General features: G+C 61.2%; 405 protein-coding genes, 4 tRNA genes, 1 other RNA gene, 6 pseudogenes and 2 riboswitches (2 of these 418 cut by a window edge). Of the genes and pseudogenes, 221 read left to right on the top strand and 195 right to left on the bottom strand.

Annotated elements, in window-relative coordinates:
- The 7 genes in view from SMD27_RS04145 to SMD27_RS04115 are tightly spaced (at most 26 nt apart) and all read left to right on the top strand, a layout consistent with a single transcriptional unit that may run on beyond the window.
- Positions 1–790 carry the 3' portion of a glycosyltransferase family protein gene (locus tag SMD27_RS04145; RefSeq protein ID WP_320507059.1) on the top strand. 356 nt of this gene lie to the left of the window's left edge, so only the last 790 of its 1,146 coding nucleotides appear in the window; its start codon lies beyond the left edge, outside the window; it ends in the stop codon at positions 788–790.
- Positions 787–1,551 (top strand): polysaccharide deacetylase family protein, encoded by a 765-nt coding sequence (locus SMD27_RS04140; RefSeq protein ID WP_320507058.1) that lies wholly within the window; start codon positions 787–789, stop codon positions 1,549–1,551. The genes SMD27_RS04145 and SMD27_RS04140 overlap by 4 nt, the downstream gene beginning before the upstream one ends.
- Before the next feature lie 26 nt (positions 1,552–1,577).
- Positions 1,578–2,207, top strand: coding sequence for a hypothetical protein (locus tag SMD27_RS04135; RefSeq protein ID WP_320507057.1), 630 nt, complete (start codon positions 1,578–1,580; stop codon positions 2,205–2,207).
- 5 nt (positions 2,208–2,212) lie between these two features.
- Complete coding sequence (locus tag SMD27_RS04130; protein ID WP_320507056.1) at positions 2,213–4,105, top strand: ABC transporter ATP-binding protein; 1,893 nt, start codon at positions 2,213–2,215, stop codon at positions 4,103–4,105.
- Positions 4,102–6,144: an ABC transporter substrate-binding protein gene (locus SMD27_RS04125; protein WP_320507055.1), complete on the top strand. Its 2,043-nt coding sequence runs from the start codon at positions 4,102–4,104 to the stop codon at positions 6,142–6,144. Before SMD27_RS04130 ends, SMD27_RS04125 begins: the two co-directional genes overlap by 4 nt.
- An 18-nt stretch (positions 6,145–6,162) precedes the next feature.
- Complete coding sequence (locus SMD27_RS04120; protein ID WP_320507054.1) at positions 6,163–7,161, top strand: ABC transporter permease; 999 nt, start codon at positions 6,163–6,165, stop codon at positions 7,159–7,161.
- The gene (locus SMD27_RS04115; protein WP_320507053.1) at positions 7,158–8,387 is read left to right on the top strand and encodes an ABC transporter permease; all 1,230 of its coding nucleotides are present in this window, start codon (positions 7,158–7,160) and stop codon (positions 8,385–8,387) included. Before SMD27_RS04120 ends, SMD27_RS04115 begins: the two co-directional genes overlap by 4 nt.
- 18 nt (positions 8,388–8,405) lie before the next feature.
- Here the strand turns inward: SMD27_RS04115 and SMD27_RS04110 are convergent, their stop codons facing one another.
- The 7 genes from SMD27_RS04110 to hisB form a co-directional block, all read right to left on the bottom strand.
- Positions 8,406–9,008: a glutathione S-transferase family protein gene (locus SMD27_RS04110; RefSeq protein WP_320507052.1), complete on the bottom strand. Its 603-nt coding sequence runs from the start codon at positions 9,006–9,008 to the stop codon at positions 8,406–8,408.
- A gap of 121 nt (positions 9,009–9,129) precedes the next feature.
- On the bottom strand, positions 9,130–9,495 hold the full coding sequence (locus SMD27_RS04105) for a histidine triad nucleotide-binding protein (protein WP_320507051.1): 366 nt from the start codon (positions 9,493–9,495) through the stop codon (positions 9,130–9,132).
- Positions 9,496–9,517: 22 nt separating this feature from the next.
- Positions 9,518–9,871 (bottom strand): phosphoribosyl-ATP diphosphatase, encoded by a 354-nt coding sequence (locus SMD27_RS04100; RefSeq protein ID WP_320507050.1) that lies wholly within the window; start codon positions 9,869–9,871, stop codon positions 9,518–9,520.
- An 85-nt stretch (positions 9,872–9,956) separates the two neighbouring features.
- Positions 9,957–10,715: an imidazole glycerol phosphate synthase subunit HisF gene (gene hisF, locus SMD27_RS04095; protein WP_320507049.1), complete on the bottom strand. Its 759-nt coding sequence runs from the start codon at positions 10,713–10,715 to the stop codon at positions 9,957–9,959.
- Between the two features lie 178 nt (positions 10,716–10,893).
- Positions 10,894–11,658, bottom strand: a complete 765-nt coding sequence (gene hisA, locus SMD27_RS04090) for a 1-(5-phosphoribosyl)-5-[(5-phosphoribosylamino)methylideneamino]imidazole-4-carboxamide isomerase (RefSeq protein ID WP_320507555.1) — start codon at positions 11,656–11,658, stop codon at positions 10,894–10,896.
- A gap of 42 nt (positions 11,659–11,700) precedes the next feature.
- On the bottom strand, positions 11,701–12,339 hold the full coding sequence (gene hisH, locus SMD27_RS04085) for an imidazole glycerol phosphate synthase subunit HisH (protein WP_320507048.1): 639 nt from the start codon (positions 12,337–12,339) through the stop codon (positions 11,701–11,703).
- A 31-nt stretch (positions 12,340–12,370) separates the two neighbouring features.
- Entirely contained in the window at positions 12,371–12,985 is a 615-nt protein-coding gene (hisB, locus tag SMD27_RS04080) for an imidazoleglycerol-phosphate dehydratase HisB (RefSeq protein ID WP_320507554.1), read from the bottom strand.
- Positions 12,986–13,282: 297 nt separating this feature from the next.
- On the opposite strand from hisB, the gene hslV reads away from it, so the two are divergent.
- Both hslV and hslU read left to right on the top strand, forming a co-directional pair.
- A complete protein-coding gene (gene hslV / locus SMD27_RS04075) occupies positions 13,283–13,864 on the top strand; it encodes an ATP-dependent protease subunit HslV (RefSeq protein WP_320507553.1) in 582 nt (193 codons plus the stop codon).
- 41 nt (positions 13,865–13,905) lie between these two features.
- On the top strand, positions 13,906–15,300 hold the full coding sequence (gene hslU, locus SMD27_RS04070; RefSeq protein WP_320507047.1) for an ATP-dependent protease ATPase subunit HslU: 1,395 nt from the start codon (positions 13,906–13,908) through the stop codon (positions 15,298–15,300).
- Positions 15,301–15,362: 62 nt separating this feature from the next.
- Here hslU and SMD27_RS04065 read toward each other — a convergent pair whose 3' ends face one another.
- The 3 genes from SMD27_RS04065 to SMD27_RS04055 are packed head-to-tail and all read right to left on the bottom strand — an operon-like array spanning position 15,363 to position 18,969.
- Positions 15,363–16,322, bottom strand: coding sequence for an aldo/keto reductase (locus tag SMD27_RS04065; RefSeq protein ID WP_320507046.1), 960 nt, complete (start codon positions 16,320–16,322; stop codon positions 15,363–15,365).
- A 35-nt stretch (positions 16,323–16,357) separates the two neighbouring features.
- Positions 16,358–17,845, bottom strand: coding sequence for a DHA2 family efflux MFS transporter permease subunit (locus SMD27_RS04060; RefSeq protein WP_320507045.1), 1,488 nt, complete (start codon positions 17,843–17,845; stop codon positions 16,358–16,360).
- Entirely contained in the window at positions 17,842–18,969 is a 1,128-nt protein-coding gene (locus tag SMD27_RS04055; RefSeq protein WP_320507044.1) for an HlyD family secretion protein, read from the bottom strand. The genes SMD27_RS04060 and SMD27_RS04055 overlap by 4 nt, the downstream gene beginning before the upstream one ends.
- Positions 18,970–19,174: 205 nt before the next feature.
- On the opposite strand from SMD27_RS04055, the gene SMD27_RS04050 reads away from it, so the two are divergent.
- The 3 genes from SMD27_RS04050 (at position 19,175) to SMD27_RS04040 (ending at position 21,911) form a co-directional block, all read left to right on the top strand.
- A complete protein-coding gene (locus SMD27_RS04050; protein WP_320507043.1) occupies positions 19,175–19,810 on the top strand; it encodes a TetR/AcrR family transcriptional regulator in 636 nt (211 codons plus the stop codon).
- On the top strand, positions 19,807–20,322 hold the full coding sequence (mug, locus tag SMD27_RS04045; RefSeq protein WP_320507042.1) for a G/U mismatch-specific DNA glycosylase: 516 nt from the start codon (positions 19,807–19,809) through the stop codon (positions 20,320–20,322). The genes SMD27_RS04050 and mug overlap by 4 nt, the downstream gene beginning before the upstream one ends.
- Positions 20,323–20,483: 161 nt before the next feature.
- The gene (locus tag SMD27_RS04040) at positions 20,484–21,911 is read left to right on the top strand and encodes a C69 family dipeptidase (protein ID WP_320507041.1); all 1,428 of its coding nucleotides are present in this window, start codon (positions 20,484–20,486) and stop codon (positions 21,909–21,911) included.
- A 1-nt stretch (position 21,912) separates the two neighbouring features.
- Here SMD27_RS04040 and SMD27_RS04035 read toward each other — a convergent pair whose 3' ends face one another.
- The 10 genes from SMD27_RS04035 to SMD27_RS03990 all read right to left on the bottom strand — a co-directional run bounded on the left by SMD27_RS04035 (position 21,913) and on the right by SMD27_RS03990 (position 30,562).
- On the bottom strand, positions 21,913–22,728 hold the full coding sequence (locus SMD27_RS04035; RefSeq protein WP_320507040.1) for a hypothetical protein: 816 nt from the start codon (positions 22,726–22,728) through the stop codon (positions 21,913–21,915).
- Between the two features lie 204 nt (positions 22,729–22,932).
- The gene (locus SMD27_RS04030) at positions 22,933–23,439 is read right to left on the bottom strand and encodes a DUF1993 domain-containing protein (protein WP_320507039.1); all 507 of its coding nucleotides are present in this window, start codon (positions 23,437–23,439) and stop codon (positions 22,933–22,935) included.
- 40 nt (positions 23,440–23,479) lie between these two features.
- Complete coding sequence (locus SMD27_RS04025; protein ID WP_320507038.1) at positions 23,480–24,283, bottom strand: undecaprenyl-diphosphate phosphatase; 804 nt, start codon at positions 24,281–24,283, stop codon at positions 23,480–23,482.
- 111 nt (positions 24,284–24,394) lie between these two features.
- Positions 24,395–24,748, bottom strand: a complete 354-nt coding sequence (locus tag SMD27_RS04020; RefSeq protein WP_320507037.1) for a helix-turn-helix domain-containing protein — start codon at positions 24,746–24,748, stop codon at positions 24,395–24,397.
- Positions 24,748–25,356: a Smr/MutS family protein gene (locus SMD27_RS04015; protein ID WP_320507036.1), complete on the bottom strand. Its 609-nt coding sequence runs from the start codon at positions 25,354–25,356 to the stop codon at positions 24,748–24,750. Before SMD27_RS04015 ends, SMD27_RS04020 begins: the two co-directional genes overlap by 1 nt.
- A 12-nt stretch (positions 25,357–25,368) precedes the next feature.
- Positions 25,369–26,022 carry a LutC/YkgG family protein gene (locus SMD27_RS04010; RefSeq protein WP_320507035.1) on the bottom strand — a complete coding sequence of 218 codons (654 nt, stop codon included), beginning with the start codon at positions 26,020–26,022 and terminating at the stop codon, positions 25,369–25,371.
- Positions 26,019–27,452, bottom strand: coding sequence for a lactate utilization protein B (locus tag SMD27_RS04005; protein WP_320507034.1), 1,434 nt, complete (start codon positions 27,450–27,452; stop codon positions 26,019–26,021). The genes SMD27_RS04010 and SMD27_RS04005 overlap by 4 nt, the downstream gene beginning before the upstream one ends.
- 1 nt (position 27,453) lies before the next feature.
- Positions 27,454–28,275 (bottom strand): (Fe-S)-binding protein, encoded by an 822-nt coding sequence (locus tag SMD27_RS04000; protein ID WP_320507033.1) that lies wholly within the window; start codon positions 28,273–28,275, stop codon positions 27,454–27,456.
- A 50-nt stretch (positions 28,276–28,325) separates the two neighbouring features.
- The gene (mltA, locus tag SMD27_RS03995) at positions 28,326–29,561 is read right to left on the bottom strand and encodes a murein transglycosylase A (protein ID WP_320507032.1); all 1,236 of its coding nucleotides are present in this window, start codon (positions 29,559–29,561) and stop codon (positions 28,326–28,328) included.
- A gap of 233 nt (positions 29,562–29,794) precedes the next feature.
- A complete protein-coding gene (locus SMD27_RS03990) occupies positions 29,795–30,562 on the bottom strand; it encodes a Tim44/TimA family putative adaptor protein (RefSeq protein WP_320507031.1) in 768 nt (255 codons plus the stop codon).
- Positions 30,563–30,758: 196 nt separating this feature from the next.
- On the opposite strand from SMD27_RS03990, the gene SMD27_RS03985 reads away from it, so the two are divergent.
- The 4 genes from SMD27_RS03985 (at position 30,759) to SMD27_RS03970 (ending at position 32,884) form a co-directional block, all read left to right on the top strand.
- Entirely contained in the window at positions 30,759–31,388 is a 630-nt protein-coding gene (locus SMD27_RS03985) for an FxsA family protein (RefSeq protein WP_320507030.1), read from the top strand.
- A complete protein-coding gene (locus tag SMD27_RS03980; RefSeq protein WP_320507029.1) occupies positions 31,385–31,975 on the top strand; it encodes a histidine phosphatase family protein in 591 nt (196 codons plus the stop codon). Before SMD27_RS03985 ends, SMD27_RS03980 begins: the two co-directional genes overlap by 4 nt.
- 71 nt (positions 31,976–32,046) lie before the next feature.
- Positions 32,047–32,559, top strand: coding sequence for a protein-export chaperone SecB (gene secB / locus SMD27_RS03975; RefSeq protein WP_320507028.1), 513 nt, complete (start codon positions 32,047–32,049; stop codon positions 32,557–32,559).
- A gap of 97 nt (positions 32,560–32,656) precedes the next feature.
- Positions 32,657–32,884, top strand: a complete 228-nt coding sequence (locus SMD27_RS03970) for a hypothetical protein (protein ID WP_320507027.1) — start codon at positions 32,657–32,659, stop codon at positions 32,882–32,884.
- Positions 32,885–32,906: 22 nt separating this feature from the next.
- Here SMD27_RS03970 and dnaQ read toward each other — a convergent pair whose 3' ends face one another.
- Genes dnaQ through SMD27_RS03940 form a run of 6 tightly spaced genes read right to left on the bottom strand, consistent with a single transcriptional unit; the run spans position 32,907 to position 37,605 of the window.
- A complete protein-coding gene (gene dnaQ, locus SMD27_RS03965) occupies positions 32,907–33,635 on the bottom strand; it encodes a DNA polymerase III subunit epsilon (RefSeq protein WP_320507026.1) in 729 nt (242 codons plus the stop codon).
- A gap of 21 nt (positions 33,636–33,656) precedes the next feature.
- Positions 33,657–34,547, bottom strand: coding sequence for a glutamate racemase (locus SMD27_RS03960; RefSeq protein ID WP_320507025.1), 891 nt, complete (start codon positions 34,545–34,547; stop codon positions 33,657–33,659).
- Positions 34,547–35,170: a dephospho-CoA kinase gene (gene coaE, locus SMD27_RS03955; RefSeq protein WP_320507024.1), complete on the bottom strand. Its 624-nt coding sequence runs from the start codon at positions 35,168–35,170 to the stop codon at positions 34,547–34,549. The genes SMD27_RS03960 and coaE overlap by 1 nt, the downstream gene beginning before the upstream one ends.
- A 7-nt stretch (positions 35,171–35,177) precedes the next feature.
- Positions 35,178–36,074 (bottom strand): shikimate dehydrogenase, encoded by an 897-nt coding sequence (locus SMD27_RS03950; RefSeq protein WP_320507023.1) that lies wholly within the window; start codon positions 36,072–36,074, stop codon positions 35,178–35,180.
- Positions 36,075–36,084: 10 nt separating this feature from the next.
- Complete coding sequence (locus tag SMD27_RS03945; protein WP_320507022.1) at positions 36,085–36,678, bottom strand: Maf family protein; 594 nt, start codon at positions 36,676–36,678, stop codon at positions 36,085–36,087.
- Complete coding sequence (locus SMD27_RS03940; protein ID WP_320507021.1) at positions 36,679–37,605, bottom strand: pyruvate, water dikinase regulatory protein; 927 nt, start codon at positions 37,603–37,605, stop codon at positions 36,679–36,681.
- A 541-nt stretch (positions 37,606–38,146) separates the two neighbouring features.
- Between SMD27_RS03940 and hemE the strand changes: the two genes are divergently transcribed.
- From hemE to rho, 4 genes are all read left to right on the top strand, one after another.
- Entirely contained in the window at positions 38,147–39,187 is a 1,041-nt protein-coding gene (gene hemE / locus SMD27_RS03935) for a uroporphyrinogen decarboxylase (RefSeq protein ID WP_320507020.1), read from the top strand.
- A gap of 45 nt (positions 39,188–39,232) precedes the next feature.
- On the top strand, positions 39,233–40,282 hold the full coding sequence (gene hemH, locus SMD27_RS03930) for a ferrochelatase (RefSeq protein ID WP_320507019.1): 1,050 nt from the start codon (positions 39,233–39,235) through the stop codon (positions 40,280–40,282).
- 50 nt (positions 40,283–40,332) lie between these two features.
- Positions 40,333–40,761 (top strand): protoporphyrinogen oxidase HemJ, encoded by a 429-nt coding sequence (gene hemJ / locus SMD27_RS03925; RefSeq protein ID WP_320507018.1) that lies wholly within the window; start codon positions 40,333–40,335, stop codon positions 40,759–40,761.
- Positions 40,762–41,146: 385 nt separating this feature from the next.
- Complete coding sequence (gene rho / locus SMD27_RS03920; RefSeq protein WP_320507017.1) at positions 41,147–42,403, top strand: transcription termination factor Rho; 1,257 nt, start codon at positions 41,147–41,149, stop codon at positions 42,401–42,403.
- A gap of 74 nt (positions 42,404–42,477) precedes the next feature.
- Here rho and SMD27_RS03915 read toward each other — a convergent pair whose 3' ends face one another.
- Entirely contained in the window at positions 42,478–42,936 is a 459-nt protein-coding gene (locus SMD27_RS03915) for a cupin domain-containing protein (RefSeq protein WP_320507016.1), read from the bottom strand.
- 51 nt (positions 42,937–42,987) lie between these two features.
- On the opposite strand from SMD27_RS03915, the gene SMD27_RS03910 reads away from it, so the two are divergent.
- Complete coding sequence (locus tag SMD27_RS03910; RefSeq protein ID WP_320507015.1) at positions 42,988–43,707, top strand: LysE family translocator; 720 nt, start codon at positions 42,988–42,990, stop codon at positions 43,705–43,707.
- 210 nt (positions 43,708–43,917) lie between these two features.
- Entirely contained in the window at positions 43,918–45,870 is a 1,953-nt protein-coding gene (locus SMD27_RS03905) for a PhoX family protein (RefSeq protein ID WP_320507014.1), read from the top strand.
- A 55-nt stretch (positions 45,871–45,925) separates the two neighbouring features.
- Here the strand turns inward: SMD27_RS03905 and SMD27_RS03900 are convergent, their stop codons facing one another.
- The 3 genes from SMD27_RS03900 to SMD27_RS03890 form a co-directional block, all read right to left on the bottom strand.
- Positions 45,926–46,132, bottom strand: coding sequence for a KTSC domain-containing protein (locus SMD27_RS03900; RefSeq protein WP_320507013.1), 207 nt, complete (start codon positions 46,130–46,132; stop codon positions 45,926–45,928).
- A 91-nt stretch (positions 46,133–46,223) separates the two neighbouring features.
- Positions 46,224–46,862: a Vgb family protein gene (locus SMD27_RS03895; RefSeq protein WP_320507012.1), complete on the bottom strand. Its 639-nt coding sequence runs from the start codon at positions 46,860–46,862 to the stop codon at positions 46,224–46,226.
- 76 nt (positions 46,863–46,938) lie between these two features.
- Complete coding sequence (locus SMD27_RS03890; protein ID WP_320507011.1) at positions 46,939–48,174, bottom strand: helix-turn-helix domain-containing protein; 1,236 nt, start codon at positions 48,172–48,174, stop codon at positions 46,939–46,941.
- A gap of 120 nt (positions 48,175–48,294) precedes the next feature.
- Between SMD27_RS03890 and SMD27_RS03885 the strand changes: the two genes are divergently transcribed.
- Positions 48,295–49,074 carry a DUF899 domain-containing protein gene (locus SMD27_RS03885; protein ID WP_320507010.1) on the top strand — a complete coding sequence of 260 codons (780 nt, stop codon included), beginning with the start codon at positions 48,295–48,297 and terminating at the stop codon, positions 49,072–49,074.
- A gap of 18 nt (positions 49,075–49,092) precedes the next feature.
- Here the strand turns inward: SMD27_RS03885 and cyoD are convergent, their stop codons facing one another.
- From cyoD to SMD27_RS03860, 5 genes are all read right to left on the bottom strand, one after another.
- On the bottom strand, positions 49,093–49,524 hold the full coding sequence (gene cyoD, locus SMD27_RS03880; protein WP_320507009.1) for a cytochrome o ubiquinol oxidase subunit IV: 432 nt from the start codon (positions 49,522–49,524) through the stop codon (positions 49,093–49,095).
- A complete protein-coding gene (locus SMD27_RS03875; RefSeq protein WP_320507008.1) occupies positions 49,521–50,216 on the bottom strand; it encodes a cytochrome c oxidase subunit 3 in 696 nt (231 codons plus the stop codon). Before SMD27_RS03875 ends, cyoD begins: the two co-directional genes overlap by 4 nt.
- The gene (locus tag SMD27_RS03870) at positions 50,213–52,225 is read right to left on the bottom strand and encodes a cbb3-type cytochrome c oxidase subunit I (protein WP_320507007.1); all 2,013 of its coding nucleotides are present in this window, start codon (positions 52,223–52,225) and stop codon (positions 50,213–50,215) included. Before SMD27_RS03870 ends, SMD27_RS03875 begins: the two co-directional genes overlap by 4 nt.
- A 2-nt stretch (positions 52,226–52,227) precedes the next feature.
- The gene (cyoA, locus tag SMD27_RS03865) at positions 52,228–53,169 is read right to left on the bottom strand and encodes a ubiquinol oxidase subunit II (protein ID WP_320507006.1); all 942 of its coding nucleotides are present in this window, start codon (positions 53,167–53,169) and stop codon (positions 52,228–52,230) included.
- Positions 53,170–53,423: 254 nt separating this feature from the next.
- Entirely contained in the window at positions 53,424–53,606 is a 183-nt protein-coding gene (locus SMD27_RS03860) for a DUF2231 domain-containing protein (RefSeq protein ID WP_320507005.1), read from the bottom strand.
- Between the two features lie 157 nt (positions 53,607–53,763).
- On the opposite strand from SMD27_RS03860, the gene SMD27_RS03855 reads away from it, so the two are divergent.
- Positions 53,764–54,831: an aldo/keto reductase gene (locus SMD27_RS03855; RefSeq protein ID WP_320507004.1), complete on the top strand. Its 1,068-nt coding sequence runs from the start codon at positions 53,764–53,766 to the stop codon at positions 54,829–54,831.
- Between the two features lie 11 nt (positions 54,832–54,842).
- Here SMD27_RS03855 and SMD27_RS03850 read toward each other — a convergent pair whose 3' ends face one another.
- The 3 genes from SMD27_RS03850 to ribB form a co-directional block, all read right to left on the bottom strand.
- On the bottom strand, positions 54,843–55,406 hold the full coding sequence (locus SMD27_RS03850; RefSeq protein ID WP_320507003.1) for a putative glycolipid-binding domain-containing protein: 564 nt from the start codon (positions 55,404–55,406) through the stop codon (positions 54,843–54,845).
- A 13-nt stretch (positions 55,407–55,419) separates the two neighbouring features.
- A complete protein-coding gene (locus SMD27_RS03845) occupies positions 55,420–56,397 on the bottom strand; it encodes a quinone oxidoreductase family protein (protein WP_320507002.1) in 978 nt (325 codons plus the stop codon).
- Between the two features lie 140 nt (positions 56,398–56,537).
- Positions 56,538–57,194 (bottom strand): 3,4-dihydroxy-2-butanone-4-phosphate synthase, encoded by a 657-nt coding sequence (gene ribB, locus SMD27_RS03840; RefSeq protein ID WP_320507001.1) that lies wholly within the window; start codon positions 57,192–57,194, stop codon positions 56,538–56,540.
- Positions 57,195–57,291: 97 nt separating this feature from the next.
- Positions 57,292–57,504, bottom strand: a riboswitch (FMN riboswitch).
- Between the two features lie 360 nt (positions 57,505–57,864).
- Here ribB and SMD27_RS03835 point away from each other — a divergent pair.
- Entirely contained in the window at positions 57,865–61,575 is a 3,711-nt protein-coding gene (locus tag SMD27_RS03835) for a PAS domain-containing protein (protein WP_320507000.1), read from the top strand.
- Between the two features lie 22 nt (positions 61,576–61,597).
- Here the strand turns inward: SMD27_RS03835 and SMD27_RS03830 are convergent, their stop codons facing one another.
- Positions 61,598–62,122, bottom strand: coding sequence for a methylated-DNA--[protein]-cysteine S-methyltransferase (locus SMD27_RS03830; RefSeq protein ID WP_320506999.1), 525 nt, complete (start codon positions 62,120–62,122; stop codon positions 61,598–61,600).
- 17 nt (positions 62,123–62,139) lie between these two features.
- Complete coding sequence (locus SMD27_RS03825; RefSeq protein WP_320506998.1) at positions 62,140–64,248, bottom strand: thioredoxin domain-containing protein; 2,109 nt, start codon at positions 64,246–64,248, stop codon at positions 62,140–62,142.
- Between the two features lie 296 nt (positions 64,249–64,544).
- Here SMD27_RS03825 and SMD27_RS03820 point away from each other — a divergent pair, with 296 nt between their 5' ends.
- The 9 genes from SMD27_RS03820 to SMD27_RS03780 all read left to right on the top strand — a co-directional run bounded on the left by SMD27_RS03820 (position 64,545) and on the right by SMD27_RS03780 (position 73,545).
- Positions 64,545–64,790, top strand: coding sequence for a DUF6489 family protein (locus SMD27_RS03820; RefSeq protein ID WP_320506997.1), 246 nt, complete (start codon positions 64,545–64,547; stop codon positions 64,788–64,790).
- A 55-nt stretch (positions 64,791–64,845) separates the two neighbouring features.
- The gene (locus SMD27_RS03815; protein WP_320506996.1) at positions 64,846–65,262 is read left to right on the top strand and encodes a (2Fe-2S) ferredoxin domain-containing protein; all 417 of its coding nucleotides are present in this window, start codon (positions 64,846–64,848) and stop codon (positions 65,260–65,262) included.
- A gap of 20 nt (positions 65,263–65,282) precedes the next feature.
- A complete protein-coding gene (gene mnmE / locus SMD27_RS03810) occupies positions 65,283–66,647 on the top strand; it encodes a tRNA uridine-5-carboxymethylaminomethyl(34) synthesis GTPase MnmE (protein ID WP_320506995.1) in 1,365 nt (454 codons plus the stop codon).
- 68 nt (positions 66,648–66,715) lie between these two features.
- Positions 66,716–68,662, top strand: coding sequence for a tRNA uridine-5-carboxymethylaminomethyl(34) synthesis enzyme MnmG (gene mnmG, locus SMD27_RS03805; RefSeq protein WP_320507552.1), 1,947 nt, complete (start codon positions 66,716–66,718; stop codon positions 68,660–68,662).
- Between the two features lie 14 nt (positions 68,663–68,676).
- Positions 68,677–69,345: a 16S rRNA (guanine(527)-N(7))-methyltransferase RsmG gene (rsmG, locus tag SMD27_RS03800; RefSeq protein ID WP_320507551.1), complete on the top strand. Its 669-nt coding sequence runs from the start codon at positions 68,677–68,679 to the stop codon at positions 69,343–69,345.
- 50 nt (positions 69,346–69,395) lie between these two features.
- Entirely contained in the window at positions 69,396–70,187 is a 792-nt protein-coding gene (locus SMD27_RS03795) for a ParA family protein (protein ID WP_452094345.1), read from the top strand.
- A 37-nt stretch (positions 70,188–70,224) separates the two neighbouring features.
- Positions 70,225–71,193 carry a ParB/RepB/Spo0J family partition protein gene (locus SMD27_RS03790; RefSeq protein WP_320506993.1) on the top strand — a complete coding sequence of 323 codons (969 nt, stop codon included), beginning with the start codon at positions 70,225–70,227 and terminating at the stop codon, positions 71,191–71,193.
- 141 nt (positions 71,194–71,334) lie between these two features.
- The gene (locus SMD27_RS03785; RefSeq protein ID WP_320506992.1) at positions 71,335–73,044 is read left to right on the top strand and encodes a methyl-accepting chemotaxis protein; all 1,710 of its coding nucleotides are present in this window, start codon (positions 71,335–71,337) and stop codon (positions 73,042–73,044) included.
- A gap of 6 nt (positions 73,045–73,050) precedes the next feature.
- On the top strand, positions 73,051–73,545 hold the full coding sequence (locus SMD27_RS03780) for a PAS domain-containing protein (protein ID WP_320506991.1): 495 nt from the start codon (positions 73,051–73,053) through the stop codon (positions 73,543–73,545).
- A gap of 4 nt (positions 73,546–73,549) precedes the next feature.
- Here the strand turns inward: SMD27_RS03780 and holA are convergent, their stop codons facing one another.
- The 4 genes from holA to SMD27_RS03760 form a co-directional block, all read right to left on the bottom strand.
- Positions 73,550–74,593 (bottom strand): DNA polymerase III subunit delta, encoded by a 1,044-nt coding sequence (gene holA / locus SMD27_RS03775; RefSeq protein WP_320506990.1) that lies wholly within the window; start codon positions 74,591–74,593, stop codon positions 73,550–73,552.
- A 32-nt stretch (positions 74,594–74,625) separates the two neighbouring features.
- Positions 74,626–75,195 (bottom strand): LPS assembly lipoprotein LptE, encoded by a 570-nt coding sequence (lptE, locus tag SMD27_RS03770; protein WP_320506989.1) that lies wholly within the window; start codon positions 75,193–75,195, stop codon positions 74,626–74,628.
- Between the two features lie 23 nt (positions 75,196–75,218).
- Positions 75,219–77,855, bottom strand: a complete 2,637-nt coding sequence (leuS, locus tag SMD27_RS03765; RefSeq protein ID WP_379991207.1) for a leucine--tRNA ligase — start codon at positions 77,853–77,855, stop codon at positions 75,219–75,221.
- A gap of 92 nt (positions 77,856–77,947) precedes the next feature.
- Positions 77,948–78,505: a DUF3576 domain-containing protein gene (locus tag SMD27_RS03760; RefSeq protein WP_320506987.1), complete on the bottom strand. Its 558-nt coding sequence runs from the start codon at positions 78,503–78,505 to the stop codon at positions 77,948–77,950.
- A 294-nt stretch (positions 78,506–78,799) separates the two neighbouring features.
- Between SMD27_RS03760 and SMD27_RS03755 the strand changes: the two genes are divergently transcribed.
- The 4 genes from SMD27_RS03755 (at position 78,800) to SMD27_RS03740 (ending at position 83,720) form a co-directional block, all read left to right on the top strand.
- On the top strand, positions 78,800–79,633 hold the full coding sequence (locus SMD27_RS03755) for a sulfotransferase domain-containing protein (RefSeq protein WP_320506986.1): 834 nt from the start codon (positions 78,800–78,802) through the stop codon (positions 79,631–79,633).
- 418 nt (positions 79,634–80,051) lie between these two features.
- The gene (locus SMD27_RS03750) at positions 80,052–81,188 is read left to right on the top strand and encodes a porin (RefSeq protein WP_320506985.1); all 1,137 of its coding nucleotides are present in this window, start codon (positions 80,052–80,054) and stop codon (positions 81,186–81,188) included.
- A gap of 318 nt (positions 81,189–81,506) precedes the next feature.
- On the top strand, positions 81,507–82,781 hold the full coding sequence (locus tag SMD27_RS03745; protein ID WP_320506984.1) for a porin: 1,275 nt from the start codon (positions 81,507–81,509) through the stop codon (positions 82,779–82,781).
- 234 nt (positions 82,782–83,015) lie between these two features.
- Positions 83,016–83,720, top strand: a complete 705-nt coding sequence (locus SMD27_RS03740; protein ID WP_452094344.1) for a YggS family pyridoxal phosphate-dependent enzyme — start codon at positions 83,016–83,018, stop codon at positions 83,718–83,720.
- Between the two features lie 7 nt (positions 83,721–83,727).
- On the opposite strand, the gene SMD27_RS03735 is transcribed toward SMD27_RS03740, so the two are convergent.
- The 3 genes from SMD27_RS03735 to ribA form a co-directional block, all read right to left on the bottom strand.
- Positions 83,728–84,276, bottom strand: a complete 549-nt coding sequence (locus tag SMD27_RS03735; protein ID WP_320506983.1) for a L,D-transpeptidase family protein — start codon at positions 84,274–84,276, stop codon at positions 83,728–83,730.
- A 79-nt stretch (positions 84,277–84,355) separates the two neighbouring features.
- Positions 84,356–85,720, bottom strand: a complete 1,365-nt coding sequence (locus SMD27_RS03730) for a hypothetical protein (RefSeq protein ID WP_320506982.1) — start codon at positions 85,718–85,720, stop codon at positions 84,356–84,358.
- 74 nt (positions 85,721–85,794) lie between these two features.
- Positions 85,795–86,973 carry a GTP cyclohydrolase II gene (gene ribA, locus SMD27_RS03725; RefSeq protein WP_320506981.1) on the bottom strand — a complete coding sequence of 393 codons (1,179 nt, stop codon included), beginning with the start codon at positions 86,971–86,973 and terminating at the stop codon, positions 85,795–85,797.
- Between the two features lie 254 nt (positions 86,974–87,227).
- On the opposite strand from ribA, the gene SMD27_RS03720 reads away from it, so the two are divergent.
- Positions 87,228–87,977: a response regulator transcription factor gene (locus SMD27_RS03720; RefSeq protein ID WP_320506980.1), complete on the top strand. Its 750-nt coding sequence runs from the start codon at positions 87,228–87,230 to the stop codon at positions 87,975–87,977.
- An 11-nt stretch (positions 87,978–87,988) separates the two neighbouring features.
- Here SMD27_RS03720 and SMD27_RS03715 read toward each other — a convergent pair whose 3' ends face one another.
- The gene (locus tag SMD27_RS03715; RefSeq protein ID WP_320506979.1) at positions 87,989–89,248 is read right to left on the bottom strand and encodes an MFS transporter; all 1,260 of its coding nucleotides are present in this window, start codon (positions 89,246–89,248) and stop codon (positions 87,989–87,991) included.
- A 202-nt stretch (positions 89,249–89,450) separates the two neighbouring features.
- Between SMD27_RS03715 and SMD27_RS03710 the strand changes: the two genes are divergently transcribed.
- Positions 89,451–90,296, top strand: a complete 846-nt coding sequence (locus SMD27_RS03710) for an MBL fold metallo-hydrolase (RefSeq protein ID WP_320506978.1) — start codon at positions 89,451–89,453, stop codon at positions 90,294–90,296.
- 120 nt (positions 90,297–90,416) lie between these two features.
- Here SMD27_RS03710 and SMD27_RS03705 read toward each other — a convergent pair whose 3' ends face one another.
- The 4 genes from SMD27_RS03705 to SMD27_RS03690 form a co-directional block, all read right to left on the bottom strand.
- Positions 90,417–92,789: a sensor histidine kinase gene (locus tag SMD27_RS03705; protein ID WP_320506977.1), complete on the bottom strand. Its 2,373-nt coding sequence runs from the start codon at positions 92,787–92,789 to the stop codon at positions 90,417–90,419.
- A 212-nt stretch (positions 92,790–93,001) separates the two neighbouring features.
- Positions 93,002–94,339, bottom strand: coding sequence for a DUF2252 family protein (locus tag SMD27_RS03700; RefSeq protein ID WP_320506976.1), 1,338 nt, complete (start codon positions 94,337–94,339; stop codon positions 93,002–93,004).
- 171 nt (positions 94,340–94,510) lie between these two features.
- A complete protein-coding gene (ade, locus tag SMD27_RS03695) occupies positions 94,511–96,253 on the bottom strand; it encodes an adenine deaminase (protein WP_320506975.1) in 1,743 nt (580 codons plus the stop codon).
- Positions 96,254–96,351: 98 nt separating this feature from the next.
- Positions 96,352–96,765: a lysozyme inhibitor LprI family protein gene (locus SMD27_RS03690; RefSeq protein ID WP_320506974.1), complete on the bottom strand. Its 414-nt coding sequence runs from the start codon at positions 96,763–96,765 to the stop codon at positions 96,352–96,354.
- Positions 96,766–96,868: 103 nt separating this feature from the next.
- On the opposite strand from SMD27_RS03690, the gene SMD27_RS03685 reads away from it, so the two are divergent.
- Complete coding sequence (locus SMD27_RS03685; RefSeq protein WP_320506973.1) at positions 96,869–97,909, top strand: zinc-dependent alcohol dehydrogenase family protein; 1,041 nt, start codon at positions 96,869–96,871, stop codon at positions 97,907–97,909.
- Positions 97,910–97,935: 26 nt separating this feature from the next.
- Here SMD27_RS03685 and SMD27_RS03680 read toward each other — a convergent pair whose 3' ends face one another.
- The 4 genes from SMD27_RS03680 to SMD27_RS03665 form a co-directional block, all read right to left on the bottom strand.
- Complete coding sequence (locus SMD27_RS03680) at positions 97,936–99,462, bottom strand: YifB family Mg chelatase-like AAA ATPase (protein ID WP_320506972.1); 1,527 nt, start codon at positions 99,460–99,462, stop codon at positions 97,936–97,938.
- Between the two features lie 230 nt (positions 99,463–99,692).
- Positions 99,693–100,634 carry a type I pantothenate kinase gene (gene coaA / locus SMD27_RS03675; protein ID WP_320506971.1) on the bottom strand — a complete coding sequence of 314 codons (942 nt, stop codon included), beginning with the start codon at positions 100,632–100,634 and terminating at the stop codon, positions 99,693–99,695.
- Positions 100,635–100,678: 44 nt separating this feature from the next.
- Positions 100,679–102,607 (bottom strand): AsmA family protein, encoded by a 1,929-nt coding sequence (locus SMD27_RS03670; RefSeq protein WP_320506970.1) that lies wholly within the window; start codon positions 102,605–102,607, stop codon positions 100,679–100,681.
- A 211-nt stretch (positions 102,608–102,818) separates the two neighbouring features.
- The gene (locus SMD27_RS03665) at positions 102,819–103,238 is read right to left on the bottom strand and encodes an organic hydroperoxide resistance protein (protein WP_320506969.1); all 420 of its coding nucleotides are present in this window, start codon (positions 103,236–103,238) and stop codon (positions 102,819–102,821) included.
- 281 nt (positions 103,239–103,519) lie between these two features.
- Here SMD27_RS03665 and SMD27_RS03660 point away from each other — a divergent pair, with 281 nt between their 5' ends.
- Together SMD27_RS03660 and SMD27_RS03655 are read left to right on the top strand one after the other, a co-directional pair.
- Positions 103,520–103,975 (top strand): MarR family winged helix-turn-helix transcriptional regulator, encoded by a 456-nt coding sequence (locus SMD27_RS03660; protein ID WP_320506968.1) that lies wholly within the window; start codon positions 103,520–103,522, stop codon positions 103,973–103,975.
- Positions 103,976–104,057: 82 nt separating this feature from the next.
- Positions 104,058–106,322, top strand: coding sequence for a tetratricopeptide repeat protein (locus tag SMD27_RS03655; protein ID WP_320506967.1), 2,265 nt, complete (start codon positions 104,058–104,060; stop codon positions 106,320–106,322).
- 3 nt (positions 106,323–106,325) lie between these two features.
- Here the strand turns inward: SMD27_RS03655 and SMD27_RS03650 are convergent, their stop codons facing one another.
- The 7 genes from SMD27_RS03650 to SMD27_RS03620 all read right to left on the bottom strand — a co-directional run bounded on the left by SMD27_RS03650 (position 106,326) and on the right by SMD27_RS03620 (position 114,138).
- Positions 106,326–107,378, bottom strand: a complete 1,053-nt coding sequence (locus SMD27_RS03650; RefSeq protein ID WP_320506966.1) for a histone deacetylase family protein — start codon at positions 107,376–107,378, stop codon at positions 106,326–106,328.
- Positions 107,379–107,389: 11 nt separating this feature from the next.
- A complete protein-coding gene (locus SMD27_RS03645; protein ID WP_320506965.1) occupies positions 107,390–108,826 on the bottom strand; it encodes an amidase in 1,437 nt (478 codons plus the stop codon).
- A 79-nt stretch (positions 108,827–108,905) separates the two neighbouring features.
- On the bottom strand, positions 108,906–109,934 hold the full coding sequence (locus SMD27_RS03640) for an extracellular solute-binding protein (RefSeq protein ID WP_320506964.1): 1,029 nt from the start codon (positions 109,932–109,934) through the stop codon (positions 108,906–108,908).
- Positions 109,935–110,130: 196 nt separating this feature from the next.
- The gene (locus SMD27_RS03635; protein ID WP_320506963.1) at positions 110,131–111,159 is read right to left on the bottom strand and encodes an extracellular solute-binding protein; all 1,029 of its coding nucleotides are present in this window, start codon (positions 111,157–111,159) and stop codon (positions 110,131–110,133) included.
- A 58-nt stretch (positions 111,160–111,217) separates the two neighbouring features.
- Complete coding sequence (locus SMD27_RS03630) at positions 111,218–112,081, bottom strand: ABC transporter permease (protein ID WP_320506962.1); 864 nt, start codon at positions 112,079–112,081, stop codon at positions 111,218–111,220.
- Complete coding sequence (locus tag SMD27_RS03625; protein ID WP_320506961.1) at positions 112,078–113,037, bottom strand: ABC transporter permease; 960 nt, start codon at positions 113,035–113,037, stop codon at positions 112,078–112,080. The genes SMD27_RS03630 and SMD27_RS03625 overlap by 4 nt, the downstream gene beginning before the upstream one ends.
- Positions 113,038–113,043: 6 nt before the next feature.
- Positions 113,044–114,138 carry an ABC transporter ATP-binding protein gene (locus SMD27_RS03620; protein ID WP_320506960.1) on the bottom strand — a complete coding sequence of 365 codons (1,095 nt, stop codon included), beginning with the start codon at positions 114,136–114,138 and terminating at the stop codon, positions 113,044–113,046.
- A gap of 585 nt (positions 114,139–114,723) precedes the next feature.
- Between SMD27_RS03620 and SMD27_RS03615 the strand changes: the two genes are divergently transcribed.
- Positions 114,724–115,734 carry a DMT family transporter gene (locus SMD27_RS03615; RefSeq protein ID WP_320506959.1) on the top strand — a complete coding sequence of 337 codons (1,011 nt, stop codon included), beginning with the start codon at positions 114,724–114,726 and terminating at the stop codon, positions 115,732–115,734.
- A 25-nt stretch (positions 115,735–115,759) separates the two neighbouring features.
- On the opposite strand, the gene gshB is transcribed toward SMD27_RS03615, so the two are convergent.
- The 4 genes from gshB to rsmI form a co-directional block, all read right to left on the bottom strand.
- A complete protein-coding gene (gene gshB, locus SMD27_RS03610; RefSeq protein WP_320506958.1) occupies positions 115,760–116,701 on the bottom strand; it encodes a glutathione synthase in 942 nt (313 codons plus the stop codon).
- A gap of 136 nt (positions 116,702–116,837) precedes the next feature.
- Positions 116,838–117,710 carry a SirB1 family protein gene (locus tag SMD27_RS03605; RefSeq protein ID WP_320506957.1) on the bottom strand — a complete coding sequence of 291 codons (873 nt, stop codon included), beginning with the start codon at positions 117,708–117,710 and terminating at the stop codon, positions 116,838–116,840.
- Between the two features lie 40 nt (positions 117,711–117,750).
- Positions 117,751–118,179 (bottom strand): YraN family protein, encoded by a 429-nt coding sequence (locus SMD27_RS03600; protein ID WP_320506956.1) that lies wholly within the window; start codon positions 118,177–118,179, stop codon positions 117,751–117,753.
- Positions 118,169–119,248: a 16S rRNA (cytidine(1402)-2'-O)-methyltransferase gene (rsmI, locus tag SMD27_RS03595; RefSeq protein ID WP_320506955.1), complete on the bottom strand. Its 1,080-nt coding sequence runs from the start codon at positions 119,246–119,248 to the stop codon at positions 118,169–118,171. The genes SMD27_RS03600 and rsmI overlap by 11 nt, the downstream gene beginning before the upstream one ends.
- A 98-nt stretch (positions 119,249–119,346) precedes the next feature.
- Between rsmI and SMD27_RS03590 the strand changes: the two genes are divergently transcribed.
- Positions 119,347–120,636, top strand: a complete 1,290-nt coding sequence (locus SMD27_RS03590; protein WP_320506954.1) for a penicillin-binding protein activator — start codon at positions 119,347–119,349, stop codon at positions 120,634–120,636.
- Between the two features lie 90 nt (positions 120,637–120,726).
- On the opposite strand, the gene hemW is transcribed toward SMD27_RS03590, so the two are convergent.
- The 4 genes from hemW to SMD27_RS03570 form a co-directional block, all read right to left on the bottom strand.
- A complete protein-coding gene (hemW, locus tag SMD27_RS03585; protein WP_320506953.1) occupies positions 120,727–121,923 on the bottom strand; it encodes a radical SAM family heme chaperone HemW in 1,197 nt (398 codons plus the stop codon).
- A 2-nt stretch (positions 121,924–121,925) separates the two neighbouring features.
- Positions 121,926–122,528, bottom strand: coding sequence for an RdgB/HAM1 family non-canonical purine NTP pyrophosphatase (gene rdgB / locus SMD27_RS03580; RefSeq protein ID WP_320506952.1), 603 nt, complete (start codon positions 122,526–122,528; stop codon positions 121,926–121,928).
- A gap of 1 nt (position 122,529) precedes the next feature.
- Positions 122,530–123,255: a ribonuclease PH gene (rph, locus tag SMD27_RS03575; RefSeq protein ID WP_320506951.1), complete on the bottom strand. Its 726-nt coding sequence runs from the start codon at positions 123,253–123,255 to the stop codon at positions 122,530–122,532.
- Between the two features lie 97 nt (positions 123,256–123,352).
- Entirely contained in the window at positions 123,353–123,700 is a 348-nt protein-coding gene (locus SMD27_RS03570) for an HNH endonuclease (RefSeq protein ID WP_320506950.1), read from the bottom strand.
- A 185-nt stretch (positions 123,701–123,885) separates the two neighbouring features.
- Here SMD27_RS03570 and hrcA point away from each other — a divergent pair, with 185 nt between their 5' ends.
- The 3 genes from hrcA (at position 123,886) to SMD27_RS03555 (ending at position 126,659) form a co-directional block, all read left to right on the top strand.
- Positions 123,886–124,962, top strand: a complete 1,077-nt coding sequence (hrcA, locus tag SMD27_RS03565; protein ID WP_320506949.1) for a heat-inducible transcriptional repressor HrcA — start codon at positions 123,886–123,888, stop codon at positions 124,960–124,962.
- Between the two features lie 7 nt (positions 124,963–124,969).
- Positions 124,970–125,623, top strand: coding sequence for a nucleotide exchange factor GrpE (grpE, locus tag SMD27_RS03560; protein WP_320506948.1), 654 nt, complete (start codon positions 124,970–124,972; stop codon positions 125,621–125,623).
- A gap of 127 nt (positions 125,624–125,750) precedes the next feature.
- On the top strand, positions 125,751–126,659 hold the full coding sequence (locus SMD27_RS03555) for a LysR substrate-binding domain-containing protein (protein ID WP_320506947.1): 909 nt from the start codon (positions 125,751–125,753) through the stop codon (positions 126,657–126,659).
- 34 nt (positions 126,660–126,693) lie between these two features.
- Here SMD27_RS03555 and SMD27_RS03550 read toward each other — a convergent pair whose 3' ends face one another.
- Complete coding sequence (locus SMD27_RS03550; protein WP_320506946.1) at positions 126,694–127,296, bottom strand: 2-hydroxychromene-2-carboxylate isomerase; 603 nt, start codon at positions 127,294–127,296, stop codon at positions 126,694–126,696.
- A 173-nt stretch (positions 127,297–127,469) separates the two neighbouring features.
- On the opposite strand from SMD27_RS03550, the gene SMD27_RS03545 reads away from it, so the two are divergent.
- On the top strand, positions 127,470–128,363 hold the full coding sequence (locus SMD27_RS03545) for an alpha/beta fold hydrolase (RefSeq protein WP_320506945.1): 894 nt from the start codon (positions 127,470–127,472) through the stop codon (positions 128,361–128,363).
- A 148-nt stretch (positions 128,364–128,511) separates the two neighbouring features.
- Here the strand turns inward: SMD27_RS03545 and SMD27_RS03540 are convergent, their stop codons facing one another.
- Positions 128,512–130,038, bottom strand: coding sequence for an aromatic amino acid lyase (locus SMD27_RS03540; protein ID WP_320506944.1), 1,527 nt, complete (start codon positions 130,036–130,038; stop codon positions 128,512–128,514).
- Between the two features lie 133 nt (positions 130,039–130,171).
- On the opposite strand from SMD27_RS03540, the gene SMD27_RS03535 reads away from it, so the two are divergent.
- The 5 genes from SMD27_RS03535 (at position 130,172) to SMD27_RS03515 (ending at position 137,742) form a co-directional block, all read left to right on the top strand.
- Positions 130,172–131,176 (top strand): ornithine cyclodeaminase family protein, encoded by a 1,005-nt coding sequence (locus SMD27_RS03535; protein WP_320506943.1) that lies wholly within the window; start codon positions 130,172–130,174, stop codon positions 131,174–131,176.
- Between the two features lie 27 nt (positions 131,177–131,203).
- Complete coding sequence (locus tag SMD27_RS03530; RefSeq protein WP_320506942.1) at positions 131,204–132,394, top strand: ELM1/GtrOC1 family putative glycosyltransferase; 1,191 nt, start codon at positions 131,204–131,206, stop codon at positions 132,392–132,394.
- Between the two features lie 226 nt (positions 132,395–132,620).
- The gene (dnaK, locus tag SMD27_RS03525; protein ID WP_320506941.1) at positions 132,621–134,561 is read left to right on the top strand and encodes a molecular chaperone DnaK; all 1,941 of its coding nucleotides are present in this window, start codon (positions 132,621–132,623) and stop codon (positions 134,559–134,561) included.
- 193 nt (positions 134,562–134,754) lie between these two features.
- Positions 134,755–135,915, top strand: coding sequence for a molecular chaperone DnaJ (dnaJ, locus tag SMD27_RS03520; RefSeq protein ID WP_320506940.1), 1,161 nt, complete (start codon positions 134,755–134,757; stop codon positions 135,913–135,915).
- 636 nt (positions 135,916–136,551) lie between these two features.
- Positions 136,552–137,742 (top strand): carbohydrate porin, encoded by a 1,191-nt coding sequence (locus SMD27_RS03515; RefSeq protein WP_320506939.1) that lies wholly within the window; start codon positions 136,552–136,554, stop codon positions 137,740–137,742.
- Between the two features lie 52 nt (positions 137,743–137,794).
- On the opposite strand, the gene SMD27_RS03510 is transcribed toward SMD27_RS03515, so the two are convergent.
- A complete protein-coding gene (locus SMD27_RS03510) occupies positions 137,795–138,550 on the bottom strand; it encodes a hypothetical protein (RefSeq protein ID WP_320506938.1) in 756 nt (251 codons plus the stop codon).
- 598 nt (positions 138,551–139,148) lie between these two features.
- On the opposite strand from SMD27_RS03510, the pseudogene dapB reads away from it, so the two are divergent.
- Positions 139,149–139,940: pseudogene (dapB, locus tag SMD27_RS03505) on the top strand (4-hydroxy-tetrahydrodipicolinate reductase); the annotation flags it as partial.
- A gap of 110 nt (positions 139,941–140,050) precedes the next feature.
- Here dapB and SMD27_RS03500 read toward each other — a convergent pair.
- Together SMD27_RS03500 and SMD27_RS03495 are read right to left on the bottom strand one after the other, a co-directional pair.
- Positions 140,051–140,998: a DMT family transporter gene (locus SMD27_RS03500; RefSeq protein ID WP_320506937.1), complete on the bottom strand. Its 948-nt coding sequence runs from the start codon at positions 140,996–140,998 to the stop codon at positions 140,051–140,053.
- 103 nt (positions 140,999–141,101) lie between these two features.
- On the bottom strand, positions 141,102–141,605 hold the full coding sequence (locus tag SMD27_RS03495; protein WP_320506936.1) for a DUF2244 domain-containing protein: 504 nt from the start codon (positions 141,603–141,605) through the stop codon (positions 141,102–141,104).
- A gap of 207 nt (positions 141,606–141,812) precedes the next feature.
- On the opposite strand from SMD27_RS03495, the gene nth reads away from it, so the two are divergent.
- The gene (nth, locus tag SMD27_RS03490) at positions 141,813–142,457 is read left to right on the top strand and encodes an endonuclease III (RefSeq protein WP_320506935.1); all 645 of its coding nucleotides are present in this window, start codon (positions 141,813–141,815) and stop codon (positions 142,455–142,457) included.
- A 28-nt stretch (positions 142,458–142,485) separates the two neighbouring features.
- Here the strand turns inward: nth and SMD27_RS03485 are convergent, their stop codons facing one another.
- The 3 genes from SMD27_RS03485 to SMD27_RS03475 form a co-directional block, all read right to left on the bottom strand.
- The gene (locus SMD27_RS03485; protein ID WP_320506934.1) at positions 142,486–142,998 is read right to left on the bottom strand and encodes a hypothetical protein; all 513 of its coding nucleotides are present in this window, start codon (positions 142,996–142,998) and stop codon (positions 142,486–142,488) included.
- Between the two features lie 233 nt (positions 142,999–143,231).
- Entirely contained in the window at positions 143,232–143,816 is a 585-nt protein-coding gene (locus SMD27_RS03480) for a bactofilin family protein (RefSeq protein WP_320506933.1), read from the bottom strand.
- 214 nt (positions 143,817–144,030) lie between these two features.
- Positions 144,031–144,699 (bottom strand): EI24 domain-containing protein, encoded by a 669-nt coding sequence (locus tag SMD27_RS03475; RefSeq protein ID WP_320506932.1) that lies wholly within the window; start codon positions 144,697–144,699, stop codon positions 144,031–144,033.
- A gap of 248 nt (positions 144,700–144,947) precedes the next feature.
- Between SMD27_RS03475 and SMD27_RS03470 the strand changes: the two genes are divergently transcribed.
- Complete coding sequence (locus SMD27_RS03470) at positions 144,948–145,940, top strand: adenosine kinase (protein ID WP_320506931.1); 993 nt, start codon at positions 144,948–144,950, stop codon at positions 145,938–145,940.
- Between the two features lie 210 nt (positions 145,941–146,150).
- Complete coding sequence (gene typA / locus SMD27_RS03465; protein ID WP_320506930.1) at positions 146,151–147,974, top strand: translational GTPase TypA; 1,824 nt, start codon at positions 146,151–146,153, stop codon at positions 147,972–147,974.
- A 75-nt stretch (positions 147,975–148,049) separates the two neighbouring features.
- Here the strand turns inward: typA and SMD27_RS03460 are convergent, their stop codons facing one another.
- Entirely contained in the window at positions 148,050–148,436 is a 387-nt protein-coding gene (locus tag SMD27_RS03460) for a DoxX family protein (protein WP_320506929.1), read from the bottom strand.
- Between the two features lie 391 nt (positions 148,437–148,827).
- Between SMD27_RS03460 and SMD27_RS03455 the strand changes: the two genes are divergently transcribed.
- Together SMD27_RS03455 and SMD27_RS03450 are read left to right on the top strand one after the other, a co-directional pair.
- On the top strand, positions 148,828–150,138 hold the full coding sequence (locus SMD27_RS03455) for an AmpG family muropeptide MFS transporter (RefSeq protein WP_320506928.1): 1,311 nt from the start codon (positions 148,828–148,830) through the stop codon (positions 150,136–150,138).
- Positions 150,135–150,440, top strand: coding sequence for a SelT/SelW/SelH family protein (locus SMD27_RS03450; protein WP_320506927.1), 306 nt, complete (start codon positions 150,135–150,137; stop codon positions 150,438–150,440). The genes SMD27_RS03455 and SMD27_RS03450 overlap by 4 nt, the downstream gene beginning before the upstream one ends.
- A 440-nt stretch (positions 150,441–150,880) precedes the next feature.
- Here SMD27_RS03450 and SMD27_RS03445 read toward each other — a convergent pair whose 3' ends face one another.
- Both SMD27_RS03445 and acnA read right to left on the bottom strand, forming a co-directional pair.
- Positions 150,881–151,564: a hypothetical protein gene (locus SMD27_RS03445; protein ID WP_320506926.1), complete on the bottom strand. Its 684-nt coding sequence runs from the start codon at positions 151,562–151,564 to the stop codon at positions 150,881–150,883.
- A 92-nt stretch (positions 151,565–151,656) separates the two neighbouring features.
- Entirely contained in the window at positions 151,657–154,374 is a 2,718-nt protein-coding gene (gene acnA / locus SMD27_RS03440; protein ID WP_320506925.1) for an aconitate hydratase AcnA, read from the bottom strand.
- A gap of 827 nt (positions 154,375–155,201) precedes the next feature.
- Here acnA and ccmA point away from each other — a divergent pair.
- The 15 genes from ccmA (at position 155,202) to SMD27_RS03365 (ending at position 167,370) form a co-directional block, all read left to right on the top strand.
- Positions 155,202–155,837, top strand: coding sequence for a heme ABC exporter ATP-binding protein CcmA (gene ccmA / locus SMD27_RS03435; protein ID WP_320506924.1), 636 nt, complete (start codon positions 155,202–155,204; stop codon positions 155,835–155,837).
- Entirely contained in the window at positions 155,834–156,502 is a 669-nt protein-coding gene (gene ccmB, locus SMD27_RS03430; protein WP_320506923.1) for a heme exporter protein CcmB, read from the top strand. The genes ccmA and ccmB overlap by 4 nt, the downstream gene beginning before the upstream one ends.
- Before the next feature lie 291 nt (positions 156,503–156,793).
- The gene (locus SMD27_RS03425) at positions 156,794–157,525 is read left to right on the top strand and encodes an OmpA family protein (protein ID WP_320506922.1); all 732 of its coding nucleotides are present in this window, start codon (positions 156,794–156,796) and stop codon (positions 157,523–157,525) included.
- Between the two features lie 227 nt (positions 157,526–157,752).
- Complete coding sequence (locus SMD27_RS03420) at positions 157,753–158,493, top strand: heme ABC transporter permease (protein WP_320506921.1); 741 nt, start codon at positions 157,753–157,755, stop codon at positions 158,491–158,493.
- A 21-nt stretch (positions 158,494–158,514) separates the two neighbouring features.
- Positions 158,515–158,763 (top strand): heme exporter protein CcmD, encoded by a 249-nt coding sequence (gene ccmD, locus SMD27_RS03415; protein ID WP_320506920.1) that lies wholly within the window; start codon positions 158,515–158,517, stop codon positions 158,761–158,763.
- Complete coding sequence (ccmE, locus tag SMD27_RS03410) at positions 158,760–159,251, top strand: cytochrome c maturation protein CcmE (RefSeq protein WP_320506919.1); 492 nt, start codon at positions 158,760–158,762, stop codon at positions 159,249–159,251. The genes ccmD and ccmE overlap by 4 nt, the downstream gene beginning before the upstream one ends.
- The gene (locus SMD27_RS03405; protein WP_320506918.1) at positions 159,248–161,227 is read left to right on the top strand and encodes a heme lyase CcmF/NrfE family subunit; all 1,980 of its coding nucleotides are present in this window, start codon (positions 159,248–159,250) and stop codon (positions 161,225–161,227) included. The genes ccmE and SMD27_RS03405 overlap by 4 nt, the downstream gene beginning before the upstream one ends.
- A 20-nt stretch (positions 161,228–161,247) precedes the next feature.
- On the top strand, positions 161,248–161,799 hold the full coding sequence (locus SMD27_RS03400; RefSeq protein ID WP_320506917.1) for a DsbE family thiol:disulfide interchange protein: 552 nt from the start codon (positions 161,248–161,250) through the stop codon (positions 161,797–161,799).
- The gene (locus SMD27_RS03395; protein ID WP_320506916.1) at positions 161,796–162,311 is read left to right on the top strand and encodes a cytochrome c-type biogenesis protein; all 516 of its coding nucleotides are present in this window, start codon (positions 161,796–161,798) and stop codon (positions 162,309–162,311) included. The genes SMD27_RS03400 and SMD27_RS03395 overlap by 4 nt, the downstream gene beginning before the upstream one ends.
- Positions 162,308–163,696: a c-type cytochrome biogenesis protein CcmI gene (gene ccmI, locus SMD27_RS03390; protein ID WP_320506915.1), complete on the top strand. Its 1,389-nt coding sequence runs from the start codon at positions 162,308–162,310 to the stop codon at positions 163,694–163,696. The genes SMD27_RS03395 and ccmI overlap by 4 nt, the downstream gene beginning before the upstream one ends.
- 81 nt (positions 163,697–163,777) lie before the next feature.
- Positions 163,778–164,863, top strand: a complete 1,086-nt coding sequence (locus tag SMD27_RS03385; RefSeq protein ID WP_320506914.1) for an aromatic ring-hydroxylating oxygenase subunit alpha — start codon at positions 163,778–163,780, stop codon at positions 164,861–164,863.
- A 106-nt stretch (positions 164,864–164,969) separates the two neighbouring features.
- Positions 164,970–165,491 carry a hypothetical protein gene (locus tag SMD27_RS03380; protein ID WP_320506913.1) on the top strand — a complete coding sequence of 174 codons (522 nt, stop codon included), beginning with the start codon at positions 164,970–164,972 and terminating at the stop codon, positions 165,489–165,491.
- A gap of 85 nt (positions 165,492–165,576) precedes the next feature.
- Positions 165,577–166,287 (top strand): RNA polymerase sigma factor, encoded by a 711-nt coding sequence (locus SMD27_RS03375; RefSeq protein WP_320506912.1) that lies wholly within the window; start codon positions 165,577–165,579, stop codon positions 166,285–166,287.
- 98 nt (positions 166,288–166,385) lie between these two features.
- Entirely contained in the window at positions 166,386–166,967 is a 582-nt protein-coding gene (locus SMD27_RS03370) for a ferritin-like domain-containing protein (RefSeq protein WP_320506911.1), read from the top strand.
- Between the two features lie 25 nt (positions 166,968–166,992).
- Entirely contained in the window at positions 166,993–167,370 is a 378-nt protein-coding gene (locus tag SMD27_RS03365; RefSeq protein ID WP_320506910.1) for a c-type cytochrome, read from the top strand.
- A 29-nt stretch (positions 167,371–167,399) separates the two neighbouring features.
- On the opposite strand, the gene mutS is transcribed toward SMD27_RS03365, so the two are convergent.
- The gene (gene mutS, locus SMD27_RS03360) at positions 167,400–170,138 is read right to left on the bottom strand and encodes a DNA mismatch repair protein MutS (protein WP_379991034.1); all 2,739 of its coding nucleotides are present in this window, start codon (positions 170,136–170,138) and stop codon (positions 167,400–167,402) included.
- Between the two features lie 148 nt (positions 170,139–170,286).
- On the opposite strand from mutS, the gene SMD27_RS03355 reads away from it, so the two are divergent.
- The 10 genes and pseudogenes from SMD27_RS03355 to SMD27_RS03310 all read left to right on the top strand — a co-directional run bounded on the left by SMD27_RS03355 (position 170,287) and on the right by SMD27_RS03310 (position 182,519).
- Positions 170,287–172,563: an NADP-dependent malic enzyme gene (locus tag SMD27_RS03355; RefSeq protein WP_320506909.1), complete on the top strand. Its 2,277-nt coding sequence runs from the start codon at positions 170,287–170,289 to the stop codon at positions 172,561–172,563.
- A gap of 262 nt (positions 172,564–172,825) precedes the next feature.
- On the top strand, positions 172,826–174,211 hold the full coding sequence (locus tag SMD27_RS03350) for an ATP-binding protein (RefSeq protein WP_320506908.1): 1,386 nt from the start codon (positions 172,826–172,828) through the stop codon (positions 174,209–174,211).
- A 284-nt stretch (positions 174,212–174,495) separates the two neighbouring features.
- Positions 174,496–175,527 (top strand): PstS family phosphate ABC transporter substrate-binding protein, encoded by a 1,032-nt coding sequence (locus tag SMD27_RS03345; protein WP_320506907.1) that lies wholly within the window; start codon positions 174,496–174,498, stop codon positions 175,525–175,527.
- 223 nt (positions 175,528–175,750) lie between these two features.
- A pseudogene (locus tag SMD27_RS03340) lies at positions 175,751–176,668 on the top strand (substrate-binding domain-containing protein); the annotation flags it as partial.
- 168 nt (positions 176,669–176,836) lie between these two features.
- A complete protein-coding gene (gene pstC / locus SMD27_RS03335) occupies positions 176,837–178,078 on the top strand; it encodes a phosphate ABC transporter permease subunit PstC (protein ID WP_320507548.1) in 1,242 nt (413 codons plus the stop codon).
- On the top strand, positions 178,071–179,393 hold the full coding sequence (pstA, locus tag SMD27_RS03330; RefSeq protein WP_320506906.1) for a phosphate ABC transporter permease PstA: 1,323 nt from the start codon (positions 178,071–178,073) through the stop codon (positions 179,391–179,393). Before pstC ends, pstA begins: the two co-directional genes overlap by 8 nt.
- A gap of 16 nt (positions 179,394–179,409) precedes the next feature.
- Positions 179,410–180,267, top strand: coding sequence for a phosphate ABC transporter ATP-binding protein PstB (gene pstB / locus SMD27_RS03325; RefSeq protein WP_379991032.1), 858 nt, complete (start codon positions 179,410–179,412; stop codon positions 180,265–180,267).
- Positions 180,268–180,287: 20 nt separating this feature from the next.
- The gene (gene phoU, locus SMD27_RS03320; protein WP_320506905.1) at positions 180,288–181,001 is read left to right on the top strand and encodes a phosphate signaling complex protein PhoU; all 714 of its coding nucleotides are present in this window, start codon (positions 180,288–180,290) and stop codon (positions 180,999–181,001) included.
- A 49-nt stretch (positions 181,002–181,050) separates the two neighbouring features.
- Positions 181,051–181,743: a phosphate regulon transcriptional regulator PhoB gene (gene phoB / locus SMD27_RS03315; RefSeq protein WP_320507546.1), complete on the top strand. Its 693-nt coding sequence runs from the start codon at positions 181,051–181,053 to the stop codon at positions 181,741–181,743.
- Between the two features lie 344 nt (positions 181,744–182,087).
- Positions 182,088–182,519, top strand: coding sequence for a universal stress protein (locus SMD27_RS03310; RefSeq protein WP_320506904.1), 432 nt, complete (start codon positions 182,088–182,090; stop codon positions 182,517–182,519).
- Between the two features lie 74 nt (positions 182,520–182,593).
- Here SMD27_RS03310 and purH read toward each other — a convergent pair whose 3' ends face one another.
- The 3 genes from purH to rpe all read right to left on the bottom strand — a co-directional run bounded on the left by purH (position 182,594) and on the right by rpe (position 186,733).
- Positions 182,594–184,219 carry a bifunctional phosphoribosylaminoimidazolecarboxamide formyltransferase/IMP cyclohydrolase gene (purH, locus tag SMD27_RS03305; RefSeq protein WP_320506903.1) on the bottom strand — a complete coding sequence of 542 codons (1,626 nt, stop codon included), beginning with the start codon at positions 184,217–184,219 and terminating at the stop codon, positions 182,594–182,596.
- An 82-nt stretch (positions 184,220–184,301) separates the two neighbouring features.
- The gene (locus SMD27_RS03300) at positions 184,302–186,044 is read right to left on the bottom strand and encodes a heparinase II/III family protein (protein WP_320506902.1); all 1,743 of its coding nucleotides are present in this window, start codon (positions 186,042–186,044) and stop codon (positions 184,302–184,304) included.
- A 14-nt stretch (positions 186,045–186,058) separates the two neighbouring features.
- Positions 186,059–186,733, bottom strand: a complete 675-nt coding sequence (gene rpe, locus SMD27_RS03295) for a ribulose-phosphate 3-epimerase (RefSeq protein WP_320506901.1) — start codon at positions 186,731–186,733, stop codon at positions 186,059–186,061.
- A 39-nt stretch (positions 186,734–186,772) separates the two neighbouring features.
- Between rpe and SMD27_RS03290 the strand changes: the two genes are divergently transcribed.
- Both SMD27_RS03290 and tdh read left to right on the top strand, forming a co-directional pair.
- A complete protein-coding gene (locus SMD27_RS03290; RefSeq protein WP_320506900.1) occupies positions 186,773–188,161 on the top strand; it encodes a glycine C-acetyltransferase in 1,389 nt (462 codons plus the stop codon).
- Between the two features lie 31 nt (positions 188,162–188,192).
- Positions 188,193–189,221 (top strand): L-threonine 3-dehydrogenase, encoded by a 1,029-nt coding sequence (gene tdh, locus SMD27_RS03285; protein ID WP_320506899.1) that lies wholly within the window; start codon positions 188,193–188,195, stop codon positions 189,219–189,221.
- Between the two features lie 30 nt (positions 189,222–189,251).
- Here tdh and SMD27_RS03280 read toward each other — a convergent pair whose 3' ends face one another.
- Entirely contained in the window at positions 189,252–190,652 is a 1,401-nt protein-coding gene (locus tag SMD27_RS03280; protein ID WP_320506898.1) for an RsmB/NOP family class I SAM-dependent RNA methyltransferase, read from the bottom strand.
- Positions 190,653–190,759: 107 nt separating this feature from the next.
- Positions 190,760–191,773 (bottom strand): zinc metalloprotease HtpX, encoded by a 1,014-nt coding sequence (htpX, locus tag SMD27_RS03275; RefSeq protein ID WP_320506897.1) that lies wholly within the window; start codon positions 191,771–191,773, stop codon positions 190,760–190,762.
- A gap of 174 nt (positions 191,774–191,947) precedes the next feature.
- Between htpX and SMD27_RS03270 the strand changes: the two genes are divergently transcribed.
- The 5 genes from SMD27_RS03270 (at position 191,948) to SMD27_RS03250 (ending at position 195,422) form a co-directional block, all read left to right on the top strand.
- The gene (locus SMD27_RS03270) at positions 191,948–192,166 is read left to right on the top strand and encodes a DUF1674 domain-containing protein (RefSeq protein ID WP_320506896.1); all 219 of its coding nucleotides are present in this window, start codon (positions 191,948–191,950) and stop codon (positions 192,164–192,166) included.
- A gap of 166 nt (positions 192,167–192,332) precedes the next feature.
- A complete protein-coding gene (locus SMD27_RS03265; protein ID WP_320506895.1) occupies positions 192,333–193,226 on the top strand; it encodes a DUF1223 domain-containing protein in 894 nt (297 codons plus the stop codon).
- A gap of 74 nt (positions 193,227–193,300) precedes the next feature.
- The gene (gene lhpI, locus SMD27_RS03260; RefSeq protein ID WP_320506894.1) at positions 193,301–194,254 is read left to right on the top strand and encodes a bifunctional Delta(1)-pyrroline-2-carboxylate/Delta(1)-piperideine-2-carboxylate reductase; all 954 of its coding nucleotides are present in this window, start codon (positions 193,301–193,303) and stop codon (positions 194,252–194,254) included.
- Positions 194,255–194,330: 76 nt separating this feature from the next.
- A complete protein-coding gene (locus tag SMD27_RS03255) occupies positions 194,331–194,675 on the top strand; it encodes a hypothetical protein (RefSeq protein ID WP_320506893.1) in 345 nt (114 codons plus the stop codon).
- Positions 194,676–194,765: 90 nt separating this feature from the next.
- Entirely contained in the window at positions 194,766–195,422 is a 657-nt protein-coding gene (locus SMD27_RS03250) for an ureidoglycolate lyase (RefSeq protein ID WP_320506892.1), read from the top strand.
- A 7-nt stretch (positions 195,423–195,429) separates the two neighbouring features.
- Here SMD27_RS03250 and htpG read toward each other — a convergent pair whose 3' ends face one another.
- Positions 195,430–197,310 carry a molecular chaperone HtpG gene (gene htpG / locus SMD27_RS03245; protein WP_320506891.1) on the bottom strand — a complete coding sequence of 627 codons (1,881 nt, stop codon included), beginning with the start codon at positions 197,308–197,310 and terminating at the stop codon, positions 195,430–195,432.
- Between the two features lie 208 nt (positions 197,311–197,518).
- Here htpG and SMD27_RS03240 point away from each other — a divergent pair, with 208 nt between their 5' ends.
- Positions 197,519–198,319 carry a class II aldolase/adducin family protein gene (locus SMD27_RS03240; RefSeq protein ID WP_320506890.1) on the top strand — a complete coding sequence of 267 codons (801 nt, stop codon included), beginning with the start codon at positions 197,519–197,521 and terminating at the stop codon, positions 198,317–198,319.
- A gap of 30 nt (positions 198,320–198,349) precedes the next feature.
- Here the strand turns inward: SMD27_RS03240 and SMD27_RS03235 are convergent, their stop codons facing one another.
- On the bottom strand, positions 198,350–199,309 hold the full coding sequence (locus SMD27_RS03235) for a 2-hydroxyacid dehydrogenase (RefSeq protein ID WP_320506889.1): 960 nt from the start codon (positions 199,307–199,309) through the stop codon (positions 198,350–198,352).
- Between the two features lie 424 nt (positions 199,310–199,733).
- Here SMD27_RS03235 and rimP point away from each other — a divergent pair, with 424 nt between their 5' ends.
- From rimP to SMD27_RS03160, 15 genes are all read left to right on the top strand, one after another.
- Entirely contained in the window at positions 199,734–200,231 is a 498-nt protein-coding gene (gene rimP, locus SMD27_RS03230) for a ribosome maturation factor RimP (protein WP_320506888.1), read from the top strand.
- A gap of 10 nt (positions 200,232–200,241) precedes the next feature.
- On the top strand, positions 200,242–201,777 hold the full coding sequence (nusA, locus tag SMD27_RS03225) for a transcription termination factor NusA (protein ID WP_320506887.1): 1,536 nt from the start codon (positions 200,242–200,244) through the stop codon (positions 201,775–201,777).
- A gap of 40 nt (positions 201,778–201,817) precedes the next feature.
- Positions 201,818–202,495 carry an RNA-binding protein gene (locus tag SMD27_RS03220; RefSeq protein ID WP_320506886.1) on the top strand — a complete coding sequence of 226 codons (678 nt, stop codon included), beginning with the start codon at positions 201,818–201,820 and terminating at the stop codon, positions 202,493–202,495.
- Positions 202,496–202,528: 33 nt separating this feature from the next.
- Entirely contained in the window at positions 202,529–205,156 is a 2,628-nt protein-coding gene (infB, locus tag SMD27_RS03215; RefSeq protein ID WP_320506885.1) for a translation initiation factor IF-2, read from the top strand.
- A gap of 81 nt (positions 205,157–205,237) precedes the next feature.
- Entirely contained in the window at positions 205,238–205,741 is a 504-nt protein-coding gene (gene rbfA / locus SMD27_RS03210) for a 30S ribosome-binding factor RbfA (RefSeq protein WP_320506884.1), read from the top strand.
- On the top strand, positions 205,728–206,654 hold the full coding sequence (gene truB, locus SMD27_RS03205) for a tRNA pseudouridine(55) synthase TruB (protein WP_320506883.1): 927 nt from the start codon (positions 205,728–205,730) through the stop codon (positions 206,652–206,654). The genes rbfA and truB overlap by 14 nt, the downstream gene beginning before the upstream one ends.
- 17 nt (positions 206,655–206,671) lie before the next feature.
- Positions 206,672–206,941 (top strand): 30S ribosomal protein S15, encoded by a 270-nt coding sequence (rpsO, locus tag SMD27_RS03200; protein ID WP_320506882.1) that lies wholly within the window; start codon positions 206,672–206,674, stop codon positions 206,939–206,941.
- A gap of 233 nt (positions 206,942–207,174) precedes the next feature.
- Positions 207,175–209,310, top strand: a complete 2,136-nt coding sequence (gene pnp, locus SMD27_RS03195) for a polyribonucleotide nucleotidyltransferase (protein ID WP_320506881.1) — start codon at positions 207,175–207,177, stop codon at positions 209,308–209,310.
- Between the two features lie 26 nt (positions 209,311–209,336).
- Positions 209,337–210,107, top strand: coding sequence for a glycerophosphoryl diester phosphodiesterase (locus SMD27_RS03190; protein ID WP_320506880.1), 771 nt, complete (start codon positions 209,337–209,339; stop codon positions 210,105–210,107).
- Between the two features lie 91 nt (positions 210,108–210,198).
- On the top strand, positions 210,199–211,599 hold the full coding sequence (locus SMD27_RS03185; protein ID WP_320506879.1) for an NAD(P)H-dependent flavin oxidoreductase: 1,401 nt from the start codon (positions 210,199–210,201) through the stop codon (positions 211,597–211,599).
- A gap of 28 nt (positions 211,600–211,627) precedes the next feature.
- Positions 211,628–212,422 (top strand): SDR family NAD(P)-dependent oxidoreductase, encoded by a 795-nt coding sequence (locus tag SMD27_RS03180; RefSeq protein WP_320506878.1) that lies wholly within the window; start codon positions 211,628–211,630, stop codon positions 212,420–212,422.
- A gap of 133 nt (positions 212,423–212,555) precedes the next feature.
- The gene (gene irrA / locus SMD27_RS03175; protein ID WP_320507545.1) at positions 212,556–212,972 is read left to right on the top strand and encodes an iron response transcriptional regulator IrrA; all 417 of its coding nucleotides are present in this window, start codon (positions 212,556–212,558) and stop codon (positions 212,970–212,972) included.
- A gap of 261 nt (positions 212,973–213,233) precedes the next feature.
- Positions 213,234–213,653, top strand: coding sequence for a rubrerythrin family protein (locus tag SMD27_RS03170; RefSeq protein ID WP_320506877.1), 420 nt, complete (start codon positions 213,234–213,236; stop codon positions 213,651–213,653).
- 129 nt (positions 213,654–213,782) lie between these two features.
- Entirely contained in the window at positions 213,783–215,120 is a 1,338-nt protein-coding gene (locus tag SMD27_RS03165; protein ID WP_320506876.1) for a (Fe-S)-binding protein, read from the top strand.
- Between the two features lie 68 nt (positions 215,121–215,188).
- Positions 215,189–215,773, top strand: coding sequence for a DUF3501 family protein (locus SMD27_RS03160; RefSeq protein WP_320506875.1), 585 nt, complete (start codon positions 215,189–215,191; stop codon positions 215,771–215,773).
- 15 nt (positions 215,774–215,788) lie between these two features.
- On the opposite strand, the gene SMD27_RS03155 is transcribed toward SMD27_RS03160, so the two are convergent.
- Together SMD27_RS03155 and SMD27_RS03150 are read right to left on the bottom strand one after the other, a co-directional pair.
- Positions 215,789–216,382, bottom strand: coding sequence for a histidine phosphatase family protein (locus SMD27_RS03155; RefSeq protein ID WP_320506874.1), 594 nt, complete (start codon positions 216,380–216,382; stop codon positions 215,789–215,791).
- A gap of 66 nt (positions 216,383–216,448) precedes the next feature.
- Positions 216,449–216,964, bottom strand: a complete 516-nt coding sequence (locus SMD27_RS03150) for an SH3 domain-containing protein (RefSeq protein ID WP_320506873.1) — start codon at positions 216,962–216,964, stop codon at positions 216,449–216,451.
- Positions 216,965–217,375: 411 nt separating this feature from the next.
- Between SMD27_RS03150 and SMD27_RS03145 the strand changes: the two genes are divergently transcribed.
- On the top strand, positions 217,376–218,359 hold the full coding sequence (locus SMD27_RS03145) for a 2-hydroxyacid dehydrogenase (protein ID WP_320506872.1): 984 nt from the start codon (positions 217,376–217,378) through the stop codon (positions 218,357–218,359).
- A 58-nt stretch (positions 218,360–218,417) separates the two neighbouring features.
- Here the strand turns inward: SMD27_RS03145 and SMD27_RS03140 are convergent, their stop codons facing one another.
- The 11 genes from SMD27_RS03140 to SMD27_RS03090 all read right to left on the bottom strand — a co-directional run bounded on the left by SMD27_RS03140 (position 218,418) and on the right by SMD27_RS03090 (position 228,971).
- Entirely contained in the window at positions 218,418–219,230 is an 813-nt protein-coding gene (locus SMD27_RS03140; RefSeq protein ID WP_320506871.1) for a HesA/MoeB/ThiF family protein, read from the bottom strand.
- 23 nt (positions 219,231–219,253) lie between these two features.
- Positions 219,254–220,210, bottom strand: a complete 957-nt coding sequence (gene cysK / locus SMD27_RS03135) for a cysteine synthase A (RefSeq protein WP_320507544.1) — start codon at positions 220,208–220,210, stop codon at positions 219,254–219,256.
- A gap of 68 nt (positions 220,211–220,278) precedes the next feature.
- Entirely contained in the window at positions 220,279–220,734 is a 456-nt protein-coding gene (locus tag SMD27_RS03130) for an RrF2 family transcriptional regulator (protein WP_320506870.1), read from the bottom strand.
- A gap of 45 nt (positions 220,735–220,779) precedes the next feature.
- Positions 220,780–221,241 carry a dUTP diphosphatase gene (dut, locus tag SMD27_RS03125; protein WP_320506869.1) on the bottom strand — a complete coding sequence of 154 codons (462 nt, stop codon included), beginning with the start codon at positions 221,239–221,241 and terminating at the stop codon, positions 220,780–220,782.
- Positions 221,238–222,491: a bifunctional phosphopantothenoylcysteine decarboxylase/phosphopantothenate--cysteine ligase CoaBC gene (coaBC, locus tag SMD27_RS03120; RefSeq protein ID WP_320506868.1), complete on the bottom strand. Its 1,254-nt coding sequence runs from the start codon at positions 222,489–222,491 to the stop codon at positions 221,238–221,240. Before coaBC ends, dut begins: the two co-directional genes overlap by 4 nt.
- Positions 222,492–222,599: 108 nt before the next feature.
- Positions 222,600–223,850, bottom strand: coding sequence for an MFS transporter (locus SMD27_RS03115; RefSeq protein ID WP_320506867.1), 1,251 nt, complete (start codon positions 223,848–223,850; stop codon positions 222,600–222,602).
- Between the two features lie 22 nt (positions 223,851–223,872).
- Entirely contained in the window at positions 223,873–225,555 is a 1,683-nt protein-coding gene (locus tag SMD27_RS03110; protein WP_320506866.1) for an ATP-binding protein, read from the bottom strand.
- A 94-nt stretch (positions 225,556–225,649) separates the two neighbouring features.
- Complete coding sequence (gene ubiB, locus SMD27_RS03105) at positions 225,650–227,221, bottom strand: 2-polyprenylphenol 6-hydroxylase (protein WP_320506865.1); 1,572 nt, start codon at positions 227,219–227,221, stop codon at positions 225,650–225,652.
- Positions 227,222–227,225: 4 nt separating this feature from the next.
- On the bottom strand, positions 227,226–228,011 hold the full coding sequence (locus SMD27_RS03100) for a class I SAM-dependent methyltransferase (RefSeq protein ID WP_379991200.1): 786 nt from the start codon (positions 228,009–228,011) through the stop codon (positions 227,226–227,228).
- Positions 228,012–228,147: 136 nt separating this feature from the next.
- The gene (locus SMD27_RS03095) at positions 228,148–228,642 is read right to left on the bottom strand and encodes a MarR family winged helix-turn-helix transcriptional regulator (protein WP_320506863.1); all 495 of its coding nucleotides are present in this window, start codon (positions 228,640–228,642) and stop codon (positions 228,148–228,150) included.
- A gap of 173 nt (positions 228,643–228,815) precedes the next feature.
- Positions 228,816–228,971, bottom strand: coding sequence for a hypothetical protein (locus tag SMD27_RS03090; protein ID WP_320506862.1), 156 nt, complete (start codon positions 228,969–228,971; stop codon positions 228,816–228,818).
- Here SMD27_RS03090 and SMD27_RS03085 point away from each other — a divergent pair.
- The 6 genes from SMD27_RS03085 to SMD27_RS03060 all read left to right on the top strand — a co-directional run bounded on the left by SMD27_RS03085 (position 228,970) and on the right by SMD27_RS03060 (position 235,148).
- On the top strand, positions 228,970–230,847 hold the full coding sequence (locus SMD27_RS03085; RefSeq protein ID WP_320506861.1) for a chloride channel protein: 1,878 nt from the start codon (positions 228,970–228,972) through the stop codon (positions 230,845–230,847). The two genes, SMD27_RS03090 and SMD27_RS03085, sit on opposite strands and share 2 nt — an antisense overlap.
- 91 nt (positions 230,848–230,938) lie before the next feature.
- A complete protein-coding gene (gene mutM / locus SMD27_RS03080; protein ID WP_320506860.1) occupies positions 230,939–231,781 on the top strand; it encodes a bifunctional DNA-formamidopyrimidine glycosylase/DNA-(apurinic or apyrimidinic site) lyase in 843 nt (280 codons plus the stop codon).
- A 97-nt stretch (positions 231,782–231,878) separates the two neighbouring features.
- Positions 231,879–232,928, top strand: a complete 1,050-nt coding sequence (locus tag SMD27_RS03075) for a YeiH family protein (RefSeq protein ID WP_320506859.1) — start codon at positions 231,879–231,881, stop codon at positions 232,926–232,928.
- 31 nt (positions 232,929–232,959) lie between these two features.
- Positions 232,960–233,883: a LysR substrate-binding domain-containing protein gene (locus SMD27_RS03070; RefSeq protein WP_320506858.1), complete on the top strand. Its 924-nt coding sequence runs from the start codon at positions 232,960–232,962 to the stop codon at positions 233,881–233,883.
- 101 nt (positions 233,884–233,984) lie between these two features.
- Positions 233,985–234,365, top strand: coding sequence for a hypothetical protein (locus SMD27_RS03065; RefSeq protein WP_320506857.1), 381 nt, complete (start codon positions 233,985–233,987; stop codon positions 234,363–234,365).
- A gap of 6 nt (positions 234,366–234,371) precedes the next feature.
- Positions 234,372–235,148, top strand: a complete 777-nt coding sequence (locus SMD27_RS03060; protein WP_320506856.1) for an enoyl-CoA hydratase — start codon at positions 234,372–234,374, stop codon at positions 235,146–235,148.
- A gap of 547 nt (positions 235,149–235,695) precedes the next feature.
- Here the strand turns inward: SMD27_RS03060 and SMD27_RS03055 are convergent.
- On the bottom strand, positions 235,696–237,180 hold the full coding sequence (locus tag SMD27_RS03055) for a DegQ family serine endoprotease (protein ID WP_320506855.1): 1,485 nt from the start codon (positions 237,178–237,180) through the stop codon (positions 235,696–235,698).
- Between the two features lie 436 nt (positions 237,181–237,616).
- Here SMD27_RS03055 and SMD27_RS03050 point away from each other — a divergent pair, with 436 nt between their 5' ends.
- Both SMD27_RS03050 and SMD27_RS03045 read left to right on the top strand, forming a co-directional pair.
- Positions 237,617–238,348: a response regulator gene (locus SMD27_RS03050; protein WP_320506854.1), complete on the top strand. Its 732-nt coding sequence runs from the start codon at positions 237,617–237,619 to the stop codon at positions 238,346–238,348.
- A gap of 9 nt (positions 238,349–238,357) precedes the next feature.
- The gene (locus SMD27_RS03045) at positions 238,358–239,755 is read left to right on the top strand and encodes an ATP-binding protein (protein ID WP_320506853.1); all 1,398 of its coding nucleotides are present in this window, start codon (positions 238,358–238,360) and stop codon (positions 239,753–239,755) included.
- Between the two features lie 11 nt (positions 239,756–239,766).
- On the opposite strand, the gene SMD27_RS03040 is transcribed toward SMD27_RS03045, so the two are convergent.
- Together SMD27_RS03040 and SMD27_RS03035 are read right to left on the bottom strand one after the other, a co-directional pair.
- Positions 239,767–241,026 (bottom strand): cyclopropane-fatty-acyl-phospholipid synthase family protein, encoded by a 1,260-nt coding sequence (locus SMD27_RS03040; protein WP_320506852.1) that lies wholly within the window; start codon positions 241,024–241,026, stop codon positions 239,767–239,769.
- 255 nt (positions 241,027–241,281) lie between these two features.
- Positions 241,282–241,815: a hypothetical protein gene (locus tag SMD27_RS03035; protein WP_320506851.1), complete on the bottom strand. Its 534-nt coding sequence runs from the start codon at positions 241,813–241,815 to the stop codon at positions 241,282–241,284.
- 368 nt (positions 241,816–242,183) lie between these two features.
- Between SMD27_RS03035 and SMD27_RS03030 the strand changes: the two genes are divergently transcribed.
- The 3 genes from SMD27_RS03030 to SMD27_RS03020 all read left to right on the top strand — a co-directional run bounded on the left by SMD27_RS03030 (position 242,184) and on the right by SMD27_RS03020 (position 246,455).
- Positions 242,184–242,510, top strand: a complete 327-nt coding sequence (locus SMD27_RS03030; RefSeq protein WP_320506850.1) for a hypothetical protein — start codon at positions 242,184–242,186, stop codon at positions 242,508–242,510.
- A 199-nt stretch (positions 242,511–242,709) separates the two neighbouring features.
- Positions 242,710–244,590, top strand: coding sequence for a potassium transporter Kup (locus SMD27_RS03025; RefSeq protein ID WP_320506849.1), 1,881 nt, complete (start codon positions 242,710–242,712; stop codon positions 244,588–244,590).
- Positions 244,591–245,012: 422 nt separating this feature from the next.
- Positions 245,013–246,455 (top strand): hypothetical protein, encoded by a 1,443-nt coding sequence (locus SMD27_RS03020; protein ID WP_320506848.1) that lies wholly within the window; start codon positions 245,013–245,015, stop codon positions 246,453–246,455.
- Between the two features lie 18 nt (positions 246,456–246,473).
- On the opposite strand, the gene SMD27_RS03015 is transcribed toward SMD27_RS03020, so the two are convergent.
- Positions 246,474–247,775, bottom strand: coding sequence for a chloride channel protein (locus SMD27_RS03015; RefSeq protein ID WP_320506847.1), 1,302 nt, complete (start codon positions 247,773–247,775; stop codon positions 246,474–246,476).
- 183 nt (positions 247,776–247,958) lie between these two features.
- Positions 247,959–248,049, bottom strand: a tRNA-Ser gene (locus tag SMD27_RS03010).
- A gap of 94 nt (positions 248,050–248,143) precedes the next feature.
- Here SMD27_RS03010 and SMD27_RS03005 point away from each other — a divergent pair.
- Positions 248,144–248,425: a hypothetical protein gene (locus SMD27_RS03005; RefSeq protein ID WP_320506846.1), complete on the top strand. Its 282-nt coding sequence runs from the start codon at positions 248,144–248,146 to the stop codon at positions 248,423–248,425.
- A 307-nt stretch (positions 248,426–248,732) separates the two neighbouring features.
- Entirely contained in the window at positions 248,733–250,751 is a 2,019-nt protein-coding gene (locus tag SMD27_RS03000) for a tetratricopeptide repeat-containing sensor histidine kinase (protein WP_320506845.1), read from the top strand.
- A 54-nt stretch (positions 250,752–250,805) separates the two neighbouring features.
- Here the strand turns inward: SMD27_RS03000 and lepA are convergent, their stop codons facing one another.
- A complete protein-coding gene (gene lepA / locus SMD27_RS02995) occupies positions 250,806–252,608 on the bottom strand; it encodes a translation elongation factor 4 (protein WP_320506844.1) in 1,803 nt (600 codons plus the stop codon).
- A gap of 127 nt (positions 252,609–252,735) precedes the next feature.
- Here lepA and SMD27_RS02990 point away from each other — a divergent pair, with 127 nt between their 5' ends.
- Entirely contained in the window at positions 252,736–253,488 is a 753-nt protein-coding gene (locus SMD27_RS02990) for an SDR family NAD(P)-dependent oxidoreductase (RefSeq protein ID WP_320506843.1), read from the top strand.
- Between the two features lie 66 nt (positions 253,489–253,554).
- On the opposite strand, the gene pheT is transcribed toward SMD27_RS02990, so the two are convergent.
- The 6 genes from pheT to SMD27_RS02960 all read right to left on the bottom strand — a co-directional run bounded on the left by pheT (position 253,555) and on the right by SMD27_RS02960 (position 259,565).
- Positions 253,555–255,948 carry a phenylalanine--tRNA ligase subunit beta gene (pheT, locus tag SMD27_RS02985; RefSeq protein ID WP_320506842.1) on the bottom strand — a complete coding sequence of 798 codons (2,394 nt, stop codon included), beginning with the start codon at positions 255,946–255,948 and terminating at the stop codon, positions 253,555–253,557.
- Positions 255,945–257,021 (bottom strand): phenylalanine--tRNA ligase subunit alpha, encoded by a 1,077-nt coding sequence (pheS, locus tag SMD27_RS02980; RefSeq protein ID WP_320506841.1) that lies wholly within the window; start codon positions 257,019–257,021, stop codon positions 255,945–255,947. The genes pheT and pheS overlap by 4 nt, the downstream gene beginning before the upstream one ends.
- 115 nt (positions 257,022–257,136) lie before the next feature.
- Complete coding sequence (locus SMD27_RS02975) at positions 257,137–257,532, bottom strand: hypothetical protein (protein ID WP_320506840.1); 396 nt, start codon at positions 257,530–257,532, stop codon at positions 257,137–257,139.
- 28 nt (positions 257,533–257,560) lie between these two features.
- The gene (gene rplT / locus SMD27_RS02970) at positions 257,561–257,923 is read right to left on the bottom strand and encodes a 50S ribosomal protein L20 (protein WP_320506839.1); all 363 of its coding nucleotides are present in this window, start codon (positions 257,921–257,923) and stop codon (positions 257,561–257,563) included.
- A 19-nt stretch (positions 257,924–257,942) separates the two neighbouring features.
- Entirely contained in the window at positions 257,943–258,146 is a 204-nt protein-coding gene (gene rpmI / locus SMD27_RS02965; protein WP_320506838.1) for a 50S ribosomal protein L35, read from the bottom strand.
- Positions 258,147–258,317: 171 nt separating this feature from the next.
- Positions 258,318–259,565: a glycosyltransferase gene (locus SMD27_RS02960; protein ID WP_320506837.1), complete on the bottom strand. Its 1,248-nt coding sequence runs from the start codon at positions 259,563–259,565 to the stop codon at positions 258,318–258,320.
- A 209-nt stretch (positions 259,566–259,774) separates the two neighbouring features.
- On the opposite strand from SMD27_RS02960, the gene SMD27_RS02955 reads away from it, so the two are divergent.
- Entirely contained in the window at positions 259,775–260,506 is a 732-nt protein-coding gene (locus SMD27_RS02955) for an alpha/beta hydrolase (protein ID WP_320506836.1), read from the top strand.
- On the opposite strand, the gene SMD27_RS02950 is transcribed toward SMD27_RS02955, so the two are convergent.
- Positions 260,503–261,426, bottom strand: coding sequence for an SDR family oxidoreductase (locus tag SMD27_RS02950; protein ID WP_320506835.1), 924 nt, complete (start codon positions 261,424–261,426; stop codon positions 260,503–260,505). The two genes, SMD27_RS02955 and SMD27_RS02950, sit on opposite strands and share 4 nt — an antisense overlap.
- 188 nt (positions 261,427–261,614) lie before the next feature.
- On the opposite strand from SMD27_RS02950, the gene SMD27_RS02945 reads away from it, so the two are divergent.
- On the top strand, positions 261,615–262,358 hold the full coding sequence (locus SMD27_RS02945; protein ID WP_320506834.1) for a tetratricopeptide repeat protein: 744 nt from the start codon (positions 261,615–261,617) through the stop codon (positions 262,356–262,358).
- 40 nt (positions 262,359–262,398) lie between these two features.
- Here the strand turns inward: SMD27_RS02945 and fzlA are convergent, their stop codons facing one another.
- From fzlA to SMD27_RS02930, 3 genes are all read right to left on the bottom strand, one after another.
- Positions 262,399–263,067 carry an FtsZ-binding protein FzlA gene (gene fzlA, locus SMD27_RS02940; protein WP_320506833.1) on the bottom strand — a complete coding sequence of 223 codons (669 nt, stop codon included), beginning with the start codon at positions 263,065–263,067 and terminating at the stop codon, positions 262,399–262,401.
- A gap of 145 nt (positions 263,068–263,212) precedes the next feature.
- Positions 263,213–267,733 (bottom strand): glutamate synthase large subunit, encoded by a 4,521-nt coding sequence (gene gltB, locus SMD27_RS02935; protein WP_320506832.1) that lies wholly within the window; start codon positions 267,731–267,733, stop codon positions 263,213–263,215.
- Positions 267,734–267,788: 55 nt separating this feature from the next.
- Positions 267,789–269,231: an NAD(P)-dependent oxidoreductase gene (locus SMD27_RS02930; protein ID WP_320506831.1), complete on the bottom strand. Its 1,443-nt coding sequence runs from the start codon at positions 269,229–269,231 to the stop codon at positions 267,789–267,791.
- Positions 269,232–269,556: 325 nt separating this feature from the next.
- On the opposite strand from SMD27_RS02930, the gene SMD27_RS02925 reads away from it, so the two are divergent.
- Positions 269,557–270,372, top strand: a complete 816-nt coding sequence (locus SMD27_RS02925) for an undecaprenyl-diphosphate phosphatase (RefSeq protein WP_320506830.1) — start codon at positions 269,557–269,559, stop codon at positions 270,370–270,372.
- 34 nt (positions 270,373–270,406) lie between these two features.
- Here the strand turns inward: SMD27_RS02925 and SMD27_RS02920 are convergent, their stop codons facing one another.
- Both SMD27_RS02920 and SMD27_RS02915 read right to left on the bottom strand, forming a co-directional pair.
- On the bottom strand, positions 270,407–271,129 hold the full coding sequence (locus tag SMD27_RS02920; protein WP_320506829.1) for a type 1 glutamine amidotransferase: 723 nt from the start codon (positions 271,127–271,129) through the stop codon (positions 270,407–270,409).
- Positions 271,130–271,143: 14 nt separating this feature from the next.
- Positions 271,144–272,085: a complex I NDUFA9 subunit family protein gene (locus tag SMD27_RS02915; RefSeq protein WP_320506828.1), complete on the bottom strand. Its 942-nt coding sequence runs from the start codon at positions 272,083–272,085 to the stop codon at positions 271,144–271,146.
- Positions 272,086–272,256: 171 nt separating this feature from the next.
- Between SMD27_RS02915 and SMD27_RS02910 the strand changes: the two genes are divergently transcribed.
- The 9 genes from SMD27_RS02910 (at position 272,257) to ptsN (ending at position 279,733) form a co-directional block, all read left to right on the top strand.
- A tRNA-Leu gene (locus SMD27_RS02910) sits at positions 272,257–272,341 on the top strand.
- Positions 272,342–272,404: 63 nt separating this feature from the next.
- A complete protein-coding gene (locus SMD27_RS02905) occupies positions 272,405–273,028 on the top strand; it encodes a ribonuclease D (protein WP_320506827.1) in 624 nt (207 codons plus the stop codon).
- A gap of 160 nt (positions 273,029–273,188) precedes the next feature.
- Positions 273,189–274,193: a KpsF/GutQ family sugar-phosphate isomerase gene (locus SMD27_RS02900; protein ID WP_320506826.1), complete on the top strand. Its 1,005-nt coding sequence runs from the start codon at positions 273,189–273,191 to the stop codon at positions 274,191–274,193.
- Between the two features lie 11 nt (positions 274,194–274,204).
- A complete protein-coding gene (lptC, locus tag SMD27_RS02895) occupies positions 274,205–274,882 on the top strand; it encodes an LPS export ABC transporter periplasmic protein LptC (protein WP_320506825.1) in 678 nt (225 codons plus the stop codon).
- On the top strand, positions 274,879–275,820 hold the full coding sequence (locus SMD27_RS02890; protein WP_320506824.1) for an LptA/OstA family protein: 942 nt from the start codon (positions 274,879–274,881) through the stop codon (positions 275,818–275,820). Before lptC ends, SMD27_RS02890 begins: the two co-directional genes overlap by 4 nt.
- Before the next feature lie 98 nt (positions 275,821–275,918).
- On the top strand, positions 275,919–276,674 hold the full coding sequence (gene lptB, locus SMD27_RS02885) for an LPS export ABC transporter ATP-binding protein (RefSeq protein WP_320507543.1): 756 nt from the start codon (positions 275,919–275,921) through the stop codon (positions 276,672–276,674).
- A gap of 102 nt (positions 276,675–276,776) precedes the next feature.
- Positions 276,777–278,342 (top strand): RNA polymerase factor sigma-54, encoded by a 1,566-nt coding sequence (rpoN, locus tag SMD27_RS02880; RefSeq protein WP_320506823.1) that lies wholly within the window; start codon positions 276,777–276,779, stop codon positions 278,340–278,342.
- 209 nt (positions 278,343–278,551) lie between these two features.
- On the top strand, positions 278,552–279,148 hold the full coding sequence (gene hpf / locus SMD27_RS02875) for a ribosome hibernation-promoting factor, HPF/YfiA family (RefSeq protein WP_320506822.1): 597 nt from the start codon (positions 278,552–278,554) through the stop codon (positions 279,146–279,148).
- Between the two features lie 120 nt (positions 279,149–279,268).
- Positions 279,269–279,733, top strand: a complete 465-nt coding sequence (gene ptsN, locus SMD27_RS02870) for a PTS IIA-like nitrogen regulatory protein PtsN (protein ID WP_320506821.1) — start codon at positions 279,269–279,271, stop codon at positions 279,731–279,733.
- An 81-nt stretch (positions 279,734–279,814) separates the two neighbouring features.
- Here ptsN and SMD27_RS02865 read toward each other — a convergent pair whose 3' ends face one another.
- The 13 genes from SMD27_RS02865 to SMD27_RS02805 form a co-directional block, all read right to left on the bottom strand.
- The gene (locus SMD27_RS02865; RefSeq protein WP_320506820.1) at positions 279,815–280,678 is read right to left on the bottom strand and encodes an amidohydrolase family protein; all 864 of its coding nucleotides are present in this window, start codon (positions 280,676–280,678) and stop codon (positions 279,815–279,817) included.
- On the bottom strand, positions 280,675–281,667 hold the full coding sequence (locus SMD27_RS02860; RefSeq protein WP_320506819.1) for an NAD(P)-dependent oxidoreductase: 993 nt from the start codon (positions 281,665–281,667) through the stop codon (positions 280,675–280,677). The genes SMD27_RS02865 and SMD27_RS02860 overlap by 4 nt, the downstream gene beginning before the upstream one ends.
- The gene (locus tag SMD27_RS02855; protein ID WP_320506818.1) at positions 281,664–282,830 is read right to left on the bottom strand and encodes an aromatic ring-hydroxylating oxygenase subunit alpha; all 1,167 of its coding nucleotides are present in this window, start codon (positions 282,828–282,830) and stop codon (positions 281,664–281,666) included. The genes SMD27_RS02860 and SMD27_RS02855 overlap by 4 nt, the downstream gene beginning before the upstream one ends.
- Positions 282,831–282,858: 28 nt before the next feature.
- On the bottom strand, positions 282,859–283,815 hold the full coding sequence (locus tag SMD27_RS02850; RefSeq protein WP_320506817.1) for an arginase family protein: 957 nt from the start codon (positions 283,813–283,815) through the stop codon (positions 282,859–282,861).
- Positions 283,812–284,549: an ABC transporter ATP-binding protein gene (locus SMD27_RS02845; protein ID WP_320506816.1), complete on the bottom strand. Its 738-nt coding sequence runs from the start codon at positions 284,547–284,549 to the stop codon at positions 283,812–283,814. Before SMD27_RS02845 ends, SMD27_RS02850 begins: the two co-directional genes overlap by 4 nt.
- Entirely contained in the window at positions 284,546–285,319 is a 774-nt protein-coding gene (locus tag SMD27_RS02840; RefSeq protein WP_320506815.1) for an ABC transporter ATP-binding protein, read from the bottom strand. The genes SMD27_RS02845 and SMD27_RS02840 overlap by 4 nt, the downstream gene beginning before the upstream one ends.
- The gene (locus SMD27_RS02835) at positions 285,316–286,605 is read right to left on the bottom strand and encodes a branched-chain amino acid ABC transporter permease (protein ID WP_320507542.1); all 1,290 of its coding nucleotides are present in this window, start codon (positions 286,603–286,605) and stop codon (positions 285,316–285,318) included. Before SMD27_RS02835 ends, SMD27_RS02840 begins: the two co-directional genes overlap by 4 nt.
- Positions 286,499–287,338 carry a branched-chain amino acid ABC transporter permease gene (locus SMD27_RS02830; RefSeq protein ID WP_320506814.1) on the bottom strand — a complete coding sequence of 280 codons (840 nt, stop codon included), beginning with the start codon at positions 287,336–287,338 and terminating at the stop codon, positions 286,499–286,501. The genes SMD27_RS02835 and SMD27_RS02830 overlap by 107 nt, the downstream gene beginning before the upstream one ends.
- A 77-nt stretch (positions 287,339–287,415) precedes the next feature.
- Complete coding sequence (locus tag SMD27_RS02825; RefSeq protein WP_320506813.1) at positions 287,416–288,540, bottom strand: ABC transporter substrate-binding protein; 1,125 nt, start codon at positions 288,538–288,540, stop codon at positions 287,416–287,418.
- Between the two features lie 125 nt (positions 288,541–288,665).
- A complete protein-coding gene (locus tag SMD27_RS02820) occupies positions 288,666–289,151 on the bottom strand; it encodes a RidA family protein (protein ID WP_320506812.1) in 486 nt (161 codons plus the stop codon).
- A gap of 148 nt (positions 289,152–289,299) precedes the next feature.
- Entirely contained in the window at positions 289,300–290,253 is a 954-nt protein-coding gene (locus tag SMD27_RS02815) for a LysR family transcriptional regulator (RefSeq protein WP_320506811.1), read from the bottom strand.
- A 332-nt stretch (positions 290,254–290,585) separates the two neighbouring features.
- Positions 290,586–290,801, bottom strand: coding sequence for a DUF1150 family protein (locus SMD27_RS02810; RefSeq protein ID WP_320506810.1), 216 nt, complete (start codon positions 290,799–290,801; stop codon positions 290,586–290,588).
- A 54-nt stretch (positions 290,802–290,855) separates the two neighbouring features.
- The gene (locus SMD27_RS02805) at positions 290,856–291,296 is read right to left on the bottom strand and encodes an Hsp20 family protein (protein WP_320506809.1); all 441 of its coding nucleotides are present in this window, start codon (positions 291,294–291,296) and stop codon (positions 290,856–290,858) included.
- Positions 291,297–291,564: 268 nt separating this feature from the next.
- Between SMD27_RS02805 and SMD27_RS02800 the strand changes: the two genes are divergently transcribed.
- From SMD27_RS02800 to SMD27_RS02785, 4 genes are all read left to right on the top strand, one after another.
- Entirely contained in the window at positions 291,565–294,162 is a 2,598-nt protein-coding gene (locus SMD27_RS02800) for a PAS domain S-box protein (RefSeq protein ID WP_320506808.1), read from the top strand.
- Between the two features lie 41 nt (positions 294,163–294,203).
- Positions 294,204–294,265, top strand: a riboswitch (Fluoride riboswitch).
- A gap of 165 nt (positions 294,266–294,430) precedes the next feature.
- Positions 294,431–294,820 (top strand): fluoride efflux transporter CrcB, encoded by a 390-nt coding sequence (gene crcB / locus SMD27_RS02795; protein WP_320507541.1) that lies wholly within the window; start codon positions 294,431–294,433, stop codon positions 294,818–294,820.
- A 19-nt stretch (positions 294,821–294,839) separates the two neighbouring features.
- Positions 294,840–295,202 carry a DUF190 domain-containing protein gene (locus SMD27_RS02790; protein WP_320506807.1) on the top strand — a complete coding sequence of 121 codons (363 nt, stop codon included), beginning with the start codon at positions 294,840–294,842 and terminating at the stop codon, positions 295,200–295,202.
- An 81-nt stretch (positions 295,203–295,283) separates the two neighbouring features.
- Positions 295,284–296,588, top strand: a complete 1,305-nt coding sequence (locus tag SMD27_RS02785) for an MFS transporter (RefSeq protein ID WP_320506806.1) — start codon at positions 295,284–295,286, stop codon at positions 296,586–296,588.
- Between the two features lie 69 nt (positions 296,589–296,657).
- Here SMD27_RS02785 and SMD27_RS02780 read toward each other — a convergent pair.
- A tRNA-Ala gene (locus SMD27_RS02780) sits at positions 296,658–296,733 on the bottom strand.
- 127 nt (positions 296,734–296,860) lie between these two features.
- The gene (locus SMD27_RS02775) at positions 296,861–297,181 is read right to left on the bottom strand and encodes a TIGR02300 family protein (RefSeq protein ID WP_320506805.1); all 321 of its coding nucleotides are present in this window, start codon (positions 297,179–297,181) and stop codon (positions 296,861–296,863) included.
- A 282-nt stretch (positions 297,182–297,463) separates the two neighbouring features.
- On the opposite strand from SMD27_RS02775, the gene aroA reads away from it, so the two are divergent.
- The 20 genes and pseudogenes from aroA (at position 297,464) to SMD27_RS02675 (ending at position 316,139) form a co-directional block, all read left to right on the top strand.
- Positions 297,464–298,810 carry a 3-phosphoshikimate 1-carboxyvinyltransferase gene (gene aroA, locus SMD27_RS02770; RefSeq protein ID WP_320506804.1) on the top strand — a complete coding sequence of 449 codons (1,347 nt, stop codon included), beginning with the start codon at positions 297,464–297,466 and terminating at the stop codon, positions 298,808–298,810.
- A gap of 20 nt (positions 298,811–298,830) precedes the next feature.
- Positions 298,831–299,490: a (d)CMP kinase gene (gene cmk, locus SMD27_RS02765; RefSeq protein ID WP_320506803.1), complete on the top strand. Its 660-nt coding sequence runs from the start codon at positions 298,831–298,833 to the stop codon at positions 299,488–299,490.
- A 173-nt stretch (positions 299,491–299,663) separates the two neighbouring features.
- Positions 299,664–301,385, top strand: a pseudogene (gene rpsA, locus SMD27_RS02760) (30S ribosomal protein S1); the annotation flags it as partial.
- Between the two features lie 350 nt (positions 301,386–301,735).
- Positions 301,736–302,011, top strand: a pseudogene (ihfB, locus tag SMD27_RS02755) (integration host factor subunit beta); the annotation flags it as partial.
- Positions 302,012–302,314: 303 nt separating this feature from the next.
- Positions 302,315–302,677: a LapA family protein gene (locus SMD27_RS02750; protein WP_320506802.1), complete on the top strand. Its 363-nt coding sequence runs from the start codon at positions 302,315–302,317 to the stop codon at positions 302,675–302,677.
- A gap of 293 nt (positions 302,678–302,970) precedes the next feature.
- Positions 302,971–304,419, top strand: coding sequence for a signal recognition particle protein (gene ffh / locus SMD27_RS02745; protein WP_320506801.1), 1,449 nt, complete (start codon positions 302,971–302,973; stop codon positions 304,417–304,419).
- The gene (locus SMD27_RS02740) at positions 304,416–304,823 is read left to right on the top strand and encodes a VOC family protein (RefSeq protein WP_320506800.1); all 408 of its coding nucleotides are present in this window, start codon (positions 304,416–304,418) and stop codon (positions 304,821–304,823) included. Before ffh ends, SMD27_RS02740 begins: the two co-directional genes overlap by 4 nt.
- 51 nt (positions 304,824–304,874) lie before the next feature.
- Positions 304,875–305,231 (top strand): 30S ribosomal protein S16, encoded by a 357-nt coding sequence (rpsP, locus tag SMD27_RS02735; protein ID WP_320506799.1) that lies wholly within the window; start codon positions 304,875–304,877, stop codon positions 305,229–305,231.
- A 41-nt stretch (positions 305,232–305,272) separates the two neighbouring features.
- Positions 305,273–305,917, top strand: a complete 645-nt coding sequence (rimM, locus tag SMD27_RS02730) for a ribosome maturation factor RimM (protein ID WP_320506798.1) — start codon at positions 305,273–305,275, stop codon at positions 305,915–305,917.
- A complete protein-coding gene (gene trmD, locus SMD27_RS02725) occupies positions 305,914–306,675 on the top strand; it encodes a tRNA (guanosine(37)-N1)-methyltransferase TrmD (protein WP_320506797.1) in 762 nt (253 codons plus the stop codon). The genes rimM and trmD overlap by 4 nt, the downstream gene beginning before the upstream one ends.
- Positions 306,676–306,741: 66 nt before the next feature.
- Complete coding sequence (gene rplS / locus SMD27_RS02720) at positions 306,742–307,137, top strand: 50S ribosomal protein L19 (protein WP_320506796.1); 396 nt, start codon at positions 306,742–306,744, stop codon at positions 307,135–307,137.
- A gap of 248 nt (positions 307,138–307,385) precedes the next feature.
- The gene (leuC, locus tag SMD27_RS02715; RefSeq protein WP_320506795.1) at positions 307,386–308,792 is read left to right on the top strand and encodes a 3-isopropylmalate dehydratase large subunit; all 1,407 of its coding nucleotides are present in this window, start codon (positions 307,386–307,388) and stop codon (positions 308,790–308,792) included.
- A gap of 290 nt (positions 308,793–309,082) precedes the next feature.
- Positions 309,083–309,757, top strand: coding sequence for a response regulator transcription factor (locus tag SMD27_RS02710; protein WP_320506794.1), 675 nt, complete (start codon positions 309,083–309,085; stop codon positions 309,755–309,757).
- 96 nt (positions 309,758–309,853) lie between these two features.
- Positions 309,854–311,242, top strand: a complete 1,389-nt coding sequence (locus SMD27_RS02705; RefSeq protein WP_320506793.1) for a sensor histidine kinase — start codon at positions 309,854–309,856, stop codon at positions 311,240–311,242.
- A 176-nt stretch (positions 311,243–311,418) separates the two neighbouring features.
- A complete protein-coding gene (gene leuD, locus SMD27_RS02700; RefSeq protein WP_320506792.1) occupies positions 311,419–312,027 on the top strand; it encodes a 3-isopropylmalate dehydratase small subunit in 609 nt (202 codons plus the stop codon).
- Positions 312,028–312,106: 79 nt separating this feature from the next.
- Complete coding sequence (leuB, locus tag SMD27_RS02695) at positions 312,107–313,216, top strand: 3-isopropylmalate dehydrogenase (RefSeq protein WP_320506791.1); 1,110 nt, start codon at positions 312,107–312,109, stop codon at positions 313,214–313,216.
- A 190-nt stretch (positions 313,217–313,406) separates the two neighbouring features.
- Complete coding sequence (locus tag SMD27_RS02690; RefSeq protein ID WP_320506790.1) at positions 313,407–314,297, top strand: universal stress protein; 891 nt, start codon at positions 313,407–313,409, stop codon at positions 314,295–314,297.
- A gap of 32 nt (positions 314,298–314,329) precedes the next feature.
- Positions 314,330–314,740 (top strand): hypothetical protein, encoded by a 411-nt coding sequence (locus tag SMD27_RS02685; protein ID WP_320506789.1) that lies wholly within the window; start codon positions 314,330–314,332, stop codon positions 314,738–314,740.
- A gap of 110 nt (positions 314,741–314,850) precedes the next feature.
- Positions 314,851–315,027: a hypothetical protein gene (locus SMD27_RS02680; protein ID WP_320506788.1), complete on the top strand. Its 177-nt coding sequence runs from the start codon at positions 314,851–314,853 to the stop codon at positions 315,025–315,027.
- An 83-nt stretch (positions 315,028–315,110) separates the two neighbouring features.
- Positions 315,111–316,139, top strand: coding sequence for an aspartate-semialdehyde dehydrogenase (locus tag SMD27_RS02675; protein WP_320507540.1), 1,029 nt, complete (start codon positions 315,111–315,113; stop codon positions 316,137–316,139).
- 94 nt (positions 316,140–316,233) lie between these two features.
- Here SMD27_RS02675 and pdxY read toward each other — a convergent pair whose 3' ends face one another.
- Complete coding sequence (pdxY, locus tag SMD27_RS02670) at positions 316,234–317,079, bottom strand: pyridoxal kinase (RefSeq protein WP_320506787.1); 846 nt, start codon at positions 317,077–317,079, stop codon at positions 316,234–316,236.
- Between the two features lie 209 nt (positions 317,080–317,288).
- Between pdxY and SMD27_RS02665 the strand changes: the two genes are divergently transcribed.
- From SMD27_RS02665 to lpdA, 16 genes and pseudogenes are all read left to right on the top strand, one after another.
- The gene (locus SMD27_RS02665) at positions 317,289–318,347 is read left to right on the top strand and encodes a MaoC family dehydratase (RefSeq protein WP_320506786.1); all 1,059 of its coding nucleotides are present in this window, start codon (positions 317,289–317,291) and stop codon (positions 318,345–318,347) included.
- Positions 318,348–318,500: 153 nt separating this feature from the next.
- Positions 318,501–318,896: a succinate dehydrogenase, cytochrome b556 subunit gene (gene sdhC / locus SMD27_RS02660; protein ID WP_320506785.1), complete on the top strand. Its 396-nt coding sequence runs from the start codon at positions 318,501–318,503 to the stop codon at positions 318,894–318,896.
- Positions 318,896–319,288: a succinate dehydrogenase, hydrophobic membrane anchor protein gene (sdhD, locus tag SMD27_RS02655; RefSeq protein ID WP_320506784.1), complete on the top strand. Its 393-nt coding sequence runs from the start codon at positions 318,896–318,898 to the stop codon at positions 319,286–319,288. Before sdhC ends, sdhD begins: the two co-directional genes overlap by 1 nt.
- Before the next feature lie 28 nt (positions 319,289–319,316).
- Positions 319,317–321,158 carry a succinate dehydrogenase flavoprotein subunit gene (sdhA, locus tag SMD27_RS02650; protein WP_320506783.1) on the top strand — a complete coding sequence of 614 codons (1,842 nt, stop codon included), beginning with the start codon at positions 319,317–319,319 and terminating at the stop codon, positions 321,156–321,158.
- A 20-nt stretch (positions 321,159–321,178) separates the two neighbouring features.
- Positions 321,179–321,955: a succinate dehydrogenase iron-sulfur subunit gene (locus SMD27_RS02645; protein ID WP_320506782.1), complete on the top strand. Its 777-nt coding sequence runs from the start codon at positions 321,179–321,181 to the stop codon at positions 321,953–321,955.
- A 175-nt stretch (positions 321,956–322,130) separates the two neighbouring features.
- On the top strand, positions 322,131–323,744 hold the full coding sequence (locus SMD27_RS02640) for a hypothetical protein (protein ID WP_320506781.1): 1,614 nt from the start codon (positions 322,131–322,133) through the stop codon (positions 323,742–323,744).
- 295 nt (positions 323,745–324,039) lie between these two features.
- Complete coding sequence (zapE, locus tag SMD27_RS02635) at positions 324,040–325,215, top strand: cell division protein ZapE (protein WP_320506780.1); 1,176 nt, start codon at positions 324,040–324,042, stop codon at positions 325,213–325,215.
- Between the two features lie 163 nt (positions 325,216–325,378).
- Positions 325,379–325,768 (top strand): hypothetical protein, encoded by a 390-nt coding sequence (locus SMD27_RS02630; RefSeq protein WP_320506779.1) that lies wholly within the window; start codon positions 325,379–325,381, stop codon positions 325,766–325,768.
- Positions 325,769–325,952: 184 nt separating this feature from the next.
- Positions 325,953–326,156, top strand: coding sequence for a hypothetical protein (locus SMD27_RS02625; RefSeq protein ID WP_320506778.1), 204 nt, complete (start codon positions 325,953–325,955; stop codon positions 326,154–326,156).
- Positions 326,157–326,502: 346 nt separating this feature from the next.
- Positions 326,503–327,669 carry an ADP-forming succinate--CoA ligase subunit beta gene (gene sucC / locus SMD27_RS02620; protein WP_320506777.1) on the top strand — a complete coding sequence of 389 codons (1,167 nt, stop codon included), beginning with the start codon at positions 326,503–326,505 and terminating at the stop codon, positions 327,667–327,669.
- Positions 327,670–327,673: 4 nt separating this feature from the next.
- The gene (gene sucD, locus SMD27_RS02615; protein WP_320506776.1) at positions 327,674–328,549 is read left to right on the top strand and encodes a succinate--CoA ligase subunit alpha; all 876 of its coding nucleotides are present in this window, start codon (positions 327,674–327,676) and stop codon (positions 328,547–328,549) included.
- Positions 328,550–328,788: 239 nt separating this feature from the next.
- A complete protein-coding gene (locus SMD27_RS02610) occupies positions 328,789–331,647 on the top strand; it encodes a 2-oxoglutarate dehydrogenase E1 component (RefSeq protein WP_320506775.1) in 2,859 nt (952 codons plus the stop codon).
- Between the two features lie 83 nt (positions 331,648–331,730).
- Positions 331,731–331,949 (top strand): annotated as a pseudogene (locus tag SMD27_RS02605) (biotin/lipoyl-containing protein); the annotation flags it as partial.
- 153 nt (positions 331,950–332,102) lie between these two features.
- Positions 332,103–333,353, top strand: a complete 1,251-nt coding sequence (odhB, locus tag SMD27_RS02600; RefSeq protein WP_320507539.1) for a 2-oxoglutarate dehydrogenase complex dihydrolipoyllysine-residue succinyltransferase — start codon at positions 332,103–332,105, stop codon at positions 333,351–333,353.
- A gap of 12 nt (positions 333,354–333,365) precedes the next feature.
- Positions 333,366–334,094 carry a peptidase C39 family protein gene (locus SMD27_RS02595; protein ID WP_320506774.1) on the top strand — a complete coding sequence of 243 codons (729 nt, stop codon included), beginning with the start codon at positions 333,366–333,368 and terminating at the stop codon, positions 334,092–334,094.
- A gap of 44 nt (positions 334,095–334,138) precedes the next feature.
- Positions 334,139–335,554, top strand: a complete 1,416-nt coding sequence (lpdA, locus tag SMD27_RS02590; RefSeq protein WP_320507538.1) for a dihydrolipoyl dehydrogenase — start codon at positions 334,139–334,141, stop codon at positions 335,552–335,554.
- 54 nt (positions 335,555–335,608) lie between these two features.
- Here lpdA and betC read toward each other — a convergent pair whose 3' ends face one another.
- A complete protein-coding gene (gene betC / locus SMD27_RS02585; RefSeq protein ID WP_320506773.1) occupies positions 335,609–337,147 on the bottom strand; it encodes a choline-sulfatase in 1,539 nt (512 codons plus the stop codon).
- Positions 337,148–337,277: 130 nt separating this feature from the next.
- Between betC and SMD27_RS02580 the strand changes: the two genes are divergently transcribed.
- Positions 337,278–338,234, top strand: coding sequence for a LysR substrate-binding domain-containing protein (locus tag SMD27_RS02580; protein ID WP_320506772.1), 957 nt, complete (start codon positions 337,278–337,280; stop codon positions 338,232–338,234).
- Here SMD27_RS02580 and SMD27_RS02575 read toward each other — a convergent pair.
- A complete protein-coding gene (locus SMD27_RS02575; RefSeq protein WP_320506771.1) occupies positions 338,221–338,721 on the bottom strand; it encodes a GNAT family N-acetyltransferase in 501 nt (166 codons plus the stop codon). The two genes, SMD27_RS02580 and SMD27_RS02575, sit on opposite strands and share 14 nt — an antisense overlap.
- Positions 338,722–338,820: 99 nt before the next feature.
- Between SMD27_RS02575 and SMD27_RS02570 the strand changes: the two genes are divergently transcribed.
- On the top strand, positions 338,821–339,798 hold the full coding sequence (locus SMD27_RS02570) for a lysylphosphatidylglycerol synthase domain-containing protein (RefSeq protein WP_320506770.1): 978 nt from the start codon (positions 338,821–338,823) through the stop codon (positions 339,796–339,798).
- Here SMD27_RS02570 and SMD27_RS02565 read toward each other — a convergent pair.
- From SMD27_RS02565 to SMD27_RS02555, 3 genes are read right to left on the bottom strand one after another with little or no spacing between them, the layout of a single operon-like run.
- Positions 339,795–340,817, bottom strand: coding sequence for a tyrosine recombinase XerC (locus SMD27_RS02565; RefSeq protein ID WP_320506769.1), 1,023 nt, complete (start codon positions 340,815–340,817; stop codon positions 339,795–339,797). The genes SMD27_RS02570 and SMD27_RS02565 overlap by 4 nt on opposite strands.
- On the bottom strand, positions 340,793–341,533 hold the full coding sequence (locus SMD27_RS02560) for a DUF484 family protein (protein ID WP_320506768.1): 741 nt from the start codon (positions 341,531–341,533) through the stop codon (positions 340,793–340,795). The genes SMD27_RS02565 and SMD27_RS02560 overlap by 25 nt, the downstream gene beginning before the upstream one ends.
- 24 nt (positions 341,534–341,557) lie before the next feature.
- Positions 341,558–341,851 (bottom strand): transaldolase family protein, encoded by a 294-nt coding sequence (locus SMD27_RS02555; protein ID WP_452094343.1) that lies wholly within the window; start codon positions 341,849–341,851, stop codon positions 341,558–341,560.
- 274 nt (positions 341,852–342,125) lie between these two features.
- Between SMD27_RS02555 and SMD27_RS02550 the strand changes: the two genes are divergently transcribed.
- From SMD27_RS02550 to SMD27_RS02510, 9 genes are all read left to right on the top strand, one after another.
- Positions 342,126–344,357: a primosomal protein N' gene (locus tag SMD27_RS02550; protein ID WP_320506767.1), complete on the top strand. Its 2,232-nt coding sequence runs from the start codon at positions 342,126–342,128 to the stop codon at positions 344,355–344,357.
- A gap of 5 nt (positions 344,358–344,362) precedes the next feature.
- Positions 344,363–345,217: a glycosyltransferase family 2 protein gene (locus SMD27_RS02545; protein WP_320506766.1), complete on the top strand. Its 855-nt coding sequence runs from the start codon at positions 344,363–344,365 to the stop codon at positions 345,215–345,217.
- A gap of 64 nt (positions 345,218–345,281) precedes the next feature.
- Positions 345,282–345,956: a glutathione S-transferase family protein gene (locus SMD27_RS02540; RefSeq protein WP_320506765.1), complete on the top strand. Its 675-nt coding sequence runs from the start codon at positions 345,282–345,284 to the stop codon at positions 345,954–345,956.
- 323 nt (positions 345,957–346,279) lie between these two features.
- Positions 346,280–346,840 carry a F0F1 ATP synthase subunit delta gene (locus tag SMD27_RS02535; RefSeq protein WP_320506764.1) on the top strand — a complete coding sequence of 187 codons (561 nt, stop codon included), beginning with the start codon at positions 346,280–346,282 and terminating at the stop codon, positions 346,838–346,840.
- Complete coding sequence (gene atpA / locus SMD27_RS02530; protein ID WP_320506763.1) at positions 346,840–348,369, top strand: F0F1 ATP synthase subunit alpha; 1,530 nt, start codon at positions 346,840–346,842, stop codon at positions 348,367–348,369. The genes SMD27_RS02535 and atpA overlap by 1 nt, the downstream gene beginning before the upstream one ends.
- Positions 348,370–348,427: 58 nt before the next feature.
- Positions 348,428–349,312, top strand: coding sequence for a F0F1 ATP synthase subunit gamma (locus SMD27_RS02525; protein ID WP_320506762.1), 885 nt, complete (start codon positions 348,428–348,430; stop codon positions 349,310–349,312).
- Positions 349,313–349,357: 45 nt separating this feature from the next.
- On the top strand, positions 349,358–350,779 hold the full coding sequence (gene atpD, locus SMD27_RS02520) for a F0F1 ATP synthase subunit beta (RefSeq protein WP_320506761.1): 1,422 nt from the start codon (positions 349,358–349,360) through the stop codon (positions 350,777–350,779).
- A gap of 110 nt (positions 350,780–350,889) precedes the next feature.
- On the top strand, positions 350,890–351,306 hold the full coding sequence (locus SMD27_RS02515) for a F0F1 ATP synthase subunit epsilon (protein ID WP_320506760.1): 417 nt from the start codon (positions 350,890–350,892) through the stop codon (positions 351,304–351,306).
- A gap of 281 nt (positions 351,307–351,587) precedes the next feature.
- Complete coding sequence (locus SMD27_RS02510) at positions 351,588–352,403, top strand: ferritin-like domain-containing protein (protein ID WP_320506759.1); 816 nt, start codon at positions 351,588–351,590, stop codon at positions 352,401–352,403.
- Between the two features lie 11 nt (positions 352,404–352,414).
- On the opposite strand, the gene SMD27_RS02505 is transcribed toward SMD27_RS02510, so the two are convergent.
- From SMD27_RS02505 to SMD27_RS02485, 5 genes are all read right to left on the bottom strand, one after another.
- Positions 352,415–353,062, bottom strand: coding sequence for a glutathione S-transferase family protein (locus SMD27_RS02505; RefSeq protein WP_320506758.1), 648 nt, complete (start codon positions 353,060–353,062; stop codon positions 352,415–352,417).
- A gap of 8 nt (positions 353,063–353,070) precedes the next feature.
- Positions 353,071–353,778 carry a DUF599 domain-containing protein gene (locus SMD27_RS02500; protein WP_320506757.1) on the bottom strand — a complete coding sequence of 236 codons (708 nt, stop codon included), beginning with the start codon at positions 353,776–353,778 and terminating at the stop codon, positions 353,071–353,073.
- 43 nt (positions 353,779–353,821) lie between these two features.
- Positions 353,822–354,181 (bottom strand): PilZ domain-containing protein, encoded by a 360-nt coding sequence (locus SMD27_RS02495; RefSeq protein WP_320506756.1) that lies wholly within the window; start codon positions 354,179–354,181, stop codon positions 353,822–353,824.
- A 70-nt stretch (positions 354,182–354,251) separates the two neighbouring features.
- Positions 354,252–355,976 carry an ArnT family glycosyltransferase gene (locus tag SMD27_RS02490; protein ID WP_320506755.1) on the bottom strand — a complete coding sequence of 575 codons (1,725 nt, stop codon included), beginning with the start codon at positions 355,974–355,976 and terminating at the stop codon, positions 354,252–354,254.
- A gap of 14 nt (positions 355,977–355,990) precedes the next feature.
- Positions 355,991–356,662 (bottom strand): glutathione S-transferase family protein, encoded by a 672-nt coding sequence (locus tag SMD27_RS02485; RefSeq protein ID WP_320506754.1) that lies wholly within the window; start codon positions 356,660–356,662, stop codon positions 355,991–355,993.
- Positions 356,663–356,876: 214 nt separating this feature from the next.
- Between SMD27_RS02485 and SMD27_RS02480 the strand changes: the two genes are divergently transcribed.
- Positions 356,877–358,379, top strand: coding sequence for a leucyl aminopeptidase family protein (locus SMD27_RS02480; RefSeq protein ID WP_320506753.1), 1,503 nt, complete (start codon positions 356,877–356,879; stop codon positions 358,377–358,379).
- Positions 358,380–358,462: 83 nt separating this feature from the next.
- Here SMD27_RS02480 and SMD27_RS02475 read toward each other — a convergent pair whose 3' ends face one another.
- The 7 genes from SMD27_RS02475 to SMD27_RS02445 form a co-directional block, all read right to left on the bottom strand.
- Positions 358,463–359,413 (bottom strand): 2-hydroxyacid dehydrogenase, encoded by a 951-nt coding sequence (locus SMD27_RS02475; RefSeq protein WP_320506752.1) that lies wholly within the window; start codon positions 359,411–359,413, stop codon positions 358,463–358,465.
- Complete coding sequence (locus tag SMD27_RS02470) at positions 359,410–361,062, bottom strand: ABC transporter ATP-binding protein (RefSeq protein ID WP_320506751.1); 1,653 nt, start codon at positions 361,060–361,062, stop codon at positions 359,410–359,412. Before SMD27_RS02470 ends, SMD27_RS02475 begins: the two co-directional genes overlap by 4 nt.
- Positions 361,059–362,129: an ABC transporter permease gene (locus SMD27_RS02465; RefSeq protein ID WP_320506750.1), complete on the bottom strand. Its 1,071-nt coding sequence runs from the start codon at positions 362,127–362,129 to the stop codon at positions 361,059–361,061. Before SMD27_RS02465 ends, SMD27_RS02470 begins: the two co-directional genes overlap by 4 nt.
- On the bottom strand, positions 362,126–363,211 hold the full coding sequence (locus SMD27_RS02460) for a microcin C ABC transporter permease YejB (protein ID WP_320506749.1): 1,086 nt from the start codon (positions 363,209–363,211) through the stop codon (positions 362,126–362,128). The genes SMD27_RS02465 and SMD27_RS02460 overlap by 4 nt, the downstream gene beginning before the upstream one ends.
- 55 nt (positions 363,212–363,266) lie before the next feature.
- On the bottom strand, positions 363,267–365,327 hold the full coding sequence (locus tag SMD27_RS02455; RefSeq protein WP_320506748.1) for an extracellular solute-binding protein: 2,061 nt from the start codon (positions 365,325–365,327) through the stop codon (positions 363,267–363,269).
- Between the two features lie 93 nt (positions 365,328–365,420).
- On the bottom strand, positions 365,421–366,233 hold the full coding sequence (gene hisN / locus SMD27_RS02450) for a histidinol-phosphatase (RefSeq protein ID WP_320506747.1): 813 nt from the start codon (positions 366,231–366,233) through the stop codon (positions 365,421–365,423).
- A gap of 10 nt (positions 366,234–366,243) precedes the next feature.
- Positions 366,244–367,266: a c-type cytochrome gene (locus SMD27_RS02445; protein ID WP_320506746.1), complete on the bottom strand. Its 1,023-nt coding sequence runs from the start codon at positions 367,264–367,266 to the stop codon at positions 366,244–366,246.
- Positions 367,267–367,710: 444 nt separating this feature from the next.
- Between SMD27_RS02445 and SMD27_RS02440 the strand changes: the two genes are divergently transcribed.
- Positions 367,711–368,460: a 3-deoxy-manno-octulosonate cytidylyltransferase gene (locus SMD27_RS02440; protein WP_320506745.1), complete on the top strand. Its 750-nt coding sequence runs from the start codon at positions 367,711–367,713 to the stop codon at positions 368,458–368,460.
- Between the two features lie 90 nt (positions 368,461–368,550).
- Positions 368,551–369,405: a prephenate dehydratase gene (locus SMD27_RS02435; RefSeq protein WP_320506744.1), complete on the top strand. Its 855-nt coding sequence runs from the start codon at positions 368,551–368,553 to the stop codon at positions 369,403–369,405.
- Positions 369,406–369,737: 332 nt separating this feature from the next.
- Here SMD27_RS02435 and nudC read toward each other — a convergent pair whose 3' ends face one another.
- Positions 369,738–370,682, bottom strand: coding sequence for an NAD(+) diphosphatase (nudC, locus tag SMD27_RS02430; protein ID WP_320506743.1), 945 nt, complete (start codon positions 370,680–370,682; stop codon positions 369,738–369,740).
- Between the two features lie 88 nt (positions 370,683–370,770).
- On the opposite strand from nudC, the gene SMD27_RS02425 reads away from it, so the two are divergent.
- On the top strand, positions 370,771–371,472 hold the full coding sequence (locus SMD27_RS02425; RefSeq protein WP_320506742.1) for a DUF6134 family protein: 702 nt from the start codon (positions 370,771–370,773) through the stop codon (positions 371,470–371,472).
- On the opposite strand, the gene SMD27_RS02420 is transcribed toward SMD27_RS02425, so the two are convergent.
- Positions 371,448–373,595, bottom strand: a complete 2,148-nt coding sequence (locus SMD27_RS02420) for a putative bifunctional diguanylate cyclase/phosphodiesterase (protein ID WP_320506741.1) — start codon at positions 373,593–373,595, stop codon at positions 371,448–371,450. The two genes, SMD27_RS02425 and SMD27_RS02420, sit on opposite strands and share 25 nt — an antisense overlap.
- Positions 373,596–373,695: 100 nt before the next feature.
- Here SMD27_RS02420 and ffs point away from each other — a divergent pair.
- The 5 genes from ffs to SMD27_RS02395 all read left to right on the top strand — a co-directional run bounded on the left by ffs (position 373,696) and on the right by SMD27_RS02395 (position 378,336).
- Positions 373,696–373,795: signal recognition particle sRNA small type (gene ffs, locus SMD27_RS02415), an RNA gene on the top strand.
- A gap of 84 nt (positions 373,796–373,879) precedes the next feature.
- Positions 373,880–375,814 (top strand): DNA polymerase III subunit gamma/tau, encoded by a 1,935-nt coding sequence (locus SMD27_RS02410; RefSeq protein ID WP_320506740.1) that lies wholly within the window; start codon positions 373,880–373,882, stop codon positions 375,812–375,814.
- Positions 375,811–376,134, top strand: a complete 324-nt coding sequence (locus SMD27_RS02405; RefSeq protein WP_320506739.1) for a YbaB/EbfC family nucleoid-associated protein — start codon at positions 375,811–375,813, stop codon at positions 376,132–376,134. The genes SMD27_RS02410 and SMD27_RS02405 overlap by 4 nt, the downstream gene beginning before the upstream one ends.
- 33 nt (positions 376,135–376,167) lie before the next feature.
- Positions 376,168–376,761: a recombination mediator RecR gene (gene recR, locus SMD27_RS02400; protein WP_320506738.1), complete on the top strand. Its 594-nt coding sequence runs from the start codon at positions 376,168–376,170 to the stop codon at positions 376,759–376,761.
- A gap of 135 nt (positions 376,762–376,896) precedes the next feature.
- Positions 376,897–378,336, top strand: coding sequence for a DUF4139 domain-containing protein (locus tag SMD27_RS02395; protein WP_320506737.1), 1,440 nt, complete (start codon positions 376,897–376,899; stop codon positions 378,334–378,336).
- Positions 378,337–378,403: 67 nt separating this feature from the next.
- Here the strand turns inward: SMD27_RS02395 and SMD27_RS02390 are convergent, their stop codons facing one another.
- Positions 378,404–379,837: an aminotransferase gene (locus SMD27_RS02390; protein WP_320506736.1), complete on the bottom strand. Its 1,434-nt coding sequence runs from the start codon at positions 379,835–379,837 to the stop codon at positions 378,404–378,406.
- 260 nt (positions 379,838–380,097) lie between these two features.
- Between SMD27_RS02390 and SMD27_RS02385 the strand changes: the two genes are divergently transcribed.
- Entirely contained in the window at positions 380,098–380,775 is a 678-nt protein-coding gene (locus SMD27_RS02385; protein WP_320506735.1) for a TetR/AcrR family transcriptional regulator, read from the top strand.
- A gap of 33 nt (positions 380,776–380,808) precedes the next feature.
- Here SMD27_RS02385 and SMD27_RS02380 read toward each other — a convergent pair whose 3' ends face one another.
- The 4 genes from SMD27_RS02380 to SMD27_RS02365 form a co-directional block, all read right to left on the bottom strand.
- Positions 380,809–381,267, bottom strand: coding sequence for an NfeD family protein (locus tag SMD27_RS02380; RefSeq protein WP_320506734.1), 459 nt, complete (start codon positions 381,265–381,267; stop codon positions 380,809–380,811).
- 20 nt (positions 381,268–381,287) lie between these two features.
- Positions 381,288–382,256 (bottom strand): SPFH domain-containing protein, encoded by a 969-nt coding sequence (locus SMD27_RS02375; protein WP_320506733.1) that lies wholly within the window; start codon positions 382,254–382,256, stop codon positions 381,288–381,290.
- A gap of 152 nt (positions 382,257–382,408) precedes the next feature.
- Entirely contained in the window at positions 382,409–383,284 is an 876-nt protein-coding gene (locus tag SMD27_RS02370; protein ID WP_320506732.1) for an MBL fold metallo-hydrolase, read from the bottom strand.
- 128 nt (positions 383,285–383,412) lie between these two features.
- A complete protein-coding gene (locus SMD27_RS02365; RefSeq protein ID WP_320506731.1) occupies positions 383,413–384,636 on the bottom strand; it encodes a DNA recombination protein RmuC in 1,224 nt (407 codons plus the stop codon).
- A gap of 105 nt (positions 384,637–384,741) precedes the next feature.
- Between SMD27_RS02365 and def the strand changes: the two genes are divergently transcribed.
- From def to truA, 3 genes are read left to right on the top strand one after another with little or no spacing between them, the layout of a single operon-like run.
- Entirely contained in the window at positions 384,742–385,293 is a 552-nt protein-coding gene (gene def, locus SMD27_RS02360; protein WP_320506730.1) for a peptide deformylase, read from the top strand.
- 39 nt (positions 385,294–385,332) lie between these two features.
- Positions 385,333–386,304, top strand: coding sequence for a methionyl-tRNA formyltransferase (fmt, locus tag SMD27_RS02355; RefSeq protein ID WP_320507537.1), 972 nt, complete (start codon positions 385,333–385,335; stop codon positions 386,302–386,304).
- Positions 386,305–386,308: 4 nt separating this feature from the next.
- Positions 386,309–387,058: a tRNA pseudouridine(38-40) synthase TruA gene (truA, locus tag SMD27_RS02350; protein ID WP_320506729.1), complete on the top strand. Its 750-nt coding sequence runs from the start codon at positions 386,309–386,311 to the stop codon at positions 387,056–387,058.
- Between the two features lie 28 nt (positions 387,059–387,086).
- Here truA and SMD27_RS02345 read toward each other — a convergent pair whose 3' ends face one another.
- Positions 387,087–388,118 carry a helix-turn-helix domain-containing protein gene (locus tag SMD27_RS02345; RefSeq protein WP_320506728.1) on the bottom strand — a complete coding sequence of 344 codons (1,032 nt, stop codon included), beginning with the start codon at positions 388,116–388,118 and terminating at the stop codon, positions 387,087–387,089.
- Between the two features lie 423 nt (positions 388,119–388,541).
- Here SMD27_RS02345 and SMD27_RS02340 point away from each other — a divergent pair, with 423 nt between their 5' ends.
- The 4 genes from SMD27_RS02340 (at position 388,542) to SMD27_RS02325 (ending at position 392,908) form a co-directional block, all read left to right on the top strand.
- The gene (locus SMD27_RS02340) at positions 388,542–388,997 is read left to right on the top strand and encodes a (2Fe-2S)-binding protein (protein WP_320506727.1); all 456 of its coding nucleotides are present in this window, start codon (positions 388,542–388,544) and stop codon (positions 388,995–388,997) included.
- Positions 388,998–389,010: 13 nt separating this feature from the next.
- Positions 389,011–391,233, top strand: coding sequence for a xanthine dehydrogenase family protein molybdopterin-binding subunit (locus tag SMD27_RS02335; protein ID WP_320506726.1), 2,223 nt, complete (start codon positions 389,011–389,013; stop codon positions 391,231–391,233).
- Positions 391,234–391,792: 559 nt separating this feature from the next.
- Positions 391,793–392,077: a hypothetical protein gene (locus SMD27_RS02330; RefSeq protein WP_320506725.1), complete on the top strand. Its 285-nt coding sequence runs from the start codon at positions 391,793–391,795 to the stop codon at positions 392,075–392,077.
- Between the two features lie 144 nt (positions 392,078–392,221).
- On the top strand, positions 392,222–392,908 hold the full coding sequence (locus SMD27_RS02325) for a methyl-accepting chemotaxis protein (RefSeq protein ID WP_320506724.1): 687 nt from the start codon (positions 392,222–392,224) through the stop codon (positions 392,906–392,908).
- 122 nt (positions 392,909–393,030) lie between these two features.
- Here SMD27_RS02325 and SMD27_RS02320 read toward each other — a convergent pair whose 3' ends face one another.
- Complete coding sequence (locus SMD27_RS02320) at positions 393,031–393,690, bottom strand: TetR/AcrR family transcriptional regulator (RefSeq protein WP_320506723.1); 660 nt, start codon at positions 393,688–393,690, stop codon at positions 393,031–393,033.
- Positions 393,691–394,192: 502 nt separating this feature from the next.
- On the opposite strand from SMD27_RS02320, the gene SMD27_RS02315 reads away from it, so the two are divergent.
- From SMD27_RS02315 to SMD27_RS02305, 3 genes are all read left to right on the top strand, one after another.
- Complete coding sequence (locus tag SMD27_RS02315) at positions 394,193–395,392, top strand: multidrug effflux MFS transporter (protein ID WP_320506722.1); 1,200 nt, start codon at positions 394,193–394,195, stop codon at positions 395,390–395,392.
- A gap of 123 nt (positions 395,393–395,515) precedes the next feature.
- Positions 395,516–396,652 (top strand): trimethyllysine dioxygenase, encoded by a 1,137-nt coding sequence (locus tag SMD27_RS02310; protein WP_320506721.1) that lies wholly within the window; start codon positions 395,516–395,518, stop codon positions 396,650–396,652.
- Positions 396,653–396,670: 18 nt separating this feature from the next.
- Positions 396,671–397,936, top strand: a complete 1,266-nt coding sequence (locus tag SMD27_RS02305) for a Zn-dependent hydrolase (RefSeq protein ID WP_320506720.1) — start codon at positions 396,671–396,673, stop codon at positions 397,934–397,936.
- A 40-nt stretch (positions 397,937–397,976) separates the two neighbouring features.
- On the opposite strand, the gene SMD27_RS02300 is transcribed toward SMD27_RS02305, so the two are convergent.
- From SMD27_RS02300 to rpmH, 12 genes are all read right to left on the bottom strand, one after another.
- Positions 397,977–398,552, bottom strand: coding sequence for a hypothetical protein (locus tag SMD27_RS02300; protein WP_320506719.1), 576 nt, complete (start codon positions 398,550–398,552; stop codon positions 397,977–397,979).
- Complete coding sequence (dapE, locus tag SMD27_RS02295; protein ID WP_320506718.1) at positions 398,536–399,723, bottom strand: succinyl-diaminopimelate desuccinylase; 1,188 nt, start codon at positions 399,721–399,723, stop codon at positions 398,536–398,538. The genes SMD27_RS02300 and dapE overlap by 17 nt, the downstream gene beginning before the upstream one ends.
- Positions 399,724–399,731: 8 nt before the next feature.
- Positions 399,732–400,616, bottom strand: a complete 885-nt coding sequence (gene dapD / locus SMD27_RS02290; protein ID WP_320506717.1) for a 2,3,4,5-tetrahydropyridine-2,6-dicarboxylate N-succinyltransferase — start codon at positions 400,614–400,616, stop codon at positions 399,732–399,734.
- Positions 400,617–400,625: 9 nt separating this feature from the next.
- The gene (locus tag SMD27_RS02285) at positions 400,626–401,309 is read right to left on the bottom strand and encodes a pyrimidine 5'-nucleotidase (protein WP_320506716.1); all 684 of its coding nucleotides are present in this window, start codon (positions 401,307–401,309) and stop codon (positions 400,626–400,628) included.
- A gap of 177 nt (positions 401,310–401,486) precedes the next feature.
- Positions 401,487–401,759 carry a hypothetical protein gene (locus SMD27_RS02280; RefSeq protein ID WP_320506715.1) on the bottom strand — a complete coding sequence of 91 codons (273 nt, stop codon included), beginning with the start codon at positions 401,757–401,759 and terminating at the stop codon, positions 401,487–401,489.
- Positions 401,760–402,075: 316 nt separating this feature from the next.
- On the bottom strand, positions 402,076–403,887 hold the full coding sequence (locus tag SMD27_RS02275) for a potassium/proton antiporter (protein ID WP_320506714.1): 1,812 nt from the start codon (positions 403,885–403,887) through the stop codon (positions 402,076–402,078).
- A 162-nt stretch (positions 403,888–404,049) separates the two neighbouring features.
- Positions 404,050–404,940 (bottom strand): acetylglutamate kinase, encoded by an 891-nt coding sequence (gene argB, locus SMD27_RS02270; RefSeq protein ID WP_320506713.1) that lies wholly within the window; start codon positions 404,938–404,940, stop codon positions 404,050–404,052.
- Between the two features lie 122 nt (positions 404,941–405,062).
- The gene (gene yihA / locus SMD27_RS02265; protein ID WP_320506712.1) at positions 405,063–405,698 is read right to left on the bottom strand and encodes a ribosome biogenesis GTP-binding protein YihA/YsxC; all 636 of its coding nucleotides are present in this window, start codon (positions 405,696–405,698) and stop codon (positions 405,063–405,065) included.
- Positions 405,699–405,734: 36 nt separating this feature from the next.
- Positions 405,735–407,525, bottom strand: coding sequence for a membrane protein insertase YidC (gene yidC / locus SMD27_RS02260; RefSeq protein ID WP_320506711.1), 1,791 nt, complete (start codon positions 407,523–407,525; stop codon positions 405,735–405,737).
- Positions 407,526–407,556: 31 nt separating this feature from the next.
- Positions 407,557–407,874: a membrane protein insertion efficiency factor YidD gene (gene yidD, locus SMD27_RS02255; protein WP_320506710.1), complete on the bottom strand. Its 318-nt coding sequence runs from the start codon at positions 407,872–407,874 to the stop codon at positions 407,557–407,559.
- Positions 407,871–408,368, bottom strand: coding sequence for a ribonuclease P protein component (locus tag SMD27_RS02250; RefSeq protein ID WP_320506709.1), 498 nt, complete (start codon positions 408,366–408,368; stop codon positions 407,871–407,873). The genes yidD and SMD27_RS02250 overlap by 4 nt, the downstream gene beginning before the upstream one ends.
- 11 nt (positions 408,369–408,379) lie before the next feature.
- The gene (gene rpmH, locus SMD27_RS02245) at positions 408,380–408,514 is read right to left on the bottom strand and encodes a 50S ribosomal protein L34 (RefSeq protein ID WP_320506708.1); all 135 of its coding nucleotides are present in this window, start codon (positions 408,512–408,514) and stop codon (positions 408,380–408,382) included.
- Between the two features lie 383 nt (positions 408,515–408,897).
- On the opposite strand from rpmH, the gene SMD27_RS02240 reads away from it, so the two are divergent.
- Together SMD27_RS02240 and SMD27_RS02235 are read left to right on the top strand one after the other, a co-directional pair.
- Positions 408,898–410,298 carry a sensor histidine kinase gene (locus SMD27_RS02240; protein ID WP_320506707.1) on the top strand — a complete coding sequence of 467 codons (1,401 nt, stop codon included), beginning with the start codon at positions 408,898–408,900 and terminating at the stop codon, positions 410,296–410,298.
- A gap of 96 nt (positions 410,299–410,394) precedes the next feature.
- Complete coding sequence (locus SMD27_RS02235) at positions 410,395–410,577, top strand: hypothetical protein (protein WP_320506706.1); 183 nt, start codon at positions 410,395–410,397, stop codon at positions 410,575–410,577.
- A 73-nt stretch (positions 410,578–410,650) separates the two neighbouring features.
- On the opposite strand, the gene SMD27_RS02230 is transcribed toward SMD27_RS02235, so the two are convergent.
- The gene (locus tag SMD27_RS02230) at positions 410,651–411,835 is read right to left on the bottom strand and encodes a class I SAM-dependent rRNA methyltransferase (protein ID WP_320506705.1); all 1,185 of its coding nucleotides are present in this window, start codon (positions 411,833–411,835) and stop codon (positions 410,651–410,653) included.
- Positions 411,836–411,878: 43 nt separating this feature from the next.
- A complete protein-coding gene (ggt, locus tag SMD27_RS02225; RefSeq protein WP_320506704.1) occupies positions 411,879–413,690 on the bottom strand; it encodes a gamma-glutamyltransferase in 1,812 nt (603 codons plus the stop codon).
- A 428-nt stretch (positions 413,691–414,118) separates the two neighbouring features.
- Here ggt and panB point away from each other — a divergent pair, with 428 nt between their 5' ends.
- Genes panB through SMD27_RS02210 form a run of 3 tightly spaced genes read left to right on the top strand, consistent with a single transcriptional unit; the run spans position 414,119 to position 416,132 of the window.
- A complete protein-coding gene (panB, locus tag SMD27_RS02220) occupies positions 414,119–414,928 on the top strand; it encodes a 3-methyl-2-oxobutanoate hydroxymethyltransferase (RefSeq protein WP_320506703.1) in 810 nt (269 codons plus the stop codon).
- 43 nt (positions 414,929–414,971) lie between these two features.
- The gene (gene panC / locus SMD27_RS02215; RefSeq protein WP_320506702.1) at positions 414,972–415,823 is read left to right on the top strand and encodes a pantoate--beta-alanine ligase; all 852 of its coding nucleotides are present in this window, start codon (positions 414,972–414,974) and stop codon (positions 415,821–415,823) included.
- A 15-nt stretch (positions 415,824–415,838) separates the two neighbouring features.
- The gene (locus SMD27_RS02210) at positions 415,839–416,132 is read left to right on the top strand and encodes a hypothetical protein (protein ID WP_320506701.1); all 294 of its coding nucleotides are present in this window, start codon (positions 415,839–415,841) and stop codon (positions 416,130–416,132) included.
- Positions 416,133–416,142: 10 nt separating this feature from the next.
- Here SMD27_RS02210 and gpt read toward each other — a convergent pair whose 3' ends face one another.
- Both gpt and SMD27_RS02200 read right to left on the bottom strand, forming a co-directional pair.
- On the bottom strand, positions 416,143–416,625 hold the full coding sequence (gpt, locus tag SMD27_RS02205; RefSeq protein WP_320506700.1) for a xanthine phosphoribosyltransferase: 483 nt from the start codon (positions 416,623–416,625) through the stop codon (positions 416,143–416,145).
- A 208-nt stretch (positions 416,626–416,833) separates the two neighbouring features.
- Positions 416,834–417,778: a hypothetical protein gene (locus tag SMD27_RS02200; RefSeq protein ID WP_320506699.1), complete on the bottom strand. Its 945-nt coding sequence runs from the start codon at positions 417,776–417,778 to the stop codon at positions 416,834–416,836.
- Between the two features lie 500 nt (positions 417,779–418,278).
- Here SMD27_RS02200 and SMD27_RS02195 point away from each other — a divergent pair.
- Both SMD27_RS02195 and SMD27_RS02190 read left to right on the top strand, forming a co-directional pair.
- Positions 418,279–418,355: transfer RNA gene (locus tag SMD27_RS02195), tRNA-Arg, on the top strand.
- A gap of 184 nt (positions 418,356–418,539) precedes the next feature.
- Positions 418,540–420,024, top strand: a pseudogene (locus SMD27_RS02190) (DHA2 family efflux MFS transporter permease subunit); the annotation flags it as partial.
- Here SMD27_RS02190 and SMD27_RS02185 read toward each other — a convergent pair.
- Positions 420,021–420,314 carry a hypothetical protein gene (locus SMD27_RS02185; RefSeq protein ID WP_320506698.1) on the bottom strand — a complete coding sequence of 98 codons (294 nt, stop codon included), beginning with the start codon at positions 420,312–420,314 and terminating at the stop codon, positions 420,021–420,023. The pseudogene SMD27_RS02190 and the gene SMD27_RS02185 sit on opposite strands and share 4 nt — an antisense overlap.
- Before the next feature lie 26 nt (positions 420,315–420,340).
- On the opposite strand from SMD27_RS02185, the gene SMD27_RS02180 reads away from it, so the two are divergent.
- Positions 420,341–420,511: a hypothetical protein gene (locus SMD27_RS02180; protein WP_320506697.1), complete on the top strand. Its 171-nt coding sequence runs from the start codon at positions 420,341–420,343 to the stop codon at positions 420,509–420,511.
- A gap of 22 nt (positions 420,512–420,533) precedes the next feature.
- On the opposite strand, the gene SMD27_RS02175 is transcribed toward SMD27_RS02180, so the two are convergent.
- A complete protein-coding gene (locus tag SMD27_RS02175) occupies positions 420,534–421,712 on the bottom strand; it encodes a RidA family protein (protein WP_320506696.1) in 1,179 nt (392 codons plus the stop codon).
- A gap of 98 nt (positions 421,713–421,810) precedes the next feature.
- The gene (locus SMD27_RS02170) at positions 421,811–422,974 is read right to left on the bottom strand and encodes an amidohydrolase family protein (RefSeq protein ID WP_320506695.1); all 1,164 of its coding nucleotides are present in this window, start codon (positions 422,972–422,974) and stop codon (positions 421,811–421,813) included.
- Positions 422,975–423,123: 149 nt separating this feature from the next.
- Between SMD27_RS02170 and SMD27_RS02165 the strand changes: the two genes are divergently transcribed.
- Positions 423,124–424,197 carry a phosphotransferase gene (locus SMD27_RS02165; protein ID WP_320506694.1) on the top strand — a complete coding sequence of 358 codons (1,074 nt, stop codon included), beginning with the start codon at positions 423,124–423,126 and terminating at the stop codon, positions 424,195–424,197.
- A gap of 28 nt (positions 424,198–424,225) precedes the next feature.
- Positions 424,226–425,539 carry an aspartate aminotransferase family protein gene (locus SMD27_RS02160; RefSeq protein ID WP_379990971.1) on the top strand — a complete coding sequence of 438 codons (1,314 nt, stop codon included), beginning with the start codon at positions 424,226–424,228 and terminating at the stop codon, positions 425,537–425,539.
- Positions 425,540–425,541: 2 nt separating this feature from the next.
- On the opposite strand, the gene SMD27_RS02155 is transcribed toward SMD27_RS02160, so the two are convergent.
- The 5 genes from SMD27_RS02155 to SMD27_RS02135 all read right to left on the bottom strand — a co-directional run bounded on the left by SMD27_RS02155 (position 425,542) and on the right by SMD27_RS02135 (position 432,128).
- Positions 425,542–427,773, bottom strand: a complete 2,232-nt coding sequence (locus SMD27_RS02155; RefSeq protein WP_320506693.1) for a xanthine dehydrogenase family protein molybdopterin-binding subunit — start codon at positions 427,771–427,773, stop codon at positions 425,542–425,544.
- Entirely contained in the window at positions 427,774–428,784 is a 1,011-nt protein-coding gene (locus SMD27_RS02150) for an FAD binding domain-containing protein (protein WP_320506692.1), read from the bottom strand. It lies immediately after the preceding gene.
- A gap of 12 nt (positions 428,785–428,796) precedes the next feature.
- Positions 428,797–429,432, bottom strand: a complete 636-nt coding sequence (locus SMD27_RS02145; RefSeq protein WP_452094342.1) for a (2Fe-2S)-binding protein — start codon at positions 429,430–429,432, stop codon at positions 428,797–428,799.
- Positions 429,433–429,459: 27 nt separating this feature from the next.
- A complete protein-coding gene (locus SMD27_RS02140) occupies positions 429,460–431,613 on the bottom strand; it encodes a catalase (protein WP_320506691.1) in 2,154 nt (717 codons plus the stop codon).
- Between the two features lie 236 nt (positions 431,614–431,849).
- Entirely contained in the window at positions 431,850–432,128 is a 279-nt protein-coding gene (locus SMD27_RS02135; protein ID WP_320506690.1) for a DUF2934 domain-containing protein, read from the bottom strand.
- A gap of 445 nt (positions 432,129–432,573) precedes the next feature.
- On the opposite strand from SMD27_RS02135, the gene SMD27_RS02130 reads away from it, so the two are divergent.
- Positions 432,574–435,027: a glycogen/starch/alpha-glucan phosphorylase gene (locus SMD27_RS02130; protein ID WP_320507534.1), complete on the top strand. Its 2,454-nt coding sequence runs from the start codon at positions 432,574–432,576 to the stop codon at positions 435,025–435,027.
- A gap of 11 nt (positions 435,028–435,038) precedes the next feature.
- On the opposite strand, the gene treY is transcribed toward SMD27_RS02130, so the two are convergent.
- From treY to SMD27_RS02100, 6 genes are all read right to left on the bottom strand, one after another.
- Positions 435,039–440,027, bottom strand: a complete 4,989-nt coding sequence (gene treY / locus SMD27_RS02125) for a malto-oligosyltrehalose synthase (protein ID WP_320506689.1) — start codon at positions 440,025–440,027, stop codon at positions 435,039–435,041.
- The gene (gene treZ / locus SMD27_RS02120) at positions 440,024–441,793 is read right to left on the bottom strand and encodes a malto-oligosyltrehalose trehalohydrolase (protein WP_320507533.1); all 1,770 of its coding nucleotides are present in this window, start codon (positions 441,791–441,793) and stop codon (positions 440,024–440,026) included. Before treZ ends, treY begins: the two co-directional genes overlap by 4 nt.
- A gap of 38 nt (positions 441,794–441,831) precedes the next feature.
- Positions 441,832–444,012, bottom strand: coding sequence for a glycogen debranching protein GlgX (glgX, locus tag SMD27_RS02115; protein ID WP_320506688.1), 2,181 nt, complete (start codon positions 444,010–444,012; stop codon positions 441,832–441,834).
- The gene (gene glgB, locus SMD27_RS02110) at positions 444,012–446,228 is read right to left on the bottom strand and encodes a 1,4-alpha-glucan branching protein GlgB (RefSeq protein ID WP_320506687.1); all 2,217 of its coding nucleotides are present in this window, start codon (positions 446,226–446,228) and stop codon (positions 444,012–444,014) included. The genes glgX and glgB overlap by 1 nt, the downstream gene beginning before the upstream one ends.
- Before the next feature lie 74 nt (positions 446,229–446,302).
- Positions 446,303–449,632, bottom strand: coding sequence for a maltose alpha-D-glucosyltransferase (gene treS / locus SMD27_RS02105; RefSeq protein WP_320506686.1), 3,330 nt, complete (start codon positions 449,630–449,632; stop codon positions 446,303–446,305).
- Positions 449,629–453,051 (bottom strand): maltotransferase domain-containing protein, encoded by a 3,423-nt coding sequence (locus tag SMD27_RS02100; protein WP_320506685.1) that lies wholly within the window; start codon positions 453,049–453,051, stop codon positions 449,629–449,631. The genes treS and SMD27_RS02100 overlap by 4 nt, the downstream gene beginning before the upstream one ends.
- 443 nt (positions 453,052–453,494) lie before the next feature.
- Between SMD27_RS02100 and SMD27_RS02095 the strand changes: the two genes are divergently transcribed.
- Together SMD27_RS02095 and SMD27_RS02090 are read left to right on the top strand one after the other, a co-directional pair.
- Positions 453,495–455,456 (top strand): hybrid sensor histidine kinase/response regulator, encoded by a 1,962-nt coding sequence (locus tag SMD27_RS02095; RefSeq protein WP_320506684.1) that lies wholly within the window; start codon positions 453,495–453,497, stop codon positions 455,454–455,456.
- Between the two features lie 155 nt (positions 455,457–455,611).
- On the top strand, positions 455,612–457,933 hold the full coding sequence (locus tag SMD27_RS02090; protein ID WP_320506683.1) for an AAA family ATPase: 2,322 nt from the start codon (positions 455,612–455,614) through the stop codon (positions 457,931–457,933).
- A 12-nt stretch (positions 457,934–457,945) separates the two neighbouring features.
- Here the strand turns inward: SMD27_RS02090 and SMD27_RS02085 are convergent, their stop codons facing one another.
- The gene (locus SMD27_RS02085) at positions 457,946–458,533 is read right to left on the bottom strand and encodes a sigma-70 family RNA polymerase sigma factor (protein ID WP_320506682.1); all 588 of its coding nucleotides are present in this window, start codon (positions 458,531–458,533) and stop codon (positions 457,946–457,948) included.
- 65 nt (positions 458,534–458,598) lie between these two features.
- Entirely contained in the window at positions 458,599–458,817 is a 219-nt protein-coding gene (locus tag SMD27_RS02080) for a NepR family anti-sigma factor (protein WP_320506681.1), read from the bottom strand.
- Between the two features lie 220 nt (positions 458,818–459,037).
- Between SMD27_RS02080 and SMD27_RS02075 the strand changes: the two genes are divergently transcribed.
- Together SMD27_RS02075 and SMD27_RS02070 are read left to right on the top strand one after the other, a co-directional pair.
- Positions 459,038–459,874, top strand: coding sequence for a response regulator (locus SMD27_RS02075; RefSeq protein WP_320506680.1), 837 nt, complete (start codon positions 459,038–459,040; stop codon positions 459,872–459,874).
- Positions 459,875–459,946: 72 nt separating this feature from the next.
- Positions 459,947–461,373 carry the 5' portion of a cache domain-containing protein gene (locus SMD27_RS02070; RefSeq protein ID WP_320506679.1) on the top strand. It continues 313 nt past the right edge of the window, so the window shows 1,427 of its 1,740 coding nt (coding positions 1–1,427); it begins with the start codon at positions 459,947–459,949; its stop codon lies off the right edge, out of view.

Genomic DNA, 461,373 nt, shown 5'->3' with positions numbered 1-461,373 from the left:
GCCTCTGCTAGAAGCAGCTGCCGAGCGCCGGAACCGCCCGCTGATTGCCTGTTCCCTGCGCGATATCCTCGTGGATAAGGGCCGTCCCGACCGGCTGGCGGAGGCGGTCGATCTCGTCAAACAGCGGATCGATCTCGTCCTGGTTCACGGCGATCCCCGCCTCGTCACCTTCGACCGCACCTTCGCCGGCGCCCCGGCAATCGCCGATCGCCTGCACTATACCGGCTATGTGGTGGAGCGTCCGGTTGCGGCCGCTTCCGCCGATCGGGAGCGGGGGGAGATTCTCGTCTCGGCCGGCGGCGGCGCCGTCGGCGCGCCCCTGCTGTCAACGGCCTTAGCCGCGCGGCCGCTCAGCCGGCATCGCAAACGGCCCTGGCATTTCATCACGGGCCGCAACCTGCCCGCCCGGGATGCGGAAATTTTGCGCCATGCGGCAGCACCGGATATCATCGTCGAAACCTTTCGGCCGGATTTCACCCGTTTGCTGCAATCCTGCCTGTTATCGGTCTCCCAGGGCGGCTACAACACGGTGATGGAACTGATCGCCGCCCGTTGTCCCGCTGTCATCGTCCCCTTTGCCGAGGGTGCCGAAAGCGAGCAGAGCCTGCGGGCCGCTTTGCTGGCGGAACGTGGCGTGTTCAGCGTCCTCCCACCGGCCGAGCTGACGGCACAAAACTTGGCTGCCGCCATCGACCGGCATCATAGCCCTGCTGCGGCTTTTGCCCTCGACCTCGACGGGGCCCGGCGGAGCGCCGATATCCTGCTGCGTCGAGGGGAGGGGCTCAGGTGACCGGTTGGGATGCGCTCGCCGAAGAATTGGCGCAATGGTCGGAAGCCGGCCGGGTTGCCACGTTATGGTGGCGCGATGACGATGCCGTGGCGGCGACGCCGGCACTGGCGCGGCTGCTGGAGGCGGCCCGCGTTCCCCTGGCTTTAGCGGTCATTCCCGGCTTGCTGGAGCAGAGCCTCGCTGCCGCCTTGCGGCACCGTCCCGATATCGCGGTCTTGCAGCACGGCTTTAAGCACCGCAATCATGAGCCCGCCGGGATGAAAAATGCAGAACTCGGCGGCAGCCGCAGTCCGGCCGAACTTGCCGCGGACCTCGCCAGCGGTTGGCGCAGCTTACGGGATGCTTTCGGCAACCGGGCCCTGCCGGTGCTGACGCCGCCTTGGAACCGGATCGCACCGGCCCATCTAGCGGCCTTGCCCGATTGGGGCTATTGCGGGATTTCGACCTATCTGGCGCGCCGCACCGCATATCCGGTTGCGGAATTGTTACAGGTCAACACGCATATCGACGTCATCGACTGGCATGGCGGCAAGGTTTTTGTCGGGGAAGTTGCGGCGCTCCGCCTCCTTACCGGCCATTTGCGCGCGCGGCGTGTCGGAGAGGCTGATCCCGACGAACCGACCGGCCTCTTAACCCATCATCTGGTACACGACGCCGCGACCTGGGCTTTTCTTGATCAATTGCAGGACTGGCTTTCCCGGCAAGCCATGATACGTTGGTTATCGACAGGTGAGGTTTTCGGCGGCTGCGACCGGGGCTGAGCGGCCGCCTCGGAATGGACATAAGAATGCAACAACTGCGCTATCCGTTTTCGGCGCTGGTGGGAGATTATGTGCGGGGCCTGGCGGGCCTGGCCATCTCTCTTGTGATCGTAATCACATATGACCGCGCTAATCCGATGATCTGGCTGTTCCTTGGGTTGACGCTGCTTTTCCTCGTCTACACCCTGCGCACGGTGATGCGACAAACCACCACGGTCGCCTGGGACGATCGTGGCATGACAGTGACGCAATGGCGCGGCTGGCGAGGGGAACAGCGGCTCCACTGGGATCGGCTGCAATACCTGTCGTTGCGATATTACGCGCCCCGCAAGACCAAGAAAAAAGGAATGGGTTCGTTGCTGGGGCGTCTGGGCGGAATGCGGTCCCAAGCTGACGACCGGGGAGAGAATGCGGAAAGCGAGACGGAGGGTGCGGCCGGCCTCGGCGATGGCTGGCTGGAGCTGAGCCTGCGCAGCGAAGCGAGCAGGTTCACGCTTGATTCCGCTTTGCCGCAGTTCAATGCGATCGCCCAGCGAGCCGCCGTGGCGGCGCGCCGCAATGGCGTCGATCTCGACCCTGTCAGCGAGGACAATCTCGCCGCGCTCCACAGTCTTGCTACCGCCGCGCAGGCGCAGCCTCAATCGAGCCTGGGCTGACTGCGATGAACGGCAATCTCCTCGAGATCCGCGACCTGCATATCAGTTTCCAGTTGGAAAGCGGCCTGCTTGACGTCGTGCGCGGCGTCTCCTTCCGGGTACCACATGGCAAGACCGTCGCGCTGGTCGGTGAATCCGGCTCCGGCAAGTCGGTCCTCGCTCAATCCATCATGGGTATCCTGCCGAAGAGCGCACGGATCACCCGCGGCGATATTCTTTTCGACGACAACAGCAAAGGCGGACGCCTCGTCAACATCGCCGAGATGCCGCGCGACGGCCGGGCAATCCGCCAGATCCGCGGTAGCTCGATTTCGATCATCTTCCAGGAGCCGATGACCTCGCTGTCACCGGTTCACACGGTCGGCGATCAGGTCGGTGAAATGCTGCAGCTCCATCGCAAGCTAACCCCCGCCCAAGCGGAGACCGAGGTTGCGGATATGCTGCGGCTTGCCGGCTTTCCCGATCCGCAGCGGGCCATGCAGGCCTATCCCTTCGAGCTTTCCGGCGGCCTGCGGCAGCGGGCGATGATCGCCATGGCGCTGATCTGCCGGCCGTCACTGCTGATCGCCGACGAACCCACCACCGCGCTCGATGTCACTATCCAGGCGCAGATCCTGAAATTGATGACCGATCTGCAGCGCGAATTCGGCATGGCCATGCTGATGATCACCCATGATCTCGGCGTCGTCGCCAATATCGCCGACGAAGTCGTCGTACTCTATCACGGCGAGGTGATGGAATCCGGCGGCATCCGCGATATCTTTGAACGGCCGAAGCATCCCTATCTGATGGCGCTGCTGCGGGCGGTGCCGCGTTTTGGCATGGGACCTGATGAACGGCTGGTGCCGATCCGCGAGATCAAAAGCGAGATCGGCGGCGTCTTCGCCCCGCGTGGGGATCAACGGCCCTCGGCGCTTGGCCAATGGGCGACCCAGCCGCTGCTGGACGTCCACAATATCAGCAAGACCTTCTATATCCGGCAGGGCGGCTGGTTCGGCGGTGGCCGCAGCGCCTTGCGCGCGGTCGATGATGTCAGCTTCAAGTTGCGGCGCGGCGAATGCCTGGGCCTGGTTGGCGAATCGGGCTGCGGTAAGACGACACTCAGCAAGATCGTCATGCGCGCGCTGGCGCCTGATGACGGCACCATCACCTTTCATGACGGCGAGGGGCCGGTCGATGTCTTGAAGCTTAGCGGCCAGGCCCTGACTGAATTCCGGCGCCGCATCCAGTTCGTGTTCCAGGATCCTTTCAGTTCTCTTAATCCACGCATGACGGTCTTCGATATCGTCACCGAGCCGCTGGTGATCCACGAGATCGGCACCCCGGCCGAGCAGGCGGAGATCGCCCGCGAATTGATGCGGCTGGTCGGCCTCGGCACGCAGCATCTCAATCGCTATCCGCATAGTTTCTCCGGCGGTCAGCGCCAGCGCATTGGCATCGCCCGCGCTCTCGCGCTGCGGCCCGATATCCTGATCTGCGATGAGCCGGTTTCGGCACTCGATGTCTCGATCCAGGCCCAGGTGCTTAATCTGCTGAAGGATCTGCAGGCGAAGCTCGGCCTGACCTATATCTTCATCTCGCATAACCTGGCGGTGGTCGATTACATCGCCGACCGCATTATGGTGATGTGCGCCGGACGCATGGTGGAGATGGCCCCGGCCGAACGGCTGTTCCGCTATCCGACCCATCCCTATACCAAGGCGCTGCTGGCGGCGGTGCCCGATCCATCGCTGGAGCACCGCCTGGATTTCGACAAGCTGATGGAAGGCAAAGCCTCAATTCCAGCGGCCTGGCCCAAGCCCTTCACCATCGATGAGACCCATCGGCCGGGCCTGGTGGAAATCGCCAGCGGTCATTGGGTACGTGCCGGCATCGACGTTCGCGAGATCGCGGCATGAAGGCACGGCGTGTAAACACAGGACTTATGAAGACAGGACGCAGCAATATCACCGTCGCCATCTTTGGCATCGCCACGATGATCGGCGCGGCGCTCCTGCCCATGGCGCCGGCCCGCGCGCAGCACGCCGTCGAAATGCCAACCTCCTTCATTGATCCGCCGTTCTTTGCCGAGGCGGAACAGGCCGGCAAGCTGCCGCCGGTCGAACAGCGCCTGCCGGCGGCTCCGGCCATCGCCGAAACCGCAAGCCTCGGTCGCCAGGGCGGCGAGATCCGGATGCTGATGGCCAATTCCAAGGATACCCGTATCCTGGTGGCCTATAGCTATGCCCGCCTGGTCGGTTATGACCGCACCTACAGATTGCAGGCCGACATCCTGGAAAGTTATGATGTGCTGGATGATCGGGTTTTTACCTTTCATCTGCGCAAGGGCCATAAGTGGTCCGACGGTGCGCCCTTTACCACCGAGGATTTTCGCTATTACTGGGAAGATGTCGCGAATAACCGCGAGCTGTCGCCGGGCGGCCTGCCGCGCGAAATGCTGGTCGACGGCAAGCCGCCGAAGGTTGACGTGATCGACGAAACGACAATCCGCTATAGCTGGGACAAGCCGAACGCCGAATTCCTGCCGTCGCTTGCCCGCGCCGCGCCGCTCTTTATCTACCGGCCGTCGCATTATCTGAAGAAGTATCACATCAAGTATCAGAAGAAGGACAAGCTCGATGCGATGGTGGCCAAGTCCGGCCAGCGCAATTGGGCGGCGTTGCACAACAAGAAAGACAACATCTACAAGAACGACAATCCCGACCTGCCGACGCTCGATCCCTGGGTGCTGCGCGTCAAGCCGCCGGCGCGGCGTTTCGTTTTCACCCGCAACCCGTACTATTACCGGGTCGACAGCGCCGGCCACCAATTGCCCTATGCGGATCAGGTGGTTTTCGACATCGCCGATTCAAAACTCATCCCGGCAAAGACCGCCTCGGGGGAATCCGACCTTCAGGCCCGCTATCTCACTTTCGCTGATTACACGATTCTGAAGGATGGCGAAGAGACTGGCAAATACCGTGTGCGCCTCTGGGATGACGGCCGCGGTTCCAACCTGGCGCTCTATCCGAACCTGACGACGGCCGATCCGGTTTGGCGCCAGATGATGCGCGACATCCGCTTCCGCCGCGCCCTGTCGCTGGCGATCAACCGCCACGAAATCAACCAGGCGATCTATTTCGGCCTCGGGCAGGAAGGGGGCAATACTGTTCTCGCGCATTGCCCGCTCTTTTCGCCAGAGGTCCAGAAGATGTGGTCGATCTACGATCCCGAGCAGGCCAATGAGCTGCTCGATCAGATGGGGCTGACCCAGCGCAATGAGGAGGGCTTGCGCCTGCTGCCGGATGGACGGCCGATGCAGATCATCATCGATATGTCCGGCGACAATCTGGAAGAATCCGACGTGCTGGAGCTCATTGCCGATTCCTGGAAACAGATCGGCATCTCCCTGCTGATGAAGCCGTCGCAATTGGAGGTCTTTCGCAACCGAATCTTTTCCGGCCAGTCGGTCATGTCGATTTCGAGCGGCATCGATAACGGTTTTCCCACGCCGGATATGTCGCCGCAGGAATTCGCGCCCTCGACACAGGGCCAGTATATGTGGCCGCGTTGGGGACAATATATCGAGACCGCCGGCCAGGCCGGTGAGAAGATCGATCTGCCCGCCGCCCGTATGCTGGCGGAATGGCTGCAGGAATGGCGCATGACCGCCGAGCCGACCAAAAGGCTCAATCTCTGGTTCAGCATGCTGCGGCTCTGGGCGGATGAGGTCTTCACCATTGGCATCGTCGCCAACGTGCCGCAGCCGGTGGTCGTGGCGAACCGGCTCCATAACGTGCCCGAGAGGGCGATTTTCTCCTGGGATCCCGGCGCCCATTTTGGCATCTTCAAGCCCGATACCTTCTGGCTGGAAGACGATGGCCGGCCCCTCAGCGCGGTTCCCGGCAACATTAGCCAGGACCTGGCCGGCGATGCCGGCAAAACGGGCAGCAATTAGGATCGGATCGACGGACCCATGCTGCGCTACCTAACCCGCCGCCTTTTCGTGATGATCCCGACGCTGATCGCCATCAGCTTCCTTATCTTCGTCATCATCCAGGCGCCGCCCGGCAGCTTTCTCGATACCTATATGGCCGAGCTGCAGTCCCAGGGTGAAAATGTCGATCAAGGTCGCATTGAGTTCCTGCGGCATGAATACGGCCTCGATCAGCCTTTTTATATGCAGTATCTCAAATGGGCTTTCGGCCTGCTGCACGGCGATCTTGGCTATTCCTTCGAGCATAACATGCCGGTGCGCGAGGTGGTCGGCGACAGCCTGTGGCTGACCGTGGTGGTGACACTGGCAACGACGCTTTTCGTCTGGCTGATCTCCTTTCCGATCGCGATCTATTCCGCCGTGCGCCAATACAGTATCGGCGATTATGTTTTCACCTTCCTCGGCTATATCGGGCTTGCCACGCCCAGTTTCCTGATCGCCCTGATCCTCCTTTATTTCGGCCATCTCTGGCTGGGGATTTCGATCGGCGGGCTGATGGATCCCCGATATATCGGCCAACCCTGGAGCTGGGCCAAGGCGAGCTCGATCCTCTCGCATATCTGGATTCCGGTCTTGGTGATCGGGCTGCCCGGCACCGCCGGCATGATCCGGCGGCTGCGCGCCAATCTGCTGGATGAATTGCATAAGCAATATGTGACGACGGCGCGGGCCAAGGGGCTCAGCGGGCCGCGCCTGCTGCTCAAATATCCCCTGCGCGTCTCGCTCAATCCCTTCATCGCCGATATCGGTAGCTTGCTGCCGGAATTGATTTCCGGCTCGGTCATCGTCTCCGTCGTCATGTCGCTGCCGCTGACTGGGCCGATCCTGCTTCAGGCTTTGCGCAGCCAGGATATGTATCTCGCCGGTTCCTTCCTGATGTTCATGGCTTTCCTGACGGTTGTCGGCGTCTTCATCTCGGACATCCTGCTCGCCATTGTCGATCCCCGTATCCGGCTGGGAGGAGGGACGACGAAATGAATCAGCGCGTCGAGTCGGCTTCGTCCGAAGCCAGTCGGTCTCAATCCGTCCGGCCCGAATCCCCACCGCCGGCGCATTACGTCTCCACCGCGCCTTTTGATCCGCTATCAGTGGAGGTGGTGAGCGCGGCCCAGGAAAAATTCTACATGGCATCGCAATGGCGGATGATCTGGCTGCGTTTGCGCCGTCATCGCCTGGCGGTGATCTCCGGCTTTGTCCTGGTCCTGATGTATGCCGCCATCCTGGTTGTCGAGTTTCTGGCGCCCTATGGCCTTAACAGCCGCCATGTCGATCACATCTACGTGCCGCCGCAGCGTGTTCATCTGTTCCACCAGGGAAGGTTCATCGGGCCCTTCGTCTATGACCTCGATTACCATCTCGACATGCGCAAGATGCGGCGGGTTTATACCGCGAAGACGGAAGCATCGCCGCGGCCGATCCGCTTCTTCTGTCGCGGCGATCCTTATCGCTTCTGGGGGGTCCTTCCAGGCGACATCCATCTCGTCTGTCCGCCGAAAGACGCTACCGGCGAAGCGCCGATGTTCCTGCTCGGCTCCGACCGCCTCGGCCGCGACATGCTCTCGCGGATTCTTTATGGCATGCGCATATCCCTGACCATTGGCCTGATCGGCATCTCGGTCAGTTTCGTCCTCGGCATGCTATTCGGCGGCCTTGCCGGCTATTACGGTGGCTGGGTGGATGATCTGGTGCAGCGGATGATCGAAATGCTGCGCTCGATCCCGCATCTGCCGCTCTGGCTTGCTTTGGCAGCGATCCTGCCCGTCACCTGGTCACCTTTGCTGGTTTATTTCGGCATCACCATTATCCTTGGTCTGATCGACTGGACCGGCCTCGCCCGCGCCGTGCGGTCGCGGCTCCTGAGCTTGCGCGAGGAGGATTTCGCCATCGCCGCCAAGCTCATGGGTGCTTCGCCCCAGCGCATCATCTTCCGCCATCTGATGCCGAGCTTCATGAGCCATCTCATCGCCTCGGCGACGCTTGCCATTCCCGGCATGATCCTTGGCGAGACCGCGCTCAGCTTCCTTGGCCTTGGCATCCGCGCGCCGATCACCAGCTGGGGCGTGCTGCTGAACGAGGCGCAGAGCGTCAATGTGGTCGTGCTTTATCCCTGGCTGATGCTGCCCATGGTGCCGGTCATCATCGTGGTCCTGGCCTTCAATTTCCTTGGCGACGGGTTGCGCGATGCCGCCGATCCGTATCGCTGACCGATCCGCGGCACCGGCTCAATCGGTGATGGCGATATGGCGGGGCTGTACGGCGACGCGGTCGAGCCAGCCGCGCACCGCCGGATAGGCGGTCAGATCGAAGCCGCCTTCATCTGCCACATGGCTATAGGCATAAAGCGCGATATCGGCGATCGTGAAGCTTTCGCCGACGAAGAAATCGCGGCCGGTGAGATGGTTTTCCATGACATCCAGCGCGCGATAGCCAGCGGCGATCTTGGCTGGCAGCAACGGCTCGCTGTCGACCGTCTTGCCAAGATGGGCCACCCAATGGCGTACCACGGCGATGGTCGGTTCATGATTATATTGCTCGAAGAACATCCATTGCAGCGCCCGGGCGCGCTCCAGCCGGTCCGATGGCCAAAGGTCGGTGCCCTCGGCAAGATAGACCAGGATCGCATTTGACTGAGCGAGATAAGTCCCGTCCGGCAATTGCAGCACCGGCACCTGGCCGACCGGATTGCGGGCGAGGAATTCCGCCTGCCGGGTCGAGCCGTCATCGACATTCATCTCGATCCGCTCGCAAGGCAGGCCGAGCTTGTGCAGCATCAGCCGCACCTTATAGGCATTGCCGGAAATGGCGCTGTCATAGAGGCGGTACATGCGATTCCTCCCGTCTCGCTCGAAGGGAGAGAAGTACAGCGGCTCGCTTGCCCTGACAAATCAGGATTACTGACAGCTCGTCTTAGTTTTTCTAACCGAATTCCTCAATCGGCCGGCAGCCTCACTCCGGCAGATGCACCATCTTGCCCATCGGCTGGCCACCGAGAATATGCACGTGGTAATGCGGCACTTCCTGGTGGCTGTTCGGACCGCTATTGGAGATGACGCGATAGCCGCTTTCGGCAATGCCGAGCTGCTTTGCCACCTTGGCGACGGCGCGCGTGAAGGCCCCGATTTCCGCATCGCTCGCCTTTTCCGCGAAATCCTGGGAGCAGACATAGGGGCCTTTGGGGATCACCAAAGCGTGCGCCTTGGCTTGCGGACGAATATCGTTGAAGGCGAGGACATGTTCATCCTCGTAAATCTTGTCGCAGGGAATCTCGCCGCGCAGGATCTTGGCGAAGATGTTGTTGCTGTCATAGGCCATCGCACAATCCTTCCGTATCGCCTCAATTCCTCTCGCGCGCCGCTTTTTCGGCGATGCCTGATATGCCTTCGCGCTCCAGCAGCCGCTGCCAGACCTCGGCCGGCTTGACGTCTTGATCGGCCCACAGCACCAGCAGGTGATAAAGCAGATCGGCGCTTTCGCCGATCAGCAAATCCTTCTCGCCGCGCATCGCCTCGATCACCGTTTCAACCGCTTCCTCGCCTACCTTTTGCGCGATCTTTGCAGTACCCTTGCGGAACAGTTTCGCCGTATGCGAGCTGCCAGGATCGGCGCCCCGCCGGCTTTCGATGACCTCATAGAGCCGATCGAGACAGGCGCCGGTCGTCGCCGTCGGCGTCTTTTTTTCTGCGCCCATAGCCACTCCCCAAACCAATATTATCGTGCCGGCCTTTGTCGACCGGATCGTCGGTTGGATTTATCGACCAAACCAGCGGTGATGTCTATCGCCGGACCGGCAGTCCCGCTTCTGCCAGAGCCGCTTTCGCCTCGGCGATACTATGCTGCCCGAAATGGAAAATGGAAGCAGCCAGCACCGCCGTCGCATGCCCGTCCCTGATGCCCTCGACCAAGTGCTCAAGATTACCGACGCCGCCCGAGGCGATCACCGGCACGTTGACGGCATCGGCAATGGCCCGGGTGAGGGCGATGTTATAACCCTGACGGGTGCCGTCGCGATCCATCGACGTGACCAGCAATTCGCCGGCGCCGTTCTCCGCCATGCGCCTTGCGAAGGCAACAGCATCGATCCCCGTCGGGTTCCGGCCGCCATGGGTGAAGATTTCGAATCTGCCCGGCGCGGTTTCCTTGGCATCGATCGAGACGACGATGCATTGATCACCGAATTTCTCTGCCGCCTCGCGTACGAAGTCCGGATTGTTCACCGCGGCCGTATTGATCGAGACCTTATCGGCCCCGGCCAAGAGCAGCTTGCGGATATCCTCCGTCTTGCGCACGCCGCCGCCCACGGTCAGTGGCATGAAACAGGCTTCAGCGGTCTTAGCCACCACGTCATAAAGCGTGTCGCGGTTGTCGCTCGACGCCGTGATATCGAGAAAGGTCAATTCATCGGCGCCGGCCGCGTCATAAATCTTCGCCTGCGCGACCGGATCGCCGGCATCGACCAGATTGACGAAATTGACCCCCTTCACCACCCGCCCGTCCTTGACGTCCAGGCAGGGAATGACCCGCATCTTCAGCATGATGCATCACCGTTAACAAGCTGCGCGGCCGCGACCATGGACCCTCGAATCAAGTCCGAGGGTGACAACCCGGTTTGCCGCTCTCGCACCGTGCCAAACTCATCCCAGGCCGTCATCCTCGGGTTTGACCCGAGGATCCATCGGAGCGACGGAGCCGCCTTCAGAGACGCCGACTCCATCACGCCGCCTGCCTCAGCAGTGCCAGCGCTTCGCGCAGATCCAGCCGGCCGTCATAGAGCGCCCGGCCCGAAATGACGCCGCTGATGCCGCCGCCTTTGCCGCGCGTTGCCGGCGCGGCCCGCAGCAAAGCTTCCAGATCCTGAAGATTGGAGACACCGCCAGAAGCGATGACCGGGATCGACAGAGCCGAGGCCAGCTCCGCTGTTGCCGTGACATTCACGCCCTGCAGCAACCCGTCTCGATCGATATCCGTGTAGATGAGGGCGGCAACGCCGGCATCTTCGAATTTCAAGGCGAGATCGAGCGCGGTGATATCGGCGGTCTCGGCCCAGCCTTCCACCGCGACACGGCCGCCTCTGGCATCGATGCCGACGGCGATCTTGCCAGGAAAGGCCTTGCAGGCCTCGCGCACGAGATCCGGATTCTTCAAGGCGACGGTGCCGAGGATGATGCGGGCGACACCTTTTTCCAGCCACATCGCGATCCGCGCCATGTCGCGGATGCCGCCACCCAACTGGCACGGGATACTGCGCCCGGGCAGTTTCGCGCTGGCGAGGATCGCCTCCACCGCCGCGGCATTGACCGGTTGGCCGGCGAAAGCGCCGTCGAGATCGACCAGATGCAGCCAGTCGGCACCCGCCTCGACGAATTGCCGCGCTTGATCGGCGGGATCGCTGTTGAACACGGTCGCCTGTTCCATGTCGCCCTGTTTCAGACGCACGCACTGGCCGCCTTTGAGATCGATGGCGGGATAGAAGATCAGCTTGGTCATTTCGATACTCGATGGATCAGGATCGAAAGCCGCTCACGGCTTCCAGGCAAGGAAATTGGCCAGCAGTTTCAGGCCGACCTTCTGGCTCTTCTCGGGATGGAACTGCACGCCGATGAGATTGTCCCGTCCGATCACCGCCGTAATCTCGCCGCCGTAATCGACCGCCGCCAGTACATCCTCCGGCCGGTCGGTGATGAAGTGATAGGAGTGGACGAAATAGCCGTGATCGCCGCTCTCGAGCCCGGCGAAGACCGGATGCGCGCTGCGCAGCTTGAGATCGTTCCAGCCCATTTGCGGAATCTTGAGCCCGGGATCATCCGGCGTCAGCTTCACCACCTTGCCCTTGATCCAGTCGAGGCCGGGATGGGTGCCGTATTCGACGCCTTCGGTCGCCATCAATTGCATGCCGACACAGATGCCGAGAAACGGCCGGCCGGCCTCCAACACCGACTGGGCCAGCGCGTCGATCACGCCCGGCCGGCTTTCCAGGCCTTTCTTGCAATCGGCAAAAGCACCGACACCGGGCAGGACGATGCGGTTGGCGCGCCGGATGACCGTCGGGTCATCACTGACGATCACCTCACCGGCCCGGCTTTCGGCGGCCACGGTGCCGAGTGCCTTGGCGACGGAGCGGAGATTGCCGGCGCCGTAATCGATAACGACGGTGGTCACGCCTGGCTTCCTGTCACATTCGCCTCGCCGCTCAGCTCAGGGAGCCGCCGAGCACACCCTTGGTCGAGGGCACGGCATCGGATTTGCGCGGATCGATTTCGATCGCCTGGCGCAGCGCACGGGCCAGAGCCTTGTAGCAACTCTCGACAATGTGGTGATTGTTCTCGCCGTAGAGATTTTCTACGTGCAGTGTCAAACCGGCGCTCTGAGCGAAAGCCTGGAACCATTCCTTGAACAGCTCGGTATCCATCTCGCCCAGTTTGGGGCGGGAGAAACTCACCTTCCAGATCAGATAGGGCCGATTGGAGGCATCCAGCGCAACCCGGGTCAGGGTCTCATCCATCGGGATGGTCGCCTCGCCATAGCGGTTGATGCCGACCCGGCCGCCCAGCGCCTTGGACACCGCCTCGCCGATGGCGATGCCGGTATCCTCGGTGGTGTGGTGGAAATCGATATGCAAATCGCCCTTCGCCTTGACGGTGAGATCGATCAGGCTGTGGCGGGACAATTGCTCCAGCATATGGTCGAGGAACCCGATGCCGGTGGAAATCTCGGACTTGCCTGAGCCGTCCAGGTCCAGGCTGACGCTGATCTCGGTTTCCTTGGTTTTACGCGCCACGCTGGCCTTGCGGGCCGTCGCGGGCATCGGCTGGCTGATACTGCTCATCTCGGTCTTTCTCACGTCGGTCTTTCAACAGCAGGCCTTCGATATTCCCTGGTTTCTAACAACCTTGTCCGGCTGAGGCCAGCGGTTTGGCCGGCGATCGAGGAAGAGCCGCCATTAGTCCTATGTCGGATCAGCGGTTTAACGCCGCAGTCAAGTCCAGTTTCACCAGGAAATTCGCCCGAGCACCAAGATGTGTAACCAGGTCGCCGCCAGCCATCCGCAGGTGTCATTAACCATTATCTTGAACCGGCGGCTCGGATCGCCTATTTGACCGTCATGTCTTACGATCCTGCGCTTTCTCCAAACAACAATCCCCACGGTCTTGCTCCCTGGCACGGCACCACCATTCTGCTGGTGCGCAAGGCGGGCCAGGTCGTCATCGCCGGTGACGGTCAGGTGACAGTGGGCAATACGGTGATGAAATCCAATGCCCGCAAATTGCGGCGTCTGGGCAAGGACAATGCCGTCATCGCCGGTTTTGCCGGCGCCACGGCCGATGCCTTGACCTTGTTCGAGCGGCTGGAAGCCAAACTGGAACAGCATCCCGGCCAATTGGCCCGGGCTTGCGTCGAACTGGCCAAGGATTGGCGGACCGACCGCTATCTGCGCCGCCTGGAAGCCATGATGGCGGTGGCCGATTATAATGTCAGCCTGGTCCTGACCGGCAATGGCGATGTGCTGGAACCGGAGGACGGTCTGATCGGCATCGGCTCCGGCGGTTCCTTCGCCCTGGCCGCCGCACGAGCGCTGGTCGATGTCGATGGCCTGGATGCCGAAACCATCTGCCGCAAGGCGATGAAGATCGCCGGCGATATCTGCATCTACACCAATCACAACGTCATTTTCGAAAAACTCTGAATTTGCTTGGCCGTGCCACCGGCACGGCACGGAGATCCGTCATGACCGATGCCGCTTCCCCTCACGGCTCCTTCGCTCATGGCTCCGCCAAACAGGCGGAAGCCGAGAGCCTCAATCACACCACCGCGGGCAGCCTGACGCCCCGGGAAATCGTCTCGGAGCTCGACCGCTTCATCATCGGCCAGAACGATGCCAAGCGCGCCGTCGCCATCGCCCTGCGCAACCGCTGGCGGCGCCAGCAGCTCACGCCGGAAATGCGCGAAGAGGTGATGCCGAAGAACATTTTGATGATCGGGCCAACCGGCGTCGGCAAGACGGAGATCGCGCGGCGGCTCGCCAAATTGGCCGATGCGCCTTTCCTCAAGGTCGAAGCCACCAAATTCACCGAAGTCGGCTATGTCGGCCGCGATGTCGAACAGATCATCCGCGACCTGGTGGAGATCGCCATATCCATGACCAAGGAACGCATGCGCCGCCAGGTCCAGGCCAAGGCCGAGATCCTGGCCGAGGAACGCGTCCTTGATGCGTTGGTCGGCCAGAACGCCACTGCCGACACCCGCGCCAAGTTCCGCAAAATGCTGCGCCAGGGCGAGCTTGACGACCGCGAAATCGAATTGCAGGTCAAGGATAGCGGCAACATGAACCTGCCGACCTTCGACGTGCCCGGCATGCCCGGCGCCAGCATGGGCATGATCAATCTGAACGAGGTTCTTGGGCAGGCCTTCGGCGGCCGGCAGAAGACCCGGCGCATGACCGTCTCGGAAAGCTATGTCGTGCTGATGGCAGAGGAGAGCGACAAGCTGCTTGACCAGGAAAAGGTGGTGCAAGCCGCCATCCAATCCGTCGAGCAGAACGGCATCGTCTTCCTCGACGAGATCGACAAGATCTGCGCCCGTTCCGAACGGGCCGGCGCCGATGTCAGCCGCGAGGGCGTCCAGCGCGATTTGCTGCCGCTGATCGAAGGCACGCAAGTCGCAACCAAGCACGGCCCGGTCAAGACCGACCATGTGCTCTTCATCGCCTCCGGCGCCTTCCATCTCGCCAAACCCAGCGACCTCCTGCCGGAATTGCAGGGCCGCCTGCCGATCCGCGTCGAGCTGAAAGCGCTCACCCGCGAGGATCTGAAGCGCATCCTGACTGAACCGGAAGCCAGCCTGCTGAAGCAATACACCGCCCTGCTGGCGACCGAAGATCTGAAAATCGTCTTCACCGATGAAGCGATCGATGCCTTGGCAGATCTTGCGACCGATATCAATTCGACGGTGGAGAATATCGGCGCCCGGCGCCTGCAGACGGTCATGGAACGTCTGCTCGAGGAGATCAGCTTCACCGCCAGCGAAATGTCGGGCCGCGATGTCACCATCGATGCCGATTACGTTCAGGAGAAGGTGGCGGCGCTCGCCAAGAACACCGATCTCAGCAAGTTCATCCTGTAGCGCCAGCGGAAGAACGAGCGGAACAATTTAGAAGGGCTCTGGCCGCGCGGTTCCGCCGACGGTTACTGCTGCGCGCGGGGGATAAATCCCGGCACGCCGGTCTCCACGACGGCATTGAACCGTATCCGCGTCTGGATGTTCTCGCGAATCTCTTGAAGCGCCTCGTCGGGCAAAGCCGAGATCTCGAAATTCTCTTGGATACGCTGCGGCTTGACCGAAGTGGTCAGAAAGCCGGTACCGCGCTGTACGGCCCAGGCGAGCGCAACCTGGGCCGGCGTTTTGCGGAGGCGTGAAGCGATCGCGGTGATCACTGGATCGCTCAAGAGGTTGGGCTCCATCGCATGGCCCAAAGGGGCGAAGGCTTGCACCACGATCCCCTGGCTACGGCAGAAGTCCAGCAATTCCCATTCGGGGAGATAGGGGTGGGATTCGACCTGCACGACGCTTGGCTTGATGCGTGCCGCCGCGACAATCTCCTGCAGCTTGCCAAGGCCAATATCCGACAATCCAATTGCCTTGCATTTTCCCGCATCGACGAGCTGTTCGAGGGCGCCCCATGTCTCGATCAGCGTCACGCCGGTATCATAAGCCACCCGGCCCTGTCCGTCGGTTGGATGGAAGTCGTCGCCGGGCCGGAAGGCGAAGGGGGTATGGATCACATAGCAATCGGCATGGTCCAATTGCAGCCGGCGGAGACTTGCCTCGTAAGCAGGCCTTACCCGTTCGGGGCGATGATTGGTGTTCCACAGCTTGGCGGTGACGAACACATCCTCCCGCTTGATGCGCCCTTGATCGAATACCTCACCCATCGCCGCGCCGACCGCCTCTTCATTGCCGTAGCGTTCCGCGGAATCGAGATGCCGGAACCCCACCTCCAATGCTGTCCTGGTGGCTTGCCTGGTTGCGATCGGATCGGGGATGAGCGTGCCAAATCCGGCCGCCGGCATCGAACCGGAACCATGGGTGAGAGGTAGCCTAGTATAGCGCAGTTGATCCTGGTTCGGCAGGTTCCGGTTTGTCATTTTCTCCTCCTTTTCGGTTGATCGATCAATGCCACTCACGCAGGCGACTTGCGCAGGAACAGCACGAGCGGGCTCACCACCAGCATCGCGATCATGAGAATCTTGAACTGGTCGATGACAGCGACGAGCGCCGCTTGTCCCGTGACCATTTCGTTCAGCGCTGCCAGCGATTGCTTCGAGAGAGAGCCATCGGAAAAACCCGCCATGCGATACGGGGTGAGATGGGCGGCCAGGGCGAGATGCATCGCCTGTGTATTATTGTGGAAGAAAATCTGAACGACGGCGATGCCGATCGTGCTGCCATACAGGCGCGAAAGGTTGAATAGCGCCGCACCTTCCGGGCGCAATTTGACATCGAGCGTCCCGAAAGCGGTCTTGGCCAGCGCCGGCATCAGGATGCCGAGGCCGGCGCCCTGCAATAGCCCCGCCGCCGCGACCGCACGCCAATCCATCTGCGGCGAATAGCCAAGCATCTGCCAATTGGCATAGACGACGAGAGCGATCCCCGCCATGACGAATAGCCGGCTGTCGATACGCGCCGGGGCGAAGCTCATGAGAATAACGGCGCCGACCAGCGTGACGCCGCGGGGAATCGTCATATAGCCGGTCGTATCAACCGGATATGCAAGCAATTCCTCCAGCATCGGCGATGTCAAAGCCAGGGTGGGCAGGAGTACGAAGCCGAAGGCAAAGAACATGACCGCGGACAGAACGAAGTTCCGGTCCCTGAATAAAGCCTTATCCAGGAAATGCGATTTCGCGGTCAGGATATGCACGATGAAAAGATAGAATCCCAAAGCTGCGGCAATCGCCTCCGCCCAGATCTCTTTGGACGAGAACCAATCCAGCCGTTCACCGCGGTCGAGCATCATCTGCAGGCCGGTCATGCCGAGCGAGATCGTCGCCAGTCCGAAGAAATCGAACGATGGCGTCTGTTCCGCCTTCTTCTCAGGCAGCGACAATCCGACGACCAGGAAGATGAATCCCGTCAGCGGCAGGCTGATATAAAAGATCGACGGCCATCCAATATAGTCGCTGAGCCAGCCGCCGATTCCGGGACCCGTACAGATTCCGAGCAGCGCCATGACACCCCAGGCCAGATTGGTCCTTGCATGCCGCGCGCTCGGCAATAGATCGAGCAGGATGGCCAGCGATAGCGGCGCCAGCGGGCCGCTTGCAAGGCCCTGAAAGATCCGCGCGAAAATGAACTGCAGGGTGGTCGTTGAGCAAGCGACGAGCACAAGGCCAAGGGCGAATAAAGCGAGCGAGGCCTGGTAGAGAATCTTCCGCCCGTACCGCCCGGCCAGCCACCGCGTCATCGGCAGGACGATCACGCTGGCGGCGATATAGGCCGAAAATATCCAGCCGACTTCGTCATCGGCCATCGACAGCGAACCTTGAATATGCGGTAGCGCCGCATTCGGTATCGAAATATTGACCGCCTGCAGATAAGCCGTCATCAGGGCGGCGATCGTGATGGCGCGATGGCGGCTTTCACGGCGCGGCGCAGCTATGGCGTTCATTTTGTCGCCTCCATCGCCAAGACCGCCTGCAACGGATGACGCAATGTCCGGCGATAGCCGGTGTCGATGCGCGCCGTGACGCTGATGCCGGAGAAAAGCGGGCGATCCGGATCTGTTTCGTCGAGCTCCAGGCGAACCGTCAAACGCTGGACGACTTTGACCCAATTACCAGTCGCATTCTCGGGCGGCAAGATGGCGAAGTCCGATCCCGTGCCGGGGCTCAGACTGATAACATGTGCCTTGAACACACGGCCGGGATAGGTGTCGACATCGATCGTCGCTTTTTGCCCGGGCCGCAAATGGGTCAGACTGGTTTCGCGGAAATTGGCTTCGATCCAGACATGCCGGCTGGACAGCAGTGAAAAGACGGCTGCCCCCGGATTGACGTAGTCACCGACCTGCAGATCATCGACCTTGGTGACGATCCCATCATCAGGCGCACGCACCTCGGCATAGGAGAGGTCCAGCTTCGCGCGATCCAGCCGGGCTTTGGCGGCGCGCACCGTCGGGTGGCGATCGAGATCGATATTCGGGTCGCCATACAACGCGACCACGGTATTGGCGACCTGCTGCTCGATGGAGGCGATGTTCTGGCGGGCAACTTTAAGATCGGTCTCCGTCCGCTCGAGCACTGCTCTCGAGGTGAATCCCGATGTGATCAGCGCATGTTTGCGGTCATATTCATGTGCATTGAAAGCCGCCGAATCCTTGGCCGATTGTAATTCGGCAAGTTGTTGCCGGTATTTCGTCTTGAGCGTCTCGATCTCCAGGCGCGACCTTTCGAGATCCGCCTGGGCCTGGTCGATGGCGATCTGATAAGGCTCTGGATCGATCCGGAACAGCAGCTGTCCTTTCCGGACAGGCTGGTTGTCGCCGACCGCGATTTCCACCACCTGCCCGGAAGCGCGGGCGTTTATCGAATATTTGGCGGCGCGAACAAAAGCATTGTCGGTTGAGACGTAAGGTTCCTGCACCAGATAGACGATGGCGCCGACCAGCGCTAACAGGGCGGGGAAGGCGAGCATGAGCGGCCGCCGCAGGCGTTCCCGCAGGGTCTTTCGTGGCCTCGCGAGCGGCAGCTCGAAGGTGGAATCGCTGACGATGTCCTCAAATTGCTTGTCCATCACATCACCTGCCATTGAAGCCGGCGCTTTTCCGGAATTTGGAATGTCGGGCGGTGCTTGAATGGCTGGGATCGGCGTTTAGCGGTCGGCGCGCGCCGGACCCAGCGACTGTTGCCTGCTCTTGATAGTTCGACGCCCTATTGATTTTTGTACCGCATCGAACAAATATAGTCAGGGAGATCCAAGGTCAAGGGATTTTTACTAGATGGTACAAAAAACAACGAAGACAGAGCCCGGTCGCTCAGCTCGGGGGCGCGGCCGGCCCCGGTCCTATGATCCGGAAACAGCGCTCCGGAGCGCCACGGAGACGTTCTGGCGGGGCGGGTTTTCCGGTACGTCGCTCGACGATATCGCCGCTGCGACCGGCATGAACAAGCCAAGCCTCTATGCGGCGTTCGGCGATAAGCATGCGCTTTATCTTGAGGTGCTCTCACGTTATTGGCAGCTTGCCTTCGCGTCAATGCGCGAGGCGCTCGCCGAAGACCTCCCACTGGATGAGGCCTTGATGCGGGTCTATGACGGGGCGATGGCGATTTATTTTTCGGGCGCCGGGCCGGCCCAGGGCTGTTTCGTGGTCGGCACCGCGGTAACCGAGGCGCTCGAAGATCGTGAAATCCGCGACAGTCTCGCGGCAGGGATACGGACCTTCGATGCCGGTTTCGAAACCCGTTTCCGGCGTGCGCGTGAGCAAGGCGAGCTGAAGAAAGAGGCGGATCCCGCCGCGCTCGCCGTCCTTGCCACGGCCATGATGCATACTATCGCCATCCGCGCCCGGGCTGGCATCCCGCGTGCCGAACTGCGGGAGCTGGCGTCCAAGGCGGTCGAGGTAATCTGCGGATGACCGGCACGCTTCCGGATATCATCGCCGAGAGGCTTTCCGTGCTCTTCTGCGGCATCAATCCCGCCCTGTCGGCAGCGGTTGCGGGACATCACTTTGTCAGCAGGAGCAACCGCTTCTGGCGCGTGATCCATCTGGCCGGGTTCACGCCGAACGAGATACCTCCCGAAGACGACCGCACGATCCTGCATTACCGATGCGGCCTGACGGCCGTCGTTGGTCGCCCGACGGCACGGGCGGATCAAGTCCTGGCCGAGGAATTCGCCGGCGCCAAGGCGGATTTTGAACAAAAGATCATCCGCTTTAAGCCGCGCTATGTGGCTTTCCTCGGCAAGGCAGCCTATTGCGCCTTGTCCGGTCAGCGTGACATCGGCTGGGGAAGCCAGTCGATGAGCATGGGCGACGCAATGGTGTGGGTCTTGCCCAATCCCAGCGGTCGGAACCGCGCTTTCAGCCTTGAGCAGTTGGTCACGGCTTATCGCCAGCTTCGCCAGGCAACGGAGCCGCGAAAATAGCGGGCTCGCCCCACTTGTCGCCAAGAACGGGCAAATGACGGCTACCGGGCCCGCATTCATTGCCCAATAGGATGGTTCGTGCGAAAACCCGCCATCGATCCGGCCGGCGCTCATTGCGCGCCGCCTTCCATCACGACACGCAGCATTTCCAGGGGACCAAGATGAGCTACGGCCTTTATATCGGCAGCAATCTGACCGCCGACGGCATCGCCTATCTCGCCGGTTACGGCGATGAGCCGAGCAGCCACTGGCTGGAAATATGCCCGCGCGCCGCCCACGCAGCCGGCACGAAAGTCACCGTCGGCGTAACGCCGGAAGCCGATATGCCGGGCCGCCTGATCGAGATACCGCAAGCGAGTGAGACCGCGCGCAACATCCGTGTCAGCTACAGCTACTTCCGCGGCGTGCCGGCGCCGCTGACCAATGGCGGCTTGAACGAATATGGCGTCGCGGTCCGCGATATCTGGTCGACCTCCCGCGCCGAGCTGATCGCGATGACACCTAAGGAGCAGACCGGTCCGAATTATTCGGATCTTGCGCGTTTCGTTCTTGAGCAGGCTCGCACGGCACGCGAAGGCGTCGAGCTGATCGGCCGGCTGATCGAGGAATATGGCTATTCGACCTATGGCGGCAATTCGCACATCATTGCGGATTCCCGCGAAGCCTGGGTCGTGATCGAATTTGCCGGCGGCAAAAAATTGTGGGTTGCCGAGCGATTGGGGAGCGACAGCATCCGCGCCTCCCGCCCGGGCTATATCGGTGTCGTGCCGGAGAAGCCGACCGAGACTTTCCTGTTCCCGGCGCATTTCTTCGATACCGCGATCGAGCAGGGATGGTACGAACCGGGCGGCGGTTCCTTTGACGTCAATCGCATCTACGGCGACGGCAAGGGTCCCTGGGCGGGTGCGTCCTGGATCGAAGCGGAGATGCGCCGGCGCGCAGCACGGCCGGAAAAGATCTCGCTTGAAGATATCTTCTGGGCGATCAGCACCGAGCGCCTGACCGGCGACACCGCCGGCTATGGCCAGGTTGTCCCCTTGACCGATCCGCGCCATACCGAGCTGCGCATGATGTGGCATGCGCCGATCGGTCCGGTCACCGCGCCGCTTCTGCCGGTCTTCATGGGACAGGATGACGTCCCGCTTTCCTATGGCCCGCATCGATATCTGACATTCGGGGAAAGCCATCGCTTCCTCGATCGCCGCAAAGAGCTGGGTGACAAGGATTCTGTATCCATCATTCCCCAGGGTGCCGAATCCGCGCGCTCGGCGGTCCAATCCTTCAAGCGCTTGATGCATCTCGTCTTCCAAAAACCCGAGCCCTTATTCGCCGAGATATCGGGACATTGGCGCCTGGTCGAGCAGAGGACGAACGCGGCGCTGACGAAAACCGTCGCCGCGGCCGGCTTGTTGCTCGATGGCGGGCAAGGCGATCTGGCCCGGCACATCCTGACCGCGTTCAGCTGCAACCGGCTGGAGGAAGCGCTGCATGATTGCGAGGCGCTGGCTGAGGCGGCTTATGTACGCTTGCGGGCGCAGGACGCACTCAACATGACCACGAAGCCGCTGGCGATGCAGCAGATCTGGTAGGCTAGACTTCCATTGGCCGGCGACGGGCCCCCGCCTGGGCGCGCTGGACAAGAAGTCCGGCGGACCAGCAAACGGACACCATCAGGGCAAGGCTCAGGCCGGCCGCCGCACCCAGCGGCTGGATGGTGAGATGCAATACGAGAAGCGCGGCACCAAAACCCAGCATCGAGCGCAGGGCGGTACTGGCCAGGAGCGCCGTGGCAGAGCCGCCGAGGCGTGCTCGCAGGATGGCGAGCAGGCAGGTGAAGCTGAGGGGAAAGACGGTGGCAATGCCTGTCGCCTTGGATCCCAGCGCCGAACTCGCAAGGACGACAGTGACGACGAAAGCGGCTACTGCGATCGCCCGGAGCGGCAGTTCGAACCACCGGCCTTTCCGTAACTGACTCTTCCTCGCCGTGGCGGTTCGGTCACTGGGCAGCAGCACAAAGCCGGCGCCATAGACGGCGATATTCATCGCGCTTGCCGTGAGCGGCGTCCAATCGACCGCCTGGATCGCCAAGCTGGCGGTGAACCAGATGCCGATCGCCAGGCCGAGACTGTTCCAGACAGGTGCCTTCGCTGCCCGCAAACCATAGGTGATCAGGAACAGGCCGGTCGCCCCATTCGCCGCGCAACTGCTCAGGGCGCTGGCCGCGACGAAACCGTTATCATGTTTGAGCGCTAGGAACACATAGGCCGGTCCCACCGATATCGGCAGGCTCGTGATCAGGGCCCCCCAGATCGGCCCGAGCCTTTCCGAGAGAACCGAAGCAGCGACAACGAGTGACGCCGTTGCTAGGGCTTTGACGAGGAGGGGAAGCCAGAACTCGGTGAACATTTGGATGCGATCTTCCGCCTGCCGGACGGATCATCCGGACCGCCCTTCGACAGGACTCGGCGGCGGATGCAGGTCGGACCGCAGATGGGCGGCGTTTGATGGCTGCTAGATGCAGGAAAGCGGCCGGGCTGTCAAGAAAGGCGCTTGCAAGCTTCCTTCACAGACCAGGCCGCTCATCTTCCAGGCAGAGGTGGCGCGTCGCCGTCAGATCCCGCCGAGATAATCCATCTTGCCGATCTCGACGCCGTTATGCCGCAGGATGGCGTAGACCGTGGTGTAGTGGAAATAGAGATTGGGCAGGACGAAATTCAGCAGATAGGGCTGGCCACGGAAGCTGACGTCGCCGTTGCGCATTTTCAACGTGACCGTCCGCTCTTCGCTGCCATCGATCTGGTCCGGCTTGATGCCCTTCAGGAAATCCACCGTCTTGGCAATACGGGCCTGCAGTTCGGCGAAGGTGGTTTCGGTATCGGGATGGCTCGGCACCTCGATCCCGGCCAGGCGGGCGGCGCAGCCTTTGGCGCCGTCGGATGCGATCTGCACCTGGCGTGCCAGGGCATACATATCCGGCGCCAGCCGGGCATTGATGAAGACCGAGGGGTCGATCTTCTTTGCCTCGGCATGTTCTTCGGCCTTCTTGAGGATCGCGGCGAGATTGGTGAGCTGCCGGATAAAAACCGGGACCGAGGCTTGATACATCGAGATCGTCATGGAACCGTTCCCTGTAAGGATTGAAGTCAGCAGATTGACGTCAGCCGCGTGCGGCGAGCAGAGCACCCCAAACGAGGCCGATGAGAATGCGATAATAGGCGAAGGGCTTGAAACCATGCCGGCCGACGAAGGCGATCAGGCCGCGCACGATAATAAGGGCGACGATGAAAGCCGTGACGAAGCCGATGCCGATAATGGTCGCGGCATGGGCATCCAGCGGCACGTTGCTTTTCAGGAGATCCAGCAGGCTCGCCCCCAGCATGATGGGAATGGCGAGATAGAAGGAGAACTCGGTGGCGATGCGGCGATCAACCCCGAGTGCGACGCCGCCAAGGATCGTGGCGCCGGCCCGCGAGACGCCCGGGATCAGCGACAGGCACTGGCAAAGGCCGATGCCGAGCGCCGTGGTCCAGGGCATGCGCTCGATGGTCTCATAACGGGGCTGCGGCGCGAAACGTTCGACGCCGAGGATGGCGAAGCCGCCGACGACCAGGCTGACCACGACCACCCAGGGCGAGAACAGCACGTCCTTGATGAAATCATGCAGCAGGAAGCCGAGGATGCCGGCCGGGATGATGGCGAGGATGACCGCCAGCGCAAAACGCCGGGCGCCAGGATCGCTGCCGAGCCCGAAGAGCACGCCGAGCAGGCGGCGCAGGGAGACGACCAGTACCGCCAGAATGGCGCCCAGCTGGATCACCACCTCGAAAAGCTTACCGAGTTCATCTTGGAAGCCGAGCAGATCGCCGACCAGGATGAGATGACCGGTGGAAGAGACCGGTATGAACTCGGTCAAGCCTTCCACAGCGCCCAGGAGCAGGGCAGAGAGCAGCGTGTTATCCATGCCCAAGCGGCTTACCGGCGAGCGGCCCGCCGCGCAAGCGTGACCTTGCGTCTGGCCGAAAATATTTTCGTGACATTGTCAGGAGACGGTTAGCCAGCACGGCATTGCATCTCATCTGCGCCGCAGGATGTCGAGAAAATGCGCCACCGTGACATCGTCCAGCGCCGCCATATCGCGCGCCAGCCGGTTCGCCAATTCAGTCGCCGCCGGCGTTAAACCGCCGGTATCCAGCGTGACCTTGGGATCGGAGAGTTCGGCGAGATGCTTCAGCTCATCGACCTGGTCCCAGGCGAGATTGAAATAAGCGGCGACCTGCTGCACCAGACCGGGGCTGGGCTTGCCGCGATGGCCATGTTCCAGCGCCGAGAGATAAGCTGGGCTCACCTTGAGCGCCTTGGCCATGTCCTTCAGCTGCCGCTTCTTGGCGCCGCGCAATTCCCGCAATCTTTCGCCGAAAGGCGTCATCAGCGATCCCGCTTCAATAGGACATAGAGGGCGCCTTCACCGCCATGCTGCGGCCGGGCATGATCGAAGGCCAGGATATAGCGCCGCAATCCCGGTTCATTCAGCCAGCGCGGCACGGCCTGGCGCAGGATGCCGCGGGTCCGCTCCTCACTGCTCCCCACACCGGCCAGTTTCACGCCGCCCTTGCCGGTGATCACCAGCAAACAGCGTTTGCCGGCGCGATGGGCCCGATGGATGAAGGCATGGAGCGCGTCATGCGCTTCTGCCTGGGTGCGGCCATGCAGATCGATCTTGCCGTCGATCTCCAGCCGGCCCTGGCGAAAGCGGTCGGCCTGGCGGCGATCGATGCCGATGGTCACGCCATGGCTGAGATCGTGGATCTTCGCCAGGGGCACGGGAGGTGGGGCAGGCGGCAGTAGAGAGGCCGCCTTTGACTTGGCGGCCTTTGCCGATTTCTTTGCCGTTTCAGCCGGAGTTGCCGCAGCGGCGGCTTCCGCCTGGGCTTCCACCGCCCGCCGCCTGCGGCGGCGCGATGGCAGCGGTTGGGCCGTCTTGGCGATCAGCTGCCATAATTCCAGTTCCGCCTGGGTTGGCCGCCGCTTGCTCATCCCCGGTGCGTCTCAAGCATCGAGATCAAGCAGCAGGATATGCAGCTTGATCGGCCCATGGGCGCCCAAGAGCAATTGCTGCTCGATATCGGCGCTGCGCGAGGGGCCGGTGATCAGATTGACGGTGCGCGGCCAATAGGCGCCATTGTCGGTCGCCGCCCGCAGGCGCAACCAGAGCTCCTCATAGGTGCCGCAAAGATCGTCGGTCGTGACCAAAACCAAAGCATGTTCGGGCAGGAAATTGAGCGTAGTCGGCGTCTCGGCGCCCGAAAGCAAGGCCAGCGTCCCGGTTTCGGCGATGCCGGCGAAAGCGACGGTCAGCGCGGCGTGATCCTGCACCGTCGCCGCGCCAATCCGATGGGCGATCATCGGATAATCGTGCCAAGGCAGATTGGCGATCGCCGGATCGGAAGCGAGCACCAGTCGCGCGGGGAGATTCTGTGCGACGAGGTAATTGGCCACGGCTTCCGGCACCTCTTCCGGCGAGGTCAGCACCTCGACACTGGCCGAAGCCGCTTGTGCCATCCGGATGAAAAGATCGCGCCGCTTTGCCCCTTCGACCTGGCCGCGTGCCGGTACCGGTAGCGGCTCGGCTTTCGGCCTATCCGCGGGGAGGGCTTTCTTATTGGCGCGGATCGCCGCCAGGACGGTATCGCGATCGCTCATCCCCGATACTCTTTCCGATACAATGCATGAAAGCCGCGTTTGCTGGGCGCCGGTAGATCGCGGTTGACGGTCCAGCCTTCAGCAAGAGGCACCTTGTCAAGACGTCCGGCGCGCCCGGCGCGTCCCGCCAATATCCGTCGCCCAATTCCGGTCGCGAAGCGGTAAAGACGAGGATGGCGCGCGAGAAAAGCCCAGAGCCGCAAGCCGCGCCGGATCGACTGTGACGCACGACCAGGCTTTGCGGCGCCGTTCTTGAATTCCTCTTCACGCCAGTAGCGCAAAATATCGGGTAGGGGAATCTGCATCGGGCAGACCGCCTCGCAGCGGCCGCACAAGGTCGACGCATTGGGCAAATCGGCGGCATGATCGAGGCCGATCAAGGCGGGCGTCAGGGCAGCGCCGATCGGCCCGGCATAGACCCAGCCATAGGCATGGCCGCCGACCGCTTGATAGACCGGGCAATGATTGAGGCAGGCGGCACAGCGAATGCAACGGAGCAGATCCTGTTTCGGCGTGCCGAGCATTTTGCTGCGGCCATTATCAAGCAGGATGACATGATAGGCGCCGGGCCCGTCATGATCCTCTTCCCGCCGCGGCCCGGTCGACAACGTCGTGTAAACCGACATTTCCTGGCCGGTCGCCGAACGCGCCAGCAGCCGCAGGAGCACCGTCAGATCGTCCAGCGTCGGCACCACCTTGTCGATCGAGGCCAGCGCGATATGCACCCGGGGCAAGGTCTGGGTGAGATCGCCATTGCCTTCATTGGTGACGATGACGCTGGAGCCGGTTTCCGCCACCAGGAAATTGGCGCCGGTGATGCCGACATCGGCGGTGACGAATTTCTGCCGCAGCTTGGTGCGGGCCTCGCTCAGGAGAGATCGCGGCTCGCTGAGATCCCGCTTGGCATCGAGATCGCGGTGCACCTGGCGAAAGGTTTCTTCTACCTGCTTCTGGGTGACATGCACTGCCGGAGCGACCAGATGGCTGGGCGCTTCATGCCGCAGCTGGATGATATATTCGCCAAGATCGGTTTCCACCGGCTCGATGTCATGGGCGGCGAGGAACTCGTTGATGCCGATCTCCTCGCCGATCATGGTCTTGCCCTTGGTGACGCGGCGCGCCCCGGCTTCTCGGCAGATCTCTAGGATCTTGTTGCGCGCGGCTTCCGCATCGACGCACCAATGCACTTGGCCGCCTTGTTCCAGCACCTTGGCTTCGAAGGCCAATAGATGTTTGTCGAGATCGGCCAGCACCCGGTCGCGCATGTTCCGCCCCGCCTGACGCAGCGCCTCGAATTCCGGCAGGGCCTCGACCGCCAGGCGGCGCTTCTCGATGAAGTTCACCCGCACATGCCCCATGGCCTGCTGCAGCGTTTCATCGGCCAAAGCGCGATGGGCATTGTCGACGAAACGGTCGGCGGTCGATTCCATCCTAGCGCTCCTCGCGGCTTGCCGCTTCGCCGATCGCCGGCTCCTCCAGCAAGCCCGCCAATACCTCGGCGATATGGCGGGATTCGACCTTGCTGCCCTCACGCTTCAGTTTGCCGGCCATGTTGAGGAGGCAGCCGAGATCGCCGGCAAGCAGCAGATCGGCGCCGCTCTTTTCGATATTGGCCAGCTTTTCCGTCACCATGCGGTCGGAAATCTCGGGATACTTGACGCAGAAGGTACCGCCGAATCCGCAACAGGATTCCCCATCCGGCAATTCGCGGAAGTTGAGGTCGGCCACTTGGCCGAGCAGCGTGCGCGGCTGCGCCTTCACCCGCATCTCTCGCAGCGAGGAGCAGGAATCGTGAAACGTGACTTTGCGGTCGAGACTGACATCCAATGTCGTCAGGCCGCAAATATCGACCAGGAACTGCGTGAGTTCGAAGGTCTTGGCGGCCAGTTTGCGCGCCCGCTCCGCATAGCGCTTATCCTCGCCCAAGAGCTTCGGGTAATGATGCGAGATCATGCCCGCACAGGATCCCGAGGGCACGACAACATAATCGTATTTCTCGAAAACTTCGATCACGCGCCGCGCGATGGCGGCGGCGCTGGCAGCATCGCCGCTGTTATAGCCCGGCTGACCACAGCAGGTTTGTGCGGCGGGCACGCTGACCCGGCAGCCCGCGCGTTCCAGCAACTTGATCGCCGCGAAGCCGACATTGGGACGGAAGAAATCGACCAGGCAGGTGACGAACAGGGCCACATCGCGCGGCGTCTCGCTCGCTAAAGGGCCGCTCGCTGTGTTCTTGATGGCTGTCTCGGACATCGGCTCATGTCACCGGCTGGAATCGTTCGGATGAAAATATAACGCCGCGCTTACGGCGTCACCTCGCTCAGCACCGGCTGGCGCCGTGCCGCAACATCGGCCGGCAGCAGGATATAGTAGTTGCCGGTACTCTTCATGTTGCCGGCAAAGCGCAGGGCTTCGTCGCCACTGCCCCAGAAGATGTCGCCGCGCACCGGTCCCTTGATCGCCGCGCCGATATCCTGTGCAACCATCAGGCGGCGGAAAGGATCGCCCTTTTTGCTGCCACCATGATCGACCGGCCAGGTGGTGTCGAGCCAGAGCGGCAGACCGAGGGCGAGATAGCCGGTATCGACGGCAAGGCTGCGGCCGGGCGTCAGCGGCTGGCTCTGCGCGCCGATCGGCCCGTCGCCCTTGATCTCGCGGAAGAAGATGTAGCGGGGATTTTTCTGCATCCAGCCGATGGCTTCCTGAGGATGGGCCTTCAGCCAGTCCCGCATCGCCTGCATCGAGGCGTTCTTGCGATCGACCAAGCCGGCATCTATCATCATGCGGCCAATGGGACCGAATTTCTGACCGTTATCCCCAGCATAGCCCACCCGCTGAATGGTGCCGTCAGGAAGACGGATCCGGCCTGAACCCTGGACCTGCAGGAAGAAGGCATCGACCGGATCGGCAACCCAGAGAAGCTCCAGATGGCGCCCGGCCAGCGCGCCAGTATCAATCTCGGCCCGGCTATAGGTGACCGGCGCCGGTGGCGCGCGGTAGAGCGGCACATTGAAGACGGCCGTCTTTTTACGCGACCCCAGCAGCTCCGGCTCGAAATAGGAAGTGAACAGCCCCGGCCTGCCATTGCTGTCGAGTGCGAGGTAGGGCCGGAAAATGTTCTGGAAGTAATTGGCGATCGCTCTGTCATCGCCCGGCGGCAGATTGCGGGCAATCAGGCAGGGCATCTGCCAGTCGGCCGGCGTGCCGGCAAGACCATCCGGACCGAGCGGCCGATCGGATGGCAATTTGCCGATGGCATTGCAACTGCGCAGCAGCGCCGGCAGAGCTTCGCCCAGCCGATCCGTTCCCCAGCCAGGCATAGCATCGAAGCTGGCGGGCTGTAGAACCAGCTTACCCGGCGGCGGCAAAGCGGTCACCGGCGGTGAGGACGTGGACGGTCCGGTCGTCTCGCAACCGGCGAGACTGAGCAGCAGACAAATCACGGTCCCGGCGCGCAACTGGCCGAGACGGTGACGCCAGGTGCCGAGGCGTTTCTGGCGGCCGGATCGATTGCCTGCCGATCTGTGCGTTTTCCGCATCGATGGTTGTTTTGCTGATTTTTGCCGAACTGGCTTCTGGGACGGTGTCGAAGGCGTCATCGGCACGAACGGCTCGCTGCTTTCCTGCGGCTGCTCATGGCGCGGCCGCATTTGTGCCGGCGCCCTGCTCTGCGCTGGCGTCCCATTGCCTGCCTTTTTCCGCTGACCCGCGCTACGACGGCTTTGGCCGCGGCGTCCCGCTCCCCCGCTCTTCGTCATCGACCCTGCAACGATCAGTGCTGCGGACTATCGGTGGCGATAAGCTGCCAGTTGGGATCGCGCGCCTTCACCTGGCGGGCGAAAGTCCAGACATCGACAATGGTGGCGACGTCGCTGGCGCTGCCATCGACCACCTCGCCGGCGCTGTCGGTGGTGACATTGATCTGCTGCGAGGTGAATTTGATGGCGATGCGGGCTTCCTGGCGACTGCCTTCGCCGATCAGTTCGGCAGAGACGATGTCGTGGCTGATGATGCCGACCAGTGTGGTCGACAATTTGTGGTTCAGCTTCTGACGCTCCAGGATGGCGTTGTTGAAATTGCGGTAGACTTCGTCATTCAGCAGCGGCCGCAGGGCCAGGCTGTCGCCCTTGGCGAAAGCGGTGAGGATCATGTCGAAGGCAATCTTGGCACCGGTCACGAATTCCACCGGATTGAAATTCGCATCGGCCTTGCCGATCGCCTCGAGGCCACGCCGCACCTCTTCCGGCAAAGCCGCAATGGCGGCCTCGATCCGGCGTTGGTCGCGCGGCAATTGGACCACATTGCCGGCCGGCTTCTGGCCGTCTTCCGGCAGCCGGTCCTGGCCACGCCCGGAATCGGCCCGGCCGGTATCATTGGCCGTCTCGTTGCCGCGGCCGCCATTAGCGCCGGCATTGTCGCGATTGGACTTGGCAAAAGGATCGAAAGAGCGTTCATTGCCCGTTCGCCGGCCGAGGACGGTATATAGTCGCCAGCCAAGGAAAACGGCCACAATGGCGAAAAAAATCAGATCCAGGGGCATCGGCGGGTACTCCTCGCTCACGTCTTCGGCGCTCTACATCATCGGCCTTGCCGGTCCTGCCCAGGTTTTCACGCTGCTGGCATCACCTTCGGGTCTGCCATCCTCTTCGGACCGGCTCGCTGGACCTGCCTGATGGTTTAGGCTAAGTGCTTTTCCTAACGGATTAAATAGGTAATCGACCGGGAAAGAGCAAGCGATGGCGCGGCGATCCGGCCCAGATCGGCACAAGCGAGGTCGGCAGAACGGCCGCGGCATTCCGGCGCGCGCTTTGCCGGGCTTGATTTCGCTGGGATTTATCCTGCTGGTGGTATTGGAAATCGTCGGCTTCGTCTGGGTCGCCGATATTATCGGCATCGCGTTAACCCTGCTTGCGGTGCTTGGCTCTGCCTTTCTGGGCCTTTGGCTGATCCGGCGCAGCGGGCTTGATATGATCGGCCGGCTGCGTCTGGCTTTGGCGCAAGGACAGGAACCTGGTCATAGCCTAGTCGATGGTGCCTGCTTCGTTGCCGCTGGCTTGCTGCTGATCCTGCCCGGCTTCTTCAGCGACTTGATGGCCCTGCTGGTGATCTTGCCGGCAACCCGTAACTGGCTGATCCGCCGGTTGGCCCGCTATTTCGATCTTCGCACCGCAGCCGGGAGGACGGCGGGCGGCACCACCGTCATTTACGACGCCGAATATCGTGAGGTAGCGACGGAAGCGGAGGAAACGCCAGAACCGCCCGGCCAGGCTGCCGAAGTGCTGGAGCCGCGGCACCAGCCGGGCGAGCGCAAAAAGAGAAATGGAGAGCCGCGCCGGCCGATCATCGATATTGAGGACGACAAATGATTTTGATCCGCCACGGCCAGTCAGAGTTCAATGCCGCTTTCAACCGAACCGGCATCGACCCCGGCATCATCGACGCGCCGCTGACCGAACAGGGCCGCGCCCAGGTGCGCCGGGCGGCTGACGAATTGCGTCAGATCGAGGCGGGCAGGGTGATCCGCCGGCTGCTGGTCAGCCCTTACACGCGCACCCTGCAGACGGCAGCCATCATCGCCGAGGCGCTGGATCTACCGGTGGAGATCGATCCGCTGGTACGCGAGCATGCCCTCTATCAATGCGATGTCGGCACACCCGCCAGCCGCCTGTCGCTGACTTGGCCATCCCTATCCTTCGGCCATCTGGCAGAAACCTGGTGGTCCTCGCTCGACGAGACCCGGGCGCAGTTGCTGGAACGCTGCCGCGCCTTTCACCGCCAGGCCGGTTCCTGGGCCGACTGGCGCGAGGTCGTCGTCATCAGTCATTGGGGCTTCATCCGCGGCCTGACCGGCTACGAAGCCCGCAATGCCGAACTGGTCTCCTTTGATGTCAGCCGGCATTCCGCCGCCGCCTTGGAACATCCGTCTTTACAACCGCCGCCAATACCTGTGTGACCGCCTGCCGGCTTGATCCCTCCGGGTATCCGTGATAGCCCGGGCGCCAATCCAATGACCAGGTGAACGAAATGGCGGAAAATCAGGATCAGGCCAACAGCGGACAGGAAGCTAACCAGCAGCAAGAGGGCGGTTTCCCCTTGCAGGTGGTGACCCAGTATTTGAAGGACATGTCCTTCGAAAATCCCGGCGGCGTTGATTCCCTGACCAACCTCACCGAAGCACCGACCGGCACCATCCGGGTCGACGTGCGGGTCGATCCGAAGTCGCCGCCCGATATTGAAGTGACCTTGTTCCTCTCTGTCGAGGCCAAGGCCGGCGACAAGGCCGTTTACATGGTCGAATGCGAATATGCCGGCCTGTTCCGTCTTGGCCGCGTGCCGCAGGACGTGGTGCTGCCTTTGATCATGATCGAGGCGCCGCGCCTGCTGTTTCCCTTCGCCCGCAATCTGATCGCCCTGGCGATCCAAGCCGGCGGTTTCCCGCCGCTTTTCGTCAACCCGATCGATTTCGCCGCGCTCTATCGCGAGAAGCGGGGCGAAATGATGGCGCAGCAGAGCGACGGCAACCAGACGGTCAACTGACCGTCGCCCTCATTGTAACAAACGCTAGGCGATCATCGGTCCTGAGAGGATCAGGGCCGGCGATCGCCTGTTGACGAACGAAGAAAGGACGCAACCGATGCACTCGATCAATGCCGGAACGCGCCGGCCGATCTTTCGTGGTCGCGATCTCACCGCCGGGCCGGTGATCGGCTATGGCTCGCGGCCGATCAGCCGCCGCCGCTCCCGCGCCCGCAAGAAGCGCTATGTCACGGTTTTCGCGGTGCTGCTGGTCGGCGCCTTATCAGTCGGCCTCGGCTACAGCGTTCTATCCGCAACGAAACCGGTTATTGAAAGGCAACAATAAAGGACGGGTTGAGGAGCCGCGGCTATTGCAGCCAGACGGCATTCTTCAATTTTGCGATAAAGGCGGCATGGAGTTCCAACTCCTCCGGTAATGCCGCATGGGGCCGGGGCGGGCGGATCGCCTTGCCGCTGGCCGCCGGGCTGGTCGCGATGATGAGATCGGCGCTGATTTCGACCTCGGTTTCCAGCACCAGCCCCGCCTGACGGCCACCCAGCAATTCCAGATAGACCTCGGCCAACAATTGGGCGTCGAGCAGCGCGCCGTGCAGCGTACGGGCCGAATTGTCGATGTTGAAGCGTTTACACAAAGCATCCAGGCTGGCCGGGGAGCCGGGGAATTTCTGCCGCGCCAGCTTCACCGTATCCACCGCCCGCTGTATCGGCATGGCTTGCTTGCCGATCCGCTCCAATTCGGCATTGAGGAATTTCATGTCGAATTCGGCATTGTGAATGACCAAGGGCGCATCGCCGATGAACTCCACGAACTTGTCAGCCACCTCGGCGAATTTCGGCTTATCGGCCAGAAATTCATCGGAGAGGCCATGCACCTTGAAGGCTGCTTCCGGCATCGGCCGTTCGGGATTGAGATAGACGTGGAAGGTGCGGGCCGTCGGTACGTGATTGATCAGTTCCAGGCAGCCGATCTCCACCAGCCGATCGCCATTCAGCGGATCGAAACCGGTGGTTTCGGTATCGAGCACGATTTCGCGCGGGACACTCTGCTGAGGCATATTCTGATGAGTTGCATTCATTGCGGAGCCGCCTTTGATCCGTCAAATCGATGGCAATGACTGGAACCGAAGATGCCCGCCGAAGAAGCGGCTGGCAAGCATGGAGACGCGGTTAGGGTCGCCGCTGGTGAAACAAAGCGGCGCCGGTGGCTCCATTTCGAATTGCCGGTAATCGGGATGCCGCCACAGATAAGCCGTCAGGCTTTCCGCCACCCGGCGCGGCTGCGACAGGATTTCGGTTTGCGCCGGCAAAGCTGCGCGGAAGAGATGCTGGATGAGCGGGTAATGGGTGCAGCCGAGCACCGCTTTCTCCGGCACGCTGCCAGCGGTGCCCAGCAAGGCTGCGACATGGCTCTCGACGATGGGCGCGATCGCCGCATCGCCGGCATCCTGTTCGATCAGCCCGGCCAGTTCGGGACAGGCTCGCTGGATGACGCGCGTGCGGGCTGCACGTTTTTTCACTTCGGTCACATATGAACCGGCGGCGACGGTCGCCGTCGTCGCAAAGACCGCCACGGTTTCGCCGGCCGAGCCGTCTTCGATCACCGATCGGTCGGGCACATCGCTATACCAGCTGGTGCGGGCAATGGCTTCGACCATCGGCACCAACACGCCGAGAAGACGATGGTTGGGATAGGCTTGCGGCAGCCAATCTCGTTGCAGTTCGCGCAAGGCCACGGCGGCTGCCGTATTGCAGGCGAGGATGACGAGGCGGCAACCAAGATCGAACAATCGTGTTGCATTCATCCGCGTCAAATCGACGATCTCTTTTGCCGGCCGAGACCCATAGGGCGCATGGGCATGGTCGCCAAGATAGATGAAACGCTGGCGCGGCAGCCGGTCGACCAGACCCCGCAGGATGGTCAGTCCGCCATGGCCGGAATCGAAAACACCGATCGCCGAGCCCCGCTCAGGCTGCGACCAGAAGGGCATCAGGAGGCGCGGCGCTTCTGTTGCGCCTTTTTTTGCCGTCCCGGCAGCTCGCTTAAGGCCCGGCGCAGGGCGCGAAAGGCGGTGCGGCGGCCAAGGCCGGTATTGATGAGGATATCGGCGCGGCGGCGCTTTTCCGCATCGGGCATTTGCAGTTTCTCGATCTGCGTCAGCCGTTCGGGCGTCATATTCGGGCGCGCCAGAACACGGGCCCGTTGCAGGAAACGCGGCGCAGTGACGACGATGACGGCATCGCATCGTTTCTCACCGCCGGTTTCATAGAGCAGCGGAATATCGAGCACCACCATCCTGCGCCGCTGCGCCCGCGCGTGCTGCACGAAGCGCCGCGCCACGGCCTGCACCATCGGATGCAGGATCTTTTCTAATCGCTGCAATTCCTGCGGATGACCAAAGACCTTTGCACCCAGCGCTTTGCGATCAACCGCACCGTCACGCACCACGCCGGGGAAGGCCGCCTCAATTGCCGGTACTGCTGCACCGCCCTTTGCCATCAGCCGATGGACTGCCGCATCGGCGTCATGCACCGGGATACCGATCCGTCGCAGCATTGCGGCGGCGGTCGATTTTCCCATGCCGATCGAACCGGTGAGGCCAAGAACGATCATGCGCGGCTCATTTGGCGCCGGGTATATCGGCCAGCACGAAATCGCGCAAAGCCGGCGTCACATCCGGTTCCACCTTGAACCAGGCGGCAAATCCCGGCCGTGCCTGATGCAGCAGCATGCCGAGGCCGTCGACGACGGCATTGCCGCGCTTCCTCGCGGCTGCCAGCAAAGACGTTTCCATCGGCACATAGACGATATCGTCGACCACCGCCGAAACAGGTAGCTGCGCAAGATCGATTTCCAGCGCCGGCTGTCCGGCAAGACCAAGTTGCGTTGTATTCACCAGCAGGGCCCCCCCATCGAGGATCGCGGCGCGGTGATCCCAATCATGCACGGTAATGCGTCGGTCCGCTGCGGTATTAAGCGCTTCGGCAATTTCCTCCGCCCGGCGCGTGGTGCGATTGACGAGCCGGATTTCCGGCACGCCAGCATCAAGTAGCGCGACCACGATCGCACGCGATGCACCGCCGGCTCCCAACACCACCGCTGGGCCGTCGCCGGCCCGCCAGTTTGCAGCGCTTGCCTGCAGATGTTCGAGAAAGCCGAAGCCATCGGTGTTGTCACCCAGCAATGTGCCATCTTCCTGCACCATGACGGTATTTACGGCACCTATACGACGCGCCCGTTCGGTTGCCTGGTCGATGCAAGCAAGGGCCTTTTCCTTATGCGGCAGCGTTACGTTGGCACCGCGAAATCCCAGCGCGGGCAAAGCACGCAAGGCAGTTTCGAATTGCGCGGGATGGGTCGAGAAGGGGATATAGGCGCCGTCGATCCCGTAATGCTTGAGCCAATAACCATGCAAACGCGGCGAGCGCGAATGGGTGACAGGCCAGCCGAAGACACCGGCGATCAACGACTTGCCGGTCAGGGTTTCACGCGGCGGCTGTGGCAAGGTTAGCGACATGGACGTTCCGTTAAGTTGCAATAAGGCTGTGCTGCCGAAGCTGGGCCAGGACCGGCAGCAAAGGCAAGCCGAGAATGGTGAAGAAATCCCCATCAATGCGATCGAAAAGCTGTGCGCCTAGCCCCTCAAGCTGATAGGCGCCGACGGATGTCAGGATCTGCGGGCTGTTTTCCCTGAGATAGGCCTCGAGAAAGGCATCGCTGAAATTGCGCATCCGGAGATGGGCATCCGCGGAATGATGCCAGATCCGTGTCTCGTCCTTGATCAGTACCACGCTGGAGATCAGGCGATGCGAGCGGCCGCGCAGCTGCTGCAAATGCCGGCGCGCCTCGACAATATCAGCAGGCTTGTCGAGCCAGCTGCCCTCGATCTCCAGCATCTGGTCGGCACCCAGTACGAAACGGCCGGGAAAGCGGGACGCCACACGCCTGGCCTTGGTTTCCGCCAGCGCCTCCGCGACGCGTTCGACAGCGATACCTTCGGCCCGCAAACTGTCCTTGATGGTGCTCTCATCGATCGCGGCGACACTCACCTCGATCGCCACACCAGCCTGTTCCAGCATCCTTGCCCGGACTGCGCTGCCTGACGCAAGAACCAGGGACACCTAGCGCGCCTGCAATTTGGTGCTGCCATTGCTATAGGGTGCCAGATGCAGCCGGTCGCGATGCTGCTGCAGCAAGGTCATGATCGTCGCAGCGGTTTCCTCGATCGAGCGGCGCGTCACATCGATGACGGGCCAGCCATTCTCGGTACAAAGCCGACGCGCAAGCGCGACCTCTTCACGCACAGCATCGATGTCGACGTAATTCGTGTCGTCATCCTGCGCCAGCATCTGCAGCCGATTGCGCCGGATCTGTACCAGCTGCGTTGCATCCTTGGTGAGCCCGACAACCAGCGGACTGCGCGCGCTGAAGAGTTCGGGGGGCATGGGGCAGCCCGGCACGATCGGCACATTGGCAACTTTAATGCCGCGATTGGCGAGATAGATCGCGGTCGGAGTCTTCGACGAACGGGACACGCCGACCAAAATCACATCAGCCTCGAAATAGGACCGGCTCGATTGTCCGTCATCGTGGGAGAGCGCGAAATCCATCGCTTCGATCCGGGCGAAATAGCCGGCATCCAGTTCATGCTGGCGGCCCGACTGGCCCCGCGCTTGCTGGCCGAAATGCACCGCCAAAGCAGCAATTACCGGATCCAGGATCGGCACATAGGGAACGTTAAGCTGCCGGCAGCCATCGGTCAGCAAGGTCCGCAGCCGGTCATTGACCACGGTGTAGAGAACCAGCCCGGGATTCTGGGCAATTCCCGCCAGGACCTTCTCCATCTGCCCCGGTGTACGAATCAGTGTCCAGCTATGTTCGATCGGCTGGATATTCTCGAATTGCACCAAGCAGGCGCGTGTCACGCTATTGATGGTCTCGCCCGTGGCATCCGACACCAGATGCAGGTGAAAGGCGCTTCGCTCCGCTTCGCCCCGGCCGGCCTTGTCGCCGGATTTTTCACTTGGCGCCTCGCTATACTGGCCCATCCGCCGCACCCTTCGCTTCAACGCATACCCTTAACTGGAACATACCGGTCCAGCCCCGATCGATCCACAAGGAAACTGTGGAAAACTGCTGAAGAAGACGGGGATAAAATGTGCGTGATCGCCACTGGGGGAACTTGCACCCACTCATCCGATCGGCTTGGAGAGTCTTATCCCGATAGAAGGGGCCCGGCAGGAACAAGATGAATCCGGTGGATAAGAATCAGTGGCCAGCTATGCACTGGATTCCGCCTATTCAGGCGCTCGGTTTTTCCGCGGTTATACAGGCTTCATCCACAGGGGCCTGTGCATAATTATCGGCCGAGCCGGCAAGAAGTTATCCCCCGAGTTACTCGACGATCGATCGGATAACGGGGATTCACAGGATTCACGCCGCAACAAAAACCACTATAAGATTCAGATTCTTATAGTAATGAGGTAGTGGTGAGGGGGTTCCCTGGGATAGACCGGAAATCCCGCTTGGCTTAGCCCCACATCTTTCCGCAAAGCCTCCCATTCACGTGCCGGATTTGAGATCATAGAGATGATGACGAGCGACAAACTGATCCTGCGCAGCCTGAAGGGCGAAACCCTGGCAAGGCCTCCTTTCTGGCTGATGCGACAGGCCGGCCGTTACCTGCCCGAATACCGTGCGGCACGGGCCAAGGCGGGGTCTTTTCTCGATCTCTGCTATCATCCCGATCTGGCGGCCGAAGTGACGCTGCAGCCGATCCGGCGTTTCGGCATGGATGCGGCGATCCTCTTTTGCGACATTCTCGTGGTGGCTGACGGTCTCGGCCAGAAAGTGCGTTTTGAGGAAGGCCGCGGCCCTGTTCTGGATGCACTTAATCCGGAAGACGATCTGCGGGACTTGCAGGTCGATCGGGTGGTGCCGCATTTGGGGCCGGTTTATCAGACTGTCGCCGATCTCCGGGCGAAGCTGCCGGCGGAAACCGCATTGATCGGCTTTGCCGGCGCGCCCTGGACAGTCGCCAGCTACATGATTGAAGGCTGTGGCAGCCGCGATTACGCCAAGGCGAAGAGCTGGATCTACCAACGCCCGGCTCTGTTCAAGCGCCTGATCGATCTTTTGATCGAGGCCACCACCAGGCATCTGGCAGCGCAGATCGAGGCCGGCGCCGAGGTGGTGCAGCTTTTCGATTCCTGGGCCGGCGCCCTAGATCATGCGGCGATGATCGACTGGTCGCTGCAGCCCTGCCGTGACATCGTGAGCCGCTTGCGGGCTAAATATCCGGCCGTCCCGGTCATTGTTTTTCCGCGCGGCGTCGGGGCAGGTTATCTCGATTTCGCTCAGGCCGGTTTCATGCAGGGTCTTGGCCTCGATACCGGTGTGCCGCCGGATTGGGCGCGCAATGCCATGCCCGGTCAATTCGCTTTGCAAGGCAATCTCGATCCGCAGATCCTGGTGGCAGGGGGGGAGGCGATGCAGCGCAGCGTGACGAGCCTGCTGGCGGGATTGAACAGCCGCCCCTATATCTTCAACCTGGGTCATGGCATCGTGCCGGAAACGCCGCCGGAACATGTCGCTGCCTTGGCGGAACTGATCCGCAACTGGAAGGCTTAGCGGATCTGGGCTGCGGATTGCTGCGGTTCCAGTGCGGGGAGAAGAATGGCTGAACGCCGTATTGCCGTTGTTTTGTTCAATCTGGGCGGACCGGATAGCCAGTCCGCCGTTCGGCCCTTTCTCTTCAATCTCTTTTTCGATCCCAGCATCATCCGCTTGCCGACACCTTTGCGCTGGATCGTCGCGCAGGTCATAGCCCGGCGTCGCGCGCCGATCGCCCATGAGATCTACGAAAAGATGGGGGGCCGGTCCCCGATCCTGCCCAATACGCAAGAACAGGCAGCTGCACTGACCCGTGCTCTTAACGATCTTGGCCACGTGAAGACCTTCATCTGCATGCGCTATTGGCAGCCGATGACGGATGAAGTGGTGAAGGCGGTGCGCGATTATGCGCCAGACGAAGTGGTACTCCTGCCGCTTTATCCGCAATTTTCCACCACCACGACGGCCTCCTCCTACCGGGTCTGGCAGGAAGCGGCGAAGCGGCACCGCTTGACCGCACCGCAGAAGCTGATCTGCTGCTATCCCACGGAACCGGGCTTCATTACCGCTCTGGCACGTGCCACCCAGGCCGGGTTGGAAGAGGCGGCGCGGATCGCTCCCCAAGCGAAGCCCCTGGTAGTCTTTTCCGCCCATGGGCTGCCGAAAAAGGTGGTTGATGACGGCGATCCCTATGTAGCCCAGGTGACCGCCAGCGTGCGGGCGGTAGCGTCTTGGCTCGATCTTCGGGAAAGCGACTGGAAAACCGCCTTTCAGAGCCGGGTTGGACCGCTCGAATGGGTTGGTCCCTCGACCGATGACGTGATCGTTGAGGCGGCGGAAAACGACCGCGCGATCGTCGTGGTGCCGGTCGCCTTCGTGTCGGAACATTCGGAGACCCTGGTCGAGCTCGATATCGAGTATCGCCATCTTGCCGATGCGCGCCAGGCGCCAGCCTATATCCGGGTGCCGACGGTGGGGGCACAGCCGGATTTCATCGTCGGGCTCTCGCGACTGGTGCGCCAGGCCCTGGGCAAGCCGGAAAGCGTGCAAGACGGGATGGGACAGCATTTCTGCGCCGACTGGTCGCGTTGCGTCTGCAAGGCGCTGGGATAAGGTAACGCCACGGCGGCCCGCCGTTATGCGTATCGGGAATCGGGAAAACCATGGATTTATACAGCTGGGTCAAGGCGGCACATATCATCTCGGTCATCGCCTGGATGGCCGGCATGCTCTATCTGCCGCGGCTTTACGTCTATCACGCCGATGCCAAGCCGGGCTCGGAACTGTCCGAAACCTTCAAAGTGATGGAACGCCGGCTGCTGCGAGGGATCATCAATCCCGCCATGCTGGCAACCTGGGTTTTCGGCCTGTGGCTCGCTTATCTTGGGGATGACTGGCGCGAAGGCTGGCTGCACGGCAAGCTGACCCTGGTGATCCTGATGCAGATTACCCACGCCGCCTATGCTCGCTGGCGCAAGAAATTCGCCGAGGATGCCAATACAAACAGCGCCAAGTTCTATCGGGTAATGAATGAAGTGCCGACCGTCCTGATGATCGGAATCGTTATTCTGGTCGTCCTCAAACCATTCTAAACCGTTCAGTTCAGTTGTTGAGATGGTCTGGAGGCCCCTGAAATAACCTCCTTGAAACTGTCTCTTCTGGATATATCTATTACCTAATAGTTTCATTTTAAGCATTGCTGGGCCGAACAGCGCTCTTACAACAGGGAAATGCGATTCTCTATTTGACAGGTCGCGCCATTCACGGTACACGCGATTGAAGGCCCGGGGATGGGGCCACCTGCCAATTCAGCCTCCCGACGAAGAAGATCAAAATCATGGTGCCGGCAACGGCGCCGGTAAGGGGCAAAGAAGGGCTGGACTTGTCAAAATCGGTCTCCCTGAAAAGGCCGGCGAAACGCCATCCCAAGCTGCTTCAGTCAAGCCCAGCCTGACTCAAACCCCCCAAGAAAAACCCATGAATCTTCAAGATCTAAAGCGTAAGACACCAGCCGAACTCCTGGAATTTGCCGAAAACCTGCAGATTGAGAATGCCAGTAATCTGCGGCGCCAGGACATGATGTTCGGCATCCTCAAGCAACTGGCGGAAAACGACACCGCCATCTTCGGCGATGGCGTTTTGGAAATCCTCCAGGACGGCTTCGGCTTCTTGCGCAGTCCGGAGGCGAATTACCTGCCGGGTCCCGACGACATCTATGTCAGTCCCAGCCAAGTGCGACGTTTCGGGCTGCGGACCGGCGATACGGTGGAAGGTCAAATCCGCGCGCCCAAGGATGGCGAGCGGTATTTCGCGCTGCTGAAGGTTAACAAGATCAATTTTGACGAGCCGGACAAGCTGCGTCATCGGATCAATTTCGACAATCTGACGCCGCTCTATCCCGATGAGCGGCTGAAGATGGAGAATGAGGATCCGACCAAGAAGGACATCACCAGCCGGGTCATCGATCTCATCTCGCCGATCGGCAAGGGCCAGCGCGCGTTGATCGTCGCGCCGCCGCGCACCGGTAAGACGGTGATGCTGCAGAATATCGCCCATTCGATCGCGATGAATCATCCCGAATGCTATTTGATCGTTCTGCTGATCGACGAGCGGCCGGAAGAAGTCACAGACATGGCCCGCTCGGTTAAGGGCGAGGTTGTCAGCTCGACCTTCGACGAACCGGCGGCGCGCCACGTCCAGGTCGCGGAAATGGTGATCGAAAAGGCGAAGCGCCTGGTCGAGCATAAGCGCGATGTCATCATCCTGCTGGATTCCATCACCCGTCTCGCCCGTGCCTATAACACCGTTGTCCCTTCATCGGGCAAGGTGCTGACCGGCGGTGTCGACGCCAATGCCTTGCAGCGACCGAAGCGTTTCTTCGGTGCCGCGCGTAACATCGAAGAAGGCGGTTCACTCACCATCATCGCCACCGCGCTGATCGATACCGGCAGCCGCATGGACGAAGTCATCTTCGAAGAATTCAAGGGCACCGGTAACTCCGAAATCATCCTCGACCGTAAGCTCAGCGACAAGCGCACCTTCCCGGCGATCGACATCACCAAGTCGGGTACCCGCAAGGAAGAGCTGCTGGTCGACAAGGGCACGCTCAGCAAGATGTGGGTGCTGCGCCGGATCCTGATGCCGATGGGCGTCACCGATGCGATGGAATTCCTGCTCGACAAGCTGAAGCATTCCAAGACCAACAACGATTTCTTCCAGTCGATGAATCAGTAATCGGCCGGAACAATCGGACAAGAAAAGGGCGGCACCGTCACGGGCCGCCTTTTTTTCCTTTCGGAACGTGGAAGCTACAACGGAGCCGGCTTCGCTGCTGCCAGCTGCAATCCGTAACGCGCCATCACCTCGAGCAACTTTGCACGATCCGCTCCACCGGCATCACCGACGGCAGCGGCGACATCGCGAAAATATTGTGCACCGATATCCGGGGTCAGGGTGATCAGCGCGCGGGCAGTCTGGGCATGCGGATTGCTGAAGGCATGGACGGCGCCACGCGGCGTGTACATGTGGTCGCCGGCGATGAGATCACGTGTTTCATCCCCAACCGAATAGCGCAGCTTGCCGTCGAGCACAAAGACGAGTTCTTCATTATCCCGGTGGGCATGGGGCGGCGGGACTGGTGCGGCGGGCGGCACGATCAGCTCGAACATGCCGAAGCCGGCGCCGCTGACCGTGCCATCCATCAAGTAGCGGATTTCCAGCCGGCCGATCCTGACAATGGAATCCGAAGATGCGGTGCTTTGCGACATGCCCTTCTCCTCGGCGTCTCCTCCACGAAGCGATGATGGCAGAGACGGGCGGTGACGGCAACGCGCCGGCTGCTCAGTTGCATTTGCCAGGCCCGGGTGGCTTACTTTCAAGCGTCCCAGGAAAATAAACGGAGAGCTGAAAGCAGGATCGATCTGGCGACCTTGACGACCTATGGCGCGATCGTGCTCGGCTTTGTCTTTATCCCCGGACCCGCCACGCTTCTCACCATCGCCCGGTCAACCGGATCGGGCACCAAGGCGGGTATCGCAACCGGCCTCGGCATCGCGGCCGGGGATCTGGTTCACACGGCTTTGGCGATCATCGGCCTCTCGGCGCTCATCGCGACCTCTGCCCTGCTATTCAGCATCATCAAATATCTCGGCGCGGCTTATCTTTTCTATCTGGGCTTGCGCGCCATTTTCGAAAAGAGCCCGGCAAATGTCCTTGCAAGGACCCTACAGATCACTCCGGGCAAAGCCTTTCGCCAAGCCGTCCTGGCCGAGCTGTTGAACCCGAAAACGGCGTTGTTCTTCCTCGCTTTCCTGCCGCAATTCGTGCGAGCCGGAAACGGTCCGGTCGCGCTGCAGCTGACAATCCTCGGTCTTGTTTTTGTCGTGCTCGGCTTTCTCAGCACCGTGATCTTTGCCCTTTGCGCTGGCCGCCTCGGTCATTTGCTGCGCCGCAATTCCACGGTTCTCAAATTGCAGGGCAAGATCGTCGGCGGCATCTATTGCGCGCTCGGCCTCCGTCTGACGCTCCAGCATCGCTGACAAGCTGGCCCCCCACTGCACTGACACGCTTCGGTCATATCCTGATAACGCAACGGTCATGGGCTGCGACTAGGGTCTTATGGCTGGTTTCCTGATATGATGGTGGCCTCAATCGGCAGGCGCTTTTTCTGGGCGCGGTCTCTCCATCGACACCTGTCTGTCAGATTCCGGCGGTTGACTTCTAGCCATCCACTGATCGGGATTTTCAGCATGACGCAAGCCATCGATACATCGCGCCGCCAGACGCTCAAACTGCTCGCCGGGGCACCCTTGCTGCCGCTCGCCGGCTCCTTCGCCGCCGGCGCGGTTTTCCTGCCGGAAACGGCGCAGGCCACGGCGGCGGTGAAAGCCGCCAAGTTCGTCTCGATGGCAGCGCCCGGCCTCGAGGATGCGGCGGCGATGGCGACGACGACGGTCGGCTCCAGCATGGCGGTGACCTATGCCGATGGCACCAGGCAGGATTTCAAACTGGGCTATAAGCCTTTCTTCGTCACCGGCGCCGAGGTGCCGGACGGCAAGGGCGGCACCGTGATCGCCGGCGGCTATTACGACATTGGCGGCAAGCCGATCCTCGACCCATCCTCAAGCGAAGCGCAGAAGCCGCAATTCTTTTCCGACTGCCCGGATGGTACCAGCCTTCTGAAGATCAAGGGCGCCAAGGTGGATGGCGTCGCCGGCAACGCGGTCTTTGCAGTGGTGCAGTTCGAATATACGACGGCGGATTCGGCCGGGGGCGACATGTATGGCAAGTTGCCTTCGCCGATTGCCGTGCTGACGCTTGATCAGGGCAAGAAGACCGGTGCGCTGAAGCTGGTGAAGTACTTCAATGTGGATACCGCGCCGGCCCACGGCCTGTGGATCACCTGCGGCGCCAGCCTCTCGCCCTGGAACACCCATCTTTCCAGCGAGGAATACGAGCCGGATGCGACGAAGATCGCCTCGGATGAGGAATTCCGCGGTTTCAGCCGGAACCTGTTCGGCGATCCGGAAAAAGCCAATCCCTATCTCTATGGCCATCTGCCGGAAGTGACGGTTCATGCCGACGGCACCGGCACCATCAAGAAGCACTTCTGCCTTGGCCGCATCTCCCACGAACTGGTGCAGGTAATGCCCGATGAGCGCACCGTGCTGATGGGCGACGATGCTACCAATGGCGGCCTCTTCATGTTCGTTGCCGACAAAAAGCGCGATCTCAGCGCCGGCACGCTCTATGTCGCGAAGTGGCATCAGAAGACGGCGGAGAAGGGCGGCAGCGCTGCTTTGAGCTGGATCAAGCTCGGCCACGCCACCAGTGACGAGATCGAAGCCATTGCCAGCCAGGTGAAGTCTTCCGCCGATATCATCGACGTGAAGTGGGAAGACCCCAAGGATCCCGGCTATACGAAGATCCCCTATAGCGGCAAGCCGAACTGGGTCAAGATTGTGCCCGGTCAGGAAAAGGCCGTCGCGTTCCTGGAAACCCACCGCTATGCAGCCTTGAAGGGCGGCAGCCTCGGCTTCACCAAGATGGAAGGCACGACGGTCAATGTGAAGGACAAGACTGCCTATTCCGCGATGAGCTATATCAAAAAGGAAATGACCAATGGGTCCGGTGGCATTTCCGTGAAGGGTCCGTCTGCCGGCGCGATCTATGCGCTGAAGATGACCGGCCACCAGAAGGATGATGCAGGTGCGGCGATCCACAGCGAATGGGTTCCCGTCACCATGGCGGCGGAATTGATCGGCGAGGATCTGAAGAGCGCCGATGCGCTCGGCAATCTCGCCAATCCGGACAAGATCGCCAATCCGGACAATCTGAAATTCTCCGAGAAGCTGCGCACCCTCTTCATCGGCGAAGATAGCGGTCTCCACGTCAACAACTACCTCTGGGCCTACAATGTCGACACCAAGCAATTGTCGCGCTTGCTGTCGACCCCGGCGGGCGCGGAATCGACCGGCCTGCATGCCGTCGATGAGATCAACGGCTTCACCTATGTGATGACCAATTTCCAGCATGCCGGCGATTGGGAATTGGAGAAGGACGCCAATGGCACTGTCACCGGCGGCCTGCATGCGAAGGTCTATGAAAAGCTCTCGCCGATGATCAAGGCGAACTATGCCGACAGCCATGGCAAGCTGGGCGGCGCGGTCGGTTATCTCACCGGAATGCCTGCCACTGTCTGACCTTCTTGAACGACCTAAGCAAACGGCTGCATCAGCGGCCGTTTGTCTTTCTAATTCAGCGCACGCGCCGATAACGGTAGTGCGGCTTTACGTGCCAATTCACGAAGCGGCCTTTTGACGGCGCGCTCAGTAAATCGTTGTATACGGTGATGGGCACGTTCCGGTAATCGTAGGTGTGACCACCCGCAAAACGAAGCCGTAACGTACGAGTGCGGGCTTCGTAGCCGCCGGCCTCGATGCTCTCCGAATCGAAGCTTTGCATCTGTATCCATCCCATGCAGTAAAGATGGTACCCGTTGCACCGACGTCCAGCCGCCTGGCTGTTCACATGCCCGCGATGGATCGTCGAAAGTTCAGGTGCCTCGTTTCGGCCGTTGAACCGCACGCACCTTGCCGCTTTTCCCGCCCCCGCAGAAGAACCGGTCGCCACCGGCTTCCAGTCCCGAAATGCCCATATCGGCCGGCATCTCCAGGCTTTCCAGCACATCGCCGCTTTTGGGATCGATGTGCCGCAACTCGCTCTGGTCGTTTTCCCAGGTGGCGTGCCACAGCTCGCCATCGGTCCAGGTGACGCCGGTGACGAAGCGGTTGGATTCGATGGTGCGCAAAACTTTACCGGTTTCTGGATCGACCTGATGGATCTTGCGCTCGCGATACTGTCCGACCCAAAGGCTCCCCTCGGCCCAGGCGAGGCCGGAATCCCCGCCATTGCCTGGCGCAGGAATGGTTGAGAGCACTTGCCCGGTTTGCGGGTCGATCTTCTGGATGCGGCTTTCGGCGATCTGGAACAGATGCCGCCCGTCAAAGGCCGTGCCCGCATGGGCCGGGACATTGAGTTCCCGTCGCACCTTGCCGCTTTCCGGGTCAAAGGCGTTCAATTTGTCGCCGGAGGCGAACCAGACTTGCTGGCCGTCATAGGTGAGGCCATGCACAGCCTCGATGCCGGGGAAGGGGCCGTATTCGCGAAGGACATTGGCTGCTGATCGTTTCATCGTTTCCTCGATTGGCTAAGACGGGTTGCGATCGAGCGGCGATCAGGATCATGGCCGCCTCGATCATGGTCGCAGCCTATTCGCCCGGCAGGGTGGTGGTGAGTAACAAGCTTGTCGCGAATCCCGGCAGCGGGGGCATGGCCCAGCGCCGCGCCCGTCCCTGGCCGAAGCTTTGCACCTTGCCTGCGGCCGCCAGGGTCTCGAGTGCCCGCTGGATGCTGCGCTGGCTAGCACCCAGCGCCAGGGCAAGAGCCGAGCTCGACCAGGCCTCGCCATCCGCCAGAAAGGCGAGCACCGGCGCATATTTCTCCTCGACCGGCCGCGCCAGCACCGCGACGTCGATTGCCTTACCTACGCCGATTGGACGTGGCGTCAGCCTGAAGCCTGCCGCCGTCGCGCGCAGCTCGGCCAAAGGCTTCAGGAGGACACGCAGCCGCCCGATCTCGACCCGCAATCTTGCACGATGCGAGTCATCGGCTTCTTTCGCACCGAAGCCCTGCTGTACCAGCTCGTCACGCGAGACATCGCCGGGCCAAGCTTCAGCAAGCATGCGGAGAAGGGCGAAGAGCACCGGCCGGCTGACCAGCGACACCATCGTCTCGCCTCGGCGCACGACATAGCGGCAGGCATCGATGATGAGCATTGGCGAAGCTTGCAACTGCTCGATATCGGCGAGCAGCAGTGGGTGTTTCGTGCCATGCGCGATCAGCCGCGCCGCCGGCGTTTCGAGCAGGCGGGTCGCCGCCTCGACTTCGCCCAACAGCCCCGGAATGGCGGCACGCCGTGCGGCGTGAGCGGCCCGGGACAGGGCTGCGCGGGCATCTGCCGTCCGCAGGCGGCGCATGGCGATTCCCGCGATCATCAGATCATGCGCAGCCGCCAAAGCCGGCGGCAGCGATGATGCAGTGCGAGAGCCGAGCATCGCCTCGGCGGCATCGAGCCGGCCGAGCAGCAGCAGACGCCGGGCCTCGATATAGCGCGCATGGGCGGCATTGAACCGGTCGTGATGTTTTTCCAGCGTGAGGCAAGCTGATTCCAATGCCTGGGCCGGCCAGTTCAGCTCGCGGGCGGCCAGCGCGATCTCAGCCTCGGCGATGACGCATCTTGCCCTGGCCAAGGCCTCTTTCGGCCCAAAAGCCCGCTTGGCCCGCCGGAGCAGAGTTTTTGCCCTGCTAAAATCGCCGAGCTGCGCCATGGCGATGCCGCGCAGCGCGAGGGCCGGCGCATCTTCGCGCAAGGCGACCCGGTTCAGAGCGCCCAGCGGATCACCGGCTGCGAGCCGTTGCGCCGCTGCCGTGATCAGCGAATCCATCGATCTTCCGCCAGATCAAATCCCGCCAGATTTGTCACTCCCACCCCTCGATAACCCGATCCTAATCTATCTTCCGGCTGTCAACCAACGGCCTGTATCGGCAGGAGCGAGGAGGAAAAGATGACCAAGCATCCCACCGGGACACGCGAGGCATGGATGAGGGCGCGGCTCGATTTGCTCACGGCGGAAAAAGAGCTGACGCAACGCAACGACGAACTGGCCCGGCAGCGCCAGGCCCTGCCCTGGGTGCGGATCGACAAGGACTATCACTTCGAGACCGATCAGGGCAGTGCTTCGCTGAAGGATCTCTTCGACGGCCGCTCGCAGCTCCTGGTCTATCACTTCATGTTCGGCCCGGATTACAAGGCGGGTTGCCCGTCCTGCTCGGCCATTGCCGATGGCTTCAACGGCATCTTCCTGCATCTGGAAAACCATGATGTCCGGTTGGTCGCGGTATCGCGCGCGCCGCTTGCGAAACTACAGGCCTACCGGCAGCGCATGGGCTGGCACTTTCCCTGGGTCTCGTCGGCCGGCAGCGATTTCAACGCGGATTTCAATGTCTGGTTCTCGGAAGAACAGCAGCGTGAAGGCGATATCTATTACAACTACCGCCGCGAATCGGCTTTCGAATGGCGGGCCGGCAAGCAAGGCGGCGGGCAGCGTGCCGAAGACAAATTCGCCGACATGAGCGGCACTGATACTGCCACCTATCAGCGCGACCGCCCGGGCCTTAGCGCCTTCGCCTTGCAGGAGGGCGCGGTCTATCACACCTATTCGGCCTATGCCCGCGGCCTCGACGCACTCTGGGGCATGTATCCCTGGCTCGACCGCGCCCCGAAGGGCCGCAACGAAAGCGGCGGCGTCTGGTGGAAACGGCACGATGAATATGCGAAGAGTTGAGCGGTCGCCGTCACAAGCCTATGGCTGCATCTGCATCATCTGATCCATCGGCATCATGTTATGGCTCAGATGGCCCATGATCCAGATCGATCCGACGACAATCAGAAAGACCACCAGGACGCCGAAGGCGAGCGCGAGCACGTTATTGGTGTTATCCGGGCCTGTGGTGACGTGCAGGAAGAACACCAGATGCACGCCCATCTGTGCGATCGCGAGCACGACCAGCGCCACCGGAATGGCCGGCGCGTAAATGATATCCGTGCCGACCAGGAAGAAGGCCGCGACGGTGAGCACGACCGAGAAGCCGAGACCGAGATTGGCGTTGCGCACCCAATGGCCGATATCCTCCGGCGGCTCGTCGCCAGGCGCGTGATCCGCACGATGGTTGAAGTCCTGCGGAGGGTTCAGGGCACGGCTGTGAAGCTGCGGGTCATAGTCGGTGTTGCTCATGCGACGACCCCCATCAGATAGACGATTGTGAAGATGCCGATCCAGACGATGTCCAAAGCGTGCCAGAAGAGATTGAAGCAGATCAGCCGGTGAACGATCTCGCGGCGAAACCCCTTGACGAAGACCTGCGCCATCATCGTGGCGAGCCACATCCCGCCAAGCGTGACGTGCAGGCCATGCAAGCCGACCAGCCCGAAGAAGGAAGTGAGCATTCCGCTGCGTTGCGGGGTGATCCCGCGGGCAGCCAGGTCGATGAATTCCTGCAGTTCGAGCAGGACGAAGACCAGGCCCAAAAGGCCGGTTATGAAAAGGAAGATTTCGGTCCACAGGCGGTTTCGGGCATTCACCGCGGCGAATGACAGCATGCAGGTGTAGCTGGACAGGAGCAGTGCCGCGGTCTCGAAAGCGACCCGCGGGATATCGACGATTTCGCCGATCGTCGGGCCGCCGGCAGTGGCGTCGCGCTGTACGGCGAAGGCGGCGAAGAAGCAGGAGAACATGACGATGTCGCTGAGCAGGAAGATCCAGAAGCCGTAGCCCACAAGGATCCGCTTGCTGGCCGGGCCGGTCGCCCCGTGGCCGGCACCTTCGACGGGTTCTTCAGGACCATGGGCGCGATGGCCGAGCCGATGGGGATCTTCACGAATGCGGCGGATGGCCTCGAGACTGGCGGGCAGTTCGATATTGGTCATGACGCCCCCCGCGTGCCGGAAAGCCGCTCGAGCAAAGCGGCGCGCGCCGCGCGGCGCGCGCGGTCTACCCGTGCGACCTCCTCAACCGGCACTTCGAATTCGTGGACGTCACGCCAGGCAAACACCACGAAGCCCGCAAAGGCCGCGACCAGCGCGACGATCGCGAGCCACCAGATGTACCAGATCATGGCAAAGCCAAAGATCGAGGTAAAAAACGCCGTATAGATGCCGACCGGGCTGTTGATCGGCATTTCGATCGGCTCGTATTTCGGTTCCGGAGACAATTGCTGCGTTTCCACCGCGCGCAGCTTGATTCCCCAATACGCTTCCTCTCCTGTGACATTCGGCATCACGGCGAAATTGAAGAAAGGCGGGGGTGACGGCGTGGCCCATTCGAGCGAACGGCCGTCCCACGGATCGCCCGTCACGTCACGCAGCTTATCGCGGTTGCGGATGCTGACCACGAGCTGCACGACCTGCGAGATGACGCCAAGGATCAGGATGCCGACACCCGCCATGGAGACGTATAGCCAGGGCGCCCACACCTCGAAATTGATATGTTGCAGGCGCCGCGTCATGCCGAGCAGGCCCAGGATATAAAGGGGCGCGAAGGTCACCCAGAAACCGATGAAGGCCAGCCAAAAGGCGGTTTTGCCCCAGCCTTCATGGAGACGGAATCCGAAGACCTTCGGAAACCAGAATTCCAGGCCGGCGAAAATCCCGAATACCACGCCGCCGATGATGACATTGTGAAAATGCGCCACCAGGAACATCGAGTTATGCGTGATGAAGTCGGCCGGCGGCACGGCGAGCAGCACGCCGGTCAAGCCGCCGATGATGAACGTAAAGATGAAGCCCATGGACCAAAGCATGGGAACTTCGAAACGCACGCGGCCGCCATACATGGTGAAGATCCAGTTATAGATCTTCACCCCGGTTCCGACCGCGATGATGCTGGATGAAATGCCGAAGAACGTGTTGACCGCAGCACCGGCACCCATGGTGAAGAAGTGGTGGAGCCACACCAACAGAGAGACGATGCAGATGAAGAGGGTGGCCGCGACCATGGAGCGGTAGCCGAAGAGTGGCTTGCCGGAGAAGGTTGGGAATATCTCCGAGAAGATGCCGAAGGCCGGCAGAATCAGGATATAGACTTCCGGATGTCCCCAGGCCCAGACCAGATTCACGAACATCATCGGATTGCCGCCCGCCGTGTTCGTGAAATAGTGGAAGCCCAGATATCGGTCGAGGCTCAACATGGCAAGCGTCGCGGTCAGGACGGGGAAGGTGGCGACGATCAGCAGGGACGAGGCCAGCGCCGTCCAGCAGAAGACCGGCATGCGGAGATAATCCATGCCGCGACATCGCATCTTCAGCACCGTGGTGACGATATTGATTCCCGTGATCAAGGTGCCGATCCCGGATATCTGCACGGCCCAGAGATAGTAGTCGACGCCGACGCCCGGCGTGTAGGCCGTTTCGCTGAGCGGCGGATAGGGCAGCCACCCGGTCCTGGCAAACTCGCCGATGAAGAGCGACAGGTTGACGAGCAGCGCGCCGCTGGCGGTAAGCCAGAAGCCGACCGAATTGAAGGTGGGGAAGGCGACGTCGCGGACGCCAAGCTGCAGCGGCACGAGGAAGTTCATGAATCCCAGCACCAGGGGCATGGCGCCGAACAGGATCATGATCGTGCCATGGGCGGTGAATATCTGGTTGTAGTGTTCCGGTGGCAGATAGCCCGGCGCGTTGATCGCCACCGCCTGCTGCGTGCGCATCATGATCGCGTCGGCAAAGCCGCGGATCAGCATCAGGACGCCGAGCAGGCAGTACATCACGCCGATCCGCTTGTGATCGACGCTGGTGATCCATTCACGCCAGAGATACGGCCACCATCCCTTCACGGTGATCAGCACCAGCACGCCAAGGGCGATGAGGATCACGATGGCGGAGGTTATCAGTGGGATCGGCTGGGACAGGGGGATTGCCGAAAGGTCGAGCTTCCCGAACATCGTCAGTCCTTTCCGCCGGTCGAGACTTCGCGGCCGGCATGCGGAGAAACTTCGGGGTGTGGTCCCGGTCCCGGCGGGATTTTCTGGGTGGCCACGGCTTGGAAGAGCCCAGGATCGACCGCCCGATAGGTCGAGGGCGGCACGCGCTGGGTCTGGTGAAGCAGGCTCTCATAGGCGTTTTTATCAAGGACGGGACCGCTAGCCCTGAGGCCGTCCGCCCAGGCTTCGAAATCGGCCGCTGACAGGCTCTTCACCTGGAATTGCATGTCGGAGAAGCCGTCGCCGGAGAATTGCGCCGAGGTGCCCCAAAGCTCGCCCGGATTGTCGGCCTGCAGGTGCAACTGCGAGATCATGGCCGGCATGGCATAGATCATCGAGCCCAGGCGCGGCACGAAAAAGACGTTGAAGACGCTGGCCGAGGTGATCGAGAAACGCACTGGCCTCCCGGCCGGCATCACCAGCTGATTGACCGTTGCGATCCCCTGTTCGGGATAGATGAACAGCCATTTCCAGTCGAGCGAGACGACCTGCACCTCGAGGGGCGGGGTTTTGGAGGGCAAAGGCCTGAACGGGTCGAGCTTGTAGGAACCGATCCAGATCACGCCGCCGATGAACATGATTGTCAGGATCGGGATTGACCAGACGACCGCTTCGATCCGGCCTGAATAGGACCAATAGGGCAAGTACTCCGCCTTGGGATTAGACGCCCGGTAGCGCCAAGCCATCCAGAACGCCAAGAGGATCGTCGGGATGACGATGGCCAGCATGATTGCTGTGGCGTTGATCAGGATGATGGCATCGCCTTCGCCGACAGGGCCGGCTGGGTCCAGCACGCCACCCGAGCAGGAAGAGAGGGCAAGGCCGAGGAGGCCAAGGAAGGAGCCGCGCGTCAAGCTGCGGCACAGGCAGGCCAACGCGCCTGGCGAGACTTGCAATCCACCCATGGAGAGAGTCCCTCTTTGTCGCGAGCAAACGTCTCAAACCGAAGGTAGTTCTCCCCGCGATCGGTGACCCGATCGCGGTGATTCATTTTACGGATGTTGTTTTACACATAATGCTTTCGGCCCGCTGGCCGACAAACTCGAGCGAGGCCATTTTACCGCCGCGTCAATTTAGCACGATAAGTAACTAACCCGGTGGCGGCAACAATTAAGCTGCCCGGCACAGCCGGGCCCACTCCCCTCTGCTCGCTGCTTATCTATCGCGACTTGACGTCTACATGGCCTTCAGCGGGCGCCTCGGGATGCATGCCGATCCTGTGGTGATAGACGAGCGAACCGCCCTTACAGCCGGTAAAGAGCAGAATGACCACCACAATCGCGGAAAGGACCAAGCCCCAGGGCAGGATGCCTTCGGCCATCCCGGTTTGCCAGCGGATCACTGCGCCTGCATGAGAGCAATTGTCTTAGCTCCACCGAGGAACCCGGGTGGTGTTTGAATGTTCCGCGTCTTTGGCCGGGCGTACCGGGCCTGGCTTCATGAACGAAAGCGGGTTCGGCTTGTTCACTGACCGAGATTGAAGGAAATGGAGAAGCGAAATGGATTACATCCCGCTCGGTAAATCCGGCATGAAGGTCTCGCGCTATATCCTTGGCACCTTGACCTTCGCCGGCACCAATGGTTTTGAGGCCCTGGGCAATGTCGACGTCGCGCAGGGCAAGCGGCTGGTCGACATGGCTGTCGATGCCGGCGTCAATGCCTTCGATACCGCCAATCTTTATTCCAAGGGGGATGCCGAGACGGTGTTGGGCCAGGCGCTTGCCGGCCGCCGCGACAAGGTGCTGATCTTCAGCAAGGGGCGGTCGGAAATGGAGCCCGGCCCCAATGGCGGCGGCGCCTCCCGGCTGCATCTTACAGCCCAGCTTGACGGTTCATTGACGCGGCTGAAGACCGATTGGCTCGATCTCTATTTCGTCCATCAATGGGATGGCGTGACGCCGATCGAAGAGACGGTGGAGACGATGTCGGGCTTCGTGAAATCCGGCAAGATCCGCTATTGGGGCATTTCGAATTACAGCGGCTGGCAGCTCGCCAAGACGGCGCTGATCGCTCAGGCGCCGGGCTATGTGGCGCCGATCGCGCATCAGATCTATTACACGCCCGAGGCGCGCGAGGCGGAATACGAGCTCATCCCCGCCGGGGCGGAATTCGGCATCGGCGCGATGATCTGGAGCCCGCTCGGCCAGGGGCTGTTCGGCGGCAAGGCGAAAGGCGATGGTTCGGCGCCGAAGGGCACGCGGCAGGGAGACCCCAATTGGCCGGAGCCCTTCCTGCCGGAGCCGGAACGCTTCGGCCGGGTGCTGAAGGCGGTTGAAAGCGTCGCCAAGGAGGTTGGCCGCTCGGTCGCGCAAGTAACCCTGGCCTGGACCCGCTCACGGCCCGGTATTGGCACTATTGTGCTCGGCGCCCGCAACGAGGATCAGCTCGCCGACAATCTCGCGTCCTACGATTTGACGCTGACGCCGGAGCAGATGGCGAAGATCGAAGCGGCCGGGCGTCCCCGCCCGCTTTATCCTTTCTGGCATCGGGCCATGTGGGGCTATGACCGACCGACGCCGTCGGAGCGCATCTATCTCGAGGGCCATCGGCAGACGGTCGGGGTCTAGCCATTATCTCTTTAGGCTAGGCGCCGGAACAGTCCGTGATAGTCGAGCACGATGCCGTCTTCATCGACCGGCAGCTCGGCGCGGAAATCGCTGTCGATGCTTTCGAAGAGATAGCGTCGCTCGTCGAGGCGGGTATAGGCTTGTGTCGCTGGCTGCACCGTCAGCGCCGGGGCGATCACATAGGCCATGGTGAAGGCGCGCCGTTCGCCGATCGCCAGATCTGCACGGCGGATCGGAAAGGTGTTGGTGAAAGGTGTCGGCCAGATGTCGATGTCGAAGCAGCCGTCGAGCTTCGGCAGGACCTGATCATTGCCATCGCGCCAATGACCCCTGCCGTCGCTGCGAAGCGTCAGTTGCCGCGCGCCGGTCTCGTCGACAACAGTGAGTTCGGCATCGTGCAGGCCCCATTCGTTATCCCAGCGCAGCTTGTAGCTGAGCCGGAATGGCCATCCATCCTCGTCATAGGCCAGGAGCACGCTGTCGGCAGCACCCTCGCGCAGCACCAGATGCTCCATGCCTTGCGCCTGCCGATCCTCGTGCCAGATCGGCGCCCAGCAGATGGCGCGTGCCGTCACGGCTCCTACCCCATCAGGGAATGAGGACCAGCGAGCCGGTGGTCTTGCGCCCTTCGAGGTCGCGATGCGCCTGGGCCGCGTCCTTCAGCGCGTAGGTGTGGTTGACATTGATCTTCACTGCGCCACGGCTGATCACATCGATCACCGCATTGGCCGAGAGTTCGAGATCGGCGCGGCTCGAGGTATAGGCCATCAAGGTCGGGCGGGTAAGGAAGAGGGAGCCCTTCTGCGACAGGATCAAAGGCTCGATCGGCGCGACCGGGCCGGAGGCATTGCCATAGGTCACCATATAGCCGCGCGGGCGCAGGCAGTCGAGCGAGGGCATGAAGGTGTCCTTGCCGACGCCGTCATAGACCACATGGACGCCCTGGCCGCCGCTTGCCGCCTTGACCTGGGCGACCCAGTCAGGATCGCGGTAATTGATTACATGCTGGCAGCCGAGATCGCTGGCGATCTTCAGCTTTTCCGCCGAGCCCGCCGTGCCGATGATGATGGCGCCGAGATGATGCAGCCACTGCGTCGCGATCTGGCCGACGCCGCCAGCCGCCGCATGCAGCAGCACGATGTCGCCCTTCTGCACCGGGTAGGTGCGGCGGATCAGATATTCCGCCGTCATGCCTTGCAGCATCATCGCCGCGGCGGTCTTGTCGTCGATCGCATCGGGGATCTTGATCAGCCGTGCCGCCGGATAGTTGCGCGCCTCGGCATAGGCGCCGACCGGGGCCGAGGAATAGGCGACGCGGTCGCCGGCCTTGAGATCGGTGACGCCGGGACCGACCGCCTCGACAACGGCGCTTGCTTCCAGGCCGAGGCCGCTTGGCAGGGAAACCGGATAGAGGCCGGTGCGGTGATAGGTGTCGATGAAATTGACGCCGCAGGCCTTGTTGCGCAGGGTCACTTCGCCTTCGCCCGGTGCGCCGAGCTCGACCTCTTCCAGATGCATCTGGTCGGGGCCGCCGTTCTGATGGATGCGGATGGCTTTGACGCGCATGATCGACTTCCTTCGCTGATGACAGCCTTCGCTGCGTGATGAGCGATCAAAGCAAGTCGCGGCGATCCTGTCCAGCAAGTCGGCTGACGGCCGGACAGGATCGCGATGTTGTGTGCGTGCCGGTGTGCGTTGCCGGTCTGTCAGGCGACGTCGCGAAGTTCGCCGCCGCGCCGATACTCGATCAGCTCGGCGATGGTGAGGCAGGGAAAGCCGTTGCGCCGGCCGTAATCCCGCGCCGCCTTGCCGCGCATCATGCTGCCGTCGCGCCGCATCAGCTCGCACAGCACCCCGGCCGGTTTCAGACCGGCGAGGCGGGCGAGATCGACCGTGCCTTCCGTATGGCCGGGACGGGTGAGAACGCCGCCCGGCTGGGCGCGCAACGGAAAGATATGGCCGGGACGCGCAAGATCGGCCGGCCCGGCTTTGTCGGCGATGGCGGCACGTACCGTGGTCAGGCGGTCGGCTGCGGAGACGCCGGTGGTGACGCCGCGTGCCGCCTCGATCGATACCGTGAAGGCGGTGCCGAAGCGGCTGTTGTTGCGTTCGACCATGGGCGGCAGGGCCAGGCGCTGGATATAGCTGTCGTCGAGGCAGAGGCAGACGATGCCGCTGCAATCGCGGATCATGCGGGCCATGACGTCATGGGTCAGGGTTTCCGCCGCGGCGACGAGATCGGCCTCGTTCTCGCGGTCATGATCATCGAACAACACGGCGGGAATGCCGCTGCGCATGGCTTCCAGCGCGGCTTCCACCCGCTGGCTCAGACGGCTGACAATGATGGGAGATTGAGTATTCATCGAAACGCTCCTCGCAGACTGGTTGCGACAAACGTTTCAGGGCGACTGCCAAAAATAGCCCCGGCGCCCCCGAAAGGGATAGCCGGTTAATCCTGGCCAGCGTCTTCTTCCATCCGGACTATGACCGTCGGCCCAGGATTTAAGACCAAGCTTTGCGACTGGCCTTGCACCTGATCTGCTGACCCGGCTTCCCGTGGGATACCTTTCCCGAGGAGGCCGGCGCTCGCGGGCTCGACAGCATGTTGACCGCTTCCGGTCGCCACCCTGTCCTACCGCCGGTAGGGAGTTTCACCCTGCCCTGAAGACGTATTGACGATACTAAACTGACAGATTGCGGGGCCTCGCGTCAATCGGCCGATCGACCTAGACGCTGTGCGCAAGGCTCGGCGCGGCTTGCCAGCATGGGAGGGAATCCTGCAAGGCCTTGAAAGGACCAAATTCTTTCCCGTGAGGGAAATTTTTTCGAAACAAATATCTTGATATACATGCCGTCATCTTTCGGCAGCATGTGTCATCGGAAATACTCGCATCTTATTCATTTTTGCCACTTAAGCTGGTATCTCTCACATCTGCGCAGCGGGCTGGCCCGAGACGGGTGGCGCAGCAATCGACGATTTGCATTCACGGCCGGCGGCGGCCGGGTGAGACTCTTTAAGGGAAGTTCGCGGCTTTGACGGCTGATCGCTCAAGCAATTCCCCGACCGATATATCGCAAGTCATCGATCCTCGGGCTTTGTTGTGCGCCGTCGCCGCCGCTCAAACGGAATTTCTTGCCGGCACCGAGCCGGCGCGGATCTTCGCCAACCTGCTCCAGACCATGCTGCACCTCACGGCCAGCGATCAGGGCGTGATTGCCGAGCTCCGGCCTGCTGCCACCGGCGACCACCTCTATCCGGTCGCCGTGCAGCCGGCCGTGCCGGCCAGCGAGGAATGCAACGGCATGTGGCGCCGCTGTTTCGATGCCGTCCTTGTCAACGGCGCCCCGGACTTGGGCAGCGCTGCCGAGGGCCTTCTCGCTTTGCCGATTGTCGGTGGTCCCGTCGAGCGGCCGAGATTGATCGGCATCGCAGGTCTCGCCGGACGCCCCGGCGGCTACGATCGGGGCATGTCGGGCCTCCTGCAGCCGCTGCTGCTCACCGCTGCGACCCTGCTCACCGCCGGGCAGGCGCGACGCGAGGAGGAGCGCAGACAACCTGGCGATGCGGCGTCGTCGAGCGACAACGACATCCGGCGGGTCAGCGATATCATCGGCAATCTTGGCGAGATCGTGTGGTCGGCGCGGCTGCCCGGTTTCCTGCCAGTTTATGTCTCGCCGGCGATCGAGGCCTTGACCGGCTATCCGGCCGATCGCCTGATCGCCGATGCCGATCTCTTCGATGCCATCACACCGCCCGAGGATCTGGCGCTGCGCAACGCCGCGCTGGAACAGGCTTTCGTCAGCGGACGCTGCGATGTCGTCTATCGCTTGCGCCGTGCCGATGACAGCCTGCGCTGGGTGCGCTGCAAGGGTGCCGTGCTTTATGATGCGAAAGGCCGGCCGTACCGCATCGACGGCACGCTCAGCGATGTAACGGCCGAGCGCGAGGCCTTGGAGCAGGCTCGCAAGACTGATGCGCTTTACCGGGCGGTGGTGGAGGATCAGCAGGAAGCAATCGTCCGCTTCCGGCCGGATTTCACCGTCACCTTCGTCAATCGCCAATATGCGGATTACTACAACCTTGCCCCCGCGGATCTGCTCGGCATCCGTATCAGTGATCTGCTGACGCCGGTCGAATGGCGGTTGCTGGAAGCCGAGGTTGCTACCCTGTCGCGGGCAAAGCCGATCCTTATCCAGGAATATGAAAAGACCTTGCCCGATGGCAGCACGCGCTGGCTGCGCTGGGTCAACCGCGCCTTGTTCGATGCCGCCGGCGCGCTCAGCGAGGTGCAATGCGTCGGCCATGACATCACCGACCAGAAGCGCCTGGAACGCGAATTGGCGGCGGGACGCGAGCTTTTCGGCCTGGTGGTGGCGAGCAGTGGCGATGGCATCTTCGACTGGAATGTCGATACCGGCGAGGTCTGGTATTCGCCGCGGTGGAAGGAGATCTTCGGCTATCGTGACGATGAGCTGGAGAACACCTACGAGACCTGGGAAAAGCTGATTCATCCCGAGGATCGCCAGATGGTGCTGGATCGCGCGGCCGCTTATTTCCGCGAACCGGTCGGTGTGCTGCGCAGCCTGGCCCGCTACCGGCATCGCAACGGCAGCATCGTCTATATCGAAAGCCGGGTGATCCGCCGGCAGAATTCGGCCGACGGCTGCCTGCGGGTCGTCGGTGCCTATTCCGACGTGACCGAAAAAGTGCTGGCCGAGCAGCGTATGCGCGATGCGATCGAGAGCCTGCCCGAGGCTTTCGCCTGGTTCGATGCCGATGATCGCCTCATCATGCATAACGAACGCTATCTGGAATTCTTCCCCTTCATGCGTGCCATGGGAGATCTGCGCGGCAGGGCTTTCACCGAGATGGTGCGCTCATCTTATGCTCGACTAGGGCGTAGCGCGGACATCGAGACCTATGTGGCCGACCGCATGGAACGCCACCGCAAGGGCGGCAGTTTCGAAATGCGGCTGGAAGATGACAGCTGGGTCCGGGTTAGCGAAAGGCGTACCGCCGGGAACGGCACCGTCAGCGTCTGGACTGATATCAGCGATCTGAAACAGGCGCAGCAGCGTTTGCTCGATGCGGTGGAATCGATGCAGGAGGGTTTCCTGCTGATCGGGCCGGATCGCCGCGTCATCCTGAGCAATCGCCAATGCCGCGAGATGTATCCGATTGCCGGTCATCTCCTGGCGTCCGGGTGTTCATATGAGGATTTCCTGCGCTTCGGGGCGGTCAACGGCCAGTTCCTCGAAGCGCTCGACCGCAACGAGGATTACGTCGCCGAATCACTGGCGCTGCTGGAGACCCGCGCGGAAATGCGGGTCGAACGGGAATTGGCCGGCGGTCGCTGGGTGCTGATCAGCCAGCGTTGCATGGATGACGGCAGCGTAGTCAGCATCCGTACCGATTTGACGCCGCAAAAGATGCGCGAGGCGGAGCTCGAAGCGGCGCATAACCAATTGGCGAAGCAGGCGGCGGCGCTGGTCGATTTGGCCGAGAAGCTGGAGGAAGCCCGCCTGTCGGCGGTCGAGGCCAGCAAAGCCAAGACGCGTTTCCTGGCGCATATGAGCCACGAATTGCGCACCCCGTTGAATGCCATTCTGGGTTTCGCGAAGCTCATCGGCGATGAGATGTTCGGTCCGATCGGCGTCGCGAAATATGCGGAATATGCCGGCCTCATCCACGAAAGCGGCAGCCATCTTCTTTCGCTGATCAATGACGTGCTCGATCTGTCGAAGATCGAAGCCGGCCGCATGGTGCTTGATTGTCATCCGGTCTCGGTCGATGCCCTGGCGGCTGGCTCGACACGGTTGATGGAAGGCCTCGCCAAGGACCGCAATGTCCGCCTGCATGTCGAGGTGATGCCCGATTGCCGCCAGGTTTTCGGCGATGAGCGGGCGATCAAGCAGATGATCATCAACCTCCTGTCCAATGCGCTGAAGTTCACGCCCGCCGGCGGCAGCGTCACCCTGAGATTCGTCGTCGATGGTGTCACGCTCGACGGCATATCGAGCGTGGCGATCGCGGTTACCGATACCGGTATCGGCATGACCCAGGCCGATATCGAAAAGGCCTTGGATCCCTTCGGCCAGGTGGATGGCGAAATCGCCCGTCAGCATCAGGGCACGGGGCTAGGCCTGCCATTGGTCAAGGTCATGGCAGAGGCCCATGGCGGCCGTTTGGAAATCGACAGCGCACCCGGACATGGCACCACGATGCGGATCCGCTTACCCGGCGAGGCGCGGGACAGCGACAGTCCCGGTGATCCTTATGAGACCGGCGCGACGTTGCCTCGCGATCTTTCGGCTGGCGGCGCGCGGGATGATTTCGCAGCCCCGATGAACAGGGCGCAGTCGAACCGGCGCATCCTGCTGGCGGAGGATAATCCGATGAACCAGCGCTTGTTCATCGATGTGCTGCGGACGCTCGGCGCGGAAGTCGATTGCGTGGATGATGGCGAAGCCGCGGTCGAGCGGGCGATCGTCGGTGCTTACGATCTGATCCTGATGGATATCCAAATGCCGAAAATGGGTGGCGTCGATGCCACCCAGCGCATCCGCGCCGAGACTGCTTTGTCCGAGGTGCCGATCATCGCCCTGACCGCTCATGCCATGGAGGGGGACCGCGATCGCTATCTGGCGGCCGGCATGACCGACTATCTCACCAAGCCGGTCGACCTCACGGCCTTGCTGAACGTGGTCTCAGGCTATCTCGGCCTCTCGCCGGTCGCGGCGTGAAAGCGCAGGGGCGCCCATCTTCCTAAAACAGTCGGCCTTGCCCGCGCTCAAGATCGAGCAGGAAGGTTTTCGCCCGCAGGCCAAGTTCGCTGCTATAGCCGCCGATTGAGTTGGCGCCGAGGATACGGTGGCAAGGAATGATGACGGCAATCGGATTCTGCCCGCAGGCCTGGCCGACCAGCTGCGCCGGTGCCTGCAGCGTATTGGCGACATCGCCATAGGTGCGGCTGCGGCCATAGGGGATCGCCAGCATCTGCTGCCACACCGATTTGGCAAAATCGCTGCCCACCGCATCCAGCGGCAGATCGAAATCATGCAGCTTGCCGTCGATATAAGCGCGCAATTGCCGACAGGCTTCATCGAGCAGCGGCGAAGTATCGCGCTGCTTCGGTTGCCGGTGATGCCAGTGCAGTTGCACGATCGCGCTCTCGGTGGCGCCCACATCGATCCAGCCGATCGGCGTTTCGATCGACGCATGGCCGATCGCTTCTCCGGAGAACGTATCGGCCGGCAGGTCCGGGCTCGTTTCTGTCGTCAGGTGATTCATGCGTCTCCAACCTCCTGTCAGATCGCCTGCTCGTTGAGGGCAAGGGCGAGGGCCGCCGGCTCGGTGATCGGCAGGCTGCAGGTCTGACCGCGGCAGAGATAGATTGTCGGACGTCCACCGACCATCTCTTTTCCCTGTGCCGGATGGTGCGGCGGCAGAGCTTCGACCGGCGTCACGCGCTGCAGCAGGGCATTGGGCAGTGAGTAGTCCCGCAGCACGCTGAGGAATGCATCGGTGCCGGCATCGTCGCGGGCGCCGACCAGCACGATCTGCACACAGTTTAGATGATAGTCGATCGCATTCAGATAGGTGGCAAGCGGGAAGAAGTTGCGGTTGATCTCACCGGAAAAGGCGGTGATCAACTGCATGGCACGGCGCGCGTAATCGGCGTTGCCGGTCAGGTGGTAAAGCCGGGTCAGCACTTCCAGCATGACGCCATTGCCGTTCGGCGTTGCCTGATCGGCCGCACTTTTCTGCCGGATGATGACATCGGCCACATCATCCGCGGTGGTGAAGTAGCCGCCGCCGGATTCATCCCAGAAATGCCGGTCGAGCAGGGCCACAAGGTGTTCCGCCTGATCGCGATAGGCCTTGTCGCCCGTCGCTTCCTGCAGCAGCAAGGCGGCGCGCGCGAGATGAGCGTGATCATCCAGCATGGCGACCGAGCCCAGTTTACCGTTGCGCCAGGCATGGTAGAGGCGGCCATCCTTCATCATCTGGCGCTCGATGAAGCGGAAGGCGCTTCGCGCATATTCCAGCCAGGGCGGCCGGTTGAAGGCGGTGGCGGCGCGGGCCAGAGCGGCGATCATCAGGCCGTTCCAATCGACCAGCACCTTGTCATCCCAACCGGGACGGACCCGTTCGTTGCGCGCAGCGAGCAGCTTGCCGCGCAACACCGCCAGAATCTGTTCATCGCCTTCATTGCTGTCGATGCGGGCGGCACGGCGATTGAGGACGTTGGTTTCTTCCCAGTTGCCGCCGCTGCTGACATCGTAGTGACGTTTGAACAATGCCGCTTCATCTCCCAGCAGGGCGTCCACTTCCGTTTCCTGCCAGACATAGAATTTGCCCTCGACCCCTTCGCTATCGGCGTCCAGCGATGCCGCGAAAGCGCGGTCGCCGGCATCATCCGCTTGCGCCAGCATTTCGCGTTCCAGCCAGCCCACCGTCTCGGCGACGCGGGCGGCATAGAGCGGGCTGCGGGTTTCCTGCCAGACGAGGGTGAGGAGGCCGATCAATTCGGCATTGTCGTAGAGCATCTTCTCGAAATGCGGCACCAGCCATTTGCCGTCGGTCGAATAACGGGCGAAGCCGCCGCCAAGATGATCATAGATGCCGCCCTGGCACATAGCGTCGAGCGTTACGGTGACAGCGTCTTTCAGCGCGCTATCGGCATTGCGCTGCCAAGCCTGCCAGAAGCCGCGGAAGATCGGCACCTGGGGAAATTTCGGCGCCCCTTTGATGCCGCCATCCACCATGTCGACTTCCTGCACCAGGCGCTGGGTGATGCGATCGAGGATATCCGGCGTCACCGCATCGCCGGTTTGCGGCCGCGCCAGTTTCTGCATCGCTTCGTCGAGGGCTTCGACATTCTTGCCGACGGAATCCTGTTCGCTGGCATAGGTTTCGGCGATGAAGCGCAGGATGTCGGCGAAGCCCGGGCGGCCCCAGCGGCTGGTCGGGGGGAAATAGGTGCCACCCCAGAAGGGCCGCCCGTCGGGCAGCAGGAACATCGTGAGCGGCCAGCCGCCTTGCTGGCCAAGCAGCGCCAGGGCCTGCTGATAAATGGCATCGAGATCCGGCCGCTCCTCGCGATCAACCTTGATGTTGATGAAGAGCTCGTTCATCAGCTGGGCGATGCCGGGATCTTCGAAGCTCTCATGCGCCATCACATGGCACCAATGGCAGGCAGCGTAGCCAACTGAAAGCAGGATGGGTTTGTCCTGCCGCCGCGCTTCGGCTAGAGCGGCCTCGCCCCATGGCCACCAATCGACGGGATTGTGTTGATGCTGCAGCAGATAAGGACTGACCTCCAAAGCGAGCCGATTGGTGGCTCGCTGGTTGCCTGGCTGGTCGGTGTCGCTCTTTTGACCGCCCGGCTGGTTGCTCGTTTGATGACCTGTCATCGTTTCGGCCTCTTCTGCAGCGGATGCCGCAACTTCGATTCATTGACGGGTCGGCTATTGAAGGCTTTATGGCCGCCCTTCGCAATGCGCTCGTAGAGTAAACAAGGGGCGAGGTGGATCGATGCATGCGCCGCGCTGGAATTACCCCAGTCATCATGCCGGGATTGGCGGACATCGGCTATCCGGTCCTTGCCGCGGCCGGAACCACGCCTGTAAGGTGGTAAATCATTAGGGCCTAGCACATCTGACAGGGTCCTATGCTGAAAGCCCGCTTGGCACAGACTGTGAGGTGAGGGATGAAGGTCAAAATCGATATCGACTGCTCGCCGGAAGAGGCGAGGGCCTTTTTCGGCTTGCCGGATGTCGGCCCAATGCAGCGGGCTGTGATGCAGGAAATTCAGGATCGGATGCTTGGGGCGATGCGAGGCACCGATGCCGAGACCCTTTTGAAGACCTGGATGCCGGCAGGCGTGGCTGGATTGGAGCAGATGCAGAAAATGTTCTGGCAGCAATTCAGCGGCAGGCAGGGCGATAAGAAGTGAACAGAATGCCGCGGACGGAGCTGGCCGGCGGGCAGCAAATGGTTGGATGAACAAGATGCGTGATCAGAACCGCAATCGCCACCGCGATCTCCCGGGCGATCCGGCGCCCTATTACGAAGCTCATGTCTTCTGCTGCGTCAATGAACGCCCGGCGGGACATAAGCGCGGCTGTTGCAAGAGCAAGGGTGCGGAGAAGCTGCGGAATTACATGAAGGCCCGGGCCAAGGAGCTTGGCCTTGACGGTATCCGGATCAACCAGTCGGGTTGTTTGGATCGCTGCGAGCTGGGTCCCACCATGGTGATCTACCCGGAAGGCATCTGGTACAGCGTGGCGACGGTCGAGGATGTCGAGGCCGTCCTCCAGCATCATCTGGTTGCTGGCGGAAGGGTCGAACATCTGATGCTGCAGCCCGGCGATAAAATGCCCGAAGATCGCCAGCCGGCGCAGCGGGCGGCGGCCACGGCCGAATGATCTCGCCTTGCGAGGCGAAAATGGCTGTCTCTACGATCTTTGCTCAAGCGACGGCGCCCGGCCGGGCTGGTATCGCCGTTTTCCGCATTTCCGGCCCACAATCTTCGCGTGTGTTGGCAAAGTTGACGAAGTCGCCTCTGCCGGCACCGCGACGCGCCGTTCGGCGAACCTTATGGAGCGCTGACGGTCTCGGCGCCGAACCCATTGACGATGCCCTCGTCATATGGTTTCCCGGGCCCGCGAGTTTCACCGGCGAGGATCTGGTCGAGCTGCATATTCATGGCAGTATAGCAGTCCTCTCCGCGCTCGCCCGTGAGTTGAAAAACACCTACGGTCTGGCCTTGGCCGGGCCCGGTGAATTCACCCGCCGCGCCTTTGATAACGGCAAGCTGGACCTGACCGAAGTGGAGGGCCTCGCCGATCTGATTGCCGCCGAGACGGAGGCGCAGCGCCGCCAGGCGATGCGTCAAGCGGGCGGAGCTTTGTCCCGGCTCTATGAGGGCTGGCGCGAAAAGCTGGTAAATGCCCTGGCGCGGCTGGAAGCTGCGATTGATTTCCCTGACGAAGATTTGCCGCCCGATCTCATTCCTGCCGTCGATCACGCCATGGCGGCCGCCGAAGAGGCGATTGGCCTGCATCTCGATGACGGCCGGCGCGGCGAGCGTCTGCGCGATGGTCTTTCGATTGCGATCCTCGGCGCACCCAATGCCGGCAAGTCCAGCCTGCTCAATCGCCTAGCCCGCCGCGAGGCGGCCATCGTCTCAGCCCAGGCGGGAACGACGCGCGATGTCATCGAGCTTCATCTCGATCTTGGCGGCTATCCGGTTACTTTGGCCGATACGGCGGGCTTGCGGGAAACCGTCGATGCCATTGAAGCGGAAGGCGTGAAGCGTGCTTTCGACCGGGCTGCGGCGGCGGATCTCAAATTGCTGGTATTGGACGGCACGGCCTTGGGCACCGAACGGCCGTTGGTCGACGCTGAGACCGCCAAGCTGATTGACGATGATGCCCTTCTGGTGTTGAACAAGGCCGATTTGGCGAAAGGTTCCTCCGGCCCCGCTATGCCGCACGAAATTGCCGGCCATCCTGTGCTTGCCGTATCTGCCTTGACCGGCGCCGGGATCGAGCAATTGGTCGAGGCCTTGGGTACGGTCGCTGGTGCGCGCTTGGCTTTGGGCACCGCGCCCGCCCTGACCCGCGAACGGCATCGGGCGGCGCTCGAACGGTGCCAGGCCGCTTTGCTGCGCGGCATGGATGCCGAATTGCCGGAATTGAAGGGCGAAGATTTGCGGCTGGCGGTCCAGGCCTTGGGCGAGATCACGGGCCGGGTCGATGTGGAAGAGATCCTGGATCGGATCTTTAGAGAGTTTTGTATAGGTAAATAGGCCTAGACCGTCCGCATTGGGAATCCCGCGCGGATGTTTCACGTGAAACAATGACGATGACGATGGAAATAAACGACCGGTTCGATGTGGTGGTGGTCGGCGGCGGCCATGCCGGTGCCGAGGCAGCCGCGGCTGCGGCGCGCTGTGGGGCCCGGACCCTCTTGATCACCCATGATCCGGCCAAGATCGGTGAGATGTCCTGCAATCCCGCGATCGGCGGCTTGGCCAAGGGCCACCTGGTCCGGGAAATCGATGCGCTGGACGGGATCATGGCGCGGGCCATTGATCGCGGCGGCATCCAGTTCCGCATGCTCAATCAATCGAAGGGCCCGGCCGTGCGGGGACCCCGTGCCCAGGCCGACCGCAAACTCTATCGTCAGGCCATCCAAGATCTCTTGGCTGAGCAGCCGAACCTGTCGATCAAAGGCGCGGCGGTCGACGACATTCTGCTGGATGAATCCGGGCGTATCGCCGGTATTGTTACCGAGGGCGGCGAGCGGATCGGCTGCGGCGCGGTGGTTCTGACCACAGGGACATTCCTGCGCGGCCTCATTCATTGCGGTGAAGAACGCATTCCCGCGGGCCGCGTGGGAGAGGCGCCGTCGGTCCATCTATCGGAAACCCTGGCTCGCCTGGGCTTTCCGCTGGGCCGGCTGAAGACTGGCACGCCGCCGCGTCTCGATGGCCGGACCATCGATTGGGACGGTCTGGATATGCAGCCGGGGGACAATCCGCCGGTGCCGATGTCCTATTTGACCGAGACGATCACCACACCGCAGATCGCCTGCGGCATCACCTATACCGGGAGGCCGGCTCACGATCTGATCCGGGCCAATTTGCACCGCGCGCCGATGTATTCCGGCCAGATCGAGAGTACCGGCCCGCGTTACTGCCCCTCGATTGAGGACAAGGTGGTGCGTTTCGCTGACAAGGACCGACACCAGATCTTTCTTGAGCCGGAGGGCCTGGATGATCACACGGTCTATCCCAACGGCATTTCCACCTCGCTGCCGGCCGATGTTCAGGCGGGTATCCTGAAAATCATCCCGGGCCTCGAAAAGGCCGTCATGCTGCGGCCCGGCTATGCCATCGAATATGATTTCGTGGATCCGCGCGAATTGACGCCGGCCTTGGAAACCCGGCGAGTGCCCGGCCTGTTTTTCGCCGGACAGATCAACGGCACGACCGGATATGAGGAAGCGGCGGCGCAGGGGCTGATGGCGGGACTCAATGCCGCCGAGCGGGCGGGCCGTCTGGGGGCAGGGGGCGCCGTTCTGGATTCAGCCGGGCTTCTGGAAACGCCGTTCAGCCTGGACCGGGCCGATGCCTATATTGGCGTGATGATCGACGATCTTGTTTCACGTGGAACATCGGAACCCTACCGCATGTTCACCAGCCGCGCCGAATACCGGCTCAGGCTCCGCCAGGACAACGCGGATCAGCGCCTGACCGAAAAAGGCATTGCTCTTGGCTGTGTTGGGGCCGAACGGGCCGCGGTTTTCCGGGAAAAGATGGAAAAGATCGCCGCTGCCCGAGCATTGATGCAGGGCTTGACCGCGACGCCGACAGAACTGGCGCGGCGGGGGCTCAATATCAATCAAGACGGCGTGCGCCGCTCCGCCTTGGATCTTCTGGTCTATCCCGATATCGATTTACCGCGTCTCGCTGGGATCTGGCCGGAATTGCAGGGTCTCAGCCCGGCGATTGCCGAACAGATGGAAATCGATGGCCGCTATGCCGGCTATCTGAAGCGGCAGGAGGCGGATATCCATGCCTTTCGCCGCGACGAGGCGCTGCTGCTGCCGGCCGATCTCGATTACGAAGCTGTTCCCTCGCTGTCGGCAGAAGTGCGGGAAAAGCTGAAGGCAGCCCGGCCCGCCACCTTAGGCGCCGCGGGCCGTATTTCCGGCGTCACGCCGGCGGCCTTGACCATCCTCTTACGCTATGTTCGCCGCCGCCCGCAGCAACAGCAGGCGGAGCCCCAGCAAACGGAAGGCGACAAGATCAGCGCATGACCACCCACCCGCGCATGACCAATTTCGGGCCGGATCAATTCATCTCGGAAATCCAAGGTCTCCTTCCCGATGTTTCACGTGAAACATCGGGTTTGTGGCGAGAGCGCCTGGAAACCTATGCCGCCTTGCTGGTGAAATGGCAGAAAGCCATCAATCTGGTGGGTCCGGCAACCCTGCCGGATCTCTGGCGGCGCCATATGCTGGATTCGGCTCAACTCCTGCCGCTCTTGCCCAATAAGGATGGCGTCCTAACGGACTTCGGCAGTGGCGCCGGTTTCCCCGGTCTGGTGCTTGCGGCAATGACCGGCCGCAAGGTGCATCTCATCGATTCCGATCTCCGCAAATGCGCCTTCCTGCGGGAGGCTGCCCAGGCCATCGGGGTCGGTGACCGAGTCGCGGTCCACGCCAAGCGATTCGATGCCCTGGCCGCCTGGCCTTCCGCCATCATCACCGCTAGAGCTTGTGCCGGTTTGGACGATCTTTTGGCTCATTGTGTGCCTTTCGCCACGCCGGAGACTGTTTTTCTGCTGCTGAAGGGGGCCAAGGTCGATGAAGAATTGACCGCTGCCGCCAAGCACTGGACAATGGTGGTGGAGCGCTATCCCAGTATGGCTAATGCTGGCGGCGAGCCACCCGGGACCATCCTCAAACTCTGCAATCTAAATCGACGGACAGTATCGTGACCGAGCCCGCGCGCGAGACATCGACTTCACGGCAACCGCGAATCATAGCGGTGGCAAATCAGAAAGGCGGGGTGGGAAAGACCACCACGGCGGTCAATCTCGCCACTGCCTTGGCTGCCTGTGGCAAGCAGGTGCTGATCATCGACATGGACCCCCAGGGCAACGCCTCGACCGGCCTTGGCATCGAGCGCGCCGACCGTGCAACCGGGTCGTATGAGATCCTGATCGATGGCGCCAGCATCGCCGATGCTACCAAGAAGACCCTCGTCCCGAATATGTCGATCGTGCCGACCTCGCCGGATCTGGCTGGGGCGGAGATCGAGCTGATCGATCTCGACCGCCGGGAATTCCGCCTGCGCGATGCCCTAGCTCAGGCGAAGCTTGATTATGATTTTATTCTTATCGACTGTCCGCCCTCGCTGACGCTCCTGACCTTGAATGCCATGGTGGCGGCTGATTGCGTGCTGGTGCCGCTGCAATGCGAGTTTTATGCGCTCGAAGGATTGAGCCAGCTCATCAAGACCGTGGAGCGCGTGAAGAAGGTGCTCAATCCGGTGCTGGAAATTCAGGGCGTCGTTCTCACCATGTATGACCGCCGCTCCGGCCTCAATGAACAGGTGGCCGCCGATGTGCGCGCCTTCTTCGGTTTGAAGGTCTATGAAACCGCCATTCCCCGCAACATCCGCATCGCCGAAGCGCCGAGCCATGGCAAGCCCGCTTTGCTCTATGACATTCGCTGCGCCGGCAGCCAGGCCTATGTCCATCTCGCCAGTGAAGTGCTGAAACGCGAGCAGGGCCTGGTCGGCCGCTCGCTGGCAGGCGCGGCCGACGCTGTCGCTTGATGTCGTCGGATCATTATCGTTGAAGGAGTAGGGCGGGATGGCCGCGAAAAAGCATATCGGTTTGGGTCGGGGTTTGTCGGCGCTCCTGGGTGGCGACGAGGTGCCGGTGAAGACCGGTAATGCGCCTGCCGCTGCTGAAGCATCGTCATCCGCCGGCGCAGCGACGGCGGGAACGCCGTCGGGTGCCGGCAATGTGCAGCGCCATGCGCCGATCGAATTTTTGCATCCGGGCAAGTTCCAGCCCCGCCATGTCTTCGATGAGGAATTGCTGGAAAACCTCGCGCAGTCGATCCGGGAAAACGGCGTCCTGCAGCCCATCCTCGTGCGCGACCATCCGCAGCATAAGGGCCAGTTCGAGATCGTCGCCGGCGAACGGCGCTGGCGTGCCGCCCAGCTGGCACAACTTCATCAGGTGCCGATCGTCTTCCGCGCGCTCGGCGATCGTGAAGTGCTGGAAATCGCCATCATCGAAAACGTCCAGCGCCAGGACCTCTCGCCGCTGGAAGAAGCCCAGGGCTATGACCGCCTGATGGCGGAATTCAAATACACCCAGGAGCAGCTTGCCGAACGCATCGGCAAGAGCCGGCCGCATATCGCCAATATGCTTCGCCTGCTGGATCTGCCGGAACCGGTGCGCAAGTTGCTGGCGGATGGCAAGCTGACCGTCGGCCATGCCCGCGCCTTGATCAAGGCCGATGATCCGGTCGCGCTGGCGCAGCAGGTCGTGGACGAGGGGCTGAACGTCCGCCAGACCGAGGCGCTCGCCCAGGCGCATAAGCCGGGCACGGTCGACAAGCCGAATGGGAAAGGCGCGCCGCGCGGCCTGCAATCCGCCAAGCCGGCGGCCGAGAAGGATGCCGATACCAAGGCCTTGGAGCGGGACCTATCCCATCGTCTCGGCCTCAAGGTGGAGATCGATTTCGATGGCGCCGCCGGCGGGCAGGTCGTGGTGCATTACCGCAGCCTGGAACAGCTCGACGACATCATTGGCAAATTGAACAGCTAAAAATGCAGGTATTGTCGGTGAGTGTACTTTGGAACTCACTGTTAAATGCTCTCGCCTGAATTCGTCGGAAAGCCAATGAAACAGCCTTAATCGGGCTTTAAGTTTTCAAAACTACAGTGCCGCCTTGGGTAATTCTCCCGGATGATTTTGCAAAGAACGGGCATGTCCTGGCTCACCAATCTCAAGATCGGCACGAAGGTTCTCCTGGTCACCTGCATCCTGATCGCCACGGCCGGCGTGATTGGGCTGGTCTCCCTGGAGACCTTGTTTCGCTCCCAGGCCCTGGTCGAGGAGATGGAAGCGACCGCCAATCGCTCTATCTACGGGGAGCGGGTCAATGCCCTCATCTATGCCGTGGTGATGGAATCGCGCGGCATCTACATGTCCAAGGATATCGAGGCAGCGAAAAAATTTGCGCCCAATCTGCTGGAGGATCTCGCCGAACTCGGGAAGACCATGGCGGCCTGGCGGGTGCTGGTGGCGGATGACAATATGCCGGTCTTCGAAAAGGCGCAGGCCGATGCCGATCAGTTCATCAAGTTCCGCACCGAGCTTGCGCGGCTCGGCGTCGAGGAAGATCCGGCCAAGGCGCGGCTGTTTGGCGACAATGATGCCAACCGCGCCAATCGCAAGGCCTTCGGCAGCGAGATCGAAGAGCTGGCGAAAATCAACCAGGACCAGATCAGCAGCATTCGCGCGGATCTGGAAGCGTTCTATTCGTTGCGCATCGTGCTGATGAGTTCAGTGATCGGCGCCGGCATCGTCCTCGGCCTGATGATGGCGCTCGCGGTCTCGCGGCGGTTCATTGCCGGTCCGATCCGGAATTTGACCAGTATCATGACCAAGCTTGCCAATGGCGATTTCAGCCAGCTGATCACCGACGATAAGCGCCGTGACGAGATCGGCGAGATGGCGCGTGCCGTTCTCGTCTTCAAAGAAAACGGCATTGCGAACGAAGGCCTGCAGGCTGAACGCGCCCAGAGCCAGGCCGAGGGCGAGGCGCGCCAGGTCCGCGTCGAAGCGCTTATCCGCGATTTCGACAACAAGGTCTCGGCCGTGCTCGAACAGCTCGCCGGCGCCGCAACCGAGATGCAGGCGACTGCGCAATCGATGACGGCCATCGCCGAAAAGACGGCGCAACAGGCCAATGCCGTCTCCGCCGCCACGGAGGAGGCCTCCGCCAATGTGCAGACCGTCGCTGCCGCTGGCGACGAATTGTCCACTTCGATCCACGAGATCAGCCGCCAGGTCGCGCAATCGAATCAGATCACCGGCAATGCCGTCACCACCGCTTCCCACACCGACACGCAGGTGCAAGGCTTGGTCAAAGCCGTGGAACGCATCGGCGATGTCGTCCGTCTGATTAACGACATCGCCGGCCAGACCAATCTTCTCGCCTTGAACGCGACGATCGAAGCCGCCCGTGCCGGCGAAGCAGGAAAGGGTTTCGCCGTCGTTGCGTCGGAGGTGAAGAATCTCGCCACGCAAACCGCCCGCGCCACCGAAGAGATCACCAGCCAGATCCAGGAGATCCAAACCGCGACGCGGGATTCGGTCAGCTCGATCCGGCAGATCACCGCCACCATTCATCAGATCAGCGAGATCGCCACCACTGTCGCTGCCGCTGTGGAAGAGCAGGGGGCGGCGACGCAGGAAATTGCCCGCAATGTGCAGCAGGCAGCCGACGGGACACAGCAAGTCGCCAACAATGTCGGCGGCGTCACCGAGGCGGCGGGAGAAACCGGCGCCGCCGCCGCCGATGTGCTGCATGCCGCCGGGGCTCTTTCCCGCCAAGCCCATGCATTGCGTCATGATGTGAACGACTTCTTGCAACAGATCCGAATGGCCTGAGCCGATTTGAATATTCCGCCCAGCAAAGCGATCACGGATATCCGCGCAGCGCCGATCCAGCAGATGCATCTCTATTGGCTCGGCAAAAGCGGCGAACAGCAAATGCCGTCCCGCGCGCAAATCGCACCGGAAGACATCACCAAGCTGCTGCCTTATCTCATCCTGGTGGATTTGGAGGCTGAACCGTTCCGCATCTATTACCGCCTGGTGGGTACGGCGGTTCAGCAGCGCAATAATCGCAATGCGACGGGCCATTATCTCGACGAACTGAGCTATCCGACCGCTGCTGAGATCACCGCCACCTATCGCTGGGTGCATGATCAACATCAGCCTTATTTTGGCCGGGCAAATCTCGCGAGCCGGATCGGCCATCCGATCATTTTCGAATATGGCATTTGGCCGCTATCGGATGATGGCCGGCAGGTGAACAAATGCGTGGCGATGGAAGTCTATCACGGCATCAGTTCACGCGCCGTGCTGCGCGACGTTCTCAAATCTTGAGCGGTCAGCGCGCTCTTTCCCGCAGCCGCCTTGCCGTCGCGGCGATTTCGATCAAGCCGCGCCGGGTAATCGCGGCACCCAAAGCATGCTGACGCATGGTCAGCGCTTCGGTTTCCATCAATTGCTGTAAAGCAAGGCCGAGCGCCGCCGGCGACCAGATCCGGCAATGACGTTCGACGCGCTGGCGAACAGGCCAGGGCAAAGGCGGGCGCTGGCTGGCATAGACCTGTTCGGCCTTTTCGCCGGCTCGCAGTCGTTCGAGGATCGGATGCAGGCGCAAGAAATGCCGCGCCAGAGAACGCAGCATGACGATCGGTGGTGTCTCGACGATGTTGCGATCGAACTGCCGGTCGAGCGCTTTCAGATCGCCAAGACAAACCGCATCGATCAGATCATCAAGCGCGAAAGCTGCCCGATCACCGATACAGGCGATTGCATCCGCCAGCGTGACTTCGCTCTTATCGTCGCCCTTATAGAGGATGAGTTTCTCGATTTCCGAACGCGTCACACCGCGATCGCCGCCGAGACTTTGGCTGAGATAATCGAGCGCGTCCCGGGCGATGGTGAAGCCGGCTTCCTGTAGCTGGCCACGCACCAATCCGGCGAGGCTCTCCGCCTCATCGTGATAACAGGCGATCACCGCCGCATGCGGGCTTGCCTCGAACAACTTGCGCAGGCTCGATTTGCTGGCAAGCTCGTGGCCTTCCACAACGACCAGGCTGTGCTCGGAATTGCGGTGCTGCTCGAGCAAACTCTCGACGGCGTCGCTGATGGCGTCGCTGGCGCCGCTGATCCGCACCACGCGGCGGCCGCCCAGCATGCCGATCGCCTGCGCTTCATCGATCAGGCGAACGGGATCGGATTTCACCTGATCGTTGGTCATCTCAACGACGCGAAACGGATCGTCGAGGCTTTCGGCGACAGCGCGGGTGAGAAGGCTGCCGCGCTCGCGCACCATGCCGCTATCCGGGCCGTAAATCAGCACCGCCGCGACGCGCTGGTCGGGCTGCTTCAGGAAACGATCGATCTGGCCGCGATCGAGCTTCATTGCCGATTATCGGTCTTCAACCGGCGGCCGGTTCAAATTTCAGGATGGCTGGTGAAGTAGACGGCAATGCGGGTCGTGATCATGTCCGCCAATTGCTCGACGGCGCGACGCTCGGCATCTTCCTTGGTGGCGATGTCGTTATAGGGATCATCCAGCGTGTCGAAGCTGACCGAAATCCGCGAGCTGGTATTATTGAGCAAAGGCTGCTTGTCGTCCTTGGTGGGAATCAGCGAATAGACCGCCGTGACCTTCAGAATCTTGTGTCGGACGTTTTCATCGGTATCGCCGGCGATTTCCTGCTCGGTCTGGCTGAGGGTGACGCTGAGAGAGTAAGCGGCGACATCCGGCTGGCCGGAGGGGTTCATGCGATCGCGCAGACGATTGTGCAATTCCTGGCCGATGCGATCGGCAATCGGATCGATTCTGATCTGGGCCAGCTTGGTCCCGGCGATGCCGCCCGTCGTATTGGCGCCGGCGGCCTCGCCATACATCGGCCGGAAACCGCATCCGGCGAGGGCGATGCTGCCAAAAACCAAAGCTGCCGCGACCGTCACGCAACGCCGGCGCAGGGCATTAACTGGCTGCTCGATTTTCGGCTTCATCAGGTTCTCACCCGGTGCTGTTGTTAAATGACGACATTGATGACACGATTGGGAACGACAACCACCTTCTTCGGCGTTTTGCCATCCAAGGCGCGCTGAACATTGGCATCGCCTAAAGCCCGGCCTTCCGCCTCCGCCTTATCCAGATCGCGGGGCAGCTCCAATGTGGCGCGCAGCTTGCCATTGACCTGGACGGCGACCGTGACGCTCTCATCCCTGATCAAGGCCGGATCGATATCCGGCCAAGCCGTGTCGGCAACCAATCCGGTGTGGCCCAAGCGCTCCCACAGCTCCTCGGCCAGATGTGGCATGGCAGGGGCGATAAGAAGAACCAGAACACGCAAGGCTTCTGCGCGCACGGCCAAACCGCCGTGATCGGCGAGGGCCGTGTCTTTGACATCGCCCAGGGCATTGGCCAATTCATAAATCCGCGCGACCGCGCGATTGAACCGGAACTTCTCAATATCCTCGGTGACGCCGGCGACAGTTTTGTGCACCGTCCGGCGCAAAGCCAGGGCATCGGCCGGCAGGTGAGCCGGCACATTGGCGCCGGACCGGCCTGCGATACCGACAAGCTCCGGATGCGCCGTCACCCAGCCATCGACCAGGCGCCAGATGCGCTGGGTAAAGCGCCAGGCACCCTCGACCCCGGCCTCGGTCCATTCCATGTCCCGCTCGGGCGGGCTGTCGGAAATGATGAACCAGCGCGCGGTATCGGCGCCGTAGGTTTCGATGATGTAGCTCGGATCGACGACGTTTTTCTTCGACTTCGACATCTTTTCCGAGCGGCCCACTGTGACCGGACTGCCGTCCTTGACCGAGACCAGCTGGCTGCCGTCCTTCTTCACGTCCTGCGGCAACAGCCAATTGCCGGCGGCATCCTTGTAGGTCTCGTGGCAGACCATGCCCTGGGTGAAGAGACCGGCGAAGGGTTCGTCACAATCAACATAACCGACGGCCTTCATGGCGCGGTTGAAGAAGCGTGAATAGAGCAGGTGCAGCACCGCATGCTCGATACCGCCAATATACTGGTCGACCGGGAGCCAGTAATCGACCTCGCTGCGATCCACCGGTGCGTCGCTGCGCGGGCTGCAGAAACGGCTGAAATACCAGCTGCTTTCGACGAAGGTGTCGAAGGTATCGGTTTCGCGTCGGGCGGGCTTGCCGCATACCGGACAATCGACATGCTTCCATGTCGGATGGTGTTCCAGTGGATTGCCGGGCTTATCGAAGGTGACATCCTCCGGCAGCTTGACCGGCAGATCAGACTTCGGGACCGGCACGATGCCGCAGGCATTGCAATGGATGACCGGGATCGGACAGCCCCAGTAGCGCTGGCGGCTGACCCCCCAGTCGCGCAGCCGGTAAACCGTGGTCCCCTGGCCGGCACCCAGTTCCTCCAGCCGCTTGACAGCCGCAGCCTTGGCGCCGGGCACGTCGAGACCGTTCAGAAAATCCGAATTGATAATGATCCCGTCATCGGTGAAGGCGGTATCGGTGATCTTGAAGACCGCCGCCTCCTGGTCGCGCGGGCAAACCACCGGCTTCACCGGCAGCTTGTATTTGTTGGCAAAGTCGAGGTCGCGCTGGTCATGGGCGGGGCAGCCGAAGATGGCGCCGGTGCCATATTCCATCAGCACGAAGTTGGCGACATAGACCGGGAGCTCCCAACCGTCGACGAAAGGATGCCGCGCCTTGAGGCCGGTGTCGTAGCCCTTCTTCTCGGCCGCTTCCAGCGTCGCCTCGCTGGTGCCCATGCGGTTGCATTCGGCGATGAACTCGGCCAGCGCCGGATCCTTGGCAGCCAGTTCGGCGGCCAGCGGATGGTTTGGCGAGATGCCGCAGAAGGCCGCGCCGAATAAAGTATCCGGGCGGGTGGTGAAGACTTCCAGCTTGTCGCTGCGGCCGGTCAGGCTGAAGAATAGCCGGGCACCTTGGGACTTGCCGATCCAATTCTCCTGCATGATGCGCACCTTGGCCGGCCAGCGATCCAGGCTGTCCAGGGCGGAAAGCAATTCATCGGAGTAATCGGTGATCTTGAAGAACCACTGGGAGAGCTTGCGCTTCTCGACCAGCGCGCCGGAACGCCAGCCGCGCCCGTCGATCACCTGTTCATTGGCGAGAACGGTCTGATCGACCGGGTCCCAGTTGACCCAGCTTTCCTTCCGATAGACCAGGCCGCGTTCGAGGAATTCCAGGAACATCCGCTGTTCATGGCGGTAGTATTCGGGATGGCAGGTGGCAATTTCACGCGACCAGTCGAGCGACAGGCCCATCCCCTTGAGCTGGCCCCGCATCGTCGCGATGTTTTCATAGGTCCACTTGGCCGGATGCACGCCCTGGCTGATCGCCGCGTTTTCCGCCGGCAGACCGAAAGCATCCCAGCCCATCGGATGCAGGACATTGAAGCCGCGTGCCCGTTTATAGCGCGCGACGACATCGCCCATCGTATAGTTGCGCACATGGCCCATATGGATGCGCCCCGAGGGATAGGGAAACATCTCCAGCACATAATATTTCGGCTTGGTTTTGTCGGTGCCGGCGGCAAAGCAATCTTTCGCCGTCCAGGCCGCTTGCCACTTCTTTTCGGTTTCCTGAAAATTGTAACGGGACATCGTCGCTCGATCGCGCTTCAAATCTATAACGGCCGCGGCTGCCATCGCGCCGCGACCTGTCTGTTCCAGAAAAGACGGCCGGGTCGAACCGGCCGACATCGGGCAAGATCGGATTAGCTGATCCGATCTTCGCGTGATTATTGCTTGCTGGCCTGGCGCAGCTCGCGCGCTTTGGTCAGGATAGCGTTTTCAAGATCGGTCGAGGTATTGAGCGCGACCGGCGCATCGACCCATTGGCCACCCTGGTTTTGCTGGCGGAAAACCGAAGCCCTGATGCCATCGGCGCGCAACGCCCGCCCCAGGATATACACGTTGACCTTGAAACGCTCGTCCGGCGTCTGCGGCGGCGTATACCAATCGGTGATGATGACACCGCCGAACGGGTCCGCCGAGACCAGCGGCATGAAAGACACCGTATCCAGCGAGGCGCGCCAAAGCAGGTTATTCACGCCGATGCCGCCGGTCGCTCCGTCCTCCTTGGACGGGCCGGTGGCGCCGAAAAGCCCGCCTTCGCCAAAAACGCTGCCGCGTTCGGCATCACTGTATACCGGGCCCTGATCGCCGGGCTGACGCGGCACCGGATATTTTTCCTCGCCGCCCAGATCGACATTGCAGCCCGCGATGGCCAGGCCAAAGAGGGCCAATATCGCCAGCGGTCGTAAGCGCTTGGCGCTAAATCCGGAGTGAAAATTCATATTGACGGCTTTCCCAAGCTTACCCATAAGACGCCGAACAGGCACGGTTTTCCCCCCGGTTCTTTGCCGCGCGACGCGCCTTGGCAAAATATGGCCAAAGAGGTACGCGAAATCACGCGCTTAGGTCAAGCGCGCGGTTGGCGTTAGGGGAGCCATGTCTCTCATCTTCCGGCTGCGCTCAAACCGGGGATATCCACGCGAATGCCTCGCTTGAGCCGATCATGTGCGGGTCGCAGCTCAGAGGAAGATCGAGTGGCTTGACGGACCAAGATATCGGATTGGATTGGACGGAAAATGGGTAAAATCATCTGGCTCGCCAGCTATCCGAAATCCGGCAATACCTGGATGCGGGCTTTCCTTCACAATCTTTTGCGCGATCCCCCGGAAGGCTACGACATCAATAAGATCACGGATTTCTCGTTCAGTGATTCCACCGTGCATATCTATAAGCCGTTTCTGACCAAGCCCTGGACGGAATGGACGATCGGAGACATCGCCAATACGCGCTGGCAGGCGCAGCGTTACATCTGCAGCCTCCGGTTGGACGATACCTTCGTCAAGACCCACAATGCGCTCATTGAATATATGGGAAAGCCGATGATCTATCCGGAATTTACCGCCGGATCGATCTATATCATCCGCAACCCTTTGGATGTCGTGATTTCGCTGGCGCATCACTACTCCGTCGATCTTGACGAGGCGGTGGAGATCATCAACCGGACGGATAACGGCACCCGCAATACGGACCAAATGGTTTACGAGGTCCATCGAAGCTGGGACCTGCATGTCGCAAGCTGGACCACGCATGTGGTCCCCGGGATGCTGACGGTGCGGTATGAAGATATGCTGGAAAAGCCGCGCCAGACCTTTGGCAAAGTCACCAAATTTCTCGGCCTGAAGCCCACCCCCGATCGACTGATGCGCGCCATCAAAAACTCCTCTTTCGAAAAGCTCCGGGCGCAGGAGGATAAATCAGGTTTCCAGGAACGGCCGGCGAAAGCGGAAAAGTTTTTCCGTGCCGGTAAGTCCGGACAATGGAGAAACCTCCTCAGCCAGGACCAGGTTGATCGGGTTGTCGCAGCCAACAAAGAACAAATGAAGCGCTTTGGCTACCTGCCGCTGAAATAGCTGGGACAGATCTTTTCCTAAATTGCCGCTTCCCAAGCAGAGCGGGCCGCCCCTTTTTAAGGGGCGGCCCGCTCTGCTTGGTTGCGCCTCGCATAGATCGGCGCTACCGCAAGCTTCGTAATATGACCCAAACTGTGCCTCCATCGCGGCGATTTGCAAACTAGCGGTATTGCGACATAAATATGTAACAATCACCGCTTCGTAAGCTTGGAATACCGTTTATTTCCAATATATTACAAAAAGTTGCAAAAAAGCCACAGCCCCGGCGTCTTGTCGTATTTAGGCGATCAACTGCTTTGACACTGGCTTCAATTTTTAACAAGTTCCGGCCCACCGAAGCGGGCGCTGCTAGGCGATAACAGGGGATAGCTGCCGGAATCCGTGGTTCGGTTGCGACCGACAACTGGGGAATCTCACGATGAAGAAAGTCCTTTTGGGCAGCACCACGCTGCTCACGGCGGGTTTGCTTGCAAGCCCCGCCTTTGCTGCCGACGGCATTAAACTGAGCCTCGGCGGCTTCATGCGCACGGCTGTCCTGGCAAATTTCGATGACGCCGGCAACGGCGAGCTGGGTGATGGCCGATACAACACCGGCGTGTTTTCCGATGGTGAAATCTATTTCACGGGCAAGACGAAGCTGGATAACGGCATCACCGTCGGCGCCCGTGTCGAACTGGAAGCGGAGCAGGCGAACGACCAGATTGACGCCGCTTATGCCTTCTTCCAGGGCGGTTTCGGTGAATTCCGCATCGGCACGCTGTCGGGTGCGCTCGGCGGCTTCTGCGTCACGCCGGTTGGCGGCACCACCAATTTCGGCGCCTTCACGCAGAACCAGGTCATCAACAACGCCAATCAGGGTGTGCCGAACAATCGTGCCGCTATCTGCCGCAGCGTTGACGGCATGATCGGCTCGGATAAGAGCGAAAAGCTCGTCTATATGACGCCGAATTTCGGTGGCTTCCAATTGGCCGTTTCCTGGGCGCCGAATGGTGGCCATGAATCGTCCGAGGTCACCGACTTCCACAGCGGCATGCCGGTCGCCATGGATGGCGAGCAGCGGAATATTGTCGATGCCTATGCCATGTTTACCCGCGACTTCGACGGCTGGGGCGTTCAGTGGGGCGGCGGCGGCTCCTGGGCTACCTCGATGGGTGGCGATCCAGCCCACAATCAAAAGAAGGGCGCGTTCTATCAGAGCGGCCTCAATCTGACCTTCGGCAACTTCTCGATCGGCGGTGGTTTCGAATACATGCAGAACGTCATCCAGAAGGCCGATTATCATGACGACTTCTGGGTCGCCGGCGGCGGCGTGGCCTATAAGATCGACGCTTACACAGTCGGTCTGCAGTACAGCCATAATGAAGGCAATTACACCGACGACAATGTCGAACGTAAGACCAACACGATGGCCCTGACCGGCAAATACGCCATGGGCCCGGGCATCAGCCTGGACGGCACCCTGCAATATACCTGGGCCGACGGCGATAAAGGCGACGCGGCCCATGGTGGCTACGACTCCTTTGGCCTCGGCCTCGGTACGGCCTTCAATTTCTAAGGACCGGGTTGACCGGGCGAAAACTCGCCCGGTCGCTTCCCTAACGGCCCGCGAATCGAGTCGCGGCGGAGCCGTTCCCAGGCCTCAGACATCCCCTTCCGACAACGATGCGAACGTCTGGGGAATCCGGCAAAATCATCCTTATCCAGCCCAGGTATCACTTGAGCATTTCTAGCCAAGTTGATGATTCAGCGCAGACTCTTTCCCTGTGGCGAAACTGCCACAGTCGGGGAAAAATGCCACAGCATTTGCTTTAATTGGTTTGACACTCTTCGGGCTTTCCGCAAAGTTATCGCAGTTCGCTGGCCTAAAGGCCGTTTGGTCGATTTCACCGTCACCGGTGCTAGTTGCTCGGTGAAACCCGCTGAACAGACCGGCTTGCGAACGAGGGGCATCCGGCGCGCCAAAGCGCCGGTGGCAATCGCAAACTTAGGGAATCTCGAGATGAAGAAAGTTCTCCTGGGAACATCGGCCCTGCTGGGTGCCGGCCTCGTGGCCAGCCCGGCTTTCGCCGCCGATGGTATCAAGTTGTCGTTGGGCGGTTTCTTCCGTACCGCCGTCCTGGCCAATTTCGACGACGAAGGCAACGGCGATCTGGGTGACAACCGCTACAACACCGGTGTGTTCTCCGACGGCGAAATCTATTTCCTCGGCAAGACCACGCTGGACAACGGCATCACCGTCGGCGCCCGCGTTGAGTTGGAAGCTGAGCAGAAGGGCGACCAGATCGACGCCGCCTACGCTTATTTCTCCGGCGGGTTCGGTGAACTCCGCATCGGCTCGCAGAACGGCGCTCTGATGGCGCTGTGCGTTACCCCGGTCGGCGGCACCACCAATTTCGGCGCCTTCTCGCAGGACCAGATCATCAACAACGCCTTCGCAGACGCTGGTTATTCGGCCGGTATCTGCAACAGCGTCGACGGCTTCGGCCTTGGCATCCCCGCGGACGCCACCCGCTCGCAGAAGATCGTTTACATCACCCCGAATTTCGGTGGCTTCCAGCTCGGCGTTTCCTGGTCGCCGAATGGTGGTCATGAATTCACGCAGGTCAGCGACTTCCACAGCGGCATGCCGCAATCGGTCGATGGCGAACAGCGCAACGTCGTTGACGGCTATGCCAACTTCACCCGTGACTTCGAGGGTTGGGGCATCAATGCCGGCTTGGGCGGCAGCTGGACCTTGTCGACTGGTGGCAAGGGCAGCGACGTCAAGAAGAACGACTACTATCAGGCTGGTTTGAACCTGACCTTCGGTAGCTTCTCGATCGGTGCCGCCGGTGAATACTACAACGACTTTGCCCACTTCGATGACGGCTCAACTGGCGACGGTTGGGTTGTCGGCGGTGGCATGGCCTACAACATCGACGCGTGGACCGTCGGCCTGCAGTACAGCTATGCTGACTGGGAGTTCATCAATTCCAGCGACGATCGCCGGGTCAACACCGTTGCTCTGAGCGGCAATTACGACATGGGCCCTGGCATCTCGCTCGATGCCACGCTGCAGTATGTCTGGGCGAATGCGGATGGCGGCCACACCAACGGCGACAATTACAACTCGGTTGGTATCGGCCTCGGTACGGCGTTCAACTTCTAAGCTGTGTCGTCAGACACCAGTCTTTGAAGAGATTGATTGGAAAGGGAGCGGCTTGCCGCTCCCTTTCTCTTTGCGGCAACGCTGTCTATCCATCTGTGAGACAGGCCTCTTTTTCATCACCTCCGACCGTGATATGCGATTGAGCCAATGTAGCCGGCCGATCGCTTGTCGCTGCGCCTTCCCGGTGGCATGACCTGCACGACGGCCCGCTCACCCTTCTCAGATAGGGCTATCGTGAGCATTGCCGAAAATCTTGCGGAAATCCGCGCCCAGATTCATCAGACGGCTATCGAATGGCACCGCGATCCGGCGGATATCAAGTTGATCGCCGTCTCGAAGACCAATCCGGCCGAGGCGGTTGCCGAAGCGATCGCCGCCGGCCAAGTTACCTTCGGTGAAAACCGCGTGCAGGAGGCAGCCGGCAAATTTCCACCGCTGCGCGCATCGCTGCCGGCGGAGCGAAGCCTGCATCTTCACCTCATCGGTCCATTGCAGACCAATAAGGTGAAGGAGGCCGTCGCGCTTTTTGACGTCATTCAAAGCGTGGACCGTGAAAAACTCGCTGTGGCTTTGGCTGATGAGATGGCCCGCCGGGGCAAGCGCCTGGATCTTCTCATTCAGGTCAATACCGGGGAAGAGCCGCAAAAGGCCGGTATCGGGCCGCGCGATGCCGATGCTTTTATCCGCCATTGCCGCGACGAGCTGAACCTGCCAATTCGGGGCCTGATGTGCATTCCGCCGGCCGACCAGCATCCGGCACCGCATTTTGCCCTGCTGCGCGAAATTGCCCGTCGTCATCAATTGCCGGAGCTCAGCATGGGCATGAGCGGCGATTACACGCTCGCCATCCAATTCGGCGCGACCTATATCCGTGTCGGCACGGCGATTTTCGGCGCCAGGCCACCATTGCAAGAACCAGCCTCCGGCAAAGTGGGCTGACGAGCGGTCAGATCAGATCGATACGGACCTGGTCGCCAGGGGCGAGCTTCGCCAGGATCGCTTCGAGATCGGCGCGGGCAAAAGCAATGCAGCCTTCGGTCGGCCGATAATCCGGCTGCGCGAGATGAATGAAGACGGCGCTGCCGTGCTCGGGCACGACGGGATCGTCATTGTGGCCAATCACCACGACCAGATCGTAGAGGTGATCGTCGCGCCACATGACTTCATGTCGGCCGGCATAAGGTAACGTGACCGGCCGATTATAAGCGGGATCGGTTGGGTCGTCGCACCAACCGTCCTGCTTTTGCAATTCCTGCTGCGGCAAGGCAGTTCCCAGCGGCAGCTCACCCGTCAAGGGAGCGTCCAGGTCAGCGGGCAACCGATCGGCACGGAACAGCACTCGCCGTAACGCGAACTGGCCAAGCGGCGTTCCGCCATCACCTTCGCGTTTGTCAGTGACGATACCGCCGCGGCCCAATGCACAGCGGTAACGCTGTCCGTCCAGCTCCGCCCAACCGCGCGTTTCACCGGCTCTTGCCGTTACAATCAGCTCCATGCGCGCAGCTTAGCGCCTCGCCAAGTGATGGAAAAGCCGCTTACTGCGGCGTCGGAAGGCGGGCTGCACGTTATGTGGCTCATGCATCAGCTTCATTATCGCGACCCCGACCGTTGCTCCAATTCGTCCGAAGAGCAGCGGTCTGTTCCGTTGCTCCGCGGCCGGCAATTGATACCGCTGAAGCGGTTCCGCCATCGACAGGCTTGGTTTTACCGCGTGCGGCCAAATCGGTGGCTGGGCTTTTGTCGTCGCCGATGATCATTGCGAGAACATTACCGCCGATATCCCGGCCGGTGGTGGACTTGACGGCGATATTGGCAATCGCGCCGAGCGTGCTTAATGGTCCGAAAGGCATGGCGCCCAGTAATTCCGCCGCCCCGTGAATCTGGTCACCGGTCAGTTCGCGATAGATTGCGTTGATGCCGGGGATATGCTGCAGCGGATTGATGAGATCGACAAAATCGTCCCAACCGAATTTGCCGTCCTCGCCGAAGAACAATTTGTCGGCTTCAGGATCGTCCACCAGCTTCCATTTGATGCCCTTGGCGGCATATTCCTGTCGGGTTTCGCGGTCGGGGATGCGGTTCAATTTGAGTACGCCGTCATCATCCTTATCCGCATCGGCTGGTTCTGCCGGCCCGTCGGGCGGGATCGCGTCATCGCTCATCGTCAGGGCGTCCGGCGGGATACCGTCCGCCGATGCGTTTTCCGCCGGCAGGACGGCAGGCGGTATAGCGATGGGCGGACCTGCAGCGGAGCCCGGCTGGAAATCAGCGTTTACCTGATCGCCTGCCGGTCCTTCGATCGGCGCGCCCGTCAAGGCGGCAAATTGTGCCGCGGTCAGGGTCTGAATCCCATCTGGAGCACCGCCCATGGCGCCGGTTGCGCCCCCCGCCATGCCTGCACTCACGGCGGGCGCTGTGCCGGCTGCAGAAGCGGTGCCGGCTTGCTCTTGGGCGGCAAGAATGCCGGCTGGGGCCAGTGGCGAGTGCCCGGTGATCGCCGGCAAGGGCGATGTGAGCTGTCTTCCACCTATCACCGGCGAACCATTTGCCGAGCGGATATTCGGCGACGGATTCACCCCCAGGGACGCACTCGCAAGCATCGCCTTGAATTGGCTCTGGTCAATCGAGCCCGGCCGCAGATTCGTACCAGCTATTGTGGATGGCCGAACTAAATTCGTCGATCTATTGAGGGCAGCCTCGCTAGCGGCGCCGAGCCCAGGACCTTGCGAAACAGCCCCGCGAGCCAGGGCCGAAGCCGGCGCCGCATTGGCCTTTGCCGGCGCTGTCGGTGCCGTTGCAGCGGGTTGGGCCGCGCCTGCTTTGGCGCGGAAGGATTTCCAATCATAGACCCGCTTCGACTGCGTGCCTCCGACACTCATGCCCTGATTGGGCAGGAGCGCTCCTGAGGCGACGTTATAGTTGAAAGCGGAACCGCTCACGCTGGCTTCTCCATTGGATCTGCCGTTTACCACGCAAGCGCCATGCCAGAGCGAATCGCCGGGGCGAGCCCGACTTAGAACATATGTCCGAAGCGGGTCGCCTTCGTTGAAAGATAGCGGGCATTGTGATCGTTCGAGGGGAAGGCATGGGCGACGCGCTCCGTCACGCGGATACCGCAATGTTCCAGGCCCTTGACCTTGTCCGGATTGTTGGTGAGCAGCCGTACCGCGACGATGCCCAATTGCCGCAGCATTTCCGCCGCCGGCTGATAGACGCGTTCATCAGCGCCGAAACCGAGCTGCAGATTGGCGTCAAGCGTGTCGGCGCCGGCATCCTGAAGCCGATAGGCGCGAAGCTTGTTGATCAGGCCGATACCGCGCCCCTCTTGCGCCAGATACAGCAGGATACCGCTGCCGCTCTTGGCGATCTGCTCGATGGCGCCACGCAGCTGGTCGCCGCAATCGCAGCGCAGGGAGCCCAGCAAATCACCGGTGAAACATTCGGAATGCAGCCGGATCAGGACCGGCTGGTCCGGATCCGGCCGGCCGATCACGATCGCCAGATGTTCCTTGCCGCCATCCGAGGGGCGGAAGGCGATGATCTCGGTCTGCTCGGCGCCTTCAAGCGGCACACGAGCCGAGCCGACCCGGCGCAATTGGCTGGCCAGCATGCGCCGGTGGGTAGCCAGATCGGCGTGGTCCATCGTGAAGGGAGAGGCGACCCAATAGGCAACCGCGGCGGCCGGCACGCGAGCCACCACCATGGCCGGGAGCAATCGGGCGGTCTTCGCCAGATCAATCGCACCGTGCCGCAGATTGGACGATAGGCTGCGATCAGGGTCTTCATCCAAGGCGAGATCGAGGACCGCCGTATCGAGGGCACCGGCCGGCTGCGATGTGCTTGTCGGGTCGGCAACATGATGGATCAGGGCGCCTTTGACCGCTTCGGCAGCGAGATCGGCCGTGAGATGGCAGATGCAGACGGCCTCGCCACCGGCGGTGTCCGCCGGGTTCGTTTTCAAGCCCAACCGACCGGCGCGCTCGGCGGTGAGCAGCAGGCGGACGCCATCGGTGCCGGCGGCTGAATTGAGCCAGGCGAAAACTGATTCCTCTAGATTTTCCGCCGCTACGGCCAGGATCGCGTCGTCGCCATCCATCAACGCAATCGCCCCGCCACGCCGTAATTCGGCTAGGCAGCGTTCAACCGTGGCCTGTGACGTGGCGGTTCTGGCGGTGAGATCGGCATTCGTCATCGGCAATCGTAAACCCAATTATCCGCTTTCGGCGGAACTTCCGGGGCATCCCAAGCGCTGTATACCCAGGCGGTGTATGTCCAGTCGCGGTTGCCATTCCCTGAAAGGTTCAGGGAGCGGCATTTGGCAGGGCCGACAGGCGCAGGTCAAGCCCGGACAAGCCGCCTTGGACCGGTCGGCGGCGGTCTTGCCAGTGGGCAATCTTGCCAGTCGCCGGCTCGGATGTTATCTGACGAAGAAAGCTGGAGAACAACATGTCCTTGCCATCCTCTGGGCCAAATTCCACCGGGTCTGTCCCTGCGGCACCAAAGCCGACCGGGGCTGGCCTCAAGCGCGTGCTGCTGGTCGATGATGACGAGGTTTTACGCCGCACCCTGGCGGAACAGCTGACCCTGGAAGGGGATTTCGCCACCGTGGAGGCGGGCGATGGCGCCGCCGGCCTGGAACTGGCGAGGAACGAAAAGCTCGATGCGATCCTGCTCGATGTCGGCTTGCCCGATATCGATGGCCGCCGACTTTGCGCCGATATGCGCCAAGCCGGCGTCACCGTGCCGATCATCATGCTGACGGCGGTCGATGGCGAGGCAGACACAATCCAAGGGCTGGAATCCGGCGCCAATGATTATGTCACCAAGCCGTTCCGGCTCGGTGTCCTGCTGGCCCGGCTGCGCGCTCATCTGCGCCAGCATGAGCATAGCGAGGACGCGGTGCTCAATATCGGGCCCTATATCTTCCGCCCCAATGTCAAAATGCTGATAGACGAGGCCGCGAATAAGAAAATTCGCCTAACCGAGAAGGAAACGGCGATTTTGAAATATCTGTATCGCGCCGGCGAGGCGGTCGGCCGGGAGACCTTGCTCGGCGAGGTCTGGGGATATAATGCGGGTGTTACCACCCACACTTTGGAAACCCATGTCTATCGCCTGCGTCAAAAGATCGAGCGCGATCCCTCCAAGGCGGAAATTTTGATCACCGATCAAGGCGGTTATCGCCTCGTGGTCTAACGTCAGGCCGCCTAATGCTGCTGGGGCCGGCGCAGATGCCGGCCCAGCAAGAGGACGATGGCGCCCGCCAGCAGCGTCGCCACGGCGATGAAATCGGCGGCCAGGTCCCAATCACCGAAATAAGCCAGCATTTGCGGTAGCACCAGGGGCCCGACAAAAACCCCGATATTGCGCCCGGCCATCAGCGTCCCGAAAGCTTCCGGGCCAGCACGTGTGGCCGCGCCCTCACTTGCCGCGATCAGATGCGGCAAGTGAAAAAGGCAGGTCGGCGTCACGCCGGCGCAAATGCCGTAGACGATCAAAGCGATCAAACCCGGCAAGCCGTCCAGCACCGAGATCGAGGCCCAGACGCCGGCCTGCAGCAGCAGGCAGATCAGGAGAGCCGGCGCAACCCGGAGGCCACGGCCCAGCGCCCAGCCGGTGATGACATTGAAGGCGAGCAGGACGACCACCGGGATCAGGTAGATGACGACGGCTCGATGCGGGTCCAAATGGTGCCGTTCAATCAGGAACTGGGTCAGCCAGGTCATGAAGGCGAAATATTGGCCGGACCAGAGAAGAAAGATCGCAGCCGCGGACAGATTGGCCGCCTTTGCCCCCGGCTGCGGCTTTGTTGCGCCATCGGCCGACCGGTTTACGGGGCGATGGTTGCGGTACCGCCAGCTCGGGACCGTCAAAGCCAGCGTGAGGGCAAGCGCCAGGAGCCAGATCGTCCGCCAGTCCGGCCAAGCGAGAGCGAGCAGACCTGCGGCAATCTGACCGATCGGGATCCAGCCCGCCAGCAGGCCGGTTACCAATGGCAAGTCGCGGATTTTGGCGGCCTCGGTGGCGATCACCGGGCCGGCAATGGCAAAAATCGCATAGGTCAGCCCTTCCAGCCCCCGGGCCAAAAGCATCGCACCGGCGAAATGCGCGAAACCGAGCGCGAGCAGCAAGCCGAGAGCCGCTGCCGCCAGCCCGATCATCAAGCCGGGACGGTAGCCGTGCCGGCGCAACCATCGGCCCATCGGCATCGAGGCGACCAAGCCGACCAGCGCATAAATTGACATGAAGCTGCCGGCCATGGTCGGGCTATAGTTGAATTCGGCCAGTAGGCGCGGCAGGAGGGGCGGCAATTTGAATTGCTGGAATGCAACAAAGCAACTGAGCGAGAGGCCAAAAACGACCTGTCCCCAATCTGTCCGTCTGCGATCCTCGCCGAGCTGATGCGCAGGAACCAGACTGGCCGTTGCGGTCGGCCTTGGCGTAGAATATCTAGAATGTAAAGGCATAAATTATCTTGGCGGAATATGGTGATAATGATTTGCAAGGCCGTTAAACAATGCCATCATCCAGCCGAACCGCCTAGCGGAAACGGTGTTCAGGGATGAGGGCCAAGGGGAGAGTTGGCCGACCGGAACGCGAGCGGCTTGGCTTACGGCTGTGGGTGACGGCCACCGATCAACCGGGGACGCTGTACGGGGGTAGAGTGCAGTGACGACAGCAAATAGTTTCTCGCTACGCTTTTGGGGCGTGCGCGGTTCGCTGTCCTGTCCAGGGCCGGATTACACGCGGTATGGCGGGAACACTTCTTGCCTCGAAGTGCGTTGCGGTCCCCATCTGCTGATTTTTGACGGTGGCAGCGGCTTGCGCCCGCTGGGCCAGCATCTCATGGCGCAATGCTCCCAACAGGGGCCGGTCACCGCCGACCTGTTCTTCACCCATACGCATCTCGACCATATGGTCGGCGTGCCGTTCTTCGCGCCGCTCTTTCAGAAGGACAGCGTCATCCGCCTCTGGGCCGGCCATCTCGCGCCGCCGCTCAATCTACACGATGCTCTGTGCGGCATGATGGTGGAACCGCTCTTCCCCGTGCCGCCTGATATTTTCGTTTCCAATCCCAGCTACCACGATTTTCGTGCCGGCGAGACCTTGCAGCTCCATCCGGGTTTGCAAATCCGCACGACACCGCTCAACCACCCCAACGGGGCTACCGGCTATCGCATCGAATGGCAGGGCAAGTCGATTTGCTACATCACGGATTGCGAACATCGCATCGGCCACCACGACCAGAGAGTCATCGACTTCATCCGCGGTACCGAGATCTTCATCTACGACAGCACCTACACAGATGACGAATTTCCCGCTCATGCCGGCTGGGGTCATTCCACCTGGCAGGAAGGCGCGCGTCTGGCGGAGCTGGCGGGTGTTCGCAACTTCGTTCTTTTCCACCACGATCCCAGCCATGATGACGCGACGATGGACAGTATCGCACGTGAGGCCGAAGCACAGCGGCCCGGGACCTTGGTGGCCCAGGAAGGCATGATCCTGACACCCTGATCATTGCCGCCGGCCTCCGGCGGCGTGCGGCAAGGGTTACAGGCTTCCGATATAGACGATCATTTTCTGCCGCAGGGTGCGTTCGTCAGCGCGGCCCGGCCCTGAAATCGCCGGCACCGTTTAAAGAAGCGTTTCCTGCACCGCTTCCTTGACCGGTTCCGACATCACGGCTGCCGGCAAGGTGACCCGAACGATGGTTCCCCGGCCGGGTTCGCTGTCGATGGTCAGCGTGCCGCCGTGATGCTCGGTCAGGGCCTTCACGATGGGCAAGCCCAGACCGGTCCCGTCATGCTTGCGGGTCAGGGAATTGTCGACCTGGCCGAAGGCGGCCAAGACCTTCGGGATATCCACTTTGGCAATGCCGATGCCGGTGTCGCGCACGGTGATGGCGACGAAAGCTACCTCGATATTGTTCTTGCCGGCCTTGCCGCTGTCGAGCGGCTCCACCTTCAGATGGATGCTGCCGCCCGCGGGGGTGAACTTCACCGCATTGCTCAGCAGATTGGTGATGATCTGCAGCGCGGCGCGACGGTCGACAAAAAGATCGGGCGTGCCGGGCGCCACCTCGGCGGATAGCCGCAAGCCGCCAATCGTCGCGCGGTCGCGTACCAGGCGCTGGCAGGTATCCAGCAAATTGCCGGCGGGACAGCGTTCCGGCGATAGCGTATATCGCCCTGCCTCGATCTTGGAGAGATCGAGCAGGTCGTTGATCAGCGACAACAGATGCTGGCCGCTGTCGTGGATGTCGCGGACATAGCCTTCATATTGCTCGGCGCCCAATTTGCCGAATAGCCTTAAGCGCATCACCTCGGAAAATCCGATGATGGCGTTTAAGGGCGTGCGCAATTCATGGCTGATATTGGCGAGGAACTCGGTCTTGGAACGATTGGCGAGCTCGGCCTGGTTCTTCGCTTCGCGCAAGGATTCCTCGGTCCGCATCCGCGCCGTCGCCTCGTGAATGATGCCGATGAACTGCCGCACGCTGCCGTCATCGTCGACCACGGGGCTGATATGCAGGTCGTTCCAGAATAGCTTGCCGTCCTTGCGGTAGTTCTTCAGCGTCACCTGGACCGGCCGGCGCTGCTCGATCGCACGGCGCAGCCGTTCCAGTGTCGCCGGATCGGTGTCGCGTCCTTGCAGGAAGCGGCAATTGCGGCCGATCGCTTCATCGGCGCTGTACCCCGTGATCCGGCAAAAGGCAGCATTGACGAAGGTGATCGGAACGTCCTCACGCATCGCATCGCAGATGATGACGCCGCTGGTGACTGAGGATATGGCGGTCGCCAGCAGCGCATTGCGTTCGGCCAATTCCGTCAGCCGCAATTCCCGGGTCTTGACCGCGGTGATGTCGCTGACGATGCGCAAGGTGCCGCCATCGCCGGAACGCGATTCGATCACCCGCAGCCATTGGCCGTTCGGCCGGCGCATTTCCTGGCGCCAGGGTAGATGGCGGTGACGTTGCATCAGCCCGGCGATAACGGCTTCAGGATCGTTCCGCGTGGCATCCACCTCGGTGCCGTCGCCGCCCGTGATGCCGCGGCGCATGACATCGAACCGCAGCAGATCGTCATAGCTCGCGCCCGGTTTCAGTTCCGCTTCGAATTCGGCATGCAGGTTGCGGTAGACGCTGTTGGTGGCGATGAGCCGGTCCTGGACATCGAAGATCGCGATGCCTTCGGGCAGGTCGGCAATGGTCCGCTCCAGGACAGCGGGGTTGAGCTTGGCTTTCGCGGTGGCCGGTACGGTTGAAATTAATCCCGCCATCCGGGGGGCACCCGCCTCACTCGATGCCCGCGACGCCTGTTGTAGGTCGCGCGGTTGGCTCTCTTCTTCCTGCAATTTGAGCAGATGCTGGACCGCGAGGCAGGCGGGCACATGCAGCAAGCCCAAAAGCAAGGCCGGCAGAATGGTCCAACTGCCGGACGCGGCAAAACCCGTGGCGAGGCACAGAACCGGTAAAGCGGGGAAGAGAGCAGCCAGGCCATAGCGGCCGAGAATGCGGTGCCAAGATAATGGCAGCCAGCGATCGCCATATCCGAGCAGCCAGGCCGGCAGCAGCATGACGATGATGGCCCAGCTCGATAGCCCGGCCAAGGGCAACATGGCCAGCAGCAATAGGATGGAAGCGGGCAAGCCGATGACGCGGTCGTACAGCATGACGGCAAGGATCAGCAAGCCGGCACCATGGGCCGGCAATACCATGGCCCAGGCCCGCATCGCGCCCTGAAGCCCGGCTGCTTCCGCCAGGCTGTCCATGCCGGCCCCACTGGCATGCGGGGCAATAACGGCCAGAGCCGCGGCGGCCGCCCCCAAGGCGATGCCGCACAGGCTGCGGCCGAGACGGCCGTAACCCTCGAGCCGCCGGCCGCCCAGGCTGCGATAGGCAGCGGCGATGCATACCGTGAGGGCCAAATTCAGCGACACAGGCATCGCTGTCAGAAAGGCTGGTATTGCTGCCGTCACTATCCAGAACTGCGCTGTTTCATCAATCATTCATCGCGGCCGGCCGGAAAAGCGGTCGAGCCGAGACTGCGGCGTTTCGTTCCGGATCACGAGCAATCCGGCAACCTCATGGTGCGGGGCTCCACCGTCACCCGACAGCCTGACTGCCGCCAAGATACGGGACAGAGTCCCACTCCGGTTGCGTAACACGATAAAATTAACGGATAATTAGCGAGGTAAAATGACGAATTCGTGATCGCCCGTTATGCGGGCATAGTGGCAAGCGCGGCGGCGTCCCGCAGCCGTCCGGATTCCGTGCTTAGCCAGTCGCGACTGTTCCGCCACAATTGCTCCGTCTGCTTGGCCATGGCGCGGCCGGCGCGCAAGAGATCCGGCCGCCAGTCCTTGCGGCCGGCAAAAGCAATCAATTGGTCGGCGATGGCCGAACCCTGGCGGCCGGCGCTTCGAAGTTGCGCCCAGGCGGTCAGCCGGCCCATGGTTTCGACTGCCTTGGCCAAGTCGGCTGACTCGAGATGGCCACTTGAAGCGAGAATCTTTGCCAGATCGAGCTTGTCGGCTTCCGGCTGCAATTCCCGCAGCGTAAAGCTCTGACCGCTGATTTTAACTGCCCGCAGCAAAGCGGGGCTTACTGCCTGCAGGCGGTTTTCGATCGCGACGATCCGATCGGCTTCGCTGGCGAAATCCGGTTGGTCAAGATGAAGATAGGGAGCCATTGCCGAGCCGGGCTGCTGTTTGAGATCGAGCAGCAGCAGATCGCCCTCGGTGGTGATCGGCCGCCCGGCGCTGCCTTGCGCGACGCGGATCAGCACGCCGAAACGCGGCAATCCCAACGTGCCCAATCCGGCGACCCGCCAAGCGATATCCAGAAGATGCCAGCTGCCCTGGCCGGCCCGTTCCTGGTCCTTCGCCAGACGCTCGACTGTGCGCTCGACGGCGCCCCGCCATTCTGCCGGCACCGGCATGAACTTGCCGACATCCAGGCGCAGGCGCCGGCTGTCCCGTCTGGGGCCGTGATATTGCCCCTCGACGCGGCTGCGCAGCCAGGCGCTGCAGCTTTGCCGGCGCTCGAGATTGGTCATCAGGTTGCCAATCAGGCCGCTGGCCAGACGGTGGTCCAGCCAGAGTGCTTTGCCTTCATGCAAGGCATTGGCATAAGCGGCGAGATAAGCGCGGGCCAAGCGGTCCGCCACCGTGGCGGGCTGGCCCAGCAGCGGCATCGCAAGGTGCAATCCGCTCAAAAACCGCATCAGGTCGCGGCTGGCCGGTCCCAGCGCCCCTTCGTCGAAATCGCCGAGGTCGAAATAGGTCAGCCGATTGTCGCCGCGATAGGTGCCGAAATTTTCAAGATGCAAATCGCCGTTCAGCCAGACGAGCGGGAACTCGTCGAAACCGGTGGGAAAGTCGGCATGAAAGATATGGCCAGCGCCGCGGAAAAAGGCGAAGGGATCCGCCGCCATGCGCTGGTACTTCCGGACCAAGAGTCCGGATGCCCGGCCCGCATCACGTTCGACCAACCGTCGAATCGCAGGTGGTCTATAGGCAGCGTCTATCTCGACCGTCCTCGCTCTACGTGCACGCATCAATAAGCTCTATCCCCCGACAGCGTTCCCGATCGCCCCCTAATAAGACGGCGCCTTTATGCGTGCATCAATATAGCCGCGCTGGCCTTGGCGATGACGACATGATCGGCAGCGCCATGTCGCAGAAAGCTAAAACGTAGCTGCAGCCGCACTACATTCTCTTTCCACGTGTCACGCAGCAATCAGCTCGAAACGATCGACATCGACCAATCCCTTATCGGTGATTTTCAGATGCGGAATCACCGGCAACGGCAGGAAGGCCATTTGCAGGAATGGCTCGGCCAAGGGACAGCCGAGATCGCGGATGCCCTGGCGCAGGCCACGGATCTGTTGCGCCACTGTTTCGAAATTCCGGTCGCTCATCAAGCCGCCGAGGGGCAGGGGCATCTCGGTCACGATACGGCCGCTTTCCGCCGCGGCGAAACCGCCCCCCAGCTCGATCAGCCGGTTGACCGCCACTGCCATATCCGCGTCACTGGCCCCGACCACGCAGATATTATGGCTGTCATGGCCGATCGAGGAAGCCATGGCGCCGCGCGGCAGCTTCAGGCCTTTGACGAAGCCGCGTCCGACCGACCCGATGCCGTTCACGCTTCCGCTCTGCACCCTGGCGCTGCGGCCGTGCCGTTCGATCACGCAGACCTTCAGCACGTCATTGGCGATATCGGGCATGCGCTCGCCGTCGCGATAGGGCAGGGACAACGTGAGGAAGTCGGTCAGCACCTGGCCCTCGCGCAGACCGATCACCGGTCCGCTGGGACCGCCGGCGGGACTGCGGAAGAGATCCGCTTCGACGGGCGCAAGCTTGATCGAGTTGCGTCCGATCGCCTCCGGCATTCGCCGCGCGCCGAAGAGCTCGTCATCGACCAGCCGGCCGGCCGAGATCACGGCATGGATGGCGCAGCTTTCGAGATCGTCGAGCAGGACGATATCGGCACGCTGGCCCGGCGCAATCAATCCGCGATCGCGCAAGCCGAAACTGCGCGCCGCCGACCAGCTGGCCAGGCGATAGACATCGGCCGGCTTGGCGCCGAGCCGGATCGCCTCGCGGATCAAATGATCGATATGGCCTTCCTCGGCGATATCCAGGGGATTGCGGTCATCGGTACAGAAGCCGAGGAACGGCGCTGTCGTCGTGGAGATGATGCTGTGCAAGGCATGCAGGTCCTTGCAGGCGCTCCCCTCGCGGATGAAGACTTGCATCCCCTTGCGCAGCTTCTCCCAGGCCTCATCGGTATTGGTGGTCTCATGGCAATTGCGGATGCCGCAGGCGAGATAGGCGTTAAGGGCGTGGCCGCCGAGCAGCGGCGCATGGCCGTCGATATGCGCATCCCAGAAGGCTTCGATCTTATCCAGGACCTTGGGATCCTTGTGGAGCAGCCCCGGCACATTCATGAATTCGGCGAGACCTAATGTCTTGGGATGATCACGGAAGGGCAGGAGATCGGCGGCGTCCAATCGCCCGCCTGCGGTTTCCAGATGGGTCGCCGGCACGCAGGACGAGAGCTGGACGCGCAGATCCATCGCCGTCTGTTCGGCTGAATCCAGAAAGAATTGCAGTCCGGCGACTCCCAGCACATTGCTGAGCTCATGCGGATCGCAGATCGCCGTGGTGGTGCCGCGCGGCAGGACACAGCGATCGAATTCCGCCGGCGCCACCAGGCTCGATTCGACATGCAGATGGCAGTCGATGAAGCCGGGTACGGCGATCCGGCCCTTGAGATCGATTTCGCGTCGGCCACGATAAGCGTCATAGGTGCCGACAATGCGGTCGCCGCAGATCGCGATGTCGCCGGTTGCGATTTCGCCCGTGACCACATTCAGGAAACGGCCATTCTTCAGGACCAGGTCGGCCTCCATCCGGCCCATGCCCTGGTCGATGATCCGTTCGATGCGCTGGCGCTTTTCGGTCATCGGTCACTCTCCGGCCGGTCGCTCCGGCGTGCTAGACGTCGAAATTCAGTCTAGCATCCGGCGCGCAAAGAACGAAATCCCAGGCTTTGTGCGACCTGTCACTGCCGGGCGAAATATTTGCCGTAGGCGTCCAATGCTTTGGTCCGTTCCTCGATGACACCGGCCCGGCAGGCCGCATAATCCAGGACCTGGCCCTGCCGGCCCCAATCGCCATTGGCATAGAACCGGCAGCTTGTTTCCTTGAAGCTGTTCCACTTTCGCTGCTCTGCCAACAGATCTTGCTTGGTCTGGCCGCCGGCCGCGCCATAGACTCGCTTCCAGGTGGCATTGAGGTTGTCGTCGGCGCGTTTGATGAAGGCAGCGCCGCATTGCGACCAGGCGGCATTGGTGCCGTCCGATTGATCGATGCAGCGGTCGTAGATGTCATCCGCCTTGGCGACAGGGATAGCGGCTCCTTCGGCCAGCCACAGCACGGTCCCTGCCAGAAAAACCGCTGCAATCAATTTCATCATCGATACTGCCTCATACGGTCTGACCTCGGCACTGGTCTGCCGGCCGGCGCGCCGATATGCTTGCACTGTTGCTGACCAATGACACTCAACAAATGAGAATGCCATGAAAGCCGTTCTATTCGAGCAGTTTTGCGAACCGCCCAGCTTGCAGACGGTTCCCGATCCGACGCCGAGCACGAAAGGCGTCGTTGTGAAGGTGGAAGCAACGGGCCTGTGCCGCAGCGATTGGCATGGTTGGATGGGTCATGACCCCGATATCGTGCTCCCCCATGTGCCGGGCCATGAACTGGCGGGTACGATCACCGCGATCGGCAGCGAAGTGAAGAACTGGCGGATCGGCGACCGGGTGACCGTGCCCTTCGTCGCCGGCTGCGGCCATTGCGGCGAATGCCATGCCGGCCATCATCAGGTTTGCGAACATCAGTTCCAGCCCGGCTTCACCGCCTGGGGCTCCTTCGCCGAATATGTCGCGCTGGATTTTGCCGATGCCAATCTCGTGCGCCTGCCGGACAATCTCGATTTCGCCACCGCAGCCAGCCTCGGCTGCCGCTTCGCCACCTCCTTCCGCGCAGTGGTCGATCAGGCGCGGGTCCAGCCGGGGGAATGGGTAGTGGTGCATGGAAGCGGCGGCGTCGGCCTCTCGGCCATCATGATCGCCGCCGCCATGGGTGCCAATGTCATCGCCATCGACATGACCGATGACAAGCTCGCTTTCGCCAAATCAATCGGCGCGGTCGCGACCATCAACGGCAAGGAAACCGGCGATGTGGTCGGGGCGGTGCGCGAGATCACCAAGGGCGGGGCTCATGTCTCGGTCGATGCGCTCGGCCATCCCACCACCTGCTTCAATTCCATCGCCAATCTCCGCCGCCGCGGGCGCCATGTGCAGATCGGCCTGATGCTGGCCGATGAGGCTACGCCGCAGATCCCCATGGCCCAGGTGATCGGCCATGAGCTGGAAATCTATGGCAGCCACGGCATGCAGGCCTATCGCTACGACGCCATGATGAACATGCTGAAAACCGGCAAGCTCGCGCCGCAAAAACTGATCGGCCGCCATATCAGCCTCGATGAAGCGCCGACCGCGCTGATGGAAATGAACAAATTCGGCGGGATCGGAATTACGGTGATTTCGAGGTTCTAACTGAGGTCGTGGCGTGATGCGGAAAGCTACCGCCCCACGCCGACGCGCCGATAGGTCAGCGCCTCGGCAATCTGCGTCTGGCCGATGCTGTCCTTGCCATCGAGATCAGCCAAGGTGCGGGCGACGCGCAGCACGCGGTGATAGCCGCGGGCAGAGAGCTTGAAATTCTCGACGGCGCGGGTCAGCAGGTTGCGGCCGGCCTGGTCGGGTGTGGCGATCTTTTCCAGGATCTCGCCATCGGCCTCGGCATTGGTGGCTGGCGCGCCGACGGCAGCGCCTGTCAGTGCCGCATAGCGTTCGCGTTGCAAGGTGCGGGCCCTGGCGATGCGGGCGGCAACCTCGGCGCTGCCTTCGGCGGGCGGCGGCAGGCTGAGATCGGCGGCGCTGACGGCCGGTACATCGACATGGAGATCGATGCGATCGAGCAGGGGACCTGAGAGTTTCGCCTGATAATCCTGGCCGCAGCGCGGGGCTTTGCCGCAGCCGAGCGTCGGATCGCCAAGATGGCCGCAGCGGCAAGGATTCATCGCCGCCACCAATTGCACGCGCGCCGGATAGGTGACATGGGCATTGGCCCGGGCGATCGAGACGCGGCCGGTCTCCAGAGGCTGGCGCAAAGCTTCCAAGGTGGCGCGCTGGAACTCCGGCAATTCGTCGAGGAAAAGTACGCCCTGATGCGCCAGCGAGATCTCGCCCGGCCGGGCGCGCATCCCGCCGCCGACCAGCGCCGGCAGGGAGGCGGAATGATGCGGATCGCGGAACGGGCGACGGCGCAGCAGTTTGCCCTCGGTCAATTGCCCGGCGAGGCTGTGGATCATGCTGACCTCAAGCGCCTCGGCCGGCTCCAAAGGCGGCAGCAGGCCGGGCAGGCGGGCCGCCAGCATCGATTTGCCGGAACCGGGCGGGCCGATCATCAGCAGGTTGTGCCCGCCGGCCGCCGCCACTTCCAAGGCACGCTTGGCGCTCTCCTGGCCCTTGATGTCACGGAGGTCGAGATCGGGGCCGGCATCCTCGGCGACACGCGGCACCGGAGGCGAGAGGACCTGCGTGCCTTTCAGGTGATTCATCAGCGCGATCAGATTGGGCGGCGCGGTCACTTCGATCTCGCCGGCCCACGCGGCTTCGCCACCTTGCTTCGCCGGGCAGATCAGGCTCATCTCGCTCCGCGCCGCATAGAGGGCTGCCGGCAGCACGCCGGCAACGGGTGCGATCGAGCCATCCAGGCCCAATTCGCCCAGCACCATCTGCTGGGCGACGTCCTCAGCCGAGATCACTCCCATCGCCGCCAGCAAGCCGAGGGCAATCGGCAGATCGAAATGGCTGCCTTCCTTCAGGAGATCCGCTGGTGCGAGATTGACGGTGATGCGCTGGGGCGGCAGCGCGAGGCCGATAGCCACCAAGGCAGCCCGGACCCGCTCGCGGCTCTCGCCCACCGCCTTGTCGGGCAGGCCGACAACGGTGAAAGCCGGCAACCCGCCGGAGACCTGGACTTGCACATCCACCGGCAGGACATCGATGCCTTGGAAGGCGACGGTTCGAACACGGGCCACCATGGTGAGACGCGCGCTATTTCGCTGCCGCTTGGGTCAGCATCGTTCCTGGCTCGGCGAAACGGATCCGCACCATCTGTCTACTTCCTGTGACGATCACCTCGCCAGAAGCTACATCCCCAGGAGGTGAACAACAAGGCGCTTTCGCCAAAGACGAGCTTTATATGCGCCGTTGATGGGGTCATTTGCGCGATGGAAGCGAGAGGTCATGCCAAGGGGCCAAGATGCGGTGATCAGAGCTGCCGCAGATGGATTTCCCCGATGGCGTGATCGGCTCTCTTCTTCAGGATAAGATGAGCTCGCTCCCGCGTCGGCAGGATGTTTTCCCGCAGATTGACGAGATTGATCTCCGCCCAGATCCGTTTCGCCGTCGCCACGGATTCGTCGGGCGACAGATCGCGATAGTGATGGAAGTAGGAGGACGGCTTGCGAAAGGCGGTGCGCTGCAGCAACTGGAAGCGCTCGACATACCAGGATTCGATATCCGCTTCTTCGGCATCGATATAGAGCGAGAAATCGAAGAAGTCGGAAATGATGACGGAAGGGGGCCGCTGTCCTGAACTCGCGGCGCCGCCGGCCTGCAGGACATTCAACCCTTCGAAGATGAGCACATCGGGCTGGCTCACCATCTGCCATTCATCGGGCAGGATGTCATAGGCATGATGTGAATAGACCGGCGCCCGCACCTCCGGCTCGCCGGCTTTGAGGTCGGCGAGGAACTGCACCATGCGCTTCAGGTCATAGCTTTCGGGAAAGCCTTTGCGATGCATCAGGCCGCGCTCCTGCAGCAGCCGGTTGGGATGCAGGAAGCCGTCGGTGGTGACGAGGGCGACGCGCGGATGATCCGGCCAGCGCGCCATCAGAGCCTGAAGGATGCGTGCGAGCGTGCTTTTGCCGACGGCCACGCTGCCGGCGATGGCGATGACATAGGGCCGGCTGCCGGCCAGGCGCCCGAGAAAGGCGTCTTTGGCTCCGCTGAGATTGCGGGCGGCGCGAACCTGCAAGTTCAGCAAGCGGGAGAGGGGCAGGTAGATATCGACGACCTCGCTGAGCGAGGTGCGTTCGTTCAATCCACGCAATATGGAGAGGTCGTGTTCCGACAGGGTCAGCGGCGTGTTGGAGCGCAATTCGGCCCAATCCTCACGCGCGAAACTCAAATATCCCGATAAGGCCACCGGCCCAATCCCCTTTTGCCGATCGAAGACGCAGTCCAGTCGTTTTACTGCGTGACCTTATCGCGCGCCAGGGTTTCGGTGATCATGCGCTGGCAGTTGAGATCCTTCGCGCCGCCAGGCTCGATCAGCGGGATCGGCACTTTTTTGCCGATGGAAATCGCCGGCTGGCGCAATTTCCCTTTGATGATGACCGGGGCATCGATGTCGAGCAGGCTGAAATCCTTGGCATCGGCGACGATCTGCATGTCGACGGTCTGGTTGTTCAGGCCGGTATTGCCTTTGACGTAAAGTACCGATTTCGTCGTATCCAGTGCGGTCTTGTCGAAAGTTGCGATGCCGTCGCGGAAGGCCAGGCGGCCCATCGCGCAATGGATCGGAATGCGGTGGTCCTCGGTAATATAAAGGATGAGGGCATGGCCAATATCGAGGCCGGCCAATTGCACCAGCAGCTCGCTGATCGAGCCGCCGGTCATTGCCATTGCCGCATCGCCATCGGCCGAGCCGAAGACCTTGGCAAGCGACCGCCCATGGCCAGCCAGATCGACACGGCCCTGGACCTTACCCGCGGTGGTGTCGAAATATTTCGAATTGCGGAAGAAGGTCTTGAGATCGAAATCGTTGAAATCGATATTAGCGCTCGCTTTCGGTGTTTCATTGCTGGCATCCAGGCCTAGTTTGCCGGTAAGCCGGCCGCCGGCAACTGCCATGTCCAGCGGATCGACCTCGGCCTTGCCCTTATCGATCTTCACATGGCCCTTCAGCGCCTGGACCGGGATATAAGGTGCCGCCGTCACCTTCCGCGCATCCAGGGTCACGTCCATATCCATCTCTCTTAGCTTCTCGACATGGAGCGGCTGATCGGGAAAGAGATTGCCCTCTTGCTTCGCTTCCTGCGCCTTCTTCTTCTGTTCTGCGGATGCCGTGTTGTTCTTGCCGGTATCGGGCGGGATGCCCACCAGCGGACCGAGATCGTCGAAGTCCAATTGCTTCGAGACGAGATTGGCCTTGAGGAAACTGCGCTTGTCGCGCTTGTCGATTTCGATCGTGCCGCTGAGATCGCTATCGCCGACCTGGCCGGACATATCGGTCATCTTCCAGACGTCCTTGCTGCGGCTCAGTTTACCGCTGAGATGATACGGCGGCGTCGGCGGTGCCGGTATGCCGAGCAGCGGGAAGATTTCCGCCAGATCCGGTCCCTTGAGATCGAGGGTCACATCGGCGCCCTTGAACTGGAAAGGATCCTCGACCTGGCCTTTTAAGGCGAGCTTGGTCTGACCGAAGGAGACATTGAGGTCGACGGGGTAGGGCTGTGTCGTCTCGCGCAATTTGATGACCGAGCCGCCGGTGAAATTGAGCGCCAGCGGCTTTCCTTCCAATGTGCCCTCGAGCTTCAATTCGACCTGCTCGCTGCCCGCCGCCGCACCGAGGGCGGTGTTGACCTTGCCTTTGAGGTCGAGCTTTTTTGGTTTGTCGGTATAGGAAACTTCACCGTCGCGAATGCGCAGGAGGCCGATTACCGGCGCTTCGCTTCGCTCTTCCGGCTTGACGGCATTCGCCGTTGTCACGGCAGCCGGGCTTTGCTCCTTGCTCCAATTCGATTCGCCCTTGGCATTGCGTTCCAAGGCGATTTTCGGTGCGTCGGAGGTGATTTTCGGAATGTCCACCTTGCCCCAGAGCAGCGGCAAGAGACGGATGTCGAGATCGATGGCCTTGGCCTCGAACATATGGGGTGCCTTGCCCCAATCGGTGTTCGAGACCTCCACGTCTTTCAACGTGATATGGGTCGTACGGCCCCAGTGGATGACGAGATCGCCGATTTTCGTTTGCCGGCCACTGGCCTGATTGGCGTGGTTCTCGATTTGAGCCCGGACATAGTCCGAGGTCGCAAAGAGATAGACGCCGCCTGCTGCCAGCACGACCAAAACAAGAAGGCCTCCAAAAACCCAGGCCACGATCTTGAGTGCTTTTGCCATCGGCGCACCTCACGGCGATTGCACATTCCAGGCAACAGCGCTGGGGCGTCCGATGTTCCGACGTTTCTGTCATCCACACATATTCGATGATCGCTGCCGCGGTCACATTTGCGCGTGGTGTCCGGCGAGGACCTGATGGCCTCCGGAGATGCAAAGGCCGGATAGGGCTGAATACCGTATCCGGCCTTCAGGCAATTGATCGCGTGCCTCGTTAGGCGACGTTGAGCTTCACGTCGATATTGCCTCGCGTGGCATTGGAATAAGGGCAGACCTTGTGAGCGGCCTGGACCAGGGCTTCGGCCTTCCCATGATCGATGCCGGGCAGCGCGACATTCAGCTCAACCTCAAGGCCGAAACCGCCTTCGATCTGCCCGATGCCGACCTGCGCGGTGACAGAAGCGTCGCCTGGCACCTGCACCTTCTGCTGGGCGGCAACGAACTTGATCGCGCTCAGGAAGCAGGCGGAATAGCCGGCGGCGAAAAGCTGTTCGGGATTGGTGCCACTGCCACCCGGGCCATTCAATTCCTTCGGCAGGGACAGTTTAACGTCCAGTGCCTTGTCCTTGCTGACAGCCTGGCCGCCGTCGCGGCCGCCGGTGGAGGTGGCTTGGGTCGAGTACAAAACCTTCATGATCGCTCTCCTGCTTCTCGTTGTGATAGCGGATCGCCGATAGGCTGGCGCCGCGATGGAATTCAGTAGGCGGGCCTTCACTTTAGCGCCCTTTTATGCCGCCGCGATATCCGCTGGACCGCTTTTGCCGCGCCGTGCGGGTGAAAAGAGAATTGCGCACAATTTAATTGACTACAATCGATATCCAAGCAGACCAACTATGCGCAAAAAGATAGTGTACAATTCAATTGTGGCACATTTATCTCCTATTACGCTGTCAGCTTACTGCCTGTGAGGTTTATATGCCGAAGCGAAGCAATGACGATCCGGCGCTGAAGCTCGATAACCAGCTCTGTTTCGCCGTCTATTCCGCCGCCCACGCCCTGACGCGGACTTACAAGCCGCTCCTGGATGTGCTGAACCTCACCTATCCTCAATATCTGGTCATGCTGGTCTTGTGGGAACGCGATGGCATGACGGTGAAGGATATCGGGCAACGGCTGCATCTTGATTCCGGAACGCTGACGCCGTTGTTGAAACGCCTTGAAGCAGCGGGATACGTCCGCCGCGAACGGGCGAGAGATGACGAGCGCCAGGTAAATATTCATCTGACGGATCAAGGCCAGGCGCTCTACGAGAAAGCCCGTTCAGTCCCGCAACAGATTGTCGACGCCAGCGGCGGCAATGCCAAGAACCTGCTGGTGCTGAAACAGAACCTGGTGCAGCTTCGCGACACGCTGAATGCCGCCGCAGACTAGGCAGCGCTAAAGAACCTCATCTGAGCAAGCAACAACCTCGCGGCCCTTGCGCGTCGCCGCGACTCCGTGTTCGATGGTTGGCATGATCACCCTGTCCGCGTACATGACGGTTCTGCCGGCGACATCCCACCGGATCGCCGTGCATGGTCGCGCGAGGAAGGCATTTACGTACCGGCACTCTTGCCTTTTCGCTTTTTTCCTATGGCTGGTCACGGCGCCGTTTCTGGCGCATCCGGCGGCAGCCGTCGCCTTGGGCGGCGATGATCGCGTTGCGGTGCCGCGTCTTAAGGACAGCACCTTCGCACCGGTCGGCCTTCTGGTACTGGATGAGAATAAATCCGACGCCGTAGCGGGAACGGCCTTCCTCGTTTCCCCCTGCCATATCCTCACCGCCTATCATGTCGCCGGTGGTGGTCAGGCGATCAATAATAAGACCGTCGCCACTTTCTATCTTGGCGAGGGCAAAATCGGGCCTGATTTCGATGGCGCCCGGCATTTCGCCGACGAAACCCCGGCTCGCCCGGTGGCCTGGGGCAATTATGTGCCGGCTGAGGACAGTAGCCCGCTGATCCAGCGCGCCCGGGCGATGCTGCAAAACGGCTGGGAAGATTGGGCGTTGCTCAAGCTCGACCGCTGCCTCGGGGCACCGCAATATGGCTATGGCTATTTTCGCCTGGCGCCACGCAGCACACGCGATCTGACAAGGCGTGGCGAGGGCCTGCGGGTGACCAGCATCGGCCTGCCGGGCGACAAGCCGATGCGCACACTTTGGCGCGATCCTTCGTGCCGTATCGTTGGCCAGACGCACAATTCCGGCTGGCAGCATGATTGCGTGACAGTGCCCGGCAATTCCGGTGGCCCGCTTCTCCTGGCACCCAGCGCGGCAAAACATGGGGCCAGCCTGGATCGACCCGGTCAGGACCGCCCCCCGGTCGTCGCTTTGGCCATCGCCATCACCGGGGTCGATGGCCTCGACAACAGCCAATCCGACCGGCTCGCTCTGGCGTGGAATGATCCGAACTATTACGACTTTCTCGGCACCGCCGCGCCGGTTTCCGCTCTGATCGCCAGGGTCGCCCCTTATCTTCCGCGCGACGCGGCGATCGACGCCTTCATTAAGGCCCATCCGGCCGACGATCACTACAATCCGGATCAGGGCCAGGCCGCCATCGCCGATCTCGACATCGCCATCGCGCGATATCCGCATCGCGCGGAGCTCTATTTGCAGCGCGCCAGTTGGCGCGACAGCCTGGGTAACAGCGATGCCGCCCTGGGCGATTATGCCAAGGCCGTTGCTGTCGATCCGAGCTCGGCACCAGCACGCTATCTCTATGGCCGTGCGCTGCTCCAGCGTGGCAATGACCAGCCCGGCAATCTCGCCTTGGCGGCCGAGGCCTTCGGCAAGGTATTGCAGGACTTTCCCCATTCACCGGATGTCCTGCTCTACCGCGCTTTCGCCTATCGGGCGATGAAGCGGAACCAGGCGGCGGTGGCAGACCTGACTGCCGCCCTCGTCGTGCAGCCGAAAAGCGCCGTCGCCGCCGATGAACGGGGCGATGCCTATCGGGATTTGCGCCAGCCAGATCTTGCTTTGGCCGATTACAACCGTGCCATCTCGCTCGATCCGCAATGGCCCGAAGCGTTGCGCGATCGCGGCTTTCTCTATCATCGGCTCGCGCGATACGACCAGGCACGGGCAGACTTCAAGCGTGCCCTCGCCCTCGACCCCCATGACGTGGAGGCGGAAAATGGGCTTGCCCTCTGCAATCTTTCCAGTGGCCGGATCGACGCGGCGATCGCCAATTTCGGCCACATCATCAGCATGGCGCCGGAAGTCGGCGTTTATTATGCCAATCGCGGAACGGCCTATTTGATTGCCGGCGAAGCCGCCGAAGCCGTGCCCGATTTCGAAAAGGCAGCTGCCCTGGATTCCGACGAACCGTTTAACGCCTTGCTGCTTTACATCGCCTTGGCGCGGACGGGCCAGTCGGCGAAAGCCAAGGCGGTGCTTGAAACCTATGCGGCTAAACGCGCACAGTCGAAAAAGGCGAATGCCGCCTTCGGCGATGCAAATGATCGCTCACGGAGGAGCTGGCCGCAGCCGGTGATCGATTTCTTTCTCGGCAAGATCAATCTCGATCAAGTCGCGGCGGCCGCTGCCAAGGGCGATCCCATGAGCCAGGCGGATCAACGTTTCGATGTCGATTTCTATCTCGGCCAGCTGGCGCTCTTGCGCGGCGACAAGGCCGAAGGCAGCCGCCGCTTGCAAGCGGTGATCAGAAGCGGCCTGCGCGAATTCGTGGAATTCGATATCGCGCAGGCCGATCTGGATCTATTGGAACATTGAGCGTTATGCCGCCTGATCGAATCCGCTGAGGACATTGACGGTATTGACGCCGAGCGCTTCCACCGCATAGCCGCCTTCGAAGACGAACAGGGTCGGCAGATCGGCCTTGGCGATGACCTCGCCCATGCGCAGGTAGTCGTCATGGGTGAGTTTGAAACGCGAGATCGGGTCGTGCTCGAAAGTGTCGAGGCCGAGTGAGACGACCAGTACGTCCGGCCCATACTGGCGGATGCGTGCCATCGCCTGCTGCAAGGCCGCCTCATAGCTGGCCCAGGCGGTGCCCCAGGGGAGCGGGAGATTGAGGTGATAGCCTTCACCCGCACCTTGCCCGATCTCATCGGCATAACCGAGGTAATAGGGAAATTCCTGATCCGGATCGCTATGCAGCGAGATGGTGAGCACATCGTCGCGGCTGTAGAAGATCTCCTGCGTGCCGTTGCCGTGATGGTAATCGACATCAAGGATGGCGACCCGCTTGGCGCCGGCATCGAGAAAAGCCTGGGCAGCAATCGCAGCATTGTTGAAGAAGCAATAGCCGCCATAAAAATCCGAGCCGGCATGATGTCCCGGTGGCCGGCAAAGGGCGAAGACCGCCCGTTCGCCGCTGGCAACCAGCTTCTGGCCGGTCATGGCGACGTCCACGGCGCCGGTAATGGCCGTCCAGGTGCCCGCCGTGATCGGCGTCCCGGCATCGATCGCGTAATGGCCCATCTTGCCATCGATCGATTTGGAGATCCGCGAGCCGCGCTTGCGGCCGGGCACCGTCAGGCCCGGCACCGGCCAGACATGGGGCAGCGCGTCGAAGTCGCGGCCGCTTTTCAGCCAATCGTTCCAGGCGTCGCGCAGGAAGGTGACGAAGCCTTCGTCATGCACCCGCAGGATCGGCGCCAGGCCGAAGCGTTGCGGTGTGACGATCTCGCCGAGCTTCTGGTGCCTGACCCGGTCCAGAACGATATCGGCCCGGCGCGGCATCTCGTGGGCCTTTACCAGCTTACCCTCGATCAGCTCCATATTGGCATCGTGCTGCCGGTGGTCCTCGCTATAGACGGTGCGCATCGTTTCTCCTCCTAGAGCTTCGGCCGGCGCCGTTTGTCGCCATACCAGCCGCCGACCGCCGTTTCGTAGGCCATGCCGGCTTGGAAGACATCCGCATCGCAATAGGTGCGGCCGACAATCTGCATGCCGGTGGGAACGCCGTTGCCGGCGCGGCCGGTGGGGACCGACAGAACAGGGCAGCGGCTTAACGTATTGAAGGGCGTCGTCATGCACCAGCCGAGCATCGGATGCAGCGCGCTGACCTTGCCATTGATGCGCAGGCTGTCGACGCCCGGCTCGTAATCCGCCTTAACCGCCGGCAAGGCATTGGTGGGGCAGATGAAGACATCGTATTTTTCCATCATCGGGCCGAATGTCTCATACATCTTGCCGGCGGTTTCCATCGCCGAAAGGAATTTTGCCGGCGTCGATCTGCTGGCTTCGCGGGCGAAGCGCACGGCATATTTGGTCATGACCTTGCGATGCTTCCTGGCATAATTCGCCATCATCGTGCCGAAAAGATGATCGAGGTGGTTGGCGCCTGCTTTCAGCACTTCGGGCCCCCAGCCAAGATCGACCTCTTCAACCGTGGCGCCGAGGCTGCGGAATACGCTCAGCGCCTTCTTGGTATTGGCAACCACATCCTTGTTGACCTCAAAGAAGCCGAGATCCAGGGAATAGGCGATCTTCCAGCCCTTGATCGGCTTGTATTCGCTCGGCAAGCGCAGCTTCGGTCGCAGGCTGGCAATATCCGTCGGGCTCGGGCCGCAGATCACGTTCTGCAAGAGAATCGCGTCCTGGACCGAGCGCGCCATCGGGCCGGTATGGCAGTAAGGATCGAGATTGAAGGGCGCATCATCGGGATTGCGCCCATGCGGCGGCTTGAAGCCGACGACGCCGCTGGCTGCGGCGGGAATGCGGATCGAGCCGCCGATATCCGAGCCGGTTGCCAGTGCCGACATGCCGGCGGCCAGCGAAGCGCCCGATCCACCCGAAGAACCGCCCGGCGTGTAGCGCGTGTTCCAGGGATTGCGGGTGACACCCCAAAGCCGCGAATGGGTGAAGGAAGCGCAGGAAAACTCGGGCGTGGCCGAGCGCGCATGGATAATGCCGCCCGCTTTCAGGATGCGCTCATTGTTCGGGGATGTGGTTGCGGCGATATGGTCCTTGGTAATGAGCGATCCGTAAGATGTCGGCTTGCCGGCGATCCAGCTCTCATCCTTGGCGGCGATCGGCAAGCCCTCCAGGGCGCCGACGCGGCTGCTGCGCGACATGAACTTGGCTTCCGCCGCGCGCGCCTGATCCATCGCCTCGTCGAAATGGGTGAAGGTGAAGGCCTTGAGCTTCCCGTTCACCGCCTCTGCCTGGTCGATCACGGCCTGCATCAGTTCGACCGGTGACAGTTTCCGCTTCCGGAAGAGCTTCTGGGCCTCGGTGGCGCTGAGATAGCAAAGCTCGGCATTACTCATGAAATCGTCGCTCCCCTGATTGATTCATGCTTATCGTGACGCGAAGGTCCGAGCTGATGCCCGGACCTTCGCCGTCCCGTTACTTCATCAGATTGTTCCAGATCTTGGCGTAGATCTCGGCCACCTTCTGCGGGCAAGCCGGCACGAAATTATAGTTGAAGCCCTGCGGCGGGGTCAGTTCCGGCGCATTGACCATGTCCTTGGGAAAGAACTTCTGGCTGCCCTGGATGGCATTGTCATAGCCGGAGAAAGCCGACATCAGCGCGGCGTTTTCCGGGTCCATGATGAAATTCAGGAACAGCTTGGCGTTCTCGATATTCTTCGAATCCTTCAGGATCACCATATTATCCATCCAGCTCGCCATGCCCTCCTTGGGATAGCCGTATTTCAGCGCGGCAAGCTGGCGCTTCGCCTTCAAAGCCGAACCGTTGTAATCCATCGAGGCCAGGAAATTCTTGGCGGTGAGGTTTTCGATGGTGCTGTATTCCATCGCCCGCCAATCCTTCTTCGCTTTCATCAGAAGGTCGTTGATCTTCTTGAGATCGGCCTTATCCGCGCTGCAGGTCTTCTGATCGAGATAGAATGACGCGGCGGTGATGACATCGGTCATTTCCGGCAGCGCATTGACCTTGCCCTTCAGCTCGGCAGGCGTATCGAAGACGATACCCCAGGTATCGACATCGCCTTTATAGGCGTCGGTGTTGACGGTGACGCCGGTCGTACCCCACAGCCAGGGCACCGAATAATGCCGGCCTTCGTCCCAGTACACATTGACGAATTCAGGCCGCATATTCTTGAAATTCGGCATCTGATTGGGCTCGACCTTGGCCAGCAGGCCGTCCTGAATCATCGCCGGCACGATATAGCTCGACGGCACGACGATATCGTAGCCAGAGCCGCCAGCCTTCACCTTGGCGAGCATCTGGTCGTTGCTGTCATAGCTGTCGACCGAGACCTTGACGTTATAGGTCTTCTCGAATTTGGAGACCATTTCCGGGCTGGTATAATTGCCGAAATTGTAGATATGCAATTGGCCATCGGCCGCAGCGCTGCTGGCACCGGCGGTCACGCCAAGTCCGATCAGCGCGGCTTTCAATAACTTACCCATCTCAACCCCCCTCAGTTATATCGAACGAGCCCATATGTGCTGCGGTCGCGCAGGGTCAACCGAAGCGCTCAAAGGGCTGATTATGGGTATAGATATAGAATGAAGGTCGCAAGAGGCAGCGGAGCCCACCGCCTAGCAAAACGGCCCGGACATTTCTGTCCGGGCCGTTGTTATGACTGCTGTCGCAACAGTGCGATTACTTCAGCAGGTTGTTCCAGATCTTGCCATAGGTCTCCGCCACCTTCTGCGGGCAAGCCGGCGGGAAGTAGGTCTTGAAACCAGCAGGCGGATTGATTTCCGGCGCGCCGGCCATATCCTTCGGCAGGAATTCATGCGACCCCTTGATGCCGTTATCGTAGCGGGCAAAGGCCGACAGCATGGCCGCGTTCTCCGGGTCCATGATGAAATTCATGAACAGCTTGGCATTTTCCGCGTTGGGCGCATCCTTCAGCACCACGACATTGTCCATGAAGCTGGCCATGCCTTCCTTCGGATAAGCGTATTTGATGCTGGAGAGCCCGAGGCGCTCGCGCATCGCCGCACCGTTCCAGTCCATTGTCGCGGCGAAGTTCTTGGCGGTCATGTTCTCGATGGTGCTGTATTCCATCGCCCGCCAATCCTTCTTCGCCTTGACCAGAAGGTCGTTGATCTTCTTCAGATCTTCCTTCTTGTCGCTGCAAAGCGGCAGGTGGAGATAGAAGCTGGCGGCATTGATGACGTCGATCATCTCGGGAACGACATTGACCTTGCCCTTCAGCTCGGCCGGGGTGTCGAACAGCAGCCCCCAGGTATTGATGTCACCCTTGTAAACGTCGGTGTTGACGGCGATACCGGTGGTGCCCCACTGCCAGGGAACCGAATAGTGACGGCCCTTGTCCCAATACACGTCGACGAATTCCGGACGCATATTCTTGAAGTTTTCCATCTGATTGGGCTCGGTCTTGGCCAGCAGGCCGTCCTTGATCATCTGCTCGATGACATAGCCCGAGGGCACCACGATATCGTAACCGGAGCCGCCCGCCTTGATCTTCGCCAGCATCTGGTCGTTGCTGTCATAGCTGTCCAGCGTGACCTTGACGTTGTACTGCTTTTCGAATTTCGAAATGGCATCGGGGCTGGTGTAGTTGCCCCAATTGTAGATATGCAGCTCGCCATCGGCCATGGCGCTGCTGGCGCCGGCCATGATGCCAAAGCCGACTAATGCGGCTTTCAGAAAACGACTCATTCAACAACCTCCCTTGGTTCCGTTATCAGTCCAATCACTTTTCCGCCTTGATGCGCGGTCACCCCTTCTTCTTGCGCGTCACCAGGAAGAAGACGGTCACGAGCAGCGCCGACAGGCACAGGAAGGCCGTGGCGACTGCGTTGAGTTCGGGCGTCACGCCGCGGCGGATCGCACCGATCATGTAGAGCGGAAACGTTTCCTCGCCGGGACCGGAGACCAGAACCGTGATGACGACATCGTCCAGCGAGATCACGAAGGCCAGCATCGCCCCGCCGAGAATGCCGGGGATCATCATCGGGAAGGTGATGCGCCTGAACGTCTGCCAGGGCGTCGCATAGAGATCGGCTGCCGCCGTCTCATAGGTCAGGTCCATGTCTTCGAGACGCGCCCGGATCGGCATATAGGCGAAGGGAATGCAGAAGACGATATGGGCGGTGATCAGATAACCAAGGCCGTAAATGCCGGTCATCTGCTTGATCAAAGCAAAGAAGACCAGGGTGGCGATACCGGTGACGATTTCCGGCACCATCAGCGGCTGATTGATGATGGTGTAAGCCAGCGTAAGCCCACGATAGGGTCTAACGCGTGTCGTTGCTATGGCCGCCATGGTCGCGACGCAGGTCGATACCAGCGAGGCGAAGAAGGCAATCCTCAGCGACAGGAAAGCCGCGTCTCGGATCTGATCATTGTGATAGGCCTTCACGTACCAGTCGAAGGAAAACGACGTCCAAATGGTGATCGACGGGTTCTGGTTGAAGGAATAGGTGACCAGCAGAACGATCGGGCCATAGAGCATCAAGACGCAGAGCACGGCCATGAAGCCGAAGCCGGGCTGATGCTTGACATCGAAACGGGGGCGCCGGCCACGCCGCATAAGTTTGGCGGCGGTCAGCGTTTCACCGGTTGCCGTAACTTCGCTCATCGTATGTTACTCCGCGCCACCACCTTCTTGGCATAGATGAAAAGGGCGATCAGCACGATGATCATCAGGCCGAGCGCAATCGCGGAGCCTTGCGGCCAGTTGCGGGCCGGGCCGAATTGCATGGCGATCAGGGTGCCGAGCATCATCTTCTTGCCGCCGCCAAGCTGGCTGGTGATGACATAGTCGCCGATTGCCGGAATGAAGCACAGGATGCAGCCGGCCACGATGCCGGGCTTGACCAGCGGGATAATGACCCGCCGAAGGACCTGGAAACGGCTGGCGTAAAGATCGTAACCGGCTTCCACCAGGCGGAAATCCAGCTTTTCCATGCTGGCGTAAAGCGGCATCACCATCAGCGGCAGATAGGCATAGGCGAGGCCATAGGAGACCGCCCAGTTGGTGAAGAGAAGCTGCAGCGGCGTATCGATGATCCCGAGCTTCAGCAAGATAACGTTCAGAACCCCTTCATCCCGCAGGATCAGCATGATCGCGAAGGTGCGGATCAGCAGATTGGTCCAAAAGGGGATCGTGATCAGGAAAAGCCACAGATTGCGCCGATGCGGCGCCCGGGTGGCGATGAAATAGGAGGTCGGGAAGCCCACCACCAGAGCCAAGAGGGTGGTCAGACCGGCCATGAGAATGGAGCGGGCGTAAATCGAGTAGTAAGCGAAGTTCGGCAGCAGATCGTCGGAGAAGAGATCCCGCTCGAAGGCCAAATTGATCCAGGCATCCGACGAGAACTGGGGGATGACACCGGCATATTCCGCTGGCTGCATCCAGGAATAGGCAAGAACGATGCTGAGCGGCGCCAGGCCGCAGATGACGATGATCAGAACCGCCGGCGCAAGCAGCATGAGCCGACGCCGCATGGCCGAGCGTTCATTGGCACGGGATGCCAGCTCGGGGCGACTTAACCCGGTTTCCTGGACGGGTGCGTCGCTGGATGTGGCCGCCATGTTGCCTCAGTCCTTCAGCACTTGCATGGCTTCCGGGGCGACCCGCAGGCCCACGTCATCGCCGGCTTGCAGCACGGATTGATGGCCCCAGCGATTTTGCAGCCGAACCGTCATCTGGCCGCCACCCTGGATGTCGAGGTGATAAGTCGTATCCGTGCCGAAATAGACGACGTTCTGCACGGTCCCCGCGAATTGACAGGTTTCATCCTGGGGCGCCAATTCGATCCGTTCCGGCCGGATTGCCAGGGTGACCTTGTCGCCGATCCCGGCATGGGAATTGATCTGCTGGACGATCTCGACGCCGGAACAGAGCCGCAAGCGGCCTTCATCGCCCCGCCGTTCCAGCACCTCGGCCTGGGTGAAATTCGTCTCGCCGATGAAGTCCGCGACGAAGCGGTCGCTCGGCCGCTCATAGATATCGGTCGGCGTGCCGATCTGCAGGATCTTGCCCTTGCTCATGACCGCGATCCGGTCCGACATGGTCAGGGCTTCTTCCTGATCATGGGTCACGAAAATGAAGGTGATGCCGGTTTCCATCTGCAGGCGCTTCAGCTCGATCTGCATGCCTTTTCGCAGCTTGAGATCGAGTGCCGAAAGCGGCTCATCGAGCAGCAGCACTTTCGGGTGAGGCGCAAGCGCGCGCGCCAAAGCAACCCGCTGCTGCTGTCCGCCGGAAATCTGGTTGACCCGCCGATTGCGCATCGGCTCCATCTGCACCAGTTTCAGCATCTTATCGACCTGGGCGTCGATTTCGCTCTTGGAGCGGCGCAGCATTTCCAGACCGAAGGCAATGTTCTGTGCGACGGTCAGATGCGGAAACAGCGCATAAGACTGGAAGACGGTGTTGACCTGCCGCTTGAAGGGCGGCAAATGCGCGACCGGCTGGCCGTCCAGCATGATTTCGCCGGAAGTCGGCAATTCGAAGCCGGCGATCATCCGCAGCAACGTGGTTTTGCCGCAACCCGACGGGCCTAGCAGCGTAAAAAATTCGTTTTGCCGAATCGTGACCGACACATTGTCCAGGGCATTGAATGCCTCGGAACCGCTTCCAAAAGTTTTGACGACGTTGCGCGCTTCGATTGCTGTTGCGCCAGCCACCATCTGCCCCCTGTTAGAGAGAACATCCTTATCGGACGTGAAAATTTTTCGCATCATAGGCAACGATAAAGCCCCCGACAATAGAGGGAAAATGAAATCGACATAAATTATTTCGATTTCGCCACAGGACGGCGCCAGGTTCCAGCCGGCCGGGGCGGATGCACGGATTAGCAGTGCAGCCGCAAACAGGCCCGGCCCGAATATGCCCCCCGCCAGGGAGGCATCGGGCACCGTCAGCCGCCGCTCCACCCCTCACAGGATTGCCGATTTCGGTCGGTGCGTCTCCTGTTCTCCATGGGCATCGCCGACACCCCGTCGCGGATTGGTTCGTGGAATGGTTCCGGCATCACGAGGAGCAGTTGGATCGTCGCCGGAACCCGTCAGCCTGGCATTCGTCGTCGCTGCTTTGGCTTGCGCGATCAGGACGAAGCCGCCTGCCAGCAAACTGCAAGACGTAGCAAAACCATGCGGTGGGGTGTCAGTTGCCGGACAAGCAAGCGGATTGGGGGCAGCCGTGCAATTTCGGCTCGTGCTCCCCGGCGGGTTTGCCGCTATGTAGGAAGACCATCCCCAATTATCGATGCTGCCATGGTGACACAGACCGACGCCGTTCCCGCCCAGCCCGCTGTGGCGGCGCCCACGATTGCAATGCCGGCAAAAACCGCCCGGCAGGATCGGCCCTTAAGGGCCATTTTCTATATGAACGGGGCGGTTCTGATTTTCACCGGCATGGATGCGATCGTCAAAGCGATCTCCGGCGCCTATCCCACCGGGCAGATCATCTTCTGTCGCAATTTCTTCGCCTTCCTCCCCATCCTGATCTTCCTGTGGCGGTCCGGCGGCCTGTCGGTGAAGACCAAACATCCTTTTGGTCACATCCTGCGCGGCCTATTTGGCGTCGGATCGATGTATTTCTATTTCCTGAGTTACAAATTGCTGCCGCTATCGGATGCGGTCGCACTCGCCCTTTCCAGCCCGATCTTCATGACGGTGCTGGCCATACCGCTTCTCGGCGAGAAAATCGGCATCCGCCGCTGGATCGCTGTCGCCGTGGGCTTTGTCGGCGTCCTGATTATGACGCGACCCGGCGTCGGCGTATTTCAGCTTGCTGCGCTGATCCCACTGATTGCCACCATCTTCTATGACCTCGCCATGGTGACGATCCGCAAGCTGAACCAGGAACGTTCGGGCACTGTGGTATTCTATTTCACCAGCTTCGCCTGCATAGCGGGACTGGCCACAATCCCCATTGGCCGGCCGGAACTGGCGGATATTGGCCTGGGCCCCTGGGTCTGGCCGACCGGCATCGATATGGGGCTCCTGGTGGTGATCGGCGTCATGGGTGGCATTGGCCAGATTCTGCTGACCAATGCTTTCCTCTCGGCCCCCATCGCAGTAGTGGCGCCTTTCGACTATACCGCCTTGGTCTATGCCATGATTCTCGGCTATCTCTGCTTCGGCGAAGTGCCGGATGCCTATCTTATCATCGGCGGCCTGACGGTCGTCGGCAGCGGCATCTATATCATCCACCGCGAGGCAGTCGCGGCGCGGGAGCGCCGCCGCGCGGGGACGACGCCGGCATTGATCGGCCAGCAGTGACGCAGCAGACCGGCCGCGCGGGGGCTTAACCCAGCCTGGCTTCGATCGCGTCCCAGATCTTGTCTTCCAGGATCGTGCCGTCGAAGCGATTGACTTCCTGCAGGCCGGTCGGCGAGGTGACGTTGATTTCGGTGAGGTAATCGCCGATCACATCGATGCCGACGAAGATCAGGCCGCGTTCCTTCAAAGCCGGCCCGATCGCGGCGCAGATCTCGCGGTCGCGCTTGGTCAGCTCGACCTTCATCGCCTGGCCGCCCACATGCATGTTGGAGCGGGCTTCGCCCGCTGCGGGCACCCGATTGATCGCACCGACCGCTTCACCATCGATCAGGATGATGCGTTTATCGCCCTGCCGCACTTCGGGCAGATATCGCTGCACGATGACCGGCTCGCGATAGAGCTGGGTGAACAGTTCGAGAAGAGCGGTCAGGTTCTCGTCATCAGGCTTGATATGGAACACCCCGGCGCCGCCATTGCCGTAAAGCGGCTTGACGATGATGTCCTTATGCTCGGCACGGAAGTCCAGGATTTCCCGCCGGTCCGCTGTGATCAGGGATGGCGGCATCAAGTCGGGGAAATGGGTGACGAAAAGCTTTTCCGGCGCATTGCGCACATGCACCGGGTCGTTCACCACCAGGGTTTGGGGATGGATATGCTCCAGAATATGGGTGGCGGTGATATAGGACATGTCGAAGGGGGGGTCCTGCCGCATGAGCACCACATCGACCTGGCTGAGATCGATTTTTTCCTCGCTGCCCGCCGTGTAATGATTGCCTCTCTCGCGCCGCAGGGTCACCGGCCGGGCATAGGCCGTCACCTTGCCGTCACGAAAGGAGAGATCGCGCGGATGGTAGTAATACAGGCGATGGCCGCGCCGTTCCGCCGACAGGCCCATGACGAAGGTGGAATCTCCGTCGATATTGATGCTTTCGATCGGGTCCATCTGGATGGCGACGGTCAGGGACATGATTTCCTCGGTCTTTCGCGCGGCGAGCGCGGATCATCTCAGGGATATGCTGCAGGCCTATCGCAGCTTCGCCGTCGGTTTTGCCCGGCCCAATGCGCTTTCGTCAAGCGGAAGCCGTTTTCGCGCCGGGTGGCGATCATTGCAGGATGCGTTCGATCTCCTGCAGCAGCCGGGCTGCCTGATGGCGCTGGGCGGGACTGGAATCGAAGCCGAGGAAACGTTGTAAAGCCTGGCGGGCGGCAGTCAGATGACCGAGCCGATGATGAATAAGGCCGGCTTCGCGCCAAAAGGCCGCCTGATCCGGTGCGATCCACAACATGCGCTCCACCACCGCGACGGCGCGCTGCAACTCGCCTTCCTGCACCAGGCGCAATTTCAGATTGTTCTGCAAGCGCAGAAGAATGTCCCGGTCGGAGACGGCGGCCGACTGATCGGGTCGCAACTCGGCCTTCTCCCCGGCCATCGCCTTCAATTTTTCCCGCAGATCGACGATATCGCGCGGCGCACCCTGATCGAAAGGATCGAGGATCACGGCGCGGTTGCCGACCCGCAACCGGATCATGAAATGGCCGGGAAAATTGACACCCTCGATCTGCCAATTCAGGGCGCGGGCGGCGTGGATATATAAAATCGACAGAGCCACCGGCAGGCCGCGGCGCCGATCGATCACCCGGATCAGGTTGGCATTCTGCAGGTCGTCATAGGTGGATTGGTCGCCACGATAGCCGTGCCGTGTCGAGAGAACATTGCGCAGCATATCGGCCCGTACCGCAAGGATGGCATCGGCATCATCCGTCGACAGATCTTCCAGGCGGGCCAGCTGTCGCAAATCCTCGGCCAAGGTTCCCAAATGAGCGCGATATTCGCGGGGATCGACCTCGGGACAATCGAGTGCGGCAAAGGCCAGCGCTGCTTCGGCAACGTCAAGCGGTAGCTCCGGCGCTGCCCCGATGGCGCGCAGATAAACATCGGGCGATTGCCAGCCTTTTGCGGCGACATCTTCGGTCATGGGTTCTGGTCGTCCTGGCTTGCCATGGGGGAATCATGCCTCATTCGCCGACCGGACGCCAAGCCTCCCGAATATGCTTCGGCCAGCCGCCGCCGGCGACCGCGATAACGTCAAATCGCAAGGTCAGGCCGGCGCAATCGGGACGCTGGAGTTGAAACGCCAGAGCGGCGCGAACAAGGCGCGTCTGCTGCCGGCTGCCGAGCGCATAGAGCGCGCCGACAAGCCTGGCCCGGCTCTTCACCTCGACGATCGCCAAAACGCCGCCCTTGCAGGCGGCGATATCGATTTCGCCCAGCGGATGGCGCCAATTCCTGGCGAGAATCCGATAACCCGCGCAACGCAGGCGCCAGACGGCGATGAATTCGGCCCAACGGCCGCGGCGGCGCGCGAGCTGGCCGCGCTTGGGGTCGCCCGGCAGGCCCGATCGTGCAGCCTTGCGTAATGAATAAGCGGATTTCCTACGCGTCATCGCCGCCCGGTTCGCTGTCGGCTGGATCGCTTCCGGAAGGCGGCAAAGTGAGCTTTTGTGCCAGCTCCAAGGCCCGCGCATAAACCAGCCGCTTCTTCTGCCCGCTGGCAGCGGCGACGGTCGCGGCGGCATCCTTGACGCTCATGCGGGCCAGCGCCTGGATGAGCGCACCGTCGAGATCGAAACCGGGCGCCGTTTCCGCCGTCGGCGGGGCGATCACCAGCACGATCTCGCCGCGCGGGGGGCCGGCCTCGCGGTAATGTGCGGCCAGATCGCCCAGCGTACCGCGCTTTATTTCTTCGTAAAGCTTGGTCAATTCGCGCGTCACGGCTGCCGGTCGATCGCCGAGAATATCGGCGAGATCGGCCAGGCTGTCGGCCAGCCGAGGCGCCGTCTCGAAAAAGATCAAACTCGCGCGCAGATCGCGGAATTCCGCGGCGACCTGGCGGCGAGCGGCGGATTTTGGTGGCAGGAAACCGCCGAATAGAAAACGGTCGGTCGGCAGGCCGGATAAAATCAACGCCATGATCGGCGCGGCAGGACCCGGCAAGGCCGTCACGGTGGTCCCCTGTGCCGCCGCATCGCGCACCAATTTATAGCCGGGATCGGAGATCAGCGGCGTGCCCGCATCGCTGATTAGGGCCAGGCGCGCACCTTCGCGCAAGCGACGCAGCAGATCAGGCCGCATCTGATCGGCATTATGGTCGTGATAGGGGATCAGCGGTTTGGAAATGCCAAAATGCCGCAATAACCGGCTGCTGACGCGACTATCTTCGCAGGCAACGGCATCGGCCTGGCGCAGCCAGTCCAATGCCCGGGCGCTGATATCGCCGAGATTGCCGATCGGTGTCGCAATCAGGGCGAGACAGGCCCCTGACCCCCGGGCGGCTTTGAATTCTTCCTGTTCGATGGGTTCAAGGGCAATGTCATCGCTTGGCTCGGTCGCTTTCGCGACCTCTGCTGCTGCGCCCTCCTCGCTTGGCGAAGCTGAAAAAGGCACCGCGTCACTGCCGGGCGCCTTTTCACCGGCTCTCGGTTTACTTCGCTGCCCGCTATGGCTACCCTTCACGCGCTTTCTCCGATCCAGGTCGGGAACCAACCGTTTCGGTTGCGCAGGATCACGCCCGCCGCCAAACGGCTCGTAAAATTATTGTTATGGGATGAACGATGTCGGCATTGGGCGCAAGGGTGAAACGTATTCTCGCATGGCTGTCGCCATCATCGTTCGGCGATGGTTGGACCGCTGTGGCCCAGCTCAACCTCATTCCACGGTCCAGTATTCTGTCCATGGCGGGCTTGCTGCTGGGCGGTCTGGTACTGGCTGGCTGCGCGGGTAATACACCGGCCCCAGCGGCGAAAACGGCGCCGCAAGCCGTCATGACGCCGACCCAGCCGCAATTGGCACCGCAGCCCGCGCCGGTCGCACCCGGCGGAAAGATCGGCTTGATGCTGCCCTTGTCGGGACAGCATGCCAATCTCGGCCGCGCCTTGCTGCAGGCGGCGGAAATGGGTCTGTTCGATGTCGGCGATGACAGCTTCACCCTGCTGGTAGAGGATACCGCGACCAGCAACGGGCCGGAATCGGCTGCGCGCAAATTGCTGGCCGGGGGTGCCAATATTCTGCTTGGGCCGCTTTTCGGCACTGACGTGAAGCGGGTGGCGCCAATCGCACAGAATGCGCATGTGCCGCTCATCGCCTTTACCAACGATTCCTCATTGGCGCAAAACGGTGTCTATGTCTTCGGCGTGACCCCGGAATCCCAGGTGCAGCGCGTGATCGGCTATGCCGGCAGCCAGGGGCTGAAGCGTTATGCCATTCTTACGCCGAACTCGCCCTATGGCCGGCTGGTGCTGACCAGTTTCCAGACGCAAGTGAAGCAAATCGGCGGCCAGGTCGCGCAAATCGATTTCTACGACCCGTCGAGCGTTGATTTCGCGCCCGTCGTGCAACGCCTCGCCGATGAAAAGAGAACGGTCGGCTTCGATGCGCTGATGATTCCGGAAGGCGGTGCCAAGATGCGGCAGATCGCGCCGCTTCTGCCCGCTTTCGAAGTTGGCCCGCAACAGCTCCGCCTGCTCGGCACATCGCTGTGGGGTGAAGGGGCGGTCTGGCGGGAAGCGGGGTTGGCCGGCGGCTGGTATGCAACCACGGCCCCGGATCGCTGGCAGGATTTCGCCAACCACTATCGCGAGGTCTATGGCGCGACGCCGGACCAGCGCGCGGCCATCGTCTATGACGCGGTGACGCTTGCCGTGGCCCTGGGTAAGGGGCCGCAAGGTGCCGATTACAGCCCCACCGCCTTGACCAACGGCAATGGCTTCAGCGGCATTGCCGGTGTGTTTCGTCTGATGCCGAACGGCACGGTGGATCGCGGATTGGCGGTCATGGAAGTTGCGCCGACCGGTCCGGTCCAGCGCGATCCGGCACCGACCAGCTTCGTTCCGGTAATGAACTGAGTCAGAGGGCCCGACAGGCTGTTGCAAAGAGGCGTGCCGCTTGCGGCACGCCTCAGTTATTTGGATGACCAAAACCGCAAGCTCTGCTGTCTATAAAAGTGCCGCCAATACGCTGTCGAGCCGAGCCCGCCCATCTTCGGTGGCGCGCAGCACGTGACCGGTGCGCACCAGCATCTCGCCATCGATCAACCGTTGCAGCTTGGCTGGTGCGACCCAATGATCGAGCGGATGGCCGGTCTCTTCGATCACACGGTCTAAGCTGACACCTTCCGTGAGGCGCAAGCCCATCATCAGCATTTCCTCCAGCCGGGCCTGCGACTCGATCTCATGGAATTGCCGCGTGGCATGGCCCTCGCGCTCCACGCGATCAAGCCAAGCTTCCGGCGCGCGATGCTGGCGTGTCGCAATTTTGGCTCCATCGATCGTCAATCGGCCATGCGAGCCAGGGCCGATGCCGATGTAATCGCCATAGCGCCAATAGCAGAGATTATGCCGCGATTCCTGGCCGGGCCGCGCGTAATTGGAGACTTCGTAGGCGAGGAGGCCGGCCTCAGCCAGATGCTCGGTGGTGAGATCGTAGAGCGCTGCCTGGAGGTCTTCCTCAGGCAAACGGAAATCGCCGCGCGCATAAGCCTGTTCGAAGACGGTGCCAGTCTCGATCGTCAGCTGGTAGAGCGACAGGTGATCGCCGACTCGGGCCAGGGCTTCGCGCAATTCGGCCTGCCATTGCGCGACGGTCTGGCCGGGCCGTGCATAGATGAGGTCGAAGGAGAAGCGTGGGAAAGTTTTCGCGGCGAGGTCCAGCGCCGCCAAGGCCTGCCCCGCATCGTGCTGACGGCCAAGAAATTTCAGATCGGCGTTGTTCAGCGACTGAATGCCGAGCGACAGGCGATTGACGCCGGTCGAGGCGAAGCCGCGAAATTTGTCCGCTTCGACGGAGGTCGGATTGGCTTCCAGCGTGATCTCGAGAGCGGGATCGAGCTGCCAATGAGCGGCGAGGGCGTCGATGATGGCTGCGGTGGTGACGGGTGCCATCAAAGAGGGCGTGCCGCCGCCGAAAAACAGGCTGGTGACCTTACGCCCCGGTGTCAGCGCCGCATAATGCGCGAGTTCGCGCAACAACGCCGCCCGCCAGCGCTGCTCATCGACTGTCTCGCGGACATGGCTGTTGAAATCGCAATAAGGGCATTTCGACTTGCAGAACGGCCAATGCACATAGATTGCGAAACCGGGGTCCCTATGGCCGGATCTCGCTTCGACTGTTTCTGCTATCTGCCTTGCCGTCATCTCTATCGCTGGGCGAAACAGGCCGCGACCAATTGCTCGAAAGCGATGGCGCGATGGCTGACGGCATGCTTGGCTGCCGGCTCCATCTCGCCGAAAGTCAGGTCCGCGCCTTTGGGCAGGAAGATCGGGTCATAGCCGAAGCCATGCTTGCCGCGCTTCTCACTGATGATCTCACCATCGACCCGGCCCTCGAAACTTTCGCAATGGCCGTCGGGCCAGGCCAAGGCCAAGGCGCAGACGAATTGTGCCGAATGGTCGTCGGCGGGCCGCAGCAGATCGATCACCCGCGCCATCGCCATGTCGAAATCCTTGTTCGGACCGGCCCAGCGGGCCGAATAGATGCCGGGCGCGCCATCCAGTGCGGTTACCACCAGGCCGGAATCGTCGGCTAAGGCCGGCAGGCCGCTGGCCGTCGCTGCCGCCAGAGCTTTCAGCCTGGCATTGCCGATGAAGGTGGTTTCGGTCTCCTCAGGCTCCGGCAAGCCCAGCGTGCCGGCGGAAACGACATCGGCCCCATAGGGTGCCAGCAATTCGCCGATCTCCTTGACCTTGCCCGGGTTGTGGCTGGCGATGACCAGCCGGCCGCCGGTGAACTGTCGTGCCATATTAACCCTGCATCAGCCCCAGCGCCTGGCGCTGATGCACGGTCAATTCCGTCACGCCCTTGCGCGCGAGCTGCAGTAGTCCCAGGAACTGTTCTTCCGAGAACGGATCCTTTTCGGCGGTGCCTTGGATCTCGACGATGCCGCCATTGCTGGTCAGGACGAAATTGGCATCGGCTTCCGCTTCGGAATCCTCGGCGTAATCCAGATCGAGCACGTTCTTGCCCTGATGGATGCCGCAGGAAACCGCCGCCACCTGGCCGATCAGCGGCAACGCCGTGATGACACCCATATCCTTCATCAGTCTGAAGGCCTGGTGCAACGCCACATAGCTGCCGGTGATCGCTGCGGTCCGGGTGCCGCCATCGGCTTGGATGACGTCGCAGTCGATCTTGATCTGGCGTTCGCCAAAACCGTCCAGCTTCGTGACGGCGCGTAAGGCCCGGCCGATCAGGCGCTGGATTTCCTGGGTGCGGCCCGATTGCTTCCCCTTGGCGGCTTCGCGGTCGGAGCGGGTATGGGTCGAACGCGGCAGCATCCCGTATTCCGCCGTCACCCAGCCTTTGCCGGTATTGCGTAGGAAGGGCGGCACCTTTTCGTCGATCGATGCGGTGCAAAGCACATGGGTATTGCCAAATTTCGCCAGGCAAGAGCCTTCAGCATAACGGTTGACGTTGATTTCCAGGGAAATCTCGCGCAGTTGATCGACGGCTCGGCCGGATGGACGCATGACTGGAATCCTTAAGAACAGATGTCGGGCGGACCCTACACCGGGTGCCGGCGAGGCGCCAGCCCGATGCGCATAGCCTGGCCTTGAGCGGCGCGGGCTATTTCCGGTGCCGGTCCCGCGACCAACGGGAGCGGTCGAGATAATCCGCCGGACGTTTCCGGACCCAGGCGACGAAACGCTGGATGGCCGGATCGTCCAGTAACGCGGCGAAGCTGTAATAGCGCTCGGCCAGTTCCCGTTCGCTGAACAGGGCATGGATGGTTTGGTGACAGATCCGGTGCATCGGTACCGCCAATGTCCCGCCATAGCTGCGCGGAACCGGATGATGAAAATCGGTGGCGGCGCCAGCGGCGAGCGGGCGGCGGCAGAGCGGACAATCGGTCGGATAGCCGGATGTTCCGCAGATATCCGGGTGATGTAGCGGGTCTGGATTGGGACGGGCCATAGGCCGATCCTGGCGCAGCGGTGGCGAAATGCAAGGCGTTGCGCCAGGAAGCCCGTGTTTGACGAGCTGATGGTTGACCCGGAGGCAGGCGTTACCTAGATTCCCTTCACACATTCGGTCACTTTTTGACAAACTGCCGGGATCGCATGTCGTTTCCGGCACATGGTCCAATCATCGGGAACGGGATGCTGCATAAGCCACGAAACCCTGCTGGCGCGCATCGGCCGGTCTTGAGCGAGCTCTCGGAGCGGTCGCGGGAAATCTTCCGGCTGGTGGTCGATGCCTATGTGGAAACGGGGGAGCCGGTCGGCTCCCGGACGTTGTCCCGCCTGCTCGATTCCAGCCTGTCGCCGGCGACGATCCGCAATGTGATGTCCGATCTCGAAGAAATGGGGCTGCTCTTTTCGCCCCATACCTCGGCTGGGCGGCTGCCCACGGATCTGGGCCTGCGCCTTTTCGTCGACGGCTTGATGGAGATCGGCGGGTTGACCGAAGCGGAGCGAGCTGCGGTAGACGGCCAGTGCAATGCCGTCGGCCGGTCGATGCCCGAAGTGCTGGAACAGGCGACGACCATGCTTTCCGGCCTGGGGCGCTGCGCCGGCATGGTGGTGGCGCCGAAAAGCGAGCGGCCGCTGAAACATATCGAATTCGTCTATCTCGGGCCCGGCCGTGCCCTGGTGGTGCTGGTGACCGAAGGCGGCATGGTGGAGAACCGATTGATCGACCTGCCGCTCGGCCTCCCGGCTTCGAGCCTGCTGGAGGCGACCAATTACCTGAATAGCCGGCTGGTCGGCCGGACCATCGGCATGGCGCAGCAGGAAATTTTTCAGGAGCTGGAAACCGCGCGGGCCGAGCTCGACGATCTGTCGCGCAAGGTGGTGGAGGCCGGTCTTGCTACCTGGTCCAACGGCAACAAGGAAGGCGCGCTCATCGTCCGTGGCCAGGCGCATCTGCTGGATGAGGTGACGGAAGTTGGCGATCTCGAGCGCCTGCGCAGCCTGTTCGCCGCCCTGGAGACCAAGGAGCAGCTTTTGAAGCTGCTGGAAAGCGCGGACCATGCCGATGGCGTGCAGATCTTCATCGGCGCCGAGAACGAGCTTTTCGGCCTGGCCGGTTGTTCCGCGGTCATTTCGCCCTATCGCGACAGCCAGCGTCGATTGATCGGCGCCATCGGCGTCATCGGCCCCAGCCGGCTGAACTACGCCCGCATTATTCCTATGGTGGATTACACCGCCAAAGTGATCGGCCGTATTCTCGGCTGATCGATCCGTGACGATTGAAGTAGTGAAGGAGAGCAAGGTCACCATGATGACCGATGACAAGATCACGCAGCAGCCGGACCAGCCGGAGAATGTTGGCGACAACCCGGCCACAGAAATTCCTGCCGAAGACGCGCTGGCTGCGGCACAACAGGAAAATGCTGCGCTGAAAGACCAGTTGCTGCGGGCTTTGGCAGAAACCGAGAATGTGCGTCGCCGCGCGGCGCGCGACAAGGAGGATGCCGCCAAATTTGCCATGGCGGGGTTCGCCCGCGAGATTCTCGGCGTTGCCGACAATCTGCGCCGTGCCTTGGAGGCGATCACGCCGGAAGCGCTGGAACAGGATGCCGCGCTGAAGAATCTCTATGACGGCATCCTTGCGACTGAACGGCAGCTCGATGCCGCGTTTGAGAAGCAGGCGATCAAGAAGGTCTGGCCGCTCGGCGAGAAATTCGACAGCAACTTGCATCAGGCGATGTTTGAGGTGCCGGGCACCGACCAGCCCAGCGGTACGGTTGTCCAGGTGCTACAGGCAGGCTACACGCTGAATGATCGGCTGCTGCGGCCGGCCATGGTCGGCGTTGCCAAGGGTCAGCCGGCGGCACCGGCGGGCAATGGCGGCACCGACGAAACCGGCGATGGCCGGGTCAATACCGTCGTCTAGCCGAGTTTCGGTCCGGTCCCAAGCTGGCGATTCCCAAAAGGGCGGCAAGCGATTAGATTGCCGCCCTGATCCGCGATTCGGCCCGACCGGTGATCGTTTAAGGGCTGGGCGGAAGGGGACTGGGACCGTGGCCGAACGACCGCAACGCCGACAATTACCGCCGCTTAATGCACTTCGCGCCTTTGAGGCGGTGGCGCGCTCGCTCAGCTTCACCAAAGCGGCAGATCAGTTGCTGGTGACTCAAAGCGCGGTGAGCCGCCAGGTGAAAAACCTGGAAGATATTCTCGGTGTCGCGCTGCTGAAGCGAAAGGGCACGTTGGAGCTGACCGAAGAAGGCAAGCGCCTGCTGCCGGTCCTGACCGACAGTTTCGACCGCATCGCCGATGTTATCGCCGGCTTTCGCCAGGCCCGCAGCAAGCCGCCGCTCATTCTTTCGATCCCACCGACCTTCACCCATCGCATGATGTTGCCACGCCTGGCCGGGTTCCAGCGGGCGCATCCCGATCTGGAAATCCGGATCGAAACGCCACCGACCAATATCGATTTCGACAATGCGCCGGTCGACCTCGCGATCTTCTTCGGCGATGTGAAGATCGATGACATGATCGTCGATCTGCTGATGCAGGAGCAATTGACGCCGGTCTGCAGTCCGGCGGTTGCAGCCGGCTCGGCAGATCTCGCGGCCCTGCTGAAAAAGGGCCCGCTGCTGCATATCCGCCAGGGCGAGGAACTGCATCACTGCTGGTCGATCTTCTGCCGCCAGGCCGGTTTGGAAGGCATCGATGTGAAGCGCGGTCTGGTGGTGGAAACCGCCGATCAGGCCGTGCAGCTTGCCATGAATGACGGTGGCATCGCCGTGGTCGATGCCCGCATGTGTGCGGAAGAACTCGCCTCGGGCAAGCTGATCGTGCCCTTCGACCGCACCGTCGTCTCCGGTCGCAACTATTTTCTGGTCAGCCGGGCGGAAGAAATCGAAATCCCCCGCATCGCCGCCTTCCGCGCCTGGGTCCTGGATCAGTTCGCCAAGGATCTCTGATCGCGCGAGGATGCAGCCGCCACGGCCGGCGCCGTCACCAGCCGCCGCGTTGCAGCCATTCATCCACCATCCCCAGCCGATCGCTGCCCCAGAAAGCCTCACCATCGACGATGATAAAGGGGGCGCCGAAGATCTGGCGCGCCAGGGCCTCATCGGTCTTCGCCCGCAATAGGGCCTTCAAGGCCGGATCTTGCAAAGCTGTACTCAGCCGCTCCGCATCGGCGCCGAGACGGGCGGCGAGGCTGACGATCTCGCCAGGCGCATGCACTTCGCGCCCTTCGCCAAAATAAGCCTGGAAAACAGCGCGAACGAAGCGCGATGCCAAAGACGGCTGTTCCGCTTCAAGCCAATAGAAAGCCCGTGCGGCAATCTGAGTCGCGGCAGGAAAACTTGCCGGCAGCGCGAAGGGAATGCCGCGCCGGCGCGCCAGGCGGGCCCAGTCGTGTTTCGCATAATCGCCCCGCATCGGCATCTGCACCAAAGGCTGCATGCCGGTCGCTGAGAAAGCGGGTCCCAGCAGAAACGGGCGCCATTTGACCTCCCGTTGGTGACGGGCAGCCAGAGCTTCTATTTCCAAAGCGGCGAAATAGGCATAGGGCGAACTGAAGTCGAACCAGAATTCGATTTCCCTCGACATGACGTCCTCTGGCCATTGAGGTTGCGGGTTCGATTTTCATCCTGCTTCAACCGCGATGCAACGCGGAACATCCAGATGCGGCCGAAGCTGTCGGGGGAATTCGACTGACAAAGCGTTTCCTGCTGCCGGCGTTCTTGATCATGCCTGCCCTTGTCATGTTACTTTCTGCCGTCATGACAAGCATCTCGGCGCAAGCCGCCACCTGCGCCACCTTCGACAAACCGAAATGCCGGATCCAGTTGCCGACCGGGATCAGCATGACCTATCTGGAACTGGGACCGGTGGATGGTGAAACGGTCATCCTCATCCACGGCGAGACCGATAGCGCCCGGTCCTGGGCGCCGACCATGGCGGCGCTGCATCGGATGGATCCAAAGCTGCATATCCTCTCTGTCGATCTGCGCGGCCATGGCACCAGTTCCATGCCGCCTGTCGATGCTTGTGCGGCCGCCCCGGAGAGATGTTTTCGGATGAGCGACCTTGCCGATGACATCAAGGCCTTCATGCAGGCAAAGCAGATCCGCAGGGCTACCTTGGCCGGACATTCCATGGGCAGTTTCGTGGTGCAGGAAATGGCGTTGAACCATCCGGAGATGGTGACGCGCGCCGTTCTTGTCGCCACTTCCACCAAGGGTGTCGATAACGCCGCCTTGCGCGATTATGTGCTGAAGGAGCCAGTGGAAGGCAGTTGGCGCAAGGCGCTAGAGGCTGAGGGGAAGGTGTACCCTGAGGACTTCTATACGGTTGCGCCGGTCAAGGCGGATTCAGAGGTGCGAATCTGGCTGGCGAAGAACTGGGTGGCCGATCCGGCCGATCCCGCCTTTCTGAAATTCTATGTGCCGGAGACCGCGGCTGTGAAGCTTGGCACCTGGATTGGGGCCACCAAGGCGTTGCTGGCGACCGACAATACGGAACGGCTGAAGAAGCTGGCGGTCTCGACGCTGGCGGCGGCGAGCCAGCAGGCGCCGATGTTCTGGAAGCAATATGGCCGTCGACCGCTACCGGCTTCGGGCTTGCAGGAAGACGATATCGGCCACAATGTCAGTGGAGCGCACCCGATGAGGTAGCGGCTGATATGCTGTCCTTCATCCGCGATGGTCATCCCTTGCCGGGGCTACCCCATGCGGATGCACCGGCGCAGATTCACCGCATCATTTGTCAAACAGGATGCTTCCCTGGTCGAGCAGTGGCCGTGACGAAGGCGATCCAAACGGATTAGTCGAAAACCAGAGCCAGCAGCCGTTCGATCTCGGGACCATAGCTGCGATCGCCGTCATAAGGCGGAATGACATTGCGCGCCCGCGTCAGCAACTCGCCGATGGCGAAACTAGGCTGCGCCTCCCGCGCATCGACCGCGACCAGGGCAGCATAGAGTTCATAAGCGAGAACGCGCCGATTGATCCGATCGATCCGCCCCAGCCGATCCAGCGCGGGGAAGATCATGGTCATGACGTCTTCCTGGCCGAAGGAGCTTTCGCCATGCATCACCGATGGCGAGGCGGCCAGCGATCGCAATTCGGCAGTCAGTCCGAGGGCGGCTTTATGCAGCGTCACCAGCCCGGCATCAAGGCCGGGGCGTTTGGCCAGTTGCGGCGCCAAGCCGCTGATCCGTGCATCCAGCAAACGGTGCAATCGCCGTTCCGCCAGCAGGCCGATTTGCATCTGGGCCGTGGCCGCCGCATCCACCGCATTTGCCAGCGCCGCTGCGTGGAAGTTCCCGCAATGAAGCAGGCGACTCTTTTCCGGCTCATTCTCATCGAGGACGAAAACCGGATTATCGCCGATCGATACAAACTCGGCTGCTATTGCGGCCGACAGGCCGTCCAAGGCGTATCGGGCGGCGGCGTGAACCTGGGGAATGACGCGGAAGGAGACGGGCGCCTGTTTCGCCTGGCGGGAAATCTCGCTATCCCGCAGCAAGTCGCGCAGCCGTGCGGTTGCCGCATTGAGGCCGGGTTCACGTCGCAACTGCCCAACCAAAGGATCATAGGCCTCCAGCGGCGCGGCCAATCCTTCAATGCTAGTCGCGGCGATCAGATCAGCCTGGGTCAGGGTCCGGTCCAATCCCTGCCAGAGGCTATAGGCGTAAGCCGGCGCCAGCGCCGTCCCGTTGATTAGGGACAGGCCTTCCTTGGGCTGCGGCTCATAGGGGGTGACGCCATGATTGCGATACCAGATGTCCGCCGGCTGTGGCGTGCCGGCCGCGTCCAGCACGAAACCTTCGCCGATCAGGACCTGGGCCAGATGCGACAAGGCGATGATTTCCCCCGCCATGCCGAGGCCTTCGCTTGGGACATAGGGTGTGAGGCCGTCATTCAGCCGGGCGACCAGGAAGGTGCAAAGCTCCGGCGTGACCGCACAGGCACCATCAAGGAAATGCGCCAGCTTAATCAGCAGGGCGCCGCGGACAATTTTTGCATCGAAAGGAGCGCCGATCGCTGCGGCCCGGCCGAACAGGATCTGACGCGGCAGGGCAGCTTGCTCCTCGGCATTCAGGTCTTGCTTGGCGAGCGCGCCGAGGCCGGTATTGACGCCGTAGCAGATCACGCCGGTATCGAGATGCCGCAAGAACTGTTCTCGGCGCTTTGTCACGCGGTCCAGCGCTGCCGGCGCGACCGACACCTTCGCCCGACCGCCGACCACCGCCTCATAGATCTCCAGCGTCAGATCCTCGGTCCGGTCCAGCTCGATCACGCTGCTGGCACCGTCCATATCCTTGCTTTCCAAGCCGGCCGAAATCATCGCATGCTCCGCTGCAATTGCCTTGGGCGACCTGACTTGTCTATACAGGTCTCCGCAAAGGCTCAATAATCTTAAACGCGATGATCGCCTCGCCGTTCCGCCTCCTTTCGCAGCGCAAAAAAGGTTTCATGCCATGTCCGAGATATTCCTGACGTATTTGAATGGGCCCGATATCGCCAAACTGGCGTTAAGCGATGCCGAGATCTTGGCGGCGGTCGAAAATGGGTTGCGGGCGCAGGGTCAAGGCCAGACGGTCATCGAGCCACGGGTTCACCTCATTCCCGAAAGCTCCGACAAGGGTCATTTCAATGTCTTGCGCGGGGTGGTCAAGCCGCTGGGCTTCGCTGGCGTCAAAGTGGTCGGCGATTTCGTCGAGAATTACCAGCGCGGCCTGCCATCGGAAATGGCGCTGCTCAATCTCTTCGATCCCGAAACCGGCATGCCCAAGGCAATCCTCGATGCTGGCGGTATTACCGATATGCGCACCGGAGCGCTGACGGCGATCGGCGCCAAGCATCTCGCCCGCAAGGGATCACGGGTACTCGGTCATATTGGCGCCCGTGGCACGGCCTATTGGAATGTGCGGCTGCTCAATCATCTCTATGATTTCGACGAAATCCGCGTCCATTCCCGCCGCCCCGAAAGCCGGAAGGCCTTTGCCGAGCGCCTGTCGGCCGATCTCGGGAAGCCGGTGGTCGCAACCGATGATTGGGAAAGCTGCGTGCGCGGCGCCGATATCGTCGTCGAGGCGTCACGCTTGCCGCGTCCCGAGCCGATGCTGAAAACCGCCTGGATCAAGAAGGGCGCCTTTGTCGTCCCCTATGGAACGATGAGCGCGGTGGAACTCTCGCTGACGGATATTATGGACAAGATGGTGGTCGATGACTGGGGCCAATGCCGCAAGGGCCTGCCTTTCGGCGCCCTGCGCGCCCATGTCGATAGCGACCGGCTCACGGAACAGAATCTCCACGCCGAACTCGGCCAGATCGTCGCCGGCCTGAAGCCGGGACGCGAGACTGACGAAGAGACCATCCTGCTGTGGCACCGGGGCCTCAGTCTCAGCGATATTGCATTGGGTGCCGCCATGTTGGAGAAGGCGGCACAGCTTGGCATCGGCCAACGTCTGCAATTTGCCTGACAAGGCTTTCGGCTGTGACTTTTGACCATGACATCTGACGATACTGTCGCAGCCAAGCCGGTTATCTGGGCGATCAGCGCTTGGCGCGCCGGAGACCACGCCCAGGTTGCTGCCTTAGCCACGGCTTTGGAACGCGCCTTTGGCTGGCGCGCCGAGTTCAAGCCTCCCTTCGATCGCCGTCAGGATCCTGGCAATTCCGGCTATGCGGCGCCGTGGCCGGATGCGGTTATCGGCGTTGGCCGGGGCGGACTGCGTCTGGCCAGCTGGATCAAGGAACAATCCGGCGGACATACCCGGATCATCGTGCTGGGCCGGGTGGAAGGATCCATGGACATATGCGATCTGGTGGTTACCACGGCGCAATACGGTCTCCCCGACAATGCCAATCTGATCCGGCTGACCCTGCCTTTCACCCCCGAAATCCCGCCGGCGGATGAGGCGCAGGGGGTGTGGCGGACGCAGTTCGGCACTTTGCCGCGGCCATTGATTGGCGTCCTGGTCGGGGGACCGTCCAGCCCGCTGATCTTCGGAAAACCCGAGGGCGAGCGCCTGACCGCGGATCTCGCCCGGCTGGCGGGCTTGACCGGCGGCTCGCTGCTGATTGCGACCGGCCGGCGGACGCCCCCCGAAGTGGCGAGCCTTCTCGCTCATTTGGCCGGGTCTTCTCCGGACCGTCATCGCTTCCTGCCATTCCCGCCGGAAGGCTTCCAGCGGCCTGAAGATAATCCTTACCCGGCCATTCTTGGCATGGCCGACCGTTTCGTGGTGACGGCCGACAGCGTTTCCATGCTGGCGGATGCCGCGTTAACCGGCCGGCCGATCAGCCTGTTCGACTTGCCGGTCGAACCGGAAAAGACCACTTTTAAAGAACGGCTGCGCCGGCGCCGGCGCCGGCGCTTCGCCACCGGCCGGCGCAAGGATGTCATTGATCATATGTATGATTGGGCCGTTCGCCGGGGGCACGCCCGTCCGGCTCGCCACGTTCCCACCCTGATTGCCTGGCTGATCCGCAGCGGTGCCTTTAGCGGCGATCCAGTCAAGGCACAGTGCCTGGCCGGGCGGCTGGTTGCCGAGCGCGAAACTGTTTTGCGCCGGGTCCGGGGCTTGCTGGCGGGCTTTGCCATTCAGGCGCCGCCCGCCGCCAGCCCCACCGCGGCCAGTACCGGGGGCACCGGCGGCGGCACCGCCGGGGGCACTGTCTTCGGCGAGCGCTGCTGATGCCTGGATTTACTGCTCCAGCTTTTACCCAGAGCCGCTTGCAAAGCCTTGAAAAGGCCCTATATATCCATCGGATTATGAGGTTTCCCGGGACTTCGGCCGGTCTTTCCGCAGGGAGGACTTGCCCGGTGGTCAGGGATATTCAAACGAAACCACAAGACGGGGATCCCCGTGGCGCTTCATTGGGAAGGCTACGTTGGGGGTCTGCTGAACCGAAGAGGATGACATGAGCAAAGTTATCGGTATCGACCTCGGCACTACCAATTCCTGCGTCGCCGTGATGGATGGCAAGGACGTGCGGGTGATCGAGAATGCCGAAGGCGCGCGCACCACGCCGTCGATGGTGGCCTTCACCGATTCCGGCGAACGTCTCGTCGGCCAGGCCGCGAAGCGCCAGGCGGTGACCAACCCGGAAAACACCCTGTTTGCGATCAAGCGTCTGATCGGCCGCCGTTTCGACGATCCGCTGACGCAGAAGGATATGGGCCTGGTTCCCTATAAGATCGTCGCCGGCGACAATGGCGATGCCTGGGTCAACTCCCATGGCAAGAATTATTCACCGTCGCAGGTCTCCGCCTTCATCCTGCAGAAGATGAAGGAAACCGCCGAGAATTACCTTGGCGAAAAAGTGACCCAGGCGGTCATCACTGTTCCCGCTTACTTCAACGACAGCCAGCGCCAGGCGACCAAGGATGCCGGCAAGATCGCCGGTCTCGAAGTGCTGCGCATCATCAACGAGCCGACCGCGGCAGCGCTCGCTTACGGCATGGAGAAGAAGGGCAGCGGCACCGTTGCGGTCTATGACCTTGGCGGCGGTACTTTCGATATCTCGGTCCTGGAAATCGGTGATGGCGTCTTCGAAGTGAAGTCGACCAATGGCGATACCTTCCTGGGCGGTGAGGATTTCGACGCCCGCGTCATCGATTATCTCGCCGACGAATTCAAGAAAGAGCAGGGCATTGACCTGCGGAAGGACAAGCTCGCCTTGCAGCGTCTGAAGGAAGCCGCTGAAAAGGCCAAGATCGAACTTTCGAGCTCAATGCAGACTGAAGTCAACCTGCCTTTCATCACGGCCGATCAGTCGGGCCCGAAGCATCTCAACATCAAGCTGACCCGCGCCAAGCTGGAAGCTCTGGTGGAAGAGCTGGTCGAGCGTACCATCGAGCCGTGCCGCAAGGCGCTGAAGGATGCCGGCCTGAAGGCCAGCGACATCAACGAGGTGATCCTGGTCGGCGGTATGACCCGCATGCCGAAGATCATCGAGAAGGTGAAGGAATTCTTCGGCCGTGAGCCGCATCGCGGCGTCAACCCGGACGAAGTCGTGGCGGTTGGTGCGGCCATCCAGGGCGGCGTCCTGAAGGGCGACGTCAAGGACGTGTTGCTGCTGGATGTGACACCGCTGTCGCTCGGCATCGAAACCCTGGGCGGTGTCTTCACCCGGCTGATCGATCGCAACACCACGATCCCGACCAAGAAGTCGCAGGTCTTCTCGACCGCGGAAGACGGCCAGACGGCGGTGACGATCCGCGTCTTCCAGGGCGAGCGCGAGATGGCGGCGGATAACAAGATCCTCGGCCAGTTCGACCTGATGGGCATTCCGGCAGCACCGCGCGGCGTGCCGCAGATCGAGGTCACTTTCGACATCGACGCCAACGGCATCGTCAATGTCTCGGCGAAGGACAAGGCCACCGGCAAGGAGCAGCAGATCCGCATCCAGGCCTCAGGCGGTCTCAACGACGCCGATATCGAAAAGATGGTGAAGGATGCCGAGGCGCATGCCGCCGAGGACAAGAAGCGCAAGGCGCTGGTCGAGGCCCGGAACCAGGCGGAAGCTCTGATCCACAGCGCCGAAAAACAACTGTCGGAATCCGGCGACAAGATCGCCGCAGCCGACAAGTCGGCGGTCGAAGCGGCGGTGGCTGAGCTGAAGAGCGTCAAGGACGGCGAGGATGTCGAGGCGATCGAAGCCAAGACCAATGCGCTGACCCAGGCGGTCATGAAGGTCGGTGAAGCGCTCTACAAGGCAAGCCAAGCCGCGGGCGAAGCCGGCGACGGTCAGCCTGCCGGTGGCGCCACCGGCGGTGAGTCGGCCGGCGGCTCGGGCGACGATAAGGTTGTGGATGCCGATTTCGAAGAAGTCGATGAGCGGAAAGGCAAATCGGCCTAAGGAGCGGCGGAATGCCAGGGCATCTGCGCAAATAACATCCGGATGGCCCCTCGATCTGCCCATGACAGGCGGGCGAGGGGCCACTGTTATTTCCGCGGCGTTAGTGCGGCAGGGGCCGGGCGATGGGGAATCAATCTTTCGTCCACACTTTCATGGGACGATGAGCAACCGAATTTCATGAATTTTTGAGCCGATGTCGAAGCAAGACTATTACGATCTTCTGGGCGTGGAGAAATCCGCCTCAGCCGATGATCTCAAAAAGGCCTATCGCAAGATGGCCATGCAGTATCATCCGGACCGCAATCCGGGTGACAAGTCGGCTGAGCAGAAGTTCAAGGAAGTCAACGAAGCCTATGACATTCTGAAGGACGAGCAAAGGCGGGCAGCTTATGATCGCTTCGGTCACGCCGCCTTCGAGAATGGCGGCGGCGCCCGCGGCGGCAATCCCTTCGGCAATGGCGCCGGCTTCGATTTCACCGGCTCGGGCTTTGCCGACATCTTTGACGAGATGTTCGGCGAATTCATGGGCGGGCGGCGCGGCGGCGGCGGCCAGGCCCGGGGCCGCGGCGGCGATCTGCGTTACAACATGGAAGTCAGCCTGGAAGACGCGTTCCATGGCAAGCAGGCAACGATCCGGGTGCCGACCTCGATTCAATGCGATGCATGCCAAGGGACTGGCGGTGAAAAAGGCGCGCAGCCGGTCACCTGTCCGACATGCCACGGCCATGGCCGAGTGCGGGCGACGCAGGGTTTCTTCACGATCGAGCGGACCTGTCAAACCTGCGGCGGCGGCGGCAAGGTGATTGAAAAGGCCTGCACTAACTGCCACGGCCAGGGTCGCATCGCCAAGGAAAAGACCCTGCAGGTGTCGATTCCGGCCGGGGTCGAAGACGGCACCCGCATCCGTCTCGCAGGTGAGGGCGAAGCGGGCATGCGCGGGGCGCCGGCGGGCGATCTCTATATCTTCCTCACCGTCAAACCCCATCGGTTGTTCCAGCGCGATGGTGCCGATATCTATTGCCGGGTACCCATTCCGATGACCACGGCGGCGCTGGGCGGTCAAATCGAAATTCCGACGGTGGATGGCGGCCGGGCCAAGGTGAGTATTCCGGCCGGGGCCCAGAACGGCCAGCAGTTCCGGCTCAAGGGCAAAGGCATGTCGGTGCTGCGCTCACCGAGCCGCGGCGATATGTATGCGGAAGTCGTGGTCGAAACGCCGGTGCACCTTACCAAGAAGCAGAAAGACCTGCTGGAGCAATTCGTCGCCGAAAGCGCGAAATCCGGCAAGCAGTCGCCGGAATCGGATGGCTTCTTCGCCCGGGTGAAAGAATTCTTCGACGCCAGCCGCGACTAGGATCAAAGAGGAGCGCGCACAGCATCGCGCTCTTTTCTTCCGCTGTGTGACGGACAAGGCCATCGCTCTCTCCACCGGCTCTATCAATAGAGTAGCGGCGATCGAGCTTTCAGATGGAAGCGGGACTTCTCCAGCCTGAACTGTGGCTTCACCACAGAAGGCAGGTCGCCCTGCCTGATCCGTTTTGGCAAATCCCGCTGGACCGCAACCGCAGTCGTTGCAACCGGTAGATCGCAGCCTCAGATCCCTGCAGCGCTTCGCTTGTGCAAAGCCAATGCCGTCCCAGCCGATTTGCCGGCCGGCGAGAGCCGCGGCAACCTTTGACACACATCAGCACTTTATTCGTGGCCCATCTGCCAAGGTTGAACCCCGTGGGGGAGACTATTTGACATGGCTCATGAAGGCCGTCGTTTCGCCCCCGTCTTTGGTCCTCCGCAAAAGCCGGCCGCTCAAACGCCAATAGATCCAAAAACAATTGCCGCCTCGCATCGTCGTGCTGAAAGCCGGCGAACGGACTCGCGACGAGTCGTGATGCTTTTCTGCGCAATCTTTCTGACCGTCGCTGCGGCTCACGCTGACGATGACGCGGCAAGACCGCCGCCGGTGGCGAAGCCAGATCCCGGCCCGGACTCGTGGATGCTTGGAGATTGGGGTGGGCTCCGCACCAAATTGCGCGATGATGGGGTCGACCTGCAATTGGGCTATGTCAGCGAATTCGCCTCCAATCTCAGGGGCGGCGATGCGACGAAATGGGATTACACCGATCAGTGGACCTTCGGCTCGACCTTCGATTTCGACAAGCTGTTCGGCATCCACGACGCCAAGTTCCAGGTCTCCTTCACCAGCCGCAACGGCAACAATCTAAGCAAGAACGCCAATCTCGGCACGCTACAGGAAGTGCAGGAAGTCTATGGCCGGGGCCAGACCTGGCGGCTGACGCAATTCTGGTACGCCCAGGATTATTTCGATCGCATCCTTGATTGGAAGATCGGGCGCTTGACCATCGGCGAGGACTTCGCCGCCTTCAGTTGCGATTTCCAGAATCTAACCTTCTGTGGCTCGGCGCCGGGGAACGTGGTTGGCGATTACATCTTCACCTGGCCGGTCAGCCAATGGGGCACCAGGGCTAAGCTTCGGCTAGGCTCCTTCGGCTATGCTCAGATCGGCTTCTATGACGAAAACCCGAAATACGCCACCAGCGAAGATGCGATTACGCCGCGCTTCTATCCCGATTCCAAAGGCGTGCTGATCCCGGTCGAATTCGCCTGGCTGCCGGTCTTTGGCAATGGCAAGTTGCCGGGCAGCTATAAATTCGGCGCCTGGGGCGATACTGCCCGCGTGCCGGATGTGGTCAACGAAGACAATACGGTGACCGCGGATAATCCTGGTGTCGAAGCCAATCACGAGCGCGGCCGTTTCGGCGGCTACATCAATTTTCAACAGCAGATTACCCATACGGATACGGGGAATCCCAAAGGCGGCCTCAATCTCTTCCTAAATGCCGTCTTCACCGATACCCGAACGGCCACCACGGACCGGCAGATCGCCCTTGGTGCCGTCTATACCGGCCCCTTTTCCTTCCGGCCTGATGACGATGTCGCCCTCGCCGTCGGCACGACACATGTCAATGACCGGGTTGCCAATGCGGAAGGCAATGAGGATGCCGAGCGGCAGCATTCCGAATATGTTTTCGAGCTCTACTATACGGTCCGTCCGATCCGCGGCCTGCAAATCCGGCCGAATGCGCAATACATTCTCGATCCCGGCGGCGCCAGCCATAACAATGATGCGGTTGTGCTCGGCCTGAAGACATCAGCAAACTTTTGAATGACGCTTGGCGCATCGCGCATGGCGTCGGGCAAGCCGCGAGCAACGCGATCTATCGCCGGTCAAGGTCGAGTTGATCCAGCGTTTTCCGCAGGCTGGGATGAAGCAGATCCTCGATCTTCGCCTGGAAATCCTGGCGCTGCGAGGCGGTCCAGGCGGTGATCGGCTTGGGCCAAACGGATTTATGCATTTCCGCATAAGGACCATCAACGCGGGCCAGCTGGTACCAGCCATTGCCCAGTGGCTCAGCGTGGATATCTTCCACTGTTTCGCCAGTATGGCCATCGATCAGGAAGGCATGATAAAGCGCGACGGCGGTCGGTTCGCCGCCGAGGCGCAGGAGCGCCACGCCGTGCGGGTCAAGCGCGCCCAGGGGAACCGAGGCTTCGACCAGGACAAGATACAAGTCGAGATCATTGGGCTGAACCGCGGATCGGATGACCGGCGCCAAGGCCGGTCGTTTGCGGTCCAGCAATCCGCCGCGGGCAACCGGTCCGCCCAGCGCATTGGCGCTGAATGCCTTGCGGTCGTACCGGACCGGCCGGACATCATAGCCGCGTTTCCGCAGTAGGCGCTCTGCTTCGGACGACGCTGTTGCATCGATCTGCCAATCTTCCAGGGGAAACTGGTAGCTGCTCTTTTCCCAGCCGACACTATTGACCTGGGCAAGGGTAATGCGCTCGCTCAAGGCGCTGATGACGCCGATGGTTGGGATCGCGGTCGTCGTTTCTTCATCCGCGGACCAGGGCCAGAGCGAACATCCGGTCAGCAACAGGCAGATAACAAGTGCGCAAAACCGTTTCATCATATGTCACGCAGTGCCCATGGCGCGGTTCTCCGATGGTGCAACTCCTGACGGTGCCGCTCCCAACCACGCTTTCTCCCCGCCCGCAGCCTAAGGATCGGCCGGCAAGACCGCAAGTCGTCCCCGCACAATTCAAGCGGGCACCGGATAGCAGCTCAGACGGCACGGAAGCCGCCTCGAGCAAGGGTATAAAAGAGGGGGGCTTTCAGGGCCCTGTCCCCAAGCGCCTGTTGCCCAACCGGCCCGAACTCGCTTAGATACGCAAAATAATTTCGGGGGATTTATGGCAACGAAGAAAGCATCGAAGCCGCAAAGGGCCCAGCCGGCGGCCAAATCCAGTCCCAAGAAAGCTCTGCCGAAGGTGTCGCCAAAGCCTGTTAAGCTTTTGAAGGAAAAAGCGAAAGCTAAGCCGGAAACGGGTTCCTCGCCGCGTATCGCGGAGCGGCCGGCGGCCAAGCCGGCTGCCGAGAAAGCGCCGGCTGCAAAACCGGCTTCGCCTCCGACTCCGGCGCCCGCCAAGCCGGCAGCGCCAAAAGTTTCTGCCGCCAAGCCCGCTCCGGGAGCCAAGCCGATCGTCATGCGCCGGTCGAGCAATGGCGCAATCAAGGTGGGTATCGTCGGTTGTGGCGGCCGTATGGGCCAGATGCTGCTGAAGATGCTGATCAACGCGCCCGGTGTCATGGTGGTCGGGGGTACCGAACGGCGCGGCTCGCCCGCGCTCGGCCAGGATCTCGGCGCTCTCGCCGGGGCCGAGCCGCTCGGCATCTCGGTCACGGAAGATCCGGCGATCCTGTTCGAAACCGCCAATGTGGTGCTGGATTTTACCAATCCGTCGGCAACTGTCGTGCATGCCGGTCTCGCGGCTAAATGGGGTTGCGCCCATGTGATCGGCACCACCGGCCTGGATTCGGATCAGATCGCCGCGATCGGACGGGCGGCGCAACGCACGGCGATCGTCCTCGCCTCGAATATGAGCCTCGGCATCAATCTGCTGGAGCAGATCGTGGAGGAGGTCGCCCGTATCCTCGACGTCGATTGGGATATCGAAATCGTCGAGATGCATCATCGCCACAAGGTCGATGCGCCATCCGGCACCGCGCTGGCTTTGGGGGAAGCGGCGGCGCGCGGCCGCAATGTGGCGCTTCGCCGGGTGGCGCGCCGTTCCCGGGAGGGCCAAGTCGGACCGCGCCAGCGCGGGGAAATCGGTTTCGCGGCTTTGCGCGGCGGCGATGTCGTCGGCGATCACACAGTGATTTTTGCCGCCGATGGCGAGCGCGTGGAGATCACCCATAAGGCGTCGAACCGCGAGATCTTCGCCCGCGGTGCGGTGCGGGCGGTGCTCTGGGTGGCCGGCAAGAAACCGGGCCTTTACGATATGCGCGACGTGCTCGGTTTCGGCATCAGCGGGGCCGCGACGAATGGCGGCGGTCAGGACGGTAATGGCGGCGCAAACGGCAGCGGCGGTTGAGCGCGGCTCGTCGGTTTTTAACTGCTCATAGGCCTTTAACTGCCGGATCCGGCGTTGCGCCGCCACGCAGCTGGTGCGCTCAGGAAGCGTGTCGCCGCCAGGCCGCTGAGAATCATGAGCAGGGCCAGTAGTGCATTCCAGCCCGGCTTTTCGCCAAGCCAGAAAAAGCCCCAGCCGATTCCCATCACCGGCACGAGATAATTGTTGAAGGCGGCAAAGCCGGCGCCCACCCGCCGCAGAATCAAAAAGAACAGCAGATTGCCAAAAGCGGTCGAGATGAGGCCCAGCCAAAGGATCACCAGAATGGCGGGGCGGGTATGGTGGATCTCCCAGGGTCTGTCATGCACCAGCCAGACCGGCAGCAAGGTCAGAAAGCCCATCAGCAGAATGGTGCCAACCGTCATTTCCGGCCCCATCGTCGGCAGGCGGCGCGTATTGACGCCGTAGAGCGAATAACTGAGCGTTCCACCGAGGATCGCCAATTGCCCGATCACCGATTGGCCGATGCCCTGCAAGGCATCGACGCCGACCAGCACGACCACACCGACCAGCGCTATGCCGACACCGACGCTCTTGCCGAAGGTCAGTTTCTCGTCCGGTGTCATCAGATGCGCCAGGACGACGACGAAGATCGGAATCACCGCCATCAGGATCGCCGCCAGATTGGACGGCGTATATTGCTCGCCCCAGCCGATCAGGAAGAAGGGCAGCGAGTTGCCGATGACGCCGAGGAAAGTCAAACGCCGCCACAGGTGGCGGCCACGCGGCCAGGCTTGCCCCTTGGCGCAAGCGAGGCTGCAGAGAACCACGGCGCCGATAGCGATGCGGTAGGTTGCCAGCGACATCGGCGGCAGGCCGTCATCGACGGCGATCTTGATGGCGAGAAACGATGAGCCCCAGAGAAACGCGAGAAAGCAGAGCAACGCGAAATCGGCAAATTGCGGATGCCGGATCGCCGCCGGCGGGACTCCCCCGATCGCCATTGCCTTGTCCGGGCGCGGCGCCGCAGGCGGGTTTGAGTCATTGGCGATGGACATCGGCCGGGTCGGCTTTCTGCTGGTGAGGAGGATTATGCGATCGGAATATTCAGGCGGTGCGCCAGCGTGTCAGGACATGTCGTAGCTCGCCGGCGATATCACGGCGCTCCTGAGGGCTGAGAAAAGCGCCGATCTGCAATTGTTTGCCATGGGACCTGAGATAGAGGGCATTATCCGGCTCGTCCGGCCGGTCGAGAATGACCTGCAGCCAATAGGGCTGGAACCGGTAGCGCTGGACCTCGCCTTTCGGCGAGATCGTTTCGACGGTAAAGCGGTCGTCGTAAAGACGCAGCCTTTCGGCGCTGCGGTCGCCCTTCAGATGCTTGCGGAAGAGATAGATGAAGAGCAGCCATTCCGTGCCGCAAAAGCCGAAGATCGGCCAGGCGCCCATCAGCAGAAAAGCCACTCCATAGACGAAGCCGACGATGCCGGTGACGGCGATGAGAATGACGAAGCCCCGGGGCGATAGACTGCGATGGGGATAGAGGACCGCCTCGAAGACCGGATGGCCGTTCCGGTCGGCGGCCCCTGGCCCAACCCCGCCGCTTTGCACCCCGTCATCGGGAGACGAGTCGCCGGAAGAAGGATGTCGCTTCTGGTCGTTCATAGGGAGGCAGTATAGACTCCCGCGTCGATGGGTTGAAGCCACGGCAGGCGCCAGATGGGGTTGCAGGCCGGGCATATGCCATGCCGGGCAAGCGCGCAACGGGGCGACAAGGCCGCGGCCGACAAGCTGACCGGGCGGCCCAATGGGGAGTAGATGCTGAAGAAAGACCAGATCGAGGCGTTTTTCGCACGCCTCGCGGCCGCCAATCCGGAACCGAAGGCCGAGCTGAATTATATCAATCCATATACCTTGCTGGTGGCGGTCGCTCTCTCCGCCCAGGCGACCGATGTCTCAGTCAATAAGGCGACGGAGCCGCTCTTTAAAGTCGCCGATACGCCGGAGAAAATGGTGAAGCTCGGCGAGGCGAAGCTGAAGGGCTATATCAAGACGATCGGCCTTTTCAACACCAAGGCAAAGAATGTCATCCGCCTGTCGGAAATGCTGATTGAGAAATATGGCGGCAAGGTGCCTGAGGATCGGGACGCCTTGCAGGAATTGCCCGGCGTGGGCCGGAAAACGGCCAATGTAGTCCTGAATATCGCCTTCGGCCATCCCACCATCGCCGTCGACACCCATCTCTTCCGAGTCTGCAATCGCACAGGCCTGGCCCCCGGCAAGACGCCGCTCGCGGTTGAGCTTGCCTTGGAGAAGAAGGTTCCGGTCAAATATAGGCGCCATGCCCATCACTGGCTGATCCTGCATGGCCGCTATATCTGCAAGGCGCGCAAGCCGGATTGTTCGATCTGCGTGGTGCGCGAAATTTGCCAGTTCAAGGGCAAGACCTTGATCGAAGGATAGTGCCAAGGCCCGGCTGCGATCCGGGCTATTACTGGCTGGCGTCGGCGGTTTTTTCGATCTTGGCTGTTTTCACCGCGGGATCGCCGCTGCTGAGCAGCGAATGGACGCAGCGATCGGCCCGTTCGGCCTGGGCCATGCGGTCGCGGGCTTCCACATAAGCGACCTGCATGCCGCCGCCCGCCTGATAAAGGTAGAAATCCAGCACGCAATCCTGGCTGCTGTATTGCCAGATTTCGGCCGGGTCATCCTTCCGGATATGGGTTGGGGTGCCCAGGGCAGCCGAAACATCGCGATCCGCCAGGCCGACCAGATCTTCACCGTTAAGCCAATCGGTCTTGCCTGCCGGTGTTTCCACCTTGGCCATTGCCGAGTTCTGGGAAGTCTTGGTCTTGGAGGTCACCGGGGTGCCGACCGGATCGCCCGCGCTCTGGCAGGCCGCCAGCAGCAAGCTGGCGAAACACAACGACAGCAACGTCGTTACGGCTCGCCGCGACGATGAACTTTCCCCAACAATGCTGCGACAGGTGCTGAAGCCACCCATCACATGCCCCCTTTATGGCCCGATAGCCGGACCTGATTCCGATTGACGATACGGCGATCGTTTGGCGACCCTGCCGCATCCTTTCGCCCGACAGAATAGCCGGCGCTTTACTAAAGGATGGTTACCGCCTGATGATGCCGGCGACGATTTTGCCATCCGTCGCCGCAATCATGACCCGCAAGGTCACCTTCACCGCGGCGATGCGGCCCCAGCCGCTTCGCCGCAGTTTGGTGTTAGACCAGCTTGTCGCCGGTGATGCCGGCGGCGCGGGCCGTCTCCGGCAATGCTTCGACCGTGCCGGACAGAATGCCGCCACGTTCGATTTCCAATTGGCCGTAATAGACTTTGCCGAGAACTTTGCCGGTCGACCGCACGGTAAGGCGGCCGTTCACCGTCAGCTCGCCGTCGAAACGACCGCTGACATCGGCGGCTTCAACATTTGCCGACCCCTTGAACTGGCCGCTTGGCGCCAATTCGATGCTGCGGCAATCGCTCAGCACGGCTTCCACCGTGCCTTCGACCACGAGGCTGTCGCAATTGCGGACTTCACCATTCAGGTTGATCTCGCGACCGACGATCAGCTTCTTCATCTCGCCGGCACCCTGGGTTCCCGTAGAAGCCGGCGTGCTGCTGGCGGCGGGAGAGGTGGCCGGCGTATCGGCACGGCGCGGCGCGAAAGCGCTCAGATCCGGCGGCCGACGGGAGATGTCGGGATTCGAAGCCGGCCGACTTACGCCGCTGGCGGCGGAAGAAGCATCCGGCTTCAAATAGCTGCTGCGGCCGGTGTCTTGGCCGGTCTCGGTAGTCGGCTGCGTCACGGCGTCTGAATCCTTTTTCTTGCCAAACATATTCCTACCTTTTCGTCCGAGTGTCCCCCTAGGAACGTCTCCCATTAACCATCCCTGGGAGACTGCCCGTGGTACCTTCAACCTGCGGAAAGGAATCCCCTGGATGATGGCTGACACAGGCGGCGGCACCCCGTAACCCGTGCCACCGGCCGGTTCCTCCGACTCGCCGAAGCGACCCCCGGATTCACCGTATACCTCTTTGATTTACCACAGATTCAGCTAAATGCACCATAAAAGCTGTGGCAATCACTGGTGCAATGAGGTTGACGATAGGAATTGTTAGCACGATGGCAATCAGGACGCCGGCCATAGTGAAGCGGCCGCGATACTGCCGAAGAAGGTGATGGGCGTCCGGGCGGCTCAACCGACGGAAGGCGACCATCTCAAAATATTCCCGCCCCAGCAGATAACCGCCCACTCCCCAGGAAATCACCGCGTAAAGCGGTGGAACGAACAGGAAGGGAAGGGCGACCAGGTTGATCAGCAGCGACAGCCCCGCCAGTTTCAGCCCGTCCCATATCGACGCCATAATTGGCACCTGCTTCGCGGGTGGCTTGCCGGGATAGTATCGCGCTTCCACTGCATCGACGACGTCATCGGAAAACAGGCTGGCGATGGTGGCGGAGAGGGCGGGAAAGGTGAACCAGGCGACGACGATGGTTGCGAGGATACCGCCGAACTGGGCGGCCTCGCCCCACAAACCCTGCAGGCCGCTGAGCCAGCCGACCAGCCACCAGGCCAGCGCCAGGAGGAGGGCGATTGCCAGAATAGCCAAAAGCAATGTCAGGGTTATAACGCGTCGGATTGGAGGGTCGCTGAGCTGCGATAAAGCCTTCACAACGGCGCTGAGCACGGGTTTTCCCTTTTATGTCAGTTGGTTGCTAGAATGTAAGGAGCCAGGTCCCAGGGCGCAATGGGCAAACTGATGGGAACTGGACTGGTCTCGGCGAGCACTGCCGAAATTGCGCGGCGGCCCGGCGAGCGCGAGGCTTGTGCCTTGTTTGCACTGCACTATACTGCGCCGCCATTATCGGGCCGCGCTTCACGCCGGCAACCGAGGTGTTTTGTTACCCGAGTTCATGCTACCCGAGGAAGTCATTCATGTCCGACAAGTTTGTGGATGTCGTCGGTATCGGCAATGCCATTGTCGATGTGCTCGCGCATACCGAGGAAGATGTCATGACGCGGCTCGGCCTGACCAAAGGGGCGATGATGCTGGTCGATGCGGAGCGCTCGGCCGCGCTCTATGATGCCATGGGCGCCGGTGTCGAAGTCTCGGGCGGTTCCGCAGCCAATACCATTGCCGGCATCGCCAGCCTGGGCGGCAAGGGCGCTTATATCGGCAAGGTCGGCAACGACCAGCTGGGCGGCATCTTCCGCCACGACATTCACGCCAACGGCGTCTATTTCGAAACACCGAGTGCCAAATCACTGACGCCGACGGCGCGCTGCATGATCATGGTGACCCCGGACGCGGAACGCACGATGAGCACCTATCTCGGCGCCTGCGTGGAACTGACGCCGGACGATATCGATGCCGATCTGATTACCCGCAGCAAGGTCACCTATTTGGAAGGCTATCTGTGGGATCCGCCGGCGGCCAAGGAAGCTTTCCTGAAGGCGGCGCGGATCGCCCATGATGCTGGCCGTGAAGTCTCGCTCTCGCTCTCGGACTCGTTCTGCGTGACTCGTCATCTCGCCGAATTCCAAAAGTTGGTCCGCGAGCATGTCGATGTGCTCTTCGCCAATGAATCGGAAATCAAGGCGCTGTGGCAGACGGACAATTACGACGAGGCGGTCGCCCTGACGCGCGAAGCCTGCGACATCGCCGCCCTGACCCGCAGCGCGAAGGGCTCACTGATCGTCGCCGGCGATAACGTGATCGAAGTAGCTGCTTTTCCGGTCGATCGCGTCGTCGATGTGACGGGCGCCGGGGATCTCTATGCGGCCGGTTTTCTCTATGGCTACACCCAGGGCCGTGATTTCGCGGATTGCGGCCGCATCGCCGCCCTTGCCGCTGCCGAGGTGATTTCACACTTCGGCGCGCGGCCGGAAACGCCGCTCAGCGAATTGCTGCTGAGCAAGCTCGGTTGAGGAAAGCAGGAGCGAACGCCATGCGCTATGCCTCTGACCGTCTGTCCGGAACGCCTCCGACGCTGTAACGCTCCGGCTCCTGAAGCCCAGGTCCCAAAGCACAAGCTATGGGCCTGCTTCTTTGCCATCGCTCAACTGACTGTCACAGCCGACCTGTAAGGTCTGGGCCGTGACCTGTTCCATGCTTCTTTGAATTTGGATACGCCTATCATGCAGTTACGAAATATCGCCATCATCGCGCACGTCGACCATGGCAAAACCACTTTGGTCGATCAGTTGCTCAAGCAATCCGGCTCGTTCCGCGCCAATCAGCAGGTCGCAGAACGGGTGATGGATTCCAACGACCTGGAACGCGAACGCGGCATCACCATTCTCGCCAAATGCACCTCGGTGCAGTGGAAGGAAACCCGTCTTAACATCGTTGACACGCCGGGCCACGCCGATTTCGGCGGCGAGGTGGAACGCATCCTCAGCATGGTTGACGGCGTCGTGGTCCTGGTCGATTCCGCCGAAGGCCCGCTGCCGCAGACCAAGTTCGTGACCTCGAAAGCGCTGGCTCTCGGCCTGCGCCCGATCGTCGTCATCAACAAATGCGACCGCCCGGACGCCCAGCCGCATGAAGTCCACGACCAGGTTTTCGATCTTTTCTCGGCACTGGGCGCCACCGACGAGCAGCTCGATTTCCCCACCCTGTTCGCCTCGTCGCGCCAGGGCTGGGCGGCGGAGAGCCTGGAAGCCGAACGCACGGATCTGACGCCGTTGTTCGATCTGATCGTGCGCCACGTCCCGGCACCGAAAGTGGAAGCCGACAAGCCGTTCTCCATGCTGGTAACGACGCTGGAATACGACAACTATCTCGGTCGCGTACTGACCGGTCGTATCTATACCGGCAAGGCGACGATGAATCTGAACGTCAAGGCGATGCGCCAGGACGGCACGGTCGTGCAGACCGCGCGTTTGACCAAGCTGCTGGCCTTCCGCGGCATCGAGCGGGTGCCGGTGGAAGAAGCCGAAGCGGGCGACATCATCGCCATCGCCGGCCTCGAGGATACCACCGTCGCAGACACCATCTGCGTCCCCGAAGTCGAGGCGCCGATCCCCTCGAAGGACATCGATCCGCCGACACTGGCCATGACCTTCTCGGTCAATGACAGCCCGCTGGCCGGCCGCGAAGGCGACAAGGTGACGAGCCGTATGATCCGTGCGCGGCTGATGCGCGAAGCCGAAGGCAATGTCGCCATCCGCATCACGGAAACGGCGGGTGCCGACGCCTTCCAGGTTGCGGGGCGTGGCGAATTACAGCTCGGCGTCTTGATCGAGCAGATGCGGCGCGAGGGTTTCGAGCTCTCGATCAGCCGCCCGCGTGTCCTTTTCCAGACCGATCCCGCGACCGGCCAGCGCCTGGAGCCGATCGAGGAAGTGGTGATCGACGTCGATGAGGAATTCACCGGCGTGGTCATCGACAAGCTCGGTCAGCGCAAGGGCGAGATGACCGAGATGAAGCCGTCGGGCGGCGGCAAGACCCGTCTCATTTTCCATTGTCCGGCACGCGGCCTGATCGGTTATCACGGCGAGTTCCTCACCGATACGCGTGGCACCGGCGTGATGAGCCGCCTGTTCCATTCCTACGCGCCCTATAAGGGTCCGATCGAAGGCCGCCGCAACGGCGTGCTAATTTCGAACTCCCAGGGCACGACGGTTGCCTATGCGCTATGGTATCTCGAAGAGCGCGGACCGCTTTTCGTCGGCGGTGGCGTCGAGACCTATGAAGGCATGATCATCGGCGAGCATAGCCGCGGCAATGATCTCGAAGTCAATCCGCTGAAGTCGAAGCAGCTGACGAATATCCGCACGACCTCGAAGGATGAAGCCGTGCGTCTGACCCCGCCGCGCCTCATGACCTTGGAAAAGGCGATCGCTTATATCGAGGATGACGAGCTCGTCGAAGTCACGCCGAAATCGATCCGGCTGCGCAAGGCGCTCCTCAATCCGCATGATCGCAAGAAGGCTAGCCGCCAGGCGGAAGCGGTCTAAGCATCCTCTCTACACGCGATAAAAAAACGGCGGCCTTTTCAGGCCGCCGTTTCCTTTTGCGGATGAAGCGATGCTTCAGCGGCCCTTGTCCACGCTGAAGGCGCCGGGCCCGAAAGCGAAGATCTGCAGCGCGCCGCCGGCGATGGCGAGATTCTTGAAGAACATGATCATCTGCGTCATGTCGCCGAAATTGGTGTGGAAGGAAAAGCCCGCCGCGATGGTGAAAATGGCGATGGCCAAAGCGGCCAGCCGCGCCTGGAAGCCGACCAAGAGGCAAAGCCCGCCAAGCAATTCGACGATGATGGCAATGACGGCGGCCACTTCCGGCACGGGCAGCCCGACCGAGGTGATATAGCCGACGGTGCCGCCGAAATTGCTGACCTTACCGAAGCCGCTCCATAAGAAAATGACGCTGATGAGGATACGTCCGATAAGCGCGGCGGTGTTTCGCAAGCCTTCCATGGCATTGTCCTTTTGCTGATGAATTCGTGATGACTATAGCATTTTACCCGCCGGTCCGCTCCGTTTAGCATGCCGGTCGTTATCGAAGACCTGCTGTCCCCCGGGTAGCCAGAAATGGCGAAGCCACTTTCTCTAACCTCGCACGCCTGCCACGGACAGAGGCATAGGCAAAGACGATCTGTTCAGTTTCGGCGAACAATAAGATGTGGAGGGCGACCTGCAGCGCCCGGCGTCGACGAAGTCCAAGCCGCGTTCCACCTACATGCAACGTCCAGGAATTCCATCGACAAGGACATAAGGCCTTTGCCAATATCGTCGTTAACTTTTTGATTCGTCACTATTCGCTTCGGGCTACGCGGCTCGAGCCCAAGCAGGGTACAAGGATAACGGCATGCAGGTTACCACGCCCATTTCCGGCCGGCGCGGCTGGCGCCAAGCCATGGCAATGTATCTGCGGCCGCGCCTGCTGCTGGTCCTGATCCAGGGCTTCGCCAGTGGTCTGCCGCTGCTGCTGACGCTGTCGACGCTTAGTTATTGGCTGGCCAAGGTCGGTGTCGATAAGACGACGATCGGCCTCTTCGCCCTGACCGGCACGCCCTATACCTTCAAATTCCTCTGGTCGCCGATCATCGACCAAGTGCATCTGCCGGTGCTGGGGCGGTGGCTCGGCCGGCGTCGCGCCTGGCTGTTTCTCATCCAGATATTGCTGGCGGCGGCGATCCTGGCGATGGGCCATACCGATCCGGCCATTGCACCGCTGCGCACCGCCATGGCCGCGCTGGTCGTCGCCTTCCTCTCGGCCAGCCAGGATATCGTCATCGATGCCTATCGCATCGAGATCCTGGCGGATGAAGAACAAGGTGCTGGCGCTGGCGCCACCCAGACCGGCTACCGTCTCGGCCTTCTGCTGGCGGGCGCCGGCGCCCTCGCCCTCTCGGATTATCTGGATTGGCAGATCGTCTTTGCCGTGCTCGCCGCCGCCATGCTGCTCTCGGCCATTGTCACGCTGATCGCGCCGCGGGCCCCCGAACCGGTGCGGCCGGCACCCCGAAACTACCGTGAATGGACCGCCGAAGCCGTGATCCGGCCCCTGGCGGACTTCGCGCAGCGGCGCGGCTGGGTCGTCATTCTGGTCTTCATCCTGTTCTATAAATTCGGCGATGCGATCGGTGGCATCATGGCCAATCCGTTCTATGCGGCGATGGGATTCAGCGGATCCGAGATCGCTCTGGTCAGCAAGCTCTGGGGCGTCTGGATGACGGTGCTCGGCGGGCTGATCGGCGGCATCCTGGTCGCCCGGATCGGCATGTTCCGCACGCTGATGATCGGCGGCGTCCTGCAGGCCTTGACCAATTTCACCTTCTGCATCGTCGCTTGGCGCGGCCATGACCTCTATGCACTGACCGCGGCGATCACGGCCGACAATCTGGCTGGCGGCGCGGCCGGTGCGGCGATGGTCGCCTATCTTTCGCGCCTCACCAATATCGCCTTCACGGCCACGCAATATGCGCTGCTGACCTCCTTCATGGCTTATGGCCGCACCTTGATGTCGGCCGGCGGCGGCTGGCTTGCCGATCAGATGGATTGGGCATCATTCTTTGCTTTGACCGCCTTGCTGGCCGTTCCCGGATTGCTGCTGCTCTATTGGTTGAGCCGCCTCTATCCGGGCGACGATCGGACATTGGTGGAGAAGACGGCATGAGCGAAGAAGCTGCCGCGCTGCCGCGCGTTGAAATCGAATTCTGCACGCAATGCCGATGGCTGCTGCGCGCCGGCTGGATGGCCCAGGAATTGTTGACCACGTTCCAGGATGAAATCGGCGAGGTCGCCCTGATCCCGGGTACCGGCGGCATTTTCGAAATCCGCAGCCAGGGCCGCCTGATCTGGTCGCGCAAGGCTGAGGGACGTTTCCCCGATCTGAAAGAAGTGAAGCAGCGGCTGCGCGACGTCATCGCCCCGGAGAAACCGCTCGGCCATTCCGACCGCAGGGATCCGGCCTCCTGATCCATCACAATTTCATTGTGACGAGGACTCGCAACGACACGCCCGAGATTTCGATACGCCTCCGCGCGATCGAGGCCACACTCCGCTATCGACTCACCGCGACGGTTGATCGAAGCAGGAGGCGCCGTATCACGGCCGATTGGAATGCCGAGCTTTGCCGTCAATTCGAACAGGACGGACACGTCCGGCTAGGTAACCGCTAAACCTGATGGCAGTCGATGATCCCGAGCCGATCGTCGATCTGGACTGCAGTCCGGGGCAATTCGACCGAGCTTCCGGTGAAGCGCTTTCCGACGGCAGATGTGCGGGGTCGATAGCGCCGACGACATGCTGGCGAGTACCAAAGAACGTCTGCCGGACTACCCGTTCATGAAGGGAGATGAAAACCTAGTTCCTGGCGGCCTATCATCGCGAGAAGGACGCAGCTGAATCTTCTGCCGTCACTGCAAGGGCGGCAGCGGGAAGGCGAGAACCTCATTGGTATAGGTTTCCACCACCTCGCTGAAAGGCGTGCCATCAGGCAGGGTGAGGAAGGCCTGATGCTGCAAGACCTGCGACGGCACCTGCAATGTCGCCGTTGCCGCCGGGAGCTGAGCGCCGGTCTCCCAGCCTGTCGGCAGCGGCGACCATAACAGCTTGGCCGACAAGGTATGGCGCTGGAAATGCAAGGCCTTGACTGCGCGGCCGAAAGCGATGTCGCTGCTGTCCAATTGCCGGTTCATCGCCGGGGTCAGGCGGCTCGGCACATACCAGTTATCCGCTTCCGACAGCACGTGATCGCCGCAAGCGAGCTTGACGCGCCGATAGCGGATCGGCTCGCTATCACTGACTTGCAACAACTTTCGCTGTTCGGCCGTCGGCGTCTTTTTCGTTGCGCGGTCCAACTGGGCGACGATCTTCGCGGGCGAGGCGAGGTGGTGGTCGGCGCACCAGCGATCCAGGGTCAAGGTCGCGCTGTCGTGACTGAGCAAATCCGCGTTGAGCGATTGCAGCAGCGCCAAAGCCGCCAGTCGTGTCTCGAATTGATCGGGCCAGGGGGCTGGTCCGGCGGCGCGGCTCGTTGCGCCGCTGGCGGCGAAGATAATGCTCAGAAAGAATACTGAAAGGTGCAAGCTTCGACGCATCTCTTGCTCCGCTGATCGATACGAAAAACCCGTCCCCACGGTAGCGGAGACGGGTTTCCGAGATCAATTGCCGAGCGGCAGCCGATGTTTGCTTACGCAGCCTTCATCAGGTTGCGTAGCACGTAAGGCAGAATGCCGCCGTGACGGAAATATTCCACCTCATCCAGCGTATCGATGCGGCAGATCACTTTGATCTCCTCGCTCTTCTGATCGGCGCGGGTGATCTTCACGGTCACATCCATACGCGGCTTGATGCCGCCGGCAAGGCCGATAATGTCGAAGATCTCCGAGCCGTCGAGTTTCAGCGTCTTGCGGTCCATCCCTTCCTTGAACTGCAGGGGCACAACGCCCATACCGACGAGGTTGGAGCGATGGATGCGCTCGAAGCTTTCAGCGATCACCGCCTTGACGCCCAGCAGCAAGGTGCCCTTGGCCGCCCAGTCTCGGGAGGAACCGGTACCATATTCCTTACCGGCGATGACGATCAGCGGGGTCTTTTCAGCCTGATACTTCATCGAGGCATCGTAGATCGGCATGACCTTGCCTTCCGGCATGAGCTTGGTGATGCCGCCCTCGGTACCCGGCACCATCTCATTCTTCAGGCGGATATTGGCGAAGGTGCCGCGCATCATCACTTCATGATTGCCGCGCCGCGCGCCATAGGAGTTGAAATCCAGCGGCTGTACGCCATGGTCCATCAGATAAAGACCGGCCGGACCGTCCTTCTTGATCGAGCCGGCAGGCGAGATGTGGTCGGTGGTGATGGAATCGCCGACAATTGCCAGTGGCCGGGCCTGATGCACGTCGCTGAACGTGCCCGGCTCCTTGGTCATATGGGTGAAATAGGGCGGATCCTGCACATAGGTGGACTGGCTGTCCCACTGATAGGTGAGGCCCTTCGCCGTCTTGATCTTCTTCCACTTGGCATCGCCGGTGAAGACGTCGGCATAGCGGGTCTTGAAAGCACCCGCCGTCACCGACTTCCGCACTGCATCGGCGATTTCCTGATTGGTCGGCCAGATGTCCTGCAGATAGACCGGCTTGCCCTTCTTGTTATAGCCGATCGGTTCCTTGGTGATGTCGATCTTCATGCTGCCGGCCAATGCATAGACGACGACCAGCATCGGCGAGGCAAGGTAATTTGCCTTCACCAGCGGATTGACGCGGCCCTCGAAATTGCGATTGCCCGAGAGCACCGCCGCGGCCACCAGATCGCCGGCGGTCACGGCATCGCCAATCGGTTCCGGCAACGGCCCGGAATTGCCGATACAGGTGGTGCAGCCATAGCCGACCAGATTGAAGCCGAGCTTGTCGAGCGACTTCTGCAGGCCGGATTTCTTCAGATAATCGGTCACCACCTGTGAGCCTGGGGCGAGGGATGTCTTGACCCAGGGCTTGGTCATAAGACCGAGAGCCACCGCCTTCTGGGCGACGAGGCCGGCGCCCAACATGACGTTAGGATTGGACGTGTTGGTGCAGCTGGTGATCGCAGCAATCACCACATCGCCATCGCCGAGATCATGCTTCGCACCTTTGACCGGGACGCGGTGTTCATCGCCTTTGCGGCCAAAGGTCTCGACCAGGCCCTTGTTGAACTGCTCGGCGGCCTGGCTCAGCGGTACGCGGTCCTGCGGACGCTTCGGGCCTGCGAGCGACGGCTCAACGGTGCTGATATCGAGTTCCAGCGTGTCGGTGAAAACCGGATCGACCGACTTCTTGTCGCGCCACATGCCTTGGGCCTTGGCGTATTTTTCCACCAGAGCGATGCGATCCGCCTTGCGGCCGGTCGCCTTCATATAGCGCAACGTCTCGGCATCGACCGGGAAGAAGCCGCAGGTGGCGCCATATTCCGGCGCCATATTGGCGATGGTCGCGCGATCGGGCAAAGACAGGTCGTCGAGGCCGGCGCCAAAGAATTCGACGAACTTGTTGACGACGCCCTTCTTGCGCAACATCTGCGTCACGGTCAGCACCAGATCGGTGGCGGTGGTGCCTTCCTTCAGTTTGCCGGTCAGTTTGAAGCCGACCACTTCGGGAATCAGCATGGAGATCGGCTGGCCCAGCATGGCCGCTTCCGCTTCAATGCCGCCGACGCCCCAGCCGAGGACGCCAAGGCTGTTGACCATGGTGGTGTGGCTATCGGTGCCGACCAGCGTGTCCGGATAAGCCAGGGTCTTGCCGCCGGTCTTCTTGCCCTTCACCGTGGCGGTCGGCTCCTTCTTGGTCCAGACCACCTGGGCCAGATGTTCGATATTCACCTGATGGCAGATGCCGGTTCCCGGCGGCACGACGCGGAAATTGTCGAAAGCGGTCTGGCCCCAGCGCAGGAAGGCGTAGCGCTCGCCATTGCGCTCGTATTCCATCTCGACATTCTTCTTGAAGGCGTTCGGGCCGGCAAAGAAGTCGACCATGACGGAATGGTCGATGACCAGGTCGACGGGGGAGAGCGGATTGATCTTCTTGGGATCGCCGCCCATCTTCGTCATGGCGCCGCGCATTGCCGCCAGATCGACCACGGCGGGGACGCCGGTGAAATCCTGCATCAACACCCGGGCCGGGCGGTAGGCGATTTCCCGGTCGGAGCGCTTGGCCTTCAGCCATTTTGCCATCGCCTTGATGTCGTCCTGGGTCACTGTGCGCCCATCTTCATAGCGCAGGAGGTTTTCCAGCAGCACCTTCAGCGAAACGGGCAGGCGGCTGAGATCGCCCAGCCCCGCCTTTTCTGCGGCTTTCAGGCTGAAATAGTCATAGGACTTTGTCCCGACCGTCAAGGTTTTACGGGTCTTGAAGCTGTTCAAGGCAGCGGTCACGAGGAATCTCCCGATCTTACAGATAGTCTAGAGGGACGACAGCAACCCCACCGGCTTAGCCCCGCGGCGGGTTGACTTGCCGTACGCTTATTGCAGCAATCTTCTTGCCCCATTCTGAAAATTGACCAAACGGGCAACTGCCACAACCGAATTTTCCAAAGGTTCTTTGTGAGGTGTGATCACAAGCCACTTTCCGGCGAGAAAAGCCGCAGAGCAACCTGCTTGGCGGTTTATAACATGTTCGTGATGACGCTTCGAGGTCGAAGCGGCCAGCCTGTACGGTCTTTTGGTGTCGATGATCATTTGAATTCATTTCATCCGCCTGGCCTTGCCGGGCGATCTTGAGACCGCCGGGCGGCGAAGGCGTCGGCCGCAAGAGGGCCGGAAACACAATTTTGCCATTTTCTCGTCTTATTGAGGCCACTGGATTGGATGACAGTACCTCCAACAGAGATCATCCCCTCTGTTGTCTCGAGGTGACCGACCCACCTCCCTACGATTGCCTGCCTCTCGTTCGGCAAGCCTTCGGGATGTTGGACGATGCGACGGGTAAAGGTCGATAACGGTACTCCGTGATACCCCCGAGCGGAGTGTCGTGTCAGGGTCTAGGCGCCGCGATCCACCCCCATCCCCGAGGATCGCGGCGCCACCCATTTAATCAGCAAGTGTTAACGACCAACATTTCGCCGAGCTGTTCGCCGACAGCACCGCGGACGCTTCCCGGTGGCCTTGCCGACTTCCTATCTTGACGCCCTTGCCTTATGGTGCCGCAGCCAGCTCTCCGAGGGCGGAGTGCAGTATCAACAGGATCGGGTGTCAGAACCGCAATGCCGTCGTTCGAAGGTCGAGAACTTGCCTGCCAACGCGGCGAGCGCCTGCTGTTCCACCACCTCGATTTCACGCTCGATGAGGGCGAAGCGCTGATTCTCGTCGGCGCCAATGGCAGTGGCAAATCCAGCCTGCTGCGTCTGGCAGCCGGGCTGTCGCGGCCGGCCGCCGGGGCGCTTATTTGGGATGGCCGCGAAATCACCCGGGATCTCGATCTCCATCATCGCCGGGTCATCTACCTCGGCCATGCCGACGGGCTGAAGGCCGGCCTGACGGTTCGGGAAAATGTGAAATTTTGGAGCGATCTGGACGGCGCCAGGGGAAGTTTGGATGAGGCGCTGCAGACCTTCGATTTGACCCCGCTCGCGGATTTGCCGGCCCGCTTTCTCTCCGCTGGCCAACGCCGGCGGGCCACGCTTGCGCGACTGGCGCTCGACCGATCGCAGCCGGCGCAAATCTGGTTATTGGATGAACCGACCACGGCGCTCGACCGGGATGGCCAGGCGGTTCTATCCTCCCTCATCCAGCGCCACCGGTCGGCTGGCGGGCGCGTGATGCTGGCCAGCCACGATCCGCTGCCGGAGCTACTCGGCCGGCGGCTGCGCGTTGATGATCACCTCGCGGCGGTCGCATGACGGCGGCATTTGCTCTTCTCTTGCGCGATCTTCGCCTCGGTCTTCGTCAAAGCATCGACGTCGCGATTGTTGTGCTGTTTTTTCTTGCTGCCGGTATCCTCTTCCCCTTTGCCGTCGGGCCTGCTCCCGGCACGCTGTCGCAGATTGCCGGCGGGGTCGTGCTGGTCATGGCTGCATTGGCGGCGCTGCTGTCGCTCGACCGGCTTTACCAGCCGGATTACGAGGATGGCAGTTTGGACGGCCTCATCCTCTCTCCCTTGTCGCTGGAAGTCGTGGCGCTGATGAAGGCGCTGAGCCATTGGTTGAGTACCGGGCTACCCTTGATGGTGGCGGCGCCGTTGCTTGCTTTGATGCTCAATCTGCCGGCTGAAGCCTATCTACCGATGCTTGCCGCGCTGGGCTTGGCAACGCCGATCCTCAGCCTTCTGGGCGGGTTGGGCGCGGCCCTCACGTTAGGGAGCCGTCGCGGTGGCGTGTTGCTCACTTTCATCATTCTGCCGCTTTACGTGCCGGTTTTGATCTTTGCCGTTGCAGCCATCGACGCGGCCCGGCTGGGCTTCGCCGGTCAGCAAAATTTTCTCTTTATTCTCGCCGGTCTCGCGCTTGCGACGCTCGCTTTGACCCCTTGGGCAACGGCTTCTGCTCTCCGCCAGGCGGTGGGCTGACGCCCTCTGGATTTACCGAACCTAGAGGCGCCCTTGAACAGCGCCGCAATGTGACCTTAAAGCTGAAGGTCGCTGCGCATCGGGAATGCCCCAACAATCCCTATACCCGCGATAGTTTTGTTGCATTACGGCAACAGCTGCGCGATTTTGACCACAGTCCGTATCGCTGGTGAATTCCACATGGATTCAACCATAACATTCAGCATATTCTGATCAGTGCCCGGTGGGTGATCGCCGGGCAACTTGCTTTCCACGGATTGCATTTCTGACTGTCCCAGGGGGTTATAAACCATGAATCGCCACTTTAAGTTGGCTCTCCTCGGCTCGTGCTTGCTGGCTGTCGCCGCTTGCGCCGGGCCGAATCGCGAGCCCGATCTGACGAATATCCAAACCAACGTCGACAAGACGCGCGAAGGTGATTTCGGCCAGTTCCTCTACAACCTGGTGGAAGCCGAGAATAAGGCTCAACAGGCGGACGACATTAAGGCGGATATCGATTCTGCGGCGCCCTATCTCTATACCGACCTGCCGTTGCGCCAGAAAGGCGTACGGTTGGCCGAAGAGGCTGCCGAGCATCGCCGCAAGGCCGAGGAAGCCTTCAACCGCATCCTCGATCCGATTCGTGCCCGCCTGGCTTATTTGGAATCCCTGCATGTGCCGCAGAGCGTCGGCCCGCAGAAGGTTTCGCTGTATTTCGATACCGGCAGCAGCCGCATCCGCGCCGAAGACAAGGCGAAGCTCGAAGAGGCGGCCAACTTCCTCAGCCAGTATCCGATCGCCCATGTGCAGATCGATGGCTATACCGACACCCAGGGTTCGGCCGGTGCCAACAAGGCTCTTGCGCGTCGCCGCGCCAGCGCCGTCGCCGAGGCCTTCAAGAAGCTGGGCGTGCCGCTCTCGACCAATACCAAGATCGTCGCGGTCGGCGAACAGCCGGGCGCGCCGGAGAACACGAAGGACCAGGAAAACCGTCGCGTCGACCTGCTGGTCGCCCCGCACGGCACCTACAACAAGGGCCAGTAACCACCGGTCTTTGCTTTTGGTTGAGTTTCGGCCCGCGGATCAATTAGAGCGCCAATTCTCAATCGGACCAGTCGAGCAGGGCGTCCTTCGGGGCGCCCTGCCTGCTTTTGCTCGTTTTCCAAGTTACCCGCGCCGGTATTGCGACGCCCCCGTGGCGAGTTGCCGCGCGGTCTTACTCCAATTGCCGACTGGCATCGCCGTCCTGCACCCTATATAAATCGCGGACCATGCACCGCTTTGCCAATCCGGGACGCTTTTTGCGGCTGGCCCACCGCCTGCAACCCTGGCTGGTCACCGCCACTGTGATCGCGTTTGCCGCAGGTCTTTATTATGCGCTGTTCCATTCCCCGGCCGATTACCAGCAGGGGGAAACGGTGCGCATCATGTATATTCATGTGCCGGCGGCCTGGATGGCGCTGTTTGCCTATTGCACGATTGCGTTCGCCAGCGCCTGCGCCTTGATCTGGCGCCATCCCTTGGCGGATGTGGCAGCCGAGGCCGCCTCGCCCCTCGGCGCCGGCTTTACCCTGATCGCATTGGTTTCCGGTTCGCTCTGGGGCAAGCCGATGTGGGGCACCTATTGGGTGTGGGATGCGCGCCTGACCTCGTTCCTGCTGCTGTTTTTCCTCTATCTTGGCCATATTGCGCTCAGCCAGGCTTTCGACGATCGCCAGCGCGGCCGCCGGGCTGCCGCCATTCTCGCTTTGGTGGGGGCGATCAATGTGCCGATCATCAAGTTTTCCGTCGATTGGTGGAATACGCTGCATCAACCGGCAAGTATTATGCGGATGGGCGGGCCGGCCATCGACCCCAGCATGCTGGTGCCGTTGCTGCTGATGGCCGCGGCCTTTCAGTTGTTCTTCTTCGCCGCGCTGATTGCCCGGATGAAGGCGGAATTGCTATCGGCGCGGCTGCGGACCGCCATGTTCAACCGTCTGCGTGCCGGAACCACCGGCACTGCAGGCTAGCCGCTCCGCGAGGCCAGGCGTATGGAAGCTTTATCGACATTCTTCGCAATGGGCGGCTACGCCGCTTATGTCTGGCCGGCCTATGGCGTTGCAGCCATCATCTTGATCGCCTTCACCATCGATAGCTGGCGCCGGGTGCGCATGGCCGTCGCCAATCTGCGTCGGCTGGAAACTGCCAATATGTCAGTTAAATCCAGATCATCCGCGCCGCAACCGGCCCGCACCGGCACGCCGGCGAATGGCGGTTCGGACGAGCTCGCCGGCCCATGACCCGCAAGACAAGGCGCCTCTACCTCATCGTCACCAGCCTGCTGCTGCTCGGCGTTGCCGCCGGGCTGGTACTGAATGCGCTTAGCGACAAGATCGTCTTCTTCTTCAGCCCGACGGAAATAACGGCGAAACCGCCATCACCCGGCAAGGTCGTGCGGCTTGGCGGCTTGGTCGAATCCGGTAGCCTGCGCAAGCTGGACAATGCCGGCACCATCAGTTTCACCCTCACCGATCTCAAGAAATCGGTGAATGTAAATTATCGCGGTATCCTTCCCGATCTCTTCCGCGAAGGGCAGGGTGTAGTGGTGCAAGGCAGCTTCAACAATACCGGGCAGTTCGTCGCCATTGATGTGCTGGCCAAGCATGATGAGAAGTATATGCCGCCGGAAGTTGCCAAGGCCTTGAAGGCCTCCGGCCGCTGGGAAGAAACGGCGGGCCAGGTCGGCAGCAGCCAAGTCGGCAGTAACGCGAACGGAAGCATTCAATGATCACGGAAATCGGCCATTACGCGCTGGTACTGGCGCTCATTCTGGCAGTCGCCCAGGCCACCCTGCCGCTGATCGGTGCGCAGCGCGGGTCGCGGCCCTGGATGGCGCTCGCCCAGCCGACGGCGATTGGCCAGTTCGGCTTTCTTGGTCTGTCGTTCCTGGCGTTGATCCACGCTTATGTGGTGTCGGATTTCTCCGTCGCCGCGGTTTACGAGAATTCCCATTCTGCCCAGCCGCTGATCTACCGGATCGCCGGTGCCTGGGGCAATCACGAAGGGTCGCTGCTGCTCTGGGTGCTCATCCTCGCACTGTTCGGGGCGCTGTTGGCCTTGTTCGGCGACAACCTGCCGCCGCGTTTGCGGGCGCGGGCATTGAGCGTCCAGGCAATGATCAGCGTCGGTTTCCTGCTATTCATGCTGTTCACCTCCAATCCCTTTGCGCGGCTCGATCCGGCACCGCTCGAGGGCCGCGAACTCAATCCGCTGCTGCAGGATCCCGGCCTCGCGACCCATCCGCCGATGCTCTATATCGGGTATGTGGGGCTCTCCATGGCCTTCTCCTTTGCCATTGCCGCTTTGATCGACGGGAAGGTGGATGCCGCCTGGGCGCGCTGGGTGCGCCCATGGACGCTGCTCGCCTGGACGACGCTCACCGCCGGTATCGTGCTGGGCAGCCATTGGGCCTATTACGAACTGGGCTGGGGCGGCTGGTGGTACTGGGACCCGGTGGAAAACGCCTCTTTCATGCCCTGGCTGATCGCCACCGCCTTGCTGCATTCGGCGATTGTCGTCGAAAAGCGGGACGCGCTCAAAGCCTGGACCATTCTGCTCGCCATCCTCGGCTTTGCCTTCAGCATGCTGGGCACCTTCCTGGTGCGGTCCGGCGTGATCACCTCGGTCCACGCTTTCGCCCAGGATCCGGCGCGCGGTCTCTTCATCCTCGCCTTGCTGACCGTGGCCATCGGCGGCTCTTTCGTGTTGTTTGCCTGGCGCGCGCCGATCCTCAAGGCCGGCGGCATGTTTGCGCCGATCAGCCGTGAAGGCGCGATGGTGATCAACAATCTGCTGTTGGCGACCGCGACCGCCACGGTGTTGCTGGGTACGCTCTATCCGCTGATCCTCAGCGTCAGCGGCGGCGGCACGGTCTCGGTCGGCACGCCGTACTACAACGCCACCTTCGTTCCTCTGACCTTGCCGCTGGTGGCCTTGACGGCGATCGGTCCCTTCCTGGGCTGGAAGCGCGGCGATCTACCGGCGGCCATGCAGCGCCTGACCTTCGCCTTCATCGCCACCTTCATCGCCGCGGTCTTGACCTGGTGGTGGAGGACCGATGGTCCGCTGCTGGCGGTCCTCGGCATCGCGATCGGTGTCTGGCTGCTGGCCGGCACCTTGCTGGAATGGGCCGGGCGGGTGAAGCTGTTCCGCACCGATCTGGCCACGAGCTGGTCGCGCGCCGTCAATCTGCCCCGCGCCGCTTATGGCATGACCCTGGCCCATGCCGGCCTTGCGATCGCCATCATCGGCATGACCGGCGCATCGGCCTGGAAGGTCGAGCATATCCAGGTGATGCATGTCGGCGAGACCGTTGAGGTCGGCGACTATGCCTACCGGCTCGACAATGTGCAGACCCTGCCGGTGGAAAATTACCTGGCGGAACGCGCGACCTTCACCGTGCTGCAGGACGGCAAGACCGTGACCACGTTGCAGCCGGAGCGCCGGCAATATCTGGTGCAGCCGATGCCGACCACGGAATCGGCCGTTCACACCACCTGGAAACAGGATCTTTATGCCGTCATCGGCGAGCCGGACGGAAAAGGCGGTTGGACGGTGCGCTTCTATCATGAACCGCTGGTGATCTGGATCTGGGGCGGCGGTTTCGTGATGGTCTTCGGCGGCCTGATTTCGCTCAGCGATCGCCGCTACCGGGTCGGTGCGCCGAGCCGGGCTCTGGCGGCGATCCGCGCGGCGCGGGCGTGAGAAAGGCGGGAGTCTCGCGCATGCGCCGTTTGATTTTCCTGCTGCCGCTCGTGGTGCTGGCTGCCCTGCTGGTTTTCTTCCTGCGCGGCCTCGATCCATCGCGCGATCCCTCGGCAATCGACTCGCCCTTGATCGGCAAAGCCCTGCCGACCTTCTCGGCGCCGGCCCTGCTGGCGGACAAGCCCGGTATCGACAGTCGGGATTTTGCCGATGGCGATCTTCGTGGCAAGGTGGTGGCGGTCAATTTCTTCGCCTCCTGGTGCCTGCCTTGCCGGGCGGAACATCCGGTCCTCAAACAGCTGACCAGCGAGCTCGGCATTCCGGTGATCGGGATTGCTTATAAGGACAAGAAGGATGCGGCGGCCGGCTTCCTGGCGGAAATGGGCAATCCCTATCTGCGCGTTGGGACGGACGAGCCGGGGCGCATCGGCATCGATTTCGGCATTACCGGCGTGCCGGAGACTTTCATCATCGATAAGCAGGGCATCGTCCGGCATCGCATCGGCGGGCCGTTGAACCCGCAGTTGATCGATGAAGAGATCGCACCGCTGGTGAGGGAATTGAACAAGTGAGCGGCCGACGCATCCTTGCCGCGTTTTTGCTGCTGCTGCCATTGCTGGCGGCCGGCCCCGCCATGGCAGTGCGACCGGATGAGATGCTGAGCGATCCGGCCCTGGAAGCCCGCGCTCGCGCGATTTCAAAAGACATTCGCTGTGTCGTCTGCCAAAGCGAGAATATCGACGATTCCGATGCCGACATAGCGCATGATCTGCGGGTGCTGATCCGCGAGCAATTGGCAGCGGGGAAGAGCGATCAGCAGGTGCGTGACTTTCTCGTCGCGCGTTATGGCGACTTCGTCTTGCTGAAGCCGCCCTTCAAGATGAAGACCCTATTGCTTTGGGCGGGGCCGTTCGCGATGCTGCTGATCGCGGGCGGTGGCATTCTCCTGTTCTATCGCCGGCGTCGCGATACGGTCGAGGCGCCGCCGCTCAGCGCCGATGAACGGGCAAAGCTCGACGCGTTCATGGCGGAAAATGAAAATACGGGATCGTCGAATAGCGATTCGGAAGGGACGGCACGATGATCCTGTTCTGGATCGCCGCCGGGATCATGACACTGGTCGTCGCCGTCATTCTGGCGGCGCCGCTTTTCGATAGCCGCAAGACGAAGAGCGAAACCGCCTATGCGCTCGATGTCTATCGCGATCAATTGGCGGAAATCGCCCGCGATGAACAGCGCGGCATTTTGAATGCCGATCAGGCACGGGCGGCCCAGCTTGAGATCGAACGGCGTATCCTGTCCCTGGCGGCGGAACCGAGCCTGAAGGCCGCGCGCCCGCCAAGTCGCCCGCTGGTGATCGCCATGGCGGTGCTCCTGCCCTTGCTGGGGGTCGCCCTCTATTTCGGCCTCGGCCACCCGCAATTGCCGGGACAGCCTTTTGCCGCGCGCGAAGAAGGCGGTGCGCCGTCGCCGGCTGTCATCGCGCTGCGGGAAAAGCTCAGCGTCAACCCCTCTGACGGGCAGGGCTGGATCGATCTCGGCCGGCTCTATCTGGAACAACGCCAGGCTCAGCAAGCGAGCGATGCCTTTGCTCGGGGAATTGCCCTGGGACAGCAAAGCGCGTCGGTCTATGCGGATTACGGACGAGCAGCCATTCTCCTCAACAATGGTCAGGTCGCGCCGGAAGCCGAAAAGCTTTTCCATCAGGCCCTCGGCCTGGAGCCGACCGAGCCGACCTCCCGCTTCTTCTTGGCGCTCGCCAAGGCACAGCAGGGCGATCTTGAGGCTGCGCTGACCGGCTGGCTTGCGTTGGAACGCGACAGTCCGCGTGATGCACCCTGGCGGCAGTCGCTGTCGGAAAACATCGACAAGGCGGCCCAGCAATTGGGCAAGGACCCGGCCACCTTGCCGGGGCGTGAACCCGGCCATGAAGGCGGCGCAGCAGCGCAAGCTGGCGAAGGCGGCGAGCCGTCCGCTGACGCCATGCAAGCGGCGGAACAGATGACGCCGGAGGAACGCGGCAAGTTCATCCAAAGCATGGTTGACCGTCTGGCGGCCCGGCTGAAGGATCAGCCGAACGATCTCGACGGTTGGTTGAAGCTGGCCCGCGCCTATACGGTGCTCAATCAGATTCCTCAGGCCCAGGATGCCTGGGCCAAAGCCGCGGCCCTGGCGCCGGGACAGTTGGATGTCCAGCTCGATTACGCCAATGCCCTGATCGCCGGCCGGGACGATAGCGACCGCTATCTGCCGCCGGCTTTCATCGAGACCGTGAAACGCATCCGAACGCTGGCACCCAACAATCCGCTCGGCCTCTATTACGGCGGCATGGTGGAGCGGGTCGCCGGCAATACCGACGCCGCCCGCGGCCTATGGCAACAGGTCCTCGCCCTCTTGCCTGACGGATCGGAACAGCGCGCCGCCATGCAACGGGAGATTGACGGGCTGGAGAGCAAAAAGCCAAACTAGCTGCCGCATGGCCGCAACGAAGGCCATGCCAATGATGATAAAAACCGTTCACCCTGGAAACGCACCTGAGAAGGCGAAATCATGGCCGCTGACGGTATCCTGGCGCAAGCTGCAGTCGATTTCCCCAAGCCGCAGGGGCCGGTTCTCTCCTTGCCCGCCTGGTCATATTGCGAACGACGCGTCTATGAAGCGGAGCGGCGCGGGATTTTCTTCAAGGAATGGCAATTCGTCGGTTGCGAAGCCGATCTGCCGCAGCCAGGCGACTACCTCGCGACCGAGATCACCGGCTGGCGGATCTTCGTCATGCGGGCCCGCGACGGCGGTCTGCGCGCCTATTACAACATGTGCTCCCACCGGGCCGCGCAATTGCTGGAGCCGGGCAAGGGGCATTGCGATATCTTGCGCTGCCCTTATCACGGCTGGGTTTACGATGCCGAGGGCCGGCTGAAGGCGACACCGCATTTCGGCGAGGCCGACTGGTTCGACAAGAAGGATTTCCCGCTGACGCCGATCAAGGTGGAAAGCTGGCGCGGCCTGGTCTTCGTCTGCCTCGATCCCAATTCACCGCCTTTGCTGCAGACTTTGGGCGCCTTGCCCGATCTCGTTGCCCCTTACCCGATCGAGAAATTCTCGAAGCTGGACGAAGCCAGTTTCGAAATGCGCTGCAACTGGAAGACCTATACCGACAATTTCGCTGAAGGGTATCACATACCCGGCATCCATCCCGGCCTGATCAAGGCGATCGATTTCAACGCTTTCGAAACCACCTTCGCCGACCGGGTCGTCATCATGAAGGCGCCGCAGCGCGACGGGTCGATCTATGGCGGCATTTGGCTGTGGATCTGGCCCAATATGACATTGTCGGTCTATCCAGACGGGATGAACACGTCCCGCATCCTGCCCTTGGATGAGACGCGCACCCAGCTCATCTACAATTTCTATTTCGCCGATCTCAGCCCGGAAAAGCTGCCGGCGCATCGCCAGACGATCGAAACCAATTGCGGCATCGTGCGCGAGGATTTCGGCATTTGCGAGATTTCCCAAGGCAACCTGGCCGCCGGTATTTACAAGCGCGGCCCGCTCAGCCCGCGTCACGAGGAAGGACTGCGCTACTATCAGCATCGTGTGCGACAGGCTCTGGCGGCTGAGGGGATCACGAATCTGTGATTGCCGGCTGAGCTGCGATCTGTTCTGCGGTAAATGCAGTACAGCCTCACAAAAGCGTGGTAGCAGGCACCTTGTACTCTGCCGGTGAGATGCCAAGATGAATAGCGTGACGAAGCGAGATTCCCTTTTAGCTCGTCCTAAGTTTGCGATCCCCCTAATCGCAATCTTCCTTTCGCTGGCCGCCTGCACGTCAGGCGGCCAGTCTTCTTCTGTGGTCTCCCCGATATCCGCCAATGATCCAAGCCGGATCGACCTGACCGTGCGCGATCCCCTGCCGGTGGCCGATGCCAGGCTGGTCGATCCGCAGGGAAATGCGACCACGGCGGTCCGAATCGACCGTAACCGGGTCAATTACCGGCGCGGCAGCGGCGTCCAGCCAGGCATAGGGGCCGGCGCAGCGGGCGGGTCGAGTAGCGGTGTTACAGCGGGGGTCGGCCTCGGCGTCACCATCCCGCTCTTTTCCGGCGGCGATAGCGACAATACCGTCACCGAGAGCCGCGCCAGTTTCCGCATTCCCGATCTGGCTGCTTACAGGAAGACCTGGCAGCAATGGAAAATCCAGGTCGATCTCAGCGACGGATCGAGCGAACGCTCGATGGAATTGCAGGCCCCGGCTCCGGCCGACTAACCGTCCCGGACTGGGGCTCGCGCCACCATCGCGTCTCGCCGGAACCTTTTGCCGGCGCGAGCATCCAAGGCCTATGGTGAAGCTCATGGAAGCGATATCGCAGGATGCCGGGGCGCGGGAGCTGGACGTCCGGGAGCCCCAGCCTGCGCTTGCCGGCGAGGCCGCGCTGCTGGCGGCGATGCGGCGGGGTGAGCGTTTCGCCTTCGAAACCCTGATGCGGCAGAACAATCGCCGGCTCTATCGCCTGGCGCGCAGCATCACGCGGAATGACAGTGAAGCGGAGGATGCGGTCCAGGAGGGCTATGTCCGGGCGCTCACCCATTTGGATGGCTTCAGGGGCGAAGCCAGTCTTGCCACCTGGCTCGCACGGATCGTCGCCAATGAAGCGCTCGGCCGGGTCCGTCGGCGTCGTCCAACCGTCGAGCTTGATGACTTGAGGACGGCATCGGGCAGTTGCGAGGCGGCACTCGTGACACCGCCAGTCGCCAGTCCGGAAAATGCCGCGGCCCGGCGGGAAATCCGGGGCCTGATCGAACAAGCCATCGACACCCTGCCGGCGCATTTCCGGGCCGTCTTCGTGCTCCGGGCCGTCGAGCAGATGAGCATAGAGGAAACCGCAGACCTGCTGGGCATCGCCCCGGCGACCGTCAAGACCCGCTTGCACCGGGCGAATAAATTGCTGCGCCAGAAACTGAGCGACCGGCTGGAATCGATTCTCGACGATGTCTTTGCCTTTGCCGGCCTGCGCTGCGACCGGATTCTGCGCAATGTCCTGGCGCGCCTGCATCTGCAATAAGCTTGCCCCCTCCGGCCACGGGAACCTTTCCGCTCACATCGCATCCAATCCCCTGCATGACTGCTTCGGTGGCAGCATTGCCGATGGGGAGAAAAGACATGTCCAAGGTTATCGTTCCGGCCTTCACACTCGCACGGCGTTCCTTCATCTCGCATACCATGCTGTCGGCGACGGCCATTGCCTTGCTCGCCGGCAAGGAGGCGCTTGCCGCGTCCAACGATAGCAGCGCGCAGAATGCTGGCACCGGCGATGTCGAGATCCTCAATACCGCGCTCGGTGCGGAACAGGAAGCGATCGCTGCCTATCAACTCGGCGCCGAAAGCGGCCTTCTGAAGAAACCCGCCCGCGATCTCGCAGTGACGTTCCAGGGTCATCACAAGGCGCATGCCGATCTGCTGGCGAAGACGGTGAAAAAACTCGGCGGCGCGCCGGTCGAGGCGAAGACAGTGGCACAATATCATTTTCCCGCCGATAAGCTGAAGACGGGCACCGATGTGCTGCGTTTCGCCGCCATGCTGGAAAAAGGCGCGGTCGCCGCATATCTCGGCGCCATCCCGCTTTTTGCCAATCGCGATCTCGCCAAGGCGGCGGGCAGCATTCTCGGCGATGAAGCGATGCATTGGGCGGTTCTGCGTCAGGCGCTCGGCGAGGCGCCGGTGCCCGATGCTTTCGTCTCCTGAGCGTTCGGGGAAGTTGGAGCGCTGCTTGCTCGTCGCGGGCCTGGCGGCGCTCGGCTCCCTTGCTGTTGTGATGGCAGCGACGGGATTACCGGCCGGCGATACCGCACGCGGCGAGCGCATTTACGACCGGTGTTTGGCCTGCCATGCCATCGATCGCGATCGCACCGGCCCGCGCCATGCCAAGCTGTTCGGCCGCCGTGCCGGCAGCGTACCCGGCTTTCCCTATTCGCCCGCCATGAAACGCGCCGGCGAGGCCGGCCTGGTTTGGAATGACAACACGTTGGACCAGTTCATCGAGAATCCGACCGGTTTCATCCCTGGCACCCGAATGGGCTATGCCGGCGTCAAGGACCCGCAGGAGCGGGCCGACCTGCTCGCCTATTTGAAACAAGCGACGCAATAGAGAGAAGGCTAGCGGCGAGATGGCTCGCGTCAACTGCCCTTCAACAGGGACCGCAAACGATAGAGCTCTTCCAGTGCCGCCCGCGGCGTCAGCTCGTCGGGATTGAGCTCGGCGAGCGCGGTTTCGACGGCGCTCGGCTCGGCCAGATTGCTGGGCGTTTGCGCGGCAATGGAAAACAAGGGCAAATCGTCGGCGAGACGGGTGAGGGCGCTCGCCTGTTCGCCTTTCTCCAGTGTTGCAAGCACCTGTTCGGCGCGGCTGACCGCAGCGCTGGGCAGGCCGGCCAGCTTGGCGACATGAATGCCATAGGATCGGTCGGCCGCGCCGGGCCCGATCTCATGCAGGAACTTCACCTCGCCCTGCCATTCCATGACCTTCATCGTATGCGGCTTCAAGGCCGGCAAGCGGGCGCTGAGGCTGGTCAGTTCGTGATAATGCGTGGCGAATAAAGCCCGGCAGCCATTGACCTCGTGCAGATGCTCCAGGCAGGCCCAGGCGATCGACAGGCCGTCAAAGGTTGCCGTGCCGCGGCCGATCTCATCCAGGATCACCAAGGCCCGGGCGCCGGCTTGGTTGAGGATCGCGGCCGTCTCCACCATTTCCACCATGAAGGTTGAACGACCGCGGGCCAGATCATCGGCGGCGCCAACGCGGCTGAACAAGCGATCGACGATACCGATCTCCGCCGATTTCGCCGGCACGAAGCTGCCGATCTGGGCGAGGATGGCGATCAGCGCGTTCTGCCGCAGATAGGTCGACTTACCCGCCATGTTGGGACCGGTGATCAGCCAAAGCCTTTTCTCCGGGGCAAGATCGCAATCATTGCCGACGAAACTGCCGGACTGGTTGCGCCGCAGCGCCGCCTCGACCACTGGATGGCGGCCGGCCTCGATACGGAAGGATCGGCTGTCATCGACATGCGGCCGGATCCAATCCTCGCTTTCGGCGAGGTCGGCGAGCGCGCTCAGGACATCGAATTCCGCCAGGGCCGATGCGGCCTGGGAAACCGCCAGGGCCTGGGCCAGCACATCGCCGCAGAGAGCGGCGAAGAGATTGAGCTCGATCGCCAGCGCCTTATCGGCAGCCTGGTTGATCTTCTGTTCAAGCTCGGACAGTTCCACCGTGGTGAAGCGGGTGGCATTGGCCGTGGTCTGCCGATGGATGAAGGCCGGATCGGCTTTCACCTTATCGGCCTGAACGGTGGTCGCCTCGACGAAATAGCCCAGCACATTGTTATGCTTGATCTTCAGCGAGGTCACGCCGACCGCATTGCGATAGCGCGCCTCCAGCGCCAGGATATGTTGGCGCGAATCGTCCCGCAGCAGGCGCAGTTGATCGAGATCGTCGAGATAGCCCTTGGCGATAAAGCCGCCATCGCGGACGAGCAGCGGCAATTCCGGCGCGAGCGCCCGGCTCAGCCGATCGATCAGCGGGGCATGATGGCCGAGCGCGTTGGCCGCTCCCTGCAACGCAGCCGGCATAGTGTCGGCCGAACGCTGGAACAGGTCACGCAGCCCGGCGGCCGCGGCCAGGCCGTCCCGGATGGCGGCGAGATCGCGCGGGCCGCCGCGCTCCAGGCTGAGGCGCGACAAGGCGCGTTCCAGATCCGGCACGCGCCGCAGGATCGCCCGCAGGTCGCTGCGCAGATTGGTGGAATCCAGGAGATGCTGGACAGCTTCCTGGCGGGCGATGATAGCCCTGGCATCGGTCAGCGGCGCCGCCAGCCAGTCATTCAGCAGCCGGGCACCTGCACCCGTCACGGTACGGTCGATCGTGGCCAGCAGGCTGCCTTGGCGCTCGCCGCTCAGACTGCGCGTCAGTTCCAGATTGCGCCTTGTGGCTGCGTCGATCTCCATGACCGCGCCCTGGCCGATCTGCGCCAGATGGGAGAGCCGGGGCATCTTGCCCTGCTGGGTCAGCTCGACATAGGTCAGGATGGCGCCCGCAGCGGCGATCTCCGCCCGCTTGAAGCTGCCGAAAGCGTCCAGCGCCGCGACATTGTGGAATTGTTGCAGCCGCAGCCGGGCATTTTCACTGTCGAACCGGGCGCTCGGCATAGGTGACAGGCGGGTCTTCCATTCCGCGAACAGCTCGAACAGATCGGGCTGCGCCAGCAGGCGCTCCGGCACCAGGATTTCCGTGGGGTCGAGCCTGGCCAAAGCGGCGCCCAGGCTGGCCCGGGTCAAGCTCTGGCAGCGGAAAAGCCCGGTCGAGATATCGACCCAGGCAAGGCCGAAGGCGCCGCCGGCTTCGGCCAGCGCGGCCAGGTAATTGTGGCTGCGTGCCTCCAGCAGGCCGTCCTCGGTCAGGGTGCCGGGGGTAACGACCCGCACGACATCCCGCTTCACCACCGACTTCGAGCCGCGTTTCTTTGCCTCGGCCGGATCTTCGACCTGTTCGCAGACGGCGACCTTGAAGCCCTGGCGGATCAGGCGATTGAGATAGCCCTCAGCGGCATGCACCGGCACGCCGCACATCTGGATATCCTCACCGTCATGCTTGCCACGCTTCGTCAGCACAATATCGAGCGCCGCCGCAGCTTTCACGGCATCCTCGAAGAACAGCTCGTAGAAATCCCCCATGCGATAGAACAGCAGGCTGTCCGGGTGGTGCTGCTTGACGCCAAGATATTGCGCCATCAGCGGCGTGATGGCTGCATCCTTGATCACGATGCCTGCATCGGCACCGGCCGTGTCCGGCTTGCCGGCGGCGGGCTCAAGCGCCACCGACTCGTTCTGGCTCTCGTTCTGGGTCAGATCATCCTGCATCTGCCCGATCTAACATCCGCCGCGCGCTCTGGCCATAGCTTCGTAAAGCGCGTGGCGGGGGATCGGGATTTTCAATAATCGCGCGACTTTCCAAGTAGCATGAAACATGCCACGTTAAGTGCTTGGGAATGGAGATAACCGCGACATCATGGCCACCAAAAAACCTGCCATCACCGAAGAAGATGCCCTGCTTTTTCACATGCAGGGCGGGCGTCCCGGCAAGATCGAGATCAATGCGACCAAGCCGCTGACCACGCAGCGGGATCTCTCCCTGGCTTACTCGCCCGGTGTGGCCTGGCCATGCCTCAAGATCGCGAAGGATCCGGCGAGCGCCTATGACTATACCGCCAAGGGCAATCTGGTGGCGGTGATCTCCAACGGGACGGCGGTGCTGGGTCTCGGCGATCTCGGCGCTCTGGCCTCGAAACCGGTGATGGAAGGCAAGGCGGTGCTTTTCAAGCGCTTCGCTGATATCGACGGAATCGATCTCGAGGTCGATACCAAGGATGTCGACCAGTTCATCAATTGCGTGCGTTATCTCGGCTCCAGTTTCGGCGGCATCAATCTGGAAGATATCAAGGCGCCCGAATGCTTCATCATCGAGCAGCAATTGCGCGAATTGATGGACATCCCCGTCTTCCATGACGACCAGCACGGCACCGCGATCATCGCGGCCGCCGGCCTGATCAATGCATTGCATCTCACCGGCAAGAATATTGCCGATATCCGCCTGGTCGTGAACGGTGCCGGTGCGGCCTCGATCGCCTGCGTCGAGCTGGTCAAATCCATGGGCTTGCCGCCGGAAAATGCCATTATCTGCGATACCAAGGGTGTCATCTATAAGGGCCGCACCGATGGCATGAACCAGTGGAAATCGGCCCATGCCGTCGACACCAAGGCGCGCAGCCTGGCCGATGCGATGGAAGGTGCCGATGTGTTCTTGGGCCTCTCCGCCAAGGGTGCGGTGACCCAGGCCATGGTCAAATCGATGGCATCCAACCCGATCATCTTCGCCATGGCCAATCCGGATCCAGAAATCACGCCGGAGGAAGTGCGGTCGATCCGGGCCGATGCCATCGTCGCCACCGGCCGCAGCGACTATCCCAACCAGGTCAACAATGTCCTTGGCTTTCCCTATATTTTCCGCGGCGCGCTCGATGTCCGGGCGCGCACCATCAATGAGCAGATGAAGATCGCTGCCGCCCAGGCCATTGCCGCGCTGGCGCGCGAGGATGTGCCGGATGAAGTGGATGCGGCCTATGCCGGCCGCCGGCTGCGCTTCGGTCCCGAATACATCATACCGGTCCCCTTCGATCCGCGCCTGATCGCCTGGGTGCCACCGGCCGTCGCCAAGGCGGCGATGGATAGCGGTGTTGCCCGCAAGCCGATCATCGATATGGAAGGCTATAAGACGGTGCTGGCCGGACGGCTCGATCCTGCAGCCGGCAGCCTGCATCTGGTCTTTGAGCGGCTGCACAGCAATCCGAAGCGGGTGGTCTTCGCCGAAGGCGAGGATGAAAAGGTGATTCGCGCCGCCATTGCCTATCGCGCCGCGGGCTATGGAACGCCGGTTCTGGTCGGCCGCCCACAGCGCATCGCCGAGACGATCAAGAATGCCAGCCTCGGCGATGCTGCCGGGCTGGAGATCGTCAATGCAGCGATCAGCCCGCATAACAAGCTCTATCAGGACATGCTCTACCAGCGCCTGATGCGCAAGGGCGCCTTGCAGCGCGACGTGCAGCGCATGGTCAACCAGGACCGCAATATCTTCGCCGCCTGCATGGTGGCGGAGGGTCACGCCGATGCCATGGTGACCGGCGTCACCCGCAATTTCTCAGTCTGCCTGGAAGACACGTTGAAGGTCGTCGATATACGCCCGGGCCAGACATTGATGGCGATGTCGATCGTCGTCGCGCGCGGCCGCACGGTAATCCTCGCCGATACCCAGGTGCATGAAATCCCGAGCGCCGAGCAATTGGCGGATTTCGCGACGCAATGCTCGCATATCGCCCGGCATCTCGGCCATGAGCCGCGCGTCGCCCTGCTCTCCTTCTCGAATTTCGGCGATCCGCCGCGTGAGAAAGCGGTTCGTATTCGCGAGGCGGTCGCTGAGTTGGATAATCGCCATGTCGATTTCGAATATGACGGCGAAATGCAGGCCAATGTGGCGCTGGATTACCAATTGATGAAGGAGCTTTATCCGTTCTGCCGCCTGAACGGCCCGGCCAATATCCTCATCATGCCGGCATTGCATTCGGCCAATATCACCTCGAAGCTGATGAAGGAATTGGGCGGCACGGTGATCGGCCCGGTGCTGATCGGCTTGGCGAAACCGGTGCAGATCGTGCAAACCGGCGCCACGGTCAATGAATTGCTGACCGCCGCCGCCTTTGCCGGTATCGCCGCTACCATGACCGGACGCTAGGCTGCTTGCGTCTGATTGCTTCCAGTTCCGCCAGCGCAAGCCGGTCGGTCCGATGAAACTTTCATGACGGCATGACGGGCCGTTGTCAGATCAGCTATGCTGCGTTGCATTGAGAGCGTTCACATGTCGGATCGGGATATCCGGTTGATTCGATAAGCGCTTTTTGACGGACATTGTCGAGGAGAGACGGATTCACGTTTAGCTCGAATCATCCATTGATTCGGGTTCAAGCGGCCCGGCTCGAAATGCGGGATCGGACAGAGTGAATTACGTCGCACCGAAAAGCTTCATCGCCATCTTCTGTTATATCGGTGTCCTCGTCCTCATCGCGTTGGGTGCGATTGGTGCCAGTGGCTCCCATGATTGGCCATTCCTCGCCTTGATCGGGTTTGGATTGCTGGCCGCCATCGCGGTGCTGTTGCTGCAGGTTCTCCCGGTGATCGATCCCGCAGCTGCAATCGGCATTGGTCCGGCTGCTGGCCCGATCGCCCCGGATGTGGTCGCCGATCGGGCCCGAGCCATCCTCAATGCCTTGCCCGATCCCTTGCTGGTCCTTGGCCGCGGTCGCGAGATCCTCTGGGCCAATCGTGCCGCCGAACAGCAATTTGGCGGCATCCTGAATGGCCGGAATCTCTTGGCAGTATTACGGCATCCACCGTTGCTGGCAGCCATCGACGCGGCCCGCTCAAATCGGAGCGATCCAGCCATTGACGATGACGAGAATGTGACGCAAGGCGAGGATGCCCTCTCTTCGTCCGCCGAGGAGGGCGCGGTTGAGCCGATCCGGATTACGGACGGCCAGGGCAGTGACTATGTCGCCGTCGTCGCCCCCCTGGATCCCGGCCAGCCCGGGACGGTCCAGGCGGGTGAAATGCTGATCCTGTTGCGCGACGTCACTGGCGCCAGGCGTTTGGATAGTTTGCGCAGCGATTTCATCGCCAATGTCAGTCATGAGCTGAAGACTCCATTGGCGACTTTGCTCGGCTTCATTGAGACAATGCGCGGCCCGGCAAAGGACGACACCGCGGCGCAGCAGCGTTTCCTCGGCATCATGCATGATCAGGCGAGCCGTATGAGCCGTCTGGTGTCCGATCTGCTGTCACTCAGTCGGATCGAATTGCATGAACACAGCCGTCCCCAGGGCCAGGCCGATCTTGCCCGGGTGCTCGGCTCAGTCGCCGACGGCCTGGGCCTGCGCGCGCAGTCGCGGAAGATTGCCATCAAGTTGCCGGACCCGCACGGCCTGCCCTGCATCCCCGGCGAACCGGATGAACTGGCGCAGGTTTTTCAGAATCTGATCGACAACGCGCTGAAATACGGCCGCGAGGGGTCCACGGTGACGGTCGACGCGACGATTATCCACGATCCGGTACAGTTGAAAACCAGATTGCCTGGCCTGCGGGATCCCAAGGGGATGGTAGCGGTTTCGATTCGCGACGAGGGCGAAGGCATTGCCCGCGAGCATTTGCCGCGTCTGACCGAACGCTTCTACCGGGTTGATGCCGCGCGGTCCCGGGACCTTGGCGGCACGGGGCTTGGCCTGGCGATCGTGAAGCATATCGTCAATCACCACCGCGGCAGCCTGGATATCGATTCCATCCGCGGCAAAGGCAGCGTCTTTACCGTCTTTCTACCCTTATCGGACTAGCTTTATCTGTTCGCTTGCCTTGATTTATCGGAAATGCCGGGCGATGGCCTTTGGTGTCCTCATCATCAATCGGTCGTAAATCTGCAATAGATTTGGAAAACCGCGCATTGTCGGCGCCAATCATCCCCCTGCCAAAAGCTTTTGGCCCGGCCTGTCATCAAACGGTCATTGGGCTGACATCTGACCATCATTGAACCGTCCTAAGGTCTGACTGGGTACAAGTTACCTTACTTGCCTTAGAGGGTCGCGTTGGGGCGCGACCGTTCATAAATGGAAGGACAGACATGAAGCGTTATTCTCTCGCCCTCCTCGCCGCTACCGGCCTTGTGGGTCTCACCATGGGCGCGACCGCTGCCGAAGCGCGCGACCAGCTCCATATCGTTGGTTCATCGACCGTGTTCCCCTTCGCCACCGCGGTGGCGGAGCAATTCGGCAAGGCCGGCTCGTTCAAGACCCCGGTTGTCGAATCGACCGGTACGGGCGGCGGCATCAAGTTGTTTTGCGCCGGTGTCGGTGACGATACGCCGGACATCGCCAATGCCAGTCGCAAGATCAAGGACACCGAGATCGAGACCTGCAAGAAGAATGGGGTGACCTCGATCACCGAAGTGACCATCGGTTATGACGGCATCGTGCTCGCCAATTCCAAGCAGGGCCCGGCGATGAAGCTGACGGTCGAGGATGTCTGGAAAGCCCTCGCCAAGCAGGTACCGGTCGGCGGCAAGCTGGTCGATAATCCCTATAAGACCTGGCAGGACGTGAACAAGGACCTGCCGGCCGAAAAGATCGAGGTTCTCGGCCCGCCGACGACCTCGGGTACGCGCGACGCTTTCGTGGAACTGGTGATGGACGAAGGTTGCAAGAACTTCGCCGAAATCAAAGCGATCGCCGATGCCAAAGCCCGCGCCGCTGCTTGCGGCGCCCTGCGCGAAGACGGCGGCTATATCGATGCCGGCGAAAATGACAACCTGATCGTTCAGAAGCTCGAATCCAACCTCGCCGCGCTTGGCATCTTCGGCTATTCCTATCTGGAACAGAATGCCGACAAGCTCCAGGGCAGCCTGATGGACGGCGTGGCCCCGACCTTCGAAAACATCGTTTCGGGCAAGTATGAAGTATCCCGTCCGCTGTTCTTCTATGTGAAGAACCAGCACGCCGATAAGGTGCCGGGCTTGCGCGAATACATCGCCGAATTCGTCAGCGACAAGGCGACGGGCGATGAAGGTTATGCCGTCGACAAGGGCCTGATCCCGTTGCCGGCCGACAAGCATAAGCAAGCCGCTCAGTCGGCGAATGCCCTCAAATCAATCATGTAAACCGACCGGTCAGGCCGGGATGTCGTCGCAAAACTCCCCTTTGCCGAGCGGCATCCCGGCATTTTCATAATTAAAACAAATAGTTAAAGACCGTCATCCAACTGTCATCAAGTTGTCGTAATAAGAGGCGGTCTCGATGGGACGGCAGCTTCGGCTGCAATAGCTAAGGACCAAAAACACGCATGCCGATATTTCGGGTGACGTCGCTGAGCCGGGGAAACGCATGATGCGAAAACTGTTTGTTGCCGCGATCGGGTGGGGTTTGGCCGGCATTGTCGGCTTCGGCATGGCTGCCGGCAGCGCGGCCGCGCGGGACCAGATCGCAATCGTCGGCTCCAGCACCGTCTATCCCTTCTCGACCACGGTTGCCGAACAATTCGGCCGCAGCAGCGGCTTCAAGGCGCCGGTGGTGGAATCGACCGGTACCGGCGGTGGCCTGAAACTCTTCTGCAACGGCGCTGGCGACGCGACGCCGGATATCGCCAATGCCAGCCGGCCGATCAAAGACAGCGAGCGCCAGACCTGCGAACAGAACGGCGTCACCGATATTCTGGAAGTGCCGATCGGATTCGACGGCATTGCCCTGGTCAACAGCAAGACAAGGGCGCCACTCGATCTGACCGTCAAAGATATCTGGCTCGCTTTGGCACGCGAAGTCCCGGTCGACGGCAAGCTGGTCAAGAATCCTTATAAGACCTGGGCCGACGTCAATTCATCCTTGCCGCCGGTGAAGATCGAGGTCCTCGGTCCGCCGCCCACCTCCGGCACGCGTGACGCTTTCGTGGAGCTGGTCTTCGACCGCGCTTGCCGCGATATCGCGGAAATTGCCGCCATCGCAGATGACCAGGCCCGCAAAGCCGCCTGCGACGGTATTCGCGAGGATGGCGCCTATATCGATGCCGGCGAGAACGACAATCTCATCGTTCAAAAGCTGGCAGCCAATCCGGATGCTTTCGGCGTGCTCGGCTACAGTTTCCTGATCCAGAACCAGGACAAGCTGCAGGGCAATAAGATCGACGGTATTGCCCCGACGGAAGAAGATATCTTCTCCGGCCGCTATGAAGTCGCCCGCCAGCTGTATCTTTACGTGAAGATGCAGCACCTGGATACGATTCCCGGTCTGCCCGAATATGTCGCCGAATTCGTCAGTGCCCGCGCCAGCGGTCCGGGTGGCTACCTTGCCGATAAGGGCTTGATCCCGATGTCGGCCGATCAGCATCAGGCCACCGAAAGCCGGATTCTGGCGGCGCTCGGCTATGAAAATGGCGTGCGCAAAACGGCGACGACCTTCATCCTGCCCGCGAGTGTGATGCCGGTCGCCCTGACAGTGGCCCTGCTGGGTTTGGCGGGTATCGGTTTCCAGGTCGGCCGTCGGCGGGCTATCGCCCGGGCGCGCGCGATGCAAGGCGATGGCGCTGGATTCGGTCGCATCCTGCACTCATTGCCGGGCTATCACGGCCTCTATGTGATGTTGTGTTGCCTGATCCCCGGTTTGCTGGCTTTCGCCATCGGCGGTGTTCTGGTCCACGGTTCGGACAATCCCGATCGGGCCTGGGCGGCGATCGCGGCCGCGGTGCTCGCCCTGGCGGCGGTCGGGCTGGTTTGGGCGCGCCGGCATATTCGCCCCGACTTCCGAGCGCGGAATTTGGTCGAGCGGGCGATTCTGGTTCTCTTGATCGCCTGCTCGCTCCTGTCGATCCTGACCACCGTCGGCATCGTCCTGTCGCTGCTGTTCGAAGCGATGCGGTTCTTCGCCGGTGTGCCCATCACCGAATTCCTGTTCGGCCTGCAATGGAGCCCGCAGATCGCCTTGCGCTCGGACCAGGTCGGTGCCTCCGGCAGTTTCGGGGCGATCCCGATTTTTGCCGGCACCTTGCTGATCACCGTGATCGCCATGATCGTCGCCGTGCCGATCGGACTGATGTCCGCTGTCTATCTCTCGGATTACGCCAATCCGAAAGTGCGCGCCGTGGTAAAGCCGCTGCTGGAAATCCTGGCCGGCATTCCGACCGTGGTCTACGGCTTCTTCGCCGCCCTGACGGTCGCCCCGTTCCTGCGCAGCCTTGGTGCGACGATCGGCCTCGACGTCGCTTCGGAAAGCGCATTGGCGGCCGGCGCGGTCATGGGCGTCATGATCATCCCCTTCGTCTCCTCGCTCAGCGATGACGTGATGAACGCCGTGCCGCAATCGCTGCGGGACGGTTCCTATGCCCTGGGTTCGACCAAATCCGAAACGATCCGCCAGGTGGTCTTCCCGGCCGCACTGCCGGGCATCGTCGGCAGTATCCTCCTCGCCGTGTCACGTGCCATCGGCGAAACCATGATCGTCGTCATGGCCGCCGGCCTTACCGCCAATTTGACAGCCAATCCTTTTGCCGCGGTCACCACCGTCACGGTCCAGATCGTGACCCTGCTGGTCGGTGACCAGGAATTCGACAGCCCGAAGACCTTGGCGGCCTTCGCGCTTGGCCTGGTGCTGTTCGTGATCACGCTCTGCCTCAATATCGTTGCTCTGCGAACCGTCCGCAAATACCGGGAAAAATATGACTGATTTCACCATGCCATCCATCCCTGGTAGCGCCACGGCCCGTCTGCGGAAGCCCGATCTCTCGCCGGGCCGAATCAGCCGCCGCTATGCCGCCGAGCGCCGCTTCCGTCTCTATGGCGTTCTCGCCGTCGGCCTCGCCATCGTCATGCTGGCCTTGCTCCTGATCAGCATTGTCAGCAAAGGCTATTCGGCCTTCATGCAGACGCGCATCAATCTCGACATCACCTTCGATGCCCAAGAGCTCGACCCACAGAACACGCGCGATCCCGCTGTGCTGAAAGCGGCGAATTACACGCCGCCGATCCGCAAGGCCTTGAGCGCTCAATTCCCGGATGTCACCGAGCGGACGGATCGTCGTCGTCTCTATGACATCATCAGCAATGGCGCCGATCGTCAGCTCATGAAGATGGTGCTTGCCAATCCCGCGATCATCGGCACCACTCAATCGGTCAGCCTGCTCGCCGGCGACGATTTCGATATGTTGAACAAGGGCCGCATCAGCCGCAACGTTCCCGAGGCTGAACGCGTGCTGAGCGACAAGCAACTCGGCTGGTTCGACAAATTGCAGTCCGGGGGGCGTGTCCACTACGCCTTCAACCTCGACTTCCTGACCTCCGGCGACAGCCGCGAGCCGGAACAGGCGGGTATCCTGGGCGCGCTGATCGGCTCGCTGCTGACCATGATCACCACGATCGTCCTTGCCTTGCCGCTGGGTGTGATGAGCGCGATCTATCTCGAAGAATTTGCGCCGAAGAACCGCATCACCGATATCATCGAGGTCAATATCAACAATCTCGCCGCGGTACCGTCGATCGTCTTCGGCCTGCTCGGCCTGGCGGTTTTTCTCGGCTTTTTCGGCCTGCCGCGATCGGCGCCGCTGGTCGGCGGCCTGGTTCTCTCGCTGATGACCCTGCCCACGGTGATCATCGCCACGCGGACCGCGCTGAAAGCCGTGCCGCCATCCATCCGCGAAGCGGCCTATGGCATCGGTGCCTCTCAGCTCCAGGTCGTGCTGCATCACGTTCTGCCGCTGGCCACACCGGGCATCATGACCGGCGCAATTATCGGTCTCGCCCGTGCCTTGGGCGAATCCGCGCCGCTGCTGATGATCGGCATGGTCGCCTTTATCGTCGATGTCCCGCGCTCGATCGTCGATCCCTCGACGGTGCTACCGGTGCAGGTCTATCTCTGGGCCGACAGCCCCGAGCGCGCTTTCATCGAGCGCACCAGCGCCGGCATCATGGTTCTGCTGGTTTTCCTTATCCTCATGAATGCGGCAGCGATTTTCGTGCGCCGCCGGTTCGAGCGCCGCTGGTAGGCGTGGGAGAGATGAAATGAACGACGCAACATCGAATACCGTGATGCGTTCAGGCCATCATGGCATGGCGCTACCGATGACTGCCGCGGGCAAGGAACGCCGGGCGCCGGCCAGCGAGGCCACCAAGATCCACAGCAAGGATGTCTGCGTCTTCTATGGCCAGAAGCAGGCGCTGTTCAATGTTGCCCTGGATATCCCCGAGCGCCAGGTGACGGCGTTGATCGGTCCGTCCGGCTGCGGCAAGTCGACCTATCTCCGCTGCCTCAACCGCATGAACGACGTTATCGAAGGCTGCCGCGTCACCGGCACGATCGCTCTGGATGGCGAGAACATCTATGAGACCAAGCTCGACGTCGTCATGCTGCGGGCGCGGATCGGGATGGTATTCCAGAAGCCGAACCCTTTCCCGAAATCGATCTATGACAATGTGGCCTATGGGCCGCGCATTCACGGCATGTCGCAAAGCAAGGCTGATCTCGACGAAATCGTGCATGGCAGCCTGGAGCGTGCAGGACTGTGGAACGAGGTCAAGGACCGCCTGGATTCGCCGGGCACCGGCCTTTCGGGCGGTCAACAACAGCGTCTTTGTATCGCCCGGGCAATCGCGGTGTCGCCGGAAGTCATTCTGATGGACGAACCCTGCTCGGCGCTCGATCCCATCGCGACGGCGAAGATCGAAGAACTGATCGATGAATTGCGCGAGAATTACACGATCATCATCGTCACCCATTCGATGCAGCAGGCGGCACGCGTCAGTCAGAAGACGGCCTTCTTCCATCTCGGCAACTTGGTGGAATGGGGCGAGACCGAACAGATTTTCACGAGCCCGCGCGACGAACGTACCCAGGGTTATATCACCGGTCGGTTCGGCTGATCGGCGGAGCGGAGAATAGTATGTCGACCAAGAGCACCGATCATATCGTCAAATCCTTCGACAGCGATCTTCAACATCTCAGCCAGGTCATCGCCGAAATGGGCGGTCTTGCCGAATCGCAGCTCAGCGCGGCGATCGATGCCCTGATCAAGCGCGACAGCGAATTGGCGGCGCGTGTTGTGCAATCCGACAAGCGTATCGACGACCTCGAACAGGAGATTGCCAATTTCACCGTGCGCATCCTCGCCCTGCGCCAGCCGATGGCGCAGGACCTGCGGGAAGTGATCGCGGCGATCAAGATCGCCTCCGATCTGGAGCGGATCGGCGATTATGCGAAGAACATCGCCAAGCGTGCGATCATCCTCAACCAGCAGAGCCCGGTACGGCCGGTCAATTCGATCCCGCGCATGGGGGCGATTGCCCAGCAGATCGTCAAGGGCGTGCTCGACGCCTATATCGAAAAGGATGCGGATCGCGCCCAGGCAGTCTGGCGTCGCGATGAAGACGTCGATGAAATGTATAACAGCCTGTTCCGCGAGCTTCTGACCTATATGATGGAAGATCCGCGCAATATCGGCGCCTGCACGCATCTGCTGTTTATCGGCAAGAACATCGAGCGTATCGGCGATCACGCCACCAACATCGCCGAAATCATCTACTTCCTCGTCCACGGCAAGAGCCTGGATGAATCGCGTCCGAAGGGAGATACAACAAATGTTGCAGTCGGCAACTGATCGTAACCGCCCGCCCATGAATTCACCGCGCGATGGCCAGAACGGCCAAATGACCCAACCGCTGATCCTCATCGTCGAGGACGAGGCGGCTCTCGTAACCCTGCTGCGCTACAACCTCGAACGCGAAGGCTTCCGTGTTCTGGAAGCCGGCAATGGCGAAGAAGCGCTGTTGCTGATCAAGGAACAGCGGCCCGATCTGGTTCTGCTGGACTGGATGCTGCCGATCCTCTCCGGGATCGAAATCTGCCGCCAGATCCGCCGCAGTCCGGAACATCGCCTGACCCCGGTCATCATGCTGACCGCCCGCGGCGAGGAGGCCGACAAGCTGCGCGGCCTCGAGGTGGGCGCCGACGATTACGTGACCAAGCCCTTTAGCCCCAGCGAGTTGGTGGCGCGGGTGCGGGCCGTGTTGCGGCGGGCCAAGCCGCAACCCCAGGGCGAGACGCTCAGCTACCGCGACCTGACGATGGATCTGATCACCCACCGGGTGCGCCGGACCGGCCGGGAAATCCATCTCGGGCCGACGGAATTCCGTCTGCTGAAGTTCCTGATGGAAAACCAGGGCCGGGTGTTCAGCCGCGAACAATTGCTGGATTCGGTCTGGGGCCGCGATATCTATGTCGAACCGCGGACGGTGGACGTGCATATCCGTCGGTTGCGCAAGGCGATCAATATCGACGGTGCGGCCGATCTCGTCCGCACGGTGCGCTCCGCCGGTTATGCTCTGGATGCGGAAGACTGACCGTCCCGATCGGCCAGTCGCCCCGCCTCCCTCCGTCCAGGCCATTTTCCGCCTCGTCTCGCTTGTCCTCGTAAAAGCGGCAAGAATGCCCCATAGTCCAACAGGAGCTATGGCCCGCTGCGGCTTGACGCTTCTGGGGATGGCGCAAGCCATGCCGATTTGCTATCCGCCACTAGTGGTTGCGGTGGAAGGGTGACTGGCCGGCTCTTCGGCGAAGCTTGTTAATATTTTTCCGCGAAGACCTCGGCGGTCCTGCATACCCCTGTGTTTACTGTGGCGAAAATCCGTTTATTCTGATGAAAGCAGCGACAAGCTGCCGTTAAGCAAACTGGGAAGGAGCCGTCATGCCGAAGAAAATTCTCTGCGCCGTCGATGGATCACACGAAGCCGATCGCGCGGCCGCTTGTGCGGCCGATCTGGCCAAGGATACCGGTGCGAAACTGACTTTATTGCATGTTAACCCGATCCCCGCGGATCGTATCGCCAAGACATATTTTTGGGATGAAGTCCTGCTTGGCGCCGTGGAGCGGCAAATTCATCAGCAGATTGGTAATGCCGCGAAAGTCGTCGCGGCGCGGGGCGGCGCGGATTTCGACACCGTCGTCGTCTCCGGTAACAGAGTGTCCTCGGCCATCAATTCCTATGCGGAAGAGAAGGGCTACGACCACATTGTCATCGCGACCGGCATTTCCAATGAGCTTGAGCGCATCATTCTCGGTTCTGTCGCGACCGATGTGATTTCCAAGGCGCATTGCCCGGTCACGGTCGTTCGCTGAATTCCCGTTCAAAGGTGCGCCAGTCTCCCTGGCGCACCCACTGCCTGGCAAAGTCACCAGGGTGGCTCGCCTGATCAGTGACGGAAATGCCGCATGCCGGTGAAGACCATGGCGAGGCCGGCTTGGTCGGCGGCGGCAATCACCTCTTCGTCGCGCATCGAACCGCCGGGCTGAATGACAGCCGTTGCCCCGGCTTCGGCGGCCGCCAGCAGACCATCGGCAAAGGGAAAGAAGGCATCCGAGGCGACCACGGATCCCTTGGCCCAGCTCTCCGCCGCGCCGGCAGCCTTGGCCGCTTCCGCCGCTTTCCAGGCGGCGATGCGGCTGGAATCGACCCGGCTCATCTGGCCGGCGCCGATGCCGACCGTGGCGCCATCCTTGGCATAGATAATGGCATTGGATTTGACATGTTTCGCCACAGCCATGGCGAACAGCATATCCGCCAGCTCACGCACACTGGGCACGCGCTTGCTGACCACTTTCAGCGCCGCTTCATCGATGCGGCCATTATCCCGGCTTTGCGCCAGAAAACCCCCGGCCAGGGTCTTGATGGCAAGGCCATGCGCCATCGGATCGGGCAGGCTGCCCGCTTCCAGCACGCGGAGGTTTTTCTTCTTCGCCAACACCGCGCGCGCCTCATCGCTCACTTTGGGCGCGATGATCACTTCGGAAAAGACCTGGCTGATGAGTTCGGCGGTGGCCGCGTCCAATGCGCGGTTGACGGCGATGATGCCGCCAAAGGCGCTGACCGTATCGCAGGCGAAAGCGCGCCGATAGGCCGTGGCGAGATCGTCATCCATGGCGACGCCACAGGGATTGGCATGCTTGATGATGGCGATGGCCGGCTGGGCGAACTCCGCCACCAATTCATAAGCGGCATCGGTGTCGTTGAGGTTGTTGTAGCTGAGTTCCTTGCCCTGCAACTGCACCGCCGTCGCGATGCCAGGGCGCCGCTCGGCGGTGGCATAAAAGGCCGCCGCCTGATGGGGATTCTCGCCATAGCGCAGGGTGTCGCGGCGCTGTCCGGCCAAAGTTAAACGGCTGGGAAAAGCCTGCTGTTCCTGTTCCGCCATCCAGGCGCTGATCGCCGCGTCATAGGCGGCGGTGCGGGAATAGGCATCCAGCGCCAAGCGCCGCCGCAGACCGAGGCTGGTCGCGCCGCCGAGGGCCGCCATCTCCGCCATGACCGGCGCGTAATCAGCGGGATCGGTGACCACGACGACGAAATCGTGATTCTTGGCGGCGGCGCGAATCATCGCCGGCCCGCCGATATCGATATTTTCGATGCAGGTCTCGCGATCGGCACCTTTGGCAACTGTCGCCTCGAAGGGATAGAGATTGACCACGACGAGATCGATATCGGCGATCCCGTGGTCGCGCTGCGCCGTCACATGATGATCGAGGTCGCGCCGCGCCAGGATGCCGCCGTGAATGGTGGGATGCAATGTCTTGACCCGGCCATCCATGATTTCCGGAAAGCCGGTATGGTCCGAGACTTCCTTGACCGGGATGCCGGCGGCCGCAATCGCCTTGGCCGATCCGCCGGTTGATAGGATCTCGACCTTGCGGTCCGCCAGGAAACGCGCGAAGGGGATGAGATCGGTCTTGTCGGAGACGGAAATCAGCGCCCGGCGCACCAAGCGCGGTGCGGGATCATGGCGCGGCTGAGCGGTATGCGGTTGGTCCTTGCTGGTCGTCATGATCGGTCGTCGTCTCTCGTGAAGGCGGAATATTGTGCGGCGTAACGCGGCGGCTGGACGATCGCGTCACCTGCGCTACGGCTTACTTCTTGCCGTTGCTTTCCTTTTGCAGCGCCCATTTGATCTGGGTGGCGTCGTTATCGATCATGCCGAGCACCACCAATTGCTGGCTGCGGCGTACCTGGCCGCGCTGGCCCATATAGATGCTCTCGGCCAAGGCGATGTCGCCGCCCTGGACGCGCATCCGCCAACCGCCGGCGCCAGGTATTTTCAGCAGAGCGGCCTGGCCGTTCTGGGTGATCGAGGCCTGGACCTGTGGATGCAGGTGGAAGCGCAAGGTGAAGGCATTGCCGCCGCTGCCGTTCAGCGTATCCTCCCCCATCAGCTCATGGCCATCCGCCGCCAGGAACAGCCGGCGGCGATGGATGAGGCCATAGGATTCGTCATAGCCGTTATGGCTGGTATCGAGCCAGATCTGGCCCTCGGTTTCCTCCCGCCGGCTGGTGACGACGGTTGGCCGCAAGGCCATGCCGCCGTGCTCCAGCAGCATGGAGGAATTGGTGTCGTCGACGATCAGGGTCGAATGGGCGGCGGTCGTCCGCTGCACCTGGCGCCAGTCATCGGCGCCGAGATGGGCGGCGCCGCAATTGACGATGATGCGATGGGTGCCGTGGCTCATTTCGAAAGCCAGCGTGCCGGCATGGGCATGATCGTCCAGGCCGTGGCGCGGCGGGGCGCCGCAATCCATCAGAACCATCGTCTTGCCGGCCTTCAGCCGCTGATAACCGGTCAGCGGCAATTGACTGAGATCGCGCAGCCGGTCGCCGACGCGCGACAAAGCCTCGCCGAGCAGTTCCGGCGTTTCCTCGCTGGTATCGTTGAACAGCGCCAGCTTTCCGTCGCCATGGCACATCATGTAGACGACCGAGGCGATATTCTCGATGGCGATCTGCAGATGATCGGGCAGCGGCTGGCGTGCGAGGGTCAGGACGTGACGCAGATCAAGGAAACGTTGCAGCAGATCCAGCATGACGCCGGGACTGCGTTCCACATGGCCGCCATCCGCCAGCATCTGTCGGCCGATTTCCTGGGCGAAGATCTTCCGCCCGCGCTGTAGCCAGGAATCGCCCTGCGGCAGCATGACCCCGGCGATCATCAGCGAAATGGCGGCTTTGAGAAGCGAGCTGCCGGCCAATCCATCGGGCAAAGCGCGGGCAAGATGGGTTGCCTGCCGGTTGAGGCTGTAGAGCAGGGCTGAACGGAACAACGCGTCGCTCTGGATTTCCAGGAAGCCCTGGTTAAGCAGTATCCGGCGCAGCCGGTCGGCCAGGATGTCGCCGCGCCAGGCGAAGCTGTCATAGCTTGGATTCTCTTCCAGCCATTGCTGGGTCAGCTGCCGGGCCAGTTGCCGGGCAGCAGGGCCGCCGCAGGCGCGCAGATGATCCAGCCATTCGAAAGCATTGATCTGACGCCGCCATTCAAGGCTGACGCCGATCGGATTGCCGAGCGGCTTGGGGTTGCGCACCACTTCGCTGCCGCAGCGATATTCACCGCCCAGCAGATGCAGGCCCAGCTGCTCGTCGCCCGGCCAGAGTTCCTGCGGACTGATCGTGAGATCGCCGCTGGAGCGCTTGCCGAGGGTCCAATTGTAGAGCCGGCTGCGATAGACCGGCTGCGCCAGGTTGCGCCAAGCCAGGGAAGCCAGCATATCGCGGGGCAGGGCGAAGATGGTCTGCAGTCGCGGTGCGATCAGTTTGGGCCGCTGGTTCCCCTTGCGCAGGCGCGGCTGACTCTGGATCGTGTCGCTGGTTGCGCTTTCCGCCACGCTGGAGACCTCACTCAGCCACGTAAACGGGCAATGTTGCCGGCATAGGCATCGGGGCCGCCGGTAAAGGTGGCGGTGCCGGCGACCAGAACATCGGCCCCGGCGGCAATGGCGATCCGTGCGGTTTCCTCATTGATGCCGCCATCGACCTCCAGGTCGATCGGCCGGCCGCCCTGGCGCGACGAGACGTCGTCGATGCGGCGGCGGAGCTCGCGAAGCTTGTCGGTGGCGCTGGCGATGTATTTCTGTCCGCCGAAGCCCGGATTGACGCTCATCACCAGGACCAGGTCGATTTCCGGCAGCAGGTGATCCAGGACGGAAAGCGGGGTCGCCGGATTGAGCGACACGCCGGCCTTCTTGCCGAGCGACTTGATCAGCTGCACGGTGCGGTGGGGATGTGGACCCGCCTCCGGATGGAAGGTGATGATATCGGCGCCGGCGGCGGCGAATTCCTGCGCGAAGGCATCCACCGGGGCGATCATCAGGTGAACGTCGAAGGGCAGGGTGCTATGGGGCCGCAGGGCCTTCACCACCATCGGTCCGATGGTCAGATTGGGCACGAAATGACCATCCATGACATCGACATGGACATAATCGGCACCCGCCGCCGTGATCGCCTGCACCTCCGCGCCCAACCGGGCGAAATCGGCGGAAAGAATCGAGGGGGCGATTTTGATCTTTTGCTGCATGGCTTTATCCCTTGCCGGATACCTACCACCTGGAATCCGGTGGAGCAAGCCGAGCCGGGCCGGCAATTGTGGCATTACGGCGGCAAATTCATCCGGCATCTGAGAAATTGGCATTTGCCGGCTCGGGAGCAGCCCCGCAAGATGGTGGCCATGGCGCCCCAAGACCGGCCGAGCGGGCACGCCGCCGGACCGGGCCAGCCGAAAGGGAGGTCGAGCAGCGACATGACGGGAAAAGCCGCATTTTACGGTCAACTCAGCGACACCTTGGCAGGCATCCGAACGGATGGGTTCTATAAATCCGAACGTTTGCTCGCCGGCCGGCAGCAGGCCGCGATCCGGCTCGAATCGGGCGCCGAGGTGCTCAATTTCTGCGCCAACAACTATCTCGGCCTGGCCGATGATTCCCGCCTGATCGCCGCCGCCAAGGGCGGGCTCGACCAATATGGCTTCGGCATGGCATCGGTACGGTTCATTTGCGGCACCCAGACCCTCCATAAGGAATTGGAGGCGGCGCTCAGCCGCTTCCTTGGCTTCGAGGACACCATTCTCTATTCCAGCTGCTTCGATGCCAATGGCGGCCTGTTCGAAACGCTGTTGGGCGAAGAGGATGCCGTCATCTCGGATGCGCTCAACCATGCCAGCATCATTGACGGCATCCGGCTCTGCAAGGCCAAGCGCTTCCGCTACCGCAACAACGACATGGCGGATTTGGAAACGCAGCTCCAGGCGGCTCGCTCGGCCGGTGCCCGGCATGTGCTGGTCGCCACCGACGGCGTCTTTTCCATGGACGGCATCATCGCCGATCTCAAGGCGATCTGCGATCTGGCGGATCGCTATGGCGCGCTGGTCATGGTGGATGATTCCCACGCCGTGGGCTTCATCGGGGAAAATGGTCGTGGCACGCCGGAAGCTTGTGGTGTCGAAGGACGCGTCGATATCGTGACCGGCACCCTGGGCAAGGCCCTGGGCGGGGCCAGCGGCGGCTATGTCGCGGCCAAGCGGCCGGTGGTCGATCTCTTGCGCCAGCGCTCGCGGCCCTATCTCTTTTCCAACAGCCTCGCCCCGGCCATCGTTGCCGCCAGCCTCACGGTGCTGGACTTGCTGTCGAGTTCGGAAGGGGCGGCGTTGCGCCAGCAGGTGGCGGCGAACGGCACCTATTTCCGCGAGCAGATGGCCGCGGCCGGATTCACGCTGGTGCCCGGCCGGCATCCCATCATTCCGGTGATGTTGGGCGATGCGGTGCTGGCCGGCCGCATGGCCGAAGCTCTGCTGGCGGAAGGGATCTATGTGATCGGCTTCAGCTATCCGGTGGTGCCCAAGGGCCAGGCCCGCATTCGCACCCAGATGAGTGCTGCCCATAGCCGCGACCATCTCAACAGAGCAATCGCCGCCTTCACCAAGGTCGGCCGGAATCTGCAAGCGATTTGAACCAACCGGACATTGTCCGCAGGAGCGACAGATGAAAGCACTTGCCAAACTGGAACGGGGACCGGGGCTGATTCTGACCGATCTGCCGAAACCGGAAGTCGGCCATAACGACGTGCTGATCAAGATCCGCAAGACCGCGATCTGCGGCACCGATATCCACATCTGGAAATGGGACGACTGGGCACAGAAAACCATTCCGGTGCCGATGCAGGTCGGCCATGAATATGTCGGCGAGATCATCGAGATCGGCCAGGAAGTGCGCGGCTTTTCGATCGGCGACCGGGTTTCCGGCGAAGGCCATATCACCTGCGGTCATTGCCGTAATTGCCGCGCCGGGCGGCGCCATCTCTGCCGCAACACGGTCGGCATCGGCGTCAATGTGCCAGGCGCTTTCGCCGAATATCTCGTCCTGCCGGCGGTCAATGCCTTCAAGATTCCTGACAATATCAGCGACGATCTGGCGGCGATCTTCGATCCCTTCGGCAATGCCACCCATACGGCGCTCAGCTTCAACCTGGTCGGCGAGGACGTGCTGATCACCGGCGCCGGCCCGATCGGCATCATGGCAGCGGCGATCTGCCGCCATGTCGGCGCACGCCATGTGGTGATCACCGATGTGAACGATTACCGCCTCGATCTCGCGCGAAAGATGGGCGCCAGCCGGGCGGTGAATGTCAGTCGCGACCGGCTGCGCGACGTGATGGACGATCTCGGCATGCAGGAAGGCTTCGATATCGGTCTGGAAATGTCCGGCGTGCCGGTTGCCTTCCGCGATCTGCTGAACGTGATGAATCATGGCGGCAAGGTGGCCTTGCTCGGCATTCCGCCGGCGGAAACCGCGATCGATTGGAATCAGGTCATCTTCAAGGGGCTGGAGATCAAGGGGATCTATGGCCGCGAGATGTTCGAGACCTGGTACAAGATGGTGTCGATGCTGCAAAGCGGCCTCGACCTCTCGCCGATCCTGACCCACCACTTCCCGGTCGATCAGTTCAAGACCGGCTTCGACGCCATGCTGTCGGGGCAATCAGGCAAGGTCATCCTCGACTGGGCGGCCTAGCGGCACTGCCAGCCGGTTGGGGATGGCTGTCTAGCTGTCGAGCGTGAGCCGCGCGGCATAGAAGCCGTCGATGCCGCCTTGCTGGGAGAGCTGGTAGGGGAAGGAGCGGAGATCGCCGTCGCGGGTCAGCAATTCTTCCAACCCGCCGATTTCGAAGGCGCCGATCGGCAGCCGGCGCATCGACGGATTGCGGGCAAGGAAGGCGGCGATCCGTGCTTCGCCTTCTTCCGGCTGCAGCGAACAGGTGCAATAAACGATGCGCCCGCCGGGCCGCACCAAGGCAGCGGCGGCATCGAGCAGGCGGTCCTGGGTCGCGGTCAGCTTGACGATATCGCGTGGGTCTTTCAGCCAGGCCACGTCGGGGTGCCGGCGGATCGTGCCGGTGGCAGAGCAGGGCGCATCCAGCAAAATCGCATCGAATTCCTTGCCCTTGCGCCAGAGCGCTGCATCGGCAGCTTCCAATTGCGCCGTCAGTTGCAGGCGGATGAGATTTTCCTTCACGCGTTCCAGGCGCTTATTGGAGCGGTCGAGCGCCGTCACCGCCGCCCCTGCCAAGGCAAGCTGCGCCGTCTTGCCGCCGGGTGCGGCGCACATATCCAAGACGCGCTGGCCGGTGAGATCGCCGCCCAGCAGCCTGGCTGGCAGCGCGGCGGCGGCATCCTGCACCCACCACATGCCTTCGGCGAAGCCTGGCAGATCCTCGATGCGGGGCGAGGGGCGGTAATGTTCCTGCGGATGAGGCGGGCGCCGCACCGTGCCGGTCGGCAGGACCTCGCCTTGCAGCAACTTGGCCCAATGAGCGGGATCGCGCCGCACGGTGAAATCCAGTGGCGGTTCCGCCAGATGCGCGGTGGCAATCGCCGTCGCCTGCTGAACGCCATAGGCCTTCACCCAGCTCTGCCACAGCCAGTCAGGCAGGCTGATTGCACCGGTGAAGATACCATTCCCGGGCCGCGCCTGGCGGAACAGCTCGGCATCCCGGACGATGCGGCGCAAAACGGCATTGACGAGGCCCTTATAACCGGCTTCGCCACCGCGTTTGGCGACCAGGCTGACCATGGTATCGACCGCGGCATGAGCCGGGGTCTGGAGGAACAGCGTCTGCGCCACACCCAGGCGCAGGATGTTGCGCACCGCGCTGGCCCGGGCCGGCAGGGGCTTTTCCAGGCATTGCGCCAAAGTGTGATCGATCTGGCCGAGATGCCGCAGCGCGGTGGTGACGAGCGCGCGGACGAATTGCCGGTCGCGGCTCGGCAACCGCCCGAGATCCGGATGGCTGCTCAAGGCTTCGTCCAATGGTTGCCGCCGGCGCAGCACCGCTTCCAGCAGATCCAAGGCGGCGGCGCGTGCCGAAATGACGGGCATATCGCCCATCGGCTCAGCCGGGTTGGAGGGGGAGTTGGGATCGGACGAGATCGGGTCAGGCAACATGGCGCCCTTATGCCCGATCCCTCCTGCCTTGTCTAAGCCTGTATGCAGGAAACTTGAGGTGCGCGGTGGAACCGAAGCGCGCTGGCCGGATGTCGCGCGGCGCGACCTCAGCCCCAGGGGCCGCGTCTTGCGTCATCACTGCTGCGCGGGATGCGGCTGGTCCCGCGGGGTGCCTTCCCAGGTGCATCGGAGGCCGCTCTATCCTCCGATGAGGTGCCGGTGTCCCACGGATTCGCTGGCCGCGCAAAAGCCTCGTCGCGCATGCCACCGGACGCGGGCTGCATCGCCAGCAGGCGGGTGATCCGCTCCTGGGTGGAGGGATGAGTGGAGAACAGGCTGGCCATGCCGCCGCCATGGAGCGGATTGATGATGAAGAGATGGGCCGTGGCTGGATTGGCCTCGGCTTCGGGATTGGGAATCGCGGCAGCGCCCTGCGAGATCTTCGCCAAGGCGGAGGCCAGCCAGCGCGGCTGGCCGCAGATTTCCGCACCCATCCGGTCGGCCTCATATTCGCGCGACCGGGAGATCGCGAATTGCACCAGCATGGCGGCCAAAGGTGCGACCAGCGCTGCCAATAGCAGGCCGATCCCGCCCAAGGGATTTTCCCGGTCGCGGCTGCCGCCGAAAAACACGCTCATCTGCGCGAAACTGGCCAGCATGCCGATGGCGCCGGACAGGCAAGCGGTGATCGTCATGGTCAGGCTGTCGCGGTTCTTCACATGCGCCAGCTCATGGGCCATGACGCCAGCCAGTTCCTGGCGACTCAGCGTCCTGAGGATTCCGGTCGTCGCGGCCACAGCGGCGTTTTCCGGATTGCGGCCCGTTGCAAAGGCGTTGGGCTGCGCATTCTCGATTAGGAAGACCTTGGGCATCGGTAATTGCGCACGCTGCGCCAGCTCGGCCACCAGATCGTAGAAATCCGGTGCCGTCGCCCGGTCGATCTGCCGGGCGCCATACATGCGCAGCACCATTTTATCGGCATTCCAATAGGCGAAAAGATTGGTGGCGCAGGCGATGGCGAGCGCGATCAGCATGCCACCTTGGCCGCCGATCGCATAACCGACCACCATGAACAGCGCGGTCATCGCCGCCAGCAACAGTCCCGTCTTCACATGTCCCATTGTCAGCCTCGCCGGCACGGCTAAGAGCCGGTGCCTGTGCACATATTTCGCAACACCAATGTCGCTGCGTTTGACGGCTTTTTATGTTGGAGGCCAAAGCGATACGATCAAGATGCCGGTCCGTCGAAAGGAGATGTCTTGAAAGAGGCGATCGGCGGCCGGTAAGATCGCCGCATGGAACGGAAATCAACGTCAAAAACTGGCAGTAAACCTTCGCCGGCCGCATCTTCCGGCCATCCGACGGTGGCAAAACCGGCGAAACCGGTTCCCGCCGGGACGCAGCCGGCCGATCCCGCGAAGCCGGAGAAACCGGTTGAGATCGGCGGTCCGAGCGGTCCCGAGCCGACGCGTTATGGCGATTGGGAGCGGAATGGCCGGGTCAGCGATTTTTGAGCGCCCGCAAAAATCGCGCAGCCCCGCACACTGGCGTCGCGTGATTCCCAGTTAAATCATTGTTCAGACGGCACAGTTTCACCGCTTCGTGATTCGCCGCTGCGCCGGGGCCGGAGCTAACCTGCGACCCATTATGGGGCTTCGATTATTCATCTTGGCGTCGGCAATGATCGCGGTGGCAACCAGTTTTGCCGGCTCCGATGGCGCATGGGGACAGGCGCAGGGGGGCACGGGAGCGGATAAGGGGCCGGGCTCCGCAGAGGGTCTTGTCGCGCCAGCCACTGCACCTGCGGCGCCTATGCCGGCTCAAAGCAACATGCCGGCCGAAGCCGATATGACACCCACGGCAGCCTTGGCGGTAAGTTTGACACCGATCACCGCGCTGACCTCGGCAACCCCGGTCGTGGTGGAGCTTTTCACCTCCGAGGGCTGCACCTCCTGTCCTCCCGCCGATGAAAATCTGGGCAAATATGTCGGGCAGCGTTCGATCCTGCCGCTCTCTTATCACGTCGATTATTGGGACTATATCGGCTGGCCGGACCGCAATGCCGATCCCGCTTTCTCTGCCCGTCAGCGCGGCTATGGCGATGCTTTGGGCCATGCCATGGTCTACACACCGCAGGTCATCATCGCCGGCACCTCGGACTCGCTTGGAACCGATCCGACGGCTCTGGCGATCGCCTTGGCCGATGGCCGTCACGTGGCCCGCATGACGGCGATCCGCATGATGCGGGATGATAGCGGCAATGTTCTGCTGGATTTGCCGCAGGCAAATCTGCCGTCCCCAGTGACGCTTTGGCTGTTGACCTATCGGCATAAGGTGGAAACCACCGTGGCGGCCGGAGAAAATGCCGGCAGGGACCTGGTCTCCTATAATGTCGTGCGTTCATTGCGGAAGCTCGGGCAATGGACGGGCAAGGCGGAAACGCTGCCGGTGACCCTCGCTCCGCTTCCGGCTGGCGAAAGCGCGCCGGATGCTGTCGCCGTCATTGCCAATCTGCAGGAACACGGCCCGGTTATCGCCGCCACCGCAATCCGCTATCAGGATTTCGCACCCTAACTTCGCGGCGTTTGAACTGCCGCTTTTCCCCGCTCTCGACGCCGCTGCGGGAACTGCGTAAGGTGCCGAGCATCATGAGCCAAGTTCCTTTCGTCACCGCTGCGGAAGTCGCGCGCCTGCTCGATTATCCGTCCCTCGTCGAGGCCCTACGCCGCGGCTTTGCCCAAGACTGGACCGTGCCGGTCCGCCATCATTACGGCATCCCAATGCCGAACGGCGAACCGGAACAGACATTGCTGCTGATGCCGGCCTGGGAAGGTGGCAAGGCGATCGGCATGAAGATGGTCACGGTCACGCCCGGCAATGGCCAACGCAATCTGCCGGCCGTGCAGGGGGTCTATCTGCTGCTCGATGGGGCAACGGGCATACCCAGCGCTTTGATTGATGGGCCGTCCTTGACGGCGCGGCGCACGGCGGCGGCATCGGCTTTGGCGGCCGATTATCTGGCGCGGGAAGATGCCCATCTGATGCTGATGGTCGGTGCCGGCGCGCTGGCCGTGCCGCTGGTGGAAGCCCATCGCTCGCTTCGGCCGATCAAGCGGGTGCGGGTCTGGGCGCGGGATGCGCATAAGGCGGTAGCCAAGGTCAAGGAACTGGTCGATCTCGGCATCGATGCCGAGGTTGCCGACAATCTGGAACAATCGGCCCGGGAAGCCGACCTCATTTCCTGCGCCACGCTCTCGACCGAACCGTTGATCCACGGCGCCTGGTTGAAGCCCGGATCGCATCTCGACCTGATCGGCGCCTTCACGCCGCAGATGCGGGAAGCCGACGATGTCGCGATCGGCCGAGCCAGCCTCTTCGTCGATACCCGCGAGGGGGCGATGAAGGAGGGCGGCGATATCGTACAGCCGCTGAAAGCGGGCCTGATCCAGCCGGAAGCCATCAGGGCGGACCTTTTTGATCTTTGCCGAAAAAACCACCGCGGCCGGGCGAGCGGCGATGAAGTGACCTTATTCAAATCGGTCGGCACGGCGCTGGAGGACTTCGCCGCCGCCCGGCTGGTGGTGCAGCGGTTGTCCAGCTAAAAGGTTGTCCAGCCGGCCACTTGCCGGCCGATAAGTTGTGCATTTATGCTCCCTTCGTCAGTTGGGGGAGATGACAATGAAAGCGAAAATTGCTGCGCTCGTCGGAGTGACGGCGTTAGCGACAGCTGGCTGCGCGGGCCATAACGACCCTGCACCAGGCCAGAAGGCCAAGATCGGCCAAACGGCCATGACGTTCTTTCAAAACTACTATAATCCGGATATCGGTTCGACGCGTCCCGGCGCCTTTGCTGTGTCGCGCTCGGGTGATTGGGCGGCCTATAGCTATTGTGAAGAGCTTATCTGTACCAGAGGCACTTCCTATGGCCAGAGGGCGATCCAGCTTTGCGAAAAGCATGGCGAGCCGTGCTACCTCTTCGCAATCGGCCGTGACATTCGCGTCGATTACGAAATCGTCGATTAACCTCGCGACGTAGCCGGCATCTGTCTCGATTGAACGCCGGCAGGATGACGGGCATGCTGGTGGCTTCGAGGCACCGTCGGAGAAGCATCCATGTCCGTTATCTTCAAGCCGGAAACCGTCACCTCTTTGCCGGTGCATGAAGCGCCGCTGATACGGGCTACGCCTGACTCGCTGGTTGGATATGGAGCGATCGTTGAGAACTACCGAGCCCATCCGGTGGAAATCGTCACTTGGCCGGCGGCGGGCTGGCGCCCGGTAGATGTGGGCACCGGCAATGAAGGCGGGACGACCGAGGGCGTCTTCGAAAGCTGGTGGTCCGGCGACGTGCTCTACGGCCGCAATAATGCGGTGCAGGACACGGCGGTGAACCACTATCTACTCGGCTGGAGCCGCCCGCCTTCAGAAGCGGTGGACGGCACCGCGACCATCGAGCGGAAACATGTGCTGCTCTGGCATGCCAATTATCATCCCGATGGCGGGCAGCTTTTTTATCCGCTGGACGGCCAGCCTTTCGTCTTGCCGCTGGCGCTGCCGGGCGATGACGTCAAGCCGGAGCATTTCGTCGGTTTCTATTGCGACGGCAGTTTCGGGGTCTACATCCATCCCGGCATCTGGCACGAAGGCGTGTTTCCGGTGACCGATACCGGCCGCTTCTTCGATAAGCAGGGCAAGGTGCATGCCCGGATCAGCTGCGATTTCGCCAAGGAATTCGGCTGCTATCTCGCTGTGCCGCTGCACCTGCCCTGATGGACGCTCAGAACGCCTTCTGCAGCATCGTCGCCAGGCGCTGACCGAAGCTCGCGGGATCATTCAAGGGCTCGCCTTCCTGCAGCTTCGCCTGGTCGAGCAGCAGCCAGCTTGCATCGGTGACGGCATCGTTCTTGCCGCCATTCGACACAGCCTTGGAGAGCGCGGCGATCAGCGGATGGCTGCCATTGATTTCCAGCACGCGCGGCAGGGTCGCATCCAGCTGCCGATGCTGCTTCAGCAGACGCGCCAAGCGCATATCCATGTCACCTTCTTCGGCCACTAGGCAGACGGCGCTGTCGGTCAGACGCGATGACAGGCGCACATCCTTGACCGCATCCTTCAGGCTCAGCTTCATCAAAGCGATCAGATTGTCGATACCTTCCGCCGCCGGCTTCTTTTCTTCCGGCTTGGCGTCGGCATCGGCCTTCACCTGATCGAGATCGGCACCGCCACGGGTCACCGACTTGAATTCCTTGCCCTCGAATTTTTCAACCGAGGGGATCCAGAATTCGTCGATCGGATCGGTCAGCAGCAACACTTCGACACCTTTGGCGCGATAGCCTTCCAGCTGGGCGCTTTTGCTGACGGCCTCAAGGCTATCGCCGCTGATATAATAGATCGCGTTCTGGCCCTCCTTCATGCGACCGACGTAATCGGCAAGGCTGACCAGCCCGTCGCCCTTGGTGGAACGGAAGCGCGCCAATTTCAGCAAAGGCTCGCGCTGTTCGGCATCTTCATAGATGCCTTCCTTCAGCACGGCGCCGAAATTGTTCCAGAACTCGCCATAGGCGGCGGCGTCGTTCTCCGCCTTTTTCGCCAACTCGCCCAACACGCGCTTCACCAGCCCGGCGCGGATCTTGGTAAGGATGGGGTTCTGTTGCAGCATTTCCCGGCTGATATTGAGCGGCAGGTCTTCGGAATCGACCAGGCCCTTCACGAAGCGCAGCCAATGCGGCAGCACTTCTTCGCAATGATCGGTGATGAAAACCCGCTTCACATAAAGCTTCAGCGCCTGCTTGCGGTCCGGATTGAAGAGATCGAAAGGCTTGGTCGAGGGGATGAAGAGCAGGCCGGTATATTCGATCTTGCCCTCGGCCTTGAAATGCAGGGTTGCCCAGGGATCGTCGAAGGCATGGGCGACATGGCGATAAAAATCGCGATACTGCTCTTCGCTGACATCGGATTTCGAGCGGGTCCACAAGGCGGCAGCCTGATTGACCTTGCGGTCCTCGCCATCGCCGGTCACGTGAATGGGCAGCTGGATATGGTCGGAATATTTGGCGACGATGGAAGCGAGGCGCCCCGCATCGAGATAATCCGAAGCATCGTCGCGCAGATGGAGGACGATATCGGTGCCGCGCCCTGCCTTTTCCGCCGGCGCCAGGGTGAATTCGCCTTTGCCATCCGAGGTCCAGAGCCAGGCGGCGTCTTCCCCCGCTTTCCGCGACAGGACCTCGACCTTGTCCGCCACCATGAAAGCGGCATAGAAGCCGACGCCGAACTGGCCGATCAGAGACAGGTTCTTCTGATCCTCCGTGCCGCCAGTCGATTTATGCGCGGCCAGCTCTTCCATGAACTTGGCCGAGCCCGACCGGGCGATGGTGCCGAGATTATTGATCAAGTCATCCCGGTTCATGCCGATGCCGTTATCGGCAATGGTGAGCTTCTTGCCGGCCTTATCGATCGTGATATTGACCTTGAAGTCGGGGTCGTCTTTGAGCAGGCCGGGTTCGGTCAGGGCCAGGTAGCGCAGCTTGTCGCAGGCATCGGACGCGTTTGATATTAATTCCCGGAGGAAAACCGATTTGTCGCTGTAGAGGGAGTGGGCAACGATATCCAGCAGGCGGCTCACCTCCGCCTGAAAACCGTGACGTTCCATCTGCATGATCTTTTCCTGATAGTCCTTGTTGGCGTTAGAGACCGGAATTGTGACGAATCGGCGCTGATATGCGCAATTCGCATGCCCGGTTCAAGGGGCATCCTGCACACGCGCACTTCTGTGAAGGGGAGGCCTATGCCACAATCAGCCCATTCACAAGCCTCTAGTTCACAATCCCGCCTGTGCCAGCGGGTATCCAGGGAGAAGACGTAACATGGCCGGAGATGTCCTGCGCGCCGCTACCGCCCCCAACAGCAAATATTCCGCGGAAGAATGGCGTTTGCGCCAGGAATTGGCGGCGGTTTATCGCTTGATCGCCCATTTTCGGATGACGGATCTGATTTTCACCCATATTTCGGTCCGCCTGCCCGGACCGGAGCATCATTTCCTGATCAATCCCTATGGGCTGTTCTTCGACGAGATCACGGCCTCGAACCTGGTCAAGATCGACCTCCAGGGCAATGCCGTGGAGCCGACACCCTATAAAGTCAATCCGGCCGGCTTCGTCATCCACAGTGCCATCCACGGCGCCCGGGATGATGCCCATTGCGTGCTGCATACCCATACCAAGGCAGGCTGCGCTGTTGCGGCCCAGGCCGGCGGCCTGCTGCCGCTTAACCAGATCTCGCTCGAATTCTACAACAACGTCGCCTATCACGATTACGAAGGCATCGCGCTGGATCTCGATGAACAGAAGCGATTGGTCAAGGATCTCGGCAATAAGCCGGTGCTGATCCTGCGCAATCATGGCCTGTTGACGGTTGGCCGTACCCCGCAACAAGCCTTCCTGCGCATGTATTACCTGGACAAAGCCTGCGAAATCCAACTGGCAGCCCAGGCTGGCGGCCAGCTCGTGGTGCCGAGCCCGGCGGTCTGCGAACATACCGAGCGCCAGTTCAATGACGCCGATCGCGCGGTGGAGGAAGGCCAGTTCAAGGATGTGGACGGCTATGACCTCGCCTGGACGGCGCTGCTGCGCCTGCTCGACCGGATCGACCCCACTTACAAGAACTAAAGCGGTAACCGAAGCTGCCGGTCTGGTCCCTTACGGGACCAGATTGGTCGGCTGGCCGGCGCGGTAATTCAGGATATTGTGCAGGCCGATCATGACCATGCGGCGCGTGGTGGCGGTGCTGTTATAGGCCACATGGGGCGTCATCACGACATTGCCGAGTTTCCGCAGCGCGGATTTCGCGATGGACTGACCCTGATTCTCGAAAACATCCAGGCCGGCGCCGAAAATCCGCTTTTCCGTCAGTGATCGTTCCAGGGCCGCCATGTCGATCAGCCCGGCCCGTGCAGTATTAATAAGAATGGCTTCCGGCAGCATCAGGTCCAGTAACTGGGCATTGATCATGCCGCGGGTCTGGTCGTTGAGCTGCAGATGCAGCGAAATCACCTCTGAGGTCGAGAAGAGATCGGCCAGGGTGACGAAACGGACCGAGGGGAAGGCGAGGCCGAACCGCTCGGGGCGCCGCGCCCAGGCCACCACTTCCAGCCCCAGTCCCAGCGCCATCTTGGCGACCTCGCGGCCGATCGCGCCAAAACCGACAATGCCCAGGCGCCGGCCCTGGAGTTCAAGCCCGGGCGGGTCTTCCGACCAGTTATTGGCCCGCACCGCGCTGTCGAACTTGGCGATCTGGCGTGAGACGGCGAACATCAGGGCGATGGCGTGTTCGGCCACGGTCCGGTTGCCGTAATTCGGCGTGTTGCAGACCTTGATGCCACGGGCCCGGCAGCTTGCCATGTCGATATAGCCGTCGATGCCGATGCCGAGGAAAGAGGCGATTTTCAGTTTCTTGCAGGCGGCCAGCACTTCAGCATTGAGCTGCGCCCAGCCCCAGAGAATGGCATCGGCCTTCTTGCAGCGCTCGATCAGCGCCTCATCGCTGTCGCGGGGGCCGCAATCCACCGTCAGTTTCAGTCCGGTCGGTCGCGGCCAGTCCTCCAGGAAATTGGCGGTCTCGATCGACGCATCGGGAAAAACGATGTTAAAGGTCGACATAGATGGGCTTTCGATCAACGAATCGTTGCAGATGCAGCACCATAGCCCCGCTTGCCCCGCTCGTTCCAGGTCTGCGGCGACATCACATGACATGGGTGTCCGTTTTTCTAAGTTTATAGTCCTATAGAGGACTGGTTGGATTTCGGGCATTTGTTGTCTGCGGCCCGTCAGGGCGCTGCCAGCTTCCGGGCTTGCAATATGCCGGCAAATCACTATATTCCCTGGCAAATCCCGTGGTCTTGAAAGACCAAATGACAAGGGTGGGCCAAAAAGCCCGCCTTTTTTGTTACCCGCGGCCCGGCAAGGAAGTGGCTCGGTACTGACGCGACTGGGCGGACGCGACGCGACGGCCGGCGCGGCGGCCGGAGCAGGAAGTTCAACCGGAACTGAAGGCGGTCATCGGCACAACGAGTTTGGCGATACAATGAGTTTGGTTAACGACATCACGCGCATCATCACCCCGACCATCGAGGCCATGGGCTTTGAATTGGTGCGGGTGCAGATTTCGGGCAATCAGCGCCGGACCCTGCAGATCATGGCGGAGCCCAAAGACGGCCGGCATATGTCGGTTGATGATTGCGCCGACCTGTCGCGCGCGATTTCCGCGGTGCTCGATGTCGAAGACCCGATTACCGAAGCCTATAGTCTGGAAGTGAGCTCGCCGGGGATTGACCGGCCGCTGACCCAGCCGAAGCATTTCGAACGTTTTGCCGGGCATGAGGTCAAGATCGAAACCACCGAACCGGTCGACGGCCGGAAAAGGTTTCGCGGCACTCTGGCCGGCCTGGAAGACGGCAAATTGCGCCTGCAGTCCGATGAAGGCGAGATTGTTTTGCCGCTTGATGTCATTCACAAAGCCAAGCTGGTGCTGACCGATGCGCTGATCGCCCTGCACCAGCAGCCACATACACTGGAGAACTAGGGGCTTACCCATGGATACGACGATTGCCATTCCGCGCATGGAACTGCTGCAGGTTGCTGACGCCGTGGCGCGGGAAAAGAGCATCGACCGCGACGAAGTCTTGGTCGCGATGGAACAGGCCATTCAGAAGGCCGGCCGCTCGAAATACGGTCATGAGCATGACATTCGCGCCAATATCGACCGCAAAACGGGCGAAATCAAACTGACCCGCGTCCGCGAAGTGGTGGAAGCCATCGAGAACGAGGCAACGCAGATACTGGTTAAGGATGCGCAGCGCCGCGACCCGGGCCTGAAGGCCGGCGATCTGATTGTCGATGAGCTGCCGCCGATCGATTTCGGTCGCATCGCCGCCCAGACCGCGAAACAGGTGATCGTGCAGAAAGTGCGCGAATCCGAACGCAAGCGCCAGTACGAGGAATTCAAGGACCGTAAGGGCGAGATCATCAACGGCCTCGTCAAGCGCGTCGAATTCGGCAATATCACCGTCGATCTTGGCCGCGGCGAAGCCATGCTGCGACGCGACGAATTGCTGCCGCGCGAAACCTTCCGCAGCGGCGACCGGGTGCGCGCACTGATCTATGACGTGCGTGAGGAAGCTCGTGGTCCGCAGATTTTCCTCTCGCGCACCCATCCCGACTTCATGGCGAAGCTGTTCGCCCAGGAAGTGCCGGAAATCTATGACGGCATTATCGAAATCAAGTCGGTGGCCCGCGATCCCGGCAGCCGCGCCAAGATCGCCGTCATCTCGCGCGACAGCTCGATCGATCCGGTCGGTGCTTGCGTCGGTATGCGGGGCAGCCGCGTCCAGGCCGTGGTCGGCGAATTGCAGGGTGAAAAGATCGACATCATTCCGTGGTCACAAGATCATGCCACCTTCGTGGTGAATGCCTTGGCGCCGGCGGAAGTGGCCAAGGTGGTGCTCGATGAAGATTCCGGCCGCATTGAAGTTGTTGTGCCGGATGACCAATTATCTCTGGCGATTGGCCGTCGCGGCCAGAATGTGCGTCTTGCTTCGCAGCTCACCGGTTTCGATATCGATATTTTGACCGAGGCTCAGGAATCGGAGCGTCGTCAGGAAGAATTCCGCACCCGGTCGCAAATGTTCATGGATGCGCTGGATGTCGATGACGTTATCGCTCACCTTCTGGTGACCGAGGGCTTCAGCAGCATCGACGAGGTTGCCTATGTGCCGATCGAAGATCTCTCGTCAATCGAGGGCTTCGATGAGGATGTCGCGGCCGAGCTCAAGACCCGTGCGCAGGCATGGCTGGAAGCCGAAGAGCAGCGCATGGTCGAGCGCCGCAAGGAACTTGGCGTTGCCGATGATGTCGCCGAGATTGAACGCCTGACCCCGGCGATGCTGGTGGCCTTGGGCGAGAAGGGCGTGAAGACGCTCGATGACCTCGCCGATCTCGCCGCGGATGAGTTGACCGATGACAAGGACGGCATCCTGAAGGACTTCGATCTCTCCTTGGATGAGGCCAATGCCGTGATCATGGCGGCGCGGGCCCATTGGTTCGAGGGCGAAGGCAAGGCCGCGAGTTAACTAGCTGTCAGGCTGATGGAAGGACCAGGGCGCTCTGCGAATGGATGGTGTGGTGATCGGTAACGGCAAGCTTTCCAGCGATGACAGTGTCGTCGATGGTAGCGACGGGGAGATGTCTCCGTCGGGCAAGTCGCCGTCGCGTCGCTGCATCGTCACCCGCCAGGTCTTCGACAAGCGGCATCTGCTGCGTTTCGTCCTGGACCCCGACGGGCAGGTGGTGCCGGATGTAAAAAATCGGCTGCCTGGCCGTGGTTTTTGGGTGCAGGCGGACCGTGCGGCTTTGCTGACGGCGATCAAGACCAATGCTTTTGCCAAAGCAGCGCGGCGACAGGTCGGGATGCCGGCAGATCTGGTCGAACGGGTTACCGTCTTGTTGCAGCGTGAGGTGGCCGAGCTTCTCGGCCTAGCGCGCAAATCGGGCGATCTGACTGCCGGATATGACAAGGTCGAGCAGGCCTTGCGGGCAAAACAGGTCGCCGTGCTGGTCCAGGCCAGCGACGGTGCCGAGGACGGACGCAGCAAGCTAGCGCGGCTGGCCGGTTCTGGGGTAGAGATATGGACACCTTTGACCGTTGCCGAACTGGCAGCAGCGCTTGGACGGGAAAATCCCGTGCATGTTGCGCTCAAAAGCAGCGGTATTGCCGAGAGATTAAGCCTGGCTTGTCGCCGTTTGGCCGGTATGGCCGATGGGGCGCAAGCGGCGCGAAAGACTGAGTAAAGACGTAATTTGTTGAGCGGGACTTGAGAACGCATGAGCAGTGATACCGACACCCCGACCCGCAAGCCACTGAAGCTGTCATCGTCGGGCAAGCTTGAGCTGAAGAAGACCGTCGATGGCGGTCAGGTTCGGCAGAGCTTCCCGCATGGCCGCTCCAAGACGGTGGCGGTCGAGGTGAAGAAGAAGCGTACCTATGCGCCAGGCGCCGGCGGCAAGATGGAGTTCAGCCCCGAAGCTGAGCAGAAGCATGTGCCGGCTGCGGAGATGCCCCCGGCCCCGGTGGATATGGATCATCACGGTTTGACCGCGCATGAACGGGCCGCCCGCCTGAAGGCGCTGGAACAAGCCAAGCGCGACGAGGAATTGCGCAAAATCCAGGAAGCCGAGGAAGCTGCCCGCGCCGCCGAACGGGCGGAGCGTGAGCGCGCCGAAGCGGAAAAGCGCCGCCAGGAAGAAGAGGTGCGCCAGGCCGAAGCAGCCAAGGTGGCCGCCGAAAAGGTGCAAACCGACGCCGCCACACCCGCGGCAATGCCGGTCAAAGCGGCGGGCGAGGGTGAAGAAGGGGCGAAGGCGCCGGCGCGTCCGGTCCGTAGCGCGGCTGCGACCCAGCCGGCCGGCGATACGCGCATGCATCTCAGCAAAGCCGTGTCGCGGCAGGCTGAGACTACAGACGAGGATGACGGTGCTGCTGCGCGGCGGCGTCCGGCAGCCGGACGTGTTGCGGCACCGAAGCCGGTCACAACCGCGCGTCGCGATGACCAGCGCCGTCCGGGCAAATTGTCCGTGACCAAGGCGTTGGATGAAGACGGCGGCGAGCGGGTTCGCTCGCTCGCGGCGATGCGCCGCGCCCGTGAAAAAGAAAAGCGCCATATGCAGATGAACCAGGCGCAACAACAGAAAGTGCTGCGAGAAGTGATTCTGCCAGAAACCATCACCGTCCAAGAATTGGCCAATCGTATGGCCGAACGCGGTGCCGATGTGATCAAGGCGCTGATGCGAATGGGCGTGATGGCCACCATCAATCAGACCATCGATGCCGATACCGCCGAACTCATCATCGGCGAATTCGGCCACAGCTTCCGTCGCGTTTCGGCTTCGGACGTGGAAATCGGCCTGATGGGCGAAGAGGACAGGGATTCCAATCTGGTGCCGCGTCCGCCGGTCGTCACCATCATGGGCCATGTCGACCACGGCAAGACCTCGCTGCTCGATGCTTTGCGTCAGACCGACGTCGCAGCGCATGAAGCCGGCGGCATTACCCAGCATATCGGCGCCTACCAGGTGAATCTGGAAGACGGCAAGAAGATTACCTTCATCGATACGCCGGGTCACGCCGCTTTCTCGGAAATGCGGGCGCGCGGCGCCAATGTGACGGATATCGTCGTGCTGGTGGTCGCCGCTGATGACGGTATCATGCAGCAGACGGTCGAAGCCATCCACCACGCCAAGGCGGCGAAGGTGCCCATCATCATCGCCATCAATAAGATGGATAAGCCGGGTGCCAATCCGGGCCGGGTGCGGCAGGAGCTGCTCAATCATGAAATCGTCACCGAAGAAATGGGTGGCGAAGTTCTGACCGTGGAAGTCTCGGCCAAGCAGAAGCTCAATCTCGACAAGCTCGAAGAAGCGCTGCTGCTGCAGGCGGAAATCCTCGATCTGAAGGCTAATCCGGATCGCGCGGCCCAGGGTGCGGTGGTCGAAGCCAAGCTGGAGCGTGGCCGCGGCACCGTCGCGACCCTGCTGGTCCAGAAGGGCACGCTGAAGGTCGGCGACATCTTCGTCGCCGGCACCGAATGGGGCCGCGTGCGTGCGCTGCTCGACGATCGTGGCCGCCCCGTCGAAAGTGCCGGCCCGGCCGTGCCGGTCGAAGTGCTTGGCTTGCAGGGGACGCCGCTCGCCGGCGACAATTTCGTGGTGGTGGAATCGGAAGCGCGGGCACGCGAAATTACCGAATTCCGCCAGCACACCCACCGGCAGAAAGTGGCGGCGGCCTCCGCCCGCGGGACCCTGGAGCAGATGTTCTCGAAGATCCAGGCCGGCGAGGCCAAGGAACTGCCGGTCGTCATCAAGGGCGACGTGCAGGGGTCGGTCGAGGCGATCGTCAATTCGCTGAAGCAATTGGGGACCGAAGAAGTCGCGGTGCGCGTGTTGCATGCGGCGGTCGGCGGCATCAATGAATCCGACGTGACGCTGGCCCGTGCTTCGGGCGGCTTGATCATCGGCTTCAATGTGCGCGCCAATCCGCAGGCCCGTGAAATGGCCAAGCGCGATCACATCGACATCCGCTACTACTCGATCATCTATAACGTGGTCGATGACATGAAGGCGGCGCTGAGCGGCATGCTGGCGCCCACCCTGCGGGAAAAGTTCCTCGGCAATGCCGAGATCCGCGAGGTCTTCAACATCACCAAGGTCGGCAAGATCGCCGGCTGCATGGTTACCGAAGGCATGGTCAAGCGGGGTGGCAAGGTCCGCCTGCTGCGCGACAACGTCGTCATTCACGAAGGCACGCTCAAGACGCTCAAGCGCTTCAAGGACGAAGTGCGCGAGGTCAAGGAAGGCTTCGAATGCGGCATGGCCTTCGAGAACTACGACAACATCCAGAAGGGCGACATCATCGAATGCTTCGAGCTCGAGGAAGTGTCGCGCCAGCTGGCATAAAAACCGCCTGAAAACGGGCCGATCCAGCGCGCTCCTGCCCGGCAGGGGCGCGCTTCGGCTATCAGGGATTCAGAAAGAACGATGACACGTAAACAGAAATCCGCCGGTACCAGGGGCGGCGCGGCAAAGGGTGGCGCCCGCGGTGGCAGCCAGCGTCAATTGCGGGTCGGCGAGGAGATGCGCCATGCTTTGGCGCGCATCATCGGCCGCGACGTGCTGGACGATCCCGATCTTGCGCATCATTCGGTCACGGTGACCGCCGTCGATGTCAGTCCGGATCTGCGCAATGCCACGGCTTTTGTCGTGCCTTTCGGCGTTGCGGTCGATGCCGAGATAGATACCAAGACAATGATCGCCGCACTCAACCGTGCTGCCGGCTTCTTTCGCGGTCAATTGGCCCGCGAGGTCAATCTGCGGGTATCGCCGCAATTGCGCTTCCGGCTGGATGAGAGCTTCGGCCAGGCGAACCGGATCGAAGCCCTGCTGAACGATCCGGTGGTTGCCCGGGATCTTGGCGGTGCATCGGAAGATGCCGCAGCCTCCGGCACGAGCGACGAGGACGAGGATTCCGATGGCGCGGCGTAAGCGCGGCGAGAAAGTCGACGGCTGGCTCATTCTCGACAAGCCGCTCGGCCTGACCTCGACCCAGGCGGTGGCCGCCGTCCGGCGCCTGTTCGACGCCCAGAAGGCCGGCCATGGCGGCACGCTTGATCCCTTGGCGACGGGTATTCTGCCGATTGCCCTTGGCGAGGCGACGAAAACGGTTCCCTATGTGATTGATGGGGCCAAATCCTATCGCTTCACCCTTAAATTCGGGGAAAAGCGCGCGACCGACGATGCCGAAGGCGAAGTAACGGAAACCTCGCCGGTACGACCGGACGATGCGGCGATACGCGCAGCCCTGCCGCATTTCATCGGCCTCATTGACCAGGTGCCGCCGGCTTTTTCGGCAATCAAGGTGGACGGTGAGCGCGCCTATGATCTGGCGCGCGATGGCGAGGTGGTCGAACTGGCGCCGCGCAAAGTGCGGATCGACGACCTGGCCCTGACCGGCCGGCTGAGCGCCGATGAAGCGGTTTTCGAGGCGCGGTGCGGCAAAGGAACCTATATGCGGTCGCTCGCCCGGGATATCGCTCAATATCTTGGGTCTGTTGGCCATGTTTCCGCCCTTCGACGACTATCGGTTGGGGGCTTCGATGAAAGCCGGGCGATTTCACTGGAAACTTTACAGACCATGGGGCATAGTCCGGCCGCTTTTGAGCATTTATTACCCGTTGAGACCGCGCTGGACGACATCCCGGCGCTGGCCTTGACCACCACCGAGGCGGGCCGCCTTCGGTCCGGCCAGGCGATCGGTCTCCTGCATCGACAGGACCGCGATCGCATCCGCGAATTTGCGCCAGGTTGCATGGTTTGCGCCATGTCTGCCGGTAAACTCGTGGCACTGACCCGGTTCGAAGCCGGTGAACTCGTTCCGGTGCGCGTGATGAACCTCTGAATTGAAAGGAGTTGGCGATGTCGATTACGCCGGAGCGTAAGCAGGAATTGATCAAGGAATATGCCAAGGGCACGAACGATACCGGTTCGCCCGAGGTGCAGGTCGCCATCCTGACTGAGCGTATCAAGAATCTGACCGAACATCTGCAAAGCCATGACAAGGATTTCCATTCGCGTCGCGGTCTGCTGGTCATGGTGGGGCAGCGTCGCCGCTTGCTCGACTATGTGAAGAAGAAGAATGTCGGCCGCTACCAGGACATCATTACCCGTCTCGGCCTGCGCCGCTAATATCGCCGGAACCCGCTTCAGGAAGGCCTGGGCGGGTTCTTGCTTTGTGCCGATGCGGGCGCTGTCGCAACGACCGGAACAGCGAAATCGGCACAGACCAACCCTCCCGCAAGACGACAGCCGGGCCAACGCAAGCAATGTCCCTGAGATCGCGACGGTCTCCTGTTACGACATTGTTTCCGCGGGTCCGGCAAGCCATCCGGTCGATGACTTGGATCTGTAAAGGACCTTATATGTTTAAAATCTATCGCAAAGAATTGATGTGGGGCGGCCGCAAGCTGACCCTCGAAACCGGCCGCATCGCCCGTCAGGCGGATGGTGCTCTGCTCGCGACCTATGGCGACACCGTGGTGCTTTGCACCGCTGTCGGCAACAGGGAGCCGAAACCGGGTGTCGATTTCTTCCCCCTCACCGTCAATTACCAGGAAAAGGCCTTCGCGGCCGGCAAGATTCCCGGCGGCTTCTTCAAGCGCGAAGGCCGTCCCTCGGAAAAGGAAGTGCTGGTTTCGCGTCTGATTGACCGTCCGATCCGCCCGCTCTTCCATCCGGCCTATCGCAATGAAACCCAGGTGGTCTGCACCGTTCTCAGCCACGACCTCGAGAACGATCCGGATATCGTCGCTATGGTCGGTGCGTCCGCCGCGCTGACGATTTCCGGTATTCCCTTCATGGGCCCGATCGGTGCCGCCCGCGTCGGCTACATCAATGGCGAATATGTTCTCAATCCGACGGCCGAGCAGCTCGCGGATACCCAGCTCGAGCTCGTCCTCGCCGGCACCTCGGAAGGTGTTCTCATGGTGGAATCGGAAGCCCAGGAGCTGTCTGAGGAAATCATGCTGGGCGCCGTCAATTTCGGCTTCGACAGCTTCCAGCCGGTGATCAATGCGATCATCGAACTCGCGGAGCAATGCGCCAACGAACCCTGGCCGCTCGCCGAGGAAAAGCCGGAATACAAGGAAGTCTGGGCCGCTCTGCAGGCGCAGTTCTCAAACGATCTCGCCGAAGCCTATCGCGAACAGGCCAAGCAGGCCCGCACCGACAAGGTTGCCGCGGTCAAGGCCAAGGCCAAGGAAGTCATCGGCACTGACGAGATCCGCACCGAGCTCGTCGGCAAGCTCTTCAAGGAACTGGAACGCGATATCGTTCGCGGCAACATCCTGAAGACCGGCACCCGCATTGATGGCCGCGACACCAAGACGGTGCGTCCGATCGTTTCGGAAGTCGGCGTACTGCCCCGCGCCCATGGTTCGGCGCTGTTCACACGGGGTGAAACCCAGGCGCTGGTGGTTGCCACGCTCGGCACCGGCCAGGATGAGCAGATCATCGACGCGCTCGAAGGCGAATATCGCGAAAACTTCATGCTGCATTACAACTTCCCGCCCTATTCGACCGGTGAGACCGGCCGCATGGGATCGCCGGGTCGTCGTGAGGTCGGTCATGGCAAGCTCGCCTGGCGCGCCGTCCATCCGCTGCTGCCGAAGAAGGAAGAGTTCCCCTACACCATGCGTGTGGTGTCGGAGATCACCGAATCCAACGGCTCGTCTTCGATGGCGACCGTCTGCGGCACGTCGCTCAGCCTGATGGATGCCGGCGTGCCGATGCCGCGTCCGGTGGCTGGTATCGCCATGGGTCTGATCAAGGAGAAGGATGGTTTCGCCGTGCTCTCCGACATTCTCGGCGATGAGGACCATCTCGGTGACATGGATTTCAAGGTGGCCGGTACCGAGAAGGGCATCACCGCCCTGCAGATGGATATCAAGATCACCTCGATCACCAAGGAGATCATGAAGATCGCTTTGGAACAGGCGCATCAGGGCCGTGTTCATATCCTCGGTGAGATGTCGAAGGCGCTGACCGGTGCGCGCGAAGGCGTCAACCAGAACGCCCCGCGCATTACCGTGATCAACATCCCGAAGGACAAGATCCGCGAAGTGATCGGTTCCGGCGGCAAGGTGATCCGCGAGATCTGCGAAGTGACCGGCGCGAAGATCGATATCGAAGACGACGGCACCATCAAGGTGGCGGCGGTCGATGCCAAGGCGTCTCAGGCTGCCATCGACTGGATCAAGGGCATCGTCGCCGAACCGGAAGTCGGCCAGATCTATGAAGGCAAGGTCGTGAAGCTGATGGATTTCGGCGCCTTCGTGAACTTCCTCGGCACCCGCGACGGTCTGGTTCACATCAGTGAACTGGCGCCGCAGCGCGTGAAGCAGGTGGGCGATGTGGTCAATGTCGGCGATGTCGTGAAGGTCAAGTGCATCGGCATGGATGATCGCGGCAAGGTCAAGCTGAGCATGAAGGCGGTCGATCAACAAACCGGCGAAGACATCAGCCATAAGCAGAGCGAACCCGCCGCGCCGGCCGAGTGATCGGCGACGCGACGGGGCATGTCATCATGCAATCGCAACAGGCGGCACTGTCAGTTCCGCGTGTGATTGGTCATCGAGGGGCGGCGCAAGCCGCCCCCGAAAATACTTTGGAAGGCTTCATCGAAGCCAAGGCCCAAGGTGCGTCCTGGGTCGAATTCGATGCCAAGTTGACGGCGGATAATGCCGTCATTCTTCTGCACGACGACATTGTCGATCGGACAACGAACGGCATGGGCTTCGCCGCGCAAATGTCGCTTTCGGCCCTGCAGGCGCTCGATGCCGGATCATGGTTCGGCCCGGCCTGGGCCAACAGCCGGATCCCAACCCTGGCCGAGACGATCGCCTGCCTGGAGCGGCTGGAGCTTGGCTGCAATGTCGAGATTAAGCCCTGTCCCGGCCGCGACCGCGAGACCGCAGTTGGTGTGCTTGACGAATTGGGCCGTGTCTGGCCGACGGCCAAGCCGTTGCCGTTGGTTTCCAGTTTCTCCTATGAAAGCCTGCTGGAAGCGCGGCGTATCAACGAAGCGCGGCCTGGGGCGGGCTTTCCGCTCGGCCTGTTGCTGGAAGATGCTCCGGCCGACTGGCTAGGTTTGGCCCAGGAACTCGGCGCCGTCTCGATCCATTGCTGGCATGAGGCCTTGACCCAGGATTGGGCCCGGGCCATCAAGCAGGCTGGCTATCTGCTGTTGGTCTATACCGTTAATGACGTGAATTTGGCGCGCCAGCTGTTCGCCTGGGGCGTGGATGCAGTATTTACCGATGTGCCGGGCCGGTTGCTGGCGGAAATCGGGCGATGACCTATATAATCGCAGTATTCGGCGTGCCGGCCGTGATTTCGATCAGCGCGCCGGCAGGCGACCCAGGGATGCGTGTTTTGGAGGATTTGCGGTGCAGGCATTAAAGCCCTTGATCATTTCGGGCCGTGAGGTTCTTCCGCTCGTCGAGGGCGGCAAGGGGATTTCCGTCTCCAATGGCGAGTCTTCGGGCGCCTGGGCGGCAGCCGGCGGTGTCGGGACATTCTCCGGCGTCAATGCCGATTTCTACGATGAGACCGGCAAACTGGTGCCACAGGTCTATCACGGCAAGACGCGCCGCGAGCGCCATGAGGAATTGCTGGCCTATGCCATTAAAGGCGGCATCAACCAGGCCCGCATCGCCCATGAAATGTCGAATGGCCACGGCCGCATCCACATGAATGTCCTGTGGGAGATGGCCGGGTCGGAACGCGTACTGCATGGCGTGCTGGAAGGTGCCAAGGGCCTCATCCACGGCGTTACCTGCGGCGCTGGTATGCCCTATCGCATTGCCGAGATCTGCGCCGCTTATGGCGTGCATTATTACCCCATCGTGTCCTCGGCGCGCGCCTTCCGCGCCTTGTGGAAGCGGGCTTATCACAAGTTCCGCGACTGGCTCGGTGCGGTCGTTTACGAAGATCCCTGGCTGGCAGGTGGCCATAACGGCCTCAGCAACAGCGAAGACCCGACCAAGCCCGGCAATCCCCTGCCGCGCGTCCAGGAATTGCGCGACATGATGCGCGATGAATGCGGCCTCCAGGATACGCCGATCGTCATGGCCGGCGGCGTCTGGTGGCTCAGCGAATGGCAGGACTGGATCGACAATCCGGAACTGGGCCCGGTCGCCTTCCAATTCGGCACCCGGCCGCTGATGACCCAGGAAAGCCCGATTTCCGATGCCTGGAAGAAGCGCCTGATGACCTTGACCAAGGGCGATGTCTTCCTCAACCAGTTCAGCCCCACCGGCTTCTATTCATCGGCCGTCAACAACGCCTTCATTCAGGACCTCCGCGCCCGTTCGGAGCGCCAGGTCGTCTACAACACCCATAAGGTGGGCGAGCATGAATGGCCCTTCCCGGTAGGTGCGCGTGGCCGCTTGGTCTATCTGACCGCCGCAGATAAATTGCGCGCAGAAGAATGGGTGCGGCAGGGTTATACCGAAGCCATGCGAACACCCGACGGCACGCTGATTTTCGTGACGCCGGCCAACGAGAACGAGATCCTCACCGACCAGATCAATTGCATGGGCTGCCTGAGCGCCTGCAACTTCTCGAACTGGGCCCAGAACGAGACCGGCACGACCGGCAAGAAGGCCGATCCCCGCTCTTTCTGCATCCAGAAGACGTTGCAGGAAATCAGCCATTCGGACCGCACCGAGGACCAGCTGATGTTCGCCGGCCATAACGCCTATCGCTTCAAGGACGATCCGTTCTATGCCGGCGGCTTCGTGCCCAGCGTGAAGCAACTGATCGAGCGAATTCTGACCGGCTACTGACCGGCAAAGGCGGGTAGGGAGACCGAGAATGCGCGCTGCCTGGCCCGCCGATTTGCTGATGCAAGATTTCCGCGACCGCAAAATCCTCATCACCGGCAGCAGCCGCGGCATCGGTGCGGCTGTGGCCCGGGCTTTTGCCGAACTTGGCGCGAAGATCGTGCTGCATGGCCGCGAGGAAACGGCTGGCTTGCGCGATTTGGCCGCCGATATCGGTGCCACGGCAACGCACCGTCCATCCATCGTCACCGGCAATTTCGCCGACAGCGAGGCGACGCGCCGGGCGGTCGACCAGGCCATCGCACAGCTCGGCGGTCTCGACATCCTGATCAATAATGCCGGCACCATGATGGGACGCCATCCGGCAGCCGGCCTGGCCGAAGCTGTCTTGGATGAGATCCTTAGCCTCAATGCCAAATCGGTGGTTACGGCAGCGCAACAGGCTTTCCCCGCTTTGCGCAAATCCTCGGCCGCGGCGATCGTGAATACGACCTCGATCTCCGCCCGCAGTGGCGGCAGCGCCGGGTCGTTGGCTTACAGCGGCGCGAAGGCCTTCGTCTCGACAGCCACCCGCTCGCTGGCGACGGAATGGGCCGGTGACGGCATCCGGGTGAATGCGGTGTCGCCAGGCACCATCGATACCGATTTCCATCGCCGTTATTCCTCGCCGGAAAAGCTCGCGGCTACGGCGGCGCGGATTCCACAAAAGCGGCTTGGCCAAGCCGAGGATTGTGTCGGCGCGTATCTCTTTCTCGCCTCGCACAGTTTGGCTGGCTATATCACCGGCCAGGTGATCGAGGTCAATGGCGGCGCATTGATGCCGTGAAACGTTTCGCCGCGCCTGATGCCGGAAAAAATTGCGCTTATTTGTCGAAGTTCGAGAAGGCGCTGCGTCCTAGTTCGGAATGATTATAATGAACCCCCTTCAAAAAGGCGTGGATTTGGCTCATATTGGAGCCATGACCGATATTCGCCCCTTCGCCCCGATCGTGCAGCGGCTGCGCCAGGCTGGCCTGCGGCCGACACGCCAACGCCTGTCTTTGGCGAAGCTCCTGTTCGACGGCCGCGATCGTCACCTCACGGCCGAGCAATTGCATGCCCAGGCGGTGGAAGCACGCGTTCCTGTCTCGCTGGCGACCGTCTACAACACGCTGCACCAATTCACCCAGGCGGGTCTGTTGCGCGAAGTTGTGATCGAGCCGGGGCGTTCCTATTTCGATACCAATATCAGCGACCACCACCATTTCTTCTTCGAAGACGATGGCCAATTGCAGGATATTCCAGGCGACGAAATCGCCTTGGCGCGGGTCCCCACGGCCCCCGGCGGCACGCATGTGAGCCGCGTCGATGTCATCGTCCGGGTGACCAAGAGCTGAGCCCAGCGCCGGATTGTTTCCAGCCATTATGGTTTTCGATTTCATTTTCGTAGCGCTGGTAACAAGCTTCTTTTTAAACGTTCTAAACTATTGACTCGCCAAGCCCGACGGCGCGATAACTGAAACCGGACGATGGCACACATGTCATTGCCGGGGCGCCAGTCGGGACCGCGAGGTGTCGGCCGGCGAAATAGCCGGTCAATAACCGCGCCAAGCGGTAGCGCTCCCCAGCTAACGTCTTCATCTCAGGGAGAGAGAGAAATGTCAGGCTTGAAGGGTTCTAAAACCGAAAACAATCTCAAAGAAGCCTTTGCCGGCGAAAGCCAGGCGAACCGCCGGTATCTGTATTTCGCACAAAAGGCGGATGTCGAAGGCTTCAACGATGTTTCGGCCGTGTTCCGCTCGACCGCGGAAGGCGAAACGGGCCATGCGCACGGCCATCTCGAATTCCTGGAAGCGGTCGGCGATCCGGCGACCGGCCTGCCGATCGGCGGCACCGCGAACAATCTGAAGGCGGCGATCGCCGGCGAAACCCACGAATACACGGATATGTATCCAGGCATGGCCCGCACGGCCCGCGAAGAAGGCTTCGATGAGATTGCCGACTGGTTCGAGACGCTGGCCAAAGCGGAAAAGTCGCATGCCGGCCGCTTCCAAAAGGCGCTGGACACGCTGGGTTAACAGCTCGGTCGCCGGATAGCGCGTCGTTATTGGAACGCTACGGAATTGCCGGCCGCGTTGGCGGTCGGCGGTTCCGCTTGACGCTCCGGCTAGCAAACGAAATCGAGACTGAACAGCGCAGAGGCCGAGATGCGTGAAGGCAGCCTGGAACCCCCCGTCCGACAGCCGTTGGACTGGCAGAACCCCGATTTCTACGACATGGCGAAGATCGAGGCAGAAATGCATCGCGTCTTCGATATCTGCCATGGCTGTCGCCGTTGCTTCAATCTCTGCGATTCCTTTCCCCGGCTGTTCGATCTGGTCGATGAATCGCCGACCGGTGAGATGGATGGGGTCAAGAGCGAGGATTACAAGCAGGTGGTCGATGCCTGCACCCTTTGCGATCTTTGTTTCATGACCAAATGCCCCTATGTGCCGCCGCATGAATGGGCTTTGGATTTTCCGCATCTGATGCTGCGCTATCGGGCTGCCGAATTGCAGGCCGGTAAAAACAGCAAGACCTATGCCCAGCTGACGGAAACCGATCGCAACGGCAAGCTGGCGCGCTTGGCGGCACCCGTGGTCAATTGGGCGAATAATAACGGCGCCCTGCGCAGCGGCCTGGAGGCCGTGGCCGGGATTGACCGCAATGCCAAACTGCCGAAATTCAACGGCCGCACCTTGGTCTTGCGTGCATCGGAACAGCCGCTTGAGATCAACCAGGCCGCGCCGGGTTACGGCCGCAAGGTGGTGCTCTATGCCACCTGCTTCAGCAATTACAACAATCCCGAGATCGGCATGGCGGCACGCGCGGTGCTGGCCAGGAACGGTGTCGAATCGGAAGTGGTTTATCCGCGTTGCTGTGGCATGCCGCAACTGGAACAGGGCAATATCGCCCGCGTCGCCGACCATGCGCGCAGCGTCAGCGATGCGCTGCTGCCCTATATCGATCGCGGCTATGATGTGATCGCCTTGGTGCCGAGCTGTGCGCTGATGCTGAAATTCGAATGGCCGCTGATCCTGCCGGAGGATGCGAATATCAAGCGGCTCGCCGATGCCACCTATGATGTCAGCGAATATATCGTCGACCTTGCCGGGCGCGAGGGGCTCGCCCCTGGCCTGCAGGGCCTTCCTGGCGGTATCGCCTTGCATATCGCCTGTCACGCCCGGGCGCAGAATATGGGACAGAAAGCAGCCGAGATGCTGCGCCTGCTACCGGACCATGACCTCGCGGTGATCGAACGTTGCTCGGGCCACGGCGGTGCCTGGGGCGTGCTCAAGGGCAATTTCGAAACGGCGATCAAGGTCGGCAAGCCGGTCGCGCGCCAGGCCAAGACCGCCAGCAAGGCCTTCCTGTCATCGGAATGCCCGCTGGCCGCCGACCACATCGTCCAAGGTGTCGAAAGGCTCAATGGCGAGAGTGATCCCAAGCCGGCGGAGCCGCTGCATCCGATCCAGCTTTTCGCCAAGGCCTATGGACTGCTCTGAGACTGAGGATTGCTCTGGCAAAGGCAGCCGGTCCCCGCAGGATCCTGGCACTCGAAGGAAAACCGATCATGAGCAAGCGAGAAATCACCCGCGCCGATATCCTGCCATTGGCCGAATATGCCAAGAAACGGGTTGATCTGCGGCGCGAGATCGTTGCCAAGAAGAAGCGCCGCCGCATGGAAGTGGGTCCGGCCGCGACCTTCTATTTCGAATGCTATGAGACCATGCTCCAGCAGGTGCAGGAGATGCTCTATATCGAAAAAGGCGGCGAGGCGCAGATCGCGGATGAGCTGGACGCCTATAATCCGCTCATCCCGGATGGCACCGAGCTGATCGCCACGGTGATGTTCGAAATTGACGACCCAGTGCGCCGCGCCCGCTTCCTGGCGCGGCTCGGTGATGTGGAACATCACGCTTTCATTCGCCTCGGCGCCGATATCGTGCGCGGCAAGCCGGAACAGGATCAGGAACGCACCAACGAGGCCGGCAAGGCGTCATCGGTGCATTTCATTCATTTCGCTTTCGATGCCGCCCAGATCAGAGCTTTCCGCTCCGAGACGCAGATCATCGTCGGCTTCGATCACCCCGAATATAGCCATATGGCGGTGATGTCCGAAGCCGTGCGCCAGGAACTGGCAGGCGATTTCGCCTGACCGGGAGAAGGCGCTCTAGCCGCGAATCGTTTCGATCTCGCCGTCGCGCAGGCGATAGATGACGCCATGTTCGACAGTGAAGCCGGCCACCGCTGACCGCGGCTCGCCGAGATAGGCACAGCAGATCAGTTGCGATGTCAGGCCGTGAGAAATCGCGATGACGGGCCCGGACTGATCGTCCAGCCAACTTCGTATCCTGGCCAAGGCACGCTCATAGCCCTCGCCATTGGGCGCATCGAACAGCCAGCCGAGATCGTCATATTGATCGATCAGATCTGCCCAATCGGCTTCGATTTCATCAAAAGTCAGACCCTCCCAATCGCCGAAGCCGATTTCGCTGAGGCGTGGTTCGGTGATTTGTTCCGGTGCCAGCAGGCCTTGTGCTTCCGCGCGGATCAAATTTGCCGTCTCCTGCGCCCGGCCGAGCGGGCTGACCTGACAGCCCGGGCGCAGCTCACCGCCAGCCAGATGCGCCGTCAGCAAGGCGCCCAATTGCCGCGCCTGTCGGCGACCTGAATCGGTCAGGGGCGAATCGAGCTGGCCTTGCAGGCGGCCATCCTGGCTCCATTCGGTCTCGCCATGGCGGAGGAGATAAATATCGGCGCTCATGCGTCTCTCAGCTCGGGAGTCATTTGCCACGTCCGTGTAACGGGTCGGTAGGGTATGGTGGGACGATCAGTTGCCCTGCAGCTTTTCATCCGGATAAGTCCCCCAGATCTCACCGCGCGGCACCCAGCCGTCATATCCCTGGACCTCGATGCGGCAGGCTGAATCGTCACATTTAACCAGGCGGGCGACGACGCCCGGATCGACATAGGCGACCGTGTTGCCGCCATGGGCATCCCTGGTCATTGCGCGCTGTTTGCCGATGATCTGTACGGTGCGCTTGCCCGACAGCAGATTGCCCTGGACCCAGCCGATCGTGCCGTCGCGGTCGCGGATGCGGCGCCAGGTGTCGAATTCCTGGATGATCTCGACCGGCAGGCCTTTGCGCTGATAAACCCAGAGGATCGGATATTCCTTGCCGGGACCGGCCCGCAGATTGACCAGGTTGGAATCGAGCGAAACAAAACGCGGCACCGGCAGCTTGGCGTCTTCGGCCTGGGCTGGGACTTGCAATGCCAGAAACGGCAGAACAGCTAAAGGGATCAGAAAGGATACGCGCCGCAGGCAGCGATCAAGACGAAACATACCCGTTTACTCTCCTGTCAATCGGCCGACGCCGGCTACCCCTCGTCGTAGCCGCGGTCCCCACTTTGATCCGGCTATCCTATGCCTTAGCCAAGCCGCCTGGAGCGGTCAAGGTTCCGGCGGCAGTTTGTGACGAATCGCATGTTCTTCCCCGAGTCGCCTGCCCGGCCTGATTTGCTCGCATGCTTGGTCGCCTCCCCGCTTCAGGGCGCGCGATTCCTATCGCTGCCATATGCCGGCCACGATACAACAGAACCGTGAATGCCGTGATAATGGACAAGAACAGGCCGTTCTTGCTATGGCAGAGAAGCGGCATCGAGAGGATGCTGCAAGTGCTGCCGCCTGCAGGCGTGGAGCAGCCGGTATCGCGATGCCGGCAGGTGGAAGAAGACCGGGTGGGAGGATTACCGGATGCCGTTCAAGCCGCTCGTCGTGGTCACCCGGAAACTGCCGGATGTGATCGAAACCCGGATGATGGAGCTGTTCGACGTCAAGCTCAATCTCGATGACCATCCGCTCAGTCCCACCGAATTGATCGAGGCGGTGAAGAGCGCCGACGTCCTGGTCCCGACCGTGACTGATAGGATCGATTCATCGATCCTGTCCCAGGCCGGCGACAAATTGCGGCTGATCGCCTCCTTCGGCACCGGCGTCGACCACATCGATCTTGCCAGTGCCCGGCAGCGCGGCATTACCGTCACCAATACCCCGGGCGTCCTGACTGAAGACACCGCCGACATGACCATGGCGCTGATCCTGGCCGTCGCGCGTCGTGTCAGCGAAGGCGAGCGCCTGATCCGCTCCAACAAATGGAGCGGCTGGGGACCGATGTCGATGCTCGGCCATCGCATCAATGGCAAGCGGATCGGCATCATCGGCATGGGGCGGATCGGCACGGCGGTCGCCCGCCGCGCCCGCGGCTTCGGCCTCTCGGTGCATTACCACAATCGCCGCCGCGTGCATCCGACCACCGAAAAGGAATTGGAGGCGACCTATTGGGAAAGCCTCGACCAGATGCTGGCGCGCATGGATATCATCTCGGTCAATTGCCCGCATACGCCGGCTACCTATCATCTGCTTTCGGCGCGCCGCCTGAAGCTGCTGCAGAAGCATGCTTACGTGGTCAATACCAGCCGCGGCGAGGTGGTGGACGAGAACGCGCTGACCCGCATGCTGGAAAAGCACGAGATCGCTGGTGCCGGCCTCGATGTCTTCGAGCATGAGCCGGCGGTCAACCCGAAGCTCTTGCGCCTCGACAATGTCGTGCTGCTGCCGCATATGGGCTCGGCCACCATCGAAGGCCGCGTCGATATGGGCGAGAAGGTCATCATCAACATCAAGACCTTCGCCGACGGGCACAAGCCGCCAGACCGCGTGCTTGAAACGATGCTGTAACGAAATGGCCCGCTGTCGCAATGCAGCGGGCCGTTTTTCTTGGCGCCCTTTCCTCTCCCTAACCCTTCCGCGGCTCGGAGGAGGGAAGAATAGGGGCAGCGTGCGACTCGGTGGCGCCGCATATTTTGCATTCCGGATCACGCTTGATGCGGATCTTGCGGAAGGTGGTGTCGAGCGCATCATAGATCAGCAGCTGACCGCTGAGGCTGGTGCCGAGGCCGAGCAATTCCTTCACCACTTCGGTCGCCTGCAGGGTGCCCATCACGCCGGCGACGGGACCAAGAACGCCGGCGGTCTCGCAGCGCGGGATCAGATCGGCTGGCGGCTCTTCCGGGAACAGGCAGCGATAGCAGGGATGCGGCGCGCCGAGATGCGCCTTATAGGTCGAAAGCTGACCGTCAAAGCGGATGACGGCGGCGCTCACCAGCGTCTTGCCGGCAGCGAAACAGAGATCGTTGAGCAGATAGCGGGTGCGGAAATTGTCGCTGCCATCGGCGATGAGGTCGTATCGGCCGATCATCGCTGCAGCGTTCTGCGCAGTCAGTTTTTCCTCATGGAGGACGATGTCGATCTCAGGATTGAGCCGTCGCAAGCCGTCGGCGGCACTCGCCACTTTCGGCCGGTCAAGATCGGCATGGCCGTGGATCACCTGGCGTTGGAGATTTGAAAGATCGACCGTGTCATCGTCGATCAGGCCGATCGTGCCGATGCCCGCCCCGGCGAGATAGAGCGCCATGGGAGCGCCCAGACCACCGGCGCCCACCACCAGCACCTTCGCCTGCAACAAGCGTAATTGCCCGTCCTCGCCGATTTCATCGAGGATGACATGGCGGGCATACCGCTCCAATTGATGATCGGTCAGCTCCGCCATGTCGGCTTGTCCTCTTTCTTCGATTATTCCAGGCCTTCGAACAAGGCGGTCGAGAGATAGCGTTCGGCGAAGGAGGGGAGAACGACCACGACGCGCTTGCCGGCCATCTCGGGCCGGCGGCCGAGTTCGCAGGCAGCCGAGAGGGCGGCACCGGAGGAAATGCCAACCGGCATGCCCTCGATCTTCGCCACCTTGCGCGCCATGGCGAAGGAATTGGCGTTGGAGACGGTCAGCACTTCGTCTATGACGTCGCGATTGAGAATATCGGGGATGAATCCGGCACCAATGCCCTGGATCTTATGCGGGCCCGGCTGGCCGCCGGACAGGACCGGACTGTCTTCCGGCTCGATGGCGACGATGCGGACCTGGGGGTTGCGTTCCTTGAGGAGCTCGCCAACGCCAGTGATGGTGCCGCCGGTGCCGACGCCGGAAATCAGCACATCGACCTTGCCGTCGCAATCGCGCCAGATCTCCTCGGCTGTGGTCTTGCGGTGATAGGCGGCATTCGACGGATTCTTGAATTGCTGGGGCATTACCGATCCCGGGATTTCCTTCAGCAGCTCCTCGGCCCGGGCGATGGCACCGGACATGCCGCGCGTCGCGGGGGTGAGTTCGAGCTCTGCCCCAATCAGACGCAACATCTTGCGCCGTTCCACCGACATGCTTTCCGGCATGGTCAGGATCAGGCGATATCCCTTTGCCGCGGCGATGAAGGCCAAAGCGATCCCGGTATTACCACTGGTCGGTTCGATGATGGTGCCGCCCGGCTGCAACTTGCCGTTAGCCTCCAGCCATTCGATCATGGCGAAGCCCAGACGGTCCTTTACCGAGGAGAGCGGATTGAAGAACTCGCATTTTCCCAGCAGATCCGCTTTGACATTCTCTGACTGGGCCAGCTTCGACAGACGCACGATCGGCGTTGCGCCAATCGTTTCCATCAGGTTTTCATAGATGCGGCCGCGGAATTGCGATTCTGGCATGGTCATAAGCTCATCCTTTCCAAAAGTCCCGCGCTAGACATCTGCGCCGGGGGCGGATTCTGAAATCCTCAGATGCTGAAATCGAGCCGTGCTTGCGCGTCGGTGCGGATGCCGGCCTGCTGCGCCTTCTGGCACAGATCCTCCAGCGTCACGGCATCCAGCTCGTCGAGCATCTTCTGTTGCAGGTCGCGCCAGAGAGGGCGGACCACTTCGAGACCGACGCGCGACCCGCTGGCGGTTTCGATCGGGTCGGGCGTGCCTTCAAACTGCCGAACCGCCCGCACGATCTCGCCGATATTGATGCGGCGACGCTCGCGACCCAGCAGATAGCCGCCGCGCGGGCCGCGATGGCCGGCGAGAATACCGCTGCGCACCAGATGCTGCAGCACTTGTTCGAGATAGCGGCGCGGAATGCCCTGCCGACTGGAAATATCCCCGCTTTGCACCGGTTGCGAGCCGCCGTGATAGGCAATGTCGAGGACGGCTTCGATGGCGAAAAGCAGGCGTTTAGATGGATGCAGCACGATCGTCTTCCATTCCGATGTTAGAAAGTGCCCTATCAATGAGCATCAGCGGGCGGCCGTCCCGGTCGAGCCGAAACCACCGCTCCCGCGTTGCGTTTCTTCGAGTGTTTCGCCCTGCTCGCGCCAAACCAATTGGCTGACCGGCGCCAGGATCATCTGCGCGATGCGTTCGCCGCGCTGGATCGTGAAGCTCTTATCACCCAGATTGATCAGGATGACACCGATTTCCCCGCGATAATCGGCATCAATGGTGCCGGGACTGTTCAGCACCGTGATACCGTGTTTAAGGGCGAGACCGGAGCGCGGCCGAACCTGCGCTTCGTAGCCAGCGGGGAGAGCAACCTGCAACCCGGTCGGCACCAGTTTCCGCTCGCCGGGCGCAAGATCGATGGCGCCGTCGATTGCCGCCGTGAGATCGAGCCCCGCCGCCTGGGCCGTGGCATAAGCCGGCAGCGGCAGATCGGCCGCATGCGGCAGGCGGCGGACGGAAACGGCAATCTCGTTCATTCACTGGCTCCGGGTCGATGGGCTTGGTGCGTTGTTGTCGAGACCGTCTCGGCGATGCGCTGGGCGAGGCGGTCGGCGATTTCCAGTTTGCTCATGCGCGGCCAGGCTTCGGCGCCGCTGCGGGTGATCAGATGGACAAGGTTGCTGTCGCCGCCGAATGTGCCGCTGCCGCTACTGACATCATTGGCGATGATCCAGTCGCAGCCTTTACGGGCGAGTTTGCCCTGGGCGTGTTCGATCAGCTTCTCGGTTTCGGCGGCAAAGCCGATGACGAGTTTCGGGCGCTTCGCACCGGCGGCGGCAAGGCCGGCCAGAATGTCGGGATTCGTCGCAAGCTGAAGTGTTGGCGCGCTTCCGCTGCCATCCTTCTTCAGTTTCTGGTCGCTGGCATCGGCGACCCGCCAATCGGCGACGGCGGCGGCGCAAACCGCGATATCGACGGGCAAGGCTGCTTCGCAGGCGCCAAGCATCTCACGGGCGCTTTCGATGTGATGCACCGTGACACCGAGCGGATCGGGCTCGCGGGTCGGGCCGCTCACCAGAATGGTCTCGGCGCCCAGACGGGCCAAAGCGGCGGCGATGGCGTGACCTTGCTTGCCGGAAGAGCGGTTGGCGATATAGCGCACCGGATCGATCGGCTCGTAAGTGGGGCCCGACGTAACAAGGGCACGTTTGCCCTGCAGCGGGGCTTTGCGCAGCCCGAGCAGATTGCCGACTGCCGCCAGGATATCCGCCGGTTCGGCCATGCGGCCAGATCCCACCTCGCCGCAGGCGAGATCGCCTTTGCCGGGACCCACCAGTTGAATGCCGCGCTGGCGCAAAGTGGCGATATTCGCCTGGGTCGCGGCATTGGCCCACATCTGCACATTCATGGTAGGCGCGATCAGGACCGGCTTGTCGGCCGCGAGCAAAGCGGTACTGGCGAGATCATCGGCCAGACCATGGGCCATTTTGGCGATGAGATCGGCGCTCGCCGGGGCGACGAGGATCAGATCGGCCTCGCGGACCAGGCGGATATGCCCCATTTCGCTCTCATCGGTCAGCGAGAACAGATCCTGATAGACCTTGTTTTCGGTGAGGGCCGCCACCGAAAGCGGCGTCACGAATTGCGCGCCGCCGGCTGTCAGGATCGTGCGGATGTCCAGTCCCGCTTCACGGCCGCGGCGGATGAATTCCAGCATCTTATAGGCCGCGATGCCGCCCGCGATGACCAGCAGCAGTTTCTTGCCATGCAATCCGGAAGGGGCCATTGCTGCACCTGAATTCCACAGTTACGTATCGTATTTACTGTGGAATAGGCGCCGATACAAGGGTGTACAAGAGGGCTTTGGCCGGACGGTAACTCGGCGCCACCAGTTCTAACGCCGCCCGCCTGCCAGTTGCCGGGCCATCGGGCTGCGGCGGAGACGATACATGGCCCAGATGCCCACCGCCGGTCCGGGCGCCAGGGCAAGGAAGACCCAGCGCCAGCCCGCTGCGCCGGCCAGCCAGGGCAACAGATGGATGGTGATCATGCTCAGCAGAAAACCGGCGCAGGTCTGGATGGTCAGCATGGTGCCGACATGTTCGCGCTCGGCAAGTTCAGTGATGCTGGCGGAAAATTGCGGTGAATCGGCGACGACGCTGATGCCCCAGATGACGCAAAGAAGCAGCAGCCAGCCCGGCGCGACAGCGAAGAACAGGCCGGCCAGGCAGCAGCAGGTGCCGCTTACCAGAAGTGCTGCGATCGTCACAGAAGTGCGGCCCCAGCGATCGGCGCACCAGCCGCCGATCAGGCAACCGGCCGCACCGGCCCCAAGGGTGACGAAGGTGCCGAGGCGCGCCCAATAGGCCGCCTCCGGTCCGGGCATGGCGTTGCGGAAACTGGCTTCAAGGAAAACCGTCATCCAGGCCCACATGGCATAGAGTTCCCACATATGGCCGAGATAACCGAGATTGGCGAGGCGCAGGCCGGGCGAGCGCCAGGCTTCGAACACCATGCGGATATGGAACACGCGCATCGGCGGCAGATTGGGACCGAGGCCGGCCATCTGGATCAGCAGGGCCGCCAGCCCCGCGGCAACGGAAGTCAGCGCCAGGGGCCAGCGCCAATCGAAAGCGGCAATGCCCGAAGAGCCTGCTGCTTCGATGGCATTGATCAGATGCGGCGAGGCCGAGCCCAAGGTCAAGGCGCCGACCAGCAATCCAACCAGGAAGCCGAGATCGCTTCTGCCTTGCTTGTCCGGCGCCGCCCAGGTCGCTGCCAGCTTCATGCCAATCGGATAGATGCCGGCCATGCAGATGCCGGTCACGAGCCGCAAGGCCAGCGCCAGGATGGAACCCATCGGCACCGCCAAGAGGGCGGCATTGGCAAGTGCTGCGACGAGGCAGGAGGCGGTGAACAGGCGGCGCGGATCGATCCGGTCGGCAAGGCCGAGACTGGCGCTCAGCAACGTGCCGATCACGAAGCCAGCTTGTACGGCGCTGGTGAAGAAGGAGGCCTGGAGCGTGTCGATGATGGCAGCTTGGCGCAACACCGGGACGATGGCGGTCGCCGAGAACCACAGCGAGAGGGCCAGCACTTGAGCGACGGCCAGGATCGTCAGTGACCACCATTTGCCGCGCTGCATGGGCGCCCTCACCTCAGCCGGGTTACCGCGCTGCCGGCGGGAAAGTCACGGCAATGGTGGTGCCCTGGTCCAGGATGCTGGAAATCGACAACTTGCCGCCATGCAGCTCGGCAAGCCGCGCCACATTGGGCAGGCCCAGACCGGCACCGCCTTGTACCTGGCGCGCCGCCACCTGGCTGAAAGGATCCATGGCGAGGCGCTGCTCATCCTGCGTCATGCCGCGGCCGCTATCGGTCACTTCCACCAAGCCGGCGCCGTCGGCTTGCGTGGTCAGCTGGACATCGACACGGCCGCCGGCGGGTGTGAACTTCACTGCATTAGAGAGAAGATTGAGGAGGATCTGGCGCAGCGCAAGATCGTCGGCATAGAGCTTGGCATCAATCTCGACATGAAGATCGATGACAAGGCCTTTCTCTGCCGCTTGCGCCGTCACCATGTCGAGGCAGGATTCCGCGATTGGCCGGAAGCTCAATTGGCGCGGCTCGATCTTCCGCTTGCCGGTTTCGATCCGCGCGCGATCCAGGATGTCGCGGATCATGCCGAGCAGGAGGGATCCGCTGGCATGGATGTTCTCGACATAATCCCGGTAGTGACGGTTTTCGATCGGTCCCCAGACTCCCTGCCGCATCATATCGGCAAAGCCGATGATGGCGTTCAGCGGTGTCCGCAGATCATGGCTCGTGCTGGCCAGCAGCATCGTCTTGTTAAGGCTGGCTTCCTCGGCCGCGCGCCGTTCGCAGAACAGCGCCACGATGGTCAGCACATTCATGGTCAGGAGGACGATGAGCAGGCCGGCCAGTTGCAGCGGATTGATCACATTCTGCGCATGGAACGGGCCGAGGGAGGCGGCCGTGCCGGCCATGGCGATGACCGAGACCAGCGAGGCCAGGGTATAGGCCGCGCTGAGCGAGGTGCGCAAGGCGATCCAGGATAGCGGCACGACGAGCAGGAAGGGCACCAGCGTGTAGAGCGTCATCGGTAGCGGGGGCAGCGCGAAAAGCACCAGGCTGATCACGGCAACGGCGCCCCAGACGACGACATCGCCGCGTTCGAATTTGCGCCGTGCGCCCCGCGGCATGCGTTCTGCGCCGAGCCAGAGCAGCAAAGTCGGGGCAAAGCTCAGCGTGCCGCCGCTATCGCACAGCCACCAGCTCAGCCAAGTCCGGTAGGCCGCGTTGAAATCATAAGGTGTCGCAAGGCTTAAGGCAAAAGTGCCGACGCTCGCGGTCAGCGCGGGATGCAGCACGACTGCCAGCAGGACGAAGATGACGACGCCGGAAAAGCGGTTGAAGAAACCGTCTCTGGGGCGCAGGTAGCGCATCAAAGCGGCACAGAAGATCGGACCCAGGGAATTGCCAAGCGAGATGATGCCGGCAATCAGGGCGGGCGAATCGAAATCCAGGTAATTGATTAGGAACGAGCCCAGAAACAAGCCGGGAAAGAGGCGCGGACCGCCGATTACGGCGCCCACCATGGCGACGCTGGCCGGCAACCAGATCGGCGCAGGAAAGAGGCCGTAAGCGGCGAAATACTGGCCCACGGCGCAGCCCAGCGCATAATAGGCGGCCATGGCAGCGAGATTGGCACCGATCCAATAGAGCAGGCTGTTCCTGGCCTCGACATCGGCCGGCCCGTCGCTGGAGGCAACGCTCAGCCCAACCCGCCTTTTGGGCGTTGTCTCGGGTAGTTTGTCGAGTTCCTGCATCGACTGCTCCAAACGGCGCCCCCTGGGCAGCACGTAATCCTCTGAATACCGCTTATATTAGGTGCCAGCTCTTAAAGAGCTGATAACTCGGCGCTCACCGGCTGAACAGCAGGCCGGCCGCTAAAATCGCGATGATCAGCCACAGATACCAATTTGATCCGGTGCGGGTAATGACCTGCAATGCTTCCGGATCGAGCTTCAGCCCGCCTTCCGATAAATGGCCGACCAGACGATCCAGGTTGCGCATCACCGCCGGGAAACGGCGGGTTACATGCAGGAATTCTTCCGCTGCGCTCACCAGCCGGGCCTCGGGCCCGCGATTCTCCCGCATCCATTGCTCGATCAGCGGCTGCGCCAGTGTCCAAATATTCAGTTCGGGATTGAGCCGCCGGCTGACCCCTTCGGCCATCAGCATGTTCTTTTGTAGCAGCAGCAATTGCGGCTGCACTTCCATGTCGAAGCTTTCGGCTATGCTGAATAGCTGGCCGAGGACGCGGGCGAAGGAGATATCCTGCAGCGGCCGGCCGTGGATCGGCTCGCCGATCGATCGCAGCGCCAGCGTGAATTCGTCCAGCGGCTGCTTCTGGCTGAGATAACCGGCATCGAGATAGATCTCGGCAACCCGGCTATAATCGCGTTCCAGGAAGGCGAGCAGCATATCTGCCAGGAAGAATCGGGTCGGCTTGTCGAGCCGGCCCATGATGCCGAAATCCACCACCTGGATTGCACCGTCCAAGCCGACCGACATGTTGCCCGGATGCTGGTCGCCGTGGAAATAGCCGTCGCGGAAGGCCTGGTTGAAGAAGATTGCCGCCGCTTTATCCAGCACCGCATCGACGCTGAGGCCAGCGGCCAGCATGGCGGCGCGGTCATCCATGGGAATGCCGACGAGGCGCTCTTGCGTCATGACGCGACGACCGGTGCGCCGCCAGTCGATCTCTGGCACCCGGTAGGTCGGGTCGCCATCGAAATTCTGCCGCAGCTCGGCGGAGGCTGCGGCTTCAAGTCGCAGGTCCATTTCGATACGCACAGTCGCAGCGAAAGTCTGCACCACCTCGACCGGCTTCAACCGCTTGAAGCGCGGCTGCGTACGTTCGATCACCGAGGCAATCCACAAAAGCAGCTCGATGTCTCGCTGGAAGGCGGCTTCGATTTCCGGCCGCAGCACCTTCACCGCCACAGGCCGTCCTTCCGGCCAGTCCGGATCGGGCAAAGTCACCGCATAATGCACTTGGCTGATGGAGGCGGCGGAAACCGGCTCGTCTTCGAATCGGGCGAAGAGCACGCCAATCGGCTGGCCGAGTTCCGTCTCGATCGTGGCCCGCGCCTGGAACGCACTGAAGGCGGGCAGCTGATCCTGCAGCTTGGCCAGATCTTCGGCCACCTGTTCGCCCAGCAGGTCGGAGCGGGTGGATAAGACTTGGCCGAGCTTGATGAAAGCAGGACCGAGTTCGCTCAATGCCGCGGCCAGCCGTTCGCCGGGGCGCATGTCCCGGCCATTGACGTCACGCGGGGTGCGGCCGAAGAACATTCGGACCAGAAACAGCAGGAACGGGGCGAGGCCGACGCCGGCAAGCGCCTCTTCGAAGGGCGCGAGCGCTCCGTGCCGCGCGAAGATGACGGCGATCCGGGACAGGCGGATCAGCGATTTCAGGCTGCGCAGCATCAGGTCAGATCCGCCAGCCCGAATGCAGGGCGGCAATGCCTCCCGTCAGATTGCGGTATTTCACCTGTTGGAACCCGGCCGCGGTCATTGCGCCAGCCAGCGCATCCTGGGCGGGAAAACGGCGGATCGATTCGACCAGATATTGATAAGAATGCCGATCGCCCGCCACCTTGCTGCCCAGCCAGGGCAGCACCTTGAAGGAATAGAGATCGTAGAGCTTGGCCAAGGCCGGCAGGGCGACATGGGAGAATTCCAGGCAGAGGAAGCGGCCACCCGGCCGCAGCACGCGATAGGCATCCCGCAATCCCTGTTCCAGATCGCCGACATTGCGCAGGCAAAAGGCGATCGTATAGGCGTCGAACCGCATATCGGGGGCGGGCAGGCTTTCCGCATTGCCGGAAACCCAGCTCAGCCCGCCGAGACGTCCCTGGTCGATCGCCCGGTCGCGCCCGACCGCCAGCATGGCGGGTGTAAGATCGCAGACGGTGACATGCGCGCCTGGCGCCCGGTCGAGAATGCGAAAAGCGATATCGCCGGTGCCGCCGCCGACATCGATAAACTGCTGGCCCGGCCGCGGCGCCAGCCAATCGATCATCGAGGACTTCCACAGCCGGTGGATGCCGCCAGACATCAGGTCGTTCATCAGATCGTATTTGCCGGCGACCGAATCGAAGACGCCGCGAACGAGTTCTGTCTTGCGGGTGGCGCTCACACGCTCGAAACCGAACCAGGTTTCCTGGCGATCTGGAGGGCCGTCAGGGCGATGTGGTTCAAAGGGGCGAGGAGACATGGCGGGTGGATCGACACGACTTTGTTGTTGCATGGCAGCAACATAGCCCGGTGCGAGCAGCATTGCCAGTGCTCCGCACGCGGCGGCTGCAAGGCGCCGCCGCTGACTGCATAACGGCGCCCATCCAGCGAGGGCCTCAGATCACTTCCGCGCGGTCGCGCTCCAATCCGGCCAGCAGGGCCGTCAACTGCGGGCCGATGCGGCGCAGCTCCTCCAAATGCACCGAGGACATCCGGGCGAGCAGATCCTGGGCCGATGCCGTGAGCGACAGCAGGACGCGGCGGCGATCTGTCTCATCCGTTTGGCGTTGCACCAGGCCGAGCGCTTCCAGACGATCGGTCAGCTCAACTGCGCTGTGATGCTTGACCAACAGATGATCGGCCAATTCGCTGATGGTTATCAGCCCGTCGCCGGGCTTGCCCATGATCGACAGGAGCGCCTGATGCTGTTGCGGCGTCAGGCCGAAATCGCGCGCGGCACGCTGGCTGAAATCCAGGAAGCGGCGCAGATAATAGCGGAATTCCGCCAGGGCTTCGTAGTCGGCCTTGACCAATAACCGGTCGGCCCCGACCCGGCGGACCGCGGCTCCTTTGCGGGTCTGCCCCGCTCCCCCTCTGTCCGATGTGGTCATACCTGCATCTCCACTCGCTGCTACCCGCCCGATGATAAGTCAACTTCCTGGTAAACGACCGGCGCCCTTGCGGATATCCCGCCGCGGATAGCCAGCGATATCCGGAGAAAACGCCAGGGTGAATACCAGGCATGAGCCCCAGGCAGGCCAAATTCGCGCCCGGCTGCTTGAACTTATATCGTATAGCGATATAAATGCTGCATTGCATCGGTCCCGGTTTCCTTGATCCGGCGCGCCGGCCGCACATGCCAGTTGGTAACGGAAGAGAAAGCGTGCTGTCGGGTTGCCGCGCAATGGCCGATCCGGCAATCCCAGGAAAGTTCAATCATGCAAAATCCGACTCCCACCTTCCAGGCCGATCGGGGCGCCGGCCGGTCCCCCAATCGGACCCCCGGCACTGACCGATTGGCTGCTGCCGGCCGCACCGTCCATCTCGGCGATTTTACCGCCGACCGGCGGGTCCTGATGCTTATGCTCATGGCGGTTGTCGTCGGCATCGGCGGCGTCGCCGCTGCCTGGGTGCTGACCCGACTGATCTATATCTGCACCAATCTCGCCTATCACCGCACCTTCAGTTACACGCCGGTCGATTTTTCGGCCCTCGATCTTGGGCCGGCTTCCATCCTGATCCCCGTGATCGGTGGGTTGATCATCGGTCTGATGGCGCGGTTCGGCTCGGAAAAGATTCGCGGTCACGGCATTCCCGAGGCGATCGAGGCAATCCTCTTCGGCAAAAGCCGCATGGATCCGAAGATCGCCGTGCTGAAGCCGCTTTCTTCGGCCATCTCCATCGGGTCGGGTGGTCCCTTCGGCGCCGAGGGCCCGATCATCATGACCGGCGGGGCGATCGGCTCGCTCTTCGCCCAGATGTTTCATCTCAGCGCCGCCGAGCGGAAGACGCTGCTGGTGGCCGGCGCCGCCGCCGGCATGACGGCGATCTTCGGCACACCGATCGCCGCGGTTCTGCTGGCCATTGAATTGCTGCTGTTCGAATGGAAGCCGCGCAGCTTCCTGCCGGTGACGGTGGCGGTCCTGGTCTCGGCAATGCTGCGGGATCTGGTGATGGATGCGGCGCCGCTCTTTCCCGTCGCCGACACGGTCGGTGTCACCTGGCCGCATTTTGCCGCCGGGATCGGCATCGGCCTTGTCGCCGGGCTTGGCGCAGGCATCCTCACCCTGGCGCTTTACGGCATCGAGGATCTGTTCGGCAAACTGCCCGTCCATTGGATGTGGTGGCCGGCGATCAGTGGCGTGGTGGTCGGGATCGGCGGCCTGATCGATCCGACCGCGCTCAGCGTGGGCTATGTGAATATCCGCCATATGCTGCAAGGCGATATGGTGCTGCAGGCGGCGGCGCTGTTGCTGGCGATCAAGGCGGTTATCTGGATCGTCGCGCTGGGTTCCGGCACCTCGGGCGGTGTGCTCGCGCCATTGCTGATGATCGGCGGTGCGCTCGGTTATCTCCTGGGCGCCGTGGTTCCCGGCATCGATCCCGCGTTTGGCGCTCTCCTCGGCATGTCGGCGATGATGGCGGGCGCGATGCGGGCGCCCCTGACCTCGGCCATGTTCGCGGTCGAGCTGACGGGCAATTTCACCGCCCTGGTACCGCTGCTGGCGGCCTGCGGCTGCGGCTATGCGGTCACGGTGCTGTTGCTGAAGCGTTCGATCCTGACCGAAAAAATCGCGCGTCGCGGCCATCACATCCTGCAGGAATACGGCATCGATCCCTTCGATGTCGTTCGTGCCAAGGACATCATGACCGCCACGGTAGAAACCCTGCCGGCCAGCATGCCGGTCAAGGACGCAATCGCCTTTTTCGGCCGGGCCGGGAGCGTGCATAAAGGCTATCCGGTGGTCGATGCCGGCGGCCGCGTCATCGGCATCATGACCCGGGCCGATGCGCTAAGCTGGGCGGATGACACCGACCTTGCCGCTTGCCCCTTGTCGGAGGCCTTGTCGGATGCGGGGCTGGTCGTCGGCTATCCGCAGGATCTGGTGGGCCACCTGGCGGACCGGATGGCGGAAAGCGATACCGGCCGTATCCCCATCGTCGAACCGGCGACGGGCAAGCTGTTGGGGCTGGTTTCCCGGCGGGACCTGCTGCGGGCACGCGCCCAAGGCAGGCATGCGGAGCGGGATCGGGCGGCCTATCTGCTGCGCCGCGAAGCGGAGCAGATCCGCGTTCCCAGTGAGTTGGGACGGTAGCAAAGGGGGCGATAAGCCCTTTCCAAGCGGAGCTCGACCGGCTTATCTAGCGGCGCACTGTCGGAAAACCGGCGATGTGGGAAAGATAGCCATGCCTGAATTGCCTGAGGTCGAAACTGTTTGCCGCGGCCTTGCCATGCGGATGGTGGGAAAGCGCTTCACCCGGGTCGAACAGCGACGGCCCGATCTGCGCTTTCCTTTGCCGCTGGATTTTCCCGCACGCCTCAAGGATCGCCGGGTCCTGGCGGTCCGGCGGCGGGCCAAATATCTGTTGATCGACCTCGATGACGGCCACGTCATCCTCGGCCATCTCGGCATGTCCGGCCGCATGCTGGTCAGCGACAGCCGTCCGCCGGCTTTGGAAACCCATGATCACCTGATTTTCGAATTGGAAGACGGCGCCTGCATCCGTTTCAACGATGCGCGGCGGTTCGGCATGATGGATCTGGTGCCGCTGGCCGAGCTGGAGAGCCATAAACTGCTCCGCGATCTCGGCCCCGAACCGCTCGGCAACGATTTCAACGGACCGGCGCTGGCTGCCGCCCTCAAGGGCAAGAAGACGCCCATCAAAAGCGCCATTCTCGATCAAAAAGTGGTGGTCGGCGTCGGCAATATCTATGCCTCGGAATCGCTGTTCCGTGCCGGCCTGTCGCCAAAGCGGCTGGCCGCGACGGTTCAGGGCGACCGCGCCGAGCGGTTGGCCCGGGCCATCAGGGATGTGCTGGTCGACGCCATCGCGGCAGGCGGCTCCTCGCTGCGGGATTACGTGCAGGCAGATGGCGAGCTGGGTTATTTCCAGCATCAATGGAAAGTCTATGACCGCGAGGGACAGGCTTGCCCGGGCTGCGACTGCAACTTCGCCAAGACCGGTGGCGTCCGGCGGCTTACGCAAGGGGGCCGCTCGACATTCTATTGCTCGCGCCGCCAGCGATAGGGAGATTGATAAGTTTTTTCTATTGATTGCATATATGTAATCATTTAGATTTATCTAATGCAAATCGTATCCTGGCCATCCGAAAGGAAAACTCGTGATGGCCGAAAGTTATTCTTCTCCTGTTTCTGCTTCCCCCGGCATTCAGTTGCCGGCTGCGGTGCCGGGCCTGGTCCTGGCGACGCTGATCGCCGTCTTTGCCGAGACCTTGCATCGCTATCCGGGTCTCGACCGCTTCAATCCGATGATTCTCGCCATGCTGATTGGTCTCGGATTCAGCGTCCTGATCGGCACACCGGCGCATTGCCGGGCGGGCACGGGATTCGCCGCGCGCACATTGCTGCGCTGGGCGATCGCCCTGCTCGGGCTGCAACTGGCACTCACGCGGCTCGGCGATCTCGGCTGGAGCGGCATTCTGCTGATCCTGCTGGTGGTGCCGGCGACTTTCTCGGTAACGGTGCTGCTGGGCCGCTGGCTCGGCGTGCCGCGGGAGCTGCGCTATCTGATCGCTTTCGGCACCTCGATCTGCGGCGCATCTGCGGTAATGGCCGGCAATACCGTGGTCAAGGGCTCGGAGGACGAAGCGGCTTACGGCATTGCCTGCGTCACCATCTTCGGCACTGCGGCCATGCTCCTCTATCCCTTGGTGCCTGGGCTGCTGGGCCTCAATGTCGATCAATTCGGTCTCTGGGCCGGGGCGACGATTCACGAAATCGGCCAGGTTGTCGCCGCCGGCTATCAGCACGGCACGATCAGCGGCGATATGGCGACCCTGGCGAAATTATCGCGCGTCCTGCTGTTAGCGCCGGTCGTGATGACGGTCGGCCTGATTTTCCGCCGCCACGTCCAACCCCGTCCCCAAGCGGATGCCGTCCGCAATTCGGCTTCCGGCCGGATCGCCCTGCCATGGTTCATTCTGGTTTTCGTTGTCCTGGCGGGGATCAACAGCCTCGGGCTGGTGCCGCAAGCCGTGCAGCACGCGGCGCCGGACGTCACCGGTTTCATGATGGCGGTCGCGCTGGGCGCGATGGGGCTGAACACGGATGGGCGCAAATTGCTGCGCCGTGGCTGGCGGCCCCTATTGCTGGGTTTTCTCGCCAGCTTGTTCATCGGCGCTTTGGGCCTGCTGCTGGTCGTGGTCCTGCCCTGAGAAGAACTGTGGGCTTTTCCGGGGACGCCCCATGACGCTGGAGCAGCTACGGATCTTCCTGGCGGTTGCGGAGCGCCAGCATATGACGCGGGCGGCCGAAGCGCTCAATCTGACGCAACCCGCCGTCAGTGCTGCGATCGCCGCCTTGGAAGATCGCCACGGCCTGCCGCTATTCCATCGCATCGGCCGGCATATTGAGTTGACGCCCGCGGGCGGGTTGCTGATGACGGAAGCCCAGGCGATCCTGCGGCGGGTTGCCGAAGCCGAGCGAGCACTTGGTGAATTGCGGGAATTGCGGCGCGGCCACTTGACCCTCGCCGCCAGCCAGACTGTCGGCAATTACTGGCTGCCGCCGATCATGTCGGCATTCCGGCGGCAATTCCCCGCCATCACCTTGGATCTGGTGATCGGCAATACCGAGCAGGTTGCCGTGGCCGTCAAAAACGGCGCTGCCGAATTGGGCATTGTCGAAGGCCTCGTCACGGAGGCGCAATTCGAGCAACTGGCCCTGCCGGGCGACAGTTTGCTGCTGGTCGCCGGCACGCAGCATCCCTGGACCCGGCTGCAGCAGGGCCGATCATATCGCGATGTCGTCACAAGCGAGGCTTTGCGCAATGTCGATTGGGTGTCGCGCGAACAGGGTTCCGGCACGCGCCAGGTGATGGAAACGGTTCTCGCAGATCTTGGCCTCGATCCGGCAAAGTTACGTCTCACGCTGGAGCTGCCGAGCAACGAAGCAGTACGCTTGGCGGTGGAAGCCAATGCAGGACTCACGGTGATGTCGGATCTCGCAGCGGAGGTCGGCATTGCGCAAGGGCGGCTGGTTGCCTGGCCGCTGCCGGAGGCGGAACGTGCCTTCCGATTGCTGCGCCATCGCGATTATCACCGCAGCAAGGCGGCGGCCGCCTTCATGGATCTGATCGCCGAACGGCGCGCGGGGGCAGCGGCCTCCTGAAGGCCCATCTCCCGAAGCTGACAAACTTGTCATGGCTAAGCTATTGTCCGCCTTCGGCCTTCCGAGCTACAACAACCCCTCACCGCAAGGGAGTTGCCGCCATGAACCCGTTCGGGAAATGCAAGCTTATCCGCCGGCTGATGCTGGGTTTGTTCCTGCTGGCGCCCTTGCCGGCCTTTGCAGTCGAATATCTGACCGCGATCACCGATCTTCCGCTGGCCGCCGGCCTGGTCGAGCAAAAGGAGAAGACCACGGTCTTCGATGCGCCGGTCGGCAAGATCGTCACCGCCTATGCCAGCGGCACCGTCAAGGCGGATGATGTGCGGGAATTCTACGATACGACCCTGCCCCAGCTCGGCTGGCAACAGGCGGCCAGCGGCACCTTTCACCGCAAGGCGGAAACCTTGAAGATCGATGTGCTGGGCGGCCAGGGCGGCGGCCCGGTCAATGTCAGCTTCACCCTCTCCTCCGAAAGCAAGTGAGCCAGCATGACTTATGAAAACATCCTGGTGGCCCGCGACGGCCGCGTCGGCATTATCACGCTCAATCGACCCAAAGCGCTCAATGCGCTGTGCGATGCATTGATCGACGATCTTGGCGGGGCGCTGGACGAGTTCGAGGCGGATGAGGGAATCGGCGCGATCATTCTGACCGGCAGCGAGAAGGCCTTCGCCGCCGGCGCCGACATCAAGGAAATGAAGGACCGTTCCTTCATGGATGTCTATCTCAGCGACTTCATCACCAAAGGCTGGGAGCGGGTGGCAAGCTGCCGCAAGCCGGTCATTGCCGCGGTGGCCGGCTTCGCGCTCGGCGGCGGCTGCGAAGTTGCCATGATGTGCGATATCATCATCGCGGCGGAGAATGCCAAATTCGGCCAGCCGGAAATCACACTCGGCATCATCCCGGGTGCCGGCGGCACGCAGCGCCTCACCCGTGCCTTGGGCAAGGCCAAGGCGATGGATCTGGTGCTGACCGGCCGGATGATGGACGCCGCCGAGGCGGAACGCTGCGGTCTGGTCTCGCGCATCGTGCCGGCGGAAAAGCTGATGGAAGAAGCGCTCGCGGTCGCCGGCAAGATCGCCTCGATGTCCCTGCCGATCACGCTTTTCGCCAAGGAATCAGTCAATCGCGCTTTTGAGACCAGTCTGGCCGAAGGCCTGCGCTTCGAGCGCCGGATGTTCCATGCCGCCTTCGCCACCGAAGACCAGAGCGAAGGCATGAGCGCTTTTGCCGAGAAGCGGCCGGCGCAGTTCAAGCATCGATAATCCGGAGCGAGCTTCGGTCCTGAGAGGGCACTGCCGACGACGCCGGAATCGATGCCGGCAGCGGCGCGGTTCAGGCCGAATGAATTCAGGGGGCGATCGGCCAAAGAGCCATGCGACTGTCAAGATGAACCCCTACGGTCGCGCGGGCGCCGGATTGATCGCGCCGAACAGACGCCGGATTTCTCTTTCGTCCTGACGCTGGGCGGCAAAAACATGATTCTGCCGCCTTACGGCGCCGTCATGCAGTGATCGGCGCGGCGCTCGAAACTGCGCTGTCAGCGGCCCGGCCGGCACGGGGCGCCATCTTGCCCAATACCCGGGTCGAGGACGGCATAACGCCTCGGCAATGATCTCGATTTTGGTGACGGCTGAAAAGAGAACCGGCGCAGGTCGGGGGTGAGGGGTGGGACCTGCGCCGGCCACAGTCCCATGGCCGGGGCCGGCCATGGGGCATTCGATCGGATCGTCATCTGCCGCTGGCGGTCAGATGGCTGGGGGTGATCCGATCTCCAGGGAACTCAAGAACCAGTTCTCCAGTCGTTAGGCGTTACGCATCCGCCAGTTTGACGGCGATGAACAATTCCTGGCCGCGATGATTCACCAACATCATGACGACATCCTGTCGGTTTGCCTTCGCTTCCTTGGTCATTTGCCGCAGCTGTTCCGGCTTGCTGACCTCGTGATCGCCGATGCGCTCGATGATGTCGCCGGTGCTGACACCTTGTGCGGCCAGCGGGCTGTCTTCGTCGATATCGGTGACAACCACGCCCTTGGCATTGTCATCGAGGTTGAACTCACGCCGGGTATCGGCATTGACCGGAGCGAAGCTGGCGCCGAGAGAAGCGACCGCGACACCGCCTTGATCGGCCGCCTGGTTGTCGCCGTTATCCTCATCCGTCGACGCGACTTTCTCTTCGGCCTTCAATTTGCCGATCACCACGGAAACACGCTGCATCTCGTGGTTGCGCCAGACCGTCAACTCGACCTTGGTCTCCGGCCGGGTGTTGGCCACCAAGCGGGGCAGGTCACGCATATCCTCGACTGTCTGCCCGTTATAGGAAACCACCACATCGCCGGGCTTCAGGACCTTCGCGGCGGGACCCTCGGGTTGCACGCCAGCCACCAGCGCACCCTGGGTTTCCTGCAGGCCCATCGCCTTGGCAAGATCCGGCGTCACTTTCTGAATCTGCACGCCGAGCCAGCCGCGTTCGACGCTGCCATGTTCGCGCAGGGCTTCGATGACCGGCTTCGCCATGTTGGATGGAATGGCAAAGCCGATGCCGACGCTGCCGCCATTGGGTGAGGCGATTGCCGTATTGATGCCGATTACCTCGCCGTTGGTGGAGAAGGTCGGGCCGCCGGAATTGCCCTGATTGATTGCTGCATCGATTTGCAGGAAGTCATCGAACGGGCCTTCATTGATGTCACGGCCACGCGCCGAGACGATGCCGGCCGTCACCGTACCGCCCAGGCCGAATGGATTGCCCACGGCCATGACCCAGTCGCCGACGCGCTCTTTATCGGAGTCGCCGAAAGTGACGAAAGGCAGCGACTGCTTGGCATCGATCTTCAGCACGGCCAAGTCGGTCTTGGGATCGGTGCCGACCAGCTTGGCCGGATATTGCTTGCCGTCGGTAGTGGTGACCTCGATATCGCTCGCGTCATCGATCACATGGTTATTGGTGACGACATAGCCACTGGCATCGATGATGAAGCCCGAGCCCAGCGACATGACCTTGCGGTTGGGGTGATGCTGCCGTTGCTGGTCCATGAAGGGGCGGAACAAGTCGTCGAAGGGCGAACCCTTGGGGAACTCGAACGGCATGGCTTGCTGGCCTTCCGCTTCGGCTATTTTATGGCTGGACGAGATATTGACGACGGCCGGGGTCACCTTCGCCGCAAGATCGGCAAAGCTGTCAGGCGCGGGATAGGCTTCTGCCTGGCCGAGCAGGGCGAGGCTGGCGAAAGAACCCGCGGCCAGAGCTGCGGCAAGGCGCTTGGCGCGGCGTCCGGATGATGACGGTGGTTTCATGTGCGAAGCCGAGTCCGGGCTGAGCCCCGATTCGGTACGGCAGAAAGTTTTTGAGATGAGCGACATTGATCGATTTTCCTTTTTCTTCAAGCGGCACTACCGTATCGGCCAGAGGATCAATTAGCCCTGGGGCGACGGTCCGCGGAGTTCGATGACAGGCGCTTCATCCGCGCCCTGATTGGTAAGTTGGAAGCTCTCGGTAACGTACCTATGTCGCTGTGCAAGGAATTTGGTAACGGAGTTTCGACGCTGCCAGAGCCTGTTACAATCGGTTACACTTTTGCCGTCGCGCCTCCTGGTGAGGAGTGACCAGACTGTTGGTCGCGGCGATTAACGATTGCCGGTTCTCATCTTAGGGCTCATGGAAGTTCCGAGGAGCCAGAGTTGCGGAACCGTATTGGAATGCCATATCTGAAAACTTGTCGCGCAGCGGAACATGCCTACTGAACCCAGCAGCCACGTCCTGATCGTCGATGACGACCGCGAAATCCGCGATCTCCTGTCGCGCTTTCTGGTCAAGCATAACTACCGCGTCTCAACCGCAGCCGATGGCCGCGAAATGCGGCGCGTGATGAATGATGCCCGTATTGACCTGATCGTGCTCGACGTCATGCTGCCGGGTGAAACGGGCCTGACCCTTTGCGGCCAGGTGCGCGCCAGTTCGAAAGTGCCGATCGTCATGCTGACGGCGGTGGCGGAAGATACCGACCGTATCATCGGTCTCGAACTCGGTGCCGACGATTATCTCGCCAAGCCGTTCAACCCCCGCGAATTGCTGGCGCGCATCCGGGCCGTCCTGCGCCGGGTCGAAGAACGCGATGGGGTCGCCCCGGCTGACGGCGAGGTCCCGCCGGTTCTAAATTTTGCCGGCTGGAAGCTCGATCTTGCCCGCCGGATCTTAACCAATCCTGATGGCCAGCCGGTGGAGCTTTCCACCGGTGAATATGATTTGCTGGTGGCTTTCGCGGAACGGCCGCAGCGTGTGCTCAGCCGCGACCGGCTGCTCGATCTCGCCAAGGGGCGCGCCGCCGTCGCCTTCGATCGCAGCATCGATGTGCAGGTGGGGCGATTGCGCCGTAAGATTGAAGCAGATCCCGCGGTTCCTCAACTCATCACCACGGTGCGCGGCGGCGGCTACATGTTTACACCCAGCGTGACGAGAGGTTAGAACCGCCGCATGCGCCGCTTCCTGCCGGACAGCATCGTCGACTGGCTGATGGTCATTGTCGTCACCGGGATTTGTGCCTCGCAATTGGCAACGACGCTCTTCCACAACATCAACCGCAATGAAGCGATCACGGCGCTGGAGGATGTCCGCGCCGCCGAGCGCATCGCCTCGATCGTTGCTTTCCTGGAAAATACCGCACCCATCCTGCGCCGCGGCGTCGCCACCGCGATCAGCCGCTCATCGCTCTATGTAACGACCAGCAACCACAGCGCAGTGCCGGATACAAAGGCGCCGGACCGACGCTGCGCCCGCTTGCGCGATGTCGTGAAAGCGCGACTGGTCGATATCCATTGGCGCCAGGTGAGGGTCAATTACGCGCCGCAGCCGGCCGATCAGGATCACTGGTTTCGGCGGCTGTGGCCAGGGCTTTGGGGCAGCGACCAGGACCGCACCAGCCAGATCCTGGACCGCCAGTCGAACGAACGGCGGTTCCGGGTCGCGATTCAATTGCTGGATGATACCTGGTTGAATTTCGACGTCGCAGCGGTCAGCTCGTTGCCGATTGCGTCCTGGGATCTCATCCTGTCGATCCTGGCGACATTGGCGGTCGCGATCGCGCTTTGCCTATTCCCGGTTTATCGCCTGACGCGACCGCTGGCTCGTCTCACCAAGGCGGCGGAGACAATGGGGCGCGGTAATCTTGACACGCCGCTGCCGGAGACGGGATCGGTCGAGGTGCGGCGGGCCGCACATGCCTTCAATGAAATGCAAGCCCGCATCCGCCGGTTGGTCGATGGCCGAACGCAGATGATTGCAGCGATTTCCCACGATCTGCGGACGCCCATCACCCGGTTGCGATTGCGGGCCGAATTCGTCGACGATCCGGAAGCGCAGCAGCGCATGCTGTCCGATCTGGACGAGATGGAAGCGATGATCCGCTCGACGCTCGCTTTCGCCCGGGAAGACAGCGACCGCGAAGCACCGGTGCAATTCGATCTTGCCCAACTTCTCGGCGAAATGACCTTCGACCTGCCTGATGTAACTTTGCTGCCGGTGCCGCCGGGCGATTATCAGATGCTGGGCCGGCCGCTGGCCCTGCGACGCTGCTTCGGCAATCTGATCGACAATGCCATCAAATACGGACAGCGGGCCGAGATCAGCTTAACACCGCGCCCGACGGCGATTATGGTCACGATCGACGATTTCGGCCCCGGCATCCCGCCGGATCAGCGCGACCTTGTCTTCCGTCCCTTCTATCGGGTGGAAGCCTCACGCAACCGGAACAGCGGCGGCACTGGATTGGGCCTGGCCATTGTCCAGAGCATCGTTCTGACACATGGTGGCGAAATCAACCTCGGCGACCGGCCCGGCGGGGGCTTGCGCGTTACCCTGCGCCTGCCCCGCTGAATTAAGCAGCATTATTCAGCGGCACGTTCGCCCAGCCGCTTCGGTGCCTCGGCCTTGCCGGCAGCCAGAGCCGCGTGCTGACGTTCCCAGTCGAACATATAGTCGCGGGTCATCGGCACGGCATGAATGCCGCGGCTCATCTGAATCTGGAACACCATGTTGAAGTCATACCGGAAGGAGAGCTCGCTGCCGATCAGATAGAACTCCCACATGCGGCAAAAACGCTCGTCATAGAGCGACCGGATCTTGTCGCGCACGGCGTTGAAATTGTGCCGCCAGTTTTTCAGGGTTTCGGCGTAATGCAGCCGCAACACTTCGATATCGGTGACCCACAGCCTAGTCTTTTCGATGACGGGCAAGACTTCCGACAAAGCGGGACTGTAGCCGCCGGGGAAGATGTATTTGCGCAGCCACGGATTGGTATAGCCGGGACCGTCACGGCGGCCGATCGCATGCAGCAGAGCGACGCCGTTCTGCTTCAGCAATTGCTGCACCTTGTCGAAGAACTCGCCGTAATGTTTCACGCCGACATGCTCGAACATGCCGACCGAGACGATGCGGTCATATTGCGTGGTCTCATGCCGGTAATCCTGCAGCTTGAAGGTCACGCGGTCGCTCAAGCCGGCGGCTTCGGCGCGTGCCTTGGCGACTTCGAGCTGTTCCTTGGACAGGGTGACGCCGGTCACGCGCACATCCGCCGTCTTGGCAAGAAACATGCCGAGGCCGCCCCAGCCGCAGCCGATATCCAGCACATGCTGGCCCGGCTGTAACAGGAGCTTCGATGCGATATGGCGCATCTTCGCTTGCTGGGCATGAGGAAGCGTGGTTTCCGGGGTAGCGAAATAGGCGCAGGAATATTGCATGCTCTCATCGAGGAATTGCTCGAAGAGCTGGCGCGACAAATCGTAATGATGCGCTACATGTTCGCGGGCCACACCAATGGGATTGTTCTGATGCCACCAGCGCAGCAGTTTTTGGATTCCGCCGGTCAATCGCTGCAGGGCGATCGATTGCGTCTGATCGGTGCTGGCCATACAGATGTCGAGAAGGTCGTAGAGTGTTCCCTCCTCGATAGTCAGCCTGCCATCCATATAGGCTTCGCCCAGCTTCAGCCACGGATTGAAGAAAAGGGCGCGGTCCGTCGCGGCATCATGAATGCGCACAATCACGCGCGGGCCGGCTCCGCCCTCGATAAGATGCCGGCGGCCTCGATGGTCAATTAAGGTGACCTGGCCCCGATTGAGACCAGCTCGCAGCAAGCGTTCGAACATCCCCATTCGCTCCTTGCGTTACGATTCACACGATTGTCGCTTTTGGCAATTCGCCCCCGAACTGGCCCATGGGCGACAATCACTCTCGTAGTTTGGAATAATTCAAATATCGGCCGATGGGCCCTGTCAATGATCCATTAACGATTGGTGCCTTGCAATGATTGCAGTTCTACGGCGTCAGGCCAAGCGGGCACTGCAGACGACTCGTCTGATGAGTCGCGGTCTGGGAACCGTGCGGTCGATCCGCTGTCGCGATCAGCCTTGATCGAAATTCAGGATGACGTGGAGATCCTGTTGCACAAGCACATAGATGTCGTGATGCGCGTGATGGCCCGCGGCCGGATCGTGAGTCTCCGAGCCGGTGGTTGCATGATAGGCGGTGAACCCGCTGGGCGTCTCCACCGCGGCCGGTTCCCAATTGTGGATGCCGTCGGTTCGCAGCCGCACGATATCGCCCTGGTCGCCGGTCACCATCAGCGCATCGAGGCCACCGATCGATTCGGTGCCGATCGACAGCACATCGTCCAAACCGAGCGTAATGCCGTCCGAAGTGATGCCCGTCGGATCGATGCCGATGCCGTGGGCGCCGGCTTCAGGCGAATTTGCATCCACCAGATTGAAGGTGACGTTATCTTCCCCGTCCGACATCAGATCGGCCAGCCCGGCATCAAGCGAGGGGACAGTTTCAAGCAAGCCCGCCGGCGCCTGCGGGGCGGCCGATAGGTCATCATGCTGAGAGGCACCCGTCGGTCCGACGGCATCCGATCCGCGCTCCTCAGTCTCCGACATGGCATGCTCCTTCTTTGTCCACGACTTCTTTGTCCACGATGGCTGGCAGGCTCGGTAACTTCCCCGTTGCCGGCCAGGCTCGCCTTTTTAAGGTTTCATTACACTTCCATCTATTTCAGTTAGCGGACTAACCATCGGTTTTCAAACGTCCTTTCGGGCTAAATGCCACATCCCTATGTGCACCTCGTGCGATTCTTCGTGATTTTTCCTCCAGCAGGCAGCGCTGGAAACGCCTGCCTGGGGCCTGATTGTCGTATTTGCACTAGCGGTAGGGCGGAAATAGTCGAGCCGGAGACGCCGAGCTGGCCGACTCTGCCCGGCAGATCGTAGATTAAAGGAACGCCACAGCGGCAAGGCGCGGTTTAGCGATGACGGGCGACAGCAAGGTTCCTCACTCGGCCGAAGATCCGAAATCATTGATTTCAGAGGCTTTTGCCATGGGCGATGAGTTTCCGGGGCCGGCGGAGGATATGCTGCTTTCCTGGATGCTCAGTCTCGATATGGAGACCGATGCCAGAAGCGCAGCGGCGCGGCTTCTTACCCGATATGACGCGGTTGCCGCCCAAACCGCCAATCCACATATAGCGCGTCTGGCCGATCTCCTGCGACAGACCGCTGCGGCGGAAAGCAGCCGGGCAGGAGGGCGAGGCCGGGTTGCAGCGCGCCGCGCCGCTGCCCGAGGTCCCGCCAGCTAAGCCGCGCCCTGGGGCGGGCCATCACCGAATCGCCCCAATTTGTTGCATGACTCTTTGCCAAGGCGATGACTTTCCCAGCCTCGGCAAGGGTTTAATTATAGCGACGCTCGGTTGCACCAAAGCTAAACTTGGTTAGAAATAGGGCGACAAGCGTGCAACCAAAAGACCGATCGACATATCGGCAAGGATATCATCGCTCATGCAACAGAGCCTCGCCGCGACCGGCAAGAAATCGCTCCCGGCTTTGTTGGTTGGCGCCATCGGGGTCGTCTATGGCGATATCGGCACCAGCCCGCTTTACGCCCTGAAGGAATGCTTCGCGCCGCAGCATGGCCTGCCGCCGACACCGGAGAATGTTCTCGGCGTGTTGTCGCTGATCTTCTGGTCGGTCATGCTGGTAGTCTCATTCAAATACGTCACGATCATCCTGCGGGCCGATAATGACGGCGAAGGCGGCAGCCTTGCCTTGCTGGCGCTGGTTCGCGATGTGGTGAAGAAACCGGCGGCGATTGCCGCGGTCACTGCATTGGGGATTTTCGCCGCCGCCCTGTTCTACGGCGACAGCATGATCACGCCGGCGATCTCCGTGTTGAGCGCGGTCGAAGGTCTGGAAGTTGCCTGGCCGGAGATCGACATCATCGTCGTGCCGTTGACCCTGGGCATCCTGATCGGCCTCTTTCTCATCCAGCGCCAGGGCAGCAGCCGCATTGGCAGCTTGTTCGGGCCGATCATGCTGCTGTGGTTCGGCTCGCTGGCGGTCCTCGGCGTCTTGAAGATGCTCGATCGGCCGGATATCCTTTTTGCCCTCAATCCGATTCACGCCGTCCGCTTCTTCATGGCCGAAGGTTGGCTCGCCTTCTTCGTCCTCAGCTCGGTGGTTCTCGCATTGACCGGCGCCGAGGCGCTCTATTCCGATCTCGGCCATTTCGGCCGCCGGCCGATTCGCCTGACCTGGTTCTTTCTGGTCCTGCCATCCCTGGTGCTGAATTATTTCGGCCAGGGCGCCCTGCTCCTCGGCGACCCGACCGCGGTCGAAAATCCGTTTTTCCGACTTGCGCCGAGCTGGGGGGCCTTGCCGTTGGTGGGGCTGGCGACCGTCGCCACGGTTATCGCGTCGCAGGCGGTGATCACCGGCGCTTTCTCGGTGACCCAGCAAGCCATCCAACTGGGCTTCCTGCCCCGCTTGCGGGTCATTCACACCTCGCATGCCGCCATGGGGCAGATTTACATTCCCTTCGTCAATTGGATGCTGATGACGGCGGTGACCTTGCTGGTGCTCGGCTTCGGATCTTCGACCAATCTGGCGGCGGCTTATGGCGTCGCCGTCACCGGAACGATGGTGATTGATACGATGCTGATCGGCGCGGTCATTTTCCTGATCTGGAAGTGGCCGCGTGTCCCAGCCGTTATGCTGGTCGCGCTTCTGCTCTTCGTCGATCTCTGCTTCTTCATCGCCAATTTCGGCAAGGTCACGCATGGCGGCTGGTTCACGCTGCTGGTCGGCCTTGTCATCTTCGTCCTGTTGACCACCTGGAAGCGCGGCCGCGAATTGTTGATGGCCCGGATCGATCAGGATGCGATGCCGGTCGAGATGTTTCTCAAATCGATTTCCAGCCGCATCACCCGCGTACCCGGCACGGCGATCTTCATGACCGGCCGGCAGCAGGGCATCCCGAATGCGCTGCTGCACAATTTGAAGCACAACAAGGTCATGCATGAGCGCAACATCCTGTTGACGGTCGTCCTGCGGCAAGTCGCTCACGTGCCGGTGCCGCGGCGCCTGTCGATGGAGGAGATCGGGCCCGGTTTTTACCGTCTGATGCTGAGCTTCGGTTTCATGGATGATCCCGATGTGCCGGCCGCATTGCGCCATTCGGCGGATATTGGCCTGCCGATCAATTTGATGGAGACATCCTTTTTCATCAGCCGCGAAACCATCGTTCCCAGCATGCTGCCGGGAATGATGTTGTGGCGGGAACTGCTTTTCGCTTGGATGTCGCGCAATGCCGCGACCGCGATGGATTTCTTCAATCTACCGACCAATCGCGTGGTCGAGCTGGGGACCCAGGTCGAGATTTAGCGGCGACAACGGCCGCTGAACCAAGCGCGGCTTTACGATCTTCTTATGCCCGTCATCGCCCTTTCGCATGGAGGCCTTATGCCGCATGCGACTAAGACTCCTGTCACAGCAGAAAGCTAGGGTGCCCTTCCATCTGGATGGATGCGCCTCTGGCGGCGCGACCGGGTAACCGATCGCCCCTGCGTATCTGTGTTCATCGGATGGAGAAGCTGCGTGTTGCGGGTGGTTCACCTCGGCAGCGAATTCGGCATCTCGCTTCGTGGAAGCGACAAATCCCGCGCTCATTCCCGCATAGATCGGCTCCACGAGACATGGCAACGGGCAGACGGATCGCGCGTGCAGGATTGCCGCCGGCTCCTTGTCATGCTCATGCCCGAGGCCATTCCCCGATGTACCAACGACATCAGAAGGACTGAAAAACGGTGACATCCGACGATTCCTCGGCCTTCGTCATCCCCACTTATCGATTACGAGATGTGGGCGAAACGGTCGAAGCTTATGACGAGAACTTCTGGCGCAACGGCCATTCGATACCGATGATCGTCTTCGACGATTCCTCGATGGCCAACCACCGGAAATATTACAACCTGCTCGAACAGACGAAGACGCATAACGATCTCTTCTATGTCGGGCCGAAGGAAAAGGAAGAGTTTCTTTCCTACCTGTCGCGCCGCTTGCGTGACCGCAAACTGGACGCGCTGGTGCGCAATCTGTTCCGTCCCAGCTATGGCGGCAACCGGAACTTCACCCTGATGTATACCCTTGGCCAGTTCGTGGTCAGTTCCGATGATGATATGCGACCCCATGCGCTGATCGAGGACAGTCCGGAATCCCTGACCGACGAGGAGGTCAGCCGCGGCAAGCTGGTGCATAACCGCAGCAATGGCTTTACCAGGAAGTCGTATGACATCCTCGCCTCCTTCAAGGACGTGCTCGGCAAAACGGCGGCCGAGGTGCCGGCAAATTACGAACGCGGCGATGTGCTGGTGGATACGGCGATGGATCTTGAAACCAACGCGTCCAACGGCCTTGTCCGCGAGAACTCCGTCTTCCTGCGGCCGGGCCGCATCGCCCGGACCGCCGTGGTCAAGATGGCGCAAACGTTCCGGTCTGGCACGAATGACATCGACGCGGTCGATTACCTCGACATGTTTCTCGAGGACGAGCAGCGCTTGAATGCGGATGAGGTCAATGACGTCTACGTGGTGATCAATTTCCGCCCCTGCATCACCAACAAGAACTGGCGGATGGATTGCGGTGTCGCGGGCTATGACAACCGCTTTGGCCTGCCACCTTTCTTCCCGACGCAACTCCGCTTCGAGGACTATATTTACCGCCTATGGATTCAGCAGCCGGGCTTCATCGCCGCGCATGTCGATTCGGCGCAAACCCATATTAAGAACAACTACATGCGCAATCCCCTGCCGGCCGAGATCTTCAATGAAGAAATTTGCACCTTGCTGAAGAACAAGATCCGATCGACCCTCCGGCGGTCCGACGACTTGACGATCTCCTTCGATTATGACGGGCAGGTCACGGCCGAGGACAGCGAGCGAATCCTGGACAAGATCAGCACATTGCAGGCGCGCGTCCGGAAGGCGCGGGAAAAGGCGTCAAGCGTCGATCGGCGAGACGCGCTTGGGCAATTTGCGGCGACGCTGGATCGCAGCTTCTATAATTTCGAACCGGATTTCTTCCAGCAGAATGTCAGCCGGATCGTCGACGACGTCGTTGCCCTCATCCACTCCTCCCTCGAAATCTGGCCGTCTTTGGTGGAGATCGTCTATTACCGGAAAAACTGCCGCGCCTTGCCCATGGTCCAGGTCAAGAACAAGCCGCGCAGCAACGGCAAGCCGGCGCCATAAAGGCGGAAGCCGGAAAGCTCAGAACTGCCGGGACAAAGCGTGATAAAGCGGCTCGCGAGTCAGCATGGCGGAGATACCGGCCGCCAGGAAGGTCGCGGTCAGGAGCGGCACCAGCAGGGCATTGCTGACCGTCATTTCATTGACGATGACGAAGGCGGTCAGTGGCGACTGCACGACAGCGGCGAAATAGGCTGCCATTGCCAGCAACATGATAGCCCGCAAATCGTCCGGCGACAGGCCGCCAAGCGCCGGGATATGCGCCAAAGCTGCTGCGATCAGGGAGCCGAGCCCGGTACCGACCGATAGGGAAGGGGAGAAAAGCCCGCCGGGCAAGCCGCTGGCGGAGGAGGCCAGGGTCGCCAGCAATTTGAGCGGTCCGTACCAAAGCGGCATGGTCTGCCCGCTTTCAAGCGCCAGCTTGGCCTGCTCGTATCCGGTGCCATTGGCATAGCCGTGGGTCAGCAGGCTGGCGATGGCGACGGCGAGGCCACAGGCGGCGGGAAAGGCATAGGGCATCCAGTTGGCGCCGGCGGATAGGCGCCGATAGAGGCGGCCCGCCGCGAGTAGCAAAAAGCTGAACAGGCTGCCGCCAAGCCCGGCAATCACGCTGCAGACCGTGGCGAAGATCATGGCTCGGGAAAAACCGATCTCGATCGGGTTGCTGCCGAAATATTTGTAATTGCCAAGGAATGCGATGCTGACAGCGCCGGCGATCACCACCGCGGCGATGATGAGGCCGCTGATCCGCTTCTCATAGTTCTTCGCCATTTCCTCGATCGCGAACATGATGCCGGCCAAGGGTGTATTGAAGGCGGCGGCGATGCCGGCTGCAGCCCCGGCGAGGACCAAGCCCTGAGGCTTTCGCAAGCCAAGGCGCGTGCCGAGAAGAAACATGATGCAGGCGCCCAGTTGCACCGTCGGCCCCTCGCGGCCGACCGAAGCGCCGCAAAGCAGGGCGAAAAGCGTCAGCAAAACTTTCCAGAGCGTGACGCCGCCACCGATGAGACCGCCCCGTATGATCGGGTCTTCATAGCGACGGGCCGCGATAACCTGGGGAATGCCGCTGCCCCTGGCGGCTGGAAACCAGTGCGCCGTGGTGACCGCGGCGACCACGAAGCCAAGACAGGTGACGATGAAAGCCGCCAGCGGATAAGTATCCCGCAGCCAAGCAAAGGCGTGTTGGGCTTCATCCGCGCCCAAAGCGAAGCCGATAGCGGCAATGCCGATCAAGGCGGCGCCGAGGAGAAAGATCGTTTTCCGCCGCCAATAAGCGACGGCCAGCCAATGACGGGGGATACCGGATCGCGGAAAACGGGTCATCAGGGCTCTTTTGCGCTGCGATATTTCGCGATATTGCCGATGCCGTCGACGGCCGTCAGCGGGTGGTCAGGCGATCGCCTCATTTAGAACTCGGGGGCCGGCGGAACGGACTCAACCGGCTCCAATGCATTGGTGACACGGGCCATGGTGATACCGGGCCCTGAGGCTGGGCGCAGGCGATACTGGCGGAGGGGGTGGGATTCGAACCCACGATACGGTTTTGCCGTATACACACTTTCCAGGCGTGCGCCTTCGACCGCTCGGCCACCCCTCCTAGCGCAAAAGCGCAACGGCGCGGAACCTAGCCGAGGGTGTCGCTCAACGCAATAACTTCTGACAGTCCCGCAGGCAATCAAATCAGGACTGGCATGCTGTTTCTTCGACTTCTCGCTCTGGCTTTCGCCGTCGCTGCGGTGGTTTTCGGCGCCATCCAACTGGCTGACCGGCTGATCGGCACCAGCGAGCCCCAGACCCTCATCGGTCTCTGGCAGCGTACCAGCCCTGGCTCGCTGACAGCGACACAGGCGGCATTCGCCTCCGGCGACATATGGGGTCGGCTCATCGCCCCCATATTAGGTGCACCGGCCTGGATTTTCTGCATGGCTTTGGCCCTGTTATGCTGGCTCGTGGCGGGACTGACCGACCGTTAACCATTCTCCAGGCTGCGGCGCAACCGGGCCTTTGGCGATCCCAAGGGCAGCCGCGCCGGACTTCGTGATCGCCCCGCTATTGACAAAGGCGGACCGATGTTTTTCCTTCCGGCTAAATTCGTGATCTGACCTGCCGGTTTGCCCATCGACAGGTCTGATGCCGGGCCAGGATGGCCTGGAATCTAGCCATGGGGGCGTGGCCGGATCCGGACAACACGGGCAGGGACGTGGAAAAGCAGGACCTGGCGCCGCTGCATCTCTCTGGCGATCCAGTGCATGCACATTCCGACGCATGGACGCGATGGTGATGGCCGACTCGGTCAACTTCGAGGATCAGCGGAATCTCGACGCTAGCGCGCCGAGCGCGGCCGCACGTCTGCGCGGCTTGATCGATCAAAGCGACCGTCCCCTGACCAGCTTTGCCTGGCGCGACAACCTGGTACGCGTGTTGATGGCGACCGATCTCAACGAAGCGCTGATCGAGGCGCGGGCCTTCCGTGCCCTGGCCGCGCAATTGGGCGACCGGCGTTGGACCGCCACGGCCAATCTGCAGCTCGGCCGGGTGTTGCGGCTGATGGGCCGCTACCGCGAAGCCGAGATGGCGCTGGAGGTCGCGCAAGACCTGTTCGGCGATCAGGCGGCGGATCTCGATCAGGCGCATCTGCTGCATGCTTACGGCGCGCTGCATGCGGATCTCGATCGCCCCAATCCCGCGCTGGATTTCGCCGAACGCGCCTTGCAGCATTTCATCGAGGCGAATGACGTCACCGGGCAGGCTTTGGCGGAGCGTCTGATCGGCGCCATCTACGCCCGCATGCATCTGCTGGAGGATGCCCAGCGTCACCTGCTGCGGGCATTGGATCTTGCCAATGCGGCCCCCCAGGACTTTTTCGGCCTCAGCGCGCGGGCGACCAGCTTGGGACATCTTGGGCGGCTGGAACAAAGCCGCCATCGCTATGACGAGGCGTTGCGCTTCCAGTTTCAAAGCCTGTCGCTCGCCCGCCATATCGAGGATCGCCGGCTGCAGTTGCGTGCCCTCAATGGCATGGCGGATGCCATGATTCACCTCGGCCAATTCGCCGATGCCGCGCAAAATCTCGAAATGTCCCAGCGTGTCGCCACCCTTTTTGAAAGCCCGCAAGCGCAGGGCGAGACAATGTGCCTGCAGGCCGCACTGAAGCTGCGGATGGGTGAAGCCCATGCCGCCTTGCGCTTGGCTGAGGACGCGCTGCGCTATATCGAGACGACGGGCGCTGTTGAGAACCTGCCGCGCTGCCGGCTGGTGCTGCGCGATGCGGCGCGCGCTGCCGGCGACTTCGAAGCGGCGCTCCGGCATTTCGAAGCCTATCACGCTTTGCAGCAGGCGAGCCTGATGAGCATGGCCGAGCAGCAGCGCCAGAGCCTGGGATCGCGGATCGTCGATGAGAAAAGCAAACGCCTGGCCCTGGACCGTGCGCATCGTGAATTGGAAAGTCTGGTGGCGCAGCGTACCGCTGAGCTGGCGGAAACCGTGCAGCGCCTCGAACGCGAAGCGGTCGAACGGCGCAATATCACCGAATCGCTACTGGAGGCGAAGCGCAACGCCGAGCTGGCCAGCCGCAGCAAGTCCGAATTCCTGGCCAATATCAGCCATGAGCTGCGGACGCCGCTGAATGCCATCATCGGTTTTTCCGAGGCCATGATGCTGGAGATGTTCGGGCCGTTGGACGATGGCCCGTACCGCAGCTATGCCGTCGATATCCACAAAAGCGGCCATCTGCTGCTGTCGCTGATCAATGACATTCTCGACCTCTCAAAAATCGAGGCCGGCAAGCATCGGCTGCAAATCGAGGAAGTCGATCTGTTCGAGGTGCTTCAAGGCGCGCTGCGACTGGTGGAACAGCGTGCGCGCGACGCGAAGCTGCGGCTTGCTTTGCAAATGCCGCCGCGCCGGCCGCGCCTGCAGGCAGATCGCCGCGCGGTGACGCAGATGGTGCTGAATCTGCTGAGCAATGCCGTGAAGTTCACGCCCTCGGGCGGCAGCATCCTGTTGAGCTGCACGCCGCTTGGCGCGAATGTCCTGATCACCGTTCAGGATACCGGCATCGGCATGGAAAAAGACGATCTGCCGGTCGCATTATCGGCGTTCGGTCAGCTCGATAATGCTTATACAAGGGGCCACCGGGGAACCGGACTGGGCCTCCCCATGGTGAAGGCCCTGGCCGAATTGCATGGTGGGAGCCTTGAAATCGATACCGCGCCGGGCCGCGGCACCACCGTGACGATTTCACTCCCAAGCGAATCGGTTTTGCCGCCAACCGAAGAGGTTTCCGAAGCGGAAGCCTAGGCGCCCCTGATGTCGGAAAGGTCCGTCGAAAATTGCGCCGAATGTCGGGGCCGATCAGTCATCCGACATTTTCAGCGCGGCGATGAAGGCCGATTGCGGAATCTCGACATTGCCGTATTGCCGCATCCGCTTCTTGCCTTCCTTCTGCTTGTCCAGCAGCTTGCGCTTACGGCTGATATCGCCGCCATAGCACTTCGCCGTCACATCCTTGCGCAAGGCGCTGACCGTTTCGCGGGCGATCACCTTGGCGCCGATCGCGGCCTGGATGGCGATCTTGAAGAGCTGGCGCGGAATGAGATCCTTCAAGCGCGTGCAGAGGTGCCGGCCACGATTCTCCGCCTGGCTCTTATGCACGATCATGGAGAGGGCATCGACCGGATCGCCATTGACCATGATGTTGAGCTTGACGAGGTCGCCTTCCTCATAGCCGTCCATCTGGTAATCGAAACTGGCATAGCCGCGGCTGACCGACTTCAGGCGATCATAGAAGTCGAAGACGACTTCATTGAGCGGCAGGCGATAGACCAGCATGGCGCGGCTGCCGGCATAGGTCAGCTCCACCTGCACGCCACGGCGATCCTCGCAAAGCTTCAGGATCGCGCCCAGATATTCGTCCGGCACCAGGATCGTCGCCTTGATCCAGGGCTCCTCGATGTGATCGATCTGCATCACATCCGGCATGTCGGCGGGATTGTGCAGTTCCTTCACGCCGTCCTTCACCGTATGGATCTTGTAGACGACGCTGGGTGCCGTCGTGATCAAGTCGAGGTTGAACTCGCGCTCCAGGCGCTCCTGGATGATTTCCAGATGCAGCAGGCCGAGGAAGCCGCAGCGGAAACCGAAGCCGAGCGCCGCCGAGGTTTCCATCTCGAAGTGGAAACTGGCGTCGTTGAGCCGCAGCTTGGCGAGGCTGTCGCGCAAGTCCTCGAAATCGGCGGCATCGGTCGGGAACAGGCCGCAGAACACCACCGGGATGCTGGGCTTGAAACCCGGCAGGGCTTCCGCCGCCGGGCGTTTTTCCTCGGTGATGGTGTCGCCGATCCGGCAATCCGCCACCGCCTTGATGCCGGCGGTGATGAAGCCGACTTCACCGGGGGTGAGCTGCGGCAGATGCACGGCCTTGGGCGAGAAGACGCCGACCTTTTCGACCGTATAGAGGGCATCGGCCGCCATCATCTTGATCTTCATGCCGGGCTTCAGCACGCCGTCCTTCACCCGCACCAGGATGACGACGCCGAGATAGGCATCATACCAGCTGTCGATCAGCATCGCCTTGAGCGGTGCCGCCGCATCGCCCTTCGGGGCCGGCAAACGGTTGACGATGGCTTCCAGGACGAGATCGATCCCGATGCCGGTCTTGGCGGAAATCGGCACGGCGTCGCTGGCATCGATGCCGATCACATCCTCGATCTGCTGCTTGACCCGCTCGGGCTCGGCGGCCGGCAGGTCGATCTTGTTGAGGACCGGGACGATCTCATGATTGGCGTCGATCGCCTGGTAGACATTGGCCAGGGTCTGGGCCTCGACGCCTTGGCTGGCATCGACCACGAGCAGCGAGCCCTCGCAGGCGGCGAGGCATCGGCTAACCTCATAGGCGAAGTCGACATGGCCCGGCGTGTCCATCAGGTTCAGCTGATAGGTTTCGCCATTCTTGGCCTTGTATTCCAGGCGCACGGTCTGGGCCTTAATGGTAATGCCGCGCTCGCGCTCGATATCCATCGAATCGAGCACCTGCTCCTTCATTTCCCGGTCGCTCAAGCCACCGCAGGCCTGGATCAGGCGATCGGCCAAGGTCGATTTGCCGTGATCGATATGGGCGATGATCGAAAAATTGCGAATATGGCTGAGGTCGGTCATACGTAGTCCAGTCTGGCTCTATTGCGGCGCAAGATAGGGGCTGCGAGACATAAGATCAACTGGCGCTAATGCGCCGTGTTTTCAATGTGTTACGGTCGCCACTAAGGCGATCGGCTTGGGAGGTGTCATGGGTGACTTGACGGGAAAGAGCGCAATCGTGACCGGCGCGACATCGGGGATCGGGCTGGCCATCGCTGAACGGCTGTCGGCGGAAGGTGCGCAACTCATGCTGACCGGCCGCAACCAGGCGGCGGGTGACGAGATCGCCAGCCGTCTCGGTGCCAAGTTCATGGCGGGCGATATCGCCGATCCGGCCTTTCCGGACAAGCTCATTGCCGCGACCATGGCTGCTTTCGGGCGCATCGACATCCTGGTTAATAATGCCGGCATTGCGCGCCGCGGCTCGGTTCTGGAAACCAGCGACGCGGACTGGCAGGCGGTGATGGATGTCAATGTCACGGCAGTCATGCGCTGTTCCCGCGCCGCTCTCAGGCACATGATCGCCGCCGGCAAGGGCAGCATCGTCAGCATCGCTTCGGATTGGGGCGTGGTGGCCGGCAAGCGGGAAGCGGCTTACTGCGCCTCCAAAGGTGCTGTCGTGCAATTGACGAAAGCCATGGCGCTGGATCACGGGCCACAAGGTATCCGCGTCAATGCGGTCTGTCCCGGCGATGTCGAAACCCCAATGTTGCTGGAGGGCATCCAGTCCGGCGGCGAAAAAGCTGCCGAAGGTCTGGCGCGCAAAGGAGCTTCCTTCCCCTTGGGCCGTGTCGGCCAGCCGGACGAGATCGCCCAGGTGGTCGCCTTCCTGGCATCGGACCGGGCAAGCTACGTCACCGGCGCCGCTTGGCTGGTCGATGGCGGCAATACGGCGACGTGAGCGAACACATCTAAAGGAAAGGCCCGCCGAAACGGCGGGCCTTTCCTTCGGTCAGAATGACGGCTCTCAGCCCCGCAAGGTGCCGCCGGTCGCCTTGTTGACGGCGGCCACCACCTTGGCGGCGGCGGCCTCGATCTCCTGATCGGTCAAAGTCTTGTCCTTGGGCTGCAGGGTCACACTCAAGGCAATCGACTTCTGATCGGTGCCCAGTGAGCCGCCGCTGAAGACGTCGAACAACTTCACCTCGGTGATCAGCGCCTTATCGGCACCCTTTGCCGCCTTGATCAACTTGTCCGCCGGCACCTTGGCATCGACCACGAAGGCGAAATCGCGCTCCACTGGTTGGAATGGCGAGGCGTTCAGCAAGGGACGTGCCGTGCCTTTCGAGCGCGGCAAAGGCAAGCGGTCGAGGAAGACCTCGAACCCGACTGCCGCTCCCTTGAGATCGAGCGCCTTCAGAATCCTGGGATGCAATTCGCCGAACTGCCCCAGGACGGTCGGGCCGAGGCGCAAAACCGCCGAGCGCCCGGGATGGAAATAGCCCGGCGCTTCCGGCAGGATTTGCAGATTGTCAACCGGCACGCCGAAGGTCGAAAGGATGGCGAGGGCATCCGCCTTGGCATCGAAGGCGTCGACCGCGCGCGGCTTCGCCTCCCAGTGACGCGGCCGGGCGAAGCCGCTGCGGATGCCGGTCGCCGCCAGGACCTGACCTTTCTCGGTCTCATCGTGATAGGTCGGGCCGACTTCGAACAAGGCCACATCGCCGATCCCGCGCGCCGCATTGCGACCGGCAGCCTGTAACAGGTTGCCAAGGATCGAAGGCCGCATCGCATCGAGATCGCTGCTGATCGGGTTGTCGAGCAGCACGAGCTTCGCCGCCGTCTTGAACAGGCCCGCGATGCCGCTTGCCATGAAGCTGAAGGTCACAGCTTCGGTCAGGCCACGGCCAGCCAGCAACCTTTTGGTGAGCAGAACGCGGCGCTGGGCCGGCGTCACGGAAGGCTGCGGCAAAGGCGTGGTACGTGGCATCGAGACGACGGGAATATTGTCGAAATCATTGACGCGCAGCACTTCCTCGACCAGATCGGCCTCGCCTTCGACATCGGCGCGCCAGCTCGGCACGCTGACCGACCAGCTATCGGTGCTGTTTTCGCTGACCTTGAAGCCGAGTTTTTCCAGAATGTCCTTCTGCGTTGCCGCCGACACATCGACGCCGCCGAGGCCGAGCACCCGGGCGGGACGGAAATCAAGTTCGCGCTGCCAGGCCGGTTCGCTGCCGGCAATGCTGGCGGCCGAGGCTTCGCCGCCGCAGATATCGAGGATCAGCTGGGTCGTGACATCGAGGCCCCAATCGGCCGAGGTCGGATCAACGCCGCGTTCGAAGCGATAGCGGGCATCGGAATTGATGTTGAGCTTGCGGCCGGTACGGGCAACTGCGATCGGATTGAAGAGTGCGACTTCCAGGAACACATTGGTGGTCGCCTCCGAGCAGCCGGTTGCCTCGCCACCCATGATGCCGCCGATCGATTGCGGGCCGTTTTCGTCAGCGATCACCGTCATGCTGGAATCCAGCCGATAGGTCTTGCCGTCCAATGCCAGGATCTCCTCGCCATCCTTGGCGACGCGCAAAGTCGGGTCGCCCTTCAGCTTGTCGGCGTCATAGACATGCAAGGGCCGGCCAAGATCGAAGGTGACGAAATTGGTGATATCGACCAAAGCCGAGATCGGCCGCAGGCCGATCGAGGTGAGGCAATCCTGCAGCCATTTCGGACTGGCGCCGTTCTTCACATTGCGGAACAAGCGGCCGGCAACCTTGGGACAGTAATTGCCGTCATCGGCGATGCGCCATTGGATCTTGCTGTCGAAGGCGCCGTCGATCTTCTTCGCCGAGAGCGGCTTCAGCTTACCGAGGCCGGCCGCTTCCAGGTCGCGCGCAATGCCGCGGACACCCAGGCAATCGGCGCGGTCGGGGGTCAGCTTAATCTCGATCACCGGATCGTCGAGCTTCTGATAAGCGGCGAAGCTGGTGCCGACCGGTGCGTCTTCCGGCAGTTCGATGATGCCGTCATGGTCGTTGCCGATGCCCATTTCGCGCACCGAGCAGAGCATGCCGTTCGATTCCACCCCGCGAATGACGCCTGGCTTCAGATCGACGCCGGTGCCGGGAATATGGCTGCCTGGGGGTGCAAAAACGCCTTTCATTCCTGTCTTGGCGTTCGGCGCGCCGCAGACCACCTGGACAATGCCCTTGCCGGTATCGACCATGCAGACCCGCAACTTATCGGCATTGGGATGCTTCTCGGCCGAGACGACATAGGCAACCGTGAAAGGCGCCAGTGCCTTCGATCGGTCACTGATGCCTTCGACTTCGAGGCCGAGTGCCGTCAGTTTCTTGGCGATCGTCTCGAGATCGGCGCTGGTGTCGAGATGCTCCTTGAGCCAGGAGAGAGAGAATTTCATCGCGTCAGTCCTCCGACCAGCGACGGCACATCCAATGCCGGGAATCCGTAATGCTTCAGCCAGCGCAGATCGCCGTCGAAGAAGGTGCGCAGATCGGGGATGCCGTATTTCAGCATGGCGATGCGCTCGATGCCCATGCCGAAGGCGAAGCCCTGGTACTTGCTGGAATCGATGCCGCAATTCTGCAGCACCTTGGGATGCACCATGCCGCAGCCCAGGATCTCCAGCCAATCGCTGCCCTGGCCGAGCTTCAACTCGCCGCCGGAACGGTCGCAGCCGATATCGACCTCGGCCGAGGGTTCGGTGAAGGGGAAGTAGCTGGGGCGGAAGCGCACCGGCAGATTGTCGAGATTGAAGAAGGTGCGCACGAAATCGATCAGGCAGCCTTTCAGATGGCCCATATGCGTGGTCTCGTCGATCACCAGGCCTTCGACCTGATGGAACATCGGCGTATGGGTCATGTCGGAATCGCAGCGATAGGTGCGGCCCGGGCAGATCACGCGAATCGGCGGCTTCTTCGATTGCATGGTGCGGATCTGCACCGGCGACGTATGGGTACGCAAGACCATGCGGCTGCCATCTTCCTGCGGCGGCAGATAGAAGGTGTCCTGCATCTGGCGCGCCGGATGATCGGGCGGAATATTGAGCGCTGTGAAATTCTTGAAATCGTCTTCGATATCCGGACCTTCGGCGACGCTGAAGCCCATCTCGCCGAAAATGGCGATGATCTCGTCGATGGTCTGGCTGATCGGGTGCAGGCGGCCTTCGGTCTCGGGACGCGGCGGCAAGGTGAGGTCGATCGCTTCGAAAGCGAGCTTGGCGTCAAGCGCTGCCTGTTCCAACAGCTCCTTGCGGGCGGCGATCGCCTCGCTGACGGAGTCCTTCAGGACATTCAGCCGCTGACCGGCTTCCTTGCGTTCATCGGGCGACAAAGTCCCCAGGGACTTCATCAATCCGCTGATCTCGCCCTTCTTGCCGAGGGCATCGACGCGGAGCGTTTCCAGGGCATCGACATTGCCGGCATCTTGTATTGCTGCCAGCCACTTATCCCGTAAGCCATCCAGATTCTGCATCTTCCGTTCCGTCCGCCTCTTGCCGCGGTTATCACTCGCATCGCCCAGACAGAATTGAAAAGGGGGAGGCGGATCGATTCCGGCCTCCCCACATCAACATCCGTTGCCAGGCCGTTCAGTCGAGCTGCAACTTAATGAGATTGAACGGCAAGGTCAGCAAATTCTGTTCTTCGCCATCCACCAACACCCGGTCGATACCGACCTTCTCGGTCTGCCGGTTGCTGACGAAATCGAAAACCAGATGGTGTTCCTTGCCGCTGCGCCCGATCTGCTTGATCGTCGCCGTCACCAAAACAATATCGGTGTCCTTGAAGCGGTCGGGCTTCGAGCCGGTCCAATCGACCGAGCCATGGGCGCCGGCCAGGTCATTGACCAGCGCCTCGTTATTCTTGCCGGGAAGGGTTTCCGCCTTTTTGACGGCGGCAATGTCGTCGCCATAACCGCAGGCCGCCAGCACCAGGGTGCCAGCCAGGGCCAAAACGGTGATGAGGCGACGACAAAGACCGGTCATTCGCTTGGAGATCCGAAATGAAAGGCCATTAGGCCTTCTTCAGGGCGTCCTGGGCTTGCTTCACGATCGCCGCGAAAGCCGCCGGTTCCCGGATCGCGAGATCGGACAGCACCTTGCGGTCGATCTCGATACCGGCGCGCTTCACGCCGGAGATGAACTGGGAATAGGTCAGGCCGTGCTCACGGGCGCCGGCATTGATGCGCTGAATCCACAGGCCGCGGAAATCGCGCTTCTTGGCGCGCCGGTCGCGATAGGCGTATTGCAGGCCTTTTTCGACCTTTTCCAGGGCGATGCGGTAGTTGTTATTGGCGCGTCCGACATAGCCCTTGGCCAGGTCGAGAACTTTCTTGTGCCGAGCGTGCGAGGTGACGCCGCGCTTAGTGCGAGCCATATCTAGTCTCCTCTATCTCTTAAAGGCCGTTCGGCAGGAAGAATTTGATGACCTTTTTGGCATCCGGTTCCGCCATGACTTCGTCACGCCGGCTTTGGCGCTTCATGTCGGAGGGACGGTTGATCAGGCCGTGACGCTTGTTCGCCGGCTTGAATTTTACCTTGCCGGTCGCGGTGAGCTTAAAGCGCTTTTTGGCGCTGCTCTTGGTCTTCATCTTGGGCATTTTCTAAGTCCTTCAATGGGTTAGATGTTCCGGTCGCGGTTGGGCATGCCCGATGGTTCGCCATGGCCGCTCTGTGCCGGACGCGCGGTTATACCGACATCGCTATGGCATTGCAAGGAGGGCGCAACTGGGCCGAAAACTCCGGAAAAGCGCCGTTTTTCTAGATAAGCGTCAGCCGACCGGATGGAGGATCGGCTCGCCACCCAGGGCGCCATTTGAGCCGCTGTCGTGGCCCGCCGGATCGCCCGGAAGGTGATCAGCTTGATCTGGACGGCCGGGCAGGGCGCCGGAGGCTAGGGCGGCATAAAGCGCCAGCATATGTTGGCACATGACGTCGCGGTCCGATCGCTGGCGCAAATTGGCGATCACCTGTTCGGTCCGCATCTGCCGTTCTTCCAAAGGCAAGGACAAGGCGTCGCGGATGGCCCAGGCCAGGGCGCCCTTATCCTTGGGCGGGGTCAGCCAGGCCATGGAACTGCCATCGACCATCTCGCGGGCGCAGGGGAAGTCCGACGCGATCAGCGGACGGCCGAGCGCCTGGGCCTCGACGATCACCCGGTTATAGGTCGACGGCTCGACATAGGGGGCGACGACGAGATCGGCCAGCATCAGCGCCGCTGGCATGTCGCGGCATTCGTCGGCCAGCTGAATGCGGTCGTCCAGGCCATGGGCGCGGATCTTGTTCTCAAGCTGCTCGCGATAGGCGCCGCCATCCGGCGAGGGTCCGACCATGATGCAGCGCAGGTCGACATCCTTCATCTCGGCCAGGGCTTCGATCAATTGGCCATGGCCTTTCTGAGGCACGAACCGGCCCGGCAACATGATGATCGGCTTGTCATCGGGCATGCGCCACAGATTGGCGAGCTGGATCACGCGCTGGGCCGTGACGCGGGCCGGGTCGAAGCGGCTGAGGTCGACGCCATAGGGCACGACGCTGATCCGGTCCCGCAATTCCGGCATCGCCTTGGCGATCTCATTGGCGGTCAGATAAGACAAGGTGACGATGTGATCGCTGGCGGCGAAAGCGGCCCGGCTTTTCTTCTTGAGTGTGGCGACATGCCCCGGCCCGTCGTGAAAGGTTGTCACCAGACGGCAACCCGCCTTCTTGGCCGCGGCCTGCCCAATGACTGCCAAGCTGGCATTCTGGGCGTGGACGATATCGACCTTGTGCTGGGCGATGACCCCGACAAGTCGCCGCACGACATTATAGGTGGAGACGGGATTGCGGCTGGTCAGCTTGTCTTCAACCGGCGTGATGCCGTGGCGGGTCAGTTCATAAGTTGCCGCCTCGCCGTCATAGGCGATCAACGCCCGACCTCCGGCTTCGCAAACCGTGCTCGACAATTCGATGGCGATGCGGCCGCTGCCGCCGCCATCCAGCCGGCTGATCAGTTGTAAAACAGTGGGATGGCCTTGCATTGCAAGTCCAGGCGAGTCATTTGACGAGGGGTCGTTTTCGGCCGACATTTAAACCGCGATTTAGATCACGATAGTTTTCAGCGCCGGGTAGCATGCCGTCTCAATCTTTGGCAACAAACAAATCGTTGAAGGATGCATCCGCCGTGTGCGCGATCACGCAACCAGCCCCTGCCCCCATCACGCAACTCGCGCGTCCTGATGGTCATCATATGGCCTATCATCGGGTATCAGCCAGTGGATTCGGCAGCCGACTGCCAGGTGTCATCTTTCTGCCCGGATTCAAATCCGATATGACCGGCAGCAAGGCAACGGCGTTGGAGGAATTCTGTCGGTCGCGGGGACAAGCTTTTCTCTCTTTCGACTATTTCGGCCATGGCCGCTCTTCCGGCGCATTTACGGACGGCTCGATCGGTCGCTGGGCCGAAGATGTCGTCGCCGCCTTGGACGCGCTCAGCGAAGGGCCTCAGATCCTCGTCGGCTCCAGCATGGGTGGCTGGTTGATGTTGCTGGCAGCGTTGCAGCGATTGGACCGAATTCATGCCTTGATCGGCATTGCCGCCGCGCCGGATTTCACCGAAGACCTGATCTGGGCATCACTCTCTTCGGTCGATCGGGAGAAGATGAGGCATGAGGGACAATTGGCCCAGCCGTCGGACTATTCGGATGAGCCTTACGTCATCACCCGATTGCTGATCGAAGAAGGGCGCCGGCATCTCCTGTTGCGCGACCGCATTGGCATCGACCGGCCGGTGCGGCTGCTGCATGGCATGGTGGATTCCGACGTGCCTTACACAATCTCCCTGCAGCTTGCCGATTGCCTCACCTCTGCCGATGTGCAGATCCGGCTGATCAAGGATGGCGATCATCGTCTCGCGCGGCCGCAGGACCTCAAGCTGTTATTCGATCAGGTTGCCGCCCTATCGTCCCAATTTCCGGTCTAGCTTTTATCGGCTCGATTTTTGCCGTTCATCCGTTTGCGCTGCTGATCGGCGATGCCATTGTGGATGGCCTCCAGTCCCTGGCGGTAGCTGGGATAAAGCAGGGTGATGCCGAGTTCGCGTTTGATGCGATCATTAGAGACGCGCTTGTTGTCGTCATAGAAACTGCGCGCCATCGGCGACAACTCGGCTTCGGCAAAGGGGATGACGGGAGGCGGCTGTCGCCCCAGCAATTCACAGGCATAGGCGATGACATCGGCCGGGGAGGCCGGGTCGTCGTCACACACATTATATGCGCTGCCCGGCGAAGGATGGGTCATCGAAGCCATCAGCACCTGGACGATATCGTCCACATGGATGCGGCTGAAGACTTGGCCGGGTTTGTGGATGCGTTTGGCACGCCCGGCCTGGACGGTTTCGATGGCGGAAGAGCCCGGACCATAGATTCCCGCGAGACGGAATAGATGTGCGGGCGGCGACAGTTGCAGCCATTGCCGTTCGGCGGCAAGGCGCTTGGCGCCGCGCATGCCGCTGGGCGTCAACTCGCTGCTCTCGTCGACCCATCCGCCCTTGCGGTCGCCATAGACGCCGGTGGTGGAGAGATAGCCGATCCATTGGAGATGCTGCTGGCCACGCAGGTCGTCACCGTGTAGATCCAAAACCGGATCGCCGCGGTCGTCCGGCGGCACGGAACTGAGAAGATGGGTGACGCCGGTCAGCAAGCCGTCAATATCGGCCAAGGCTCGGTCGCGATCGAAAAGATGCGCCTCTATTCCGAGCTCGCGCAACTCGCCCTGTCTCGCCTCGTCCCGACACGTGCCGCTGACCCGCCATCCAGCGGCGATCAGTTGCCGGGCCAGATTGGTCGCGGTGTAGCCCAGGCCGAAGCAGAACAGATGGCCGGTTTGGCTCGGATTGCTCATCAATCACCAGTCCGTGAACTTAACGTGTTGTTCGTTCTTGCTTTTTCTCGCCATACAACGGAATCTGCGGCACGACGCAATACCGATCTTTCAGCTTGCTCAGTTTAACCGGATTCACCGTGACGCGCACTTCCTCACTCCAGCTCCAATCGCAGCCTCGGCGAGGGTATCGTTCCCATCGGATGCTGGTGGGAATCCTTGCCCTGACTTTGGCGGCTTGGACCGGGATGCCCGCTTACGGACAATCGGCTGACCAGGCCAAGGAATACAATGACTGCCTGCTGCTGGCGAAGCGGGCGCCGGATCAGGCGGTCGAAAGTGCCGTCGCCTGGGAAAAGCAAGGCGGTGGCGATGCGGCGCGCCATTGCAAGGCACTCGGCCTGATCAATATGGGGCAGGTGGAAGACGGCGCACTGGAACTTGAGCGCATTGCCCAGACCATGCCCCAAGAAAAGGCCAAGATCGCGGCCCAGCTTTTCGGCCAAGCGGCGCAGGCCTGGATTCGCGCGGAGAAGCCGCAGCTTGCCTTGCATGACCAGAATGAGGGGCTGAAGCTGCAGCCCAAGGATGTCGACCTGCTGATCGATCGCGCCACGACCTATGGCAATGCGGGGATGTATTTCGAATCGCTGGAAGATCTCAATACCGCCGCCGATCTCGATAAGGGCCGCCCGGAAATCTATGCCTTCCGCGCCGCCGCCTATCGGCATCTGGAGAACCGCGCCCTGGCGATGGACAATGTCGACCAGGCTTTGAAGCTCGATCCCAATTTCGCTTTGGCGCTGCTCGAACGGGGCAAGCTCAAGCAGCAGGAGGGCGATATCGCGGGTGCGCGCCAGGATTGGCTGAAGGTGGTGCGGCTGGCGCCCAATACGCCGGTCGCCGACGAAGCGCAGCACGGCATCGAACAGATCGACTTGAAAGCCAACTAATATTGGCGGGCCCGCTCAGCTCAGCTCAGCGAGCAGGCCACTAGAAGTCCAGATCAGCGTAGTAAGCGGGTGGCTGGGTGCCCGGCAGATGGTCGCCCAGAAGCGGCCGGAAGCTCGGCCGTGACTTGATACGGGCATACCATTCCTTGGCGCCGAGAAACTCATCCCAATTCACGTCGCCAAGATAATCGATACAGGAGAGGTGCGCCGCCGCCGTCAGATCGGCGAGGGTAAAGCTGTCCCCGGCGAGCCAATTCCGGCGGTCGATCAGCCAAGAGATGTAATCGAGATGAATGCGGATATTGGCGCGGCCGGCACGGATTGCGCCGGAATCCGGTCCGCCTTGGCCGCAAATGCGCTTGATCAATTTTTCGTGCAGCAGGTTCTGCGTCACGTCCCGCTGGAACTTGCTGTCGAACCATTGCACCAGCCGGCGGGTTTCGGCCCGTTCGACCGGCAAAGCGCCCAACAGCGTGCCGCCGGGCTGGATCTCTTCCAGATATTCGGTGATCGCGTAATCGCCGCAGATGATGCTGCCGCCCGGCTCGACCAAGACCGGCGTTTCACCCGCGGGGTTCAGCGCCAGGAATTCATCGCGCCGGTCCCAGGGCCGCTCGGCAATAGCCTCGTATTCCAACTGCTTTTCCTTGAGGAGCAGGCGGACCTTGCGAGATTGCGGTTGGAGCGGAAAGTGATAAAGCCTACGCATCGTTTCGTCCGGTGATTCGCCGGGAGCATAACAACCTGCCGCCAGCGGTTCCAGTCCGAAGCGCCTGCCGATGCGCACAGATTCGTGTACCTCAACAGGGAGCCCATCATAGGATCGGCTCCCTGATTTGGACAAGCATGTCGCGTCAGGCGAGAACAGCGGCAGGCTGATCGCTGAGCGGTTGTTCCAGCCGGTTCAACATTTCCCTCGGCACGACCTGCCAGAACTTGCCGCGCTCCAACTGCCAGTCATTCAGCAGGCGGCCGGCGAAGCGCGATTGCGTTTCTGCCGCGTGCTCTTCCACCATCGAGCGCAGCTGCATCTCCCAGTAATTGGAATCGAGGCGCTGCCAAACCACGCTGTCCGGATTGACCCGGTCAGGGAAAGTGCCGGCATCGTCATAGATGTAGACCATGCCGCCCGACATGCCGGCGGCGAAATTATCGCCCACCGCACCCAGGATCACGGCCATCCCGCCGGTCATGTATTCGCAGCCATTGGAACCGCAGCCCTCGATCACCGTCAGGGCGCCGGAATTACGGACGGCGAAGCGCTCGCCGGCCTGGCCCGCGGCAAACAATTTGCCGGCCGTCGCGCCATAGAGCACCGTGTTGCCGATAATGGTGTTCTCGTTGCTGGTCAGCTTGCTGGAGGGCATTTGACGCACCACGATGGTGCCGCCGGAAAGACCCTTGCCGACATAATCATTGGCATCGCCGAAGACTTCCAGCTTCAGGCCTTGTACTGCCCAGGCGCCGAGCGACTGGCCGGCGGAGCCGCGCAGCCGCACGGTGAGATGGTTGGGCTTCAGGCCGGTCATGCCGAAGCGCCGGGTGATCTCGGCCGACAACCGGGTGCCGATGGCACGGAAGGTGTTGCGGATATTGTACTGCAGCTGCATCTTCTCGCCCGCATTGAACAGCGGACCGGCATCCTTGATCATCTGCGCATCCAGGGTGTCGGGCACCTCGTTGCGTCCTTCGATGGTGCAATAGCGCGCCTGATCGCCGGGATCGGCCTGGGCCAGCAGCGGATTGAGATCGAGATCGTCGAGATCCGCGGCGCCCCGGTTGACCTGTTCCAGCAATTCGGTCCGGCCGATCACGTCATTCAGCGATTTGACGCCGAGCGAGGCAAGGATTTCGCGCACTTCCTCGGCGACGAAGCTGAAGAGATTGACCACCTTTTCCGGCGTCCCGGTGAATCTCTCCCGCAGCTTCTCGTCCTGGGTGCAAACCCCGACCGGGCAAGTATTGGAATGGCATTGCCGCACCATGATACAGCCCATGGCGACCAGCGAGGCGGTACCGATGCCGAATTCCTCGGCGCCCAGCATCGCCGCGATGACCACGTCGCGGCCGGTCTTGATGCCGCCATCGGTGCGCAGTCGCACCCGGTGGCGCAGGCGGTTCAGGGTCAGCACCTGATGGGCTTCGGCGAGGCCCATCTCCCAGGGCACGCCGGCATATTTGACGCTGGTATGGGGCGAGGCGCCGGTGCCGCCGACATGGCCCGAGATCAGGATGACATCCGCCTTCGCTTTGGCGACACCGGCGGCAATGGTGCCGATGCCGCTGCGTGCCACCAGCTTCACGCAAACCTTGGCGGTCGGATTGATCTGCTTCAGGTCATAGATCAGCTGGGCCAGATCCTCGATCGAATAGATGTCGTGATGCGGCGGCGGGGAAATCAACGAGACGCCAGGAGTTGCATGGCGCAGCCGGGCGATCTCCAACGTGACCTTGAAGGCCGGCAGCTGACCGCCTTCACCGGGCTTGGCGCCTTGCGCGACCTTGATCTCGATCTCGCGGCAATTGCTGAGATATTCCGCCGTCACGCCGAAGCGGCCGGAGGCGATCTGCTTGATCGCGGAATTGGCGTTGTCGCCATTGGGCTGCGGCTTGAAGCGGGTCGGATCCTCGCCGCCTTCACCGCTATCGGATTTGGCGCCGATCCGATTCATGGCAATGTTCAGCGTGCCATGCGCTTCGGTGCTCAAGGCGCCGAGCGACATGCCGGGTGTCACGAAACGCTTGCGGATCTCGGTGATGCTTTCGACTTCATCGACCGAGACCTTCTGGCCACTCGGTGCGAAATCGAGCAGATCGCGGATCGCCACCGGCGGCAATGTGTGAACCGCTTCGCTGTAACGCTTGAAGGTCGAATAGGACTCGCTGCTGACGGCGCTTTGCAAAGTGTGGATGAGATCGGGCGCCCAGGCATGGGTCTCGCCGCTCTTGCGATAGCGATAGAAGCCGCCGACCGGCAAGGTGACGATATCCGTCGCCCAAGCGCGATTATGCAGTTCCAGGACACGGCGCTGGATACCGGTCATGCCGATACCGGAAATGCGGGAGGGCATGTTCGGGAAATATTCGGCAACCAGGGTGCGCGACAGGCCGAGCGCTTCGAAATTGGCGCCACCGCGATAGGAGGAGATGACGGCGATGCCCATTTTCGACATCACTTTCAGCAGACCCTGATCGACCGCCTTGCGATAGCGTTCCAGGCAATTGTCCAAAGCGAGATTGCCGAAGAGGCCGCGCGCCTGCCGATCGGCGATGCTGGCTTCCGCGACATAGGCATTGACCGTGGTGGCACCGACACCGATCAGCACGGCGAAATGATGCACATCGAGGCATTCGCCAGAGCGGACGTTGAGCGAGATGAAGGTGCGCAGCTGCTGACGCAGCAGATGCACATGCACGGCGCCGGTCGCAAGAATCATCGGTATCGCTGCGCGGTCGGGTCCAACCCGCTCGTCCGACAGGATGACATGGGTGGCGCCGCCGCGCACCGCATCCTCGGCCTGGCGGCGGATCGCCTGGATGGCGTCACGCAGGGCATGATCGCCATCCTGGGGATTAAAGGTGCAATCGATTTCAGCAGCGCTCTCACCCATATAGGCGCGCATCGCCTGGAATTCGGCCGTCAACAGCACGGGGCTGTCCAACTGTAGCAGTCGGCACTGGCTTTCATCCTCATCCAGCACGTTGCCGAGATTACCGAGCCTCGTCTTCAAGCTCATGACCCTGGCTTCGCGCAAACTGTCGATCGGGGGATTGGTGACCTGGCTGAAATTCTGCCGGAAGAAATGATGCAGGCCGCGATACTGATCGCTCAGAACCGCCAGGGGCGTGTCGTCACCCATGGAGACGATGGCTTCCTTGGCCTCTTCCACCATGGGCTGGAGAATCAGTTCCAGATCTTCCAATGACAGGCCGGCATCGATCTGGCGGCGGCGAAGCAAGTCGCGATCGAAGATGGCGGGTTCGCCGCGGGTCTCGCGCACCAGGTCGTCGATGACGGTGATGTTCCGGACCCAGTCGCTGAAATCGGCGCTGGCGGCGAGCTTGTCGAGAATTTCGTCGTTCTTGTAGAGCTTCCCTTTGGCGAGATCGACAGCGATCATCTGGCCGGGCCCGAGCCGCGCCTTGGACAGAATGCGCTCTTCGCCGAGCCGCACCATGCCGGTTTCCGAACCGGCGACCAGCAAACCGTCTTCGGTGATGGCATAGCGCAGCGGCCGCAGGCCGTTGCGATCGGTGAAGGCGACCACCCAATTGGCAGCGAAACCGCAGATCGCCGCCGGGCCATCCCAGGGCTCCATCACAGAATTGCAGTAGCTGAAGAGATCCTTATGGGCTTGCGGCATGGCGATGCGGCCGTCCCAGACATCAGGCACCAGCAGGCAGCGCACCATGGGCAAGGGTCGTTCCTCGGTCACCATGATCTCGAACACATTGTCCAGGGCTGCCGAATCCGATCCGCCCGATTGGATGACCGGTTTCAGCTCCGCCATATGGCCGCCATAGATGCCGGATTCCATGCGCGTCTCATGGGCGGTCATCCAGTTGATATTGCCTTTCAGCGTGTTGATCTCGCCGTTATGGGCAATGACGCGGAACGGCTGGGCCAGGCTCCAAGTGGGGAAGGTGTTGGTGGAATAGCGCTGGTGATAAATCGCGAAATTGGAGACGAAACGGTCATCGACCAGATCAGGATAGAAGGCGGTGAGCTGTTCGGCGAGGAACATGCCCTTATAGATGACCGACCGGCAGGAGAGCGAGCAGATATAAAGCTCGCCGATGCCTTCGGAAGCCGCGGCCTTCTCGATATGGCGCCGGATGATGTAGAGATCCGTCTCGAATTGCTCTTCCGTGACGCCGCGATTGTTGCAGATCATGATCTGCTCGATCTCGGGCCGCGAGGCATTGGCTTTGTCGCCGATGATGCCGATATTCACCGGCACCTGGCGCCAGCCATAGATCGTGTAGCCGTAATTGAGAATCTCGCGCTCGACGATGACGCGGCAGCGTTCCTGTTTGCCGAGATCGGTGCGCGGCAGGAAGATCTGGCCGACGGCGAATTTCTCGTTATTGATCTCCTGGCCGCCCTTGCGGATGAAATCCTCGAAGAAGGCGTGGGGGATCTGCACGTGGATGCCGGCACCGTCGCCGGTCTTGCCATCGGCATCGACCGCGCCGCGATGCCAGACGGCCTTCAGCGCTTCGATGCCTTTCAGGACGACTTCGCGCCGCGGCTTGCCGTCGATGGCGACGATCATGCCGACCCCGCAGGCATCATGTTCGTCGCTGGGGTCGTAAAGTCCCTGTGCCGCCAGTTGTGCGCGCTCGCGATACCAGTAAGGAACTTGCTCGGCCATGATGGTCTTCCTTTGGGCGGCGCCGATAGCACCGCCAAGACTGCGATTGATCTCGTTATTCCGCCGCTTTGGCGATGCGCTCTGCTTTAGCGAGGTATTGCGCCATCGCTGTCGCTGCATCGCGGCCGTCCCGGATGGCCCAGACCACCAGAGATGCGCCGCGCACGATATCCCCAGCGGCGAAAACGCCCGGGATGCTGCTCATCATGGTCTTATGCTCGATTCGGATCGTGCCCCATTTGCTGACTGATAATTGCGGCACGTCGAAGGCTTGCGGCAGGTCTTCCGGATCGAAGCCGAGCGCCTTGATCACCAGATCGGCCTCGATATGGAAATGCGAGTTCTCGATGACGCGCGGCGTTTGCCGGCCGGTGGCATCGGGCAAGCCGAGATGAATGCGATGGGCACGCACGACTTTGACGTTGCCGGCGCCATCATCGAGAAAGGCCTCAGGTGCTGCTTGCCAGACGAATTCGACGCCTTCTTCCTCGGCATGCGCGACTTCGCGCTGCGAGCCGGGCATATTCTGGCGGTCGCGCCGGTAAAGGCACTTCACGGACCGCGCGCCTTGCCGGACCGCCGTCCGCACGCAATCCATCGCCGTGTCGCCGCCACCGATCACGACCACATTCTTGCCGGCAGCATCGAGATTGCCGCCCTGATCCTGCACCTGATCGCCGAGCCCGCGCCGGTTGCTGGCGGTTAAGTAGGAAAGGGCCGGCATAATCCCTGCCAGCCCCGAGCCGGGCGCCGCGATGTCGCGTGCCTTGTAAACACCGGTCGCGATCAGCACCGCATCATGCTGCTGACGCAGATCCATTAAGCTCATGTCCCGGCCGATGTCGATTCCGCCGCGAAAGAAGATACCGGCATCCTGCAGATGCTGGATGCGGCGGGCGACGATGGCTTTGTCCAGCTTGAAGTTCGGGATGCCGTAAATCAGCAATCCGCCGAAACGGTCGTGCCGATCATAGACGGTCACCTGGTAGCCTTGACGGCGGAGCTGTTCTGCCGCTGCCAGTCCGGCCGGCCCGCTGCCGACGATGCCAACGGATTGCGGCAATTCCTGGCGTGGCCGGACCGGCTGCACCCAACCCTTTTCCCAGGCGGTATCGGTGATGTGCCGTTCCACCGCGCCAATCGTGACGGCGCCATGCCCGGCTTGTTCGATGACGCAATTACCTTCGCAGAGGCGGTCCTGCGGGCAAATGCGGCCGCAGATCTCCGGGAAGGTATTGGTGGCGCTGGAGATTTCATATGCCTCTTCCAGCCGCCCTTCGGCCGCCAGTTTCAGCCAGTCGGGGATGTTGTTGGAGAGCGGGCAGTGGACCTGGCAGAACGGCACGCCACATTGCGAACAGCGGCTGGCCTGGGCCGCCGCCTGGGTCGGTTTGAAGTCGCGATAGATCTCGCCGAAGTCCCGCCGTCTTTCCGCAGCCTTGCGCTTGTCCGGCGATGCCGGTCCCAGCGAGACGAATTTCAGCAGCTTTTCGGCCATCGCATTCTCCCTTCGGCCCGGATCCCCCTAGGCCCCCGTCGCTGCTTGCCAATGTCCGTTGCTGAACCTCATCCAAGCGTCTCAGCCAAGATAGGTCAGATCATGCGACCGATCTAGTAAAATTCGGAATATAGGACAAGCATATTGACCTATATTCCCTTCGGCCGCCCAAGTGTGTCGCCCTGCCTTCGAAAGAGGTCGAGTTCAGACTAAATATAGTTCCAAAATGGGACGATCAGTGTGATAGGCGAGACTCGCAGCGCCATGCTATAGGTTGGGCCGCCTGGGGGCCTGGCCTCAACTTTGAAGCCCGAGCGGTGACTGCGTGCCTAATATCGACATTCTGGTTCTCGCCATTGTCCAGGGCGTGACCGAATTCCTGCCTATCAGCTCTTCCGGACATCTTATCCTGGTGCCAATGTTCTTCTGTTGGCCGGACCAGGGATTAACACTGGATGTGGCAGCCCATGTTGGCACGCTGCTGGCAGTCCTGGTCTATTTCTGGCGGGACGTCGTGGGACTGGGGCAGGGTGTCTGGCAGATTGTGCAGCGCAAACGTGATCCGCGGGCCCGTCTCGTCAGTTATTTATTGGCGGGATCGCTTCCCGCCTTGGTGATCGGCTTCATTCTGGATCAATATGCCGGCGACAGCCTGCGCAATCCCACCATCATCGCCGCCATGCTGATCATCTTCGGTCTGATCCTTTATGCGGCCGACAAGCTGGGCTTGACCGTCCGCCGGCTGGAGCATCTGAATATCGGCCATGCCTTGCTGATCGGCATCTTCCAATGTCTTGCCTTTATTCCCGGCACCAGCCGGTCCGGCATCACGATGACGATGGCGCGTTTCCTCGGCTATGAGCGGATCGAGGCGGCCCGTTTCTCTTTCCTGCTATCGATTCCGACCATTGCCGCCGCCGGGCTCTACAAAGGGGCCGAGCTTATCCTGAGCGGTTCCCCCGCCCAGATGCAGGCCGCTTTGCTGATGACGGTATGTGCGGCGGTCGCCGGCTTCCTGGCCATCGCTTTCATGATGTATTGGCTGCGCCGGGCCAGCATGGCGCCGTTCGTGATCTACCGCGTCGGCCTCGGCCTTTATCTGCTCTATGTGATCTATCGACTGCCCGGCCTGTTTTGCTAAAGCGTGAACCGAGGCCTCAGACGCGTGCTGGAGGCTAGACCCGGGCGAAGGCCATGCGCATGAAATTGTCGTAGATCTGCCGCGCGGCGCGGTTGAACGCGGGCATTTTAGCGCGGGCCTCGGCATCCAGCCGCGGCATCGACCCCACCCCCAGACTTTCGTCGAGCGCGCAGGCATAGGTCGGCACGGCACCCCATTCGCGCACCGTCTCCGAGGTCAATTCGACGTGGTATTGCAGGCCATAGGCGCGGTTGCCGACGCGCATCGCCTGGATCGGGCAAAGCGGCGACTGCGCCAGGATGACGGCGCCCGGCGGCGGCACCTGAACCTCGGCGCCGTGCCATTGCAAGGCTTGCTGCGACTTGGCCATGCCGGCGAAGATCGGATCCGCGCCTCCCGCTTCGGTGAGCGTCACATCGAAAATGCCGACTTCCGGCTTAGCCATTTTGCCGACATCGCCGCCGAAGGCTGCCGCCAGCAATTGATGGCCGAGGCAAAGCCCGAGGTAAGGCAGGCCCCGCTGCTGCACGGCTTCGCGGATCGCCTGTTTCTCCGCGACCAGCCAGGGATGTTGGTCCTCTTCCCAGACATCCATCGGCCCGCCCATGACCCAGAGCGCGTCGTAATTGCCAAGCGAGGGAATGGAAGCGCCTTCATCCAGCTCCACGGCATCCCAGGCGATACCGTCGGCGGCGAGGAAATCCCGCAGAATGCCGGGGTGCTCGCAGGCCATGTGTTGGAACACCAGAAAGCGCATGATGACGTCTCCCCCTATTTCCGGTCATAACCGCCGCGTGGGCGATATTTGTCAAGGTAAGTCGGCAAAATAACTTCTACCGCCGTCGGCGTAATGCCGAGATCAGCGAGGCCTTTAGCGCCGGGACTGACGACATTGTCGCGCTTCAGCAGGCGAACCTGGTCGAGCGTCAGCGGTGGCGAAGGCAAGTACTGAAGGAGCGCTCCTTGGAGACTGGCCAGGGCGAAGGGAATTGGGATCAGCAGACGGCGCCGGTTGATCTCCCGCAGCATCAGCTCCATCAGCTCGCGGAAGCTGTATGTGGCGGGTCCGCCGAGTTCATAAATCTGGCCAGCGGCTGCCGGTTGTTCCAGGGCCGCGAGTACTGCATCGGCCACATCGAGCACATAGACCGGCTGGAAACGGGTTCGTCCGCCGCCGATCAATGGCAGGGCGGGGCTGAGGCGTGTCATGGCGGCGAATCGGTTGAAGAAACTGTCCTCTGGCCCGAAGACGATGCTGGGACGCAAGATCGTCGCTGTGGGGAAGGCGCCGCGCACCGCCTCTTCTCCCGCCGCCTTGCTGCGCCCATAGGCTGCTGGACTGCTGCTGTCGGCGCCGATGGCGGAAATATGCACCATCTGCCGCACACCGGCCGCCTTGGCAGCGGCGGCGATTCGGCCGGGACCTTCGGCTTGAACCTTGTCGAATCGCTGCGCGCCGGATTCGAAGAGGATGCCGACCAGATTGACAACGGCATCTGCGCCGGCGACCGCCGCCTCGACCGAGCGCTGGTCGCGGATATTGGCGGCTATGGGCGCTGTCTGGCCGAGCAGGCCGGTCATTTTCAGGAACAGGGCGTCGTCGGGCCGGCGTACGGCAACCCGGATTATCCAGCCCCGCTTGGCTAGTTTTTCGACGACATACCGGCCGATAAAGCCGGAACCGCCGAAGACAGTGACAACGGGATCACGCATATCATCACCCCGAATTGCGACCGCGTAAGGAGTTCTTGCTAGCATAATTTGCAGCCTGACGCAGTGCGTGTAAAAAGGCGTTGACTTTGCCGGCATTCTGAACAGAATGCGCCGCGCCGCGTATGGCAAGTTCAGGACCTCGTATAAACCCTGCGCTCGTCATAGTCAGGCGCCCAGGTGGCGGAATTGGTAGACGCGCAGGTTTCAGGTACCTGTGGGGCAACCCGTGGAAGTTCGAGTCTTCTCCTGGGCACCATCCTTCAAGTAGTCTCTGCGCGACAATCCGGTTTTCCGTCGATTGCGCAGTGGGGAACTTCAAATGACGATCGAATTGCATCGCGGCGATCTGCCAGACGGCCTCAATCTTGGTCCGGTGGTAGCCATCGATACCGAGACCATGGGGCTCAATCCCGCTCGCGACCGGCTTTGCCTGATTCAGCTTTCCGCCGGTGATGGTGCCTGCCATCTGGTGAAAATCCCCTTGCTTCGCCCGGGTCAACTGCACCATGCGCCAAATCTCAAGGCTTTGCTGGAAGATCCAGCGGTCCTGAAGCTGTTCCATTTCGCCCGTTTCGACCTGGCGGCGCTGCGCGCTTATCTGGGCGTCAATTGCCAGCCGGTTTATTGCACCAAAATCGCCTCGAAACTGGTCCGCACCTTCACCGACCGGCATGGGTTGAAAGATCTGTGCAAGGAACTGCTGGGGGTCGAGCTTTCGAAGCAGCAGCAATCTTCGGATTGGGGCGCCGAGGAACTGACGGCGGAGCAGCAAAAATATGCCGCCTCCGACGTTCTTTACCTGCATCAGCTGAAAGCTAAGCTGGATATACTCCTAAAGCGTGAAGGCCGGATGGATGTGGCGGAGGCATGTTTCCGCTTCCTGCCGACCCGGGCTATCCTTGATCTGGCAGGTTGGGAAGATCCCGATATCTTCCACCACTAATTCGCTTGTGATCGGAGCCCCGACCCTCGGAAAGAGCCATGGCTCTCCCTATCTAAACAGGGTAAAAGCTACCGACCACGAAAGATAAATCGGGTAAAACCCTATAGATTCGTGGGATAAGCGGCGCTATGGTCGCCTAAACATTTGTATCGAGAGCATTATGTCGAAGGTCATGACGGTCGATCGGCCGACGCCCGAACAACAGCGCTTTGCCTCAGAGGGTCTGGCATCCGCCGAACGCGTGCTGCGGCAAGAGGCGACGGCGCTCACTTTATTGGCCGATTCGCTGAATGAACATTTCCCGCGTGCGCTGGACCTGCTGATGGCGGTGAGCGGGCGGGTCGTGGTTACCGGCATGGGTAAGAGTGGGCATATTGCCCATAAGATCGCGGCGACCTTGGCTTCGACCGGGACCCCCTCGCAATTCGTGCACCCAGCTGAAGCGAGCCATGGCGATCTTGGCATGGTGACGCCGAAGGACGCCGTCCTCGCGCTGAGCAATTCCGGCGAAACGGCAGAATTGTCCGATCTCATCAATTACACCCGGCGCTGGCATATTCCCTTGATCGGCATCACCAGTGGCGCCGGCAGTGCCTTGGGAAGCGCCGCCGATGTGACGTTGGCCTTGCCGAAGGTCACTGAAGCCGGCACGCTGGGTCTTGCTCCGACAACCTCGACCACGATGATGCTGGCTTTGGGCGATGCAATCGCCGTTGCCTTGCTGGAGCGCAAAGGATTCTCGGTCGAAGATTTCAAGCAGTTCCATCCCGGCGGCAATCTCGGCCAGCGGTTGCTGCGGGTTGCCGAGCTGATGCATGTGGGGAGCGAGATTCCGCTGGTCGCGGAAGATGCGGTCATGTCGGTCGCCATCTTGGAAATGACGGCAAAAACCTTCGGTTGCGTCGGTGCGATCGATGCCGAGGGCCGCTTGACGGGCATCATCACCGACGGCGATTTGCGTCGCCACATGGGCAAGGACCTGTTGGAGATGCGGGCCGTTGAGGTGATGACCCATGCGCCGGTGACGATTCGCGCCTCCGCTTTGGCGGCCGAGGCGCTCGGCATTATGAATGACCGGTCGATCACCAGCTTGTTCGTGCTAGAAGATGAGCGCCCGATCGGCATCATCCGTCTGCACGATTGCTTGCGTGCCGGCTTGGTCTGACGAGGATGGCGGTGGCAGAGAACAGCGATCAACTGAAGCCGGCCCAGATTCAAAGCGAACATCTGCGCGGTCGGGCTCAGCGTCGCTCCAAGCGCCGGCGACCGCTGGTGCTGGCGATGAAGATCGGTCTGCCGCTGATCGCCCTCGTCACCATGAGCTATCTCAGCTACTGGTGGTACGTCCACAATCGGGAAAGCGTTATTACCGTGGAGACATTGCAGCAGGCCGTGCCCGGGGAGCCGACCGTGACGCTGAACGATTTCAAATACAGCTCGGTCGACAACAAGAACCGGCCTTACACCATTACCGCCCCCTCGGCCAGCCAGCCCCAGGGCAATAACAAGAACACCATCACCCTGGTGCAGCCCAAGGCGAAGATCACTTTGGAGAATAACGGTTGGATGGCGGTGACGGCGCAAGACGGCCTTTATCATCGCGACTCCGATCTGGTGGATCTAAAAGGTGACGTGACGCTCACGCACGATAACGGCATGGCCTTTCACAGCGCTTCGGCACAGGTCGACCTGAAGGCGAAGATTGCCGCCGGCTCCGATCCGGTCCAAGGCCAAAATAAAGATTGGGCGATCGCGGCCCAGGGATTCCGTGTCCTGGATGATGGCAATCTCATCATTTTCGAAGGACGCTCGCATCTCACACTCAATGGCAAGGGAAAGGACGGCAACGGATGACGCCGCGCTTCGATTTTCCATTCGCGCAGGCCTCGCGGCGTCGCGCCTATCGCCACCATGTCATCGCCGCCTGCGCCGTTGCGCTGGGCATTGGCGGTCTGGCTTTAGCCCCAGCGGATTTCGCTGCGGCCCAGGAGACGACCAATTCGGCCACGACCGGCAGCAGTGATGCGGGCGGCGGCGGTTTCGATTTCAACAGCAGTTCCAAGCCGATCGAAATTACTGCCGATAACGGCATCGAATGGGACAAGAACCAGAAAGCCTATACGGCCCGCGGCAATGCTTTGGCCGTGCAGGGTGATCAGTCGATCGCCGGAGCCGTGCTGAACGCCTATTACAGCGTCGACAGCAACAAGATCGACCGGATGACCGCAGAGGGCAACGTCGTTATCAAGAATTCGACCCAGACGGCCTATGGCGATCATGCCGATTACGATGCGCAGAAGAAGTTGCTCGTGCTGACCGGCAAGAATCTGAAATCCGTGACCGATAAGGGCGATACCGTGACGGCGCGCGATTCCATGGAATATTGGAAAGATCGTGATGCAGTCATCGCGAAAGGCGCGGTTTTTATTGATCGGGGCGACACGAAGATTCATTCCGACACCGCGACCGGCTATTTCCACCCTGACGACACCGGCAAGAAGGTGATGTATCAGATCGAGGCTGTCGGCCACGTTCGGACCGATACCAGCAAACAGACAGCCTGGGCGGATAAGATGGTCTATAACCTGGACACCAAAGTGGCGGTCCTGACGGGTCATGTCCGCATCAACCAGGACAACAACGTCTTCACCGGCGACAAGGCCGAGATCAATACCCAGACGAATATCAGCCGCCTGGTGGCGGATAAGTCCAAGGGTAGCAGCGGTCGGGTGAAAACGGTGATCGGGCCAAAAAACAAAACCGATTCAAACGGCAGCACGACACAGCCATGAGCAACCCAAAGCACACTGCGAAACTGCGGGTGGTGAACGGCGACAGCGGGGATTTTCCTGCGTCAACCGGTGCCGATGGGCATCATCCGGGCATGATCATGGTGGATGGCGTCGCTGTCGATCCCGCCTCGGTCGATGGCCTGGTCGCCTATCATCTGGGCAAGCAATATCGCAAGCGGCCGGTCCTGCGGGATGTCACCATTGGGGTACGGCGAGGCGAGGCGGTTGGGCTGCTGGGACCGAACGGCGCCGGCAAGACGACCTGTTTCTATATCATCACCGGATTGGTGCGGCCGGATGCCGGGGCGATTTACCTCGACGGCCAGGAAGTTACCGAACAGCCGATGTACGAACGTGCCCGCGCCGGTGTCGGTTACCTCCCCCAGGAAGCCTCGATCTTTCGCGGCATGACGGTGGAACAGAATATTTTGGCAGTGCTTGAAGTGGTCGATCGCGATGCCGATTCGCGCCATGCCAAGCTCGACAAGCTGCTGGATGAATTTTCGGTCGGCCATCTGCGCAAGGTGCCGGCCCTGGCGCTATCCGGCGGTGAGCGCCGCCGGGTCGAAATCGCGCGCTGCCTGGCCACACGTCCCAATTATATTCTGTTGGATGAACCGCTCGCCGGTATCGATCCGATTGCCGTTGCCGATATCCGCGATATCGTTTCGCATCTCAAAGATCGCAGCATCGGCGTCTTGATCACCGATCACAATGTTCGCGATACGCTGGAAATCGTCGACCGCGCCTATATTCTGCACGAAGGCGAGGTTCTGCGCGAAGGCGCGCCCCGCGAGATCGTTGCGGATGAAGCCGTCCGGCGCGTCTATCTAGGCGAAGGGTTTTCGCTTTAACATCCCTCCCTATATGGGAGCGGTTCCCCTTCAAGCAATTGTCATGCCGAGTGCCTCGAAGGCCGTGCAAGTTGCTTTCTAATTTGCTAGGCTAGCCGCGCCATGGCAGTCACGCAACGATTAGACCTACGCCAATCCCAAACGCTGGTCATGACGCCGCAGTTGCAGCAGGCGATCAAGCTGCTGGAACTGTCGAATCAGGAACTGACCAGCTACGTCGAGCAGGAGCTCGAGCAAAATCCGCTTTTGGAACGGGGCGATGATGCACGCGCCGAGGGAACGGAGATGGCAGATGGCGCGGCCGACTTCTCCGGCGACGGCCCGGAAGGGGAAGGGGCGGAAACGGCAGCGGATAATCTGCTCGATGCCAGTGATTATGGTCGCCGCGAGGTTCTCCCCGACGAGCGGGACTCACCGCTCGATACCGATTACGAGAACGTCTATAGCAGCGACGGTGCGGCAGACGGCGCGGCCGCCGTGGCGGATCTCGCTGGCCTCAATTCATGGCGCAATGGCGGCGGTGGCGGCGGCGGTGATTTCGGCGATGGCGAATTCGGCCTGGAACACACGCTCAGCCGTGAGCTCACGCTGCATGAACATCTCGAGCAGCAGCTCGGCCTCGATATCGCTGATCCGACGGAACGCCTGATCGGCCTGCAATTGATCGATCTGGTCGACGAGGCGGGTTACATCCGGGCCGAACTCACTCCCATTGCCGAAAGATTGAACTGCGATCTGGCGCAGGTCGAAGCCGTGCTGCGCAAATTGCAGCAACTCGATCCAATCGGCGTTTGTGCGCGCGATCTCGCGGAATGCCTGGCGTTGCAATTGAAGGAGCGGGATCGCCTCGACCCGGCGATGCAGACCTTGCTGCAGCATCTCGACCTGCTGGCCAAGCATGATCGTGCGCAATTGATGAAGTTATGCGGGGTGGATGCAGAAGATCTCGCCGATATGATATTGGAGATTCGCAGCCTCAATCCGCGACCCGGCGCCAGCTTCGACAAGATTGAAGCGCAGACAATCGTTCCGGATATCCTGGTTTATCGACAGCCGGATGGGAGTTGGGGTATCGAACTGAATGCCGATACGCTGCCGCGCCTGCTTGTCAATCAGCAATACTACGCCCAGGTATCCGGCCGCACCCAGTCCAAGCAGGACAAGGACTATCTGGCGGAACGTCTCTCGGCCGCCAATTGGCTGGTCAAGACGCTGCACCAGCGCGCAACGACGATCCTGAAGGTTGCGTCGGAAATTGTCCGCCAGCAGGAAGCCTTCTTCCTGCATGGCGTCCAGCATTTGAAGCCGCTCATTCGCCGTGACATCGCCAATGCGATTGAGATGCATGAAAGCACGGTCAGCCGCGTCGCGACCAACAAATATATGGCGACGCCGCGCGGCCTTTATGAAATGCGTTACTTCTTCTCGGCGGCCATTCAGGGAGCCAATGGGGTCGCCAGCCATTCGGCCGAGTCCGTCCGCTCCCGCATCAAGGAATTGATCGACGCGGAGCCCGCCAACGCGGTTCTGTCGGATGATCAACTGGTCGCAATTCTTAAGGGGCAGGGCGTGGATATTGCTCGGCGCACCGTCGCTAAGTACCGGGAATCGCTCAAAATTCAGTCTTCCGTCCAACGTCGGCGCGAGAAAGCCTTGCGTTCTGTCTAAGGGGCGCTACATGATTCTCCCAGGGAGGTTCGGATCAGCGGCCAGTCGCCGACTGTCTAAATCCTTAACAAGCCAAGTAGGGTTTCCCGGCGGCCTTGACTCGGTCGAGGCCGGTTCTTATGGTCCCGGCTTCTTTGCGTCAGTCGGGACCGGAGGAGCGGCAGAGGACGCCACAATTCCGATTGGGCCCGTTAACCTGGACGTGGGAAATGAACCTGACCGTTAAAGGTAAGAACCTGGATGTTGGCACGGCCTTGCGTACCCACATCGAGGAAAATCTGGATAGCATCTTCGGGAAATATTTCGGCAATCCGATCGAAGCAAACGTGACCTTGTCGAAACAGGTGCATCTGTTTTCGGCGCAGATCTCAGTTCATGTCGGCCGTGGTATTCTGCTGCAATCCGAAGCCGAAGCGGACCAGGCTTATGTTGCCTATGACAAGGCGGCGGATCATCTGTCGACGCGGTTGCGACGCTATAAACGGCGCCTGCGCGATCACCATCGGGCCGCGACCGATTCGCGCCGGGCGGCGCAGTATATTTTGCCCGCCGACGGTCACGGTGAGGGCGGTGCGCTGGAGCCGGCGCTTGATGCGGCGCCGATGATCATCGCGGAGATGCAGACGGATATTCCGGCGTTGACGGTGAGCGAGGCAGTAATGCGCTTGGATCTGTCGGATCAGAAGGCGATGATGTTCCTGAACCGCGCCCATGGCGGCCTGAACATGGTTTATCGCCGCAATGACGGCAATATCGGCTGGGTCGATCCCCGAATTCAATCGGAGGCGTCGGCACGGCATGCATAGTGCTGGTCCGATGAGCGATCTCCGGAAAATGCCTGACATTTATCCGCGACGCTTCGTCGAGACTGACTTGGGACACTGGCGGTTGCCCCTGGGGAGCAACACGTCAGGACGAGGGAACCAATGGAAATAGACGATTTGATTACGCCGGCCCATGTGGTTGCTCGGCTGAAGGCAACAAGTAAGAAGCAAGTGTTGCAGGAACTGGCGAAGCGGGCCGCAGAGCTGACCGGCCTGCATGAGCGATCGATCTTCGATGTCTTGCTGGAACGCGAACGCCTCGGTACGACTGGCGTCGGCAACGGCATTGCCATCCCGCATGGCAAGCTGGCGGAAATGAAGTCGCTGTTCGGCCTGTTTGCGCGGTTGGAAGAATCCGTCGATTTCGATTCGATCGACGAACAGCCGGTTGATCTCATTTTTCTGCTCCTGGCACCCGAAGGTGCCGGCGCGGATCATCTCAAGGCTCTGGCGCGCGTCAGTCGATTACTGCGCGACCGAGGTATCTGCGAAAAACTGCGCGGCACCGATCAGCCCGAAGCGCTCTATGCGTTGCTGACCGACAGCACGGCCAGCAACGCGGCATAAGCCTACATTGATTTCCTTGCGACAGCGGCGCAACCATCGGGTTGCGCCGCTTTTGTTTTGCTCGTCGGCCTGAGACAGCACTCAGAACCCGTAAACCTCGGCGGGATTGTCGACCAGAATTTGTTTGGCGGTTGCGGCATCGCCGCACCAGCCGGCGAACAAATCGAGCAGATATGCGTCATTTGGCGGGTCCTTCGGCTTGCTGGGATGTGGCCAGTTTGTCGCGAAGAGACAACGTTCGGGGGCATCGGCGATCAATGCCCGGGCGAGCACCGCCACATCGGCATAATCCGGCGCTCCTGTCACCGAGGTCTCATAGACGCCGGAGGTCTTGACCCAGGTACGGCCGCCATTGATCAACTGACGCAGGGCGCGGAAGCCTGGATGGTCGGTGCCGACCGGTTGCAGGAACTTGCCGTTATGATCGATCACCAGCCGGCCCGGCAGGCGTGAAAGCCGCGGCAGCGCATCCTCCAGCAGCCGGCCATCCATCTGCATTTGCACATGCCAGCCGAAGGCCGCCGTCTTGGCGGCAAGAATATCGAGGTCTTCCCATGTGAGCGCCCCGCCGCCGATCATGAAGAAGCGGATGCCGCGAATGCCGAGCTCCGTCAGTCGGTCAAGCTCGGCATCCGATACGTCGCGCGGCACGACCGCGACGCCGCGCGCCGCCGATCCCAGCACTGCCATGGCGTCTAGCGTTGCCTTGTTATCGAAGCCATAGACCGAGGGCTGAACGACAACGGCCCGCTGCAGGCCGAGCCGTTCGCGGAGCTTCAGATAGGCCGCGATATCCCCACCGACAACCGGCGGGAAAGGCGAGTCCGGCCGCGGCGGATAGAGCGCCGGATCGCCATAGATATGCATATGGCAATCGCAGGAATTCGGCGGTGGCCGGAAAGCGGGCGGTTCGGGCGGGAGCAACCGGGCGGACGCTTCGCTCATGCTTGCCCCCACCACCGCGTCGCCCGGTGAGGATTGACGGCCAAAGGTGGCAATGTCCCTTGCAGCAGGGCGCGGACCTGCGCCACAGTCTCCAGGGCCTGATGTTCCGAAGGCTCTGGCATCAACGCCGCGGAATGCGGTGTCGCGACGACGTTCGGCAAACGCGCGAGTTTCAAGCTCGGCTGTTCGTCCGTGCCGAGGCCGACATCCAGCCCGGCGCCGGCGATGGTGCCAGTCTGCAAGGCCGCGTGCAGATCGTCCTCATTCACCAGAATCCCGCGCGAGATGTTGATGAAATAAGCGTCCCGCCGCATCCGGCCGAAGGCGGAGGCGTTCATCATGCCGGTCGTCTCGGGCGTGGCATAGGCGGCGCAAACGACGAAATCCGGCTGCGAGAGAACCTCATCGAAGCAGGCCGCTCGGACAGCGCCATGGCCGATTCTGGCATAGGGATCGTAGACCGAGACCTTCATCGCGAAGGCCAGGGCCAGTTCGGCGATACGACGGCCGATCGATCCATAGCCAATGATGCCGACATGCGCGCCAGCGAGCTGGCGGCGAAAGACCATGCGATGCTCGGCAATTCCGGCGTGATAGCGCTCGGCGGTTTCCGTGATGCCGCGGGCGAGATCGAGCATCAATGCGATTGCGTGCTCACCGACGGAATCGGCATAGCCGGAACTGCAGCGGCAAACCAGGATGCCCGCAGCTGAAGCGGCATCGACGTCGATGTTGCGGATATCCACCGCACAGCGCGTGAGCACCTTGACGCTGTTCAGGCGTTGCAAGACCTCGCGCGGTGCGGCGGCAAGGCGGTCGGAGATGACCATCTCGCAGCCTTCGGCGGCGGCCACCAGGTCGTCTCCCCGTAGCGGTTGATCGGACTCGTTCATCCGCAGGTCCACGATCTCTTTCAACTGCGCGACCGCTTTCGGGCTGTAGAAGTGCTTGAGCAAGTCCCGGTTATGGGTGAGAAGAACACGCATCATTCAAATACCCCTTCGACGATATGGGCTGGCAGGCGCCCCACCACCCAGCGGTTCATGGCCAGGATCATGTCATCGCGCCAACAGAGCTGTCCCGGACGGGCGAGCCTGGACGACAGGCCGCGTTGCTGTTTTTCCAGAATGCCGACATCTTCACGGGCAACGGCCTCCCATCGCTTGTAATAGGGAGCCGCCAATTGCGGAAAATCCGGCTGTTCGGTATAGCTGCGGGGGAAGCAGCCGCCGATCGACAGGATGGAATGATCAACCGCGACCGGCCGTACTGCCAGCCACCAGATACAATCCTGGGCGCTGGCGAATTGTGTGGTCGGATGGATCAGGGTGAAATGCGTGCCTTGCTTTGACTGCTCGGAAAGTCCCTCGATTGCCGGGAAGGGCGGCTTGTCCTTGAGCACGGCGATGGATTGCGTCGAGAGAACCTGAAAGCTTTGCCATTCGCCAACCGTCGGGAAGCTCACACTGCGCTGCGCACCGATCGTTGCCGCATGGACGATGCCGGTATGATAGGTTTCCATGGCGTTTTCCAGCAGCATCTTCCAATTGCATCTGGTCTCGATCTCGGTACGCCAGGTGCAGACCATCTCACCGAAGCGATGCGATCCCAGAAGATCGGGCAGATTACCAAGATGCTCGGCGAGGCTGGGTGCCGTGTCGTCGTAATCGAGGAAGATTGCGCCTTCCCAGATCTCCATGCGGATTTCGGCCAGCTTATGCGAGGAATGCGACGGATCGAAATTCGGCACTTCGCTCATATTGGGCGCGCCGGCGAGCGTGCCGTCGAGCCGGTAGCTCCAGGCATGATAGGGGCAGATGATCCGGCGGGCCGTGCCGCATCCTTCGAGTAGAGTGGAGGATCGATGGCGGCAGACATTGGCGAAGGCGCGCAACACGCCGTCATCGCCCCGAATCAGAAGCGCGGGTCCCCCAACAGTATCGAAGGTGCGGTAATCGCCGCGCTTCGCTACTTCATCGACCCGCCCGGCGAAGAACCAGTTCTTGAGATGGATATGCTCCATCTCCGCCTTGAAGATTGCCGGGTCGGTGTAAAAGGCCGGCGGCAAGCTTTTGGCTTCGCCCAGCGGCGGCTCGGACCAGACATAGGGTTGGGGGCTGAGTGTCTTGTGCCCATTGTGGTGGCTGTTCATAATCGATCGCTCCACTTTGGCGTGACCGTTACGCCTGATTTGACCGTCTTGCCTGGCCGAGCTGGACAAGATGCATCGCGATGACCGCAACATGGCCGGCTAGCATCGCGGCCATGCCGGCGACATCATGCGGCGGGCTGAGCGTGTTGATATCGACCCCGACGATATCCAGCCCGGCCAGACCGTGCAGCAGGTCGAAAGTTTCCGAAACCGGTGGCCCGCCCCAAGTAGGCGTTGCCACACCTGGCGCGGCGGAGGGGTCGAAATAATCCATGTCGAAACTGAGATGCACCGGCCGGCCGGCGAGTGTGCGCTTGACCATCGCTGCGATCTCGGCGGCGCCGTGTTGGCGGACTTCCTCACCGGTGATCAGCTGAAAACCCAGAGAGCGGGTATGCTGGTAAGCACCGGCGATCGGCAGGGTGCCGCGCGCGCCGATATGGAAAGAGCGCGGCACATCGATCAATTTTTCTTCTGCGGCCCGTGCGAAGGTGGTGCCCGTGTTCAATCCGTCCCAGGGATAGCTGTCGGTATGGGCATCGATATGAATGAGCGTCAGGTCAGGGAATTGCCGAGCCAGCGCCCGCAACACGGCCAGCGTTACCGTACCGTCGCCACCGACACAGAGCGGCACGGCATCGGCCTCGATGATATCGAGCACCGCCCGCTCCATCGCCTGGAAGGAGGGAACGATATCCGAGCTGGTCACTTCGACATCGCCAAGATCGACGACGCGATTCCCCGCGCGCGGATCGATATCGGCAAGCGGCGGATAAAACGGGCGTATTTCCGATGACATGGCCCGGAAGGCCGCCGGCCCCTGCCGTGAACCGATACGCGTCGGATTGGTGCCGCAATCGAAAGGCAAACCGAGAATGGCGATCTGTCCGGCCTTGGCCTGCGCTGCCTGTGGTACTTGCAGAAAAGTTCCAACCCGCAAGCGCGGCTGTTTTGTGGTGGTGGTGTCGAACCCATCGCTTGTCACAGCACTTCTCCCATGTAAAAAGCCTTCACCAGTTCCGGGTCGATCTTTGCTCCGAGATCCTGATGAACGACGCGCCCCAGGCGCATGATGTAGACATGATCCGACAGCCGCATTGCCTCGACCGCGTTCTGTTCGACCAGCAGCACGGTCGTGCCTTGGCTGTTGATTTGCTGCACCGTATCGAGAATCACATCGATCATTTTGGGCGATAGGCCCATGGTGGGCTCGTCCATCACCAGCAGCGAGGGGCGTGACATCAGACCGCGTGCGATCGCCAGCATCTGCTGTTCGCCGCCGGAAAGCGTGCCAGCCATCTGCGCGAATCTGTCTCCAAGGATCGGAAACAGCTCAACCATCGCGGTGATATCCTGCTCGATGCCGTGCCGGTCATGGCGAATGTAACTGCCGAGAACGAGATTCTCGCGAACACTCATTCCCGGAAGGAGCCGCCGCCGCTCCGGCACGTGGGCGATACCCCGCCGCACGCGCAATTCCGGCGCCAGATCGGTGATATCCTCACCGGCAAATCGGATCCGGCCGCCGGACAGCGGCAATATGCCGGACAAGGCCGTCAGGCTGGTCGTCTTGCCGGCGCCATTGCTGCCCACCAGGCTGACGATCGATCCCGCTTCGACTTTCATCTCAAGGCCATCGACCGCTCGGATGCGGCCATAACTGACATGCAGATCCGCGATCTCGAGTAACGGTAGGGGAGTTCCCAGCGATGCGTTCATACGCGCTTCCTCCCCAGATAGGCCGCTTGCACGGCGGGATCGCCGAGGACCTCACACGGCTTCCCATCGGCCAGTCGCTTGCCGTAATTCAGGACTGTCAGGTGATCGCAGAGCGACCGCATGATCTGCATGTCATGTTCGATCAGCAGCACGCTGATGCCCTCGGCACGGATGGCACAAACAAGGGCAGCGATCTCGGTTTTCTCGTGGCTGTTCATGCCGGCGAGCGGCTCGTCCAGGAGCAGCAGTTTCGGCTTCGACATCAGGGCGCGAGCGATCTCCACCCGGCGTTGATGGCCGTAGGACAAAGTCGTCGCAATCCGTCCGGCGGCGCTGCTGCCGAGGCCGACGAAATCCAGCACCTCATACGCCGACTCGATCATCTCCCGCTCGGCCCGGCGCGCGGCTGCCGAGCGAAAGATCAGGCCGATGGGCGAGTTGTGAAAGCGCAGATGCGCGCCTACCAGGATACTCTCCAGCACTGTCATCGAACCGAACAGGCGGATATTTTGGAACGTCCTGGCGAGGCCCGCGGCGGCGATGCCATTGACGCCCAACCCGCCGATTTCGGAACCGGCGAAGAGCAGGCGCCCGGTGGTCGGGCGCACGAAACCGGTCAAGACGTTGAGAACGGTGGTCTTGCCCGCGCCGTTCGGGCCGATGAGACCGTGGATCGCCTCCTTCTTGACGGCGAAATCGAATGCCGAGAGCGCTTCGAGACCGCCGAAGCGTACGGTCACCGCCTCCGTCGAGAGGATTGCGCTCATCATGCCCGCTCCATGCCGGCGCCGGGCATGGTCAGTTTCACCCGGGCCGTTGCTGCCAGGCCTTGAGGCCGGAACAACATCAGGCACATCAGGATCACGCCGAGCAATGCGAAGCGGATTTCCGGAAAGTTCTGCACCAGCGGTATGTCGAGCGCGAGCTGCAGGAAGACCACCCAGATCAGCGCGCCGATGAAGGGACCAATGAAGGTGCCAAGCCCGCCCAACACCACCAGCATGAGGATGACGATATTCTCAAAGAGGCTGAAATTCAGTGGGCTGATGAAAAGCTGATAATGCGCATAGAACACACCGACGAAGCCACCGACAAAGCCGCTGACCGCATAGGCATAGAGTTTATATCGCGCGGTCGCCACGCCCATTGCCTCGGCAGCATGCTCGTCTTCGCGGATGGCAACCCAGGCCCGGCCGATATAGGAACGCACCAGCCCGCTGATCGCGAACAGGATGACGACCGTCAGGGCCAGGGCGACGAAGTAAAACGCGGTCGGCGACTTGACCTGCAATCCGAACAGAAATGGCGCCGGCACATTGGGTATGCCCATCGGTCCCCGCGTCAGGCCGATCCAGTTGGTGGCGACGATCCGCACGATCTCGCCGAAACCAAGCGTCATGATCGCCAGATAATCACCGCGTAGTCGCAAGGTCGGCGTGCCCAGGATCATCGCGATGAAAGCGGAGAGCAAACCGCCGATTACCAGATTGGCATAGAACAGCCACCAGATCGATTGGGCGTCGATGCCGAATTCCTGTTTCAGCACCAGCACGAAGAGAATGGAGGTGAAATAGGATCCCACCGCCCAGAAGGCGACAAAGCCGAGATCGAGCAGGCCGGCAAAACCGACGATGACATTGAGCCCGCTGGCCAGCATGCCGTAAATCAGCACCATGGTAAGAATACGGAGCCAGTAATCGGATGGGATGAGGAGGCCGGCGAGGATGGCAATGGCGAGCGCGGCGAACTTTATGGTCCAACCACCCTGAGCGAGCCAGCCAAAGGCGGCATCCATCCGGCCGAACAGCGCGTGGATCGCCCCCTTGCCGGCGCTGCCGACACCATCCAGCAGGCTGCCGGCACCGGCGGAATTCAGTTCCGGCCGGCCCAGCAATCCTTGCGGCCGCATGAAGAGCAACAGGATCAGGATGGCAAAGCTGATCGCATCCTTATAGGCGGATCCATCCGGCATATAGCCGCCGCCCAAGGCTTCGATCAGGCCGAGCAGCACGCCGCCCAAAGCCGCGCCGGGAATCGAGCCGATGCCGCCCAGCACTGCTGCCGTCAACGCCTTGAGGCCGGGCAGAAAACCCCATCGTGGCATGAGCGAAACCATAGGATTGGGCATAGAGGAGGCCGGCCAGCGCCGCGAAGCCGGAGCCCAGCGCGAAGGCAGCGGCGATAGCGCGATTGACCGGGATGCCAAGCAGCGTCGCCGCCATCGGATCTTCTGCACTGGCACGCATGGCGCGGCCAAGCTTGGAATAAGCGATGAACAGCGATAAGCCGATCATGGCGAGTATCGCCGCTGCCATGACGACGATATCCATGACGCGTATATAAATCGAATCGAAGAACACGATCGGATCAAGGTCCGCCAGTCCGAAATCTGGAAAATGCACCTGCTCGGATCCCCAGATCGTCTGGGCGACGCTTTGCAGCACCACGGACACCGCGATCGAACTGATCAGTGGCGCCAGCCGTGGCGCCTTACGCAGCGGTCGATAGGCGAGGTAGTCAATGATAATGCCGAGCAAGGCCGTGAGGGCGATGGCGACCAACGCCGCGAGGGGAAAGGACAGAGCTGGCATCGGCACGGTCGCGCCGAAAAGCTGCACCTCGCTCGCCATCAGCGAGACAGTCAGGAAGGCACCCAGCATGAACAACTCGCCGAATGCGAAATTGACCAGGCGGACGACGCCATAGACCAGGGTATAGGCAACCGCCGTCAGCGCATAAATCGCGCCGAGTACCAGGCCGTTTGCCAGCAACTGACCGAAATAATCCATCTCTCGAAATCCAGGTCACCCAGCTACGATATGAAAAAGGCTCCGCCGGACAGGGCGTCCGGCGGAGCATGGAGGGATCACATTTGCGCGGGGGCCAGGACGAATTTGCCGTTCTTCACGGTCAGGAAATACAGCGAGCCCGAACGGTCACCGCTCGGCTCGAAGGTTGTCGGTCCGGTTACGCCGGGGACGTCCTTCAACTGGCTGAAAGCGGTATTGATCGCTTCGCGCGTGACGCCACCGCTCTTGCTGGCGAGATCGACGGCTGCGCCCAGCGTCATCGTGGCATCGTAGCCAAGAGCTGCCCAGGCGCTGGGCTCTTCCTTGTAAGTCGCCTGATAAGCGGTCAGGAAGTCGGCGGTAGAGGGGGTTTTGATCGAGGGATCGAACATGCCGTAAATCACCATGTTTTCCACCGCATTGCCGCCGAGCTTCATTAGCGCCTCATTCAGGGCGCCATCGGTGCTCAGAAATTGCACCTTGATGCCGAGCTGCCGGGCTTGCTTGGCGATTGCCGCTGTCTCGGTATAGAACCCACCGACGAAAATCGCATCCGGCTTTGCCGCCCGGACCTTCGTCAACAGCGTGCGGAAATCCTTGTCGCCGAGCAGATAGGCCTCAGTGCCGGCGATGGTGGCGCCTTCCTTGACGGCGGCATCGCTGAAGGCTTTGGAGACGCCGATGCCATAATCGTCCTGCTGATGCAGGACATAGATTTTCTTCAGGCCGAGCGACTTCACCGCATAGGTCCCCATCATGGCACCCTGCACCGCGTCGGTCAGCACATTACGATGGAAATAGGGACTGGAATTCGAGAGCGCCGGACTGGTCACAGCCGAGGCAAGAACCGGCAGCTTGCAGTCGTTGTAAACCGGCATGGCAGCCAGGGCGATGGAAGACACGGAGTAACCCATCACCACATTCACAGCCTGATCGGAGCAGAAACGCTGGGCGATCAAGACGCCTTCGCGCGCCTCCGCACGGTCGTCCACCGCTTCGACCTTATAGGTTACCCCGCCTTTCTTGTTGAGCGTCTCGACCGCCAGATCGACGCCCTTCTTCATGTTCACGCCATAGGCCGCATAATCGCCGGAAAGCGCTGCGGTAAAGCCGATCGTCACCGTATCGGCGGCCTGTCCCGCCGCGGGCCCCAGTGCGAGGCAAAGCCCAAAGGCAGCCGCAGCAAATCGTCTTCTCGCCATCTCGTTTCTCTCCCTGAATATCGCGGCTTTTTGAGATGCCGCAGGTTTATGCGATCGATTGGTCGCTTGAACGCCGGTCAATTTGACCGCAAGGCTGCACAGGTGATGGCAAGATGCCGAAGAGATCACTCGATCTCGACTGTCATCCAGGTTTCGAAGCAATAATCGTCGGCGAGCGACGTGACGCCGATGGCAGCACGAGGGCCAACGCCGATTTCCGGCCCGAACACTTGCTCGAACAGGTCGGTCAGACCGCTCGCCACCTTATGCGGTGCGGTAAAAGAGGGGTCGCAAGCGATGAAATTTAGCGACCGCACCAGGCCTTTGACCCGGTCGAGATCGCCGATCGCATCGGCGATGCAGCTAAGACAGTTGAGCCCCGTCAAACGCGCTGCCTGATAACCTTCCTCGACGCTGACTTCCCCGCCGACACGGCCTGGGAACATCACCTTGCCATCGACGATACCCGCAGTCTGGCCAGAGAGAAAAAGCAAGCGGTCGCTGAGATAATGCGGCTTCATCTTGCCATATTGCTTGCCGTAGTAATCGGCGCCGCCACCACGCGATGGCACGTGCAGACCAAGTTCCGCGAGACGTTGCGCTACGGTCATGTGCTCCTCCCTGCCACTCTTACGCTTTTCAATCAGCGTCGGTTTTGCAGGGAATGATCGAAGCAGCGTCGCGTTTCTGTCAAACGCGAATGATGATGAAGTCCATAACTTTGCGTTATAGCGATTTCTGGCTGACGCCGACCTGCCGTTAGCCCTTTTTCCGGGTGCGGGTGGCGGGGCGGGAGGCCGTGCGCGGGAGCGTGCGGCCGGGTCGGGATTTCCTGCCTATCGACATGAAGGTCCGGAAGGCATCCATGAAGTCGGCGGAAATGCGCGAGGGCGGGCGCAGGCTGGGTCGGAACATGCCGAAGCGATAGAGGATCACCGGCTCAAACGGTACCGCGACCATGCCGGCGCGGGCATAGAATTGTGCAGTGACCGGATCAACCACCGTGACCGCGCCGGTTTCCTGTACCATCGCGCAGGCGGATCCGAAAAACTCGGCTTCGGCGATGACATTCCACGGCGCCCCACTCCGGTAAAACGCCTCGGCCAGCGCGATCGTGGTGATGTGTTCGGGAAAGAGCGAGATAAAAGGGCGCGCCGCGAGCTGTTCCGGCCCGACCGCGCTGGCCCCCGCCAGGGGATGATCCGGGCGCATCACGCACATGCAGCGCATTTCAAACAATTCCAGCGAGGCGACGTTGCTTTCGATCGGCAATTCGGCGAAGCCGACATCGAAGGCACCGATGGAGCCGAGATCGCGGACCACGTTGGAAGACCGGGTGATGAAGCGTGCGGTCGCTCCGGGATTCTTTTTCAGCACCTGGGCAATGACGCGCGGCAGGATATAGGTCGCCAAGCCCGGCGGGCTGGCGATGCGTAACGTGGCGGAAGACAGCCCCTTCAGGTTGCGGGAGATGGCGACGGTCTGTTCCATGGTATCGAGCATGCGCGCGATAGCGACGAGAAATATCGAAGCTTCCGGCGTGGGCTCCAGCCTGCCGCGTGCGCGATGGAACAGTTTGACCCCGACCTCGTCCTCCAGCCGGCTGATCAGTTTGCTGATTGCAGGCTGGGATTTCTTCAGGACCGCCGCCGCGGCACTCATCGAACCGTTTTCATAGATCGCCCTGAAGGCTTCGAAATGCCGCGTGTCCATGCGTGCCCATGCCATCGGATGAAAGTCACGAAGGCCCGGATGAAAGTTTAGGCCGGCCGGCATCGATAGACGTAACCGCAGCCCCGCCAAAACCATTCCAGACAAGCCAGCTATTTACCACGCCTGCTGAGAAGCTGATATCGTCTTGAGCGATGTCGCCTATCTACCAGCGACGCGTCAGTGTGGGAAGCTTGGGATCGATATGGTCAATGCCGCCAACCTGCTAGCGCTGCCGACACTGACGAAAGGAGAGTTGAGGATGTGTCTTGCGATCAGCGAATGTGGCGCAATCGTTTAATTGCGCCACATTCTTGGTTGTCACGCTCGTCTGACTACTGCAAAGCGACCGGCGCCATGCCATTTTCCCACACGGCAGCGACCGCTGCATTGTGGTCGGGCATCAGGGCAATCTGTTGGCCGTTCGCCGCGTGGATCGCAACGGCCGTACCGCCATCCACTTCAATCTCTTTCAAATACGCAATGTCCTTCAGACCGAGGGCCAGCAGTTCCTGGGCGCTAATCTGTCTGATACGGTCAGTGGTCATCATGATATTTACCATCCCTTTCCGTGCTTGCCTGAAGTCAATCAGGCGGGCGACGCCTTAGTCGTGCTGCTCAATCTTGCGCGCGTGTCCGGCCTTGCGGATGGGCACGCTCCGGACCTGAGAAACGACTTTCGGTCGCTTCAGTTCAATGGAAAGCAAACCGTTATCCAGCGTCGCTCCCGCGACTTCGATACCTTCGGCCAGCACGAAACTGCGCTGGAATTGACGGGCGGCGATGCCGCGATAGAGATAAACCCGGGTCGGATCATCCGTCTGTTTCCCGCGAACGGTAAGCTGGTTATCCTCCAACTGGATGTCGAGATCTTCCAACGCAAAACCTGCGACGGCTAAGGTGATCCGCAGCGTGTCGTCGCCGATTTGCTCAATGTTGTAAGGCGGGTAACCTTCGCCGGCGCTCTTTGAAATCCGGTCCAAGGTTCGCTCGAAATGATCGAACCCCAGCAGCAGCGGGCTGTTGAACAAGGACAGTCGTGACATTCTCTGGCTCCTCCTATTGAGCGAGCAATGCTTCCTGGCACCGACACCCGATTGCCCGGCATGCCGATGCGGCCCGCGGATCGTCCGCTGCGCCTACTTGAAGTAGTTAAGATATTTACCGGCGGAATCAAGAGCGCCGTTATTCCAAGCCCTGCCGCCGCGCCAGCCGGCGCAGTTTGCAAACCTGCTGAAAAAATACCTAATCAATAGCGCTGTTTTGAACCGTTTTTTGCCACTATCCTGGGCGCGAAAACGGCAGGCGACAAAGATGATTTTGGATCCCCAAATACTTCTGAAGCTGGCCCAGAATATCAGTCTGTTTGCGCTGGTAGTGCTCGCTTATGCCAATATCCGCCGCCATCTGGGCTATTTCGGCCGGGTTTTCGAAGGTTTGGCGCTCGGCTGTATTTTCGGTTCGACGGCCGTCCTTTCAATGATTGTCCCCATCAATTTCGCCGAGGGGGTATTTTTCGATGGCCGAATCATCTCCGTCGGCCTGGCTGCCTTGTTCGGGGGCCCCCTGGCCGGCGGCACCGCTCTGGTGATTGCCGGATCTTACCGTTACTGGATCGGCGGAATCGGCTGGGGCGTCGGTCTGACATCGCTGACTGCTGCTTTTCTCCTCGGGGCCAGCTTCTTTATCGGCTTGCGGCTCCACCGGAAGCGGCTGCGGTTCAGCTCGCTGCTGCTGTTCAGCATTCTCTCCAGCATTTTTATACCCTGCCTGACACTCCTGCTTCCCGCCCCCAATTTGGTTGTAACGATCCTTCACACCATGGTGGCGCCCCTGATGATCGCAACCTTCCTGGGCACGGTGCTGTTCGGAACGATGCTGCTGAATGAGGATCAGCGCGCGCAATTGCAACGGGAGTTGGCCGAGCAGAGCCAGACCTTGCGGCTGATCATCAATTCAATGGGCGATGGGTTGATCGTCGCAGATTCGGACGGCATGTTTCGCCTCTTCAATCCGGCGGCGGAACGGTTGGCCGGGGTGGGCAGTGTCGATGCGCAGCCGGCCCGCTGGCCTGAGATTTACGGGCTTTATCAGACCGACGGAGAGACACCCCTGCCGATGGAAGAGGTGCCGCTCTTCCTTGCCTTGCACGGCCAGGCGACGGATGAGGTGGAATTCATGTTGCGGCCCGATCGAGCCAAGCCGGGCCGGATGATTTCCGTCAGTGGCCGGCCGATGCTTGACAATGCCGGTCAGGTGCGTGGCGGTCTGGTCCTGTTCCGCGATATTTCGGAACGCAAGAAATCCGAATTGGCCTTGCGCGCCAGTGAAGAGCGGTATCGGTTCCTTGCCGAGAATGTCACCGATATGATCGGGCGGATTTCGGTGATGGGCCTCAGTCTCTATGTTTCGCCCGCTTGCCGCGATCTGGTCGGATACGAACCGATCGATTTGATCGACCACAACTTCATCGAATTGATCGATCCGGAAGACGTGGCCAAAGTCAAAGACCTCCTCGCCTGTCTGCGTGATGGTGCGGTAGCACGCGCCGCGGCAGTCTACCGCATGCGGCATCGCGATGGCCGGCTTGTCTGGGTCGATACGACCTTCCGACTGGTTCTTGACGACAGCGGGAAGCCGTCTGAAATTCTTTATGTCGTTCGCAATTTCAATGAACGCAAGGAATTTGAAGACCGCCTCGCCGCGGCGAAGGACCAAGCGGAACAGGCGAGCCGGGCGAAATCCGAATTCCTGGCGATGATGAGTCATGAAATCCGCACGCCGATGAACGGCGTCATCGGCATGAGTGGCCTGCTGCTGGATACGCCGCTCAGCGATGAGCAGCTGCGCTTTGTCCGTGCGGTCCGTGAATCGGGCGAAGCGCTGCTCGGTATTTTGAATGACATACTCGATTATTCCAAAATCGAAGCCGGGCGGTTGGAACTTGAATACATCGATTTCGATCTGCCGGCCTTGCTCGACAGCGTCGCGACCTTGATGCGGCCGCGCGCCAAAGCCAAAGGACTGGACCTCACGCTTATGCTTGCGCCCGATCTCCCGGCATCGGTGATTTCCGATCCCGCGAGATTGCGACAGGTCTTGTTCAACCTTATCGGCAATGCCATCAAGTTCACAGAACGGGGTAGCGTCACCGTGACGGCACGGCACCGCAATCTCGGAGCCGGCCAGATCGAGCTGAGACTGGATATTGTCGATACCGGCATTGGAATAGACAACATCGCGCAGGGCCGGCTGTTCGATCGTTTCAGCCAAGGCGACCCGTCGATTGCGCGAAAATATGGCGGCACCGGTCTTGGCCTCGCCATTAGCAAGCAGCTCGTATCGATCATGCAGGGCGAGATCGGATTTAGTAGCGAGGCCGGGCATGGCTCGGTCTTCTGGTTTACCATCCGCTGTCCCGTCGGCGCAGCGGCTCAGCCACTTTTCCCTGCCGATTCGCCACCTGCTGAAATGATCGAGCCGCTCGTTCGCCACCGCGTCCTGATTGCCGAGGATAACCACATCAACCAGCTTCTGATCGTCAGCATGCTGAGCAAAAGCGGCTATCAGGTGGAACTGGTCAATAACGGTCACGAAGCGCTCTCGGCGGTCCAGCGCGGCAATTTCGATCTGGTGCTGATGGATGCACAGATGCCGGGCATGGATGGCATCGAGGCAACCCGTGCGATCCGCCGCTTGGATAGTGCGAAAGCGACTGTTCCGATCATCGCCTTGACGGCAAATGCAATGAGTGGCGATCGCGATATCTATCTGGCCGCCGGCATGAACGACTATGTCGCCAAGCCCATCCGGTTGCCCGAGCTCCTGGCGGCGATTGATCGCTATCTGAAACCGGATGCCGGCCGGCTATCGCGCGAGGCTGCAGATTCGCAAAGCGAGCCTGCCGCCTAGCTGTCTTCGGGTTGACGTTATCATCGAGCTTCGCCATTCTAAGCCGCGATGGGGATGGGGTTCCCCCGATAACCGCCGTAAGGCTGATGACTCCTGCCGTATTGTTCATCGCGGCGGGAATCCCTCTGGCTTCCGCCCGATTGGCAGCGAGTGCCATTTTTGAGGAGGAAGCTTTGGCTTTGATTGCCGCAATCACACTGGCCCAATGCCCGTCGCAGTCTGTAGGGCTTACATGTCGCATCCGCAAATCTGCCGCGGTCGAATCATGATTACCTATTTCTGGATTGCACTTGGCAGTGCCCTGGGTGGCATGGCGCGCTACTGGTTCTCAGGTTTCGTCGCCCATCGGATCGGCGAGACCTTTCCCTGGGGCACGGTTTTCATCAACATCACCGGTTCTTTCATCATTGGTTTTTTTGCCACCTTGAGCGGCCCGGACGGCCGCCTGCTCGTATCGACCGAGACGCGCCAGTTCGTCATGGTCGGATTGTGCGGCGGCTACACCACCTTTTCGTCCTTCAGCCTGCAAACCTTGACTCTCGTGCGCGACGGCCAATGGCTGGCGGCCGGCGCCAATATCGCCTTTTCGGTGTTGTTCTGTCTGATCGCCGTCTGGCTGGGGCATCTCTCGGCAGCCGGCATCAATCAGTTGCGATAGTGAACGCGAGGAGGATGTCATGACTTTGCCCCAACAAGCCATGCGGCTTCGGATCTATTTCGGGGAAAACGATCGTTGCGATGGATCTCCGCTCTACGAGGCGATTGTGCTCAAGGCACGCGAACTGCACCTGGCCGGGGCGACCGTCTTTCGCGGTCCCATGGGATTTGGCCATAGCAGCCGGTTGCATACTGCGAAGATCATGCGTCTCTCGGAAGATTTGCCGGTGGTTGTCGAGGTGATCGATAGCCGCGAAAAACTGGACGGCTTCCTGCCGCATCTGCAGAAGATCATGGGCAGCGGGCTCGTCACGCTCGATCCAGTCAGGGTCCTGCGCTACGGTCCGGGGGCACCGGAAGCGGAGCTGCCGGCGCCGCATTAACCGGTCGCCAAGGCCCGGTCCGCCGAATATAGTGCGGGCAATTGCTGACTTTGGACCGGCCGGAACATGATGCAGAACGGGATGATCCAGACCACCAAACGGAATCTCACAGGGCAGGATATCAAGACCCTGTTTCTCGCCTCCCTGGGCGGGGCGCTGGAATTCTATGACTTCGTCATCTTCGTTTTCTTCGCGGCGGTGATCGGGCAGTTGTTCTTCCCGCCGGACATTCCCGACTGGCTGCGTCAATTACAGTCCTACGGCATTTTCGCCGCCGGCTATCTGGCGCGCCCGCTGGGCGGGGTGGTGATGGCGCATTTCGGCGATCTGTTCGGCCGGAAACGCATGTTCACGCTCAGCGTCTTTCTGATGGCAGTGCCGACCCTGCTGATCGGCTTGCTGCCGGTCTATGCCAATATCGGCTATGCCGCACCGATCGCCCTGCTGGCGCTCCGCGTGTTGCAGGGCGCGGCGATTGGCGGCGAGGTGCCGGGCGCCTGGGTCTTCGTCGCCGAACATGTGCCGCCCCGCCGCATCGGCGTGGCCTGCGGCTTGCTGACGGCAGGACTGACCTTTGGCATCCTGCTCGGCTCGCTGGCCGCGACCGCGGTCAACGTGACGCTGACGCCGGAGCAAATCCACGATTACGGCTGGCGTCTGCCTTTCCTGGTCGGCGGTGTTTTCGGCTTCCTTGCTGTCTATCTGCGGAGCTGGCTGGAAGAAACGCCGATCTTTCTGGAGATCCGCCAACGCAAAGCGCTGAGCCAGGAGCTACCGCTGAAAGCCGTGATCCGCTACCACGGCAAAGCGATCCTGGTATCGGCCCTGACGACCTGGACGCTGACCGCGGCGATTGTCGTTCTCATTCTGATGACGCCGACCTTGCTGCAAAAGCTGGCCGGCTTCAGTCCCGCCGCGACGCTGGAGGCCAACAGCCTCGCCACGCTCACCTTGTCCATCGCCTGCGTGCTGGTCGGCATGGCCGCCGACCGGTTTGGAGCCGTGCCGGTTCTGGTCCTGGGCGGCATCGGCTTGGTGGTTTGCGGCTATCTCATGTATGTCGGCCTGCATAATGCGCCGCAGATGCTCTTGCCGTTCTATGGGCTGACCGGTCTGTTTGTCGGCACCATCGCAGTGGTGCCCTTCATCATGGTGCGGGTCTTCCCGCCGGCTGTGCGGTTCAGCGGTGTTTCCTTCGCCTATAACGTGGCCTATGCGGTCTTCGGCGGCCTGACGCCCCTGGTCGTCTCCCTGCTCACCGCGAAGGATCCGGTGGCGCCGGCCCATTATGTCGCCGTTACCGTGGTGATCGGTGTTGTCGCGGTTCTGGTGCATGGCCGCTGGGCCCGTCATCTGCCGATCGGCCGCGTCCAGGCGGCGGAATAAGGTCGCAGGCTCTAAAGCTTTCAAGGTCCCAGCAAAAAGCCCCGCGCAATTTGCGCGGGGCTTTTGTTTTGGTGGACCCAAGCGGGATCGAACCGCTGACCTCCACAATGCCATTGTGGCGCTCTCCCAGCTGAGCTATGGGCCCGGGAAAGTCTTTGTCCGGCTGGCCGTCCGCCGAAACGGTCGGGTCCGGAACGCGGGCAGAACCTATGGAGCTTGCCCGGCGAATTCAAGCGAAAAATGCAGCAGCCACTTTCGCCTGATAAAAAAGCTTATTGGTCCTCTTCGACCCCTTCGATCACTTCGGTGACATCCTCGTCATCCTCGCCGAGTTCCGAGGTATCTTCCATGATCGAATCGTCTTCATCACCGATATCGGCCTCTTCGATCTCGACATCCGGCAATTCCTCGTCCGGTGCCGGCTTGGCCGGCACGACCTTTTCCACGACGCGGCTGCGACGCGACTTCAACACCGCTTCCGGATCGTAAGTAGTGCCGCATTTCGGGCAGACGATCGGGTCCTTGCGCATGTCGTAAAAATGCGCAGCGCAGCTCTGACAGGTACGCTTTGTTCCCCATTCCGGCTTGCTCACAATGCCACTCCCTAAATTCCTGGGCGCCGCCTTGTCGGGCTGGACAATCTCCAGTTCACGCGGCGCCGGGTCCGGCGCCCAATTGCCACGAAGCCAAGCACCTGTCAACGCAGGAAAACGGTCGCTAGTCCGGTCAGTCCGGCATTCACGGGATCGCGAGGCGAACCGCGCCTGACAGCCCCTTCGACCTCCTTACGTCTTCCTTTCGGGTAGTGATCGGCCCTGCGGTTATGCTAAGGGAAGCGCCGTTCGTGCTGATGCCCTAGCTGCTGAGGTCTTCGCTTGGCTCATTCCGCTGTTCTACCTCTTACATCCGGTTCCGCCGGTTCGCTTTCCGGTTCGGTCCAGGTGCCGGGCGACAAATCGATTTCCCATCGTTCCCTGATGCTGGGGGCGCTGGCGCTGGGCGAAACCGAAATTCATGGCCTGCTGGAAGGCGAGGATGTGCTGCGTACTGCCGCCGCCATGCGCGCCCTCGGTGGTGCAGCCGAGCGCGGGGCGGATGGCGTCTGGCATGCCCGCGGCCGCGGCATCGGCGGCCTGATCGAACCGGCGGATGTACTTGATCTCGGCAATGCCGGCACCGGAACGCGGCTGCTGATGGGGCTCGTCGCGACCTATGATTTCACCACCTTTTTCACCGGCGATGCTTCGCTGCGGTCGCGCCCCATGGCGCGCGTGGCCGAGCCGCTGACCCGGATGGGTGCCCAAATCATCGCCCGCAGCAAAGGCCGGCCGCCGCTGGCCGTCATCGGCACCGCGGAGCCGTTGCCAATCACCTATCGCCTGCCGGTGGCCTCGGCCCAGGTCAAATCGGCGATTCTGCTGGCCGGCCTGAACACGCCCGGCATCACCACGGTGATCGAGCCGGAGCCGACCCGCGACCATACCGAATTGATGCTGCGCGGCTTCGGCGCGGAACTGACGGTGGAACAGACGCCGGAAGGCCGTGCCGTCAGCCTCCGGGGACAACCGGAACTGACCGGCCGCAAGATCGTCGTGCCCGGCGACCCATCCTCGGCTGCCTTTCCTTTGGTGGCGGCGCTGATCCTGCCCGGCTCGGATGTCACCCTGCCCAATATCGGGCTCAATCCCCACCGCATCGGCCTGATCGAAACGCTGCTGGAAATGGGCGCCGATATCCAGATCCTCGACCGCCGGGAAGTGGCCGGTGAGCCGGTCGGTGACTTGCGGGTGCGTGCCAGCAAGCTGCAGGGCATCACTGTGCCGGCCGAGCGGGCGCCGTCGATGATCGACGAATATCCGATCCTCAGCGTGGCCGCCGCCTTCGCCGAAGGCGAAACCAAGATGCTGGGGTTGGCTGAACTCCGGGTCAAGGAAAGCGACCGGTTGGGCACCATGGCGCAGGGCCTGGCCGGCTGCGGGATCGAAGTTAGCGAGGGCGAGGACAGCCTGACGGTGCGCGGCGGCAAGGGCCGCAAACCGGCCGGCGGGACGACCATTGCGGTCAAGCTTGACCATCGGATCGGCATGTCCTTCCTGGTGCTGGGGTTGGCCGCCGAGAGGCCGGTCGCCATCGACGATGGTGCGGCGATCGATACCAGCTTCCCCGGCTTCGCCCGGCTCATGAATGGCTTGGGCGCCGGGATCGCGCCCTTAAAAGCCTGAACTGGAAGGGTATTGACCGAATGTCTCTGATCATCGCGCTTGACGGCCCGGCAGCAGCAGGCAAGGGGACGCTGGCAAGGCGGCTGGCCGGCCATTACCGGCTGGCCTATCTCGATACCGGGGCGCTCTATCGCGCCGTCGGCGTTGCTGTTATGCGTCAAGGTATTGATCCTGCTCAAGAATCTGCCGCAGTTGCGGCCGCGGAAAGCTTATCCCCCTCACTGCTCAACGATCCGGAAATCCGCACCGAGGCGGGCGGCCAGGCTGCGTCCAAGGTGGCGGCCATACCCGCGGTTCGGGCGGCTTTGCTGGATTGGCAGCGCCGCTTTGCCGCCCAGCCGCCGGCCGCAACGGATGGCCAAGCCATGGCAGGCGCCATTCTCGATGGGCGCGATATTGGCACCGTGGTTTGTCCGGACGCCCCCATCAAGCTCTTTATCACCGCCTCGATGGAAGCGCGCGCCCAGCGCCGCTTCAAGGAGTTGCAGGAAAAGGGAGCAGGGGCTATATACGCCCGGGTTTTGCAGGACATGCAGGAGCGTGATGCCCGCGACCAGGAACGCGCGGTGGCGCCTTTGACGGCGGCACCGGATGCCCTGGTCATCGATACCTCGGCCATGACCGCCGATGAGGTTTTCGATCAGGCTATCACGTATATCGATCGGATTCTTGCGGCGTGATATCCTGGATAATGCTGGTGTATAACCAGCATTGGACCGGCATCGCCACCAGGTCGATCAAGACCGAGCTGATTGATCACTGGATCGGACGTGGCCCCGCATCACTTATCGTCGTTGTTTGAAGACCGCCGGAAACAACCGGTTGGCCGGAAAAACGTTTTGAAAGGAAACTTAGACATATGGCTAAAGCAGCCCTGAAGGAAACCTCCGGAAAAGAAAGCTTCGCTGCCCTGCTCGAAGAGAGCCTGGGTGCAGCGGCTGGTCTGGAGGGCAGCGTCCTCACCGGTACCGTTGCCGGTATCGAAAACGAATTCGTCCTCATCGATGTCGGTCTGAAGTCCGAAGGTCGCGTGGCGCTGAAGGAATTCGCGCTCCCCGGCCAGAAGCCGGAAATCAAAGTCGGCGACACGGTCGAGGTGTATCTCGAGCGCATGGAAGACAAGAATGGCGAAGCCGTTCTCAGCCGTGAGAAGGCGCGCCGCGAAGAGGCTTGGATCCAGCTCGAAAAGCAGTTCAAGGACAACCACCGCGTGACCGGCGTGATTTTCGGCCGCGTGAAGGGTGGTTTCACCGTCGATCTGAATGGCGCCGTGGCCTTCCTGCCGGGCAGCCAGGTCGATATCCGCCCGGTCCGCGATGTTGGTCCGCTGATGGGTACGCCGCAGCCGTTCCAGATCCTGAAGATGGACCGCGCCCGGGGCAATATCGTCGTCTCGCGCCGTGCGGTTCTGGAAGAAAGCCGCGCCGAAGCGCGCAGCGAACTGGTCGCCAATCTGAAGGAAGGCCAAGTGCTGCAGGGTGTGGTGAAGAACATCACCGATTACGGCGCCTTCGTCGATCTCGGCGGCGTCGATGGTCTGCTGCACGTCACCGATATCGCCTGGCGCCGCATCAACCATCCGTCGGAAGCCCTGCATATCGGCCAGACCGTCAATGTCCAGGTCGTGCGCTTCAATCCGGAAACCCAGCGCATCAGCCTTGGCATGAAGCAGCTTGAGGCGGATCCCTGGGAGCAGGTCGGTGCGAAGTATCCGGCTGGCAGCAAGTTCGTCGGCCGCGTGACCAACATCACCGATTACGGCGCCTTCGTGGAGCTGGAGCCGGGCATCGAAGGCCTGGTGCACGTTTCCGAAATGAGCTGGACCAAGAAGAACGTCCATCCGGGCAAGATCGTCTCGACCAGCCAGGAAGTCGAAGTGATGGTCCTGGACGTCGATCCGGTGAAGCGCCGCATCAGCCTCGGCCTGAAGCAGTGCCTCGACAATCCATGGCAGGCGTTCCTCGACAAGCATCCGGTCGGCAGCGAGCTGGAAGGCGAAGTCAAGAACATCACCGAATTCGGTCTGTTCGTCGGCCTGCCGGGCGATATCGACGGCATGGTCCATCTTTCCGATCTCGATTGGGATCGTTCGGGCGAAGATGCCGTCCAGGATTACAAGAAGGGCGACAACGTGAAGGTGAAGCTTCTCGACGTTGATGTTGAGAAGGAGCGCATCAGCCTTGGTATCAAGCAGTTGACGCGTGACAATTTCGCCGAAACCGCCGGCACCTTGAAGAAGGGTGACGTCGTGACCTGCACGGTTTCGCAGATCACCGATGGCGGTATCGAAGTCACGCTGAGCGACGGCCTGACCGGCTTCATCAAGAAGGTGGATCTGTCGCGCGAGCGCGGGGAACAGCGCCCCGATCGTTTCGCCATCGGCGAAAAGGTCGATGCGAAGATCACCCAGGTCGATGCCAAGACCCGCAAAATTGCCTTGTCGATCAAGGCCCGCGAGGTCGAGGAAGACAAGCAGGCGATGGCCGAATATGGCTCGTCGGACTCGGGCGCCAGCCTGGGCGACATCCTGGGCGCCGCCCTGTCCAAGGCCAAGAAGGCCAAGAAGGACGAATAAGCGGATTGCCCTAAAGCGACAAATGCGTCGCTATAGGGATAAAATCGGCCGGGATGGGCAACCATCCCGGCCTTTTTTCGTGCCGAAACACCACGTTTTCGAAAAAACGTATAAAAATGAGCGACTTATCCTTGACGACCTGAATTTCCGCTGGCAGCCTTAACCTTACAGCGTGAATTCGGCAACAGGGGGTTGCCGTGTCGCCACAGGCAGTTAGGCGCGTGAGGGGGATTGTCTCTTGAAGAGCTGTCTTTCGCTTGCCATCCGATCGCCAGTCGCGGGTCTGTTACGCTGATGGGGAACGCCAGACCTGGAACGGATGCCGGTGTGGACGGGCGACGGGGACAGCAATGACGAAATCCGAATTGATTTTGCGCATCGGGGCTTTGAATCCGCATCTCTATCATCGCGATGTCGAACGCATCGTGACCACCATCTTCGAAGAAATCACCAACGCTTTAGCGCGGCGTGATCGGGTCGAGTTGCGTGGCTTCGGCGCCTTCTCGGTCAAGGAACGGGATGCCCGCAAGGGACGCAACCCGCGTACCGGTGAAACCGTCGCCGTGGAGGAGAAGGTGGTGCCCTTCTTCAAGACCGGCAAGGAATTGCGCGACCGCTTGAACGGTCGAAGCGATGTTCCGGGCGCAGGCGGCGAGGGCAATACAATAACGCCCACTAGCAGCGGCGATGCCGGCCTGCATAAGGAACCCGGTAATCCCGGCGGAAATTAAATCATATCAATCAATTGATGTGTCTCGATGTGGCTGGCGCTTTGACGCCGGTCACTCCTTTTCGACGGTTCGGCTGTTGCGGTTCTCGCCATGCCGGTTAGACTGTCGTCCCGCAATGCCACCGGCTCCCGCCGCCGCATGGAACCGACGGATAGCGGGGTTTAGCCGTCATCCTTTGCCGTTATATACGGGGCCGCCATGCGACGTTTTACCTGGATCATCACTTTGCCCATCACCATCCTCGTGGTGCTGTTTGCGGTGATGAACCGGGAGAGTGTCACCCTCAATCTCTGGCCATTGCCCTGGGATATTGCCGCGCCGCTTTATCTCCTTACGCTTGGCTGCGTTCTTTTCGGCTTTCTGTTCGGCCTGCTGGTCATGTGGCTGAGCCATAGGAGCACGCGACGCCGCAGCCGCGATTTGTCCCGCCGGGTCGATGCTCAGGCCAATGAACTCAATGCGTTGCGGCGGAACGTCCCGGCTGGCGTCCCGACGGGTACCGCGCTCGCAACCAGCAATAACGACAGCCTGTCGCAGAGATTGGTGCCGCCAGCCATCTGACCGCTGCCGATCCCGATCGATCACCGGCAAGTGTTGGGCTTGCTTGCTGGTTTCGTTTCCCGCCATTCGCGGCGCGGAAACTCTGTTTCCTTGACTCGCCGGTCCTAAAAGCCTAGTTTCCGCCCCGCTTAACCGACTTTGGGAGAGCCTCGGCCCCGAGGGGTCCCGTCCGTCCGCGAGTTTCGCGCACGGGCGCGAAATCCGTTGTCTTCGTATAGACGCTCTTTGCGGGTGTCGATAAATGGAGATGCGGGACCGGGAAACCGTTTGTAACGACCGGATCGCAACGACGCATGTTCGACAAACTGTCAGAACGCCTGAGTGGGGTCTTCGACCGGCTGACCAAGCGCGGCGCGCTGTCGGAAGCCGATGTCGATGAAGCCCTGCGCGAAGTGCGCATCGCGCTGCTCGAGGCCGATGTCGCCCTGCCGGTCGTCAAGGATTTCATTGCCCAGGTGCGCGAAGGCGCTGTGGGCGAGGCGGTGGTTAAATCCATCACGCCGGGCCAGATGGTCATCAAGCTGGTGCATGACGCGCTGGTGAAGATGCTCTCGGCCGGTGAGGAAACCGCCACCGCGATCAGCCTGAATGCGCCAGCGCCGGTGCCGATCATGATGGTCGGCCTGCAGGGCTCCGGTAAGACCACCAGCACCGCGAAGATCGCCAAGCGCCTGGCCGAGCGCCAGGGCAAGAAAGTGCTGATGGCCTCGCTCGACACCCGCCGTCCGGCGGCGCAGCAGCAGCTTGCGATTCTTGCTGAGCAAATCGGCGGCCGCTCCCTGCCGATCGTGCCGGGTGAGCCGCCGGTCGCGATCGCCAAGCGGGCTCTGCAAGCGGCGCGGCTCGAAGGCTTCGATGTCGTCATGCTCGATACCGCCGGTCGCCTGGCGATCGATGAAGAGCTGATGGATGAGGTGGCGCAGGTTCACGCCGCCACCAATCCGCATGAGACCCTGCTGGTCGCCGATGCGATGACCGGCCAGGACGCGGTGACCGTCGCCAAGGCCTTCAAGGACCGTGTCAGTGTCACCGGCATCGTGCTGACCCGCGTCGATGGTGATGCGCGCGGTGGTGCGGCCCTCTCGATGCGCGCCGTGACCGGCTGCCCGATCAAGTTGCTGGGTGTCGGCGAAAAGATCGATGCCCTCGAAGATTTTCATGCCGATCGTATCGCCGGCCGCATCCTCGGCATGGGCGATATCGTCAGCCTGGTCGAAAAAGCGATCGAGACCACCGAACAGGAAGAAGCCGAACGTCTTGCCCGCAAGATGCAGAAAGGCGAATTCGATCTCGACGACATGGCCTCGCAGTTGCGCCAACTGCTGAAGATGGGTGGCCTCGGCGGGATCATGGGCATGCTGCCCGGCCTCGGCAAGATGCAGAAGCAGCTTGAAGGCAAGGTCGACGACAAGATCGTCAAGCGTTCGATCGCCATCATCGAATCGATGACGCCGAAGGAACGCAAGCACCCGGATATCATCAAGGCGTCGCGTAAGAACCGCATCGCCAAAGGTGCCGGCGTCCAAGTGCAGGAAGTCAATAAGCTGCTGAAGCAGCATATGGACATGTCCCGCATGATGAAGCAGGTCAGCAAGCTCGGCAAAAAAGGCCTGATGCGCAGTGGCCTCGCCGGTCTCATGAAGGGCGGGGGCTTGCCGCCGATGGGTCCCGGTGGCGGGCTCGGCGGTGGACTTGGCGGCCCGGGCGGTGGATTCCCCGGTTTCGGCGGAGGCAAGAAGTGATCGATCACGTCTCGCTGGGCGTTTCCGATCTGGCGGCGGCCCGCGGTTTTTACGACCGCGTCCTGGCCGGCCTCGGCTACGTCCGGTCGATGGATATCGATCTTCCCGGCCAGGGTGTGGTCGCACATGGCTATGGCGAGAAGGGCGGAACGCCGTCCTTCTGGATCGGCGTGCCGGAAAAGCTGGATGCTGAGGGCAGCCGTCGTGGCGGCGTGCATATCGCCTTCATGGGCAAGCGTCGTGCCGATATCGATGCTTTTCATGCGGCGGTTCTGGCTGCCGGCGGCGCCGATAACGGCGCGCCAGGCCTGCGAGCGCATTACCACGCAGATTACTATGGCGCTTTCGCCTTTGATCCGGACGGCAACAAGATCGAAGCTTGTTGCCATCATCCGGAACCGTAACCCGAATTTACCGCATTAAGAGATCAGCGTTTCAAAAGGAGATAACCAAATATGTCGTTGAAGATTCGTCTGGCCCGTGGTGGCGCCAAGAAGCGTCCCTTCTACCGCATCGTTGTGGCCGAATCGCATTTTGCCCGTGACGGCAAGTTCGTCGAGAAGATCGGCACCTACAACCCCATGCTGCAGAAGGACGATCCGAACCGCGTGGTGCTGGACACCGAACGCGCCCAGCATTGGCTGAAGGTCGGTGCGACGCCCAGCGATCGCGTTGCCCTGTTCTTGGCGCGCGCCGGCCTCGGTGAGGCGCCGAAGCACCGCGAACAGCCGAAGCAGTCGCAGCCGAAGGCGAAGGCCCAGGAGCGCGCCAAGGCCGCTGCGGAAGCTGCTGCCAAGGCTGCGGAAGCCTGAGCTGACAGTCGTTCCGTTCTGACAGAACCCGCTGCGTCAGCATGACGGCAGAGAGTCGCAAGACGGTTGGAGAGAAGATGGTGCTGGTCGGTGCGATCACAGGTGCGCATGGCGTCCGGGGCGAGGTGAAGGTGAAGGCCTTCACGGCCGAACCGGCGGCGATCGCGGCTTATGGTCCGCTCTTTGATGAGGGCGGTACGCGCCGCTTCGACCTCACTCTGACCGGCAAGGGCGGTGACCTGCCGGGTAAGGCTCCTCCCTCAAAGGCACTGCTGATCGGCCGGATCGGCGGTGTCGCCGATCGCAATGCCGCGGAAGCCTTGAAGGGCCAGCGCCTGTTCGTGCCGCGCGCGCAACTGCCGGCCAGTGACGATCCCGAGGAATTCTACCTGACGGATCTGATCGGCCTTGCGGTGCGCGACAAGCAGGGTGCTGATTTCGGCCGGGTGGTCGATGTGGCCAATTATGGCGCCGGCGATCTGCTCATGGTGGAGGGCGCGGCCGAAGGCAGCTTCGATGTGCCTTTCGCCAAGGCCTTCGTGCCGGAGATCGATCTGGCCGGCGGCTTTCTGACGATCGACCTGCCGGAAGACTTCTTCGCCGCGCCGAGCCGTGATGGCGAGGAAGACGGCCCGAAAGACGGCGGCGAAGATGTCGGGACGGAAGGCGAGGTGAGCGGCCGGTGACCGACGCTGTTCGGGTTCCCGCTTGGCGGGCGCGTGTGCTGACCCTGTTCCCGGAGATGTTTCCGGGACCGCTCGGCCACAGTCTTGCCGGCAGGGCGCTGGAACGAGGGGATTGGCGTCTCGAAGTGATGGATATCCGCAGTTTCGCGCTGGATAAACATCGCTCGGTCGACGACACCCCCTTCGGTGGAGGGCCGGGAATGGTGATGCGGCCGGATGTGGTCGATGCAGCGCTGGCAGCAGCGATGCAGCCGGACGCGGATATGGCCTCGGTTGGTGCGGTTTCGGCCGGGCCGGCGATCTATTTCAGCCCGCGTGGTCGGGTGCTGGATCAGGCGCTGGTCAAGGAACTGGTCCGTGAACCGGGTTGCGTGATGCTTTGCGGCCGCTATGAAGGCCTTGATGAAAGGGTCATCGAGGCCCGCGGATTGATGGAAGTCAGCCTCGGCGACTTCGTCCTGTCCGGCGGGGAGGTCGCGGCGCTGGCGCTGATGGATGCGGTGGTTCGGTTGATACCCGGTGTGATGGGAGCGGCCGAAACGCTGGATGAAGAGAGTTTCGAACGGGGATTGCTGGAATATCCCCATTACACGCGGCCAGCCGTCTGGCGGGGCCGCCCGGTGCCGGAAGTTCTGCTCTCCGGGCACCACGAGAAGATCAATGCCTGGCGGCGACGTCAGGCGGAGGACGTGACGAGATTGCGGCGGCCCGATTTATGGGCGGCCTATGAGAAACGCGCCGAGAAGGACAAGGCGTAACAGATACCGGGGCCCAACCCGCGAAAGCCTGGGCGCCGGACGACATTACAAGGAAGGAACTGTGTCATGACGACATTGCATGATTTCGAGAAGGACCAGGTTGCTAAGCTGGCTGCGGCGTCGAAGCTGCCGGAATTCGCGCCCGGTGATACTGTGAAGGTGAATGTGAAGGTGGTCGAAGGCGACCGCGAACGTGTCCAGGCTTTCGAGGGCGTCTGCATTGCCCGCAAGAATGCCGGGGTGAATTCGTCCTTCACCGTGCGCAAGATTTCTTACGGCGAAGGTGTGGAGCGCGTATTCCCGCTCTATAGCCCGCGTCTGGTGAGCGTGGAGCTAATCCGCCGTGGCGATGTGCGTCGTGCGAAGCTCTATTACCTGCGCGGCCTGCGCGGCAAGGCGGCTCGTATCGCCGAAAAGACGACGACGACGACGACGACCGCTTCTGAAGCGGCCGGCGAATAAGACCGATCATCGGGTCGTCAGACTCGATGAATGTTGGCCCGGCCTAGCCGGGGAGGGGCCATGCCCGGCATCGGTTCGCGCCGTGCCGCTAGGCTTGGCCCCGGTAGTGAGTGACAAGATCCTCGGCGGGGCCGATTCTGCCGCCGCGGATATTGTAATCGAGGCATACCGCGATCGTGCCAGCGGCTTTCCGACCATCGGCGGCTGGAGCGATGCGGGACATTGACGATCAAGGACGTGTGGCCGCCATGGCACAACCGAAGACGCTGTTCGACAAGATCTGGGACAATCATCTGGTGCATCGCCAGGAGGACGGAACCTGTCTCATCTATATCGACCGGCATCTTGTCCACGAGGTCACCAGCCCGCAAGCTTTCGAAGGGCTGCGCAGTGCCGGCCGCAAGGTGCACCGTCCCAACGCCACTTTGGCGGTCGCCGACCACAACGTGCCGACTTCCGACCGGTCGAAAGGCATCCAGGAAGAAGAGAGCCGCATCCAGATCGAAACGCTGGAGAAGAATTGCGCGGATTTCGACATTCCCTATTTCCGAATGGATGATCCCCGCCAAGGGATCGTGCATATCATCGGCCCGGAACAGGGATTCACGCAGCCCGGCATGACCATCGTCTGCGGCGACTCCCATACCTCGACCCATGGCGCTTTCGGCTCCCTGGCCTTTGGCATCGGCACCTCGGAAGTGGAACATGTCCTGGCCACTCAGACGCTGATCCAGCGTCCCGCCAAGAACATGCGCATCACGGTGGAGGGCGATCTGCCGCTGGGCGTCACCGCCAAGGACCTGATCCTCGCTATCATCGGCAAGATCGGCACCGCCGGTGGCACCGGCCATGTGATCGAATATGCCGGCAAGGCGATCCGCGACCTCTCCATGGAAGGCCGCATGACGATCTGCAACATGTCGATCGAGGCTGGTGCCCGCGCCGGCCTGATTGCGCCGGACGAGACCACATTTGAATATTTGAAGGGCTTGCCGCAATCGCCGAAAGGCGGGGCATTCGAACAGGCCGTGGCTTTCTGGAAGACCCTGCCCTCCGATCCCGATGCCAAATACGACACCGAGATCGTGCTGAAGGCCTCGGATCTGGTGCCGCAAGTGACCTGGGGAACCAGCCCGGAAGACGTCCTGCCGATCACCGCTTCAGTGCCCAATCCCGCCAATGTTGCGGACGAAGCCAAGCGCAAGGCGATGCAGCGTGCGCTGGATTACATGGGCCTGACGCCGGGCACCCATCTGACTGATGTGAAGGTCGACCGGGTCTTCATCGGTTCCTGTACCAACGGCCGGATCGAAGATTTGCGCGAAGTCGCCAAGGTCGCCAAGGGCAAGAAGGTGGCCTCCCACGTCAATGCCATGGTGGTCCCGGGTTCGGGTCTGGTGAAGGCGCAGGCGGAAGAGGAAGGCCTCGACAAGATCCTGATCGAAGCCGGTTTTGACTGGCGCGAGCCTGGTTGTTCGATGTGCCTGGCGATGAATCCGGACCGGCTGTCACCGGGCGAACGTTGCGCCTCGACCTCGAACCGCAATTTCGAAGGCCGCCAAGGCCGTGGCGGGCGGACTCATCTGATGAGCCCGGCCATGGCGGCGGCGGCGGCGATCACCGGTCATCTTGCGGATGTGCGAAAGGTCGGCTGATCCGGCTTAGCCAAGCCAGCCGGCTGGCTTACTTACGTCTATCGAGGGGCGGCACTCTGTCGGTGCCGCCCTTTTGCTATTGATCCCGCTCGATTCTTGGACCGTATCGAACTTTTTTTATAACCTTGCTTTTGTGTCAGCTTGCTGACAGGCCGGCTTTCTATGCTCCATCCCGTTGCGCCGCCTCGCTGCGGTTGCACCCCGAACCGCAGCCTTCGGCTGCAAGCGACACCATCTGCCGAGACACCGTTTTTCGGCGACCATCGGCGAAATTAAGGGACTGAAACGGAATGCGATTGCTGTTGATCGAGGACAACGACCGTCTGTCGGAATTCCTAGAAAAGGCGTTGCGGGACGCCAATTTTACCGTCGATCGGGTTGCGGATATCCGTGACGCCGATGCTGCTATGGCAGGTGCCCGCTTCGATGCGGTAATTCTGGATCTCGGTTTGCCGGATGGCAATGGACTTGATTTGTTACAGGCTCGGCGCGCTGCCGGCGATTCGACGCCCATCCTAGTACTCACGGCCCGCGATGGCCTCAGCGACCGGGTCAACGGTCTCAATCACGGTGCCGATGACTACATGACCAAGCCCTTCGCCATGGAGGAGCTGGTTGCCCGCATCAAGGCGCTGCTGCGCCGTCCCGGCGCCGCTCTCGGCGTGCAACTCAATCTCGGCAATGTCAGCCTGGATACTTCCGGTCCGGCCCTGATGGTGGAAGGCAAGCGCGCTGGGCTGACCCGACGCGAATTGGCGTTGATGGAAATCCTGCTGCGGCGTCCGGGCAATGTCGTCAATCGGACCATCATCGAGGATGGCATCTATGGTTTCGATGATGAAGTCGGCACCAATGCCCTGGAAGTGCTTGTCTCCCGCTTGCGGAAGAAACTCACTGCCAGCGGTGCCGATATTCATCTCCACACCGTCCGCGGTGTTGGGTATATGGTGATGGAGCCTCACTGATTGCTCACCGGCCGGAGACTGCCTGACGGGCGTATCGATCAAGGGGGCGGAAGGGCCGTCGGTTCGGGGACGGCGAGCTTACCGGGCTCCGCAGTCATGGGTCAGTTCAAACGTGCCTTTACCAACCGATCGTTGCAGTCCCGCCTCCTTCTCAGGCTCGGCGGGGTCTGCATTTTCTTTTGCCTGCTGGTCGGTGCGGCGCTCTTCCTGATCTACCGCAGCGCCAATAGCGATATCCTGTTCGGCAAGCTGCAGGAAATCACCGATACGGTTGAGCGCAATCTCCAGCGCCAGCCCGACGGGTCCTGGCAGCTCAATCCCGACGGTATTCCCAGCGGCGTCGCCTATCTCCTTCGCGATTCGACGGGGCGGGAATTGCTGCGCGGCGGACACGATGCCGACCTTCTTCAGCCCTTGCCGATCATTGGCCTTGATGGCGAAGACGATATCAGCGATTTCCTGATCCAGCGGCCACTGAAGGACGGGCGTCCGCTGAAACGGCATGTCTTCACCCTGGTCAGCGTGCTGACGATCGATAATCAGCGATTGATCGTTCAGATCACCGCCAGGCCCAGCGCCACAATGGTGGGAATCGATGCTTTGACCCAGGAATGGCTTGGTGAGTTTCTCCCCTTCGCCATTCCGATGTCGCTTGTCCTGCTCGCCGTTCTCAGCCTCACCGTGCGCTCGGCCCTGGCGCCGCTCGAACGCCTGCAGCGTTTTGCCGCTGCGATCGGTCCTTTGCGAACCGATCTGCGCTTGCCGACCGACGATCTGCCGGCGGAATTGCTGGAACCGGTCCGCACCATCAATGGGGCGCTAGGCCGGCTCGATGACGGGTTTCGCCTGCAGCGCGATTTCATGGCCGATGCGGCGCATGAATTGCGGACGCCGCTGGCCGTACTCGCGGCACATCTGGAAAGCCTTGGCGGCGATCGGGACCTGCAACCGCTGCGGGCCGATGTCGAACGCATGACGCGGCTGGTCGGCCAAATGACCATGGTGGCTCAGCTCGAAGCACTCACCATCCAAAGCAGCGATAGCGCCGATCTCAGTGCCATTTCCCTGGAGCTGGCGGCCTTGATGGCACCTTTGGCGATCAGCCAGAATCGGGGGATCGCGGTCAATGGGGCCGAACAGCCCATCCTGGTGCGTGGCAATCCCGATGCGATCTACCAGGCTTTGCGCAACCTGGTCGAAAACGCCTTGCGCTACACGGCAGAAGGCACCGAGGTCGAATTGACCCTCGATCCGGCCGGCAAGGTTGGCGTCGCCGATCGGGGGCCTGGTATTCCGCCAGTGGACCGCCAGCGCCTGTTCCACCGCTTTTGGCGGGCCGATCGGCGCAGCACGGGCAATGCCGGGCTCGGGCTGGCGATCGCCCAGCGGATCGCCGAACTGCACCATGGCAGCCTGTCGGTCGATGATAATCCCGGCGGGGGTGCCCGCTTCACCTTGCAGGTGCCGCTGCTGAGCCGGTCATGATGCCCGTCGCGACCTAGGCAGCCTGCAATCGTCGCGCAGCAGCCGTCCGGCGCCTGCGCGGACTCCGGGCTTGTTTCATGAGGATGAGCGTGACATAAAAGCCGGCGATCCGGCCGGTCATGGCGGGTCGCCTGTGTGCGGCACCGTCCGATCCGGCCAAGAAAGAGCCGGGAATCATGCAAAAATTTACCGTTTTGACTGGTGTTGCCGCCCCATTGCCCATGATCAATGTCGATACCGACATGATCATTCCGAAGCAGTTCCTGAAAACCATCAAGCGCACGGGGCTCGGCAAGAACCTGTTCGACGAGATGCGTTATACGCCGGATGGCAAGGAAGTGCCGGATTTCGTGCTGAACAAGCCGGCTTATCGCAAGGCTGAGATCCTGGTGGCAGGCGATAATTTCGGTTGCGGTTCCTCGCGCGAACACGCGCCCTGGGCGCTGCTGGATTTCGGCATCCGCTGCATCATCGCGCCAAGCTTCGCCGACATCTTCTACAACAACTGCTTCAAGAACGGCATCCTGCCGATCAAACTGCCCCAGGAAGATGTCGACAAACTGATGGACGATGCTAATCGCGGCGCTAACGCAGTTATCACCGTCGATCTGGAAAAGCAGGAATTGCGTGGCCCCGATGGCGGTGTCATCCGCTTCGACATCGATCCCTTCCGCAAGCACTGCCTGCTGAATGGCCTGGACGATATCGGCCTGACCATGCAGAAGGCTCCGGATATCGCCAGCTACGAAAGCAAGAATAAGCTCAGCCAGCCCTGGCTTTGGTGAGCTGCCGCCGGCGATGCGGCCCGTGTCGCCGGCATTCATTTTATTCTCCGACTAAAGATTCCTGAAAGCGATCGACCTCATGGCATCCAATAAGAAGCTGCTGATTCTCGCCGGCGACGGCATCGGTCCCGAAGTCATGACACAGGTCAAGCGCGTCATCACCTGGTTCGAAAAGCGCCAAGGCCTCAGCTTTTCGGTGAGCGACGGCCTGGTTGGCGGCTGCTCGATCGATAAGCACGGTGTGCCGCTGACCGACGAGACTATGGCCGAGGCGATGGATGCGGATGCGGTTCTGCTGGGGGCCGTCGGCGGTCCGAAATGGGATAACCTGCCGTTCGAAATCAAGCCGGAACGCGGCCTCTTGCGTCTGCGCAAGGATATGGAGCTGTTCGCCAATCTGCGCCCGGCCCTGGTCTTCGATGCCTTGGCGGAAGCTTCCAGCCTGAAGACGGAATTGGTCGAGGGCCTCGACATCATGATCGTCCGCGAATTGACCGGCGGCGTCTATTTCGGTCAGCCACGCGGTATCGAAAATCTGCCCAACGGTGAACGCCGCGGCGTCAACACGCAGGTCTATACCACCAGTGAAATCCATCGCGTCGCCCGCGTCGCCTTCGAATTGGCGCGCAAGCGCGGCCGCAAGCTCTGCTCGGTCGAGAAGGCCAATGTGATGGAAAGCGGCCTGCTGTGGCGCGAGGAAGTCACCAAGCTCCATGGCGAGTACAAGGATATCGAGCTCAGCCATATGTATGCCGATAACTGCGCCATGCAGTTGGTGCGTCAGCCGAAGCAGTTCGATGTCATCGTCACCGACAATCTGTTCGGCGATCTGCTCAGCGATTGCGCCGCCATGCTGACGGGATCGCTCGGCATGTTGCCCTCCGCCTCTCTGGGTGCCGCCGATGCCAATGGCAAGCGTCGCGCGCTCTATGAGCCGGTGCATGGCTCGGCCCCGGATATTGCCGGCAAGGATCTGGCAAACCCGCTCGCCTGCCTGCTCAGCCTGTCGATGATGCTGCGCTATTCCTTCGATCTTGGGAAGGAAGCCGATCTCCTCGATAAGGCGGCCCAGGAAGTGGTTGCCGGTGGGTTCCGCACGGGCGACATCATGGCACCCGGTTGCACCAAGGTCTCGACCACGCAGATGGGTGACGAAATCTTGAAGGCGTTGGACCGGTTGGCGGTGTGATACGACGGAAATCATTTCCGGCTGAATCCTCCCCCGACAACCTTTCCGGCAAAGACCTGCAAGGCGCTTCACTAAATGGTGAGGCGCCTTTGCCCATCTACAGTCCGCTATTTCTTGACTCGGCCGGACGTGAGACCCACATTTTTTAGGTCAGTATGTCGTTCCGAGTTTGCAAAAAAGGGGTCTCTAGATGAGCATCAAGCACATCCTGGTTCCACTCTTGGGGATCGAGACCGATCGGTGCGCGCTCGATGCGGCACTTGCCGTGGCCAAACCTCATCAAGCACATATCCAGGCTTTGCACGTCCTTGCAGATCCCTTGCAATCGACGCCGATGCTGGTCGGGGTGGGTTTCGCCATCGCAGAAGCGGCTGATGTAACCAGGAAGCATAGCGAGGCCCTGGCCAAGACCGCGCGAGCCACTTTCGATAAATGGGTGGCGGATCGGGGCATCACCTTGTCCGACCAGCCGATCAATCCGGGAGCGGAAGCTGCCGGTGTCACGACCCAATTCGTCGCCGAGCAGGAACAGGAACTGATCCGGGATCCGCTCATCATCTATTCCCGTTTGACCGATTTGATTGTCTTCGCGCGACCCGAGCAGGGCGACGATTTCGCCCTGATGTCCATTCAGCTGGAGGATGTGCTGTTTGCGGCCGGCCGCTCGGTCTTGCTGGTGCCCAAGACGATGTCCGAAGCGGCGTTGGAGGCGATCGAGACGGGGACTGCGCTGATTGCCTGGAATGGCAGCATTGAGGCCGTTCGCGCGGTGCAATCTGCCTTGGACCTCCTGTCGGGACGCGCGAGAGTGCGGGTAGCGACCGTTCCAGAGGGGCAACAGGGCAATGCGGCGCTGGAATTGGTACGTTATCTGGCCTGGCAGGGCATCGAGTCAGCCTTGGCGGACGTTCCCAAAGAAGGCGGGACGTCGCAGCGCCTCCTGCAGACGGCGGCGGAACAACAGGCCGGCCTGTTGGTTATGGGGGCCTATTCCCACGGGCGCTTGCGCCAAATGGTCCTCGGTGGCGTCACGCGGGACATGATTCACCATGCAGGCCTGCCGGTTTTGCTGGCGCATTGAGGCGGGCGAGCGGAGCGAGCGGCGGATAAGCGATGAAAGAAGGCGAGGGGCGGCGAGACCAGCAACGAGCGACGCAGTTGCACACCATTAGGCTTGAGCTTGGACGGACGCGAGACTTTCCCCAGGGTACGCCCGATTGTGGTTACGAGTTCGTGGCGCCGCTCAATGCCGAAGGCCATTTGGATTTCGAAGCCTTCCAGCAGTTGAAGAGCCATTGTCGGGTGCATCGCTTCTGGGTCGGGGAATTAGCGCAAAGCGGCGCCTTGTTGCGTCTTGGCCGCGACCACTGGGTCTTTTCCTATGAGCCCGGTGTCGATGATGACGAACCGGCCTTTAAATTCGAGCGCCACCAATTCCGGCCGGGAGAATATGTTTCGATCACCGATCATAATGGCGAGACATTGCCTTTCCGCATCGTTTCGGTGGAGCCGTTCAACCCCTAGATGTCCAGGTCTTCTTGAACCATTCCTGCCGAAACCGGCGAATCGCCGGGAAAACGGCGACTCGACAAAAGCCCGCCCACGGGTATAAAATTGTGCTGTTGGTGCAAAGGATGATTGATCCGGCGATGAAACTGGCTCTTGCCATGCTGACGATTCTGTTCGGGCTTGCCGCTCTGTCGGCGAGCACGATGGCCTGTCCGCGCCACGCCGACGAGACCGCTGCGAATGGTCAGTCGACGTCCACCACCACCGCAACCACCACCACCGGAAAAACTACCGGCGGCTGACGCATTGCGGCTTATAGGGTTGTTCCGTGGGCCGCTTGATGCGGCCTTTTTCTTTTTCTAGACGATGCAAATGAGAGGACATGATGGCGTATAAAGTTGCAGTGGTGGGAGCCACGGGGAATGTAGGACGGGAAATCCTGCAGACCTTGGCCGACCGCCAGTTCCCGGTCAGCGAGGTGGTGGCGCTGGCCTCCGAACGCTCGGCCGGCAGCGAGGTTTCCTTCGGCGAAGATGATGTGCTGAAGGTGCAGCGCCTCGACACCTATAACTTCAAAGGTGTCGATATCGTCCTCTCCTCGCCCGGTGCGAAGGTATCCGCCGTCTTCTCGCCCAAGGCCGCCTCGGCCGGCGCGGTCGTCATCGACAACACCTCGCATTTCCGCATGGAACCGGACGTGCCACTGGTGGTGCCCGAGGTCAACCCCCATGCCATCGCCAACTACACCAAGCGCGGCATCATCGCCAATCCGAACTGCTCGACCATCCAGATGGTGGTCGCACTGAAGCCGCTGCATGATCTCGCCAAGATCAAGCGGGTCGTCGTCGCCACCTATCAATCGGTCTCGGGCGCCGGCAAGGAGGGCATGGATGAGCTCTTCAACCAGACCCGTGCGATCTATATGAACAGCCCGGTCGAGCGGCGGAAGTTCACCAAGCAGATTGCTTTCAATCTCATTCCGCATATCGATGTCTTTATGGAAGACGGGTACACGAAAGAGGAATGGAAGATGGCGGTCGAGACCCGCAAGATCCTAGATCCGAATATCCCCGTGACGGCGACCTGCGTACGTGCGCCGATCTTCATCGGTCATTCCGAAGCGGTGAACGTGGAATTCGAAAACCCGATCAGCGAGGAAGAAGCGCGCAGCGCTTTGCGGAACGCGCCGGGCGTGACCGTGATCGATCACCGGGTCGATGAAGGCTATGTCACGCCGGCCGAATGTGCTGGTGAAGACGCGGTCTTCGTCAGCCGCCTGCGTAAGGATCCGACGGTGCAGCACGGTCTCAATTTCTGGTGCGTTTCCGACAATCTGCGCAAGGGTGCTGCCCTCAATGCGGTGCAGATCGCCGAAGTGCTGGTCAAGGAACATTTGGGTAAGAAGGCGGCGTAAACCGGACCGTCAATGTCGAGGTGAAGTGAACGGCCCGTCCGAGATCGCGCGGGCCGTTTCTTATCAATGGGTGGGTTATCGCCCCGGCGATCTATCAAGCAATGCGCGTTGCCGTGGTCGCGGGCAGGTTGGCCCACTTATCCTGGCTGCCGATGATGACCAATTCATCATGCGCCTTGGCGGCAGTGGCAGCGAATATCTGGCTTGTGCCGGTCACCGCCGCGGCCAAAGCCTGCGACAGATCACGCTGCCGCAGATAATGTCCGACGAATAAGGCGGCGAAACTGTCGCCCGCGCCCGATGCCGGCACCTCCACCTTCGCGCCTTCCGCCCGCCAGATGCTGTCGTCATCCATCGCGACGGCGAAGATCGAGTCCGGCATCGACGGTTCCGGGGCACCGGTTGCCACCACGATGCGGGCCTTGCTGCGATGTTTCAGCTCGCGCGCGGCAGCAATGGTGGTCGCGTGATCATGAATGTCGCGGCCGCTGAGCCGCGCCAGTTCGAACTGATTAGGCAACAGGATATCGGCGCGCCGCACCAGCTCTTCGGCAATTCCTTCAGCCAGGGCGGGCCTGACATAAAGCTCGCCGTGGTCGCCCATGACCGGATCGCAGGCATAGATGAGATTGGGATGGTCGGCCCGTAGCCGATCGACCAGCTGTGCCACCAGCGGTACATTGCCCGCGTCGCCGAGATATCCGGTCAGCACCGCATCGACCCGCTCCAGCACGCCCAGTTTGTCGAGGCCGTCGATCAGCGCCGCAACATCTTCCGGCGGCAGCACCCGGCCGGTCCAGGTCGGCCAATCCAGATGATTAGAGAAGAGCACAGTCGGTATCGACCAGACATCATAGCCGAGGCGCTGCAGGATGAACTGGGCGGCGGAGTTGCCGACATGGCCGTAAACGACCTGCGATTGGATCGATAGGATATTCATCGTTCTTGGCGTCGTGTTCGGGGCATCGTGAAATCGAATTGTCACCTTGCCATGTCGCCGTATTGGCGAAAACAGGCAACTTGTCTCGCAACAATCCCCCATCACCGAAATAACCGTGCTGTCAATGCAGCGTTCTTGCTTTCCCCGCGTGCCTGTCGCTAATGTTTGCACTGCAACATAAACGCGATACTCAAGCTGAGCAGGGGAAGATGAAGACCAATCCGGGCAACTATTTCGAAGATTTTCGGCTGGGCCAGGAGATCGTGCATGCGGTGCCACGCAGCATCAGTGCCGGGGATGTGGCGCTCTATATCGGCTTGACCGGTTCGCGTTTCGCCTTGCCAAGCTCGGACAGCTTTGCCCAGTCGATCGGCCTGCCAAGGGCGCCGGTCGACGACCTGCTGGTCTTTCACATGGTGTTCGGCCGGACCGTTGCCGATATCTCGCTGAATGCGATCGCCAATCTCGGTTATGCCGGTTGCAAATTCGGCGTGCCGGTCTATCCCGGCGACACGGTCAGTGCCCGCTCGACCGTGATCGGGCTGAAAGAGAATTCCAATGGCGAAACGGGCGTGGTCTATGTCCATTCGATCGGTCGCAACCAGCGCCATGAAGTCGTCCTCGATTATGTCCGCTGGGTGATGGTGCGCAAACGCGACAAGTCGGCACCGGCGCCCGAAGCCAAGGTGCCCAATCTGCCAAGCGAGGTCGCTGCTGCCGATTTCATGCTGCCCGCCGGGCTCGACGTGACACGCTATGATGCAGCCCTGGCCGGTCAACCGCATCTCTGGGACGATTATGCGCCGGGCGAAAAGATCGATCATGTCGATGGCATGACGCTGGAAGAAAGCGACCACATGACAGCGACGCGTCTCTACCAGAACAATGCCAAGGTTCACTTCAACCAGCACAGCGAGGCCAAGGGCCGGTTCGGCCGGCGCCTGATCTATGGCGGCCATATCATCAGCTTGGCGCGCGCGCTCAGCTTCAATGGTCTCGCCGGCGCTTTCAAAATCCTGGCGATCAATGGCGGGCGGCATGTCAATCCGAGCTTCGCCGGCGATACGATCTATGCCTGGAGCGAGATCATCGAGCGGATCGAGTTGCCGGGCCGCCGGGATGTCGGGGCCTTGCGATTGCGGACCGTGGCCGCCAAAGACCATCCCTGCGCGGATTTTCCCGGTTCGCTCACCGCCGCTGGCAGCCAACCGCCGGCCGAACTGGTGCTCGATCTCGACTACACCGTGTTGTTGAAGCGTCGCGCGTGATGGAAATGGCGCTTTTTGGCGCATCAGCCATGCTTTTACGATAGAACTGCGTAAAGTTGACGCTGCAATGCGAAAGAGTTATCACAGGCGCAGCCTTACACGCCGCGGTGTAGGGTTCGCGTTTTGTAGTTAACGCATCCTCGGGATGAATACATGGCCAGCCATCCGCGACCAATTTCGCCGCATCTACAGATCTATAAGCCGCAACTCACTTCCGCCACATCGATCCTTCACCGCGTCGCCGGTGTCGGCCTAGCAGTCGGCACGCTTGTGCTGGTCTATTGGCTGGTCGCAGCCGCAATCGGCAACGAAGCTTTCGACACGGCGGAGGGGATCGTCGGCTCCATCATCGGCCGCATCCTGCTGTTTCTTTGGTCGCTGGCCTTCTTCTATCACCTGCTGAACGGCATCCGGCATTTGGCCTGGGACGCGGGTTGGGGTTACGAATTGCCGACAGCCTATCGCAGCGGTTATGCGGTGATCGTCGCTACCATCCTGCTCACCGTGTTGGCTTGGGTGTTCGGTTATATGGCGCGGGGTGCATTCTGATGGCGGGCGAGAAAGGATTGCGCAGCGAACTCGGCCGCGTGCGTGGCCTCGGTTCTGCGAAAGAAGGCGTGAACCATTGGTGGCGGCAACGCTTGACCTCCCTGGCGCTTATTCCGCTTTCCCTGTGGTTCGTCGGCTCGCTGGTCTTCCTGACCGATACCGATCACGCCACGGCTGTCGCCTGGCTTGGGTCGCCGGTAACGCTTGGCCTCATGGTGTTGTTTCTCGGCGCCATGTTTTATCACGCAGCGCTCGGCCTGCAGGTGGTGATCGAGGATTACGTCAGCAATCATGGCTGCCGCAAGGCGCTGATCGTACTGACCAATTTTGCCTGTTTCGCCCTGATGGTGGCTGCGGTGGTGTCGCTGCTGGTCATCGCCTTCGGCGGTTGAATTTTTTATAACGGGATCGATCCGGATCATGGCTGAGACAAACGCAAACGGCAGCCCGAAGGCGAACGGCCCTCATCTCAACGGGACAGCCTATCCCTTTGTGGATCATCGCTATGACGTCGTGGTGGTGGGCGCCGGCGGCGCCGGCCTGCGCGCCACCTTCGGCATGGCGGAAAAGGGCTTGAAGACGGCCTGCATTTCCAAGGTCTATCCGACCCGCAGCCATACGGTGGCGGCGCAGGGCGGCATCTCCGCCTCGCTCGGCAATATGGGCGAGGATGACTGGCGCTGGCATATGTATGACACCATCAAGGGATCGGACTGGCTGGGCGACCAGGACGCCATCGAATATATGGTGCGTGAGGCGGTGCCGGCGATCATCGAGCTGGAACATTATGGCGTGCCTTTCAGCCGCACCGAAGCCGGCAAGATTTATCAGCGTCCTTTCGGCGGCATGACCACGCATTTCGGCAAAGGCATCGCCCAGCGCACCTGCGCCGCCGCCGACCGCACCGGCCATGCCATTTTGCACACACTCTACCAGCAGGCGCTGAAGCACCAGGCGGAATTCTTCGTCGAATACTTCGCGATCGACCTGATCATGGATGAGGAAGGCGCCTGTGTCGGCGTCATTGCCTGGAATCTCGATGATGGCACCATTCATCGCTTCCATGCCAAGATGGTGGTGATGGCGACCGGCGGTTATGGCCGCGCGTTCTTCTCCTGCACCTCGGCCCATACCTGCACCGGCGACGGCAATGCCATGGCGCTGCGTGCCGGGCTGCCGCTGCAGGATATGGAATTCATCCAGTTCCATCCGACCGGCATCTATGGCGCCGGCTGCCTGATCACCGAAGGCGTGCGCGGCGAAGGTGGCTATCTCACCAATTCCGCCGGCGAGCGCTTCATGGAACGCTATGCGCCCTCGGCGAAAGATCTTGCCTCGCGCGATGTCGTCAGCCGGGCGATGACCATGGAGATCCGCGAAGGACGCGGGGTCGGTCCGCAGAAGGACCATATCCACCTTCATATCGAGCATCTCGACCCGAAGGTGATCCACGAGCGCCTCCCGGGCATCGCCGAAACGGCGCGCATCTTCGCGGGTGTCGACGTCACCCGCGAGCCGATCCCGGTCCTGCCGACGGTGCATTACAATATGGGCGGCATTCCGACCAATTATCACGGCGAAGTGGTGACGCTGAAGGATGGCAATCCGGATACCGTCGTGCCCGGCCTGATGGCGATCGGTGAAGCCGCCTGCGTTTCGGTGCATGGCGCCAACCGGTTGGGGTCGAATTCGCTGCTCGATCTCGTGGTCTTCGGCCGGGCTGCGGCACATCGCTGCGCCGAGCTGATCAAGCCGAACGAGAATCCGCGGCCGCTGCCCAAGGATGCCGGCGATCTTGCCATCAGCCGCCTCGACAAGGCGCGCAATGCCAAGGGCGATATCCCGACCGCGCAATTGCGTCTCGATATGCAACGGGCGATGCAGAATGACTGCGCCGTTTTCCGCACCGGCGAAAGCCTGAAGGAGGGCGTCGGGAAGATCCACGCTCTCTGGGCCCAGCGCGACCGGATCGGCGTCAGCGACCGCTCACTCATCTGGAACAGCGATCTGGTCGAGACCCTGGAGCTCGACAATCTGCTCTATCAAGCGGTCGTTTCGATCGAATCGGCGGTCAATCGCGAGGAGAGCCGCGGTGCTCATGCCCGCGAAGACTTCCCGGAGCGCAATGACGAAAAGTGGATGAAGCATACTGTTGCCTGGTGCGGCGAGGACGGCAAGCCGCGCCTCGATTACCGGCCGGTGCATCTGCAGCCGCTCAGCAATGAAGTGCAATCCTTCCCGCCGAAGGCGCGGGTCTATTAATCGGGGCGAGGGCTGACATCATGGCCGAATTGACCTTACCCGCCAGCATGAAACCCGTTTCCGGCAAGACCTTCAAGGCGCCGGCCGGAGCGAAGCGGATCAAGACCTTCAAGGTCTATCGCTGGGATCCGGACGTTGGCGGCAATCCGAAGATCGATAGCTACGAGGTCGATCTGGATGCCTGCGGACCGATGGTTCTCGATGCCATCATCAAGATCAAGAACGAGATCGACCCGACCCTGACCTTCCGCCGGTCATGCCGGGAAGGCGTTTGCGGTTCCTGCGCGATGAATATCGACGGCACCAATACGCTGGCCTGCACCAAGGATATCGGCGAGATCAGCGGCGATGTGAAAATCTATCCGCTACCGCATATGCCGGTCGTTAAGGATCTGGTCCCTGATCTCAATCACATCTTCGCGCAATATGCATCGATCGAGCCCTGGATGAAGGCGAAGAGCCAGCCACCTTCGCGCGAGCGGCCGCAATCGCCGGAGGAGCGGGCCAAGCTCGACGGGCTCTGGGAATGCATCCTGTGCTTCTGCTGCTCGACCTCCTGCCCCAGTTATTGGTGGAACGGTGACCGTTATCTCGGCCCCGCCATCCTGCTGCAGGCCTATCGCTGGATCGCCGATACGCGCGATGAAAGCGCCGGCGAGCGCTTGGACGAATTGGAAGATCCGTTCCGGCTCTATCGCTGCCACACCATCATGAACTGCACGAAGACCTGCCCCAAGGGCCTCAACCCGGCTAAGGCCATCGGCGAAATCAAGAAGCTGATGGTGGAGCGGCGGTAACGGTCTCGCCATATCCCGGTCACGGGATCGGCTTGGTAATGACAAGATCCGGGCGTGATATAACTCACACCCGGATCTTTTCGTTTGCCGGATTGCAGCGTCCATCGGGCGGCAAATCTGTTATGGTAAGGCACAAGCCCGGCCGCATGCCGGGCAATTTATTTGGGAGTCGCGGATGAGAATTGGGAAACAGGCCGGTCGCCTCGCCGGTGTCACGCTGGTCGTGGGCTTGATATTGGCCGCCTGCGACAAGGGACCGGATCGCACCCAGGTGGCGGCAAGCCTGCAGAAGGATGTCGAGGGCTATCTGGCACAGATGGAGGGGCCGGTTGACCAGCGCAGTCTCAGTCACGGCACCGTTACCGTCACGCCGCAGCAAGATGCCGGCTACCTGGTCACGATCGAGGGCGTCAAGCTCACGCTGAGTGACGCCGGTTATTTCGATATCGGCAAACTGAGCTATGTCCTGACCCCCAAAGACGGCAAAATCTACCAGGCCGATCACTTGTCAATCGCCCAAACCATCCCGTACAAGGCGCCCGATGGTAAACGCGCCGGCGGTGTCACCCAGACGGTCAAGGCCTTCGAAGGAACCTGGCTGAAAGAAGCATCCAGTTTCACCAAGCTCGATCTGCAAGTGGCCGATATCGCCGTCGACGATCCGAAAACCGGCGGAGATCTGAAGATGGCGGGCATCGCCTTCGCCGTCGACAGCACCGATAAGGGGCAGGGGTTATGGGATCAGGTCGGCAAGCTGACTATCAGTGGTTTGAATGCGGGCGACAAGGATGGCGGCAAGCTCACGATCGCCTCGATCGATGCGAGTTCCGCAGCCAAGGGACTGAAGCTGATCGACTACGCGGCGAAAATGCGTGCGTTGCGGCAAGTCGGTAATCAATCGGCCGCGAACAAGCAAAGCGAAGCTGGCGCGCAGCCCGCCGACGGCCAAACCGCCGCCGCCGATAGCAGTGGCAGTACGGGAACATCGCCCGCTGCCTCGACCGCCGCCACCGCTGGTAATGCTTCCGGCAATGCAGTGCCGGATAGCTCTGTGCAGGATTTCATTAAGGCTCTGCCGGGGTTGATCGCGGATTCAATCGTCGATCTGCATGTGTCCGGTGTCACTTATCAGGAGCGCGAAGGTGGTGAGGCCTTCGAGCTTGGGAAAGCTGGCCTCAACTTCGCGGCCACTGGCTTCGATCAGCCGAAAGCAACTTTGACTTTCACCCTCGATCATGACGGTCTCGTCCTTCACACGCCGGATGCAGAGCGCCCCTTCGCAAAAGCAAGTCTGCCGGCGACGGGCGCGCTGACGGTGTCGTTGATCGATCTCCCCACTGCCGATCTCGTTTCCGTGATGGCGGATGGCGCCGCTGCCTATGCGACGGCCGATCCGACGCAGATAGAAGCCAAGACGACAGTCTTCATGATTCAATTGCAGCAGCTTCTGCAGCGGGACGGCGTGAAGCTGCGTGTTGAGCCGTCGCATCTGAGCTCAGCTGCCGCGAATCTCACCGCCGATGGTGATTTCGTGATGAAGCCGGCAGCGATCTATGGAGCGACGGGCGCATTGAATATTGCGATCACCGGTATCGACGATCTGCTTTCCCTGGCAAAAAAGGAAGCTGAGGAGAAGCCTGAAGCGATGCAATATGTCGCTGCACTGCAGGCATTACTGGGCTACGCGGCGCGAGCGACGGGCAGCGACGGCAAGCCGGTCGACAATTTCAAGATCGATGTGCCGCAGAACGGCCAGATGACGGTGAACGGCAAGCCATTGCAGTTCTGATCGACGTTTGATTGATTGAGACGATGCCGCGCCGATGCTCACCGCTCGGCGCGGCTTTCGTTTGTGCCGAGGTCGGCAGAATGAGCGCATGTCGTGGATGTGATCCTCAAGGTGAGACATCAATGCGATGAGCATTCTGCACGAATAGCGACGTGCATGCAGGGTAGTGCGCGCGTCAAAGACCATCTTCTGTTGCATCAAAGACTCAGGCGGCACAAAAAAATGCGTCATTAAAACGCAAGTGATTCATTTCGGCGTGGCGAAATGACGAAAAATGTGATGTCATATCTGCAACATGCATATTGACCGAGTCGCCGCCTTTCACGTGTCTGACGCGTTGGTCTCCTCCATGACGGAAGAAGGACCGCTTGCCGCCTATCGCGCGCGGCAACGTGACGGTCAGCTGCAGCATGATGCAGCGCAACTTCTCGCAGCGGAAAAGCTGCAATCCCTTTTCAATGCCTTGCGGAATTACCAGCCGGAGGCCCAGGCGACGAGTTGGCGCGAGCGTTTGGGTCTATCGCGCCGCCGCGAAGTCGATGCCCCGCAGGGGCTTTATATTTTCGGCGGTGTCGGTCGCGGCAAGTCGATGCTGATGGACCTGTTCTTCGCCTCGGCGCCGGTCGAGAAGAAGCGGCGGGTACATTTCCACGCCTTCATGCTGGAAGTGCATGACACGCTGCATCACTGGCGGCAGGAGAAGCCGAAGCAGGTCGACCTGATGCCGGCACTCGCCGACAAGCTGGCGGCAGAGAGCACGCTGCTTTGCTTCGATGAATTCCATGTCACCAATATCGCCGATGCGATGATCCTGGGGCGTCTCTTCGAGGCGCTGTTCGAGCGCGGCGTGGTGGTGGTGGCGACTTCCAACTGGGCGCCGGACGACCTTTATAAGGACGGCCTGCAACGCGAGCGGTTCCTGCCGTTCATTGATCTGCTGAAGCAGAAACTGGATGTGCTGGAGCTGGATGGCGCGCGCGATTACCGCCTGCGGCGCCTGAAGGACATGCGGGTCTATCACTATCCGCTCGGCGAATTGGCAGCGCGTCACATGCGCGATACTTTCGCGCGGTTGACTGGTGGCAAGGAACCGACATCGCGGACCTTGACGGTGCAGCAGCGCAAAGTCGATATCCCGCGTCAGGCCGGGTCGGTTGCGTGGTTCGATTTCGTCGACCTCTGTGCAAAGCCGCTCGGTGCCGCCGACTATCTCGCCATCGCCACTCATTACTCGGTCGTGCTGGTCGACAATGTACCGCGTCTCTCCGCCGATCTGCGGGATCAGGCACGACGTTTCATGGTGCTGATCGACGAGCTGTACGAACACAAAGTCATGGCTGTGATTGCCGCGGCCGATGCGCCGGAGCGGCTTTATCCCAGCGGCGACGGTGCTTTCGAATTCGAGCGAACGGTGTCCCGGCTGAACGAAATGCAATCGGTGGACTACCTCAGTAGACCGCATTTGACGTGACGCAGCGGCGGGTAAAATGTGTGTTTTACAAAACTGCCGCGAGTAACACTTGCTCTTGAGGGAAAATGATAGTATTAACACAACAGCTAGTGTTGTGTGCAATGGGGAAGTGGGCGTTGCCAAAAGGTGCGGTGGCAATGCGTAACCTGATCCGGGGTGGATAATGGCACGCACGAAGATAGCGTCGATGGATGCCGCTGGGGTCGGCAGGAATCCGGCGCTACGGGCAAGCCTCAGGGAGACAGGTGAAGACGTTCTGTGTGACGGGGTTCCGGTGGGCCGGATCGACGCTTTCACTGTGCGCGATCGCGGGTATATCGGGAATTTCCCGGCAAAGGATTTCAGAGGTTTGGCCAAGGAGATGGCGACGCGCCTTGCGATTAGGGTGATCAAAGCGCCAGCCATCATGTCACCAGCCGAGCCTTATGGAATGAACTGGACCGTCAAGATGGGGTATGCCGCGATCACGTGGCATATGCACGACGTCGGGTTCGATGATCGTAAACCACTTGCAAACCAGTTCAATGTTTATGCTCCACTAGCCGCCGCTTGATTGGCGGCTGGTTGGGTAAAGGGCTCTATGTCGGCGTGCCGGTTATCGGCGCTAGCGACGTGGAGAAAGTGGTCGAGATCGATTCAAGCACGGACGGCCTGAATGGCACTGTTCAACGGATCGGTCGAGGCCGTTTAGGGGCCTCATCACTGTGATGGGGAAGCTTCAAAGAGGAGAGAAGCAAATGACTGAGACCATCCTGCTGGCTGCCAAGAAGGCCGCCAAGAAGGCCGCGAAGAAGCCGGCCGCCAAGAAGGCTGCCAAGAAGGCTGCCAAGAAGCCGGCGGCGAAGAAGGCCGCTGCCAAGAAGCCGGCCGCCAAGAAGGCCGCGAAGAAGCCCGCCGCCAAGAAGAAGTCGGCTGCGAAGAAGAAAGCTGCGAAGAAGTAACATCGCTTTTGCGGTGACTGGCCCGTTTGTTTCGTATGCGGGTCAGATAAGCGCTTCGCACAAAGACCGGCGACGGCGACAGCCCTGTCCCCGACCCGGCGGGTTGAAGTTCAATTGGCTTGAACCCGCCCTGGAAGGTGATAGAGTACGGCTTGCTGCACTACAGCAAATCGTTGGCTGTCGCTGTCGCCCGCTTTTTTGGAGCGCTTTTTATGTCAGTTCCGAAGCGTTTTTCTGACGTTCCTTCCTTTTTTGTGCTCCTCAAGCTTTTTAACTAGGCTTTTCAGCGCCCTATGCGATATGCATGCGAGTGCAATTTGCACTGCAACATTCACGGTAGCCGGGCATGAATATTCACGAGTATCAGGCCAAGGCCCTCCTTGGCAGATTCGGTGTCGCCGTTCCCCAGGGTCATGTGGCTTATACGCCTGAGGAAGCGGTCGACGCAGCGCGCAAACTTGGCGGATCGGTCTGGGTGGTCAAAGCCCAGATTCACGCCGGCGGACGCGGCAAGGCGGGCGGCGTCAAAGTCGTCAAGTCCGTCGACGAGGTGCGCGATGCCGCGCAGAAGATGCTTGGCATGACCTTGGTAACGCATCAGACCGGCCCGCAGGGTCGCCTGGTGAAGCGCATTTATGTCGAGGGCGGCTGCGACATCAAGCGCGAACTCTATCTCGGCATGCTGGTGGACCGTGCGACGTCGCGGATCACCATCATGGCGTCGTCGGAAGGCGGCGTGGAGATCGAAGAGGTTGCTGCGACCCATCCGGAAAAGATCATCAAGATCGCCGTCGATCCGGCGACCGGGATCCAGCCTTTCCATGCCCGTGAAATCGCTTTCGGCCTTGGCCTTGAAGGCAATCAGATTGGCTCCTGCGTGAAATTCGTCACCGCGATGTATCGCGCATTCAACGAACTCGATTGCTCGATCGTCGAGATCAACCCGCTGGTGGTGACCGGTGCCGGCGATGTGCTGGCCCTCGATGCCAAGGTGAATTTCGACGACAACGCGCTCTTCCGCCACAAGGATATTGAAGAGCTGCGCGACGCTGATGAGGAAGATCCGGCAGAGCTGGAGGCCGCGAAGCACAGCCTCAATTACATCAAGCTCGACGGCAATATCGGCTGCATGGTGAACGGCGCCGGTCTTGCCATGGCGACGATGGACATCATCAAGCTCTATGGCGGTGCGCCGGCGAACTTCCTGGATGTCGGCGGCGGCGCCACCAAGGAACGCGTCACGACAGCCTTCAAGATCATTCTCAGCGATGCCAATGTCGAAGGGATTCTCGTGAACATCTTCGGCGGCATCATGCGCTGCGACGTGATTGCCGAAGGCGTCGTTGCCGCTGCGCGAGAAGTCAGCCTGCATGTGCCGCTGGTGGTGCGCCTCGAAGGCACCAATGTAGACCTCGGTAAGAAGATTCTGGCGCAATCCGGCCTGCCGATCCTGTCGGCCGACAATCTGGCCGATGCAGCGGAAAAAGTTGTCAAAGCGGTGAAGGAGGCGTGAGGTAATGGCCGTTCTCGTCAATAAGGACACGAAGGTCATCTGCCAGGGCTTCACCGGTTCCCAGGGCACCTTCCATTCCGAACAAGCAATTGCCTATGGCACCCGCATGGTCGGCGGCGTGACGCCCGGCAAAGGCGGCACCCAGCATTTGGATCTGCCAGTCTTCGACACGGTCGCTGCGGCCGTCTCCAAGACGGGTGCCAATGCCAGCGTCATTTATGTGCCGCCGCCCTTCGCAGCCGATGCCATCCTCGAAGCGAGCGAAGCCGGCATCGAGCTCGTGGTCTGCATCACCGAGGGCATTCCGGTGCTCGACATGGTGCGGGTCAAGCGCGGCCTTTCCGGTTCCAAGACCCGTCTGATCGGACCGAACTGTCCCGGCATCATCACGCCCGGCGAATGCAAGATCGGCATCATGCCCGGCCATATTCACAGCCGCGGCAAGATCGGCATCGTCTCCCGCTCCGGCACGCTGACCTATGAAGCGGTGGCGCAGACAACGGCGGCCGGTCTCGGTCAAACGACCTGCATCGGTATCGGCGGCGATCCGGTCAACGGCACCAATTTCGTCGACTGCCTGGAGTTGTTCCTGGCAGATGACGAAACCCAGGGCATCGTGATGATCGGCGAAATCGGCGGCAGTGCCGAGGAAGACGCCGCCGCGTTCCTGAAAGCGTCGAAGAAGAAAAAGCCGGTGGTCGGTTTCATCGCCGGCGTCACGGCGCCTCCGGGGCGCCGCATGGGTCATGCCGGTGCGATCATTTCTGGCGGCAAGGGCGGTGCCGGCGACAAGATCGAAGCCATGCGCTCGGCCGGCATCCTGGTGGCGGATTCCCCCGCCAGCCTGGGGAGCACCATGGTCAAGGCAATGGGTAAGTAAACCGGTGCGTCGCAGAAAAGTGTCACCGGTTTGTCATGACCGGGGGCAGATTTCTGCGGCGTCATACCGGAAGGACGGTTATAAATCACGGGATGCCGCCGGTCGGGTGCGGCTTTCTGCAGGCAGCTTCGGTAGTCCGGATTTCCATTTCCGACGGTGTTTGCCGAGCGCCGGTATGCCAGGGGTTTCTCTACGGGCCGCCGCCCGATCGCGGCCTTGGCTGCAGTGAGTGATCGAGCATGGATCAAACCAGTTTCCTTTCCGGCCCCAACGCCCCTTTCATCGAAGAACTCTACGCCAAATATCTGGAGAACGCCGCTTCGGTCGATCCCAGCTGGCGCAGCTTTTTTGATGACCTGAAGGACGACGCGACGACTGTCCTGCAGGACATCCGCGGCGCCAGCTGGTCGCCGCGCGAGCGGGCTGTCGAAATCGGCAACGGGCATGAAGAAGAAGTTTCGATCGACGATGTCGGCCGGCCGCGGGCGACAGTGCGCGATCTGAAAAAAGCCGCACTCGACAGCTTGCGGGCGATGATGCTGATCCGCGCCTATCGCGTGCGGGGCCATCTCGAAGCCAATCTCGATCCGCTGGAATTGAAGCCGCGTGGCAAGCATGCCGAGCTCGATCCGCGCACCTATGGCTTCACCGAAGCTGACATGGACCGGGAAATCGTTATCGACAACGCCTTCGGTTACGAGAGCGCGACCTTGCGCCAGATCGTGCATGCGGTGCGGCAGACCTATTGCGGGTCGATCGGCATCGAATACATGCATATCGAGAATCCCGAACAGAAGAAGTGGCTGCAGATGCGGATCGAAGGCAGCCGGGCGCAGCGCGATTTCACCGGTCGCGGCAGGCGCACAATCCTCGAACGCCTGACCGCGGCGGAGATGTTCGAGCGCTTCCTTGACAAAAAGTTCACCGGCACCAAGCGTTTCGGCCTCGATGGCGGCGAAACTGCGATTGCGGCGCTGGAACAGATTATCAAGCGTGGCAGCCAGCTTGGCCTGAAGGAGGTCGTGATCGGCATGGCCCATCGCGGCCGGCTCAATGTGCTCGCCAACTTCATGAACAAGCCGTTCTCGGCGATCTTCTCGGAGTTCCAGGGCAACTCTGCCAATCCGGAAGACGTGCAGGGCTCTGCTGACGTCAAATACCATCTCGGCACTTCCGCCGACCGCGAATTCGACGGCCATGTGGTGCACCTCTCGCTGAATGCCAATCCGTCGCATCTCGAAGCGGTCAATACCGTGGTGCTCGGCAAGGTACGCGCCAAGCAGCGGCAGCGCGGCGACAAGAACCGGGAGCAGGTCATGGGCCTGCTGATCCACGGTGATGCGGCCTTCGCCGGCCAGGGCCTTGTGCCGGAATCGCTCGATCTTTCCGAACTGCTCGGCTACCGAACCGGCGGCACGATCCATTTCATCATTAATAACCAGATCGGCTTCACCACCAGTCCGGTTGCGTCGCGCTCGGGGCCCTATTGCTCGGATATCGCCAAAGGCGTACAGGCGCCGATCCTGCACGTGAATGCCGATGATCCGGAAGCAGTTCTGTTCTGCGCCGGGCTTGCTATGGAATTCCGTCAGGAGTTCAAGCGCGACGTGGTCATCGACATGTTCTGCTATCGCCGCTATGGCCATAACGAAAGCGACGAACCGGCTTTCACCCAGCCGCTGATGTATCGCAAGATCGCCAATCATCCGACCACCCGGACGATCTATGCTGAGAAGCTGGTGCAGGAAGGCGTGTTGACCCAGGCCGAGGTCGACAAGATCATGCAGGACTTCCAGCATCACCTGGAAACGGAATTCGAAGGCTCGGCCAATTACAAGCCGAACAAGGCCGACTGGCTGGAAGGTGCCTGGGCCGGCCTCGCCATCGCCTCAGGCGACGAGCGCCGTGGCGAAACCTCGATCACGCCGGAAGGCCTGCAGGAAGTCGGCAAGGCCCTGACCACGGTGCCAGCGACATTCAATGTCAATCGCAAGATCGCCCGCCAGCTCGCCCAGAAGGAAGACATGTTCAAGACGGGCGAAGGGATCGACTGGGCGACCGGCGAAGCTTTGGCTTTTGGCACGTTGTTGAATGAAGGCGTCTATGTCCGCCTCTCCGGCCAGGACTGCAAGCGCGGCACTTTTTCGCAACGTCATGCGGTTTTGATAGACCAGGAAAACGAAACCGAATACACGCCGCTCAACAACATTCGTGAAGGCCAGGCGCATTTCGAAGTGATCGATAGCCCGCTTTCGGAGGCCGGCGTGCTCGGCTTCGAATATGGCTTCTCGCTGGCGGAACCGCGCGCTTTGGTGCTGTGGGAAGCGCAATTCGGCGATTTTGCCAATGGCGCCCAGGTCATCATCGACCAATTCATTTCCTCCGGCGAAGCGAAGTGGCTGCGCATGTCCGGCCTGGTCATGCTACTACCCCATGGCTATGAGGGGCAGGGACCGGAACATAGCTCGGCCCGCCTCGAGCGTTATCTGCAGGCCTGCGCAGAGGACAACCTGCAGGTCGTCAATGCGACCACGCCGGCCAATTACTTCCATGTGCTGCGTCGTCAGGTGCACCGGAATTTCCGCAAGCCGCTCATTATGATGACGCCGAAATCGCTGCTGCGTCATAAGCTCTGCGTGTCGAAGCTGCCGGAATTCGGCCCCGGCACCAGCTTCCACCGGCTGCTGTGGGACGACGCGCCGTTGCAGGACAAAGACATCAAGCGTCTGGTCCTGTGTTCCGGCAAGGTCTATTACGACCTCTTCGAGGAGCGCGAAAAGCGCGGCATCAAGGATATCTACCTTCTGCGCGTGGAGCAGCTTTATCCCTTCCCGGCGAAATCGCTGGCAGCCGAATTGAAGCGGTTCCCCAAGGCGGAAATCGTTTGGTGCCAGGAAGAGCCGAAGAATATGGGCGCCTGGACCTTCGTGATGCCAGAGATCGAAGCCGTCATGGAAACCAACGGACATCGCCAGCCGCGCCTGATCTATGCCGGCCGGCCGGCCGCGGCGGCGCCGGCAACCGGTCTCTTCCGGCGCCATGTCAAAGAACAAGCGACATTGATCGACCAGGCACTTGGCCAAACCAGCCGGGGCTGATCGCTCGAACTGAAACCGCCGGTCTCGGCCGGCATCCATCGATATGCGTATGCCGGGGCATGCGCAGAGGCTGACGAGGTGAAATGATGGCCACGCCTATTGTCGTTCCGGCTCTTGGGGAATCGGTGACGGAAGCGACGGTTGCGAAGTGGATGAAGCAGGTCGGCGACCAGGTGAAGGTCGACGAGGCGCTGCTGGAACTGGAAACAGACAAGGTGACGCTGGAGGTCTTCGCGACCGCCAATGGCACGCTAGGTGAGATTGCCGCCCCCGCCGGCGCGACGGTGGCGGTGGGAGCGCTCCTTGGCCAGATCACCGACGGCGCGGCGGCGAGCAGCGGGAATGCCGGCGGCGCAGTCGCGCCGGCCAAGGCCTCGGCACCCGCCAAGGCCGCAACTGCACCGGCAAAGGCAGCCGCTGCCCCCGCCGCCAGCGCTGCGGGCTCGGCCACGCCCATCACCGTTCCGGCTCTTGGGGAATCGGTGACGGAAGCGACGGTGGCCAAATGGGCCAAGAAGGTCGGCGATGCGGTAAAGGCAGACGAGGCGCTGCTGGAACTTGAAACCGACAAGGTCACGCTCGAGGTTTTTGCCCCCACCAGCGGCACATTGGGCGAGATCGTCGCCCCGGCGGGTACGACCGTCGCGGTTGGCGCCGTTCTCGGCCGGATCACCGACGGCGCTGTCGTCGCCACCAATGGCAGCGGTGCTGCTGCGGCCCCCGCTGCACCGGCGGCAACACCGGCGCCGGCTGCCAAGGCCGACGATCTCTCGCCGGCGGTCCGCAAGCTCGTGGCTGAAAACAATCTCGATCCGGCGAAGATCAACGGAACCGGCAAGGATGGCCGCCTGCTGAAGGAAGACGTCATCGCATATCTCGACAAGCAGACGGCTGCTCCCGCGGCTCAGCCGGCGCCCGCCGCGCCCGCGCAGCCTGCGCCGGTCGCCCGTCCGGCCATGCCGTCGCAGCCCGCTGTCGAGCTTCCACATGTGCCCCGCGCTTTGGCGCCGAATGAAGAGCGCGTGCCGATGTCGCGCCTGCGCCGCCGTATCGCCGAGCGTCTGAAGCAGGCCCAGAACAATGCCGCCATGCTGACCACCTTCAATGAAGTGGATATGGGCGCGGTGATGGCCCTGCGCGATAAGTACAAGGAGAGCTTCGAAAAGCGTCATAAGGTGAAGCTCGGCTTCATGGGCTTCTTCGTGCGCGCCGCCATCCAGGCTTTGAAGGAAGTGCCGGCGGTCAATGGCGAAATCGACGGCCCGGATATCATCTATAAGAATCATTACGACATCGGCGTAGCAGTCGGCACCGAGCAGGGGCTGGTTGTGCCAGTGGTGCGCGATGCCGACAAGATGAGCCTCGCCGAAATCGAGCAACGTATCGCCGAGCTCGGCCGCCGTGCCCGCGACGGCAAGCTGGCGATCGAGGAACTGACCGGCGGCACCTTCACCATCTCCAATGGCGGTGTCTATGGTTCGCTGATGTCGACGCCGATCCTCAATCCACCACAATCGGGCATCCTCGGCATGCACAAGATCCAGCAGCGGCCCATGGTGGTCGATGGCAAGATCGAAGCGCGGCCGATGATGTATCTGGCACTCAGCTACGATCATCGCATCATTGACGGCCGCGAAGCCGTGACTTTCCTGGTGCGTCTGAAAGATTGCCTGGAAGATCCGCAGCGCCTGATCCTGGAGATCTGAGGGGGGAATTTCATGCCGGCTCGTGGTAAGGCGGCGGCGAAACCGCGCGCAGCCAAAAAGGCTACGCGCAAATCGTCAGGTCGTAAGGCCGGCGCTGCCGCCAAGCCGCGCCGGATCGCTTATTACAATCAATCCACCGGGTTCACTTGCGGGCCGTCCTCGCTGATGATGGCGATGAATGCGCTCGATCCGAAAGTGAAGATCGCCCGCAGGCTGGAACTGCAATTGTGGCGCGAGGCGACCACCATCTTCATGGGCGCCGGCCATGGCGGCAGCGGCGCGCTGGGGCTGGCACTGGCAGCCAAGCGGCGCGGCTTCTCGGCCGAAGTCTGGATGAACAAAGGCGGGGTTTTCCTCTCCGACCGTCTCGACGACAAGGACCGTATTCAGGTGATGCGCCTGCTGCAGCAGGCCGATCTCGAAGAGGCGAAGCGCCTGCGCATCCCGGTCCATCGCGGCAACCCATCGATTGCGGAACTGCGCCAGGCGATGGCGGCAGGCGCCATTCCCATCGTCCTGGTCTCGACCAATCTGTTCCATGGCGATGACACGCCGCATTGGGTGGTGGTCAGCGCCATCGAAGATGAGGAGATCCGGGTGAACGATCCCTGGATCTCGCGTGAATTGGGACAGACGGCACGCCAGCAGGCCGGCCGCACCGTATCCCACGCCGATTTCAAACGCATGACGGTCTATGGGCCGAAGAAGGAACGGTCGACGGTCCTGATCCGGCGGGGCTGACGCTGGCGAGCGACGACCGAGAGCAGATTGAAAAGGAGCCGATGATGGCGGAAGACAGTTTCGACGTGGTGGTGATCGGCAGCGGGCCGGGCGGTTATGTCTGTGCCATCAAGGCCGCGCAGCTTGGCCTCAAGACCGCCTGTATCGAAAAGCACGCTACGCTGGGCGGCACCTGCCTCAATATCGGCTGCATCCCCTCCAAGGCATTGCTGACCTCATCGCACAAATATGCCGATGCGGCCCATGACTTCGCCGCCCATGGCATCAAGGTCGGCAAGCTCGACCTCGATCTGAAGGCAATGATGGATCGCAAGACCAAGGTGGTGGGCGATCTCACCAAGGGCATCGAGTTCCTGTTCAAGAAGAACAAGGTCACTCATCTGAAAGGGACCGGCAAGCTGCTGGGGGGCGGCAAGATCGAAGTAAGCGGCGAGAACGCCCAGACCGTCTCCGCGAAAAACATCATCATCGCCACCGGCTCCGATGTGACGCCGCTTCCCGGCGTCACCATCGATGAGAAGCAGATCGTCTCGTCGACCGGCGCCTTGTCGCTGGAGAAAGTGCCGGAACATCTAGTCGTGATCGGCGGCGGCGTGATTGGTCTGGAGATGGGCTCGGTCTGGCTGCGCCTCGGCGCCAAGGTAACGGTGGTCGAATTCCTGGATCGGATCGTGCCCAGCATCGATACCGAGGTCAGCACCCAGTTCCAGCGTGTCCTGACGAAACAGGGCATGGCCTTCAAGCTCGGCACCAAGGTGACCTCGGCGATGACCGGGGCGAAAAGCGCCAAGGGCAAGGTGACGCTAAGCCTCGAACCGGCCAAAGGTGGCGCCAAGGAAGAATTGGTGGCCGATACGGTGCTGGTGGCGATCGGCCGCAAGCCCTATACCGAAGGACTCGGCCTGGAAGCCGCCGGTGTGGCGCTCGACGAAAAAGGCCGCATCAAGACTGATCATCACTTCCAGACCAATGTGCCCGGCATCTATGCGATCGGTGATGTCATCGCCGGTCCGATGTTGGCCCATAAAGCGGAAGAAGAAGGTGTCGCCATCGCCGAAATGCTGGCCGGCCAGGCCGGGCACGTGAATTACGAGACGGTGCCCAACATAATCTATACCTGGCCGGAACTGGCCAGTGTCGGCAAGAGCGAGGACGAATTGAAGGCGGCTGGTGTCGCCTACAAGATCGGTAAATTCCCCTTCCTGGCGAATTCACGCGCCAAGGCCAATGGCGATACCGACGGCCTCGTCAAGCTGATCGCCGATGCCAAGACCGACCGGTTGCTCGGCGCGCATATATTGGGGCCGGATGCCGGCACGCTCATCCATGAATGCGTCATGGCGATGGAATTCCATGGCTCGGCGGAAGATGTCGCCCGTGCCTTCCACGGCCATCCGACCTTCAACGAAGCCATCAAGGAAGCGGCCCTGGCCATCTCCAGCAAGACCATTCATATCTGATTGCTTATATGTTTGAGGAACGCGCTCGTAGATGATCTACGAGCGCGTTTTTCTTTATTCCGCTGCCTTCGGCATTTCCACATGGGGCAGGCGCGAGCGGTATTCGAGATCGTCCAGCACCAGATGGTTGCGCATATAGCTGGTGCTGGCATCGCGCAGCGGCTGGTGATCCCAACTCGTATGCCTGCCCTGAGACAATGCCTGATAGACCAGCCGGCGACGGTGCTGGCTGGCGAGAACCTGGGCATGGAGCGCCGGCACGTCCCAGCGTTGCGCCGCCTCGGCGCGGAAGTCGCCCAGGATCTTGGCATGGGCAGGACTGCCGGCGAGATTGGTCTTTTCCAGCGGATCGGCCGACAGATCGAACAACTGGTCCGGATCAGGGGTCGAGCAGACATATTTCCATTGCCCCCGCCGGATCATCAGCAGCGGCGCGATCGCACCTTCGCCGCAATATTCGCCGATCACTTCGTCATGGCCACCGGTGCGGTTGAGATGCGGCAGCAGCGAGCGGCCGTCGATTGGAGCGGCTGGCGAGAATTTGCCGCCATCGGTGGCGATCTCCGCCAGGGTCGGCAGCAGATCGATCGATGAGGTCGAGGCACTGACGCGTCCGCTCTGGAACATGCCAGGGGCAGAGACGATCAGCGGGATGCGGCAGGAATCCTGGAACCAGCTCATTTTGTACCAGAGGCCGCGCTCGCCCAGCATGTCGCCGTGATCGGCAGTGAAGACGATAATGGTGTTCTGATCGAGGCCGGTCTCCTTCAGCGCCTGCATCAGGATGCCGACCTGGCTGTCGATATAGGTGATATTGGCGAAATAAGCGTGACGGGCCCGGCGCACATGCTCGTCCCGGATGACATAGGCTTCCATATCGGAAACATGACGCAGCCGGGCGGAATGCGGATCGAGCGGCACATCCGCGCGGCGCACCAGGGGCAGCGGGATGTCGTCCTCGCGGTAGCGCGCCATCAGCTCAGGCTGGGCGGCATAGGGATCGTGCGGATGGGTCCAGGAAACTGTCAGGCAGAACGGCCGCTCATCAGCGCTGCGGGCCATGTCGTAGAGATGACGGCGCGCCGTATACGTGACTTCATCATCGAAATCCAGCTGGTTCGACCGCACGGCGGGCCCGGCCTGCAGGACCGAGAGCATGTTGTGATACCAGCTCGGCCGCACATCGAAATGCTCCCAATCGGGCGTCCAGCCGTAATCCGCTGGATAGATATCGGTGGTTAGCCGCTCCTCGAAGCCGTGCAACTGATCGGGGCCGCAGAAATGCATCTTGCCGGTCAGGGTGGTGCGATAACCGGCGGCGCGCAGGTAATGGGCGAAGGTCGGCACGTCGCTGCTGAAATCCGCCGCATTGTCGAAGGCGCCGATCCGTTTCGGCAAAGCGCCGGCCATCATGGTGAAGCGGGAAGGCGCGCAGAGCGGCGCATTGGTATAGAAGCTGTCGAAGGTGACGCCCTTCTCGGCGAGGGCCGAGAGATGAGGCGCCTGCACCACCCGATGGCCATAGGCCGGCAGATAGGTGGCGGCGAGCTGGTCCGCCATGAGGAAAAGGATATTCGGTTTGCGTGTTGCCATGGTGGCGGCTTCTCCCAACTGACCGGTCCCGGCGCCCACTTATATCGTGATGAGAGGCCGTTTGCCGGTTTATTACGACAAAGTCCTATTTTATGCTGGCCAGGGACGGTCCGGAATGCGGTCAGGCAATATGAGCGATATAAGTAAGACTAATATCATGGGCGACCTGCCACCCTTGGCCGCGCTGCCAGCTTTCGAGGCCGCGGCTCGCTTCGGCAGTTTCAGCAAGGCGGCCCAGCATCTCGGCAGCTCGCAGCCGGCGATCAGCCAGCAGATCCGGCAATTGGAGGGCGCGCTCGGCCAGAAACTGTTCCAGCGGCGTTCCCAAGGTGTGGCGCTGACGCCGGCAGGAAAGGAGTTCCGGCAGGCGGTGGAAACCGGCTTCCAGGTTTTGCGGCAGGCAACGCAAGCGCTGCGCCAGCCGGCGACCCGTGCCGAAATTACCGTCGCGACCGATTTCGCTTTCGCGGCCTATTGGCTATTGCCGCGCCTCGAGCGCTTCAAGGCGACGATGCCGGCTGTGGATGTCCGCATCTTGACGGCGCAGCATGTCGATGATTTGGGCAGCGCCAGTGCGGATATCGCGATCCTGTTCGGCAAGGCGCCGGCCGCCGGTCGCCGTGGCCGCGGAAAGCTTCTTTTTGCGGAAAAAGTCTATCCGGTTTGCGCCCCGTCTTATGCCGGTGGTCCCCCGCGCGGAAAGCCCAACTGGATGGCCGAGGCAGCGCTGCTCCATCTCGACGACATGCCAGCGCCGTCATCGCCGGACCGCCGCAGCGAACGCTGGTTCACCTGGGCCGACTGGCTGCGGGAGGCGCGCTTCGACGAAAAGCTGCGCGGCCGGCAGCTGCGCTTCAACAATTATACGTTGGTGCTGCAGGCTGCGATTGCCGGCCAGGGAATCGCGTTGGGCTGGGCACCCCTCGTAGAACCGCTGATTGCGGCAGGGCAGTTGCGCCGCGCGCATCATCATGTCAGCCAATCGCCGCGGGGCTACTTTCTTTCCCGCACCGACCGACAGAATCCATCAGCCGATGCCTTTATCGACTGGCTGGAAGGAGAGGCGCAGCCCGCTAGTCGCGGCTGACGGGCAGGGTCATCCAATCGAGTTCCTCGATCATGACGCCGCCGATCCGCTGATAGAAGTCATAGGCGAGACGATTGGGTTTGAAGACCGACCAGATCAGCCGGGTGGCGCCGCGTTGGCGCGCCAGGTCGCAGGCAGCTTCCATCAGCGCCTTGCCGACGCCATGGCGTCGGCCGGCAGGCTCCACCCAAAGATCGATCACCATCAGCTCGCGACAGGCGAGGTCGCTGTTATAACAGGGGCAATGCAGCAAATAGCCGACGGCCCGGCCGTTCAGCTCCGCGAGGAAACCGCCGAAAGCCGGATCGGCGCCAAAGCCCTCCGTCAGATAACGCTCACGGTCGAATTGATAGTCGTCAGTATCACCCAGCGCTTCCAGATAGTGCCGGAAGTTCAGCGACATGGTGCAGACCGCATCGGCATCCGCCGCCGCGATCGGCCTGATGCGGACTTGCTCCATGCGGAGTTTCACCGGCTTCTCCGGCATTTCCTGCCCCCTTACAATGCCTCTCATCGAGGATAAGATCGCCCTCACGATAACTTGCGCCTGATATTCTGCAAATAGCGGCGGCAGCCTTTGTCAATCATGAAACGACTTAGGATATGGGGCCTTGCAATCGGCGTTGTCTTTCTGATCGCCGTCTTTGCGCAGCATGACCTGGGAGCGATTCTCACTGCCATTATCGGCATTGGCTGGGGTGCCTTTGCCATTCTGCCTTGGCGCATCGCCTCGATCTTCAGCAGTGCAGCAGGTTGGGCCTGCCTCTATCGCCGGGCAGAACGATTGCCCTTTTTGTATCTGGTCCAGGGACGCTGGATCAGCGAGGCCGTCAACCATCTGCTACCCATGGCGCAGATCGGGGGCAATGTGGTTCGTGGCCGGCTTGCCCATCGCGCGGCGCGGTCTCTTCAATCCACCCTCACCGGTCCCGCCACAGCGGCAATCCTGATTGCCGATATCACCGGCGCCTTGGCGGCGCGGGTGATCCTGGTGACTGCCGGCTTCCTGCTGCTATGGCAACGGCAAATATTCGGCTTTGCCGGAACAGTGATCGGTATCGGGCTGTCCGTGGTGCCACTGCTTTTTCTGCTGGCAATCCAGCATCGCAGCCTGTTGGTGGGTGCGGCCGGCTTATTGCGCCGGCCGAAATGGCATCGGCTCCTGGAAGCGGTCGATGCCACCGCGCAGGATCTGGCAGCGCATCTCGCAGCGCTTTATCGCCGCTACGGTGCGATAACGGCAGATATCCTCTGGCATGTGACCGCCGGGCTTTTGCGGGTCGGCGAAACCTGGACGGTCCTGCTGCTGCTCGGTCATCCGGTTTCTGTTGTCGAGGCGCTGTTGATCGACGTGATGGCCGGCACGGTGCGGGCGCTTGCTTTCCTCATTCCCGGTGGGCTCGGCGCGCAAGAGGGCGCCTTTCTCTTGATTGGCCATTTGCTGGGCGTCGCGCCGACGCTGGCCCTGGCTCTGGCGGTGACGAAGCGGGCACGCGATGCGGCTTTGGGTTTGCCGGCCCTGGTGGATTGGCTGTTCCTGGAACGCCGGATGCGGGCAGGTTAGTTTTTCGCGCGCGGATGAGCGGCATTGTAAACCGCCATCAACTGCGCGGCATCCACCTCGGTGTAACGCTGCGTGGTGGAGAGCGAGGCATGCCCGAGCAATTCCTGGATTGCACGCAGATCGCCGCCGCCGGCCAGGAGATGGGTGGCAAAAGAATGCCGCAGGGCATGCGGTGTGGCGGTTTCCGGCAAGCCGAGCGCTGCGCGCAATTGCTGCATCGCCCGCTGGATCAGCCGCGGATTGAGCACACCGCCACGGGCGCCGACAAAAAGCGGGTCGCCGGCATCGCCGCCATAGGGACACGCGGCGAGGTAATCGCGAATCGCCGCGACGACCACAGGCAGGATCGGCACCACGCGTTCCTTGCGCCCCTTGCCAAGGATACGCAGGAGCCCCAATCCATGCGGAGCTCTGCCATCCTGCGCCGGGACGTCGCCGCGGGTGAGCGAGAGCGCTTCACTGATCCGCAGACCACAGCCATAGAGCAGGGTGAGGATCGCGATATCGCGCTTGCCGATCCAGCTTTCATGTTGCTGATCGCCGATGGCGGACACAGCTTCCATTGCTTCGGGGGCGGTCAAAGGCTTGGGCAGGCTGCGCGGCAGTTTCGGCGTCCGTAAAGCTGTCAGGCTGGTCTGATCAATCAGGCCGCGCTTGATGGCGAGGCGATAGAAACTCTTGATCGCGCTCAAGGCTCGCGCGGTAGAGCTGGCCTGTAAGCCGCGGCTCGATCGGGAGGCCATCCAGGCGCGAAAATCGGCGCGGCCAAGGCCGGCGATCTGGGCGAGATCGGGCTGCGCGCCGAGATGGCCGGTGATGAAACCGAGGAAATCGGCGAGGTCGCGCCGATAAGCCTCCACCGTCAAATCCGCGGCGCGGCGCTCATCGCCAAGCCAGCCAAGCCAGATGGCGATCGCCTCTTTCAGGTCGGAAGCGACGGCGAAGCCGGCAGCGGCCTCTTCCCCCGAGGGGAGAGAGAGGTCAGTACCCTTATTCACGGAGGCGGCAGATCCAGCCATGCGCGAATCCCGAATTCGATGATCTTACCGAGAAAGCCCAGCAGCTCGGTGGCCTGACCGGGATGAAAATATCCGGGATGGCGGGTGCCGAAAGCAACCAGGCCATGCGGGGCCGCGGGGCTGATATGCAGACGCAGCAGCGCGTCGGACCGGACCATATCGGCACAGCCCGCGAAGATTTCCGGATCGCCGTCGACATCGTCACGTAACAGAACATCGCGGCTCTTACCCATGATGCGATCGACCGCGCCGCGTTCCAGGATGAGAACACCGTCCACCGCCGGCCGGTTGAAGCTGAGATCTGTCATCTCGATGCAAAGATTGACCACATCGACATCCAGCAGCAGCACCAGATCGCCGGTGACGATTTCGATGAACTGCTCGAAGGTTTCCGCTTCCAGCAGCGCGAGCGCCGCCTGATGGATGCGCTCCTGGGTGTTCAGATTGTCCCGGCTGTTGGCGATGATCTCATCCTGATCGGCGCGCAGCCGCGCTACATCGCGGCGCAGCTTCTCCACCATCGCCTGCTGCAAATCGACCACCGTGCCGCCTTGATGGCGCGCCGGTGCTTCCTGCAGATCCAGCAATTCCGGATGCCGCAACAGGAAATCGGGATGGCGCCGCAGATAAGCGATGACCTGCGCCGCCGTCGGCAAATTGCTCGCGGCCTTCTTCGTGTTCGAACCGCCCGCCGCCGTATCGCCCTTATCCGCCATCTGACATCATCCGAAATCTAATCGTCACAGCATCATCATTAGAGAATTGATCGCCCCGTCTTGGCCCAATCGGCCAGGAACGCGGCCAAGCCTCTCTCGGGCAGCCGGATGATTGAACATCTGGCGCAAGACCGATGGTGGCAAGGTCGCGACGTCGGCACCCATCTTGGCGGCTTCGATGACGTGAATCGGGTGGCGCACCGAAGCCACCAGCACCTGCGTCTCGAAATCGGGATAGGCGTTATAGATCTGCACCACATCGGCAATCAGTTGCAAGCCGTCTGTGCCGATATCGGCCGTGTCGATGAAGAACTTCATGACTCTGTCCGTCCTTGCCGCGATATCCGGCGATCAGGCCCGATTGTTGTATGATGGCGGCAAAGCTTGCACTCGGCTAAAGTGCCGCCTTGCGATCCGGTGGCGACGATTCAAGCCGGCCGATCGCAGCAGTCGAATCAATCATTTCCGAGTCTAGTCCGAGTCTAGCCTATGCCGGCGGAAACCGCCAGTTTGTCACCGGGTCGCTTTACTGTCGTCACTGCGTTGCGACGGCATCGTCGGTGCATGGTGGTCCTCCATGACGGATTGACGGATGTCGGATGACACTGTGATTGCCGAGCCCTTGATGACCGAACCGGCAGTCGATCGCCGCGTCGGCGTCCTGCTGCCTTTGCCTCTGGGCGGCACGCCTGGCGGCATTTACGACTATCGTTGCCCCGCGCATCTTCAGCTGCAACCGGGCGATTTCGTCGAAGTGCCGCTCGGCAAGCGCAGCCTGATCGGCGTGGTCTGGCAGGAGGGCAACGGCGATATTGCCGCAAACCGCGTGAAGGACGTCATCGCGCGGCTCGACGTGCCGCCGATGCCGGAGGTGACGCGGCGTTTCGTCGATTGGGTCTCGTCCTATTGCATGGCGGCGCCCGGTGCTGTGCTACGGATGGCGATGAGCGTGGCTGATGCATTCCAGCCACCGCGATCCTTGACCACCTGGCGTTGTAGCGAGGCCGCCATGTCTTCCGCGGAAAAATTGAGCCCGCAACGGCAGCGCGTGCTTGCGGCGTTGCGCGAGCGCCCGCCGATGCAATCGACCGAACTGGCGAAGGAAGCCGCTGTCAGTGTCAGCGTCATTCGGCAGATGGCGGAGCGTGGTTTGATCGAGTCAGTGGCAATGCCCTTGCCCTTGCCCTTTGGCGAGCCGGACCAAGCGCGGCAGGGACCGCTTCTGTCGCCGGAACAGCAATATGCTGCAGATCGCTTGTGCGAGGCCGTGCGGGCTGACAGCTATAGCGCCACCTTGCTGGATGGTGTGACCGGTTCGGGCAAGACGGAAGTCTATTTCGAAGCGATCGCCGCGTGTCTCGCGCAAGGAAAGCAGGCGCTGGTCCTGCTGCCGGAAATCGCCCTTGGCGCGCAGTGGCTGCGCCGTTTCGAAGCGCGCTTTGGGGCGCTGCCGGCGCAATGGCATTCGGAACTGACCGGGCTCGAGCGCCGCCTGACCTGGCGTGCCGTATTGTACGGCAAGGCCAAGGTGGTGGTCGGCGCGCGCTCGGCTCTCTTCCTGCCTTATCCCGATCTCGGCCTGATCATCGTCGATGAAGAGCATGAAGCGGCCTTCAAGCAGGAGGACGGTGTCATCTATCAGGCCCGCGATATGGCAGTGGTGCGGGCGCATCTCGGACAAATACCGGTCGCCCTAGCTTCGGCGACGCCGTCGCTTGAGAGCCTTACCAATGTCGAGAGCGGCAAGTATCGCGCCTTGCATCTGCCGGATCGTCATGGCGGCGCGCAATTGCCGAGCATGCATCTCGTAGATCTGCGGCGCGATAAGCCGCCGCGGTCGAGCTGGCTTTCGCCAACCTTATTGGCTGCCTTGGAACAGACCCTGGCCGCCGGTGAGCAGGCCTTGCTGTTTCTTAATCGCCGTGGCTATGCGCCGCTTACCTTGTGCCGCGATTGCGGCCATCGCCTGCAATGTCCGCATTGCACTGCCTGGCTGGTGGAGCATCGCTTTCATCAGCGGCTGCAGTGTCATCATTGCGGCTTCAGCACGCAGATGCCGTCGAGCTGTGCGAATTGCGGTTCCACCGGTGGCTTCGCCGCTTGCGGTCCCGGTGTCGAGCGATTGGCGGAAGAGGCGGCGATGCGTTTTCCCGAGACGCGGCGCCTCGTCCTCACCAGCGATACGGTGACCGGTCCGGCCAAGGCGGCCGAACTGGTGCGCGCCATCCAGGACCGTGAGATCGACCTCATCATCGGTACCCAGATCATCGCCAAGGGCCATCATTTTCCCGATCTCACCTTGGTGGGCGTGGTCGATGCCGATCTCGGTCTCAATGGCGGCGATCTGCGCGCAGCGGAGCGAACATTTCAGCTGCTGCATCAGGTGGCCGGTCGCGCCGGGCGCGGCAGCAAACCGGGCCAGGTCTATCTGCAGACCTATGATCCCGACCGGCCGGTGATGCAGGCTCTGGCGTCGGGCGACCGCGAGGGTTTTCTGGCGGCCGAGGCCGATGACCGCGCCATGGTCGGCATGCCGCCTTTCGGCCGGCTGGCGGCCGTCATCGTGGCCGGCAGCCAGGAAGCGGCGGTCGACGATCTGTGCCGTGACCTGGCGCGCAGCATGCCGCAGATGGAAGGCGTGAGCATCCTGGGGCCGGCGCCCGCACCTTTGGCCGTTTTGCGCGGTCGCCATCGGCGGCGTTTTCTGGTGAAATGTCGGCGCGATGTGGCGCCACAGGCGGTGCTGCGCCGTTGGCTGGACGGCAAGGGGCGGAAGGGTGATCCGGCGATCCAGATCGATATCGATCCTTATAGTTTCATGTGAGCGGGATGATGCGTGAGGCGAGACGGGAGCAAAGACAGCCGGATGTGTCGGTGATCATCGCTGCCTATCAGGCGCGGGAATTCATCGAGACGGCGATCGCCAGCGTGGTGGCGCAGCAGCATCAGGATTTCGAAATCGTGGTGGCGCCGGACGAGCCGGATGATTACGCCTTCCTGGCGCAATGCGATCCGCGCATCCGGTTGATTGCGCCGGTCGCCGCGCCGACCGGGCCGGCGAAAGCGCGGAACCGGGCGACCGCGGCGGCGCGCGGCCGCTTCATTGCCGTGCTCGATGCCGATGATTGCTGGTCGCCGAATTATCTGTCGCGCCTGTTGCCGCTGGCGGAACGCCACGGCACAGCTTATGGCCGCACCGCCATTACCGATTGGCAGGGAGTGGAATTGCGGTCTATTCCGGCGCGCGATCATCAGGCGACGATCGGCTTCGAGGAATTCGCCGCCGCCTATGGATCGCTGCATGGCGTGACACGGCTTGATCCCGCCAGGCAGTGGCAGGATCTGCTCGCCGAGGACGTCCTCTATGATCTCGAAAGCCTGGCCCTGGCTGGCGGTGCGGCACCCTATGCGGCGGATGCCATTTATACATTGCGGATACGCCAGCAATCGTTGTCCCATAGTGACCATTTCATCCATCGCATCGATGCCGGCTACGAACAATTGATCGCCCTCATCCGCGCTGGTGCGACGGCGATTGCCAAGCCGCATTTCGACGCCGCTGCCGGAGTCTTCCATTCCTGGCGCCGGATGAACGGCCGGTTCGCCACTGCCTGGCAGGCGGACCGGTCGACTGAATTCCATGCCTTCGTCGCTGGATTGGCTGGCGAACCGCTCGGGGAATAGTTGCGCCAGCCTCTCCGTTCTCTTATTGTTCTCTTCGTCGATTCCGACACGAGGATGACGAGCGATGATCCGGCTTTATCTCGGCCCATTGAGCCTGTTTTCCCGCAAGGTGGAAATCGCGTTGCTGGAAAAAGGCCAGGCTTTCGAACGGATCCTCGTGCCGTTCAGCCAAGCGCGGGGTTATGAGCCACGCCACCCCGCAGTCTTGGCCGCCAATCCGAAACGCCAGGTGCCGGTGCTGGTCGACGGCGATCTGACGCTTTTCGATTCCACCGTTATCTTCGAATATCTCGAGGAGGCCTATCCTCGGCCCGCCTTATATCCGGTGGGTGTCCACGCCCGGGCGCATTGTCGGCTCCTGGAGCTGACGGCGGACGAGATTCTTTTCGCGCCGGTGCGAAACCTGCTCTATCGGACCGAGCCGCCGCATCCCGATGCAGCGCGGCAGGCGGAGCGGGACCGGGCGGGGCTGGAAGCTGAGTCGGCGCTCCGCGACCAACTGGCGGAATTGGATAAGCGGCTGGCGGGCGGCGACTTTTTCTGCGGAGATTTGTCCGTGGCCGATATCGCCCTTTTCATGACGGTGCTCTTCGCCCAGCGTCTGGGTGGCCCGGCTTTGGAAAAGTTTCCACGTCTCGCCGCCTGGTATGCGCGGCTTTTGCAGCGTCCGGCTTTCGGCGCGGTCGCAGCGGATATCGCCGCTGCCGACAGGGAGCTTTCTGCCGCATTGCATCGCTGATAGCGTTAACCAAGCAGCTGCGTTGCAACCGGAGGCGGGGCGGCGCATGTGAAGCCTCCATGGGACGCCTCGTCGCAGGCCCTACTGCAGGCTTATCGCGACCCGCTGTTTTTTGATGTTTACGATTATATTTCAATCCGTTAATGCTACCCCCGCGGTGCTGTTGCAGACCCTGACAGGTTGTGTTACACACCGCACGCCTTTCACGCTTCCATAGGGCTGTGCAGGGCTGTCCTGACGATCGTCTTTGGGGGCGAAAGTCGGGAAAGTTAAGACGATCACACATCGTTTATCCGACGACCAACCAGGGACGGGGGCAGAAATTGGCAGCCCAGACATCTGAGCAAGGCGGGCTGGCGACGCGTTACGCCGCGGCGCTGTTCGAATTGGCTGAGAGCAAGCATCAACTGGATGCGGTTGCGACGGATCTTGCCGCTTTGGCGAAGATGGTCGCCGACAGCGCCGATTTGAAGCGCCTCATCAACAGTCCGGTCCTTAGCCGCGCCGAACAGGGCAAGGCGATGGCGGCGGTATTGAAGGCCGCTGGTTTCGGCGAACTCACCCAGAAATTCATCGGCCTCGTCGCCCAGAACCGCCGGCTCTTCGCGGTGCCGGCGGTGATCAAGGCCTTCCAGAAGAGGCTGGCCGACAAGCGTGGCGAGATGACCGCCGAGGTCACCGCGGCGCGGCCGCTTACCGATGCGCAACAGGCAGCCGTCAGCGACGCGATCAAGCGCGTGGTCGGCGGCAAGGTCGCCATCGATGTCAAGGTAGATCCCAGTTTGCTCGGTGGCCTGATCGTCCGGATCGGCAGCCGCATGATCGATAGTTCGCTGAAAACCAAGCTGCAGAAGCTGCAGTTCGCCATGAAAGGGGTTGGATAATGGAAATCCGCGCCGCCGAAATTTCCGCCATTCTCAAGCAACAGATTGAGAATTTCGGCAACGAGGCCGACGTCACTGAAGTTGGCCAGGTGCTGTCCGTCGGCGACGGTGTTGCTCGCGTCCATGGCCTGGATAACGTCCAGGCCGGTGAAATGGTCGAATTCCCCGGTGGCGTCCGTGGTATGGCGCTGAACCTCGAAACCGACAATGTCGGTGTCGTGATCTTCGGCGACGACCGCGCCATTAAGGAAGGCGATACCGTCAAGCGCACTGGCACCATCGTCGACGTGCCCGTCGGCCGTGGCCTGCTAGGTCGCGTAGTGGACGGCCTCGGCAATCCGATCGATGGCAAGGGGCCGCTGCAGAATGTCGAACGCAAGCGCGTCGAAGTGAAGGCTCCCGGCATCATCCCGCGGAAATCCGTGCATGAACCGATGCAGACCGGCCTGAAGGCCATCGACAGCCTGGTGCCGATCGGACGCGGTCAGCGCGAACTGATCATCGGCGATCGTCAGACCGGCAAGACCGCCGTCGCCCTCGATACGATTCTGAACCAGAAGTCGATCAATGCCGGCGAGGACGAATCGAAGAAGCTCTATTGCATCTATGTTGCCATCGGCCAGAAGCGCTCCACCGTCGCCCAGTTCGTGAAGACGTTGGAAGACAATGGCGCGCTGGAATACTCGATCGTGGTCGCCGCGACGGCCTCCGAGCCGGCCCCGCTGCAGTTCCTGGCGCCCTATACCGGCTGCACCATGGGCGAGTACTTCCGTGATAACGGCATGCATGCCGTTATCTTCTATGATGATCTTTCCAAGCAGGCCGTCGCGTATCGCCAGATGTCGCTGCTGCTGCGTCGTCCGCCGGGACGCGAAGCCTATCCGGGCGACGTCTTCTATCTGCACTCCCGCCTGCTGGAACGCGCGGCGAAGATGAACGACGCCAATGGCGCGGGGTCTCTGACGGCTTTGCCCGTCATCGAAACCCAGGCCGGCGACGTCTCGGCCTATATCCCGACCAACGTCATTTCGATCACCGATGGTCAGATCTTTCTCGAAACGGCGCTGTTCTATAAGGGCATTCGTCCCGCAATTAACGTCGGCCTCTCGGTCAGCCGCGTCGGTTCGGCCGCCCAGATCAAGGCGATGAAGCAGGTTGCCGGCAAGATTAAGCTGGAGCTAGCGCAATATCGTGAAATGGCCGCCTTTGCCCAGTTCGCCTCGGATCTCGATGCGGCGACGCAGAAGCTTCTGGCACGCGGCGCGCGCCTGACCGAGCTGCTGAAGCAGGGCCAGTATCAGCCGATGCCAGTCGAAGAGCAGGTCGTGGCAATTTTCGCCGGCGTCCGTGGCTTCCTCGACACCATCGACACCAAGGACGTGAACCGCTTCGAACATGCCCTGTTGGGCGAGATCAAGGCAAAGCACGTCGATGTGCTCGACACGATCCGCCAGGAGCGGGAGCTGTCGAAGGCGACCGAGGACAAGCTGACCGAGATCATGACCCACTTCGTGAAGTCCTTCGCCTGAGGCGAGATCGAATCGCTGAGACGACAGAACGTAACGAAGGCATTGGGAAGGGCGAGGGATGCCAAACCTCAAGGATCTAAAGATCCGCATCAACAGCGTGAAGTCGACGCAGAAGATAACCTCCGCCATGAAGATGGTGGCGGCGGCGAAGCTGCGTCGCGCGCAGGAACAGGCGGAAGCCGCCCGCCCCTATGCGGAGCGGATGGAACGCGTACTCGGTTCGCTTGCTGCATCGATGGCGGGGATCGAAGGCGCGCCGGCATTGCTGGCCGGCACCGGCAAGGACCAAGTGCATCTGGTGGTCGTGATGACCTCGGATCGCGGCCTGTGCGGTGGCTTCAACGGCTCGATCGTGCGCGGCGCCAGGAAGCATGTCCGCGACCTGAAAGCCGCCGGCAAGACAGTGAAGATTCTCTCGGTCGGTCGCAAGGGCAGCGATCAGCTGCGCCGTGAATTCCCCGGCGACATGATCGGCACCATCGAAGATGTGGGCAAACCGCGCCTCAGCTTCGATGCTGCGGAAAAGATCGCCGCGCGGGTCCGCCATATGTTCGATCATGGCGAATTCGATGTCTGTACGGTGATCTACAACAAGTTCAAATCGGCGATCAGCCAAATCGTCACCTTCCAGCAGCTCATTCCTTTCGCTGTAGGCGGTGCCGCTAACGAGAATGCGGACGCGCAGCTGGCGCAGTACGAATACGAACCCGATGAAGGCGCCATCCTGGCCGATCTCTTGCCGCGCAATATCGGCATGCAGGTCTATCGGGCGCTGCTTGAGAATGCCGCCAGCGAACAGGGCGCGCGAATGACCGCGATGGATAACGCGACCCGCAATGCGGGCGAGATGATCAACAAGCTGACCATTACGTATAACCGGACACGTCAGGCCAATATCACCAAGGAGCTGATCGAAATCATCTCCGGTGCGGAAGCGGTTTGATAAAGGCCGTCTAATTAAGACCTTGGGGTCAAAGGAGCTAACACCATGTCGAAGAATATCGTCGGCAAAATCACCCAGGTGACGGGCGCCGTCGTCGACGTTCATTTCGAAGGCGACCTGCCGTCGATTCTGAACGCGCTGCATGTACAGAACCAGGGCAACCTGCTGGTGCTGGAAGTTGCGCAGCATCTCGGTGAGAACACCGTGCGCGCCATCGCCATGGACTCGACCGATGGTCTGGTGCGCGGCGACGAAGTGACCGATACCGGTGCCCCGATCTCTGTGCCCGTTGGTCCGGAGACGCTGGGCCGCATCATCAACGTCATCGGTCAGCCGATCGACGAGCGCGGGCCGGTCAACAACAAGAAGACTCTGCCGATCCATCGTGCGGCGCCGGAGTTCAGCGAGCAGTCGACCGAAGCCCAGGTGCTGATCACCGGCATTAAGGTCATCGATCTGCTGGCGCCTTACGCCAAGGGCGGCAAGATCGGCCTGTTCGGCGGTGCGGGTGTCGGCAAGACCGTCACCATCATGGAGCTGATCAATAACGTCGCGAAGGCCCATGGCGGCTACTCGGTCTTCGCCGGCGTCGGCGAGCGGACCCGCGAAGGTAATGATCTCTATCATGAAATGATCGAATCCGGCGTTATCAAGCTGGATGGCGAAGGCTCCAAATGCGCCCTGGTCTACGGCCAGATGAACGAGCCTCCGGGAGCCCGCGCCCGCGTCGCGCTCTCCGGTCTCACTCTCGCCGAATATTTCCGCGATGAGGAAGGCCAGGACGTGCTGTTCTTCGTCGACAACATCTTCCGTTTCACCCAGGCGGGGTCGGAAGTGTCGGCGCTGCTTGGCCGTATCCCCTCGGCCGTCGGTTATCAGCCGACGCTGGCGACCGATATGGGCGCGCTGCAAGAACGCATCACCTCCACCAAGAAGGGCTCGATCACCTCGGTGCAGGCCATCTACGTGCCCGCCGACGATTTGACCGATCCTGCGCCGGCGACCTCGTTCGCCCACTTGGATGCGACCACCGTGCTTAGCCGTCAGATTGCCGAGCTCGGCATCTTCCCGGCGGTCGACCCGCTCGACTCGACCTCGCGCATGCTCGATCCGCGCGTGATCGGTGAAGAGCATTATCAGGTCGCCCGCGATGTGCAGCGCGTGCTGCAGAGCTACAAGGCACTGCAGGACATCATCGCCATTCTCGGCATGGACGAGCTTTCCGAAGAGGACAAGCTGACGGTCGCCCGCGCCCGTAAGATCCAGCGCTTCCTCTCCCAGCCCTTCCATGTGGCCGAAGTCTTCACCGGTACGCCGGGCGTGCTGGTGAAGCTTGAAGACACGATCAGGGGCTTCAAGGGCATTGTTGCCGGCGATTACGACGATTTGCCGGAATCGGCCTTCTACATGGTCGGCACAATCGAAGAAGCGGTCGCCAAAGCCAAGAAGATGGCCGAGGCCGCCTAAGCATATGTAGGCTGAAGCTTATAGCGACTAAAACCGGCGCCGCAGCCGCGGCGCCGGTACAGGTTTAAGAAGACGATCCGCGGATCGCCGCGGCTTATGAAGGGTGAAACATGGCGGATCAGGTGCGTTTCGAGCTCGTCTCGCCGGAGCGTCTCGAACTGGCGACCGATGTGGAGATGGTCGTGGTGCCGGGCGTGGAGGGTGATTTCGGCGTGCTGCCGGGACATATGCCGCTGATTTCGACCATCCGGCCCGGTGTCATCGCGGTGTTCCGCGACGGCAAGGTGGCGGAACGGATTTTCGTCGAAGGCGGTTTCGCCGAGGTGACCCCCGAAAGCTGCACGGTCCTGGCTGAACATGCCAAGCCGGTCGCCGATCTAGACCAGGGCAAGGCAGCCCAGGCCGTCCAGGATGCCAAGGAAGACGTCGAGGACGCAAAAGACGACGAAAGCCGGCAGGAAGCCAGCAAAGTGCTGGAAATCGCCGAGGCTCGCTTGGCCGCGGCCGCGGAACCGTCGCCTTATTGATGTGTTGATTAACGCAACGCGACGTGCAGTCGGCAGCGACTGCTGCGTTGCTTTTTGATCCTGCCGTCAGCTTGCGGTTAATGTACTGATGGCAGATCGAAGACGTTCTGTGCGATTCGATGAGTATATATCGCAGGTTGCGACGGCGGCTGTCATCGTCTTGTCAAGTTGCCGTCCTTGACCTAGTCTCCTGGGGCTGGACTAGGCACTTGGGATCGCGAAACACGAATCGCATCCGGGGTGGGCCCGGCAAGTCAACCAACTAACGTATCTGCAGCCGCATGAGTCACTGGACGCTCGAACAGATCCGCTGGTCGTCGTTCGACCGCAGCAAGATCGATCCTGATCTAGTCAAGGTCGTCAAGGCCGCCGCCATGGTGGAATACAATGGCGGCGACTATGCGACCTATCTTTGCGGAGTCTTCAATGACGATCCGGCCTTTCAGGATGTCATCCGCGCCTGGGCGGTCGAGGAAGTGCAGCATGGCGCAGCTTTGGCGCAGTGGGCCAAGCTGGCCGATCCCGATTTCGATTTCGATACCTGCTTCGCCCGGTTCACCGATGGCTATCAATTCCCGCTTGATGTGACGGCTTCGATTCGCGGTTCCCGCGCAGGTGAATTGGTGGCGCGCTGCATCGTCGAAACCGGCACGTCGTCCTATTACACGGCATTGATGGAAGCGACCGACGAGCCAGTGCTGAAGGAAATCTGCCGCAACATCGCGGCCGATGAATTGCGGCACTACAAATTGTTCTACAGCCATTTAAAGCGCTATCTGGAGCGTGACGGGATTGGTCCCTGGCAGCGCATCAAGATCGCGCTCAGCCGCATCACCGAATCGGAAGATGATGAATTGGCCTATGCCTATTACGCGGCCAATCATCCGCAAGAGAGCTACGAACGCCGTCGGTTCACCCGCGCTTATGCCCGGCGCGCCTATCGCTATTATCAACGCCGCCACATCGAACGGGCGATGGCGATGATCCTGAAGGCGACTGGCCTCAATCCGACCGGGCGGCTCAACCGCTGGCTGACCGGCCTCGGCTTCTGGTTCCTGAGGTCGCGGGCCCGGCGGCTTACCGCCGCTGACGCATAGATCGAGCGCTTTTATCCCAGTTTGAGGCGCTCGACGCTGGAGTGGCCTTGCATCCCTTCCCACCAAGTTGTCAGCCGAGGATGTTGCGCCAGCAGATCCCGGCCTTCAGATGCTTGGACGAAGTATCCGATCATCGGCACGGCATGCAGATCGGCAAGGCTAAGGGCAGTGCCGACCAGCCAATGATCACTTTCCATGAGGTCTTCGATGGCGCCCAGACAGCGCGCGGCTCTCGGGAGCGCAGCTTGCAAGCGTGCTTCGTCGCTTACCCGGCCTTCTTTGGGAGCGGAAACGCGTTCGACATAAATGTCCCAGACGAGGGTCCGGTAGGCATAGTTATCGAGGAGGCCGGTGATCTGATTGAGGCGCGCCCTTGCTTGCGGTGCCGCCGGTTGCAAAGTGGGGCCGGCGAAGGCTTCATCAATATAACGCTCGATGGCGCCGCTTTCGTAGAGCTCGAACGCACCATGCCGGAAGCTGGGAATGCGGCCGAACGGATGGCGCCGGAGATGGTCGCTTGGCACGCCGCCTGGGGCGAAGACATCCACCTCGACCAGCTCATAGGCAACGCCCTTTTCTTCCAGTGCCAGTCGTACCGCACATACATAAACGCTATAGGCCGCGCCATAAACAATCGGTAGGTCGGAAGGCGGGAACATGGAACTATCTAGCAGTTGCTTGGGGGATTGAGCTCTACATAGCGCCGGATGGCGCGGACGCTATGTGATATCGTCTGACGGCGTAGCAGCACCAGCAGGAACAGGATGATGGCCGCAAGGAAAGCAATGGCGCTGCTGAACCAGGCCAGCCAGGCGAGGGCAAAGTAGTAGCAGCGGATGCCGGCACCGAAACTGGCGAGGGCGCTGCTATAGACGATGGCGACCTGGTCGGCCATTTCCAGGCGATGCGGGTGTTCGTCCTTGGCCAGCGGCGCTGCGCCGATCAAGGCGCAACAGTAATTGTACTGTCGCAAGGCCCAGGTGAAGCGGAAGAAGCCATAAACGAAGACAGCGATCAGCCCGACGAGCTTGAGCTGGAATACATCCGTCGAACTCGCCGCGACGAAAAACCAGCTGCTGATCACGCGATAGGCATCCGTGGTCTTGCCGAGCAACCCAAGCAGGCCGGCGATCACCAGGATTGTCGCCGAACTGAAAAAAGAAATCGACGCAACGGTATGGCCGGTCAATGCGGAATCGACAATCCGGTCCGGCCGCTCCATCATCCGCTGCATCCAACTGCGCCGGACCTGATGTAGTACCGAATTGAGATTGTTGCCGCCGGTCAGCAGCCGAGCGATAGAGCCGTAGCCGAAGAAGATCAGCAGAAAGACCGCCAGGCTCAACCAGTCGAGCGGGGTGAGATCGGATGTCATCTCAGTTTAGTCCACGCTGCCTCGATCAGGCGCCCGATTTGGCTCAGGAATGGCGTTTGAATTGCCGGCTGAGGCACTGTTCGAAGAAGTCATAGATCTGGGGATCCATCTGTTCGAATTTCAGCGCGACTTCCCCCGTCTGGCTGTCGTGGCGGATGACCCGGGCGGGAAGACGGAGATGGACATCGGCCTGACTGTCCTTGGCCTTGATCTCCGCGGTGATGATACTGTCTTCCTTCAACTCGCCGACAAAATCGGAAATCAGCAAGCCGCCCAGCGACCAGTTGACGGTGGAGCAGGTGGTTCCGTTCAGGTCCACGGTAAAGACTGGCAGCAGCAGCCGCTTGTCCTTGCGTTTTTCCGGGCCGCGTACCTGTCGGTATCCCATTGTGTATGAAGACATGAGCCGTGCCCCCTTATCGAAGGGCCCACTGTAACAGAAGCTTGCCGGTCCGTCTGTAGTGCCAGCGTGATCAGAAGCTGCTGTCGAGGACATGGCCGTCGGATTCGGCGACGGCGCTGGCGGGCCAGATGGCAACCCAATGGTCCCGGGCGACCCCGCGATAGATCGGCAGGGCGGGCAGGCGAATCGGACTGCCGTCGAAATAGGTCAAAATAGCCCCGCCCGGATGGCGATCGGCCCAAAGCCAAGCCTGTTGCGGGGTCTCCACCACATCCGGCGCTTTCAGCAGGCGGCCCTGAAAATCGAATTCACCGCGATAATTGCCGTAGATGGCGATCGGCTGGCCGGCCTGCTGCATGGTCTGCAGCCGGCTGGCGACCGGCGTCAGGTCGAAAAATTGCGCGAGATTGGTGGGAAATTCGATATTCAGGCAGGTCATCAGCAAGCTGGGCAGCAGGGCGACCTGTAGTGTGCGCAACAACTGCTGGCGGGGTGAGATCTGCGCCAGAATATAACCGGCAACCAGCAGGATCAGTCCTGAGGTGAGCCCCATTCCGCCCAGCCAGATCGGCAGGGAGACGCCGAACAGCCAGCGCCATACGACATCCAGATGGGCAGTCGGAATGATATTCATCAGGAAGAAGATCAACCCGATCAGCAAAGCGAAGAAACCCGGCACGACGCCGTGGAAGTCGCGGGCCTTGATTTCCTGCGTTGCCAGCAGCCTGGCGCCGATCAGGCAAAGCGGTGCGGCAGCCGGCAACAGACCCTGCAATTCCCAGCCGCCGGCCAGGCCGGCGATGATCGTCGCAAGAAGATAGGCAGTGCCCAGCCGCAGGCCGGTGCCGATCTGATCGCGCAAGGAGCGATGGAGCGCTCGCCATAACGTCTTCCAGCAGATCCAGGGATAGAGCATGACGGGGAAAAAGATCAGGCTCCAGACTTCACGGCGGGATGCCTCGGTCGCCGGGTCGAGCCAGCCATTGCCGAAAGAAATCCAATGATCCAGCGATCCCAGCATGTCGAGCCAGACCAGCGCCATGATGGCGGCCGGCAATGAGGCGAAGACAATTTCGCGCCACCATCGCCCCAGAACGCGTAACCCTTCCGGGCGGGTGGAAACGCCGGTATTGGCGGCCGAACTGCCAGGATCGAGCAGCGGGGCCAGCGCACCCACGATCGGCAAGGTGAGCCAGGCGGCCCAGCCGGCTGCCATCACGATGCCTGTCTGCAGCACCATCAGCACCAACAGATGGGCAAAACGCTGTTGCCCCGACAAAGGCAGTGTCCAGAGCCGCGCCATCAGGATGAAACCCGCCAGACTCATCGGCAGAATCAGCATCTCCGGCACGATCATCGACAATGTGATGACGAAGCCACCCAAGCCGATCAGCAGAATTCGGGCAAAATGCACGGTGCTGCGGCGATGCGGCCAGAGCGTTAGCGCCGCCGGCCGCATCAACCAGATGGTCGCGAGGCCGGCCAGGGGCGAGAGCAAGCGCGGCCACCATTCATTGACCCCGGTCCAATGCCAGCCGCCGAGTATCAGCCAAAGCTGCAGGGGCGGCATTTGCGGGGTGGGCAGTTCGTTGCGCAAGGGCTGCCAGACACCATCGCTCCACATATGCCAGGCTGAGGCTAGAGTCTCCAGTTCCAGCGGCGCTGTCGGCGGGCGCAGATAAAGCGACGTGACTGTTACGATGGCCCAGAGCACATAGGGTGAAATCTGGCCCGTCCGGCGCAGACCAAGCGGCAGGTCGGTCGGCTTGGCGATCATCTGCGTGCTCTCGCTCATGCCGTTTCCGTTCGTCATCGAGGTTGTTCAAAGATATCGAAATCGATGACGGCGCCTTCAGCCGCAGCCGCGGCTTCCCAGGCCCGGAAGGCCGGCCAATCGAGGATCGCGGACATATAGGCGGCGCCGACCTCGTCCAATGTCACGCCATAGGTCCGGAAGCGGCTCACCACGGGCGCATACATGGCATCGGCGATGGTGAAGCTGCCGAACAGGAACGGACCGCCGAGATGGCGCCCGAAATCCAGTCGGGCCTGCCGCCAGATGTCGCCAATCCGGGCAATCTCGGCGGCGACAAGATGGGCCCGGGACTGAGCCCGGCGATCCGACCTCAGATCCATCGGCAGATTCGCGCGCAAACCGCCAAAGCCGGCATGCATTTCGTTCGCGATCGATCTGGCATGGGCGCGGGCCGCGGAGCCGCTGGGCCATAATCCTGCCTGTGGCGCTAATTCCGCCAGATACTCGCAGATCGCCAGGCTTTCCCAGATGACCACGTCGCCGTGACGCAGAACCGGCACCTTGCCGGCCGGCGACAAGGCCAGAAATTGCGCCTTGCTATCGGGCTGCCGCAACGGCAGCAGGACCTCGCGAAAGGGCAATCCCGAGTGCTGCAACGCCAGCCAGGGCCGCAGCGACCAGGACGAATAGTTCTTATTGCCGATATACAGCGTGAGTTCAGTCACGAATACACCCCCGTCGTCATCCTTGTATCCTTCATGGCGGATATTCCTTGCAGATGGATGGCCATTTTTAGCATGCGATCCGGCCGCGAACTATGCCCCAAAGTTTCCGGCCGAGACCTTGCGGGCGAACGCAGATTTGACATGACCTGCGGCGGGATTTTGCGTACAGATTCAGGCCCCGTTGCGGCTACAATCCGCCGCGGAACCGGCAAAGATGCCGCCCATCTGTCGCAATGCTGTCTTAGGAGTTGCCACCTTGCTCGACCATCTCGTCGACCGCGCCGCTAATGCCGTGGTCATTACGCCGATCCGCGCCGCCCGCCTGGGGGACTGGTTGAAGGCGCAGCCGGCAAGCGTGCAGCGGTGGGTCAAGAATGTCGATTTCCAGGCCAGGCCGGGCAATACCTGTTTGGTCCCCACAGGCGACGGTAAGATCGACCGTGTTTTGCTCGGCGTTGATGAAGGGCTGGACCGCTGGTCGGCGGCCGGCCTGCCCGCCGCCCTCCCGGCGGGGGCCTATCAGCTCGATGGCGAAGCCGGGTTCGATGCCACCGCTTTCGCCTTCGGTTGGGCCGTGGGCGGCTATCGGTTCCAGCGCTATAAGGATGCAGACAAGGTTCTCGCCCGGTTGATCTGGCCGCAAGGCGCCGACCGGGCGGTGGTCACGCGGCTGGTCAACGCGCTCTTCCTCGGCCGCGATCTCATCAATACCCCGGCCAGCGATATGGGGCCCGCCGAACTGGCCAGCGCCGTCAAGGCTGTCGCCAAGACTCATAAGGCGAAATACCGCGAAATCGTCGGCGACGATCTCCTGAAGCAGAACTATCCGACCATTCACATGGTGGGCCGAGCAAGTAGCCGGGCGCCGCGCCTCATCGATCTGCGCTGGGGCAGCGAGGGACCGAAGCTAACCCTGGTGGGCAAGGGGGTTTGTTTCGATACCGGCGGTCTCGATCTGAAGTCCGGCAGCTATATGCGGCTGATGAAGAAGGATATGGGCGGTGCCGCCCTGATGCTCGCTTTGGCCCAGGCAATTATGGATGCCAAGCTGAAGGTGCGGCTGCGCCTGCTGGTGCCGGCGGTGGAAAATAGCGTCTCCGGCAATGCGATGCGGCCGCTGGACATCGTCAAGACGCGCAAGGGAATCACGGTTGAAATCGGCGATACCGATGCCGAAGGACGGCTGATCCTGTGCGATGCTTTGGCCGAGGCGGAGAATGACAAGCCTGATCTGATCATCGATGCCGCCACCTTGACCGGCGCGGCGCGGGTTGCGCTGGGGACAGAGATGCCGGCTTTGTTCGCGACGGATGACGATCTCGCCGATGCGCTTCTGCTGCAAGGCCGCACGCAAGATGATCAGCTCTGGCGCCTGCCGTTGAACAAATCCTACCGGCGCCTGCTGGACAGCAAGATCGCCGATATCAACAATTGTTCCGAAAGCGGCTATGCCGGCGCCATTACTGCGGCACTCTATCTGCAGGAATTCCTCACGCCCGGGACTACGTGGATGCATATCGATTCGATGGGCTGGAATGTGAGCAGCCGGCCCGGCCGCCCCGAGGGTGGCGAAGCGCTGGGATTGCGCGCGCTTTATGCTTTCATCGCCGACTGGGCGAAGCCCAAGGGAAAGGCCTCGGCCAAGATCATCGCCAAGACACCGGTGCCGCGTCCGGCGCCGCGCAAGCCGCAAGTCTCGCGCTTGCGCCGGCGTTGAGCCTCAGCAGGTTGTAACCGTGATGCCGGCACCGATCATCATGGTGCCGGCGGTCCGGCTCATCGGGCGATGCCCGGCTATGACTAGTAACCGGCCTGCCGGTCGACCAGGTGACGCAAGGGCTGCCCCGCTTCGAAATCGAGGATCTGTTGCCGGATCGCCAGCACCGCGGCATCCGCCTCGGTCATACTGGCATTGTGCGGCGTGACGAAGAGGCGCTTCTGCTGCCAGAAGGGATGATCTTTCGGCAGCGGCTCGGTCTGGAAGACGTCGAGCGTGGCGGAACCGATCTGGCCATCCTGTAAAGCTGCAAGGAAATCCGCTTCGTTGAGTTGTGCGCCGCGCCCGGCATTGATGAGGGCCGCGCCGCGCGGCAAATGTGCGAAGAGATCGGCATTCAGCAGGCCACGGGTTTCCGCCGTCAGCGGCAACAGGCAAACCAGGATATCGCAGCCCTTGAGAAAAGCCGGCAATTCCCCGGCGCCGGCGAAACACGCCACATTCGAAAGCGATTTGCGGCTGCGGCTCCAGCCGCGCAGCTTGAATTTGAAAGCGGCGAGCTGCTCGGCTGCCGCCGCGCCGATCTCGCCCAGGCCCATGATGCCGACGGTGCGATCCCAGGGAGCGGGATAGCTGTGATCCAGCCAGATGCCGTGGGCCTGCGCCTCTTCCAGTTCCCAGACGCGGCGGTGATGGTAGAGCACCTGCCAGAGCACATATTCCACCATGCCTTTGGTCAGCCCTTTTTCCACCATGCGCACGATCGGCAAATGCGCGGGGATGGTGGTATCGGCGAGAATGCCATCAACCCCGGCGCCAAGTCCGAAAACGACCTGCAGATTCGGCAAGGCGGCCAATTCGCCGGGCCGTGGCCGCCAAGCCAGGCAGTAGCGGATGCTGGCGGGATCGGCCGCCGCTTCCTCGGGGGAGACGACAGTGATCTCCGGCGCCTTCTCGGCGAAGACCGAACGCCAAGAGGGAGTCCGGTCGTGGATGCCGGCAAAATAAAGCCGCCGGCTCGAAGTCGTCGTCATTGTTGCACTGTCTCCTGATGCACGACCCGGTGCTGCAACGCTGCCGCGAGAAGGGCCTTGGTATAATCCTGTTGCGGATCGTCGAAGATCTGATCGACCGCGCCGGTCTCGACGATCTCGCCCGCGCGCATGACCAGGACACGGTCACTCATGGCCCGCACCACGCGCAAATCGTGGCTGATGAAGAGATAAGCGAGATCGTGACGTCGCTGCAAGTCGCGCAGCAGATCGACGATCTGCGCTTGCACCGACATGTCGAGGGCCGAAGTGGGTTCGTCCAGCATGACGAGGCGTGGCTTCAGGATCAGCGCGCGGGCGATGGAAATGCGCTGCCGCTGGCCGCCGGAAAATTCATGCGGATAGCGATGCCGGCTTTCCGGATCGAGACCCACTTCGCGCAAGGCCTCGATCACGGCCGTCTCCCGATCGGCCGGCGTCGCGGCGAGATCATGCACCTGCAATCCCTCGGCAATGATCTCGCCGACCGAAAGGCGCGGGGAAAGAGCCCCATAGGGGTCCTGGAAAACCACCTGCATCTCTCGCCGCAATGGCCGCATGCCGCGCTTGCCGAGGCGGTCGATGCGCCGGCTGTCGAAGCGGATCTCGCCGGAGCTGCGGATCAGACGCAGCAAAGCGAGGCCCAAAGTCGTCTTACCGGAACCGGATTCGCCGACGATGCCGAGCGTCTCGCCGGTGCGCAATTGCAGATCGGCCCGCTCTACGGCATGGATGTGATCGACGACACGGCGGAAGATGCCTTTCTTGATGGGGAACCAGACCTTGACATCGTTCGCAGCGAGCAATTCGGGCGCCGATGCGACGACCGGCTCTTTGCGCCCGCGCGGCTCGGCGGCCAGAAGCTGCCGGCTGTAGGCATGTTGCGGCGCGCGAAAGAGATCCCTCGTTGCGCTGGCCTCGACAATCCGTCCGGCCTGCATGACGCAGACCCGATCCGCCATCTTGCGCACGATGCCGAGGTCATGGCTGATCAGCAGCAAGGCCATGCCCAGCCGTGCCTGGAGATCCTGCAGCAAGGCGAGAATCTGGGCCTGCACGGTGACATCGACTGCCGTTGTCGGCTCGTCAGCGATGAGGAGGTCGGGCTCGTTGGCAAGCGCCATGGCAATCATCACGCGCTGGCGCTGGCCGCCGGATAACTCATGGGGGAAGGATTGCAGCCGCCTTTCGGCGTCGGTAATGCCCACAAGTTTCAGCAGCTCAACCGCCCGTTTGCGCGCGCTGTCGCGATTGGCAGAGGCGCCATTGGTCGCCCGGTGCAGCATCAGCATCTCGACGATCTGCCGGCCGATGCGGTGCAGCGGATTGAGGCTGGTCATCGGTTCCTGGAAAATCATTCCGACGCGGTTGCCACGGATACGCCGCAGGGCTCCGGCGGGCGCCGTCAACAGCTCCTGCCCCTGCAGCCGGATGCTGCCGCTGGGGTGGCTGGCCAGAGGATAGGGCAGGAGTTTCAAGATGGAGAGCGCCGTCACCGATTTCCCGGAACCAGACTCCCCAACCAACGCCAGGGTCTCACCGCGATTGATCGTGAAACTGACATGATCGACCACGGTCTTGCCGCCGAAGGCAACCGACAGGTTGTCGACTTCCAGCAGCGGCCGCGATGCGGCTTTCATTTCCTCGTTCATGCGGATGTCTTCCTCGGGTCGAAAGCATCCCGCACGGCCTCGCCGATGAAGATCAGCAAGGTCAGCATCAAGCCAATGACAACGAAGCCGGCGATGCCAAGCCACGGCGCCTGCAGATTCTGTTTCGCCTGACTGAGGAGATCGCCGAGCGAGGGCGAGCCGACCGGCAGGCCGAGGCCGAGGAAATCGAGTGCGGTCAAGGTCGTCACCGAGCCGGCCAGGGTGAAAGGCAGATAAGCGAGCGTTGCCACCAAAGCATTGGGCAGGATGTGCTTCAGGATGATGCGTCCATCCCCCATGCCCAGGGCGCGGGCGGCACGTACATATTCGAGATTGCGAGCCCGCAGGAATTCCGCCCGCACATAGGGCACCGGCCAGGTCCAGCTCATCAGCAGCATGATGCCGAGCAAGGTCCAAAAGCCCGGCACGATGACACTGGCGAGGATCATGAGGATATAGAGCGTCGGAAGGCCGCCCCAGATTTCCAGGAAGCGCTGGAACAGCAAATCGAGCCAGCCGCCGAAATAGCCCTGGATCGCCCCCGCGATGACGCCGATGGCCGTGCTGACCGCCGTCAGCAGCAGGCCGAACAGCACGGAAATGCGGAAGCCGTAGATGACGCGGGCCATGACATCGCGCGCCTGGTCATCGGTGCCGAGCCAGTTGATGCCATCGGGCGGCGAGGGTGCCGCACCGGCGAGATTGGTGATGACCGTATCGTAGCTGAACGGAATCATCGGCCAGATCATCCAGCCTTTCTCGTTGATCGCGCGTTGCAGCGAGGGGTCGCGATAATCGGCATTGGTCTGAAAACTGCCGCCGAAGGTCGTCTCGGGATAATCCTTGAGCACCGGTGAATAGAGGGCGCCGTCATAGCTGATCAGGATCGGCCGGTCATTGGCGATAAACTCGGCGAACAGGCTGAAGCCGAAGAGCAGCAGAAAGAAAACCAGCGCGATATAGCCACGCTCGTTGTTGCGGAAAGCCATCAGGCGTCGCTGATTGAGCGGGCTAAGCCTGGATTTTTTCAGGCGCAAGGCCGATTTGAGATGTTGGCGCTCGCTCATGTCTCGCGCGCCTCGAAATCGATGCGGGGATCGACCAGCATATAGGTGATGTCACCGATAAGCTGGGTAAACATGCCGAACAGGGTGAAGATGAAAAGAGTACCGAAGACGATCGGATAGTCGCGGTTGAGGACCGCTTCGTAACCGAGCAGGCCGAGCCCATCGAGCGAGAAAATGATCTCGATCAGGACTGAGCTGGTGAAAAGGATGCCGATCAGAGAGCCTGGGAAGCCGGCGATGACGATCAGCATCGCGTTGCGGAAGACATGGCCGTAGAGGATGCGGTTCTCGGTCAATCCTTTTGCACGCGCCGTCGTCACATATTGCTGGTTGATCTGATCGATGAAGGAATTCTTGGTCAGCATGGTCAGACCGGCGAAACTGCCAATCACCATGGCGGTCACCGGCAGCACCATATGCCAGAGATAATCGGTGATCTTGTGCCACAGGCTCAGCTCCTGCCAATTCGCGGAGACCAGGCCGCGCAAGGGGAACCAGTCGAGATAGCTGCCCCCGGCAAAGACGACGACCAGCAGGATGGCGAAAAGGAAACTGGGAATGGCGGCGCCGATGATCAGGGAGATACTGGTCCAGACATCGAAATGGGTGCCGTCCCGCACCGCCTTGGCAACGCCGAGCGGGACGGAAATCAGATACACCAGCAAGGTCGTCCAGATGCCGAGCGAGATCGAGACCGGCATCTTGCTGAGGATGAGATTGATGACGCTTCCGCCCTTGAACCAGCTTTGGCCGAAATCGAAGGAAAGATAGTTCTTCATCATCATCCAGAAGCGCTCCGGCGCCGGCTTGTCGAAGCCGTACATCCGCTCGATTTCCTTGATGAAGCGGGGATCGAGACCGCGGGCGCCGCGATACTGGCTGTTGGCGTTGGAGAGCTGGATCGTCTCGCCACCGGCGCTGGTAATATTCGCCGTGGCGCTGGTGGCGGTGCCTTTGAGCTGAGCGATGGTTTGCTCCACCGGCCCGCCGGGCGCGAATTGCACGATGACGAAATTGATCAGCATGATGCCGAACAAGGTCGGGATCATCAGCAGAAGGCGGCGGATCAGATAGGCGATCATCGGCTGCCTCGCGCTGCGATGGTTATCCGCATCGGATGATGCATCTGCCGCGGCATCACTTCTTCCGGCCCAGCCGGCCAAGGACGAAGCCGACCACGACGCCGATCAGGACACCATAGATCGGCGTCTGGCCGCGATCCTGGGTGGACGGCGGCGCGGCCGCGGGCGTGTCCGTCTTCGGCGCTTCCGTTTTCTGCTCAGCAGGATCGCCGCTGGAAGCATTCGCCTGGGCCTGTTGCGCCTGTTCGATCGCATGGGATTGCTTCAGATTCGCGACTTTAACCGGATCGATCCACCAGGAATCTTGGCCAATTCCAAAAGTAGGATCGGGCCGCTTGGCGGGCTGGCCGAATTTATCCCAATAGGCGATGCGGGTGACCTTGCTGACCCAATGGGGCACCATGTAGAAGCCCCATTGCAGCACACGGTCGAGCGCCCGGGTGGCGATGACAACGTCATGATGCGTTGGCGCCGTGATCAACTTTTCAATCAACGCGTCCACCACAGGGTCGCGAACACCCATCAGGTTGTTGCTGTTGGGTTCATTCGCGCTCTGCGAGCCGAAGTAATCGCGCTGTTCGTTGCCGGGTGAGAGCGACTGGCCGATGCGAATGACCACCATGTCGAAATCGAAATTCTTGGTGCGATTGTCGTATTGCGCCGTGTCGACCGTGCGGATGGTGGCGTCGATGCCGATGCGCTTCAAATTCTGCGTGAAGGGCAGGGCGACTCGCTCGAAAGACGGTCCATTGAGCAGGATTTCGAACTGCAGCCGCTGGCCGTCCCGTTCGCGCTTGCCATTGACGATGGGCCATCCCGCAGCATCCAGCAATTTCGCAGCCTGGTCGAGATTGGCGCGAGCATCGCCGGAACCATCGGTTTTCGGCGGCTGATATTCCTGGGTGAAGACCTCGTCGGGAATCTTGCCGCGGAACGGCTCCAGCAGCTTCAGCTCTTCCGGTGAGGGAAGACCGGTTGCGGCCAGCTCCGAATTGTCGAAGTAACTGCGGTTGCGGCTATAGGCGCCATAGAACAGCGTCTTGTTCGACCATTCGAAATCCAGGGCATAGATGATCGCCTGACGCACGCGGCGATCGGCGAAGATGGCGCGACGGGTGTTGAAGGCGAAACCCTGAAACCCATAGGGCGTCGCGTCCGGTATCTCCTCGCGCTTGATCTGGCCGTTCCTGACCGCCGGGATGTCGTAGCCCGTCGCCCAGTTCTTGGCGATATTCTCCTGCCGGAAGTCGACGGCGCCAGATTTGAAAGCCTGAAAGGCGATGGTGGGGTCGCGGTAATAGTCGTAGCGGATGGTATCGATATTGTCGCGGCCGATATTTATCGGCAGGTCTTTACCCCAGTAATCCGGCACACGCTGCAAGGTGATGGACCGGCCCATCTCGTAGCTCAGTACCTTATAGGGACCGCTGCCGATCGGCGGCTGCGGCAGCGGATCTTCGAGATTGCGTTTCTCCCAGATATGCTTCGGCATCACGGTCAATTGCCCCATGATGATGGGCAATTCGCGGTTTGTGCCATCGACGAAGGTGAATTTGACGCGGTGTTTGTCCAGCGCTTCCGCCTTCGTGACATTGCCGTAGTAGAAGCGATAAACCGGCGGTCCTTTCTGCTTCAGGATGTTGAAGGAGAAAACGACATCATCGGCAGTCAGGGGCTGGCCGTCCTGCCAGCGCGCTTCCGGGCGCAAATCGAAGATGATCCAGGTCTTGTCCTTCGCCAGTTCCATGGATTCGGCGAGCAGACCATAGCCGGATTGGACGTCGTCATCGGGGCTGACGGTCAAGGTCTCGAAGACGCCGGGCATGGTTGCCGCAGTGCCCCGGATGGTGAAGGGATTGAAGTTGTCGAAGGTCGCGCCATCGCCTTGGCCCGTCACGGCATAGGTCGCGCTGCCGCCCTTCGGCGCATTCGGATCGACATAATCGAGATGCTTGAAATCCGGGCCGTATTTCGGCTGGTCGAGGAAGGTCAGCGCATGGAGCCTCTGTCCCTCCTGGGCAAGACCGGGATGAGCGGTGACGACCGAAGCGGCCAGAAGAAACAAGCCCAGGAGTGTTCTGCAAGTCTTTCCGGAACCGATCAAGCCAGGTCGCATAAGCTATCCAATACCGCCGAACTGTTTGGCGGCAGTGTAACGGAAGCTTTGCGCAAATGGAAAGCGAACAGCCGTGATTGTCGCCGGCCGAGCTCAATCCTGCAGCAGTGGAAGGGTTTCGGCATGCACGCGGCGATCGCCGCAGGCCAAGACTTTATCGCCGGAATGCCGGGTCAGTGGTTCGCCCCGCCAATTGGTGATGACGCCGCCGGCGCCCTGGATAATGGGCGCCAGGGCGAGGAAATCGTAGATGCCGAGATTGGCTTCGATCACCACATCGATGAAGCCGGTGGCGACCATGCCATACTGATAGCAATCGCCGCCATAGGTGGTCGTTTTCGCCCGGTGGCGCACCGATTCGAATTTGTCGAAAGACTGCCGGTCGGGGAAGGCGAGCGGTGAAACGGTAGAAAGATAGGCCGCAGACAAGGCGGCGCAGGGGCGGGCGGTGCAGGCCTCGCCGTTGAGCGTGGTGGCGCGGCCGGCGGCGCCGATCCAGCGGTCCCGCAGGATCGGCATATCGATGACCCCCATGATCGGGCGGTCGCGATGCAGCAACGAAATCAGTGTGCCATAGAGGGGCCGGCCGGTGACGAAGGCCTTGGTGCCGTCGAGCGGGTCGAGAACCCAGACGTAATCGGCATCACCGCGCTCAGTCCCGAATTCCTCCCCGACGATGCCATGCGATGGAAAGGCCTGGGCGATCAACCCGCGCAAGGTGGATTCGCATTCCCGGTCGGCCTGCGTGACGGGGGTTTCGTCCGGTTTGTCGATGATGGCGACTTTCCGCCGGTAGTAATTTCGCAGGATCGTCCCGCTGGCATCGGCCAGACGGTCGGCCAGGTCAATGAAGGCCTGGTCGACCGATGTCTGGTTCTCGATATCCGTCGGAACGCCGCTCGCCATGAACTGCGGCTTATTTCGGCAGTTCGGGCGGGTTGTCGTTCTGATCACGCAGCCAGCGCAGCAGCGCCGCTCGCTCTTCCGGCTTCTTCAAGCCGGCAAAGGTCATCTTGGTGCCCGGCGCGAAGTCCTTCGGGCTGTAGATGAAGTGATCGAGCGATTCAAAATCCCAGGGCTTGCCGAGTTTCTTGATCGCATCGGAATAAGCGAAGCCTTCATGGCTGCCGGCCTGGCGACCGATGACGCTCCAAAGATCCGGACCGATCTTGTTGGGGCCGCCCTTGGCGAAGGTATGGCAGGTCAGGCACTTCTTGGAGATGGCCTCGCCCTTGGCCGGATCGGCCGCGGCGATCATCGACAGCGAGGGCTGGAAGCCGCTGGCTTCACCACCGCCGGTCGCCGGCGCGGCAGCGTTTGCTTCCGGCTTCGGCGCTTCAGCCGCCGGCTTGGCAGCCGCTTCCTGGTCCTTCTTGTACTGATCTTCGGCCGCCTGGATATCGGCATCGCTCGGCAGCGGCGCCGGGCTGTCCGCCTTGGTGCGGATGAAGGCGATCACATTGGCGCGGTCTTCGGCCTTCGGCAGGCCGGGGAAGGTCATCTTGGTACCCGGCGCATATTGCTTCGGATTGGCGATGAAGTGATTGATCATTTCATAGGTCCAGGGCTTGCCCACGGCCTTGATGGCATCGGAATAAGCGAAGCCTTCATGGCTGCCAGCCTGGCGACCGATGACGCCCCAAAGATCCGGACCGACCTTATTCGGGCCACCCTTTTCGAAAGTATGGCAGGTCATGCACTTCTTGGCGATGGCCTCGCCCTTGGCCGGGTCGGCACTGGCCAGCAACTTGCTGATCGGCTCGACGGCGACCGGCGCGGCGGCTGGCGCCGGCGCCGCGCCACCTTCTTCACCGCCTGCGCCCTCATGTGCGCGGCGTTCAGGGTTGTAGATCGCGTTGGAGACGATACCGACACCCAGGGTCAAAATACCCCCGACCAGAATGGCGGCTGCGATCTTGTTCATTTCCAATGATGACATTCGTGCAATCCCTCGGCCACATTCGACGGTCGGATCCCGATAACGCTCGCCTGCCAGCTATCCGGTAAAACAGGTGGAAGAAACAGACAGATCGGCGCAATCCCCTAGCAGACCGCCGTGATTTCGGGCTCGGAATTTAGCGGCTTTAACCGCCGCTGTCCAATAGACGGTGCCGCTAAAACAAGGGCGCGAAAGGGCAGCGGAACAGGCTTCTAGGGATGCTGCCGAAACGGGTATCGGCGGCGTCGGACGCAAGCAATCGGGCGATTTCTCCCTTTCGGCCCGCTTGGCGCGAAGGGGTTGGTGGATTTTTCCGCGTTCGCGGCATAATGTCGCGCCCGGTCGGTGGTCGGCCATGGAACAAGGACGGAAGGTTAATCTCGTCCCTTCCGAGCCCTACGCCACCAGGGCTGTCTTTGATAGAGCTTTATTTCCAGGTTTAGCATGAGCGCCATTTCGCCCGTCGTCCTCATCCCGGCCCGTCTCGGCTCGACACGGTTGCCCGACAAGCCATTAGCGGATATCGGCGGCCAGCCGATGATCGTTCAGGTTTGGCGCCGCGCCATGGAGGCCAAGATCGGCCCGGTTTACGTGGCGGCGGCCGAACCGGCAATCGTCGCAGCGGTTCAGGCCGCTGGCGGCCAGGCTGTCCTGACCGACCCCGACCATCCGTCCGGATCAGATCGGATTTTCGAAGCGTTGGGCCGCATCGATCCGGTCGGCCGACATGATGTCGTAGTCAATGTCCAGGGCGACTTGCCTACCATCGACCCCGCTTTGATCCGACGCTCCCTGGTGCCGTTGGAGGATCCGTCAGTCGATATCGCGACTTTGGCGGTGGCGATCAGCCGGGAGGAAGAGCGTCACGATCCGAATGTGGTGAAGGCAGTGGCGGCTTTCGCGCCAGGCCATGATGTCGCCCGGGCGCTCTATTTCAGCCGCGCCACGGTGCCGGCCAATGATGGGCCACATTACCATCATATCGGGCTTTACGCGTATCGACGCTCGGCATTGACGCAATTCGTCGCCTTGCCGCCGGGCGTGCTAGAGCGGCGCGAGAAGCTCGAGCAATTGCGGGCACTGGAAGCCGGCATGCGCATCGATGTGGCGCTCGTTGACACGCTCCCGCTCGGTGTCGATACTCCCGCCGACCTCGAACGCGCCAGGACGATCCTGAAGGACGGGCGATCCTGAAGGAACAAGGATCCTGATCCGATCCATCGTCATCTCGTAGATGGAGCATCATCCGTGGGATCCGGCGGCAACAGACCAAGCGGAGCAAACGTGGCCAGCAAGACAGATAACATCATCGCCTTCCAGGGCCTCCCCGGCGCTTATTCCGATCTGGCGTGCCGCGCGGCCTTTCCGTCGATGACCACGCTGCCTTGTGAAAGCTTTGAAGACGCCTTCGCGGCCGTGCATGCTGGCGCTGCAAGGTTGGCGATGATACCGATCGAAAACTCCTTGGCGGGCCGCGTCGCCGATATCCATCACCTGCTGCCGGAATCGGGGCTGCATATCATCGGCGAGCATTTTCAACGGGTGAATCACAACCTGCTGGCGCCGAAAGGTGCCACCTTGGCTAATCTCAAAACCGTCGCCAGCCATGTTCAGGCCTTGTCGCAATGCCGCAAGGCGATCCGCGAGATGGGCCTGACGCCGATCGTGCGCGCCGATACGGCGGGGGCGGCGGCGGAGGTCGCGGCGCAGGGCGATCCGACTGCAGGCGCCATCGCCTCATCCCTGGCGGCGGAGATTCACGGCCTCGATATTCTGAAATCCGATATCGAAGATGCTGATCACAACACCACCCGCATGGTGGTGATGAGCCGAGAGCCGATCGATCCCGATCCGACGAAGGGGCCGGTGATCACCAGTTTCGTCTTCCGGGTCCGATCGGTGCCGGCGGCGCTGTACAAGGCGCTGGGCGGTTTTGCTACCAACGGGATCAATATCACCAAGCTGGAAAGCTATCTGCTGGATGGCAATTTCACCGTGGCGCAGTTCTATGCCGACATCATGGGGCATCCGGACCAACGTCCGGTGCGCTTGGCGCTGGAGGAATTGAGCTTCTTCTCGCGCGAGGTGCGCATCCTTGGCGTCTATCCCGCCAATCCATTCCGCGATCAGCAGGCGTAGGGCCGGGCGGAAAAGCGAGCCGGCGCCTGATAAAGCGCGCCGGCAAATCCGCATAGCTGTTCACGCAAATTCGATGGCGTCATGGGGCGATAAGCCCTGGTCTTTGGCGGAACTCTTGCCCATGTTGATAGGCAGGCCATCAATGTCGCTGACAGGCGACCAATATTGCCGGCGCGCGGAACGTGGCCGGGGAGGTGAGAGATGCGGTTGCCGGCGAAGATAAGGCGATTGATTGCAAAGACCGGGGAAGCGATCAGCGCGCTGCTCCCCACATTTCCTCATCCCGCGCCCAAAGCCGTACCGGTGCGCGTGCGCCGGCGGGGCGGGTACCGTTAATCCCTCACCCAATCCTCGATCAGACGGCGCGAGATCGAATCGGCGCGTGGGAGCCGGAAGTCATCGTTTTCCGGGGACCGACGAAGTTGGTCCTTCGTTAGCCAGCGGGCGCTTTCCAGTTCCACCAGATCGAGGCAGATGTTGCTATCGCTTGCTTCGGCGGTAAAACCCAGCATCAGCGATGACGGAAAGGGCCAGGGCTGAGAACCGAAATATCGGATATTTTCGACCCGAAGTCCCACCTCCTCATAAGTTTCCCGCGCGACCGCCGCTTCCAAGGTTTCGCCCGTTTCGACGAATCCGGCGAGCACGGAATGCATGCCGGGCGACCAATTGGCCTGGCGCGCCAGGAGGATTCGTTCGCCATATTGTGGGTGGCGGTGGGTTATTCGCATGATGACGGCCGGGTCCAGCCGGGGAAAATGCTGCAGGGCGCAGGCAGGATTGGTGCAGCGCCGTTGGTGGCCAGCCGCTTCGGTAGCGGTCGGTGAGCCGCATCGCCCGCAGAAGCGGTGGCGCTCATGCCAATGCGACAGGCCGCGGGCATAAGCCATCAATGCGCCGTCGCGTTGGGGTGTGAGCTGGCCGATGCTGCGCAATTCGGCGAACTCGCCAAAGGCTATCACCGATTCTTCGTCCAGCCCGGAAATATCGAGGGCGAAATAGGTCGCTTCGCCGGCGCGGCCCAACAGGATGATGTCAGTCTGGGCGGCGATCAAATCTCGGTGATCGCGCAAGGGCAAAAAATGGGCCCGGGGCACATCGGCATTCACTACAAGATTACGGCCTCGCCAAACGAGATGCAGCAAGCTATAGGGGTCTTGCAGGCGTTCGACGAGCCAAGTGGTGTCCTGGCGGATCGTCGCGCAACGGTCGAAATCCCCGGTAGCGTAGAACCCGAGTGCGTGAAAATTGACACCGCTGTCTGAACTGTCGATCATTTTGCCCAGTCGATCATTTGCTTAGTCGCCTTGCGACACCTTATCTTGCGGCGCATACCGCAATAACCGTCGGGATTCGGAGTTGTTGATGATCCAAAGCCTGAGCGCCGTCAACCGGCTCGTGATCCGTTCCGCCGGCTGCCTGCTGGCCACCGTCCTCTTTTTCGCCAGTTTCGTCAGCAGCGATGCCGAAGCGATCACCGCGGCCGACGCACCTTCCGGCACCTTCATCTACCAGGTGATGCGCGGCGGTGAGGTCATCGGCGAACAACGCCTCACATTTGATCGGCGCGGCGATGATCTCACCGTCATCACTGATGCCAAGGTCGATGTCAAACTTCTCGGCCTCAGCCTCTATGACTTCGATCAACATGTGGAGGAGGTGTGGCAGGACGGCAAGATGGTGTCTTTCAGTTCGGTAGCCGATGACGACGGCCAGGATAAGAAGGCGGACATGGCCCGATCGGGTGAGAAGCTGACGGGCACTTATAACGGCAAAAAGCGCGAAGCGCCTTTCGGTATCTATCCCAGCAGTTTCTGGAATGCCGATTCGGTCAAGCAGACGCAGATCATCGACACCTCCCGGGCCAAGATCCGCGCCGTCACCATCAAGGATAACGGCGCAGTTACCCTGAAGCTGCCTTACGGCAATGTCAAAGCCCGGCATTACACCGTCGAGGGCGATATCCAGCGCGAGCTTTGGTATGACGAGAGAGGCGTGCTGGTGGCCGGGGAACTGATCGCCAAAGACGGGTCGACGGTGCGTCAGGAGTTGCTGCGCGCGCCGTGACGTCCCGACTCCGCGGGAGCATAGAGCCGGTTTGCCAGCAGCATATCCCGCACCGCGCTGGCCGGTAGTGGCCGGCTGAACAGATAACCTTGGCCGAGATCGCAGCCCAGTCCCTTCAGCAATTCCATATGCGAACTGCGCTCGATGCCTTCTGCCACCACTTCAAGCCGCAACAGATGGCCGAGCTCGATGATCAGCCGCGCCATTTCGAGATTGCGCGCCGCATCAGTCAGGGGTCGGATGAAAGATTGATCGATCTTCAAGCTGTCGATCGGCAGGCGGTGCAGATGCGCGAGCGAGGAATAGCCGGTGCCGAAGTCGTCAATCGAGATCCGGAAGCCGATGTGACGCAGTTTCTCGATCACGCGGATCGCCGCATCCGGATTATGCATCACCGAACTCTCGGTCAGTTCCAGCTTGATTTGCTTCGGATTGGCGCCGGTCTGGTCCAGAATCCAGCTGATTTCGCCGACCAGATGCGGATGCGCCATTTGCAGAGCCGAAAGATTGACGGAGACGAAGAGGTCGGCCGAGGGCGATATCGCGCGCCAGGCGACCAATTGCTCGCAAGCGCGGCGAAACACGGCCTGACCGAGCGGAACGATCAAGCCCGACCATTCGGCGATCGGGATGAAATCGGCTGGGTTGATTGGGCCGCGCGTTGGATGCGACCAGCGCGCCAAAGCCTCGAAGCCAGCCACCTCGCCATTCTGCATATGCATGATCGGCTGATAAGCCAGCCATAATTCGTCGTTGTTCTGCAGCGCCCGCCGCAAATCGCCTTCGATCTCGTGCCGCAGCATCAACGCAGTCCGGATGCTGGGATCGAAGAAAACCGGTCCGCGGTGATCACTGCTATCGGCTTGCAAGGCAGCGATCTCGGCATCTTCCACCAGATCGCCGATATCGGCTTCATGGTCATTCATGCTGGCGACGCCGATCCGGCTTCGCAGCGTGACCTGCCGGCGGCCGAAGGCGATCGGCTGGTCGCAGAGCATGTGGATGCGGTCGGTCGCTTCGGTGACGACATGGGGCGCACGGCTGCGCAGCACCAGTATGAAATCCGAGGTGCCGAGATGGGCCAGCCACAGATTGCTCTCGCCGCTGAGCCGCGTTGCAAACAGGACCAGGATCTGTTCGGCGATATCGACGCCGAACGTACTCCGCAGGATCTTGAAATCCGCCACCTGCACGCAGATCAGGGTGATGTCGCGGGTCTCCCCCATCAGATTGTACAGGTGCTGCCGCAAATTGGCTTCGTTGGGCAGACCGCTTTCGCTGTGGTGATAGGCAAGCTGCTTCAGGTGCTGTTCGTATTCATGCTGCCGGGTGGCGTCCCGCCACAGGCAGATGATGCCACCGCCTTCCAGCATGCGCTGCTCCAGCGACAGCCATCCACCTCCTGCCTGACGAAGTTTCAAATCGAGCTCGCCCGGCGCCGATGCGATGGTATGACTGCCCAGGCGCTTGGCACAATCGGTCTCCAGCGAACCGGCAATCTGCCTGATATGATCTTCATAACTGTTACGCGATCGGCAATAGGGCTCCACCACCGGAAAGAAGCGGGTGTAGATTTCGTTGTTGCTGACGAAGGACCGATCCGCATCGAAAAGCGCATAGCCGATGCCGATGCTGGCCAAGGTTTTCTTGATGTCGAAATGCCCCAACCGGGCCACATGAGTCGCAGTGATATCCTGCCAGATACGCGCCCAACCGCCGCGCGCCAGCCGCAGCACGCGACTGCGCAGCCAGCCGCGTTCCGGCACGAAGACGGTGTAATCGGCGCCATCCTGGTGCAGGCCGCAGAGTGACGCCTGGATCATATCTTCCAGCTCGGTCCTGGAGCGATACGGCAAAGCACGGCGGTAGAATTGCCGGATACCTGCTTCAAGCCCCTGGCCAGGCTGCAAATGCCCGGTGAGCTCGGGGAAAAGGCGCACCATCGCTTCGTTGCAGCGAATGAGCCTGTCATCCGCGTCATAGATTCCCAGGGCGCTGCCATCGGTCTCGCAAAAGCGCCAGAGCAACCCGGCCTCGGCGAGGTCGCGCTCACGCAGATCGCCATCGGCGATCTGCGTCCCCAGCCCGGTTTTAGCTTCCAATTTGCCGGCAAAAGGCGCCACACATAACCTATGGTCTTAGAATTCAAAGGCTTTTCCGGACCACAAAAAGCCCGAAGGATACAGTTGCATAGTGATCGTAAAATATTGGTATAATGGCTGCGGGAGGTTGGCGGCGGACGGGCGTCTCGCCAACCCGGTCAGGTCCGGAAGGAAGCAGCCGTAACGAGTTTCGCGCTCGGGTCGTTGTCCAGCCTCCCACCGTTTCCCGCGCTTTTAGCCGGCGCCGGAAACGCGGCGGGTATATCCACAGGGCTGCAATTATCCGACATTCAGATCGACCGCGTATGACCGAGCCGACTTCCATCTCCGAGACAGAAGCGGTCCAGCTTTCTGCCGCGCCGACCGCGGAGACCGAAAAAGCTGGCGACGGCGTTTATCGCGTCCTGGCGCGAAAGTACCGGCCGAGCGATTTCACCACCATGATCGGCCAGGAAGCCCTGGTCCGCACGCTGACCAATGCCATTGCTCAGGGGCGGCTGGCGCATGGCTTCATGCTGACCGGTGTGCGCGGGGTCGGCAAGACGACCACGGCTCGTATCCTCGCGCGCTGCTTCAACTGCGTCGGCCCGGACGGCACCGGTGGGCCGACCGCCAGCCCCTGCGGGGTCTGCGATAATTGCCGCGCCATTGCCGAGGACCGGCATGTCGACGTCATCGAGATGGATGCCGCGAGCCGGACCGGCATCGACGACATCCGCGAACTGATCGACGGCGTTCGCTATCGCCCGGTCAGTGCCCGCTACAAGGTCTATATCGTCGACGAAGTTCACATGCTGTCCGAAAAGGCGTTCAACGCCTTGCTGAAGACGCTGGAAGAGCCGCCGGCCCATGTGAAATTCATTTTCGCCACAACGGAAATCCGCAAAGTGCCGGTGACGGTGCTCTCACGCTGCCAGCGTTTCGACCTGCGGCGCGTCGAGGCCGCGGATCTCGCCGCGCATTTCGCCCGGATCGCCGAGCGCGAAGGCGCGAAAGTTACCCCTGCGGCACTGGCCTTGATCGCCCGGGCCGCCGATGGTTCGGTACGTGACGGTCTGTCGCTGCTCGATCAGGCGATTGCCTTGAGCGATGGCGAGATCACCGATGTCGAAATCCGCGACATGCTGGGTCTGGCCGACCGCACGCAGCTTTTCGATCTTTATGACCGCATCATGCGCGGCGACATCGCCGCCGCCTTGGCGCAACTGGCGGCCATGTATCATGGCGGCGCCGATCCGGTGGTGGTGATCCAGGACCTGCTCGACCTGACCCATTGGCTGACCCGGGCCAAAATCACGCCCGATGTGCTGAACCAGCCGACCACGCCGGAAGCGGAGCGCCAGCAGGGCAGCGCGCTCGCCGCCAATCTCTCGGTGCCGATGCTGAGCCGGACCTGGCAGATGCTGTTGAAGGGCCTATCTGAAGTGCAGCAGGCGCCGCAGCCACTGGCAGCTGCGGAAATGGTGCTGATCCGCCTGACACATGCCGCCAATCTGCCGACCCCGGGGGATCTGGTAAAGCAGATGATGGAAAATGGCGGCGCGGCGGCCGGTGCCGCGAGACCGATGCCGTCATCTGGTGGTCCCGCCGGGGCGCCGAATGGTGGCGGGATGGCGATGGCGGCAAGCGGCGGCGGGATGGCCGCGCCGCGCGTGCTGGTCAATCCGTCGCCGCAGCCGAGCAGCCAGCCGAGTGCCGCCCTGGCGACGGCCGATTTGCCGCAACCGCAAAGCTTTGCCGAGGTCGTGGCGCTGTTCAGCGCCCGGCGGGAGGCGATCCTGCATGCACATTTGCAGAAAGATGTGCATCTGGTGCGCTTCGAAACTGGCCGTATCGAGTTCCGCCCGGCCGAAACGGCGCCGCGCGATCTTGCCAGCCGGCTTGCTGCCAAGTTGGGCGAATGGACCGGCAAGCGCTGGATGATCAGCGTTTCGGGCGACCAGGGGCAGGCGACGCTGAAAGAGCAGGCGATCGCCAAGGCCGCAGCGGCCAAGGCCGAGGCGGCGGAGCATCCCTTGGTCAAAGCCGTGTTGCAGGCCTGGCCGGGGGCAGCGATCGAGGAAGTACGCGACTTGACCGCCGGCATCGCAAGCGATAAGCCGGCTGCCGCCCCGGCGCCGGCATCGGCGGCTGCCGAAGGCGAGGATGCGCCGGAACTGGACGCCGATTATTCGCTTGAAGGGGATGCGGCGCTCGACGGCTTTGCCGGCATGGATGGATTAGGAGACGACGAGCCATGAAAAATCTCGGCCAGATGATGAAGCAGGCGCAGCAGATGCAATCCAAGATGGCGGAGATGCAGGCGGCGCTGGAACAGGCCGAAGTGACGGGCCAGTCGGGTGGCGGCATGGTCAGCATTACCATGACGGCTAAAGGCGATCCGCGACGTGTCAAGATCGATCCGAAACTGGCCGACCCGGCCGAGATCGAGGTGCTGGAAGATTTGATCACGGCGGCGCTGAAGGATGCGCGCACCAAGGCGGATGCCCATGTCAGCGAGGAAATGTCGAAGCTGACCGGCGGCCTGCCATTGCCGCCCGGCTTCAAGCTGCCGTTCTAATCGCATCACGACATCCGCTCGCCGGACGCATAGATGGCCGTCAACGATATCGATCGCCTGATCCAGATTCTGTCCCGATTGCCGGGCCTCGGGCCGCGTTCGGCGCGGCGTGCCGTGCTGTTCCTGATCAAGAAACGGGAATCGCTGCTGCTGCCGCTCATCCAGGCGATGCAGGATGTCGCCAGCTCGATCAAGCCCTGCTCACTTTGCGGCAATCTCGACGATCAGGACCCCTGTGCGATCTGCAAGGACGATCGCCGCGATGGCGGCAGTATCTGTGTCGTTACCGACGTGGCCGATCTCTGGGCACTGGAACGTACCGCAGCTTATCGCGGACGCTATCACGTCCTGGGTGGTGTGTTGTCGGCGCTGGATGGAATCGGTCCGGAGCAGCTCAATCTTGCTTCGCTCTATCGCCGGGTCGGAAGCGGCGAGGTCAAGGAAGTGATACTGGCCTTGGGCGCGACAGTGGACGGCCAGACCACAGCGCATTATGTCAGCGACCGGCTGCAGGGTTTCAATGTCGCGGTCTCCCGCCTTGCCCATGGCGTGCCGGTGGGCGGCGAGTTGGATTATCTCGATGACGGCACGCTGATCCAGGCCTTGCGCGCGCGCAGCCGTCTCTGAGCATTTCCTCTGAGCATTTCCGCCGCCTTGCCGAATTGTGACGCCTGCGCCTTAGTTTCACGTGCGCTTCGTCATAGTTTTTCCGCAATTGCGCGTCCAATATGCCGCCGTCGAGTTTCAATTTCGGGAGCGGATATGCGATCCAATTTTCTCGCCGCCACGGCTCTGATTTCCGGCCTCGCTGTGGCCGGACTGACCGGCGGCGCGGCATCGGCCGATGAAGCCACGGTCACGCCGGAGCAGCAGACCTCGGTGGCCGTCACCATCTACAACAACGATCTCGCCCTGATCCGCGATAGCCGAAAGGTGAATCTCATCCAGGGTGAGAACGACCTCGCTTTCGTCGAGGTCTCCGGTGGCATGCGCCCGGAAACGGCGCTGCTGACATCGAAGGATGCACAGATTTCGGTGATCGAGCAGAATTTCGATTTCGACCTGCTGACCTCGCAGAAAATCCTGGAAAAATCCGTGGGCCAGAAGATCCGCGTGATCCGCACAAATTCCGAGACCGGCGCGGATACCGCGGAAGAAGCAACGGTGCTCAGCGTTGCCGATGGCAATGTGGTGTTGCAAATCGGCGACCGCATCGAAACGGCGGCACCCGGCCGCCTGGTCTTCAGCGCGGTGCCGGCCAATCTGCGGGCGCGCCCGACTTTGGTCGTGAGGCTGAACAGCCCGCAAGCCGGCGAAGTGCCGCTCGTGCTGTCCTATCTGAGCCGTGGCCTCTCCTGGTCGGCGGATTACGTCGCCGAACTGTCGCCCGATGAGAAGACCATCAATCTGAACGGCTGGGTGACGCTGACCAATCAGAGCGGCATCACCTATAAGGATGCCAAGTTGCAGCTTGTCGCCGGTAACATCAATCAGGTGCAGCAGGAATTCGCCCGTCCGCTCAATATGGCGGCGGGTGCGACCGATGTGATGCCGGCGCCGAAGATGCGCGAACAGGCGGCTTTCGAATATCATCTCTACAGCCTCGATCGGCCGACCACGATCAATGAAAACCAGACCAAGCAGGTGGCCTTGCTCGATGCAATCGGCATTCCGGTGACCAAGACCTATCTCTTCGAGAATCTGTCGCAACGTTACGGCAGCTATTTCGATCGCAACGCGTCAGATCCGAAGCGCGTCAATGCCAGTATCCGGGTGAAATTCGACAATAGCGAGGCGGCGAAACTTGGCATGCCGCTGCCACAGGGCACGATGCGGGTCTATAAGGCGGATGATACCGGCGAGGCGATCTTCGTCGGCGAGGATCATATCGATCACACGCCAAAGAATGAACATGTCGACCTGACACTGGGTGAGGCTTTCGACGTTACTGCGCGGGCGAAGCAGGCGACCTTCGACAAGATCAGCGACAAGGTTTTTGAATCGTCCTACGAAATCGAATTGAAGAATGCCAAGAAGGAGGCGGTGACCGCCACCTTGCGGGAAGTGCTGCCGGGTCAGTGGAAGATGCTGGAAGAATCAGCGACGCATGAGCAGGTGAACGCCCAGACGGCACAATGGCAGATCCAGGTGCCGGCCGAAGGCAGCGCCAAACTGACCTATAAGGTGCGCGTCTCAATGTAATGCGGTTGCCCGGCCAAAAAAGGGCGATGCCGCCGGCATCGCCCTTTTATTTTGCAGTCCTTAACGATCAGGCCTTCATGAAGCCTTCGGCCTTGAGGTCCTTCATCGTCGCCTCGATCGACTGGCGCAGGATGCCCACCAGTTCATCGACTTGGGCGCGGGTCAGGACGAGCGGCGGTGAGATGATGTTGAGGGCGCCGATCGGTCGCACGATGAGGCCGAGGCGCTCGCAATGATCGGCGATGCGCTTGCCGATATTGACCTCGTCCGGGAATAGTTCCTTGGTCGCCGGATCGGCGACATTCTCGACGCACATCATGAAATGATGGCCGCGGACATCGCCGACGATCGGCAGGTCGCGCAAGGTGTTCAATTGCTGCATCAGATAGGGACCGACTTCCCGCACATGGCCGCAGAGATCCTCGCGCTCCATCAGTTCGATGTTCGCCAGGCCCGCCGCGCAGGCGATCGGATGGCCGGAATAGGTATAGCCGTTGGTGAACCAGCCATCCGGATCCGGCGCACTGATCACCTCATGGATCGCATCCGAATAGATGCAGGCGCCGAGTGGCTGATAACCCGAGGTCAGGCCTTTGGCGCAGATGATGATATCCGGCTCGATGCCGAAGACATCCTTAGAGGCGAAGAAATGACCCAGGCGGCCGAAGCCGGTGACGACCTCATCCGAGACATAGATCACATCGAGTTTGCGGCAGAGTTCCCGGGTTTTCTGATGATAACCTTTGGGCGGCACGATGACGCCGCCGGCGCCCAGCACCGGCTCGGCGAAGAAAGCCGCCACCTTGTCAGCGCCCAGTTCCAGAATCTTGGCTTCCAGCTCGGCGACGAGCTGGTCGCAGAAGGCTTCCTCGCTCATGCCCTCCGGCCGGCGGTACACATTCGGCGAGGAGACATGATGCACGAAATCGGTGATGAAATGCAGATTAGGGCTGCGATCGGCCGGCTTGCCACTCATCGAACCGGTCAGATAGGTGCTGCCGTGATAGCCGTCGCGGCGGCAGATCACATGCACCTTGTCACGCTTGCCGCGGCGGCTCTGGTAATACTGGATCAGGCGCACGGCCGTGTCATTGGCGGTCGAGCCGCCACAGGTGAAGAAGACGTGATTGAGACTGCCCGGCGCGAGCTCAGCCAGCTTCGCCGCCAATTCGGCCGCGGGGATATTGGTGGTATCGACGAAGGGATTGAAATAAGCGAGCTGCAAAGCCTGGCGGCTGATGGCCTCGGCAATCTCGCGCCGGCCATAGCCGATATTGACGCACCATAAACCGCCGATGCCGTCGAGATAGCGCTTGCCGGAGGCGTCATAAACATAGGCGCCTTCGGCCGCAGCCATGATCAGCGAGCCGTCTTTCTTGAAACTATCGAAATGAGTCCAGGGATGCAGGAAATGATCATGGTCCTTGCGCCAGATCTCCTGGACATCATTGCGGTTCAATGCCTGAAAGCCGGTCGCCGGCACCGCTGTCGAGGCGGTCATGGGATCCTCCAAGATGAGTCTTTTCAAGAATCGTTATAATTTTATAATGATTTCAAAATTCTTCGGCAAGCGCTCTTTTCCGGACTTGCAGGCCTGCGGGGGATCGCTGGAGCGCGACGGTTTCATGTTGAAGCAGATCTGCTTCAACATGAAAGCTGAATCGCCCTCTACTTTGTCGAATAGAGACGGATTCAGATCACAAATGCAGTCGCTTCAGCGATTGCACTTGTGATCATCCGGCTCTAATGGTGACGCAAGCCGTGGAAAATGGCGAGTCGCATGAAGGTGCCGGCAACGATATGAGCGGGTTGCGCGATCAACAGAAGAAAAAGCGGCGCGAGGCCATTCTGGCCGTCAGTGCCCGCCTGTTTGGTAAACAGGGTTATGCCGCAACGAGTATGGAAGAGATCGCCGCGGCGGCGGAGTTATCGGTCGGAACCCTCTACAACTATTTCAAATCCAAGGGCGATATCACCCTGGCGCTTTATCGCGCCGATCTGGAGATGGTGCGCAAGGCGAGCGAGGCCGTGATCCTCGAGCCCTCGGTCGATCCGGTGAAGGCAATCATCAAATTGATGGAAGCCGATCTCAACACCACGCCGGATTACCTTGACGGCAATGCGTGGCAGGAGTTGCTGGTGGCGGCCTTCACCAGCCCCTCATCCAGCATGGCGGTGGAATGGGAAGGTGGCGACCTGATGCGGGTCGATCTGTTCGGCCGTCTGCTCGGTGCCTTGCAGGAGCGGGGACATATCGGCAAACAGGCGGATATCCGCAGCGCGGCCGAAGTCCTGGGCGCGCTCAGCCTGACCTATTTCATGCATTGGCTGGTCAATCTGAAAGCGGGCCGTATCGACCAGGATAGCTGCCCGATCGCCGGCCCCACCAAACGCATGTTGACCCGACAGGTGAAGCAGCTGGTGGCAGGACTGGTGTGATTCCTATTTGGCAGACACGCTAAGTCCGGAGCATCAACCAGCTGGCGAGGCCCGTTCGACTTTCAAAATCGTGCCATCGACACCGGTCACTTTGACAACGCTTCCGGCCGGCATATCTGCACCTTCGACCCGCCAGACCGTGTCGTTGATGCGGGCAGTGCCGCGGCCGTTGATGATCGGCTCGGTCAGGGAGACAGTGCGGCCGATCAATTGCGCGCCGCGTTGATTGAGCGTGGTCGTGTTGGTGGCGCGCATCAAGCGCCGGCCAATGCGTTGCCAGGCGATGATGCTGATGATCGCCAGCACGGCAAAAACCAGGGTCTCCGCTTCCCAGCCGAGATTGGGAAGAACCAGCGCGATCACACCGGTCAGGACGGCGGCGCCCGCCAGCCAGATGAAGAAGACGCCAGGTGCGATGATCTCGATGATGGCGAGCGCCACCGCCAGGATCCACCAGTGCCAGAAGGCGATATGCGACAGAAAATCGATCACGGTTTCGATCCGATCGAGCTTCAGCTATTCGGCACGCGCGGCACGCTGCCGCCGCGGCTGGTGGCCTGCTGCGTCATCGCCTGTTTCGCCAGTTCGGCGATGCCGCCAATCGCACCGATCACATTGGCCGCTTCCAGCGGCATCATGATGATCTTCTGATTGGGCGCCGAGGCGACCTGCTGCAAGGCTTCGACATATTTCGTGCCGAGGAAATAGTTGATCGCCTGGACATCGCCTTTGGCAATTGCTTCCGAGACAACCTGGGTGGCCTTTGCTTCGGCTTCGGCCGAACGCTCGCGCGCCTCGGCTTCGCGGAAGGCCGCTTCGCGGCGGCCTTCGGCTTCCAGAATGGCGGATTGCTTCTCGCCTTCGGCGCGCAGAATCGCCGCCTGACGCAGGCCTTCGGCTTCCAGGATATTGGCGCGCTTGTCGCGTTCCGCTTTCATCTGCCGGGCCATGGATTCCACCAGATCGCGGGGCGGCGCGATATCCTTGATCTCGATGCGGGTCACCTTGACGCCCCAGGTGCTGGTGGCGTCGTCGACGACATGCAGCAACTGGGAATTGATGCGATCGCGTTGCGACAGCAATTCGTCGAGATCCATCGACCCCATGACCGTACGGATATTGGTCATGGTGAGGTTGAGGATGGCGTTCTCCAAGTTGTTCACTTCATAGGAGGCCTTGGCGGCATCGAGCACCTGATAGAAGACGACGCCATCGACACTCACCATGGCGTTGTCCTTGGTGATGATCTCCTGGGTCGGCACATCCAGCACCGATTCCATCATATTGATGCGGGCGCCGATGCGATCGACGAAGGGCACGATGAAAGCGAGGCCGGGGCGCAGCGTATGGGTATAGCGGCCGAAGCGCTCCACCGTCCATTCGCGGCCTTGCGGCACGGATTTCACCGACATGAAGACGGTCAAAAGCACCAATACCAGAATCGCCAGCGCGAAAATGCCGAAGCCGCTCAACATGTCCATCCCTCTTGTCCCGGTTTTGCCGCCAGCCTGATTGTTTACACCATTTGGCGAACGCCCGTCCGATTGCAAGTAAAAGATCGGACGCACCGTTCTTTTACACGTTTTCGGTTTGGCACCTCAGGTGGGCTTGGGCGGGACTTAGGGGATGGGGCCTATAGCGAATCGAGGGGCAGTTTGAGATAGCGCCGGCCGTTGACTTCCGGCGCCGGCAGTAGGCCCGCGCGGATATTCACCTGGATGGCCGGCAGCAGCAGATCGGGGACGGCGAGCGTGCGGTCGCGGGCTTCGCGCATGGCGACGAAATCCTCCTCGCCGACACCCTCGTGGATATGAATGTTACCGGCCCGTTGCGCGGCAACGGTGGTTTCCCAGGCGGGTTCACGGCCGCCAGGCTGGTAATCGTGGCACATGAACAGCCGCGTCGCCGGCGGCAGATCGAGAATGCGGTGGATCGAGTGATAGAGCTGACGTGCATCGCCGCCCGGAAAATCGCAGCGGGCCGTTCCGTAATCGGGCATGAACAGTGTGTCGCCGACAAAAGCCGCATCGCCGATCACATAGGTCACGCAAGCCGGTGTGTGGCCCGGCGTATGCAGGACGACACCGTCAATTCCGCCAAGCATGACGGCATCGCCATCATGAAACAGATGATCGAAGGGCGCGCCATTGGCCTCGGCCATATCGGTCAGGTTGAAGAGATGGCCGAAATGACGCTGCGTCAATCCGATCTCGGCACCGATCGCAATCTGCCCGCCTTGGCGGTGCTTAATATAGGCGCCGGCCGAAAGATGATCGGCGTGGGCGTGGGTTTCCAATATCCAGTCCAAGCGATAGGCGCGGGCGGCGATGAAGGCCAGAACCAGATCGGCCGTTTCCGTCCCGGTGCGCCCTGATTTCGGGTCGAAATCCAGCACCGGATCGATGATGGCGCAACGTGCCGCCTGGCGATCGGCGACGACATAGCTGATGGTCTTGGTCGGCTGGTGAAAAAACGGCGTTACTTCCGGCTGCACCGCTTCCGACTGCATGGTCTGGGGCTCCTTGCCGCTGCGATATCCGGATACCACTTTAGCACAGCCATTATGACGATGGGGGCGAGACCACGCGGCGGCGTGATGGACGTCACCCTGATTATTTTCCCCTCAGATGCGTGCAGTCAGGTACCGGTCAGGACCTGCGGCTCCGTGCCGAGAGCAGCCGGAAGATTTGCCGCGCCGTTGGGCGCCTCGCCCAATTCCAGTTCGGTGATCTCGCCGCCGCGGCGGGTGATCTTTTCGGTGGAGATGCGAATCTGGCGGACATCCTCCGCGCCCTGTTCGAAATGCCGCTGAAGCTTGGCCACCCGGTCGTCCAGGCGTTCGACATCCTTCACCATCTCGCCGATCTTGGCCTGGAGCACATGCGCCTGCTCACGCATCCTGACATCTTTCAATACCGCCCGGATCGTCGTCAGCGTCGCCATCAGCGTTGTCGGCGAGACGATCCAGACCCGCAGCCGGGCGGCCTCCTCGACCAAGCTGGGGAAATTCGCATGCAATTCAGCATAGACCGCTTCCGATGGCAGGAACATGAGTGCCGATTCCGCAGTCTCACCCGGCACGATGTATTTCTCGGCGATGGCGCGCATATGGGTGCGGATTGCGGTCGAGAAATCCCGGCGCGCCACCACCTGGGCGGCGTCGTCCCGGGCGTCCCGCAGGGCACGGAAGGCTTCCAGCGGGAATTTCGCGTCGACGGCGATGGAGCCGGGCGGGTTCGGCAGCTTCAACAGGCAATCGACCCTTTTGCCATCGCCCAAGGCGGCCTGGAATTCGTAATGGGCGGCCGGGAGGGCCGATTGCACGATGTCCTGCAGTTGAATTTCCCCGAAGGCGCCGCGCGCCTGTTTGTTGGAGAGAACATTCTGTAGATCGACCACTTGGGAGGAGAGGTCGGTGATGTTCTTCTGGGCCACATCGATCGCCGCCAGCCTTTCGCGCAGATCGGTCAGCGTCTGGGCCGTAATGGTCGTGCTTTCCTGCAGCCGGTCGCTGACCCGGTGCGACAGGGCGGAAAGGCGTTCGTCCAGGGCTGTCGTCAGTGCCCGTTCCTGCAATTGCAGCCGCTCGGCCAGCCCTGTCTGGGTCGCCGCCTGCATGGCGGCCTGGGCGCTGGCCAATTGCTGGATCTGGCCCGCCAGCTGGGTGAGCCTGGCATCCGCTGCAGCCGCCTGTTGCAGGGCGGCTTGTTGAGCGGCCAGTTGTTCGGCCGCCGCCGGATTGGCGGTATTGCCGGCGCCGCGGCGAAGCAGCACCGCCAGGATCGCGACCAGAAGGATGGCCAGACCTGCAAGAATCGCAGCCAGGAGCAGGGTGGAAGGGGCCAACTGTGTGAGATTCATGCACTTTTTCCAGAAATCGACCGGTAGCGACTCGGCCTGAATACGAGGTCTCTCGCTTGACGATACAAGGGGAAAACCATAGGTAAAGCCGAAAGGATATTTGCCATGGCCCTGCTGCCCATTTTAACCGCGCCGGATTCCCGGCTGAAAAAGACCGCCAAGCCTGTCGCTGCCGTCGATGACGCCGTGCGCAAGTTGATGGATGACATGCTGGAGACGATGTACAAGGCGCCCGGTATCGGCTTGGCCGCGCCGCAGGTCGGTGCCCTGCAACGGGTGATCGTGCTCGATGTGGCGCGCGAGGATGAGCCGCCGCAGCCCTTGCGCATGGCCAATCCGGAGCTCACCTGGGTCTCGGATGACGACGCGGTCTATAACGAAGGCTGCCTCAGCGTGCCCGACCACTATGCCGATGTGGTCCGCCCGGCTGCGATCAAGGTCCGCTATCTCGACGAAAAGAACGAAGCCCAGGAACTGGAAGCGGATGGCTTGCTGGCCACCTGCATCCAGCACGAGATCGATCATCTCGATGGCATTCTCTTTATCGACCATCTGACGGCGCTGAAACGCAACATCATCCTGCGGAAATTGCTGAAAGCGAAGAAGGCGGGGATGGATAAGCCCGCCGAACCGGCCAATATATCGGGTGGTTTCTGAGCGTTCGGCGCTCGCAACGATCGTTGCAGGGGAGCGATGATGGAAGCCCGGTCCAAGACCGACGGTCATAAACTGCGGATAGTGTTCATGGGCACGCCGGATTTTGCCGCCGTCGCCCTTCAGTCGCTGATCGCCGCCGGCCACAACATCGTCGCCGTCTACAGCCAGCCGCCGCGTCCTGCCGGGCGCGGCCAGCAATTGCAGCTGAGCCCCGTTCATACCTTGGCCGAGAGCCAACGCCTGACGGTGCTGACGCCAACGACATTGCGGTCGCCGGAAGCCGTGGCTGCTTTCGCCGCCCACCAGGCGGATGTTGCCGTGGTGGTGGCCTATGGCCTGTTGCTGCCGCAAGCTATCCTGGATTTGCCGCGCTACGGCTGTCTCAACATTCACGCCTCCTTGCTGCCGCGCTGGCGCGGGGCCGCGCCGATCCAGCGGGCGATCGCCGCCGGCGACACGCGCAGCGGTGTGTCGATCATGCAGATGGAAGCGGGGCTCGATACCGGTCCGGTTGTGTTGGCGGATGAATTACCGATCACTGACAAGACGACAGCGCAGACCTTGCACGATTCGCTCGCAGAAATGGGCGCGCGGCTCATCCTGGATGTCCTGGAACGGTTGCCAAAGGGCGATCTCAAGTCGGTGCCGCAACCGGCCGACGGGGTCACTTATGCGGCAAAGCTGAGCCGGGCTGACGGTCAGCTGGATTGGCGCCGTCCCGCCGAGGAATTGGAGCGTGCGATCCGCGCCTTCACGCCCTGGCCCGGCGCGGTCATGGATTTCGGCAGCGAGAAGATCAAGGTGCTGGCCGCACAGGTGGTCAAGCTCGATAAACCGGCAGCGGTGCCGGGCGCCATCATCGACGACGACCTCACCATTGCCTGCGGCCGCGACGCGCTCCGGCCGCTGATCGTCCAGCGGCCCGGCAAAAGACCGATGTCCGCGGCCGAAATGCTGCGCGGATTCCAATTGCCACCCGGCCGGCTGTTGCCGTTGCCAGCCGCCGCCTGACGCGATGACCGCAACGCGTTTCAAACTGCTGATTGAATATGACGGCAGCGCCCTGGTCGGCTGGCAGCGCCAGGATAACGGCCCCAGCGTGCAGCAGGCGATCGAAGAAGCGATCGAGAAAACCACCGGCGAAAGAGTGACCGTGCACGGCGCCGGCCGGACGGATGCCGGGGTGCATGCCCTGGGTCAAGTGGCGCATGCCGATATCGCTTACCCGATCCAGCCGGATCGCCTGCGCGAAGCCCTGAACTATCATCTGCAGCCGAGCCCCGTCGCGATCCTGGCAGCCGAAGTGGCGCCGGCGGAATTCCACGCGCGCTTCAGCGCCACCGGCCGCGCCTATCGATATCGGATCATCAATCGCCGGGCGCCGCTGACTGTCGATCGCGGCCATGCTTGGCACGTTAAGGTGCCGCTCGATGCCGGAGCGATGCATGAAGCGGCGCAATACCTGATCGGCCAGCATGATTTTTCAACCTTCCGGGCCGCCTTCTGCCAGGCGAAATCACCGGTCAAGACGCTTGACCGGCTGGATGTCCGCCGGTTCGGCGACGAGATCGAGGTGATCGCCGCAGCGCGTTCCTTCCTGCATCACCAGGTGCGCAACATGGTGGGCAGTCTCTCCCTGGTGGGAATTGGGAAATGGTCGGCGGATCGGCTTGCCGCCGCGCTTGCCGCGCGCGATCGCGCCAAGGGCGGGCCGACCGCGCCGGCCGATGGCCTCTATCTCACCCATGTCAGCTACGATAACTGACCGGCTTCGGGGCTATAATGTTCGGGGGTTACTTATGGCGGCGGCGCCAGTCGCCCGGCGTCATGCCTGTCATCTGCCGGAACCGCTTGCTGAAATGACTTTGCTCGGCAAAGCCGCAAGTCTCGGCGATCTGTGCCAGGGACGCGTCGCTGTCCACCAACAACGTCTTTGCTAGGTCGAGCCGCTTCGCTAACAGCCAATGGGCCGGGGGCTGCCCCGTCGATACTTTGAACGCGCGGGTGAAATGGGAGACCGACAGGCCGACGGTCTCCGCCAGGCGGGGCACGCTGATCTGCTTGCCCGGCTCGGCCTCGACCAAGGTATCGATCCGCCGCAACTGCCAGGCCGACAGCCCGCCTCTGCCGGCATTCTGGTCGGCGACGGACTGTCCCGCCGCATTGGATTGCTGGTCGGCAGCTTCGGCGTTCGGTTGGCGAAGCCGCGCTTCCGAGGCAAAGGGGAAGGCATCGGCCCGAGCCCGCGTGTCGGCGATCAGTTGGTTGAGGCTCCAAATATGCAACTGCATCATGGTGCCAAGGCGGTTGACCGTCTCTCCAGCAAATTCCAGTGCAGCCAATCCGAGATCGCTTGCTGCAACTGGCTTGCCGCAGCCATTGTGACCGACCAGTTTCACCACTTTCTGGTGCAGAGACAGCATATCCTCGACCAGGGTGATGAAGGTCTCCGCATTCTGCCAAACAAGCGAGCCTCCCAGGGATTGCACTCGGAGGCCGGATTTGAACGCGGCGCCTGCATCGGGGCTTTTTTTCGCGATGCTCGTGCTGATCCCGGCGAGATCCTGACGATGACGGGCGAAAATGAGCGCTGCCAAACTGGCTGGCGCATCCGTCAGATAATCATCATATCGCCGGATCAACTCATCGATCTTCTGCTGGAAGCGATCAAGTCCCGCGGACCGGCCGGCAATTTCGGCAACCGGCCAAGCATTACCTGCAACTTCACCGATATGCGGAAAATCGGGCGTGGAATAATCCGTGACAGATGGATCGGACAGACGGTCTTCCGATCTGGACGAGGATAAATCGATCTCGCAATCCATGCGGTTCCCCCGGCAATAGAGACGAGCAACACTGGGACGATCCGTTGATATCGTTATCGCTTGGGCATGTTTCAAGCGGCATATTGCAGTTGCACAAAACAGCAGGAATGGACAAAGAAGGGCTGGAACGCATCTCGCCGCCGGTCCACTGCCGGACTAGACTGATTTCCTGCCTGGTGCCGGTAGGCCTCCAACTCTGCCGACGCTTGTGCGGCCGGCGCTTATGCTATGGTGTCTGTGCGAGCTCCGGATGCCGGGTCTTAAAATATCTCTAATCCACGATAGTAACGACAACTGACATCCTTCTGTCACGGATCGATCCTCTAATGCATGTGGCGAGTCATGCATGTGCATTGTGATGCTGGTCATTGCCATGTCACGCATCATGGTCGAGCCTGGGCAGGCCGAGAAGGAGAACCAACCATGATTCAATTATCCATCAATGGCCAATCGCATAATTTGGACGTTCCGCCAGAAATGCCGCTGCTTTGGGCGATCCGCGATGTGGTGGGGCTGACAGGTACCAAATTCGGTTGCGGCCAGGCCCTGTGCGGGGCTTGCACCGTGCATCTCGACGGCGAACCGACCCGCTCCTGCCAAACCCAGGTCGGCGATGCCGCCGGCAAGAAGATTACCACGATCGAAGGCGTATCGGGCGAGGTCGCCAAGGCAGTACAGACCGCCTGGCAGAAGCTCGATGTGGTGCAGTGCGGCTATTGCCAGTCGGGACAGATCATGTCGGCGATCGGCTTGTTGAGCAGCAACAAGGCGCCCACCGATGCCGATATCGAGGGCGCGATGGATGGCAATGTCTGCCGTTGCGCGACCTATATGCGCATTCGTGCCGCTATTCACGAAGCCGCCAAGTCGCTGGCCTGAAGGAGGGATCGCCATGTATAGCACCCTGCAATTGAAAACAGCGGCGAAACCGGAGCTTCCGGCACCGCTCATCGCCGGCTCGCGCCGCGCTTTCCTGAAGGCATCGGGGGCCATTGCCGGGACCCTGGTAATCGGCCTTTACCTGCCTGCATTCCGCGGCGCAGATGCAGCCGATCTCAAAGATCCGCCGGCTCCCAATGCTTTTGTCAAGATTGCGCCTGACAGCACCGTCACGGTCATCATCAAGCATTTGGATAAAGGACAGGGCGTCACGACCGGGCTCACGACCATTGTCGCCGAAGAGCTGGATGCCGATTGGAGCCAGATGCGCAGCGAATTCGCGCCGGCCGATGCCAAATTGTACAACAACCTTTTCTTTGGTCCGGTCCAAGCGACGGGTGGTTCGACCTCGGTCGCCAATTCCTGGATGCAGTTGCGTCAGGCCGGCGCCGCCGCCCGGGAAATGCTGGTCGGTGCTGCTGCCGCCGATTGGAATGTGCCGGCGGGCGAGATCACGGTGAGGAAAGGCGTCATCTCCCATGCTTCGGGCAAGACCGGCAGCTTCGGCGATTTCGCCGCCAAGGCAGCCACCCTACCGGTGCCGCAGCAGGTAACATTGAAGGATCCAAAGAATTTTACTTTGATCGGACAGCCACATCTGCCACGCATCGACTCCGTTGATAAAACCACCGGCAAGGCGATCTATGCGCTGGATGTGCGGCGGCCGAACATGAAAACCGCCGTTTTGCTGCATCCGCCGCGTTTCGGCGGCCTTCCAGGAAAGGTCGATGACACCGCCGCCAGGAAGGTGCCGGGCGTGGTCGATGTCGTCACCACTCCCCAGGGCGTTGCGGTGATTGCGGAAAATACCTGGGCGGCCATGCAGGGGCGCGAGGCGCTCAAGGTCACCTGGGACGACAGCAAGGCGGAAATGCGTTCAACCGCCGAGATGGTGGAGGCTTACAAGGCCATGGCGGCGAAGCCGGGCGCTGTGGCCGTGAAGAAAGGCGATATCGAGCAGGCACTGTCCGGTGCAGCGAAAACCGTCGAAGCGGATTTCGTCTTTCCCTATCTCGCCCACGCGCCGATGGAACCGCTCAATTGCATCATCGAGAAAAAAGCTGATGGCAGCGTCGAGTGCTGGGCCGGCTCGCAATTCCAGACCGTCGAGCAGATGACGGTGGCACAGGTCTTCGGCATCAAGCCGGAACAGGTGAAGATCAACACCGTCTGGGCCGGCGGCTCTTTTGGCCGACGCGCCACGCCCAATGCCGATTATTTCGGCGAAGCCGCGGCGATCGTGAAAGCGACCGATGGCAAATATCCGGTGCATCTCGTCTATAGCCGTGAAGATGACATTCGCGGTGGGCGCTATCGGCCGATGTTTTACCACAAGCTGCGCGGCGGTCTCGACAAGGACGGTAATCTGGTGGCCTGGGAACAGCGCCTGGTCGGGCAATCCTTCATGATCGGTTCGCCGTTCGAGAAGATGATGGTGAAGGATGGCGTCGATGCGACGGCGGTCGAAGGTGCCGCCGATATGCCCTATGCCGTCCCGGCGATCCAGGTGGACTGGCATCATGCAACCTCGCCCATCACCACCTTGTGGTGGCGTTCGGTCGGCCATACCCATACCGCCCAGGCGGTTGAGGTGATGATGGATGAATTGGCCCATGAAGCCGGCAAGGACCCGGTCGAATTCCGTCTGGCCTTGCTCAAGGACCATCCGCGTCATGTCGGCGTCCTCAAACTGGCGGCGGAGAAAGCCGGCTGGTCGAAAGGTAAATTGCCGGCGGGACGAGGACGTGGCGTCGCGGTGCATGAAAGCTTCAACAGCTATGTCGCCATGGTCGCCGAGGTGACCGCCAAAGACGGCACGGTCAAGGTGGACCGGGTTGTGGCGGCGGTGGATTGCGGCATCGCCGTCAACCCCGACGTCATCAAGGCCCAGGTCGAAGGCGGCATCGGCTACGCCCTGGGTGCGGCCTTGCGCAACCAGATCACCATGACCAAGGGCGTGGTCGATCAGGCGAATTTCGACACCTACGAGCCGCTGCGTCTCTCCGACATGCCGGCTGTCGAGGTGCATATCGTCGACTCATCCGAAGCACCGACCGGCATCGGCGAACCCGGCGTGCCGCCATTGGCGCCGGCGGTATCGAACGCGATTTTCAATGCCACGGGTAAACGGCTGCGTTCGCTGCCCTTTGATCTGCAAAGCCTGCAGGGGGCGTGATGTTAGCAGATTAACGCACGGAGCGACCGGCTGCGGCGGACGGCGCAGCCGGTCGTTTTGCCTTATCGATAAAAAGGAGCATGAAGATGAGCTTGCAGCGCCCATTCTGGCAGCCGTGATTCCGCTGACGCTGGCGGCACCGACGGCACATGCGCAGGATACCGCTGGCGGTGAGCGTCTTTTCGTCAAGTGCAAGACCTGTCATCAGGTCGAACCCAATGCCAAAAACATCACCGGACGGTAATTGCACGGCCTCTTCGGCCGATAGGAGGTAGTGCGGCCGGCTTCAAATATTCGCCCGCCATGCAGAATACCGGCGTACCTGGGATGACACGGCCTTCGCCGAGTTTTTGCACAATCCCGCACTAAGGTGCCGGGTACCAAGATGATGGCGGGCAGTGTGCAGCATGACGCACAGATTGCGGATCTCGCTGCCTATCTGAAGCAATTCAGACCGGACGGCACCAGCCAGTAAGGATGACCGGCGCCATCTGGGGAAATCCGGAACGAATGCTGTATTGGACGGTTGGCCTCCAGGAAGATCCTGATGGAGGTCACAATGCCAAGCGACAAAAAGGGCAAGCGCCAAACCGAGCGTACAGGGCCCGAACGGGCGACTTCCGCAACGCGCGCATCCGAAACCAGGCCGCAAGATAAAGACTTCGACGATCCCCATTTGACCAAAGCGGCAGAAACCGGGCGCGACAGCCCGCATGCCTTGCAGCGTGGCGGCGGATTCAAGCAGGACCGCGACCGCGCAGAAGGTGGCGAGCGACTGGCGGATGAGGCGCGGGAAGACATCTCGGGGCAGTCCGGCCAGTCGAATACCAACCGCTCCGGTTAATAGAGCGCCGGGTCTAACTCGCCCGACTACATTCTTGCGGATTAAGCGAAAAATAAAAGCTCCGCCCCAAAAGTGCCCAGGAAAATAATCTGGTGCCACCGGAGGGCCTGCCGAAGCTGCCCTGAGAAGTTTTGGAGATCAGGGATGCGGGTTCGGGCACTGTCTTTGAAGGACCTCCGGCTGCGGACCAAAATCATCACCAGTACTGTCGCAATGCTGATCGGCACGGCCGCCGCGATCATCGCGCTTGCCTTGTGGCTGTCGCGCCAAGCGGCCGACCAGACCACGCGCCAATCGACCGATGCGGCGGCTTCGGCCGAGCAGGCCTCGGCCAATGTGCAGACGGTTGCCAGCGCGACCGGTGAGCTGACGTGGAACTCCCAGAAAGTCGGACGTCAGGCGGGGGATTCGGTAGAAATGTCGGACCAGGCGGTCGAAGTGGCGGAACGTGCCAATAGCAATATCAAGGGACTTGCCGAAGCGGCCAAGCGCATTGGCGCGGTCGCCAAGCTGATCGAAGAAATCGCCGGGCAGACAAATTTGCTGGCGCTCAATGCCACGATCGAAGCGGCGCGGGCCGGCGAAGCCGGCAAGGGTTTTGCCGTGGTGGCATCGGAAGTGAAGAACCTCGCCACACAGACCGCGCGGGCGACGGAGCAGATTACCGGGCAGATCAACGATATTCAGATGTCGACGCGGGAAACCGTCGACGCCATCGAATTGATCGGCAGCTCGATTACCCGCATGGCGCAATCCTCCACGGCAATTGCGGGAGCAGTGGAGGAGCAGATTTCGGCACTGGCGATGTTTCCTCCGGCATTCGGAGCGTGAATATGGCAGCGCGAGGTGGGCGACGGTTCGGGACAGGTCCTCTCAGCGGCGACCGAGCTCAACCAGCAGGCCGAGCTGCTGCGCCACTCGGTCGATCGCTTCATCCGTGCGGTGAAGGCGGCCTAGCCGATCGGTGCAGGACTTTCTGCCGGCTTCCTGGTGAGGTGGTTGAAACCGCCTTCGATCAAGGTATCGATCCAGCCATGGGCGATACGGCTGGCTTCCTCAGCGGTGAAGGTCGTCGGATCGAGGCAGTATTCAAGCCACAACCCATCCATCATCGCCGTAAACCCGAGCACGGCCAGCCGGACATCGAGATTGAGCTTCCGGGTTTCGGCGATATCGCCGACCAGCTTTTCCAGACTCCGGCGATAGCCGCCATAGATGTCGGCATGAATGGCGCGAATCCGTGGATCGCGCCGCACCAGACTCCAGAAAGCCAGCCAGACCTGGAGGAGATCACTGTTCAGCATCGGCGCGCGAAAGCTGGTATCGATGAAGGCGCGTAACCGCGCCAGCGGATCACCGCCTGCATCCGCCATCGCCTCATCCAGCATAGCGGCGACCTGGTCACCGACATGGGCATAGGCGGCCGCGATCAAGTCGTCGATGCCCTCGAAATGATGGGTGACGAGTCCGGGCGAGACGCCGGCCCGGGCGCAGACCGCGCGCACCGAGGTGCCGGCATGACCCAGTTCCGCCAGGCACTGCAGGGTTGCCTCGATCAATTGCCGGCGGCGGACCTCCGGCTGGTCGCGGGTGAATTTGCGAATCTTTTCCATGCAACTCCTATAACTCATCCGACATGGCGCGTCTTGAGTCATGACGACCAGACTGTGCCGGCGCTGTCGATTGCCTGGATTATTTGGACGGCGCGCCGCCGGCTTCGCACACCGCGCGGATCTAAATCATTGAAATAAATCGGACCTTTTCGCCTCTATACTCCGGCGCGCCTTTTCGTTACGTCGGCAACATTCGGAGGGGCGCCGCGATCCTGCCCGCGGAGCGGTCTCGGCACTCGCGCGCCCGGCTCACCGTTACCGACGCCAGCCGCCATGCGGCCAATGCATTGACAGTTGTCCCATGCCATGGCCTTCTCCTCACCGGCTTGCCGGTAGGCGGATCTTTTCACACCACATGCCGGGCTGCCTGCGCATATCGAGACGTCGACCTTTGTCTCTGGTTTCAATCCCGCATCGATCTTTGTCGATCCGCTCGTTGCTCGGCGTGAAGAGCGAGGGCTTGGCAAATGATCGGCATATAAACCGATAATAGAGTGCCCTTATGTCCAGTTTTGCCCGCATCGCCCTCGTCCTCGGCCTGCTCGCAGCGATCGGCCCCTTTGCGATCGATATGTATTTGCCGGCGCTGCCCACGGTGGCCGAGAACCTGCATGCCAGCATCGCGCATGCGCAGGCGACACTGATGGCCTTCTTCTTCGGCTTCGGCGTCACGCAAATCATCTACGGTCCGGTCTCCGATATGGTAGGGCGCAAGCCGCCGCTTTATTTCGGCCTCGGCGTCTTCATCCTCGGTTCGATCGGCTGCAGCCTCGCGCCTTCGATCGATTGGCTGATCGGTTTGCGTTTCATCCAGGGCATTGGTGCCGCCGCGATGATGGTGATGCCGCGCGCCGTGATCCGCGATCTGCATACCGGCGTCGAGGCGACCCGGTTGATGTCGCTCGTCATGCTCGTCTTCAGCGTCTCACCGATCCTGGCCCCGCTGATCGGCAGTGCCCTGATCGTTCCTTTCGGCTGGCGCGCGGTCTTCGTCGCCGTCACCATCGCCGCACTTCTCGGCCTCTTGCTGACCGCCTTTACCTTGCAGGAAACACGCCCGCCGGCAGAGCGGATCTCCGCTGACCTGGGAACTGTGCTGTCGCAATACTGGCTGCTGCTGCGCGACCGCCATTTCCTCGGAGTGACTTTCATCGGCGCTCTCGGCATGTCGAGCTTCTTCACCTTCCTCGCCAATTCCTCCTTCGTCTATATCGACCATTTCGGCATGACGCCGACGCTCTACAGCCTTGCCTTCTCCGTCAATGCGGTCGGTTTCATCGGCGCATCCCAATTCAGCGCCAAGCTCGGCCTGCGCTTTGGCATGGGGCGCGTGGTTCTCGGCGCCGTCATCGCCTATGCGGTCTCGGCGGCGGTGCTGTTCGCCGTGGTGTTCGGCGGCTTCTACAATCTCGCTGTGCTGATGGTCCTGCTCTTCGTGACCTTCGCCTTCCTCGGCCTGGTCATTCCGACCAGCATGGTCCTGTCTTTGGAACGCCATGGGCCGATCGCCGGCATGGCCTCAGCACTCGGCGGCACATTGCAAATGGCAACTGGGGCGGCAACGATCGCCATTTCCAGTCTCTTCTTCGACGGCTCGGCCCTGCCGATGGTCACGATCATCGCCATCTGCGCGGGCGGTGCCTTCATCCTGGCGAGGCTCACCCTGACCGATAAGGAAATCGCCGCGCCGGCAACCTCCTAAACGGCGGGCCGTAGCGGGCGGTCGGGGCTTGCACGGGCAGGAATATTTATTATACAATTGTACAATAAGTCGGGATGCTAGGCTCGGATCTGCGAGCAGGCAAAGAAGGTGAGGGAGAAACAGATGACGGCATTATTGCGCGGTGCGACGCTCAAGGGGCGGGACGTGGAACTGAACTGGAGCGACGGGGAGCCGGGCCTCGCTTTGTCGCTGTTCTGGCTGCGCGACCATTGCCAGTTGCCGCAAAGCCACCATCCGGAGACCCGCCAGCGCCTGCACGACACCTTCAAGATCCCAACCGCTATTGCCGCCCAGGCCGTGGGACTTGAAGACAATGGCCGGGTGCTGCGCATCGACTGGGCCGGCGAAGATCATGTCAGTCGGTACGACGCGAATTTCCTCGCCGCACTCCGCCGCGATCCCGATGTCCTGCCGATCCGCCGTCGCACCTGGGACCGCGACATTATCGCACGGGCGACGCTCCAGGTTCCCTACGAGGACTTCCTGAAAGACGATGCGGTCCTGAAGGACTATCTGGAGAAGGTCGAAAGCTATGGCTTCGCCTTCGTCGAGGGCGTCCCCGGCACGCCGGAAGCGACCCGGGCGGTGGCCAAGCGCATCGCCTATATCCGGGAAACCATTTTCGGCGGCTATTGGGATTTCACCGCCAATATGGAGCACAAGGATACCGCCTATACCTCGATGGCGATCGGGCCTCACACTGACGGCACATATGCCTTCGATGCGCCGGGTTATCAGATGTTCCATTGCCTGGCGGCGGATTGCACCGGCGGCGAAAACGTCCTGATCGATGGTTTCATGATTGCCGAGATCATGAAGCGCGACCATCCGGCGGATTACAAGTTGCTGACCGAAATTGCTATTCCGGGCCAATATCTCGATCATGAGAACGGCATCCATCTGATGGCGCGCCGGCCGCTCTTCCGTCTGAACGATGCCGGCCAATTGGCGCAAGTCAGCTATAACAATCACGACCGCGCACCCTTCACGCTCAGCCTGTCGCAACAGACGGCCTTCTACCGTGCGCTCACCACTTTCGCGCAGCTTTGCGCGGATGAGACCCTGCACTACCGTCGCCGGCTGCTGCCGGGATCGGTCCTGCTGTTCGACAATTGGCGCGTGCTGCATGCCCGCGATGCCTATACCGGCTATCGCCGCCTGGCTGGCGTTTATCTGAACAAGGAAGACGTTGAGAGCCGCCTGCGCGTCCTACGTATCAAGGCCGGTGAGCCGGTCTGACGCCGAGGTGATGGAATAATGATGGCAGCCAACGGCATCTTGCCGGCGATCAATGCGGATCGCCTGATGAAGGACCTGCGCCGCTTGCGCCAGTTCGGGGCGCAGGGAAATGGTGTCGTGCGGCTGGCTTTATCGCCGGTCGATCTCGAAGCCCGCCACTGGCTGGTCGAACGCATGGCCGAAGCCGGGCTCGATGCGGCGATCGACGGCGTCGGTACCGTCTTCGGCCGGTCGCGCAAGCCGGGGCCGGCGCTGCTGATCGGCTCGCATAGCGATACGCAGCCGACCGGCGGCTGGCTCGATGGGGCGATGGGCGTCATTTTCGGTCTAGAAATCGCGCGGGCCCTCAGCGAATGCGCGGAAACCAGCGATCTCGCCGTCGATGTCGCTTCCTGGATCGATGAGGAAGGTACTTTCGCTGGCTATCTTGGCAGCCGCAGCTTCATCGGCGAGCCGGTCGAAGCCAGTATCCGTGCGGCAACCAGCCGTAGTGGCGAACGCCTGGAAGATGTCCTACAAGCCGCCGGTCTGCGCAACCGGCCCAGGGCCCAGGTCGAGCCAGGCCGGCATGTCGCTTATCTGGAGCCGCATATCGAGCAGGGCGGTCGGTTAGAGGCTGCCGGTAAATCGATCGGTGTCGTTACGACCATCGTCGGCATCCGGGAAAAGCGGATCACCTTTACCGGCCAGCGCAATCATGCCGGCACCACGCCCATGGCGATTCGGCGTGATGCTGGTGCTGCCTTGATCGCTTTTGCCCACGATCTCAATCAGATCTTCCAGCGCCTGGCCGATGCCGATACCGTCTGGACCGTCGGACGGATCGAGCTCGACCCCGGTTCCTTCAGCGTGGTTCCCGGAAAGGCCGAATTACTGTTGCAATACCGCGACGCGAAAGCCGACCGGCTGCGCGCGATGGATGCTGCTTTGGCGGATCTGGTACGCAGCGTCGACTCAGCCGGCCTCATCCGCGTCCACTTGGAAGATGCGGATCCCCCCTGCGAGCCGGTCGATATGACGGCGGCACTTCAGGAACATATTGCAGTGGCGGCAGAAGCCATTAAGCCGGGCCAATGGATCCGCATGCCGAGCGGCGCCGGCCATGACGCGCAGCTGATCGCCGAGAAGCTGCCCAGCGGCATGCTCTTCGTGCCGAGCATCGGCGGCGTCAGCCATGACTTCACCGAGGATACGGCAGAAGAACACATCGTGCTTGGCTGCCGGATCGCCGCTGCCGCGGCGGTCGCCATTCTACGCGATCGGCAAATCGCAAAGAGCGGCTGACCCCGGCCGGCGCATTTCCTGTTCGGGCAGCGCTACTAGCTTAAAAGAGGGAAGCGGCCCCCATCCGGTCGGCGAGGCTAAAAACAAGCTGGCCGAGGATGAAGTCCAGCATCACCAGGGCGGCTGCCGACAGGCCGGGAATCTGCAAAGCAATGGCGAGGATATAGCCTTCGCAGATCAGCGCGATCAGGAAGGTGGCGAGGTCCAGCAATTGCAGGATCGACCAATCCAAGCCGATCAGCGCCAGCAGGATGATCGGCACGTTCAGCAGAATCAGCAGCAGGGACAGCCAGTTGTACACGGCGATCGTGCCGATCACCTGGGCCTCCCGTTTGAGCAGGGGGCCGAGACCCAGCAGAACCAGCGGGAAGGCCATCCAATTGACGGCATATGCGATCAGTACCGATGCCAGCATCCGTCCGTCGATCGGCAGGTCCCGGGGATCGTGCAGCACATAGAAGCGAATCAGGAAGACCGGTAGGAACACCGCCGCCATCCAGAACGACCGCCAGGCACCTGCGCGGCTACGATCGAAATAGCGGAGGAACTCTCGGTCGAAACGCAGGATGCGGCCGATGCCGCGCAGGGCAATACTGGTCTCAGCGAGGCTGATCATCAAAGAAGGCCTCAAGCACAGTCTCATAGATCCGGCTCAAGGCCTGGATATCGGCAACCGGCACATTCTCATCGACCTTATGCATGGTCTGGCCGGCAAGGCCGAATTCGATGACCGGGCAATAGTCCTTGATGAAGCGTGCATCGGATGTGCCGCCGGTGGTGGAAAGCTCCGGCGCGCGCCCAAGCTCGCGGGCGATGGCCTCGCTGACGATTTCGCTCAGCCGGCCGACCGGGGTGAGGAAGGATTCGCTGGATGAGCCGATCGTCAGATCGTATTCGCCACCGACATCATCCAGCCGGCGGCGGATTTCCGCCTCGAAACTCCGGATAGTGAAACTGTCGTTGAACCGTGCATTGAAGGTCGCCAGCACCTCGCCGGGAATCACATTGCTGGCTGGATTACCGACATCGACGGTGGTGAACTGCAGCGAGGTCGGCTGGAAATGCTCGGTACCCCGATCCAGCGGTGTTTCCGTCAAGGCGGCGATCATCTTCGACAGGCGATGGATCGGGTTGTCGGCCAGATGCGGATAAGCCGTATGGCCTTGAATGCCGCGAATGCGCAAATATCCGGTGAAGCTGCCGCGCCGACCGATCTTCGCCATCTCCCCCAGTTTCTGCGGGTTGGTCGGTTCGCCGACCAGACAGGCATCCCAGGTCTCGCCCTCGGCGGCGAGGGTTTCCAGCATCGGCTTGGTGCCGTTATAGGCGGGACCTTCCTCATCGCCGGTAATCAGCAAAGAGATACTGCCACTAAAGGCGTTGCCGCGCTTGGCAAGGAAACGTCCGGCGGCGGCGGAAAAGGCCGCCACGGCACCCTTCATATCCGCGGCACCCCGGCCATAGAGCCGGCCATTGACGATCTCGCCGCCGAACGGATCGATCGACCAAGCTTCGCGCTTGCCGACGGGCACGACATCAACATGGCCAGCGAAGCAGAAATGGCGCGGCTTGTTCTGCCGGTCGGCGCCGGGCTGAGTGAATTTCGCATAGAGATTATCGACGCGTTCGGTGCCTTGCTGCTGAAATGGCATGCGGCGGCAGGTGAAGCCGATCATCTCCAAGGCAGCGGACAGCGTGTCGAGCACCCCCGCCTCGGCCGGCGTGACGCTGGGACGTCGGATCAGTTCGGCTGCCAGCTTGACTGGGTCGAGTACAGGGGCGTTCAAGATGGACCTCAGGCCTTGGTCCGCTGATCGGTATCGCGCAGAAGATCGTTGATCGAGGTTTTGGACCTGGTCTTTTCATCGACCCGCTTGACGATGACGGCGCAATAGAGGCTTGGACCCGGCTCGCCATTGGGCAGTGGCCTGCCCGGCATGGTGCCGGAAACCACCACGGAATAAGCCGGCACCCGGCCGTAAAAAACTTCCCCGGTCGCGCGGTCGACGATCTTGGTCGAGGCGCCGAGATAGACGCCCATGGAAAGCACCGAACCTTCTTCGACGACGACGCCTTCGGCCACCTCGGCGCGCGCGCCGATGAAGCAATTGTCTTCGATCACCACCGGCCCGGCTTGCAGCGGTTCCAGGACTCCGCCGATCCCGGCGCCGCCGGAAATATGGCAGTTCTTACCGATCTGTGCGCAGGAACCGACCGTGGCCCAGGTATCGACCATGGTGCCGGAATCGACATAGGCGCCGACATTGACGAAGCTTGGCATCAGGACGACGCCGGGCGCGATATAGGCGCTGCGACGTACGACGCAGTTCGGCACCGCGCGGAAGCCCGCATCGTCGAATTCAGCCTTCCCCCAGCCGGCAAATTTCGACGGCACCTTGTCGAACCAGGCGGCCTTGCCCGTTCCCAAGGACGTATAGTCGCCGCCGCCAAGGATCGCCTGGGAATCGTTCAGACGGAAGGACAGCAGCACGGCCTTCTTCAGCCACTGGTTGGTTTCCCATTTGCCGTCGCGTTTTTCGGCAACGCGAAGTTCGCCGCGATCCAGCGCATCGAGGACTGCTGTCACGGCCTGACGGATATCGCCGCCGGTGGCGCTATTGATCTCTGCGCGCTTTTCCCAGGCGGTATCGACCGTGCCCTGTAACTGCGAAATGTTCATACCGCTTCCCTATCCCTGGTTCGTTGCCTTCTTGATGACCGTATCGCCGAGCCAGCCCGCCAGATCGGCGGTTGCATGATGCACGAAGCCCATGTCGTCCAGCGCCTGCGCCCAGTCATTATGAGTCTGGATCCAGACCGTCGTCATGCCCAGATCCGCCGCGGGCTGCAAATTGCGCGGCATGTCATCTATCATCGCCGCCCGGCCGGGCACGATGTCGAACCGTTCGATCATGGCGCGATAGCTGCCGGGATCGGGCTTGGGAATGAAATTGGCATCGGCGATGTCGAACATGCCTTGGAAATGATGCGTGATGCCGAGGCGGTTCATGACGTTCTCGGCATGCTTCACCGTGCCGTTGGTGAAGATGACCTTGCGTCCAGGCAGGTCGGTCAGCGCAGCGGCGAGTCGAGCGTCGGGCTGAACGCCGCTGACATCGATCTCATGCACGAAGTCCAGGAAGTCGCCCGGCTCGATGCCATGGTTGATCATCAGGCCGCGCAAGGTCGTAGTATGGTCGCGAAAATACTTCTTCTGAAGTGCGCGGGCCTCTTCCGGCGGCAGATTGAGCAGTCGCTGGACATAGAGGCCGATGCGCAGATCGACCTGATCGAACAGGCGGCAGGAAGCCGGATAGAGCGTATTGTCCAGGTCGAAAACCCAGCAATCGATCTCGGAAAGCGGCGACGGCATTTATTCCTCATTCACTGGATGAGGCGCACCTTAAGAGCAGCCGTCAACGATGGCAAGCGAAGTGACGGCAGTCCCGGCAAATTGACGGGATGCTAGGCCGCTGCTGCCACAATTAGAAAAGCGCGGCACCGGGGGATGCCGCGCTTAGCGAGGGACAACGGAGCAGATCGGTTGCGCTTAAACGCGCGGCTTCAATCCCAGATCCCTGATGCCTTCCTGAAGCCGCTTCACGCCATCGGCCTGCTTGCCGGACTTGCACATATCGCCGCCCTCGGTGCGGGCCTGCTTGGCGTCAGCAGCCTTGGGCGCATTGGCGTGCTTCTTGATCGCGGTGTCGAATTGATGTTCCAAAGTGGCGCACTGCTTCGCCGGGGTGGTGGTGGTGGCGAAAGCGGAGCCGCTGATGGCCATCAGGGCACCGGCGGCCAGGACTAGGGAAAACTTCTTCATGACAGTTATCCTCTTCTTGTTGTGCCCCGCCATTGCGGCCGAGGCAGGATGATCGCGAAATTCACGTCCAGCCTGCAGCTCCTTTTCCGCCGCCTTGGATCGACTATCGAACCGATGGCGTTGGAGGATCGCTGTCGCGTACCACCGCCGATGCAGAGTGAAATCGCCGGCGATACGTGCTGTTGATTAGAGGCTAGGCGCGGTGTGTAACGTCGCAATGTCTGGCGAATCGGAATTTGTAACTGTCTGCAACAAGCTCGAGCCTGTTACGCGACGTTACCATTTTCCCAAGGACATAAGTCCGATATCGGGCTTGTTAGGGCCGCATTCCGGTCTGGCGCAAGAGCCAGTCGGCCAGCCTGGTCGCCTGCACATGCTTGTGCTGAGTTTCCAGTTCGAGGCCCACTGAGCTTACCCGGCCATCCTGAATCTCACGCACCACCAGCTCAACCTCGCCCAGTTCCAAGCGGTCGCCGACCACCAAGGTCTTGCCGAGGCGCTGATGCAGTAGGTCACCCAATGTCTCGTCCCAGATCGGCGGGAACACTTCGCCGCCCCGTTTGCCGAGACTGTCGATCGGCAGGCCGTAGAGCAAGGCAAGGTCGCGCGCGGGCGTGTCGGCGCCAAACACGAATTCACCAAAACCGGCCAGATCGGTGACTTTGTCCTGCCGTCTTTCTCCAAACAGCCGCTGCAGATTGATGATGTCGGCGGCCGGTGCCAAGGCGATCACATAGTCGCCGAGGGCCGGTCGCTCATCGGGGAAATGATCGAGCGGATGGTTGCCGCGAATGACCGACAAGATCTGGCTGCCGGGCGGCAAAGGCAGCTTGTCGTAATTCAAGGTCAGCGCCCGCGCCCTCGCGCCGATCTTGATGCCGCATAATTCTCCGGTACCGGCTGCCCCCAGGCCTAGATCGGGATAATCTTCATCAAGGGCCTGATCGGGGACCTCCAGGCCGAAAAACCGTCCGGCGCGCGATGCCGTCCAGCCCTGGATCACCAGTGAGGCGAGGACCGAGACGAATGCGATATTGAAATAGCTTTGCGCATTGGGCAGGCCGGCGAGGATGGGGATGGAGGCGAGGAAGATCGGTACAGCGCCACGCAACCCGACCCAGGCGATATAGCCCTTTTCTCGCCAATCGAAGCGAAAGGGCGTGAGGCAGAGATAAACCGCCGCCGGGCGAGCGACGAAGATCAGGCCGATGGCGATGACCAGTGCGAAGCCGAGATCGGCCACCAATGCGGAGGGCGTAACCAGCAGGCCGAGCAGCAGGAACATGGTGATCTGCGCCAGCCAGGCAAGGCCGTCGAGAAAGCGACCGATGACCTGCTGGGCCCGATGTGGCGCGGAGGCCAGCATGACCCCCATCAGATAAACCGCGAGGAAGCCGCTGCCGCCCGCGAGATTGGCACCCGCAAAGACGGTGAGCACGGAGGCGGCGGCGAGCACGGGATAAAGACCGAGAGACAAGGTCAGCCGTTCCAGCATCACACGCAGAGCGAGGCCACCACCGATGCCGAAAACCACGCCGCCGACGAGTTCCAGCAAAAATTCCCGCAGGACGAACCAGCCGACATTCAGATCCGGATGTGCGACCAGTTCGATACAGATCAGAGTCAGTAGCACGGCCACCGGATCGTTGATTCCGGATTCCATCTCCAGGGTGCCGGTGACACGGCGATTGACCGCCTGGCCCTTGCCGTGCAGCAGCATGAAGACCGCAGCGGCGTCGGTTGAGGCGAGAACGGCGCCGACCAGTAGCCCCTCCAAGGGCGTTCGGCCGCCAAACAGGACAGCGGCCAGCGCAACGATGGCGGCGGTGATCAGGACACCCAGGGTGGCGAGCGTAAAAGCCGGCGGGCCGACCAGACGGGCGACATCCCGCGGCATTTTCAAGCCGCCTTCGAACAGGATGATGGCGAGGGCGACGCTACCGACCGCGAAGGTGAGACGGAAATTGCTGAAATGCAGGCCGCCGATCCCGTCTTCCCCCGCCAGCATGCCGAGGACGAGAAAGATCAGAAGGAGGGGGGCGCCCAGTCGAGCTGATAATCGAGTGGCGAGGATACTGATGACCGCCAGCCCGCCGCCAAGAAAAATCAACTGATTGACGACATCCACGCGGCCGCTTCTCCCTCTGGCTCGATCGACGGCACTCAAAGTGCCGGATCGCCGAGGTCAGATCAACGGCGAATGGCGCAAGGCGGATCGTTTTCAATCGTCCGGCACGATCGTCGAATCGGCATTCAGCTGCAACGATCGGGCCGGGATGCTCGAAAGCGTTCAGCCGCGGGTGACAAGCGTGCCCTGGCCGGAGGCCGTGAAAATCTCCAGCAGCAAGGAATGCGGCACCCGGCCGTCGAGAATGACGGCAGCTTCGACGCCGCTTTCCACCGCCATCAGGCAGGTTTCCAGCTTCGGAATCATGCCGCCGGAAATGGTGCCGTCGGCAGTGAGCGCGCGAACCTGGCTCGCCGTCAAATCGGGCACCAGATTGCCGGCTTTATCCAACACGCCGGCGACATCGGTCAGCATGACCAGACGCACCGCGCCCACGGCCGCCGCGATCGCGCCCGCCGCGGTATCGGCATTGATATTGTAGGTCTGGCCGTCGGGCCCGAAGCCGACCGGCGAAATGACCGGAATGATGCCGGCCTGCTCAAGGCAGGAAATGATCCGCGGATTAACGGCAGAAGGTTCGCCGACGAGGCCGAGATCGACGGGCTTGCCGTCCTTCACCATCTCCGCACGCTTGGCCTTCAGCAGGTTGTCGTCCTTGCCGCTGATGCCGACGGCATGACCCCCAGCGGCATTGATCGCCGCGACGATCTGCTTGTTAATCGTGCCGGCCAGTACCATCTCGACCACCTCGACGGTGGCGGCATCGGTCACCCGCAGACCGTCGATAAAGCTCGACTGGATGTTGAGCCGCTTCAGCATCTCGCCGATCTGCGGTCCGCCACCATGCACGACAATCGGCAGGATGCCGACCTGGCGCAACAGCGTGATATCGTCAGCGAAGACCTTGGCCAATTCCGGATTCACCATGGCATGGCCGCCATATTTGATGACCAAGCGCCGCCCGGCATATTTCTGCATATAGGGCAGCGCTTCGGTCAGCGTGCGGGCTGTCCGCAGCCAGTGCTTGGTATCGGTGAAATTGATCTGGGACATCGGCGTGACCTGACCCCTGGTCTGATAGGTGGCTGATGGATGACACGATGCGCGTCGGCGACCCGCATCGCGCATTGGCGCGTGCAGAAAAGTGCGGTTTCCCGCCGCGGAAATCAACAGGGTTAAGCTTGGCCCTTGGCGATCAGTGCCAAATTGTCACGCAATTCCGTCATGCCGATGCCGTCATGGGCGCTGGTGACCAGGATTTCCGGGTGGCAGGCACGCCGCTTCGACAAATGAGCGGTCAGCTTGGCACGCATCGCCTCAAGCTCCGGCGCCTTGACCTTGTCGGCCTTTGTCATGACCACCTGATAGGACAAGGCGGCCTCATCCATCAGGTCCATCAGCTTCTCATCCGAGTCTTTGGTCCCGTGCCGGCTGTCAACGAGCAGCATGACGCGGCGCAGGCTTGGGCGGGTGCGGATATAGGTTTCCGTCACCGCGCCCCATTGCTTCTTCTTGGCTTTGGAGACTTCGGCATAGCCATGGCCCGGCAGGTCGACGAGCCAGAGATGCTGGCCCAGCTGGAAGAAGTTGAGCTGCTGGGTGCGGCCCGGCGTATGCGAGACGCGGGCCAGATGGTTGCGGCCTGTGAGGGCATTGAGCAGGCTGGATTTGCCGACATTGGAGCGGCCGGCGAAGGCCACTTCCGTAAGGCCGATGGGCGGCAGCGCAGATGCGCGGTCCGCCCCGGCGACGAACTGGCATTCCTGGGCAAACAGCCAGGTGCCGTCAAAATCATCGCCGGGTCGGCTCATCTCAGGTCCTTTTGTTGGTGAGGGCTGTTCGCCGTCTCACGCTTTCACGCCCATGCGCCACATGATGAAGCGCTGCTGCAGGATCGACAGGGTGTTGTTCCAGGCCCAGTAGATCACCAGACCGGCCGGCATACTGCCCAGCATGAAGGTGAAGATGATCGGCATGGCGGTGAAGAGCTTCGCCTGGACGGGATCCGGCGGGGTCGGGTTGAGGCGCTGCTGCAGCCACATGGTGAAGCCCATGATCAGGGGCCAAACGCCGATCGACAGGACGTGGATGAGGCCGCCGACTACCGGCAGGGTGACCCAATGCGACGGATCCCAGGGCAGCAGGCCGAACAGGTTCATCCAACTGGTCGGATCGGGCGCGCTCAGATCCTTGATCCAGCCGAAGAAGGGTGCCTGGCGCATCTCCATGCTTACGTAGAACACTTTGTAAAGCGAGAAGAAGACGGGGATCTGCACGAAGACCGGCAGGCAGCCGGCGGCAGGATTGACCTTTTCCCGCTTGTAGAGCGCCGTCATCTCCTGATTGAGCTTCATCTTGTCGTCGCCATATTTCTCACGCATCGCCTGGATCTGCGGCGTGAGTTGCTTCATCCGGCTCATCGACTTGTAGGACTTGTTGGCGAGCGGGAACATCAGCGCCTTGACCATGACGGTCAGGATCAGAATGGCGATGCCGAAATTGCCGACATGGTGGTGAAGCCAATAGAGCAGCAGCATCAGCGGCTTGGTGAAGAACCAATACCAGCCGAAATCGATCGCCAGGTCGAAATTGGCGATCTGCTGATTGTCGCGATAGTCGCGCAGCAGGTTCACTTCCTTCGCTCCGGCGAAGAGTTTTTGGGTCGTATCGACAGTAGCGCCGGGCGCGACGCTACGTTCGGTGCCGACATAATCTGCCTGATAGGAATCGGTCTTCGGCTCGTAGAAATATTCGCCGGTGACCGCTTCCTGATTGTCGGCGATCTGGGCGACCAGCCAGTACTTATCCGTGATGCCGGCCCAGCCGCCGGTGCTGGCATAGGTGAACAGCTTTTCCGGTTCCTGGGCCCGGTCGCGGACCTTGGCATAGGAAGGATCGGCCAAGGTGCCGTTGAAATTGCCGATCATGCCTTCATGCAGGACATAACTCTGGCTCGGATGGGCCGGTGTGCCGAAACGCTTCACCCGCGCATAGGGGCGCAATTTCACGTCGGCCCCGGTCTTGTTCTCCACCGATTGCGTGACGGTGAACATGTAATTGTCGTCGACGGTAAAAGCCCGCCTGAAGATCAGGCCCTGGCCATTGTCCCAGCTCAAGGTGACGGTCTGGCCTGCCGCCAGGCTATCGCTATCGGCCTGCCACAGCGTGTCGGCACCCGGCACCGCGACCTTCGGGTCGGCGCTGGTCCAGCCGGAATCGGCGTAATACGCTTCCTTGGTGCCGAGGGGTGAAAGCAGCACCACATTGGGGCTCGTCTTGTCGACGGTCTCGCGATAGTCCTTCAGCGTGAGGTCGTCGAGCCGGCCGCCCTTCAGTGAGATGGAACCTTTCAGGCGCGGGCTATCGATCGTCACGCGGGGGCTCTGCGCCAATGCCGCAGCACGGTCCACGGTCTGCGGGGCCGATTGTTCGGCGGGGATGGTCGTCTGACCGGGCGCCGCAGCGTTTTGCGCGGCCTGCGGGTCTGGCGATATCTGGCCCTGCTTGGCCATTTGTTCGGCAGCCTGTTGCTGGGCGGCCTGATGCGCCCGCATCTTCGGTGTTTCATAAAGGAATTGCCAGCCGAGCAGAATCGCGACGGTCAAGACGACGGCAATAAGTAAGTTTTTTTGTTCCATGACTGTCCCAAATCGGCTCGTCTACTGAATGTCAGGCTCGGTCCAGCGGATAGCTTGACGGATGATGCGTGTGATTGTGGCCCTCGCAGGCCGGCGGCACCGGATCGAAGCCACTACCGCCCCAGGGATGGCAACGCAAGAGACGTTGCAGGGTCAGCCAGCCGCCGCTCAGCACGCCATGCTGCGTGATGGCCTCGACCGCGTAGGCCGAACAGGTCGGCTGATAACGGCATGCCGCCGGCAACATTGGCGAAATGACCCATTGATAAAACCGGATCGGCGCCAGGACCAGCAGGCGCAATGCCGTGCGGGAAAACGCCGCCAAATCGCTCCCAGGCCGCAGTATCATCTGGAGCTGTTCCCGGCAGTCTGTTCCGCCTTTTGGTCTTTTGCGATGCGATAGGCGCCCAGCTTGCGCAGGCCACGGGCCAGATCAGCGACCAGATCAGGAAATGCACGATCCAGAGTTGCCTGGCGGGCGATCAGGACAATGTCATGATCCGGGGCGCCATGGCTCGGCACGACCAGCTCGGCGGCAGCCTTCAGACGGCGGCGGGCTCGGTTGCGCCGCACAGCATTGCCGACCTTGCGGCTGGCTGTGAAACCGACGCGCATTGGCACCGCTATGCACGGGGAAAGCATTTGCGGGGACGGTGAGCAGGCGCTGTCAGCATCGCTGACGGCGGGCCGCAGAACATCATCGCCACCGCAATGGGTGGCGTTGACATTCTCCGAACTGCGGCTGTGGCGGCAGACCTGCAGGATCAAACCGGGGGCAACCCATTTGTTCTTTGCCGCCGCGACTTGAAGGTACTCGGCCCGCCGCTTCAGGCGGCCGAACACTGCCGAGGTCCTTAGGCGCTGAGACGCTTGCGGCCCTTGGCGCGGCGAGCGGCAAGAACCTTGCGGCCGCCGACGGTTGCCATGCGCGAACGGAAGCCATGACGGCGCTTGCGAACAAGCACGCTGGGCTGATAGGTGCGCTTCACGGTAAATCTCCACTATTTCAGCATGTTGCGATTGCCGCGGGTGTATAAAGAAAGCCCTCGCCGGAGTCAATTGCGCGACACGTTGCAAGATATGGGTTTTGCTGGGTGACGAGCACCCCCGAGCGGTGCCTGATGTGGCGCAAGCCGGGCCTTCCGTCAAGAGCGCGTCAATTAACTACTTGATAAATTTGAAGAGTCAGGGTAGCTACCCGGTCCGGGCAAGGTGGTCGGCGGCGGCGCCGACTGAATTACAAAAGATGCCGGATGGTGCCCGTATCAATCCTATTCCGCCCGCATCGATACGTATGATTTCATGAAGCGGTTTGTGTTTCCGGGAAAAGCTGAGCCAGCGGGCCGGATAGCAGGAGGGTGCCACGAATAAGATGGCGGAGCCGGACGTCACTTTGCCTGGATTTGGCCGTGGCCTGTCGGCGCGCGTCCTGATCCTTACCATCCTGTTCGTGATGGTCAGCGAAATCCTGATCTATACGCCTTCGATTGCCCGATTTCGAATGTCCTGGCTCGAAGCCAAGCTGAATACCGCCCATCTCGCCATTCTCGCTCTCGAAGCGACGCCCAATTACATGATCGATCCGCAGCTCGAATTGAAGCTGCTGGATCATGTCGGCGCTTATCTGGTCGCCTTGCGCACCACCGACGGCAAGAATTTGATGCTGCGTGGTTCCTCGCCCCCCTTGATCGTCAATGCCACGGTCGATCTCGATAATCGCAGCTGGACCGATGATTTCAGTGAAGCGATCGAGACCCTGGGGCAATCGGAGAAGCGGCTGCTGCGGGTCAAGGGCTATGCCGACCGGGCGCCCGACACCCAGGTCGAGATGGTGATCGACGAATGGCCGCTGCGCCAGGCGATGATTGCCTATTCCTGGCGGATCCTTGGCGTTTCCATCGTCATTTCGCTGATCACCGCCGGATTGATCTTCGGCGCCCTGCAATGGCTCATGATCCGGCCCATGCGGCGACTGACCAAGCGCATCCTGCGCTTCCGCAAAAATCCCGAAGTCGCGGTGGATGATTTCGCCATGAGCCGCCGCAGCGATGAAATCGGTGTTGCCGAACGCGAATTGCTGGAAATGGAAGACAAGGTCCGGCAGGCCCTGACACAACATGCCCGGCTTGCCGCCCTCGGCACCGCGGTCGGCAAGATCAATCATGATCTGCGTGGCATCCTGGCGACGGCGCGGCTGGTCGCCGACCGGATCGTGGAAAGCGATGCACCAGAAGTGGCGAAGGCGGCGCCGGCCCTGGTGCGCGCTTTGGATCGTGCCGTCGATCTCTGCTCGGATACTCTCAATTTTACCCGCGAAGGGCCGCCCAAGCCGGAATTGTCGCAATTCTCCCTGGCCGATCTGCATAGCGAGATCGGCGAAAGCCTGGCCGCCCAATTGAACGGCAGCGGTGCCTGGCAGGCGGATTTCCCGACCGATTTCAGCCTGACCGCGGACCGCGAGCAGTTGTTCCGGGTGATCCGAAATCTGACCGAAAATGCATTGCAGGTCGGCGCCCAGCATGTCTGCCTCAGCGCCAGTCGGGCGGATGGCTGGATCCGCCTGCAGGTGCGGGATGACGGGCCCGGCCTGCCGCCGAAGGCTCTGGAAAATCTCTTCGTCCCGTTCCGCGGCTCGGCGCGCGCCGGCGGCACCGGCCTGGGTCTAGCGATTGCCCGGGAATTGATGCGGGGTCAGGGTGGCGATCTGAAACTGGCTAAGAACGATAGCGGCGGCGCCATCTTCCGGTTGGAACTGCCGGATCGGGCGGCCTGACGATCTAAGCTGCGGCGATCGGCCGATTGCGCAGTCTTTATCCGTGCCCTATAACCGTGCCGATTTTGACCTTTTTTGGGGATGGGGCGACAGGCGATGCAGGACCTTGTTCGAATCGGCATGACTCTACTAATTGGCATTTTTGGCGTGGCCGGCCTCTTCGTCGCGGCGAATGCCGGGCATGGCGTGCCCTATTGGGGTGGCCTCCTTTTCTTCCTGTTCGCCATCCTGTTGATGTTCTGGCAGATCGCCAAGGGCGACGAGCACGTCGCCCACTGACCGGCGTTTCAAGCGGTTGATAAAAGGGCGCGGTCGAACGCGCCCTTTTTGTCTTGTGCGACCGAGGGACGGTTCAGTCCAGCTGCAGTGTCAGCGCCTTCAGATAGGCGCTTTCCGGCAAGGCGGGGTGGACCGGATGATCAGGCGCCGCGAAGGTCTGGAACAGGATGCGGCCCTGGCGATGGGCGTCATTGAGACCGCGCGCCACCTGCCGGCCGAATTCATCGGCCGGCATGTTGTGCGAACAGGAGGCGATGAACAGGATGCCGCCCGGTGCCACACGTGCCGCGGCGAGGCGCGCCAGTTTGCGATAGGCGCGAGCTCCTTGGTTGAAATCCTTTTTCGATTTCACAAAGGCCGGCGGATCGGCCACCACTACATCGTAGGCCGGTGCGGTAGCGGTCGCTTCGAGAAAATCGAAAACCTCGGCTCGTTCCGTGCTGAACCGGTCTGCGACATCATTCTGCGCGGCCGCTTCCGCAGCAATCCGAAGCGCCAGATCCGAGCGATCCACCGCAAGTACCGACTGGGCACCGGCAAGTGCTGATTGCAGCGAGAACCCGCCCATGTAGCTATAGAGATCCAGCACCCGCCGACCGGCGGCAAAACGGGCGACCAAAGCGCGATTGTCGCGCTGATCGAAGAACCAGCCGGTCTTCTGTCCCTCGCGCGGATCGGCGAGGAAGCGCGCTTGATGCTCGATCACCGGCACAGGTCCGCCGATCTCGCCCTTCAGCAGTCGGCTATAGGCCGGCAGGCCTTCCATCTCGCGCGCCGGGCCGTCGCCGCGCATCAGGATGGCGCGCGGCCTGACGACATCGTCCAGCGCCTCAGCCAAAGGTTCCGCCAACCGTTCCATGCCGGCGCCGGCGGCATGGATGACGATGGTATCGCCATAGCGATCGATCACCGCACCCGGCAGGCCATCGGCCTCGGCATGGGCGAGACGATAATGCGGCACGCCAATCAGCCTGTCACGCAAAGCGAGGGCGCGCTTGAGGCGATCGCGCAGAAACGCGGTATCGATGACAGCTGATGGATTTCGGCTCAGCAAGCGTGCACTGATCAGCGGTTTTGGATTGAAAAAAGCCGTGCCGAGTGGTTTTCCGTCGGCGCGCTGCAGCGTAACGACGCAGCCGGCCTCCAAGGCCTTGGCGGCCTGGGTCATCTCAATCTCGTTGGAATAGATCCAGGGATGGCCGGTGAGCAGGCGCCGGTCGCCACCAGGTTTCAGGCGCAGGATCGCGCGATCAGTCATGTGTCACTCCGTGGGGCAGGGGCCGATATAATTGTCAAAGCAGTCAATCACCGAGCGCTACGCCATCGCGCCTGGGATCGCTGGCGCCGATCAATTGGCCGCGGCGAAAGGCGATGATATTGAGACCGCTCATCAGGGGCCGTATTTCGATCTTCTGCCCCAATTGCGCCAAAGCCGGTGCCAGCTTTTCCGCCGCGGTTCCTTCCTCGATCAAGCTAGGTCCGTTGCGGTTCAGAATATGCGGCGCTGCGGCTGCCTCGCCCGGCGTCGCCTGCCAGTCCAGCATCAGGATGAGGGATTGCGCGACATAGCCAATGATATTGGGGCCGCCGGGTGAACCGACCGCCAGGACCGGGCGATCGCGCTGATCGAGCACGATCGTCGGCGCCATCGAACTGCGCGGACGCTTGCCGCCTTCCACACGATTGGCGACGGCGCGCCCTTTGTCGGCGGGTCGGAAAGAGAAATCGGTCAGCTCGTTATTGAGCACGAACCCATCCACCATGAGATGCGCGCCGAAAGCGCTTTCGATGCTGCTGGTGAAACTGACGATATTGCCGCTGTCATCCACCACGACCAGATGGCTGGTGGAAAGCGGCTCGAATTGATGTTCGCTTGCCTGGCCGACCGTCAAGGGATCGCTGATGCGGCCCGGCTGCGCCACATCCATTGCCTGGTTGAGGTGAATTTGCCCGGCGCGTCCGGCCAAGTATTCCGGTGCCAACAAGGCGCGCACCGGTACCCGGACTTTCGCTGGATCGGCGACATAGCGATCGCGGTCGGCAAAAGCCAGTTTGCTGGCCTCGATCAGCAGATGTGTGGCGGTGGCACCATTGGGCGGCAGGCTGGCGAGGTCGCTGTGATTGAGCATGCCGAGAATCTGCGCGACGGCAAGACCGCCCGAACTTGGTGGCCCCATGCCGCAGACGCGATAAGCGCGGTAGGTGGTGCAAAGCGGCTCCCGCTTGACCGCGCGATAGGCCTTGAAGTCGCTGACCTGCATGGCCGTCGGGCGGCCGGCATGGGCATTGACGGTGGCGACGATATCTTGGGCGAAACGGCCGAAATAGAACGCATCGGCGCCATGGGCTGCGATGTCGCGAAACGTTGCCGCCAAGGCGGGATTATGTAGGATCGCCCCTTCCGCCAGCGGCTTGCCGTCCTTGCCGTAGAAGTAGTTGCGCATGGCGGGCAGGTGGGCGATGTCGGGATCTTCAGCGATCGCCGCCGCCAATCGCGGCGGCACCGGAAAGCCTTGTTCCGCCAGGCGAATCGCGGGCTGGAAAAGCTTCGGCCAGGCTAGCCGGCCATGTTCGCGATGCGCCAGATCCAGCATGCGCAGGACACCCGGTACGCCGGTCGATTGGCCGCCGATCTGTGCACTGTGAAAATCGATTGGCTGGCCGTTTTTGTCGAGGAACAGATCACCGTTGGCTTGGGTCGGTGCCGTTTCGCGACCGTCATAACTCTCGATCTTTTGCCGCGCGGCATTGTAGTGCAACAGGAAACCGCCGCCGCCGATGCCCGAGGATTGCGGTTCGACCAAGGTAAGAACGGCTTGCATGGCGATAGCGGCATCGATGGCATTGCCGCCTTGGCGCAGTATTTCCAGGCCGGCCGCACTGGCCAGTGGATTGGCCGACGCCACCATATGCCGATCGGCGACGACGTCCGCGGCCCGCGTCGAGCTAAGCGCGGCCATTCTTGGCGGCGGCACGTTTTGGTCGCTGCCACAGCCAGCCACCACCAGCATCAAGCCAAGGGCGAGAAGCAATCCCTTCAGGGGATAGACGTGGTCCGATCGTTCGGCCTGATTGCCGCTACCGGCGTTTCCGAGGAGGGATAAGCTGCCCACAGCACGCTGCCAGTCGAAATGATATGCGAGCCGGCTCCATTAATTAACATAGAGGACGATTGAGTTTTCCGGCTGAAGCAGATCTGCTTCAATCGGAAAGCATCGCTCCAGCCGGCATCGCTTCCGTGACGTTCATAGCGGCTTTGTCGCTGCAGGGAAAGCATTGTGGCCAAAGCGACAAGCTCAGGGAACGGCCGAATGGCAGGCTTTGCTATGCAATCGGCGCTGGTCAATTGTCCGGAAAGACTATTGTGCAGCGCAATAGGATCGCCGAAAATGCAGTCTCGAGCGCCAATTGCTCGGCCAGTCGCTCGGTAGGTCCAATCCGGCTTCCGAGTAATGCGTGGGAGGGAAGCGTGAGCGTTCATCTGCCAGAAGGACAAAGCACAGCTGGTCAAAAAACAGGCGCGCAAACGGGCGCCCGTCAGATGCGTGTTTCTTGTCCCGAGCTGACGGCACGTAAAGGCGGCGAGCCCATCGTGTGTCTCACTGCCTATACGGCGCCGATGGCCCAGCTGCTCGATCCCCATGTCGATCTGCTCATGGTCGGTGATTCGCTCGGCATGGTGCTCTATGGCTTCGACAGCACCTTGCCGGTCACCATGGATATGATGATCGCCCATGGTGCTGCCGTGCGGCGCGGCTCACAGCATGCCTGCATCGTCATTGATCTGCCGTTCGGCAGCTACCAGGAAAGCGCCGAACAGGCCTATCGCAATGCCGTGCGCATGATGCAGGAAACCGGCTGCTCAGCGGTGAAGATGGAAGGCGGCCGCGATCTGGCGCCGACCGTGGAGTTCTTCGTGAAGCGTGGCATTCCCGTCATGGGCCATGTCGGCCTGATGCCACAATCGGTCAATGTTCAGGGTGGCTATCGTGCGCGGGGCCGCGCCACCGATGAGGCCGCGGCCGTCATGGCCGATGCCATCGCGATCTCCGAAGCCGGCGCCTTTGCCATCGTCGTCGAGGGCGTGATGGAGCAATTGGCGGAAGCGATCACCGCACGCGTCGCCGCGCCAACGATCGGAATCGGCGCTTCGGCCGGCTGCGACGGCCAGGTTCTCGTGGTGGACGACATGCTCGGTCTCTTCAGCAGCTTCAGGCCGCGTTTCGTCAAACGCTATGCTGAACTTGGCGAGACCGTCAGCGAGGCGGCTCAGGCTTATGCCGCCGATGTCCGCAGCCGCCGCTTCCCGGGGCCGGAACATATTTTCGGCAGCATCAAGAAGAGCAGCTAGGCTCCTCTCGCTGTTCAGCATTGCCACCAGGATTTGATTTCAGATGACGATATCCGTCGTTCGCACTATCGCCGATTTGCGGGCCGCGATCGGCTCTTTCCGGCGCGCGGGTGCCGGTATCGGCCTGGTGCCGACCATGGGCGCGCTGCATGATGGTCATCTCGCTTTGGTCGGCGCCGCCAAGGCGCGGGATTTGAAGACAGTCGCGACGATCTTCGTCAATCCTCGGCAGTTCGGTCCGCGCGAAGACCTTGCGACCTATCCGCGCGACGAGGCGGGGGATCTGGCAAAGCTGGATCAGGCAGGAACGGATCTCCTCTTTGCGCCCGACGTGACGGAGATGTATCCGCAGGGCTTTGCAACGGCGGTCAGTGTCACCGGCATAACCGAGCATCTCTGCGGCGCCGCGCGGCCGCATTTTTTCGGTGGCGTGGCAACAGTGGTCACCAAACTGCTGTTGCAGGCCCTGCCCAATGCGGCCTTTTTCGGCGAGAAGGATTTCCAGCAATTGCAGGTGATCCGCCGCTTCACTCGTGATCTCGATATTCCGGTGGAGATCGTCGGTGTCCCCACCGTGCGCGAAGCAGACGGCCTTGCGATGTCTTCGCGCAACCGGTATCTCTCGCCGGATCAGCGCCGCATCGCCAGCCATCTGCCCCGCGTTTTGCGGGCCTTGGCCGTTGAGCTTGCAGATGGCATGGCCGCAGCCGCGCGGCTTGATGCCGCAAGGAACGAATTGCTGTCGGCCGGATTTGATAAGATCGATTATCTTGAGCTCTGTGATATCGAACGGTTGCAACCAATTCCGGCGGCCATCGTTCCGAGCCGACTTTTTGCCGCGGCCTTCATCGGGAATACCCGTTTGATCGACAACTGGCCGGTAGGCCGACCGTAGAGCGGGCGAGACCAAATGACTCTGAGCGAGTTTAAAGCGACGCTAGCCCAATCCCAACCGCCGGAGGATATTGCCCCGGCGCTCCAGGCCTTGTGGTGGGATGCTAAAGGAAACTGGGACCAGGCACATGATTGCGCCCAGATCCGGGAGGATATGCCCGGCAATTGGGTGCACGCCTATCTGCATCGCAAGGAAGGCGATCTCAGCAATGCCGGCTATTGGTACCGGCGCGCCGGCCAGCCGGTCGCCACCACAACTTTGGCCGATGAATGGGCGGAGATCGTCGCCACGCTGTTGTCAGCCCGGTGAAGCGGGCGTTTCAGCTGCGCTTCATCTTGGCGATTGGCTGAACGAATTGCGGCTCGATGTCCCAGGGGAAATAGATCCAGGTATCCTGGCTGACCTCGGTGATGAAGGTATCGACCAGGGGACGGCCGGCGGGCTTGGCATAGATCGTGGCGAAATGCGCTTTGGGCAGCATTTCGCGGACATATTTCGCCGTGCGGCCGGTATCGACAAGGTCGTCAATGATCAGCCAGCCATCGCCGTCGCCACCGACGCCTTTCAGCAGGTTGATCTCGCCCGGCCGGTGATCGTCGGAATAGCTCGCCATGCAGACCGTATCGATCAGGCGGATATCAAGCTCGCGGGCAATGATCGCGGCCGGCACCAGGCCGCCACGGGTAATGGCGATGATGCCTTTCCATTCGCCGATGCCGATCAGGCGCCAGGCCAGGGCTTTGGCGGTGCGGTGCAGCTCCTCCCAGGAGACCGGGAAGTGTTTCTGCTGACTGACGGACATGTGGCCCTCTCGGCTGGCGGTGGTGGGAATTGGCCGGGATGATTACTCCAGGACGACTGGCCCGGCAAGATGCAGGTGCAGATGGTCGAGGCGGCAAAACGAAACCGGCGCCTTTTGAGCGCCGGTCCGGTTCGGGGTTACGCCTGACCACGGTCAGGGCGTAGAGGGTTAACTTGCTTGCCGCTCACGATGCCCCAGGGGGCACAAATCAGCGGACGTAGATCTGGACCTCGTTGGTCGGAATATTGGGATCAGTCACCTGGGTGACGTTCACCCGATCGGCCGGCAGCCCCATATTCAACAATGACCGCATCACCTTATTAGCATTGGTGCGGGCGATATCGCTATTCAAGGCCACTTCCGCCGGGCTGCCACTGGCCGGCGCCACAGCAACCAGGTCGAAACCGGCATTGGGACGGCGATCCAGCGCCTTGCTGGCGGCTTCATAAAGCGCCTGTTCGTAGTTCACCGTGCTGCGGTCGAAACGGATGACCACCAGCGGCCGGCCGGAGCTGAGGCCGGTACCGGGCTGGGCGACCGGCGACGGGGCTGGCTCGGTCCGGCCCGCCAAAGACGTGCCGTAGAACTCGCCGTTATTCACGGCCATCGAGAGCTGCGTCAGATTGCTGCGTTCGATGCCAAGGAACCGGTTCTGGCGGTTGATGTCGTCGCTCAGCTGATTGAGAAGACGATCAATCGAGACCGCCGTCTGCTGGGTCGAATCTTCCAGTATTCGCAATTGCCGGTGATCCTCGTCCACCGCGCCCGAGGCGGTATAGGCGGCGCGGATCGAATCCAGCAGGTAAGAGGCGAAGGCGGCGTTGTTGGCTGCATCATTCGCCAGCAGGTTCATCTGTGCTACATCGGTCTCGACGCCGCGCAGCTGGCTTTCCGCCTGGCGCCAGGCCTTGATGACACCGGGATTGCCCCGGGTGGTCCCCAGCTGCAGCTTGGCATTGATGGCCCCGACCGTCGTCTGATAGCCGCCGGCATTGCTTTCGGCATCCTGCCGCAACTGCTGATGCCGGGTGGCCTGTTCCTGCACGCCCTGCTGCAGCTTGGTCAGATCATCGCGGAATTGAATCACCCGCTGGCCGACCAGCGTGCCGGTCGGCTTGCCGGGCTGGGACGTATCCAGTTGTGCGGCCGTCATGGGGCCGCTCGACGCACCGTTATCGACGGAAGCAGTCGGCGCACCCAAGGGAGCCCCCGATGCCGTCGTAGCATCTAAAGCCGTTGATTTGCTTGAATTTTGCGTCGATTGACAGGCGCCCAACGCCATCGCCGCGGTGATCAGGACCGCGATTTGCCCCAGCTTATTCATTGATGCCCGAACCCCACCAAGCGGCCGTCGACGATGGCCGATTCTTCATTAATAGTTCTTGGCAGTTTTTGGGTAAAGAATCAACCGCCTTCCCCCTAATGAGGCAGGGGGAATAGGGCGGCCCAGGTGGCGATGCCGCCCGGGCACGGTCGTCCCAGGCGCCGTTTAAATCGATTAAAGTGAAACAGATCAGTTGATTACATCGCGTTAACCGGATTTTACAAGGAAGCTGCATTCGGGGCTTGCCAGCGCGTCGTGGGACGTGTAGGTTCCGCCACCGAAATGAGGACGGCGGGCCTTCCGGCCCCTTCTCGACCGTCCCGGCCAGTGCGCCCGTAGCTCAATTGGATAGAGCATCTGACTACGGATCAGAAGGTTAGGAGTTCGAATCTTCTCGGGCGCGCCACTGCTCGATGCTTCCCCAGTCTGTCCTGATGAAACGTACCGGCACTTCCTCAAGGACCCTTGGCGTCACGGTTGACGGGCGCGCCACCCTTCCATGCCGAATACTCGGTTGTCATCGCCCGCGGTGATGCCGATTCTGCTCATCGAATTCACGCCGGTTTCCCTCCCCAACGCAATCGACGCCGGACAGAGCAGTACGGGCACATCACCACATGACCGTTTCACAAGACCAGCCCGAGCAGCTTTTTGCCACTCAGCGCGATCCCCGTCTGCGGCTGCTCATCCCCTTGGTCGTCGCCTTTGCCTTCCTGATGGAGCAGATCGATTCCACCATCATCACCACCGCCATCCCGCAAATGGCGGTGGAACTCCATACCGGCGTGTTGCGGATGAACCTGGCGGTGACGGCTTACGTGCTCACCCTGGCGGTCTTCATCCCGATCAGCGGCTGGTTCGCGGACCGGTTCGGCGCGCGGCGGATCTTCATCTTGTCCCTGGTGGTCTTCACCCTCAGTTCGGTGCTCTGCGGCATGGCACAGAATTTCATCATGCTGGTAGTGACCAGGGCGCTGCAGGGGTTGGGCGGTGCAATGATGACCCCGGTCGGCCGGCTCATCCTGCTGCGCAGTTTTCCGCGTAGCGAGCTCGTGACCGCCATGATCTATATGAGCCTGCCGGCTTTGCTGGGGCCGGTCATCGGCCCGCTACTCGGCGGTCTGCTTACAAGCTACGTCTCCTGGCGCTGGATCTTCTTTATTAATCTGCCCTTCGGCATTGTCGGCATCATCCTGGCTTTGCGGTATGTCGAGAATTTTCCCGGCGACCGAGGCACCCGCTTCGATATCCGGGGTTTCCTGATGATCGGGTCGGCCTTGGCGCTGGTTCAATTCGGCATCGAGAATATGAGCCGGCCGGTCATTTCAGCGCCGATGCTTTACGCGGCCATGGCCATCGCCGTCCTCCTGTTGTTTGCCTTCATCCGGCATGCCGGGGGGATCAGCTTCGCGGCGGTCGATCTGTCCTTGTTCAAATTCCGATCTTTTACCATCGGTACCTTGTCCGGCGGCTTGTGTCGGATCGGGGTGAACGGCGTGCCTTTTTTGCTGCCGCTCATGTTGCAGGTCGGTTTCAGCATGAGCTCGATCGAATCCGGCTCGCTCACCTTCGTCACCAGCATCGGCGCCCTGGTGATCCGACCCATCTCGACACGGCTGTTGAAGACCTTCGGCTTCGACCGCGTTCTGCTCTACAGTGCGATCATGTCATCGGTGGTGATTGCGGGATTTGCGCTGATGGACGCAACGACACCGCGCTGGTGGATCATCGTCTATGTCAGCATTTTCGGCCTGGTTCGCACGCTTCAATTCATGAGTTCCAATACGCTGTCCTATGCCGATATGCCGGCGGGACAGCTGAGTAAAGCCACGAGTCTGGGCGGTGTGCTGCAGCAGCTCAGCGTCAGTTTCGGGGTCTCCTTCAGCGCCATGCTGCTTGAATTCGTCGCGCGACCATCAGCGGTGCTGTCGGAGCACGATTTCCACAAGGCCTTCCTGCTGGTCGCGCTCATTCCGTTGTTGTCGATACCGGGCTTTCTGCTGCTGAAGCCCGAAGACGGCGCGGCGGTAAGCGGGCATGTTCGCCGGAAGCGGGGCGCGGCAGAAAGCTCCTAGCGCAGAACTCCCGGTCGCGGAAAGCGCATGAGCCTGCCGGTCAAAAAAACGGGCAGGATTGTCATGCCATGACAATCCCGCTTCACAAGTTCTACGGGGTTTCGGTAAATCAGACCACCCACCAGCGCTCCGCCGCCCAACTCGGCAACAGCCGCCTGGCGCAGCGATTCGAATTTTGCCTCGGTCCAATAAGTATCATTCCAAGGCGCTTTCGGCGCATAGCCAAGCGCGAACATTTCCTCTTCCGTCGGATAGCCGCCCCAGTAGGCGATGCAGAGAGGCTTCTTCATCCAGACATTGTCCCAATAGACATCCGATGGCTCGCGTCGCACCTTCGAAAGGCATCGAATGCAGCAGCATCAGCCAGAATATCGATATGCGACAGGCGCTGTCGCGATGCGGCTCGCTCGCGGAAAACGACCGGTCGATCGATCCTAATATCCGCGCGTTTCTCTTGTCCGGCGGTCAGCCGGCCAGCATGAGCTAAGATCCGCGTGATCATTGATCGCTCAGCCAGCATCACGAGTGGCGGGGTCCGGATCGGCCATGGCGAAGGTGTCGATCTCGATGATCATGCCGGGATAGGCCAAAGCGGGGAATGGAATCCCGGTCGTTGCCGGACCTGGCGTGCTGAAGAACGAGGAACGGATCAGCAGGTTATCGTGCAACTCGCCCGCATCGCTGCGTCCCTCATACATCGTGGTGATCTTGCAGACGTCAGAGAAATCGGCACCCAGTTCGCGCAGGATGGTGCCGATATGCGTCATTGCTTGGCTTGCCTGGCGCCGCATATTGCCGAGATCGACCGCACGGCCCTGCTTGTCGAGCGAAACCTGGCCGCCGAGGAAAATCATGTCGTGGCATTTAAGGCCATGCCGATAGGGCAGATGCACGGTCCAATCCCATAAGCTCTCGGGCCAGACATGGCGGCGCGGCAGCCGTTTTCCATCTTCGCCCAGCATCGCCACGACCTCGATCTTGATCGCCTCGCCCTGGCGTGGAAAATACGGGATCGGAATGCCGGTGGCAGCCGGTCCCGGCTCGTTGAAATGAGCGGCGCAGGCAAGGGCAGCCGGTTCAAAATCCGCGACGCTGTCCTGTCTCAAATACCAGCGATTGAGTTTCACTACATCGTCGAAATCGGCACCGAATTCGCCCAAAGCGCGGCCGATCTGCCGCATCACCTGTTTGGTCTGCGCGACGATGTCGCCGGGATGCGCAAGCCGGCCGTTTTCCATCGCCGTCTGGCCGCTGACGAAGATCATCTTACCGCAGCGCACGGCCTGGACAAAGGGCGGGGGCAGCGGCGAGAGGTCGGGTGCCGCACTGATTTGGCGCGGCAGCACCGCGCCATCGATGCCGCGCATCGCATAACCTTCGATCACAACCGCCATGCCTGGATAAGCGAGATAGGGAACCGGAACGGCAGTCATCGCCGGCCGGACCTCGGTGGGCAAAGCGGCGGCCATCATTTCCAGGAAAGCCGCCTCGCCGACCGAACCGTCATCCACATAGAAGCAAAGCAGCTTGACCAGATCGGCGAACTGGCAATCCAGGTCTTCGAGCACCTGCTGGAAATAGTCCAGGCTATTAGCGATCTGCCGCTTTAGATCATGTGGATTGCGAACCGTACCCTCGACGGTGAGGTCAGCTTGCCCGCCCACCCAGACCATTTGGCCGCTACGCACGCCATGCTGATGACTGACCTCAACGGGCCAGTCCCAATGGTCATGCGGCCAGGCATATCGCTTTTCTATCGGATATCTCCATCGCTGGGGCGATCCCGTCAGTGTGGCAAACTAAGCGGCGCGATCTGCTCGATCGTCCGGCCAGCATAATCCAGCTTTGATACTTTCTCCATCATCCGGATCTGCGCTGCCTCGACGCCGGCACAGGCATCGTCGTGATTCATGGTCAGGACCTTGCGGTCGGCAACGACTTGCCGGCCACCAACAAACACATCTTTGACGGCGCGGTCGGCAGCAGCATAGACCAGGCTGCGCAGCGGGTCGCGCGTCGGTCGCATGCTGGGCGACAAGAGATCGACCAGGACGATATCGGCCCTCATCCCCGGAGCGAGCGCGCCAATATCCTTTCGCAATAGTGCCCTGGCGCCGCCAATCGTCGCCGCGGTGAGGATGTCCTCCGTGGTGGCGGTGAAGACATTCTCAGCCGCAACGCGGCTCAGCACCGCGGCCGCGCGCATTTCCTCCAGTATGTTATGCGGCACCGTATCCGTACCAATGGCGAGATTAACGCCGGCACGCTGGTAGCGGCCGAAATCTTCCAGGAGCTGGCCATAGCGCGAAAACACGGTGGGACAATGCGCGACCGTCGTATGGCTTTCTGCCAGCAACTTCACATCCTCGCGGGAATACCAATGCAGCCAGGAATGCTCGTCGACGAAAATCGCATGGCCCAATATGGTTGACGGGCCGAGGAAGCCGATCTCATGCGCCCATTGGATCGGCGTCTTACCATGGCGCTGCACCATGAGATTGAATTCCATGACGCTCTGCGCGGCGTGGGTAGTCAGCGACACGCCGAGTTCGGTAGCGGCCGCGGCCGAAGCGCGCAACAGCTCTTCGGTGCAGGTATCGATCTGGGCCGGATAGACCATGCCGGAAAGCCGCCCGCTGGGGTTCTTCTGGATTCGCCGGATGAGATCCATCGAGCGGATGAATTTCTGCTCGCCGGCCTTTTCGTCCCATTCGAATTTCACTTCATGGCGATTATCGACGTACCAATGGGACGAGGAATACCAAGGGGCCAGCCAGACGCGCAGGCCGCTGCGTTCGGCCAGTTCCATCCTCTGGGCTTCGGCGGGCCCCAGCCGATTGCTGATGGCGTGCTCTATCTGCTGGGGAAATCCGGCGACTGGATCAGCGGCACCGCGCTCAAAATCAGCGGCGGCAATTTCCCCGGCATTTAGCCGGTTATCCTCAGCCATCCGAATGCCCGGCGGTCGATGTGAATTCGGCATCTTGATCGACCGGGCCCGATACGATAACTCGGGAGTGATCATCATCATCAAGCAATGGCGGCAACCATTTGAGCGACATCATTCTAACGGCCGAGGAACCAGCCACCGGAAAAGGAATGCGGATACCCAGTAAGCCGGAAGCACCCAGTTCCGTGAGCAGTAATGCCTTGTTGTCGTCTCCACCGCCCAGTTTGTCCGAGGCCCAGGCAGAGAGCCTCGCAAAAACCCACTTCGGTATCGTCGTCACGGCAACGCGTCTGACAAGTGAACGGGATGCCAATTTTCGCCTCAAGACCTCCAGCGGCGTCAGCTATGTGCTGAAAATTGCCAATCCGGCGGAAGATCCCCTGGTCACCAATCTGCAGACCAAAGCGTTGTTGCATATCGCGGCGATCGATGCCGATCTGCCGGTGCAGCGAATTTACCCGACCTTGGACGGCGTGCCGGAATATATGCTGCCCGACGGCACCGGGCGCCATATGATCGTCAGGCTGTTTTCGTATCTTGAAGGCGAGCCGCTGCATCAAGTGGAAAGCAGTCCGGCCTTGCGTCGCAATCTGGGAACAGCACTGGCTCAGCTCGGTCTGGCTTTGCGCGGTTTCTTTCATCCGGCGGCTGGTCATGATCTGCTCTGGGATATCAAGAATGCCAGGCGTATGCGGGAGCTGCTGTCCTACATCGAGGAACCATCACGGCGGGCTTTGGTCGAGTTAATTCTCACGCGCTTCGACGATCACGTGACGCCGGCTTTGCCGAGATTGCGAGCGCAGATCGTTCACAACGATCTCAATCCTCATAACGTGTTGGTTCATGCCCAAGATCATAGCCGCGTCACCGGTATTCTCGATTTCGGCGATATGGTGCATACGCCTCTGATCAACGATCTCGCTGTCGCCGCCGCTTACCAGTTGTCGGTGCAGGGCGATCCCTTGGCTGATGCCGGTGATTTCATTGCCGCCTATCACGCGGTCACGCCGTTGGAGCCGATAGAGATCGACCTGCTCTACGATCTGATCGGCGCAAGATTGGCAACGACGGCGACCATTACCAGTTGGCGCGCTGCGCGCTATCCGGAGAATCGCGCCTACATCCTGCGCAATGCACCGCGGGCCTGGGCCGGTCTCGAAGCCTTTGCTGCTTTGCCACGGGCGCAAGCCCAGGTGCGGCTGCGCCGTATTTGTGGTCTTTAACGCGCCGCGCGGCGGCTGGAGGTAGTGAATGTCGATGGTCAATGCCTATGTCCCGGGCCGCGAAGGGGATCTCAATGCGCGCGATACCGATCTGATCCGGCGGCGGGAGAAGCTGCTAGGGCCAGCCTATCGACTGTTCTACGAACAGCCTTTGCATATCGTCCGGGGTGAGGGCATCTGGCTCTACGATCCCGAGGGCAATGCCTATCTCGACGTCTACAACAATGTCGCCTCAGTCGGGCATTGCCACCCCAAGGTGGTGGAGGCGCTGACCCGACAGGCCGGCATCCTCAACACCCATACGCGTTATCTGCACGAAACCATCGTTGATTACGCTGAGCGGCTGCTCGGCAAGTTTCCTTCTCAGTTGCAGCATGTCATGTTCACCTGCACCGGCAGCGAGGCCAATGATCTGGCATTGCGGATCGCGCGCTCCTACACCAAACGAAGCGGCTTTATCGTTACCAAGCTGGCCTATCACGGTTTGACCAGCGCGGTGGCCGAATTGTCGCCATCGCTAGGCGACTACGTGCAACGGGGCGATCATGTTCGTCTTGTGCCGGCGCCGGATACCTATCGCGGCGGCGGTGACATTGGCCAAGAATTCGCTGCGGGCGTTAAAGCGGCGATCGCCGATATGCAGGCCAAGGGGATCGAGCCGGCGGCGCTGCTCGTCGACAGCATTTTCTCCAGTGACGGTATCTTCCCGGATCCGCAGGGTTTTTTGCGTCCGGCGGTCGAAGCCGTGCGGGCGGCCGGTGGCCTCTACATCGCCGATGAAGTCCAGCCCGGCTTCGGGCGCGTGGGACCAGCCTGGTGGGGCTTTGCCCGCCACGATCTGGTGCCCGATATGGTGACGATCGGTAAACCGATGGGCAATGGCCATCCGATCGCCGGCACCGTCATGCAGCCGCATCTGGTCGAGGAATTTGGCCGCAAGTCCCGCTACTTCAATACCTTCGGCGGAAATCCGGTGTCCTGTGCCGTGGGGCGCGCGGTGCTGGAGGTGATCGAAGGAGAAGGGTTGGCGGAGAATGCCGGCATGGTCGGCACGTATCTGCTCGACGGCCTGAAGGCGCTGGCGATGCGTCATTCCATCATTGGCGATGTGCGGGGTGCCGGCTTGTTCCTTGGCGTGGAATTCGTCAAGGATCGCACGACCAAGGAAGCTGCACCAGAGGAGACCGCCCGCGTGGTGAACGATCTGCGCCGCCGCCGTATCCTTATCAGCGCAACCGGTCCACGGGCGAATATCCTGAAGATCCGCCCGCCCCTGGTCTTCAGCCGCGAAAATGCCGATCTGTTCCTGGCAGCCATGGACGACGTGCTGAAGGATATCTGAGGTCAGATTTCCATAGCCAGCAAATCCTCCAACCGGATGGGCAGATCGCGAATACGCAGGCCGGTTGCGTGATAGACCGCATTGGCGACGGCGGCATTCGTGCCGACATTGCCAAGCTCGCCAAGGCCTTTGATGCCGAGATCGTTGACGGCTTTGTCTTCCTCGGGGACGAGGAGGACCTCGACCTGACGCACATCCGCGTTCACCGGGATAAGATACTCGGCGAGATCGTCGTTATAGTAGCGCGCTGAAGCCTGATCGATCTCGGTTTCCTCATGGAGCGCGGAGGACAAGCCCCAGATTAAGCCGCCCATCAACTGGCTCCTAGCCGTGCGCGGATTGACGATGCGCCCGCAGGCAAAGGCCCCGAGCAGGCGGGAGCAGCGAATTTCCTTCGTCAAGCGATGGATGCGCAATTCAACGAATTCGGCACCGAAAGCGAACTGGATCCGGTCTTTCAGTTCCGAGCCGCCGGCTAAAGTAGAATGACCCTGATAGAGCTTGCCGATGCTGTCCGGTTTGGTTCCATGGGGCAGGTTCTCGGCATAGGCTTCCATGCCCTCCTTGGGCAGATCGCCGAGAACTGAGGCCAGTGACATGGCTGACATGTCCTTCGTGCTGGCAGCGTTCGATTGTTGAAAGAGCTGATGTCGTAACCTGTCGCAAGCCTTGGCGATGACGTTGCAAACGCTGGCCGTGGTATTCGATCCGCCGGCAACCGGAGCTGGCGGCAGGGCGGAATCGCCGATCTGGACCTCAATATTCTCCAGCGGCAGGCCCAATCTCTCGGCTGCGACCTGGCCGATCACCGTATAAGCGCCCGTGCCGATATCATGCGCCGCGGTCTGGACGATCGCCTTGCCATCCGGCATCAACCGCACTTTGGCCGCCGCCGGTGCGACGGCCGTCGGATACATGGTGCTGGCGCAGCCCCAGCCGATCAGCCAATCGCCGTCGCGCATGGAACCCGGTTTTGGATTGCGGTCATGCCATCCGAAAGCCTTGGCGCCGGCATCGAAGCAGGCCATCAGGGAACGGCTGGTATAGGGCAGTCCCTTGATCGGCTCGACCTGCGTATCGTTGATGCGCCGCAGCTCAATCGGGTCGATACCTGCTGCAACGGCAAGTTCATCAATCGCACTCTCCAAGGCAAAGAGATAGGGAAGTTCCGGCGGCGATCGCATGAAGCCGGGCGTATTTCGGTCAGCATGAACGATGGAAACCTTGGAATAGACGTTCGGGCAACGATAAAGCCGGGTCGTCGCCTTCGTGCCGGACACCATGTAATTATCCGGCCGGCTGGTGACTTCCCATGCCTCATGGGACAGGGAGACGAGCTTCCCGTCCAGTGTGGCACCCAGTTTCATGTGGTGCCGGGTTTCCGCCCGATAGGTGGCGATGGTGAAGCCCTGGTCGCGCGTCGGCGCCAGCTTGACCGGACGCTGTAACTGCCGAGCGATCTCGGCGATGATCGCCGTCCGCGGCGTCAACGAGCCGCGCGACCCGAAAGCGCCACCGATGAAAGGCGAGACGACGCGTATGTCGTTGGGATCGATGCCGAGCTGCTCGGCCAGGCCATATTTATAGCCCCAGACATTCTGGGAGGATTCCCAGACGGTCAATTTCCCATCGGACCAATGGCAAAGTGTGGTGAAAAGCTCGATCGGGTTATGATGCTGCGTCGGCGTGCTGTAGGACGCATCGATACGGAGAGCGGCTTGCTGGAAAGCCGTTGCCGCATCGCCGATCTTGGGGTCTTCATGTGATTTCGATGCTTCTTCGGCGGCAACAGTCTCCACGCCCGCATCGCCAAAGCCGGCACTGGCCGGCGCTTGGTGGTAGCTGATATCCAGGCGGTAAGCGCCTTCGCGCGCCGATTCAAAGGTCTCGCCGACCACGACGGCGACGATCTGGCCGTCATGCAGGATATCGGGGGAGGTCAGAGGTTGAATGCTCGTTCCCATATATCCGCCGTCGGCCATGAGCTTGCCTGGCTTGACCTTGCCGGCCATATCGAGATGCGTATATACCGCGATGACGCCCGGTACACGGCGTGCGGCAGCTTCGTCGATGCGGCGGACGCGGCCATGTGCGATCGTGCTGGTCACCAGAAAGGCATAGGTTTGATCCGGCAAGGCGAAATCGGAGCCATAGGAGGCGGCGCCGGTGACTTTGCGCTCGCCATCGATCCGGGCAACATCCTTTCCGATCACGGCTTGGGCTGTAGCGGCCATCTAAATCTCCATCTCGGTAAGCTGAAGCAGCGCGCGGGTCAGGGTTTGCTGGCCGAGTTCGGCTTTGTAGCGATTGCCAGGCCGAGTGATGGCGCCCGCGAAAGCAATCTTCGAGGCCGCCTCAAATGCCGGGAGGCCTGGCCGATTGCCGATCAATTGCCGCTCTGCCTCACGAGCCCGCCACGGCTTGGTTGCGACCCCACCCAAAGCGATACGCACATCTTTGATGGCATTGTCTTCTAAATGCATGGCAACCGCGGCGGAGACCAAGGCAAATTCATAGGATTCCCGGTCGCGGATTTTCAGATATAGCGATCGCTTGGTCCATGGGCCGGTTGGCACGTGGAACGCCGTAATCAATTCACCCGGCAGCAGGATAGTCTCGCGCTCAGGTTCGGTGCCCGGCGTGAGATGCAGTTGATCGAATCCAATCGTTCTTGTGCCATTGGCGCCGAGAATATCGACCGATGCATCGAGAGCGATCAATGCTTGGGCAAAGTCGCCGGGATAGGCGGCGATGCAGTGATCGCTGACACCCAGAATGGCGTGTTTGCGATTGACGCCCTCGATGGCGGCGCATCCGGAGCCTGGCTGACGCTTGTTGCAGGCACTCCAGCCGGGTTGGCGGAAGTAGTTGCAGCGCGTGCGCTGCAATACGTTGCCGCCGAGGCTGGCCATATTTCGAATCTGCGGACTGGCAGCCAGTTCCAGAGACTGGGCTATAACCGGAAAGTCGGTCCGAACATGTTGATGATCGGCAGCGGCGCTCATGCGGACGAGGGCCCCCAGTTTCAATTCATCGCCCGACCAGGAGATATCGCCGTAATCGTGTGCGAGACCGTTGATATCGAGGACCACTGCAGGCGCAAGCGTGCCGAGTTTCATGAGATCCAGTAATGTCGTTCCGCCGGCGAGATAGCTTGTCTGCTTGCCAGTTTGACCTCTTTGGTCCTGTTGCGCGGCGCTGAGCGCTTGTTGCGTGTCGATACGCTGATAGTCGAAGGGATACATCGCGTGCTCCCATTAGACGTTGGTCATCTCGGGTTTGGCCTGCTGGACGGCGGCGACGATATTGGGATAGGCGGCGCAGCGGCAGAGGTTGCCGCTCATATATTCGCGAATTGAGTCGGGCGTATCCGCATGTCCTTCATGGACGCAGGCGACTGCGGAAAGAATTTGCCCCGGTGTGCAATAGCCACATTGGAAGGCATCGTGATCGATGAAGGCTTGCTGCATAGGATGCAGCCCGCCCTTGGCGTCCCGCAGACCTTCGATCGTGGTGACCGGTTCCCGCACGCTCGCAGCCAAGGTGAGGCATGAAAGAACTCTTCTTCCCCCGACCAGGACGGTACAAGCGCCACATTGGCCATGGTCGCATCCCTTCTTCGTCCCTGTCAGATGTAGATTTTCGCGCAGGACGTCAAGCAAGGACGTCCTGCTATCCAGGGCTAATTGATGCTGCCGCCCATTGACCTGAAGCTCCGCGAAGGTGGCTTGAGGCGTGGACAATGTCGTCATTTTTCCCTCGGCACGATGACTGAGAATGCTGGTGAAAGCCGGTACAATCGCGACCGCAGCTGTGCCGGACAAAAGCTGCCTGCGGCTCATGCCAACGCCGGCTAAAGTACCGCTGCTAGTCGCTCCGTGATCCATATGCATGACCGCTATCTCCGGAATAAGCCGGCGCTACTTGCTGGCCGTAGCGCCACGTACCAGTGGCTCTCGCGCCCAAATTCGGTGTTGTTTTGCCATATCGAGGAAAGTACCAACGCCGCCCGTACTGCCATTGAGCACGACCATCCCCTCATCCGCTGCCACGTCGATTTGCGCTTTCTCGAAGAGAAGCGCCGCATCGGTGTGGTAGGCGATGACCTTCAGATGGGCGAAAGCATCTCTCAGCCAGTCGATGGCGGCGGCCTCGCGAGCCAGGTTAACAACGCCTTCGCTGGAGGGTAGGATGGCAACGGCATCGAAAAACACCGAAGGCCCCGCATAAAGCGCGTGGTCCGCCGCGAGACGATTACCATCGCTGGTGCGAATACCGCCGATAAGCGGGGCCAGGACAGCCACTTCGGCGCCAGCCCCTGTGATCTGCCGTTTCAATTTTCCGATGAATGCCGCGTCACTGCCATCTGTGACCAGAATGGCGATCTTGCGTCCTTGAATTGTCTTGGGCGCTTTCGCCACAATGCTGAGCGCCGGTGACGGCTTATCGTTCCGCGGCTGGACCGCCGGTTTCGCCGGCTCCACTTCTTCCACCCCCAAGGCCGCTATAACGCGTCGCCCTAATTCCGAATGGATGGTCATCAAATGGCCGAGCATCCGCTGCCGGATCGCCGGCCGCGCCACTTTGCCGAGCTCGAATGAAAAGGCGCTGACGATATGTTGCTGCTCGGGCGGGGTCATTGAGGTCCAAAACAGCCGCGCCTGGCTATAGTGGTCGGCGAAGCTTTCTGCTCGGCTACGCCGCTTCTCAGTGCTGCTTTCCACGGGATAGTTCGCCCGATAACTTTGGAATCCAGTTTCCGGGCACTCCCTTGGAGTGTCTCGCGCGATGCTGTTCGGTTCATAGGCAATCTGCCCCGGCGCAACCGTCATTCGCATCTGCCCGTCGCGTTGAAAATTGCGCCATGGACAAACCGGACGGTTGATCGGGATCTCATGGAAGTTGGGCCCGCCCAGGCGAATGAGTTGAGCATCGAGATAGGAACATAGCCGCCCCTGGAGAAGCGGGTCATTGGTGAAATCGATTCCAGGCACGACATGGCCGGGGTGAAACGCCACCTGTTCGGTTTCCGCGAAGAAGTTGTCCGGATTACGATCCAGTACAAGCTTGCCCACCATCTGCAAAGGAAGAAGCTCTTCCGAAATCAGCTTGGTCGGATCAAGGATATCGAAGTCCAGCTTTTCCGCGAAAGCTTCGTCAAAGACCTGCAAGCCCAGTTCGAATTCCGGATAGTGCTCTTTGTCGATGGCTTCCCACAGGTCGCGGCGATGGAAATCGGGATCCGCACCGCCGAGTTTGACGGCCTCGTCCCAGATCAGCGAGGTTGAACCGATTGTCGGACGCCAGTGAAACTTGACGAACTTGGCTTCGTCGCAGGCATTGATCAGTCGAAAGGTGTGAACGCCGAATCCTTCCATCATGCGAAAGGACCGGGGGATAGCGCGATCCGACATCACCCACATCAGCATATGCATGCTCTCAGGCGTCAGCGATACGAAGTCCCAGAATGTGTCATGGGCGCTTGCGGCCTGAGGAAAGCCGCGATCCGGTTCCATTTTAAGCGCATGAGCCAAATCCGGGAACTTCATTGCGTCCTGGATGAAGAAGACCGGTATATTGCTGCCGACGAGATCGAAATTGCCTTCCGAGGTGTAGAATTTGACGGCAAAGCCGCGTAGATCACGTGGCGTGTCGATAGAGCCGGCACCGCCGGTTAATGTTGAGAACCGGACAAAGACCCGGGTCCGCTCTTGCGGGTTCTGCAAGAATGCTGCCCTTGTGATAGCCGAGAGAGATTTGTAGACCTGAAAATAACCGTGCGCCGCTGAACCCCGCGCATAAACGATTCGCTCCGGAATACGCTCGTGATCGAAATGAGCAATCTTTTCGCGGAGGATAAAATCTTCCAGCAAAGCGGTCCCGCGCTCGCCGAGCCTCAGAGAGTTCTGATTGTCAGAGATGACGACACCCTGGTTGGTCGTCAATCGACCATGGATATTGCCAGCTGCGGTTTGATGCAACTCGCCACCGTGGCCGGTACGGGACGGAATCGGGGGCACGCTTCTCTTGCCGGAAGATTTCGGCTCTTTCGATTTCCCCGGATCCTTTGCCATAGCAATCTCTCGCGCAAGGGGAGATGAAGGGTGGGACGAAGGCAAGGCACGCCCGGAACGGGTCTGCCAGAAACATCTCGACTCGCAACAGTGAGGGCGACGACACTCGCGGTTCGAGCGCCCTATTGGCTGGTTAACTCTTGGCTATTGGGATTGTTCCAAAGGATCAGAGGAGGATCCGCTTCTGCAAAATCCGTGTGCCGGTGGGTGGCCTCTCGTACTTGTGAACGGGGTGCTCAACTGCGCTTCTGTCGGCGCGGCGCGCGAGGCTGCTCTTCTCCCTGATCCGCCATGCCGGGGAAATCACCTTGGTTTTCGATCGCCTCGGCCGGCTCCACAGGTTCCAGTGTCGTGTTCTCTGCGGTGGTTGGTCTTGGCTTCGTGGCTAGGGACTGGTTCTCCTCGATTGCCGCCAGTTCCTTGGCGCGCTCCCAGAATTCGCTGTCCCGTCCATCCGGCTTCCCCGCCTCTTCCCATAACTGATACGCGTGGCGGCGGATACGTTCCTCGTCCATTGATCTATGCTCCGGTTTTAAGCTTCGCTTCGGTTGGGTTTTGAAAGAAACATGAGAGATTGCAAATCGTTCCGTGACGTGGAAAATGTGCCCAGAAGACTCACGGGATTTCCTGCATCATCTGCTGATTCGCGAACGCCATGACAGGCGAGGCTCGACAGCATCCAAAGTGACCTCGCGCACTAGCCGGGGCTGCGATATCAGGGCGCGAAAGAAACTGAATATAAATCTTTCGGTCCTAGCCTGATACATAGTCCCACGTGCAAGTGAGCACGGTGTGCGGATTTGGCGGGATCGTTCGATGTCGTCTTTAACGGGAAGAGCGGTATGGCTCGACGCGTTAATTGCAGAGCCGCGCCAGCTTCTGAAATATGCGGGGCTATCGCGCGAGCCTCACTAGTTCGGTGATAGTTCTCAAGAAGGAAGGATTGGTACCAGTTTGACGATGTTTCCCGATTTGTCCAAGGTTAAGGACAAAGAAGCCATCCGCCGGTCGCTCGAACGGCATCTTCTGCAATCTACCGGCATGGAGCCGGAGGCCGCACAGGCGCAGCATTGGCTCGGCGCCACCATCGGTCTCGCGCGGGAATTGGTGTCCGAAAGATGGGCCGAAGCCCGGCGCAAGAAAGAGCGTCAGGGCGCAAAAGAAGCCTGCTATTTCTCGATGGAATTCCTTGTCGGCCGTCTCCTGACCGATACCCTGCGCAACTTGGGCGCTTATGATGTTTGCGCCGAGATGCTCACCCGAGTCGGCTACAACATTGAGGATATTGCCGAGCTCGAGGTCGATCCCGGTCTCGGCAATGGCGGACTTGGGCGATTGGCCGCTTGTCTTCTCGATAGCACGGCGGCAATTGGCATCCCTGCTTATGGTTATGGTCTGCGCTATGAATTCGGCATGTTCGCTCAGCGGATCAAGGAGGGCTGGCAGAGCGAAGAACCTGAGCAATGGCTCCGCTTTGGAGGCCGATGGGAATTTGCGCGCTCCGATCTCACTTATCCCGTGAGATATCATGGCCGGCTCGCCGAAAGCGGCAGGGACGGAGCCACGGCGCCGGGCCAATGGATCGAATGTGCGACCGTGCTTGCTACCGCTTTCGATATTCCGGCTGCCGGCTATAGTTCCGATACCGTCAACACGTTGCGTCTATGGTCCGCGCGGGCCACGCATGAACTCGATCTTGAACGCTTCAACGCCGGTGATCATCTCGGCGCTGTGTTGGATAAAGCGCAGTGGGAAAGCTTGACGCGTGTCCTTTATCCTCATGACGGTACGGCCGCCGGTCGTGAGTTGCGCTTCAAGCAGCAATACTTCCTGGTCAGCGCATCCCTTCAAGATATCATCGCCCGCCTGAAGCGTCAGGGTTGCAGCCTGGATATGCTGCCGTCACGAATTGCCGTCCAGATCAACGACACGCATCCAGCCATGGCAGTAGCGGAGCTGATGCGATTGCTGGTGGATGAAAACGGTCTCACCTGGGATCATGCCTGGGATATCACGCGCCGCGTGATTTCCTATACCAACCACACCTTGATGCCGGAGGCCTTGGAGCGCTGGCCGCTGAGATTTTTTGAAATCATTCTTCCCAGGCATCTTCAGATCATCTACCGCATCAACGATTCCTTCCTGAAGGAGGTTGCCGCCCGCTATCCCGGCGATATCGATCTGCTACGGCGTGTTTCCTTCATCGACGAGGACGGCGAGCGGCACGTTCGCATGGCCAATCTCGCTTTCGTCGGCAGTCACCGGATCAATGGTGTTTCAAAGATACATACCGAATTGATGAAGAGAACGGTTTTCGCCGATCTCGACCGTCTGCTGCCGGGGCGGATCATCAATATTACCAATGGTGTGGCGTCGCGACGCTGGCTGGCGGGGGCAAATCCCGATTTGCGCAACCTCATCAGCAGCAAGATCGGCAACGGCTGGATGCGCGATCTGTCCGAGCTGAAACAGCTTCTCCCCTTCGTGGAGGATGCGGCGTTTAGAGCGGATTTCCGGTCCGCCAAAGCGGCGAATAAGCAGCGCCTTGCCAATCATATCGAGGCGGAGACCGGCCTGTCGGTCTCCGTCACGTCGATTTTTGATGCGCAGATCAAGCGCATTCACGAATACAAGCGGCAGCTGCTGAAGCTGCTTCACGCCGTCGCTCTGTATAACCGCATCCGCAACAATCCGGGTGGCGACCACACGGCGCGAACCGTGATTTTCGCCGGAAAGGCGGCACCCGGATATGCGATGGCTAAATTGATCATCAAGCTGATCAATGACGTGGCGCGTGTCGTCAACCACGATCCCCTCATCGGCGATCGGTTGAAGATCCTCTTCCTACCGAATTACAGCGTCAGCTTGGCCGAGCGCATCGTTCCCGCGGTTGATCTATCGGAACAAATCTCCACGGCCGGTACCGAGGCCTCCGGCACCGGTAACATGAAGATGGCCATGAATGGTGCGCTCACGGTCGGTACGCTGGATGGCGCCAATATCGAGATCCGCGATGCCGTCGGTGCCGAGAACTTCTTCGCATTCGGCCTGACCACGGATGAAGTCGCCTATCTGGAAAAGGGGCATTACGACGCGCTATCCTATCTGCGACGCGACAACGACTTGCAGCAAGCCCTTGAGATGATCGGTAATGGGTTCTTCTCGCCAAGCAATCGGGATTTGTTCCAGCCGATCGTCCAAAGCTTGACCCGCGGTGGCGACCGTTTCTTCGTTCTGGCTGATTTCACCTATTATGTCGGCATTCAGGCAGAGATCGAGGCCTGCTATGCCGACCAGGAGGAATGGACCCGGCGCGCAATCATCAATACCGCCAATATGGGGATGTTCTCCAGCGACCGGGCTGTGGTCGATTATGCCCGGGAGATCTGGCAGACGCGGCCCCTGGCCGATTAAGAGGCCCAGCTTCAGGCGGCTCCCAGTCCCTCTTGACCGAACAGGATGGCGACCGGCAAATCAGTGAGGATATCATCGATCTGCAGGTTGCCATCCTGGATCTTTCGCGGAGCGCCCGTCATGATATCCAGCAAACTGGCTTCCTTGACCGGCAAGCTGGCCGAGCAACCAGCCCAGATGGATCGCCAGGCATCAAGTTCGTCGGCGTCTTCCGTTGCTCCGGCAAAAAAACGGCCGCATAAGGTGACGCAAATCTTGCCCTCATAGCGTCGCACGAAACCGAACAGGCGGGTTGCCTGTTCGCCGCCAATGGCAAGTGGTTCATAGCCGCCATAGAGAAACAGTTCGGGCTCGCGGCGCCGAAGATTGAGTATCGCGCTGGTCAGCACCAGCTTGATGCGACCATCCAGCCAATCGCCCAACCATTTGCCTATCCGTATCCGCCGTTCCGACGGGGGTAACGTCATGACCGCCTCCGCCTGTTTCAGGAAGTCTACCCTCGTCTGGAAATCGACCGGACGCCGATTGTCGGGATCCATCATGTTGAGATCCCATAACTCACCACCCTGATAGATATCTGGCACACCAGGAATGGTCAGTGATACGGCAAGCTGGCTGAGGCTTTTCAGCATGCCCAGTTTGGCAATGCGGGCCTGGAAAGGAAGGAAATCATCGAGAAACGGACTGCGTTGGTTCACATCGATGATCTTCTCGAGGAATGCCAAGCATGCGGCTTCGTATGGCTCGTTTTGATTATGCCAGCTTGTGTGCTGCTTCGCCTCTCGGATCGCTTTCAAGATGGCATTGCACAGCCGACCGCGAAAGGCAGCAACATCGTCGGGCGACAAGGCCGTGCGTGCCATCAGTTCGACTGGCCAGGCGCCAAGCAGCATCTGATAGATCATATATTCGTCGTTTCGCGTCGGCATGCTTCCGCGATCCGATTTCTGCCGGCGGAAGCGATTGAGCGTTGCCCACCGCCGGAGCCGCTTGTTCCATTCCGCCGGCATCTCAGACAGAACATTGAGTCGCGCGCGCATGTCCGCTCCACGTTTCGTATCATGCGTGGCCAGGGTCGAGAGCGCATGAGGCTGCAGCTTCGCGCGCTCCTGCATGAGATGATGGAAAGCGGAATCGGAAATTCCGAACTGCCGGGGCTCGCCACCCACTTCGTTGAGCGATAGCAGACGGTTGTACCGGTAGAACAAGGTATCTTCGAGTGCCTTCGCCATAACAGGTCCGGTATATTGCTGGAACCGCATGGCAAATTTCAGGACGTCTTGGCGCCTATAGGTCGCGTGACGATCCGATAGCGTCGCCGTCAAGGCCGCCTGCACGAAATCCAGGATTTCCGGATCCAGGCCGCGATATGTCTTTCGTGCTTGACTGACCGCCCAATCGATATCGCGGTGATCTTCCGACGAGATTCCCTCTTTATTGATATAGGTGCGATAAACCGGAAAGCCGGCAACCACTTCGCGCAGGGCCGCGCGCAATCGATCTTGCGTATAATCCCGCGTGGTCCAATGCTGTTCAGAGAGTTTATCGAGCTCGCCCGACAGCCGCTCGATCTCGCTGTTCAAGACGGTGTCGATGATATGTGTCTTGCAGGTATAGAGCATCGTCTCGTAATCGACCGGTTCGTCGATGAATTGCCGGTATGCGCGATCGAGCGCCCGCTCCCCGTTCGGACTGACGAACAATCCATTGACCAGGTTTAAACACTCATAGCCGGTGGTCCCGGCAACCGGCCAACTATCGCGAAGCCGCTCATGGCGCGCCGTGATTTTTTCGACAAGGATGTAGAAGGGCGACGCAGCGCCTTGCCGTCGATCGCCGCCCGCGCCATGTTCGTCGCGGTGCCGCTGGACGAAGGATTGCAGCCGGTCAAGATAGGTCGCGGGATCGAAGAGGCCGTCAACGTGGTCGAGACGCAAGCCTTGCAGTTTTCCTTCTGCAACAAGCCGGCCGATCAGCCGGTGCGTGGCGGAAAAGACATCCCACCGCTCCATGCGGATGCCGGCGAGTTCATTTATATCAAAAAAGCGCCGATAATTGATTTCCTCTGCAGCAACACGCCAAAAGGCCAGCCGATAAACCTGCCTCTCCAAAAGATCATGTAAGTTGCGGAAGCTGTCGGGTTGTCCCGGCGATCCATTGTATGCTTGGGCAGCGGCATGCAGTTCGGCCGACAGCGAGGCATCGCGTTGCGCCGTCTCGGCCAGCGCCTGTTTCAGGCCATCGGCAACGGCGCGCTCGGCACTGCGCGGTGCACTTTCCTCGGTGGGCGGCCTGACGGCCGCGAAGCCACGGGTAAAATCATCAAGGGCCTGGATCCGCTGAAGAATAAGAGGATAGGTGCTGGGGTGCAGCGGAAACCGGTGGTCGAAATACCAGACGCTGAAGCTGCCCGATGCCGCGTCGAATTTCAGTTCCAATTCGCCGCGTTCCAGGACATGCCCGTATTGTCCGCCGAGCAGGGGCAGCAGGACCTTCCCCTGCAATGCCGCTTGTCTCGGTGTCCAGTTTATGTCGAAGAAAGCGGCGAAGGCTGAGCCGCGCCCCCATTCGAGAACATCAAGCCAATAGGCGTTATCGGCATGCCCGATTCCCATGTGATTGGGGATGAAATCGAGGATCTGGCCCAAACCTTCCTGCCGCAGTTTCGTGCAGAAAGCGGAAAACGTCGCCCAATCGCCGATCTCCGGGTTCAGGCTGTTATGGTCGGTGATGTCATAGCCATGGGGGCTATTGGGCCGCGCCTTCAAGTAAGGCGAGGCATAGATATGGCTGACCCCGACCGCACGCAAATACGGGATCAGTTCCGTCGCCTGGGCAAATGTCATGTCCTTGTTGAGCTGCAAGCGATAGGTCGCAGTCGGGATCGTCGTAATATCGCGCGAGATCGGTCCTTTGCCCGTTTCCTCCGTGTTGCCGACGCGTTCCTCGGCCACGGCGCCGAGCACTTGCCGCACGCGCGAGTCGGTCATGATCTCATCAATGGTGCGCGGAAGCTTGTGCCGCCAATTCGGATGTTCATCGACCGTACCCGGCACATTCATCTGCTCGACGACATCAAGCATATCCTCAAGCTGAAGCATGACCAGCTTGCTGCGCGTGCGGGCGAGATACCGATGGACCGCTTCGACTGGTACATTGCCATCATCGCCCGGCAGAAGCCCTTCAGAACGAAGAGCTTCCAGTAGGCTGAGCCGGTCTCTGGCTCGTTGTTTCCCCTCTTTTTCCGGCGCATCAGCCTCAGTATAGATGCCTAAGCGAGCCTTGAGCGCGATGTCGATGCCTTTCCAGTAAGACGGCAGGGTTGGCAGGTCGTGAGTTGTCACCGTCGCCAGAGCGAGATCAGGCCAGTCAGTCGGCTTTTTGAACTGGCCTTCGGCATCTCGCTCGAAATAGAGCAGCCGGTAAGAGAGGATGCCGGCTGCGGCCAGTTGTTCCTGCAATCCTTCGGGTACAGTACCGAGGTCCTCGCCGATCACCATGCACCGCTGGCGCCAGCTCTCCAATGTGATCATGGCGATCAGGTCTTGCAACGGATACTGAACATAGGCGCCATCTCCGGCGCCAGCATCCGGCGGGATCCAGAACAGACGCATCAGGCCGAGAACGTGATCGATCCGCACCGCACCTGCCGCATACATATTGGCACGCAACACCGCCCGAAAATCCGCGTACCCGCTCTCAGCCATCAACCGCGGATGGGCGGGCGGAATTCCCCAATTCTGCCCGCCGGGATTCCAGTTATCGGGTGGCGCGCCGACACTCCAGTCATCGACGATGTAATCTTGCGCTGCCCATGTCTCGGCGGAGTTTCTGGCGACGCCAACAGCGATGTCGCGATAGAGCCCGATCGCCATACCGGTTTGCCGGGCGCGTTCCCTGCAGAACAGCAGTTGCCGGTGCGCGTGCCATTGCAGATATTCAAAGAATTCAATCCGTGGAGCGTGGTCGCGGGCAAAGGCGCGTACGGCTTCGCCGTCGGGGTCGTGAAATTGCTCCGGCCAGTCATGCCAGGAGAGGCGCTGTGCGGCGTTTTTACGGATGTACTCCTGCAGGGCATGGAATGTTGCAAAGTCGCGCAGTGCTTGACCGTGCCGATGTTGGAAAGCGCGGAATTCGCGGCCGAACGGATCGCTCTTGCCCAGATGATGTTCACGGAAATGATGGAACAAGAGTTCCAAAATCTCCTGCTTCACCGCGGTGACGCCCGCATAGTCGACCAGTGGTTCCGCTCTTAGTCGCTGCAACTTGCGTTCGAATGCCGGTTCGTTGCGCAAGCCGCGCGCCAAGTCGCATTCGGCGAATTCCGGCATAGCTTCCGGATCGATATAGATCGTGTTCAGGAAATGTCGGCTGCTCGGCGCATAAGGGCTGGCCCAATCCGGATGATCGGGAAAAAGAGCATGCAGCGGATTGAGGCCGATCGTCGCGGCGCCGGAAGCGGCGGCATAGCCGATAAGGTCGGCAAGATCAGTGAAATCGCCGATACCCCAGTTACGCTGGGATCTCAGGGCAAAAAGTTGGACTGAAATGCCCCATAGCCTCCCAGTCCCTGACAAAGCCGGCGGCAGGAAACAGCGTTGCGGCGCGACGATCACTGGCAGGGCTGTCACCGGCATGTCATCGTCGCGAGTGAAAATTGTCAGGCGATGATCGCCGAAGGGGAGCTGGCAAGGAATCGTGACGATGCCATCCACCAACTCCACATCGCCGGATAGATGATCCCCATCTTCTGTCTCTATCTCCCAGCGGAGCGGGGTGAGCGGGAGTTTTTGCTGCTCAAGGCGTATATGACCAAGCTCGCCGCGCTCGTGCTGGAGAATGATCGGACGCGATCCCGTAGCCTCCGTGGCACTGAGACGCTCCGCAAGACGCCCCAGAGTTTGCTCTGAGACTTCCTTCAGATTCCCCGAATGGTCCTGATAACGGCGCTGGATGCCATGTTGCAGGCAAATTTGATCCAAATGATCTGGCGATGTCACGCCGTATCTCCATCTTCATCGTGGAGATACCAGGCAACATACCAGGGCGGAATTGTTGTTCCGCCATTCTGGGGATGCGTCACATAAAGCGGCCGAGTTTCCGCCGCGGATATTTCATGTTCAATGGAACGACCAGTCAGGTTGGCGACGAGCTGCAAGCGACTTGTACCGAGCTGCCAGTCGGCCAGCAATATATCATGCTCGGTCCGATAGCTGGCTGGACCTGCCGTCGTGCCGAGCCGCGGCATGATTTCACGATGTCGCAAGGCGAGGAGTTGTCGATATAGATCAAGCGCTGCCTCATTTGTCGCCCGATGATTCCAGTCCAGCATGGATTGCTGGAATGTCTCAATGGCGTTCGGATCGGGGATGCGTGCCTGGCTTTCAGGATCGGCGAATGCCGGGAAGCGGCTGAACTCACGACGACGGCCATTGCGCACGGCTTCGGCCAAATCGCCATCGAAATCACAAAAGAACAGAAAGGGTTTGGTTTCGCGCCATTCTTCGCCCATGAAAAGAAGAGGAATTTCCGGCGCGAGCAACAATATCGCAGTCATCGCCCGATATGCGTCAAGCGACGCCAATTTCGCTAGCCGGTCACCAAAGGCACGATTGCCGATCTGGTCGTGATTCTGCAGGAAGTTGACAAAAGCAAACGGGGGAAGATCCTTGCTTGGCTCTCCCCGCGTCTCACCGTCTCGGAAGCTCGAGGCTTCACCCTGATAAACAAACCCTTCCGTTAACGACCTGCCAAGGCGATTGATTGTCTCCGATGCGTAGTCGGCATAGTAACCATCCTGTTCACCCGTCAAGAGTACATGGCCGACGTGATGAAAGTCGTCATTCCACTGGGCATCGTAGTAAGCGCCCTCGGGATTTCGCCGGAGAAAGCGGGCGATATTCGCATCGTTTTCCAATACCAAATGGATCAGACGCTCGGAACCGACCTGTCGTCGAGCAGTTTCGGCGAGCTCAGTCAGAATATGAACCGGGCTGTCGTCGGCGATAGCATGAACGGCGTCGAAACGCAGGCCGTCGAAGCGATACTCTGTCAGCCAGTAAAGTGCGTTGTGAATGAAAAATTGCCGAACCGCCGGCCTGGAGAAATCGATGGCGTCGCCCCAGGGAGTCTGATGGCGGGACGTGAAGAATTGAGGGGCATATTTACCGAGATAATTGCCGTCCGGCCCGAAGTGATTATAGACTACATCAAGAAAGATCATCAGGCCGCGCTCATGCGCCGCGTCGATCAGAGCTTTCAGCGTGGCCGGATCCCCATAAGAGCGATGCGGCGCGAAAGGCAGAACGCCATCATATCCCCAGTTTCGCTGTCCGCCGAAACTCGCTATCGGCATAAGTTCGATGACCGTGACGCCGAGATCGACCAGATGGTCGAGATGCCGCCTTATGCCATCAAAACTGCCCATCGCCGAAAAGGCGCCGGTATGGAGTTCATAGATGACGGCTTCCTGCCACGGGCGTCCGCGCCATTCCGGAAAACGCCATTCATAGGATGCCGGATCGACGATGATGCTGGCGCCATGCACACCGTCTTTCTGTAAGCGCGATGCAGGGTCGGGTACGAAAAACCCATCTTGCAGTTGAAATTGATAGGCGCTTCCCGCATTGGCAGCAGATGTCGTCAACTCGAACCATCCGTCTTCCAACGCTTCCATAATCAGAATCGCGCCGGCGTCATGAAGGTGGAGGCCGACATGATCCTGACCCGGCGCCCATAAGCGAAAGCGAACAGAGCCATCGGGCATAACGGCGGAGCCAAACGGCATATGATGCACGAAGCTGGTCATTGCTTGGCGGCCCCGCCCTCATCTGACATTGATGCAACAAAAACCGCCAGGGATCTGCCGGGCATCGGATAAATCTGTCCCGGGTCGATGGTCATCGGCTCGGGCCGACCCTTCGGATCGACGGTATCAACCACGCGCCGCCAATTCGCGATGGCCGCTAAGGATGGAAGCGTGAAGTCTACCACATCGTTATGGGCATTCATGATGATCAGCAGCATCTCATTGTTATCCTGCCTGCCCGTCGTCACCACGGCATGCGCCCGGCCATTCAGCAGCACTCCGACGCAGCGGGCCAATCCATCCTGCCATTGTTCCGCTGTCTTTTCTGTTCCCTGCGGCGTGAACCAGGTAATGTCTTTGATCCCGTCAGGCGAATGAGCGCGGCCATGCATAAATCGCGGGCATCTGAGGGCTGAATGCGATTGGCGAAACTCAATTATGCGCCGCAAGAACTCGATCAGCGCCTCATTCTCGATATTGGTTTCCCAATCGAGCCAGCTTATTTCATTGTCTTGGCAATAAGCGTTGTTATTGCCTTTCTGCGTATGGCCTCTTTCGTCACCTGCCAGGATCATTGGCGTGCCTTGGGAAAGAAGCAAAGTCGCCAGGAAGTTCCTTTTCTGCTGTTCCCGTTGGACGATGATCGCAGGATCGTCGGTTTCGCCCTCGACGCCAAAATTATAACTGCGGTTTTCGGAGTGCCCGTCGCGATTTTCCTCCTGGTTGGCTTCGTTATGCTTGTCGTTATAAGAGACAAGGTCATGGAGGGTGAAGCCGTCATGGGCGGTGATAAAATTGACCGTCGACCACGGGCGTCGGCCGCGATGGTCGAAGAGATCGGCGGATGCGCAAATGCGGGCTGCCAATTCCGGTAGCATGCGCTCATCGCCGCGCCAATATGATCTCACCGTGTCCCGATACCGATCGTTCCATTCGGACCAGCCGGGCGGGAACTGTCCGAGCTGGTAGCCGCCAGGGCCGATATCCCAAGGTTCTGCGATCAATTTGATGTTCCGTAGCCAGGGGGCCTGGCGGATCGCATCGAAAAAGCCGCCGCGTTGGTCAAAGCCGTGATCCTCACGCCCAACGGCTGATGCAAGATCGAACCGGAAGCCATCGACATGCATTTCGGTGACCCAGTAATGCAGCGAGTCCAGGACCATTTGCAGAACGCGCGGATGCGACAAATTCAAGGTGTTGCCGGTACCGGTATCGTTGATGTAGTGCCGCTTCTCATTCGGCATCAGACGATAATAAGAAGCGTTGTCGATGCCGCGGAAGCTGAGTGTCGGTCCGAGATGATTGCCTTCCGGCGTGTGGTTATAGACAACATCAAGGATAACCTCGATTCCGGCATCATGGAGCTGCCGCACCATGGTCTGGAATTCCGAGACCAAGCCGGTAGAGAGCAGCCGCTGGTCGGGAGCAAAAAATCCGATGGTATTGTACCCCCAGTAATTTCGCAGGTTCTTTTCCAACAGGGTCGTCTCGTCGGCCATTGCCTGTACCGGCAGAAGCTCGATTGCCGTGATGCCGAGTGATTTTAGGTAGTCGACGACCGGCTGACTGCCCAAGCCGGCACAAGTACCGCGCAGCGGCACGGGCAAGGCCGGGTGCTGAATGGTGAAACCGCGCATATGTGTTTCGTAGATGATGGTCTCAGACCATGGCCGGGCCGGGCGACGGTCATCGCCCCATTGGAAACTTGGATCCACCACCCGGCATTTGGGTACGGCGCGGGCACTGTCGCGCCGGTCGAAGGAGAGGTCTTCGCGCGGCGAGCCGACACGGTAGCCAAAGATCGCATCGGTACGGTGAAGGCGTCCCGTCAGGGCCTTGGCATAAGGATCAAGCAAGAGCTTGTTAGGATTGAACCGGTGACCGTTTTTTGGCTCATAAGGACCGTAGACGCGGTAACCATAAAGCGTCCCCGGCCTGGCATCCGGCAAATAACCATGCCAAACTTCATCGGTATATTCAGGCAATGTCGCACGGGCAATCTCGCGGGTACCTTGTGCATCGAAGAGACAAAGCTCTACGCGTTCGGCATGGGCAGAAAAAATCGCGAAGTTGACGCCCTTGCCGTCCCAGGTGGCGCCGAGCGGATAAGGTTGACCGGATTGAATACGCATCTTCGCCGTTGTGGTAAAAGGCGAAGCCGGAATTTCGCGCTGCATCAACCTACCTCTCGGGCTAAAACAAGCGTGCCCAAAGGCGGCACTGTCAGATTGAGGGAATGGGGATGACCATGCCAAGGGACAGGTTCACTGGCTATGCCGCCGCCATTGCCTATGTTAGTGCCGCCATAAAACGCTGAATCGGTATTGATGCGTTCGACGTAATAACCGGGGAAAGGAACGCCGATTCGGCTCTGGACGTGCGGAATCGGCGTGAAGTTGCAAACAGTAATGGCTACTTCTTCAGGATTGTGGCCCCGGCGGAGAAACGAGAGCATGCAGCGCTCATAATCGCCGCCATCGATCCATTGAAAGCCATGCGGCTCGCAATCATTCTGGTGCAAGGCCGGCACGTCGCGGTAGCAGTGGTTCAGGTCCCGGACCAAGTTCTGCAATCCGTGATGATTGGGGTCGGACAGCAAATGCCAGTCGAGACCGGCATCGTGATTCCACTCCCGCTCCTGGCCGAATTCACAGCCCATGAAAAGCAGCTTCTTGCCGGGATGGGTGAACATGAATCCGAGATAAGCGCGGAGGTTGGCGAAACGCTGCCATTGATCGCCAGGCATGCGGCCGAGAAGCGAGCCTTTGCCGTGCACGACTTCGTCATGGCTGATCGGCAGAATGAAGTTTTCGCTGAAGGCGTAGAGTAGGCCGAAGGTCAGATCATGGTGATGCCAAGCGCGATGAATCGGGTCCTTGCCGATATAGCGCAGGGTGTCATGCATCCATCCCATATTCCACTTATATCCGAAGCCAAGGCCGCCGAGATAGGTCGGGCGGGAGACCGCCGGCCAAGCGGTCGATTCCTCGGCGATGGTTATCGCGCCGGGCGCATTGGCATAGACCAGCTCATTCAGCCGGCGAATGAAGGCGGTCGCTTCGAGATTCTCATTGCCGCCATAGCGGTTCGGCAGCCACTGGCCAGGCTTGCGGCTGTAATCCAGATAAAGCATCGAGGCGACGGCATCCACCCGAAGGCCGTCGATGTGATAGCGTTTCAACCAGAACAGCGCATTGGCGAGCAGGTAATTTGCGACTTCCCGCCGCCCGTAATTATAGATCAGCGTGTTCCAGTCCTGATGCATCCCGAGGCGCGGATCTTCGTGTTCGTAAAGATGGGTGCCGTCGAAATAAGGCAGGCCATGGGCGTCGGTGGGGAAATGACCCGGAACCCAATCCAGAATTACGCCGAGACCGGCATTGTGGCAGCGATCGATAAAGCGGGCGAATGCTTCCGGCGGGCCGAGCCGGCTGGTCGGGGCATAGGCGGCGATCGGCTGATAACCCCAGGAACCGTCGAAGGGATATTCGCTGATGGGCAGCAGTTCCACGTGGGTGAAGCCCATCTGCTGGACATAAGGGATGAGGCGGTCGCTCAACTCGTCATAAGTGAGATAGCGATTTCCTTCCTCGACAACGCGCGCCCAGGAGGGGAGATGGCATTCGTAAATCGATATTGGCGCGGACCGGCTGCCTGCAGCTTCTCGCGTACTCATCCAGGCGCTGTCATTCCAATCGAAATCAGGCAGGCCGTGGATGATGGAGGCCGTCCGGGGCGGGGGCTCCGCCTGGAAAGCCAAAGGATCCGCCTTCAGCGGCAACAGACGGCCGTCGGATGATTTGATCTCATATTTATACAGCTCGCCAGCTCTGATCTCCGGCAGAAATATCTGCCAGACGCCCGCATTAATGATTTTGCGCATGGGATTGCGGCGGCCGTCCCATTCGTTGAAATTGCCGACGACGCTGACGCGCCGGGCGTTCGGTGCCCATACAGCAAAGCTCACGCCGGGGACACCATCCAATTCGATGAAGTGCGCGCCCAAGCGTTCGTACAGGTGAAGATGCGTACCTTCCACGAGCAGATGCACATCGAGATCGCCGAGAGTCGGCGGGAAGCGATAGGGATCTTCGATATCGGCGATGTGGGATGGCCAGCTCACCCGCAGCTTATAAGGGACTCGCTCGCTTGTGCCGATTGCCCCGGCAAAAAAGCCGGCAGTATGGAGTTGCGTCAGGTCTGCCAGAACTTCGCCCTGGCGATCAATGACCGAGACCTGTGCCGCGCCAGGCTGGAAGCACCTGACAACGATGCCGTTTTCCTCCTCCAGATGCGGGCCCAGCAACGCAAATGGGTCTCCGTGATCGCCACGCACAAGCAGGTCGATTTGCCTATCGAGCGCGATGGAGGACTGTTTCTTTTTCTGTCCCATAGCCGCGCGGCGCGGGGATGTCGCAGCGCTCTTCGGCCGGGATGCAGGCTGACGTTTATCTGGACTTGCCATAATTAGCCTTTCGCAGCCGCAAGCGAGTCGAGCAGCCTGTTCAGACCCGCAAGGGGGATGCGTAGCCAGGACGGCCGGTTCGCGGCTTCGTAGTTGATTTCGTAAAGCGCTTTCTCAAGGAGGAAGAGATTGAGTAAAGCCATTGCATCGTCGCGGTCCGGCGGACAGCTAGGACTGTTGTTGACCGTTTCGAGATAACTGTTCAGGAAGCTCTGCTGGGCGCAGCCCCGCCAGACTTCGGTCGCAGATTCTAATTTAACAAGAATGCCCGGCTCATGTTCCTCTCGCGCGAACAGAGCCGCCCAACCCGCATATTCGAAGGACCGGAGCATTCCCGCCACGTCCTTGAAAGCGGCATATTTCGCTCGCCGTTCCGCCAGGCTGCGGCTGGGCTCGCCCTCGAAATCCAGGATATAGAAGTCATTTTGCGCGATCAGAACTTGGCCTAGATGATAATCCCCATGAATCCGGATTTTGTAAGCGGCCGACTTCCCAGCGGTCAGCCGTTGAATGGCGGCCATGCATTCATCGCGCCGCGACAATAGCTTTTCGGCCGCATCATGGATGATCCGATCCGGATCGCCCAGGCGACGCTTCAGGGCGGCGAATGCTTGTGTGGCCTGCTTGTTGATGCTCTTGCGCCATTCCTGAAAATCGCCGTTGGTGATCGGCTCAGGGGCGAAGGCCGGCGAACTGTCATCACTGGAAAAGGCCAGATGCAGCTCGCCCGTCCGGCGTCCCAGCATCTTGGCTTTCTCCAGATAGGCTCCGTGCTGTTCCACTGGGGATGGAGTGTCCGCCGTCTCGACGAGACGCGTCTCGTCAAAGAAACGATCCAGATAACCCAGCGTATAAGTCCAGCCATCGCCTTGATTTCTGACAAAGCCAGTCAGCACCGCCAGAGCATGCAGTGACCCGTCCGTATCTTGCTGCTCTGCAGTGCCCAGCAGTGGGGGTATGTTTGGGTAACCCGCCTTCTGCGTCAGGAAGCGAGCGATTTCGACTTCAGGATGCTCGCCTGTGGTCAGGCGCCGATAGATTTTCAGAACGGCCTTGTCGCCAATAATGACGGAGCTGTTGCTTTGCTCGACACCCATGCGGGAGACCTGAACATCGTCCATAGCGACGTCCTGCAACATCTCGGTCGCGCGGAAAATCGTGGTTCCTTGTTGGCCGCGTATCTCAATGTTATTCCGCATCGCGTCGATGACGGCCAAAGTAAAATGATCGGCCGCGAGTGCATCATATATGGCGCCAACCTTGGCATGGCGTCGCGCCTTGGCCAGCATAAAGGGCGTCAGGGGCCATCCGGTTGTACCCGCAGCGTCCTCCCAGGACTTATCGAGGGGGATGAAATAGCGTTGCGTTTCCCCGCTATTCGCCAGGGACAGCTCCGACTGCAACAGCAGATATTCTCTGTCGCCCTTAACCAGTGTTCCATAGGAGATCATCCTGGCGCTGGCGACGCGGTCGTCCTTGGCGGCGAACCAGCGCTGCTGAGCGATGAACTTGGGCAACACATTATTGGCGAGCTCCTGGGATTCGCGGCCGCTGGTGAGCGAGTCCCAGCTGTCGCGCATCACCAAGGTGGAGAATTCCGGTAACGGCTCGGGTGTTGCCGCGTGCCAGCGCGGCGCGTCGGCAAGTTCCGGCAGGATAAACCAGAAGACGCCGTAGCTGGGCAAGGTGAGGAGATAAGGTAGGTCGCCGATCGGTGGGAACGGGCTGCGTCCCAAGAGCTCCACCGGGACGCGTCCCTTGAACCGCGACAGATCCAGTTCGACGGCCTGGGCGGAACGAGAGAGGTTAACCACGCAGAGAACGACTTCCTCCTCATGCTCCCGCAAATAAGCCAAGACCTTTCGGTTACCGGGATATAGGAAGCGCAGCGTTCCCAGACCGAACGCCTTGTGCTGTTTGCAGACGGAGATGGTTCGTTTCATCCAGTTCAGCAGGCTGGACGGGCTGCGCGACTGGGCTTCGACATTGACCGATTCATAGCCGTAGATCGGGTCCATGAGGGTCGGCAGATAAAGCCGTTCGGGATCGCAGCCCGAGAAACCGCCATTGCGATCCGAGGTCCATTGCATCGGGGTTCGGACACCGTCGCGATCGCCGAGATAGACATTGTCGCCCATGCCGATCTCGTCGCCGTAATAAATGATCGGCGTTCCTGGCATCGACAGGAGCAGGCTGTTGAGCAACTCGATCTTCTGACGATCATTGCCGAGCAGCGGCGCCAGCCGCCGCCGGATGCCGAGATTGAGGCGCATCCGGGAATCGGCAGCATAGAAGCTCCAGAGATAGTCCCGTTCCTGGTCGGTGACCATCTCCAGCGTGAGTTCGTCATGGTTGCGCAGGAAAATGCCCCACTGGCAATTGGCGGGGATCTCCGGCGTTTGCCGCATGATATCGGTGATCGGATGGCGATCTTCCTGCGCGATTGCCATGTAAATGCGTGGCATGAGCGGGAAGTGGAAACACATGTGGCATTCATCGCCGTTGCCGAAGTAGGCCGCCGCATCTTCGGGCCATTGATTGGCCTCGGCCAGCAACATGCGATCGGGATAGCTTGCATCTATCTCCTTGCGGATTTGCCGGATGATGTCATGTGTCTCCGACAGATTCTCGCAATTCGTTCCTTCGCGTTCGACAAGATAGGGAATGGCGTCAAGGCGCAGCCCATCGACGCCCATATCCAGCCAAAACCGCATGATCTTGATCAGCTCGCGCAGCAAAGCGGGATTGTCGAAATTCAAATCCGGTTGGTGCGAATAGAAGCGATGCCAGTAATAGGCGCCGGCAACCGGGTCCCAGGTCCAGTTCGACTTCTCGGTATCGGTGAAGATGATGCGCGCATCGCTGTATTTTTGGTCGGTATCGCTCCAGACATAAAAGTTACGCGCCACCGATCCTGGCTTGGCTCGCCGGGCGCGCTCGAACCAGGCATGCTGGTCTGAGGTGTGGTTGATGACCAGCTCCGTGATCACTCGGATGCCGCGATCATGGCAGGCGCGGACCAGGCGTCGGAAATCGCGCATGTTGCCATAGGCGGGATTGATAGCGGCGTATTTGGCGATGTCGTAGCCATCATCCTTCAAGGGCGATGGATAAAAGGGCAACAGCCAAAGGGCGGTGATGCCGAGATCCTGCAAATAATCGAGCTTCTGGGTGAGGCCGGCGATATCGCCCATGCCATCATTGTTCGAATCGTAGAAGGCTTTGACATGAACTTCGTAGATGAGGGCCCGCTTGAACCAAAGCGGATCGCTTCGATCGAAGATGGTTCGTGGACGTACCAGTTGCAGGCCTTGGCGGGTCTGACGGTTCATGCCCTTCCTCCAACAGGCGATAGGCGCCAGATGGCACAGGGATTGATCTGTGGATCAAGTGCCATGTGCTGAATCTTGCCCTGCCAACGAAAAGATTTTCCTGTAAGCAAATCCTCGACGTCGATCGCCGCATCATCAGCTAGGCCGAACTCCCATAACGGTACTTCGAAATTCGCCGACTGCATGTGACGGGTATCGAGATTAACGGCGATGAGTATCGCATTGTCCTTGGTGGCGGTCATCTTCCCGTAAAGCAGAATCTGGTCGTTAAAGGCATTGTAGAAAGTGAGGTTGGTGAGCTGATGTAAGGCGGGATTGTCGCGTCTGATGCGATTGAGGCGTGTGATGTGATCGCGAATATGACCCGGCCGGTTCCAGTCCCAGACTTTGATTTCGTACTTCTCCGAATTGAGATATTCCTCCTTGCCCGGTACCGGCGTCGCTTCGCAAAGTTCGAAGCCGCTATAGATGCCGTAGGCGCTGCTAAGCGTCGCTGCCAGGGTTGCCCGAATGATGAACATCGGGCGCCCGCCGGTCTGCAAGTGGTAGGGATTGATATCCGGCGTATTGGCGAAGAAGTTGGGCCGGTAATATTCGCGCGCCTCGCTCCGTGTCAGTTCCAGGAGATAATCGGTCAATTCCTGCTTTGTCGTCCGCCAGGTAAAGTAAGTGTAGGATTGTGCGAAGCCCACTTTCGCCAGGCGCTTCATCATCTTCGGGCGCGTGAAGGCTTCAGCAAGAAAAATGGCCTCAGGATAAGTTCTCCGGATGTCCGCGATCATCCACTCCCAGAAAGGCAATGGCTTCGTATGCGGATTATCGACGCGGAAGATTCTGACGCCGTGGTTGATCCAGAAAAGGATAACATCGCGCAAAGCATACCAGGCCCCAGGAAGGGCATCGCGGTAGAGATGCAGATTGACGATATCTTCGTATTTTTTTGGCGGATTTTCCGCGAACTTGATGGTGCCGTCGGGACGCCAGTCGAACCATTCTGGATGCTCGCGGATCCAGGGGTGATCGGGCGAACATTGGATCGCAAAATCCAATGCGATCTCAAGGCCGTGGCGATGCGCTTCGTGCACCAGACGGTCAAAGTCGTCAAGCGTGCCGAGCGCCGGATGAATGGCTGTATGTCCACCGGCGGCAGCACCGATCGCGTACGGGCTGCCGGGATCTTCCGGTTTGGCTGTCAGGCTGTTGTTGCGGCCTTTGCGATTGGTGCTCCCGATGGGATGAATCGGCGGGAAGTACAGCACGTCGAATCCCATGTCGCGGACATAGGGCAACCTGGCGATGACATCGTCGAAATTGCCGCTGCGTCCCGCCGAGGGGCTCTGCGACCGAGGCATCAATTCATACCATGCGGAATAGAGCGCCGCCTGGCGGTCGACCATCACCCGCAGATTATGTTGGTATCGGGACAGATTGGCGGGCTCTTCCCAGCGCAGCATCATTTCATGGACTGAAGGATCAAGCAGCAGGGCCGACCGTTGGTCTGGGTCATTTTGAAAACGCGTAGCTTCGGCCAGAAGCTGCGCGAACTCATCACGGCCAGCCGCCTTAGCGCGCGTGGCAGCCTTGTCGATCAAAACCAAGCCTTCTTCGAGCTCCAACGCGATTTTTTGGCCGGCGTCACGCTTCTTGATAATGTCGTTTCGCCAGCTGCCAAAGAGATCCCGCCAGGCTTCGATCGTGTAGAGGTAATCGGCGTTTTCCGTCAGGCCGATCCGCCCAACCCAACGATCATTATCGTAGAGAGCCATGGGCGATGAAGACCAGTCGGTCGCGTCAACCGGCCGATATTTAATGCAAGCCTGCAACTTGTCATGGCCATCGGAAAAAATATCCGCCCAGATTTCCAGAACATCGCCAACCGTCCGCTTGATGGCAAATCTTCCGCCATCGATCTCCGGATAGACGTTCTCTATCGCCACGCGGTTTGCGGAGAATTCTGACGGGTCGACCTCGGCACGCTTCGACTCTCCTTGATCTGCCGCTCGAGGTTTCTTCCGGCCACGATAGATCCGTGCTTCAAGCGGTTCGAGGTTAAGCACCTCCGCAGGTGAAAAGGTGGTTTCCGTGGCGAAGGGTGTCACATCGGTAAAATCGCTGAAATATCCGCCCGTCTCATTGAAAAGCGGGCCGATCGCTACTTCATGTGATGCCTGCCGATCAGGGTTGAACAGCAGCAGGGCGCATTCTTCGGCCTCGGCGACGTGACCGCCAGAAAGCCGTAGCAATCCTACAACGGGGGCAGCGGGCGCCGTGATGCGGCGTTGATAGCCTTCGACATTCAGGGCAGGCACTGTCGCTTTCATACGGTTGACGGCCGTCACGAAGTCGCCGATATCGATGCCTGTCGTTTCCCAACTCTCGGGCCGGGTGTAGACGACATCGAGCTTCTGGCGGAAACCGTATTCATAGCCGATCGGCATCATATAGCCGGCGGAAAAGGTCGCGGCGAATACCAGGTGGAATTTGAGGACGGCTGATATCGCCGCAGGATTAGCGGCATCCACCGTGCTTGCCAGGCGCTCGGTGTCATGGCTCTCGGGGAATGCGATCGACGGTGCTATCAGGCGGAATTGATCATATTGGTCCAGCAGCCAAGGCGCGGCAAAGTCCCACCATTTCGCGCTGTTGAAGATATAGTTGAAACCGGCCCCGGCGAGCGCTGCTACCTGCTCGGTGGTGCAGCCCAGGGTCTCGGCGAAAAAGACCAGATCGGGATGGTTCCGTCGGCTTATCTCGATCAACGCCTTCCAAACCGGCGCCGGCACCTGATAGGCCGCGTCGCACCGGAAGCCGTTAAAACCGAGACCGGCATAATGCTGGATATAGGTAGACCAATAGTCTACCAAAGCAGCCCGGACGGACGGCATCTCATAATCCAGCTCAGCCAGATCTTCCCAAATTGTAACCTTTTGCGGGTCGTCAGGATCGACCGCTCGGGGACTGTAGGGTGATCCATCAGCATTTCGTCGATACCATTCCGGATGTTCGCCGAAGAGGTCGGCGTCCTTCGCCGTGTGGTTAATCACCAGATCCATCATGACGGCAATGCCGTGTCGCTTGGCCGATGCCACGAATTCCCGCAACGCAGTATCGGCCTCCTGAGGCGCTATGCCTGCCCCTGCCCAATCACTGAGCGCGTAAGGATTTTTGATCGCATAGAGGCTGCCGGAATAGCCGGGGGCATGAAACGGATTGAGATAGATCCAGTTGAATTGCATATCCGCAATACGCGGAAGGTGCTCAGTCCATTGCCGGACGGAACCGAGAAGAGATGGAAACAGATTGTAGATACGCGGGCCGGTCGACGAGATATCGCCAGCCGAGACATTGCCCGCGGCGAGTGGCGAAATTTTTGGGGCGAATGTTCTCATGCCGGATTGCTTCTTCGATCGTTCAGCCACCCGCCTTCTCCCCTGATGGAATTAACTTCGTGATGCTGAAGTAGGGTCATGCCGAGCCATTATTGAACAAGAGAAGAGTGTCCAAGGTTCCCTCGGCTGAGAGACCGGCGATGGAAAATGGACGATCTGCGGATGATAGCCGTCATGCCACTGAGGACGACCTTGCTTCGGCCTAATGCTAATCACATCAGCAAGGCTGGGTCGAATCGCATCCCCTTGCTTCGCGTTGAAGCCTCGCGTTAAGTCCATACCGAGAAGACGCGACCTTTATGGCGCGACCACTCGCCTACCTGGGCCAACAAGGGCCGCCACGTAGAGCAAGCAAGTGACGGAATTCACAAGTTTTTGAGGGGAGGTGCTTGGCCGGGCTCGTTACAAGATAGGTGTGAAATGCTTCTCCGTTTTCCGGGCCAAAATTTGCGGATCATCGAGGCAAACGTGCTATGAATATTAGCAAGATATCAGGTAGCTTTATGACCGACCGGCCGAAACGAACCGATGCATTGTTAATGGATCCGAACCGATACCGGATTCTGATCGACGCCGTGATCGATTACGCGATCTACATGCTCGATACCGAAGGCTACGTCGTCAGTTGGAATTCGGGCGCGGAGCATATCAAGGGATATGTTCCCGACGACGTCATCGGCCGTCATTTGTCGATTTTTTTTACGCCGGAAGAGCGGGCTGCGGGCGTGCCGGACCGGATGCTGCGCACCGCCGGAACCGTGGGACGATGCGAAGGTGAGGGCTGGCGCATCAAGCGCGATGGCAGCCGGTTCTGGGCGCTCTCCGTGATCGATGCCGTTCGCAACGATAATGGTGATGTCATCGGCTTTGCAAAGGTTACCAGAGATATCACCCAACGATATCTGACAGAGCAACGCTTGGCCGAGAGCGAACGGCGCTTTCGCATGATGATCGAAAGCGTGGCTGACCACGCTATTTACATGATGGATATCCAGGGACGCGTGAGCACCTGGAATGGGGGCGCCGAACGCATCCTCGGCTATGCGGAAGATGAAATTGTCGGTCGCAACTTCGCCAGTTTTTACTCTACCGAAGCGGCGAGCCTGCAGGAACCCACGGTGGCGATGGAAGCCGCGGCGCGTCTTGGAAAATTTGAATCGGAAGGGTGGCGCATCAGGAAGGACGGTTCGAAATTTTGGGCAAACACCATCCTGGACGCGATTTATGACGAGCACAACGCTCTTATCGGTTATGTGAACATTATCCGAGATATCACGGAGAAGATCGAAGCGCAGCGTACATTGGAGCTCGCCCGGGAAGAGCTATTTCAGGCGCAGAAAATGGAAGCGCTGGGCCAGCTGACAGGAGGCGTGGCGCACGATTTCAACAATCTGCTGACAATCATCCTGACCAGTGCTGAATTGGCCCAGCGCCATATCGTCGATCACGCCAGGGTCGAGCGTGTGCTCGGAAACATTTGCAAAGCCGTTCGCCACGGGGAAATGCTGACAAAGCATTTGCTGGCTTTCTCGCGCAAACAATCATTGCGGCCGGAGCTGCTACGCATCGAGGTGTGCCTGGAATCGGTCGCGAACAATTTGCTGAGTTCGCTCCGCGGCAATATTCGCATCGTAAAGGAAATCGCCAGCGACCTCTGGCCGGTGGAGGTCGATCCGAACCAGCTTCAATTGGCAATCTTGAACATCTGTCTCAACGCGCGCGACGCGATGCCAAATGGCGGCACGATCGTGCTGCGGGCGAGGAATCATCGGATTCAACAGAAGCAGAAGGACCTTAATGCCGGAAATTACGTCGAAGTCTCGATTGTCGATGACGGAATCGGCATCCCGGTTGAGATGAGAGATCGAGTTTTCGAACCGTTCTTCACAACCAAAGAAGTTGGCAAGGGCACCGGCCTTGGCCTAAGTCAGGCCTATGGCTTTGCCAAGCAATCCGGCGGCTCCATGAACTTCAGCAGCGTCGAGGGCCAGGGTACGATCATGTCGATCCTCCTCCCTGCGGCCAAAAATCTGGCGGAAGAAGAGGTTAATCAGCGCCAGAGAGTTTTAGTGGTGGAGGACAACAGCACCATCGCCGAACTAGCGGTGGAGATGCTTACAGATGCGGGATATCACGTCAATTCTTGTGGAACTGCCCAGGATGCACTGAACCTTCTCAAGCTCGAAGAGATCGACATCCTGGTTTCCGATATAGTCATTCCGGGTAGCATGAACGGCTTGGAGCTGGCTGAAGAGGTCACAAGACGCTGGCCGAATCTAAGCATTGTTCTGGCCACCGGCTATGCCGCTTCCATGACCATGGCGAAGGCCGCCAATTTCTGTCTGCTGATGAAGCCGTATGATTCCGAAGGATTGATTGCGGCCATCGAACAATCTTTGGCCGTGCGGCGCAGGGACCGGCAAGTCCGGTTATAAGGCGACAACTGATGAGTGTCGCCGTGATATGGGCCCGTTCCCAGATGGGAACGAAGGCATAACGCCGCTGTTTAGTAAGCTCCGATTGGATGCTGGCGGCGAAAGGGACATCGTGCTGCGGCGATGGGCAAGCGAGACTGGGTGGGGAGTAGAAGATGCAATCGCTTGGATATACGGACGTTTCCATTCCTCAGCACCGCTGGGAACCCGGCATCGGCGACGTCTTTAACCTGTCGAGCCACATAAGGGCGCGTCAAGCTATCGACCTAGCGCTTTCCATCAGTGGACCCGACTTCAATGTGATTTTAATCGGCGATGAGAATGTGGGCCGTATGACGGCTACGATTGATTATCTGCGCTATCGTCGGCCAATCGAACATCTGGTTCGCCAGGACTGGCTATATCTGCAGAACTTTTGGGTTGAACACGAGCCTCGCGCCTTCGGTGTCAGTCCCGGCGAAGGACGGCGTTTCGAAGAGCATCTGACGCACTACGTGAAGCGCGTCTTCACGATGTTCAAGGCGGCGCTCGAAAGCGAAATCCATCGAGTGCGTTTGGAGGAAATTTATCGCGAGGCAGAGCGCGAGCTGGACAGCAAGCGAAGGCAGCTGCGCCGCGGAAACGACCGGAACGGCGGGGGCAAGCGTGGTACACCCAAGAAGATGGAAGCGGCGCTGCGCTTAAGTCATGGAGAGGAAGACGCGGACGAGAAGACCGCGTCGCGTGGACTGTTCGAGAATCCGACGGAATTCGAAGAGGAAGCCGGCAAGATCAAAGCCTCGGCCGAATATGCCGCAACTGAACTCGACCGAAAAACGCTCGAAGTGATCATTACGAAGGAGCGGTGCTCTTTCTCCGATCAGTTTGCCCCTTACCAGGACCTTTGCAACTGGATCGACGATCTCAATACCGACATGCTGTCCAATGTGACCACCATTGCGCGTCTCGTGCGGGATGGTTCGGTGGATGTGCCGGTACGCTACCGGGCGAATCTCCTGATCGACCAGACCGATAATGACGGTGTGCCGGTCATCCTCGAGCCCAACCCGACCTATGAAAATCTGTTCGGCGCGATCGAATATCGGCGCCAGCAAGGCTCGTTCGAGACCGATTTTTCGTTGATCCGTCCGGGCTCCCTTCATCGGGCAAATGGAGGTATCCTGGTTCTGCGGGCGGAATCACTCGCCAAGGATGACAGCGTTATCGACGCATTGAAGGCTGCCTTGCGCGACGGCATGATCGCTATCGAGGAAAGGCACCGGATGGGATCGATGCCGGTGGCCGCCACGCCGCGCCCACAACCCATTCCCTTGAGCGTGAAGATCATCGTTATCAGCTCGCCGGCAACTTTCTATCAGCATTTTTCCGACGATACAGAGTTCCGGGCGCATTTCAAAATCCGGGCGGAAATCGATCCCGATATGCCTGCAAGCGTGGAAAATGCCGCGACCCTTGGGGCCATACTACAGCGCGCGATCATGCGTCACGGTATGCGGTACACGACCGACGCGGTGGATTGCCTGCTGGGCCTGTCGTCGAAGATTGCTGGCCGCCGGGATCTTCTGAGCGCACGTTTCGAATTGCTCGATGACCTGATCCGCGAGGCGCAGCGTATCGCCGGTCCCTCGAACGCGCTGTCCCGCGATGAGATATTGATAGCGTGGAACGCGCGGCGGCATCGTAACCGCCGCGCCGAGGAACGCTTTCTCGAAAGCATCGCGCGGCGGCATATAGCCATCACCACAGAGGGCACGGCGATCGGGCAGGTGAACGCACTCACGGTGCGGGAGGTTGGCGATTATGCATTCGGCCGCCCCAGCCGCGTTTCGGCGCGCGCTTCCATCGGATGGAAGGGAGTCGTCAATATCGAGCATGTGACGCAGCTTTCCGGTCGCAGCCAGCAAAAGGGTGCTCTCGTCGTCGAGGGTTACTTGCGCGGTCAGTTCGGGCGCCTGCGACCTCTCTCGTTCGATTGCTCGATTACCTTCGAGCAGAATTACGGCCGGATCGAGGGCGACAGCGCCTCGGTCGCCGAATTCGTGGCAATTATCTCGGCCGTGTGCGGGATGCCAATCCGTCAGGATTTGGCGGTGACGGGATCTTTCAACCAACTGGGCGATGTTCAGGCGGTAGGCGATGTGACTGAGAAGGTTGAAGGTTTTTACGAGGCCACCGAGGGCAATCGCCGCAAGGGTCTTCTCAGCGGCGTCATATTGCCATCAGCCAATATCGGCGATCTAGTGTTGGCGGAGGAAGTGGCCGAAGCGCTCGCGCAGGGCCGTTTCAAAATCTGGGCAATTGACCGTGTCGAGGAAGCTGTGGCGATCTTCGCCACGCTGCCGAGCGCGGATCTGTCGGACTGCGATACCCACGACCTGACCCGTCAAGCTGCCGCTATTTATGCTCGGATGGATGCCAATCTGGCACAGTTTTCCGAAACGCAGCGGCTTTACGACAGTCCTCCGTTTCAGGGCTGAACCCGCGAGGGTTCAGTAGTCGCCGATTTTCTTGAGACGCAACGGCGCGCGGTTCTGGTCCTTGCAGGCCTTTGCCAATTCGATGCGCCGCAACACCAAGGAATCGTCTGACATCAGCCGCTTCAGCTCATAGCGGGCGCGCGATACCCGGCTTTTAACGGTACCGACACAGCAATTGCAGATCTGGGCGGCCTCGTCATAGGTCAGACCTTCTGCGCCCACCAGGGTCAGGACCTCGCGCTGGTTGGGCGACAGCTGCCAGAATGCGCGCTGGAAATCGTCGAATTCAAGATTGGCTTCCTGTTGCGGATCGATCTTGCGCAGGTTCGCCTGGCTGTCGGTGAGCGAGACGACGCGACCCCGCCAGCGTTTGACTTCATTGTAAAAGTGATTCCGGAGGATCGTGAATATCCAGGCCCGGAAATTCGTGCCGGGGGTGAATTGCTCGGCCGCATCCAATGCCCGAAGAACGGCATCATGAACGAGATCATCCGCGAAATCGGCGTTATGAGTGAGTGAACGCGCAAATGCGCGAAGATGGGGTATTGCATCGACGAGGGAAGCCTTGAAATCAAAGCTCTCCACATCTGTCTTTTGCATGGTGCTGATCAATCTACGCCCTCATCGTTTTGCCTGCCGGGCCAGATGGCCAAGCGCCGCCAATGTCAGAATGACTTCCTTAGTTTCGTGATCAATCGCAATAGGTCATCAGGAAGGTCTTCCGAAACGACTTCGCCATACAACCGCTTAACCTGAGCATCGAACCACCGATCAATAACGATCGGGGCATGCTCTTCAATCGAAATGCAGTTATCCGTGCCAGTGTCGTCGACCTTCGAGCAACTCTCTCCGCCACCGATGTTTTGGCGTTCGTCCTTCAACATGCTCGGTTTCTTCTCTGATTGCACAACGAATACCGTGAAAGCTGGGAGTAAACGGAGCCCTCAAGCTCAATGCCCGATGCATTAGCCTCACACGCCTAATATGTGCGCATACTTAAAGAATTTGGGGAAGAATGCGTGAATTCACGAAAATGTGTGGCTCGCGGCGGTTAAGGCGAGTCTAGTCTCTGGAAGAATAGCTGTTTCTGGACAGGAGTAGGGAATGAAATCCGGTCACGACCTTTCCGAGACTATCGTGGCTAATGTCAGATATTTGCGCCGCTATGCGAGGGCATTGCTCGGTTCGCAAAAATCCGGCGACATGTATGTGCGCCTGTGTCTGGAAACTATTTTGAATCAACCGTCTGTCATCTCCGCCGATGACGATGTCCACGTGCAGCTCTTTAAGCTGTTTCACGATGTCTGGCGGATGACGCCTGGCGCAACGAGCGACGCGCCGGCCGGCACGGAAGTGTCCCCGGACCATTCCATCCAGGCGCGCTTGGATGCGCTTCCGCCAACCGAAAGGCAGGTTCTCCTCCTCACGGTCCTGGAGAAGTTCTCGACGTCCGATGTTGCGGCCATTCTGGGTATCTCCGAGACAGAAGTGGTCGATCTTCTGCGGGATGCTTGGGATACCGTTAAGAAGCAGCTATCGACCTCGATCCTGGTAATCGAGGATGAACCAGTGATTGCTTTCGATATTTGCAGCCTCGTCACCGAAATGGGACATAAGATCGCCGGCACGACGTCAAATCAGGCCGAAGCGATTGCCTTGGCGGCGGCCCGCAAGCCGGGCCTCATTCTGGCCGACATCAATCTTGGTGCCGGTGGATCGGGTCTCACGGCGGTGACGGAAATACTGGCGTCATCAGATGTGCCGGTCATCTTCATCACCGCTTATCCCGAGCTGCTGCTGACCGGGGATCGCCCCGAACCAACCTATCTTGTGACGAAGCCCTTCGAGCCGGATACGCTGCGCGTCACGATAACCCAGGCGCTCTCCAACCGAAGCTCCAACCAATCGGGTAACGGCCCGGACCGGCAGGCGGCCGGCTGATATTCATGCCGGTCGCGCGATGTCGCGGCCGAGGGTGAACCCAATTGAATCGAAGTTATTGACCCGGGGAACATGCGGCAACAGCTCTTCGATTCATTACGTTATCGTCTAGTTCTGATTTTTGCGCTTGCCGTTCTCATCCCAAGTCTATTCGGGATCATCGTCGCCTCCCGGCATTATGCGAACCTGATGGAAGCGGGGCGCGCCTCCATCGCACGATATGGCGCGCTCGTTGCTGAAGACCAGCGGCACATCCTGCAGCGAAACGAGCAACTGGTCCGGGGTCTGGCCAGGGACCCTGCGATCCTAGCCGCCGCGGCCGGACAGGACAGCACACAATGCGCGGCCTTGCTTGCCGCCGCCCTGAAACCCTATCCGAGCTTCAGCGGGGCTGTCCTCGCTAATCTGGATGGCGAGCCGATCTGTTACCCGGCCGGCCAAAAAGGTGCCTTGAATGTCGCGCAGTCCGGCTGGTTCAAGCGGGTCGTCAGCACCGGCAACTTCGTATTAAGTGGTTCCCTAATTGGCCGGATATCAAACCAACCGGTCTTTGTCCTGGCGGCACCCGTCTTGACGTCCGATGGGCACTTGCTTGGGGTCCTTGCTCTGGACCTGCGTATCGATTGGCTCACGGAGCTATATTCCGGCACGCCTCTTCCCGAGAGCTCCAGCCTTTACATACTGGATGATACGGGGAAGGCGGTGGTCGAGCTGACATCGCCTGGCGCGCAGACGCAGCAAGCCTTCCCCGCATCAGCGGAAAAGCACATCATTCGCGACGGAATGCAGCACGAATTCGGTGCAACGGGGCGGGATGGGGTGGACCGGTTCTATACACTGATTCCGGTCACAGGTTATCCGCTCTACGTGCTGCTGGGCATGCCGCTGGCAGATTTGCAGCAATCACCCAGGAATAGCCTGTTTTCTCAAATTCTGGTTCTATGCCTTATCTCTGCCACGGGCATCGGTGTCGCACTTGTGGGGACGCGACTTCTGATCACCCAATGGACCGAACGGCTAACCCAGGTGGCCTATGAAATCAGCCAGGGCAATCTGGCGCCGGAAATCCGACTTACGAATGCGCCGCGCGAACTGAGAAACCTGGGCGAAACATTGGGGGGAATGGCGCAAAAGATTCACGACCGGGATGCGGCTCTGAATGAAATGGTCGATCAGCGCCAACGAATGCTGCGCGAGCTGCACCATCGTATCAAAAACAATCTTCAAATCGTCATCAGTTTCCTCAGCCTCTATTCACGGCTGCCGATGAGCGACCAGGAGCATGTCGGCATTTCGGATCTTCAGTTAAGAGTCAGTGCTTTGGCCCTCGCCCAGCGGCACCTCTATGAGAAAGAAGATATGAAGTCGGTGGCGTTGCAACCTTTCGTCGATGCCCTCTGCAATTTGCTGGGGGGGCATCTGCGAAAGCGGGGCGATATTCAACTTCGCGCGGAAATTGCGAAACAAAACCTGAATATAGATAAAGTCGTTCCTTTAGC

The sequence above is a fragment of the Dongia soli genome (assembly GCF_034044715.1).
GTDB lineage: Bacteria > Pseudomonadota > Alphaproteobacteria > Dongiales > Dongiaceae > Dongia_B > Dongia_B soli.
The sequence above is the reverse complement of the archived record's forward strand: the minus strand, read 5'-3'. Positions and strand labels throughout refer to the sequence as shown.

Bases quoted from the DNA above. Each gene is read 5' to 3' on its own strand.
- SMD27_RS04135 (WP_320507057.1), top strand. From the start codon at position 1,578: ATGCAACAACTGCGCTATCCGTTTTCGGCGCTGGTGGGAGATTATGTG.
- SMD27_RS04130 (WP_320507056.1), top strand. From the start codon at position 2,213: ATGAACGGCAATCTCCTCGAGATCCGCGACCTGCATATCAGTTTCCAG.
- SMD27_RS04125 (WP_320507055.1), top strand. From the start codon at position 4,102: ATGAAGGCACGGCGTGTAAACACAGGACTTATGAAGACAGGACGCAGC.
- SMD27_RS04120 (WP_320507054.1), top strand. From the start codon at position 6,163: ATGCTGCGCTACCTAACCCGCCGCCTTTTCGTGATGATCCCGACGCTG.
- SMD27_RS04115 (WP_320507053.1), top strand. From the start codon at position 7,158: ATGAATCAGCGCGTCGAGTCGGCTTCGTCCGAAGCCAGTCGGTCTCAA.
- SMD27_RS04110 (WP_320507052.1), bottom strand. From the start codon at position 9,008: ATGTACCGCCTCTATGACAGCGCCATTTCCGGCAATGCCTATAAGGTG.
- SMD27_RS04105 (WP_320507051.1), bottom strand. From the start codon at position 9,495: ATGGCCTATGACAGCAACAACATCTTCGCCAAGATCCTGCGCGGCGAG.
- SMD27_RS04100 (WP_320507050.1), bottom strand. From the start codon at position 9,871: ATGGGCGCAGAAAAAAAGACGCCGACGGCGACGACCGGCGCCTGTCTC.
- hisF (WP_320507049.1), bottom strand. From the start codon at position 10,715: ATGCTGAAGATGCGGGTCATTCCCTGCCTGGACGTCAAGGACGGGCGG.
- hisB (WP_320507554.1), bottom strand. From the start codon at position 12,985: ATGCCCGCGACGGCCCGCAAGGCCAGCGTGGCGCGTAAAACCAAGGAA.
- hslV (WP_320507553.1), top strand. From the start codon at position 13,283: ATGTCTTACGATCCTGCGCTTTCTCCAAACAACAATCCCCACGGTCTT.
- hslU (WP_320507047.1), top strand. From the start codon at position 13,906: ATGACCGATGCCGCTTCCCCTCACGGCTCCTTCGCTCATGGCTCCGCC.
- SMD27_RS04065 (WP_320507046.1), bottom strand. From the start codon at position 16,322: ATGACAAACCGGAACCTGCCGAACCAGGATCAACTGCGCTATACTAGG.
- SMD27_RS04060 (WP_320507045.1), bottom strand. From the start codon at position 17,845: ATGAACGCCATAGCTGCGCCGCGCCGTGAAAGCCGCCATCGCGCCATC.
- SMD27_RS04055 (WP_320507044.1), bottom strand. From the start codon at position 18,969: ATGGACAAGCAATTTGAGGACATCGTCAGCGATTCCACCTTCGAGCTG.
- SMD27_RS04050 (WP_320507043.1), top strand. From the start codon at position 19,175: ATGGTACAAAAAACAACGAAGACAGAGCCCGGTCGCTCAGCTCGGGGG.
- mug (WP_320507042.1), top strand. From the start codon at position 19,807: ATGACCGGCACGCTTCCGGATATCATCGCCGAGAGGCTTTCCGTGCTC.
- SMD27_RS04040 (WP_320507041.1), top strand. From the start codon at position 20,484: ATGAGCTACGGCCTTTATATCGGCAGCAATCTGACCGCCGACGGCATC.
- SMD27_RS04035 (WP_320507040.1), bottom strand. From the start codon at position 22,728: ATGTTCACCGAGTTCTGGCTTCCCCTCCTCGTCAAAGCCCTAGCAACG.
- SMD27_RS04030 (WP_320507039.1), bottom strand. From the start codon at position 23,439: ATGACGATCTCGATGTATCAAGCCTCGGTCCCGGTTTTTATCCGGCAG.
- SMD27_RS04025 (WP_320507038.1), bottom strand. From the start codon at position 24,283: ATGGATAACACGCTGCTCTCTGCCCTGCTCCTGGGCGCTGTGGAAGGC.
- SMD27_RS04020 (WP_320507037.1), bottom strand. From the start codon at position 24,748: ATGACGCCTTTCGGCGAAAGATTGCGGGAATTGCGCGGCGCCAAGAAG.
- SMD27_RS04015 (WP_320507036.1), bottom strand. From the start codon at position 25,356: ATGAGCAAGCGGCGGCCAACCCAGGCGGAACTGGAATTATGGCAGCTG.
- SMD27_RS04010 (WP_320507035.1), bottom strand. From the start codon at position 26,022: ATGAGCGATCGCGATACCGTCCTGGCGGCGATCCGCGCCAATAAGAAA.
- SMD27_RS04005 (WP_320507034.1), bottom strand. From the start codon at position 27,452: ATGGAATCGACCGCCGACCGTTTCGTCGACAATGCCCATCGCGCTTTG.
- SMD27_RS04000 (WP_320507033.1), bottom strand. From the start codon at position 28,275: ATGTCCGAGACAGCCATCAAGAACACAGCGAGCGGCCCTTTAGCGAGC.
- mltA (WP_320507032.1), bottom strand. From the start codon at position 29,561: ATGCGGAAAACGCACAGATCGGCAGGCAATCGATCCGGCCGCCAGAAA.
- SMD27_RS03990 (WP_320507031.1), bottom strand. From the start codon at position 30,562: ATGCCCCTGGATCTGATTTTTTTCGCCATTGTGGCCGTTTTCCTTGGC.
- SMD27_RS03985 (WP_320507030.1), top strand. From the start codon at position 30,759: ATGGCGCGGCGATCCGGCCCAGATCGGCACAAGCGAGGTCGGCAGAAC.
- SMD27_RS03980 (WP_320507029.1), top strand. From the start codon at position 31,385: ATGATTTTGATCCGCCACGGCCAGTCAGAGTTCAATGCCGCTTTCAAC.
- secB (WP_320507028.1), top strand. From the start codon at position 32,047: ATGGCGGAAAATCAGGATCAGGCCAACAGCGGACAGGAAGCTAACCAG.
- SMD27_RS03970 (WP_320507027.1), top strand. From the start codon at position 32,657: ATGCACTCGATCAATGCCGGAACGCGCCGGCCGATCTTTCGTGGTCGC.
- dnaQ (WP_320507026.1), bottom strand. From the start codon at position 33,635: ATGAATGCAACTCATCAGAATATGCCTCAGCAGAGTGTCCCGCGCGAA.
- SMD27_RS03960 (WP_320507025.1), bottom strand. From the start codon at position 34,547: ATGCCCTTCTGGTCGCAGCCTGAGCGGGGCTCGGCGATCGGTGTTTTC.
- coaE (WP_320507024.1), bottom strand. From the start codon at position 35,170: ATGATCGTTCTTGGCCTCACCGGTTCGATCGGCATGGGAAAATCGACC.
- SMD27_RS03950 (WP_320507023.1), bottom strand. From the start codon at position 36,074: ATGTCGCTAACCTTGCCACAGCCGCCGCGTGAAACCCTGACCGGCAAG.
- SMD27_RS03940 (WP_320507021.1), bottom strand. From the start codon at position 37,605: ATGGGCCAGTATAGCGAGGCGCCAAGTGAAAAATCCGGCGACAAGGCC.
- hemE (WP_320507020.1), top strand. From the start codon at position 38,147: ATGATGACGAGCGACAAACTGATCCTGCGCAGCCTGAAGGGCGAAACC.
- hemH (WP_320507019.1), top strand. From the start codon at position 39,233: ATGGCTGAACGCCGTATTGCCGTTGTTTTGTTCAATCTGGGCGGACCG.
- hemJ (WP_320507018.1), top strand. From the start codon at position 40,333: ATGGATTTATACAGCTGGGTCAAGGCGGCACATATCATCTCGGTCATC.
- rho (WP_320507017.1), top strand. From the start codon at position 41,147: ATGAATCTTCAAGATCTAAAGCGTAAGACACCAGCCGAACTCCTGGAA.
- SMD27_RS03915 (WP_320507016.1), bottom strand. From the start codon at position 42,936: ATGTCGCAAAGCACCGCATCTTCGGATTCCATTGTCAGGATCGGCCGG.
- SMD27_RS03905 (WP_320507014.1), top strand. From the start codon at position 43,918: ATGACGCAAGCCATCGATACATCGCGCCGCCAGACGCTCAAACTGCTC.
- SMD27_RS03900 (WP_320507013.1), bottom strand. From the start codon at position 46,132: ATGCAAAGCTTCGATTCGGAGAGCATCGAGGCCGGCGGCTACGAAGCC.
- SMD27_RS03895 (WP_320507012.1), bottom strand. From the start codon at position 46,862: ATGAAACGATCAGCAGCCAATGTCCTTCGCGAATACGGCCCCTTCCCC.
- SMD27_RS03890 (WP_320507011.1), bottom strand. From the start codon at position 48,174: ATGGATTCGCTGATCACGGCAGCGGCGCAACGGCTCGCAGCCGGTGAT.
- SMD27_RS03885 (WP_320507010.1), top strand. From the start codon at position 48,295: ATGACCAAGCATCCCACCGGGACACGCGAGGCATGGATGAGGGCGCGG.
- cyoD (WP_320507009.1), bottom strand. From the start codon at position 49,524: ATGAGCAACACCGACTATGACCCGCAGCTTCACAGCCGTGCCCTGAAC.
- SMD27_RS03875 (WP_320507008.1), bottom strand. From the start codon at position 50,216: ATGACCAATATCGAACTGCCCGCCAGTCTCGAGGCCATCCGCCGCATT.
- SMD27_RS03870 (WP_320507007.1), bottom strand. From the start codon at position 52,225: ATGTTCGGGAAGCTCGACCTTTCGGCAATCCCCCTGTCCCAGCCGATC.
- cyoA (WP_320507006.1), bottom strand. From the start codon at position 53,169: ATGGGTGGATTGCAAGTCTCGCCAGGCGCGTTGGCCTGCCTGTGCCGC.
- SMD27_RS03855 (WP_320507004.1), top strand. From the start codon at position 53,764: ATGGATTACATCCCGCTCGGTAAATCCGGCATGAAGGTCTCGCGCTAT.
- SMD27_RS03845 (WP_320507002.1), bottom strand. From the start codon at position 56,397: ATGCGCGTCAAAGCCATCCGCATCCATCAGAACGGCGGCCCCGACCAG.
- ribB (WP_320507001.1), bottom strand. From the start codon at position 57,194: ATGAATACTCAATCTCCCATCATTGTCAGCCGTCTGAGCCAGCGGGTG.
- SMD27_RS03830 (WP_320506999.1), bottom strand. From the start codon at position 62,122: ATGAATCACCTGACGACAGAAACGAGCCCGGACCTGCCGGCCGATACG.
- SMD27_RS03825 (WP_320506998.1), bottom strand. From the start codon at position 64,248: ATGACAGGTCATCAAACGAGCAACCAGCCGGGCGGTCAAAAGAGCGAC.
- SMD27_RS03820 (WP_320506997.1), top strand. From the start codon at position 64,545: ATGAAGGTCAAAATCGATATCGACTGCTCGCCGGAAGAGGCGAGGGCC.
- SMD27_RS03815 (WP_320506996.1), top strand. From the start codon at position 64,846: ATGCGTGATCAGAACCGCAATCGCCACCGCGATCTCCCGGGCGATCCG.
- mnmE (WP_320506995.1), top strand. From the start codon at position 65,283: ATGGCTGTCTCTACGATCTTTGCTCAAGCGACGGCGCCCGGCCGGGCT.
- rsmG (WP_320507551.1), top strand. From the start codon at position 68,677: ATGACCAATTTCGGGCCGGATCAATTCATCTCGGAAATCCAAGGTCTC.
- SMD27_RS03790 (WP_320506993.1), top strand. From the start codon at position 70,225: ATGGCCGCGAAAAAGCATATCGGTTTGGGTCGGGGTTTGTCGGCGCTC.
- SMD27_RS03785 (WP_320506992.1), top strand. From the start codon at position 71,335: ATGATTTTGCAAAGAACGGGCATGTCCTGGCTCACCAATCTCAAGATC.
- holA (WP_320506990.1), bottom strand. From the start codon at position 74,593: ATGAAGCTCGATCGCGGCCAGATCGATCGTTTCCTGAAGCAGCCCGAC.
- lptE (WP_320506989.1), bottom strand. From the start codon at position 75,195: ATGAAGCCGAAAATCGAGCAGCCAGTTAATGCCCTGCGCCGGCGTTGC.
- leuS (WP_379991207.1), bottom strand. From the start codon at position 77,855: ATGGCAGCCGCGGCCGTTATAGATTTGAAGCGCGATCGAGCGACGATG.
- SMD27_RS03760 (WP_320506987.1), bottom strand. From the start codon at position 78,505: ATGAATTTTCACTCCGGATTTAGCGCCAAGCGCTTACGACCGCTGGCG.
- SMD27_RS03755 (WP_320506986.1), top strand. From the start codon at position 78,800: ATGGGTAAAATCATCTGGCTCGCCAGCTATCCGAAATCCGGCAATACC.
- SMD27_RS03750 (WP_320506985.1), top strand. From the start codon at position 80,052: ATGAAGAAAGTCCTTTTGGGCAGCACCACGCTGCTCACGGCGGGTTTG.
- SMD27_RS03735 (WP_320506983.1), bottom strand. From the start codon at position 84,276: ATGGAGCTGATTGTAACGGCAAGAGCCGGTGAAACGCGCGGTTGGGCG.
- ribA (WP_320506981.1), bottom strand. From the start codon at position 86,973: ATGACGAATGCCGATCTCACCGCCAGAACCGCCACGTCACAGGCCACG.
- SMD27_RS03720 (WP_320506980.1), top strand. From the start codon at position 87,228: ATGTCCTTGCCATCCTCTGGGCCAAATTCCACCGGGTCTGTCCCTGCG.
- SMD27_RS03715 (WP_320506979.1), bottom strand. From the start codon at position 89,248: ATGCCTTTACATTCTAGATATTCTACGCCAAGGCCGACCGCAACGGCC.
- SMD27_RS03705 (WP_320506977.1), bottom strand. From the start codon at position 92,789: ATGATTGATGAAACAGCGCAGTTCTGGATAGTGACGGCAGCAATACCA.
- SMD27_RS03700 (WP_320506976.1), bottom strand. From the start codon at position 94,339: ATGCGTGCACGTAGAGCGAGGACGGTCGAGATAGACGCTGCCTATAGA.
- ade (WP_320506975.1), bottom strand. From the start codon at position 96,253: ATGACCGAAAAGCGCCAGCGCATCGAACGGATCATCGACCAGGGCATG.
- SMD27_RS03690 (WP_320506974.1), bottom strand. From the start codon at position 96,765: ATGATGAAATTGATTGCAGCGGTTTTTCTGGCAGGGACCGTGCTGTGG.
- SMD27_RS03685 (WP_320506973.1), top strand. From the start codon at position 96,869: ATGAAAGCCGTTCTATTCGAGCAGTTTTGCGAACCGCCCAGCTTGCAG.
- SMD27_RS03680 (WP_320506972.1), bottom strand. From the start codon at position 99,462: ATGGTGGCCCGTGTTCGAACCGTCGCCTTCCAAGGCATCGATGTCCTG.
- SMD27_RS03670 (WP_320506970.1), bottom strand. From the start codon at position 102,607: ATGGCAAAAGCACTCAAGATCGTGGCCTGGGTTTTTGGAGGCCTTCTT.
- SMD27_RS03665 (WP_320506969.1), bottom strand. From the start codon at position 103,238: ATGAAGGTTTTGTACTCGACCCAAGCCACCTCCACCGGCGGCCGCGAC.
- SMD27_RS03660 (WP_320506968.1), top strand. From the start codon at position 103,520: ATGCCGAAGCGAAGCAATGACGATCCGGCGCTGAAGCTCGATAACCAG.
- SMD27_RS03655 (WP_320506967.1), top strand. From the start codon at position 104,058: ATGATCACCCTGTCCGCGTACATGACGGTTCTGCCGGCGACATCCCAC.
- SMD27_RS03650 (WP_320506966.1), bottom strand. From the start codon at position 107,378: ATGCGCACCGTCTATAGCGAGGACCACCGGCAGCACGATGCCAATATG.
- SMD27_RS03645 (WP_320506965.1), bottom strand. From the start codon at position 108,826: ATGAGTAATGCCGAGCTTTGCTATCTCAGCGCCACCGAGGCCCAGAAG.
- SMD27_RS03640 (WP_320506964.1), bottom strand. From the start codon at position 109,934: ATGGGTAAGTTATTGAAAGCCGCGCTGATCGGACTTGGCGTGACCGCC.
- SMD27_RS03635 (WP_320506963.1), bottom strand. From the start codon at position 111,159: ATGAGTCGTTTTCTGAAAGCCGCATTAGTCGGCTTTGGCATCATGGCC.
- SMD27_RS03630 (WP_320506962.1), bottom strand. From the start codon at position 112,081: ATGAGCGAAGTTACGGCAACCGGTGAAACGCTGACCGCCGCCAAACTT.
- SMD27_RS03625 (WP_320506961.1), bottom strand. From the start codon at position 113,037: ATGGCGGCCACATCCAGCGACGCACCCGTCCAGGAAACCGGGTTAAGT.
- SMD27_RS03620 (WP_320506960.1), bottom strand. From the start codon at position 114,138: ATGGTGGCTGGCGCAACAGCAATCGAAGCGCGCAACGTCGTCAAAACT.
- SMD27_RS03615 (WP_320506959.1), top strand. From the start codon at position 114,724: ATGGTGACACAGACCGACGCCGTTCCCGCCCAGCCCGCTGTGGCGGCG.
- gshB (WP_320506958.1), bottom strand. From the start codon at position 116,701: ATGTCCCTGACCGTCGCCATCCAGATGGACCCGATCGAAAGCATCAAT.
- SMD27_RS03605 (WP_320506957.1), bottom strand. From the start codon at position 117,710: ATGACCGAAGATGTCGCCGCAAAAGGCTGGCAATCGCCCGATGTTTAT.
- SMD27_RS03600 (WP_320506956.1), bottom strand. From the start codon at position 118,179: ATGACGCGTAGGAAATCCGCTTATTCATTACGCAAGGCTGCACGATCG.
- SMD27_RS03590 (WP_320506954.1), top strand. From the start codon at position 119,347: ATGTCGGCATTGGGCGCAAGGGTGAAACGTATTCTCGCATGGCTGTCG.
- hemW (WP_320506953.1), bottom strand. From the start codon at position 121,923: ATGACGGCAAGGCAGATAGCAGAAACAGTCGAAGCGAGATCCGGCCAT.
- rdgB (WP_320506952.1), bottom strand. From the start codon at position 122,528: ATGGCACGACAGTTCACCGGCGGCCGGCTGGTCATCGCCAGCCACAAC.
- rph (WP_320506951.1), bottom strand. From the start codon at position 123,255: ATGCGTCCATCCGGCCGAGCCGTCGATCAACTGCGCGAGATTTCCCTG.
- SMD27_RS03570 (WP_320506950.1), bottom strand. From the start codon at position 123,700: ATGGCCCGTCCCAATCCAGACCCGCTACATCACCCGGATATCTGCGGA.
- hrcA (WP_320506949.1), top strand. From the start codon at position 123,886: ATGCTGCATAAGCCACGAAACCCTGCTGGCGCGCATCGGCCGGTCTTG.
- SMD27_RS03550 (WP_320506946.1), bottom strand. From the start codon at position 127,296: ATGTCGAGGGAAATCGAATTCTGGTTCGACTTCAGTTCGCCCTATGCC.
- SMD27_RS03545 (WP_320506945.1), top strand. From the start codon at position 127,470: ATGACAAGCATCTCGGCGCAAGCCGCCACCTGCGCCACCTTCGACAAA.
- SMD27_RS03540 (WP_320506944.1), bottom strand. From the start codon at position 130,038: ATGATTTCGGCCGGCTTGGAAAGCAAGGATATGGACGGTGCCAGCAGC.
- SMD27_RS03535 (WP_320506943.1), top strand. From the start codon at position 130,172: ATGTCCGAGATATTCCTGACGTATTTGAATGGGCCCGATATCGCCAAA.
- SMD27_RS03530 (WP_320506942.1), top strand. From the start codon at position 131,204: ATGACATCTGACGATACTGTCGCAGCCAAGCCGGTTATCTGGGCGATC.
- dnaK (WP_320506941.1), top strand. From the start codon at position 132,621: ATGAGCAAAGTTATCGGTATCGACCTCGGCACTACCAATTCCTGCGTC.
- dnaJ (WP_320506940.1), top strand. From the start codon at position 134,755: ATGTCGAAGCAAGACTATTACGATCTTCTGGGCGTGGAGAAATCCGCC.
- SMD27_RS03515 (WP_320506939.1), top strand. From the start codon at position 136,552: ATGCTTGGAGATTGGGGTGGGCTCCGCACCAAATTGCGCGATGATGGG.
- SMD27_RS03510 (WP_320506938.1), bottom strand. From the start codon at position 138,550: ATGATGAAACGGTTTTGCGCACTTGTTATCTGCCTGTTGCTGACCGGA.
- SMD27_RS03500 (WP_320506937.1), bottom strand. From the start codon at position 140,998: ATGGCGATCGGGGGAGTCCCGCCGGCGGCGATCCGGCATCCGCAATTT.
- nth (WP_320506935.1), top strand. From the start codon at position 141,813: ATGCTGAAGAAAGACCAGATCGAGGCGTTTTTCGCACGCCTCGCGGCC.
- SMD27_RS03485 (WP_320506934.1), bottom strand. From the start codon at position 142,998: ATGGGTGGCTTCAGCACCTGTCGCAGCATTGTTGGGGAAAGTTCATCG.
- SMD27_RS03470 (WP_320506931.1), top strand. From the start codon at position 144,948: ATGTCCGACAAGTTTGTGGATGTCGTCGGTATCGGCAATGCCATTGTC.
- typA (WP_320506930.1), top strand. From the start codon at position 146,151: ATGCAGTTACGAAATATCGCCATCATCGCGCACGTCGACCATGGCAAA.
- SMD27_RS03460 (WP_320506929.1), bottom strand. From the start codon at position 148,436: ATGGAAGGCTTGCGAAACACCGCCGCGCTTATCGGACGTATCCTCATC.
- SMD27_RS03455 (WP_320506928.1), top strand. From the start codon at position 148,828: ATGCAGGTTACCACGCCCATTTCCGGCCGGCGCGGCTGGCGCCAAGCC.
- SMD27_RS03450 (WP_320506927.1), top strand. From the start codon at position 150,135: ATGAGCGAAGAAGCTGCCGCGCTGCCGCGCGTTGAAATCGAATTCTGC.
- SMD27_RS03445 (WP_320506926.1), bottom strand. From the start codon at position 151,564: ATGCGTCGAAGCTTGCACCTTTCAGTATTCTTTCTGAGCATTATCTTC.
- ccmA (WP_320506924.1), top strand. From the start codon at position 155,202: ATGCCGTCGTTCGAAGGTCGAGAACTTGCCTGCCAACGCGGCGAGCGC.
- ccmB (WP_320506923.1), top strand. From the start codon at position 155,834: ATGACGGCGGCATTTGCTCTTCTCTTGCGCGATCTTCGCCTCGGTCTT.
- SMD27_RS03425 (WP_320506922.1), top strand. From the start codon at position 156,794: ATGAATCGCCACTTTAAGTTGGCTCTCCTCGGCTCGTGCTTGCTGGCT.
- SMD27_RS03420 (WP_320506921.1), top strand. From the start codon at position 157,753: ATGCACCGCTTTGCCAATCCGGGACGCTTTTTGCGGCTGGCCCACCGC.
- ccmD (WP_320506920.1), top strand. From the start codon at position 158,515: ATGGAAGCTTTATCGACATTCTTCGCAATGGGCGGCTACGCCGCTTAT.
- ccmE (WP_320506919.1), top strand. From the start codon at position 158,760: ATGACCCGCAAGACAAGGCGCCTCTACCTCATCGTCACCAGCCTGCTG.
- SMD27_RS03405 (WP_320506918.1), top strand. From the start codon at position 159,248: ATGATCACGGAAATCGGCCATTACGCGCTGGTACTGGCGCTCATTCTG.
- SMD27_RS03400 (WP_320506917.1), top strand. From the start codon at position 161,248: ATGCGCCGTTTGATTTTCCTGCTGCCGCTCGTGGTGCTGGCTGCCCTG.
- ccmI (WP_320506915.1), top strand. From the start codon at position 162,308: ATGATCCTGTTCTGGATCGCCGCCGGGATCATGACACTGGTCGTCGCC.
- SMD27_RS03385 (WP_320506914.1), top strand. From the start codon at position 163,778: ATGGCCGCTGACGGTATCCTGGCGCAAGCTGCAGTCGATTTCCCCAAG.
- SMD27_RS03375 (WP_320506912.1), top strand. From the start codon at position 165,577: ATGGAAGCGATATCGCAGGATGCCGGGGCGCGGGAGCTGGACGTCCGG.
- SMD27_RS03370 (WP_320506911.1), top strand. From the start codon at position 166,386: ATGTCCAAGGTTATCGTTCCGGCCTTCACACTCGCACGGCGTTCCTTC.
- mutS (WP_379991034.1), bottom strand. From the start codon at position 170,138: ATGCAGGATGATCTGACCCAGAACGAGAGCCAGAACGAGTCGGTGGCG.
- SMD27_RS03355 (WP_320506909.1), top strand. From the start codon at position 170,287: ATGGCCACCAAAAAACCTGCCATCACCGAAGAAGATGCCCTGCTTTTT.
- SMD27_RS03345 (WP_320506907.1), top strand. From the start codon at position 174,496: ATGAAGCGTTATTCTCTCGCCCTCCTCGCCGCTACCGGCCTTGTGGGT.
- pstC (WP_320507548.1), top strand. From the start codon at position 176,837: ATGCCGGTCGCCCTGACAGTGGCCCTGCTGGGTTTGGCGGGTATCGGT.
- pstA (WP_320506906.1), top strand. From the start codon at position 178,071: ATGACTGATTTCACCATGCCATCCATCCCTGGTAGCGCCACGGCCCGT.
- pstB (WP_379991032.1), top strand. From the start codon at position 179,410: ATGAACGACGCAACATCGAATACCGTGATGCGTTCAGGCCATCATGGC.
- phoU (WP_320506905.1), top strand. From the start codon at position 180,288: ATGTCGACCAAGAGCACCGATCATATCGTCAAATCCTTCGACAGCGAT.
- phoB (WP_320507546.1), top strand. From the start codon at position 181,051: ATGACCCAACCGCTGATCCTCATCGTCGAGGACGAGGCGGCTCTCGTA.
- SMD27_RS03310 (WP_320506904.1), top strand. From the start codon at position 182,088: ATGCCGAAGAAAATTCTCTGCGCCGTCGATGGATCACACGAAGCCGAT.
- purH (WP_320506903.1), bottom strand. From the start codon at position 184,219: ATGACGACCAGCAAGGACCAACCGCATACCGCTCAGCCGCGCCATGAT.
- rpe (WP_320506901.1), bottom strand. From the start codon at position 186,733: ATGCAGCAAAAGATCAAAATCGCCCCCTCGATTCTTTCCGCCGATTTC.
- tdh (WP_320506899.1), top strand. From the start codon at position 188,193: ATGAAAGCACTTGCCAAACTGGAACGGGGACCGGGGCTGATTCTGACC.
- SMD27_RS03280 (WP_320506898.1), bottom strand. From the start codon at position 190,652: ATGTTGCCTGACCCGATCTCGTCCGATCCCAACTCCCCCTCCAACCCG.
- htpX (WP_320506897.1), bottom strand. From the start codon at position 191,773: ATGGGACATGTGAAGACGGGACTGTTGCTGGCGGCGATGACCGCGCTG.
- SMD27_RS03270 (WP_320506896.1), top strand. From the start codon at position 191,948: ATGGAACGGAAATCAACGTCAAAAACTGGCAGTAAACCTTCGCCGGCC.
- SMD27_RS03265 (WP_320506895.1), top strand. From the start codon at position 192,333: ATGATCGCGGTGGCAACCAGTTTTGCCGGCTCCGATGGCGCATGGGGA.
- lhpI (WP_320506894.1), top strand. From the start codon at position 193,301: ATGAGCCAAGTTCCTTTCGTCACCGCTGCGGAAGTCGCGCGCCTGCTC.
- SMD27_RS03255 (WP_320506893.1), top strand. From the start codon at position 194,331: ATGAAAGCGAAAATTGCTGCGCTCGTCGGAGTGACGGCGTTAGCGACA.
- SMD27_RS03250 (WP_320506892.1), top strand. From the start codon at position 194,766: ATGTCCGTTATCTTCAAGCCGGAAACCGTCACCTCTTTGCCGGTGCAT.
- htpG (WP_320506891.1), bottom strand. From the start codon at position 197,310: ATGCAGATGGAACGTCACGGTTTTCAGGCGGAGGTGAGCCGCCTGCTG.
- SMD27_RS03240 (WP_320506890.1), top strand. From the start codon at position 197,519: ATGGCCGGAGATGTCCTGCGCGCCGCTACCGCCCCCAACAGCAAATAT.
- SMD27_RS03235 (WP_320506889.1), bottom strand. From the start codon at position 199,309: ATGTCGACCTTTAACATCGTTTTTCCCGATGCGTCGATCGAGACCGCC.
- rimP (WP_320506888.1), top strand. From the start codon at position 199,734: ATGAGTTTGGTTAACGACATCACGCGCATCATCACCCCGACCATCGAG.
- nusA (WP_320506887.1), top strand. From the start codon at position 200,242: ATGGATACGACGATTGCCATTCCGCGCATGGAACTGCTGCAGGTTGCT.
- SMD27_RS03220 (WP_320506886.1), top strand. From the start codon at position 201,818: ATGGATGGTGTGGTGATCGGTAACGGCAAGCTTTCCAGCGATGACAGT.
- infB (WP_320506885.1), top strand. From the start codon at position 202,529: ATGAGCAGTGATACCGACACCCCGACCCGCAAGCCACTGAAGCTGTCA.
- rbfA (WP_320506884.1), top strand. From the start codon at position 205,238: ATGACACGTAAACAGAAATCCGCCGGTACCAGGGGCGGCGCGGCAAAG.
- truB (WP_320506883.1), top strand. From the start codon at position 205,728: ATGGCGCGGCGTAAGCGCGGCGAGAAAGTCGACGGCTGGCTCATTCTC.
- rpsO (WP_320506882.1), top strand. From the start codon at position 206,672: ATGTCGATTACGCCGGAGCGTAAGCAGGAATTGATCAAGGAATATGCC.
- pnp (WP_320506881.1), top strand. From the start codon at position 207,175: ATGTTTAAAATCTATCGCAAAGAATTGATGTGGGGCGGCCGCAAGCTG.
- SMD27_RS03190 (WP_320506880.1), top strand. From the start codon at position 209,337: ATGCAATCGCAACAGGCGGCACTGTCAGTTCCGCGTGTGATTGGTCAT.
- SMD27_RS03180 (WP_320506878.1), top strand. From the start codon at position 211,628: ATGCGCGCTGCCTGGCCCGCCGATTTGCTGATGCAAGATTTCCGCGAC.
- irrA (WP_320507545.1), top strand. From the start codon at position 212,556: ATGACCGATATTCGCCCCTTCGCCCCGATCGTGCAGCGGCTGCGCCAG.
- SMD27_RS03170 (WP_320506877.1), top strand. From the start codon at position 213,234: ATGTCAGGCTTGAAGGGTTCTAAAACCGAAAACAATCTCAAAGAAGCC.
- SMD27_RS03165 (WP_320506876.1), top strand. From the start codon at position 213,783: ATGCGTGAAGGCAGCCTGGAACCCCCCGTCCGACAGCCGTTGGACTGG.
- SMD27_RS03160 (WP_320506875.1), top strand. From the start codon at position 215,189: ATGAGCAAGCGAGAAATCACCCGCGCCGATATCCTGCCATTGGCCGAA.
- SMD27_RS03155 (WP_320506874.1), bottom strand. From the start codon at position 216,382: ATGAGCGCCGATATTTATCTCCTCCGCCATGGCGAGACCGAATGGAGC.
- SMD27_RS03150 (WP_320506873.1), bottom strand. From the start codon at position 216,964: ATGTTTCGTCTTGATCGCTGCCTGCGGCGCGTATCCTTTCTGATCCCT.
- SMD27_RS03145 (WP_320506872.1), top strand. From the start codon at position 217,376: ATGCCGTTCAAGCCGCTCGTCGTGGTCACCCGGAAACTGCCGGATGTG.
- SMD27_RS03140 (WP_320506871.1), bottom strand. From the start codon at position 219,230: ATGGCGGAGCTGACCGATCATCAATTGGAGCGGTATGCCCGCCATGTC.
- cysK (WP_320507544.1), bottom strand. From the start codon at position 220,210: ATGCCAGAATCGCAATTCCGCGGCCGCATCTATGAAAACCTGATGGAA.
- dut (WP_320506869.1), bottom strand. From the start codon at position 221,241: ATGAACGAGATTGCCGTTTCCGTCCGCCGCCTGCCGCATGCGGCCGAT.
- coaBC (WP_320506868.1), bottom strand. From the start codon at position 222,491: ATGGCCCCTTCCGGATTGCATGGCAAGAAACTGCTGCTGGTCATCGCG.
- SMD27_RS03115 (WP_320506867.1), bottom strand. From the start codon at position 223,850: ATGCAGCGCGGCAAATGGTGGTCACTGACGATCCTGGCCGTCGCTCAA.
- SMD27_RS03110 (WP_320506866.1), bottom strand. From the start codon at position 225,555: ATGCAGGAACTCGACAAACTACCCGAGACAACGCCCAAAAGGCGGGTT.
- ubiB (WP_320506865.1), bottom strand. From the start codon at position 227,221: ATGCTGCGCAGCCTGAAATCGCTGATCCGCCTGTCCCGGATCGCCGTC.
- SMD27_RS03100 (WP_379991200.1), bottom strand. From the start codon at position 228,011: ATGTCTCCTCGCCCCTTTGAACCACATCGCCCTGACGGCCCTCCAGAT.
- SMD27_RS03095 (WP_320506863.1), bottom strand. From the start codon at position 228,642: ATGACCACATCGGACAGAGGGGGAGCGGGGCAGACCCGCAAAGGAGCC.
- SMD27_RS03085 (WP_320506861.1), top strand. From the start codon at position 228,970: ATGCAAAATCCGACTCCCACCTTCCAGGCCGATCGGGGCGCCGGCCGG.
- SMD27_RS03090 (WP_320506862.1), bottom strand. From the start codon at position 228,971: ATGATTGAACTTTCCTGGGATTGCCGGATCGGCCATTGCGCGGCAACC.
- mutM (WP_320506860.1), top strand. From the start codon at position 230,939: ATGCCTGAATTGCCTGAGGTCGAAACTGTTTGCCGCGGCCTTGCCATG.
- SMD27_RS03075 (WP_320506859.1), top strand. From the start codon at position 231,879: ATGGCCGAAAGTTATTCTTCTCCTGTTTCTGCTTCCCCCGGCATTCAG.
- SMD27_RS03070 (WP_320506858.1), top strand. From the start codon at position 232,960: ATGACGCTGGAGCAGCTACGGATCTTCCTGGCGGTTGCGGAGCGCCAG.
- SMD27_RS03065 (WP_320506857.1), top strand. From the start codon at position 233,985: ATGAACCCGTTCGGGAAATGCAAGCTTATCCGCCGGCTGATGCTGGGT.
- SMD27_RS03060 (WP_320506856.1), top strand. From the start codon at position 234,372: ATGACTTATGAAAACATCCTGGTGGCCCGCGACGGCCGCGTCGGCATT.
- SMD27_RS03055 (WP_320506855.1), bottom strand. From the start codon at position 237,180: ATGAAACCACCGTCATCATCCGGACGCCGCGCCAAGCGCCTTGCCGCA.
- SMD27_RS03050 (WP_320506854.1), top strand. From the start codon at position 237,617: ATGCCTACTGAACCCAGCAGCCACGTCCTGATCGTCGATGACGACCGC.
- SMD27_RS03045 (WP_320506853.1), top strand. From the start codon at position 238,358: ATGCGCCGCTTCCTGCCGGACAGCATCGTCGACTGGCTGATGGTCATT.
- SMD27_RS03040 (WP_320506852.1), bottom strand. From the start codon at position 241,026: ATGTTCGAACGCTTGCTGCGAGCTGGTCTCAATCGGGGCCAGGTCACC.
- SMD27_RS03035 (WP_320506851.1), bottom strand. From the start codon at position 241,815: ATGTCGGAGACTGAGGAGCGCGGATCGGATGCCGTCGGACCGACGGGT.
- SMD27_RS03030 (WP_320506850.1), top strand. From the start codon at position 242,184: ATGACGGGCGACAGCAAGGTTCCTCACTCGGCCGAAGATCCGAAATCA.
- SMD27_RS03025 (WP_320506849.1), top strand. From the start codon at position 242,710: ATGCAACAGAGCCTCGCCGCGACCGGCAAGAAATCGCTCCCGGCTTTG.
- SMD27_RS03015 (WP_320506847.1), bottom strand. From the start codon at position 247,775: ATGACCCGTTTTCCGCGATCCGGTATCCCCCGTCATTGGCTGGCCGTC.
- SMD27_RS03005 (WP_320506846.1), top strand. From the start codon at position 248,144: ATGCTGTTTCTTCGACTTCTCGCTCTGGCTTTCGCCGTCGCTGCGGTG.
- SMD27_RS03000 (WP_320506845.1), top strand. From the start codon at position 248,733: ATGGCCGACTCGGTCAACTTCGAGGATCAGCGGAATCTCGACGCTAGC.
- lepA (WP_320506844.1), bottom strand. From the start codon at position 252,608: ATGACCGACCTCAGCCATATTCGCAATTTTTCGATCATCGCCCATATC.
- SMD27_RS02990 (WP_320506843.1), top strand. From the start codon at position 252,736: ATGGGTGACTTGACGGGAAAGAGCGCAATCGTGACCGGCGCGACATCG.
- pheT (WP_320506842.1), bottom strand. From the start codon at position 255,948: ATGAAATTCTCTCTCTCCTGGCTCAAGGAGCATCTCGACACCAGCGCC.
- pheS (WP_320506841.1), bottom strand. From the start codon at position 257,021: ATGCAGAATCTGGATGGCTTACGGGATAAGTGGCTGGCAGCAATACAA.
- SMD27_RS02975 (WP_320506840.1), bottom strand. From the start codon at position 257,532: ATGACCGGTCTTTGTCGTCGCCTCATCACCGTTTTGGCCCTGGCTGGC.
- rplT (WP_320506839.1), bottom strand. From the start codon at position 257,923: ATGGCTCGCACTAAGCGCGGCGTCACCTCGCACGCTCGGCACAAGAAA.
- rpmI (WP_320506838.1), bottom strand. From the start codon at position 258,146: ATGCCCAAGATGAAGACCAAGAGCAGCGCCAAAAAGCGCTTTAAGCTC.
- SMD27_RS02960 (WP_320506837.1), bottom strand. From the start codon at position 259,565: ATGCAAGGCCATCCCACTGTTTTACAACTGATCAGCCGGCTGGATGGC.
- SMD27_RS02955 (WP_320506836.1), top strand. From the start codon at position 259,775: ATGGCCTATCATCGGGTATCAGCCAGTGGATTCGGCAGCCGACTGCCA.
- SMD27_RS02950 (WP_320506835.1), bottom strand. From the start codon at position 261,426: ATGAGCAATCCGAGCCAAACCGGCCATCTGTTCTGCTTCGGCCTGGGC.
- fzlA (WP_320506833.1), bottom strand. From the start codon at position 263,067: ATGCGTAGGCTTTATCACTTTCCGCTCCAACCGCAATCTCGCAAGGTC.
- gltB (WP_320506832.1), bottom strand. From the start codon at position 267,733: ATGGCCGAGCAAGTTCCTTACTGGTATCGCGAGCGCGCACAACTGGCG.
- SMD27_RS02930 (WP_320506831.1), bottom strand. From the start codon at position 269,231: ATGGCCGAAAAGCTGCTGAAATTCGTCTCGCTGGGACCGGCATCGCCG.
- SMD27_RS02920 (WP_320506829.1), bottom strand. From the start codon at position 271,129: ATGCGCTTTCTGGTGTTCCAACACATGGCCTGCGAGCACCCCGGCATT.
- SMD27_RS02915 (WP_320506828.1), bottom strand. From the start codon at position 272,085: ATGCGTGATCCCGTTGTCACTGTCTTCGGCGGTTCCGGCTTTATCGGC.
- SMD27_RS02905 (WP_320506827.1), top strand. From the start codon at position 272,405: ATGACGATCGAATTGCATCGCGGCGATCTGCCAGACGGCCTCAATCTT.
- SMD27_RS02900 (WP_320506826.1), top strand. From the start codon at position 273,189: ATGTCGAAGGTCATGACGGTCGATCGGCCGACGCCCGAACAACAGCGC.
- SMD27_RS02890 (WP_320506824.1), top strand. From the start codon at position 274,879: ATGACGCCGCGCTTCGATTTTCCATTCGCGCAGGCCTCGCGGCGTCGC.
- lptB (WP_320507543.1), top strand. From the start codon at position 275,919: ATGGTGGATGGCGTCGCTGTCGATCCCGCCTCGGTCGATGGCCTGGTC.
- rpoN (WP_320506823.1), top strand. From the start codon at position 276,777: ATGGCAGTCACGCAACGATTAGACCTACGCCAATCCCAAACGCTGGTC.
- hpf (WP_320506822.1), top strand. From the start codon at position 278,552: ATGAACCTGACCGTTAAAGGTAAGAACCTGGATGTTGGCACGGCCTTG.
- ptsN (WP_320506821.1), top strand. From the start codon at position 279,269: ATGGAAATAGACGATTTGATTACGCCGGCCCATGTGGTTGCTCGGCTG.
- SMD27_RS02865 (WP_320506820.1), bottom strand. From the start codon at position 280,678: ATGAGCGAAGCGTCCGCCCGGTTGCTCCCGCCCGAACCGCCCGCTTTC.
- SMD27_RS02860 (WP_320506819.1), bottom strand. From the start codon at position 281,667: ATGATGCGTGTTCTTCTCACCCATAACCGGGACTTGCTCAAGCACTTC.
- SMD27_RS02855 (WP_320506818.1), bottom strand. From the start codon at position 282,830: ATGAACAGCCACCACAATGGGCACAAGACACTCAGCCCCCAACCCTAT.
- SMD27_RS02845 (WP_320506816.1), bottom strand. From the start codon at position 284,549: ATGAACGCATCGCTGGGAACTCCCCTACCGTTACTCGAGATCGCGGAT.
- SMD27_RS02840 (WP_320506815.1), bottom strand. From the start codon at position 285,319: ATGATGAGCGCAATCCTCTCGACGGAGGCGGTGACCGTACGCTTCGGC.
- SMD27_RS02830 (WP_320506814.1), bottom strand. From the start codon at position 287,338: ATGGATTATTTCGGTCAGTTGCTGGCAAACGGCCTGGTACTCGGCGCG.
- SMD27_RS02825 (WP_320506813.1), bottom strand. From the start codon at position 288,540: ATGGCGAGAAGACGATTTGCTGCGGCTGCCTTTGGGCTTTGCCTCGCA.
- SMD27_RS02820 (WP_320506812.1), bottom strand. From the start codon at position 289,151: ATGACCGTAGCGCAACGTCTCGCGGAACTTGGTCTGCACGTGCCATCG.
- SMD27_RS02815 (WP_320506811.1), bottom strand. From the start codon at position 290,253: ATGGACACGCGGCATTTCGAAGCCTTCAGGGCGATCTATGAAAACGGT.
- SMD27_RS02810 (WP_320506810.1), bottom strand. From the start codon at position 290,801: ATGATGACCACTGACCGTATCAGACAGATTAGCGCCCAGGAACTGCTG.
- SMD27_RS02805 (WP_320506809.1), bottom strand. From the start codon at position 291,296: ATGTCACGACTGTCCTTGTTCAACAGCCCGCTGCTGCTGGGGTTCGAT.
- SMD27_RS02800 (WP_320506808.1), top strand. From the start codon at position 291,565: ATGATTTTGGATCCCCAAATACTTCTGAAGCTGGCCCAGAATATCAGT.
- SMD27_RS02790 (WP_320506807.1), top strand. From the start codon at position 294,840: ATGACTTTGCCCCAACAAGCCATGCGGCTTCGGATCTATTTCGGGGAA.
- SMD27_RS02785 (WP_320506806.1), top strand. From the start codon at position 295,284: ATGATCCAGACCACCAAACGGAATCTCACAGGGCAGGATATCAAGACC.
- cmk (WP_320506803.1), top strand. From the start codon at position 298,831: ATGTCTCTGATCATCGCGCTTGACGGCCCGGCAGCAGCAGGCAAGGGG.
- SMD27_RS02750 (WP_320506802.1), top strand. From the start codon at position 302,315: ATGCGACGTTTTACCTGGATCATCACTTTGCCCATCACCATCCTCGTG.
- ffh (WP_320506801.1), top strand. From the start codon at position 302,971: ATGTTCGACAAACTGTCAGAACGCCTGAGTGGGGTCTTCGACCGGCTG.
- rpsP (WP_320506799.1), top strand. From the start codon at position 304,875: ATGTCGTTGAAGATTCGTCTGGCCCGTGGTGGCGCCAAGAAGCGTCCC.
- rimM (WP_320506798.1), top strand. From the start codon at position 305,273: ATGACGGCAGAGAGTCGCAAGACGGTTGGAGAGAAGATGGTGCTGGTC.
- rplS (WP_320506796.1), top strand. From the start codon at position 306,742: ATGACGACATTGCATGATTTCGAGAAGGACCAGGTTGCTAAGCTGGCT.
- leuC (WP_320506795.1), top strand. From the start codon at position 307,386: ATGGCACAACCGAAGACGCTGTTCGACAAGATCTGGGACAATCATCTG.
- SMD27_RS02710 (WP_320506794.1), top strand. From the start codon at position 309,083: ATGCGATTGCTGTTGATCGAGGACAACGACCGTCTGTCGGAATTCCTA.
- SMD27_RS02705 (WP_320506793.1), top strand. From the start codon at position 309,854: ATGGGTCAGTTCAAACGTGCCTTTACCAACCGATCGTTGCAGTCCCGC.
- leuD (WP_320506792.1), top strand. From the start codon at position 311,419: ATGCAAAAATTTACCGTTTTGACTGGTGTTGCCGCCCCATTGCCCATG.
- leuB (WP_320506791.1), top strand. From the start codon at position 312,107: ATGGCATCCAATAAGAAGCTGCTGATTCTCGCCGGCGACGGCATCGGT.
- SMD27_RS02690 (WP_320506790.1), top strand. From the start codon at position 313,407: ATGAGCATCAAGCACATCCTGGTTCCACTCTTGGGGATCGAGACCGAT.
- SMD27_RS02685 (WP_320506789.1), top strand. From the start codon at position 314,330: ATGAAAGAAGGCGAGGGGCGGCGAGACCAGCAACGAGCGACGCAGTTG.
- SMD27_RS02680 (WP_320506788.1), top strand. From the start codon at position 314,851: ATGATTGATCCGGCGATGAAACTGGCTCTTGCCATGCTGACGATTCTG.
- SMD27_RS02675 (WP_320507540.1), top strand. From the start codon at position 315,111: ATGGCGTATAAAGTTGCAGTGGTGGGAGCCACGGGGAATGTAGGACGG.
- pdxY (WP_320506787.1), bottom strand. From the start codon at position 317,079: ATGAATATCCTATCGATCCAATCGCAGGTCGTTTACGGCCATGTCGGC.
- SMD27_RS02665 (WP_320506786.1), top strand. From the start codon at position 317,289: ATGAAGACCAATCCGGGCAACTATTTCGAAGATTTTCGGCTGGGCCAG.
- sdhC (WP_320506785.1), top strand. From the start codon at position 318,501: ATGGCCAGCCATCCGCGACCAATTTCGCCGCATCTACAGATCTATAAG.
- sdhD (WP_320506784.1), top strand. From the start codon at position 318,896: ATGGCGGGCGAGAAAGGATTGCGCAGCGAACTCGGCCGCGTGCGTGGC.
- sdhA (WP_320506783.1), top strand. From the start codon at position 319,317: ATGGCTGAGACAAACGCAAACGGCAGCCCGAAGGCGAACGGCCCTCAT.
- SMD27_RS02645 (WP_320506782.1), top strand. From the start codon at position 321,179: ATGGCCGAATTGACCTTACCCGCCAGCATGAAACCCGTTTCCGGCAAG.
- SMD27_RS02640 (WP_320506781.1), top strand. From the start codon at position 322,131: ATGAGAATTGGGAAACAGGCCGGTCGCCTCGCCGGTGTCACGCTGGTC.
- zapE (WP_320506780.1), top strand. From the start codon at position 324,040: ATGCATATTGACCGAGTCGCCGCCTTTCACGTGTCTGACGCGTTGGTC.
- SMD27_RS02630 (WP_320506779.1), top strand. From the start codon at position 325,379: ATGGCACGCACGAAGATAGCGTCGATGGATGCCGCTGGGGTCGGCAGG.
- SMD27_RS02625 (WP_320506778.1), top strand. From the start codon at position 325,953: ATGACTGAGACCATCCTGCTGGCTGCCAAGAAGGCCGCCAAGAAGGCC.
- sucC (WP_320506777.1), top strand. From the start codon at position 326,503: ATGAATATTCACGAGTATCAGGCCAAGGCCCTCCTTGGCAGATTCGGT.
- sucD (WP_320506776.1), top strand. From the start codon at position 327,674: ATGGCCGTTCTCGTCAATAAGGACACGAAGGTCATCTGCCAGGGCTTC.
- SMD27_RS02610 (WP_320506775.1), top strand. From the start codon at position 328,789: ATGGATCAAACCAGTTTCCTTTCCGGCCCCAACGCCCCTTTCATCGAA.
- SMD27_RS02595 (WP_320506774.1), top strand. From the start codon at position 333,366: ATGCCGGCTCGTGGTAAGGCGGCGGCGAAACCGCGCGCAGCCAAAAAG.
- lpdA (WP_320507538.1), top strand. From the start codon at position 334,139: ATGGCGGAAGACAGTTTCGACGTGGTGGTGATCGGCAGCGGGCCGGGC.
- betC (WP_320506773.1), bottom strand. From the start codon at position 337,147: ATGGCAACACGCAAACCGAATATCCTTTTCCTCATGGCGGACCAGCTC.
- SMD27_RS02580 (WP_320506772.1), top strand. From the start codon at position 337,278: ATGAGCGATATAAGTAAGACTAATATCATGGGCGACCTGCCACCCTTG.
- SMD27_RS02575 (WP_320506771.1), bottom strand. From the start codon at position 338,721: ATGCCGGAGAAGCCGGTGAAACTCCGCATGGAGCAAGTCCGCATCAGG.
- SMD27_RS02570 (WP_320506770.1), top strand. From the start codon at position 338,821: ATGAAACGACTTAGGATATGGGGCCTTGCAATCGGCGTTGTCTTTCTG.
- SMD27_RS02565 (WP_320506769.1), bottom strand. From the start codon at position 340,817: ATGGCTGGATCTGCCGCCTCCGTGAATAAGGGTACTGACCTCTCTCTC.
- SMD27_RS02560 (WP_320506768.1), bottom strand. From the start codon at position 341,533: ATGGCGGATAAGGGCGATACGGCGGCGGGCGGTTCGAACACGAAGAAG.
- SMD27_RS02555 (WP_452094343.1), bottom strand. From the start codon at position 341,851: ATGAAGTTCTTCATCGACACGGCCGATATCGGCACAGACGGCTTGCAA.
- SMD27_RS02550 (WP_320506767.1), top strand. From the start codon at position 342,126: ATGTCGGATGACACTGTGATTGCCGAGCCCTTGATGACCGAACCGGCA.
- SMD27_RS02545 (WP_320506766.1), top strand. From the start codon at position 344,363: ATGATGCGTGAGGCGAGACGGGAGCAAAGACAGCCGGATGTGTCGGTG.
- SMD27_RS02540 (WP_320506765.1), top strand. From the start codon at position 345,282: ATGATCCGGCTTTATCTCGGCCCATTGAGCCTGTTTTCCCGCAAGGTG.
- atpA (WP_320506763.1), top strand. From the start codon at position 346,840: ATGGAAATCCGCGCCGCCGAAATTTCCGCCATTCTCAAGCAACAGATT.
- SMD27_RS02525 (WP_320506762.1), top strand. From the start codon at position 348,428: ATGCCAAACCTCAAGGATCTAAAGATCCGCATCAACAGCGTGAAGTCG.
- atpD (WP_320506761.1), top strand. From the start codon at position 349,358: ATGTCGAAGAATATCGTCGGCAAAATCACCCAGGTGACGGGCGCCGTC.
- SMD27_RS02515 (WP_320506760.1), top strand. From the start codon at position 350,890: ATGGCGGATCAGGTGCGTTTCGAGCTCGTCTCGCCGGAGCGTCTCGAA.
- SMD27_RS02510 (WP_320506759.1), top strand. From the start codon at position 351,588: ATGAGTCACTGGACGCTCGAACAGATCCGCTGGTCGTCGTTCGACCGC.
- SMD27_RS02505 (WP_320506758.1), bottom strand. From the start codon at position 353,062: ATGTTCCCGCCTTCCGACCTACCGATTGTTTATGGCGCGGCCTATAGC.
- SMD27_RS02500 (WP_320506757.1), bottom strand. From the start codon at position 353,778: ATGACATCCGATCTCACCCCGCTCGACTGGTTGAGCCTGGCGGTCTTT.
- SMD27_RS02495 (WP_320506756.1), bottom strand. From the start codon at position 354,181: ATGTCTTCATACACAATGGGATACCGACAGGTACGCGGCCCGGAAAAA.
- SMD27_RS02490 (WP_320506755.1), bottom strand. From the start codon at position 355,976: ATGAGCGAGAGCACGCAGATGATCGCCAAGCCGACCGACCTGCCGCTT.
- SMD27_RS02480 (WP_320506753.1), top strand. From the start codon at position 356,877: ATGCCGCCCATCTGTCGCAATGCTGTCTTAGGAGTTGCCACCTTGCTC.
- SMD27_RS02475 (WP_320506752.1), bottom strand. From the start codon at position 359,413: ATGACGACGACTTCGAGCCGGCGGCTTTATTTTGCCGGCATCCACGAC.
- SMD27_RS02470 (WP_320506751.1), bottom strand. From the start codon at position 361,062: ATGAACGAGGAAATGAAAGCCGCATCGCGGCCGCTGCTGGAAGTCGAC.
- SMD27_RS02465 (WP_320506750.1), bottom strand. From the start codon at position 362,129: ATGAGCGAGCGCCAACATCTCAAATCGGCCTTGCGCCTGAAAAAATCC.
- SMD27_RS02460 (WP_320506749.1), bottom strand. From the start codon at position 363,211: ATGATCGCCTATCTGATCCGCCGCCTTCTGCTGATGATCCCGACCTTG.
- SMD27_RS02455 (WP_320506748.1), bottom strand. From the start codon at position 365,327: ATGCGACCTGGCTTGATCGGTTCCGGAAAGACTTGCAGAACACTCCTG.
- hisN (WP_320506747.1), bottom strand. From the start codon at position 366,233: ATGGCGAGCGGCGTTCCGACGGATATCGAGAACCAGACATCGGTCGAC.
- SMD27_RS02445 (WP_320506746.1), bottom strand. From the start codon at position 367,266: ATGTCATCATTGGAAATGAACAAGATCGCAGCCGCCATTCTGGTCGGG.
- SMD27_RS02440 (WP_320506745.1), top strand. From the start codon at position 367,711: ATGAGCGCCATTTCGCCCGTCGTCCTCATCCCGGCCCGTCTCGGCTCG.
- nudC (WP_320506743.1), bottom strand. From the start codon at position 370,682: ATGATCGACAGTTCAGACAGCGGTGTCAATTTTCACGCACTCGGGTTC.
- SMD27_RS02425 (WP_320506742.1), top strand. From the start codon at position 370,771: ATGATCCAAAGCCTGAGCGCCGTCAACCGGCTCGTGATCCGTTCCGCC.
- SMD27_RS02410 (WP_320506740.1), top strand. From the start codon at position 373,880: ATGACCGAGCCGACTTCCATCTCCGAGACAGAAGCGGTCCAGCTTTCT.
- SMD27_RS02405 (WP_320506739.1), top strand. From the start codon at position 375,811: ATGAAAAATCTCGGCCAGATGATGAAGCAGGCGCAGCAGATGCAATCC.
- recR (WP_320506738.1), top strand. From the start codon at position 376,168: ATGGCCGTCAACGATATCGATCGCCTGATCCAGATTCTGTCCCGATTG.
- SMD27_RS02395 (WP_320506737.1), top strand. From the start codon at position 376,897: ATGCGATCCAATTTTCTCGCCGCCACGGCTCTGATTTCCGGCCTCGCT.
- SMD27_RS02390 (WP_320506736.1), bottom strand. From the start codon at position 379,837: ATGACCGCCTCGACAGCGGTGCCGGCGACCGGCTTTCAGGCATTGAAC.
- SMD27_RS02375 (WP_320506733.1), bottom strand. From the start codon at position 382,256: ATGGACATGTTGAGCGGCTTCGGCATTTTCGCGCTGGCGATTCTGGTA.
- SMD27_RS02370 (WP_320506732.1), bottom strand. From the start codon at position 383,284: ATGCAGTCGGAAGCGGTGCAGCCGGAAGTAACGCCGTTTTTTCACCAG.
- SMD27_RS02365 (WP_320506731.1), bottom strand. From the start codon at position 384,636: ATGAATCTCACACAGTTGGCCCCTTCCACCCTGCTCCTGGCTGCGATT.
- def (WP_320506730.1), top strand. From the start codon at position 384,742: ATGGCCCTGCTGCCCATTTTAACCGCGCCGGATTCCCGGCTGAAAAAG.
- fmt (WP_320507537.1), top strand. From the start codon at position 385,333: ATGGAAGCCCGGTCCAAGACCGACGGTCATAAACTGCGGATAGTGTTC.
- truA (WP_320506729.1), top strand. From the start codon at position 386,309: ATGACCGCAACGCGTTTCAAACTGCTGATTGAATATGACGGCAGCGCC.
- SMD27_RS02345 (WP_320506728.1), bottom strand. From the start codon at position 388,118: ATGGATTGCGAGATCGATTTATCCTCGTCCAGATCGGAAGACCGTCTG.
- SMD27_RS02340 (WP_320506727.1), top strand. From the start codon at position 388,542: ATGATTCAATTATCCATCAATGGCCAATCGCATAATTTGGACGTTCCG.
- SMD27_RS02335 (WP_320506726.1), top strand. From the start codon at position 389,011: ATGTATAGCACCCTGCAATTGAAAACAGCGGCGAAACCGGAGCTTCCG.
- SMD27_RS02330 (WP_320506725.1), top strand. From the start codon at position 391,793: ATGCCAAGCGACAAAAAGGGCAAGCGCCAAACCGAGCGTACAGGGCCC.
- SMD27_RS02325 (WP_320506724.1), top strand. From the start codon at position 392,222: ATGCGGGTTCGGGCACTGTCTTTGAAGGACCTCCGGCTGCGGACCAAA.
- SMD27_RS02320 (WP_320506723.1), bottom strand. From the start codon at position 393,690: ATGGAAAAGATTCGCAAATTCACCCGCGACCAGCCGGAGGTCCGCCGC.
- SMD27_RS02315 (WP_320506722.1), top strand. From the start codon at position 394,193: ATGTCCAGTTTTGCCCGCATCGCCCTCGTCCTCGGCCTGCTCGCAGCG.
- SMD27_RS02310 (WP_320506721.1), top strand. From the start codon at position 395,516: ATGACGGCATTATTGCGCGGTGCGACGCTCAAGGGGCGGGACGTGGAA.
- SMD27_RS02305 (WP_320506720.1), top strand. From the start codon at position 396,671: ATGATGGCAGCCAACGGCATCTTGCCGGCGATCAATGCGGATCGCCTG.
- SMD27_RS02300 (WP_320506719.1), bottom strand. From the start codon at position 398,552: ATGATCAGCCTCGCTGAGACCAGTATTGCCCTGCGCGGCATCGGCCGC.
- dapD (WP_320506717.1), bottom strand. From the start codon at position 400,616: ATGAACATTTCGCAGTTACAGGGCACGGTCGATACCGCCTGGGAAAAG.
- SMD27_RS02285 (WP_320506716.1), bottom strand. From the start codon at position 401,309: ATGCCGTCGCCGCTTTCCGAGATCGATTGCTGGGTTTTCGACCTGGAC.
- SMD27_RS02280 (WP_320506715.1), bottom strand. From the start codon at position 401,759: ATGAAGAAGTTTTCCCTAGTCCTGGCCGCCGGTGCCCTGATGGCCATC.
- argB (WP_320506713.1), bottom strand. From the start codon at position 404,940: ATGTCCCAGATCAATTTCACCGATACCAAGCACTGGCTGCGGACAGCC.
- yihA (WP_320506712.1), bottom strand. From the start codon at position 405,698: ATGAGCCGACCCGGCGATGATTTTGACGGCACCTGGCTGTTTGCCCAG.
- yidC (WP_320506711.1), bottom strand. From the start codon at position 407,525: ATGGAACAAAAAAACTTACTTATTGCCGTCGTCTTGACCGTCGCGATT.
- yidD (WP_320506710.1), bottom strand. From the start codon at position 407,874: ATGATACTGCGGCCTGGGAGCGATTTGGCGGCGTTTTCCCGCACGGCA.
- SMD27_RS02240 (WP_320506707.1), top strand. From the start codon at position 408,898: ATGGCGGAGCCGGACGTCACTTTGCCTGGATTTGGCCGTGGCCTGTCG.
- SMD27_RS02235 (WP_320506706.1), top strand. From the start codon at position 410,395: ATGCAGGACCTTGTTCGAATCGGCATGACTCTACTAATTGGCATTTTT.
- SMD27_RS02230 (WP_320506705.1), bottom strand. From the start codon at position 411,835: ATGACTGATCGCGCGATCCTGCGCCTGAAACCTGGTGGCGACCGGCGC.
- panB (WP_320506703.1), top strand. From the start codon at position 414,119: ATGCGTGTTTCTTGTCCCGAGCTGACGGCACGTAAAGGCGGCGAGCCC.
- panC (WP_320506702.1), top strand. From the start codon at position 414,972: ATGACGATATCCGTCGTTCGCACTATCGCCGATTTGCGGGCCGCGATC.
- SMD27_RS02210 (WP_320506701.1), top strand. From the start codon at position 415,839: ATGACTCTGAGCGAGTTTAAAGCGACGCTAGCCCAATCCCAACCGCCG.
- gpt (WP_320506700.1), bottom strand. From the start codon at position 416,625: ATGTCCGTCAGTCAGCAGAAACACTTCCCGGTCTCCTGGGAGGAGCTG.
- SMD27_RS02200 (WP_320506699.1), bottom strand. From the start codon at position 417,778: ATGACGGCCGCACAACTGGATACGTCCCAGCCCGGCAAGCCGACCGGC.
- SMD27_RS02185 (WP_320506698.1), bottom strand. From the start codon at position 420,314: ATGAAGAAGCCTCTCTGCATCGCCTACTGGGGCGGCTATCCGACGGAA.
- SMD27_RS02180 (WP_320506697.1), top strand. From the start codon at position 420,341: ATGGCTCGCGTCGCACCTTCGAAAGGCATCGAATGCAGCAGCATCAGC.
- SMD27_RS02170 (WP_320506695.1), bottom strand. From the start codon at position 422,974: ATGGCTGAGGATAACCGGCTAAATGCCGGGGAAATTGCCGCCGCTGAT.
- SMD27_RS02165 (WP_320506694.1), top strand. From the start codon at position 423,124: ATGCGGATACCCAGTAAGCCGGAAGCACCCAGTTCCGTGAGCAGTAAT.
- SMD27_RS02160 (WP_379990971.1), top strand. From the start codon at position 424,226: ATGTCGATGGTCAATGCCTATGTCCCGGGCCGCGAAGGGGATCTCAAT.
- SMD27_RS02155 (WP_320506693.1), bottom strand. From the start codon at position 427,773: ATGGCCGCTACAGCCCAAGCCGTGATCGGAAAGGATGTTGCCCGGATC.
- SMD27_RS02150 (WP_320506692.1), bottom strand. From the start codon at position 428,784: ATGTATCCCTTCGACTATCAGCGTATCGACACGCAACAAGCGCTCAGC.
- SMD27_RS02145 (WP_452094342.1), bottom strand. From the start codon at position 429,432: ATGCATATGGATCACGGAGCGACTAGCAGCGGTACTTTAGCCGGCGTT.
- SMD27_RS02140 (WP_320506691.1), bottom strand. From the start codon at position 431,613: ATGGCAAAGGATCCGGGGAAATCGAAAGAGCCGAAATCTTCCGGCAAG.
- SMD27_RS02135 (WP_320506690.1), bottom strand. From the start codon at position 432,128: ATGGACGAGGAACGTATCCGCCGCCACGCGTATCAGTTATGGGAAGAG.
- SMD27_RS02130 (WP_320507534.1), top strand. From the start codon at position 432,574: ATGTTTCCCGATTTGTCCAAGGTTAAGGACAAAGAAGCCATCCGCCGG.
- treZ (WP_320507533.1), bottom strand. From the start codon at position 441,793: ATGCCCGATGGCTCTGTTCGCTTTCGCTTATGGGCGCCGGGTCAGGAT.
- glgX (WP_320506688.1), bottom strand. From the start codon at position 444,012: ATGCAGCGCGAAATTCCGGCTTCGCCTTTTACCACAACGGCGAAGATG.
- glgB (WP_320506687.1), bottom strand. From the start codon at position 446,228: ATGGGACAGAAAAAGAAACAGTCCTCCATCGCGCTCGATAGGCAAATC.
- treS (WP_320506686.1), bottom strand. From the start codon at position 449,632: ATGAACCGTCAGACCCGCCAAGGCCTGCAACTGGTACGTCCACGAACC.
- SMD27_RS02095 (WP_320506684.1), top strand. From the start codon at position 453,495: ATGAATATTAGCAAGATATCAGGTAGCTTTATGACCGACCGGCCGAAA.
- SMD27_RS02090 (WP_320506683.1), top strand. From the start codon at position 455,612: ATGCAATCGCTTGGATATACGGACGTTTCCATTCCTCAGCACCGCTGG.
- SMD27_RS02085 (WP_320506682.1), bottom strand. From the start codon at position 458,533: ATGCAAAAGACAGATGTGGAGAGCTTTGATTTCAAGGCTTCCCTCGTC.
- SMD27_RS02080 (WP_320506681.1), bottom strand. From the start codon at position 458,817: ATGTTGAAGGACGAACGCCAAAACATCGGTGGCGGAGAGAGTTGCTCG.
- SMD27_RS02075 (WP_320506680.1), top strand. From the start codon at position 459,038: ATGAAATCCGGTCACGACCTTTCCGAGACTATCGTGGCTAATGTCAGA.